Raw genomic sequence first — 461,373 nt, 5'->3', positions numbered from 1 at the left:
TCTATTAATGGTATTAATGTTACTATACTAAGCGATGATGGGTTTGCGTTAACATTTAGCGCTCATGAATTGGTTTTAATAGCCGATGATATTCGTGTTTCTAATTATGAAGTCGCTAAAATTAAGAAGGAAAAGGAAATACCTAAACGCAGAAAAACAACAGTTTTAAAGTCAAAAGAACGTACAGCTCCAAAAATGGAAGTTGATTTGCATATTAATCAACTTATGAAAAACCCTAAATCGGTGAGTAAGTTCGAAATGCTCAACTTACAGTTAGATACTGCCAAACGTCAGTTGGATTTTGCTATTAATAAGAGAATACAGAAAATTGTCTTTATACATGGTGTAGGTGAGGGAGTACTAAAAGAAGAATTAGGTTATCTTTTTAGAAAATATGATAATGTAAAGTACTACGATGCCGATTATCAAAAATATGGTTTAGGGGCAACCGAAGTATATATATATCAGAATTTTTAATTATTCTACTGTTGTTGTCACAGTGCCAAATTCACTGACTTGTAAATCAGTAATTCTACTTCCGTTTTCATTTAGAAAGCTAATACCGCTTAGTTGAATAGTATGGTTATAGGTAACGCTATCTTCTTCAATTGTTGTTATTATGATACTGCCACCTTCGGCTTCGATTTCTTCTAGTACCGTTGGTGTTAGTGGTGGTGGAGAGTCACAAAAATATGAACTTGTAACAGTCTCAGAAAATATACGGTAGCTTACCTGTGAACTGCCAGGTACTTCACTGGTTATATCAGTAGTAGTAGCTTCGTTTTTTAATAATTCACTAGGTAAATTTAGAATTAAGGCTTCATCGTCGTTTATTTTAAAAAGTACATTTTCCCTTGAAGCAGATATATCATTACAGCTCTCAATGGTATCTATGCTGTCAAAATCAACGGTTTCTATTTGTAAGTCACCATCGTTACATCCAAAGAACAATATAGAACAACCTATTAAAATGTATTTTTTCATAATTCAAATTTAATTTAAAATTTACAAATCTGTCTGTCGCATCACTGTCAATTATAGGTTAATTAACTATTTTTGTTGTTTATTTATTTTAGAGTACGTCTATATGAAACATGTATATTTAGATAATGCCGCTACAACACAAGTACATTCTAATGTAATTGAGAAAATGCAAGATGCTTTGGGTATTTATGGAAACCCTTCTTCTACGCATAGTTTTGGTCGGACTGCAAAAACTGCTATTGAAAGTGCACGTAAAGCTATTGCTAAATATATTAATGCTCAGCCTTCAGAAATTATATTTACATCTGGCGGTACAGAGGCAGATAATATGATTATTAGATGTGCGGTTCGTGATTTGGATGTAAAAACCATAATCACTTCGAGAATTGAGCACCATGCAGTTTTACATACTGTAGAAGAATTGGAACAGAAAGGATTGATTCAATTGTTATATGTGGATTTAGATGCATTTGGTAATCCTGATGTAGCTCATTTAGAAACACTTTTACAAAAAGATGACTCCAAAAAATTGGTTAGCCTAATGCATGTAAATAATGAAATAGGAAATAAAATCAATTTAGAGGAAATTACCCTTTTATCTAAAAAGTATGATGCGCTCGTACATTCGGATACCGTACAGTCTTTAGGGCATTATAATTGGGATGTTAAAGCATTTCCAATAGATTTTTTAGCTGCTGCCGCTCATAAGTTTCATGGACCAAAAGGTATTGGTTTTGCCTTTATTCGTAAGAATTCAGGTTTAAGCTGTATGATTTCAGGTGGTTCTCAAGAACGTGGGCTTAGGGCCGGTACCGAGTCTTTTCATAATATAGTTGGTTTGGAAGAGGCTTTTATTCATGCATACGAGAACTTAGAAGAAGAAAAGAAATATGTTGAAGGCATAAAATCTTACTTCATTGAACAGATAAATAAAGAAATACCTGATGTCAAATTTAATGGGCATTCTGGCGATTTGGAGAAGAGTACCTATACTTTGGTAAACGTATGTTTACCTATTACTGAAGAAAAAGCGATGTTGCTTTTGTTTAATTTAGATATGAAAGGTATTGCTTGTTCTAAAGGTAGTGCTTGCCAGTCTGGTAGTGATGCTGGTTCTCATGTACTTACCCAGATATTATCTGATGAGGATATGAAAAAGCCATCTGTTCGTTTTTCATTCTCAACGTATAATACCAAAGAGGATATAGATTATACTATTGCAGCCTTAAAGGATCTTGTGGAAGCTTAATTAATTTTTACGATCCCTTTTGCGTTCTCTCTCGTAAGGGAATTTTCTAATGGCTAATTTCATCATGCGGTCAATAAGATCAGTGGTGTTCTTACCGGTTTTCTTATTGATTTCCTTTTCGTACTTCCAAAGAAGTTTACCAGAATCGCCATCGCTTATTTTAATGCCAATTCTACCGTAATTTGCCCCTCCAGAGAAATAGTCTGTAAAGCTGAACTCTGTTGGTATACCGTTGGATAGTAGTATGTTTAAATCTAAGGTGCCACTAATAATACCATCAACACCTAAGATTTCGCTTAGCTCTTTTGTGGTATATACATCGATATTATCATAACTGATGTTCTTCTTAGCTAAAATAGCTGCTGTATTTTCAATGTTTTGAAATGTTACCGGAAGCTTTTTCTTTTTACTACGCTTAGAGAAATAAGTCTCTAAAGCATTTTGCACAGCGTAACCTTCGTTTTCTTCTAATCTTTTTTGTTCCGTTTTAGACACTTTTTCATTTAAATCTAAATTGGTTAAAAAAGGAATGATAGCTAATACATTATGGTCAGCACTCAAGTTATCAAAACTTGGACTTTCATAAATGTTTTTCTGAGCCATTACAGCAAATGAGGAAATAAATGCTAGTAAGAAAAGTATTCTTTTCATTTGTATTGTTTAAAGGCGTATACCCAATTTTAAATTTAAAACCCTAGAAGTAAGATAATTTGGTACAGCATATTCATTTTTACTGTCGGCATCTCTTACCCAAGTATTGGTAATTGAATTTTGATTGTTGAATAAATTGAAAATTTCAAAACCTAAACTCAATTCTTTAAAATTGCGTAGCCAATGTGTTTTTGGAAATTGTTTGTTCTTATTTGCAAAAATATATGAAATTCCTAAATCTGCACGTTTATAATCTCTTAATCTATTCTGAAAAATATATGGGTCGGCATAACTTGGAGATCCACCGGGAACACCTGTTTGATAAACCAAATTCAAATACATTTTTAAATCTGGAATCGTAGGTATGTAATCTTGAAAGAGAATGCCAAATTTTACGCGTTGATCTGTAGGTCTGGGTATATAGCCTCTATTGTTTCTATTCTCTTCGGTTTTTAAATAACCTAGACTTACCCAAGACTCCGTTCCTGGTACAAAGGCACCGTTTAATCTAATTTCCGCTCCATAAACATAAGCTTCAGTGTCATTATTGGCTGCGTATCTTATACGTACATCTTCTAAAGTATACGAATTCACATTTTCCAATTTTTTGTAATACGCCTCGCTTATCAATGTAAAAGGTCTATCCCAAAGAAGAAAACTATACTCATTACCTGCTACGAAATGAAATGCTTTTTGTGCTTTTACATTTGGCTGTATTGTGCCAGTGTTGTCGCGTAGTTCTCTGTAGAAAGGTGGTTGGTGATATATCCCTGTAGATAACCTAAAGAGCATATCTTTATCCCAGTTGGGTTTTATAGCAAATTGCGCACGCGGACTAAAAACGGTTTGTGATACTTTTTCAACTCCGGTTCCACTAACTGTCCAATGATGAGAGCGTACACCAACGTTGTAATACACATCTGCATTGCTCCATGTTTTATGTGTTCCCAATTGAACGTAGCCAGAAAACCTATTTGTCTTCACAAAGTTCAAAGCGCTTAATCCGCTATATGCTTCTAAAGGTGCATCAAATGGTTCAGAAGGTTGATTGTTTATGAATTCACTTCTAGGTGGTCTAATGGAAAATCCTGCAGAATCTATAAATTCAGATTCACGTAATTGATCGCGTATATCTTCATGAGTATATTTTGCTCCCCATTCCAAAATAGAATTACCCATGGTGTGTAAGCCTTTGTGCTCTAGATTAAATATTAAGGCATCTAGATCGTTTCTCGTTCTGTTGAACTGAGAACCTATACCTCGAGAAGTTAACACTTCGCCAGCCGTATCGCTACCTAAATTACTATCAACATCACCAAGCTCATAGGCTGCAACAACATCTGAATATTCTTCTTCCGTAGTATGATAAATTGAGGATATCAATTTTAATGTCGTATTCTCATTTAAAAAATAACTGCCTTTTAAAGCTCCTAATGCGGTGGTATATTTATTTGTCTCTTGTCCTTGATAAAAAACTACTAATGCCTGAGGATTATCTATAGTTCCAAAATTAGTTTGTCTGTTTAAAGGTTCGTTCTTGTAATCATTGACAGTTAGGTTACCTAGAAAATTTAGCTGAAATTTAGGTGAAAAACGGTAGGTCAAATAACTTTGAATATCTGTAAATGCCGGATTGAAATTGCTTTGTGTCTGCAGGGTATTAACCAGTAAAGAGTTGTTTCTATATCTTATGCCGGATACTGAGCTCAATTTTTGATTTTTAGAAACGGTTTCTAAACTTGCGCTTGCACCAAGAAAACTTACATCTGCCCTAAGGGAAAATAGAGTAGGGGTCTTGTATTTAATATCTAATACGGAAGCTAGTTTATCACCATACTTTGCTTGAAAACCACCAGCTGAAAATTTCACATTCTGTACTAGGTTACTGTTAACAAAGCTTAATCCTTCTTGTTGTGCAGAACGAATTAAAAAGGGTCTGTACACTTCTATCTCGTTTACATACACTAAATTTTCATCGTAATTACCGCCGCGTACCGCATACTGCGTACTTAATTCGTTATTGGAAGATACGCCTGGTAAGAGTTTTAATATGGTCTCTACCCCTGAATTTGCACCTGGTATTTTTCTGATTTTCTCTGGAGAAATATTCAGAATGTTATTAGCTTCTTTGGTCCCAGTGGCAGAAACGGTTACGCCGTCTATTTGGGTAACATCATTTTTTAAAACAGGATTGAACTCAAAGGTCTCGTTCGTTTTCAATAGTAATTTTTCCAATACGACGTCTAAGTATGCAATATGAGAAAAAACTATGGTGTTCTCTATATCTGAGGTAATCTCTAGAATATAGAATCCGTCAGAATTTGTAGTGGTTCCTAAACCCTTACAGGATATATTGACATTTGGTAACGGTTCATTATTTGCACATAGTACTATACCAGAAATAGTAGCGTTCTGAGCAAAACCAATGGAGCTGCACAGCAGTAATATCAGGCTTAGAACATTATAAAGTTTCAACTATATTATTTTCTGTAAAAGGAGGTGCTTAAGGTGTTTGTATTACCTACATTATCTGTAACGGTAACTTCAAGTACACATTGCGTTTGATCAGCAATCTTATCGTCAAAATTATAAGTAAGGGTATTGCGCTTAGGTTCATACTCCATTAATATCCATTCTCCGTTTAAGGTAGCGGAATATTTGTCTACACCACTTAAGTCATCTGCAATCTGTACACTTAGGTACTTGTAATTATTTAACCATTGCTTTTCTTTAAAGTTTTTGGTTCTTATGGTTGGCGCTACAGTATCCTTAGCTAAAGTATATGTTCCTAAATTACGTGTTCTTGTTGTAAATTCATTACCACGTTTATACGTATTAGTGTGGTTTGGTCTAAGTTTAGAATCTAATCTGGCGATAAACAATTGCTTTCGTTCTTCTTGTGAATATTTAGAAACGTCAAAAGTGATTGTAAAGTTTCTATGTGCAGGCACAGTGTTGGTGTGTATGGTAACCGTATCTTTTCCTTTCTTTAAGTCAATATAAAAATCCTCATAAAAAGTGTTTGTTGGGAAATATACCTTAGCACCTTCTAAATCAAAATTATTGGGTTTTTTTGCGATTACATAGTTGTCGGTTTTTTCTATAACCTTTTTATTGCCCAATAGATTCTTTACCCCTTCAATAGGTATGTTGACCTCAATTTTATTACCAGCATAATCTTTAATCAATAATTTGGCATTATAACTTAAGCCTTTGTTTATTTTAACTTTGCCATCATTATATAGGTCTTTGTAAATACTAAGCTTGTTACCTGGCGATTTAAAGCTCTTTTGAATTTTTTGCCTATTTCTACCATAATAATCATAATCTACAAGTGTGTTTATATATCTGGTTTCTCCAAATGAAAATTTCTCAAAATCATATAAAGAATACACTTTGCCGTTTACACTAAGTTCTACACTATAAACGCCATTTTTATTGGCGGCCATATCTAACCTATCAAATCCAATAAAGCCAACTCCAATTTCACCTAAAGCAGTTACCTTATCCGCTAAAAATGTACCATCTTTCTGTTTACTAACGTTTATCTGTGTTCTTTCGTAATTATTATTAACATGAGAGTTATCTGTTAACGGATAAATAAATAATTTTTCTAAAATAGGATTAGTAGCATCGGCAACCTCTAAACCGTACATTAAAGGGTTGGTGGGTTTTTCAGAAATACTACTTCGTATTTCAAAATGTAAATGCGGACCTGCAGAACCACCTGTATTACCACTATAGGCAATAAGTTCGCCTTTAGAAACTTTCAACTCCCCGTAATCGGGAAATACTTCTACTTCGAACGATTTTTTAGTGTATTGTAATTTCTTGATGTAAGCTTCAATTCTAGGTGAGAATTTTTGAAGGTGACCATAAACTGATGTATACCCGTTTGGGTGGGCTATATAAAGCACTTTACCGTAACCCCAAAGAGAAACTTTTATTCGGGTTATAGTACCATCACCTATTGCGTTGATCGGGATTCCCTCTCGCTGCTGTGTTTTTATATCAACACCAGAATGAAAATGATTGGAACGTAACTCTCCAAAAGTACCCGCTAAAATAATGGGGATATCCATTGGTGGACCAAAAACATCTTTCGGGTATTTTTCTTGTGAGAAAAGACTAAAACAAAATAATAATAACAGACCAAGGGATATTTTTTTCATAGGTAGATAGGAATACTGCGAAAATAATTAATCAAATACAATTCAATGAAGTTGAGGGTGCAAAAATTATTACAAAGAGTATATGGTTGTGTATTCTGAATTTATGTACTGCTGATTTACGAATATTTGAAAAAACTATTGCTAAGTCATATAATGTATGTTAACTTTGTGTAAATCGCATTGATTGTAATGTATGGGCGAGTTAATTAAAATCGTTGATTCTTTAGAAAATAAAATTAGCAAATTGTTGCATAAACTTGAGGTTTTGAACAATGCTAATCTAGAATTGGAAAAAGAATTAAGGAATATAAAATCTTCACAAGAAAGTGCCAGTAAAACGGTGTCTGAATGGGAAGAAAAATATAATTCGCTTAAACTAGCTAATTCAATGCTTGGCAGTAATACCAATAAAACAGAAGCTAAGCTTAAAATAAATACATTAATACGAGAGTTGGACCATTGTATAGCTCAATTGTCGGAGTAATGTTTATAATAATATGTCAGAAAAGCTCAAAATAAAACTTTCTATTGCTGATAGGGTCTATCCATTGACTATTGACCCCGCTCAGGAAGAAGGCTTGCGTAAAGCAGCCAAGAATATAGAACAGTTGGCTAAAAAATTTGAGCAGAACTATGCAGTTAGAGATAAACAAGATGTTTTGGCCATGTGCGCCTTGCAATTTGCGTCTAAAATTGAACAGAATGGCATAGAGCAAACAGAAGGAACCAAAGAAGCTGAAGAGCGCTTAAAAGCACTTGAAGATTTGGTTACATCTAAATTAGCTTTGAAATAAAAACGTTCTTATAAATACATTAAGTTACTGCCCACATTGGTAATACCTTTTGACAAACTCAACATTTATTTTTTTTAAAAAGGGTGAGTTTAGATTGTAAAAGCAGGCCCTACTCGTATAGGGATCCTTGATCAGTCTGTTAGCCCTAAACCTGTTTACCGGAGTTTGATCAAAACTTCTCCAATGTGGGCTTTTTTTTTTACTAATAAATTACAATATGGATAGTACAATGATAATTATTGCCGCAATAGTTGGGCTGGCAATCGGTTTTGCAATAGCAAAATTTTTGGAAAAAGGGAAAGCCTCTAAAACCATAATAAATGCAAAGAAAGACGCTGAACGTATATTAAAAGATGCAAATGCAGAAGGGGAGAGTGTTAAGAAAGAAAAGATATTACAGGCGAAAGAGAAATTTTTAGAATTAAAAGCTGAACATGAAAAGGTAATTAATAGTAAAGACAGAAAGATAAGCGAAGCAGAGAAGAGAACTAGAGATAAAGAGTCTCAAGTGAGTAGTGAACTTGCCAAAAACAAGAACATGAATTCTCAGTTAGATAATAAACTTAAAGATGTAGAACAGAAAAAAGAACTTTTTGTTAAACGTCACGAGGAGTTGGATAAAATGCATAAAAGCCAAATTCAACAGCTAGAAGTTATTTCTGGTCTATCAGCAGATGAGGCTAAAAATCAATTGGTAGAAAGTTTAAAAGAAACTGCTAAGACAGATGCAATGGCTTTTATACAGTCTACTGTTGAAGAATCTAAACTTACCGCACAGCAAGAAGCACGAAAAATCATCATTAATACCATTCAAAGAATTGGTACTGAAGAAGCGGTTGAAAACTGTGTGTCTGTGTTCAATATAGAGTCTGATGATGTTAAAGGTAGAATTATTGGTAGGGAAGGTAGAAATATTAGAGCTTTAGAAGCGGCTACCGGTGTAGAAATTATTGTTGATGATACGCCAGAAGCTATTATTCTTTCTTGTTTTGATTCTGTTAGAAGAGAAGTTGCAAGACTATCGCTTCATAAATTGGTTACAGACGGTAGAATTCACCCGGCAAGAATAGAGGAAATTGTTAAGAAAACAGAGAAGCAAATAGAGACTGAAATTGTTGAAATAGGTAAGCGTACGGTTATAGATTTGGGTATTCACGGTTTACACCCAGAATTAATACGTGCTGTTGGTAGAATGAAGTATAGATCTTCTTACGGTCAGAACTTGTTACAACACTCTAGAGAGGTTGCTAAACTTTGTGGTGTTATGGCATCTGAATTAGGATTAAATCCTAAAATTGCTAAACGTGCCGGACTTTTACATGATATAGGTAAAGTACCTAATACCGAAAATGAAATTGAAACTCCACACGCTATCTTAGGTATGCAGTGGGCAGAGAAATTTGGAGAGAAACCAGAAGTATGTAATGCTATTGGTGCTCACCACGATGAAATTGAAATGAAAACGCTTATTGCCCCAATAGTTCAGGTTTGTGATGCCATTAGTGGTGCTAGACCAGGAGCAAGAAGACAGGTTTTAGATTCTTATATTCAACGTTTAAAAGATCTAGAAGAGATTGCATTTGGATTTAGTGGGGTACAGAAGGCTTATGCTATTCAAGCAGGTAGAGAGCTTCGTGTAATTGTTGAGAGCGAAAAAGTCAATGATGACAGAGCTGCACAATTGTCTTTCGAGATTTCTCAAAAAATACAAACCGATATGACTTATCCAGGTCAAGTTAAAGTTACTGTAATACGAGAGACAAGAGCAGTTAACGTTGCCAAGTAATAAACACAATTAATAATAAAAAAAAAGCCTCTATTTATAGAGGCTTTTTTTGTTTCTAATCTAAAGCTTTAATCCAATTTAATAATTGGGTTTCTTCTAAGGATGATAATTTATTTTTTCTGCCTTTCGGCATTTTTTTCTTTGTAAACACTTGAAATTCTATCGCTTTTGCTAGTCCGTCCATATTTTCAAGGGAAAAAATAGTTCTATTTTTCTTAACGGAATGGCAGAAGTTACATTTTGTATTCAATACTAAGTAAGCTTCTTTCTTCACTGTCTTAGTTTGATTCCCTATTACTTGTAGTTCCTTGCTTGATGGTATAAAAATGAAATTTGAAATAACTATTACAATCCAGATTACTGATTTCATATACCTTAATACTTTTAATTAAGGTTCTTGGCAAGTGTAAAATTGAAATGCACTCCCTCTTTATTGTCACTACGTTTGCCTATAGTGATATCTCCGCCTAGTTTTTCTATAAGCTCTTTAATGGTGGTTAGTCCAATACCGGTATCGGTGGCACCTTCCGTACTAAGTTTTTCGAATAATAAGAAAACCTTTTTCCAGTATTTCTCTGGTATGCCAGGACCATTATCCTCATAAGTAAAAGAATATGATTTTTCATCTTCGTTAAAAGAAACCGTAATTTCAATATCAGACTTATCGGTGAATTTAATACTGTTAGATATTAAATCTCTAAAAATTTGGTCAAAGCTGTTTAAAGAATGATTAATGTCGTGATCGCAATTTTCTAAATGTAAAGAAACAGATTCATTATCAGACTGTTTACTAAGTACATTTTCTATTTCTTTTGATACATTAAATTTTTCAAGATTTATCTCGGCATTGGTTATTGAGTTGTAATTGATAATACCAGTGATTAAAGATTCCATGTAATCAACTCTAGTGTCTATGATGCCTAGATATTTTGGTATTTCGGTATCTTTAAAAAAATCGGAATAATCTTCTTTAATAAAGCCAACCATTGAGCTAATGCCCAATAATGGTGTTTTCATATCATGCGCCATTCGATATGATAATTGTTTTAGTTGATTGTTCTTTATTCGTAATTCTTCATTAACAATCTTCTGCCGTATATTTTGCCTTCTCAATTCTAACTGAGCCATTACTTGATCAGCTAGATCTTTTAAAGATGCTTGTTGTTTTTCTGTAAACTCCTGCCTTGGCTTAGTGTCTATAACACACAGGGTGCCAATGGATTGACCTTCTTTTGTATTTAATGGAGCGCCAGCATAAAATTGCACTGACGGACCGCCTGTAACCAAAGGGTTGTCAAAAAATCGTTCATCTTTATTGGCATCATTAACCAATAATAAAGAATCTGGAGAATTAATGGCGTGTGCGCAAAAAGCTAAATCTCTAGGAGTTTCTGTGGCATCTATACCGTGGTGAGATTTAAACCACTGTCGGTCTTCATCAACAAGGGAAACTAAGGCCATGGGAGTATTACAAATATCTGCGGCTATACGCGTAATAGCGTCATATTCCTTTTCTTCCAATGTATCAAGTACATTAAAACTTTTTAAGGCTTCTAACCTTTGTTTCTCGTTATTCGGTATTTCTGGTTTGACCATTTTAGGTGTAACTAACTACTTACAATAATTAAAGTAAGTTTTTTCTTACATAAATAACGTATAAAATGTATAAATGTTATATATTTTTCAATTTAGAAGTAAAGCTACTCCTCGCTTTTGGTTTCTTCAGTATCCTCAGCTTCTTCCTCTTCTTTAAGTAGATTGTTTTTTAAGATATTCAACTTCTTTAATTTTGCTTTCCAAGCGGATAAAGATTCTTTGTGTTGGTTGACTCTTTTTATAACGTCTTGTACCAATGGGTTGCTTTCAGAAGCATTAGAGAAAAACTGTAGATTATTCTCTAGTTGTCTAATCTCATCTTTACTCTCATCAATCTTTTTTCTAATAAAGGCACGCTCATTTTGTATTGCACGCTCTTGATTATCATTGTTACTTAATTGCTGAATTTTGTTACCATATTTCAACAGTTCAGATTCTTGTTTACTAACACCACATTTTTGATATAGTGCATCTATAATTTTATCGAACTTTTGATTGATGTTTTTCTTTTTAAAAGGAACTCTACCATAGGTTTTCCATTCTTCGGAAAACTTTGTTATAGCTTCTAAATCTTTTGCTTTGTCACCACTTAATTCAAAAGCTTTAAGACGATTAATGAATTCATCTTTAAGTTTAAAATTTGCTTCTTCTTCTTTAAATGCATCACTTTTAAGTGCATTTAATCTATCAAAATAATGGTTACAGGCTGTTTTGAATTCTTTCCAAAGCTTATCTGAATATTTTCTTGGGACATGTCCAATTTTTTTCCATTGGCCTTGTATGCGCTTCATTTCTGAAGTTGTAGCATCAAAATCATCGCTATCTTTTAAAGAAACCGCAATTTCCAATAAAGCTCTTTTCTTCTCTAAATTCTCTTGTTGCTCTTTTTTAAGATTCTTGTAAAAAGCATTTTTATTCTGATTGAATGCGCGAACCGCTGCCTTAAAGCTATTCCATGTCTTAGAATTCACTTTTTGCGGTACTTGACCGGCTTTGAAGAAAGATTCTCTAAGTTCCTCTAATTTTTTAATCTGTTGTTGAAGTGCACCATGATTGCTGGATACATTTTCACTAAGTGTATTTATCTCCGCAATAATTGCGTGCTTTCGCTCTAAATTTTCTTCTTTTATCTTATCAAGATTCTTAAAGTAATCTTGTCTTCTTTCATGAATAATTTTTGTGGCTGCACTAAAACGATCCCAGATTTCTTCTCTATGGTCTTTACCTACAGGACCTAAATCTTCTTTCCAGATTTTGTGCAATACCTGTAGTTCTCTAAATGCCCTATTTAAATCTGGTTCCTTAGAAAGTTCCTCTGCTCTAGCAACTATTTTACCTTTTTCTTCTAGATTATGCTTAAAATCTAAATCTCTTAAGTCTCTATTGATATTTAAAAAGTCGTAGAATATTTCAATATGGTGGTGGTATGTTTTCCAGACATTGTTATAATCTGCACGAGGTATTGGTCCGGCATGGCGCCATTTAGCTTGTATGTCTTTAAAATTGTTATACGTTGTATTAATATCCTCTTCTACATTCACCAAGGCTTTTAATTGTTCAATAAGGTCTAATCTATAGGCAAGATTTTCTTTGTGACTCTTTTCTAAACTCTTGTAATATTGGTTGCGCTTGTCTCTGTATTCTGAGTATACTTCGTTAAATTGTTGTTTGTCAACAGAATTGTATCTGAAGTCAATTTCATTACCTCCGTTTGAGATGAATTCTTCTTTCTTTTCCTCTAAAAACTGATCAAATTTTTGATTGAATTCGTCTTTAATAGAATCAACATGTTTTCTTATGGCTTGTACCTTCTCATTCTTAACCAAACGTTGTAATTCACCTACCAAATTTTCCATGCTCATGTCATGGTAATCTGGCATTGGGATCTCATGTCTTTTTTCATTGTCGGTATCTTCTGCATCTTCTGCATTAGAATCGTCAATTTCATTCATTACATCAGTTTCTTCTGCATCTTCATTTGGTGCAGTTGTAGTTTCTGTTTGTAATGGTGTTGATTCGTCTGAAGGATTAACGGTTTCCTCCACTACGTTTTCAGTGGTTTCGGTCGTAGTTTTTTCCTCAATTGAATTCTCTGGTAATTGTTGTTCTTTATCCTCAGACATAATCCTAAATTATATGCTTACAAGATAGTAACAACCCTACGACTGGCAAAGAATTGATTGTTCTTTTTAGTTAAATCACCAAAGAGTAATCTAGCGTAAACCTATATTTTACATTGTCTTTCTAATTAATGTATGTGAAGAAGGATAGTTATCGATTCCAAATTTCCCATGATTTTTCGGCCTGAAACTCTAACATTCTATGTCCGTTACATATAGATGCGCCATTAGCTTTACCGGCAGCAAGAAAAGCAGTTTCTTCAGGATTATAAATGAGATCAAAAAGAAGATGTTGTTTGTTGATTTGGGAATACGGAATTGCAGGTTTTTCTTCAATATTGGGGAAGGTACCTACTGGAGAGCAGTTTATGATCAAGGTATGGTCAGCAATAATATCATCATTTAACTCACTATAGGTATATCCATTATTTTTACCACTTCTGGACACAAAAGAAAAATTAATTCTTAATTCATCCAATACAAATGCGATTGCTTTTGATGCTCCTCCCGTACCTAAGATCAATGCCTTTTTATGGTGTTCTTTTAAATATGGTTCTATAGATTTCTCAAACCCATAGGCATCGGTATTGAAACCAACTAAACCATTTTCTGTAAATTTTATGGTATTAACGGCTCCAATTTTTTTTGCAGCCATATCCATATCATCTAAAAAAGCCATGACCTCTTCTTTATAAGGTATAGTTATGTTTAGACCCTTTACGTTTTCTGTAGTTTCAAATATAGTCGGGAATTCTGATATGGCTTGCAAATCGAAATTTTGATATTGGCAATGATTCAATCCCATATCTTCGAATTTCTTTTTAAAATATCCTCTTGAAAATGAATAAGAAATATCTTTTCCTATTAAGCCGTAATTAGCTTTCTGTTCTTCTGTTTTTTCCATACCAATCTAAAAGTAGCAAAATACTAATACCTATGATAATAAAGAAAATAGCCGTCCAGTTTTCTACGGTGGTCAAATCTGGTAGAAACCTTTCATAGTTCATTATTATCGGTTTTCCGTTCGTATCTAAAATATTTTCTCCATTAATTCCCGTTTTAAAAATGGTTCTTTTCCACGGCCATACTACTCCTAAAGACCCTGTAATGAAACCTAAAATAGTAGCAGTAGTAATGTGCTTATAGTGTTTTAAAACATAAGTTAATAAATGGGATAGGGTTACTAAGCCTGTAGCGGAACCTAAGGTGAATACCGCTAAAATCTTGAGCGTATGCAACCTTTCCGTATTAGAAGTAAAGCTAAAATCACCTACTAATAATTCTGAGAATGTATCGTATAAGGCATTAACGGAATCTACTAAAAGGAGTACGTAATTACCTAGTAATATTAATATAAAGGAACCCGATAGCCCAGGTAAAGTCATACCAGATACACTGATCATTCCACATAAAAAAATAAAAAGTAAGTTGTCGTTTTCCTTTGCGGGACTAAGAAAACTAATGGCTACACCAACACTTAAGCCTATAATGGCAGCGGTAAATGTTTTCTTTTTCCAATAATCGAAATCTTTACCTATGTAATATATAGATCCTAAGATCATACCAAAAAAAGCAGCCCAAACATAGAGTTCTCGTTTAACCAAAAAGTAGTCTAATACTTTTGATATACTGAAGTAGCTGACCAGCATGCCAAAAATGAGCAGGGTTAAAAAAGAACCGTTAATATATCTGTAGAAGCTTTTGAGTCTTCCGTTAACAAGAAGTTTAAAGGCTTTGCCATTTACTTTTTGCAGCGAATAAATAAATTCTTCGTAGAAACCACCAACAAATGCAACTATACCACCAGAAACACCGGGTACCTTATTGGCGGCGCCCATGCAAAGTCCCTTTACGACCAAGAAAAATTTATCAGTAAAGGATCGGGTTTCGTTCATGTAGGTTTTAGCGTTACTTCTTAGAAGCTGATTTTTCTAATATAAAAATAAGAGAAAAACCTATTACAGCAGCTACAATAGCAAAGGTTAATTGATTATCACCTTGAAAAGCGAATGGAGAAATATTTTCGTCAATGATTATTTCTTTTTTACCTATCTGAATTATTTCGATGATATTCTTCCAAGGCCATATTTCGTTCAATGAGCCTAAGATGAAACCTGTTAAAAAAGCTAAGGTGCTATTTTTGTAATTGGTAAACATCCATTTTAAAATTCTGGCAAAACTTAAAATACCAAAGGCAGCGCCAAAAGCAAAAGTAATTACAATTCCAAAATCTTTTTCATTAACGGCTTCTAAAACGGTTTTGTAAGAACCTAGTAACACCAATATAAAAGAACCGGAAATACCTGGTAAAACCATGGCGCAAATTGCAATAGCACCCGATAAAAAGATAAATGGCAGGCTGCCAGAACTAGTAGAAGGAGGAAGGGTGGTTATATAGAAAGCGGTGACTGTTGCAATTAGAAATAATATAAAACCTAAAATGTTCCATTTTTTTATGGATTTAGCGACGAAAATGACACTGGCCAATACCAAACCAAAAAAGAAGGACCACGTTACAATTGGGTGTTCTTCTAATAACCAAGCAATAACTTTTGATAATGAGAAAATACTGATCATCATACCAATTAGTAGGGCTAAAAGAAAGTTACCGTTCAATTTCTCCCAAAACATTTTAAAACCTTCTTCCTTTAAAACTTTTAAAGTTTTTAGATTTACGTTATTGATAGAGGTAATAAATTCTTCGTAGATGCCTGTTACAAAGGCTATTGTGCCACCAGATACTCCCGGAACCAATTCGGCAATACCCATTGCCATACCTTTTAGAGATATGAAGGTGTAATTTTTTAGTTTTCTATTGTCCATGAAATGTAGAACCTATTCTAAGAGGTTTTATTGTATTTTCTTACAATTTCTTGTGTCCATTCAGACTTGCCGTATTCTGGAAAATTTTCAGTGAACAAATGTAGTTTTTTCTGCTTTTTGTCAATCTTCAATGCATCCATTAACATAATACGTGCATTGATAGGGTCTTTGGCAAGTAGTAGGTAGCCTACAGATTTATATAAAAGTTTTAAATTTTCAGGATAAAACTCTCTACCTTGGGCTAAGATTTCTACTGCAGCAGATTCCTCTCCGTTAATGTGAACAACCTCTGCCCAGCTTAACCATGTATCTATTTCAAAATTACCAAGGTCCACTGCTTGTTTAAAAGCGAAATCTGCTTGGTCATAATTCTTTAAAGCCATGTGAATTTGCGCACACTTTTTCCAGTATTGCGGATTCTCACCATCAATATTCAAAGCTTTATTAATATAGAAAACTGCCTTTTCAAAATCTCTACTATTATAATATAGATTTGTAATCGCCAACCAGCCTTTGTCTAAAAGAGGATCTTCATGTACTGTTTGGTAGAAATAGTACTTGGCCATTTCAGTATCCTTCAGTTTTTCATAACATTTTCCTATTCTTAAAAATGCATGAGAGGTAGGGTCTTCAATGGAAATGGTGGTTTCGTAATTTTCAATGGCCTCTTTATGGCGACCTAATTTTTCAAGTACTTTTCCTTTTTCAAAGTAAGCGCCAATAAAAGTATCATCTGAAATAACTGCAAAATCAAAAGCAGTTAAGGCTTCCGTATACATTTCTTTAAAATAATACTGCTTACCTAACTGATGCCAAGCTACTTCGCAATACGGATTCTTTTCTAAATAGCTGTTTAAGTAAACTATTGCACCATCATAATCCTCAAGAAATTCAAAGCAATACACCACATTATAGAGCGATGAATAATCTTGTTCGTCAAATTCCACACATTTCATAAAGCTCTCCTTGGCATTATTGAAGTTGTCCATGAACAAATACTCCATACCCAGTAGGCTGTAGATATCAAAACTATTATTAGTGAAGCTTAATGCTTTTTGTAGTAATTCTATTGCGCCAGCATGGTCATCTCTCTTAGAAAAAATGTTGGCACGTTGAATGTAAATTTCATCATTATTATTGTCTAACTGCTGTAATTCATCTAGCAGGGCTTCGGCTTTTTCCATCTGGTTTTCAAAAACCATGACTTCTACCTGCAGCAATTTTAGTTCTATAGAAGCTGGATGCTGCTGTAAACCAATTTTAATTCCTTTTTTAGCCAAAGAAATCTTCCCATGATTTAGGTAATGGTGCACAATATCTTCAAAATCCTCTGCATCAAAGAAATAGACATCATCTGTCTTTAACATTGATTCAAATTTTGTTATTGGCTTGTCCGGTCTCTCGTTAGATTCTAACGCCATAGGCACTATTTGGTTTTACAAGATATTTTAAAAGTAAGTGATTGTATGGGGTTTCAGCCATCTTGTTAATCGATATTATTAACAAATTAGTTAACAACGCTGATTTACATAGCGTTAAGAAGTGCCAAGATTATAGCACAACCATCTTTAATTTCTTTTTCTGAAATGGTTAATGGCGGGGAAATTCTTACCGCTCTATTTTCAAATAATAACCAAAAAAGAATAAGATTTTTCTCTTTTGCTTTTAATACCAATTCATTGGCTGTTTCTGGAGAATCCATTATCAAGGCAAGCATCAATCCTTTACCTCTAATTTCTTTTATCTTCGGATGTTTTAATAACGATTTAAAGAGTTTTTCTTTTATTAAAGTATCAGCAATTAAAGTCGAGTTTAACAGCACGTTTAGTGTAGCCAAGCTAGATGCCGCAATTACCGGATTTCCGCCAAAAGTAGTTATGTGACCCATTTTAGGATTCTCACTTAGCGTATGCATAATTTCTTTACTAGCTGTAAAAGCACCAACGGGTAAGCCAGATGCCATACCTTTGCCGATAACTAAAATATCAGGGATGCAGTTAAAATGTTCAAATGCAAATAACTTTCCTGTTCTGCCAAAACCGGGCTGTATTTCATCAAGTATCAAAAGCGCTCCCATTTCTTTGCAACGCGCTTTTACTTTCTTTAAATAGTCTTTTGTTGGAAGTATAAAACCAGCGCCACCTTGTATGGTCTCTAAAATAACACAGGCAGTTTTAGAGGTTATCTTCTCTAAATCTTCTTTGTTATTGAAACTGATATGATAAATATCTGGTAATAAAGGTCTAAAAACACTTTTGCGTTCTTCAAAATCCATAAGACTTAAACTACCCATGGTATTACCATGATAAGCGGATTTAGCTGCAATAATTTCTGAACGACCAGTATATCTGCGCGCCAATTTTAACGCACCTTCAATAGCTTCTGTTCCAGAATTAACCAAGTAGGTTACCTCTAGAGGTTCAGGTAAATTATCCGCAAGCAATTTAGTGTATATGGTTGCTGGTGATTGTGCATATTCGCCATACACCATTACGTGCATATATTTATCTACTTGCTTTTTTATTGCATCTACCACATCTGGGTGACAATGACCAAGAGTACATGCCGATACTCCGGCAACAAAATCTAAATGAGCACTACCATTTGTGTCATAAATATAACTGCCGCTGGCATAGGAAACTTCCATGCCTAAAGGGTAGGGAGAAGTCTGTGCTTGATATTTTAGAAAGTCTTTGTTCATGTGAAATAGCTATTTCACCTTTTTAGGCTTTACAGACTTTTTAGGGTCTGTTGCTTTATCTTGTGTAGAAATATTATTTATCGGGTCAGATTCGTTTTGACTTCGTTGTTGCTCCTCAGCGTCAATATCTATTGGGTTGTCAATACCATTGATAACTACGAGTTTTAGATTATTATCATCTTCATCAAAAATATCATCCTTAGTTAATATGCGTTCATCTCCACGCCATACAAAGCCTTTTAATATTCTACTATTCTTGGGTAGGTCTTTCTCAGGGAAAATATCGCCATCTGGGTCTGTATAAAAAGTCAAGTTTTCTATGTCATTTTCTGCCATAGTAATTCTTATTTTGCTACACACAGTTTTATCAATACCTATTAGTTCGTCATCATCATTGTACATATAGTATACCACTTCAGTATTTTGAACCAAGTCTATAAGTTTTAATTCATTTTCAATAAACTTTCCGTATAAATTAATCCCCTTGGCTTGGTTATATCCGGTCATGCTAACACTGTCCAAAGAAATAATAAAGGCATTGTTCAATACTTTTAAGGAGTCTAGTTTCTCTGTTTCTAGATTCGATTTTAGATGAATGCTGTCACCCGTCATTTGGTTGGCACCATTCCAGATAACTGGATTCTTAATTAATTGGGTAATACCCGTTTTTTGTTCTGAATGGATGCTATCACATTTACCGCTTAAATCTGTTTTGTAGAATTTAGCATTTCTAAAAGCTCGTAGAATTCTATCTTCTGATTTTCCGGTAACCATTAATGTATCTCCATGAACATAAAGAGAATCTCTTTCTTGAACAGAAATAGAAACTGCTCTTCTTGTTGCAAATACAGAATCTTTAGCTTTAAATACTTCGGCATAGTGCGCTCTTATAATACCATTGTTTATAGTATCTGTAACGGTAATGTTGTTAGTAGCAGATGCAAATTCTTCAGCCTTATTAAAGTAAACACTATCACCTTCTATAATTCTGTTGTTATAATCTATACGAGTGTTTTTAATTCCGTAGCCGGTTTCTACTTTGGTGTCATAAAATCCTCTTTCACAATATATTTTGTACGTTTCTCCGTTTATAGTTGACGGACCGTACATATAAGCGTTTTTAGAATTTGTATAATAGTCTAATTGTTCTGAGTCTAAAGTATATTCAGGGTTTTTAACATGTACGCTGTCTAAGAACTGATATTTTTTAAGTTCCATAAAATACTTACCAATTTTGCTGGTCAACGTATTTGTTGAATCTACCACAGTACCGTTATCTTGATAAAAAGCTTCTTGCTTTTCACGATCTAAACGTAAGGTATCCGTTCTTAAGGTCATATCAGAATTTGTCAATACAACATTACCCCACGCTTTAGCCAATTTTACATCACCTAAGTAGTTGATTTTTTTACTGGTCATTTCAACAGAATCTCCCTGCTTTAAAATGACATTGCCAATAGCTTCCAATCTATTTTCTAATTGGTAATAAATAGCAACATCGCACCATAGATCAGCGCCTTGGTGTTCAAATTGTACTTGACGGGTATCTTTACTGAAAATAGAAGCACCTGGATATTCTGCTTCGTTTTTAGTAAAATTGGCACCGTAGACTATATTGATTTGTTTGGGTTCTTCTTCGGTAGTATTCTGCTGGGAATAGCCAAAAAGAGAACATGCTAAGCATAAAAGAACTACTGGATAAATCTTTTTCAACCTAAAAATTTTTTCAAAAATAGGACATTTTAAAAGAGCCTTGTCATGGTTAAGATACTTTTGGGATTTTAATGCGAAAAGGAAAATTGTTTTATGAGGTTTGTTGATGAGTGTTTCTAAATGGAAAATATAATTTTTTAGGCTTATTTCAAATGTATCTAAGATTGCCCATCTACGGTAAAGTTAAAAAAGAATGGATGTAAAAAAACCACCCGAAAGTGGTTTTTTGTTTTTAAAAGTTTTAGAAATCTCTATAATTTCCTTCAAGAAAGGCATTGGCTTCATCTTCGGAAAATTTTGCGTTCTCACTGTCCCAATGTAATGTTTGGTTAGGGAATCTGCCGGCGATTACACCTAATAAAATAGTTTCCGTTAGTCTAGATGCATATGAAAATGGAGCTGTGGTTTCATCTGTGCCCAAACATGCATCTACAAACTGATGGTAATGTTTTGGTCCTTCCAAATCATAATCTCTAATTGGTTTGCCCATATTGTTAGCTTTTTCTACCGATTCTATTTCTGCAGAAATATCTACATATTTGCCATCTACAATCTTTTTTGGTAGTTGCATAAAATGCGGTAGCAATAATCTTCCTTTTTCACCAATGAACATGGCACCTTGATCAGGTAACGCGCCTTCATCTGCTGTTTTTGTTTCTAAGGACATCTTGTCCTCCATGGATTCCTGGGTATCACCTTCCGTAGTTGCCATATTTTCAGCTCCTGGTAATATTAAATCTTTATGGTCTTTTGGTGCACCCGGACCATCATACCAAACCCATTTTAAAGTTTCCGTAGTATATTCTGTTTGTGGAAATTCATAAGTAACGACGTTGTTCTGTGGAAAACCGAATCCATTCGGTTCCCTACATTCATTTTTAATCGTCTTTGGAACTTGAAGATCCAATGCGTTATACGGCGTATCAAAAATATGTACGCCCATGTCACCTAATGTCCCACAACCATAATCAACTAACTTTCTCCAGTTGCCTGGGTGATAGAAGCCTTCCATATAAGGTCTTTCTGCCGAAGTGCCTAGCCAAAGATTCCAATCTAATGATGCTGGTATCGGGTCAGATCCAGTAGGTTCAGCTCCGTCATAACCCCAATCTTTTGGTGACCAGGCACGAACCGTATGTACTTTACCTATTATACCGGATTGTATTAATAATGTTGCCAATTTGTAATCATAGAACGAATGTACCTGAATTCCCATTTGAGTGACCAATCCTTTTTCTTCGGCCAGCTTGTTCATCGCCCTTGCTTCAGATACATAATGGGTCAATGGTTTTTGGCAATACACAGGCTTGTCCATTTCCATAGCCATCATAGAAGCTGGTGCATGGGTGTGATCTGGTGTAGAAACAACAACGGCATCGATCTCATCGGTCATTTCTTTTAACATCACTCTATAGTCTGTATATGTTTTTGCATTAGGATGAAGTTCTTTTGCAGCTGCTAAATTGTTTGCATCAACATCGCATAATGCGGTGACATCAACCTTGCTGTGAGATGAAATGGCTTTTAAATCTTCGGCTCCCATATTGCCAACACCAATGTGTGCAGTTTTTAACCTTGTCAATTTTTTGACCTCTTTTTTACAAGACCAAAGTCCAGATGGAAGTAATACAAATGTTGATAATGTAGCTGCGTTTTTTAGAAAGTCTCTTTTATTCATTGGTGTGGTGGTTAAAGTTTTTTGATTTTTATATTTCTGAACCAAATAGGGCTAGAATGATCTTGAAAACCGATATAGCCAGTTTTAAACTTGCCGTAGTCCTCACTGTTCTTCCATTTATCCGAATTCTTCTTCTCGTACCAAGCTTCATCCCACGGTACAAAAGAAACTACCTTCTTACCGTTTAACCAGTGCTCTACTTGTTCTGGCGTGAAAATGATTCTAGTAGTGTTCCATTGCCCCACCGGATGTAATATTTTACCTTCTGAATCAGCGGCATGCATGGCATAATCAGAGGCGGTTTGTTGAAGTGGCTTTAATTCTTCGGGCTTTTTGGTGTAGCCTAAACTTATATTGTAATCTGTAATATCGTGAATGCTGGCATAATTTTCATCATCAATCAATTGATACTCAGGTGAAACTTCTGGCGGACTATCATAACCTTCTTTTAAATGGTAGAAAATACCACTATTTCCTCCTTTTGGTAGTTTCCATTCTACATAAAGTTCAAAATTGTCAAATTCTTCCTCGCCATAAATGATGTCAGTGCCGCCAGTGTAATCTTGCTCCATACCTAAATCGGTATCAAACTGTAGTTCTCCATCTTTGGCAATCCAACCTGGTGGCAGTTCTTTGCCGTTGTATGCGCGCCATCCTTTTGTGGTATTACCATCAAAAAGAGTAATCCATTCATTGTTTTTTTCTTTTTCGATATGGGTTTGTTCTTCTACTTTTTCTTTTTTTTCTGACTTGCAAGATGTCGCTAAAACAAGAAAAAATAGCAAGGAAGCATAGGTGGTTATTTTCATTTGTTTAGTTGTAGTTAAGTTGTTGCTGAATTGTGAAAATGTACATTTTACACAAACTTGAAAATACAAAAAAAAAGAATGGCGATAAAGGTATTTCCCTATATCGCCATTCCTGAAAGTTGAACAACCTGTCTTAGCCGATATACGCCTATCTCAGAATTGTTTGAGTTCTATCTGGACCAACTGAAACAATCTTAATTGGCACTTCTAATTCTTTTTCTAAAAAGTCAATGTACTCGTTAAGTTCTTTCGGCAATTGGTCTGCTGAAGTCATTTTAGTTAAATCTTCTTTCCAACATGGGAACTCAGTGTAAATAGGAGTTACATTTTCTGGTTCTATGTTATATGGAAAATGAGTTATGGTTTTACCCTTATACTCATAGGCAGTACATACTTGTAGGCTATCAAAACCAGAAAGTACATCACCTTTCATCATATTTAATTGTGTAACACCGTTAACTTGACAAGCATATTTTAATGCTACAAGGTCTAACCAACCACAACGGCGAGGTCTACCGGTTACTGCGCCAAACTCGTGACCTACTTTAGCCATTTCTGCACCAACTTCATCAAATAATTCTGTAGGGAAAGGACCTGAACCTACACGTGTGGTATATGCTTTGAAAATACCAAATACTTCTTTTACTTTATTTGGAGCAATACCTAAACCTGTACAAGCACCTGCAGCAGTTGTATTAGATGAAGTTACAAAAGGGTATGTTCCAAAATCTATATCTAATAAAGATCCTTGAGCGCCTTCTGCTAATATAGTTTTACCTGCTTTAATAGCTTCGTTTAAATACTCTTCACTATCAATAAAAGTTAATTCTTTTAAACGCTCTACGGCATCAAAAAATTCTACTTCCATTTCTTCTAAGTCATACTGTACATCAACATTATAGAAGCTGATCATAGCCTCGTGTTTGTCTGCCAAATGACGGTACTTTTCTTTCCAAGAATCCAATTCTAAATCTCCAATACGCATACCGTTTCTACCGGTCTTGTCCATATAAGTTGGACCAATACCTTTTAGTGTAGAACCAATTTTTGCTTTTCCTTTAGATGCTTCGGATGCGGCATCTAATAAACGGTGTGTTGGTAATATTAAATGTGCTTTTCTAGAGATAATAAGTTTAGCCTTGTAGTCTATGTTGAACTGGTCTAAGCCTTCTAGTTCTTTTACAAAAACAACTGGATCGATAACAACACCGTTACCAATAACGTTCATTGCTTTTTTATGAAAAATTCCGGAAGGAATAGTTCTAAGAACGTGTTTAATACCATCAAATTCTAAGGTGTGACCAGCATTTGGACCGCCTTGAAAACGTGCAATAATGTCGTAATCTCTAGTTAATACATCAACAATTTTTCCTTTTCCTTCGTCACCCCATTGTAGGCCTAACAATAAATCTACTGCCATCTAAATTTTATATACTTGGTTAGTTTTATTTAATTTCTTTTTTGCCTGCGTTTTTAGCAGGAGTATTTTTAGTCCCATAAAAATATAGGGAATGCGTATTTATGGTTATGTCGAAAACTTCTTCTATAGTTTTTTTAATAGACTGTATTCTTGGATCACAAAATTCCATGACCTCACCGGTATCCGTTAGTATAACATGGTCATGCTGACGATCAAAATATGATTTTTCATATTGAGCCTGATTCTTTCCAAACTGATGCTTACGTACCAATTTGCAATCTAAGAGAAGTTCAATGGTGTTGTATAAGGTAGCCCTACTTACACGATAGTTTTTATTCTTCATTTTAATATAAAGAGACTCTATATCAAAATGTTCATCACTTTCATAAATCTCTTGAAGAATAGCGTAACGTTCTGGGGTTTTTCTATGTCCTTTGTCCTCTAAAAAGGCGGTGAAGACGTTTTTTACAATTTCTTGATTTTTATCAGAAGACATATTTACTACATTAATACACAAAGGTACAGTTAAATTTTAATTTCCTTTTTCTAAATACGAGTAACTTTATCAATACCGTTGATGTTCATAAGATTATCGGTCAATTTTTTCAATACAGCTTTGTTTTTGACCACTACGGTAATCTTACCTTTAAAGGTGCCACCATCAGTGCTGAAATTTAAATTACGCATATTTACGTGCATAATATCAGATATAACTTCTGTAATATCATTTACAAGTCCTAAGTTATCTATACCGGTCATAACAATGTCAGCTTGGTATTCTTGTTGCGATGAATCTATCCATTTTGCACTAATAATACGGTAGGCATAGTTAGACTGTAATGAAATAGCATTTGGACAATTTTTTTTGTGCACCTTAATTCCTTCAGAAACACTTACAAAGCCAAATACTTCATCACCAGGTATAGGATTACAACATTGCGATAGCTTGTATTCTAGTTTTTCTTCTTCCTTGCCAAAAACAAGCATGTCATACTTAGAAGTGATTTCATCCTTGTTGATATCTTCTTGTGTTGGCGATTTGCGCATTCTGTTCTTAAAGAAACTGATGAATGCATTACTGTAAGAAGATGCAAAGTCTTTGATCATGGTATTGTCAATAGAGCCTATACCAACTCTATAAAACAAATCTAGACTTGTTTTTAATTTAAAGAAGGAGACCATTTTATTAATGGAATCTTCATTGAGCGAAATTTTCTGAGACTTTAATTTTCTGCGTAAAATCTCTTTTCCATCTTCGGCAACAGCTTTTTTCTCTTCCCGTAAAACAGATTTAATTTTTGCCCTAGCTCTAGCTGTAGTAGCATAGTCTAACCAATTTTGATTTGGTTTTGCTTGGTCAGATGTTATGATTTCCACTTGATCTCCGCTTGAAAGTGTGGTGTTCAAAGGAACTAATTTACCATTGACTTTGGCGCCTCTGGTATGCATACCAACTTCTGTGTGTATGTTAAAAGAAAAATCTAGTGGCGTTGCACCTTTGGGTAAAGACCTTAGTTCTCCTTTTGGGGTAAAAACAAATATTTCTTTAGAGTAAAGGTTTAGTTTAAACTCTTCAACAAAATCAACAGCATTGGTATTTGCATTCTCCAAGGCTTCTTGTAGTTTGTTTAACCACACTTCTATACCTTGTTCTTTTTGATCACCGTGTTTGTATTTAAAATGCGCAGCATACCCTTTTTCAGCTATTTCGTGCATACGTTCACTTCTGATCTGCACTTCTACCCATTTCCCTTTTGGTCCCATAACGGTAATGTGCAAGGCTTCATAGCCCGTGGACTTAGGGGAGGATATCCAATCTCTTAATCTAACGGGGTTTGGAGTAAAGTGATCGGTAACTATGGAATATATTTTCCAAGCTAGAAATTTTTCGTTCTGCGGGTCAGATTTGTAAATAATTCTAATGGCAAATTTATCGTAGATTTCCTCAAAAGTTACATTTTGGGCAATCATCTTTTTGCGCATAGAGAAGATAGACTTCATCCTCCCTTTTATAATGTAATTAAGACCTTCTTTTTTAAGTGAATTGTCAATTGTGCCAGAAAATGCATCAATATAAGCTTGTTGGTCTTCTTTACTATCTTCTATTTTATCTTTAATAGAGTTGTAAACTTCTGGCTCTGTATATTTTAAGCTTAAATCTTCTAATTCTGTTTTAATATTATATAGACCAATTCTATGGGCAAGAGGAGCATAGATATACAGTGTTTCTGATGCGATTTTTACTTGCTTGTGCTCTGGCATAGAATCCATGGTGAGCATGTTGTGATATCGATCTGCAATCTTAATGATAATTACACGTACATCATCATTTAAGGTTAAAAGCATTTTTCTGAAATTCTCTGCTTGTTGAGAGATGTTCATGTCTTTCTTTAAATGCGAAATTTTAGTAAGTCCGTCAACAATACGCGCCACGGTTTCACCGAACATACGGTCAATATCATCTAAAGTGTACTCGGTGTCCTCAACTACATCATGTAATAGGGCAGAGGCTATGGAAACGGCATCAAGTCCAATTTCAGAAGCTACTATTTTTGCTACTGCTATTGGATGAAAAATATAAGCTTCGCCAGATTTTCTTCGTTGCGTTTTGTGTGCATCAACAGCCACCTCAAAAGCGCTTCGTATTAGTTTTTTATCATCATCTGTCAATGTTTGATAACTAATTCGGAGTAACTCTTTGTACTCTTGAGCTATAAGCTTATTTTCCTCTTCTATCGCTGCCTGTGTCATACTAGATTAAAAATAAGATAATCTTATATGATGCACAACAAAAATTATGCCTTTAAATTACGTATGCGATCGATTAACGGTGGGTGAGAATAGTGCATAAATACATATGCTGGGTGCGGCGTAAGGTTGCTAAGACTGTTTTTTGATAGCTTTTTCAAAGAAGTGACCAATGGTAAAGCTGCGTATGTGTCTTTAGCATAGTCATCTGCCTGGTACTCGAATTTTCTTGAAAAATGATTCATTAACAAGCCTGTTATTTCTGAAATGGGACTATATAATATTCCAAAACCTATTAAGGCTGCGTGAAAACTAGGTCTGTCTACACCTATTGCCAATGAAACTTCTGGGTTATTAATAAATAATGATAGTAACAATAGCATGAATCCTGTAAGCAGAATTGAAGTTGCTAGATTATATATGATATGCTTTCTTTTGTAATGACCTATTTCATGAGCCAATACGGCTACAATCTCTTCCTCTTCTAAATCATTAATTAGAGTATCATATAAGGTTACTCGCTTTTCCTTTCCAAATCCTGAAAAATAGGCGTTGGCTTTTGTTGATCGTTTAGAACCGTTAATTACAAATATGTTTTGTAGATCAAAACCTACTTGTGCAGCGTAGTTTTCAATTTTTTCTTTTAAACTACCAGCTTCCAAAGGTTCTTGCTTATTAAACAACGGTACAATTAGTTTGCTGTAAAACACATTCATGAACAGCGTGAATGCTGCAACTAATGCCCACGTATACAACCAAAAGTTCGTGCCTGCCCATTGAAAAAACCAAATGACCAAAGATAGAATTCCACCACCTACAATTATGGTCATTGTCCATTGTTTTAATTTATCTAAAAAGAAAGTTGATATCGTTGTTTTATTAAAACCAAATCTTTCTTCGATTACAAATGTTTGGTAGTAAGAAAAAGGAATATTGATAATATCGCTTCCGATCATAATGATACCGAAGAAAACCAATGCTTGTATGATAATGTTATCGCTCTGGTTTTGTGCAATGTTATCGACAAAGGCAAATCCGCCAAACAATAAAAAGGTTAGAATCAATAACAATGAAAATACCGATGTAAAAACACCAAATTTATAATTGGTGAGTTTGTAGGCTTGAGATTTTTCATATTCCTCTGTATTATAAACATCGTTTAAATCCTCAGGTATAGGGTCTTTAAATCGCTGTGCGTTTAAGTAATTCATTACCGTAGCAAGTATAAACTCCGCTATCAAAATGAAAAGAATACAATAAAAGACGAATGTATTATCCATATAGTGTAGTTGCAAACGAAAACGGTACTATAAAAAGTATATGTTTTACTGGTTTATTTTTCGCTGACGCTTGGCTTCAAAGATAAGTATTGCCGCAGAGACCGAAACGTTCATGGAATCTATCTCACCTTCCATTGGTATAATTATGTTCTGTGTGCTGTTCGTAAGCCAATCTTCACTTAGTCCAGAATGTTCGGTTCCTACTACTATTGCTGTGGGTTCTTTATAATCAACCGTCGTATAATCTTTGGATGCCGATAGTGCAGCGCAAAATATCTGAAATCCTTCTTTTTTTAAAAAGGATATAATTTCTGTTCTGCTGCCTATTTTAACATTCCTTGAAAAAATACAACCCACACTTGATCTTATAATATTGGGATTATATAAATCGGTTTTTGGATTGGCAATTAAGACAGCATCTAAATTTGCAGCGTCTGCCGTTCTTAGCAGTGCACCTATGTTGCCTGGTTTTTCAGGTGCTTCTGCGATTAACACTAGCGGATTTTTAGTTTTGAATTTTAAAGACGAGAGCTCGTGGTCTTTACTCTTCGCAATAGCAATGATGCCCTCCGTAGTGTCTCTATAAGCTAATTTCTTGTATACATCTAGTGTTACGGAAATGAGTTGATCACTTTTAAAGGACTGTATTATAGCTGTGTTTTCTAAAATGGTTTCGCAGAATAGAATGGTATCTATAACATACCCTGCATTGCTCGCAATCTGTAATTCACGCAGCCCTTCTAAGACAAAAAGACCTGATTTTTTGCGCTCCCTAGATTTTTCTTTTAATAGTAAAATCTTCTTTATCAGTGGGTTTTGGGCGCTACTTATGTGTTTTGTTGCTTGCATGAAATACAAAAATAGTTCAATTTAGTAAGTCTCTTGTAGTTTCTCGACTAACGGATTTCAAAAAACAATAAATAATCAATTGAAATTATGAATAAATTTTACCTTTTAGTTTTAGCCTTGGCAATATTTTCATGTAAAGAAGCTCCTAAAAAAGAAACCATTACAGAAGCTGCTGAAGAAGTGGCTGCACAAGTGAATTTAGATAAATATCCTGCGGAATTAAATAAAGTATTTGAAGCTCATGGCGGATTAAATGCTTGGAAGGGATACAAAACGTTGAATTTTGAAATGCCTAACGAGAAGTTCAACGAATTACAGACTATTGATCTTCATAAAAGATTCGATAAAATTTCTACCCCAGCATACACAATTGGTTATGATGGTGCTGAAGTTTGGCTTTTAGATAACACAGGTAACTATGAAGGTAAGCCTAAGTTCTATCATAATTTAATGTTTTACTTCTACGCAATGCCATTTGTATTGTCTGATGACGGAATAAAATATGAAGAAGTTGATGATTTGGTATATGAAGGAGTTTTATACCCAGGTTATAAAATTTCTTATAATAGTGGAGTAGGGGCTTCTTCTACAGACGAATACTATATTCATTATGATGCAGAGACTTTTGAAATGAGATGGTTGGGTTATACGATGACGTATTTTAGTGGTGAGCCATCTAAGAAAATTAATTGGATCAATTATAATGATTGGGTAAAGGTTGATGCCGTTTTATTGCCAAAATCGATTACATGGCATAAAGTTGAAGAAGGTGAAGTAAAAGGACCGGCTAAAACCGTAAACTTTGAAAATGCTACGCTATCTACAGAGGCTAAGCCAAACGGTTTTTATTCTAGACCTGAGAATGCTGTAATTGTGGAGTAAGGAGTTTCTCAAAATCATATAATTTTTTTAAAATAGGTGCCATTTTTATGGCACCTTATTTTTTATACCTAACTTGGAATTTATCTAATTCTAATGGGATATGAATGTACTTTTTTTTGGCATAACAAAAGATATCGTAGGTAGCTCTGAAATTAATTTTTCTGATGAATTTAAGCCTGTAAATGTTGCCGAACTTAAAAAACAACTGATTGATTCTTATCCTGAATTTTCAAAATTAAATTCATTGGCTGTAGCTGTTAATAGTGAATATGCGGATGATAATGTAACATTAATTGGCAACGAAGAAATTGCCATTATACCACCAGTAAGCGGAGGCTAATGAAGAAAGTAATTGAGATAGTCGATGAAATTGATACGGCTAAGGTATATGCTGAATTAAGCGATGCCAATAGCGGAGGAATCTGTGTTTTTGTAGGTGCTGTACGTGAGTTTACAAATAATGAAGAAGTAGTTGCTTTGGAGTTTGAAACTTATAAAACGATGGCGCTCAAAGAAATGGAGAAAATTGCTGACAGCGCTCTACAGAAATGGTCATTGAATAAAGTGGTCATGAGACATGCGGTTGGTGAAAAGGGTGTTGAAGAACCCGTTGTGGTTGTAGGTGCATCATCTGCACATAGAGATGCGTGTTTTGAAGCCTGTAGATTTCTGATCGATACTCTTAAAGAAACCGTACCTATCTGGAAGAAAGAGAAATTTAAGAATAAGACCGTGTGGGTTTCGGCTCATCCGTGATTTTTGGAAAAGAGAAGTTAGAGGAAAGAGAATAGAATATAGAAAAGAGATAATAGAGTAAAGAAAATAGCAAATAGAGAAGAGAAGTTAGAGAAGTTAGAGGATAGAGAATTTGAACTTGTGTTTGTGTTTCATTTTTGAATTTGTATTTGTTTTTTGAACTTGAACTTGTATTAAGAATATGTTAGTAGACAACCATAATAGAGCAATTAATTACTTGAGATTGGCGGTTACAGACCGTTGCAATCTTCGTTGTAATTATTGCATGCCAGAGGAGGGAATCAATTTTGCTAAAAATGACAAATTGTTTACCATTGATGAGTTGGTGAAATTGAGTGAGATTGTGGTTTCTCAAGGTATAGACAAGATACGTATTACTGGTGGCGAACCTTTTGTTCGTAAAGATTTAATGGTATTGCTAAGAAGCTTATCAAAGTTAGAGGGACTTAATGATATATCTGTTACTACGAATGCGACTTTAATTGGCCCGTATATTGATGAGTTGAAAGAACTGGGCATTAAAAATATTAATGTGAGTATGGATGCCATTAATCGTGAGACTTTTGAGCGTATTACACGCCGGGATCATTATGATGTGGTGTATAATAATATGATTCGCTTAATAACCGAAGGATTTAATGTTCGTATTAATTTCATTGCTTTAGATGGTCAAAATACAGATGATATTCTACCTATGTTAGAGCTTACAAAGCATTATAATGTATCAGTTCGGTATTTGGAAGAAATGCCTTTTAACGGTGGGTCTAAAGAATTTCAAACTATAAAATGGGATTTTAAAACCATACTTGAACATATTAGAAGTGAGCACCCAGATTATTATAAATTAGAATCACCAAAAACATCGACTTCCATTAATTATAAAATTCCTGGTTACAAAGGGACTTTCGGGGTTATTCCTTCATTTAGTAGAACTTTTTGTGGTAGTTGTAATCGGTTAAGAATTTCAGCGACCGGTGATGTTATCACTTGTTTGTATGCCAAAGCAAGTGCTAATTTAAGAGATATTATGAGAGCTGATGATGTGGAAGAAAATATTAAAAAAGAAATTTTAAAAGCTGTAGGCAGTCGTGCTAAAACTGGTTTTGAAGCACAAGAAAAATATAAAGACGTATTTAGTAATTCAATGACTTCAATAGGAGGGTAATGCAAAAGAAATTATCACATATAGATGAATCTGGGAATGCTACTATGGTAGACGTTTCTCAAAAAACAGCTTCAGTACGTACCGCAATTGCTAGTGGAACTATTAAGTTTCCATCAGAAGTTTTTAAATCATTATCTGATCAAGATTTTGTGGGCAAAAAAGGAAGTATTGTACAAACAGCTGTTATTGCAGGCATACAAGGTGTAAAGAAAACATCGGAATTAATACCCTTATGCCATCAAATAAATCTGTCTAAAATTAATGTTGAAATTGAACCGGCATTAGATTCGTTTCAGATTACTTGCACTGTAAAGTGCAATGAAAAAACAGGAGTAGAAATGGAAGCCTTAACCGGTGTTTCTATAGCTGCCTTAACTATTTATGATATGTGTAAGGCTCTTTCGCAAGACATCATTATCGGTGCAATTCAGTTAGAACAAAAAACAGGAGGGAAGAATGATTTCCAAAGATAAGATATACGGTTTAGTACTTTCAGGAGGTAAAAGCACTAGAATGGGAGAGGATAAGGGTTTAATTACGTATCATAATCTTCCACAACGTGAGCATTTATACCATTTGTTGAATGAAGTCTGTGACCAAACTTTTCTGAGCATCCGTAAAGATCAAGAGAAAGAAATTTCAAATTCATTTAAAACTATAGTAGATAATGATGAATTTCGTGGACCATATAATGGATTGCTATCAGCACATAAAGCTCATCCTGAAGTTGCTTGGCTTGTTTTGGCTTGCGATTTACCGTTAATGGATAAAAAGGCACTTCAAGAATTAATAGCAGCAAGAAACTCAGATAAAATAGCTAGTGCATTTGCCGATGCTGATGATCCTTTACCAGAGCCACTTTGTGCTATTTGGGAACCTGAAGCTTTACAAAAGTCTGTTGCTTATCTAGAAGCGGGTAATGGTTCTTGCCCTAGAAAATTTCTGATAAATTCAGATGTGAACTTGGTGTTTCCAAAAGAGAAAGAGGTATTGCTCAATGCGAATTCTAGAGCAGAGTATGAAGAAGCGCTATTAAAAATAGCACCATGAACGAGGAACGTTACCTAAGACAAATAACTTTAGGCGGATTTGGAACTGAAGGGCAACAAAAATTAAATCAGGCAAAAGTACTTGTAGTAGGTGCTGGCGGATTAGGAATTCCTGTCTTAACCTATTTGAACGCTATGGGTGTTGGTACTTTGGGTATTGTTGATGCTGATGTAGTTTCGTTATCTAATCTTCATCGTCAAGTTTTATTTACTGAGACTATGGTAGGCACTCCCAAAGTTGAAGCGATTAAGAAACAGTTGTCAGCTCAGAATTCTACAACCAATATTGAGATTTACAAGTCTTATTTAACAACCGCCAACGCACTTGATATTATTAAAGATTATGATATAGTTGTAGATGCTACAGATAATTTTCCCACTAGATATTTGATTAATGATGCTTGTGTAATAGTTAACAAACCCTTTGTTTATGGGGCGCTACACGCTTTTGAAGGTCAAGTAAGTGTTTTTAATTACAAAGGCGGACCAACATACCGTTGCTTGTTCCCAACCATGCCGTCGGCAGATGCAGTGCCTAACTGTAATGAGAATGGCGTTTTGGGTATTTTGCCTGGTATTATTGGTAATCTACAAGCTTTAGAAGTGGTAAAGGTTATTGCGGAAATAGGCGAGGTGTTATCAGGTGTTTTATTACTGTTTGATACACTTAGCCAGCGTATGCAACGAATGAAATTTCAATTGCAATATGGTAACAATGAGATTAAAACATTAGCTTCTAGCTACGAGTTTGATTGTGAACTTCCGCTAAAATCAATTGAGTCCGGTGAACTTCAAAAATTGCTATCAAGTAACTCAATTGAACTTATAGATGTACGAATGGATAAAGAGTTTCAGAGGCAACATTTAAAAGAAGCCAAGCATATCCCATTGGGTGAAATAATTGATAGGGTCGCTGAGGTTAATTTAGAGAAAACGGTTTATGTAATTTGCCAGTCCGGTATTCGTAGTAAAAAAGCAATAGTAAAATTGCAAGAATTATTTCCGGGTAAAGACTTTGTTAACGTTACGGGTGGTATGAACCAGATGAAAAATTATGTTGATACCAATTGAGCAACTAATTATACTATGCATTGGTTTTTTTATCATTGCTACACTTTATTCTTCTGTAGGTTTTGGTGGTGGCTCTAGCTATTTAGCATTATTAACGCTATTTCTAACTAGTTTTTTTGAGATTAGATCAATTGCATTGGTTTGTAATTTAGTAGTTGTTTCCGGTAGTACGTTTCTGTATTTTAAAAATGGTCATGCAAAATGGAAAGATTTTTTACCCTTTGTTTTGGCTAGTATTCCGTTGGCATATATAGGAGCTACATTTCGTTTAAAAGAGAGTGTATTTTTTATGATTTTGGGATGTTCTCTTATTCTATCAGCATTGTTCTTGGCAGTTCAAACCTTTAATATAAACCAATCTAAAAAAGAGGTTGAAGATTATCCTAATTATTTAAGTTATGTATTGGGAGCGGGAATTGGATTCTTGTCTGGATTAGTAGGGATTGGTGGAGGAATTTTTCTTGCTCCGATTTTAAATCATTTACGATGGAATAAAGCCATCAAGATAGCCGCTCTAGCAAGTTTCTTCATTTTGGTAAATTCTGTATCGGGGTTATTTGGGTTGATAACCAGTAATTCATTGTCATTACCATGGCTAGAGACTATTTGCTTGGTTCTAGCCGTTCTTCTTGGCGGACAGTTAGGTATTCGCATCAGTCTTAAAAAACTTTCGGCAAACGGTATTAAAAGGGTTACTGCTTTGTTGGTGTTTGTAGTGGGTATTAGAGTCTTGTTGGTAAATGGACTCGGGTTATTTTAGAAGTTTAAAATAATTAGCTACAATTCTTCAAGGCTATAGTTTGTAATAGTTTTACCTTTAATTCTATGATTACATTTAAAGAAGCATTTCAGAAAGTGTTGGACCATCCCCTTGATTTGGGAACGGAGAATGTTTCACTTTTAAATAGTTTAAATAGAATATTGGCTCAAGATATTTTTGCTGATAGGGATTTTCCTCCATTTGATCGGGCAACCAAGGATGGTATTGCAATTCAGTTCTCAGATTTTGCTAATAATGGTCATTCTTTTGTTGTTGAAGGAGTTGCTGCCGCTGGTGAAGTTCAACAAGTTTTAAAAGATAAAAGTAATTGTTTGGAGGTGATGACGGGTGCTGTAGTGCCTGAAAATTGTGATACTGTTGTTATGTATGAACACATCACTATTGCAGATAACAAGGTTACAATTAACGAGAAGGTCAAAAAAGGTCAGAATATACATTATCAAGGTAGTGATGAAAAGGCTGGTACGCTTCTATTATCAAAAGGAAAAAAAATTACTCCTGCGGAAATCGGAGTGATGGCTACGGTCGGGAAAGCTACGGTTGAGGTTATGGGTAATCCTAAAATTTGCACTATTGCTACTGGTAATGAATTGGTAGAGGTAAGGGATATTCCAAAGCCACATCAAATTAGAAAATCTAATATGCTGACAATTGAAGCAGCATTAATAAATTCTAAAATTGAAGCAAGTTCCCTTCATTTATTGGATGATAAAGCAATTATTAAAAATGAATTGGAAAAAGCATTAACTGAAAATGATGTACTATTGTTAAGTGGTGGAGTATCAAAAGGAAAGTTTGATTTTATCCCGGAAGTAATGGAATCATTGGGTGTAGAGAAAGTTTTTCATAGAGTATTGCAAAGACCAGGTAAGCCATTTTGGTTTGGAATTCACTCAAAATTGAAAACGGTTATTTTTTCTTTTCCAGGAAATCCGGTTTCTACATTTGCCAATTATCATCTCTATTTTTTACCATGGTTGCAGGTCTCTTGGGGACTACCATTAGAAAATTCGTATATTAAGCTAAGTGTGGCAATTAAAATAACACAGCCGTTAACCCGGTTTATTCAGGTGGGTACTGAAATAAAAGAAGGTATATCTTGGGCAACGCCCGTAGTCGAAAATGGATCGGGAGATTTAACAAGTTTAGTAAAAGCTGACGGTTTTGTTTGCCTAGAACCAAGAAGTACGGATTATGAGGTAGGGGAGGTTGTGCCATTTGTAAGAACCAGATAGTAATCAATTAAATTTTTCTATATGAATCCAGTAGTAAAGAATATTTTGGCGGTCATAGCCGGAGTAGTTGTTGGTAGTATTGTAAATATGGGAATTATTATGATTAGTGGTTCCATAATTCCACCACCTGAGGGTGGTGACATAACAACAATGGAAGGGTTGAAGTCCACAATGCATTTATTTGAACCCAAGCATTTTATTTTTCCTTTTCTTGCCCATGCTTTAGGAACTTTAGTTGGTGCCATTGTTGCAACTAAAATTGCGGCAACAAGAAAAATGCTCATGGCTTTAATTATTGGCTTGTTTTTTCTAATTGGTGGTACTGCAAATATTGCTATGTTGGGCGGACCAATGTGGTTTACCGCTTTGGATATTATTGTGGCTTATATGCCAATGGCATATCTAGGCTATATGCTTGGTAAGAAATAATTACAGCATTTTTGTAAATGAAAAAGAGGCTGTCTACAATTGTAGACAGCCTCTTTTGATATGTCAACTTATAAAAATCACTATTCTCCTTCGTACTTGCCCATATAGCGTTTCCAAAGCTCAGTTTGGTGTGTTTCTAATGAAACTGTTCTACCATCAATAAAAACATGTGTTAATTGATTTCCTGCCATTTCTAAAGCATCACCTTCAGATATGAAAAGTGTGGCACTTTTGCCATTCTCTAATGTTCCGTAAAGATCATCTATACCTAAAATCTTGGCAGTATTACCTGTTAATAATTGAACGGCTACTTCTTTGTCCAAACCTTGCTGTGCTGCTTGACCTGCATAGAAAGGTAGGTTTCTAGTTTGAAAGTTTACCGCATCTGAATTTTGAATTCCTACTAATAAACCCGCATCTACTAACAACTTGGGTAATTTATAAGGTAGATCATAATCATCATCATCAAATACAGGCAAGTTGTGTGTGTACTGAACCAAAACAGGAATGTTATTGTTCTTTAAAAACTCAGGAATTTTATAGGCATGATAACCACCAATTAATACAACCTCTTTAGCGCCATTAGACTTTAAAGTGTTGATTGCATCTATGATTTGCTTTTCATCATCGGCATGCACATATAATTTTTGGCTGCCATCAAATACTCCTTGCATTGCTGCGTAAGCTGGGTTTACTTCTTCAGGGGTAGATTTACCATATGCAGCGGAAGCCTTCAAAAATGTAGCTACGGCCTCTGTTTGTGAAGTATAATCCTTGTTAGGGTGATATCCTGGGTCTTCGCCTGCCCACCAACGACCTTGCTTAAAAGTTGCAGGCCAGTTTAAATGAATCCCATCATCTACTTTAATAGCGGCATCTTCCCAGTTCCAAGCATCAAACTGTACAATACTTGATGTACCTGAGATTCTACCACCAGACGGTGCAATTTGTCCAATCAAAATTCCATTAGGTCGCATGCTTTCTACCACTTTAGATTCTGCATTATACGCGATTAAACTTCTAACATGTGGTATGAAATCTCCTATCTCGTCTTCATCCTTAGATGCTCTTACGGCATCGATTTCAACAAGACCTAAAGTTTTTGCAGGGGCAATGAAGCCTGGGTAAACATGTTTGCCCGTAGCATCTATTACTTTGCCTTTTCTGGCAATTCTCATTTTAGAGTCGCCTACGAAAGTAATTTTACCATCTTCAAACATGATAAGTGAGCTTTCAATAACTTCCCCATTACCTAAATGCGCGGTGGCACCTTCAATAGTAATAGCTTCGGTTTGTTTAGAACCGGGTGTTTGTTGTGCCAAAGCTGGTAGAACCAGCGCTAAGGCTATGATTATGGTTATAAATTTTTTCATTTGTATTGTTTTATATTTTAAGAAATGCAGTTTGTTGATTTAAAGGCTTTCACAAGTGAAGTCTCTTTTTACACTCTGTTTAGGACCTTGAGTTTTTTTACCACTACTTTTCTCTTTAAGCATCATGGTGACCAAATCATTTCTTTCTTTTTTGATTTTCTCACGGTTTTTCTTGTCCGTTTCTAAATCAAAATAAGTAACACCTTCAATCATTGTTTTTTCTGCTTTCGTATAAATAGATAGTGGACTACCAGACCATAATACCAAATCTGCATCTTTCCCTTCTTTAATACTACCTACACGATTATCTAGATGTAAAAGCTTAGCAGGATTAATAGTAACCATTTTCCAAGCTTCTAATTCTGTCATGCCACCATACTTAATGGTTTTTGCAGCTTCTTGATTTAATCTTCTGATCATTTCGCGGTCATCACTATTAATTGCCGTAACAACACCTTGCTGTTGCATGATAGCAGCATTGTAAGGTATAGCGTCGTTTACTTCAAATTTGTATGCCCACCAGTCGCTAAAAGTACCGGCACCAACACCATGTTCCGCCATTTTATCGGCTACTTTGTACCCTTCTAAGATATGAGTGAAGGTATTAATTCTGAACCCAAAGTGTTCAGCAACTTTCATCATCATATTGATCTCGCTTTGTACGTAAGAGTGACAAGAAATAAATCGTTCTCCGTTTATGATTTCAGCCAATACTTCCATTTCCTCATCATAACGGTAAGGCTCACCGTTTTTCTTTTTGGTGTCATACTCTTTTGCCCTTTGAAAATAGTTCATGTATAACTGTTCAACACCCATACGTGTTTGTGGGAAACGAGAGAAGCTGCCCCAGTTACTTTGTTTTACATTTTCACCAAGTGCGAATTTGATGAACTTAGGTGAGTTGTCATATATTAATCCGTCTGCTTCTTCGCCCCATTTTAATTTCAATATGGCAGATCTACCACCAATTGGGTTTGCAGAACCATGTAGTAATTGTAGAGATGTAACACCACCTGCAAGAGAGCGATAAATACCCATATGTTCTGGGTCTACCACATCTTCCATTTTTACTTCGGCAGAACTGTTTTGACCAGCTTCGTTTACGGCTAAAGCTGCAATATGACTATGTTCGTCAATGATACCCGCAGTTAAATGTTTGCCTGTAGCATCAATAACTGTTGCGCCACCAGCGTTTAAATCTTTTCCTATTTTGACAATTTTTCCATTTTTAACAAGAACATCGGTATTTTCTAAGATACCAGCATCTTCACTTGTCCATACCGTAGCATTTTTGAACAATGTGTTTTGTGCTTTTGGTTTTGATGCGAATCCGTACCCTACATTAGGGAAGGTAACCGGCATTACTTTTATTGTTTTGTCCTCGTCTTTTTTCTCAGCTTCTTTTTCTGTGAAAGATTTGGATTTGGTTGCCGTGAATTGCGACTCCGTACCATCAGGTAATACCAAACGACCAGTTATATTGTCCGATGCTTTAGTAACTGCACCTATCATTCTATATGTTTTTTCACCTTTATCTGTCGCAAATGATATAGTTACCCAATTGTCATTATATGCTATTTTAGAGGATAATTTTGAAGTGTCTTGTTTTACCTCAATTTTAGGTTTAGAGATTTCTCCTGTTATAGAAACATCATAAGATTTTCCTTGAACGGTTAAGTTGTAATCTCCACGAATGTCTTTTGAATCCATTGAATTAACAACACTTTTTGTGCCTTGAACCCAGTTTTCATATAGTGTAGTAGATTTATCAAAAACATCACCTGAAGTAATTAAGAAGTTGGCAAGAGCACCTGTTTTTAAAGAACCTATTTCATTTGATTTACCTAATATTTGCGCAGGTACGGTAGTTAAAGCTTCTAACGCTTTGGTAGGGGAAAGTCCGTATTCAATGGCTTTCATCAACTTCGCTTTAAATTTAGCCGGTGATTTTAAATCATGGGTAGTCAGTGAAAACTGAATTCCGTTTTCTGCCAATACCTTTGGGTTAGAAGGAGCTTGGTTCCAATAACGCATATCTTGTAAAGAAACATACCCTACGGCATACGGATTAGAAACATCGTAAGCATCTGGAAAGTTAAGTGGTAAAATGAATTTTGCATTGGTAGCTTTTATTTCTTCAATACGCTCAAATTCATTACCGCCACCTAAAATGGTGTATTGTATACCATTGGCATCTCCAATTTTATCTGCACGTAAATCATGGGATTTATCTTTTGCTTCAAAAATTTGAACCAAACTTTTATTCTCATTAAGTGCTTCTAAAGAAAGGTCTGTAGTAGACGCATTGTCATTAGCATACCAGTCGGCATCACTATACATTTGTCTCAATAGCGCCAATGTTCCCATTAATGAACCAGGATAAGATTGCCCTTTGGCAATACTTCTGCTTAAAGAAAAATACTGTGCAGAACGGTCATCTAAAATTCTGTTTGCATTGGTTCCGTTTCCATTTAGAGCAATAAGCACACCGGTACCTCTGGCAATACCATCTTGAATGTGAGAGTTAACCACACCAAAACCAGCTTCACGAAGTATTTTGGCTTCCTTGTCATCATAAGTGAATTTCTCAATTGCTTTGTTTTCTGGCATGATATGGTCGTTCCAGTAATACCCCTCTCTAGAAGGTTCATATTGAGTAGATCTGCCTCTGCCTGGTTTTTTCTTTGCTTGTTCTACTCCAAACTTAGAATACACATCAATGAAGGAAGGGTAAATAGATTTTCCATCTAAATCGATAACAACAGCATTTTTTGGAATGCTAACGGAACTTGAAGCGCTAACTACTTTACCGCGTTGAATTAATAATGTTCCCTTTTCAATTACTTGTGTTGGGGTTACAAAGATTTTTGCATTCGTAAAAGCCGTGTAGTTGTTATTGTTGACTTTTACCCCAGCGTTTTCTGGGAAATAATCTTGTGCAGTTAATAATGAGCCATACCCGAGTAGGCATAGCGCAAAAAATAGTTTTTTCATTATGTTTGGTTTGAATTAGTGTTTTAAAAATACTCGGATTCTACAGTAAATTCGGTCTGTTTCACTTTTCTTTAACAGTTGAATTGGCAGTAATTGAGAATATCCATTATTTTCTTAAAATATTATAGGAAAGACTAATATATCGCTTTAGGATTGCGAAGTTCTAAGCCTATTTTAAAGTGGATGGTCTTTGTGATAGGCTACTAAAAAGAGTACTACAGCGCTATAACTTTTAATTCCTTCTTTTTGATTATTAGCTTTTAGGAACGTATCAAAAACAGATTTAAATACGGGTTCCATAGGGTTTTCATAAGAGTTCCAAAAAATAGCCATTTCTTGAAAGTTGCTTTTAACACCAGCGTTTAGCTGAAGCATTAATCTGTCGAAATCTTTTTTGTCCGATCGTCTAATATCATTTAGACAATAGCCTAAGCCATAGGCATAAGCTGCATATTTAAAATAGTCATCTTCGTTATTAGAAGTAACCAAATAACCTATAAAGTTTGTTTCGTTTTCTGCGGAATATCCCAACTGATGACCAACTTCATGACCTGCAACAAAGGGAAATCTAAAGTTGGGCAGTAAATCGTTTACTTGAGCTTCGTTGGTAAACGGATTTAAATATCCGGCGTAGCCCATATATGTTAAGCCAGTACTGAATAATGATTTTTTAATGCTTGGTCTATCGTAAGCTAAAAATGGATGTATCGTTTTTAAATGGTCGTAACCTTGAATTGTTTTATTGAAAATCTCCTTTTGAGAATACGGAATTTTGACTGCTAAACTTGAGTCATTTGTGATAGTTACCTGTGTTTCGTTCGTTTTTTGAATTAACCGTTCTGTGAATTCAAGTAAGTCTTGATAATCTTTATTAGGTGCTAATTCCAATTTTTTAGCTAGCGGTTCCCTATAATAATTCAAACCCCACATCACATGAAATGTGAAATAAGCGACGGACAGTACCATGGCTACATTTTGTAAAAATTTCAGTTTATTTCGCCAAATGTATTTTCTGTTTTTAATTAGGTAAAGGAGTGCAAGTACTATTAACACGAAGTAAATAATATCACCTATTGAAAAGGGTATCCATCCCAATAGTAGTCTAAAGAATTTAGAAATTATAGGATATAATCCGTTACTATAATATTTTTCAACTAAGTCTGACCGCGTACCTAGCCATTTTACAATAATGATTTGGGGAATCAATGAAATTACAATGGCATTCTTTAAAGATATCTTCATTATCTCAAAAATAGCGAAATCCTTTTTCTATCAGTATTTTTGCAGGCACTAACCATGAAAATAATAGTATGGATATAAATAAATTAGAGCCAATCTCAGTTTGGAAGAATTTTTCTAGATTGAATGCGGTGCCCAGACCTTCTAAAAAAGAGGAAAGGGTCATTAGCTTTATGTTGGAGTTTGGCAATGCTCTTGGTCTAGAAACTTTCTCTGATGAAATAGGTAATGTTATTATAAGAAAGCCTGCCACAAAAGGTATGGAAGATAAAAAAATGATAACGCTGCAGAGTCATTTAGATATGGTACATCAAAAAAATACAGATACCGTTTTTGACTTTGAAACTCAAGGTATAGAAATGTATGTTGATGGTGATTGGGTGAAAGCAAAGGGCACCACCTTAGGAGCTGATAATGGTATGGGTGTTGCCGCTATAATGGCGCTTTTAGAAAGTACAGAAATACAGCATCCTGCTCTTGAAGCTTTATTTACAATTGATGAGGAAACAGGAATGACTGGAGCTTTTGAATTGAAAGCAGGGGTCTTACAGGGTGAAATTCTTTTAAATTTAGATACGGAAGAAGATGATGAAATTGATATAGGTTGTGCAGGTGGTATTGACGTTACGGCAACTAGAACGTACAATGAAAAGGACGGAACTCACGGTGATGCCGGTTTAGAAATTACTGTAAAAGGTTTAAAAGGTGGCCATAGTGGTATGGATATTCATAAAGGTTTGGGTAACGCCAATAAGATAATGAATAGATTACTTTTTTTAGGTCTTGATTATAATGTTCGTATTAGTTCATTGAACGGTGGTAGTCTTAGAAATGCAATACCTAGGGAAAGTGTTTGTAAACTAAATGTTGGAAGAAAGCATGCCGATGAATTCTTTGAAAAGATAAATGAACTTTCTAAAGCCATAAAGGCAGAGTTAAGTGTGCAAGAGCCAGATTTACAAATAGAATTTAAAGATTTAAAACCAGCCAAAAAGGTAATGGGTCTTGGTGCTCAAGAAAAACTGGTTAAAGCTGTCTATGCTGCACACAATGGCGTATATGCTATGAGTGCTGCAATTGATGATTTGGTGGAGACTTCTAACAATATTGCTATTGTAAAGGTTGAAAAAGGAGAAATATCTATTGGGTGTTTAACGCGCTCGTCTGTTGATAGCGCAAAGTTAGATTTAGCTAATTCTCTACGTTCCGCTTTTGGAATCAGTGGTTTTAAAGTTGAGTTTAGTGGAGCTTACCCAGGTTGGAATCCTAATCCTAATTCAGAAATATTAACTGTAGCGAGAGACACCTATATTAATTTGTTCAAAGAAGAGCCTAGGGTAGTTGCTTGCCATGCAGGTTTGGAATGTGGTATTTTAGGACAGAATTATCCTGATGTAGATATGGTAAGTTTTGGACCGACCATTCTTGGAGCCCATTCGCCAGATGAACGGGTTAGCATTTCATCTGTTCAGAAGTTCTGGAGTTTGCTTTTAGAGATTTTGAAGCATACGAATTAAAATTTCAGGTATAAAAAAAGCCCTTTAGTGAAAACTAAAGGGCTTTTTTATTTCTAATAATTATTGGGCTAAGCCCGTAATTTCTAAATCAAATATTAAATCTGCATCTGGTGGAATTGGACCGCCACCTTGTGGTCCATAACCTAAATGAGAAGGAATGAACAAACGAACTTTATCACCAACTTTCATAGTTAAAAGTCCTTCTCTAAATCCTGCGATCAAACGAGATTCTGGAGAATAGTCCATAGGTATTGGCATATAGCCACCACCTTGTTGTCTTTTAATATCGAACATTCCATATTTCTGGGCGATTTCTTCGTAGTTGCTATCAAATAAAGTGCCGTCCATTAAATAACCAGCATACATTACGTTGACTTTCTGACCTACTTTTGGCTTTTCACCAGAACCACTTTCTAAGGTTAATACCTTAAGACCGGAATCCAATGTTTTTGCCTTTGCTTTTTGAGCTTCGATAGAAGAAGCAAACTCAGTTTTTATTTTTTGAACTGCAGCTAATTTTTCAGCTTTCTCTTTTTCAATAGCAGCAAGTCTATCTTCTTCACCATCAAAATAGTCTGTCATTATTTGCACGGCATCAAATTTACGAGCCTCTTTACCATTTCTAATAATCTCAACAGTATTCATAATAACTGGTTCTACAGGTTTGTTACCTGCACCTACAGCAACATTGGCAATAGAATCAACTACATCCATACCTTCTACAACTTCACCAAATACGGTGTGTTTGTTGTTTAGCCAAGGAGTTTCCTTATGTGTGATGAAAAACTGACTACCGTTAGTAGTTGGTCCTGAATTGGCCATAGAAAGAATACCTTTTTTATCATGAACCAAAGAGTCGTTGAATTCATCCATGAACTTATAACCAGGATTGCCTGTTCCTTGACCTAAAGGATCACCACCTTGTATCATGAAATCTTTCATAATCCTGTGAAACGTTAATCCGTCATAGTATTTTTTGTCTTTGTATTCTTCGCTAACGAAAGTATTTGTTCCTTCTGCTAAAGAGACAAAGTTAGCCACGGTAACAGGAGTTTTCTCTTGCTCTAAACGAACAATGATATCGCCTTTAGAAGTTTTGATATCTGCAAATAAACCGTCTCCTAAATCTGCTCTTTTACTGGTTTTGCAGCTAGCTAAAACTAAGCCTATTACTGCAATCAAGTACATTTTTTTAATCATAATGGTCATTTTAATTTACTGTGTTGTCTTCTTGTTTTTCTATTTTTAAAATGGTAATTGTAGATTTTATGGGAATATTACTGCCTATTTTATTTTCATCGCCATGGTAGCCAAATGCTATGGATGAAGGAAAGAGAAAGGTAGCTCGCTCATTTTCTTTTAGCATTTTAACGGCATCTCTAAGTCCTAAGAATAACTCTTGCTTATCAACCTTATAGGTAACAACACCAATTTCTTCTTGAGAATATATAGTGTCATTGTCTAAAGTTAATATGTCATAGTTGAATGCAACTAGATCGTCGGTTTTAGGCGTGTAATCACTTTCTTCATTAACGGTTAGGTAATGGTACCATGATCCAGAGCTGCTATGAGAATAGTGCTTCAAAGAATCTAATGCTATAATTTCTTGAATTTTACTTTCTTCGGCTTCCAATAATTTTCTGCTTCTTTCAATAGACGCCTTAAAAAAACTGCCGCTTTTTGTCTGAATAGGTCTTCTTGGTTCTGGTCCGTCGCAACCTAATATCAATATGGATAAAAATAAAAAAGAAACTAATCTCATGATTGTAATTGATCTTTATATAATGGTAGTAACGATGTAAATTTGGTAATTGTCTCTTCTAAAGTATCATCACTTTTTCCACCTGCTGCATTTGTATGTCCGCCACCACTAAAATGTTGTCTTGCGAAATCATTTACAGAAAATTCACCAACAGACCTAAATGAGATTTTATAAATACCTTCTTCTCTGTTTTCTATAAATATGACGGCAAATTTAATACCGTCCAATGTTAAACCGTAGTTTACAAAACCTTCCGTGTCTCCTTTTTGGTAATTAAAGGTGTCCAGTTCGTCTTGGCTCAACGTAATGTATGCTGTTGAAAATTCTTCTAATATCACCATGTTCTTCAAAGCGCAGCCCAGTAAATGCAGTCTGCTTGGAGAATTGGTGTCATATATACGGTGGTGAATTTCTGTACCTTCAGCACCTTTGTCCATAAGGTCGGCAATGACTCTATGGGTATTACTGGTAGTAGCTGCAAATTTAAAAGATCCAGTATCTGTCATGATACCTGTATATATACAATTAGCCATTTCAGGGGTAATACTGTTTTCATTGCCCAGTTGATTAATGAGTACATAGACCATTTCGCAGGTAGAACTCATTTTTACATCTGAATACATGATTTTAGCGTAATCTGATGGCTCTTGATGGTGATCAACCATTACAAAAGTTGCTTTTGCGGATTCTAGAATATCACTCATTTGACCTACACGGCCCAAATGGTTGAAGTCTAATGTAAATATGATATCAGCATTATTGATACATGCTTTAGACTGTGAATTTTCTTTTTCGAAATTCAAAATTTTATCTGAACCTAGCATCCATTTTAAAAACTTTGGATAATCATTGGGAGCTACAATGCTGGCCGTATGTCCGGTATTGACTAGATAATGCCAAAGTGCCAATGTTGATCCAATGGCGTCTCCGTCGGGGTTTTTATGTGGAATAATTGCTATTTTCTTAGTTGAAGAAAGTAACTTTTTCAGCTCGTTTAGGTGCTCTAAATTCATGGCGGCAAAGATACAATTTAATAATATAGGCTTTAAACCGAAAGCCTTAATTTTACCCAGACTTAACTATCTCATATGAAAATAATATACTTTTTAATGAGCACCCTCGTATTGGTATCGTGTTCATCCAACAAAAAAACAGTAGAAGATAATGCTGTGAATGCCGATTTTGTACTGGCTTTTGGTTCCTGTAATAGAGTTGATTTACCAAATCTCTTATGGGATGATGTTTTAAATACAGAACCGGATGTTTGGGTTTGGGGTGGCGATAATATATATGCGGATACGGATGATATGGTTGCCTTAAGGACTATGTACAATGTGCAAAAAGAACAATCCGATTATAAAAAACTAATAGAAAGTACAGATATATTAGGTACTTGGGACGATCATGATTATGGTCTAAACGATGGCGGAGTAGAATTTAAAGCAAAAGATGCCAGTCAACAAGAGTTTTTAAATTTCATGAATGTGCCAGATGATAGTCCGCTTAGAAAACGTAAAGGGGTTTATAATGCTAAGAAATATGAAGTAAATGGTCATTCAATTAATATCATAATACTTGATACCCGATATTTTAGAACAAAATTGACTCCTGATACCGAAACCAAAAAAAGATTGAAACCCAATGAGTATGGAGATGGGACCATGTTGGGAGAAGTGCAATGGAATTGGTTGGAGAATGAACTGAATACATCAAAATCTGATTATAATATTATTGTGAGCAGTGTGCAGTATTTATCTAATGAACACGGCTTTGAAGCTTGGGGTAATTTTCCTCATGAAGTAGATAAGCTGGCAAAGATGATAGCAGATTCTAATGCAGGCGGTGTAATTGTGTTATCTGGAGACAGACATATTTCTGAATTTTCTAAAACCAATATTGAGGGTATGAATTATCCGGTCATAGATTTTACCAGTAGCGGACTCACACATGCTTATAGAGGTTTTACCGGTGAGCCTAATAAATATAGAAGAGGGGAAGTTGTTTTTACAGAAAGTTTTGGAATCTTAGAATTCGATTTTAAGGCTAAAAAGGTTGATTTTAAGATAGTTGGTGATAACGGAATAGTGTTAGAGAAATTAGAACAAGTCTACGAATAGTTGTGAGATATGTGGAAAAACGTATTTTTGCGCAAAAATTAAGATATGAGTACGAATAGAACGTTTACAATGATTAAACCAGATGCCGTTAAAAATAGATATATTGGGGCTATTTTAGAAAAAATTACTGCTGCTGGTTTTAAGATCGTTGCGATGAAATATACACAATTGAGCTTAAGAGATGCACAAGAATTTTATGGTGTACATAGAGAGCGTCCTTTCTTTGGTGAATTAGTTGAATTCATGACTAGCGGTACAATTGTAGCGGCAATTTTGGAAAAAGAAAATGCTGTTGAAGATTTTAGAGCATTGATCGGTGCTACCAACCCTGCAGACGCAGCAGAAGGTACTATTCGTAAAATGTTCGCTACTAGTATTGGTGAGAACGCAGTACATGGTTCTGATAGCGATGAGAATGCAGCTATTGAAGGTTCATTCCATTTTTCTGGTAGAGAAATTTACTAAGTTAATTTGTTTAGATATAAAAATGCCAGCTCTTTTGAGCTGGCATTTTTATATCTAGTATTTTCCAACAGCCAACAGCCAACAGCCAACAGCCAACAGCCAACAGCCAACAGCCAACAGCCAACAGCCAACAGCTAGTAACTATCTAAGCACGAGTTTTTTTACGACTTCTTTTCCGATTTCTTCATTAAGCATTCGGACTATTTTAGATTTGCCCATGCTTAATTCATCGCGTAATACAGAAGAGCTTAATGCTACGTAAAGCGTACCGAATTTTAATTCTATTTCTGTAGTGTAATTATTAACACCGTTACCCATAAGCTTAGCCCATGCTTCTCTGGCGTCAACCTTATCTATTCCTTTTTCCAATTTATTCTTTTGAATAAATGCGGAAAGTGCATTTTTCATTGAAGTGTTGTCGTTGCCTCTACTTGCCATTATGGGGTTATGTTTATTGGTTCAAACTTGTTGTATGTATAGGTAATACCTTGGTTGTTCTTTACCTTAAAGCTATCTGCTGATAATTCTGTCAATACCTCTTCCCATGTGTTAGCGTTATTATTGTAGCTCATAAATATAGAATCGTTGGAAATTCTAATTATAAAAGGCTCGGCATCATTGGAAGTTTCAAAAGTACCATTAAATTTAGGGTCTACTTTTTTTCTGAACCCTTTTAACGAATCTAACTTTATATAGTCAATAGTACTGTTAATTGAGTATTCTTTTTTTGCTCCGTCCTTAAAAGTAACTTCCTTGATTTCCCAATATCCATTTAGTAAATGCAATTGATTCTTATCAATTTTTGAATTGCAAGAAATAAGAACCAAAGAACAAATGATCAGTAATTTTTTCATTATTACAATTTAAATATTTTATACGATTGATGAATTTTTTTAACAACACTTTCGGTTCTGTCCGCATGGGTGTCACTTATAAAGATCTGCCCAAAATTTTCATTGTTTACCAAAGTGATGATGTGAGAGACCCGGTGCTCATCCAACTTATCAAAAATATCATCTAAAATTAATATCGGGGTAGTGCCACTTTGAGATTTCATAAAATGAAACTGGGCAAATTTTAAAGCAATTAAAAAAGACTTCTGTTGACCTTGGCTGCCAAATTTCTTAATAGGGTAGTTGCTGATTTCAAAGCTAAGGTCATCTTTATGTACACCTACACTAGTATATTGTAAGGCTCTGTCTTTATCTAGGTTTTTGTTTAACAGCGTTAGCAAGTCATAATCTTTCAATTTGCTATTATAGGAAAGGGAAACATCTTCTGTATTGCCTGTAATAGATTTATATTGTTCTTGAAAAATAGGAATAAAAGCCTCTAGAAAAGATGTTCTTTTTTTAAAGATTTCAGTACCATACGTTTCCATCTGCTCATTGTATACCGCCAAAGTATCCTTATTGAAAGTTCTATTGGCCGCAAAGTATTTAAGCAAGGCATTTCTTTGAGAAACTACTTTGTTATAATTGATGAGGTTTTGTAAATAACTTTTATCTGATTGAGAAATAACACCGTCAATGAACTTTCTACGCGTATCGCTACCTTCAATGATGAGGTCTCTATCTGCCGGAGAGATAATAACCAAAGGCAAAAGACCAATGTGGTCGGCAAAACGGTCATAGGCCTTGCCGTTTCGTTTTATAATTTTCTTATTGTTCTTCTTTAAGCTGCATACAATTTTTTCTTCCCTTCCCTCTTTTTCAAAAGTACCGTCAATTACAAAGAAATCTGATCCGTGACGAATGTTTTGAGAAGAAACGGGGTTGAAGTAACTTTTACCAAATGATAAATGGTAGATGGAGTCAAGAATATTTGTTTTTCCAATTCCGTTATCACCTACAAAACAATTTATTTTAGCATCGAACGACAATTCTTTGGACTCAAAATTTTTGTAATTGATCAATGATAATTGTCTCAGTAGCATTAAGAATATCAGATTTTAGATTTGGAAGAATGTAAAGTAGCTTAAAATATCCAAAAATAACGAATAAATACACTTTGCGATTTCAATAAAACCATTATTTTTGCGCGATCAATAAATTTAGAGATGGCAACATATAAGAAAAGAGGATATAAACCTGAAACAAAGGTTGAACAGCAAGAATTTGACGAACAGGAAAGCACAACAGCTGAGGTTTTTAGTTCATTAGATGAAGGTGCTTCAAGATCTGAAGAGTGGGTTTCTAAGAATCAGAACTACATTTTAGGTGCCATTGGTGTTATAGCAATAGGGGTTTTAGGTTATTTGGCCTTTAATCAATTTGTTGAGAAACCAAAAGAGGCTAGTGCGGCAAATGAAATGTACTATCCGCAACAATATTTTGACCAGGCTTTAGCTACCACAACTGCTAAAGATTCTTTGTTTACATTGGCACTTGAAGGTGCAGAGGGTAAATATGGTTTTTTAGATATTATTGAAGAATATAGTGGTACCAAGGCTGCCAACCTTGCAAATTATGGTGCTGGTATGTCATATTTAAATATGAATAATTATCAAGAAGCTATTACCTATTTAGAAGATTTTAATTCTGATGATGCTGTTTTAGGTGCTTTGGCAAAAGGTGGTTTAGGAGATGCTTTTATGCAGTTAGACCAAGCTTCTGATGCTCTAGGTTATTATGAGGCTGCGGTTAAACATAGTGCTAATGAATATACTGCTCCTAAGTTTTTGTACAAAGCGGGAATAACTGCTTTAGAAATGGGAGATAAGAATAAAGCTTTGGGCTTTTTCCAAAGAATTAAAGACGAGTTTCCAAAATCAGAAAATGCCAATTCTATAGATGCATTTATAGGTATGGCTAAAAGTGGTGAATAATGGCTACAGTAAATAAAAATTTATCGATTTACGATAAGGCAACAATCCCAAACGCGAACGGACTTCGGTTTGGGATTGTTGTTTCAGAATGGAATTCAGAAATAACAGAGGGTTTATATTCTGGTGCAATAGAAGCTTTGTTAGATTGCGGAGCACAAGAATCTGATATTATCCGTTGGGATGTTCCTGGTAGTTTTGAACTTACTTTTGGTTCAAAGAAAATGATCAAGAGTCTTAAGGTTGATGCAGTTATTGCCATTGGAAGTGTTATACAAGGCGAAACCAAACATTTCGATTTTGTTTGTGATGCTACCGCTCAAGGCATAAAAGACTTAAATGTTATTACAGATGTGCCGGTTATATTTTGTGTACTTACAGATAATAATATGCAACAAGCCATAGATCGTAGTGGTGGTAAGCATGGAAACAAAGGTACTGAAGCCGCTATTGCAGCCATAAAAATGGCAGTTTTAGGTAATAAGTAAACTTTTTCACTAGTTCAATTTCCGCTAAGTATAAGGTTGCTAGATTAATGTCGCAAGATGTTAACAATTTTTGGCATTGGTAACATGCCCCATTTTTCTATTTTAAGTAACTTTGAGGTTATGGGGATGTTGAGCAAAATAACGCGGTTACGAAAAAATAGGTCATTTGAATACAATCCTAGGTATTATGATGGCAAAGGAAAAGGGAATCCGTATAAAATGGAACCTAAATTTGACCAGTTTCGTAGCACATTAAATACATCTCGAGGATTAAAAAGAAAAATCAATAGTGCAATTGAAGATTCTAAAAGAAAGGGAGATCGCAACTTAAAGATTAGAATGGCTATTATAATTGCAGTACTGGTTTTTATTTTTCTTTATATCATTGATTTTGACCTCACAATTTTCTTTACTTCATAATGGCAGATATTATTAGATTATTACCTGACCATGTAGCAAACCAAATTGCTGCTGGTGAAGTGGTGCAACGTCCATCTTCTGTGGTAAAAGAGTTAATGGAGAATGCCATTGATGCAGGTGCTACCGATATTCAACTTATTATCAAAGATGGTGGTAAAACACTTATTCAAGTGGTTGATAATGGTAAAGGTATGAGTGGTACAGATGCACGCTTAAGTTTTGAGCGCCATGCTACTTCTAAAATTCAAAAGGCAGAAGATCTATTTAATTTAAATACCAAAGGTTTTAGGGGAGAGGCTTTGGCTTCTATTGCGGCTATTGCACATGTAGAAATGCTTACAAAGACCGAAGATGACGAAATTGGCACGAAAATTAAGATTGAAGGGAGTAAAATAGTTACTCAAGAGGTGGTAGTTGCCCCTAAAGGGACTTCAATGCTGGTAAAGAATCTTTTCTTCAATATCCCTGCAAGACGTAATTTTTTAAAATCAGACCAGGTAGAATACCGACATATAGCAGACGAGTTTCATAGAATTGCATTGGCGCATCCTCAGGTTGCTTTTAATTTTTATAATAACGGTAGCGATGTTTTTCAATTACCAGGCAATGATTTTAGAAAACGTATAGTACATATTTTTGGTAGAAAAACAGATGAAAAACTTGTACCTGTAGAGGAAGAAACTCAGGTAGTAAAAATATCAGGATACATCCAAAAGCCAGAATTTGCTAAAAAGAGTAGAGGAGAACAGTTTTTCTTTGCTAATAATAGATTTATAAAGAGTCCGTATTTACATCATGCTATATTAGGTGCTTTTGAGGGAGTAATCCGTCCGGGTACGCACCCTGGTTATTTTTTGAACTTAGAGGTTGATCCAGGTACTATTGATATTAATATACATCCTACCAAAACAGAAGTGAAATTTGATGATGAGCATACATTGTATGCCATGCTTAAATCTACTGTAAAGCATAGTTTAGGTCAGTTTAATGTGGTGCCTGCGCTTGATTTTGAGCAAGACCAAAATTTAGATACCCCTTATTCATATAAAAACAAACAGGTAGGTATACCGCAAGTGGTAGTAGATTCTTCATTTAATCCTTTTGAGACTGTAAAACCTTCAAAAAGTAACTCTGGCGGGGGCGGTTATTTAAAGCCAAAAGTTGATGGTTGGGAGAAGTTGTATGAAGGTTTGGAAACAACGGTAGATAGCGGTGTAAGCCATTTAGAGTTCGAGTCAGAGGTTGTGAACAGTAGTATTTTCGATGGTGAAAAAGAGGTTGTTGATCATTCTACTACTACTTTTCAAATGCGTAAAAAGTATATTATTACGACGATAAAATCTGGCATGGTGGTTATTAATCAAAGTAGAGCTCACCAACGTGTATTGTATGAGAATTTTTTAAAGAATATTACCATAAAAGAAGCTATAAGTCAGCAGTTACTTTTTCCATTGACCTTATCTTTTTCTACGAGTGAAATTAATATTTTAAAAGAAATCAAAGATAATTTATGTACCGTAGGTTTTGTATTCGGGGAGATTAGTGACGACGGAGTAGAAATTTCTGGGGTTCCCGTATTAGTTGTAGAAAGTGAAGTGCAAATGATAATGGAGCAACTAATTTCTGATTTTCAACAAGAAGTACCTGGCGATAGTTTTTCTCAAAGTGATATGTTAGCAAAAACATTAGCAAAAACACTTTCGGTAAAAACTGGCGAAACCTTAGATGAGTTTTCTCAAGTTAAATTGGTGAACGATTTATTTGCATGTAAGGAAACAACTTTGAGTCCGTTTAACAAAAAAGTATACATTACAGTTACAGAGAATGATATTGAACGAAAATTTATATAAATGGGAAGAATAACAGAAACAATAAAACACTTACTGATTATTAATGTGCTGTTTTTTGTTGCAACACAATTGTATGGTGAACAGATGTACGAATGGTTTTCATTGTACTTTCCAAAGAATGATCATTTTCAGTTATGGCAAATAATCACCCATATGTTCATGCATGGTGGTTTTATGCATATTCTCTTTAATATGTATGCTTTGTGGGCCTTTGGTACGCCTTTAGAGCGTATGTGGGGTAGAAATAAGTTTTTGTTTTTCTACATCTCAGCTGGTTTAGGTGCTGCTTTAATTCATATAGGTGTGAATTATTACTATTATAATGCCGGTATGAGTGCTTTGATGGATGCAGGTATATCTGAGAGTAGTATTCTAGAGATTATCAATAGCGGACAGTATAGTACAGATTGGTATGGCATAGCAGGAAAAGCTACTATAGATAACTTCCTAGGAGCATTTAATACTCCGGTAGTTGGTGCTTCAGGTGCTATTTACGGTATATTGGTGGCGTTTGGAATGTCTTACCCGAATAGCGAATTGTTTCTTATTTTCCTTCCGGTTCCTATCAAGGCAAAATTCTTTATACCTGTTTTAATAGGTTTAGATTTGTTTTCAGGTGTAACTGGGTATAGTTTATTTGGACAAGGAATTGCCCACTTTGCACATGTTGGCGGTGCATTGTTTGGTTTCTTGATGATGTGGTATTGGAAGAAAAATCAATTTAATAATAATAGGTGGAACTAAAATATGGCTCAACCAGATTTAAAATATCAATTTAATAGGCTGAACATTGCAGAGAAGCTAATAGCTATCAATGTACTCGTTTTTGTCGTCAATGCGCTTATACCTTTTCTTCTAGGGTTGCCTGCAAATAGTATTGTTCAATGGTTTGAGTTACCTAATGACATTGTTGATATCGCTTTTCAACCTTGGTCAATTGTAACCTATTCTTTTTTTCATGGAGGTGTTGGACATTTATTTTGGAATATGTTGATGGTCTATTTCGTAGGACGAATATTCTTGAATCTTTTTGACCCAAAGAGATTCCTAAATGTGTATATACTTGGAGTTATTTTGGGTGGATTATTTTTTGTTTTAGGATATAATATTTTTCCAGCTTTTTTTGATACGAATGCTTATTTAATTGGAGCTTCGGCAGGGGCAAGTGCAGTACTTATATTTATTTGTACTTATATACCTAATCAAGAGGTAAGGGTTGTTTTTTTTAATGTCAAGCTATGGATTGTTGGGGCTGTTTTGGTTTTAAGTGATTTAATTCAATTGCCTGTTAGTAATTCTGGAGGACATTTAGCTCACTTGGGTGGGGCATTTTTAGGTTATTTATATGCAAGCCAATTAACAAAAGGAAACGATATTGGATCAGGATTCTCAAAATTTATGGATGGTATGGCTAATCTTTTTACAAGAACAGAAAGGAAAGCGCCTATGAAGACGGTGTACAAAAATAAAGCAAAGTCTAAAGGGGCTAATACTACTACATCAGATTACGATAAGAAATCGCAGCAAAAAAAAGTTGATGCAATTTTAGATAAAATAAGTAAGTCTGGTTATGAAAGCCTTTCTAAGGCAGAAAAGGATTTTTTATTCAAAGCAGGTAAAGAAAATTAACTAGGATGAGTAAAATGTCTTTTATAAAAAAAATCATATTATTCTTAAATGTGGTTTTTGCTTTTAGTTTATTCTTAGCTTGTATTGTACCATATACCTCTTCCGCTAGTTTGGCATTCGTTAGTTTAACGGTACCGGCTTTGGTTTTAATTAATATGTTGTTTTTTCTTTTTTGGTTATTCAATAAAAAAATTCACTTACTAATATCGTTGATTATATTAGTTTATGGATATTTTACACTGGGTACCTTTATTGCGTTTAATGGCAGTAATAAACATATTGTTGATACTAATTCCATAACCCTTTTAAGTTATAATGTTTTGGGGTTTAGAGGAGGAGATGATGTATGGGAATATAATGGTAGTTCTCAAGTATTGGACTTTATTTCAGATGAAAACCCGGATATAATATGTCTACAGGAGTTTGTACAAAATAAAATAAAAAAAGGAAGTTTAGAGAGTTATCCTTTTGTTTCTAAAAGATATAATTTAGAAAATGATCAGGGTGGTAAGAATTTGGCTATTTATTCAAAATATAAAATTATAAATAATGGTAAGCTGGAATTTCCTGAAACCTACAATGGAGGGCTTTTTGTAGATGTCGTTGTTGAAAAAGATACTATTAGGGTTTTCAATCTTCATATGGAATCATTTGGTGTTAGGCCTTATAGTATTAAGTATGAGCGTTCTGATAAATTATTTGTCCGTTTAAGAGATTCATTTGCAAAACAGCAACGACAATCTTTAATAGTCAAAAAGTTTGTGGATGAGAGTCCTTATAATATTTTAATTGCAGGGGATTTTAATAATACTCAATTCTCAAAAAGTTATTTTGATATTCGGGGTAATTTAAATGATAGTTTTTTAGAGGCTGGGCACGGTTATGGAGAAACTATTAAATTTTGGAAATTTCCATTCAGAATAGACATGATTTTAGTAGACCCTATATTTGAAGTGTTAGATCATAAAAATTATAGTGTTGATTTGTCGGATCATGAACCTATTATGGCTACAATTAAAATTCCGTCCGAATAAATAAACAATCAACTGTATCTGCTATAATGTGCAGTAGTAACGCTAAACCGAAAATTCGTGTTTTTTGGTAAATAAACAACAGCGTATATATACCGATTGCCCAATAAGTATGTAACGGATGAAAATTAATACTACATCGATTAGGTTCAAATATCGGTGTAGCAAGAAGGTGATCAATATCGATAACAATGGCAGATAATAGAATCACTGCAGACCACAACCTGTTTTCTTTATAGAAATAAATAGCAATAAAAATGGGTACGATAAAATGTATTCCATAATGGGCACAAAACCTAAGCATTATTTAGTGTTAAGAACTCGTGATTAAGATAGTCTACGGTATTGGGGCCTAAATTGAAAAGAAGATCTAAAATGCTTAAGTTAGGTAAAAAACCATGTCTATCACTAAAGACCTGTGTGTAGCCATCTATATTTAAATTTGGTTTTAATTTTGCACTTATTAAAAATCGATAATCTTCTTTTGTCTTAGGCGTTATTTCAAATTCAGTTGATTTGGTATTTGGCATATCTCGTTGCAGACATTCAAATATGGTCTCAATTGTCTTTAGATTGAAGTCTAAAAGTCTTTCATGAGGTTGGTCGTACAAATGTTTGATGTCATCTTCATAAAATTCAAAGAAAGGTGATGCTCTATAGGCAGTTTCTAAAGTACGCCAATGCTGTCTTTGCCATGGGTATGTATTGTCAATAAACACATCCTTATATTTTTGCCTGCCATTGAATCTGCCAACGTGAATTATAGGTATGCTTAGTATGTGCTTACCTCGATCATTAGAAATATAGGTCCTGTTTCTAAACGTTTGTTTTTGGTAGTTATCGTTTACTTCCCAGCAAATTGGGTGGTGTAAAATATAACTGAACGTAAGTATGTTAGGAAAATAAGAGGGATGAATAAGTTTCATCTAGTTAATTTTTAGCTTTTTTACGTTTCCAAAACCAATTACCTACAAAATAAGCTACCAGTAATATTAAGAAATACTTGAAATATGATTGTGGTTCTCCGTCTCCATTAACCGTAGTGAATATGCGGTCCCATCTAGGTCTCCAGTTGCTTATGCCTTCGGTAAAATTGTCAAAACTCATCCATATAAATATTGGCGTACCAACGATATGGTTTTCTGGTACATAACCCCATGCTCTGCTATCTTCTGAGTGATCTCTATTGTCACCCATCATCCAAAAATAATCTTGTTTAAAAGTGTAACTGGTTACTGGGGTGCCATTGATGCTAATTTGATTTCCAGATACCGAAATATCGTTCTTTTCGTACTCCATTATTATTTTTTTGTAAAGAGGAAGTACTTTTAAATTCAATTCTACAGTAGCTCCTTTTTGAGGAATATAGATAGGGCCCATCTGACTATAATTCCAAGGGTAATCTGGATTTTGCGGAAATAAGTTAATGCCTCTTCTACTTTTTACAGCTACATTTTGTACAACAGAATCAATATTCGGATTATTTCTCAACGATTTGACCATGTCTGCCGTTAATGCTACTTTACGCTGGCGATCAGTAACCTCTTTAAGTGCTAGTCTATATTTAGAAATAGTATTCGCTGGTATTCCAGATGCTTTTGTATATAATTCTAATTGACCGTTTTCAGCTTGGTTGTAGCCCATTAAGTATTGTCTTAAGCCATTAACCTGTTCTTGGTTAAGAGGGCTTGAGATGTACTTTCTAGTGAAATCTGTAATGTTTAAGTTTTCTAATACTTTTGATGATACCCCTTTTGAGCTATAGATATCATAGTCGAATTGTGGTTTAGCGCTTTTAGGTAATTCCAGTTGTTTTCCGTTTATGAATACATAGCCATTTCGAACTTCTAATGAATCTCCGGGGATACCAACGCAGCGTTTAACGTAATTAGATTTTTTGTCTATTGGTTTGTCAACACCTTTTTCTTTTTTGAAGAATACACGAACGGTATCTGCTGGCCAGCTGAATACAACAATATCATTACGGTCAACTTTAGTGAAACCGGGTAACCTAAAATATGGTAATTGTGGTTTATTTAAATAAGAAGGTACGCCTAAGCCTGGTAAGGTATCATGTACCATGGGTGCGGCTACAGTTGTCATCGGAGTTCTTGCGCCATAATGAAATTTGCTTACGAAAAGAAAATCACCTACCCTTAAAGTGCGTTCTAATGACCCTGTTGGTATCACATAAGGCTGAATGAAATATGTGTGTACCAAAGTCGCTGCCACTACTGCAAATAAAATAGAACTTACCCATTCTCCAGCAGCAGTTGTTGGGTGTAAAGACCTGTCTTCAATATATTTTACATCTAATGAGTAATTTACGTAAAAAATATAAAAGCCAAGTGTTAGTACTATAATCCAAGTTTCTAACTTACTATTTCTTCCGAAGCTTCTTATGGTTTCTACCCATATTACCGGAAACATCAATAGGTTAATTATTGGTATAAATAATAAAATCACCCACCATTTTGGTCTATTGATTATTTGCATTAAAACAATAGCATTGTAAACAGGAATTGCTGCTTCCCAAGCTTTTCTACCTGCTTTAACGTAAAGTTTCCAAGTACCTAAAAAATGTATTACTTGTACAATGAGAATAAAAATAATCCATTGAGTGCCGTTCATATTCTTTAATTTTTATTGAAATAGGATAAATTCTTTTGATGCTAATCAAGTCATCAATAATTCATAAGTCTTTGAGATTGATTTTTGTTACGTTTTTAACCTAGGTTTAACACATCTCGCATGGAAAACACTCCTGATTTACCAATAATCCATTCTGCAGCTGTTACAGCTCCTAGAGCAAACCCTTCTCTATTATGTGCAGTATGTTTTATTTCAATACTGTCTACAATACTGTCATAAGCAACGGTGTGTGTACCTGGTACTTTGCCAATTCGTTTAGATGTTATTTTTAAGCTCTCGTTAGATGCGCTTTCTAATTTCCACTGGGCGTAATTAGAATTAGAAATGACACCTTCTGCCAAGGTTATTGCCGTGCCACTTGGGGCGTCTAATTTTTGAGTGTGATGTATTTCTTCTAATTCAACTTTATACTCTGGTAGATTTTGCATCATTTTTGCCAAATAATTATTTAGCTCAAAGAATATGTTCACTCCTAAGCTGAAATTTGAAGCATATATAAAAGCACCTTTTTTTTCGTGACATAAATTGGTGGCATCATTATATTTGTCAAGCCAACCGGTTGTACCTGAGATTACTGGAACATTGTTGTTTAGACATTTAGTAATATTGTCAAAGGCTGAATCAGGCATGCTAAAATCGATAGCGACATCCATAATGTTAAAGTCAATATTTGCAGTGTTTTTGTCAATTTTTGCTACAATTTCATGACCTCGATTCAATGCGATTTGCTCTATCATCTGCCCCATTTTTCCGTATCCGAAAAGTGCGATTCTCATTCTTAAAATTTTATAATTAATGCCATACCGTAATTAGGACTATTATTCACTTGATTATAATCAAAATAAGGCTCGAAGTCTATACTTAAGTCATCATCGATGTTAAATTGTTTTAGGTGAGCGTCAACGTTAGCATCAACAATATTTAGTACATACATACCAATTGCAGCAACAAGCCATAAATCGCGATCACTTTGAAACTGTTCTTGTTGAGTTTCAAGATCGTCATCGTCAAATAATGGTAAGTCACCTTCGCCATTAAATTCATCATCTGTAAAACCTGCTTGTCTGCTTTTGAAAGCAGTTCTAAATCTTTGATATAAATTATTGTTGTAAGCGTACATGTATGCACTACCACCAACCAGTCCCCACGCAATCGGCGCTTTCCAATACCTTTTGTTATAAATTTGCCCCATACCTGGCAAAATCGCTGAATAAAATGCAGCTTTACTAGGGGCTAAGGGGTCAAATTCCCTTTTAAGTTTTTTAAAAGAAATGGAGTCTGTAATGACAATACCTTGTTCCGATAAATCGTATTGAAGACTATCTATTTCAGTTTTAGGAATAGAGTCCTGTTCCTCTTGAGAAAAAGTGAGATTTAAAAATAATAATGTACTAAATAATATAAGATAGTTACGCACCTGTTATCAATTTTTTGATACGGTCAAATTCCTCTTGAGACTTAAATGGTATGGTTATTTTTCCTCTAGCGTTATCAGCAGATTTTATATCAACTTTTACCGATAAGGCATCGGTTAATTCTTTTATACCCTTACGAACGAAAACCGAAGCTTCTTTTGGTGCTGTTTTTGCAGTTTCTTGTTTAGGTATGTCATCTGAATGATACGCCTTTACGGCACTTTCAGTTTCTCTAACAGAAAGATTGTCAAAGATTATTTTTTCATAAAGAGATATTTGATCTTGCTTTTTGTCAATGTTGACCAAGGCTCTTCCGTGGCCCATTGTTAAGAAGCCGTCACGCATACCTGTTTGAATAATTGGGTCTAGCTTTAATAGACGTAAGTAATTGGCAATAGTTGATCTTTTTTTACCAACACGTTCACTTAGCCTCTCTTGAGTAAGGTTGATTTCATCAATAAGACGTTGATAAGAGAGTGCTATTTCAATAGGATCTAAATCTTGACGTTGAATATTTTCGACCAAAGCCATCTCTAAAGACTCTTGGTCGTTAGCAATACGTATATAAGCTGGTATAGTTTCTAAACCTAAAAGTTTAGAAGCACGATATCTTCTTTCTCCAGATACAAGTTGGTATTCGTTAAAGCCTAATTTTCTTACGGTAATTGGCTGAATAACACCCAATTCTTTTATAGAAGCGGCTAATTCTTTTATAGATTCATCATTGAAATTAGAACGTGGTTGAAATGGATTCACTTCAATGTGTTCTAAATCTAGCTCTATTATATTGCCAACAACTTTATCTGCATTTTTATCAGATGCTGTATTAATATCGTTTTCTGGGTCTTTCAAAAGTGCCGAAAGTCCTCTACCTAAAGCTTGTTTCTTTGTCGCTTTTGCCATACTTAAACCGTCTGCTTATTTTTTTTGACTATCTCGTTAGCCATGTTCAAATAGTTTGTTGCTCCTTTACTGGCAGCATCATATTTGATTATACTTTCTCCATAACTAGGAGCTTCACTTAGTCTAACATTACGCTGAATTACAGTTTCAAATACCATGTCTCCGAAATGCTTTCTTACTTCATCGACTACTTGGTTCGATAATCGCAATCTAGAATCATACATAGTCAATAACATGCCTTCAATATCTAATTCGGCGTTATGTAATTTTTGAACACTTTTAATAGTGTTTAATAATTTACCTAATCCTTCTAGTGCAAAATACTCGCATTGAATCGGTATGATTACTGAATCTGCAGCGGTTAAGGCGTTTAGGGTTAGTAACCCGAGCGAAGGGGCGCAGTCAATTAAAATATAATCATAATCGTTCTTAAGGTCTAGAATAGCCTTTTTCATCATATATTCACGCTCGTCTTTATCGACCAGTTCTATTTCGATTGCAACAAGATCAATATGTGCGGGAATAAGGTCTACGTTGGGAGATGTTGTAGAAATGATAGTTTCTCTGGCTGTTTTAGTATGTTCCAATAATTGGTACGAGCCTAATTCAACGCCGTCGACATCTACACCTAACCCAGAGGTAGCGTTCGCCTGGGGATCAGCGTCTATCAGTAATACCTTTTTTTCCAATACACCTAGCGAGGCAGCTAAGTTAACTGTGGTGGTAGTTTTACCTACGCCTCCTTTTTGATTGGCTATAGCAATAATCTTGCCCATGTTCAAAGTAAGTTAGGTCGTAAAAATACAATTATTTATGGGGCTAATGAAAGCTTTTTGTTAACACTAGGTGAATAACCGCTTACTTTTCTTTAATAAAGCGTTAAACTTTTAATTATGAAATGATTAAGGGGGTATTTATTGTGTAGTATTTAAAAAGTGAAAAACTTATTAAAATGATATGAAAAGCTATTCTTTATCCTTAAGTTTTAAACTATCCTCGTATTCAATAAGATAGATTTCTTCGTTCTTTTTCTTAAGATAGTATTCTTCTCTAGCAAAGCGTTCAAGCTCATCTTCATCAGATAGTTTTTCGATAATTTTTTTATCTCTTGCTATTTCTTCTTTTAAAAAATCTTGGGTTTTTTCTAATTTTTTAATTTCTTTTCTTAATTCAAGGTGAATTAAAAGAGAGTTTGTGTCAAAAAATAGCATCCAAACAACAAAAACGGACAAAACCAATACATACATATTGGTCATGATCTTAAACCATTTTTTTTGTTTTAAATCTTTGATTGACATTATTCTTGCATGATTTTTTCGTTGATAATACTTTTAACTATTTCAACTGCTACCGTATTGTATTTGTTATTCGGAATAATAATATCTGCATACTCTTTTGTAGGTTCAATGAACTGTTCGTGCATTGGCTTAATTACAGCTTGGTATTTTTCTATAGTTTCATCCAAATCCCAACCTCTTTCGTTAACATCTCGCTTTAATCTTCTGATCAGTCTTTCATCTGTATCTGCGTGCACGAATATTTTAATATCAAACATTTTACGAATGGCAGAATTGGTCATTATTAATATACCTTCTACGATAATAACTTTAGTTGGGTGTGTTAAAACTGTTTTTGCGGTTCGGTTACATTCTAAAAAAGAATATACAGGCTGTTCAATAGATTCACCATTTTTTAAAGCAATTAAATGTTGCTCCAATAATGCGAAATCTATAGAACTTGGGTGGTCAAAGTTAGTTTTGCGTCGCTCTTCAAGAGATAAATGAGATAGGTCGTTATAGTAAGAATCTTGTGTTATTACTCCAACTTCTTCATTAGGTAATTCATTTATAATTTGATTTACTACTGTGGTTTTTCCACAACCTGTTCCACCGGCAATACCTATAATCAGCATACATTGTAATTTAATGCAAAAGTACATATTTGAATTTCATAAATGCATAATCTCAAATATCAACTTTTAATAACATAGCTTGAAATGTTAAGCCGTATTTTTGCACAATGCAGAATGAACAGGTAAAGCCTAATTTTGAGTTTGTTGCCCTAATGGCTTCTTTGATGTCTATTGTAGCATTGACAATCGATGCCATTTTACCGGCTATGGCAGATATTGGCGTGTCTATCAATAGCTTGGATCCAACACGGAATCAGTTATTAGTAACGATGATTTTTTTAGGATTGGGAGTAGGGCAGTTGTTTTTTGGACCATTATCAGATAGTCTTGGTAGAAAGCCCATTGTATACTTTGGTTTTACTGTTTTTTTGATTGCTAGTATCATTTGTTTGTTAGCGCCAAATCTTGAGGTAATGTTAGTTGGTCGTATATTGCAGGGAATTGGTCTGTCTGCACCCAGAACTATAAGTATTTCTATAATTCGTGACACCTATAGAGGGGATTATATGGCAAAAATCATGTCGTTTGTTACAGCGTTCTTTATTCTTGTTCCTGTGGTGGCACCTGCTATTGGTAAAGCGGTAATGGGTATTACGGGTTGGCAAGGTATCTTTTATATGCAGCTGTTTTTTGCTCTGGTTGTAGGGATTTGGTTTTATAAAAGACAAGAAGAAACCTTACATCCGGAATACAAAGTTCTTTTTTCTTTTCATGTTTTTATTAGAGGGGCTAAAGAAATTTTTAAATACAAAGAAACCGTTTCGTGTACCATGATATCAGGATTGATTACAGGATCTTTTCTTGTATACTTAAGTTCTGCTCAACATGTTTTTGAAGAGCTTTACGGGTTAACGGAAACATTTCCTTATGTGTTTGCCGGACTTGCGCTTTCAGTAGGGTTTTCTACTTTAATGAATGGAACGTTGGTATTGCGTTTTGGAATGCGGAATTTATCTTTTGCAGCGTTAGTAGCATTCACATTTATAGCCTTGTCATATAGTCTGTTATTTTTAGGGGCTAAAAATCCAAGTATTACGATTTTACTGATTTTCTTATCACTGCAGTTTTTGTGTTTAGGATTTATTTGGGGAAATATGCGATCCATTGCAATGGAACCTATTGGTCATATTGCTGGTATTGGCGCAGCAATTACCGGATTCATCTCTACAATTCTCTCTATTCCAATTTCAATTTTCGTAGGTAGCTTTATAGAAGATTCTGTTTGGGCACTTTTTGCTGGCTTGGGTGTCTGCGGACTTATATCAGTGATTTTATTTATGACATTCAAAACGCGTCCACTTTTTGCAAGTAATCGTGCTTTTTCAAATCAGTCCTAGCATTTTCTTGACTTAATTTACGAAGTAATCTATGTTTTGAAAAAATAAAAATCCATCAAACTCCAATTTATATGGGTTTGATGGATTTTAAATTAAACAGTACTATAAATTGAATTCTTGATTACAGCGAATTATCCATGATTTCTTGAACAATTTCCGGATTTAGTAACGTACTGGTATCTCCTAAATTACTTGTATCATTACTCGCGATTTTACGTAATATTCTACGCATAATTTTACCGCTTCGTGTTTTTGGAAGCCCAGATACAAACTGAATTTTATCCAATTTTGCAATAGGACCAACAAGTTCGGTAATCTGTTGGTTGATTTCTTTTCTTAGATTATCACGATCTCTACTTTCACCTGTTTCTTTTAGAATAACATATCCGTAAAGTGCATTTCCTTTTACGTCATGAGGGAAACCTACAATTGCGGATTCTGCCACAGCAGGGTGTTCGTTAATGGAATCTTCTATTGGTGCAGTACCTAAATTATGACCGGAAACTATGATGACATCATCTACACGACCAGTAATTCTGTAATACCCAACGGCATCTCTCAACGCGCCATCGCCTGTAAAATACATGTTTTCATATGCTGAAAAATAGGTGTCTCTGTAGCGGTCGTGGTTACCCCAAATAGTTCTTGCTATAGATGGCCATGGAAATTTTACGCATAGCCTGCCTTCTACTTGATTACCTTTAACTTCTTTTGCGTTTTCATCCATTAACGCTGGTTGTATACCAATAAATGGCAGCGTTGCATAAGTTGGAGTAGTTGGGGTTACGTAAGGTATAGGGGTGATCATAATACCACCGGTTTCTGTTTGCCACCACGTATCTACAATAGGGCTATTCTTTTTGCCTACGTTATTATTGAACCAATGCCATGCTTCTTCATTAATAGGTTCGCCTACAGATCCTAAAACTTTAAGGCTCGATAAATCATGTTTTTCAACAAAATCCAAACTTTCTTTACCTAGCGCTCTAATAGCTGTTGGCGCGGTATAAAACTGATTTACTTTGTGTTTTTCAACAACTTCCCAAAAACGACCAAAATCCGGATAGGAGGGAACGCCTTCAAACATTAAAGTGGTTGCTCCATTTGCTAATGGTCCGTAGACAATATACGAATGTCCGGTAATCCAGCCAATATCTGCGGTGCACCAATACACATCATTCTCGGTATATTGAAATACGTTTTTAAAGGTGTATGCGGTATACACCATGTAACCTGCGGTGGTATGCACCATTCCTTTTGGGGTTCCGGTAGAACCTGAAGTGTATAGTATAAATAACGGGTCTTCAGCATCCATAACCTCAGCAACACAATCTGCATAGGCTTCATCTAACAATGGTTGTAACCATTTGTCCCTACCTTCTAACATATCAATTTTAGATTTGGTACGTTTTACGACCAGCACATTTGCAACTCCTGGACAACCTTCCAAGGCTTTATCTACAATGCCTTTTAGATCAATTGATTTGTTTCCTCTATAAGAACCATCTGATGTCAATACAACCTTACAGTCAGAATCATTGATACGCGTTGCTAATGCATGAGATGAAAACCCTGCAAATACTACTGAATGTATAGCCCCAATACGCGCACATGCTAAAAGTGCTACAGATAATTCAGGAATCATAGGTAGATAAATGCAAACACGATCACCTTTTTTGACTCCGTGGTCTAACAAAACATTTGCCATACGGCATACGCGTTCATGTAATTGCCTGTAGGTTATATGTTGTGCCTCTTCCTCTGGATTGTTAGGTTCAAAAATGATAGCTGTTTTATTTCCTCTTGTTGGTAGATGACGGTCTAAACAGTTTTCTGTTATATTCAGTTTAGCACCTTCAAACCATTTTATCTCGGGTTTTTTAAAATCCCAAGTCAATACATTGTCCCATCGTTTACGCCAAACAAAATGCTCTTCAGCAATTTCTTCCCAAAAAGCTTCAGGATTACGAACCGATTTTCGATAGACTTGGTAATATTCCTCCAGATGTTTAATGTGATAATTACTCATGGTATGCGTTAATTTATTATACAAAGGTTGTTGAAGTCCTTTGGTTGTTGTTGAATGTTGATTTGTTTCTTTTAGTGTCCCGTGGCTTCACCTGCGCCACTGGGTATTCTAATATTTTCTACAATTTCTTGCACATCTTTAGGTGGTTCTGGTGTAAATTGAAGAACAATAATGGCTACAATAAAGTTAGCAATCATAGCGATACTACCAAAGCCTTCTGGTGAAATACCAAACCACCAATCATCAGGTGTTCCGCCACCGAACCAGCCGAATTTAAACTTGGTCATATAAAATAGCATGATAACTATACCTACTACCATTCCACTAATGGCTCCTTCTTTATTCATTTTTTTATAAAATATACCTAGTACAATGGCAGGGAAGAATGATGCAGCTGCCAAACCAAATGCCAGTGCCACAACTGCGGCTACAAAACCTGGCGGATTAATACCAAAGTAACCTGCGATAATTACAGCAACCGTTGCGGCACCTCTTGCCACCCATAATTCTGCTTTGTCAGAAATATTCGGTTTAAACACTTTCTTTACCAAATCATGAGAAACCGATGCAGAGATCACTAATAATAAACCTGCTGCTGTTGAAAGTGCTGCCGCTAATCCTCCTGCTGCAACCAAAGCAATTACCCAAGCAGGTAGATCTGCAATTTCAGGATTTGCCAATACCATTATATCATTATCTATGGTCAATTCATTTTTAGATGTATCTGCTACATATTGAATTTTACCATCTTCATTCTTATCATCGAAAGAAAGGAGTCCGGTTTCTTCCCAGTTTTTAAACCAAACCGGCATACTGGCATATTCTTCATTACTTACCGTATTAATTAAATTGGTCTTTGCAAAAACAGAAACGGCAGGTGCCGTAGTATATAGAATAGCGATTAACAGTAAAGCCAACCCGGCGGATTTTCTTGCATCTTTAACTTTTTTAACGGTGAAGAATCTCACGATTACGTGTGGTAACCCTGCGGTGCCCACCATTAAAGCTAAGGTGATAGCAAATATATCGGTTACCGATTTAGAACCATCGGTATATTCGTTGAAGCCTAGTTCTGTTGAAAGTCCGTCTAACTTATCCAAAAGAAAAGTACCAGAACCATCATTGAGTGTTGCGCCCATACCCAATTGTGGAATAGGATTTCCTGTCATTTGTATGGAAATGAATATTGCGGGAACCATAAAGGCAAAAATCAATACGCAGTACTGTGCTACTTGTGTATAGGTAATACCTTTCATTCCTCCTAAAACGGCATAAAACAAAACGATAATCATACCAATGATAACACCTGTATTGATATCTACTTGTAGAAACCTTGAGAATACTACCCCAACACCCCGCATTTGACCCGCAACATAAGTGAAGGAAACAATCAATGCGCATATTACTGCAACAATACGTGCAGTTTTTGAATAGTATCTATCACCTATAAAGTCTGGTACGGTGAATTTGCCAAATTTTCTTAGGTAAGGGGCTAGCAGTAATGCCAGTAGTACATAACCGCCTGTCCAACCCATAAGATATACGGAGCCATCATAGCCGGCAAAGGATATTATTCCTGCCATAGAAATAAAAGAAGCGGCAGACATCCAATCGGCTGCAGTTGCCATACCGTTGGCAAGTGGTGATACTCCGCCACCAGCAACATAAAAGTCTTTGGTAGATCCGGCTCTAGACCAGATTGCAATTCCTATATAGAGAGCGAAGGTGAGTCCTACTAAAATATACGTCCAAGTTTGAACACTCATAAGTTGGTTTTTTGGTGGTTGATGGTTGTGTTGTTATTCGTCGTATCCGTATTTCTTATCCAATTTGTTCATGAGTCTTACATAAACAAAAATCAGAATAACAAATACATAAATAGAACCTTGTTGTGCAAACCAAAAACCTAGTTTAAAACCACCAATTTTTATGGCATCTAAAGATTCTTTAAATAGTATACCCGCACCAAAAGAGACGATAAACCAAATAGCTAATAAAATGAACAAGTACCTGACATTTTCTTTCCAATAAGCCGACGCTTTCTTTTGTTTTTCTGACATGTCTATTTTGGTTTTAATGAAGTCCATCTACTAAAAGTTGATTTAAGGAAACTTCAATTAAAAGTTAGTGTGTTGCAGGGGTGAATATCTGCTTATTTGATTCTCGATTATCGAGTAAATTAGGTAAAAAACTTTAATTGGGTATGAACAATACTCCACTTGAAGAATCTTTTTTTGCTCCAGTTACTGATGAAAGTACGTTTGTTAATTGCTCCACTCTCAATACACCCATTAATGCGAATACCAAAGCTTCTTTAAATTCAATGATTATTTTTTCTGGTACAACTACTTTTGTTTTTGTACCTAATTTTTCTTGTAGCGTTTCTATTAAAAATGAATTGAGTGCGCCACCGCCTGTTACTAATAATTGTTGGTCTTTATTTATAAAATTTAATAGGATTTGTTGAGCCACTTTATCACATATATGATGAATGCTGGTGTGTAGTAAATTTTCAATGGTATCATCTGTATCTTCAACAATGGGTACCACTTCTTCTAGAAACCACTCATAACCTATAGATTTTGGGTGCGGTAACAGGTAATATTCAAGATTATTTAACCGCTCTAGCATTTCTGAATTTATAATCCCAGTACGTGCAAGATTTCCGCCTTCATCATATTCTAAATCAACCTTTCTGGTAATATAATTTAGAATCATATTTGCCAAACCAATGTCGTAGGCTATTCTCTTATCTTTTACTTCAAAAGAGATATTGCTAATTCCTCCTAAATTCAGGCAAAATTCATATTCATTAAAAAACATACGGTCACCAATAGGCACCAATGGCGCTCCTTGTCCACCAAGTGCTAAATCATTTGTTCTAAAATCTGCTATGACCTTAATTCCTGTAGCATTTGCTAAATGTTGACCAGAACCTACTTGAAACGTAAGTCCCATTTCTGGTCGATGATGTGTGGTATGACCGTGACTTGCTATGTAGTCTACATCTAATTTATTCTCGTTTATAAATATTGAGGTTTGCTCACCTAGCCACGTACCATACGTATTATGTAATTCAATAAGTTTTTCTGCGGATAAACTAATAGCGTTTTTTAAGGTGTTCAGCATTTCTGAAGAATACTTAACACTTTTGATTTTTTTAATATCAAACTGCCATGCATCATTTTTCTCCCAAATGTGACAATATGCCAAGTCAAGACCATCTAATGATGTGCCTGACATAAGACCGATGATTTTATATATTTTCATTTGGATGCTTTTTTAATATAATAGTTTAGCTCAATGATACCGGTAATTTCCCTTTTGCTTCAAGTTTGCCTAAAAAATGTTCGGTTGCCACATCTTGAAACTCTTTAAAATTCTGATATGCGATTACCGTTGCGGTTGTTTTTTCGGTTTTGAAAAACTTCAATGCATACGGATTGCCAAAATGATACAACACTACATTCTTAGTTGTTATTAGGTCGTTTATGAAATCGATTTCTTCATCAAAAAAACCGAATTTATTGGTCGGTTTTATCTGTGGCGGAGTCAAAAGCAAAAGAATTTCAGTTTCGTTCTTAACTTCCTTTCTCATCTCTTTGATATTATCTAAAATATCTTTTTTCGTTTGATCCGTCCCAAATCTTTTAATGGTTAATGTGCAGAAATTGGTTTCTTTAAAATTTGCAATATCCTCGCTAGAACCATGATGCAGTGTAAGTGACTGCTTAGCTATTTTTCTATTCAAAGATGATGGGTCGGTTACTTCTGATTCAGAACTATCTTCGGTAATCGCTTTTTCCTTTAAATGCCAAATACGTTCTATGCTTTTATTTATTTGTTTTTCAGATGCATTTTGTAAGATAAATTGTATTCCTTCTTCAATATGTTCGGCAAAGCATAGTACGTCGTTACCGGCATTAAAGGCAAGCCATTCTAGTTCACCCTTTGTTGGATAATTTTTAGATACGGCATGCATATTTAAAGCATCGGATATTACAACACCGTCAAAACCCATTTCATTTCGTAATACTCCTGTTATAATATCTTTATTTATGCTTGAAGGTAATTCTGGACTAGTGGTTAAAGCGGGGACGGCTAAATGCCCTGCCATGACCGAATCTACACCTTCGTCTATCAAATTTTGAAAAGGATACAATTCATTTTCAAGTAAATCTTTTTTCGATTTATCTATAACAGGTAAGCCCAAATGTGAATCTGTAGCGGTGTCCCCATGACCCGGAAAATGTTTAATGCTTGTAAGCACGTTTTCGCTTTGTGTTCCTTTTACATAAGCAGTCGCCATGGTAACTACATTGTGCTTGTTGTCACCAAAAGAACGATAACCAATGACAGGGTTGTTAGGATTAACGTTGACATCAACTACGGGAGAAAGATTCCAATGAATACCCACAGCTTTACAGTCTTTTGCTATCTGCTTACCAACTTCAAATACTAAATCTTTATTTTCTGTATTTGCTCCTAAGGTTATGGCATATGGATATTGAGGCGTATTTTCTATTCTCATTGCCAATCCCCATTCGGCATCAATAGAAATTAATAGGGGGTATGTTGCCGCTTTTTGATATCTCTTGATGAGGTTTCTTAAGGTGTCAAAGCTATTTTTATTTACAACTATTTTCTTCTTGCCTTCAAAATTAGTAGCCGCACTTGCCCTGGAATGAAAAAAGCATAGGCTGCCAATATGATGCTCAGAAATCAGTTTTTCTAATTTCTGAATTTCTTCTTCTGTATCATTGATAAAAGCTGCAGGCATAAAAAGCTGTCCCACTTTTTCAATCAAAGAGAGTTTTTCTATAGCTTCTTTTGTAGGTATCATATTATTCATTGGGAAGTGTTGTTTTTTTGCCGAAATCTGCCGGATAAGAAATGAATTTTAAAAGGAATAATGCTGGCAAAGCAGCAATTACTACCCAAACAAAGAAGCCATCATAGCCCAGCCATTGTTGAATATAGCCGCTTACCATACCTGGTAGCATCATACCTAGCGCCATGAAACCTGTAGCAATGGCATAATGAGATGTTTTAGACTTACCATCTGCAATGTAAATGAGGTACATTAAAAAGGCGGCAAAACCGAATCCGTAACCGAACTTTTCAAAAATTACGGTCGCCGTTACGGCATAAATATTTGTTGTATTTGTGATTGCCAAAACAGCATACAAAATGTTTGGGAGGTTTAGTGAAAGCACCATGGGTAGCATCCACTTTTTTAATCCGTCCCTTGAAATTAAAATGCCTCCTAAAATACCTCCAATGGAAAGAAAAATAACTCCTGCTGTGCCAAAAATGGTTCCTAGCTGTTCTGTAGAATATCCTAACCCTTCTTTATCAGGTGAATCCAGCAAAAAAGGAGATGTCATTTTTACCAATTGCGATTCTCCCAAACGATAGGTTAGAATAAAGGCTAAAGCAATGCCTATACCTGGTTTTTTAAAGAATGAAGCAAATACTTCTAAGAAACCTGCAGGCTTTTCTTTTTCTTGGTTGCTTTCAGATTCATATTTTGGAGTGACGAAAAAGTTCGCAACGGTCATAATGAGCATTAAAAAAGCTGCTGCCGACATGGTTACGCTCCAAGCTTTGGTATTGTCTCCATATTTATTTTCTAAAAATCCTGCTAATACAACTATCAATCCTTCTCCTGTTACCATGGCAAGACGGTAGAAGGTACTTCTCATTCCAACAAAGAAAGATTGTTTCTTTTCGGTAAGACCTAACATGTAATATCCATCTGAAGCAATATCATTTGTTGCAGATGCAAAGGCTGCCATCCAAAAACAGGCTAATGATGAAACGAAGAACATGTTGGTGGGTAGAGTGAGTCCAACACCTAACAAGGCGATTGCAATTAGGAGCTGCATGCTCAAAAACCATTTACGCTTGGTACTTTTTAAATCCACGAACGGACTCCATAATGGTTTTAATACCCAAGGTAAATAGAGAATACTGGTATATAGTCCAATATCTTCGTTACTTACACCTAGTTTCTTGTACATGATTACAGATACGGTAACCACCAATACATAAGGTAAGCCCTGCGTGAAGTATAACACGGGTACCCATGCCCAAGCTCCTTTGTCTTTTTGTACCATATTACTTATTAACTTGTTTTAAATTGAAAATTATAGGTGTAGTTTCTTTACCATATACGTCTATAAAACTAATGGCATTATATTTTTTTCTTAGTTGGTTAATAGGAATACGTACAACATTGGAGGTGTTATCAACATATATTTTAGACCGTAATTTCTTGATGTCATATGTTTCTTTGACCCGTATACCAGAGTTGTAAAACAAAGCAAACCGTATTTCTCTTAAATCATTGAATTCAAGAACAAGCTCTGAATCTGTTTTAGAAGTAGCTATTAACTTAAGTGTTTTTGAAGAATGGTTATTTGATAAGGTAGAAACCGGATTCAATGCTGGCTTTTTGTAATATTTCTTATGCATATACTCAACTACATCATCATTATCTTTCATTAGGGATTTGGCGCTGAACATAATATTACCCTGTATTTGAGGTATTTCACGGGCAAGCTCAATCTGATTTGGAATTTCTTCAATATCATCCCATGCTTTATCGCTGTTGTTTTTAATCTTATAAGGACCATTGCCTATATAGAGGTTAGTATCGTAGTTGTTTTTTGACCACCAATCCAAAATTTTTCTGTGAGATGCTACGGGTAAATCCATACTCCAATAAACTTGTGGTGCTAGATAGTCTATCCAGCCTTTTTCCATCCAAAGTAAAGGGTCCGCGTATAAATCTTCGTAGGTGGTTTGCCCTGCTTTAGTGTCAGAGCCTTTTGGGTCTGTGGAATTGTTTTTCCAAACACCAAACGGACTAATACCAAACTGCACCCATGGTTTTATGGATTTAATGGTTTCGTGAGATTGCCTTACTAATGAATCAATATTACTGCGTCTCCAATCATCAATTTTTTGATTTTTCTGTGCATAGGTTTCGAACGCCAATGAATCATTAAATACGGCATCTTTAATAGTGTAAGGATAAAAATAATCATCAAAATGTATGGCATCTACATCATAGTTGGAGACTAACTCCGCAATGATGTTAGAAAAGTGATTGCGTACTTCTGGTAATCCAGGATTGTAGTAGTTCTTTTTACCGTAATGTACCATCCACTCAGGGTTTGTGCAATAGTCATGCGTTTCTGATAGTACTTCAAAATTCTCATCGAAAGTTGCTCTGTACGGGTTTAGCCAAGCATGGAATTCCATACCACGTTGGTGGGCTTCATTGATCATCCACTCAAGAACATCTGTATTCCATTTTGGAGCTTTACCTTCTTCACCGGTTAAAAATCGGGAATAGGGTGCGTAATCAGATTTATAAAAAGCATCACCAGCAGCGCGTACTTGAACAATTACGGCATTGTAATTTTCCTTTTCATAAAAATCTAGAATTTTAAGGTAGTCAGCTTTTTGTTTTTCTGCGGTGTCGTTGCCATTTTTTGGCCAATCTATATTGACCACGGTAGCGATCCAAACCCCTCTGAACTCTCTCTTCGGATATTTTTCATAAGAATTAAAAATTCCGCACGAATGAAGCAGCAATAAAAGTACGAGTAGCGTTAGTTGTTTAGTCATAAATGTAAAAAAGACCCATTTTAAAACTAAAAATAGGTCTTTTAATTCAAATTTAGTTGTTAGTTAAATTTATGTCTTACAAAGGCTTCCATTGCTGCGTATGATGATAAGCCCATAGCTTTATATTTATTAGCGGTGTCGCGGTTCCTTTCTTCTGCACGCATCCAGAATTCTCTTGAGTCATCACCTTGAAACATTACTCCGTCTTTTTGGGATTGGTGGCAGAAAATGGCATACCTTTTTTTCAATACTTGCCCCGGACTCATAGGTACGGCCATTTCAATTTCGTTGATATCCCACTCATGCCAAGCACCCCTGTATAACCATAACCAGCAATCTTTCATAAATGATTCTGATTTTAATTCTTCACAAGCTGCAAATACGGCATCTAAACAAACCTTATGCGTACCGTGTGGATCTGCTAAATCGCCAGCGGCATAAATTTGATGAGGTTTTATTTCTTTGATAATATCTACTACTATATTAATATCTTCTTCAGATAGGTTTTTCTTCTTTATGGTGCCAGTCTCATAAAACGGCAAATCCAAGAAATGTACATTTTCATCTTGCAGCCCCATATATCTAGTAGCGGCATAAGATTCGCCCCTTCTAATTTTACCTTTTAGATTTCTAACTTCTGGCGCATCTATACGAGTTTCATTCTTATCTGCAATTGATTTTATTATGCTTTCTGCCTCTTCAGACGGATTAATTTGCATGGCAATCTCGGCATATTTTCTGGCATCGGTATCAGAAACCGCAATGTTGCCAGATGTTTGGTAAACGATATGAACATCATGTCCTTGCTCCACTAATCTATCAAAAGTTCCGCCCATAGAAATTACGTCATCATCTGGGTGGGGACTAAATATGATCACACGCTTTTTTGCCGGTGTTGCACGTTCTGGTCTATGGGTGTCATCAGCATTTGGTTTACCACCTGGCCATCCGGTAATGGTATGCTGCAGCTTATTGAACATTTCAATATTCAGATCATAAGAATCAGCTAAAGCTAACAGATCGGCCATGCCATTATCGTTATAATCTTTATCTGTTAAGCTTAATATGGTCTTACCGGTATTTTCGCAAAGCCAAACCATAGCTTTTGCTTTTAATTCTTCTGTCCATTCGCATGCATCAACCAACCAAGGTGTTTTATTTCTTGTTAATTGGCTACCTGCACCGGTATCTAAAACAAAAGTACAATTGTCATGTTCTTGTAAATATGTTGCCGGTACATGAGATGAGACATCGCCTTCAATAGTTTTTTTGATGATGCCCGCTTTATTTTCACCCCAGCCTAATAAAACAATTCTCTTGGCTTTACGTACTGTTGCAATCCCCATGGTAATTGCTTTTCTAGGAACATTGGCTATTCCTAAGAAGGCAGGTGCAGCATCTACGCGGGTTATGTGGTCTAGCGTAATAACTCTTGTTCCAGAATTAAAATGTGATCCTGGTTCGTTGAAGCCAACATGCCCTGTTCTACCAATTCCCAATAATTGAAAATCTAAGCCACCATGCTCCTTTATTTTGCGATCATACCCTAGGCAATATGCAGTTGTTTCTTCATTACTAACCGTACCATCTGGAATATGAATATTTTTTTCTGGGATATCTACATGGTTGAAAAGATGCTCATGCATGAAGTAGAAATAACTCTGTATGTTATTAGGCTCCATCGGTAAATATTCATCTAAGTTGAAGGTCACAACATTTTTGAAACTCAAACCTTCTTCTTTGTGCATACGAACCAATTCTTCATAAACCCTTATAGGCGAAGAACCTGTGGCTAAACCTAAAACGCAGTTTCTTTTTTGTCCTTGCCTCTTTTTTATTAAAGCGGCGATTTCATGAGCCACTACTATTGAAGCTTCGTTGGAATCTTCGAAAATTACATTGTGAATTTTTTCGAATCGTGTTTCTTCAAACTGGCCAATAGGCTTGTGGGAGATGTCTATTTTAGAATTTTTAACTATTGTTTTCATGTGGTTGTGGTAGGGTTTTGGATTTTTAAATCATGCAAATATATGCGTTATTTTGAATATTTGCAGTTTTATGCCATAAATTATGCTGTATTTTGCTGTTAATTAATCATTAAATTCTATTTACATTATATTAACGTCATAAAACTGCATGATCTAAAAATCCCTATCTTTGTATGATTCATAAGTAAAAAAGAGCTTTTTAAATGCTAAAAGAAGAACGGCAACAGACTATTTTAAGTGAGGTTGATTTACACAATAGAATTCTTATAACGGATATAGCAGAGGCTTTGGATGTTTCTATTGATACTATTAGAAGAGATGTAAAAGAGCTTGATGCGGAAAATAAACTGCGTAAGGTACATGGTGGTGCAATATCTATGGGTTATATGACCAATAGTGCTAAGAACACCAATATTTATAAGTTGGCCGATAAGGCTGCCATTGCTGTTAAGGCAGTTGGTATGTTGAGAGACGGAGCCGTTATTTTTTTAGATGGTGGTACTACGTGTATGGAGTTGGCTAGAATTATACCTGAGAATCTGAATCTTACTTGTTTTACCATTAGTCTGCCTGTTGCTATGGAGCTTTCCCATAAAGCCAATATCAATGTAATTTCTATAGGCGGACAAATTTCTAAGGAAGCCCAGATTGCCATTGGTGCAAATGCCATTCACCATATTTCTGAAATTCGATTTGATTATAGTTTTATTGGTACAGGATATGTTGATGCCACTTATGGGTTGACGGAATTTGATTGGGATATTGTTCAGATAAAAAAAGCGGTAATAAAAGCTTCTAAGAAAACCGTGCTTTTATCTATTTCTGAAAAACTGAATTCTCAGCACCGGTATAAGACTTGTGATATCAATTCTATTAACACTATGATTACCGAGTTAAAGCCGGATGACAAGTTGCTAAAGGCTTTTAAAAATCACGATATAAAAATTTTATAATTAAATGGATTACAAAAAGATTACTGAGACTCCGTCCAATCACGACAATTTAGAGTTGATGGATACCACTACTATTCTTCAAAAAATGAATGAGGAGGATAAGAAAATAGCCGATGCGGTAGAAAAAACGATTCCGCAAGTAACAAAACTTGTAGATGCCTTAACAGAAAGATTTAATAAAGGAGGAAGACTTTTTTACATAGGCGCCGGTACCAGTGGTAGATTGGGAATTTTAGATGCTTCTGAAATTCCGCCAACTTTTGGTATGCCGCATGAACGTGTTGTGGGTTTAATTGCTGGTGGAGATACAGCTATAAGAAAAGCTGTTGAAAATGCCGAAGATGCTACCAAACAGGCATGGTTAGATTTAAAGGTCCATGATATTAATGCCAATGATGTTGTTGTTGGTATTGCAGCATCAGGTAGTACGCCATATGTTATAGGGGGATTAGAAGATGCCAAGAAACATGGAATTTTAACTGCAGCGATTACCAATAACCCTGGATCACCAATTGCAAGAATTGCAGATATTCCTATTGAAATAAATGTAGGTCCAGAATTCCTTACCGGTAGTACAAGAATGAAAAGTGGTACGTCTCAAAAATTGGTTTTGAATATGATATCTACTGCGTTAATGATAAAAATTGGTAGAGTAAAAGGTAATAAGATGGTGAATATGCAATTAAGCAACGATAAGTTGGTTGATCGTGGTACGCGTTACATTATGGAAGGTCTAGATATTGAATATGCAGCTGCAGAAGCGTTGCTTAAAAAACATGGTTCCGTAAAGCTGGCTATAGATGCCGGTAGGGGATAAGTAAGAATATTATAAAAATAGCAAAAGGTCTGTAACGGTTAAATTAAGTTACAGACCTTTTTTTAATGTTTGGAGTAGTTGTCTACTTTTTCGGTATCAACTTATATATACCTTTGCTTTCAACGCCTACATAAATATAACCATCAGGTCCTTCCTTTACGGCTCTTACTCTACCTAGTCCTTCCATTAACTTTTCTCTTGCAGTTACATTGCTTCCGTCTAAGACCAAACGTTCTAAATATTGAAAAGCTAAAGATCCTACTAAAAGACTTCCTTTCCAGTTTTTATATTTATCTGATGTCACATACTCCATTCCGCTAGGTGCAATGGAGGGTACCCAATAATGTATAGGTTGCTCCATGCCTTTCATTTCTGTTTTATCGGTAATAGGTGTACCGCCATAATTGATGCCGTAAGTAACTAGTGGCCATCCATAATTAGCTCCTTTTTTAATAATATTAATTTCATCACCACCTCTAGGTCCGTGTTCATTGTCCCAAATTTCACCTGTGGGGGGTGCTTTATTAACCCTTGTGGATTTCGGTGTCCGTAACTGTAAATTGCAGTCTTGGCGCCTTTTTCATTTATAAATGGATTGTCTTTCGGAATACGCCCATCTTCATGTAAACGATAAATTTTGCCACCATCTCTTTTGATATCTTGTGGATTAATATCTCTTTCTCCACGTTCACCAATTGAAAAGTATAGATATCCTTCATTATCAAAAGCAATTCTAGATCCAAAATGTTGCCCTTTAGTAGTATTGGGTGTTGCCTTGTAAAGTACTTGTTTTTCTGTCAAAGAACTATTCTTCAATTTTGCTCTCATAATTGCTGTATGACCGCCCTTTTCATCTCCGTCTGTTGATGCATAAGTGAGGTAGATCCATCCAGTTTCTTTGTATTTCGGATGAAGGGCAACATCCAATAATCCGCCTTGACCTCTGTTATATACTTCAGGTGAATTGCCGATTGTCGTTTTTTTTCCATTGTTAAAATGAATCAATTTCCCTTCTTTTTCGGTGATTAAAATACTATTGTCAGGAAGGAAGGTGAACCCCCATGGAATCTGTAGCTCATCGACGAACAGCTCAGCTGAAAATACAGGCTCTTTTGGTGTAGTTACTTTGTTTTCAGGGTTTTGTGCGCAAGAAATATTTAGCGATACAACGAATAAAAGTTTGTAAATAATACTATTTTTCATATACGAGCGTTAGAAATATATTAGAGAACACATGATTATTTAAAAGATAAAATATAAGTATAAAAAATTACATCAAAGAACTATAACGATCCCAAAACATTATTGTTCTTAAAAAGAATCTTAACCTATGCTCCCAAAACAACAGCGGTATACGCTGTATGTACTTTTACTGATTATTATTTCAGTTATAGGTACAACGGCACTAGCCAACTCTAAAGTAAGTACTTTGTACGAAGAGGTGGCTCATGTAATCGAAACGGCTGTTTCGGTTCCTACCAAAAATCAAATTACATTAGAAAGAAAAGTTCAAGTTTCTCGTAAAGAAAACTTAACGACATCTGCCATGTTCTCAACTATTATTGTTGGTGCAGATGATACGGATACTTGTAATGATAACGGTTTTACAATTGCACGTTTTAATTTATGTGGTGATTATGATGATCGTATTATAAGTTTATCAGGTGGTACTTACAATTCAGTTTCATGGCAAGTATTGGGAGGTTCTTGTTCAGCGAATGTGAATATTGAATGTCCTAATACAACAGACACTTGTTATACAGAAGTTGCCTCAGGGCAAACATTTTTATTAGACGCCAGTTCTGTTCCGGCAACTTCTGGTGCAGAGTATAGGGTTGAAGTCGATGGGCAACCTTACTACTTTAAAGTAAAGAAAAGTACAATAACCCAAACTTATGTAAAACAAGATTATATCTGCGGGGTAGATGGTAGAATTCAAATTACTAATTTATCTGCTTCGTATGAATATAGTATTGACAACGGTACAGGTTTTGGACCATGGCAAGGTGCTATATTTTCAAATTTGGAGCCAGGTACCTATAATGTGAAAGCGCGTTTACAGAATACGCCAAACACGTGTGAGTATCCTTATGAGCCTATCGTTATAGAGGAACAAGAAATTGAAATTTCTGCTACTTTTGTAGATGCATTGTGTAGTGGAGATACTGGTAGTGTTACTATTATGGCTTCTAATGTGCCAGGACCATATAAATTCTCTTTAATAAATTCAAGCGGAGTAGCTCAAGAATTCACATCTTTTATAGACACGAATCCCTATACATTTTCAGCTGTAGGTTTTGGTACGTATACGGTTCAAGTAGAAACACAACAATGTGAAGGAGACCCAGGGAGTGGTATAGACCCACCAAGACAAACTTTAGATACCTCGGGAAATCCAATTACCATTGGTGCAGGAGCTTCTGCTTTAGATGCTTCTACTGAGGTTAATAGTAGTTTTGGTTGTTCAAATATTTCCAGTGTAGATATTACCTTAAATACAGAAGGTGGTTCTGCACCTTATACGTTTACAGTTAATGGTGGTGCTGTTCAACCTTCTTTTGGTGATGCATCCACAGATACGGGTACTACTACACATACGGTATTTTCTGCCAATACTTATGATTTTGTTATTACAGATAGTAATGGCTGTACTATTACAGCTTCAGCTAGCGTAGAGAATTTAGATCCGCCAGTTGTAGATGCATCAGGTGTAGATGGTACTTGTACCAATGGTGGTGCAAAAATTAATTTTAATGTTACTGATGCTCGTGGATATAATTTATCTTATAGTGTAGATGCTGGAGCTACTTGGGTGGCTTCAAATCAAATTTCTGTAACGGCAACACCTGGAGGAACCTTATATGATCAATTGGAAGTGCGTTACCAACAAGGAGGTTTTGAATGTACTATACCTGTCAACGACGTTACTGTAAGTAGTGTAGGAGTAATTACAGGTTCTGCAACAAAAATATCGGATAGAACATGTGATGGTTCTGGAGGTACCATTGGTGGTCAAATTGATTTTGGTACAACTAGTGGTGGTTCAGGAACGCCATATAGATATAGTATTGATGGAACAACGTTTACAGGTACTACATCTTATACAAATTTAGGAGTAGGTACTTATACCCCTATGATTGAAGATGGTGGTGGTTGTAGGTTAGAGCTTACGCCAATAACAATTTTAGAAGTAGATCCACCAACAGATATAGATTTTATTGCTACAAATAGTAATTGTACTTCTAGTACAGTGGATTTACAACTAGTACCAACTTTAGGTGCAGGAGGAGTAGGAATAGCAAATTATTCTATTATTAGCCCTGCATTAAATGATAATGGAGGAAGTGATACATTTTTAAGTTTAGATGCTACGCAATCGTATATTTTTCAAATTACAGATAGTAATGGATGTACGTACACCGAGGGCTTTTCACCTACAATTACAAGTTCAATTCAGGCGAGACCAAAGTCAGGTGGAGATTTACGTGTTTGTACAGGTGCTTCAGACGGTTCCGGCACTTTTATAATTGATGGCTTTGCTAATAGCTATCAATATCAAATAAATTCAGATCCTGTGGTTACCGGTCAAACTGATGGAGAAGTTGCGCTTACAGGTTTAGCAGCAAACACCTATACTATTACAATTACAGATGAAGATACTGGTTGTACCGATACGGCATCATTTGATGTAGAAGAACCCGCTTCAACAATTACACTTACAGGGGATGTTACGGCAATGACCTGTGCTAATGGAAATATAGGACGTGTTGTTGCTAGTTCAACAGGTGGTTGGGGTAATAATAGATATACTTTAGCATACCCAGATGGTACTACAACAGCCGGTCCCAAATCAGGTACAGTTTTTGGTAGTTTGTCGCAGCCAGGAACATACATTTTAACTGTGGAAGATGTTGAGGGTTGTTCAGCTACACCTTTCACTTTTGATCTTACTCCATTAGATGCACCAACAATAGCTTTTGATGCTGCCGGTTCAGATTTGTGTTATGTTGCTGGAACAGGCGCAACAGTGGCTGTAACTGCAACCGCAGGTAGTGATCCTAGTTTACAATATCGTATTAATGGAGGTACATTACAAGGGACTCCTGTATTTAATGGCTTAACACCAGGTACTTATAGTATTGAGGTAGTTGATGATAATGACTGTAGTGCTCAGATAGATGTTACTGTAAACGCACAATTGAGAGTTAATACAAGTATTGAGACAGAAATACCTTGTAGTAATTCAGGTACTGATCCCGGCGAAATACGTGTTGAGATCTTTGGTGGTTATACTTCTGGTACAGGCACTAACCAATATGAAGTGATTAGAGATGGTAGTTCTTTGGGAAGTACTACAGCACTACCATCTAATAATTTTTTATATAGTACAAGTGTACCAGGTGATTATGTTTTTAGAGTAACGGATAATGAAGGTTGTGTGGCTGATTCAAGTCCTGTTACTTTGAATCCTCCTGTTAATATAGCACCTGCTACATTTGAAATAACTCCTGTTAGTTGTGGTAGTAACGGAACTATTTCGTTAACAGCGGATGCTACTAGTGGCATACCATCTTATGAATATGCTTTAGTGCCTACTGGTACTCCGTTTGATTTTGATGGAACACTTACACCTTCTGACCCTTCAGATGATTTTAGTTCTCAATCTATTTATTCAAATCTTATTGCAGGAGATTATGACTATTACGTTAGGGACTCTAGAGGCTGTCTAACACCATTAGCTACAGAAACGGTACCGGTAGACAATACACCAGTACCAAACGCTATAGTGAATGAAATACCGGCATCATGTAGTGCTGGTAATATTGTAGCTGGCGGGATTGAAATAACTAGTGTCACTGATGGTGCTGAGGATTTTACTTTTATCATTGAGGATAATTTTGGAAATCAATTGGTAAGAGTTGATGATGTTCCACGACCTGGTTCACCTTTTGTGATTAACGACCCTAGCTTAGTTCCAGGAAATTATGTAGTTATTACTTTAGATAGGAATGGATGTCAAGATGTAGATACTATTACCATTACAACTGCAGACGTAGTAATTACACCATTAAGTTTTACTCCTGCAACAAGTTGTAATGACACCGGTTTTACTTATGTGGTAGGGGTTACACCAACAATTTTACCAGTAACACCTACTTATCAAATTAGATTACAAGGGGAAACTTCATTTTACGCATTAAATAATTTTGCAGGTGATGATACTCATGAGTTTAGCAATACTGCAGATGGTATTCAATATGGAGTTGCTTATACTGTAGAAGTACTTGCACCAAATGGTTGTATTTATGAACAAGAAATACCCCCTGTTGATGGTTTTTCAGATATTGAAATAACAGCAACTTCTGGTAGTGCATTTTGTGATGATAATGGTAACGGACAAACAGAATTTACTGTGGTAGATTTTATTGGACCTGACCTAACAATTGAATTGATAGAAGTTGCTACAGATAATATCATTGCTACAGATTCACCGACTGGTTTAGGTTCTTCATATAATGGAACCTTTAGTGCACAACCAGGTGAATATAGAATTGAAGTTACCGATAGTGATGGTTGTAGCGATGCTACGAATATAGATATCACTTTAGATTCGCCAAGAGTATATGTAGTTTCAAATGAACCAGCGAATTGTAATTCTCTGGGTCAACTAACTTTTACAGGAAGCGGTGGAAGTCCATTCTCGCCACCAGCTAGTCCATATTTGTATGCTGTTGTTCCAGAAAATGACCCTGTTGATGAAGATGGAACTTTAACTCCGTCAGATCCTTCAGATGACTTTACTGATGCTACCACAAGGGTATTGCCTGGTAGTCCGACTGGTATTACTTATGATATATGGGTATTAGATAGTAGGGGCTGTACCTTCAATGTTACAAGTGAAATTATTCAACTAGAACCAGATTTACCTACCCCGATTACGGATGTGAATAATCAATGTGATGTAACTGCTACTGCTTTTAATATTACAGTAACTGTACCTCTTTCGGTTGATACACCAAGATTTACTTTGGGCGGTGATGAGCGTTTGGCTCCAGATGTTTTCGATAATGGTTCAGGATTTTGGGAATACACCTATACGGTAGCAAGCCCTGGCACCTATGTTGTTGATGTAGTTGACGCCAATGGTTGTACGAGTACAGGTTCAGCGCAGGTTTACGATTTCTTATCAATTTCTGCGACATTTGACACTGAACCTACTTGTAATGTCGCTGATGGTGAAATAGAAGTGTTGCCAGTAGGTGGAAGTGATAATTTTAGTTATCAATTACAAACTAGCGGTGCGGTTAATATTGGAGCGGCAATTTTAGGTGATAGAACTGATGGGCAAATACCTAATGTTGCACCAGGTAATTATATTGTTGAGGTGACAGATACCGAAACAGGTTGTGTTGTAAGCGTTAATGTTAATTTAGATGCTGCAACGCCACCAATTATTGATACGATACATGAAAATGATATTTCTTGTGAAGGAGAAAATGATGGTAGTATTGATATCATATTACAAGCAGGCACTGATGTTGATAGCCCTATTGTATATACGTTGTATAATGCTAATACCACAACACCAATAGTACAACAAAATGCTTCTGGTTCATTTACAGGGCTTAGCGCAGGTATCTATGATGTTGAGGTTAGAACGGATAGAAATTGTGTTGTTGTAGCGGAAGATATTCAAATTGAAGAACCCGTATTGTTTTCAATTTCGGCCACTGCTCCAGGTTTTGCTTGTGAGTCAGGTGTAAATCGATTTAGTTCTACGATAATTACAGTAGCAATAGACAATCCAGGAACTGCAGGTCTTGGACCTGATTACCAATATAGTATTACTGGTTTTTCTAACTATCAATCAGCAAATACTTTTGAAATTGTAGATAATGGTGATCCTTTGGGACAAACAATAACGGTTTATGCAATAGATGCGAATGGTTGTCAGGCAACTACTAGTGTTTCTATAGCAGCACCAACTGATGTTACTCCAGTTCTTTCTGAGGTTAGTCCTTTAAACTGTCGTGATGCTGAAATAGTACGTATAACGGTTCCAGCATCACAAACTACTAGTTTTACTGTTACAACGGTTGCAGCAGTTACGATAGCACCATTTACGAATTTACCAGGAAATGACTTTGTAGAAATAGATTTACCAGCAGCTGGTGACTATATTTTTGAAGTTGAAGATAATAGTCCAGGTGGTTGTACGTACCCTTTACCAATACATACGGTTACAGAACCTATAAACCCAACAGTTGTTATAGTAGAAACGAAACCAATAAGTTGCTTTACTCCAGGAAACGATGGGGAGTTATCTATAACCGTAACCGATTATACGGGATTATTTGATTACAGGGTATTTAAAGGAGATGATCCAACAAAAACAACAGTTATAACTTCTGGGACAGGATTGGATACAGCAAACAATCCATCTATAATAACAGGCTTAGAAGGAGGTAACTATTTTGTTGAGGTTACTTCAACTGAAATGCCTTTTTGTGATGGCGATAGTAATATAACGACCATACGTACACCAAATGGAGATTTACAAGTAACAGCAAACGAAATAGGAAATACGAGTTGTACTGATGATACTGGTAAAATTGAAGCTGTTGGTAGCGGAGGATGGGATACCTCTGCTTATGAATATAGATTGCTACATAGTACCGATGGAGGTTCAACATACCCGAACGAAATAGCGGCGTATTCTAATATAAATGAATTTGAAGACTTGGCAAGCGGTGATTATAAGGTAGAAATTAGAGATATAGAAGGTTGTGTAAATGAATTTGATATCACATTAGCAGAAGTACCTCAAATAGTTGCAGGTATTAGAGAGCCACAAAGTTTAGATTGCCCTGGAGGTAATAATGCAGTGCTAGAGGCTTATGATATCTCTACTGATACGCCAGGTGCAAGTGGAGGTTTTGCTGGTGCAGGTTATAACTATACCTTGTTATATTTAAGTGGTGACGATAATACGGCTATAGTTTCTGAAAGTGGATTGCAGAATACGCCAACCTTCATTGGTGATAGTGGTGGTTATATTAGCGCTGGTTGGTATGCTATAGAAGTATCTTCTAGTTTTGGATGTACTTTTGTAACCGATGCTTACTATGTAGACCCACCGCCACCTATTGAGCCGGTATTGGTTCAAACGCGAGTTCCTGGTTGTGGAGGAGATGGTGAAATGAGATTGACCATTGAAAATCCTGATCCATTATTCACTTACGAATACCTAACTGTTGAAAACGGAGTTACTATAGGTTCTTATATTGCTATGATAGGTACTTCTGCTGATTTTACAGGTGTTCAAGGTATTACGTATCAGTTTGATGTTAGAAAGGTGAATTCTGCAGGTGCATGTCCTGCAGTACGTACAAACGGTATTACAATGACAGACGCTTCTGACCTTACATTTTTGCCAAATTCTCCAGTAGATCCAATTTCTTGTGCCTCTGAATTAGATGGTAGAATAGAATCTTTTGCAAGTGGCGGTGTAGGTAATAATATGTTTACCTTATATATAGGTCAACCTACAGACGGATTTAATTTAGGAACAGCAACTATATACCGGGGGCCGCAGACAGAAGGTACTTTTGAGGGACTTCCAGAAGGAACAGATTATTGGGTAGGTGTTACTAGTGGTTCAACTTGCGAGGCTATAGACGGTCCGTTTGAAATAGTTAGACCTGATCCTATAATATTTGATGCGGTGCCTACAGATGTAACATGTAATGGAGAAGAAGACGGTACAATTACAGTTTCTGTAAGTGCTGGCGGTGAAGGTTTGATTCAATTTGCTATTGCCCCTAACTTTAATGAATTCTTTAGTGATTCTGATAATCCAGGTACTTATACTTTTGAAAATCTTGCAGCAGGTACTTACGAAATTTTAATTAAAGATGACAACGGTTGTTTTGAGAAAGATTTTATAACTGTTGAAGAGCCTGATCAAGTAGAGGTTATTAATATTGAAACAACAGATGAGCTTTGTATAGGAGCTAATAATGGTACCGTAGTTTTTGATGTTATTGGCGGCACACCTTTTAATGATGTGACAGTTAATGCTACTCTTTACTACGAGTATAAAATTGAGATGGTCGATCCAATCGATGAGACAGGAACAGCTGTATTTGCACCTTATACAGGTCAGGTTATCGAAGATTTATTAGGAGGAGCTTCTTATGTTATTTACATTCAAGATTCGAATCTTTGTACGGCTACAGATTTGTTTACTATTGATATAGGGGTAGACCTTACTGCAGAACCACAGATTCAATACGGCTGTGAGGGTATTTTTCCGACAAGCACCACAACAATTCATTTAGCTAATAATAATTTATTATCTGAATTAATGTTTGCTCTTGACCCTATTGACCCAACAGATGCTATAACAGCCGAGGCAACCGATGAATATATTTGGGGAGATTTACCAGCTGGCGATCATATTGTTTATATATATCATGAAAACGGTTGTACTAATACTGTTGAGTTTAGTATAGATGGGTATGAACCTTTAAGTTTGATTGTCGATAAAACCGGTCCAAATGAAGTTACGGCTTTAGCTGAAGGAGGCTATGGTGAATACGAGTATTTCTTTAATGGAACATCGTTTGGCGAAGAAACTATATTTACAACCAATGAAAGCGGAATAGTTAATGTTAGGGTTAGAGATGCTAGAGGTTGTGAACTGGAGCTAAGTGTTCCGTTTGAATTTACAGGAATGTTAGAGTTTCCTAATTTCTTCACACCCGATGGAGATAATCTCAATGATATTTGGTCACCTAAAAATAGAGACCTTTTTGATGGCGTCGAAGTAAGAATTTATGACCGTTATGGTAGAGTAGTAGCTGTATTAGATGAGGTCAGCGGTTGGGATGGTACTTATGAAGGCAAAGAAGTACCTACAGGAGATTATTGGTATGTAGTTAATGCTAATAGCGATGAGCTCAAATACGTAGGGCATTTTACGCTATACCGATAAATTTATACGAGAGCAAAGACTAAAAAGGAGATACATGTTGTATCTCCTTTTTTAGTTCATATAATTTATCATAGAAATGGTCAAAAGATATTGTTGGTCCAACAAACCTTAGTTGCCATTACTTTCTATTATTATGTAAATAATATAATAGTTCTTCAATTTTTTGCGTCTAACCGTGTAAAGTATAAAATAATCTCAAAATACTTTAACTTTATAAGAGTGTAATTTTAGGGTACATTTGATAGTAAATTTAGATATAGATGATAAAATCTGTTTTATATATTTTTTTATTGGTAATTATTCAAGGTTGTGCATCTCAAGAAAAACCTAATCTTATAGACTCTGAAATGCAAACTAATGTAAAAGAAAATCTTGCATATTATTTATATTATCCCGATGATTATGAAGAAACTGATAAAGAATATCCTATTTTATTATTTCTTCATGGCGGTGGTGAATCTGGTGACAGTTTGGTTACGGTAAAAAGAAATGGACCTCCGAAATTAATAGTTAAAGGTAAAAAGTTTCCTTTTTTGATACTAGCACCACAAAATCCGAATGCTAAGAAGTGGTGGAATACAAGGGCTGTTAAACAGTTATTAGATTCTATCGTTGATAATAATAGAATAAATAAACGAAAAATATATCTAACAGGTTTAAGCAGGGGAGGTGGTGCCGCATGGGAGCTAGCAGTGCAGTATCCAGATACTTTTGCAGCAATGGCAGTAGTTTGTGGTATGGCACCATTACCTTATGCTTCTTGGATCAACCGCGATATGCCTATATGGGTTTTTCATGGAGAACAAGATAAGTCTATACCTTTCTCAGAATCTGAAAATATGGTAGCTAAGTTACAAGAAATGGGATATGAGGTTATTTTTACAAGATACCCCAATGTAGGTCATAGCTCTTGGATAAAAGCCTACGAAACTGAAGCTTTATATGATTGGTTCATGCAGCAAGAATTAAAGTAACAATTGATTTAAATGAACAAGAAGAAAAATTTAAAGATTATTTTATCTATAGTTTTTGGATTACTCTTGTTGTATGTCATATTTTATTTAAAAAATTCAATTGAAGTTTCTGAATATTTGAATCCGGAAGTTTTAGCTACGCATTATAATAACCAAAATTTTGTTGCATCAGAAACTTGCTTAGAGTGTCATGAAGAAATTTATAATTCGCATTTAAAAACGGCTCATTATAATACTTCTCAACTTTCGGAATCGGAGTTTATAAAAGGTAGTTTTGAAAAAGGGTATAATGAATTGAATCTTAAAGGTGTTCAATTCAAAATGATTGAAGAGAACAATCAATTTTATCAATATTCGAAAGCTAAATTTGGAGATACCATAGCCATAAAATCGAAAATTGACCTTGTTATTGGGTCTGGTGTCAAAGGGCAAAGCTACCTTACATGGCGAGACGATGAATTATTACAATTACAAGTATCATATTTTCAACCAACAGGCTCTTGGGTGAATAGTCCTAATTTTCCAAATCATTTTACCAATAGAAAAGTAGATGATAACTGCTTAAAATGTCATGTAACATTTGCTACACACAATAATAATGATAACCAATATATTAAGGAAAAGATGTTATTGGGTGTCGATTGTCAACGTTGTCATGGTGCATTAGAAAAACATGTAAAATATCAAAGAGAAAACCCAAATGCTGAAAATGGAAGTTTTGTAGATACTTACAATGATTATTCAAGACAACAACGGCTAGATGCTTGTGCAGTTTGCCATTCGGGACTTCAGGCGCAACAACTAAAGGGTAATCCTTTTTCTTTTGTATCTGGAGATACATTAGCACTATATTCAAAAAATTATAAGAATTACAATATCAATTTGAAATTAGATGTTCATGGTAATCAAATTGGGCTTTTAAGTCAAAGCGAATGCTTTGTTAATTCTCCTCAAATGAATTGTGTTACCTGTCATGACCCTCATGTCAACCAGCGTGGTAATCTTGGTGTTTTTAATGCTAAATGTGTATCATGTCACAGTAAGAATATTGTTTTCAACGATACTGGGCATACACTTTCTCAGAACTGTATTAGTTGTCATATGCCGTTAGTTTCTTCTGAAGTTATGAAGCTTAAGTTAGAAGAGGAGATAAATGAAATTCCCGTGTATATACGAACACATCTAATAGGGGTTTATGAATAGTGCTATAATTGCTTTAAAAATATAGAGAGTGATTAAAAAAATAACCACTCTCTACACAACTAACAATTAACAATACTATCTAAATTTTAATATGCAGGATCCTGTGTTAGTGTAGGTTGCCCATCTACAGCTGATCTGTCGATTGCTTGACTTGGAATTGGGAAGTACTCGTTTTTTCCTGCAGTAAATGATTTACCTACTAAATAAGTTCTATGTTGAGATTCGCTAGCTAGGTAATTATTTAATGTTTCTGCGGCAATACCCCAACGCACCAAATCCCAATAGCGATGACCTTCCATTGCAAATTCAAGTCTGGTTTCAAATCTAACTGCATCTCTGGCTGTATCCTTATCAGACCATGCGGTGTCATATGTTGATATTTCATAGTTAGCGGCGGTTTCACCTTCAACGATAGTGTAATCATTTCGGTCAGTACCTTGAGTGGCCAGAGGTACAAAACCAATAGGATTTGCTGCTCTAGTTCTAATTTCATTGACTAGTTCGCGAGCTCTTTCTAAACTACCTACTTCAACTTCTGCTTCGGCCAACCACAAAAGAATCATGCTGTACCTCATGTACCGGTAATTATTTGCTGATAAATTTCCCCATCCACCAACACCATAACCTTCCGGTTCGGCAACATGTTTTTTGGAGAAGAAAGGACCTGCATAAGATAAATCTCGAACAAAATCAGTTTGATAAATTTTAAAGCCTTTGTAAAGTATACCTGGTCTACCTAAAGTATGATCAATTCTTGGGTCTAAAGTGGCAGTTTCTGCACTTGTGCCATCATCATTTGTGTCAATTGAAATATCTTGAGAATCAAAATTTTCGATTAAGGGTAACCCGTTCTCTGTTCTATAGGCGTTTACTAAGTTTTGAGAAACTTGATAAAAACCACAACAACCCCAAGGGTCGGTGTAAGGATGAGCAAGTCCCATACCTCTACTAGACGCTTGGTCTGCAGCACTACTTACAGCATATTGAATTTCAAAAATAGATTCTGGGTTATTTCTAGTAGCGACTAAAAAATTGTCTTCGAATTTTGCTGTAAGGCTGTATGTATTAGAATTTACTATTTCATCTAAAATTTCTTTTGCTTCGCCAAGTTTCGTTGTGTTTGGCACACCATTATCATCCCAACCTTGGTAAATTTTAGATTTGGCAAGAAAGGCTTTAGCGGCCCAACTTGTTGGTCTACCCACATCGCTTTGTGTTGTAGGTAAACTGGCTGCGGCGGCTTCAAAATCGGCTTCAATAAAAGGCCAAATTTCTATGTCATTAGGAACTTTCGTGCTTTCTACATCATCTAGAATATAATTCTCTTCGTTGATATATGGGGGCATTCTCCACATTTTACGAGCTTCCATATGAAATATACCTCTTAGAAAACGAGCTTCTGCAATTACTTGTGTTCTCTTTTCATCAGATAGTTCGTCTAGACTATTTGCAGCATTAATTGCATTATTTGCTCTAGCTACACCTTTAAACAAAGATCTCCACCTATTGGTGATATGTCCATTAAAAGATTGGAAATCATAAGCTTCTATAAAAGATTGTTCTGGTTGATCGCCAGCATCCGTTCCTTTTAAAGCATCATCGGATGCAATATTAAATGCCCAGTTCTCTACGGTTACATTCCAATCTGCTGTGTCATCTAATCCAGCACCATCGATCATTGCATAGGCTCCTAGTAATATTCCATCAAGACCATCTTCTGTTTCTAGGCTGTTAGTGGCAAATTGACCTTCTGGAGTTCGTGTTAAAAATTCATCGCTACACCCAACTATAAATGTGGTAATGCAGATAAATATTATGAGTATTAAGTTTTTTCTTTTCATCATTAAAATTTTAAATGTTTTGGTAAAACATAGCTATAAGAAGCTTATTTGTGTTTTAGTTTAGAGTTAATCTTAGACCTAACGTATATGTTCGAGAAACTGGCATATAGCCGCCATCGAACCCTAGGGTTGCGTCGTCTCTATTACCTGCTTGAATTTCTGGATTTAAGCCGGTGTATTTTGTCCAAGTAGCTAAATTTTGACCTTGTACGTAAATTTGACCTCTTGAAATACCTATTTTTTCCATTAAATCTGTTGGGAAAGTATAAGTTAACTGAACATTTTTTAACCTGAAATAACTTCCGTCTTCAATAAAATACGAAGAAGGTCTACTGCTGATCTGATCATTTGCATCCATAATAGGTACAGTTGCATTAGGGTTTGCCGCTACCCATTCACTAACGGGCGCAGATGGGTTGGCTGGTTGCCATGCATCATATAGGGCTCTTTGAGATCTATTACCTTGAAATGTGTTAAAATCTGAAAAATATCGAACGTAATTATATATATCGTTACCTTTTGATCCGTTGCCAAAAATGTTTAAAGCTAAATTTTTGTAACTAAAATCTAAATTAACTCCATATGTGAAATCTGGATGCGGACTACCGATAATGGTTCTGTCATCATCATTAATTTCTCCATCATTGTTAACATCTGTGATTTTTAATTTACCAGGAGCATTATAGCTACCATAAGTAGGCCATGCATCCGCTTCCGCTTGTGTTTGAAAAATACCTTCTGTTTGAAAACCGTAGAAAGAAGAAATAGGTTCTCCAACTTGGGTAATTGTTAAAGAGGGTACTCTCGAGGCATCTCCAAATAATATGGTACCATCATCAGTTTCACTTAATCTGTTGACTTCGTTTTTGTAAGCAGAAAGATTGAAGCTTACACCATACCCCCAATCTCCTTTTTTATCATCCCAAGATAATTGCAGGTCTACCCCTTTGTTGGTCATTTCACCAACGTTAAAGAAAGGCGCTTGCGCATCACCTGCCGTATAGGTTATTTGCCTTCTAAACAACATGTCAGTTGTTATTCTATCCCATAGATCCAATCCTAAATTAAATCTATTACCGAACATTGATAAGTCGATGCCTATATTATTAGAAGTTGTTGTTTCCCATTTTGCATCGGGGTTTCCATAGCTTTGAACGTCAAAGCCTAAAGTTGGAGCGCCGGTTGCACCGTCAATAGGATAGCCCGCATTGAAAATATTGGATCGGTATGTCGTGTAAGAGTTATAATCTCCAATTTCTTGGTTACCTGTTTTACCCCAACCATAACGAATTTTTAATTCATTAATTGATTCAATATTATCCATAAATTTTTCATCAGAAACCCTCCAACCTAAACTATATGCAGGGAAGATTGCACTTCTTGAAGCAGATTGAAATCTGGATGATGCATCGTTTCTTAAAATGAATTGTGCCAAATATTTACCATCATAGTTGTAATTTAGTTTTCCGAATTCTGAGAATAAGGTATAATCTGTAAAAGCGAATCCGTAATTACTGGCTGTGGTAGCATCACCTAAATCTAAATAGCGTTGAATATCCAAGGTTTCAAATGCATAACCATTTCTACTAGCACCAAATTCTTCACCATAAGCCTCAATACCTTCTACACCTACATATGCGTCAAAATTATGTACTTCATTCCAAGTTTTAGAATAGGTTAAAACCGTATTCCATTGCCATTGATATTCATAGCTATTGGTTGAGGTTGATCCACTTATAAAATTACCTTCTACATATTCAGGGTTTTGTCTGCTTAGGTATCTACCTCTCTCCCCAGTTGCATCTACCCCAAAACTAGTTTTTACTTGCAAGTCATCTGTAAGATCATAAGAAGCAAACACGTTACCGAATACCCTTAAACGATATGTTCTATTATCTTGTTCTCTGAACAAAGTTGCATACGGGTTAAAGTTATTGCCCAAGTTGGCACCTCTACTACCGGCAAAATTACCTGCAATATCATAAATAGGTAATAGGGGATGATGTTTGTAAGAACCAGATACGGCATTTTGTTCTTCATCATTTCCAAAGCCACCTTTTCTATTGTCAAAATTAACCGTTAAGTTTTCGCCAATGGTCAATTTTTTATCCAAAGCTTTAAATTCTGTATTAGCTCTGATAGAGGTTCTATTGTAGCCTACAAATTTAGTTATCGCATCTTGAGCAAAATAGCCTAATGTAAAAGCATATCTTGCATTTTCAGTTGCACCAGATGCGGATATTTGATGATTCAAAATTGGCGCTGTTCTTGTTACTTCTTTCCACCAATTTGTATCGGCCGAGCGTACAATGGCATAAATATTACCTTCTTCTAATGAGTATAATTCAGGATTAGTACCTGGGTCACCTTCATTCGCACCACTTGGAAAAACATAATCGGGAATACCAATTTCTCCATTTGCACCAAATGTATATTGCCCATGGCTAGGGGTTTTTCCTGCATATAAATCTGCTAAATATAGATATTCACCTAATTCAGCAGCATTTAATGCTTCAACTTCTCCAAGTCCGGATTGTAAACCATAATATGTGTCATATGTTATTACGGGTTTACCTAGTTTTCCTTTTTTAGTAGTAATTATAATTACTCCGTTAGCAGCCCTTGAGCCGTATATCGATGCGGCAGATGCGTCTTTTAGTACTTGTAATGATTCAATATCATTAGGATTTAGGTTTGCTTGCGATCTTGATGGTACCCCATCAATAACATAAAGTGGATCATTGTTACCAATTGTACCAAAACCTCTAATTCTAACAGTAGCCTCACCGCCTGGTGTGGCATCGTTTACAATACCTATACCGGCAGCTCTACCTTGTAATTGTTGGGCAAAAGTAGTTGCGGGAACAGCGTTAAGTTCCTCCACATCTACAGTGGAAACAGAGCCGGTAACATCTCTTTTAGATTGAGAGCCATAACCCGTTACAACTACTTCATCTAATGCCGCAGCATCTTCATTTAGAGTTACTGAAATAGGCGATGAACTAGCTGAAATTTCAACAGTTTTGAAACCAACATAGCTTACAACTAAAGTTGAAGTAGGTGTTACATTAATACTAAAATTACCGTCAAAATCTGTTTGAGTTCCATTAGTAGTACCCTTTTCTACAATGCTGGCCCCAGGTAAAGGAGTGCCTAAATCATCTAGAACTGTACCTGTAACAGTAGTTTGAACCGTTGTGGGTAGGCTAGTTGTGACCTCATTCGTTTTTTCACTTGCTCTAATGCCTTGGAGGCTAATAGAAGCTAAAATCAGTAGAAATCCGGTTTTTAAGACAAATCTTTTCTCCTTGGATTTTACAGATTTAAAATCTAGTTTTTTTTTCATAATAAGTTGTTGTTGTTAAGTGATTGAATTATTGTTAATTCTTAATGTGTGTTAATAATTAACAATATTTTCATAATATTAGTTAAATAATAACAAAATAACCAATAATTGAACGTTATTATTATGAATTTACTTTAAGCTGTATTGTGATGTTATTGATGGGTTTGTAGGTGTTGTCTGTCGATTATTAGAAGTAATAACTGTATTGTAAATATCTTGATTACAAAGAAAAATATCAGTGAAAGTTGTTGTAGAAATAATTATTAGTCAAATTGTTGAAGTATAAGTACAGTATTTATTATTTCTACATAGAATATTGACCAAATTTAAACGTTTGATTATGGCTATATTTCATAGATGAAATATAGCTTTGGTTAAAATAAAATAGTATAAGATTTAGTTCTTCTGATACACTTGAACAGAATCTCTATTTTGAGTGACTATATAATATGGCTGGTCTTTTTTATTGCTATTGACCTTTAAAATACTTTTAGAATCCCCCGGTACTAAAAAGCCACTTTCGGTGGTAGAGATGGTGTTGAAATTTCCTTTGCCGTCATTGACTATCAATAGCCCATTAAGAGCGTCATGCCGACCAACAAAAACTTCATTGCCAAAATCATTTCCGACTAATAATATATCGTCATTGCTGTCGCTATTAAAGTCCGCGATTTCCATACTGTTAAGTGTTGAATACTGTGCTTCAATTGGCAATTCTTTATAATTAAATTTTCCGTCACCTAAATTTTCAAGGTAAATACTACGGTCAAAATTTGCTGTTAATATATTGACTTCTGATAATTCTTCTTCTGTGAACAATGAAGATTGTGTAGTTTTTGCATATTCTTTATACAGATTAAATTTTGTGCGAAATAACGGACTTTGACCAAATAGATCACCGCCAAAATTTACGGGTGCAGAGATATATGTTGTGTCATCATAATTTTGTCTTAAATAAGAAAAGCCAACTGGGTCAATTGTACCATTATTGTCAAAATCTTTATAAAGTATATTTACAGGTCTTTCCTTGTTCGCTTGAAAGTTATTGTTCCTTCCTAAATTACCAACTATAAAGTCAATATCACCATCCTTATCGAAGTCAGTAGCCTTAATACTTTGCCACCACCCTAATAGACTGTCAACCCCTGTTTCTTCAAGTTTTTTGAATCCTATTTCTTCATTGATAAAGATGGTAATTGGCATATATTCTCCAATTACAATTAAATCAAGTTTGTCGTCATTATTTATATCTTCCCATACGGCATCATTTAACATACCTATCTTTCTTAATTCAGGAGCTAAAGACTTGGTAACGTCTTTTAAAGTTCCATTTTCATTAATTAAAAGGAAACTATTTTCTGCAATTGGAAATTGAGCAAATGGAGTACGGCCACCAATAAATAGATCTGTATAACCATCATTATTGAAATCACCAGCAACGACAATTGAACCACTAGCTTGAATGATTGGCATGTTATTATGGCTCAATTCAAAATCACCTTCTCCATTATTAATCATTAGTCTATCAGTGTAAAACTCTTTACCTTTCATAAACTCGTTACTTCCTGAAACAAGGTACAGATCTAAATCACCATCATTATCTAAATCGAACAAAACCATGCTTTCTTCTTCAAAAGTCTTATCGTATTCATCCGTAAATAATGGTTCATCAGAAAAATTACCTGATTTATCTTGAGTAAATATTATAGGAGATAAGCCAGATGAGCTTCCTATGATAAAATCTTCAAATCCGTCACCATTTATGTCCCCTTTGGTAAGGCATGGTCCGTTTTGAGTTAATTTTTTAGGTAAAATTCTCTGAACATTAAAATCGACCATGTCTTGTTCTTCATGTTCATATATAACTCCGATAGAGTTGGAAACTTCCTTGAATATTGGTGAATATTCTTTTATTACTAGAGGAAATTCTAGGTAATTTTCATTTACGTCAGTAGCATTTTTATAGTCTAATGAAATTGTGGTGTCTATGTCGATTTGATTTAATTTTTGGTATTTACCATCAGGCCATACTATTTCTAAAGATTTTACGTCGGTATTGTTATATAGCCCAAAATGTATTATATCATCTACAGAAGACATATAGCCTCTTGTAAGATATTGTTCATGATATTGAAATTCATTTTTGATAGTTCTTAATGCTATCTTAGAGCCAATTCCGATTTTATTATCTTCAGGTCCAATTAACTTAATCTTTATAAAATGTGAGTTTATGTTTTCGGTGTCGTTAGTGTTGTTTTTAAAAAAAAAGGCCTCGTCGTTAATATTGTTAACCACATAATCCAAATCTCCATCATTGTCAAAATCACAGTAAGCTGCACCATTTGAAAATGACGGAATATCAAGACCCCATTTATTACTTGAATCATTAAAAGTTCCTTTTTTAGAATTATGAAAGGAGTAGTTAGGAATTTTAACTACAGGTATGGAATCTAAAATTTGTTTTGGACTTAAAAAGCGCCGTACATTAAAATTGAATTCACCAAAATCTAAATCTGTAATATCCCTAGGGAAACCATTAGTGATAAATAAATCCTTATATCCATCATTATCTGCATCAAAAAATAGCGGAGACCAGCTCCAATCTGTTTTGGAAACTCCGGCTAAAAGACCGATTTCACTAAAAGGTACGTTATGACCTTGACCTACTTGAAGCATATTACGCATATACTGGTGACTGTATCCATACCTTTTGTTCATGACATAGTCATTGTATTTTGTGTCTCTTATAGTAGTTTTTAATCTGTAATTGGTTTCTCCTAACATATCTAATGTGATAATGTCTAAATATCCATCATTATTGAAATCAGAAATATCATTACCCATAGAAAACTTACTTTGATGTTTTATTTGGTCATCAATGTTGTTAGAAAAAGTTCCATTTTGGTTGTTGGTGTAGAGAATATCATTTGTTAGGTAGTCATTACTAATATAAATATCTGACCAACCATCATTGTTAATATCTGCAACGGCTATGCCTAAACCGTAGCCTTCTATAGTAATACCAGCTTCAATGGTTACATCTGTAAATGTGTTGTTCCCATTATTATGATATAAACGGTCATTACTTAAAGCTGTACCGTCTGTAATTTTTTTTCTATAATTAGATGGTAGTACATGGACGTCAACATTGTTTAAGACGTAAAGATCTAAAAAACCATCTTTGTCATAATCAAAGAATGTTGCATTCATACTATTGCCAATATCTGCTATTCCATAATCTTGAGCTAATTCTTTAAAAATCGGTATACCATTTTCATCTAATCCTTGATTAACAAAGAGCATGTTTGCTTTACTTTGCTTAGAGGAATACATAGCGGCACATATATATATATCTAAAAACCCATCATTATTTATATCAACAATAGCTACACCTGTTTTCCATTTGTTTGTTGCGGATGTGCCACTAATTTCAGTTACATCATCGAATTTTAAATCTCCTTTATTCAAATAAAGCTTGTTGCTAACTTGATTTCCTGTAAAAAACAAATCAGGTTTTTCATCATTGTTAAAATCACCTATGGCAACACCGCCACCATTAAAAATATATTCACTGGTTAGGATATTGAAGCTATCTGTCTCTACTATTTTATTATTAAAAGTAATACCTGTGTAATCAGAATTAATTTTGGAAAAAAGTTTAGTATCTGTTTTGCTACACGAAGAAAGTGTTATTAAAACTAGTAATATAATTGACAAAATATTTTTCATGCTGATAGGGAAGAGGGGTATATGAAAATTTTATAGTTGTTGTAAATATGGTCTATAAAATATAAATTGATTTGTTGAGTTTAGTCAGCTTAAAGATAATAAAAAAGAGGCTGTTTCATGAAACAGCCTCTCTTCTTTATAATAGCAATAGATGAATATAAAATTTAATTAATATCCAGGATTTTGAGTTAAAATTCCACCACTACCATCAATAGCATTAATTGGAATAGGGAATAAGTCGAATGTTTCTGTGTATGTTCTGAACTTAGAAGCATAACCAGAATCATAAAAATCTTCTCCTTCGTTGGCGATGTATGTATTAATCACCTCGGTAGCAACACCCCATCTTCTTAAATCAAATAAACGATGACCTTCCATACCAAACTCTAAGCGACGCTCAAAGCGCACTGCTTTTCTAGCAAAATCTTGACCTGCAAATGTACCATATGGTTCGATTACATAATTTGCAGCAGCATCATCTCCAGCTTCATTTTGCACATAAGTCATATTTTTTGCTCTGTTTCTAACAAGATTAACATATTCAAGAGCTATAGTAAGATCCGGACTGGTTTTTTCAACTGCAGCTTCGGCAGCCATTAAAAGTACATCTGCGTAACGCATAACATTATAGTTAATACCAGACCAATCAGATCCCCAACCACCGGTACCACGGTTGTCATCAACTTCGTCTGCTTGATACACATTTTTCTTTGGTAAGTAAGGTCCGGATATATCTGTAAAGGTAGCTCTAATCCATTCTTTACCTGGGTTTATGCCAAAACCGTTATAGTCTATACCTCTTCTAGAAACGGTATAATCTAATCTTGGGTCTAGAGGACCTGTATGTGGGGTAAAAGCTTCAGCGCTTTCAATACCATAATCATTAGTAACATCAGTATCAGCAAAAGTGTCTAACAAAGGAAGACCAGTAGTTTCATCTGTTTGATATGCATTTACTAAATCTTGTGTTGGTTGGTAAAAACCACAACAGGTTTCTAAGGGTCCACCACCAGGGAAGTTTAATGTACCAGCACCGTTACCATTATAAGATTGTCCATCATCAGAAACAAACTGAATAGCAAACATTGATTCAGAGCTATTTTCTCCCGCAAAATTAAAGTTGTTTACATATTCTGCATTTAAAGAATAAGGACCAGTGGTAACAACTTCATTTAACAATTCAAAAGCTTCATCCCATTTTTCTTGATACAAATAAGCTTTGCCTAAAAATGCTTTTGCAATCCAAGAATTTGCTCTTCCTGTTACAACTTCAGAATCTAAGTTATCGATAGCAGTTTGAAAATCAGCCTCAATTTCAGTCCAAAGTGGACCAGGGTTTGGTTGGTTGAATTCAAGATTATCTAAATTTTCAACAGAGATAAAAGATGGGTTTCCATAAAATTTCTGTAATTCAAAATTATAATAACCTCTAAGAAATGATGCTTCTCCTAGTTCTTGAGAAAAATCACCATCTGGTATTTGTTGAATTAGTGATAGTACTGCGTTGGCACTATTTACACCACCGTAAAGTGCACTCCATCGTCCAAGAAACCAGCCGCTACCGGTTTGCCAATCTAAAGTTTCAACTTGAAATAGCTCTGTGTTATCCCCATCGGTACTTCCTCTGTGAGCATCATCAGAAACGACATCTGTCCACCAGTTATCTCCTCCGGCGGCAGTTCCTTCACCTAATCGGTCAATACGTTCTCCATCCATTGCCGAATAGGCCGCAGTTAACTTCAAGGCTACCCCTGTTGCGTTTTGCAGGGCATCGTCAGAGAGGGCTCCTGTTGGAGCAATGTCAGTAAAGTCATCACTACAGGCACCTAACATTATGCATGTAAGTGTTATTGAATAAATTATATTTTTCTTCATTTTTTTTAAAATTTTAAGTTAACACCTAATGAATAAATTGAGGCTGTAGGGTAGTTGTTATCTGCTACACCTATAGTGAAATTATCAATGGATCCATTATCATTATACCTTGGTTGTAATTCTGGGTCGATACCATCATATCCTGTAATAGTGAATAGGTTGGTTCCTTGAAGGTAAAATCTAACACTATCCATTCCTAATAAACCTGATACTTTATCATCGAAAGTATAACCAATTTGAAGATTTTTCATACGCATGTAAGAACCATCTTCTACAAAGAAAGAGTTTGCTGAGCCTTCATTATTTGTAATACTTTGGCTAAGAGCTGGTAAAGTTGCATCAAGATTATCTGGCGTCCACGAATCTAAAACTCGAACACTTCTATTTGCATTGAAGAATGTTGGCAGATCTGTGTAAACCTTATCGTTATTGAAAATATCATTTCCTTGAGACCCTTGGAAGAATGCTGACATATCAAAACCTTTATATGCCATTGTTAAATTTAAACCATAAGTGAAATCTGGGTGAGGAGACCCAATAAATGTTCTGTCCTCATCATTTATAACGTCATCACCATTTAAATCACTGTACTTAAACCTTCCAACGCCATCTGCTGCACTCGTAAAACCTTGATCAGCACTTGCGTTTACTTCAGCTTCAGAAGCAAAAATGCCTTCAACAACTCTACCATAAAAAGATGAAATAGGTTGTCCTTCTTGAGTTCTTGTAACAGCACCGGTAGTTCTAAAACTTTCATACCCTACTTGAAAAGTGCTAATTAAATCAATAACCTCATTTTTATAACTAGAGAAATTAACATCGATACCGTATCTAAAACCTGATTTTAATTCATCAGCAAAGCTAAGACTCGCATCAATACCTTTGTTTTGGATAGAACCAAGATTTACATATGGAGCATTTGCAGCAATTGAAGTACTACTGAATGCACTATTGTCTTGACTAATTAAGTCTTGAGTTTTGATTATAAAATATTCAGCCTCAAGGTTTAATTTGTTGTCAAAGAAACCAAGCTCTAAACCGAAGTTGGTAGTTTCACTAGTTTCCCATTTTAAGTTTTCATTACCTACTGATTCTAAAAGAGCTCCCTGTGTAACACTACCACTACCGTTAAAGCCATAATTAGCATATTGTTCACTTAAAACAGAAATATTGTAAGTAGGGTTATCTACCGGAAGAGATTGGTTACCTAATTGGCCCCATGACCCTTTAAACTTTAATCTACTCATTATAGCGTCATCTGGCCAAAAGTTTTCGTTACTAGCAACCCAGCCTGCACTGAAAGAAGGAAATATATCACTTTGATTGTCTCCTAAAAATCTAGAAGATCTATCTTGACGAACAGTAGCTGTTAGTAAATACTTGCCGTTATAGCTATAGTTTGCCGTTCCAAAAACAGAAAATAAGGAAGAGGCATTGTCATATGCATAGGCTACATTAGCTGCACCACCACCATTTTCTAATAAATAATACTCAGGAGTTTCAAAGAAAAAATCTGTTCTAGAAATTTCCTTTCCTTTTCCTGTTACATTTAATGCTTCTATACCTACTAATGCATTAATGTTGTGATCACCAAAAGATTTGTTGTAACTTAAAGTGTTATTCCAAACCCATTCATATGTATCTTGATCTGCTTCAGTAAGTGTATTGGTCGCTATCGGTTCAGATGATTCAGGATTCAAAGCATTAAAACGTCTATCATTATAAGCTTTAATAGAACCACCGATAGAAGTTTTGAATTGTAAGCCATCTGCAATATCAAGAGTAGCATAAATATCACCAAAAACCCTTAGTGTTTTTTCGAAATCATCAGCTTGTCTTGTAGCCTGTGCAACTGGATTGTTCGGGTTTGAAAGTCCTGTGTCATTACTGTAATTACCAGCGAAGGCGCCATCATTATCATAAACAGGAACTAACGGGGACATTCTTGTAGCCATGTTGTACCAAGACTGACCACCACTCTTTCTTGAGAAAGAAATGTTGGTATGTTCTCCTACTTTAATTCTATCCCCAATTTTAAATTCAGAATTTAATCTAGTAGATCCTCTTTTATACCCAGTGTGAATTTGAATACCATCACGATTTAAATAACTGGCTGAAAACAAAAACTTAGATTTTTCATTACCATTTTCAAGAGTTATAGAAGCATTTTGTGTAACTGCTGTTCTGTAGATTTCATCTAACCAGTCAGTTCCGCCATTAGGCTTTACCGTTGCGGTAATACCATCTGGAGTTCTTTGTAAAACTGTTGGTACGACAGGGTTAACACCGTCACCGTATTGTGCATGAGAAGGTGTACCTCCATCATTTAAGATGCTTTGCCAAATCATTTCTCCATGTTGTTCGGTGTTTAACAATTCCGGTAAATTTGTAGCTGTAGAGAATCCGGTGTATGTATCAACTGAAATACGTGCAGTATCCATATTATAACCGCCACCTTTAGTAGTTATAATAACAACCCCGTTAGATGCTCTTGCTCCATATATAGCTGCAGCACCATCTTTAAGAACGTTCATCTGAGCGATATCAGCAGGATTTATAGTATTTAGTATACTGGCATCGTCCGTTTGTACACCGTCAATAATATAAAGTGGATCATTGCTGTTACCTGTACCGTAACCTCTTATTCTTACAACCGGAGAAGATCCAGGTGAACCATTGTTGGTTATTGTAACACCAGAAACTCTACCTTGTAATGCTTCTGCAGCATTAACAATTGGAGCTTTGGTTGCTTCAGAAATATCTACACTGCCTACAGATCCTGTCAAATCGCCTCTAGTTTGTGTTGAATATCCAGTAACGATAACTTCGTCAAGTGCAGCAGCATCTTCAGCTAAAGTCGCATCAACGGTAGATTGCCCATTAACGGCTACTTCTGTGCTTTTAAACCCTATGTAACTAAAGACTAATGTTGCCCCATCAGATACATTTAAGGTATAATTTCCATCAAAATCTGTTTGTGTACCATTAGTTGTACCTTTTTCTATGACATTGGCACCTGGCAATGGTTGTCCCGTTTCATCAAGAACTGTTCCTGTAATGGTTGATTGAAGTGTTTTTACCTCAATTTCGTTCGAAGTACTTGTGTTTTCATTTGCTTGAGCCAATTGTGCACTTAAGCAAACAATCATTGACAAAATTCCAGATTTAAAAAAGGAAGACCTTTTTCTGGATTTCATCAACGTGTAATCACGTTTTAGATTCATAATCGTTGTTTGTTAGTTTAAATTAATTGTGTGGAAATTGACCTTTTAAAATTTACAGTTGCAGTCGTTAAATGTTAAAAAAATCAAAATCCGGTATAATAATAGCAATTTTAGTTCAAATACATATAATTATCGTGCGTTAAATTATCAGCTATTAAAAATTGAAATGCCTTGTTGTTATTGTTATAATCTGTATAAATAGCCCTAATTATTACATTATCAATAATTTAGCTATGTTAAAATTTCGAGATTATTAAGTTAAAATTTTAACAAATTTATACAGATTTATAGATTAAAAATACGTTAAAAAGTAATTTTCAGGGATAAATGTTTGAGGACCAAACTATCAAGGAAATAGTTGATTCGAAGTATTTTTAAAAATCTAATTGTTAGATTTTTTTAATTTTTAAAAATTTGAAAACAAGAAATTATAATTAAGTTTTCATCAATGTTTGTGGTGCAAAAAAGATAGTTCTTGCCGCCATCTTGAATGCTCAATTTCTTTCTGACCTTAGAAACAGAATCTGGAAAATTTCTAACAGATACATTGGCATGGGTGATACTTTCTTTTTTAAATGACTTTTTAGAATAATCATGTATCTTAATTACCTTGAAAATTCTACCAGGAAACTCAATTAATTGATCTGAAGTATAAAGATGTGAATTAGGGTGTATTTTGTTTAAATTGTAAAATTCACTTAAAAACTGAAATGAACCAGATTTTAGTATGGCGGCATTAGGTTCGTAAATGTAAGCTAGAGGTAAAGAGTAAGTTGGTTTTGCTTTTTGCTCGTCACAAAGTCGAAATTTAAATTTCTGTATGTTGTTTGTTTTGAAATTGACGGTTTTTATGACTGGTTCTTCATTAAAACCTTTTCGAATTAGCCAAAGCACTTCTTTAACATCATTATTTATAGCTACAATATGAATTTCTTCTACATGTTTCAATTCTCTTAACCCGTTTTTTAAATCTAACAACGGACCTGTTTTTATAAGAATGTTTACTGTTTTTAATAATAGAGAAGATAATTGTGCCGTCACATCGGGTTCGCAGTCAGATAGGTAATAAACTTTCTTATTATCTTTATCTCTTCTAGACGGATCGATATATAAACAATCAAAGGTGTTGGTGGTGATTTCTAAATAAGATATACCGTCTGTTGAAATGCATTCTATGTTATTTACGCCTAACTGTTTATAATTGTAATTCGCAATTTTAGAGAGTTCTTCGCTTTTTTCAATGTGTATTACTTGCTTGAATTTTTTTGAAAATGCGTAGGAGTCTACGCCGAAACCTGCGGTAACATCAACAATCATATTACCTTTAAACAGAGATGCTTTATAATCGGCAGTTATTTCTGAAGATGTTTGTGAAAGATTTAATTTGTTAGGGTAGTAGATGTTTTTGGAGTTAAACCATGTTGGTAGTTTTGTTTTTGATTTTATTTTAGATTCAATTTGTTCAACTAACTCTTTTGAAGTTACGCCCTCAAATTTAGACTTAGACAAAAGAATTTTGTGAATGTCAGTTGCTAGATTGTCTTTTATAAACTGCTGTACATCACTTTTTAATATATCATCATTCACAACGGTCTAGAGATTATGAGTCAAAGATTTCACAATTTGATTGTCAGATAGAAATTCTTTAAGTATTACTTTAATGGCAGTGTAGCCGGGTACAGCAACTATCATACCTACGACACCGAATAACAGCCCGGCAATTATAATAACCAAGAAAATTTCTAAAGGGTGAGATTTAACACTGTTGGAGAATATGAAAGGTTGTGAGAAAAAATTATCTACTAACTGCCCGATTAAAAGCCCTAAAAAAACATAACCTGTTTTAGGGAGTATTACTTCACTAAAATCTGAGCCTAAATTACTGGTCATGGTCAATGTTAACATGATTACGCCACCTATTATAGGGCCAATGTAAGGTATGATGTTGAACAGTGCGCATAAAAATGCAATGACAACAGCATTCTCTATTCCAACAATTAATAACACTATAGTATAAATAACGAATAGAATGAATATTTGAAGTAATAGACCAACAAAATATCTAGACAGTAAACCATTAATTTTACCTATGGAATTGGTGGTGCCCTGTTTTTTAGTTTTAGGTATAAATATTAGCAAACCATGTTCGAATAATTTACTGTCTTTTAAAAAGAAAAAAGAAATGAATAGAACTGAAAACAACCCGATGCTGGCAGTACTTAAAACATTTAAAAAAGAATTTAAAAAATTAGGAATAAACCCAATATCTAACCCTTGCAGTATATTTTTTTCTAAACCGCTGTCATCAATAACATCTTCTACTATGTGTGAGGAAACACCTAAATGGTTTGTTATTTGATGATATAATGTATTCAAGCTTTTTTGCAATTCATCTATATCAAGTAATGATAAATTTTTTCCTTGTTCTGATAATAAGGGAATAAATAGTGCTACAATACCTGCCAATAAACCGACCATAAAAAACATAGTAATAATTACAGCCAATATATTGGGTAATTTTAATCGATGCCTGAAAAAACGAACAATTGGACTTCCGATTAAAGCAACTACAGCGGCAATGGCTAAGTACGCTAGAACCGATTGTATGATGTAAAGAAAGTAAAGTACCAAAACAATACCTACTAAAACTCCTATAGCTCTTAATATGCCTTGTGAGATGGTTTTTGATGTCATTGATTAATTTTTAAAAGCATAGGATATAATATTGGCGCCCATTTGTAGTGCTTTTTTTCTCACTTCTACCGGGTCATTATGCACTGTAGGGTCTTCCCATCCATCACCTAGATCTGACTCAGAGGTAAATAATAAAACAATTCTATCATTATTTGAAATTGCAAATGCTTGTGGGCGCTGCCCATCATGCTCATGAATTTTTGGCAATCCTTTAGGGAAAGGATAAGTGTTTGAGAATATTGAATGATCGGCTCCTAGTTCTTCTAGTGGTTTATTAGGGAAAAGTCTTTTGATTTCTCTGGTGATATACGGTTTCATACCATAATTATCATCTATATGTAAAAATCCACCTGAGAGTAAATAAGTTCTTAAGTTTTCTAATTCTTCATTTGAAAAAACCACATTACCATGACCTGTCATGTGTAGAAAAGGATATTGAAATATAGAGCTGCTGCCAACTTCAACGGTTTCTGGTTTATTTTTTATGGTTGTTTCGATATTATTATTACAGAACTTAATTAAGTTTGGTAGTGCTGTAGGGTTGGCATACCAGTCGCCACCACCTTGGTATTTTAGAATAGCTATTTCTTGCGAGAAAGCTGGTAAGCACCACGACGAGATTGTAAATACAAGAAATAATGTAAGTTTTCTCATTTTATTGCGAATAATATACTATCTAATTTCAATACTATGTTTACAAAGAAACTCATTTTAATCATGTTTTTAGGCATATCACTTTTGTTCATGTCCTTTATAAATTCTGAACCAAGTAAAGATAATAAAGTTGACATTGCTATTTCTTCAAATACTTTAGAAAGTACAGATAATGGTATAGTTGTTCTGGAACTATTTACATCTCAAGGTTGTTCTAGTTGCCCTCCTGCAGATGTATTATTGGAAAAGTTTAAAAATGAGTACCCGGAAAATGTTTTTGTACTAAGCTATCATGTGGATTATTGGGACTATATCGGTTGGGCAGATCCGTTTAGTAATGAAAACTTCACCGTCAAACAAAGTAAATATAATTGGAAGCTTGGGTATAGGGGTAATTACACTCCAGAATTAGTAGTGAACGGAAAGGAGCATTTGGTAGGTTCAAATAGAGTTAAAGTTGAAGGCGCTATAAAAAAATATGCAGCAAAGGGCTCGTCTAATCGCTTGATGTCTCAACAATTGGATAGAGAAGCTGGCAAAGTGAATTTTATTTACAAAATAAAAGGAGCTACAGAAGGTAAGATAATACGCGCCGTTTTATTATTGAACGAAAGAATTACAGAGGTAAAAAGAGGAGAAAATAGGTATAGAACATTGAAAAATTCAAATATTGTTGTGGCTGAGAAATACTTAGAGCCTAATGGTAATTCAATAGTTGGATCTATTACTATTCCAAAGATTGTCAAGAAAGATGAAAAGCTTATTTTAATGTTGCTGATAGAAAATGATAATGCTGATATTACAGGAGCTGTTAAAGAATCGATTTAGTATTATCCGTTATTGATTGTAGCGATAATCGTACAGGCTACAATTGCCGCAGTTTCTGTTCTTAATCTTGTTTTGCCCATGGCAACTGGTGCATAGCCTTTTTGTATGGCATATTTTATTTCTTCTGGAGAAAAATCACCTTCAGGACCAATTAATATGGTTACATCTTTATCTGCAGCGACCCTTCTTTTTAGCTCATGACGCTCAGTATCTTCACAATGTGCAATAAATTGAAGTTCAGATGTAGGTTTGTCTAAAAACTCAGAGATACTAATAGGTTCATTTAATTTGGGTAAATAGGTTTGTAGAGATTGTTTCATAGCAGACTCTAATACACGTTGCATTCGCTCAAGTTTTATAACTTTTCGTTCAGATCTATTACAAATTATTGGTGTTATTTCATCAATACCTATTTCGGTAGCTTTTTCTAAAAACCACTCAAAACGATCATTCATTTTTGTTGGTGCAACAGCTATATGTAGCCGATGAGATTTTGGATATGTTTTTTTAGAAGATATAAGTTCAACTTCACATTTTTTAATGTCGTGGTTAATTATTTTGCCCTCAAATAAGTAACCACTTCCGTTGGTAATCCATAATTCATCACCATTGGTTTTTCTTAAAACCTTAACGATATGCTTACTTTCATTACTGTCGAAAGTGAAAGTAGTGTCAATGTCTTTAATATCAGGATTGTAAAATAATTGCATGTTATTTATTTAGTTGACTATGATATAACGTATCTAGCTTTTGCCGTAATATCTTGCTGTGAGAATTTCTCTTCCTTATATTTTTTATACCCTACAATACCTATCATGGCAGCATTATCTGTACAGTATTCAAATTTGGGTATATAGGTCTTCCATCCATATTTGGTCTGAGCTTCGGTTAATGTTTCTCTGATGCCGGAGTTAGCGGAAACCCCACCTCCGATAGCAATTTCTTTGATACCAGTTAGCTTAACGGCTTTTTTCAATTTTTTCATCAAAATTGTAATGATTGTGTATTGTATCGATGCACAAATGTCTTCAAGATTATTTTTGGTGAAATCGGGGTCTTTCTTGGTTTCTCTTTGTATAAAATATAGAATGTTAGTTTTTAATCCGCTGAAGCTAAAATCTAAATCTTTAACATTTGGTATTGGAAAATCAAATTTACTCGAGTTTCCATTTTTAGCATATTTATCAATTAATGGTCCGCCAGGGTAGGGTAGTCCTAAAATTTTTGCACTCTTGTCAAATGCTTCGCCAACGGCATCATCTAAGGTTTGTCCAATAATTTTCATATCGAAGAAATCGTTGACTTGAACAATCTGTGTGTGCCCGCCACTAATTGTTAAAGCTAAAAAGGGAAATGAAGGAGTTGTCATAGTTTCGTCATTTATAAAATGAGCTAAAATATGGGCTTTCATATGATTAACTTCGATAAGAGGTATTTGTAGGCCCAACGATAAAGATTTTGCAAACGAGGTGCCCACGAGTAAAGATCCCATAAGTCCAGGTCCGCGTGTAAATGCTATGGCTGATAATTGTTTTTTATCGATATTTGCTTTGGCTATAGCTTGATGAACGACGGGGACTATATTTTGTTGATGCGCTCTTGAAGCAAGTTCAGGTACAACCCCGCCATATTCTTCGTGAATTGCTTGGGTAGCCACAACATTGCTGAGCACTTTATCGTTCATTAAAATTGCCGCAGAAGTGTCGTCACAAGAAGATTCTATAGCAAGTATGTAAATTGTTTTGTTTTCCAACATTTTTGGAATAAAATTTGAGCAACAAAGGTAAAACATAAAGACCTATCAAAAAACTGAGAAAAATATTGCTTAGAACATTATTGGTGCTTTTACTGATAGGTGTTTTAGGTACCATCATTTTTTCGCTGCCAATGGTACAAACCTTATTGGCACAGTTTGCTACGAAAAAAATTAACAAACAATATGGTACGCAAATTAACATTGATCGCTTAAAAGTGTCTCTGATTTCTTGGAATACAGCTTTAGAAGGTGTTTTTATTGAAGATTATAAACAAGACACGCTTTTTTATATCAATGAGCTTGAAACTTCTATACTAAGTATAGGTAATTTGGCTCAAGGTAATTTGGAATTTGGCGATATTTCTATAGATGAACTAAATTTTAAACTTAAAACTTATTTTGGGGAAAAAAATACTAACCTAGAGGTTTTTGTTGAAAAACTCGAAAGTGATACACCTAGAGCAGAGGGGACCCCGCCATTTAGGTTATCGTCATCTTATGTTGAGATACAAAAAAGTAAGTTTAAATATATTGATGATAACTTAGAAAAAACAACCGTTTTAAATTTTGATAGTTTAAATATTAATGCAGGAGAGTTTTTAATTTTAGGTCCAGAGGTTTCTGCTAATATTCAAGATATGTCTTTCTATAGTAATAGAGGCTTAAGGGTAGATAGTTTAATAACTAATTTTAAGTATACAAAACAGCAAATGCGTTTTGATTCTTTAAAAATAAAAACACCTCTTTCTGCCTTAGATGGTAATTTGGTGTTTAACTATAATCGTGAAGATTTTTCAGATTTTTTAAACAAAGTTAATGTTGTTGCTGAATTTAAGGATTCTAAAGTAGCTTTCGACGAAGTAAATCTCTTATATAATATATTTGGAAAAGGAAAAGAAGTGACCCTAAATACCAAGATTAATGGGGTTTTAAATGATTTAAATACCGATGACCTTTTCTTATTTTCAGATGATACAGGTATACGAGGCGATTTTAATTTTAAGAACTTATTCAGTAAACAGAATCCTTTTAGTTTAACTGCAGAAATGAAGAATGTAACAAGTAGTTACTATCAGTTGAATGCGTTATTGCCTAATTTAATAGGTAAATCTTTACCATCGACCTTTAGTAAACTTGGTCAATTTACTATTCGAGGCAGCGCATATATTACCAATTCGTCAATAGATGCTAAAGTTAATTTAAATACTGCAGTGGGTAGTAGTTATGCCGATATTGTATTGAGTAATTTCAATAATATCGATAACGCTACTTATAAAGGATTTATCTCTTTGATAGATTTTGATTTAGGTGATTTCGTAGAAAATAAAAATATTGGTAAAACCTCTTTAGATTTTAATGTAGAAGGTAAAGGCTTTGTTAAAGAGAAATTAAACACAGAGGTTATTGGTCAAATCTACTCTATAGAGTTTAATAAATACAACTATCAAGATTTAAGGGTTTCCGGTATTATCAAAGACCAGTTGTTCGATGGTTCTTTGATTAGTAATGATGAGAATTTTAAATTTGATTTTAAAGGTCTGGCTAATGTTGCCGAGGCTAGAAATAACTTTAATTTTATCGCATCTGTAGATTATGCGGACTTAAAAAAACTTAATATTATCAATGATAGCGTTTCTATCTTTAAAGGAAACGTTAGTATGGATATTACAGGTACCACTTTAGATAATATCGTAGGAGATATAAACTTTACTCAAACGAGTTATCAAAATGTAAATGACACGTATTATTTTGAAGATTTTGAGGTTACTTCAAATTTTGACGATGAACGTGAGCGTACAATAAACATTAATTCACCTGATATCATTACCGGCTTTATGAAAGGTAGTTTTAAGGTTAGGGAATTGGGTAAACTTGTGCAGAATTCATTGGGTAGTATCTATACAAATTATAGACCTTTTCAAATTTCTGATGGGCAAAATCTATCTTTTAATTTTAAGATTTATAATAAGATTGTAGATGTTTTTTTTCCAGAGGTCAGGTTTGATCCAAATACCTTTATTAAAGGTAATATAGTGGCAGACGAGGGTGATTTTAAACTCAACTTCGCCTCCCCCAGTATTGAGGCTTTTGGTACCGCTGCAGATAGTATTGAGGTGCGAATAGATAATAAAAACCCTTTATTTAACACCTTTGTATCAGTTGGCGAGTTAGATACGCCTTATTATAATTTTAAGGATTTTAATTTGATCAATACTACTTTAAAAGATACGTTATTCTTTAGGTCTGAATTTAAAGGAGGTAGCGATTTTAACGATTCATACAACTTAAATTTCTATCATACTTTTAATAAAGAAAATAAGTCTGTAATTGGACTTAAAACTTCAGATGTAAATTTTAAAGGAAATAAATGGGTATTAAATAAAGATGGTGACACTAAAAATAAGGTGATTCTGAACAGAGCTTTAGATAGTATTACAATAGAAGAAATTGTAATGAATAACGATGAGAAAGAACAAATTAGGCTAAAGGGTCAATTGGCAGATTCTACCTATAAAGATCTTCAATTACAGTTTAAAATTGTCTCTTTAGATAAGATAACACCTGTCATAGATAGTCTTGAATTGCAAGGGGAGGTTAATGGAACTCTTAATGTACTTCAAAAAGATGGTATTTATTTACCGTCCTCTAATTTAAATATTGAGAAATTCGGTATTAATGATATACCGCTTGGAGATTTGGCAATAAGTATTATTGGTAATAAAGATTTGTCTGAGTTTCAAGTGAATTCACAATTATCTGACAATGGTTTGGAGAAATTTAGTGTGGTAGGTAGTATTGAGAAAAAAGGAGAAATACCTAGAGCTAATTTGATTGCAAATTTCAATAATTTTGGTCTTGAGCCTTTTAGTCCATTAGGGGAGGGTGTCATTGATAAGATAAGAGGAGATGTAGATGGTAGGGTTAGTATACAGGGTGATATCGATAATCCTAGTTTTGATGGGTTACTTACTCTTGATAATGCTGGTATAGCTGTACCTTACCTAAATGTTGATTATGGTTTTGCACCACGATCTCGCGTTGTTCTAAAAAATCAAACTTTTGATTTCGAAAATATAGCGCTAGAAGATGTTGAAAAAGGTACGCGGGCAAATTTAGATGGTACCATTACTCATAGTTTCTTTAAAAGTTGGGTGCTCGATTTAAATGTAGATACTAAAAATGATAAATTTTTAATTCTAGATAAGCAATTTAAAGAAGGTGACTTATACTATGGTACTGGGTATTTAAATGGAACAGGTCGCATTTTTGGTCCAACAACAGCTTTGAATATAACAGTTGATGGAGAGACGGCTAAAGGGACTTCATTAAAAATTCCATTAAGTGATGTGGCTAGCGTTGGTGATTATTCATTTATAAATTTTCAAGAAAAAACCGATAAAAAAAGAATTGAAAGTCAGCGTCAATTAAAAGATTATCAAGGTTTAGAATTAGAATTCAACTTAGATGTTACCCCAGATGCCGAAGTTGAAATTGTGACGGATACTAAAACGGGAAGTTCTTTAAAAGGTACTGGTGCAGGTATTATTTTAATACGAATAAATACCAACGGTAAATTTGAAATGTATGGTGATTATGTTGTGGTAACAGGTGAATTCAATTATAAATTTGGAGGAATAATAGATAAGAAATTTACAGTTGAACCTGGTGGAACTATTAATTGGGATCAAAAACCGTTAGAAGCTATATTAGATATGGATGCGGTTTATTCCTTAAATGCTAATCCGGCTCCACTGCTTGATGATGCGGGGTTTACTCGAAGAATACCTACAGATGTTATCATTAGTTTAACAGGTCAATTGCAAAGTCCAGATATCGATTTTGGAATAGATTTTCCTGGTACCAATTCAATTGTAAAATCAGAATTGGAATACAGGTTACAAGATCCCACCGTCGAGGAGAAGAATGCAATTTTCTTATTGGCACAAGGTACGTTCGTAAATTCTCAAAGCGGTATTAGTCAACAAGCGATAACGGGTAACTTAGTGCAAAGTGCATCAAGTATTTTAAACTCTATTTTAAGTGGAGGTAATGATAAATTTAATCTAGGACTTTCCTATGAACAAGGAATCTTGGATCGTTCTGCAGATATAGAAACTGATGATCGAATAGGGGTAACGGTATCTACTCAAATATCCGATAGAATATTGTTTAATGGTAAAGTGGGTGTTCCTGTAGGTGCGTCAAGCGAAACTCTTGTTGCTGGTGATTTTGAAATACAGGTCTTGTTAAATGAGGAAGGAACCCTGAGTGCAAATTTCTTTAGTAGACAAAGTGAAATACAAGCTTATTTATCTGACCAACAAGGTTCGACCCAAGGTGCTGGTGTATCTTATGAGGTTGATTTTAATAACTTTAAAGAACTTTTTCAGAAAATATTAGCTACAAAACCAAAAGAAGAGGAAGTGCCTGTGCAAGAAACCCCGTTACCATCTTCTGTAATGGGTAATGATAGCTTAATTCGTTTTTATGATAAACCAAAATCATTAAATTGATTGAACATTTCTGTATCAATTGCTAATAATTAACATATTTTAAGAATATGGTTATTAATCTGTTATAACGAAATCCTTTTCGTTGATTTTTTCTTAAAATGAGACTTATCTTTATTCCGATTGTGACTAAGATTTCTTAATTTCGTTGGCTTAAATTTTTCAATGTCTACAGAAATAAAAAAAATAGCGGTACTGACTTCAGGAGGTGATTCTCCGGGCATGAATGCAGCCATAAGGTCAGTTGTTCGTACCTGTGCTTACATGAAGGTAGATTGTGTTGCAGTCTATAGAGGTTACCAAGGTATGATTGAGGGGGATTTTAAAACTATGGACGCCCGTAGTGTAAACAATATCATTAATAAAGGTGGTACTATACTTAAGTCTGCCAGATGTGATGATTTTAGAACTCCCGAAGGAAGGAAAACAGCACATGAGCAACTGTTAAAAGCAGGTATAGATGCATTTGTGGTTATTGGCGGTGATGGTAGTTTTACAGGTGCCATGATTTTTAATAGGGAATATGACTTCCCGGTAATCGGTATTCCTGGTACTATTGATAATGATATTTTCGGTACTACATTCACATTGGGTTTTGATACCGCTTTGAATACAGTGGTAGAATGTATAGATAAAATTAGAGATACTGCTAGTTCTCACAATAGACTTTTCTTTGTAGAAGTAATGGGTAGAGATGTTGGGCATATTGCACTTAACGCCGGTGTTGGTGCAGGTGCAGAAGAAATATTGATTCCCGAAGAGAATTTAGGTTTGGACAGACTGCTTGAATCTTTAAAAAGAAGTAAGGAATCTGGTAAATCTTCTAGTATTGTAATCGTTGCAGAAGGTGATAAATCTGGTAAAAACGTATTTGAACTTAAAGAATATGTTGAGGAGCATTTGCCAATTTATGATGTTCGTGTATCTGTATTAGGACATATGCAAAGAGGTGGTGCGCCATCTTGTTACGATCGTGTTCTTGCTAGTAGAATGGGAGTAAAGGCAGTAGAGGCTTTGTTAGAGGGCAAAACAAACCTTATGGTCGGTATACAAGATAACAAACTGACCCTTACACCGATAAACAAAGCAATTAAAGGGCATACAAAAATTGATAAGGAGCTTATAAGAGTTTCAGAAATAATGACTACATAAAATTAAAAATTAAAAATAGATAAAATGTCAAATTTGAAAATAGGAATTAACGGTTTCGGTAGAATAGGTAGATTGGTCTTCAGAACAACAATAAAACGTGGTGATGTTGATGTTGTTGCTATCAACGACTTATTAGATGTTGAGCACTTGGCTTATTTATTAAAGTACGATTCTGTACACGGTAAGTTCGACGGTACAGTTGATGTAAAAGATGGTAACTTGGTTGTAAACGGTAAAACTGTACGTATTACTGCAGAAAGAGATCCAAAGAATATTAAGTGGGATGCTGTTGGTGCTGATACTGTTGCAGAATGTACAGGTATATTTACAACTTTAGAAACAGCTCAATACCATATTGACGGTGGTGCTAAAAAAGTGGTTATTTCTGCACCTTCTAAAGATGCGCCAATGTTTGTAATGGGTGTAAACCATAAAGAGGTTAAGGCATCAGATGTTATTGTATCCAATGCATCTTGTACTACTAACTGTTTAGCTCCGGTTGCTAAGGTGTTAAATGATAGTTTTGGTATAGAAGAGGCGTTGATGACAACAATCCACGCAAGTACTTCTACTCAATTTACAGTAGATTCACCTTCTAGAAAAAACTACCGTTTAGGTCGTTCTGCAATGTTGAATATTATTCCTTCAACTACAGGTGCTGCTGTTGCGGTAACCAAAGTTATACCTGCATTAACAGGAAAACTTACTGGTATGGCGTTTAGAGTGCCTACTGCAGATGTATCTGTTGTGGATTTAACTGTAAGAACAAGTAAGGAAACTTCTTTGGATGAAATTAAAAAAGCTTTTAAAGCTGCGTCTGAAGGTGAGCTTAAAGGTGTATTAGGTTATACTGATGAAGCAGTTGTTTCTCAAGATTTCGTAAGTGACCCAAGAACTAGTATTTTTGATGCAGAGGCTTGTATAGAGCTAAATTCTGGTTTCTTTAAGTTGATATCTTGGTATGATAACGAAGCTGGTTTTTCCAATAAAATGGTTGACTTAATGCAGCACGTAAATACCCTATAACCTTCATTTTAGTATAACAAAGATATATCCTGAAAATGAGGCATTTTTTCCTTATTTTCAGGATTATTTTTTAAAGACATTCGGTTTATGATTTTAATAGTAGATAGTGGCGCAACCAAGTCAGATTGGATTGCATTAGATGAAAGTGGTGAGCAACTTTTTTTAACGCAAACTTTAGGTCTTAGTCCTGAGGTATTAACTAAAGATGTTATCGAAGATCGCTTAGCGAATAATTTTGAACTTTCTAAGAATAGGGAAAAAGTGTCTCATCTCTATTTTTATGGTGCCGGTTGTGGTACAGATCGTATGAAATTATTCTTAAAAGGAATTTTTAAAGACTTTTTTCCTAATGCAAAAGCAGACGTAAAAGAAGATACTTATGCAGCTATATTTGCTACAACAAAAGTGGGTCATCAAGGTATCGTTTGTATATTGGGTACAGGTTCTAATTGCAGTTACTACGATGGTAACCAGTTATTTCAAAAAGTAACTTCTTTAGGTTATATTCCTATGGATGATGGTAGTGGAAATTTCTTCGGTCGTAAACTTATTCGCGATTATTATTTTCATAAAATGCCATCTGATTTAGCTCATAAATTTGCTGCTTCTCATGATTTGGATGCTGATGTTATAAAAGAGAACTTGTACAAACAGCCTAATCCGAATACTTATTTAGCTACATTTGCGCGCTTTTTGATTGAAAATAAAGATCACCCATATGCGAAAGGGGTCATTGATAAAGGTTTTCAACAATTCATAAACAACTATGTAATGCAGTTTGAATTAGCCACTAAAGTTCCTATTAATTTTGTAGGTAGTATTGCTCATTATCTAAGAGATGAACTGACATCTGTGTTACTTAGAAATGATTTAATAGTGGGTGTTATTAGGCAACGACCAATTGAAGGTTTGGTAGAATTTCACCGATCAAACATGTAGTATTTTATTTGACTGCAATCATTGAAATTTCAACATTTACGAACTTAGGTAAATTTGCAACTTCTACAGTTTCTCTCGCTGGTGCAGTTTCTGCATTAAAATATGAAGCATACACTTCGTTAACTTCAGTGAATTGTTTCATGTCACTCAAGAATATAGAAGACTTAACAACATTTTCAAAGGTCATTTCAGCTTCGGTTAAAATGGCCTTTAAATTTTCCATAGATTGTTTTGTTTCTAATTTTATATCGCCCGATACCAATTCTCCACTTTTAGGATTTAAAGGAATTTGTCCAGAAATATAGAGGGTTCCATTGCTTAATGTCGCCTGATTATAAGGTCCTATAGGTGCTGGAGCGTTCTCTGTGTTTATTATTTTTTTCATGTATGCTAATTTTAATTTTGGCTTCTATTTTCCCACTTAAGATCTTTTAATATAGACGAATCTATGCCAATGAAGAAGTACCATCGTTTATATGTTCCGAAAGGTGTCCAGTTAAACCGCATGGTAAAACTTTTTAGATCTCTTTGAAATCGTAATTGCGTCAAAGTAAAACCTTCGTTTTTAAAATCGTAACCAGAAGATCCTCCAATTGACCATCTTGGTGCGAATTCGATATCCCCAGAAAACATTAATGAATGACTGCTAAATTCATTTTGTCTCGCCGAATTGCTATAATTTGCAGAATATGCAAGCCTTAAATTCCAAGGAATTTTTGTGCCGTATATGGGGTTTTCTATATCTGCGTTTTTATCGTCTTTTTCAACGGGATTAGAATTGAAATCATCTGCCCTACCGAATAGGTCATCTTCTCTACCACCGCTTTGTGCGACGTAATCAAAAGGATCTCTTTCTTCTTCTCCTTCTTTACCTTCCTTGTCGTCTTTTTTGCCGAACATATCGCTGCTTATAGAATAAGAAACATTAGCATTTGCTCTTGTTAGTCTAAAAAGACTACCACCATTATCAATGTTAAATGTATTTATTCTTGTACCGTTGTTGTCAATAGCATAAGGGTCTAAACCAGCAGAGAAGTTAATTGACATTTTATTGTCGAGGATATTTGTGCCGCCATTGATGCTTAAAGGATTTAGGCGTAGAGAATCAGACTCAAAATTATAACCTGTTGAAATATTGAAGTTACTTAGTAGCGATACTTTTTTTGGCTCGAGCTTTGTAGAGTCTTTTTCTCTAACTTTTGCTTCCAAGGTGTTGGCTAATGAAAAACTTAGGCTGTTCGATTGCCCTAAAGACGGTGCGCCGTTTAATGTTCCGGTAAAGCGACTGTATTGCACTTCAACTCCATCTTCACCTATATACTCATCATAAAACTGTTCAAACGATGGTGCGTAGCCATAGCTTAATGATGGTCTTGCTGTGTGTCTAATTGCTTGAATTTTTTTATCTTCCCCAAAGTCAAAAGTTCCATAAAGGGTTGTTCCAATGCTCGCGCTAAAATTATATGTATTGTATCGGTCAAAACCGCTAACAGTATCTATAACAACTTCTTCTGCTACATCATCATAACTTCTATCGTATGTTTCTAAAGACCATACGTCTTCGTAATTGGCGCCAACGCTAACGCTAAAAAACTTAGCTACCTTAAAGTTTGTAGCAACTGGTATACTATGACTAGCTCCAATTCTTGCATTTTCGAACATGTTTTTTGTAAAAAAGTCTTCGTCGTTTGTAGTTAGACTGTTTTGAGCGTTTACGCTATATTGAAAATTAATATTATCGATGATTCCATTTTTAACACCATCTTTTTTTACAAATGGATAAATACGTTCTACACTAGCTTGAAATGTGGGCAGTGTCATGTTGATATTGTCATCTTCATCGTCATCATCATCGTCATCATCTGTTGCTGCAGATGTAAGTTGCGAATGGGTTGCTGTTAAACTCATATTCACAGATGGGTAATTTGGAAAAGTCTTCGAATATGAAATTGAAGATGATAGGGTGTTATTTTGTGTGTTTGGTAGGTTGCTTTGTTGCAAAGAGTTTTGGTAATAATCACTGCTACCTAAATTTACAGATGCTGAAAAGCGAGAATTCGGACTAGCTTTTGTGTCTTGCGAATGAGAAAATTGAATGTTGTAATTACGAGATAAACTGTAGTCGCTAAACCCTTTCTGGCTATTGACTATATTTTCGAACCTTAAATTTACATTTCCTCTATATTTATAGCGTTTGGTATAAATAGATGCCGTCCTAAACGCATAACTACCATTAGTGTAAAAATCACCAGAGAGCGTAATATCGGCATAATCACCTAATGGAACGTAGTAACCCATATCTTGTAAAAAGTAACCCGTATCAGGATCATTACCGAAAGATGGCATAAGAATACCTGCAGACCTGCCAACTGTTAGTGGGAAATAAGCAAACGGCATTGCAATAGGTGTGGGTACATCGGCAATATATAAGTTACTAAAACCTGCAATTACCTTCTTTTTAGGTACAAATTTTGCTTTTCGTACCCTTATGTAATAGTCTGGGTTTATAGTGTCTGTGGATGTTGTAAGTTTCCCTTCACTTAAAAAGTAAACCGAATCATTTTCTTTTTTAGTAATCTCGGCGTATACTTTCATGGCATCACTACCTAAAGACCCTGCTGCTGCTTGTTGTTCGGTTCTTGAATTCCAGATTAAAGCTTTTTGTGTGTCAAAGTTGAAACGTATGGAATCTGGTATTACTATGTTCTCACCTTGTTTAAAGTACGGTAGTTGGGTGTAATTGCCTAAAGAGTCTACCATTCTACCTGCATAAACTTCATTCTTAATATAATCCATTATAATAATACCTGCCTTAAGTTCAGTATCTTGATAATAGATTTCAGCTTCGTTATAAAGGTATATTTTATTTTCTTTTTGGCTTAACTTCACATAATCTTTCGCCTTATAGGTTATTTTATCTAAAAGTAAAGGAGGATTTTGATTTAGGGAGTCTGTAGTCAACGAATCTGCTTTAATAGAATCTCTAATTGCAGTAGGCGGAAACAATGGTGCGACTATTGAATCCCTATCTGCTTTGATATTGAGAGTCTTGATTTTTCCTTCTTGACCGGTAGCATAAAAAGCACTGGCAAAAACCAAGAATAGGAAAAGTAAGTATTGTTTGTTTGATTGCAAAGCTATATATCCTATTTTTGTAAAGGTTTGGCGGTCCAATGAGCCGTTATTTAAGATGTCAAACTTACATATATTTTTTTATCCCGATGTAGGGTCTTACAATAAATTTAACCATTATCAGGGCGATATAATCCCTAACACTTATGAAAATAAAATTCTTTAGCATTTCTTTAGTTTTAACAACAACGTTATTACTACTGTCTTTTACAGTGTCTGATGAGGAAATTAAATCAGATGATCCATTTATTGTTGTACTTGATGCAGGGCATGGCGGTCATGATCCTGGTAACTTAGGGAACGGCTATTTGGAGAAAAAAATAGCGTTGAACATTGTTTTGAAGGTTGGGGAAATACTTTCTGATAACAAGGATATTAAAGTTATCTATACCCGTAAAGATGACACATTTATTGATTTGTACGTAAGAGGAGAGGTAGCAAATAAAGCAAATGCAGATTTATTTGTTTCGGTACATTGCGACTCTCATACTTCAGATGCGCACGGTGCAGGTACTTTTGTATTGGGTCTTCATGCCAACAAACAGAATTTTGAAATAGCGAAGAAAGAAAACTCGGTAATTTATTTAGAAGACAATTACGAAAATAGATATGCCGATTATGATATTAATTCACCAGAATCTGTTATAGGACTTACTATTATGCAAGAAGAATTTTTAGATCAGAGTGTTGCTTTGGCAACTATGATACAAGAAAATTTTTCTAATAAACTAAAAAGAACTGATAGAAAAGTGAAACAAGCAGGTTTTATTGTTTTACATCAGACTTTTATGCCGAGTGTTTTAGTTGAAACCGGATTTTTAACTAACAAGGATGAAGGTGCCTATCTAAATTCTTCAAAAGGACAAAATGAAATTGGTGATGCGATTGCAAAAGCTATTTTACATTATAAAGAAGGAGTTCAGCCTACTGCTCAACCTGTAGAGACAATTGTTAAAAAACCTAAAAAAGTTCTTGTTGAAGAAGCTGTTGTAGAAAAGGCAGAAGAAAAGAAAGAGGCGATTACTGAGGTAGTTAAAGAAAAAATAGTAGAAGAGAAAAAACCTGTAATCACTAACGTATCGCCAAAGGTAGAGGAAGTAAAAGAAATAACAGATGTGCCTGTTGTTAAAAAAGAGGAGGCAATAAAAGAAAGCGAGGTAGCAAAATCAATTGTTTTTAAAATTCAATTAATGGCTAGCAGTAAGAACGTAGCTCTAAACCCTAGTAATTTTAAAGGACTTTCAAAACTTTCTCAAGAACCTTACAAGAATTTATTTCGTTATATGTATGGTGAGACTAGGTCTTTTAGAGAAGCTAAAATGTTGCAGTCTCAAGCACAAACAAAAGGGTATCCATCGGCATATATTGTGGCTTATAGATTAGGTGAGAGAATTCCAATTCAAGAAGCAATAGACGAGGTTTCTGAATTTACCCCATAAAGTGTAAATATTATTCATAATTTTGAGTGTACTAAAAATATAATTGCTTGAAACTATCTAGAGAATTAAAAACAGGAATTATTGTTATTGGAGGAATTTTGCTATTCATCATGGGATTTAGCTATCTAAAGTCAACCCCAATTTTTGATAACAGTAAAACATTCTATGCCATTTACCCAAATGTAGGTGGTTTACAATCTGGTACGAACGTTTCTATTAACGGTTTTAGTGTAGGTAAGGTGAATGACATTAGATTTTTAGACGAGAAAGGAAATTTATTGGTAACTTTTACTGTTGGTAACGATTTTAAGTTTTCTAAGAATAGTACCGTTGAACTATATGATACGGGTATTATTGGAGGTAAAGGTTTACAAATAAAACCTTTGTTTGATCAAGATTTGGCTCAGCATGGTGATACTTTAAGAACGGAAACAAGACCAGGGATTACAGATTTGGCTCAACAAAAATTGAACCCTTTGGTTCGTAAGGTTGAATCTGCGATTTCTGGAGCAGATTCTGTTTTGGTGAATGTAAATTCTGTTCTTGATGAAAAAACTAAAAAGGAACTGAAAGAAGTTATAGTTGGGTTGAATACATTGATTACAAGTCTAAATGGTAGTGCTACGCAACTCAATTCTGTACTAAATACTAATAAGGACAAACTTAATAATTCATTCGAAAGTTTTGAACAGTTAACTGCTAATTTCGCGAAACTTTCAGATTCCTTAAACTCTGCCGGACTCGGTAGAACCTTGGCTAGTTTAGAATCTACTATGGCGAGTTTAGATAAGGTTACTCAAAAAATTGAAAATGGAGATGGAACTCTTGGGTTGCTTATGAATGATAAAGAGATGTATACCAATTTAAATAATGCGTCTCGTGAATTAGATTTGTTATTACAAGATTTTCGTTTGAATCCAAAAAGGTATGTTAACGTTTCTGTTTTTGGTAAGAAACAGAAAGATTATGAGTTGCCAGAAAATGACCCGGCAGTAAATTCTATTGAGAATAAAGAAGATTAACCTATATGCTATATCTCCCTAATATTATTTTTATAATCCTACTGATTGTGGGTGTCGGTTTTTTTGTGAAAAATGTTTTAAAACTGAAACGAAATATTTTTTTAGGTAAAGAAGTATCTCAGGTCGATGATAAACCGCAAAGATGGAAAAATATGGCTAAGATTGCTTTAGGGCAATCTAAAATGGTTGTACGTCCTATTGCTGGTGCATTACATATTATTGTCTATGTTGGTTTTGTTATTATAAATATTGAAGTGCTTGAAATTATTTTAGATGGTATTTTCGGTACGCATAGAATGTTTGCTGTTTTAGGTCCTGTTTACAATTTCTTAATCGGTTCTTTTGAGGTACTTGCCTTGTTGGTTATAGTTGCAGTAGTTATTTTCTGGGTCAGAAGAAATGTAATTAAACTGAAAAGATTTTTTAAACCAGAAATGGAAGGTTGGCCAAAGAATGATGGTAACATGATCCTCTATATTGAACTGGTCTTAATGGTACTTTTTTTAACGATGAATGGTGCTGATTATCAGTTACAACAAATAGGTGCAGAGCATTATGCGGCAGCAGGGTCATTTCCTATTAGTAGTATAATTGCTCCTATGTTTGAAGGTATGTCGATTTCTAATTTGGTAATAATAGAGCGAACAGCTTGGTGGTTGCATATTGCAGGTATTTTGTTTTTTCTTAATTATCTATATTATTCAAAGCATTTACATATTTTGCTTGCTTTTCCGAATACTTACTATGGTAAGTTGACACCTAAGGGTCAATTTAAGAACTTACAATCAGTTACTGATGAAGTTAAAATGATGATGGATCCAGAAGCAGATCCATATGCAGCACCTGCAGAAGATGCTGCTGTTCCAGATAAGTTTGGTGCTTCAGATGTGCAAGATTTAAGCTGGGTTCAATTACTTAATGCCTACACATGTACAGAATGTGGACGTTGTACTAGTGAATGTCCTGCTAATCAGACCGGAAAAAAATTGTCTCCTCGTAAAATTATGATGGATACTCGAGATCGACTAGAAGAAGTAGGTAAGAATATCGATGCGAATAAAGGCGAATTTAAAGATGATGGTAAGCAATTGTTGAATGATTATATTTCTACAGAAGAATTGTGGGCATGTACATCGTGTAACGCTTGTGTCGAAGCTTGTCCGATTAGTATTGATCCTCTTTCTATTATTATGGATATGAGGCAGTATTTAGTGATGGAACAATCTGCTGCTCCTACAGATTTGAATAATATGATGGGTAATATTGAGAATAATGGGGCACCTTGGCCATTTAACCAAATGGACCGTTTAAATTGGAGTAAAGAATCTTAAAGATAGATATGGCAAGTGAATTAAAAGTGCCTACAATGGCAGAATTTTTTGCGTCGGGAACCGTGCCTGAAGTTTTGTTTTGGGTAGGTTGTGCTGGTAGTTTTGATGATAGGGCAAAGAAGATAACTAAAGCCTTTGTGAAGATTTTGAACAAGGCAAATGTTTCTTTTGCTGTTTTAGGAACTGAAGAAAGTTGTACCGGTGACCCCGCTAAACGTGCAGGTAATGAGTTTTTGTTTCAGATGCAGGCAGTAACTAATATAGAGGTATTGAACGCATATGAAATTAAGAAAATCGTTACGGCATGTCCGCATTGTTTTAATACTATTAAAAATGAATACCCTGGCTTAGGCGGCAAATATGAAGTAGTGCATCATACTCAGTTTCTTAAAGATTTACTGAACGATGGTCGAATTTCAATGGAAGGCGGAAATTTTAAAGGTAAACGAATAACTTTTCATGACCCTTGCTATTTAGGTAGGGCAAACGGAGTATACGAAGCTCCTAGGGATTTAATAAGAAAATTGGATGCCGAACTTGTAGAAATGAAAAGTTGCAAGCAAAGAGGGCTATGCTGTGGGGCTGGAGGAGCACAAATGTTCAAAGAACCTGAAAAAGGTGACAAAGACGTAAATATAGAGCGTACAGAGCAAGCATTAGAGACTAAACCTGAAATTATTGCGGCAGGATGCCCATTTTGCAATACAATGATGACAGACGGGGTTAAGAATAAAGAAAAGGAAAATGCCGTTGAAGTAATGGATATTGCTGAAATGATTGCGACAGCAGAAGATTTATAATTTTAAAGAAATTCAAATTGCTAGTAAAATTCAATATATTACCAGATACCGCAAGAGTTTGGATATACCAATGTAATCGTTCATTTTCTGAAAAAGAGATGGCTGAAATTGGACTGGACTTAGATACTTTTTTAACTTCATGGACCGCACATGGTAATGATTTAAACGCAGGTTATGAAATTAAGTATAAACGTTTTATTGTAATTGCACTTGATCAAACTAAACAGGGGGCAACAGGGTGTTCAATAGATGCATCTGTTCGTTTTATTCAAGCATTAGAAAAGAAATATGATGTATTGTTGCTAGACAAAATGAATGTTTCTTATAAACAAGGTGAATTTGTTGCTTATAAAAGTCTTATAGATTTCAAGACAATGGCCAAACAAAAAGCGGTTTCTAAAAATACAATTGTATTCAACAATCTGGTAACCAATAAAGGGGAGTATATTGAGCATTGGGAAGTACCTGCTTCCGAGAGTTGGCACGCTCGTTTCCTTTAACATAATTTCTTCTTAAGTATCAGAATTTATTGGGTTTTATCGATGAAATGCAATAATTTCAATCCGTAATAGTTATCTCTGTACATATATTTTTATGCGCCATATTTTTATAATTATTTGTGGGTTATTTTGCTATTCTGGTATTTTGGCTCAAAACCCTTTAACGACCAATGACAGTCTTTCTCAAAAAGCATGGGTTGATAGCCAGTACGCTCAAATGAACTTAGACCAAAAGTTAGGGCAATTATTTATGGTAAGCGTAGCTTCTAATCAAAGTAAGCAAGCTACTGATCAAATTAAAAACTTGATTGTTCGAGAAAATTTAGGTGGAGTTATTTTTTCAAAAGGTGGACCTGTGCGTCAGGCAAAACTTACTAACGATTATCAAGCGGTTTCAAAAATTCCTTTATTAGTAGGTATGGATGCTGAATGGGGTCTTTCTATGCGATTAGACTCTACATACGCATTCCCGTGGAATATGACATTAGGTGCAATTCAAGATAATTCTATTGTTGAAAAAGTAGGCTATCAAATTGGTAAGCATGCTAAACGTTTAGGGGTGCATATTAATTTTGCTCCAGACTTAGATATTAATACAAATCCTAAAAACCCTATTATTGGTAATCGTTCTTTTGGAGAAGACCGTGATAATGTCGTTTCTAAAGGAACCGCATTTGCAAAAGGCATGGAAAATGCCGGCGTTCTTGCAAATGGCAAACATTTCCCTGGGCATGGAGATACTGAAGTAGATTCCCACCATAACTTACCGGTCATTCCTTTTTCTATACAAAGGTTGGATAGTCTAGAGCTGTATCCCTTTAAGAAGTTGATTAACTCAGGTTTAAGTAGTATTATGGTTGCTCATTTAGAAGTGCCAGCGCTTGAAATGAAGAAAGGATTGCCGTCTTCATTGTCTGAACAAATCATTTCGGGTATTTTAAAAGAACAACTAGGGTATGAAGGTTTGATTTTTACTGATGCACTTAATATGAAGGGTGTATCTACTACAGGTAAAGATGGATCGGTTGAACTGGCTGCATTTATGGCCGGTAATGATATGCTATTGATGCCAGAAAATATCGTTAGTGCTAAAGAAAAACTTACAAAGGCATACGATAGAGGGAAATTGACAGAAGAACGTTTGGCGTATTCTGTCAAAAAAATATTGTCGGCAAAATATAAGGCAGGTTTAAATATGTATAAACCAATTGCTCTTAATAATTTGTATTCTGATTTAAATAGTCTTGAAGATGATATTATTTATGAGCAAGCTATTGAAAATGCAATTACTGTTGTAAAGAACAAATTAGATTTGCTTTCAATTAAAAATCTGGATAATAAAAAAATTGCTTATGTAAAAATGGGCGATGCGGATAATGAAGCATTTGTAAAAGGTTTAAAAAATTATGCAAATGTTACAGTGGTTGAGGCAAATGATATAAATACTTTAAAAACAAAGCTAAAGGATTTCAATTTAGTTATTGTTGGTCATCATAAGAGTAATGAAAGTCCGTGGAAATCATATAAATTTTCAACCAAAGAATTAAATTGGTTACAAGAGATCGGAAATGAAAGAACAGCTAATATGATTTTATGTGTTTTTGCAAAACCATATGCTTTATCAGATATTAGTTCTTTTAAAGGGATTGACGCTGTAGTGATGGCTTACCAGAATAGCGATATAGCACAAGAGAAAGCGGCTGAAATTTTGTTTGGTGCAGTTGGTACTTCAGGTAAGTTGCCAGTAAGTGCTCACGAAGATTTTCCTGTTCATACAGGTTTTGAAGTCAAGACTTTAAGCAGGTTGGGTTATAGCGTACCTGAGCGAGTAGGTATGAGTTCTAAAGGCTTGGAGCGAATAGATGAATTAATGAAGCATGGTTTAGATAGCTTAATGTTTCCGGGTGCTCAAGTCTTAGTGGCTAGAAAAGGCAAAGTAATTTATCAAAAAGGATTTGGTAAGCCGACTTATAATTCTAAAGAAAATATAACCAATGATTATATATATGATTTAGCTTCCTTAACGAAAATATTGGCGACGTTACCTATGGTAATGAAAATGGAAGAAGAGGGGCGAATAGGCTTGAATAATACTTTTGAAGAGTTAGTACCTAACTATTCTAATACCGAAATTAAAAATGTAACAGTATTAAAGGCGCTTTCTCATTATGGGCGATTACCTGCTTGGATTCCTTTTTATATTAGAACATTAGATAAAAATAAGAAGCCATCAAGCGAGTTTTACAGAAGTTCGCCCTCTCCAGGTTTCTCTACTAAGGTTTATGATAATTTGTACTTGATAGATGCATACAAAGATTCTATCTATAACAGAATAGGAAGACAAGATTTAAAGTCTAATAGGTATCGCTATAGTGACGTTCCTTATTATGTTATGAAAAAAGTAATTGAGGATAGTTACAATCAACGACTAGATGGATTAACTAATAATTTTTTATACAATAGAATAGGAGCTGATCATACTACATATAACCCTTTGGAGAAGTTCGATAAAAATATGATTGTTCCATCAGAAGAAGATGATTATTATAGATATGGTACTGTTCAGGGGTATGTTCATGATATGGGTGCCGCTATGCAATCGGGTGTTGGTGGTCATGCCGGTCTTTTTAGCAACTCGAATGATATTGCCAAAATAATGCAAATGTATCTTCAAGATGGTTATTATGGTGGCACTAAGTTTTTTGATTCTAGAACGGTCAAAAAATTCAACACTTGCTATTTTTGTGATAACAATGTTCGTAGGGGAGTAGGATTCGATAAACCACAATTACAGCATAGTGGTCCGACTTGTGGTTGTGTTTCTAGAAAAAGTTTTGGGCATAGTGGTTTTACAGGTACATACACTTGGGCGGATCCAGAAGAAGAAATTGTATATGTATTTTTATCCAACAGAACGTATCCTTCCGCATCGAACACACTTTTAGTTAAATCTGGGTTAAGAACAAGAATTCAACAAGCTATTTACGATTCAATTCTGAATTAAATAGGTAATTTTGTTGTGATGAAAATAGCAATAGTATGTTACCCTACCTTTGGTGGTAGTGGTGTTGTAGCAACAGAATTAGGAATTGCATTGGCAAATAGAGGTCATGAAATTCATTTTATCACATATAAACAACCGGTTCGTTTAGAGTTGTTGAGTAATAAAATCTTCTTTCATGAAGTTCATGTGCCAGAATATCCACTCTTTCATTATCAACCTTACGAGCTTGCATTATCAAGTAAGTTGGTCGATACTATAAAACTTCATAAAATAGACCTCTTGCATGTACATTATGCCATACCCCATGCTTATGCTGGTTATATGGCGAAGAAGATGTTAGAAGAAGAGGGTATTTATGTACCTATGATTACAACGTTACACGGTACTGATATTACTTTAGTAGGTAAACATCCATTTTATAAGCCAGCGGTTACGTTTAGTATAAATCAGTCTGATGTAGTTACTTCTGTATCTGAAAGTCTAAAACAAGGAACGTTAGATACTTTTGATATTCATGGCGATATAGAGGTTATTCCTAATTTTATTGATGCTAAAAAATACAGTACTTCATTTACCGATTGTCAAAGATCTAACATGGCAACCGATGAGGAGCGTATAGTAACACATATAAGTAACTTTAGAAAGGTAAAACGCATACCTGATGTCATAAAAATTTTCAGTAAAATACAATTAGAAATTCCGTCAAAATTAATTATGGTAGGTGAGGGTCCAGAAAAAGCTGGGGCTGAACGTTTGTGCGAAGAATTAGGCATAGCTGATAAAGTTATTTTCTTAGGAAACAGTAATGAGATTGATAAAATTTTATGTTTTTCTGATTTATTTCTATTGCCTTCACAATCAGAAAGTTTTGGACTTGCAGCACTTGAGGCTATGATTAATAAAGTGCCTGTAATTTCTAGTAATGCAGGTGGTATACCAGAAGTGAATACTGAAGGGGTAAGTGGTTTTTTAAGTGATGTTGGTGATATTAATGATATGGCAGCAAAGGCAATCACCATCTTAAAAAATGATGCTGTTTTAGAAAGGTTTAAGCTTAATGCCCTAGAAGAAGCACAGCGTTTTGATATTCAAAAGATAGTTCCGCTTTATGAGGATGTTTACGAAAGGGCTTTTAAAGGTAGATTTAAAAATGCATAGGTATTCTCTTTGCTTATTTATAGTGACAATATTGCAATTGAATTCTTGTAAAAGTACTGCGCAAAGTAGTTTGCAAGAAGTTGATGACAAGGGTATGGAACTTATTTTAAACGAAACCTATAGCGGATTTGAGCAAGAAGATTTTTTTTTAATAAAAAATCAGAAAGAGCTTAATGCTTTCTATGGTAAAATAAACCGAACAAGAAAACCTGGATTGACACCACCATTTATAGATTTTAATATGGAAATGATTCTTATTTGGTGTGGAGATAGTACAGCCTCTAATTTTGCTAATTTAGAATTAAGCGAAAATGCAGATTATTTGCAAGTTCAAAAGTTAAATGAAAAAAACTTAAAAGTAGCTGCTAATCAATTAGTAAGTCCTTTTAGTATATATAAGCTGCCTTTGAGTGCTAAAAGTTTAAAAATAAAAAAGTAATTAGTCGATAAAAATTCTACATTCAACTAACTAACGATTTTAATTGCTGTATACAGTGATTATTTGTCAACTAACTCATCTACAACTAATTTTACATTTTATAACCCAAATTTATAATTATGAAAACTGCTAAAATTTTTAGTTTTTTATTTCTGTTCATGGTTTCATCTATCACTTTTGCTCAAGATGAGCTTCAAATTACGGCGAAAGATAGTATTGTACAAAGCTCATGGATTTTCGGAGTTGGCTTTAATGCTGTCGATGATTCGGGTAACGTTTTTGATGGGATTTTTAATGTAGGTGAGGAATGGAATATAGTACCTTTTCCTTCTCGAGTTAGCATCGGAAGGTATTTTAAAAGTGGTCTTGGCTTAGAAGCGATAGGAACTTATAATGAGTATAAAGAAGGTAATATCATTGATGGAGAAATTAACTTAGAAGATATTAGTTATTTTGGTTTTGATGGTAGGGTTACTTATGATATTAATAAAATTATCGGTGAAACAGGTTGGTTTGATCCGTATGTTGGTATTGGTGCCGGGTATACAGATGCAAATAATAAAGGTAGAGGTACCTATAATGCTGTTGTAGGTTTTAGAACTTGGTTTTCAGACAGATGGGGGTTAGACTTTAATTCTACTGGTAAATGGGCTATGAGTCAAGGTGAAGGTGCTACTAATCATATTCAACATGCTGCAGGAGTTGTATATCAATTTGGAATTGAAAAAGGACTTTCAAAACGAGGAGAAGAAAAGCTAGAATTATTAGCCGCGATAGAAAAAGAAAAGCAACGTCAAACAGATTCAATTAATGAAGTTAATCGTTTAAGAGATGAAGCTTTGTTAGCAGAAAGACTGAAAAAGCAAAAAGAAGAAGATGCATTAGCGGCAGCTGAAAAAGCTAAAGTAGATGCTATTAATAAACGTAAGGCAGAAATTAAGTCTAAAATCGAGAATTTGGGTAATGTATATTTCGGATTAAATTCTTCTGTAGTAAATACATCATCTAAAAAGGTTTTAGATTCTTTAGCTCAGGTTTTAGAGGAAATACCGACTTTAACGCTAAAAATCACCTCACATACCGATTCGAGAGGAACGTCTAAATATAATGACTGGTTATCGCAGCGTAGGGTTGATAAAACCAAAGCTTATTTATTAACAAAAGGTATATCTGAAGATAAATTGACTACTGAAGCATATGGTGAGACTATGTTACTAAATGAATGTGATGATAGTACTTTTTGTCCTGAAGAAAAACATGCAATTAATAGACGTTCTGAGTTTGTTATTGTAGAGTTCTAACAGAATTTTAAAACATAAAAAACCGATAAATGAGATTTGTCATTTATCGGTTTTTTTATATAGATAATTTATGCAAATTTGTGGAGGAGGTAAGGTTAATACTTATATTTTACCTAGGTTTTAATTACCCTACGCTAAAAGTAAACACCTCTGATGTTGATTCGTTACCGATACTATTTTTAGTTACTATCTTCCAATAATAGACTTTATTCGCTTCAACAGAAATATCATTAAATCTGGTCTCTGTAATATCTTCAGCAAAAAAATCAGGATTTTCACTTTCACCAAAATATAAGTCAAAACCAATAATATTAACATCTTCCGATTGCCAAATTAGATTAACTGTAGTACTAGTTTGAGATATTGATGCGCCAGAAACAGGAGATACTGCCGTAGCAGGTTCAGGGAATACAGACTCGTTTTGTATACCTAGATTGTCAAATACCCAAATATCACTTATACTATTAGATACACCTGTTACATACCAAGAATATGATACGCCTAATTGAAGAGATATTGTTGTTTGGGTTTCTAGGCTTTCATATACTATAGTGTCGTTGTTTAAAAGATTTACTAGTTGTAAGTTATATGGACTATAAGTTTCACCATCTTTATCTTTCCATTCAAATTCAAGCTCATTTTCTGTATTTGAAACAATAGTGCCTTCTGGGTCACTTGAATTATTCTCAGGATATAATAATATGATGTCAAATTCTTCATCGACTTCTGATTCAGAATACTCTAGAACATCTGTATCAATACCGCATGATTGAAAGATAAATATTACAAATAATAGAACACAACCTTTTTTCATTATACAATTAGCTTTAAGGCTCTTTTTATATGTTTTATTTTGAAAAAGCATTAATGTAAAAGTGATTAAACTATTATTAACCACGGTAGTTAATGTCTTTAAAATTTTAAGTTATTAGTATTTATAGCGATACTGTTAGTGGTAAAAATAACTATTTCAAAGATATCTACCGAGCTATATTAAATATCTATTTAAATCTCAAGTCTAAGTTCAATAAAATTATCAACGCTAGTTAAATGGCTGGTTTGGAAACTATGTTTTTTCAAAGAATAACCTCTAATAAAAAAAGTCGGCAACTAAATTTAGAAGCCGACTTTTCTATTTAATAAACCTTTGTTTATTTTCTTAAAAGAGGAATAACCTGATTATTTCCCCCTGTGCTAATACTTAAATAGTATACACCTTTAGTTTGTCTTCCAACATTTGATAGCTCTAGGCTAACATCTGTTTCAGATTTATTAGCTGTAAAAGAACCTTTTTCAATTAATACACCCATAGCATTAGAAACGCTATATATGTAGTCACCGCCATTACCTTCTGGTAAATGAACAGAAACTTTACCATCAGTAAGAACTGGGTTAGGGAACGCAAATGCTGTTTTATTAGTAACAGAACCTACAACAAAACTTATTGTTTCTGTAGCAACAAGTGAACCACTACCATTTGTACCTGAATAAGCAGAAACTACTAACTGGTATGATCCATTTGATAAAGTTGTGGCTACATAATTTCCACCTTCATCACCGAATAAAGCATAAGGTGCTACATTTTCATATCTAGTTTCAGTTTTTGCTCCTGAAAGTTGAAATAAAACGCTTTGGCTGTTTGAAGGTACGTTTGCTCTAACATTAATGTTCTGAGCATCAGAACTGTTTAAAGAAGCACCATCTGTTAATGTACTAATATTTGTATTAGATGTCGCATTAATCAGGTTTAGTGTAAGAGAAGGTACGGTAGGCGTAGTTGGGTTAGATACAGAACCAACAACTACATTTACAAGGTCAGAACCTGTTGCGCCTTTATCGTCTGTAACAACTACTTCGATTTGGTAGTTACCAGAAGATGATTCTTGAAATGGATGAGAAGTATAAACAGCCCCATCTGTGTCAACTAAATCGCCATTAATGTAAACTTGATACATTGTAACAGTACCATCACTATCATTGGCCGTAACGCTTACAAAAACTTCTTGCCCTATAGAAATAGTTTGACCTTCACTTAGCGAGGTTATTTGAACTGTTGGAGCTTGATTTCCATTTGTTGGAGGAGTAGGAGTAGTTCCACCTGAACCTACTACTATATTTACACTAGCAGTGTTGGTATTATTGTCATCATCGGTAACCGTTGCACTAATTTCATAATTTCCTGCGCTAGCACTACTAATAACATATGGAGTATAATTAGAACCATCTGTGTCTACCAAACTACCATTAACGAATATCTCATATTTAACTACGCTACCATCAGAATCGGTTGCATTTAAATTAACTGAAACGTCAGCTCCCGCAGTAAAACTTTGACCATTGGTAAGATTAGTGAAACTTACAGATGGTGCATCATCAGATGAAGGAGGTGTTGGGTTTGTTACTGGCTCATCGTCATCAAATACTGTAATAACTACGGTGTTAGATGTAGTTTCACCAGAATTATCTGTAACTGTTGCTCTAATAGAATAACTTCCTGCAGTTATACCTTCGATTATGTGAGACGTATAAGAAGATCCATCGGTGTCAACCAACGCATCGTTCACGAAAATTTGATGAGTTACAATACTACCATCTGAATCACTTGAATTTAAGTTAACAGAAACATTTGATCCAGCTGTAAAACTTTGACCATTTGACAGATTCGTAAAACTTACAGATGGCGCTGAATTTGATGTTGGTGGCGTTGGATCTGGATCTGGGTCAGGTGTAGGGTCGGTATCATCATTATCATCATCAACAGTAATGCTAACGGTGCTAGAATCAGATTCACCATTGCTATCGGTTACTACCGCTCTTATAGTATAGCTGCCAGATTGAATATTCGATATGGTATAAGGACTATAATTTACACCATCTGTATCTACTAAAACGTTATTAACATAGATTTCATGATCAGAAATATTTCCATCAGCGTCGCTAGAAGACAATTGAACTGTTACCGAGCTACCTTCATTAATGTTTTGTCCATTACTAGGACTTGTAATGTTAACTGTAGGTGCTTCATTTGTTGTAGGAGTTGGGGTAGGCGTAGTCGTACCACCAGAACATGTAGTCTCTGCTCTAGATAAACTTTCAGCTTGTGCTGCAGAATAGCTACTTTCTTTATAAAGTACCATTCTATCAATTGTATGACCATTAGATCTTGCAGAAACTTGAATGGTGTAAACACCGGCACTATTAAATGTTGCATAAACTGCATGTGCATCATTGTCACTGGTTTTAGTACTGTAACTCCAGTCTATAGTATTGGTATATACTTTAAACCATCCTCCTGAGCTTGCACCTTCTGGAGTTGGAGTTTTACCTGAGCCTCCAGGGTAAATTCTACTACTGCCGCTTTGTCCATAAAAATTAGAAGCATTGATTTTTAACCAAGAATCATTATGTTCAGTACTAGCATTACTACTAGCTATAACGCTAATTTTGTTACGCCAAATAAATCTATAAGTACCAGAAGAGCTTATTCTTACTTGATATGTAATTGTTGAATTTCCTGGTGAATTAAAGTAATTAGACCCTCTGTAGGTCAAAGCTGATCCCCCAGATGAACCAGAGGTGGATTCTCTATTCCAACTTCCTGAAGTTTTTGAATCCAATTCTAAAATAGCAATTCCATTTTCTTCCTCAAAATCTGCGTCACTACATTGTGCGTAGACCTGATTAAAGCAAAATGCTTGTAATAATAATAAAAGAGTAATTTTTAATTTCATAATTAATGTTTAGTGGAGTTATTGATAATTAAATAGTTAAAAGTTTTCATTTGAAATTGTAAAATGCAAATCAAAATAAATTGTTGTCCGTTAAATTTGGGGGAGAGTATGGTAACGACAAACTGTAATTTATTTACGACGAAAGTATCTTTTTGGTCTATCAAATACCAGAATAAATTAAAAAGATCGTTGAAATGCACAACTTGACTATGTAGTAGTGTCAGATAAATTGAAAAATCTATTACTTGTTGATTCTAAGAAACATAACAAAAAAGTAATTAAGACAATATGTAATGCCAGTGGTAACCAATATAGTTTACTTAAGATTGTGTATTATATTCGTTTATTGAATGGTTTAGCTACAGTTTCTGTAAACTAAATATTTTGAAACGCTATTTGAAAAAGAAAGCTTCAAGTATAATCACATATGTTGTGAATGTACTTGAAGCTTTTCAATTTAAAAAATAATAGGTTGATTCTAGTCTTATTTGATTAGTACCTTTAGTGGTTAACTAATTTTTTAAATTTAATTATATTAAATGTTGACTATGAAATTTTATAAAAATTAAATGTTTTCTTAAAACGACCGCCTATAAACGTAGGTCTATACCGAGATAGTTTAGAGTATACACTCTTTATATGCCCTAAGGTGAATAATTTAGTTTGGTTAACTAAATTCATCATTTTCGATTGAGACATATAATGGTTTTCTCCGTTGGCCATACTATACAGTGCAGCTGGTTTCGGGTATGGTATTAATGAAAGATTATCATCTAATTCTATTTTCTCATGAAAATAATAGAGATACGGTTCTTGTTGTAATACTTGTTGAAACAGTTCTTTCTTTATAATAATACATGTGCCACATCTTACATTGAAATTACTGCGAATCATAAAGGCAAATTTACTGCCTTCGGTGTAGAAGTAGCCTTTATTAACGTACCAACCAGGAATATCGTTCTTTATTCTTGAGTTTACATATTTGCTTATTCCATTATGAATGCAATCATCAGAGTCAACAACCATAAAGTAATCGACATCAAAATTCTCATTTGCATAATCAAATGCTACTTGAATCTTTCTGGCTTTATCACCTTCTTTTAACTGCCTATCTTTTTCCCAATCTTCATTGGTCAACTGTGGGATATCAAAATCTACTTGAACGTAATGTACTTGTGGGTGTTCTAATTTGTCTACCGGCAGTTCATGACATGCAACAACAATCTGAAAATCCTTGTCTTTTTGTCCGTTAATAGACTTTAGGCTACGTTTAACCAATTCACTGAATTTATCCCAATCAGAAGAAAGTTTTTCACTCTTAACGGGTACAAGGAAGCAAATCATATTTAGTTTTTTTAGTTTAAAGAACAGTGATATTATCTATTTAGATTTCTGCTCCTCATTATAATTATATAACTCTTTTAAAGAGATTATAGTTTTTTGATCATTTTTAAAGCTAACAATAAACTTTTTCTATTATTGACTAATGGAAAGAAAACCAAGTTTTGAATAAGGTTGCCCTTATCTATAGTTCCTTTTTTAGAATCAATTGGATAAGCTTCTAACGTATTCATTTTATCCAATATTGTACTCACTTCCTTTGGATCAAGTTTATACTTAAAAGCACGAATTAGTAAAGCATAGACCACGGCTTGTTGTTTAGCTCTTAGTTTTATAATCACTTGATTATTTTCTTCTTTAGAAATCTCTAGTTCTTTGATTAATATATGGAGTTCTTCAACAGCCCTAACCATGCCAATTACGAATGCCAGATTTTTTTCTGGATTTTTGGTAGTTACTATAGAACCTGCAACTTTAATATATCTATGAGCATCAAAGTTAACTTTAGAGATTCTCTTGGACTGTAAAAAAACATTTGCCGTAAAAATTAAATCTTCGTAGGCATACATTTCTTTTATAAAAGTAATACCGGTTTCTAGTAAATAACTCTTTTTAATTAAGTAACGCCAAGCTTGATTTCTTAAATCATTATTTTCAATAAAGGTGTGCCCGTTCCATACCGCAATATTTTCTTCAATAAAGTTATTGGGTAAGGTACTATTTTCTATAGGTAAAAGCCCTTCGTCTATTTCTTTAGTGTCAAATTCTAAAATGTCCAAGTCATTTTCTTCACAAATTTTCAATAAGTAACTTAAAGAACCTTGGGTTAGAAAATCATCGGCATCTAAAAAATACACATAGCTTCCTTTTGCTTGAAGCAATCCGTTATTTCGGGCTGCACTTGGCCCTTGATTTTTTTGTGGAATTAATTGAATGTTTACATTCAAATTTTTCTTGGCATAATTTTTAACAGCGAGTGCGCTTGCGTCTATTGAACCATCATCAACCATTATAATCTCATATTCCAAGAAAGATAAACCTTGTGATAAAAGACTATCTAAACAGCGCTCAATGTATTTTTCCTTGTTGTATAAAGGAATGATGATACTTAATTTCATTGCTAGTTTTGGTTACTGTTTAAGGTCTAAAAATAATGTCAATAGAAAAAAATTTATAGCTTACCGTATTAAATGAATGCACAGATAAATTTATGTTATCTGATAAAAAGGTAAAATTATACAAAGTTGAAATAGCAACTAATTAAATTCTTTTTAAGACCGTTTTAATAGTTCAAATACTTCGGTGTAGTAAACTTAGCCTAATCTTTTTTACTATTGACATTAGGTATTCTGTTGAGATTAAATTATCGTCCTAAATAACCACCATCAACTGGTATAACGGTACCTGTAACGTAATCGCTTGCCGATGAAGATAAGAACACGGTCAATCCTTTCAAATCATCGCCGTTACCCCATCTTTTCATGGGCACTCTATTAAAAACTTCTTCAGTTCTTTTTTTATCATTTATTAAAGCGGTATTAAGTTGTGTATCCATATAACCAGGTGCTATAGCATTAACGCAGATTCCTTTAGCTGCCCAATCATTTGATAATGCCTTCGTCAATTGACCAACACCACCTTTAGAAGCGGCATATGCAGGTATGGTAATACCACCTAAGAAACTCATTAACGAAGCAATGTTAATAATTTTACCGCCACCATTTTTGATCATAGTGTTACCGGCATACTTACAGTAGTAGAAAGTAGCATCAAGGTTAATTGATATAACTTTACTCCATTCTTCTTCTGGAAAATCTTCACTAGGATATCTTCTTTGAATACCAGCAGAGTTTATTAAAATATCAACTTTACCCCCTAATAGGTCTAAGGCAGATTGATATGATTCTTTTATTTCAGCTATTTTACTAACATCTGCTTTTATCGCATGTACTTGTAATCCATCTTTTGTAAAACTTTCGCAAATGTCAAAAACTCTATCATCAAAATCAATGACAACAGTTTGCGCTCCTGCTTGAGAAATAGCCTCTACCATGGCTTGGCCTAAGTCGCCTGCACCACCAACTACGATTGCTTTTTTTCCTTCTAAACTAAATGCTTCTAATATATTTGATTTCATATTTTTAATTTTATCCCATAAACAATCCTCCATTGACATCTAGAACAGAACCTGTAGTAAAGCCTGCATCATCACTTGCAAAATAGCAAGCTGCAGCTGCAACTTCTTTAGGTGTTCCAAATCTTTCTAAAGGAAATCTTTCTTTTAATTTTTTCAATACTTCGGGGCTACGTGCCGCAGACATATCCGATTCAATAGTTCCCGGTGCAATACAGTTAACTGTAATTCTTTGTTTTGCTAGCCTTCTGGCTAAACCATAAGTTAATGCTATAATACCTCCTTTTGATGCGCTATAGGCCATTCCGTTTTCAAATCCTCCCATTCTACCAGAGTTGGATGATAGATTAATTATTCTCGGATGCTGACTTTTTTTCAAATATTGAATTGATTTTTGAATCATAGTAAACGTACCTCTAAGATTAACGGCCATAACATTGTCCCACTCTTCAATAGAAGTTTCCTCTATGCTGTTCATATCCAAAATACCGGCGCTATTTACAAGAATATCAATGCCACCGAAGTGAGCATTTATTGTCGCTAGTGTTTCTTCTACAGATGATACATCTTTAACATCGCATCTGTATCCTATAACTTTATCGCCAGTTTTGTCAATATTATTGGCAGCTTTTTTAGCACTGTTTTCCGAAACACTTAGAATAGCTACATTGTAACCGAGTGCGTAAAATTTCTCAGCAATTGCTAAGCCTATATTTCTAGATCCACCAGTAATAACGGCAGTTTTATTTTCCATGTTTTATATCGTTAATTAATTCTATCTGTTTATTTAAAGGTAGTTTTCTGATTTAAAAGTCTCTGGCCAAGTTAATATCATATCTTTGCCAGAATCATCGGTAATAATGAGCTTATTTTTAAAATCGGTCATTTTAGAATTCAATTCTTCAATAGAATCGGCAACAACATATATACGTGAAAAAACTTGTCTTTCAGTACCTAACCATTCCTTTTTGACAACATCACCTTCTTTAAACCTGTCTAAAACGAAAATAACATTTTCGTCATCCTTAATTTCAGAGATACCTTCAATTGAACCAATGGTACCTTCTTTTAAAAGTACCCAAATTGTACATGCTTTTTTTCCTTTGAACATGTAGTCGTTCATTTCAGGAAAATCTTCATCTCCTAAAACACCTGTGAATGCAAAATTAATAAGCATTTTTCTATGATCGAAACCATTAATATGTGCTAAGTGAATATGTGGTGCCTCTCCTTGTAATCGAAAGCCCGGATCATAAGCATAAAAGACTTCATCTTCAACAAAGAATTGAAGATTTAGAACCCCATTTTGAATGTTTAGTTTTTTGAAAAAATCGCTTAATTTAGGGTGTATTTTTTCAACAAATAAGCTTGTGTTTTTAGAAGGATAGATAGCTCCGATACCAACAGGACTAAAATCTCCTTGAATTTTGGTTGTAATTCTATCATAAGTAGCTGAAAGATATGGTATTCCATTTCTAAATGTATAATAGACTGCCATATCATCGCATTCCATATATTTTTCTACGAGAACTACACCTTTTTTAGAGAATTGTAAAGCAGTTTTTACAGAATTTTTAAAGTCATTATCGTCTCTACAAATTTTCATGCCGACGCCACCACCATTATCAACTGGTTTGATCATTAAAGGGTAGGCAATATTTTCTGGTTTCTCTATACTTGAATTATTGTCTAGGTAGGTGCCGGGTATATCTTGTATATTGAATTTTTCGCAATATTTTTTAAACCCATCTTTACTACAAAATGCTTCTATTGCCTCTTTATTGGCATAAGTAGGCATATTTAATTTTTCGCAGATTTCACCATACGGCTTAACTAAAATATCAGCAACGCCTACTAAAACAGCATCGACTTTTAAGTCTTTTGCCAGTTGAACTATTTTATCAACTTCGAACCCATCAATGTCGTAGGTTTCAGACGCATTCTTTTTTGCAGGTGCATTTGGGTTTGGATCAACAACAATAGTGTAAATGCCCATTGAAATTGCGATATCTACTAAAATTGCTGTTTCAGGATTTCCTCCTAATATGATAAGTTTTTTCATAAGTAAAACCTTATTTGTTTTTTAAAATTGTAATTGTCATCAATATAAGCTTTCAATGAAATTTATTTATTTAGAAATTTAAAATCATTACCAAACCCTAATTGAACGAGTAGTTGGCTTATTTCGTTTATATCCGTATTGATTTTAATAATCTTTTTTTCATCAACGCCAATTAGACTTAGCTCTTTTTTAATGTCTTTATAGTATGACGGATTTATAGTGGCTATAATCAAATAATCATACGCTGACTTTGTTATAGAACTGGTTGGTTTTACAAAATTACCCCCAATATTTAACTCGTGATAATCAATGTCGATCCAGTCGACTACATCAAAAAAGTTATTTTTAATATTAGTAGATAATATGTGCTGACCAAAAGAACCTGAACTATAGACTACTACTTTTGAATTAGGAGTGACATTTAAAAATGGATTGAATATTTGATTTCCCTTGTCATCGTAAATTAAACCACCTGACCTTACTAAAATCTGTGAATACAAATAATAAGTAATCTGTTCTTTAATATTTTTTTCGTCTAGAGAATTTTTAAGTTTGGTCTGTAAATAATTCATTAGTAGACCTAGTCTATAATATTCAATTTTCGGATTTTCTACAGATTTTACAATAGAATCATGGCGTTGTCTATAATAATATAGAGGCGTACTGCTAATGACCAGACTCTTTGAAATGGTTAAATAAGAAAAGGTAATTGCCGCATCTTCACCCATAACCACATCGTCGGGCACATTAAAAAGAATTTGATCTAACAACTCTTTTCTAAATAGTTTGTTCCAGACGTATGTAGAAATACCATGCTCGCAGAATTCACCGTTATAGATCGCATTAGGTAAGATTTTTGATTTTAGTTCCTTTTCATCATAAATACCTACCATTTTAGGTTTAATGGTTTCTATTTTTCCGTCGAACTCTCTAAAGTGACCTGTTACAACAAGGTCGGCATCATTAACGTCGGCAAGGTTGAACATAATATCGAGATAGAATATATCTACCCAGTCATCACCATCGACAAACGTAATATATTTTCCAGAAGCATTTTTTAAACCTTCTTTCCTTGCACTTACAAGGCCGCCATTTTTTTTATGAACGACTTTAATACGAGAATCTTTTTTGGCATAATCATCACAAATTTGCGGACAATTATCTGGACTACCGTCATCTACTAATATCAACTCGAAGTCAGAAAAAGACTGATTCAAGAGGCTGTCAATACACTTAGGTAAGTATTTTTCAATTCGAAAAATAGGAACGATTACACTAACTTTAACAGGGTTCATAAATTTATATTTTATCTATTTCAAGGTAGTATAGTCCACCACCATAAATATCATTTACAGAATCAGATTTTGCGGTTGTCACATATAAATTACCGTGGTTGTCAATACAGCAAGCTGTTACGTTTGTACAAGGTAACTTCAATTCTTTTATTTTTTCTCCGTTATTTGGGTTCCATTGAGATACGCAAGCGCCTCCCCATTCTGCAATCCACAACATACCATCTTTGTCCATACACATACCATCAGGGCTGCCTTCGCCTATAAATGAAATCACATCTGCAACAAAAACTACCTCGCCGGTATTTATATCGTAGGTATATTTTGCTACCTTTTTAGTTGGTGTATCTATAAAGTAAAGCCATTTGTAATCTTCTGAGAAAGCAAGACCATTAGAAATAGTCGTATTTTTTATAATGGTTTTAAACTGCCCATTCTCATATGAAAAAACTTCACCTAAATTTTTTTGTACTTCAGGGTAACCCATTGTCCCAATAATATATCTTCCTTTGGGGTCTTTAATCCCATCATTATATCTAACTGAAGATTTTATATCGATTTGAAAAACATATTTCTTTTTCAGGGTATTAAAATCAACTTCATAAAAACCATTTTTAGAAGCGACCAATACTTTCTTTTTTTCAAGTAAATAAATACAACTAACGGGAGAGTCTAGTTTAATACTTAGTATTTCTTTTGTCTGTGGGTCGTAAAAGTATACTAGATAATCAAATATAGAAACAAAGTAAAGGTAATTGTTATCTATGTCAAAAACAGGACCTTCTAAAAGTTCTGAATTAGAATGAAATACTAATGATTGGTTCATAAATGGTTGCTATATGTATTCTCCTCCAGTAATTCGCATGATTGAGCCAGTAGTCATTTCTGACTGATCGGAAATAAAATACATTACCGCAGGTACAGGGTCAAAGGTATTTAGCATTCGTCCCATTGGTAAAATACTAGAGGCTTTTTGCTGTAACTCTTTTTCGCTGACTCCTTCTTTTTTTCTTAATTCAAGCTCTCCTTCTGTATTTGTCCAACCCATAACTAAATAGTTAGACCTAATCCCATATTTGGCATAATGATGAGCAATATGAGTGGATAATGTATTTAGCGAACTTTTTGTTAGTGCATAAGCAGCTCTATCTATTTCACCGTAATCCATATGTGCAGAACCAAAGAAAACAATAGAACCAGATTTATGTTCTTTCATGGATTTTAATACATGTTTTAATAGGAAAAATGGAGCCTTTAGATTGACATTGAATACGCTGTCATAAATTTCTTCTTCAGTGTCTATTATTGAGGAAACCGGTGTTATACCTGCATACAAAATTAACGAGTCTATCTTTTTAAATCGGTTAATAGTTTCAAGATAAAAATTTTCGATTTCATCTATTTTATTAAGGTCTAATTCATGAAAATAGAGTCTATCTTCTGCATCTAATGATTGTATTAGTTGGTTGCCAATTGCAGATTTTCTACCACTGAAGGCAACATTGTAGCCTTTGTCTATGCACGACTTCAATATTTCTTTGCCTACACCTTTGGCACCCCCTAAAATCATTACTGTTTTCATTATCACAAATTATATGTCAAAAAGTATAACGTACCCTTTGCAGGTATTATTATTACTATAACGTGATAAAGCTATAATTGTGTTAATTATTACCTACAAACTTTTCCATGGTAGTATCGTCCGAAGCGGATATGTCTGATCTTTTGAACACTTTTTTGAAGGTCAAAAAGAGTATTTTGATATCAAGCAGCAGTGATATATGTTCTACGTACCAAACATCATACTCAAATTTTTTGTCCCAAGAAATCGTATTTCTTCCGTTTACTTGGGCCCAACCGGTAATGCCGGGCTTTACTAAATGTCTTTTGTTTTGTTCTTTACTATACAATGGTAGATAAGAAACTAATAAAGGTCTTGGTCCAATTAAGCTCATATCACCCCTTAAAACATTTATTAATTGTGGTATTTCATCTAAAGAAGTATTTCTAATAAATTTACCGATAGCCGTCATACGCTGAAAATCAGGAAGTAGGTTGCCATCTTTATCTTTTTTATCGTTCATAGATTTGAACTTTACAATTTTAAAGACTTTACCGTTTTTACCTGGTCTTTGTTGGTAGAAAAAAGGTTTACCGTTGTTAGATATATATAACGACAACCATACGATAATAAATACGGGACTAAACAGTAAAAGGAAAATTGCTGCTGTTATCTTGTCAATTAATCCTTTAAAAAACGACTTGTACATTCTGTTGTAAATAATTAGGTCGCTAAAATACGTAATAATACATCTTGAAAATTAGTAAATAGATGAAGTACCCGTATATAGGGCTAAATAGGATTTTTTAAAAATATTTTTAATAAAGTAAACCTTATCAAAAAATAAAAGATTAGTCTACAAAAAAATGTTTTTTAGACTAATCTCATTTGTAGTATAAATATTTATCTATTTTCTAGTAAAGAGTTGTATTCTTTACGTAATCCTTGCCAAATTAATTTTTGGTCATATCTATTTATAATTAAATCTCTACATTTTTGAGGTGAATAAGGAGATATTTTTTGTTTAAGAAAATTAGAAATTGCTAGTTCTAGTAATTTTGTATTTTTTACAGGAACTATTATTCCGTTTTCATTGTTAATAATTATTTCATTACAGCCATTAATATCACTTGCGATTACAGGAATACCCATAGCCCCTGCCTGCATAACAACGTTGGGAAAACCTTCTCTATAGCTAGGAAATACCATGGCATTAGAAATCGCTAAGTAAGGTCTAACATCATTAATCCAGCCTATAAGTTTTATTTTAGGATGTGATTGTAAAATTTTTTCTGTCTGTAATTTGATTGGGTCTAATTCTTTTTCTTGTAAACCTCCAACGATTAATGTAACATTTGAATACGCTTGTTGGGCTTTAACAAATGCATCTACTAGCTCATGAATACCTTTATCGTTAACAATACGACCAAGAAAAATTAAAATCTTTTCCGTTTCATTGATATGTAAGCTATTTTTTAAGTCAATTTTTTCCGTGTCAGATATTAATGAAGGGTCGAAATGGGTGATATCTATACCATTAGAACTGCCTTCTCCAATAACTTTTAGTTTTATTGATTTTGTGAATCCTTCTTTTTTAACAAATTGATCTATTCCTTTAGAATTTGGATATACTTTTGTTGCGCAAGCATAGGTGAATTTTTCTACAAAATTTAGCAATACCCTTTTAGCCCCAGTTGCTTCCATTAATGGAAGCCCAGCTATAGTATGTAATCTGTTTGGAACTCTAGCTAAAAGAGCAGCCAAAAGTCCTATGGTACCTGCTTTAGGTGTATGAGTGTGTACAATTTCTGGTTTTTCTTTTTTTAGGAAAAAATAAAGCCTCCATACAGCTTGTAAATCTTTTAAAGGAGTTATTTTTCGGGTCATTTCTATGCCTTCTGTTCTAATTCCTTCTCTTTTTGTTACTTCAATTAACTCAGGACCATTTGATGAAACGCCTATTACTTCATAAAATTGATTCATATATGATAACTGACCTTTCAACAAAATTTTTAAGGATGATGAAACTGTAGTTATTCTAATAATTTTCTTTTTTGACATACTTCTTTACTTAATTATAAAATTTTCAACTAAATCTTGAATACAATTCTTGATGTTTTAGATAAATTTTATCAATATCAAATTCTGAGTTTACTTTACGTTTAAAATTTTGAGCTTTTTCTATTGCTTTTTTGTAATCTTCCATTAATTCTATCATCTTCAAATGAAAGTTGTCAAGGTTTGTTAGATATCCCGTTTCATTATCTAAGAAATCGGGAATACTACCAACTTTAGTAGTTATTACAGGTAATCCAATTGATCCGGATTCCAAAATAGAAATAGGCATTCCTTCCCATAAAGAAGGCATTATTTGGGCATTAAAATCTTTTAATATATCCGGGACATCATTTCTAAATCCCATTAGTTCAACATAATCTTGAATTTCAAGATCATCAATTTTTTGTAAAAGAGTATTTTTCAAAGGGCCATCACCCAAAAAATATATTTTAAAATTTGAATATCCTTTATCTAATAACCTTAATACTAATTCAGTAACAAAAAGAGGGTTTTTTTGTTCGGTTAAACTGCCTAAAAATAAAAATTTAAAATATTTTGGATGTTCAGTCATGAAGTCTTTACTATTTTGAAATTTAGATAAATTAATGCCATTGGGTAAAATTATGGCTTTCTTTAAATACCATTTTCTACCTCTATCTGAAAAAATTATATCTTCGACTCTCAATGATTTGGTAAAAAACAACAGCCATCTACGAATAATACTACTGACTATGTTGTTGTGTAATGTAAAAATAATTTTAATTGGAAAACCACTAAGTTTTAGGAGTATTGTAACCCATAAAGCATGAAACATATGACAATGAACTATGGGTTTTGGCTTAAAGTCATTTAAAATAATTCTCAATTTAACTAATCCTTGTCTAAGTTGCGAAAAAGAATCAATATTCAAAAATTCGCATCTTATATTCAGATTGGAAAATTTATGTTCAATATCGTTTAAACTAGTAACAGAAATAACTACTATTTCTTTTTTGTCGTTTTGAGCTCTTTGGCTTAAGTCTAAAACTAAATGTTCAGCTCCACCACCTGATAGACCAGTGATTATATGAATATTGTAGTGCATTTAACGATTGATTTTACTTAAAAAAAGATTTTCATAATCAGATATTATTTTTGTTTCATTATACCTAGTTGTTACTGCTTCCCTTACTTTCATTATATCCCAATTTTTAATAGAACCCCGTTTTATTTTTTCTAAGTATTCAGCATGGCTATTTGCTATAAAACCATTTACATCGTCGATTATAATCTCGTTAATACCTCCAGGAGCGTTAAATGCTATAACCGGTGTTCCAACGGCACAAGTTTCTAATAAAACGTTAGGAAATCCTTCAACAAACGAACCTAAAAGAAATAAATCATGTTCTTGTAATAATTTTGATACTTCATTTGAAAAAGGGATATGTCTAACTTTTTCAGTTAAGCTATAAAGTTCAATAGTATTATATATTTCTTCTTTTAGTTCTCCATCACCTACAATTGTGTAGGTAAAAGGAATTTGTAAATCTTTTAATACTTTAATAATTCTCAAATGACCTTTTCTACTAGTTAGACTGCCAACCGTTATTAATTTTAAAATCTTATTTTTCTCCTCTGTTTGATTTTTTAGTTTGTAACTATCTGATATAGGATTGTTTATTATAGAAATTTTGTCTTTTCTGAGATTATATAATTTTTCTATATCTTCTGCCATATCAATCGATTGGCAAATCATCACGTCTAATTTCTGTAGCAAGTATTCATTAATCCAAGGAGGTAGTGTTGGTTTAGAATTTCGAACTTCTGCCAATTTACTTATCACATTTACTTCTCTACCAATAAAAACTATTTTTGGGAATAAAATTTTACACAACCCAAGCATTAAGTTTAAATGTCCTATGGTTCCAAAAACGATATTAGGCTTTCCGTTAATTATGGTTTTGCAAACTGATATAAAGCTTCTTGATACCCTTTCATGATTGAGAAATTCTATTTTGACATTTAAAACTTCAAATGTTGCATCTTTTTTTGAACCAATTACATATAAAATTGCTTCAAATTTAGACTTGTCAATTTTTTGAGAAATAAAGGCAACAACACGTTCTGCGCCGCCCGCACGTAAAGAGGGGACAAAGAAAAATATTTTAATTCTTCTGTTGTTTAATGATTGTGAATTTTGTTTCAATTATTTAAATATGTTTAATTATTCTTTTAATATCAATTTCGCTAATTTTCTTTGCAGGGGATCCGCCTATTAAAATATTATTTTCTTCAAAAGATCTATGCACGGAAGAATTTGCGGCAATTGCAATATTATTCCCCAATTTTATATCACCATAAATTTTGACGCCTGGTGCAATATAGATATTGTCCCCTAATTTTGGAGCTTGTGGTTTACCCCCTGATGCACCGATATTAACACAAACTTCCATTCTACAATTTTTTCCAATTTTGGCATTACCGTTTACAACAATCGTTCCATAATGTAAAATACATAACCCAGGTCCAAATACATTAATGGGTATCGAAAAACCAAGTTTTAAAGAAATTTTCTGAAATTTAAACTGTAGGTATTTTATATAAAGTGTAATTAATAATCCTTTTTTACAATTATTAAAATATTCAAGCTTCCTTAATTGTTTTTGAAATTTCCAAGTTGGTACAGGGAAAAATTTATTTTTAAATTTTTGTTTAAATGAGTGATTAATTAAGCCTCGTGCTATAGCATCTTGTTCTATAAAATATATGTAATCACCTTTTGACTCAATTTTAGAATACATACTTGTTAAATATTTTGTTAAAATTTAAGATAATTTATATCGTAAAAATGATATAATTTTAATTGGTAGAAAAATCAAAGTTAAAATTATTGAAACGGAATGTTTCTGAATATCAAGTTTAAGGTCCTGGTCTTTATAGTTAAGTCGCGAATGAATATAATCGAATGCATAGTTCCAATAATACTTGTATCGCAGAATATCTTTTATAGAAGTGTCTTTTAATTGATAATAGGAATTGTAATATTTCTTTTTTTCAATTTCAATTCTAGTTTTCTCTTTTAAAATGAGTCCATCCGGACTATGAAAGTATTTGCGATGAAATATATTTACACACAAAAAATCATATTTTTTATTAATGTTATTCCAAGTAGCACTTTCACTTATAAAGGAAGAATCATTGTGGTACATTTTATATGTTTTTAATATATCTGTTCGCCAACTATGCCATTTTTCTCCCTTAATTTCATTTTCTCTGTTTAAAATTCTATTTTTTAAATCAACTTGCCAGAAATTGTAAGGAAATGATTCACCTACTAGGGTATTGTTTTCATCTATTACTAATGTCCATATAGTTGCAATTTTCAAAGCATGTTCAGTATTATTTACTGAGTCCCATAGAATTTTTAAATCTGAAAGAGTATCTGATGTAAATTCATCATCACTATCTGCAATTATTGTAATTGGAAATTGACAGTATTCAAAACCAAAGTTTAAAGCAAAAGGTTTTCCTTTATTTTCATTTAAAACATGATATGTGATTTTAAATAAATTTTGATTAATCCAAATACGAACCAATTCTTCGGTACCATCGTTACTGGCATCGTCTATAATAATCCATTCAAAATTTTTATATGTTTGACTTATTAATGAATTATATACTCTTGCTAGAGTATGAGCTCTATTATATGTTGGTGTAATTATGCTAAACATTTATACTATTTTCATACTGATATTTAATATATAAATATATTACTAAGGAGTTTAAAACGGATACTAAAGAAGTAGCAAGTGCTAAACCTTTTATTCCGATTATTTCTAATAACGTATAGTTAAGGGAAATATTTAAAAGAAAACTAAGTATTGAAGAAACAACCAAAAAATTATTTTTATTTATCGCTGTTAAATACTTATTCATGATAACTCCAACAATATAAAAAGGTATTTGAATAAAATACATTTGTTGGATTAAGTATACTAAATCAGTATTTTCAGAAGTGAATGCTCCTCTTTCAAAAAAAGCGATGATTATAGGTTTAGAAAGTATTATCAGAAATATAGTTAGAATAGCGGTAGCGATAAAACTCTTTTTTAAAAATTCCTTAAGCTTTAAATATACGTTAGATATACTTTTAACAGCTTCTCCTGAAAAATAAGGTAATACTGTATTGCCAATTGGGCCACTTATTAACCCAATAGTAACCATAGGTATTTTATACCCATAATTCAATGCTGCTATAGCTCCCAGTGTCAATTGAGCGGAGAAATATTGGTCTATCATTGGGTTTACACCATTAATTAGTCCAGATGTTATTTTTGCAGGAATTTGTTTTAATAAAACCTTCATATTAGCACTTCTGAAATCAGGTTTACCTAATTTTATTAACCTCTTTTTGAAACCAATAATAAGCAGGTAAATAAAACTCAAAATACTTCCACCTAAAGTGCCAATTGCTAAAGTTTTTTCTGCTAGTTGGTTATGAAAAAATAAAGCAAAAATTACACCTAAAGGGATAAAAATGGCATTTGTAGATGAAAGTAAATATTCATTATCTGTCATTAATAACCCTGTAGTCAAAGAAGAGAAGGCCCAAAAAATAATACATGGTAAAATTATAATAATTTGAGCCTTTATTAAGTCGTAATAAACCGTTTCATGTCCAGGAAATAATAACTCTAAATAGATGTTAATACCTAAATAAGTAATTAAGATCATTACAATTGCAATAGTAAAAGTTATAATATAACTAGAGGTTTGAAAAGCGCTAGTATCTTTTTGCTTATCTTTTTCTAATAGATAATTTGGTATAAAAACACTACTATATGCATTGATAAACACACTTTGAATAAAAGATGGGACGAGAATTGCAATTAAAAAGGTATCTAATAATTCTGATACTCCATATTCTTTTGCAATTAATATTTCTTTATAAAAACTAATAACCTTAACAACAACTGTAACAATACCAACGATAAGCATGTTAGTTAACAGTTGAGATTTGTCTTTTTTAAAAATATCTTTTAAATATTTTTTTAATTGTTGTAGATTTTTCAAATATGAATTTCAAATTATTTAAAGCTTAACTATCGGCATATCGTAATTAATATTGTGCAAATTAGATTTTTCTTTTATTTTTAAATGAATCCAAACATATAGTAGAATTGAATAGTAGTTAGTTAAAAAGTTATGATTGGTTAGTATAAATATACTTAATGCTAAAGTCATCATTAACAGATGCGGGCTAGATTTAAAAACTTTATTTCCTTCATACAATAAGTAAATAATATATAATATAAATATGATTATTGGTAATATGCCTGACTCGCCCCAAATTAATAAATAAGTATTGTGTACACCAACTGGTGCTTTAATACCCTTGGATCCAAAACTTCCATATCCATTTCCGCTCAAGGGGTTTTCAAATAAAGGTTCGAAATACCTACTCCAAGTATGCCATCTAGAATCTTTATTAATTCCTGCTGCTTTTTTTGAATCACCACTAAAGACAGCTCCTATCTGTTCTAACCTTTGATTTTTTACTGGTAAAAATTCATTGAAAATGAGTAACATACTAAGTAGCCCAAAACCAAATAATAACATTCGAGCATTTTTAAAACTTAATCTTATAGATAGAAGATTAATTAACAGCCAGGAAAGAATGAACGTTCTTGAAAAGGTTAATAAACCTAAAATCGTGAATAATAATTTACCCACTAATCTATACTTTTTAGGCATAGCATATGTAATGGAAAAACCAATTAAACAAATTAAACCGGCATTATTAGGGTCTAAATAAAACCCACTATATCTTCCGTAATCAGCTTTGGGGTCATTAAAAAGAAACATGTTTCCAATGATGGATAGGGATCCAATGAGCATAATTATCCATATTTCTTTTTTTGTTGAATGTTTCATTATTTCATAGCCTCCCCATATTATTATAAAATATTTTATAATAATTATAATGAATTCTAAAAATTCAGGCATGTATTTTTGCTCTGCGAGACTACTTAGAGTAAAGAAAAGAATTCCAAAGATTAATAAAGGTTTATCATTACCGCTTTTTCCATTTACTATGGTATATAAAAGAATTAAACCAAATGAAAAATAACTAATTAAAGAGGATATTGTGGAGCTTCCATATATTAAAATAAAACTTGGAAGATTCCATAGAATAATTGATATTGTTAGATATCTAATAAATTTAGAAAAAACAGAATTTTTATCCATTAATAACACTTTTTATTAATTTGTCCCATTTCATTATAACTTTATTCAAACTATAGTTCTCTAAGCTTATTTTTGCATTTGTGCCTAATTGTTCCATTAATTCTTCATTTTCAATCAAATGGTAAATACTAGATTTTAATATTTCGCTATTCTGATTTTCAATTAAAAATCCATTTTTATTATGATTTATTAAGTCACTAGGTCCTGATATACAGTCATAAGCTACACATGCCATTCCATTAGACAAGGCTTCTATTAATACCATAGGAAGTCCTTCACTTTTCGAAGGGAGTATGAAAAGCTTAGAATTTTGCATAATTTCTTCCATGTTATTGCAAAAGCCTAAAAAGTCAACTTGATTTTGAATTTTTAGATTATTTGTTAAATCTTGCAAAAGTTTTAGGCCATTATCTCCATTTCCTGCGATAATTAATTTCCATTCAGGATTATTTTTTAGGATAGGTGCTATAATAGGTAAAAACTTGTCGAACCCTTTAACCTGGTACCTATTAAGTGAGCCTGCAATTAAAATGTTTTTTTGCCTTTGTTTAAATGGTTTGGTCTTGAAGGGAAGTTCAACTGGGTTAGGCATTATAACAACATTCGCTTTAAGATTTTTGTAAAAAGGAACATCATAAGAGGTGAGTACTGTTGTCGCATCTGCATATCTGTACAGAATTTTTCTTATCCATTTAAATTTCGATGATGGGTTTGCTAAATGGTTATTATGTTCACTAATAATTACCTTAATGTTAAATATACAACCCATTAATATTGCTATTAAATTATTGGATGGCATAAATGAAATTAAGATATCTGGTCTATTATTCTTTTTTTTATAATATTTAAATGAATTTATAAATGATCTTATAGAATGATTTTTAATTTTTCCATAATGTAAATTTACTTTTGCTACTGATGGATTTGTTTTATATGCGTTTCCTGGGTTAAAAGTAATTAAGTTTACTATATTATCTTTATTACTAAATGCATTAGCTAAAGTTACCATGACCCTTTCTGCTCCACCACCTACAATTGCATTTATCATTAGGTCAATTTTCATAATTTATTTTTAAAAGTTAAAATTACTTATCCATTGCAAAGATAAGCTCATATCCTTAAACTAATCAATAACTAGTTGAATGGAATTTTTTATCGACTGAAGAATACTAAACGTTTTTTTCAAAATAATATTTTTAAGATAATTCTATAAAAAAGAAGATTTCTTATTTCACCCGTTTTTTGAACATAAAAAAAAGGCCTTAAGCCTTTTTTTATTTTTTATTTTTTGTTTTAAAGTTAATCCACTTGATTCATATATTCTTCGATGTTTTCGTAACCATCTCCATCGAAATCATCTCTGTAACTTTGGGTTAGATTTCCAAATGTTTTAATTTCCCAAGCATCCGCCATACCATCATTATCAGTGTCAAATGAATTTGACCTGGTACTGTTTGGAATACTAGGTAATATCCATTCAGCTACCTGATGCCAAGTATGGTCAATTCTATTTTCGGCAATTGCTAAAACCTTACTATCAAAAGAATCGTGATATATTTGAACAGTTCCATCATTATCTAGATATTTATTTGCTCCGACATTTCTGTCAATAATTTTTTCTTGATAAATTTCTAGAGCTGTATCAAGTTCTTTTTGATTTGGAATTCCTGTAAGATTTAGTTGTGTAAATGATAAAAAAGAGTTATCTAGTTTTACGGTACGATCAGTGAAATCTGTCCACATTAATGAATTGTCAACTGTTGCATTTGATAATAACGTTGAATTGAAACCCTCGTAAATATTACCACTTGAATAAATTTTAGGGGTATCATTCAATCCTAACTCTTGGTGTGCATTTGTAATATTATTGTTGGTGCTAGGACTAAAAATGTAATTATTAATATGATTTAATTGCAAATTGTAGTATGCGTTAATCATTTTACTTGCCGCATCATAGACAACATTATTGTTGATTTCACCTTGTCCATTGTAAGCTATGTTTGGTGTTCTATTACTTCCGATTATAACATTTCCTAAATAACTTATATTGTCAATATAATCCTGAGGGTTGTTGGGTCTGTTTGGATTTATAGCAGTGAACATATTGGTATGTCCATCAGCTACTAAATTATTTTGAAAAGTTAGTCCGTACATAGTAGAACCTTCTGCAACTAAATGCTCATCAATAAAGCCGCCCATATTTTTGTCATAAGAAAAAGAAGCGGAACAATGATCGACCATTATATTATTTCCTCCGTAAAACAAAAATGCCCAAGTATAAGCGTCATCATCTGCTATACCATTTGTATTTCCTTTATTACCATCTGAGTTAAAGATGGGTCTACTTCTTATATATCTGAATATTAAGTTGCTTCCATCGCCGAATCTACCGTTGATTTTAAATGAACCTCCTGTCAATGTTATGCCTCCTTGCGGTGCTGATTGTCCGAAAATAGTTTTATTATTAACATTACTCATACCATCGTAACCATATTGAGATTGGGTGCCTCCAACTCCTAATTCAATATTTCCTGATATATTAAACACTATATAACCTATATTTTCATTCTGCATGGCGGAAAAAAGACCGCCTGTATAGTATTCATCATTTCCATTTTCAGCTGGGTAATAGGTTAAAGCTTTATTACGATCAAGGGTGTTAATAATTGCTAGAACCTTACCTCGCCCGCCAGTAGCATTTGATCCACCGCCATAAGCATTTGGGAAGGCTTTTACAGGACCATCATTGTCAGTTACAGAGATAGTGACCGTAGCCTCTTCTTGAGTAACAGCTCCGGTTTCTTCATCAACTACTTCTGCAGTATAAGTAAAGCTGTCTTCCTCGGGTGTTGTCGTTTCTTCAGGTGTTGTCGTTTCTTCAGGTGTTGTCGTTTCTTCAGGAGTTGTCGTTTCTTCCGGTGTCGTCGTTTCTTCCGGTGTCGTCGTTTCCTCCGTAGTTGTTGTTTCTTCCGTTGAAGAATCAGTTCCCGTCTTATAAGTTAAAGTGTTATCATCATTGATGGTAATACTACCGTTAACTGGGGTAGAGGTTTCTATAATGGTCACATTAGAGCTACCGCTTATATTATCATTATTCAATACATCCATTAAAATAGAATTTTGACCTGGAGCCATATAAAAACTATCATTGGTTAGAATGGTGATACTTTGTAACCCATCATCCTTATTAATGACATATTCAGATAAAAGGTCTGCATCTTTAGTACAAGAAAATAGTAAGAAAAAGGCAAAAAATGACAGGGTCAATTTTGAAGAAAATCTTAGAAACTTTGACATAAGTAGGTACTTTGCTTTTGAATTAAAAAAAATACTATTTGGGTTGCAATAATAATCTAATAATTTTATTGGTCGATGAAATAACTATTTTTTTCGATGAACTGCATGTTTTGTTTTGGGGCACTTGAAGTTCAACGCTGTATTTCAATTTTTATTTTTAATTATTTAGTTAATCGATTAAAGGTAAATACCTTATAAAATCATTGATTAATTATTTTCAACTTCATTGTTACGACAGTATTCGGTTAATTGGATGTTTTTGATCGATGAAATACACATCTTTTTATGCATATTCGACCAAATACTACTTTCGTTAACATCTTTTTAAGAAATCGGACTATTTTATTGATTCATTAAATAAAATGATTGACTCAAAAAATAAATGGTTTTGAAGCTAATTTAAATTTTAGAAAAAAAAGCTTGTATGAAATTTTACTTTCATACAAGCCATCAGTTTTTATTGCTAGAATTAGATTATAATCTACCGTCTACATCTTTGGTAAGTATACCTTTAACGTCGTATAAAATACCTTCGGGTTTCAATAAACTCTTTAGTTCCATTTCTAAATACTCTTTATGAGCTACCGTTAAAACGATAGCATCATATTTTTCAGTAGGTAATTCTTTAATAACCTCCATTTTGTATTCATGAGCTACCTCTTTGGCAGAGGCCCATGGATCATAAATAGTGACATTGGTACCGTAAGATTTTAGATTGCTTATAACATCGACAGCTTTTGTATTTCTAACATCAGGACAGTTTTCTTTAAAGGTAATACCCAAAACTAGAATGTTACTTCCTTTTACTTTAATGTCTTTATTGACCATTAATTTTACCACTTCTGAAGATACATATTTACCCATGGTATCGTTCATTCGTCTACCAGCCAAAATAATTTCTGGATGATAACCAAATTCTTGTGCTTTTTGAGCGAGGTAATATGGATCGACTCCAATACAATGACCTCCAACTAAACCGGGTTTAAAGGGAAGGAAATTCCATTTAGTACCTGCTGCTTCTAAAACATCATGAGTGTCAATACCCATTAAGTTAAATATTTTCGCCAGTTCGTTCACAAAGGCAATGTTGATGTCACGTTGCGAATTTTCTATTACTTTCGCTGCTTCTGCTACTTTTATTGTAGGTGCCAAATGTGTACCGGCCGTTATAACAGATGCGTAGAGTTCATCTACTTTTTTACCAACTTCAGGTGTTGATCCCGAGGTAACTTTAAGAATTTTTTCTACAGTATGTTCTTTATCACCTGGGTTAATACGTTCTGGTGAGTAGCCTGCAAAAAAGTCTTTATTATATATTAAACCGCTTTCTTTTTCTAGTACAGGTATACACTCGTCTTCTGTAACGCCAGGATATACTGTAGATTCATAAATTACCGTATCTCCTTTTTTTAATACTTTGCTAACAGTCTCTGAGGCTTTGTATAAAGGGGTTAATATAGGGCGGTTAGTACTGTCTACAGGTGTTGGTACGGTAACAATATAATAGTTGCAATCTGCTATATCCTCTAATTGGTTACTACAGAATAATCCGGTTTCCATTTTAGGACCATCTTTTAAAACACCTTGTAAAATATCATCTTCTACTTCTAAGGTGCTATCATGACCTGTTCTAAGTTCGTCTATACGGGCAGTGTTGATATCGAAACCAACAACGGGATATTTGGTAGCAAATAACCTAGCTAGTGGCAACCCTACATATCCTAATCCAATAATAGCAATTTTTATATCTTTCATAATATTGTACTTCGGTTATTTTTGATAACCATAAAATTTTATTTTAACTCAGAAATCTTATTTCAAATTTTCCCAATACCATTTTACCGCTTCTTTAAGTCCGGTCTTAATATCATATTGAGGGTCGTAATTTAGTAATTCTTTTGCTTTATCAACAGAGGCTAGAGAATGTGGTACATCTCCAACGCGTGTAGGACCATATATATTTTTTACATCTTTGATCTTAGCATCATATTCCCCTAAATATTCTTTTAAAAGGGCGGTAAGCTCATTTAAATCTGTACGCTCGCCATATGCGGTATTATATACGGTATTTATAGCGTTTTGGTTGTCGGATACTATAGCACGAATATTCATTTGAATAACGTTGTCTATATATGTAAAATCTCTAGAAAAAGAACCATCACCATTGATGACAGGAGATTCGTGATTCATGAGCTGCATAACAAATTTTGGAATTACCGCAGCATAAGCGCCGTTGGGGTCTTGTTTTCTGCCAAAAACATTGAAATAGCGTAAACCAATGGTTTCGATACCATAAGTTTTACTGAATACATCGGCATATAGTTCATTAACATATTTAGTGATTGCATATGGGGAAAGTGGCTTACCTATAATGTCTTCCACTTTAGGCATATTCGTAGAGTCACCATAGGTAGATGAACTAGCCGCATATATAAAACGAGTTACTTTTGCTTCTCGTGCAGCTACCAGTATATTTAAAAACCCTGATACATTAACATCATTACTAGTTATAGGGTCATTGATTGACCTTGGTACAGATCCCAAAGCAGCTTGATGTAAAATGTAATCAACACCTTCGCAGGCTTTTTGGCAATCGTTGAAGTTTCTGATATCACCTTCAATTAAAGTGAAATTTGGGTTATTTGCTAATTGGCTAAGGTTTTCTCGTTTACCAGTTGCAAAATTATCTAGGCAAGAAACTTTATTACCGTTTTGAATTAAGGCATGACAAAGGTTGGAGCCAATAAAACCTGCGCCCCCGGTAACAAGAATATGGTAGTTGGAATTTAGATTGTATAAACTCATTTATTATAATTATGTATATGAAGTTGTATATAAGAACTTATGAAATTGAGCATTAGTATTTTTAGACGCTAATTATTTAATATTCACTTTTCTCAAAAATTTATTTTAATTTATTTAATTTGGATTTTATGGAGTCGGTAAATATTTCAGCTCCAGTGTTTGATAAATGAGAATTATCTCGCCAATAGTCTAATGAATTGTTATTATTGAAAAATGTGGTCATGTTCCAATATTCAATATTTTTTTGACTTAATAGATTACTTAAAATATAATCGTCGTCTTTACAATTGTCTTGATAAATAGGAGCGGTGAATAGAATTAATTTTTTATTATTTTCCTTGCAAAACAAAGAGATCTCATCTAAATATTGTTCATAGATAGGGTTAAGTTTAAGTTCGTTTGAACAGGGCTCATTTACCTTATTTTCAAGTACTGTTTTGAAAATACGCTTTTGTTCGTCTGTAATATAAATAGGGTCGTAGCCGAAATATGTGTTGATATCATAATTAGGCGAAAAATAATTTTTAAACAGACCCATAACCGTACCATTAAAATTTAATGACCAGAATATTTGATTCATAATTTTATTCTTGCCTAATGTATTGTATTCATTCTTTATGGTATTATTTTGATGGTATAATTTAGATAGCCCTGCAATGTCGTCACCTTTATAATTGCTATCTAGTGAATATTTAGGTGAAATGTGCAAAAGAATAATTTGTTCTTTGTTTAATGGTAGTGTTTTTAATAAAGTTGCAGAAAAAGCAATTTTAGTGCCATCTAGCCCCATATTAAATGACTTCTTAGAAATTTTGATATTGTCAATATGATGATTGGCTCTTGAACTGCCAAGAACTATGAAATCTAAATTATCTTTTTCTTTTAAAAATTGATTTACTTTACCTCCACTAGCTCCAGTATAGACATTTTTATTAAGAGTTTCTAGCCCAAAATAGACTGCTTTATCTAAAGCATATGTAATTGAAACTACTAAAAGTGTTAGTTTAAGAATATATGAAAGGTTGTCTTTATTCATATTAAAATTGAAAATAAATAAAGTTGTTAGATGTAGAGTAGAACAAATTGGTTAGTACAATTAGCATACTACTAATTATTGCGATTTTTAAAGGGGTGAAATTTTTTCCAAAATTTTCAAGAGGTAATTCTTTTTTAAATAAGTAGAAGTCAAACGCAATGCCTAATGTCAAGACAAATAAAGAATTGACCATTACATTAATGTCACCAATAAAAGGTAGCCCCCCTTCAAATATTATAATTTTTTTAATTGTTGTAATAGCATCTGTAAGCGTTGTAGCTCTAAAAAATACCCATGACATCAATACAATAAAGAATGTTATGGGATATCCTAAAAAACCTAATTTATTTAGAAAACTAAACTGGTGATTTGATTTTACGTATTTTTCAATACTTAAAACTAAACCATGTATGCCTCCCCATATGATAAAATTATATGAGCTTCCGTGCCATAATCCTCCGAGTAGCATAGTTATCATTAAGTTTCTATAGGTGATTTTAATACCCTTTCGATTACCTCCTAATGAAATGTACAAATAATCTCTTAACCAAAAAGATAATGAAATATGCCATTTTCGCCAGAATTCTGTCAACGATTTTGAGAAGTAAGGAAGGTTAAAATTTTGATGAAATTTAAAGCCCATTAATTTTGCAGTTCCTATTGCAATATCTGAATATCCTGCGAAGTCAAAATAAATTTGAAATGCATAAAAAAAAGTTGCTAGTAATACGGTACTTGAATTGTATAATCCAGGATCAGCATAAATGGTGTCAATATATGTTGCAAGTGTATCTGCAATCACAATCTTTCTGAACAAGCCAATAAAAATTTGTAAAATACCTTCATTAAACCACTCTTTGTTAAAAGTTCTTTTCTTTTCTATTTGTGGTAACAAATTAGAAGCTCGCTCAATAGGGCCAGCTACCAGTTGTGGAAAGAATGCTATATAAGTAAAGAATGAAAGTACGCTGGTTGTGGGCTTAAAGCTGCCTCTATAAATATCAATAGTGTAGCTTAATGTTTGAAATGTATAGAAGCTTATACCAACGGGTAATATAATATTTAAAGTTAAATCATTTGGTTGCCAACCGGTTATCGATACTGCTTGAGTAAATGATTCTGCGAAAAAATTATAATACTTGAATATGGAGAGGAAACCTAAATTGGCAACTAAACTGACTATTAGCCAGAACTTCTTTCTTTTTTCTGAATTTGCCTTAAATATAGATAAGCCAGCAACATAATCTATTACAGAACTTATTATGATTAAAGAAAGGAATCGCCAGTCCCACCAAGCATAAAAAATATAGCTAGCCGTTAGAAGTAGTAAATTCTGTAGTGTTAACTTTTTGCTTAAATACCAGAAAAGGATAAATACTATAGGAAAAAAAAATAAAAATTCTATAGAGTTGAATAGCATTGTCTATTTCAAAATTTGTAAATATGTTAATTAGAACTTCTATTCTTAAATTTTATTATAAAATACGTTTAAAATTGATTGTTATTATAAAATTGTTCTAGATTTTTAGAAATTTGTGTTGCGGCTTCTTCATGTCCAACACAAGTCCAATGAGGGTCATGGTCAAAAGACCACTCTTTTTCATTATTATCAATAAGAATGAAAAAGTTGAAATTAAAATCTTTTAAGATTGATATAATTTTTTTATTTGGCTTGGGTCTAAAGACAAATGTTATGTTTTCTTTATTGTAATGATCATTTGTAAATGAAATTAATTTGTGAATTTCATTAATCTGTTTTTCATTTAGAGAGTTCTTGTTAGAATGGGAAACCTTTGGCTTTGTTGGATTTGGAACTTTCTTTTTTAAAGGATAATTTGAATAGAGGTAATAAATAAATTTCCAATTATAAAGAATTTTTTTAATGCCTGGAGAATTTAATTTTCCAGGAACTATTGTATTAGTTTTGCTATTATATTGTGTGATATCGGACATTTTTCTTAGAAGGGCCGAACTTTCTGTAAAATCTCCATCATGTACATAGATTAGCTGATGTATTGGTTTCAATGTGTCTAATTTGGAAGCAATCTCCATTGCTTCAATGAAAGAAACCCCTGATCTAGATGCTTCGTAAAAATTGAAATCTGGCATCATTGTTTGCAGAAGAACAGATTGTCGACAAGAATCTGGATTCATAAAATTTTCAACATATGAATCTCCGATAATGGTAATCAGGTTATTTTTTGATTTGGGTAATTGACCTGGCCAGCCATCTTCGTTTATTTGCCATGAATGAGTTCCGCCTACCCAATAACCTGTTTGATTAGGATTGTATTTTTGTATTTTATTTTCATCGATTACTCTACTAGGTATATCTGAAGTTGCATAGCATACACGTGTGATTACTTCACCAAATAGAAGAAATACGATGCAAAATAAAATGATGTTTTTTATAAATAAACTCATTATATCAAAATTGAAAGTATATAAATTCTTGTTCCTGACCTGCGTACAAAAACAATAATAGAATAAGACCTAAGTAAAACAACCATCTTAAATATTTAGGTATAATCTGTAATTTTTCTATAGCAAATTTTGATTTTCTCCCTAACCATTCAATGAAAAGAAATAATATAATTAAATAAGGTATTTCTTTAGGTATTAACAATGAAATTGTACCGGCTTTATTACTAAAGATGTGAGATATGTATGCAAAAGCATGAGTGAGTGAGTCGGCTCGAAAAAAGATCCATGCTAGTACAGTTAGTGAAAATGTAACTAACATTTGGATGATTTCTTTAATATTTGGTAACCAACTATTTTCTGCCACTATATTGGTATTTACACGGTTTTTATTTTGGAGAAGTAATGGTAAGAAGTAAATAGCATTCAAAAAACCCCAGAAAATAAATGTCCAATTTGCTCCGTGCCAAAAACCACTTACAAGAAAAATTATAAAAGTGTTTCTGATTTTCATCTTCATACCACCTTTGCTGCCACCAAGTGGTATATATAGGTAATCTCTAAACCAGGTAGATAATGAAATGTGCCATCTTCTCCAAAATTCTGCAATATCTCTAGAGAAATAGGGATATGCAAAATTCTGCATTAAATCAAAACCAAATAAACGGGATGTGCCAATGGCAATATCAGAATACCCGCTGAAGTCACCATAAATTTGAAAGGTAAAAAATATAGCTCCTATAATAAGTGTCCCCGAGTCATAATCTGAATAATCATTAAATATGATATTGGCGTATTTGGCACAATTATCTGCAATGATTACTTTCTTAAATAGTCCCCATAATATTTGCCTTAGTCCTAATACTGCTTGTGTATAGTCAAAATGTCGCTTCTTGTAAAATTGTGGTAAAAGATTTGTAGCTCTTTCGATAGGACCAGCGACAAGTTGAGGGAAGAAACTTACAAATGCCGCAAAAGCAATAAAGTTAGTAGTTGGTTCTAGCTTCTTTTTGTAAACATCGATTGTATAACTTAAAGTTTGAAATGTATAAAAACTTATACCAATGGGTAATATAATATTTAGTGTATTCGGCGTTATCTGTTTGCCAAAAAGCAAAAAAGCGTCGGTAAAACTTTCTATGAAGAAATTGTAGTATTTAAAAAATCCTAGAAAGCCTAAGTTAATAATAATACTTACCCATAAATAGATTTTTCTCTTAATTGGGGCTTGTTCTTTTTTTAATAAAAACCCTATAGTGAAATCAATAAATGTGCTAAATATTATTAAAGATAAAAATCGCCAATCCCACCATCCATAAAATAGATAACTGGCGCCAACGATTAATAAATTTTGAAGTTTTAATTTTTTTGGAAATATAAACCAATAGATAAAGAATACTATTGGTAAAAAAATTGCAAATTCAATAGAATTAAAAAGCATTTATTTTAATTTTTTAAGTATAGGATTTACTCAATACCTTAGGTGAAAGAATATCTACTTTTTAAATGAAAAATGACTAATTTAAATAGTATTCTTTGTACCAGTCAACAAACTGTTGAACACCTTCTTTAATCGGTGTATTTGGACTATAGTCATAATCGGCAATGAGATCATCTACATTGGCCCAAGTTCTTTCAACATCACCTGGTTGCATGGGGTACATGTCTTTTTTAGCAACGGTATCTAAACTTTCTTCTATCGCAGTAATAAAATCCATTAGTTTAACAGATTTACTATTTCCGATATTATAAATTTTAAATTGTTCGCTATTTTCTTGCTCTTCAATTGGTTTTTGAATAATTCTGACCACACCTTCTGTAATATCGTCAATGTAGGTAAAGTCACGTTCTAATTTACCGTTGTTAAAAACCTTGATAGGTTTGTTGTTAACTATAGCATCTGTAAATAAGAACATAGCCATATCTGGTCGACCCCATGGACCGTACACAGTAAAAAATCGTAACCCAGTAGTTTTAAACCCATACAAATGTGCATAGGTATGCGCCATAAGCTCATTACTTTTTTTAGTAGCGGCATAAAGACTGATTGGGTGATCTACGGCATCACTCGTTTCAAATGGTATTTTTTCATTTAGCCCATAAACACTTGAGCTACTTGCATATACCAAATGTTTGATTTTGAAATTTCTACAACACTCTAAAATATTAAGAAACCCGACTACGTTGCTATCTACATACACCTCAGGGTTTTCTATGCTATAACGTACACCTGCCTGAGCTGCTAAATTACAAACTTTGTCAAATGCTTGACTTTCAAATAGTGAAGGAAGGTTTTCACGATCTTCTAATGCTAGACGAATAAAAGAAAAATTTTCACTTGTTTTGCTAAATGCAAGATTATTGAAAATTTCGGCATCGGTTTTATCGATGCCTAATTCCTTTAATCTATCATACTTTAAGTTAATATCATAGTAGTCGTTGATGTTATCTAAACCAACTACAGTATGCCCTTTCTCTAAAAGTGATTTAGCAACAAAAAAACCAATAAAGCCAGCCGCACCTGTAACTAAAATTTTCATGATTGCCCTATTTTGTAATAATTAAACCCTAAAGAATTCATTTTTTCGGTGTCTAATAAACGTCTGCCATCAAAAACAAATGCAGGTTTTAACATATTTTCATATATAGTAGCCCAATCATAGGTTTTAAATTCATCCCATTCCGTTAAAATAGCTATGGCATGTGCTTTTGAAGCTCCTTCGATAGGGTCGTTCGTTACTTTTAGCAATCTTCTGTTTTCTTCAGGAGAACGTGTGCCTAAATAATCTAAATCTGCATAAATACGTTCTGCAGAAACTTTAGGGTCATAAACCAATATCTCAGCTTGTTCTGCCAATAAGGCGTCTGCTACAGCTATTGCCGGTGACTCTCTAGTATCGTTGGTGTCTTTTTTGAACGCCCAACCATAAAGAACTATTTTTTTACCTGAAATTGTGTTGTAAAGTGATGAGATCATGTGTTCTGCAAAACGACTTTTTTGATAATCGTTTGCAATAATCACTTGTTCCCAATAATCAGCTACTTCGGTTAGACCATAAGAGCGTGCAATATATACTAGGTTTAGAATGTCTTTCTGAAAACAAGAACCGCCAAAACCAACTGAGGCATTTAAAAATTTTGATCCAATACGGCTATCATAACCAATTGCCCTAGAAATCTCTTGTATGTTGGCATCTGTTTTTTCGCATAGCGCAGAAATGGTATTTATAGATGAAACACGTTGTGCTAAAAATGCGTTGGCAACTAACTTAGATAGTTCAGAAGACCAAACATTGGTTTGTAATACACGTTCTTTGGGTAGCCATTGTTCGTATATAGAGCTTAGTGTGTCCTTAGCTTCTTGGCCAGATGGTGTATCGTCGCCACCAATTAGAACTCTATCTGCATTTAAAAGGTCATCGATAGCAGTACCCTCTGCCAAAAATTCTGGATTCGATAATATTTCAAAATTTACTTTATTACCTGTATGTTGAAGTATGCTTTTGATAGCACTAGCGGTACGTACCGGTAATGTTGATTTTTCAACAACAATTTTATCATCTTTGGCAACCTTGGCAATATTTCTTGCGCAAAGTTCAACAAATTTTAAATCTGCTGCTTGCCCTTTTCCCTTACCATAAGTTTTTGTAGGGGTGTTTACAGATATAAATATAATTTGAGCTTCATCAATCGCTTTATCTACTTCTGTAGAGAAAAAAAGGTTTTTATTTCTTGCCTTACCTACAATTTCTTTTAAGCCTGGTTCATAAATAGGTAGATTGTCTAAGTTGCTATCATTCCAACTATTGATTCTTTCTTGGTTGATATCTACAACGGTAACCTTAATATCTGGACATTGACTTGCGATAACTGACATAGTTGGACCACCTACGTAACCTGCGCCAATACAGCAAATATTTGTGATTTTTTTCATATTTTTAAATTGAATCTATTGCAAAACTTGCAAAGATAAATGAATAAGTAATATTTAGTCGTTAAAGAGTTTATTTAATGGTTTTCATGTTTTTTCCTGCAATAGATGTTTTAATAATATGTAACCTATAATAAAGGTATTACATCGTTAGAACATAAAATCATTCTTATGGTGAACTGCTTTTTTAACAGTTTAGTATGATTTCATCCAATATTTTTGGATTTGAAAGTATTTTCTGTATTCCTTTTTTGTGCTTCCTATCATTGACCTATCTTCGTGAAACCTAAATAACAATATTTTGAAAAAAGTTTTAATTACCGGTGGAGCTGGATTTTTAGGATCACATCTCTGCGATAGATTTATAAAAGAAGGTTATCACGTAATTGCTATGGATAATCTTATTACAGGAGATATCAAAAATTTGGAGCATTTGTTTCACTTAGAACAATTCGAATTTTTTCACCATGATGTAACAAAATTTGTTCATATCTCTGGAGATTTAGATTATATTCTACATTTCGCCTCTCCGGCAAGTCCGATAGATTACCTTAAGATTCCAATTCAAACCTTAAAGGTTGGTGCTCTTGGTACACATAACTTGTTAGGGTTGGCTAAAGAAAAAAATGCTAGAATTTTAATAGCATCAACTTCTGAGATATATGGAGACCCATTAGTACACCCACAAACTGAAGAGTATTATGGAAATGTAAATACTATTGGACCGCGTGGTGTGTATGATGAAGCCAAGCGTTTTATGGAATCGATAACAATGGCTTACAATAGATTTCATGGTGTTGAAACAAGAATAGTTAGGATTTTTAATACGTATGGACCTAGAATGCGTTTAAATGACGGAAGGGTTATACCGGCTTTTATAGGTCAGGCATTACGAGGTGAAGATTTGACAGTATTTGGTAAAGGAGATCAAACAAGATCTTTTTGTTATGTAGATGATGAAGTCGAAGGTATATATAGGTTGCTTTTAAGTGATTATGATATGCCTGTTAATATTGGTAACCCACATGAGATTACAATTAGAGATTTTGCAGAGGAAATCATTAAATTAACCGGTACAACGCAGAAAGTTATTTTTAAGCCGTTGCCACAAGACGATCCTATGCAACGCCAACCAGATATTTCTAAGGCAAAAGAGATTTTAAATTGGGAGCCAAAAGTTTTAAGGGAAGAAGGTATGAAGAAGACTTATGAGTATTTTAAATCTTTACCTTCTGATGATTTATATAAAAGAGATCATAAAGATTTTAGTACTTATAATAAGGTGTAAGTTGTTTCGTTATAGTATCTGAAAATAGAGTAGGTGAGAATTTAACGGCACATATTTTTGATGATAAAACAGTAACTATCCTATGGTATATAGGATAGTTCTAATCTAAGAAAAGAGCTCGTTAAAAGGTAGGAATATACTTTAAAAGTAATGTTAAAAGTAGTTAAACGATTAATTTTTGAGATTAAACGAATTAAGATTTTTGAATATAGCTTTAAATATAACTTGCAGTACATTTACGTAAATATTAAATGATCAAAGTGATAGAAACAAAGGAAAAAATATGGCTGTCTTCTCCTCACATGGGTGGGTCAGAACAAGATTATGTCAAAGAAGCCTTTGATACTAATTGGATAGCTCCATTAGGACCTAATGTTAATGCCTTTGAATCTTCTATAAGGGAAAAACTTGGCAATAACGTTCATGTTGCGGCCTTAAGTTCAGGTACAGCGGCTATTCATTTGGGTTTAGAACTTTTAGGGGTAAAGCCCGGTGATGAAGTACTTTGTCAAAGTTTTACTTTTTCAGCCTCGGCAAATCCAATTATGTATTTAGGTGCCACACCTGTCTTTGTGGATAGTGAAGTGGATACTTGGAACATGTCTCCTACATTGTTAAGACAAGCGATAGAAAATAGAATTTCAGAAAAAGGAGTTCCAAAAGCAATTATAGCAGTACACCTTTATGGTATGCCGTATAAGGTTGAAGAAATACAGCAAATTGCGCAAGAATACAATATACCGGTCTTAGAAGATAGTGCAGAAGCTTTAGGTAGTACTTTCAACAATATACAATGCGGTACTTTTGGAGATATCGGAGTACTTTCCTTTAACGGAAATAAGATTATAACGACTTCTGGTGGTGGTGCATTGGTATCTAAAAATAAGTTGTTTGCAGAGAAAGCAATATTTTTAGCGACACAAGCAAGAGATGAAGCGCCGCATTACCAACATTCAAATGTTGGCTATAATTACAGAATGAGTAATGTATTAGCGGGTATTGGTAGAGGTCAGATGGAAGTTTTACAGGATCGTGTTGATTCGCGTAGGGCAAATTTTGAGTTTTATCAAAAAGCCTTGTCTTCATTTCAAGAATTAGAATTTTTACAAGAAGGTAATGGTTACTACTCTAATCGATGGTTGAGTTGTATTCTTACACCCTCATTTGAAATGCGTGAAAAAATAAGATTAGCGTTATTAGAAGAAAACATAGAATCTAGGCCTTTATGGAAACCATTGCATCTACAGCCTATTTTTGATAATTATAAGAAATTTGTAGACGGTACCTCTGAGTCTTTATTTGATAGGGGTCTTTGTTTACCAAGTGGAAGTAATCTTAGCTTAGATGATTTAAAGCGAGTTACAGATTGTATAAAAAAAGTAATGTTATGATACTAAAATACTTAACGAATACTTCTCAACGTTATGCCTCTCAATGGCTTGTGTTGTGTATAGACCTTATTACCGTAGGCTTTTCATTTGTATTGTCTTATTTGATAAGATTTAACCTAACCTTCAATTTTGATGTAAAAAATTTATTGGTGCAATTACCACTAGTAGTGTTGACTGCATTGATATCTTTTCTTGTTGTAGGTTCGTATAAGGGTGTGGTAAGACATACTGGAGTTAGAGATGTATATAATATTTTTAATGCAGTATGTTTATCGAGTATCGTTTTGATATTTATAGTAATTGGTAATAGGCAAATTGATTTTATCAATAGTTTTACTGTACCGTTATCTATTATAATTATCAATAGTTTGATAACTTTTGTAGTGTTGACGGCGTCAAGATTTGCTTTTAAGTCGATGTACGCCCGTATGAACGGAAACCTAAAAGCGAATAAGCATGTGCTTATTTACGGGGCAGGGGAATCTGGTGTGCTTACTCACGGTGCAATAACAAACCATTCTAAAAGTAGATATAAAGTAGTAGGTTATATTGATAGAGATGCTAAAAAAATTGGTAAAAACATAAATGGAATTCCTGTATTTGCAAGAAAATCTTTAACCGAAGATTTTATCGTAAAAAATAATATTTCCGAAATTATCTTTTCAATTCAAAATATAGATTCTAGAAAATTACGTAAAACGGTAGAAGGTTTGGTAGACTTGCCTATAATCGTAAAAATTGTTCCTCCTATTGAAGATTGGATCAATGGAGAGCTTAAAGTTTCACAAATTAAGCAGGTTCAAATAGAAGATTTGCTTGATAGAGCACCAATTACTATTAAAAATAGTAAGATTGCGATGGAGCTAATGAATAAAACTATTTTGGTTACCGGAGGCGCAGGTTCTATAGGTAGTGAGATTGTACGTCAAATATGTAACTATTCTTATAAATCATTAATTGTTCTTGATTCAGCTGAGTCAGCTCTTTATGACCTTCAACAAGAATTAAAACAGAATGGCTTTCATAATTTTATTCCAATTGTTACTGATATTAGAGATAAGAATAGAATGAATGCCTTATTTGGTGAACATAGACCAAATGTGGTTTTTCATGCTGCAGCTTATAAGCATGTACCATTAATGGAGTATAATTCTTATGAAGCAATAAAAATTAATATTGGAGGTACAAAAAATGTAGCTGATCTTTCAGTGCTACATGGTGTAGAAAAATTTGTTTTTGTATCTACAGATAAGGCGGTAAACCCAACCAATGTTATGGGGGCTACAAAGCGGATTGCAGAAATGTACATTAGCTGTATGCAAAAAGAGAATAAGACCAAGTTCATAACTACACGTTTTGGTAATGTACTAGGGTCTAATGGATCTGTTATTCCATTGTTTAGAAAACAAATAGAAAAAGGTGGACCTTTAACATTGACGCATAAAGATATTACGCGCTATTTTATGACTATACCAGAAGCTTCTCAATTGGTTTTGGAAGCAGGTGCTATGGGCGATGGCGGTGAGATATTTATATTTGATATGGGCGAATCGGTTAAAATATTTGATTTAGCGAAAAACATGATCAAGTTATCAGGGTTACGTTATCCTGAAGATATAGATATTAAAATAACAGGCTTAAGACCAGGTGAGAAATTATATGAGGAACTTTTAGCCAATGGTGAAAATACATTGCCAACCTATCATCAGAAAATTAAGATTAGTAAAGTACGTGATGTGGAGTATGCAAAAGTTCGTTCAAAAATCGATGAATTATGTATTACGAATATGTTTTTCAGTGGAAACACGGTTAAGTTAATGAAAGAGATTGTTCCAGAATATGTTTCAAAAAATTCTGATTTTTGTGAATTAGACAAATCTGGGGATGATAATGATGGTCAAAAAATGGCCCCTCTTAAAATAGTTCAACCATAAGGTATTAAAACATTAACCATAAATAACATATTAAGAACATGAATACATTGAAAGCGAAAATGAAACATTACGCATTATTATTATCTATAGGAGTACTTATTGCTTCTTGTGCATCTAAACAAGATGTTGTTTATTTTCAAGATGCTCAAGAATATGAAACAATAATAAGTGATAATACACATGTTAATACTTTTAAGATAGACGATGTAGTTTCAATCACTATTTCGACATTGGATGCAGAAGCAAGTATTCCTTTTAATGTATACAAAGGTGTTATCACAAATGGTTCTTTGCCAGAACAATTAGATTACATTATTGATAAACAAGGTAATATTGATTTTCCTGTACTGGGTGAGGTTAAATTGTTAGGTCTTACACCAGAGGAAACTAAAAATATGCTTAAAGAGAAATTGAAGCCTTACCTTAAGGACCCAATTATAAACATAAGATTAGAGAATTTTACGGTTACGGTTTTAGGTCAAGTAAACAGTCCTGGAACGTATACTGTAAATGGCGAGCAAATTACAGTATTAGAGGCTATTGGTTTAGCAAGTGACCTTAATATAAAAGGGATGCGAAAAAACGTATTGGTTATTAGGGATTTTAACGGTACTAAGGTGTATACCAGAATAGATTTAACCAGTAAAGAAGCATTGAATTCGCCAGTATATTATTTAACACAAAATGATGTAGTGTATGTGGAACCTAATAATTCTGCAATTAAAACTTCATCTTTAGATAATAGGGCAAGTATTGCAATATCAGTAGCATCTTTGCTAATAACTACTACCATTTTACTTATTAATAATAGTAATTAATAATATTACCTACCCATTTCAAAACATTTTATGAGCTTTTCAGATAAAAAAGAAGATATTAAAAATGTTATTTTCACCTACGTAAAACATTGGAAATGGTTTGCGTTGTGTGGATTAATAGCACTGGTGATAGCATATGTTAATATAAGATATACTACACCAGAATATGCAGTTAAATCTCAGATACAGATTGTACAGGAAAAAAATTCAGGTAGTGAAATGAGTGTTTTTCAAGATCTTGATATTTTTGGTGGTTCGTCAAAACAAGTGGAAGATGAAATTGAAATTTTAGGTTCAAGATCTAACTTTATAGAAGTAGCGAAAGAGTTAGGGGCTAATGTAAAGATCATGGCCTTAGGTAACATTATAAATTCAGAAGTATATTCAAATCCGCCGGTTAAAATTAATTTTATTGCGGCCGATTCTACTGTTTATAACGCGAATTATAGTTTTTTTATAGAATTTTCTTCTGGGAATACATTTGGGTTTACGGAGGACGAAGATAAACCATCTAAAATGTATTCTTTTGGTAATGGTATATCGACACCAGTGGGTGATATGATATTAACACCAAATGTAAAAGACCCAAAAGCTTTAATAGGTAAAAGATATCAAGTTTCGATAACTCCTATAGAAAAAGTAGCACGTTCATTTAAATCTGCGGTTATAATTTCGGTAAGTGCTGAGTTTTCTAATATTTTAGATGTGTCGATGACGAGTGCAATACCGAATAAGGCAAAAGATATTATAGATAAACTAATTGAAGTTTATAATAGAAATGCAGTTGAAGAAAAACGTCGTGTAGCTGATACCACTTCAGATTTTATTAATAATAGAATTCAATTGATTTCTGGTACATTAACGAATGTAGATAAAGATGCTCAAGAACTTTTAACGGAAAAAGGGATGACCGGTTCTGGTTTGGAAGTTGGTGCTGCAGTACAAGTAAGCGCAGGTAGTAGACAAAACCTAGAAAATGCCAAGGTTCAATTGCAAATGGTTGGTAGTTTAAAAGATTATGTAAGCGGTGAAACCGGTTATGAAGAAATGCCAGTAGTAGACGTTGGTAGTGGGGCTTTAAGTCAAGCTACGATTCAATATAATACCTTAGTTGCAGAAAGAAAAAGATTATTGAAGAGTTCTAATGAACAAAACCCAATGATTGTTAATCTTGATGAACAACTAGACGGTATTAAAAATACGATGAAGTCAAGTTTAAATTCTTTACAACAAAATGTTGGAATGAGTGTAAGTACACTTCAGAGTCAGTTAGGTAGAATACAAGGTACTATTTATTCTGCTCCTGAAAATCAAAGAGAATTACGTAATATAACTAGAAAACAAGAAACTACAGAGTCATTATACTTATATCTCTTGCAGAAAAGAGAGGAGTCTCAAATTGCATTTGCATCTGCGGCACCAAAATCAAATATTATTGATACCGCTTATGTTTCAAGCCCTACTCCGGTAAAACCGAAAAAAGCAATCACCTATTTGGCTGCGTTAATGTTAGGCTTATTATTACCTTTTGGCGTTATTTATGGTAAGGATCAGTTAGATACTAAAATTCAGAACAAACATAGTTTAGAAAAGTTTACTAAAGATATTCCTGTATTAGGTGAGTTGCCAAGTCTTTCAAAAAAAGATAGTAAAATTATTATCAATGATGATCGCTCGGTTCTTGCAGAAGCATTAAGGATTATTCGTGCTAATTTAGATTTTCTTATTAAAACTAAAAGGGCGAGTAACAGTAATAAGAATAATATTATCTATGTAACTTCTAGTACACCAGGTGAAGGAAAAACATTTGTCTCATCTAATCTATCGATGATTTTAGCAAGTACGGACAAAAAAGTTTTATTGGTTGGTGCAGATATTAGAAACCCTAAATTGTATTCTTTCTTTTCAGGAGATGCAGTAGATAAGCTTAAAACGCCTTCACGAAACAAGGATGCGGGATTAACTGAATATTTGTTGGATGATAATATTCAGGTCAAAGATTTAATAAGGCCTATGTTGGTACATCATAATACCATTGATGTTATTTACTCAGGTAAAATTCCACCAAATCCTGCCGAGCTGTTAATGAGCTCTAAAGTAGAGAATTTGTTAGAAGAGGTTTCTGAAATGTATGACTATGTAATTGTAGATACAGCTCCAATGATGGTGGTAAGTGATACCCTGTTGATTGCGCCTTATGCAAACCATATTATTTATGTGACTAGAGCAGGTGTAACTGATGAGTCAGCAGTAAAATTCCCATTGAATTTGCGTGAAGAAGGTAAATTGAAAGGGGTTTCATTTGTTGTTAATGATGTTAGTTTAGACAGTTTAGGTTATGGTGGTAAATATGGCTATGGCTATGGTAAAAATGCCAAAAAGTGGTGGAAATTCTAGTTAAAATTTATACATATAAATAAAAAAAAGCCGCAATTGCGGCTTTTTTTTATGCGCATTAATTACGACAGCCTAACAGTTGAAATCTTTTTGATTTTAGCCGTTAGGCTGTAAATATGGAGCTTGTTTTACTTTATTATATCACATGACAGTTCATCTGTTTTAATAAACCCTTAGTGCTTTATAGCTTTTTTCTTACTATATGTCCTGATTTTTATACCTGTATTTTATCGAGTAACATTCAGGTTTAAACGAATATAAGAACCGTATTATTCTACTAAAGTGATATTGAATTATATTTGTTTTAAAATCAATTGGCCGTGAAATTCGGCTATTTATTAGTATTATTTTATTCTCCAAGAATATGAAACACAATTACTTCAAATCTTTATTTTTTAATGTTTTTGTGCTATTCGTCTTAGGTGTCACCCAGATGAATGCACAGGTTAATTTTAATCTAAGTGAACTTGATTTCGATGGAAATGGTAACGCTTTGGTTACTACATCGTTAATGTTTGGACCAGATGGTCGGTTGTATTTTTCTGAATATGCAGGTACAATAAAAGCATTAACTATTGAAAGAGTTGGCGATAGTGATTTTAAAGTTACCGATACTGAAACTATAACAGGTATCGATGGTATCCAGAATCATAACGATGATGGTAGTGAAGAATCATCAATACTACGTGAAACAACGGGTATAACTTTGGCAGGAACAGAGCAATTTCCAATTATTTATGCCACATCTAGTGATTTTAGAATTGGCGGAGGAACTGGTGGAGGTGAAGGAGATACTGGTCTTGATACCAATTCTGGAATAATTACAAGATTCACTTGGAATGGAACAACATGGGATGTGGTCGATTTGGTAAGAGGTTTACCTCGATCTGAAGAAAATCATGCTACTAATGGATTGGAATTTGTTACAGTTGGTGGTGTTGATTATTTAATCGTAGCCCAAGGTGGCCATACAAATGGAGGTAGTCCATCTATAAATTTTAATTATGCAAATGAATATGCGCTATCTGGTGCTATTCTTTCTATTAATTTGGACTTACTAGAAGCAATGCCCACATTAAATGATGATGGTCGTAGTTATATTTATGATATACCTACTTTAGATGATCCATCAAGAGCTAATGTTAACGGTATTATAGATCCAAATGAACCTGGATACGATGGAATCGATGAAAATGATCCTTTTGGTGGTAATGATGGTCTTAATCAAGCAATGATTGTGCCAGGTGGTCCGGTACAGATATTTTCGCCAGGTTATAGAAATGCCTATGATTTGGTGATTACTGAAAGTGGTGCTGTATATGTTACAGATAATGGTGCTAATGGTGGTTGGGGTGGTTTTCCAGAAAATGAAGGAATAGACGGTACGGTTACTAATAATTATGTTGTTGGGGAACCAGGTAGCTCAACTCCATCAGGCGGAGAACAAATAAATAATCTAGACCATTTACATTTGATTACCACTGATATTCAAAGCTATGTATTTGGAAGTTATTACGGTGGGCACCCTAACCCTGTTAGAGCAAACCCAATAGGTGCTGGGTTATATTACACGCCAACTAGTACAAACAATGATGATGCGGTATTTAGAACTATGGTATATGACCCAGATGGTTCTACTACTAATTCTACGACAGATCCAACTTTGGGATTGCCTGCGAACTGGCCTCCAGTACAGACAGCAAATGCTGTAGAAGGTGATTGGAGAGGACCTGGTATTGAAAATCCCGATGGTGATGAAGATGATATCGTTACAATTTGGGGAACAAATACCAACGGTATAGACGAGTATACTACCGACAATTTCGATGGTGAAATGAAAGGAGATTTACTTGCAGGAACCGATGATGGATTCTTAAGAAGGGTACAACTTGAAGTTAATGGCTATTTAGAGGATTTGGATTCTGATTTTGCTTCAAACTTAGGAGGGAATGCACTTGGGGTATCTTGTAATGGCGAGACTGATCCTTTTCCTGGTACCATTTGGCTTGGAATTTTTAGTGGTAATGGGGGGAATAGTAGCATTGTTTCTAAAATTCTTGTTTTAGAACCAGGAGATTTAGTGGATTGTATTGATCCTAGTGATCCTGAATATGACCCTCTTGCAGATTATGATGAAGATGGTTATACGAATCAAGATGAAGTTGATAATGGTACTGACCCGTGTAATGGTGGGTCTCAACCAGAAGATTTTGATAAATCTGCAGGAGCACCTTTTGTTTCTAATTTAACAGACCTTGATGACGATAATGACAGTATAAACGATGATGTAGATCCTTTTCAATTAGGTGACCCTTTAACTACTGGTAGTGATGCTTTTACCATACCATTGATCAATGAACTATTTTCGGATACCGATTTAGGCGGCTATAGAGGCTTAGGCTTTACTGGTTTTATGAATAATGGTGATCCTAACCCGAACTGGCAAAATTGGCTTGATAGGGATGATGATCCTAATGATCCCAATCCTAATGATATTTTGGGGGGTGCTATTGGAGGAGTTACGATTAACTGGACTTCTGGAACAGCTTTAGGTACTACAAATACTCAAGAAAAAGGATTTCAATATGGTATACAAGTAGATCAAACAACCGAAATATTTACAGTCGCAGCAAACATGGCTAATTTTGATGATCCATTACAGCTTTATGGCAATACTGCTGCACCAAATGGAGAGTTAGGTATTTTTATTGGTGATGGTACGCAGAGTAATTATATAAAAATGGTATTGACCAATGATGGTATTACCGTATTGCAAGAAATTAATGATGTGCCACAAACCCCAATTACTGTGGTTGTTCCTACGGGTGACAGACCCGATAGTGCCGTTTTATTTTTTGAAGTGAACCCCGAAAACGGAGACGTTATTTGTGAATATGCCTTTGATGGTGCGACTACGCGTAGTGTTGTTGGTACACTTAATGCTTCAGGAAATATTCTAACTGCATTACAAGAAACTTCAACAGATTTAGCTGTAGGTCTAATAGGTACTTCAAATGCTTCGGGTGTTGAAGTTCAAGGTACTTGGGACTTCTTGAGTGTACTAGATAGTAAACCTTACCTTGCAGGTGAGATACCAGATTTGGATAGATATATCAACTCGAACGATGAAACTATTGAATTAGATAATTTTTTCGATGATGATAATGGTACTGCTAATTTGACTTATACTGAAGAAGGTAATACAGATACCAACGTTGGTGTGGTTATCAATGGAAATGAGTTGACATTGTCTTACCCTGGTGTAATTGCAAATAGTACGATAACAGTTCGTGCTACAGATGAAGATTTAAATTTTGTAGAACAAACATTTGAAGTAAACGTTACCGATTCACCTTTCGTTCTTTACCGTGTTAATTCTGGTGGGCCAGAAATAGCGGCAATTGATGATGATATTGATTGGGAGGAAGATACTACGGCAAATAATTCCGCTTATCTTTCGGAGCCTGGGAGCGATCAAACTTTTTCTTTTGATGCAAGTGCAGGAGCAAGTGTTCCTAATACTACGCCAAATGAAATATTTAAAACAGAAAGGGCCGATAGCGCACCTGGAGCTCCTAATATGACTTATTCTTTTCCAGTGACACAATCTGGTAATTATGAGGTTAGGTTGTATATGGGTAATGGATGGGAAGGTACTTCAGAAGCCGAACAACGTTTATTTGATGTTCAAATTGAAGGCTTAATTTATCCTGCACTTGATAATATAGATTTGTCGGGCACTTACGGTAACGAAGTTGGTACTTTAATAAGTCATATTATACCAGTTTCCGATGGTGAGATAAATATTGTATTTCTACATGGTGATATTGAAAACCCAATGGTCAACGGAATTGAGATTTTAGATGCTTCTGATTCAGAGACTCCAATATATGTTGCCGATGTTGAAGATCAAAGAACTCCAATAGGTGAACAACTTGATGGTAGTTTGGCTGTGTCTGCTTTTGGTGGCGATGGAAATAAAAACTATGCGGCAACAGGTCTGCCACCAGGTTTGGTTATAGAATCAACTGTAGGTGTTATCGGTGGTACAGTTGAGGCTGGTGCTGATTTAAACAGCCCTTATACAGTTACTATAACAGTTGATGATAACGATGGTCTAACCAGTGATGCTGTTACCATAACTTTTGATTGGGTAATTTTTGACGCAACAACATACAGAGTAAATGTTGGTGGTGAATTAGTTGCAGCAACCGATGAGGCAACAGATTGGAAATTCAACAACACTCAAGGTGTTTATACTTCTAGTTTATATTCAGTAAATACAGGTTTTTCAATTAATTCTACCTTAGCTTTTAATGATAGGGACAGTAGTATACCTGCATATATTGATAATACTACCTTCGACGGAATTTTTGGAAGAGAACGTTATGATGCGGCTGATGGTGATGAAATGGAATTTATATTCGACCTAGAAAATGGTGATTATGTAGTAAATCTATATTTAGGTAACAGCTATGAACCAGCAAGTGAAGTTGGTGATAGAATATTTGATATAACATTAGAAGGAGTCGTTGTACAGAATGATTTGGATTTAATATCTGAGTTCGGTCATTTGACGGCAGGGATGCTTTCCTATCCAATAACACTTAATGATGGTGAATTAAATTTAGAATTCCTTCATGGTGTTGCTGAAAACCCGATAGTGAGTGCAATTGAAATATTTGAAGTAGATACTGCAAATCCTACTTTGTCTATATCGGCTATCGCTAATCAAACAAATGATATTGATGAAGCGGTTAATTTTAGTGCAACGGGTACTGGCGGTGACGCTAATGAAGACATCGTTTATTATATATCTGGTCAGCCCGATGGTATCAGTATAAATTCAAGTACTGGACAGATAAGTGGTACTATTGAAGAGACATCGTCAGTTGGTGGTCCAAACAATAATGGAACACACCAAGTAGTGGTTACGGTGGTTAAACCTAATTCTGCTCCTGCTAGTACAGTGTTTACATGGACAATTGCTTCTACTTGGGTATTAAAAAATGAAGACCAGAATTATACGGCAAGACATGAGAATTCATTTGTTCAAGCTGGTGATAAGTTCTACCTGATGGGTGGTCGTGAAAGTGCACAGACTATTGATATTTATGATTATACTACTGATTCTTGGAATTCTTTAGTTGATTCAGCTCCTTTTGAGTTTAATCATTTTCAAGCTACAGAGTACCAAGGTTTAATATGGGTGATTGGTGCATTTAAGGATAATCTTTATCCTTCTGAGGCCCCTGCAGAATATGTTTGGGCATTTGACCCTGCCACTGAAGAGTGGATTCAAGGTCCGGAGATACCGACTTCTAGAAGAAGAGGTTCTGCAGGATTAGTGATGTACAATAATAAGTTTTATGTGGTTGCAGGAAACACTATAGGTCATGATGGTGGCTATGTTTCTTATTTTGATGAATTTGATCCTGCAACCGGAGTATGGACACCTTTAGCTGATGCGCCGAGAGAAAGAGATCACTTTGCTGCAGTTGTTATTGATGATAAGCTTTATGTTTCTGGAGGTCGTCTTTCAGGAGGAGCTGGAGGAGTATTTGCACCTACCATTTCAGAAGTTGATGTTTATGATTTCACAAACGAAACTTGGTCTACCTTACCAACTGCTCAAGATATACCAACTTCTAGAGGTGGAGCTTCTGCAGTCAATTTTAATGATAAATTAATGGTTATTGGAGGGGAAACCGAAACTGCGGGACCGTCTTTGACCACTGTTGAAGAGTACGACCCAACAACGGAATCATGGGTAACCTTACCAGGTTTAAATTCACCGAGACACGGTACACAGGCGATTGTTTCTGGAAACGGAATTTTTATTTTGGCAGGTTCTCCATTACGAGGTGAAGGTCAACAAAAGAACATGGAATACTATGGTGAAGATGCACCGGTTGGTAGTCCAAGTATTGCCAGTGAAGTAAATTCTTTAGATGGATTATTGATCGCCGATGGCGAAACAGAATCGATAGATTTAAATATAGAAAATGGTAATGTTGGTGTTATAATTACATCGATGGTCATTTCAGGAACCAACGCTAGTGATTTTAGTATTGTATCTGGTGAATTAACGAATCAGTTATTGAATGCTAATAATACGCATCCAATTGAGATAAGTCTATCCGGAACCGGAGATAATAGAAGTGCATTGTTAACAATTACATATGGTAATGGTACAACTAAGGAAATAACCTTATCTAATGCTGTAAATGTTCCAGAAATTACAGATCCTGGTACTCAGAACAGTAACGATGGGGAAGTTGTTTCCTTGCAAATTGAAGCAACAGGAGCTTGTACTGATGAAACCTATAGTGCAACTGGCTTGCCCGCAGGTTTATCCATAGATTCTGATACAGGTGAAATTTCCGGTACAGTTTCTAACGGTGGAGCAGGTACTGGAGCTTATCAAGAGAATAATGGTCTAGTAGTTATTGAGATGGAGAATTTAACTTATGGAACTAATTGGACAGAAGAAACTACTGAAACAGGTTTTACAGGCAGTGGTTATCTATATAATTCAGTAGATAGCTTTACTACTCCTGGAAATGGAACTATTACTACAGAGGTTGAAATAACCACGCCTGGTGTTTATAGATTTCAATGGCATAATAATATTGGAATAGAGGATCCTGATGATCCAACTACTGAACACAATGATGCTTGGTTACGATTTGATAATGCAGATGATTTTTATGGAGCAAAGAACGTAGATGGATCTGGTAGTATTGTTTATCCTAAAGGATTAAGTAAAACACCAGAGGTAGAAGGTGAGTCTGCAGATGGTTGGTTAAAGGTGTATACCAATACACTTGGTTGGAATTGGAGTACCAAAACCAGTGATAATGATGCACATTGGGTTTTCGTAGAGTTTGATAACGTAGGTTCTTATACCATGGAAATTTCATCTAGATCAGAAGGTCACTCTATTGATAGGATAGCATTACATTTAGTTAGTCAAAATTATGACGAGGCGGGCTTGTTTGCTGCTGCAGAATCTACACAAGGTGGTGGTTCAGGAGGTGCTTCGGAAGACAGTCCATATGATGTTGAAGTAACGGTAACAGATGACTGTAGCCCTGCTCAATCGAATACAATTGAATTTGTATGGAATGTAGGTGAAGCCGGTAATAATGCTCCAGTAGCGGTATTGGAAGCAGATGTTATTTCTGGAGATGCACCATTAACAGTGAATTTCACAGGAAGTAATTCAACTGACGATACAGGGGTCACGGATTATCTATGGGATTTTATGGATGGTACTGCAACAGAGACCATTGCAAATCCTACACATATTTTTGATACCGCTGGTGAATATGAAGTAGAATTAACCGTAAGTGATGGTGTTCTTTCAGACACGGATACAATTACGATAACCGTTAATGCTCTTGCTAATCAAGCACCGACGGTTACAAACCCAGGTGATCAGAATGATGTAGAAGGTGAAGTTGTTTCGCTACAAATTGTTGCTACCGATATAGAAGATAATGGTTTAACATATACAGTGGATAATTTACCAACAGGTCTTACATTAGATAGTGCAACAGGTCTTATAAGTGGCACATTAACTTCAGGGGCATCGGATAGTAGTCCTTATGAAGTTGAAGTAACTGTTACTGACGATGGTGTACCAGCTGCATCAACTGTTGAAACCTTTACATGGACTGTAACTGATGCCGTTGTAGATGTTAATGAAGCTCCTATGGTTACAAATCCAGGAGAGCAAAACGCAGTAGAAGGTAGTGTAGTTTCATTACAGATTGAAGCAACAGATGCCGAAGACGATAATATGACTTTTGCTGCAACTGACCTACCTGATGGGTTGACGATAGATGCGACTACAGGATTAATTAGCGGTACTATTACTGCTGGAGCTTCTGATGATAGTCCATTCTCGGTAACTGTTACTGTAACGGATGATGGTAGTCCTTCAGAAGAAAGTACAGTGACTTTTGATTGGATTGTAACAGATGTGGTTATCAACTTAGCACCTGTAGTTACAAACCCTGGTGAAATAAATGGCGTAGAGGGTGATGTGGTTTCATTACAGATTGAAGCTATAGATGGCGAAGACGATAATATAAGCTTTACGGCAACCAATCTACCTGATGGGTTGACTATTGATACGACTACAGGATTAATCAGTGGTACTATTACTGCTGGAGCTTCTGATGATAGTCCATTCTCAGTAACTGTTACTGTAACGGATGATGGTAGTCCTTCAGAAGAAAGTACAGTGACTTTTGATTGGATTGTAACAGATGTTGCTGTAGTTGTTAATGAAGCACCTACGGTTACAAATCCTGGAGAACAAAACGGAGTAGAGGGTGATGTGGTTTCACTGCAGGTTGTAGCGGCCGATGGCGAAGACGATAATATGAGCTTTACGGCAACCAATCTACCTGATGGGTTGACTATTGATGCGACTACAGGATTAATTAGCGGTACCATTACGGCTGGAGCTTCTGATAATAGTCCATTCTCAGTGACTGTTACTGTAACGGACGACGGTAGCCCTTCGGAAGCAAGTACGGTTTCATTTGTTTGGAACGTAACTGATGTTGCTGTTGTTGTTAATGAAGCACCTGAGGTAACAAATCCTGAAGCGCAAAGCGGAATGGAGGGCGAAGAGATTTCTTTACAGATTCTTGCTACTGATGATGATAATTTGACCTTTACGGCATCTAATCTTCCTGAAGGGTTGACGATAGATTCTTCAACGGGGTTAATTAGTGGCACGATAGCGGCAGGGGCTTCTGAAAACAGCCCGTATGCAGTAACGGTTACTGTCACCGATGATGGTAATCCTTCAGAATCGAGTACGGTTAACTTTGACTGGGACATTAACCAAAATGAAGTGTATGATGCTTCTATGGATAATATGGTAATATCGCCTAATCCAGCTAGTGAAAATGCTCAAGTATTTATTAATTTAGAAGTGCCTGCACCATTACTAGGTATCTATATTTATGATACTAGTGGTAGGCTGGTTAAAGCATATGATTACTTAGAGTCGTTCAATGGTAATGGTAGTTATGAACTGTATATTGGAGATTTAAGAAATGAAATCTATACTGTTTATGCATACGTGCAAGGTCAAGATATTCCATTAGTTAAAAAGTTGGTAGTTAGAAACTAACAATAGTATATTATAAAAGTTTGAAAAACGGAATTTCTATTTTAGAAATTCCGTTTTTTTATTGAATCAAGTGTAGAATAATAATGATTGTTCTTCTAAAAGTATTATTATTCAATTCGTTTGATGCCTGTAAAATGACTTTAAAAAAGTGAGAGATAAAAATTAGGTAGTCAACTTTTATAAAATAAGTTATTTAAAATTATAAATAGTTTTTTCAATTAGAGGCTTAATAAGAGTCAGTGTTTTTTCATTGAAGCTTATTTTTTTCAAAGAATTTAATTGAGAAATTTTATGGATGTCACTAGCTATAAAATCAATTAGATTATTTTTTAATAGCCAAAGGGCTGTCTGTTTTACTTCTTTACCGTAGTATTCGCTTAAAGACAAAATATTCATTTGAAACAATAGCCCTTCATCCTTATATTCTGGATATGTTTTGAGATTTTTATGTAGATATGCATACCTTTCAGGATGAGCAAAAATGGGAAATAACCCAGAACTTTTTATTTTTTGAGTTGCACTATCAAAATTAATAGATGCCTGTAGATAAGACATTTCAATTAAAAGATAATTTTTTGCTAAAGGCATAAATTGGTTGTCCTCTAGAATTTTTTCAAATCCTGAATCTATCATGTGCTCTGCAGCGATATCAATACGTACATGTCCTAAATTATTCATTTTTAAAGCATTTTTAAGTAACGATAATGAGCTATTGATGGTAATCGGAGTATTAGGGTAGTAGTTCTCCATTATATGCGGAGTGCATATAAAATCTGTCACTCCGAACTCACTAAAACCTTTAATAAGTTCAATGGAATCATCAACAGTCTTTGCTCCATCATCTATGCCAGGTAATATATGGTTATGTATATCTATAAAACCTTCTAAGTGATCAATTAAAAAATGTTTCTTGGAGAAAAAATTAAACATAAGTAAAGATTAGATTTTTATTTTTGTCAGTGCAGGAAAGTACTTGAAAATGTATAGAAACAAGTTTTACTGAGTAATTCCGTACAAAATTAACTATTCGACCTTACTTTCATAGAGATATAACTAAATATTCTTGTCATAATTGTTTGGTGTTTGTGAGAAAACCTATTTAGATAAGAGTCTACAGGCTTTGTCTTGATTATAAATAATGCTTATTTGTTAATTATCATTTAACATGATAATTATACACCTATTTTTGCCAAAAAAATAAATAGCACATGCTTCATTTAAAATTAGCAACTGATCCTCGATGGGTAAATATTGTTGAAAAAAACATAGAAGAAATACTAACGGATCATGCATGGTGCGAACAAAAGGCAGCAACTAATGCTATAACCATTATTACACTTAATTCAGAGTATACAGATTTAGTAACCGATTTGCTTTTATTAGCTCAAGAAGAGCTAGTTCACTTCCAAATGGTTCATGATATTATTAAAAAACGTGGTTATACATTGGGAAGAGAACGTAAGGACAGTTATGTAAATGAGCTGTATAAATTTATGAATAAAGGTGGTAATAGGCTACAATCGATGATAGATAGACTTTTGTTTTCTGCAATGATAGAAGCAAGAAGCTGCGAACGTTTTAAAATACTTTCAGAGGAAATACAAGACCCCGAATTATCTAAATTCTATAGGGACTTAATGATTAGTGAAGCAGGTCACTACACTATATTTATTGGTTTTGCTCGCAAATATGGCCAAGATGTAGATGTCGACAAACGCTGGCAAGAGTTAGTTGAGTTTGAAGCAGAAGTGATTCAAAAGTATGGGAAAGATGAAACCATTCATGGTTAATCATTTTAGATAAAGCCTCTGTGTAGAAGTTGAACGCCACATTGCGAATAAGTTTTACTAATTTTAAAATAATGATAAGATACTAAAACAAGCTTCACCAATATTTCTAATGCTGTTTTGGTTGGTTTCCTGTACGTCTCAGCATGTACAATAGTCAGGAGGCATAGACAAATCTGCAGGGGGAGGAGCAGCCTATATAATTGAGTCTGCTTTGGCTACTTATTATCTTGAGAAAGAAAGGGGAGGCTTTCAAGTATGATAGGTAGGGACGGTGTCGATTGGATTGGTTTTAACAATTAAGAAGGTTCGGGACACAAAGGGGAATACCGTGATTTTCCAAATGCAATTCACCGTAAAGACGGAAGTTATTTTCATGCTATGAACGCTGGTACGGCCTTCTACTTTTGAAGTGAAGATAGCATCTGAAGAACATATTTGTATCGTATTTACTTCTGAAAACGGAAATTGGAAGGGACAATGGTATTTTTACGCTAATCGTTGTGATTTTACCATGGCAGAAGTAAGTCCGGGGTACAAATACTGGGTGCAGTATGAAGGTGTGCCTAGTGGTGAAATGGATAGTACCGAATTCTGGTATGCTTCGGTAGATAAGGAAAAACATCAAATCACTGAGCCTTTTAACGGAGATCTGCCTTCGCCCGAATGGATGGCTTTTGGGGACAAAGAATCTTCAAGACAATTATGTGTATAAAGAGTTTATGACACTATTTGGCTTCGGAAGGAAAAATGGCGAAAAAACAAACAAGAACCTTAGCGCTCTTCAGACTTTTTCTATTGGTGTTATAGAGTTGAGTAAATATTCTGATGTTGATAGGGCTATTAGGCAAATAGTAGATTGAACAAATCAATCATTATTCTTCTGTAATCAAAGTAGTGACTGACAAGAATTATTTAGAGAATTTTTGATAAAATTTATTTGTTTTTAAATTAAGGAAATAATTTTGACTTTATTTTTAAATTTTTTTTTTCAAATTGCTGGTATATGGCTTTTGCTAAAAAAAAATATAATGGATAAGATTTTAGCGCTATTACTTACCGGATACAATAATTATCAGTTTCAGTAAAATATAAGGGTAAAGGAACTCAAGATTTAAATGAAGGATACGATGTTAGTTTCTTTTTGTTTGTTATTGGTTGTTAGTAATTAAAAAAGCTTTTATGTATATATTCAAGAGTATATTTGTACACCATTTACCCAAACTTGTTCAACTACAATGTCTTCAATTTTAGAAACCTCTTTTTTGAATAGATTGTCTGCTAATACTATAAAATCTGTTTTTTTACCTTTTTGCAAACTTCCTTGTTGTTTCGCAACACTACTTGCTATTGCACTACCCATTGTATAAGCATAAATAGCTTGCTCTAAGCTTACGCTTTCTTTTGCAGTAATTGTATATCCGTTTATATCTTTTCGGTTAATTGCAGCTTCTATACAAGATAGTGGTCTAATATCTTTTACAACAGGTCCATCTGTAGAAAAAGCTACATTTATGTTATGATCAAACATAGATTTAAATGGATAGCAAACTTCCAGATACTCATCTGTTAGGGTTTCTCTAAAATTTTTGCCTAACTCTTTAATGAAAATTGGTTGGGTAACAATATGAATACCCATTTTTTCAATTCTTTTTAATTGAATTTTTGTTGGCAGTCCTAAATGTTCTATTCTATGCTTTGGAGCATTTGGGTTATTTTTATATAATTGTTCATAAATATCAAGCACTAAATCAATGGCAACATCTCCTATAGCATGTGTGGCTATCTGAAAACCTTTACGCTGGGCTTCTAATGCAGCTTTAAAGAATACCTCTTTATTTAATCTAAGAATACCTTTGCTTTTTGAGTTTTTGTAGGTTTTGCTCAAAGCAGCAGTCTGACCACTTAAACCTCCATCAGAGAAAAATTTAACTGTATTTATTACTAATTTATCAGAATGATATTTCTCAGGAATAGGCAAAGGAGTGTCATCTCCGTCTGGAATAACAATAGGAAAAGCATGAATGCGAATAGGTAATTTCCCTGCAGCATCCATTTTTTTATAAACAGCGAGCAAATCGGGCATCACGGCAGGGTCAGAAACCGATGTTACACCTACTTTTATAAATGCATCACAAGCTGCAAGAATCATCTTTTCATAATCGGCATCGGTAATCTTAGGAAAATGTTTTAGCGCTAAACCTAGTGCGGTTTCACGCAAAATTCCATTGGGGATTCCCAAGGAATCTAAATCCATCATACCACCATATGGTACTTTTGTGTTGCTATTAATACCGCAAACTTCAATAGCTTTTGAATTTAAAGTTGCAATATGGGCACAGGTTCTTTGTAAAAAAACAGGCTTATCAGTGATAACACAGTCAATGTCTTCTTTAGTTGGAAGCCTACCTTCTTCCATTATAGAATCATTAAAACCTCTTGCTCTTATCCATTTTAAATCAGGATTATTTTTTGAAAACTCCTTTAGTTTAACTTGAATTTCTTTAATGCTAGTTACACCTCTCAAATCTAAATTAAACGTTAATAGATCTCCGATTTTCCAAAGATGTGCATGTGCATCAAAAAAACCAGGAAGAATCGTTTTCCCTTTTAAGTCAATATGATTTACAGAAGGAATACCTTTTTTAATTTCATTGTAATCTCCAACGGTAACGATAGTATCGCCCTCAAAGACCATAGCGTTTGCTAGTGGTTTTTGAGGGTTTACAGTATAGATAATAGCATTGTGTATTAATTGCATGTCCTTATTTGGCTATTTTATCAATTGCGTTTTGTAATACCACCATACCATCTTCTAATTGCTCGTCTGTAATACTAAAAGGTACTAATAAACGTATGCAGTTAGAAAATAATCCAGCTCTAATAACCACCAAACCCTTACTTAAGGCTTCAACTAAAATGGCTTGTGTAAGCTCTGGGTTTGGTTCTTTTGTAGTTTTATCTTTTACAAATTCTATAACTTGCATAGCACCGAGGCCTCTAACATCACCAATAAATTTATTATTGGTTTGCCATAGTTCCATTTTTATTCTCATTATTTGAGCAATTTCATTCGCTCTATTTAAAAAGGAAGGTGTGTTTATGATATCGATAGTTGCCAATGCAGCAGCTGAGGCTACTGGATTTGCTCCATACGTACCACCAACAGCTCCAGGGTGTGGGGTGTCTAATATTTCAGATTTACCGGTGATGGCACTAATTGGCATACCAGAACCCATTGATTTTGCCATGGTTATCATATCAGGCACAACACCTGTTGCGTGTTCTATAGCAAACATTTTTCCTGTTCTACCGAAACCACTTTGAATTTCATCGGCAATCATTACAATACCATTCGCATCACAAATACTACGTATTTTTTGTAAAAAAGCAGTTGGCATTGGCACAAAACCACCTTCACCTTGTACAGGTTCAATAACGATTGCTGCAATATCTTCTGGGCTAATTTGAGAAATCATAGCATGGTCTAATTGCTTAATACAATGGTCTAAATATTGCTCTTCTGTCATTCCTTCAAAAGGTCTGTACATGTTAGGTGCAGGCAAACGATAAATATCAGAAGCCATAGAACCGTATCCTTTTTTAAATAACCCATATTTACTCGTCATACTCATTGTTAAGTAAGAACGGCCATGATAACCACCTTCAAATACAATAACACCTGCTCTTTTGGTGTAATATCTTGCAATATTTACGGCATTATCAACGGCTTCGGCACCAGAATTTGCTAGCAATGTTTTTTTAGGGAAAACACCAGGAGTTATCTCATTTAACTTTTCACATAACTCTACCGCAGGTTCATTTGTACATACCAGAATACAAGAATGTATGCTTTTATCAACTTGCTTTTTAATGGCATCTACTACTTCTTTAGGGCGATGACCGGCATTTAATACACCTATACCACCAGCAAAATCTATTAGTTGATTACCGTCAACATCCCAAATTAATGCACCTTCAGATTTTTCTACTACAACATTAGAAAGTTTGCCTAAGCCTGCTGGCATAGATGCTTTTCTTCGTTCTAATATAGCTTCACTTTTTGGTCCTGGTATAGTTGTCTTTAATTTTATAGTACTCATAATTTCTTTTATTATATTTTATGATTGGCATCTAAGGTTAATAAAACACCGCTGTTTCCACAGGTTGGGTCATCGCAATAATCTTCGATTAAATTCCCTATTTCAAAACCTATTTTTTGCTGAACAGATACAGTTGGATCATTGATTTCTCCATCTTTTAGCTTTTCAAAATATTCCTTTGGAGTTAATAAATCTTTATACCTGTAATAACCATTTAGCATCCCTACGGTTAACTGTCCTTTTAACCCTAAAAAACGAGTTAGTTCTTGTCTAGCGCGATATAATTCTTTACCAAATCCGTTACCTCTATATTTTTTATCAACACCTACATCTAAACCATATAACCACTCTCCATCGGGATTATAGTTGTCTAATACCCGATTGCCTGCTGCTTCTAAAAATGTGTGAGATTCTGTAACGTATTGGGTTCTAGATGTTGTACTCATACCAATAACTTTATCGCCATCTAAAATCACAAATTGACCTTCTGGAAAAGTTTTAATATGTGCTAAATAATGCTCTTCTTTAAAAATTTCATCATCTGAAAGATTAGGAAAAACCTTTTTTTGCAAAGCAGCTAGTCCCTTTGCATGTTCTGGTTTTGAGTGCATTAAGATGTATCCGTGATTTAGTGTTTTGGTATAAATAAATTGTGTCATATCGTTTTTTTATAAGCTGCCAATGCTTATTAGTTTTTTATCTAAATATTCGTAAATACCATCGTTTCCTAACTCACTTCCTTGTCCACTTTCTTTCATGCCTCCAAAAGGAGCTTCTGTTGCATGTGGTGTCCATTCGTTAATTCCGATAATTCCAAAATCGATGGCTTCACTAGCTATAATAGCCGTATTTAAGTTGTTTGTCCATATGTATGCCGCTAAGCCATACTGAGTTTTATTTGCTAAAGAGATAGCTTCATCCATGGTTTCAAAAGTGGTAACCGCCATTATAGGTCCAAAAATTTCATTTTTAAACACGGAAGATTCTTGGTTTACATTACCAATCAGTGTCGGTTTAAAAAAGTATCCTTTACCATTTTCTTGATGATTTTCGCCACCAACAATTACTTCTGCTCCAGATGCTACTGCGGTAGAAACAAAATTGTTAAGCTGCTCTTGTTGTTTTTTATTAATGACAGGGCCAATTTGTGAGTTGGCATTCAGACCATTACCTATAGCATAATTTGCAACATGTTTTGCAGCTTCCTCTATAAATGCATGATATGCATCTTTATGCACAATATAGCGTTGTGGAGAAATACAAACTTGACCACAGTTTCTAAATTTAGCAGTAACTGATGAAGCAGCAACTTCTTTTATGTTGACATCAGGAAAAACTAATACAGGGGCGTTGCCACCCAGTTCTAATGATAGTTTTGTATTCGTTATAGATGCTTTATCCATTAAAAGTTTACCAACTCTTGTGCTACCAACAAAATGCATTTTTTTAACCTCTGGAGCATGCATTAAGCTGTCTCCAATTTCTGAAGCATTACCAAAAACTAGATTTATTACTCCTTTTGGCAGGGCTGATTCCTCAAAAATTTGTGCTAATAGAATAGCAGTTAACGGTGTTTCTTCTGAAGGTTTTGCAACTATACTGCAACCTGCTGCTAATGCGGCACCCCATGGTCTTGCTAAGTTCCATATTGGAAAATTCCATGCAGTAATTATACCAACAACACCTACGGGCTGGTAAATGACTTGCATACGCTTATTATTTCTACTCGCAGGAATAACAGTACCATAGGTACGTTTTGCTTCTTCTGCGAACCATTCAAATAAATCGGCCGCAATCATCCATTCACCAGTGGCTTCCAATAATGGTTTTCCACTTTCTTTTGTTGTTATTTCGGCATATTCTTTTGCCTTTTCTCTAATTTTTAGAGCAACACTTTTTAAAAGCTTAGCTCTGTCAAAAGCATTGGTGTTTTTCCAAACTTTAAATGATTGACTTGCAGCTTTTATTGCTAAATCTGTTTCTAAGCTACCAGCATTTGGTAGTTTTACAATGACTTCTTCTGTAGCTGGGTTTAATACATCGAAAGTAGAATTATCTTCAGCATTTTTCCAAGTACCGTTTATATATAATTGATTTTTCATTTTTGAAATTATGCTGTTAATTCTCCTATAGCTTCTTCTAGAATATCCAGACCTTCGTTTAATTGTTTTTCAGAAATTGTTAAAGGGCTCAATACACGTATGCAATTACCAAAAGTACCCGCACTAATAATAATTAGACCTTTTTCTTCACAGCGTTTTATAAGAGCAGACGCTAAGGTTGCGTTTGGCTCCCAAGGGTTATTGTTATTTATTAATTCTATGGCGAGCATAGCACCTAAACCTCTAACATCTGCAACAGTATCAAACTTTTGTTTAAAATGTTCAAAACGACTTTTTACAATATTACCAACATTCTCACCTAGTTTATTTATATTAATAGTTTCCATATATTCTATGGTTGCTAAAGAAGCTACACAACAAATAGGATTACCAGGGTAGGTGCCACCAATGGCGCTGGGGTTTGCTTTATCCATAATTTCTGCTTTCCCGATTACGGCTCCAATAGGCATACCGCTACCCATACTTTTTGCCCAAGTAGAAATGTCTGGTGTAAAGTTGTTATAATGTTGATAAGACGCCCATTTTCCTGTTCTTCCAAAACCAGATTGAACTTCATCTGCAATCATTAGAATATGATTTGCTTTACAAACTTCTTGTAAAGCTTCTAAATACTTTGGTGGCATTACCGTAAAACCACCTTCACCTTGAACCAATTCAAAAATAACAGCAGCTATTTGTGATGTAGATACTTGGTGGTTAAAGAAATCCTTCATTTTTTGAATCTGTTCATCTAAATAAGCTTCTTCTGTCATTCCTTTTCCAAAGCGGAAATGATTTGGAAATTCTAAACGATATACTTCGGGTGCAAAAGGCCCACAACCATCTTTATATTTGTTTTTAGATGTCAGTGTCATTGCCATCATTGTTCTTCCATGAAAAGCACCTGTAAACGAAACAATACCTTGTTTTCCGGTTGCCATCCTTGCAATTTTTATTGCATTTTCTACAGATTCGGCTCCTGAGGTGGTAAGCATCACTTTTGTAGCATCACTATGGGGAAACAAATCGACCAGTTTTTCTGCTAGATTTAAATATTCTTCGGTCAAAGAAACATTAAAACACGTGTGTATTAATTTTTCTGCCTGCGCCTGTATCGCTTTTACAACAGGCTCTGGGCTATGTCCTGCATTTAATACTCCAATGCCACCAGCAAAATCAATTTGCGGCCTATCATTAATATCCCAAATAGTAGCACCTTTTGACCTCGATGCGGTTGATGGGTTGAATATACCCAATGCATCTGGCACTAATTTTTTACGTTTTTCAAATAATGTTGTAACGCTTGCTTTTTTTGTTATCATTATTTTTTGTGTTTCTAGATTGAAAAATTTATATATTTTGTTACAACATATTCATCAATTCCGTATTTGGAACCTTCACGACCAATACCGCTTTCTTTTATTCCGCCAAACGGCGCAACTGTTGTAGAAATACTTCCGGTATTTACGCCTACCATACCATATTCTAAAGCTTCTGCTACTCGCCAAATTTGACTCATATTATTTCCATAGAAATACGACGCTAGCCCGTAGGGTGTATCATTAGCCATTTGAATGACCTCTTGTTCAGTTTCAAATTGAAATAGGGTAGAAATAGGACCAAAAATCTCTGCATTCGCAATTTCCATGCTAGTGGTAACATTGGTTAAAATTGTAGGTTCGTAAAATAAATCGCCTAACTCATTTTTCTTACCTCCGATTACCAGACTAGCTCCTTCATTAATAGCTGAATCAACTAATTTTTCTACTTTGGTAACGGCTTCTTTATTAATTAGAGGACCAATCGTACATTCGGAATCTAAGCCATCTGCAACTTTTAATTTTTTTACTGCTTTTGTATATTTTTCAATGAATTCGTTCGCAACTTTACTTTGCACAAAAATTCTATTCGTACAAACACAGGTTTGGCCTGCGTTACGGTATTTTGAAGCAATAGCTCCTACAACTGCTTTATCAATGTCTGCATCATTGAAAACTATAAAAGGCGCATTACCACCTAGTTCCATAGATACTTTTTTTACGGATGCAGCACATTGTTGCATTAGTAATTTTCCGACCCTGGTAGAACCTGTAAATGATATTTTTTTTACCAAAGGATTTGTGGTTAATTCACTACCAACACTAATGGGTGACTTGCTCGTAACAATATTTATAACTCCCTTAGGAAAACCAGCTTCTTCTGCCAATTGAGCTAATGCTAATGCGGAAAAAGGAGTCAATTCTGATGGTTTTATGACCACAGTACAACCAGCTGCTAGGGCAGGAGCCACTTTTCTAGTAATCATAGCGTTTGGAAAATTCCAAGGTGTAATAGCGCCTACTACGCCAATAGGTTGTTTTAAAACTATTATTCTAGAATCTCTTGTGTGGCCAGGGATAACATCACCATAAACTCTTCTTGCTTCTTCTGCAAACCATTCTATAAATGAAGCACCATAAAGAATTTCTCCTTTTGCCTCAGCTAAAGGTTTCCCTTGCTCTATAGTAAGTATTTTTGCTAAATCTTCTATATTATCAAGTATAAGTTGATGCCATTTTTTTAGATAGGATGCCCGCTCTGTTGCAGAATAATTTTTCCACTTTTTAAAAGCGCAGTGGGCGGCTTCAATTGCGTCTTTAGTTTCCGTAGTTTTCATGTCAGGAACACTACCTATAACCAATTGGTTAGCGGGATTAACGATATCGAACCTATCTGAAGAAAAAGCATTTACCCATAAGCCATTAATAAAAGATTTATCTTTGAGTAACATAAGTATTGTTATGTTTAATTTATTTTGATGCTAAAGTATTGCGGTCAAATAAGAACTAAAAACTGACACTTCTTTAAGAGGAAAAGGGGTTATTAATATAAGCCGACGCCATATAACATATCTTTCTAGAAAATTTTAGTCAAAAAAAAGTCAAATCAGTTTTTTTTATTACATTGAACCTTCAAATACTACTTTATTTTGGAGCAGCATAAAATTTTTAGACATATTGAAAAAAATGAAGTAATTCTAAAGGTATTAAGTCACCGTACTACATTAACTAACTGGCAACTTTATACTCGAACTCATTTTAATATTATAGCTACAGAAATTAACAAAATTGTTTCTGAAAAAGTTTTAAAGAATCCTAAATTAATCTCAGATTTTTTGTTGATAGGAAAGGATAAAGTAGAAAATATTATACTTGATTATCGATATGGTGGTATTGATGATGTTTTAGATCATTTAAATTTAGACGGAAATAAACCCTTCAATTGGATAAGTGGTAAGACTTTAGAGCGATATTGGAAAGAAGAAAATATAAAACCCAAAGATTTAAAATGGAATGTTTTATTAACTTTTCTTGATGTGCCAATATTAAATTGGGACGATTGGAAATATTCGTCTGATTTAACTGTGGAAACACCAGAGCCAGAAAAGTTAATAGATAATACCGATCAAAGAATACTTACCAGAAAAAGTAAAGTTTTTTTTAATAATATAAGAAACTATTATTTAGGTAGTTATTATCTCTACTATTTAAAAACGGATAATAATCAACAGCTCATTAAGACCCGTTTTATCATAAAATCTGAAAATGATGAAATTATTGTAGAAAGTGTTTCTGAACGACAGACTTATCGAAGTACAATGGTAAAACGTATGCAGAGTAATCTATACATATCTTGTAAAAACTTAAATTGGAACGAAGAAGAAATATTTTTGTTCAATATAGGATTAGAAACAAAACCTGAAGTAATTTTTGGTGTTTCGATAACCCTTACTAGTAAAGGAAGTATACCCGTCGCAATAAAAAATGTGCTGATAAAAGAAAGTAGCGACATTTTAGCATTAGAAAATACAGAAGAAAAACAAATTTCTTTGAAAAATTATAACGCCAACACCGATGAAAGGGAATTGGCGGTTATTAATTATTTTAAAAATGATATTTCTTCACCCTTATTATTTGGAGAATTCGGTATGACTATACAAGAGTTTATTGATATGAACTCTTAATTATTTAGGAGTCAAAACCTAAACCCAAACTATCTAAGATACCAAGCCAAATTCCTCTCTTACCATCATTAGCATCTGATTGAGCAATTTTCTTTTTGGTATACTGAATAAAGAAATGACGCAAGGGCTCTGGCGGAAACGGCATTGGTTTTTTCTGTACCATTTTAAGTTGCGTTCTTTCATTATCTATATTTTCTAAAAGGTCTAAAGCTACACGTGCACCAAATCTACTAGCTCCAACACCAAGACCTGTATAACCACCTACCCAAACTAGCTTTCCATTAAATTTTGTGCCAAAAGTTGCTGAAAATTGAGAAGTTGTTCCAATAGGACCAGCCCATTTATGTGTAAATTTTAATTGCCCCTCTAATTGCGGAAATGCCTCAAAAAAATGGTCTGAAAGTAATTCAAATGAAGTTTCTCTTTTTTCTTTGTCGGGACCCATTTCACTATTTTTATAATAATTGGCATCCCAACCACCCCACAGAATTCTGTTATCTGCTGATAAACGGTAATAGTGAAACTGATTTGCGCAATCACCAACACCTTGCCTCCCTTCCCAACCTATCGAGGCTAATTGGGCATCACTTAAAGGTTCTGTCATTAAAACATGATCAAATATGGTGATTATGTGATTTCTAATCTTTTTAATGGGTTTTACCCAAGCGTTTGTAGCTGAAATTACTTGTGGTGCAGTAACACTTCCTTTAGGTGTTTTTATAATTAAGTTGTTATTTTCTTCTATAACGTCTAAAACCTCTGTATGTTCATAGAATTTTACACCTAGATTCAAACAAGCTCTTTTTAGACCCCAAACAAGTTTTGCAGGGTTTACCATTATGGTTTCGTTTTCAACTCGAAGCCCGGCCAAATTTGTTTCTGATTTTAATTCTTTTTGAATTTCTGTTTTGTTTAAAAAGGTAGCTTTAATTCCATATTTTGTATAGTCTTCAACACTCTCTTTTAATTCTTCAACCTGCCATTCAGCGTTTGCTGTATAAAGGGTACCTGTTTCTTCAACATCGGCATCGATATTATATTTTTTTATAGAATCTAAAATTCCTTTTAAATTTTCTCTTCCCAATCGGTTTAATGTGTTTAATTCATCTTCCCAACGTGCTATACCATTATGAAGGCCATGTGTTAAAGAAGACTCACAAAACCCTCCGTTTCGTGAAGATGCACCAAAGCCGGCAACATTTGCCTCGAGTACTATAATTTTTTTTTCAGGAGTATCTTCTTTAGCTTGTAATGCAGTCCATAAACCGGTATAGCCTGCACCGATAATAACTATATCTGCAACTGCCGCAACACTTAATGGTTTGCTTGGGGGTGGTTGGGTATTACTGTCTGACCAAAATACTTTTTGTTTGGTATCTTTTAATGCCGTTTTGGTCCATTTATTTCTCTTTCTATCTACAAATATGGTCATGCTCTAATTTGATTTTTTCTTAAATAAAAAAGATGAAAAGTAGCTTTTTAAATAAGTTTTAAATAGACCAATGTTTTTGTGGTCATTTTTATTCTTATTAATAAGTCCAATTTGATAACAAAGTGGATGATTTATAAGTCTACAAAACATAATTATTCTTGATTATCCCAAGTATTTCGTTCTACGATAATAAGTTCTTTATAAGCTGTTGGCATTTTCCATAAACCAGTAAACCCTTTTGGATATAGGAAAATATCACCTTCCTTATAATGCTGTTCTTTACCATTATCCGGTTTTAAAATAAGAGTGCCTTCCATAACAAAAACAACTTGGTCAAATGGATAGTCTACATCTTTTAAAATACCCGATTCTGATTTCCAGATAGACCCTATTAATTCTTTGCCTCTAAATATTTCTTTTTCCCAATGCCTAAGATTTCCTTCTATTTTAGTTTCTTCTGGCCATGAAGGACACTCTGTTAGTTGTGCATCATCATAAACACTGTGTTCTCCGATAATTTTTATAATATCTTTCATAGTTTTTTTAATATGTTTCTTTTTTCTCTGTTTCTTCTTCGATTTCTTTTTGCCATTTGAACATATTCATTTCTATGAAAGCAAAAGCTAAAATCCATAATAGAGCATCCCAAGTATCAAGATATTCTCCTGAAATCCCCCAAGATATTGCTGCTATTATTAAAATGGAATAGGCAATAATTTTGAAAAAGGTGTTAATGTGTTTAGCTCTTCCTACAAGCTTGTTTTTAAGTTGTAACCAAACTTCAATTTCTAAAACAATAACTATAATTAACCACGCTAGTGAATTGAATATATCAATTAAAGCGACTCTCTTGGCAATATTTATAGATTCTAAATCTGAGAGTATGGTGTTGTCTGAAAAAATGTAAAGCTGAGAGCTAGATGTTAAGACACTACAGTTTTCTGCTGTAATACTTGTAAATTCATCTAAGGCTAATAACCAAGATTTTCCAACATGTTGGCATAATAAAACCGTATCGGAAAGAGTTTGAAAATTACTGAACCAAAAGTACTTTTTTAAATAGCCATAAAAGGAATAAAAAATAAATGCATAGCACAAACCCGATATAACCTTTAAACTAAATTTTAAACCTCCTTTTAGTTTTTCATCATCAATAATATAAGTTTCTAATTCAAATATTAATAATAATATTACCCATGCGGCAGTATCAATGCTTCCAGAAAAACCTACAATTACATCTTTAATTGAGATATCACCCGAAAACATGGTCTTAGCACTTATTAAATCTTCATTAAGAAATAAAAAGACATTATAACTTAAAAGGACATAAATACAGTACTTAAATACTTGGTAAAATGATATAGATATGTTTTTTGTTTTTATCAAATTAATTCTGTTTCAAGTTAAAACCAATCCCATTTTTGTTTATCATAAGAGATAAGTATATTTTTATTTTTTCTATAGCCAGATAACATCATTTTATGATTTTCTCTACCATAGCCAGATTGTTTATAACCCCCAAATGGTGCATGAGCAGGGTAGGTGTGATAGTTATTGACCCAAACACGCCCAGCCTTTATTTTTCTAGGCATTAGATAAGCTTCATGCATATCTCTGGTCCAAACAGCTGCGCCTAAACCATATTTAGTATCGTTAGCGATTTCTATAGCTTCTTGATGATTTTTAAAGGTAGTAACACACACTACAGGACCAAAAATCTCTTCTTGAAAAACTCGCATTTTGTTATGACCTTTTAAAATGGTGGGCTTTATATAAAACCCATCTTGTAAAGCTATATCGCTTATCTCAGATACTGCACCACCGCAAAGTACTTCGCAACCTTCATCGATACCAATTTGTATATAGTTTAAAATTTTATCGTATTGCGATTTTGATACTTGAGTAGAAATTTGTGTTTCTTCATCAAAAGGGTTCCCTTGTTTAATACTTTCTGTTCTTGCAATAATGCGAGCTATAAAATCTTCGTAAATATCTTCATGAATCAATAATCTTGAAGGGCAGGTACAATCTTCTCCTTGGTTAAGAGCAAATAATACGGCTCCTTCTACGCATTTATCATAAAAGTCATCGTCTTCATCTGCAATTGAGGGCATAAAAACATTGGGAGATTTACCGCCTAATTCCATCGTAGTAGGTATAATGCTTTCGGCTGCATATCTCATTAATTGTTGTCCTGTAGCAGTAGAGCCCGTAAAAGTAATTTTATCTACTTTTGCAGATTGTGCTAAGGGCGCGCCTGCTTCTTTACCAAAACCGTTAACTACATTAACTACGCCCTTTGGAATAACACTACCTATAATTTCCATCATTACTAAAATAGAGGCTGGTGTTTGTTCTGCGGGTTTTACAACCATAGTACAACCTGTGGCTAATGTTGGTGCAAGTTTCCATATAAAAATAAGTAATGGGTAGTTCCAAGGTATAATTGCTCCTACAACACCAATTGGTTCTGGAATATTAACAGAAAGTGTATTTGAATCTAATTCTGAGGCCGAACCTTCATCTGCTCTAATAACACCTGCGAAATAGCGTAGATGGTCTGCGCAATCTGCAACGTCTCCTATAGATTCTCTTATAACCTTACCTTTATCAAGTGTCTCTGCCTGTGCTAACACCTCTGCATTGTCTTCAATTAGTTGTGCAGCCTTAAGCATAATATTACTTCTGTCGGTAACAGAAGTTTCAGACCATGTTGCTAAAGCGTTATGTGCGGCGTCTAAAGCTTTTTCAATGTCTTGCGCATTACCTTGCGCAATTTTAGAGATTACTTTACCGTCTATTGGTGAGATATTATCGAAATATTTTCCAGATGAAGGTTCAACAAATGCTCCATTTATATATTGGTCGTATTTCTTTTTGAATGAAAATGGAGGTTTATAACTCATTAGCATATTGATTTTTTAATTGTTTAAAATAAAAATATAAAAAAAGCGAAAGACAATTTTTTAGGTTGACTTTCGCTTTGAAATTAATAGCACTGTGTATCTGCTATTAATAAGGCTTCAGATATAATTGCTAAGCCTTTATTTATTTCTTCTTTGGTGATGGTAAGTGGTGGCGCAATATAGATTTGATTCCACTTTACAAAAGTGAACATACCTTGCGCTTTAATACTAGCGGCAACCTTACCCATAACTCCCATTTCACTTGGTTTTGCATTCCAAGGTGCCATAGGTTCTTTTGTTTCTCTATTTTTAACCAATTCTAAACAACCCAGCATACCAGTATTTCTAAAATCACCAATAGACGGATGTTTTTCTTTCAATTTTTCAATTTGAGATTCAATATAAGTGCCCATTTTTGCAGCACGCTCTACTAAATTTTCTTTTTCAGTTATATTTATAACTTCTAAGGCTGCAGCACAAGAGACAGAATGAGCAGAGTAAGTAAGGCCTAGTGGTAAAGGTTTATCATCAAAAGCTTTTGCAATTGTATCTGTTGTAATCATGGCTCCCAATGGAAGGTAACCACTTGTTAACCCCTTTGCCATTGTCATAATATCTGGAGTAACCTCATGATTATTAATACCAAACCATTTACCTGTTCTTCCAAAACCACTCATGACTTCATCAACAATAAATAGTATGCCATATTCTTCACAAAGTTCTTTAACTTTTTTAAGGTAGAAAGGCGGGTATTTTATACACCCAGAGGTTCCAGATTCACCTTCCATTAAAATTGCGGCAACGTTTTGCGGCCCTTCGTATAAAATGGTGTTTTTTAAGTTTTGAATAGCACGAGTACCACACTCTTCGGGTGAGGAAGAATACCAAGGACACCTATATGAATACGGGTTTTCTACATGCACAATATTTGGTAACTGGCTAGCATCTACCGATAGTTTTCTTGGGTCGCCCCCTGCCGATATTGTTGCTAATGTAGCACCGTGGTATGAACGGTAATGCGTTATCACTTTATGACGACCTGTGTGTAATCTTGCTAATTTAATGGCGTTATCATTTGCTTCTGCACCGCCTAATGTAAAAAATGTTTTAGTAAGATTGCCAGGGGTAATTTCAGCTAATTTAGCTCCTAATTCACCTCTAACTCTAGTAGCATTACTTGGAGCAACAAAGCTTATGCTTTGCATTTGCTTATACACTGCATCGGCAATTTCTTTTCTTCCGTGACCAATGTTTACATTCATTAATTGAGAAGAAAAGTCTAAATATTTTTTACCGCTTTCATCGTATAAATAAACACCTTCAGTCTTTTCAACCTTTATTGGTGAAATTCCTTTTTGTTTTGACCATGAAAAATAGGTGAAGTCTAAATTTTGTTGCCAAACATCTACATCATTTTCCACTTTTTTATCTATTGTATTGTTCATCGCTTCTTCAATAATAGTTATTAGCTCATCCAATCTGTCCAATCTTCAGCATTCCATTTTGTGGTTCTCTTCTTAAGTTTCGTCCAAAAGCTAATCGAATTTTTTCCTGTAATATCATTGGCGCCAAAGCTAGAATCGTTCCAACCGCCAAAAGAGAAAGGCTCTCTAGGTACTGGTACACCAACGTTTACACCCACCATGCCTGCGCTTGCCTTATCTAAAATATAGTTAGCCATACTACCGTTTTCAGTGAAAACAGCTGCAGCATTACCATAGGCAGAGTTATTTTCTATTGCAATAGCTTCATCTACATCGTTAGTTCTAATGATAGAAAGTACCGGTCCAAAAACTTCTTCGGTAGCAATATTCATGTCTGGTGTTACTTGGTCTATTACTGTTGGTCCAACATAAAAACCACCTTCTAAACCAGGAACAATGGTATTTCTTCCATCTACTAAAATTTTTGCCCCAGCTTCTTCTGCTTGGGTTATATAGTTTTCAATACGTTCTTTTGATTCTTTAGATATTACGGTACCTAGTTCATCTGTACCAGGTTTTAGGTTTCTCGATTGTTCGCAAATAGCATCAATCATTTTATCATTTTTGCCTACCATTACTAAAACAGAGGCCGCCATACAACGTTGACCTGCAGAACCTGCCATAGAGCTTACAATATTTGCAGCCATATCAATACTGGCATCTGGTAAAACAAATAAGTGGTTTTTAGCACCACCTAAAGAAATACATCTTTTGTAATTATATGTTGCTCTTCTGTAAACAATTTTTGCAACATTTGTAGAGCCTACAAAAGTTACTGCTTCAATACCTGGATGGTCACAAATTGCTTCTACAATTTCTTTTTCTCCGTTAACAATATTTAAAATACCATCTTCTAAGCCTGCTTCACTAAAAAGTTCGGCAATACGATAGGCCGTCATTGGTACTTGTTCTGATGGTTTTAAAATCATACAGTTACCAAGAGCGATGGCGTTTGGAATAGTCCACATAGGTACCATTGCAGGAAAATTAAATGGTACTATTGAAGCAACTACGCCTACAGGTACATGGGTTGTTCTACATTCAATACCTCTACTTACCATTTGCACTTCATCATTAATGAATTGCGGTAAAGAGCATGCAAATTCAGTTAATTCTATACCTTTTAGAACTTCTGCTTTTGCCTCGTCTTTTGTTTTTCCATTTTCAAGATATACGAGTTCAGAAAGTTCTTCGATATTATCTTCTAATAACTGTCTAAACCTATATAAAACTTGAACACGTTGTTTAAGTGTTTTAGATGACCAAGCGGGTAGTGCCGCTTTTGCCGCGTTTACTGCTTCATCTAAATCTTTAGAAGAAGAAAGTACAACGTTAGTTAAAACGCTGCCATCTATAGGAGAAATAACTTCTTTAGTTAGTTTAGACGCTTTTTCTGATTTACCGTTAATAAAATTTCCAGTTTTTGTTAATGTAAGTGTGCTCATTATATTAAAAATTTTGTTTTATGTTGATTCCAAGTGTAATAGGACGATTTGTTGCGAATCTTTCTCTACCGGGTAGGTTACCAGCAAAAGAAGATATGCTACCAAAGTTTGCTTGTGTATTTGTAAGGTTCTTTCCAAATAGTGCTATTTGGGTTTTGTTAAAAGTGTATCCTATACGAGCGTTGATTAAAGTGTAACTAGGGTACACTAATTCTGGTTCTATTTCTGGTTCGTAAGTACCAAAACGTTCTCCGGTGTGCTGTAAATCTGCTCTTAAATAGAGGCTTTTGTTTTCTGAAATTTGCTTCGTGTATTCGGCGTTAATATTTGCTGTAAAACTTGCTGCATCTAATATTTTGTCACCTTTATCTGCAGGAAGGTTTTCGCTTCCTTCATCAATCTCTGGCTCTAGAAGACCTAATCCTCCACCTAACTCAAAGTTTTTAGATAATTTACCTCTTAATTCCAATTCTAAACCTGCAGAGTGCGCAGAGCCTACATTAGCTGTATAGCCCCAACCAGAATCTAGAAGTCTATACTGTTGTAAATTATCCCACTTGTTGTAAAACAGAGCTAAATTTGAAATTAATTTTCCATTTGACCATACACCTTTAAAACCTATTTCATAGTTCCATATATAATCAGAACCAAACTCTGAAGGCCATTCTCCTTCTTCCAATTCTTCTTGGGCAAAAAGAGGTAATAATTCATTAGAATCACCTATTCTAAAGCCTTTAGCAGCAGTAGCATAGATTAATTTATCTTGGTCAATTTCATATGTTAAATTAAATTTAGGGTTTACACCACTTTCTGAAAATTTGGTGCTAAACGGAGAGAATACAAAACCAAAATCAGCGCCTGTCTCATTGATGTCTTTTTCTAAAGTTGCATTAAAGTAACGTAGCCCTAATGTGAACTTAAGTTTCTCGGTAATGTCGTAGTAAAACTGCCCAAATAATGCGAATTCAGAGTCTTTAAATTTACCTTTATAGGAATACCATGGTAGTTCATTATTATTTAGAATGTTGTTGTAGTCTGCTTCTGTATCTCCCCAAGCAGTTTCGTCTTCGTAGTCAGGATCACTAGTATCTGGGTTAGGGTCAGGGTAAGAGAACCAAGCATTATCTGATAATAAATACGTAGCTAAGCCAGTTCTATCGTCTTGGTAATTCCAATCTTGTGTTTCTGTGGCGTAGAAACCACCAGCCACAAAATTAAATTTGCCGTCAAAATCTGAATTGAAGCGTATTTCTTGTTGAAAAAGTTTAGAATCTACACCTCTGTCTACAGTACCTCCCCATATAGAAGTTAATGGTACCTCTCCAGGGTCTTCATCATACTCTATCCACCAATACGAATTAATATCAGAAACATCTTCTGTTTCTACAAAGTACCTGTCTAAATAATTTGTACTAGATGTTATGGTACCTACTTCTGTGTCTATGTTAATACCTAAACTATAATTTGTCCATTGATCTTCAAATGTTTCGTCTAATCCAGTATTACTGGTTTGAATAAAACTATCTACATCGCCTTCGGCAAAATCATAACCATCACCTTCTAGTCTTTGGTGTATAACGGTTCCAATTATGGATACGTTATCTGAAGGATAAAAACCTAGATTCGCATTAAACCCGTAGTTTCTTTTATCATCAACATTTTCTTTATCTTCTCTAGAGCATCCTTCACAACCATTTGTAATGATATTAAAGTCATCTCCATTATAATCTTCGGTGTCTCCATAAAAATCTTCGGTTAAAAGGGTATCATCATTCAACCAATCTATACTTTTGTTAGAAACTCTATCGTATATACCACTTTGAAAATTATAATACCCAGAAGCTCTAAAAGCTAGTTTGTCTGATAGCGGTATATTAATAAGACCTTGTAAGTTATAATCTAAATCACCTTCTTTAACAGATGCTAAATCTGCTTCAATAAACCCAGTTGTTTCAAAAACACTAGGCTTGTTTGTAATTACTTTTACAGCTCCACCCATGGTAGAAGAACCATATAGTGTTCCTTGGGGGCCTTTAAGTACTTCTATTCTAGAAACATCTATTAAATTAGGACTAATAGATTCTGGTAGAGGAGCACCGTTTAAGTACATTGCAGAAGTGCCATCACCTGAAATACCTCTAATAGAAATATCATTATTAAATCTTCCGCCCGCATCACCACCTTGCGTACCAAAAGAAAGATTCGGAATACCAGAAGCGAAATCTCTAAATTCTTTAGCACCTGTTCTTTGTATTAATTTTGGACCAATTACGCTAATACTCTGTGCCACTTTTTGAGAAGATTGAGCTGTTTGATTTGCTGTAACAATCACACCTTCTAATTGGCTGGCATCTTCTTCCATAACTATAATTAGTTCAGAGTCCGATTCAGTTATGGTGACTAGCTTCTTTTTAAAGCCCAAATAACTCAATATTATTATTTTGTTTTCTGGAGTAATTTCAATTGAAAAATTACCATCGAAATTTGAAGCTGTACCAATATTGGTGCCTTGTAGAATAATATTTACTCCTGGTAATGCTTGATTGTTAGCGTCTGTAATCTTACCTTTTATATTTTGGGCAGAAATGCCTATACTTGAAAATAAGAGTAAAAAGGATAATAAATTAATTTTGTTTTTAAATGGTTTCATTTTTTAGTTCTTTAGAGATGAAGCAAATCTAGAACGGGCAAATCATTACTAAAAATGGGCGTTATTATAATTTAAAGTTTGTACTAAAACAGGGGTTTAGTCTGCTTATAATTGACTTAGTCAAATTTTAGTCAAATTACAGGTGTCTGTTTTGTCAAAAATATTCTTATCAAATTTGTTAAAACCTTCAATTTAGCGCAGAATAAATTCTGAAATCCAAAACTTAAAATTAAAGATTGTTTTAAAATTTGTGATTAAAATGGTTAGAGATCATTTTTGATGCTCTAAGCCAAAATTTTAAAACATCGTCTCAACAGCGGTATAAAGTTTTAACAAAATAGAGGGAGAGAAAACAAATTAAGGTATCCATTTTTAATAGTCTGTTAAAACTAATATTTATTATAAAATGCATATTACTAGCGACGGTAATGAAGGCTGTAGGTTTATTTTTTTTCAATAAAAAAAATGACCATTTTTAGTAATGATTTGCCATTCCTAAATTTGATTTTTATAAAAAAATAAAATGAAAAAAACAGACGAGCAATTAGGAATGCATAAAGGTATTACTCGTAGAGATTTTATACAAGGTGCGGCACTGACCTCTTTAGGTTTAATGCTGCCAACGTCATGTAATTTAGCTACCAATGAAAATGAGTTGCCATCAAATTATTACCCGCCGACAAAAACGGGAATGCGTGGTTCACATAAAGGTTCTTATGAAACAGCGCATGCTTTAGCTCGACAAGGTGCTCCATTGAGCAATCCAATAGATTCAAAAGAATATTATGACCTAATTGTTGTTGGTGCAGGGATCAGCGGCTTAACCGCTGCTTATGAATATCGAAAAAAATTTGGGGTACAATCAAAAATTCTAATTCTGGATAACCATGATGATTTTGGTGGCCATGCTAAACGAAATGAGTTTAATCAATCGTCAAATACTCGTTTGTCATGGGGTGGAACCATGAATTTAGAATATACTTCTTTTGGCGATTCAGTGCTAGATTTTTTAGTTGAACTAGGAATTGATGTAAATGCCTTAAGTAAAAAACTTAAGTTTACATACGGTCAAGATAAAACTTCAATTTGGTTTGACGAAGATACATATGGCGAAAACAAGCTTATTACAGGGTTTAATATTTATGATAGAAATAAAGATATACTTGACCGAATAGATGATTTTCCTTTTAGTGAGCAAGGTATAAAGGCACTAAAAGAATTTTATGCGAAAGAGAATGATGTGTTGGAAAGTCTTTCGGAAAAAGAAATTGAAGAGCTACTATATAAAACTAGCTACACTGATTTTTTAGAGAAATATTGTTTCTTACCTAAAGAAGTAATAGAAATATTTATTAAAGCATCAGATAGTTATTGGGGAGTTCAACCTCACAGCTTATCTGTAGCTGAAGGTCTAAGTACTGGGCTTCCCGGTATTCATAAACTAGGTAAATCTGCTTTGAAAATTATCGACACGACAGATGAAGCCGAGGAAGTAGCAATGTTTCCAGATGGCAATGCCGCCATCGCCCGTCTTTTGGTGTGTTCACTAATACGTGCTGTTTGTCCTAAAGCTAATGCAGAAAATATAGCTATGGCAAAACTAGATTATTCAAAGCTAGATTTATCTAAGAACGTAGTTAACATTCGTTTATCGTCTACCGTAGTCAACGTAAAAAATGCAGATAACAAAGTAGAGGTAACCTACGTTAGAAATGGAAAAACTATAAGGATTAATTCTAAACATAGTGTTTTAGCCTGTTACCATGCCATTATACCACATATTTGCCCTGAACTGCCTTCTTATCAAAAAGAAGCCCAACGATTTCAAGTAAAACACCCTATGCTTCTTACCAATGTATTGGTAAAAAATAGCCAAGCACTTGATAAATTAGGAATTTCTGGAGTATATTGTCCAGGACGTATGCATGCCAAATTATACTTGGTCAAAGGTGTTGATACTGCTGGTTACCAACCGGATTACAAAAAAGATGAGGCAGTACCTTTAATGTTTTGGGGAATGATGGAACCACCTTCAAGAGATATTCATATTCACGACCAGCTTAGGGGTGCAAGAATGACACTTCTTCAAAAGAAATTCGAAGATTTTGAAAGAGAAGTAAGAACGGTTCTAGATGGTTTATTGGGACCTTCGGGGTTCGATGTAACTGAAGATATTTTAGCAATAACCGTAAATAGATGGTCTCATGGTTATTCTTATGACTACCTGGACCTTTGGGATAAAGAATATAAAAAAGGGGAAGCTCCCCATGAAATAGCACGGCAGCCTATTGGAAATATAAGTATTGCGAATTGCGATGCTGCAGCTTCTGCATATAGTGATGCGGCCATTGAAGAAGCTTTTAGAGCTGTAAATGAGCTTAAATAAAAACTGTGCTTAATCTATTACATATAGTTAGAGGTATAAATGAGATACACAACTTTAGGTTCTTTTCTTATTGTACACATTAACTTATCATTGTTGATAATTATAATAGTTTTTTAAGTCTTGTTTGATAAGCCTGAACATAGTTTCGTTTGGTTATGTCATCAAGATAAGAAAGTTCACTATTTAGTAGCGACTAAGTTAGTTTCTATTTAAAAAGAGGGTTTAAAGTGTTTTAAATCTATTTGCCGATACAGGAATTATCTTATCAATAAATATAGTGCCTCAGGTGAATTGAGGTACAATAAGTCTTGAAAAGTATACGGAAATTAGCATAATTGCATTTTGACATGGTAAAATTAAGTAATCACCTCTAATTCACCTAAGCGTGCAATCTAGTTCTATTTTAATTCTAAATGTGCTTATTTTATTGTTTATAGTACTCAATCGATTTTCTTACGCTACCATGTTCCAATAATAAAGATTTAGCAAGATTCTCATCTATTTCTAATTCTTCCATTATCATTTTTGTGCCACGATCAATCAGCTTTTTATTGGATAGTTGCATGTCTACCATTTTGTTTCCTTTAACTCTACCTAGATTTATCATGATAGATGTGGAAATCATGTTTAGTGCTAACTTTTGGGCCGTACCCGCTTTCATTCTTGTACTTCCTGTTACAAATTCTGGACCTACAATTAATTCCATAGGGCATGTTGCTATTTTGGAAACTAATGAATTTGTGTTGCATGATATGCTTCCTGTAAGTACGCCATTAGCATTAGCAGCTTTTAATCCTCCAATCACATAGGGTGTTGAGCCCGATGCCGCTATACCTAGTAATACATCGTTTTCATTAATCTTATAAACTTCAAGATCTTTCCAAGCCATAGCTTCATCATCCTCTGCATTTTCAACAGCTTTTCTTAATGCCCTGTCTCCGCCGGCGATTAAACCAATAATCCAATCATCTGAAACCCCAAATGTTGGTGGACATTCAGAGGCGTCTAAAACTCCAAGTCTACCACTTGTACCGGCACCAATGTAAAATAATCTACCTCCTTTTTTCATTCTAACTAATGTTTGTTCTACAAAGTTTTGAATGGAGGGAATGGCTCTTTCAATAGCTAACGGAACGGACTTGTCTTCTTGATTCATGCTAACAAGTAACTCGTTAACGGTCATTTTTTCTAAGTCATCATAATTTGATGATTGTTCTGTTGTTGGTTTAAGCGTATTCATAATTTTATTTTTTTATGAGCAATAAGCCCATTACGGTTAAGCTTGCATTGACTGCTATGTTTATAAATCCGAAATCGAAGTTGAATGTATTTATAGAATATTGACCCAATAGATAAGTGATTATCGGTGCGGATAAGCATACAATAGGAACCCATTGGTCTTTTAATTTTTTTTTGGAAAACATGCCTAGAAGGTATAGTCCTAGTAATGGTCCGTAGGTATAACCGGCAACTTTAAAAATTAATGAGATTACATCTCCTTTACTATTAGAAAAAGATAGTATGATGACAAATATGATGCAGGAGAATAGTACAATGACTAAATTTTTTAATTGCTTTTTTCTTTTGCTCGATTTGTTTGAAATATCTAAAAAATCGTAAGTGAATGATGTGGTTAAAGCGGTAAGCGCAGAATCAACACTAGAAAATGAAGCTGCTATAATCCCTAGAATAAAGAATATACCCGCTAAAGTACCAAGATGGTTTAGAGCAAGGTTAGGAAAAAGGTTGTCGGTATTTAAAAATAATCCATTTTTGCCCTTGGGTAATAGTATGCCCATTTCGCTTGCATAGATGTACATTAACACACCAAGCCCCATAAATAGAAACTGTGTCATTGCTAAAATGATACTGTAGGTCAAGGTGTTTTTTTGAGCATCCCAAACATTTTTACAGGTTAGGGTTTTTTGCATCATATTTTGATCAAGACCGATCATGGCAATTGCTACCAAAATACCGGCAATAAACTGTTTGTAAAAATTATTTCCTGATTCAGGTTCCCAATTGAATACTTTAAAATAATCGTGTGTGGTAATACGTTCAAAAGATTCGCTGATACTCAAATCTAATGTATTTATTATCGTATATATTGTAATTGAAGCTCCCAATATTAAAAATATGGTTTGCATAGTATCGGTCCATACAATGGTTTTAATACCGGATTTGTTAGTGTAAAGCCATACCAGTATTAGGATAATGATGATGGTTACATAAAATGGGACATTGAAATAGTCAAAAACTGCATATTGTAGAATTTTGGCGGCTAACATTAATCGTAATGCCGCACCAAAAGATTGAGATACCAGAAAGAATAGTGATCCCGTTTTATACGTGTTATTTCCAAATCTCACTTTGAGAAAGGTATAAATGGAAACAAGTTTAAGTTTGTAGTATAAAGGAGTTAATATGAAGGCGATAAAAAAATAACCTACGATATTACCAAGTATAAATTGATAGAAGTAAAAGTTATTATTGGCTACCATACCGGGCAGAGAAACAAAGGTGACTCCAGATAGGCCTGCGCCTACCATGCCGAATGCGACCAAATACCAAGGAGATTTTTTGTCGCCAGTAAAGAATGTATCATCGCTATTTTTCTTTGATGTGAAGTATGATATCATCATAAGTAGACCAAAGTAAAAAGCAATTATAAAAATGATCGTTGTTGGTTTCAATAGGTATTATCATTTAAAAATTGGGACAGTATAGAAACTGTCCCAATTTAGATAGTGGTTGTTGAATTTAACTTCCTAAGAAGTAGGGTTTGCGGGGGTGTTGGTATTGTTGTCTCTTTCAGAGTTAGGATAAGGGTAATAGTCCCTGTTTCTTTCCGCATCTGTTTCGGTTGCGCCTGGTCTATCAAACCTTCTACTATCCTCTAAAGAAAGTCCGGTTAAGTATAATTCAACTCTTCTGTTCTTGTATATTTCGTCTAAGATTGCTGATTGTTCAACTGTACCGTCATATGCCGGTAAATTGGCTCCAATTCCATAAATATCCGTATCAGCGGTTTTTGTCAGAACTGTATTGAGTTCAGAAACGGCATTGGTCAACTCGTTAGAACGTGCATAAGCTTCGGCTTTTATTAAAATGATTTCGCCAGGTAAATAAACTGGTATTTCATCTAAGTTATCACTCCAAAACCCTATTACTTGATAATTTGGGGTTTCAGCTTCTAAATCTTCTGCGGTAATATAGAACGGAATTCTTTCATCATCTTGATTAGGTAACAACTCCGTAGGTAAACCAAAAGTTAAATCTTTTGCTTGGGTAACATTTTGTGAGCCAAACCAAAAAGCCAATGGATTCGGTATTGATGCATCATACTCCCATGTAGATTTTACGGATAGGTTAACATTATTGGCAGCGGTAATTGCTGCGTCATAATTACCAGCCATTAAATTAAATCTTGCGAGTAAAGCATTTACTGAATTTTCTATATCTACAGAAGTAAAAATGTCAGCAGTTATAGAAGCATCTAAACCAGCGTCAATATAATCTTTGGCTTCGTTTAAATCTGATATTACATTTTCTAAAACAGCTGAACGTTCTATAAATTCGGCATTCTCAACAATTTCCAATGGTATGCTTTCAAAATATTGAATAAGTGTACCATGGGCAAGAGCTCTGTAGAATAGACCATAAGCTTTTAAAGAACCCGAAACGGAAGTACTTTCGCTAACATCATCAGCTGCATCGATTACTGTAGTTGCTTCCTTTCGGGTCAATAATACATTTGTCCACATATTAATTAAAAGTTCATTACTGCCGCTAACATCATCACCGCCTAAAAGAATTTCATTCTCTCCTAGGTTACCAGGGTTCAGTAATCTTAATTCATCGGTATTTAACCCAGAAATATGTGAGCTTGTATAAATTAGTCCGGTTCTTTCGGTACTCCATCTTTGTTGCACACCATTAATTAGGCGCACCAGGTTGTCAGTATTATTTACTACATCTGGTTCTAATGTAGAGTTTGGGTCCAAATATTCAGTATCACAAGACGTGGTAGCAATGAGCAATGTGATAGCTATAGTTTTTAATATATTTTTCATATTTGTCTTTTTAGAAGTTAGCGCTTAATGATAATGAGATTGTCATTGGGATCGGTACATTACCAAAGTTTACTGAACGCAATAAGTTTGATTGCCCTCCGGCATTGGTCTCAGGGTCATAACTGAAGAATTTGTCAAAAGAAATAAGGTTTCTTCCGATCAATGAAAGTCTTACATTTTCTAAACTAGAATTGAATAGAGAAGGGAATTCATACCCTAAAGAAACCTCTCTTAGTTTAACAAAAGAACCATCTTCTATTCTAAATTCTTCTATAGGGTATATACCGGCAATATATCCTCTAGGTAGCTCTCCTGTCAACTCTTGTGCTGCCAACTGACCAACACCAACACCTTGTCTTGTTCTTTTATCGGCATCAAAAACATCAAAACCTTGAACTGCTTCCCAAAGCATACTGAAATTGAAATTCTTGTATGTAAGGTCAGTCCCAATTCCAAGGATGTAATCTGGATTAGGGTCACCAATAACTTTTCTTAAAACATCTCCAGTCGGTTGTCCGTCTGCATCACGCTGTGGTGTATTGGTTGTAAGGTCACCTCTTTCTTGTTGAGGAACCCCAACCGGACTACCATCTGTAGATTCACCTGATAATATTAATTCGCCATTGTCATCTGTAGCATAGTAAGTACCATAGAATACGCCTAGAGCTTCACCTTCTCTTACAATTGGCGGAGCACCGGTAACACTTTCAATAGTAATATCGCCACCTACAGTGCTTAGTACCTTGTTTCTATTACTACTATAGTTGAAATTAAGACCCCATGTTAGATCGTCAGTTTTTACAGGGGTAATTTTGGCATAAAGTTCTATGCCGTTGTTTCGCATGGTACCAACATTTTCAGTTCTTGTTGATCCACCCAATGAAGGAGCCAATACACGACTTACAATTAAGTCTTCAATGTTTTGACGGTAATAGGTGAATAATAATGAAGCTCTGTTATTAAAGAAACTTAAGTCTGTACCTATTTCAAATTCTTTTGTACGTTCTGGTTTAAGACCTTCATTACCTAATCTATTATTTTGTTGTAAAGTAGAAGAACCTAAATAATCATTAGAAGTGTAGCTTCCATATCTTTCGTAAGGACTTATTGCAGTTAAGTTACCGGCTTCACCGTATGATGCTCTTAACCTTGCGGAATTCAAAAAACTTTCGGTATTCCAAAACGGTTCATTTGATAATACGTACGAACCGGAAATTTTAGGGTAAAAGTTTGATCTCTCGTCAACATCAAAATTTGTTGCACCATCAATTCTACCGGCTAATGTTAAAAAGAGCTTGTTGTCCCATGATAATGTTTCCTGTAAAAAGAATCCGTAAATATCCAAATTGGTGTCAATTGGTTGGGTTTGTAGCGGAATAGTTGGTTCGTTATTACTGTCTAAACCTCTTCCTTGGGTACCTTCAAAAGAAAGTTCACTACTTTGAAAGCTGTAACCAGCTGTAGTAACCGAATTTAATTTGTCTGTAATATTGGTGTTATATGCCATGTTAATGTCATAGTTCCAATTGAATACCTTCGCCTCGGCACTACCAATGTAACCATCATCATAGTATGCAGGATTTACATTTTCATAAGGATATACCGGTATGTAGATATTTCCTTTTTGATTGTATGTGTCAACACCTATAATTTGATCAATGCTTAATTCTTCGGTAGGTTTAATTTTCAAGTGCAAGTTTGGGATGAAGTGATTTACATCTTGAGTAATGTCGAAAGTTTCTATAATTGTCAATGGGTTTACTCTGGTGTTTTCTACAGCCATTAAATTGCCGTTGGCGTCCCTTTGAGTTATATCGAAAGTGTTATTGGTTATATTTATAGAGTTGATAGGACTCCAAAAGACATTCCCATCTGGTTTTTCATCAGATTTACTGTTGGCATAATAAAGTCCAAGATCATATGACATCCAATCAGTTACTCTATGATTAAAATTAACTCTTGCAGAAAATCTATCAAACTTTGTATTCTTAATAATACCTTCATTGCTTAAATAACCAATAGAAGCCATATAACCCATTTTTTCATTTCCACCTTTTGCAGAGAAATAATTGTCGCTGCCAAAACCAGTTTGAAATATTTCATCTTGATAATCGTATCTGGTAGTTTCGAACTTGTCCGTAGATAAATTTCTATATGTTGTTAAGGCATTATTGTCATTAGCGTCGAAACCGAAAATTGGCCATAGTCTTCCAGATAATGCGCTATTAGGTACAGTTTCAAATTCTTCACCAATAAGGTTTAAATCCAATTTCTTACGTATCGTATTAACACTAAAAGTAGTTTTGAAATTAAATTCAGGTCCATCTTCATAAATTCCACCTTTTTTGGTTGTAATAACAACAACACCGTTAGATGCTCGAGAACCATAAATTGCTGCTGCAGCGGCACCATTAAGGATATTCACGTTTTCAATATCATTAGGATTGATATCAACCATTCTGTTTTGACCTGGAGATGCATCACCGGCATCAACATTTAGGTTGGTTACGTTGGTTGTAAGGTTACTGGTGATAACACCATCAACTACATAAAGTGGTTCTGACGAACCTTTAATTGTACTAGGACCTCTTAACCTTATGGAAAAACCACCTGCTGGATCACCGGAGTTTTGTGTTATTTGGGCACCAGGTACTTTACCTTGTAGAGAACTAGTAATATTGACAGGTGCAGCTTTTACCAATTCTACCGACTTAACAGTAGTAATGGCGTTACCAAGTTTTTTCCTTGATTGGGTGACAGAAGATCCAACAAGTATAACTTCATCTAAAGCATTTGAATCTTCTAATAAAGTTACGTTGATAACTTGATTCATATCAGTTAAAATTACTTCTTCAGTTTTGTATCCGATGTAGCTAATTACTAAAGTCTTGTTTGTAGCATCAGTTAATTGGATGCTGAAATTACCATCGAAATCGGTAGAAGCTCCGGTAGAAGTTCCTTTCAATAGAATTGTAGCACCTGGTAAGGGTAGACCGTCTTCGGCAATAATAGTACCTGATACTGTTGAGGATTGTGCATATGTGCCGAGGGAAAATAGTGTCAGCAACAGCACCGAGAGAACATGATAGGTTTTCGTCATAATAAAAAGTTTTAGCTTGTTGTGCTAACAAACGTAGCAGAATATTTCTCGTTTTGCAATATTTTATAGCAATTAAGCAATGTATTCTCGAAATATTTATTATATTCTAAAATCAAGTATATTATTTGCAGTATTTTGTTGCAAATACTAGTTGTTTATTATTAATTTGATATCCTTGTAATAGTTTTAAAGAAAATATTTTGCAAAAAAGTGATAGGCACCAAATAATTTTAGAGGAAGTTCAATTACATAATAGGGTATTGCTGACAGATTTAGCAAACATCTTAACTGTATCTATGGATACAGTTAGAAGAGATATTAAAGAACTTGATGAATTAAGCAAATTACGTAAAGTACATGGAGGTGCTATTTCTAATGGATTCAATACCTACTCAGATCGATCAAAGGATATATTTGAACAAGATAGCAAAGTAAAAATTGCCAGAAAGGGAGTTTCACTTCTGCAAAATGGTGATGTAGTGATGATTAGTGGTGGTTCAACTAATCTTGAGCTTGCAAAACTTATTCCAAAAAAAATGGATTTAACTTTTTTCACACCTAGTTTACCCATGGCAGTTGAACTTTTGAACAATATGTCTAATCACCACGAAGTTTATTTAATAGGAGGTAAGTTGTCAAAGGAGTCTCAGTTGGTAACTGGTGGGGTTTCTATAAATAGCTTAACGGATATTACTGTAGATATCTGTTTTTTAGGTACTGGATATTTAGATTATGAAAAAGGGATAACTGAGACTGATTGGGAAATCGCACAGATGAAAAAAGCTATGATCAATTCATCTAAACGATTAATTGCTTTAACAATTAGTAAAAAATTAAATACAGTAAATCGTTATAAAATTTGTGAGATTAATGCATTGAACGACTTAGTGACTGAGCTTGATCCAGATGCGGAAATCTTAAAACCTTACAAAAGTAATGGGGTAAATTTGGTATAGTATTTTAAACTATTCTCTTGTTAAAAATAATCATCAAAATAGTTTCATATTTATCACCTAATTTATCTTTCAATATTTTAAATGCCTTGGTTATTTGTGCTTCAACAGTTTTAATTGAAACGTCTAAATAATCTGCAATTTCACTATTGGTTAGTCCTTCTTTTTTACTAAGTACAAAAACTTTTTGGCATTTTGGAGGCAACTTATTTATTTCTCTGTTAACAATTTCCATCATTTTGCTCATCATATTGTTTTCCATTTCTATGGCAACTTCATGAGAGTATTCAATATACTTTTGATTTAATAAAACAACGCTCTTATTTTTCTGATAAGAATTTAGAAATTCATTAAAAACGCATTTGTAAAGAAAATTACGGATAGAGAATTCTGGATTAAGTTTTTTTCTTGATTTCCAAGTCTTTAGAAATACATTTTGAACAATGTCTTGTGCGGTTGATTGATCATGGGTTAAGGTTACCGCATAGGCATTTAGTTGTTGATGATATTTTTCTAGAAGTAAAATGTAGGCTTTTTCTTCTCCGGAAATAAGTTTTTTAATTAATCTTCTATTTTCTTCAGCATCCATAATAAATGATTATTTAACAAATAAACGGTAAATATTATGAGATTATGAAAAAAATATCAAAAAAAAGTTAGGGTATTGAGAATTTCACTTGTATTAATTAAAAGAGAAGCAATCAATGATATCAAAAGATATTGAAAATCGAATCATTAAATATTTTACTCAGTCAGCTGATGTAGAAGATTTGGATATTCTTAATAATTGGTTATTAGATGATAAGAATCAAAAGATTTTTAAATCATATGTTAAAACCCATTTCTCTATAAACTTGGCTATGAACAATTCTGAATTTGATAAAGTAAAAGAAAAACTCTTAAAGGAAATTAATAAGGACAAAAAGCAAAGTACTAAAATTAGAATGTTATCTGTTTTTAAGTATGCTGCTATTGCGGTTTTGTTTTTGGGAGTTGGATTTATAATGAAAAATAAATTATTGGTCAATGAAACAGCAAATGTAGTTGTACCAAGAGAAGATTCTATAGTACTAGAGTTGGGCAACGGTGAACAGCAGGTAATAACGGAGACAGGTACTGCTAAAATTGTAGGAACTTCGGGTGAGGTTATCGGCAACAAGAAAGATGATCAATTAATTTATGAACCGCAGGAAAACCAAATATTAGAATATAATACATTGAGTGTTCCTAATGGTAAACAATTTGGAATTGTATTGTCAGATGGTACTAGGGTGCATTTAAATGCAGGCAGTTCAATAACATATCCTACTGTTTTCGAAAAAGATGCTATTAGACGAGTTGTTCTGAGAGGGGAAGCTTTTTTTGATGTAATACACGAAAACAATAGACAGTTTGTAGTAAATGTTCAAGATTTAGATGTTAAGGTATATGGTACCAAATTCAATGTGACCAATTATGACGAAGATAAGCAGACGGAGGTTGTTCTTGTTGAAGGTTCTGTTGGTTTGTCTTCTAAAGAAAGTAAGAAAGAAATAGAAGAAGTCTTTTTAGAACCGGGTTATATGGGCGTATTCAATAAAACGGATAAAAATATAATCAATCAAAAAGTTAATACAGCGCTTTATACCTCTTGGATGAAGGGAAATCTTGTTTTTCGAAATGTTTCTTTCGAAAATATAATCCAAAAACTAGAACGACATTATAATGTGGTCATAATTAACAATAATGTAGTGCTAGCTAACGAGAAATTTAATGCAACAATTGAAACTAAACACGAGACAATAGAAGAAGTGTTTAGTTATTTCAATAAAGTCTATCAAATTGAATATCAAATAGTAGAGAATAAAATAATAATCAATTAAAACTTAAATACAATGAGCTAAAATCAACAAACATCATTAGATCATTTTAATATTTCGAGAGGACGAAAAAAAATCGGAAAATGCTGGAACATTTCCCGATTATAAAAATGATCACACTTAAAGCGTAATCACAAATAAACACTCAAAATTATGAAAAAACCACCAATGTCGAAGGGGTTTCTCTCTCGGCGCTTAAATTATGACCTAAAAATGAAGTTATCGCTTCTTTTTTTCTTGACAATAAGTTTTTTGATGCAAGCCAATACCTACTCTCAAAAAACAAAAATTTCTATAGCGAAAGAAAATTCAACTGTTCGTGAGGTATTAGATGAAATCGAAAGCCTTAGTGAGTTTAAATTTTTATTTAAGACAAATACCGTTGATTTAAATAGAAAGGTAACTGTAAAATTTAAACGTGTTCCAATTGATGACATTCTTAAAAGTCTCTTTACCGATCAAAACATTACTTACGAAATAAAAGATCGTAAAATATTTTTGAAAAAAGATTCAAAGCTAAATAGGGTTAAGGGACAAGACGAAAAAGTCGAAGCCTATCAAAAAACGGTGACCGGTTCCATTGTAGATACTGATGGTGTTCCTTTACCAGGTGCTAACATTGTTGAGAAAGGAACTACCAATGGTGTAACGGCAGACTTTGATGGTAATTTTTCCATTTTGGTTTCTGATCAAAACGCAACCTTAATATTTTCATATTTAGGCTATGCAACTAGAGAGGTTGCTTTAGAAGGGAAAGGTAATGTTGATATTGTACTTCAAGAAAGTGCAGCGGGCTTAGAAGAGGTTGTTGTTGTTGGTTATGGTACAATGAAAAAGGCAGACCTAACTGGGTCGGTTTCTCAGGTAAAAACTGAAACCCTAGAATCGGTTCCCGTTTTCAATATGGCACAGGCGCTTAAAGTAGGTGCATCTGGTGTAAGGGTTACTCAAAACTCAGGTACTCCTGGTTCTAGAATTGAGGTACGTATTAGAGGAGGGAATTCATTAATAGGTAACAATCAACCGTTATATGTAGTGGATGGATTTCCTGTTACCAGTGGTATAGACTACTTGAATCCAGCAGATATAGAATCGGTTGATATCTTAAAGGATGCATCTGCTACCGCAATTTATGGTTCACGTGGCGCTAATGGTGTAGTAATAATTACTTCTAAAAGAGGTGTAAAAAATCAAGAAAGTAAAATTGAAGTAAATAATTACTTTGGTATGCAACAAACTATAAATCAATATGATGTACTCAATGCAAAGGAATATGCCGTTATAGCAAATGAATGGTTAAAAAATGAAGGCTTAGAGCCAAGTTTTAATATTGATGAAATTCAAAACCCAGGAACTGATTGGTTAGATGCCATTTTTAGAACTTCACCTGTACAGAACCATACAATCACTTTTTCTGGTAGTTCAGATAAAGGTAGATATTCTATTTCTGGTAATTATTATGATCAAGAAGGAATCATAAAAAATTCAGGAGTTACACGAGGCTCTGTTAGAGTTAATTTGGATCAAGAATTGAAAAGCTGGTTAAAAATGGGTATTAATCTTCAGTTGTCAAGAAGTGAGACTCAATCGGTTAATGTAGACAATGGATATCGAGGTACATCAATGCTTTCTGCTGCTGCTTCGGCACCACCTACATTACCTTTATATGATGAAGATGGACTTCCTACTCAAATTGGCCAGATTTATAATTTTGGATCTGCTGATATGAGAAACCCTTTATTATCTACACTTAATAAGAATCTTAGTTTCGCTAATAGTGTATTAGCAAACGCTACTTTCGATTTTCAAATTACGCCTAACCTTTCTTTTAAGACTTTATTAGGCTTACAATATAGAAATACACGTAGTGAGTTATTTACACCAACGGTGTATGAAAACGATAGAGGTTCTGCTCAAGAAGGTAATAATTATTTCAATTCTTTTTTAACAGAGAATGTTTTAACGTATTCAAAGACATTTAATGAAAAACATAGTTTGAACATAATAGGTGGTACTACCTATCAAACGCAGATGAACAGGTACTCTGGTATTTATGTAAGTGGCTTTTCTAATAATATTACTGAGAATTATAATTTGGCTGCTGCTGAAACTATTGGGAATCCTTGGTCTGGGTATTTTGATTGGACATTAGCCTCGTTTCTATCTAGGGTAAACTATTCTTATGATGGCAAGTATATGTTTACGGCTAGTATTAGGGCTGATGGCTCCTCTAGGTTTGGCGCAAATAATAAATGGGGATATTTTCCATCAGCTGCTTTAGCTTGGCGTGTTTCAGATGAAGCCTTTCTTGAAAATAGTTCAACTATTTCAAACTTGAAATTAAGAGCTAGTTACGGTATTACAGGTAACACCGCGCTCAGTCCTTATCAATCGCTAGATAGGTTGAATTCAGCAAAGTTCATCTTTGAAAATCAAGCAGACGTTATCGGGTTTTACCCTGCCGGTATTTCTAATAGTGAATTGAAATGGGAAACTACAGGGCAACTAGATGTTGGTTTTGATTTGAATCTATTCAATAATCAATTAAGGTTTGTATTTGATTATTACAAAAAGAATACAAAAGACTTGCTTGCTTCGGTACCACTTCCATCAAGTGTCGGGTTTGGCTCTATTCTTAGAAATCTGGGAGAAATCCAGAACTCGGGAGTTGAGTTTAGTGTTGATGCAGATATTTTGAGAAAAGAATTTAAATGGGATGTGTCTGCACAAATTTCTGCTAATAGAAATAAAGTGATTGAGCTTGCTGGTGACAGTGATATTTTTGGGGCTGCTCAAGCTTCGGTATGGCCAAGTGCGAATATTGCGCGAGAAGGGGAACCATTAGGTGTTTTTTACGGACTTCTTGAAGATGGTTTGGATGAGAATGGTTTTATAAAATATCAAGATGTTAGTGGTGCTGATGGTGTTCCTGATGGGATGATAAATTCATTGGATCGTGTGATTTTGGGTAGTTATCATCCAGATTTTATATACGGATTAACTTCTAACTTTAGTTATAAGGGTATCGAATTGAATGTGATGCTAGAGGGAGTTCAAGGAAATGAATTATTCAATGCAACTAACGGAACACATTTAAATTCTTTCCAAAGAGGTAACAATCAATTTAGAGATATTATTGGAAATTATTGGACTGCGGAAAATCCTGATCCCAACGCAAAATACCCAAAAATTAGTAGTGCTACTCAAATAACAGTTTCAGATAGATTTATTGAAGATGCTAGTTATCTGCGAGTAAAATCGATGAGGTTGGCATATAACTTTCCTGTTTCTAAAATAGGGCTTAGTGATTTTGATATGCTTCAATTATATATTTCTGGTACAAATCTATTCACTTTTACAAATTACTCTGGTATTGATCCAGAAGCTAACTCAAGAGGGACGGATTCAAGTAATATTAGCGATCGATTACGTTTTGGTCATGATCAAAGTAGTTATCCTAGCGCCAAAATTTATGCGATTGGTCTGAAATTTAGATTTTAATTAAAAAGACATAACATTATGAAAAATATAGTTTTAGGATTAATAATAATCATGTCTTTCTCTGCTTGTGAAAAGACATTGGAGGAAGTACCTAAAGATTTTGTATCTAAGGCAAACTTCTACAATACAGAAGAAGATGCACAAGCTGCAATTGTTGGTGTTTACGCTGGCTTGCAAAGTGACTTTTTTGGAATGAATCATTATTTGATGACAGAGCTTCATGGTGATTTTATTTTGGGTAGAGGGTCACAAGCTCCCATTACTATTTGGGATCAAATATTAGATCAAACGAGTATTGGAAGGTGTGCTTCAAATTGGTCATCCCTGTATACTACAATCAATCGAGCGAATGCGGTTTTAGATAATGTTTCGCAAATCGAAGATATAGATGCCGATGCAAAAAAGCAGATCCTTGGAGAAGCACATTTCTTGAGAGCTTTATGTTATTTTGAATTGGTACGTGGTTGGGGTGCAGTCCCTATTAAGACTAATGAAAGTGTAGATTTGAGTACTGTAGAAGCTGCAAGGGAGTCAGAAAGTAAGGTGTATGAATTAATTGTTGCTGATGCCTTGGCTGCTGAAAACAGCCTTGGTGAAATAGGATCACAAACAGGTAGGGCATCTAAATGGGGGGCAAAGATGTTGTTGGCCCACGTTTATTTGACTTTGGAAAATTGGGAAGCAGCAGCTGAAAAGGCTGATGATGTAATTGTCAATGGTCCTTTTAGCCTTGTTGAAGTTGAAAGCCCAGATGATTTTTATAAGGTGTTTGCTGTAGATTCAAGTACAGAAGATATTATGTCAGTACATCATTCTGAAACAAAAACTTCTGGCATTCCAACTTATATACATAGAGGGCAGGCATTGCCATATAATTATTCATCTACAGGTTACTTTGCATGGCTTCCCGATACAAATTCTTTTATTGGTGATAGTTGGGACGATAACGATTTACGAAAGGAATTTAATTTATATACAGAGTATCAGAATTTTGATGGGTCATGGGTTTCTTTACCAGAAACGTTACCGGTACTTTTCAAGAAATTCATTTCTAACTCTTCTGGACAAAATGTATATAGTGTGCCTATTTATAGGTTTGCAGAAGCTTATTTAATTTATGCAGAAGCGGCAAATAATGTAAATGGAGGTCCAACAGCGCTTGCTACGGAGAGATTGAACGTTATAAAAAGACGAGCTTATGGTTTGGATATGAACACAGTTTCTTCAGAAGATTATTCTTCTAGTATGGGTTCCATTGATTTTAGAAATGCGGTCTTACAAGAACGTGCATATGAGTTTTTGTTGGAACGTAGACGCTGGTTTGATTTAAAACGTACTGGATCTGTTAAGGAAGCTTTTACGGCAGCTGGTAAGAATATTATTGATGAGCGTTTTTTATGGCCTATTCCTGAAAATGAAATCAATAACAACCCGGCAATTAATCAAGCTGATCAAAATCCAGGTTACTAATATTTAAATAGGGTTAGGAATACAGGTCTCTAGTCCGGCCTGTATTCTTTATCTCTAATTGTTCAAATATATTTTAAATATGATGGGTCACTCAAAGCTGTTGATCCGCTTTTTAGTCAATTATTAATTTGTAATTGAAAAGTTGGACTATAAAAGAGTGCTCAGCTCTTAAATTAAAACCAAAAATTTCTAATCGAATAAGATTTTTGAAAATAGCATATAGAACACTACTAATTAATAAAGAATATGACCAAACTAATAAAATTTTTCACACTCATATTAATGTTTCAAGGCTTGAACGCACAAACAAAAAAATATGATATAGTTATTTATGGGGGTACTTCAGCTGGTATCGCTGCAGCAATTCAATCGAGTAGAATGAATAAATCAGTCGTACTTATTGAACCAACAAGCCGAATTGGAGGTTTAACTACAGGAGGCTTAGGACAGACGGATATAGGTAATAAACAGGCAATAGGAGGAATTTCTAGAGAGTTTTATGAGAACATTAAAAAGTACTATGACAATTCAAGTAATTGGAAATGGGAAGATAAATCCGATTACAAGGATGGCGGACAAACACGAACGCAAGAAGGGGAACCTACCATGTGGACTTTTGAACCTTCAGCAGCATTATCGGTTTATGATCAGATGTTAAAAAAAGAGAAGGTAAAACTAGAATACAATGAAAGATTGAATAGAGAATCTGGTGTAGAAATGGATAATGGTAAAATCATTTCTATTACAATGGAAAGTGGAAAGAAATTCGTCGGTAAAGTGTTTCTTGATGCTACTTATGAAGGAGATTTAATGGCTACCGCTGGTGTTAGCTATACTGTTGGTCGTGAGAGTAATGAGGAATACGGTGAAACTTTGAACGGTGTTCAGGCTAATAATTACAATGTTTCATTGACCAAATTAATTTCTAAGAATGCAGCTAATCATAATTTTATACCAAAAGTAGACCCTTATATTATTAAAGGGGATCCTAAGAGCGGACTTTTACCGAATATAAATGAAAAACCCGGGGTCGAGGGAAATGGAGATGATAAGGTTCAAGCTTATTGTTTTAGAATGTGTTTGACCGACCATCCTGAGAATAGAATTTCTTTTATAAAGCCAGATAATTATAATGAGTTGAACTATGAACTGTTATTTCGCAATTATGAAGCTAGAGAAGGGTCAGTACGAGATATGTACTATAAAGGTGGACCTCTATTGCCATTAATAAATTCTAGTATGCCAAATCGTAAGACCGATTCGAATAACAGATTTGGATTTTCTACCGATTATATCGGAAAGAACTATAACTATCCAGAGGCTTCATACGCTGAAAGAGAAAGAATAGTAGAAGATCACCGCAATTACCAAATGGGCTTAATGTGGACGTTGGCCAATCACCCCAGAATTCCTAAAGAGGTTCGTGATGAAGCTTCAAAATGGGGGACAACCAAAGATGAATTTGAGAGAGAAGATGGTTGGCAGCAACAACTATATATACGTGAAGCAAGACGTATGGTAAGCGATTATGTTATGACACAGCGTAATTGTGAGGGGCTTGAAGTGGTAGAGGATGTCATTGGGCTAGCCGCATATACAATGGATTCGCATAATGTACAACGTTACGTAGATGCTAACGGTTTTGTTCAAAATGAAGGTAACGTTGAAGCGCATGGCTTTGATCCATACCCTATAAGCTACAAATCTTTGACACCAAAAAAGGAAGAATGTGAAAATCTAATCGTACCGGTCTGCCTAAGCTCCACCCATATAGCTTTTGGTTCTATAAGAATGGAACCGGTATTTATGGTTTTAGGTGAATCAGCGGCTACTGCTGCATCGTTGGCAATTGATTCAAACAATTCAGTTCAGGATGTACCTTATGAAAGTTTGAAATCCATTCTACTAAAAAATGGTCAACACCTTAAATAATTAATCAAATTATAATTGTTTTAATTATGAAGCCATTAAAAGAAATTGCTAATGAAAAAGCCACCAAATTTTGGTTAAGAAAGTATTGCTTTAGTAGTGTTTTAGCGTTATGTGTTTTGGTTTTCACATCTTGTAAAGAGAAAAAAGAGGAATCAAGAACTTTGCCAAACATTATCTTAATATTAGCCGATGATCTTGGTTACGGAGATTTGGGTTCATATAATGGTCAATCTTTAGTGCCTACGCCCAATTTGGATAAATTGGCATCTGAAGGTATCAGTTTTACCAATGCCTATTGTCCTGTCTCGGTTTGCACACCATCAAGATATGCGCTGATGACCGGTACTTATCCCTTTAGAAGTTGGAAAAAATCCGGTGTACTTGCAAATTATGAACCTTCCATGATAAGCGATGGTCAATTAACACTTCCAAAAATGTTACAGGAAGCGGGTTATACGACGGCAGGTTTTGGAAAATGGCATTTAGGAGCAAATTTTCCAACATTGGACGGACTTAAACCAGCGGGATACGGTCAGTTTAAATCAGAAAATAATGGTAAAAATATCGATTTGAGCAAACCAATTGAAAATGGTCCTGTTGATAAGGGTTTTGAAAATTGGTATGGGTTTAGCTGTGCGAGTGAATGCTGGGTAATGGAAGGTAATGATATAGTTGCGGCCTTACAACATGAATTTTATAATATAGATGCTGCCAAGGGTAAGGAACATATTGAAATTATTCCATCTAACGAGTATTTAAAACTACTTACTAAAAAAAGTATCGCATTTTTAAGTCAGAGATTCAGGTCACCAGATAAAAATCCGTTTTTTCTATACTTTGCTCCTTATGTACCACACATTCCATTGTCGGTAAGTGATGAGTTTATTGGGAAAACAAAAGCTGGAACCTATGGTGATTATGTTGCTGAATTGGATACTTATATTGGTCAAATATTAGATACACTTGAGAGTTCTGGGCAGGCGGATAATACCCTAATACTTTTTGCTAGTGACAATGGGTCGCAATTTGAAAGAACTGGTATACATATAAATAACGCCAACCCTAGTAATGATTTAGCAAGTGTAAAAGAAAAACATAATGACTCCGAAGAGCATCATCCAAATGGTAATCTTAAAGGGTCTAAATGGACAATATGGGAAGGCGGGGTGCGTATGCCATTTATAGCAAAATGGCCAGGTAAAATTCCGACAGGTATGAAGTCGGATAAGATTTTTGCTTTAAACGATGTAATGGCAACTTTAGGAGCTCTTGTCAATTATGACTTGCCAGAGAATGTTGCGATAGATAGTTATGATCAATCCTTAAACTTTTTGGGAAAGGAAAATAATATTAGAAATACTGTCGTAGTACAATCTTCCAATGGTCAAATGGGATTGCGGAAAGGGGATTGGAAATATATTCAGCCAAACGAGAATGAGTTACAGGGTCAATTATATAATCTGGCGGAGGATGAATCTGAATCTAATGATTTAATTAACGAGCATTTTGAATTGGTAGAAGAAATGAAAAAAGAATTACTTGAAATAACATCCAATACCTACTCTAAAAATCAAAACAAATGAAAAGTATAAGCCGTTTCGTACTTCATATGGTAGTGTTGATGATTTCAACTTTGATTTTGTATTCATGTGAGGATAAATCTACAGATGTAAAAGAAACAATCACAGCAGACATTATTATTTATGGGGGAACTTCAGCGGCAATAACGGCAGCAGTAGAGGCAAAACGCTCTGGGAAATCGGTTATAGTCGTTTCTCCAGACAAGCATTTGGGAGGGTTGACCTCTGGAGGATTAGGATGGACTGATACTGGTGATAAAAGTGTAATTGGAGGACTTGCAAGAGAATTTTATCAAAGAATTTATAAGCATTATAATACTGATGAGGCTTGGAAATGGCAACCTAAAAGTGAATATGGAAATACAGGACAAGGTACACCTGCCATGGATGGAGAAAATAGGACTATGTGGATTTTTGAACCTCATGTAGCAGAAAATGTTTTTGAGGATTTAATTAAAGAGAATGAAATTAGGGTTGATAGAGATGAATGGTTAAATCGGGAGAATGGTGTACTTGTAGAAGACGGAACTATTAAATCAATTTCTACGTTGACAGGTAAAACATACTCGGCTAAAGTTTTTTTAGATGCAACCTACGAAGGTGATTTAATGGCTGCTGCTGGAGTAAGTTATCATGTAGGTAGGGAAGGCAAAGATGTTTATGGAGAAAAATGGAATGGAGTGCAGACAGGTGTTTTACATCATAAACATTGGTTTCAATCTAATATATCCCCTTATATAATACCAGGGGATTCAACTAGTGGTTTGTTACCTAGGGTTTCCGGTAAAGCACCAGGTAAGAAGCATGATGGGGACCATAAGATTCAAGCATATTGTTTTCGTACTTGTATGACTAATCATGAAGCCAATAGAGTACCTTTTCCAAAGCCTGAAGGTTATGACCCAATGCAATATGAATTGCTTGCTCGTGTATTTGATTCAGGTTGGAATGAATGGTTCAATAAGTTTGATGCCATTCCCAATCATAAGACAGATACAAATAATCATGGACCGTTTAGTAGCGACAATATCGGAATGAATTATGATTATCCAGAGGCTTCTTATGAAAGAAGAAAAGAGATTATAAAAGAACACGAGCAATACCAAAAAGGACTTTTATGGTTTGTAGCAAATGACCCTAGAGTGCCAAAAAATATTCAAATGGAAATGCAAAAATGGGGGTTAGCTAAAGATGAATTTGTGGATAATGGTAATTGGCCACATCAAATTTATGTTCGAGAAGCAAGACGAATGGTAGGTGAATTTGTAATGACAGAAAATGAACTATTAAAAAAGAGTAAGACTCCTAACCCAATAGGATTAGGTTCATATACTATGGATTCTCACAATGCACAACGTTATATAAAACCAGATGGTTATGTGCAAAATGAAGGAGATATTGGAGTAGAAACTAACGGTCCATATACCATTTCTTATGGCTCGTTGGTACCTAAAAAAAGCGAATGTGAAAATTTACTTGTTCCCGTCTGTGTTTCATCAAGTCATATAGCTTTTGGATCTATTAGAATGGAACCAGTTTTCATGATATTGGGACAATCGGCAGCTGCGGCGGCCGTTATGGCAATAGATGAGAATACTGCAGTACAAAATGTTGATTATACGCAATTGAAAAAGGTTTTGTTGTCTAGGGGACAAATAATCGAATGATTTTAGTTGGTTTTTCCATTAAATGTGAAAATATTATTTGAGCATGTTAGTTTAATTGCAGATAGGGATGACGATATATAGTTGTCCCTATTTTTTTATTTAAAATACAAAGAATTATAAATAACGTTTTACACGTATCAATAAAGATAAGTGATGTTTTACTTCCCGATACAAAAATTAGCAAAGATATTCCCCAATAACTCATCATTGGTCACTTGCCCGGTGATTTCCCCTAAATGGTATAAAGCTTCTTTAACATCAATTGCCATGAGGTCGCTTGAAAGTTCTGCTTTCATCCCAAATTGAACTTTTTCTATTTCTTCTAGTGCTTTAAGTAAGGAGTTATAATGGCGGGTATTGGTAACTATCGTTTCATTATTGCGAAGAGCTCCAGTATTTACAAATTCTAAAAGGCTATTTTGTAATTCTTCTACACCTTCTCCAGTTTTTGCAGATAGGTATTTTACATCATCTAAATAAGTTCCGATTTTATTCTTTTCATCCTCAGAAAGGGTATCGGCTTTATTTACAAGCAATACTAAAGGTTTTAGCGGATTCTGATTTTTTATTTTCTCAAAATCGATGACAATATTTTTTAGTTTTTTATCGTCAGCTAAAATCTTTGATCCATCAACCAGTAGTAAAATTACTTGTGCCTGTTCTATTTTTTCGAATGTTCGTTTAATTCCCATGCCTTCTACAACATCTTGGGTCTCACGAATTCCTGCGGTATCTATGAATCTGAAACCAATTCCACCAATAGATATTTCATCTTCAATTGTATCACGAGTTGTTCCGGCAATATCAGATACCAATGCGCGCTCTTCATTTAAAAACGCATTTAAAAGGGTAGATTTACCTACGTTAGGTTCGCCTACAATAGCCACTGGAATACCATTTTTAATTACATTTCCTACTGCAAAAGAATCTATTAGACCTTGCAATACTTTTTGAATACGGGTAAGTAGTTCCTTAAATTGAGTACGGTCTGCAAATTCTACATCTTCTTCAGAAAAATCAAGTTCTAGTTCTATTAACGAAGCAAAATTTAAGAGTTCTGTTCGTAATTGTTTTATCTCGTTACTGAATCCGCCACGCATTTGTTGTACGGCAATTTGATGACTCGCAGCGTTATCACTAGAGATTAAATCGGCAACAGCTTCAGCCTGACTTAAATCCATCTTACCATTTAAAAAGGCTCTTAGGGTAAACTCACCTGCATCTGCGGTTCTACAACCATTTCTAAGAAACAATTGAATTATTTGCTGTTGTATATATGGTGAACCGTGGCAAGATATTTCTATCACGTTTTCTCCTGTATAAGAATGTGGATTTTTAAATATGGAAACGAGTGCTTGATCTAGTATATTCTCTCCATCGTTAATATAACCTAAGTGTATGGTATGGCTTTTTTGGTTTTCAAGAATTTTACCTGAAACCGATTCAAATTGTTTAGAAGCAATGGTAAGGGCATCGGGTCCTGAAAGTCTTATAACTGCGATTGCTCCTGCGCCTGCTGGAGTTGCTAATGCTATTATAGTATCGGTTTGAATCATCATGCAAAAATAATCAATTATAACTGTTGTAGTTTTCTTAATTTAAACACCTTTTGTTTTCAGTATTCAATTATATAGTAATTTTGCATGTTATAAAATGTAATCTTAAAATGAAAAAAGTACTTGTGTTATTAGTGTTTATGTTAGTTGGCTCTTTTGCTGTTGCTCAAAGTGAAACTCCAAATTCTTCTACCGAAATTACGGTTGACCAAGAAAAGGAAATGGATGATGTTAAAAAGAAGGTTGATAAGGCTGAAGCAAAAGCTAAAAAAGAAAAGAAAGAAGCTGCCGCTAAGAAGAAGGAAGAGAAGTTGAAAAAGCAAATTAAGTCTAAAGAAAAGTCTATTTCCAGCGAAGAGAAACAAATTGAAAAATTAAAAGGTCAATTGGAAAAAGGGAAAGTTAAAGGAACACTTTCTCCGGTTGATATTCAGAAAAAAGAAGATAAGATTGCCAAGAGTCAAATGAAGATAATGAAAGAGCAGGAAAAACTTAAAAAGCTAAATAGAAAATTATAATTTCTAATTTTTGTAACATTTATGGGGTTTGTGCGTCTTATTTATAGTATTCATCATTAAAATCAATCAAAAATGGAACTAGTAAATAAAAACGCAGTAGTTGTTCGTGAGGACCGTAATTTGTTGGTCATTACTCATTTGTCTCAATATTTAGATTTTATAACAGGATTTGGCGGACTTATAGTACCGCTGGTGATTTGGTTAACAACCAAAGATTCCGTTATTGGTATGGATGAGCATGGTAAATCTGTCATAAACTTTCAGTTAACCCTAATCTTATATTTAGTAATTGGTATTCCTGGTATCTTATTATTCGGACTCGGAATCTTATTGCTGATTTTTGCCGGTATCTTATCAATTGTGATGCCTGCAGTAAATGCCATAAAAGCAAGTAACGGAGAATCCCCTAGTTATTTTGGAACCATACGGTTTATATCGTAAACAAGATATAAAGCATAATAAAAAAGGGTCAGTTGAATAACTGACCCTTTTTTATTTATAGTTTTTAGTACTATCCGTTAAGCATAACAGGCATTACCAACATAGTTACAAATTCACCTTCATCTAAACCATCTGTTGGGGTAAGTATACCTGCACGATTTGGTAAACTCATTTCTAAAGAAACTTCATCAGAACCTAAGTTGTTCAACATTTCGGTTAAGAACCTAGAGTTGAAACCAATTTGCATGTCATCACCTTGGTAAGCACATGTCAATCTTTCTTCTGCTTTGTTAGAATAATCAAGATCTTCAGCAGATATATTTAATTCTGCACCTGCTATCTTTAAACGTATTTGGTGTGTTGTTTTATTAGAGAAAATAGAAACCCTTTTTACTGAACTCAAAAACTGATTTCTAGCGATCGTAAGTTTGTTCGGGTTTTCTTTTGGTATTACCGCTTCGTAGTTAGGGTATTTGCCATCTATTAGTCTACAAATCAATTCAGTTTCATCAAAACTGAATTTTGCATTACTTTCATTGTATTCAATAAGCACATCAGACTCACTACCAGCTAAAATACCTTTCAATAAAGTTAAAGGTTTTTTAGGCATAATGAATTCCGCTACTTGAGAAGCTCTTACATCTGTTCGTTGGTATTTTACCAATTTATGTGCGTCAGTAGCAACGAACGTTAAGTTCTCTGGAGAAAATTGAAAAAATACTCCGCTCATTACAGGTCTTAGGTCATCATTACCTGCAGCAAATATTGTTTTGTTGATCGCTGTTGCCAAAATATCACCAAGTAATGTAGTTGAACTTGGACTTGTTAATTCAACTGCTTTTGGGAATTCAGCTCCATCAGCATATGCAAGCGCATATTTACCGTGGTTAGAACTGATTTCTACTGTATTGTTATCCTCAACAACAAAAGTAAGTGGTTGTTCAGGGAAAGTTTTTAAAGTTTCTAAAAGCAATCTTGCCGGTACAGCTATAGTACCTTCGTTGTCAGAATCTACTTTTATAACTGAACTCATGGTGGTTTCCAAATCGGAAGCTGAGACCGTTAGTTTGTCCTTCTGCAAATCGAACAGAAAATTATCCAGAATTGGTAACGTATTACTGTTGTTGATTACACCTCCTAATATTTGAAGTTGTTTTAGCAAATAGGTACTTGAAACTATAAATTTCATTCTTTAATTTTTATTGATATTTTCCTTGAATTCATCAAGCAAAATAGGTTTAAACTCCTTATCGTTGGCAGTTTTCGTTACCAACAAAGATATTTTAATTGACCTTTTTAAGGAAACAAACTTATTAACAGTTTGTTATCTATTAAGGTAGTGTATAATACTAGGTATTACTACATTAAGATCATATTAATTAATTTTGGGCATTAGTTATTAACTTTTGACCTCTTCCTATATTTTAAAAATACGCTTAAATATTCTTGAAATTGAATTTGCTAATGCTATTCAAAATCTACCATAATAGTATCTCTATAATCTAATCCTAATAGGGTAGAGGCACCACCTACTGTGGTTAAATTACTTTTGTAAATAGCCAGTTCTATATAATTGGATGAATTAAATATGGCAAGCAGGTCTCCTGCACTCTTACGTTGACTCTTCTCTAGACTATAGTCTATAAATTCATTATAAGCTTTATGGATCGTTTTTATTTTATGATTACGGGCCATTACGGTATAATCACGGTCTTTCCGATAAGCGTCAAATAAATTTTTACGAATATTGGTAATTACATTTCCATAGTTATCAATATAGATGACACTGCCAATTATTTTCTTTCCGTCTTCAACTATTCTCGGTGCAAATTCTCTTAAATCGTTCAATTCGGTAAATGGTTTGCCCACAAGTTCTAATGTGCCGCCGCGGGCTATATGGCAGGCAACTTGTATGAAAACATTTAATACAGGGAATGAGTTTGCAATAGAATCTGGTAAATTTATTTCAAATACTTTTTCCGGAGTCATTTCAGAGGTGATGAGTCCAATGACACCGGTGTTTGCGCTAATAAAATAGTGTCCGTTTACTAATGCTACAATATGCTTGTTATCCGGGGTTTCTTCAGAGTCTACACCAACAATATGAATGGTTCCTTTTGGGAAACTATTATAAGTATTTGAAAGTATATAAGCACATTCGTGAATGTTGAAGGGCATGATGTCATGCGAAATATCAACAATTTTAGCATCGGGCAATTCTGTATATATGGAGCCTTTTAATAAAGCTACAAAGTGATCTTTTAATCCGAAATCTGTTGTGAGGGTGATAATTGCCATACAGCAATGTTGATATGTTTTTGGTTAGTCGAACTTAAAATTTGCTTAAATTTGATATACAAAATTAAACAAAAAAATAGCGACTAGAAACTAATCTTCGCTAACTATAAATCATTATAAAACCGACTGTTTGAACGAGATAATTCTAGAACTTACCGAAATTAGCCCGAGAGAGTTTTTTGGGCAGCAAAATGAACATATTGATTTATTAAAAAAATACTTTCCGAAGTTGAAAATTGTAGCCCGTGGCAACAAGATCAAAGCTTTTGGAGATGAAGAACTCTTAGAGGAGTTTGAAAGGCGGTTTGATATGTTGACCCAGCATTTCATTAAATACAACAAATTAGATGAAAACAGTATAGAAAGAGTTTTGACAAGTTCTGAGGATGATGAATTAAAATCATCAAAGAATAGTGGAGAAACTTTGGTTCATGGTGTTAGCGGTAGGTTGATAAAGGCACAAACTGCTAATCAACGTCGTTTGGTAGATGCCTCTAAAAAGAACGATATGGTTTTTGCCATTGGCCCGGCAGGTACTGGTAAAACCTATACTGGTGTTGCACTTGCGGTAAAGGCTTTGAAAGAGAAACAGGTAAAGAAAATTATCTTGACGAGACCGGCTGTTGAGGCTGGTGAGAATCTTGGTTTTTTACCTGGCGATTTAAAAGAAAAACTAGATCCTTATATGCAACCTTTATATGATGCGCTTAGAGATATGATCCCTGCCGAAAAATTGGTGCATTATATTGAAAACGGTACCATACAAATTGCACCAATGGCATTTATGCGTGGTAGAACTTTAGATAACGCCTTTGTTATTTTAGATGAGGCACAGAATACCACCCACGCACAGATGAAAATGTTTTTAACTAGAATGGGTAGAAATGCAAGATTCCTGATTACGGGAGATCCAGGGCAAATTGACTTGCCTAGAAGAACAATTTCAGGTTTAAAAGAGGCGCTACTTATTTTAAATAATGTGCCAGGTATTGAGGTTATTTATCTAGATGATAAAGATGTAATCCGTCATAAACTTGTGAAAAAGGTTATTGAAGCTTATAAAACTATAGAACACCACAATTAAGAATTTACATGTCAAAAAATACTATTTACGAAACTGAATTTAATTTCCCGGGTCAGAAAAATGTCTATAAAGGCAAAGTAAGATCGGTGTATACTTTAGATAACGATATGTTGGTCATGGTGGCCACTGATAGGTTATCTGCTTTTGATGTAGTGATGCCAAAGGGAATTCCATATAAAGGACAGATTTTAAACCAGATTGCGACCCAAATGATGGCTTCTACAGAAGATATTGTTCCAAATTGGCTAACGGCTACTCCTGATCCCAACGTTGCCGTAGGTGTTGCCTGTGAACCTTTTAAAATTGAAATGGTAATTCGTGGCTATTTATCCGGTCATGCCGCTAGAGAATATAAATTGGGGAAAAGAATGTTATGTGGTGTTTCCATGCCTGATGGTATGAAGGAGAATGACAAATTTCCGAGTCCTATAATTACTCCTGCTACCAAAGCGGAAATGGGTGATCATGATGAGGATATCTCGAAAGCCGATATTCTAAGCAAGGGAATAGTTTCAGCAGAAGATTATGCTCTATTAGAAAAATACACCTATGCTCTTTTTCAAAGGGGAACAGAAATCGCTGCTGAAAGAGGATTGATTTTGGTGGATACGAAATACGAATTTGGAAAAACCAAAGATGGTAAAATTGTTTTAATAGACGAGATTCATACTCCAGATTCTTCAAGATATTTTTATTCTGACGGATATCAGGCTAGGCAAGATGCCAATGAGCCTCAAAAGCAATTATCGAAGGAGTTTGTAAGACAATGGTTGATTGCGAATGACTTTCAAGGTTTAGAGGGGCAAACCGTTCCTGAGATGTCTGATGAATATATTGAGTCTGTATCTGAACGTTATATTGAACTTTACGAGCACATAACGGGAGAGCCATTTGTAAAGGCTGATACTACTCATATTCATGATAGGATAAATAGAAATGTCTTAAGTTATTTGGAGAGCCTTTAAACTTATCTAAGTAAATATTTAAGCGAGAAGTTTTTCTTTTCCTTTAAGCGTGATATAATCTTTAAAAAGGCGACAGCTGTTATATAGGCGTCGCCTAAAGCAGTATGCCTGTCTTTTCTAGAAATGGAGAATTTTTCCGCAAGCTCATCTAGGGTATAATGGGATTTAGGTTGAACTAGGTAAGACTTTATTAATGTTTTCTTGTAAATCACTCCCGTATCTAAGACAATGTTTTTTAATTTAGGTAGACCATGCCTTACTAAAGCAGTATTTAGCATTCCCATATCAAAACCTGCATGGTGTGCCACGATAACAGCATCGCCAACATAAGCTAAAAACTTTTCAAGTGCCAAAATTTCACTAATACACTCTCGCTGTCCGTTTTTTAAAAGTCCGTGAACATGGACAGTCTCTTTATTGAATTTTTCTTGCTCTAAATAGATATCGAATACTTCTTGAACAGAGATGCTCTCATTTTTAATTTTTACCGCGCCAATGGAAAGGATACGGTCATCTTCAAAGCTAAAACCTGTTGTTTCGGTATCTAAGACTACAAAAATTAAGTCATTAAATTTTTTACTTTGAGTTTCCTTGAAAAGGCTTTCATAAGTTTTCCAAAACTCTGGTAGGTTTTTAGGTGTTCTTTTAAATAATCCCATTACCCTAATATATTAGTGACTTTAAAACGAAGTGTGATCAATTCTTGTATTTCCTTAATAGCCTTAAAGGTTCTTTTCAATTTCATTTTTTCTTGCTTGCTCAATTGATCTAGTTGAATAAATCTACCTGAGTCATGATTAGCTAAACCTTGGCGTGTTCTAAATTTCAATAAAGCTTTGGTAGCATAAGAGCAAGCTAAATACAACTCTTTGTTATTGGGCTCGAGCTCTGCTAGTTTCTCATATCGTTCCCATGTATTGCTAATAGCTTTAACGGAATGTGATAGTATTAAAACACGCGCAGCATCAACCAAGGGTCTTAAAGCTCTACTTTTTAAATCAAAGGAATCTTTGTGTTGACCGTCTTGCTCAACAACAAATTGCCTAAAAAAACCAGTGGGTGACGGACTTTGAAGTGCGCCGTTTGCCAAATGCACTAAAAAAATAGGATAATTCTTAACGGTTCTAAATATATGGTCAGACATATTATCCAATAAACTTCTCTCACCGAATGCTAAACTGTAATCAAAAAAAATGGAGGACATTAAAACCTCGTTGGGTCCTGGGTTACCGATCCAGTATGATAGTTTGTTTTTCCATTCTTCTAGGCTTAAGCACCATTTTGGGTTAGAAGCCATCATATCCGCTGGGCAGTACTCATATCCTATAGTATTCAATCCTTTGGTAATATGTTTGGAAAGTTCAAGGAAATAAGTGGTGGTTTTAGGTAAATCTTCCTCAGGAACATCTTCAAATACCAAGGCATTATCTTGATCTGTATGTAAAAGTTGTTCGCTTCTACCTTGACTACCCAATGCCAACCATGCAAATTTAACGGGTGGGGGCGTATCCATTTTAGCAATAGAAATTTCCACTACCTGCTTTATACATGTATCATTTAGTTCAGAAATAATTTTAGCAATCAATCCCAATGGAATATTTTGCTCTAAGTATCCGGTTAAAAGAACCATAACACTTTTTCTGATCTGCTTTATTTTTTTAATGCGAGAGGTACGTTTAATCGCTTTTACCAATACTGCCGGGTTATCGCCTAGGGAAACCATTACATCATGTTTGGATAAAATTCCTAATGCGGGAGAATTTGGCGTACCATCTTCCGTAATGACCAAATGACTAATGTTGCTTTTCATCATCGCCATTTGTGCCTGTGTAATGGTAAGATTTTTTGGATACGTAATTACCGGGGTAGTCATTACAGTTTTAACTGAAGCGGTTATTGGCTGTTCACCTGATATTACTTTGTTTCTGAAATCTTTATCGGTAATAATACCAACGGGTAAATCTTTACTGGTAATTAATAATGATCCAATTTTTTTCTTGGACATGATATCGGCAGCCTTTTTAATAGACGTTCTTGTGGAACAGGTCACCAATTTTTTTGAATAGCTAGCTAATTGTAGGTCTGGCAGTACCACTTCTTTAGTAACCTCTTCTTCATCTTCGTTATCATAAAGTTGCCCTTTTTGATTTTTTGCGTACGGATTACGGGTGTTGGAGGCAAAACTCTCCATTAGGAAAATAGTTACCTGGTCATTCTTCTTGGCAATAGGTTTAAATATATCTATTGGAATACCGTAGAGAATACACTCCTCATGTGCTCTAGCTTCTAACTTATAATTTTCATTGGCAAAAAGCGGACGTAACCCAAATATATCTCCTTCATCACAATAGTCAATAATATTTGAATTGGTGGGATTGTTTAAAGTAACCGCACCTTTATGAACCATATAAAAGTGTGAATGCTGAGGTTCATCAACATTGAAAATAATACTGTTCTTCTCTTTATAGACGATAAGTACTTGTTCAGCCAACTCAAAAAGAGATTTGCTGTCAAGAACATTAAAAGGAGGATAGTTTTTAATAAAATCGGCTACCCTTTCAGAAATCAGATTTTTCATAAATTAAAGTTAGCGGATTAAATGCAGATATAAAAAAGACCTTTATATGTGCAACTACAAAGTAAAGTATGCCTTGTTTAAAAAAAAAGGTTAGCAATCGCTCAAGAAAACACCAACTGCTAATCCGCCTTCAGAGGTTTCTTTATACTTGGAGCTCATGTCTTTTGCGGTTTCCCACATGGTCTGTACCACTTTGTCCAATGGTACTTTAGCTGCTGAAGGATCAGACCCCAAGGCTAGCTCTGCAGCATTAATAGCTTTTATGGCTCCCATAGAGTTGCGTTCAATACATGGTATTTGTACCAATCCGCCAATAGGGTCGCAAGTAAGTCCTAAATGATGTTCCATTGCAATTTCTGCAGCCATAAGTACTTGTTCTGGAGTACCGCCCAACAGCTCTGTAAGTGCTCCTGCAGCCATAGCCGATGAAACGCCAATTTCTGCTTGACAACCTCCCATTGCTGCAGATATGGTAGCTCCTTTTTTAAAGATGCTCCCAATTTCTCCTGCAACAAGCAAAAACTGTTTTACATGTTCAAAATTACCTGCGTGGTTTTCAATGACCATATAGTACATTAATACGGCAGGTATAACACCTGCACTTCCGTTAGTTGGTGCTGTGACTACACGACCTAAGGATGCATTCACTTCATTTACACTTAAGGCAAAGCAGCTTACCCACTGTAATATTTGTCTAAACTTTACTTCTGTCTGTCTTATGCTCTGTAACCACTCTTTAGGGTTGGAGTAGGGTAGGTCGCTTTTTAGCTTATTGTGCATTTCAAAAGCCCTACGCTTTACATGTAATCCACCAGGTAAAGTCCCTTCGGTGTGGCAACCGGTATACATGCATTCTAACATGGTAGACCAGATGCGATTTAATTCATGATCGATTTTCGCATCATCTCGCAAAGATCTTTCGTTCTGCAAAACCAATTCAGAAATTTTTAAATCTTCGTTTTTACAAAAATCAAGAAGTTCAGTTCCTTTTTGTACAGGAAACGGAAACTTTTCAAACATGTCAACCTTGCGTTTGGCATTTTTACGCTCCTCACTAATAACGAATCCTCCACCTATAGAATAATAAGTTTTTGAAATTTTTCTGCCCGATTTCAATTTCGCTTGAAACTTTAATCCGTTGGCATGAAAAGGAAGAAATTTTCTATTGAATATAATATGTTTGTCCGGATTGAAGGAGATACTATACGTACCATCTAAAAGTAAAACATGCTCGTTTTTAATTTTATTTATCAGAGGGTCAATAGTGTCAATAGGAATCAATTCTGGATTGGCACCTAACAGCCCTAGCATTACGGCATAGTCAGTGGCATGACCTTTACCTGTCAATGATAACGATCCGTATAAGTGCACTTCTACTTCTTCAACCTTCTCAAGATTGTCTTTAGAGTTTAATCTGGCTAACCACCGCTCTGCAGCACGCCATGGACCTAAGGTGTGTGAACTAGAAGGACCTACGCCTATCTTTAGCATATCAAAAACACTAATGCTTTCTATCTCCAAATCTTATAAGTTTTGTAGGCTAAGGTACAATGTTTTGGTAATGTATTACCATACTATATTGGCATAATTATTATGTAGAAAAGTGTATTAATGACATCATGTCAGTTTTTCTGGCTTGGCATATTGTTTGTCATTTACTAATCGATTGTAAAATAAAGCACTTAATTTAAAACATATAAAATGAGTAAGATTATAGGAATAGATTTGGGTACTACCAACTCCTGTGTTTCCGTAATGGAAGGTAATGAGCCAGTAGTAATTCCAAATGCAGAAGGAAAAAGAACTACACCATCTGTCATCGCTTTTGTTGACGGAGGTGAAATTAAAGTTGGTGATCCAGCAAAAAGACAAGCGGTAACCAATCCTCATAAAACCATTTATTCTATTAAAAGGTTTATGGGTAATAAATATTCAGAATCTAGTAAAGAGGCTGAAAGAGTACCTTATAAAGTAGTAAAGGGAGATAACGATACACCAAGAGTAGATATTGATGGTCGTTTATATTCTCCACAAGAATTATCAGCTATGATTCTTCAGAAAATGAAGAAAACTGCTGAAGATTATTTAGGTCAAGAAGTTTCTCGTGCAGTAATTACTGTACCGGCATATTTTAACGATGCGCAAAGACAAGCTACGAAAGAAGCTGGTGAAATTGCAGGTTTAACTGTAGAGCGTATTATTAATGAACCAACGTCTGCTTCTTTAGCATATGGTATGGACAAAAAAGATACCGATCAAAAAATAGTTGTTTTTGACTTTGGTGGTGGTACACATGATGTATCTATCTTAGAGTTAGGTGACGGTGTTTTTGAAGTATTGGCTACTGATGGTGATACGCACTTAGGTGGTGATGATGTAGATCAAAAAATTATAGATTGGTTAGCTGAAGAGTTCAAGTCTGAAGAGGATATGGACCTTAGAAAAGATGCTATGGCTTTACAACGTTTACGTGAGGCAGCTGAGAAAGCTAAGATTGAATTATCATCTTCTGCACAAACAGAAATCAATTTACCATACGTTACAGCTACAGCTTCAGGACCAAAGCACTTAGTTAGAACTTTGACAAGATCTAAGTTTGAGCAATTAATAGCTGATTTGGTAAAAAGAACTATAGAGCCATGTGAGACTGCTATGAAAGCAGCAGGACTTTCTAAGAGTGATATTGATGAGATTATCTTAGTTGGTGGTTCTACTAGAATACCTGCAGTACAAGAAGCTGTTGAGAAGTTCTTTGGTAAGAAGCCTTCTAAAGGTGTAAATCCAGATGAGGTTGTTGCAATTGGTGCAGCTATTCAAGGTGGTGTCTTAACCGGTGATGTTAAAGATGTATTGTTATTAGATGTTACTCCGCTTTCATTAGGTATTGAAACTATGGGTAGTGTAATGACTAAATTAATTGAGGCTAACACAACAATACCAACGAAAAAGTCTCAGGTATTCTCTACTGCTGCTGATAACCAACCATCGGTTGAAATTCATGTATTGCAAGGAGAAAGACCAATGGCAAACGATAACAAAACAATCGGTAGATTCCATTTAGATGGTATTCCACCAGCAAAGAGAGGTACTCCGCAAATTGAAGTAACTTTCGATATCGATGCTAATGGTATTATTAAAGTATCTGCAACAGATAAGGCTACGAACAAAACTCAGGATATTCGTATTGAAGCTTCTTCTGGTTTAACTGAAGAAGAAATCAAGAAGATGAAAGCTGAAGCTGAAGCAAATGCTGAATCTGATAAAAAAGCGAAAGAAACTGCTGACAAGTTGAACGAAGCAGATGGAATGATTTTCCAAACTGAATCTCAACTTACTGAATTTGGCGATAAATTATCTGACGATAAGAAAAAACCAATTGAAGATGCTTTAGCAGAATTGAAAGCGGCATATGAAACTAAAGATTTGGCTGTTATTACACCAGCTTTAGATAAAATCAATGAAGCTTGGAAAGTTGCATCTGAAGAAATGTACAAAGCTCAAGCTGACGCCCAAGGTGGTGCTCCACAAGGAGAGCCAACTGCTGACGGTGGTGCTTCTGAAGGTGATAACGTTGAAGATGTAGACTTCGAAGAGGTTAAATAATATAACTTTAAGTTGTTATAAAAAAAGGGACGGTATTTACCGTCCCTTTTTACTTTTATAGGATATTCTTTTATGCCTATTATTAATAAAGTAATTTTGTAGTATGGTTAAGAAACGACATTTTCTGTTTTTATCGGTTTTTATGGCAGCTTTCACTATTGTCAGAGGTCAAGAAATTCAAATCTTTACAATAGAAGATTTTGATCTAAAAGGTGATGTAAAAGTATGTTTGGTAAGTACCGATTATGGTAAAGAAGAATACGACTTTAATAAGAACGGGTTGCTGACCAAATCTGTTACTAGGTATAATGAAGCAGATTATGATGTTGTTTATTATAAGTATAGCAAAGGAGATCTTTTAGAGAAAAGAGCGGAATCATATAGGAACAATACTTTTGACCCAAGCACGTCTATAGCCCATTTTTATGAAATTGATTCAACTGATAATTTAACAATTCAGGAGCGTATATTTTCTTACGATAAGCAGTTTTTAGACCAGTATATATATGGGTATGATGAGTTAGATTTAGCCAGTATTGAGAGAACAAACAATGATGGTACGGATATTACTCAAGTAGAACATAAGAAGTTCAAAGGAGAAAATACCGTAACTTACTTATTAAATGATGTGCCTCTAAAATCTATTCGTACGTCAACATTGAAACCAACGAACAAACCAGCTCAACGTGTAGTTTTGACCAAAGAGTATTTAAATGGTGAAGAGAGTAGTGCTTTTGAAGAAGTGTTTAGTATGGATGATAAACTAATGGCGCAACAAGAGTTTGAATATAATTCTGAATTGAAAAATTTTGAACCAACTACCCGTACTACCTATGAATATGACGAAAAAGGTATGTTGATTGCTGAAACTGCTAAAAGAGGTGCCGGTATTATAAAGAAAGAATACATCTATCAATATGATAATTTTGAAGTAGGTAATTGGATCAAGCAAATTGTAACGCCAGATAACACCTATACCACAAGAAAAATCACTTATTATCCAGCGGATACAAAAGTTGTTGAAGAATAAAGCTTATTTATTGGTACTTAACCATTCTTCTCGCAGAAGACCATAACAGCACGTATTTCTTTTAAAACCATCTAATAGGTACACGTCTTTTCTAAGTATGCCTTCTAAGGTGCATCCTAGTTTTTCTACTGCTTTTCTTGATGCCGTATTTCTTTCATCTACACGGAATTCAATTTTTTCAAAATCCAAAGTAGTAAAGGCATATGTAAGCATCAGCTTTTTCATTTCAGTATTTAAACCTGTGCTCTGAAATTCACGTCCTATCCAAGTAGAACCAATGTGTAGTACTTTATTTTTTCTGTTGATATGCATAAAGCGGGTAGAACCTGCAAAAGTATTATGTTCTCTATCATAAATGATAAAAGGTATGCTTGTGCCTGCCGCTAATTGTTGCAATGCCGTTTCTACATAATTTTTTAATCTACTTGGTGTTTCAATATCAGAAGGGGAGTATTGAACCAATTTTTTCTGTGAAGCAATAGGAATTAGCTTTTCGTAATTTTCTAAGGTTAACGGACTCAGTATAACTCGTTCGTTTTCTAAGGTTGGTGTATAGTTCATTTTGCCAATTGATTTATTATTTCCTTTTTTACCTCGTGTCTACCATCAAAGGAGATGTTTTTAATACGGTCCCCAAGAAGTGTTTTAAGTTTGTTGTTCTCTTCTGCTAATCTATCTGGAGTCAGATATTCATCTTTGCTTCCAATTACTGAGATAATTTCGGTGTCACTTTTCAAGTGGTTAAAATCAGCTGTTCTTAATTCTCTAGGAATTCCGCCTGCGTAAAGAATCAATTTGGAACAACTTAATTTGGAATACGCCAGATAACGCAGTGCTATAGAAATACCTTGTGAAAATCCGAAGAAAACAATCTTACAATCAGACGGAAGCTTTTCATTCTCTAATACGGCATCTAAATAATTATAGAGGTTCTTGGTTTCTTGTGCCGTGTTTTCTTTTGTTAACCAACTTGCTCCTACATGCTTGTATTCATTCTTTAAATAGTATTTAGAAGGTGCTTGTGGTGCTATGATATAATTTTCTTTCTTAGGGAGTTCATTGAAATACTTTAAGAAGAATCTACTTAAGAATCCTATGCCATGAAAAACAATCCAAACTTGTTTTGTATCACTATTTAATTCATTTAAAGTTTCATAGGTATTCGTAGTTTTATAAGTAACATTTTTTATCTGGTTCTCCATAAATCTATCATTACTGTTATGCTTTTCTGTTGGTAATGTAATGCTTAATTTTACAAAAAAAAGGATGAACGACTACAAAGAGAAAATTCTAAAGATTTGTAACGAATCTTCTAAGGATACCTTAATGCAGACTTTAGAAATCGAATACATAGATGTAGGGGAAGATTTTTTGTTGGCTAAAATGCCTGTTACTCCAAAAGTGCATCAGCCGGACGGAGTTTTACATGGTGGGGCAACCGCTGCATTGGCAGAGAGTGTTGGTAGTGCGGCATCTTATGTTTTTTTAGATGGTAACAAATTTTTTGTTAGAGGTTTGGAGATTTCTGCAAATCACGTTAAAAGTGTAAAAGAAGGATTTGTTTATGCCAGAGCAACCATCTTACACAAAGGTAGAACTACCCAATTATGGGAGATTAGGGTGACCAACGAAGATGATCAACTGGTCTCTCTTTGTAAATTAACTACTATAGCATTACCTAGAAAGTAGTATGGTGCAAGATCTTTTTCATAGAGCTGAAAATTGCTTGAAAGAGCAGTTGCCGTTTGTGTTATATAGTAAACCTAATGATACTGAATTGGTAGGCGTTTTTCAAAACAACGATGACGTTCATAAGGTTATGGATTTCACGGAAACAGGATTCGTTTTTGCTCCGTTCGATGTGAATTCAGATGCTATTTTAATGAAAATGGATGCCGTAGAAAAGGTTCCGTTAATTTTAAATGACGAAATTCAGGTCAGTGAGAAGAACATACCGGAAAGTGAAGCTACAGAAAAGGAAAGATATCTTAATTTAATATCTAAAGCCATTGAGAGAATTGGTAAAGGTGATTTCAATAAAGTTGTTCTGTCTAGGAAAATAGAAGTTGATGTCAAAGATAATTACTTTGCAGTGTATCAGCGAATTCTTCAAGTATATAAAAAAGCATTCTGCTACTTTTGGTACCACCCAAAAATTGGAACTTGGATGGGTGCTACCCCAGAAATCTTGATCAAAAGTAATGGTACTCAATTTACTACAATGTCTTTGGCAGGTACACAGAATGCAATAGGTGCTAATGAACCAATTTGGGCAGAGAAAGAATTAGATGAACAGCAATTGGTAACCGATTATATTTTAGATACTTTAAAAGATGAGGTTGTTTCTCTTAGTAGTTCTGAACGAGAGTCTGTTAAGGCAGGTCAGCTTTGGCATCTTCGTACTGAAATGAAAGGCACCTTTGCACCGAATAAATTTGGTGATATATTAAAAGCACTACATCCAACACCAGCAGTATGTGGTAGCCCGTTAGAAAATGCAAAGAATTTTATTTTAGAAAACGAATTGTATGAACGAAATTTTTACACCGGATTTTTAGGTGAGCTGAATACAAAAACAGAATTGCCAAGAAATAGAAACCGCCGTAACCAAGAGAATAGTGCTTATAGAAGTGTTATGAAAACCTCAGAGCTTTTTGTAAATCTACGCTGCATGCAATTGTTCAAAGAGAAAGCTGAAATTTATGTAGGTGGTGGAATTACAAGTGATTCTATACCTGAAAAAGAATGGGAAGAAACGGCTTTAAAAAGTAATACCATGTTTAGGGTTCTAGATGGTAAATAGATACTTAAGTTTTGGGTAATGACCTGCTTTGGTCGTATTTTTGAACTACATGAAATATTCCGCTATACCTACCGCACAATCTATTGTTCAACATTGCCAGGCAAAGAATATTTCTAATATTGTAATATCGCCAGGGTCAAGAAATGCACCACTGACAATAGCCTTTGCAGAGAATCCTTTTTTTACTTGTTATAGTATAGTTGATGAGCGTTGTGCCGCTTTTTTTGCATTAGGTATGGCGCAACAATTACAAGAGCCTGTTGTAATTTTATGTACATCGGGTAGTGCCCTTTTAAATTATTATCCTGCAGTTGCGGAGGCATATTTTAGTAATATTCCGCTATTGATTATTTCTGCTGATAGACCTGTTTATAAATTAGGAATAGGGGATGGGCAAACCATTAATCAGCAACATGTATTTGAAAATCATATTAGATATTCAGCCAACTTAAAGCAAGATGTCAGTCATGCTACATCAAAGGTTTTTCAATATAGACCAGAGTGGATTTCCGATGGGGAGATAAACCAGGTTCAACAGGAAGTTCAAAATTATAATGACGGCGAATTAAATCTCGCTTTAGAGATTGCACTGACCAAGAATAGTCCCGTTCATATAAATGCCCCTTTTGAAGAGCCTTTGTATGACACACTTTCGGAGCCTACAATAGCTCCACAGATTAGTGCTCTACCTGCTGAAGTAGATATTAATGTTAATTTAGATCAGCATAAACGTATTTGGAACTCCGCTTCTCGTAAAATGATTTTAGTTGGGGTAAATAGTCCAAATATTATTTCAGATACTTTGCTAGAAAAATTAGCTAATGACCCCAGTGTTTTAGTGTTAACGGAAACAACATCTAACATTCATCATCCTAATTTTTTTAATAGTATTGATTCTTTAGTCGCGCCCATTGAAATGCATGTCGACAAAGAATTGGAATTTGAAAAATTAAAACCAGAGGTGCTGATTACGTTTGGCGGACTCATTGTTTCAAAAAAAGTAAAGGCATTTTTAAGAGATCATTCACCAGAACATCATTGGCATGTTGATGGTCAATTTGCAAACGATACTTTTTTCTGTTTAGAAGAGCACATTAAGGTTCCTGTCCATGATTTTTTTAATGAAATGTATTCGGTTGATACGACCATAAAAAGTGATTATTTTTCTCATTGGAATTTGGTAAAAGAACACTATGAACAAAAAAGAGAGGCATATTTAAAAGAAATTCCGTTTTCGGACTTTTTGGCTTTTGAACATATTTTGGCAGCTATACCTAATGATTATATGTTACAATTAGCTAATAGTTCTACCATTAGATATACGCAGTTGTTTAATGTAAACCCAACTTTAAAAGTATTTTGTAATAGAGGTACAAGTGGTATAGATGGTTGTACATCTACAGCTATTGGTGCATCATTGGTAAATTCTTCGCCAGTACTTTTTGTAACAGGTGATTTAAGTTTTTTTTATGACAGTAATGCATTGTGGAACAGTTACCTAAAATCTAACTTTAGAATTATTGTTATAAATAATAACGGTGGTGGAATCTTTAGAATACTACCTGGTAAAGAGAATTCTGACATTTTTGAAACCTATTTTGAAACAAGGCATACTTTATCGGCAGAGCATCTTTGTGCCATGTACGGATTTGATTATAGAACGGCAAAAACATCCATAGAGTTAAAAGAAGAATTAACTTACTTTTTTGAAGTATCAGGTCGTCCGCAATTACTGGAAATTACTACGCCTACATTAAAGAACGATAAAATTTTGATTGATTATTTTCGTTTCATATCTTAGTACTGTATTAACCATTAATTATAACACATTTAACATGAGTAAAAGAGACGATTTAATCGAAAAGTACGCAGCAGATTTAAAGGATAAATTTGGTGAGACTGCAGATATGGATTTGCTTAAAAAGGTAACTGTTGGTTTAGGACCATCAATTTACAATATCGATGCTTCTAAGGTATCTGGTAGCGACCAAAAGGAATTAGATACTGTAAAGAACAACTACTTGATCAAAAAATTAGGTCTTGCAGATGATTCTAAATTAGATGAAGCCATAGCAACGGTTATGGAGAAGTATGGTTCTTCTAACAGAAATAAGCATAGAGCTGTTATTTACTATAAGCTTTGTCAACATTTCAAGAAAGAGTCTGTTTACAATAAATAATCAGATGATAAATAAATTAAAGACCGTTACCTTTTTAGGTGACGGTCTTTTTTTTACGTTAAATTTTAAATATTTAAAATGTAATTTTGCAATATGATAGAATTAGGACGTATAAATAACCTTGAGATTTTAAGAGACACTAGTGTAGGTCTTTTTTTGGGTGATGAAGAAGGTAATGATGTATTGTTACCAAATAAATATGTGCCAACAGCATATGAAATAGGAGAGAAAATTAAAGTTTTTTGTTATCTAGATTATGATGAAAGACCGGTAGCAACTAATTTAGAGCCAGACATTATGCTGGGTGAGTTTAGATTGTTACAGGTAGCTGAGGTAAATGAATTTGGCGCATTTATGCAATGGGGCCTTGAAAAACACCTTTTGGTTCCTTTTCGCGAGCAGCGCGTTAAAATGAAGGAAGGGCAGTGGTATGTGGTTCATTGTTACTTAGATGATCGTTCTGGCAGGTTAGTTGCTTCAAATAAATTAGATAAGTTTTTAAGCAATGATAGTATTGATCTTAAAGAATGGGAGAAGGTAGATTTAGTAGTAACTAGACAAACAGATTTAGGTTGGGAAGTTATTGTAAATGAAAAACATAAAGGCCTCGTTTATTTTAACGAAGTTTTTAAACCAATTAATATTGGTGATGTGATACCTGGTTGTATCAAGACTATTAGAAAAGATAATAAATTAGATATTTCTCTTCAGCCATTAGGAGCTAAAGTTTTGGAGCCTGCAGCAAAAAAAATATATGAAGTTCTTGTAGAAAGTGGAGGTTTTTTAGGTTTACACGATAAATCTTCACCTGAAGAAATTAGAGATGTTTTTCAAATGAGCAAGAAGACATTTAAGAAAGGTCTAGGTACACTCTATAGAGAAAGAAAAATAAAATTGGCGTCTGATGGAATCTCATTGTTAGATGATTAAGGTTTTAAATGTAGGAAAAATCTTATGGTGTTGATTTTCAGTAAAATATCTTAAATAATGTTCTTGTTTTTTGTGATACTTTACATTTAATTTTATTTTTGTTCTAAATGAAAAGTTATTAACAATTTTTAACTTACATTTAAGTTTTAAGCGTAAAATTACCCCTTTATATGCCTTTTATAGAAGAAAGCGATTTACTAGAATTACATAAAGACGTTGATAAAGCACAAATTATCAATGAGCGTTTATTGGATCAGATAAAATTCAAGAACAAAGAATTAAAGAAAAGTAAGATTCAACGTAATATTTTAGCTGGTATTACTGCTTTTTTTATAATTGGCGGTTTAGCTTTTACCTCGTATACTGCTGGTATTTCAAGTTCAGGTGGCTTTAGTAGAAATACATCAAACGATTTGGTTTTAACTTCTATCGATAGTGTAGATGCAATTAGAACTCGTTTAGAGAATTTGAAAGAACAAAATGAAGAGTTAAGCCTTGTAAAAGAGTTTTATTTGGCAAAGGAATTTTTACAAAAAGAAAAGATATATTCTGTTCAGGTAAAATCTTTTGTAGATAATAATGTCACTTTGGCTTCTGAAGCGTTGACGAATACGCTCTTCGTTAAAACCAACCCTTTTTATTCTTATTCACTGGGTAATTTCGAAACTTTAGAAGAAGCTCAATCTTTTAGAAAACAGTTGGTGGACATTGGGTTTGGAGATGCTTTTGTAGCTTCGTACCAAGATGGTAAAAGAATACAAATAGAAGATCCCTTTTAGTGGTTAAAGTTAAAGCTTGGCTCAACGCAGCAAGACTTAGAACGCTTCCCTTATCAATTTCAGGTATTCTTGTAGGTACTGCCATGGCAGCATATCACGGAGTTGTTGATGCTGGTATTTTTGTTTTAGCTATCTTAACAACTATAGGCTTGCAGGTGACTTCTAATTTTGCAAATGATTACGGTGATGGTGTAAAAGGTACGGATGGGGAAGATAGATTAGGACCTAAACGAGCACTACAAAGCGGACTGTTAACCGCAACGCAATTAAAATTTGGTATATATATCAGCATTATTATAAATGCAATTCTCATAATATCTTTAGTCGTAATTTCTTTCGGTTTAGCAGAAGTGTTATACCCTGCTTTGTTCCTGCTATTAGGTGCGTTTGCAATTTGGGCTGCAATTAAATATACAGTCGGTAAATCTGCTTATGGATATAACGGTCTTGGAGATATTTTTGTATTTCTATTTTTCGGATTGGTCAGTGTTTTAGGTTCTATGTTTTTATATTTAAAAGCGTTCTCATTTATGACAGTCCTTCCTGCTGTTTCTATAGGTTTATTGAGTGTAGGTGTCTTAAATCTTAATAATATGAGAGACATTAGATCCGATACTGCGGTAGGTAAAAATACACTGGTTGTAAAAATAGGATTGAAAAAGGCTAAAATCTATCATTATTTATTGTTGGTTATCTCATTTTTAAGCTTGTTTTGTTTTCTAATTGCAACAAATGGCTCGCACATACGTTATGTATGTCTTGTAGGCTACGTTATGGTATTTATTCATTTAAGAAAAGTAGCAGCTACAAACAATGAGGCAGAACTTGATCCAGAGCTTAAAAAGTTGGCTTTAAGTACCTTTTTTATAGCATTGTTGTTTTTTATTAGTTATTATTATTTTTTGTAATTTTGAGTATAACCCACAAACCATTTTAAGTCTTGGAACAACCCATAAAAATTCTAATTGTTGAGGATAATGTAATCATTGCAGATGATATGCAATCTATGTTAGAGGAAATAGGATACGAAATTGTTGATAACGTAATTGTTTACGAACAGGCAGTTGAAGTGTTAAAAACCCAACAGGTAGATTTAGTTCTTATTGATATTATCTTAGCCTCTGATAAAACAGGAATAGATTTGGGTAAACATATTAGAGAAAATTATGACATTCCATTCATTTTTGTTACCTCTAACTCTGATCGTGCGACTGTTGAGAATGCCAAAACGGTAAAACCTAACGGATATTTAGTAAAACCTTTTGAACAACAAGATTTATATACCTCTATTGAAATCGCCTTATCGAACTTCATTTATGGTAAACAAAATGCTGCCAGTAATGCTGTTGTTAACGACAATAGTAAAGAAGATGTAGCAATGTCCAATTCGATATTGAAGGATTCTATTTTTGTAAAAAAGCAACATCTTTATTATAGAATTCAATTTGGAGATATTCAATTTATAAAAGCTGACAATGTTTATTTGGAAGTAAATACTGTAGATAAGAAATTTCTGGTTCGTTCTCCTTTAAAAGATTATTTGGAGAAATTACCACAGAATAAATTTTATAGAGCTCACAAGTCATATATCGTAAATGTAGATCATATCGATGCCATTAATTCTAAGGATATTATGATTAATAATACTCTCATTCCTATTTCTAAAGATTTTAAAGAATTTATTATCTCGGCGATGAATTCATAACTAGAAAATCTATATGTTTTAAACACCTTTTTTTAAGGTGTTTTTTTTTGTCAAATTTTAGATAAAAGGTTTTTAATTGTCGTTTAAAGGTATATTTTTATCGGCGAAATACATATTTGGTAAAAAGTATTTCGTTTCACCACAACTATTAGGGGTTACACAACAAATAATAAATTTCCGGATGGGTAATTTATAAATTTGGGTTATCAAGAATTGTTAGATTTTAAAGAAGAATTAAGTTATAATTCAAGATTTAACTGCAGTTTGTAAGGAATAAAATAAAAGTACGTAGAACACGCTTTTGTAATCTATTCTAATTGAGAAAACAATTATAATAGCTCACAACAAAAATTTAATAGGATCAAATTTTCATTTTAAGTTTGATTCTGTTTTTAATGAAATATGAAAAACACCTTCATTTTAAGATTAATTTTCACTTTATTTTTAAGTGTTTTTACTTGCCTAGGTATTGCGCAAGAAAGTATTGTGTCTCAAAATGAAGATTACTACAAACAGTTTCAAGATTTAGAGAACGGTGAACTACGTTCTTTCTTCTTTTTTAACACTCCCAATCGTTATAACCAGAATTCGCCTTATGATTGGTTAGATACCGTTAAGGTGTATTTAAATAGTTCTGAGAAAACGAACGATTCAGTTTCTATTAGAAATTACCAACTTATAGAGTCTCAGATTTATTATGATTTGGGAAATTATGAAAAAAGTTTAGCCATTGCTAGACCTATGTATGAAGACTTCTTGGAAGTATTGGACATAGAGTCTAAAAGAACAATTTTAGGAGTTTTAGATGATAATTACGCAAAACTGGAGCTTTACGATAAACAAATTGAAATAAGAAGGGTAAAACGTGAGCTAGGTTTAATTGATAATGTAGCCTTTTACGATATTTATGCCAGTTTAGGTCAGTATAGAAAAGCTATGCGAGATTATATGACTGAAGAGAAAAAAGTTTTAAAAGACGATGATTACTTTGGTCAAGCAATTTATAATAATACCATAGGTAATTACTTGAGACTTGATAAATCGACTGCTACCGCTTTAAGTTATTTCAAAAAAGCAGAGGGTTTAATAAAAGTTTTTTTGAGCGATGTTACCAATCAGCATACTGACAAAGAAATTGCGGATGGTAGAATCTTAAATGGATTGATTATTGGCAACATTGGTAAATGTCATGTTCAGTTAGGTGAGTATGAAAAGGCAATACCGTTCTTAGAAGAGAGTAGAGAAATAATTAAAAAATACAATAAGAGTAAATTTTCATCAGATATTATAGAAAACACTTTGGCATTGGCCGAATGTTATCTAAAGTTAGATAATTATATTAAAGCAACGGATTATTTGAGTGATGACCTCAATCCGATTAAATCTGAAAATATATTAAAACGTAATCGTATTTTTGCAGATTATTATTTTAAAACTGGTGATTTTCAGAACTCTACCGTTTATCTTAAGAAGAATATTAGAATAAGAGATTCTATTGATGGATTGGCATCAAACATTAAAAATCAGCAATTAACATCTGTTGTTGCGCAAGATTTAGAGAATTCTAGAAAAGCGATAGAGCAGCAGAAAGCTCAGTTAGAAGAATCAAGAAAAGATATTAAGGCAAGAGATGATAAAATTAGTTTGGTTTTTGTATCCTTGATATTTACACTTATTGGTTTTGCTGGTTTAGTTTATGCTTATTTAAAGAGTATCAAAAATCAACGTTTAATTGCGGAGCAAAAATTCATCATTGAAAACTCGTTAGTGGAGAAAGATTCTTTATTGAAAGAAATTCATCATAGGGTCAAAAACAACCTGCAAATGGTATCTAGTTTGTTAAGTCTACAAACTAAAAATACTAGAAGTAAAGCTGCTATTGCTGCGTTAGAAGAAGGTAAGAGTAGGGTGAAGGCGATGGCGTTAATACACCAAAAATTATATCAAAATGATGACCTATCGGTTATTGAGATGCAAGGGTATATTGAAAGTTTGATTAACAGCATTCAGTCGGTTTATAAAAAAGGTGGACATAGTATTAATATTACTATCGACGCCGAAGGTGTAGAATTAGATATTGACAGGGCAATTCCATTCGGACTTATATTAAACGAATTGGTTTCGAATTCATTTAAATATGCTTTTCCTAATGATGATAGCGATGGAAAAATATATATTCATTTGCGTAAAATTACGGGTCAAGAAGGTTTCTTTGAGTACACCGATAATGGTATCGGTTTACCAGAAGATTCAGATGAACGAGCAAGTTCTTCTATGGGTATTCGTTTAATGAGTAGATTGGCTAACCAGCTTCAGACTTCAATGAATACTGATAAAACACAAGACGGTGTACGTTTCTGGTTTAATTTTAAATAGGATTAACGAACTTTACTTTTCATAACTACTTTATGTAAAAGTTTAGGGAAGAATCTTTTGAGATAAAGTCCGAATTTCTCTTTTCCACCGACATAGGTTTCAAATCTTTTCTTTTCAATTGCAGAGATAATTTCTTTTGCACAATCATTAACTGGCATTCCATTTTCTGTGGCATTATCTTCTTTTTGTAAAGCAGATCCATCACCGGTTAATGCATTTTTCGCAACATTTGTTTGTATGAATCCTGGGCAAATTATTGATACGTATACATTATCTTTCTCATGTTCCATACGTAAGGCATCAAAGAAGCCGTGTAGTGCATGTTTTGCACCACAATAACCTGAACGATATGGAGAGGAAAATTTACCCATTAAGCTGGTAACAGTAACGAAATGACCGCTTTTTTGAGCTGTGAAATAGGGTAGTAGATGTTTTGTAAGTTTAATAGTACCCAGATAATTAACATCTACCATTTGTTGATACACTTCAAATTTTGTGTCAATGATAAGTGAACGTTGACTTAGTCCGCCATTATTAATTAAAATGTCTATTTTACCGTAGATAGATATAGCCGTTTCGGTTATGCTTTCTAGTGAGTCGAATGCTGTTAAATCTAAAGGAAGTATAGCTGCATTTTCAGGAAATTTACATTTACCTTTTACTTCTAAAAGAACATCTGCTCTTCTTGCTGATAGTATAATTTTTGCTCCAAGTTCGTTTAATTGATATACCAATGCCTCTCCAATTCCAGAAGATGCTCCTGTTACCCAAATCACCTTATTTTCTATACTAGCCATTCCGTCGTATTTAAACTCAAAATATAGTTAAATTTGAATGATTATATGAAGGCAACATTTAAAAAGTATCTCTTAAATTTTAAAAACCCTAGCGGAACTTCTAGAGGAATTCTACGAACTAAAGAAACTTGGTTTCTTTTTTTACTAGAAGAAGGAAAATGGGGTGTTGGTGAATGCGGACTTTTTAGAGGTCTTAGTTTTGATGATGTTCCTGAATATGAAGAAAAATGTGCTTGGGTAGCACAAAATATTAATTTGGGAGAAACCAAATTGCTAAAGCAGTTACAGGATTTTCCAAGTATTCAATTCGGGATAGAGCAGGCTTTTATGTCACTCCGTTTTAAAAATCCTTTTCATCTTTTTGATTCTACTTTTTTAAATAACCAAAAACCAATATCTATAAACGGCTTGGTTTGGATGGGTGATAAGGAGTTTATGCATCAACAAATAGAAGAAAAACTAAAGAATGGCTTTTCTTGTATAAAAATGAAAATTGGTGCAATTGATTTTGATACTGAAATAGCATTGCTAAAATCTATTAGAGAACGTTATTCAAAAGAAGCGATTGAATTACGGGTAGATGCCAACGGGGCATTTACACCACAAGAAGCTTTATTTAAACTAGATATTTTATCTAAACTTGATTTACACTCTATAGAACAACCTATTAAACAAGGGCAAGCTGAAGAAATGAAAAGGCTTTGTAGTAATACGCCTTTGCCAATTGCTTTAGATGAAGAATTAATTGGTGTGGTTGATCTAACAAAAAAGGCAGCGTTGCTACAAACAATACAACCACAATATATAATTTTGAAACCAAGTTTGGTTGGTGGTTTTGCAGGAAGCAGTGAATGGATTTCTATTGCAGAAAAGAATAACATAGGGTGGTGGGTTACGAGTGCCTTAGAGAGTAATATTGGTTTAAATGCCATTGCACAGTGGACGGCAACATTACATAATGATATGCCACAAGGATTAGGCACCGGTTCTCTTTTTACGAATAATATTGAGAGCCCGTTAGAGGTTAATAATGGAGGTTTGTTTTATAACAGCTCTAAAAAATGGAATACAAATTTAATTGAAAGTTTATGTATATAGAACAGGGGTATAAAGGTGATTTAGGTTTGTGGAAATATTTAATTATTCCCGGTTGTTTTATTGGGTTTATGATATTGAACTATATCGCAATTATATTATCACCAGTTAGTGTTGAGGATAGTATGGAGCAAATGATAGCAAGTTTAGGCTCTAATTTGGTATTGATTATTTTGCTTGTACCATTGGCTGTAGGTTTATTTGTGGTACTGGGATGGACGAAATTAGTACACTCTCAGAGCATTACTAGTTTAACGACATCAAGAAAAAAAATAGATTGGAAAAGAGTTTTTTTTGCCTTTGGTGTATGGGGATTGATAACAATAATTTTAACTTTTATAGGTATTTTTTTCTCTCCTGAAGATTACTTGTTTAATTTTAAGCTGATGCCATTTTTAAGTTTGGCTTTAATTGGGATAATCCTAATTCCTTTACAAACTAGCTTTGAGGAGTATTTGTTTAGAGGTCATATGATGCAAGGATTGGGTATTGCCACAAAAAAAAGATGGGTACCTTTAGTTGTTACTTCTGTATTATTTGGATTAATGCATTTGGGAAATCCTGAAGTAGAGAAACTGGGTTATGGTATAATGATATACTATATAGGTACTGGTTTTTTTCTTGGTATTATAACCCTAATGGATGAAGGTCTAGAACTTGCTTTAGGTTTTCATGCCGCTAATAATTTAATTGGAGCGTTATTGTTGACTGCTGACTGGACTGCTTTTCAAACTGATTCATTGTATAGGGATGTTTCTGATCCAATTTTGGGTTGGGATGTCTTGGTGCCGGTATTTATAGTATTCCCTATTCTATTAATAATCTTTTCAAAAAAGTATGGCTGGACCAACTGGAAAGAAAAATTAACAGGAGAGGTGTTATCTGAAGAAGAATTTCTGAAACTAGATAATTAGTGCAATGTATAAAGTTTCAGTACACCCCAATTTTTCCATTCATGGTAGATCTATTTCTTTTGCCGATTTATCAGAGGTAGGCTATAGTCTAATTAAGGAAGGGGAAGAATTTGAAAAGCACATTGGCGAATTCATTATAGATTGGATAGATGATTCACCTACCATTTCGGTAAAGACATCTGGTTCTACGGGTACTCCAAAAACCATCGTTTTAAAGAAAGTACAAATGGAAAATAGCGCTTTGGCAACAGGCAGCTATTTTAATTTATCTCCTGGTTCTTCTGCATTGTTGTGCTTACCTGCTACTTATATTGCTGGTAAAATGATGTTAGTTAGAGCTATGGTTTTGGGGTTAGATATTCATTTCGTTCCACCTACTTCAAATCCGTTAGAAGGTATAAACAGGTCTTTTGATTTTGGCGCTATGGTACCCTTACAAGTTGCTAATTCATTAACGAAGCTTTCCCTATTGCATAAATTAATTGTTGGTGGCGCTCCTATTTCTACTTCTATAAGAAAGGAAATAAAAGGAATTTCAAATGCTAGTTATGAGACCTATGGTATGACAGAGACTATAACGCATATTGCAGTTAAGCCTTTGAATAATATCGTAAGTGATGATATGCCTTTTTCTGTCTTACCAGATGTTGTAATATCTAAAGACGACAGAAACTGTTTGGTAATTAATGCTCCAAAGATTGCTGATGAAACTGTAGTTACTAATGATGTTATTGAATTGGTTTCTACAAAAGAATTTAAATGGTTGGGCAGATTTGATAATGTAATTAATTCTGGCGGAATTAAATTACATCCTGAACATATAGAAAAAGTACTTTCCAAATATGTAAATGTTCCTTTTTTTATTATAGGTGTTGAGGACGAAGAATTAGGTCAAAAGGTGGTATTGGTAGTAGAGGATGCATCTAAATCTGAGATTCAAAAAATAATTGATACTATTCAAGATATTAGGAAGTTTGAAAAGCCGAAGAATATTTTGGTTGCAAAAGAATTTCAAAGAACTGAAAACGGTAAAGTACAACGTTCTAAAACTCTCGAACAAATTTTGAAGCCTTAATTAATTCTGTTATTTTCATCATTAGAAAAACCACTATCTAATGATCAAACAATTAATTATCTTATTATTTTTTGCACAAGGTTATGTATTAAACGCTCAGCAAATTCTAACTGTAAAAGAAAGAGCTCAGGTAATAGATGAAATATTAGACGACCGTTTCAATAATTTGTTGCCCGAACTTATGGATGCCGCAGACTTAGATATGTGGGTGGTTATCTCAAGAGAATACAATGAAGATCCCGTAATTAAGACTATGCTCCCGGCTACGTGGTTAAATGCCCGTAGAAGAACTATAATTTTATTTTACAGAGATAAGGCTAAGAACACTATAGAGAAGTTGGCTGTAGCCCGTTACAACGTTGGTAAAAATATTGTTTCTGCTTGGGATAAGGAGAAAGAACCAAATCAGTGGACTCGATTAATGCAGTTGATATCCGAAAGAAATCCGAAGAAAATCGGACTTAATTATTCTACAGACCACAATATTGCAGATGGCTTGGTAAAGACAGATTATGAAGAGTTCATGGCAAACCTGCCTAAGAAATATATTTCAAAAGTGACCTCTGCTGAGCAACTAGCTGTTCGTTGGATTGAAACAAGGTCTGAGCGAGAAATGGTCATTTATAACCAATTAGTAGATATTACACATGATATTATTGCGGAGGCTTTTTCTGAGAAAGTAATTACGCCTGGTGTTACTACAACCTCGGATGTGGTTTGGTGGATGCGACAAAAAGTTACCGATTTAGGATTGGAAACTTGGTTTCATCCAACCGTGGACGTTCAAAGAAGTGAGAAGGGTAAAAAAAGCGAATTCTATTCTTTTGCAAATAAGCCTGATGATATGGTTATTCTACCGGGAGATTTAGTGCATTGCGATTTTGGTATTACTTATTTGCGTTTAAATACAGACTGTCAAGAATTGGCATATGTGCTTAAGCCAGAAGAAACTACTGCGCCTGACTTTTTGGTGAACGGATTAAAAGATGGTAATAGGGTACAAGATTTTTTGACCAACAATATGGTTAAGGGTAGGTCTGGGAATGATATTCTAGCAAAATCATTGAAGGAAGCTAAAACAGCAGGCTTAAAACCATCAATATATACGCATCCACTTGGCTTATATGGTCATTCTGCTGGTACAACAATTGGTATGTGGGATTCCCAAGGCGGTGTTATGCGTGACGACGGTGAAAATTATGGTTTAAATCCAAACACGGTGTATGCTATTGAATTAAATACCACGGTTAACATACCAGAATGGAATAGAGATATACGTATCATGCTTGAAGAAGCCGGCTTTTATGGTGAAGAAGGTTTTAGGTATGTTAATGGTAGACAGACAGAACTTTTGTTGATACCAAGAGTAAAAGGGCATCAGGGTAATTAATCTTCTATTTGTAAGATTTATAATTCGTTATATAATAAAAATCTTATTTTTTTAATATTAGGCACTTGATTTAATTGGCTGTTATTCATATATTTAAGAATACCTTAACAATTTTTAAATAACCAGCCAAATGATATCGATTACTAAACTTCATATAAAGTATTGCCTTTTGTCATTTTTATGTACACTAAGTTTGGGACTTTTTGGACAAGATCAATATAAAGGAACAGTACTGGATGCGGAAACACAAGAGACGCTTCCTTTTGTAAATATTGGAATCGTAAATAAAGGTGTAGGTACCGTAAGTAATTTTGATGGGGAATTTTATCTAGAGATTGATAAAGCTGATTTTTCTAATAGCGATATTCTACAATTTTCATCTGTAGGTTATAAAACGGTTCAGTTCAAAATTTCCGAGGTAAGCTTTAATAATACACTTTTTCAAAAAGTTGTCATGCAGCCCGAGGCAATGCAATTAAACGAGGCCATTGTTACCGCTAAATATTTAAAAGGTAAAATAAATGATGCTATAGGTTTTTCCTATCCAAGTAAAAATAAGTACGGGTACTGGAAAGGGGATGGTTCATTGGGCGCTGAATTGGTAACAAGAATAAGTGTAGATAAGAAGAAACATTTCTTAAAGGATTTTCATTTTTATGTGAACGAGAATTATTCTGATAGCGTTTTGGTACGTATCAATATTTACGAGGGGGGTACCATCTATCCTGAAGGTAAATTATTGAAAAAGAACGTTACTAAAATGATTGGCAATTCTCCTGGAGAGGTAACTGTAGATTTAAAACCATACAATATTATTGTAGATGAAGATTTTAGTATTGGTCTAGAATTATTGGAAGTATATGGTAAGCGTGTGGGCTTGGTTTTGGCTGCGGACTATAGACCAAGTACTTCGTATAGAAGATATGTGAGTCAAGGACAATGGAAAACGTTCAGGGGAGATGCAATGACTTTTTATTTGAATACGTCTACTTTGAGTGATGGAGACATTTCTCAAATCTCAGATTATTCCAGAAACAAAACTCTTCAAAATTCTTTTAAAACTCCAATAATAAATATCAACCCTATTAAAACACATAGATCAATTACAGGTTTTGTTTTTAATAATGGTGAGCCTGTTGAAAATGCTACTGTTCAAATAACGGAGTCATTAAAACAGACGCAAACAGACGCCTATGGTAGGTATAACATTATGGCACAAATAGGTGATGTCATAAGTTTTGATTATTTAGGTTTTGAAAAGGTAGAGCGTGAAGTTGCAGAAACCATACATAATATAAATGTAAGCATGAACTTCAAGGTAGAAGAATTAGCAGGAGTAACAGTTACTGAAAGAGCACGCTTAAAGAAAACCGAGGCAGAAATGTTCTCTGAATATTTAACGAATGATGAATTCGCTAAAACTGCTTATGGAACTCTTGACAAAAAAACAATTGGTCATGCTATAACTATTGTAGATGGCAAGAGTTTAAATTTAACTGCCCCGAATATCCTTGCGGCTATCGACGGTAAAATAGCGGGTGTTCGGGTAGGGAACGTAAAAGTTGAAAATCCTTGTTTTGGATGTTCTTTTACCAAAGTTGTTGTTTTTATAAGAGCGGGAAGCGGGTCAATAAAGAATTTGAGACCTGCTATATTCGAGGTTGATGGTATAATCTATGAAGAAGTGCCTTATTTCTTGGATTTGAATGTAATTGAGCGCATAGCGGTAATACCTGGTCTTGCTGGCGTTGGAAGGTATGGGCAAGTTGCTGCAGGAGGTGTAATTGCAATAAGTACTCACGTTTCCAATTTTGCTAATAAAAATGGTAAAAACATTGATCAAGCATTAATACAACGTAATATTTATCAGCACGATGCAATAGATAAAGAACAAGCTAATAAAAATTTGCCAAGCTACCTTCAAGCTCTTTTTGCTTGTAATAAATTTGAAGCGGCTAAGAAAGTATTTGAAGAAAATGAGAAGCTTTATAGTAGTTCTGCCTATTTTTTTCTTGATGCCTATATTTATTTTACAGCTAATTGGAAGCAAGAAAAATTCAACAATGATATCATTTCTAATCATCAGTCGCTATTTGAGAATAACATCAATGAAATGAAGGCATTGGCGTATGCGTACCAACGAGTAGGTGAATTTGAAAAAGCAAACAAACTATATACCAGTGTTTTTGTAAAAAGACCTAATTATGCGCAATCGTATCGGGATATGGCAAATAGTTATGTTGAGGTAGATGAGGTGCAAAAGGCAGCAAATTTGTATAGTAGGTACACTAAGCTATTGAACGATTCCTTTCTAGTGGCAGATACTATAGGATTACATCCAATAATTACAACTGAGTTCAACCACTTTTTGCAGCATAAAACCGATTATAGCATAAGTTCAGAAGATTTAAAAGAAGTGGCGGCTATGCGCGACGGTACAGATACACGACTTCTTTTTGAGTGGAACGATGATGAGGCTGAATTTGACCTTCAGTTCGTAAATCCAGAAAATCGCTATTTTGTTTCGAATACATCTCTAAACAATCAAAATGAATATTTTGGTAAGCAAGAATATTCATCGAGCAAAGAGTTCTTTCTTGAAAGTGATATTAAAGGAGAATGGATTGTAAATATAAATTATAAGGGTAATAAAAGTGGTTTGCCTACCTATTTAAAAGTGACCGCATTTACCGGCTACGGTACTAATAACGAAGAAAGTACTATTAGAATTTATAGGCTGTCTTTAAAAAATGTGAATCAAAACTTATTTTACTTACCGACTTTAGGGGTAGATAGGTTAAATTAAGCATAGTATTTACTTGAAAAACAAGTGTTTGAATAGTTCGGTTAGATGCGGTTTGTTGTAAATAATCTTTAATTTCGATAAAATGTTTTATTTATCACGATTAGTGTGTTGTTATTCTATCCATTTTAATCATGGATTAATTTTTGATGTCATATAGCAGACTTATCTTCAAAACTTTATACTATGAAAAAATTTATAATACTCTTTGCGCTAATAGCTTATGTTTCAAATGTTCAAGCACAAAGTAAAACAATCAAGGGTAAGGTTACCCAAATGGATACTCCTTTGGCAAATGTTCAGATTTCTATAATAGATTCTGATGTTTCTACTACAACTGACGCCAACGGGTTATATCAAATATCTGCCGAGCCTAGGGATGTTGTTGAATATACATACCCAGGTTTGAGTGATGTTCACATAATGGTAGAAGATATAACACGAATCTTAAATGTTGAAATGACTCAGAAAATTGAGCAATTAGATGAAGTTACTGTAAAAGGGAGTAATAGAAAATCACAGAATGAGCTACAACAAGAGTATAGTTATAACCCAAATCTTATAAAAACGGCATATGGTATTCTAGATAGCGAGACTGCACCAGGCAAAATTAGGTTTTTACAAGAAAATCAAATCAATGATGTTGGTATTTGTATTCTTGATTTAATGAAAAATGAGTTTTCAGGAGTTAATGTCGTAGGCGATTGCGTATATGGAGGACTTATTTATATCAGAGGTTTAAATTCTGTAAGTCAAGCGCCACCTGCGGTTTATGATGTTGACGGACAGGTATTGACTCAAACTCCTACTTGGATAGCACCCGCCGCTATTAAACGATTGGCTGTTTTAAATAATCTAGCTATGACTACAAGATATGGGTCTATAGGAGCTGGTGGTGTTATTGTGATTAATACTAAAGCTAGTGCATATTCTAGAACGGTAGATGGTAAACCTATTGATTATGCAAAAGTTAAAAATAATAAATATGATAATTCAACATTAAGCTCGGTTGATTTTAAGGAAGATAAACCTTTGTACATGAATGAACTTTTGAGTGCGAATACAGAAGAAAGGGCAAAGGCTATTTATGCAGAGCAAATCAAAAAATACAGTAGTTCTTATTTCTATGTTTTAGATGCTTATGATTACTTTTCTAATAGATGGAAAAATCAAGAATTTGCAGAAATGATTCTTCAGGAGAATGATAGAGTTCTAAGTGGAAACCCTTTAGCATTGAAATCTTTGGCATACATATATCAAGCAGAAGGAAAGTTTGAAAAGGCGAATAAACTATATGAAGATGTATACACCCTTAGAGCAGATTATGCACAGTCTTATTTAGATTTAGCTAATAGTTATAGAGAACTTGGTTTAAGCCAAAAAGCGGCGGCTATGTATCTACGATATGATTATTTATTGGCCGAAGAATTATTGGATATAGAAGAACAAGTGAAAACCATTATGGATCGGGATTTAAATAATTTAATTTCCTTAAAAGGAGCTGATTTAGTTTCAACAGATAAGGTGAATGAAATTAAACTTGATGATGATTTTAAAGGAACACGCTTGGTTTTTGAATGGAGTGATAGTGAGGCTGAATTTGAGTTACAATTTGTAAACCCTGAGAAAAGATATTATAAAAGTGAACACTCTTTAGTTGCAGATGCTGAGAGAATTCAAAGCGAAAAACGTTCAGGTTTCTCTAGTGAAGAATATTTAATAGATGATACGCTTCGTGGTAATTGGTTGGTTAATGCAACCTATTTAGGTAATAAAAGTTTGACTCCTACGTATTTGAAAGCCACTGTATATTATAACTACGGTAGTGCATCGCAACGAAAAGAAACAAAAGTCTTTAAACTGGGTCTACGTAATGTAAATCAGCAATTGTTTTCAGTATCAAATGCAGTAAGTATGGTTGCTAATTAAACTCGATAATCGAGATTTATATTAAAGCGGACTTGCTCTGAGCTTCTTTTTTAGGTAAAGAGTAAAACTGATATACGTTTAGATTTTGAAACACCCACATCATACTTAAAGTATATTGTGGGTATTTTTTTAATCTATATAGATTAATAATCTCTTAACTACGTCCGTTTACATTAAACCTGCAATACTCCCATGTTAAAAGGCTTCTCGATAGGCGAATGGTCAGCTGCTTCAATTCCCATAGAAACCCATTTACGGGTGTCTTTAGGATCTATGATAGCATCGGTCCATAATCTTGAAGCTGCGTAATACGGAGATACTTGATTGTCATATCGTTGCTTGATTTTATCATAAAGTTCCTTTTCTTTTTCTTCGGTAATGGTTTCCCCCTTCTTTTTTAAAGATGCCTTTTCAATCTGTAATAACACCTTTGCAGCAGAGTTGCCACCCATAACAGCAAGTTCTGCACTTGGCCAAGCAACAATTAATCTTGGGTCATAAGCTTTACCGCACATGGCATAATTTCCTGCACCGTAGCTATTACCTATAATAATAGTGAATTTTGGTACGACGGAGTTACTAACCGCATTTACCATTTTTGCACCATCTTTTATAATACCACCATGTTCACTCTTACTACCAACCATAAAACCGGTAACGTCTTGAAGAAAGACTAACGGAATTTTCTTTTGGTTGCAGTTAGCTATAAAACGGGTTGCTTTATCCGCAGAGTCAGAATAAATTACTCCGCCAAATTGCATTTCACCTTTTGCAGTTTTTACTACTTTTCTTTGGTTGGCAACGATACCAACTGCCCATCCATCAATACGTGCATAACCAGTAAGAATGGTTTGTCCGTAGCCAGCTTTATATTCTTCAAAATCAGATTCATCTACCAATCGCTTAATGATTTCCATCATATCGTATTGCTCAGCTCTAGAACTCGGAAGTATTCCGTAAATATCATCCGGATTTTCTTTTGGCTTCAAACTTTTCTTACGGTTGTATCCCGCTTTAGGGAAATTACCGATTTTATCCATAATATTCTTTATAGTATCTAAAGCCGCTGCATCATCTTTTGCTTTATAATCCGTTACTCCGCTAATTTCACAATGAGTGGTTGCTCCGCCTAACGTTTCATTATCGATACTTTCACCAATGGCAGCTTTTACTAAGTAGCTACCAGCTAAAAATATACTAGCGGTTTCATCTACAATAAGCGCTTCATCGCTCATAATCGGTAAGTAAGCACCACCGGCAACACAACTGCCCATAACTGCAGATATTTGGGTAATACCCATACTGCTCATGATGGCATTGTTTCTAAATATGCGACCAAAATGCTCTTTATCAGGAAAAATCTCATCTTGTAAAGGCAGGTACACTCCTGCGCTATCTACCAAGTATATTATTGGAAGTTTGTTTTCAATAGCTATTTCTTGTGCTCTTAAATTCTTCTTTGCGGTAATAGGAAACCATGCTCCGGCTTTTACTGTTGCATCATTGGCAACAACGATACATTGCTTGCCTTGTACATATCCAATTTTTACAACTACTCCGCCAGAAGGGCATCCGCCATGCTCTTTGTACATGCCGTCACCTACAAAAGCACCAACTTCTATTTGATCAGATTTTGGGTCTAAAAGATAATCAACACGTTCTCTAGCTGTCATTTTACCTTGGTCGTGCTGCTTGTCTATTTTGGCTTTTCCTCCGCCTAAATAAACCTCATTAAGCTTTCTTCTAAGGTCTGATAATAACAACTTATTCCTATCTTCGTTTTGATTGAATTTTAAATCCATTCTATATAATTTCTTTTCTTTTGATAAAGATAAGGAGTTAATTTTGGTGTTCATGCAACAAAAACAAAAAGTATGATTAAGTGGGGTATTGTTGGGGCAGGTAACATTGCTCATAGTTTTTCAAAGGATTTGGCTTTGGTAGATGGTGGTAAATTAGTTTCCGTTGCTTCTAGAAGTTTGGAGAAAGCACAGACTTTTGCCAATGAATATGGTGCGCCAAATGCTTATGGTAGTTATGAAGAATTGTTTAATAGCCAAAAGGTTGATATTATTTATTTGGCAACGCCACATACGTCACATGCAGATTTAAGTATTGCCGCAATGAAAGCGGGTAATGCCGTTTTATGCGAAAAACCAATAGGTGTAAACAAAGCGGAGGTAGAAAAAATGGTTGCTGTAGCCAAGAAGAATAATGTTTTTTTGATGGAGGCTTTATGGTCTAGGTTTAACCCTACGATTGTTAAAGTAAAAGAATTGGTAGATAATGGAACTATTGGCGACATTGGATATTTACATTCAGATTTTGCTTTTTATGCACTTGATAGGGATGAGGAAGGAAGATTGTTGAACCCCGATCTTGCCGGTGGATCTTTATTGGATATAGGTATCTACCCCGTATTTTTAGCTTATTTGATGTTAGGTAAACCAAAGGATATTAAGGCAACGGCGAATTTCTATAAAACAGATGTTGAAATGCAGTGTAGTATGATTTTTAATTATGACAATGCACAAGCTATCTTGTATAGCGGACTCAATTCAAATTCAGAAAAGAAATCTGAAATTGCCGGAAATAAAGGTACTATTTTCATACACCCTAGATGGCATGAAACAACAGGCTATACTTTAGAAAAAGATGGTGAAACAATCTCTAATGAAGTTGGGAAAAAAGGAAAAGGTTATGTGCACGAAATTGAAGAAGTTCATAATTGTTTGAATAACGGAAAAAAGCAAAGTGATATGTGGAGCCATCAAAATAGTCTCGATTTAATAGAGATTATGGATTCGGTACGTAAAATGACGGGAATTGTCTTTCCGTTTGAATAATAGCGGAGTTAATAGTGGACAAATATCTTAAAATTTACGATATTTGATGTTCGCTTAAATTTTAATAGACTCGAAAATGAACAAGAATACTGTGCTCACTTGGGCTACTTTTATTATGATTTTTGTAGGTCTTGCTCTTATTGCTTTAGGAGCTTTTCGCTATGATCAAGTTGCTGGTTGGGGTTTTGCATCCGTCGGAATTGGTTTTTTTGCTATTGCTTGGGTGTTCAACGCACTTAAGGGTAGAGTATAACATACATTTTAAACCGGTAGTGAATTTTCTACTAGCTTATAATTTTTCAATAAACACTATAATTTATGTCAGACGATAAGAAGGTAATCTTCTCCATGTCAGGAGTTACGAAAACCTATAAGAATGCTAATACCCCAGTTTTAAAGAACATTTACCTAAGTTTCTTCTATGGTGCCAAAATAGGTATCTTAGGTTTAAACGGTTCTGGTAAATCTACTTTACTGAAAATTATTGCTGGAGTAGATAAGAACTTTCAAGGTGATGTTGTTTTTTCTCCGGGCTACAAAGTTGGGTACTTGGAGCAAGAACCTGAACTGGATGAAAATAAGACCGTATTAGAGATTGTAAAAGAAGGAGTTGCAGAAACTGTTGCTATTCTTGATGAATACAATAAAATAAACGATATGTTCGGTCTTCCTGAAGTATATGAAGATGTAGACAAAATGCAGAAGTTGATGGATCAACAAGCTGTGTTACAAGATAAAATTGATGCTGCAAACGCTTGGGAACTTGATACCAAGTTAGAAATTGCAATGGATGCTCTGCGTACTCCAGATTCAGATAAGAAAATTGCCGTATTGTCAGGTGGTGAAAGAAGAAGGGTGGCTCTATGTAGATTACTGCTTCAAGAACCAGAGATATTATTGTTAGATGAGCCTACTAACCACTTGGATGCGGAATCTGTACACTGGTTAGAGCATCATTTGGCGTCTTATAAAGGAACGGTAATTGCCGTAACGCACGATAGGTATTTCTTGGATAATGTTGCCGGTTGGATTTTAGAGTTGGACAGGGGAGAAGGTATTCCTTGGAAAGGGAATTACTCTTCTTGGTTGGATCAAAAGTCTAAGCGTATGGCTCAAGAAAGTAAAACAGCTTCTAAAAGGCAGAAAACACTGGAGCGAGAGCTTGATTGGGTACGCCAAGGAGCAAAAGGTAGACAGACAAAACAAAAAGCACGTCTTAAGAACTACGATAAGTTAATGAGTCAAGATCAGAAACAGCTTGATGAAAAACTTGAAATCTATATTCCTAACGGACCACGTTTAGGTACCAACGTTATTGAAGCGAAGGGAGTAAGTAAGGCTTATGACGATAAGTTGCTATATGAGGATTTGAACTTTAAATTACCGCAAGCTGGTATTGTTGGTATTATTGGACCAAACGGTGCCGGTAAGACTACGATATTTAGAATGATCATGGGTGAGGAAACTCCTGATAAAGGAGAGTTTGAAACTGGTGAAACGGCTAAAATTGCATATGTTGATCAAAGTCATTCTAATATAGATCCTGAAAAAACCATTTGGCAAAATTTCAGTGATGAGCAAGAACTGGTGATGATGGGAGGTAAGCAAGTGAATTCTCGTGCTTACTTAAGCAGATTCAATTTCTCAGGTAGTGAGCAGAATAAAAAAGTGAATATGTTATCTGGTGGTGAACGTAACCGTTTACATTTAGCTATGACCTTAAAAGAGGAAGGTAACGTTCTTCTTTTGGATGAGCCTACCAATGATTTGGATGTAAATACGCTACGTGCCTTGGAAGAAGGTTTAGAAAACTTTGCTGGTTGTGCAGTGGTAATATCGCATGATAGATGGTTCTTGGATCGAATCTGTACACACATTCTTGCCTTTGAAGGTGATTCTCAAGTATATTTCTTTGAAGGGTCTTTCTCTGATTACGAAGAGAATAAGAAGAAGAGACTAGGAGGAGATCTTATGCCAAAGCGAATCAAATACAAGAAACTGATTAGATAATAAAGAATCAAAATAAAAAAGCCCGCAATTGCGGGCTTTTTTATTTTCAGCTAACAGCTAACAGCTAACAGCTAACAGCTAACAGCTAACAGCTAACAGCTAACAGCTAACAGCTAACAGCTAACAGCTAACAGCTAACAGCTAACAGCTTAAATTAGTATTCTTCATTAGGGTACCAATCTAATTGTATTACTTCAATATTTTGGTTGCCTGCATCTACTAATTGCTTAAATTTTGCAACATCACTAACATCTGGCTTGCCTCTGTAATGATAAGGGTATACTTGTTTAGGCTTAAAGTCTAAAACGGCAGCAGCAGCACTTTCTTCTGTCATAGTATATGGTAGGTTCATGCATATAAAAGCTTTGTCTATGTTTTTTAAAGAACGCATTTCAGGTATATCCTCGGTATCTCCAGAAAAATAAATACGCTGACCATCAATATTAAGAACATAACCGTTACCGCGTCCTTTTTCATGAAATTTTAAAGCCTCTTTTCTTAAGTTGTACATGGGTATGGCTTCTATGGTAATGTCGTTAAGTTCTGTAGTGGTGCCGTTTGCCATAATTTCCAATTGTTCTGAATATTCTTTAGGTAATTTATCTGCAACCGCCTGTGGTACTACAAAAGTGGAGTTAGAAGTGTCTAGGGCATTTAAGGTTTCTACGTTTAAATGATCACCGTGTATATCGGTAATCAATATTAAGGTAGGGTTCTTTTGACCTTCAAAAGCAACAGCTCCGCCTACTGGATCAATATAAATGACAACATCGTTCCATTCTAAGACTGCCGTTGCATGTTCTATGGGAGTGATTTTAATGCCTTCTGATTTGCGCTCGTTGATTATTTCGGTAACCGATTTGCTTTCTTCAATTTCGGACGTAGTATCCACATCGCTCTCCGATTTTTTGGCATCTTTACATGCAAATGTCAAAAATCCCAATATTAGTAAAAGAAGCAATTTATTTATTTTCATTTGGTTACGTTAAAAGTGTTAATTCCATTTTAATATCTGATCGAAGGTACTCTAAATTATTTTCCAAATGCACATTTTTAAAACCGAATTTCTTATATATATGCAGCGCGGTGTCTAATTTAGTACTGGAGTACAATTCTAGAGTTTCCCATTTTTTAGTCTTTGAAAATTCTATGGCATAGGCTAGCATTTTTTGTCCGATTTTTAAACCTTGATGGTTTTTGTCAACTGCCATCTTGCCCAATTCAAAACGATTGGACTTCTTTTTAATCAATGCAAAGCATCCTACGGGTTCATTGTTCCATAATCCTATAAAGATATATCCGCCCTTATCAATAATTGTAGATTGACTATGTTCCAATAACTCCCTGTCTTTTTCTTCGACCTTGAAATATTCAGTAATCCAGACAATATTCAAATCTCTAAAGTTTTGAGTATATTTAGGCTCGTAAGGCACTATGCTAAGCATGATTTTAAGGTGTTTTTTTAACTTGTTAACTAAGGTATGTCATATTATATAGTCACTGCCAAGGTTTATAAATTAATTTAACATTAAAAAATCTAAAATTTGAATTACCACGTATATAAACTGAACAAACAGACACTTTATTAAATTAAACATTATGACTGAAACAAAAAACAACAATGGCTTAAAGGTTTTGACCGCTCTTTTAGGTGTTGTGCTTTTAGGTACTATCATTTACACAGTTAGTCTTTACCAAGACAAAAAGAAGACTGAAGTAGTACTTACCAAAGAAAAGGAATTAGTAGTTGAAGATTTAAATAGCTTAAAATCTGAGTATGATAAGGCTATTTTAGAAAGCAACGCTACTAATGAGGAGTTGGTAAGCGCAAGAGATAATATTGCAAAATATATTGACTCTGTAAAAACTATGAAAGCTGATATTGGATCTTTATCTAGATATAGAAGACAAGTTGGCGTTCTTAAAGCTGAAAGAGAGCAATTATTGAAGCAAGTAGATTCTTTAACACGTTCTAATACTGCTATTGCTATGCAACGTGACAGTACGTACGTTGAATTGGAGAAGCAAACTGTATTTAATGATTCATTGGTAGTACAAAACACAAACTTGGCTCAAGTAGTTGAAAAAGGTTCTGCGTTGAACCTATCTAAATTTAATGTTGATGCCGTTAAAGAACGTAACAGTGGTAAATTGGTTTCTACACAAAGAGCTAAAGCAACTGATAAATTCAAAATTTGTTTTACTGTAGCGGATAACGTAATTGCACAAGCTGGTGACAGAGAATTTTTCTTAGAAGTTTTAGATCCTCAAGGTAATGTACTTGGTGGTAGCAACTCTATGACGAATGATAATGGAGCTTCTATTACTTATAGTAAGCAAACTGGTTTCTACTACGAGAACAAATCTTTAGATGTATGTGATTATATCAGTAAGCCTTCTGGTGATTTTAAAGATGGGAATTACATGGTGAACGTATATGACGACCAATTAAAATTATTGGGTACTTCTAAATTCATGTTGAAGTAATAGTTTTAAAAGCATATAATAGAAAAGGCGACCAATTGGTCGCCTTTTTTTATTCGTAAAAGTTGTTATTAGTCTTTTAAACTACCAACCATATTTTCAGGTTTTACCCATTCATCATAATCTTCAGCAGAAACATAACCTAGATTTACAGCTTCTTCTTTTAACGTTGTGCCGTTTTTGTGTGCAGTATTTGCAATTTCAGCAGCTTTGTAATAACCGATTTTTGTATTTAATGCAGTAACCAGCATCAAAGAATTATTCAGTAATTGCTTGATAACTTCGTGATTTGGTTTAATACCAGCAGCACAATGCTCTTCAAAACTTACACAAGCATCACCAATTAATTGTGCTGATTGTAAAATGTTGGCAGCCATCATTGGTTTAAATACATTTAGTTCATAATGACCTTGCGTGCCACCAACGCTAACAGCAACATCATTACCCATAACTTGAGCACATACCATGGTAAGCGCCTCACATTGCGTAGGATTAACTTTTCCGGGCATAATAGAACTACCTGGCTCATTTGCAGGAATAATGATTTCACCAATACCTGAACGAGGACCTGAAGCCATCATTCTAATATCATTGGCTATTTTATTCAATGAAACTGCTAATTGCTTTAATGCACCGTGACTTTCAACAATGGCATCATGTGCAGCAAGAGCTTCAAATTTATTTTCAGCAGTAATAAAAGGTAAACCTGTAAAATCTGCAATGTATTTGGCAACCAAAACATCGTATCCTTCAGGAGTATTTAAACCTGTACCTACAGCAGTTCCTCCTAAAGCAAGTTCACTTAAATGGGCAAGTGTATTATTCAGTGCTTTTAAACCATGGTCTAATTGAGAAACATATCCTGAAAACTCTTGACCTAAGGTTAGGGGAGTAGCATCCATTAAATGCGTACGACCTATCTTAACTACGTTCTTGAATTCTACCGATTTTTTCTGAAGTGCATCTCTTAATTGAGTGACACCTGGTATGGTAACTTCAACTATCTTTTTATACGCAGCAATGTGCATACCGGTAGGGAAGGTGTCATTTGATGATTGCGACTTGTTTACATCATCATTTGGTTGAATTGTTTTTTCGCCTTCACCAATAACATTGCCGGCAATTTCATGAGCCCTATTGGCAACCACTTCATTTACGTTCATGTTACTTTGTGTACCAGAACCTGTTTGCCATATTACCAATGGAAATTGATCATCATGCTTGCCTTCTAAAATTTCATCGCAAACCTGTGCTATCAAATCTCTTTTCTCTGATGCTAATACGCCAAGTTCGCAATTAGCATAAGCAGCAGATTTTTTTAAATATGCAAAGCCGTAAACAATGTCTAAAGGCATTGATGCCGAAGGACCAATTTTGAAATTATTTCTAGAACGTTCTGTTTGCGCTCCCCAATATTTGTCTTTGGGAACCTCAACATTACCCATGGTATCTTTTTCGATTCTGAACTCCATAATCTTATAATTTATATGAATCTTAAGTTAACTTATTAATATAGCCTCAAAAATAAGGTTTACATTTATTTTTATTGTGACAACTTTGTTGTGAAAAGTAAAATTAATTTTGCAGAACGTTTGCAAAAAATAATTCGTTTATGGTATCTTTGTAATATATAAGTAAGAAGATATGTTTGATTTTGACCAATATTTAGGATTTTTAGCTTTTTTAACCATATTAACTATAGGTTTTTGGTTGATGATGTTTTTGTTGTTATTTGTTGTCCCTTACTGGTTAGGAGGTAACATTATAGAGTTATTGAAAGAAAGACGCGACAAGAAAAAAGCCGCAAGAGAAGTATAAAAAATTTAGTTTATAAAAAAAGGAAGCCAATTGGCTTCCTTTTTTTATGTCTATTATAATTACTAGCCCTCTATGTCATCATCTTCGTCTCCGGTGCCATTACCATTGCCCCTTCCATTTCTATTTTTTTCTTTAGGTTGGTTAAACCTGTATACAAAACCTAAAGTAAATTGTCTTACTCTATATTGAAACTCACTGTCTGAAGTAAAGAATTCTGTTTCTGTATACGAAGTTCTTTTTCTTGAGTTTAATACATCGCTTACATTAAAAGATAGTGTACCGTTATCGTCTAGAATATCTTTACTGAAAGCTAAGCTTAATGTAAAGATGCCACCATTTTCTGTTTGAGAAGTTTGAGAAGGTCCTCTATAAAATGCATTGGTCTGCCAATCTATTTTGGCGGGTAAAGATATTTTAGAGCTAAACCTGCCGTACCAACTCGTATTGGTTGTACCATAATCTATATCGTTAAATATCCCTTCTGTGGTAAACTGAAAAAAGTTAAAACTTGAGTTAAGGCGTAGCCATTTTGTAGGACTGTACAGTATACCAGCTTCGGCACCTATTCTATCGTTTGTTGAAAGGTTTATGGGAATAGTCCTTATTATTTCTATACCATCAGTAGTGGTTTGTCCAGTTTCTTCCTGTACGCGCTCAAAAGAATTGGTTTCTCTTTGGTAATAGATAGAAGAGGTTAATGTTATCTTGTCCCATCTTTTCAAATAACCTAAATCAAAAGCATTGGAGAAAGCTGGGTCTAAATCAGGATTACCTTGAAATATATTTGTTCTACTGTCTCTTGAAGGAAACGGGTTTACAAATCTTCCTCTTGGTCTGTTTATCCTTCTGTTGTAACCTATAGATAAATTTTCGTTTTCGGCTAATTCATAAATAAAATTTAAAGTAGGGAAAAGTCCAAGATAATTTTTATCGAAATTTAATTCTACATCTTCGCCTAACTGTTCTTCTAATTCACTAATATCAAAATCAGAATCTAGTTCACCTTTTAATTGTGTATTTTCTAATCGTAGTCCAAGTAAAAATGAAAATTTTCCTAACTTATTTCCATACTGGGTATATATCGCGTTTACATTTTCATGGTATGTAAATATATTGGTAAGGGCTTCATTGATATTTAATAGGCCTGTATCTTGATTTAATGAGTCTAAACGATAATCTGTTACTGTTTCTTCAAAAGTACCCCTATAACCAGCTTCAAATTGTGCGTCTCCTATAGGTAATACATAGTCTGCCTGTATAAGGTATTCATCGGTAAGCTCTTTTTCGTATACATTTTCTAAGGTAATTAGATTTTGATTTGGTACGGTGTTGTTTTCTTCAATTACAGAAAACTTATCTTCTTTTCCGTTAGAATACTGCACATCGGCAGTTAATTTTTGCCCTTCATCATCTAAATCATTTACATAATTTAATGAAAGTTGATAGTTTTGGTCGTCTTCATTTTCATTTTCTAATCTAAAAGTTTCACTATCAATGATAGTACCATCATATCTAAGGTTGGTATTACCGGTTTCATCCTCATTGTCAGATTTTCTATAAAAAACACTACCGGTTATTGAAGAGGTTTCAGTTAAGAAATATTCTAAACCAAGGTTAGTGTTAAATCCTTTTCTTAACCTATTATATTCCCTGTCTTCTACAATTCTATCAAAGCTGCCAGAAGTATAGGTGTTATCAAAAATAGCATTACCTGGAGCATCTCTATAAGTATAACTTGTAGTATTGAATAAATTAAATTTATCTGTTCTTAAGTTAGAGTTTACAGAGATACCTGTGTTTACAGGGAAACCGATGGTCGTAGTGACAGAGCCGTTAAAACCAAGAGTTTTTTCTTTTTTAAGTACAATATTCAAAATACCAGCAGTACCTTCAGCATCATATCTTGCAGACGGACTAGTGATTACTTCTACCTTTTCAATAGCATCGGCAGGTAATTGTGTTAAGGCATCGGTTGAGCCAAAACCGGCAAGTGCCGATGGTTTTCCGTTAATTAATATTCTAACATTTTCATTACCACGTAAACTAATGGCACCTTCAACATCTACATCAACAGAAGGTACATTATTAAGTGCATCTGTGATTGTAGCACCACTATTGGTTAAATCTTTACCTATATTATAGATTTTTTTATCTAAGCGAACCTCTACAGTGGTTTTTTCACCAACTACTTCAACTGCTTCTAATTGTGCTACATCTAAAGCAAGCTTGATTGTGCCTAAGTCTTTAGATTCTGTTAGGGTTTGGTTCGGGAGCTTGTAAGACTTGTATGAAATATACTCAAGAGATATGTTGTATTTACCAGGAGTAATTTCTACTATGAAATTACCGTCTATATCTGTTATACCACCAGTAATCTGATCTGGATTATTAACACTCTGAAGAACTAAAGTTGCATATTCTAAAGGTAAGCCGTCATCTTTGTCGATAGCCTTACCAGTGATAACAATTGGACCCTTTTCCCGGTCTCCTCCCGGTCTTTGACTATTTGTGTAATTAAATGATAGTACTAGGAGTAAGAGTAAAGGGAAAAGTTGTTTCATTTAGTCGGTTTTAGATTTCTTTCGTTTTTCTTTTTTTTTATTTTTCTTGATAGTTTTTGAAACACCGTCTTTTTGAAGTGCTACAAAAGCTTCATACTTTTCTAATGGCAAACCTGCTTTTAATTCTTCATCTTGCCTTTTAGTAATATTCTCATAAACTTCAGCCATTTTCTCAGGCGGTAGCTTTAGTATTTGAGCTTCTATACGTTCTTGAACATATTTTTTAAGAACAGAACTTAATACGGCCTGTTCAAATTCATTTAGTGCAAGAGCTTCAGTAATTCTTGGCATTTCATCGTCAACAAGCTCTTCAGCGGTTTTTGGTTTAGGGGCCTCCGCAGGTGTTTGTGCAGACGGTATTGAACTACCTTGTCTACCATAACCATAACCGCTCTGTGATCCATACCTGCTATTTCCATAACCATATTGGGCATAAATTTCAGAACTGCCTAATAGAATTAATAACAATGCTATTACCTTTAGATTGCTATATTTTATTACTTTTTTCATATGCTTAGATTATAAAGTTATAGTATGGTTTAACTGAAAATGGTTAAATCTTTGTTAAGATAAATGATGCTCAATATTAGTAAAACCTATTTTAAAATAGAATCTATATTGGATGCCGGTCTGCCAATTACGGCACTGTTCCCATTAATAACAATTGGTCTTTCAATTAGTTTGGGGTATGTAATCATTGCATCTAATAATTCCTCATCATTGAGTGGTGAATTTTTGAATTTATCCTTCCAAATTGCTTCTGATTTACGTACTAGATTAATTGGTTTAATACCTAAGCAACTAATGATATTTCTTAATTCATCTTTAGTAGGTATATCTTCTAAATACTTTATTACTTCAAATTTCTTGCCAGAATCTTCAAGTACTTTAAGACCTTGTCTAGACTTGCTACATCTAGAATTGTGGTATATTTTAATCATGCTTAGTAATTTTAATAAGTTGTATCCTTATTCATAATTAATGAATAAGGGTGCTTTTTTGTTATTCTTCCTCTTTTTGGCCCATCATCATTAAAAATGCTTTTAGAAACTGATCAATATCACCGTCCATAACATTATCGACATTACCTGTTTCTTGACCTGTTCTTACATCTTTTACTAATTTGTATGGATGCATTACGTAATTTCTAATCTGGGAACCCCATTCAATTTTCATTTTAGAGGACTCAATTTCTTGACGAGCTTCCATCTTTTTGCGCAGTTCTATTTCATATAGTTGAGATTTTAGCATTTTCATTGCTGTCGCTCTGTTGTCATGTTGACTTCTACTATCTGAACAAGAAATTTGAATGCCTGTAGGGTGGTGTGTCAATTGTACCTTGGTTTCTACTTTGTTTACATTTTGACCGCCAGCACCACTTGATCTAGCTGTGGTGATTGTTATATCTGCGGGGTTCACATCTACCTCTATGCTATCATCTACTAAAGGATACACATATACAGATACAAAAGAAGTGTGCCTTTTAGCATTACTGTCGAACGGAGAAATACGTACTAAACGATGTACTCCGTTTTCTCCTTTTAACCATCCAAAGGCAAATTCCCCATCAATTTCTAATGTTACAGTTTTAATACCTGCGACATCGCCATCTTGATAATTGAGTTCTTTAATTTTGTACCCGTTCTTTTCTGCCCACATCATATACATACGCATGAGCATAGCAGCCCAATCACAGCTTTCGGTACCACCTGCACCTGCTGTAATTTGTAATACTGCCGGTAATTCATCGCCTTCTTCAGAAAGCATGTTTTTGAATTCCATTTTCTCTAAAGTATTCAAAGCTTTGTCGTAATGGCTTTCTACTTCGGTTTCTGTGACTTCTCCTTCTTGTTGAAATTCAATTAGTACTTCTAGGTCTGCAATTAGCAATTCTGCAGTATTATAATCATCTACCCATTGTTTTTTAGACTGGATAAATTTCATATGTGCCTGAGCTTCTTGTGGGTTGTCCCAAAAGTCTGGAGCCAAGGTTTTTTCTTGCTCGTTTTCTATTTCTATTAATTTTGCATCGATGTCAAAGATACCTCCTTAACGCACCGAGGCGATCTATAAGACCTTTGTAGTGGTCTGTACTTACGTTCATACAATTTTATTTTGGGTAAAAATAATACTCTTTTAAATAAAAAAAGAGAGATATTTGGAGAATACTTATTGTTGGCTTTGAACTATTACCGAGTGAGATGTTTTGTTTCGCCCAACGGTATGAATTATGCCTTTTAACGGTGCACAATCATTATAATCTTTTCCGTGCGATACTTTTATGTGGTTGGTGTTTGCTAAGATATTGTTGGTAGGGTCGAATCCTTTCCACCCAATTCCAGGAATATATGATTCTACCCAAGCGTGCATTTGAGAGTCTCCAATAAACCCACTTTCTTGATCAAGATACCCAGAAACATATCTGGTGGGTACACCATTAGTTCTCGCTAAAGCACAAAATAAGTGTGCGAAATCTTGACATACTCCTTTTTTCTTGGCAATAACATCTTTAATTGTTGTGCCTACTTCTGTTACGCCAGTGGTAAAGGTAATATATTCAAATATCCAATGATTGAGCGCTTCTAGATTATCAAAAATAGAGAGAGATTTGTTGAACTTAAATAATTGTTCTTGTAAACTTTCTAATATTGTAAACGAAGTTAATTTAAGAAAACGCTCATAGGTTATTTTAAAATCTAAATTTTGTAGCTCGCTATAAGCTATTGAAATATCTGGATTTATATTGAAATTATATGGGTCGATTTCATCCTTTTTAAATTTAAATTTAGCTTCAAAAGAGATTTTCTTAAATCTTTTTTTCGGATGAACCCGAAGAGTTTTGAAACCATACCCATTAATCGATAATTCGGTATTGGCATATAGCGAATTATCGAATTCAATTTCAACTTCGTATTGACTATCGTTTTCTGTGGGAATTATTAAAAATTGCCAATGTGCATCATGCACCCAATCGTCATAAATATTCTCTGCTATATAGGTAATTTCAAATTCTCTCGGCATAAGAACAAATATACCTTATTTAACCTGTTTAATAGTTAAAAAATTCATCATCTACCTTGTCACTTATATCAACAAGACTTTTTAAAATATCTTCTATAAATGATTTAATATCCTCATCAATTTCTTCAATATATTTAAACTCGTATTCAGACCTAACCCTACCGATTAAAAATGCGGTTGAATCTTTATTGTATCTTTTTTCTGGATTCAACATTTTTACATGTCGATTAACCTGGTTCAGTGAATTCATTACTGATCTAGGACAATTAGGGTTTAAAATTAAAAATTCTAGAGTTGAGATACTAGTTGGGGTCTTTTTGTAAAACCTTCGCATCATATCATAAGACTCTGCGCATTTTAGTAGTGTCGTCCATTCGAAACTTTTACTGAACCTTTCGTTTTCACCATCTTGAGATAATAATGCATCATTATATTTCGCATTGATCATTCTGGTAATTTGAGTGGCTCGTTCAATATTTATACCCATTGAAATTATAGCATAGGTTGCATCATGTAAAAGGGTACCTCTAATTTTTCCCCTTAAAATATCTGTCATTTCCGCTACGTGGGTAGTGAAATCGTGCAATCCATTTTTTACAAATATTTCTTTTGGGTAGTTTACGACAAAATGATAGAATTTATTAATTGCTTCATATAACTCGGTCGAAATTAAATCACGTGCGCTGTTCGCGTTTTCTCGGGCAAATTTTATATTGTTAATTATGGATGAGCTATGCGTAGGGTCAAGCCCAATTTTGTATAATACATCTTCTTCTTTTAAAAATTTCTCTTGATCCTCTTCGGGGTCACCTACCATAAATAACATGGATCTTAAAACGAATTGTCTATCTTGAGATTTAAGATTAGGTGCATCTAACGAAGAGAAATAATTTACATTTAAATATCTTGCTACGTGTTCTGAACGTTCTATATAACGACCCATCCAAAATAAGTTATTGGCTACTCTTGCTAACATATATTTTATTTATTTTTTTAGTACCCAGGTATCTTTAGATCCACCACCTTGAGATGAGTTTACAATTAAATTTCCTCTTTTTAACGCTACACGTGTCAATCCTCCTTTTAAAACAAATTCTTTGTCTTTTCCAAGAACAGTAAATGTTCTCAAATCTACGTGTCGTTGTTCAAAAGATTCTGTGTCGTCTATATAAGTTGGGTGTACAGATAACGACATAATTGGTTGAGCAACATATTTTCTCGGACTTGCTTTTACTTCAGCTTTTACCTTTTCTATTTCTGCTTTGGTAAGCTTGTTGCCAATTGAAATACCATAACCCCCTGCTTCATCGACCGGTTTGATAACCAATTCATGAATATGTTCTAATACATACTTTAATTCCTCTGGTCTACTACAGTGATAAGTATGAACATTGTTTAATATAGGTTCCTCGTCTAGGTAGTATTTAATAATCTGTGGCATATAGGTGTAAACCGCTTTGTCATCTGCAACACCAGTACCGGGAGCATTTGCTAAAGTTATATTACCTTTTTTGTAGGCAGCGAATAATCCTGGAACTCCAAGAACTGAATCGGGATTAAATTCTAAGGGGTCGATAAATTGATCATCTATTCTTCTATATATAACATCTACCCTTTCAGGTCCTTTAATGGTTTTCATATATACAAAATCATTCTCTACAAAAAGGTCACGACCCTCTACAAGTTCTACACCCATAGTTTTTGCTAAATATGAATGTTCATAAAAAGCGGAATTGTACATTCCGGGAGTAATTACCACAACATTGGGTATATCTACGCCTTTAGGTTTTACTGATTCTAACAGTTCTAACAAATTTTCGGCATAATTAGTCACCGTGTGGGTTTGATAGTGATTGAATACTCCGAAAAGCGCCTTTTTTAGAGCTGTTCGATTGCAGATTACATAACTTACCCCAGAAGGACATCTAATATTGTCTTCGAGAACATAATACTTACCGTCTTTATGTTTTATAACATCAGTACCTGAAATATGGTTGTATATGCCACCTGGCGGATTTACACCATTCATTTGGTCTAGATAATTGGCAGAAGACGTAATAAGGTCTATTGGAACAACCTTGTCCTTAAGAATTTTCTTGTCATGGTAAATGTCCCATAGAAATAGATTTAAAGCTTTACTTCTTTGTATAGAACCTCTCTCTATTATATCCCAATCGACTGGGTCTATTATTCGAGGAAAAAGGTCAAATGGAAATATCTTTTCTTGTACATTGTTTTCACCATAAACTTGAAAGGTGATTCCTTGATTAAAAAAAGAAGATTTGGCTTTGTTATTTAATGATACATAATCAATAATAGAATGTTCGCCATAAAGGTTAAATAGTTTTTGGTATACCTCCTTTATTTTTCCATTCTTATCATATATTTCATCATATAAATCTGGATTTCTTTGATAAGAAGAAAAAATTTGATTTTCAATGTTGGTCATATATATTCTTTTGTTAAAAGGTACATGATAAAAAGCAATAAACAAATGACATTTTTGTAATAATCGGTAGATTTTTTCTTTATTCTGTAATAATTCGACAGCATTTTTAACAAGTACGGTATTTATAATTTAGTTGGCTACTCTTGTTTTTCATTCGTAAGTTTTTCTATACTTTTAGAGAAAACTAATTGAAAATGAGAAAGAATTACGCACTATTGGTTGGGCTAGTATTACTATCAATTAATATGTTATCTGCGCAGTTTAGTGATAAAAAGAAGAACTTTACTAAGTACGAGGGGCTTTATGATTTTTATTATGATGGCGATGCTGACAAAATCTTTTTAGAGGTAGATAATTTAAATGAAGAGTTTTTATATGTTTACTCTTTAAGTAGTGGAATTGGTAGTAATGACATAGGTTTGGATCGAGGTCAATTAGGTGATGAGCAAGTAGTATTTTTTAAGAAAGCTGGTAACAAACTATTATTGGTTCAGCCGAATATGAAATATAGGGCGATTACTGATAATGAATTAGAGCGTAAATCTGTAGAGCAGGCTTTTGCTAAATCAATATTATTCGGTTTTCCTATAATAGAAGAGAAGGGCGGTACTTATGTTATTGATATTACCGATTTTTTAATACAAGATGCTCACGGTGTTTCTAACCGTTTAAAAAGAACAGAGCAAGGTTCGTATAGCTTAGATAAATCTAAAAGTGCATTTGCTTTAGATAGAACAAAAGCATTTCCGAAGAATGTAGAGTTTGATGTTACCATGACTTTTAAAGGTGAACCTAAAGGTGGCTATATAAGAAGTGTAGCTCCAAATGCTAGTTTGGTAACCGTTGCAGAGCATCATTCTTTTATTGAGCTGCCTGATGATAATTATGAAAAACGTGTGTTTGATCCTAGGTCAGGATCATCTCCTTTTAATTATTATGATTATGCAACTCCTGTTGAATCTAATATTTTAAAGCAATTTATAAGAAGACACCGTTTAGAGAAAAAAGATCCTACAGCTGCGGTTAGTGAAGCGGTTGAGCCAATTATTTATTATTTAGATAATGGTACGCCAGAACCGGTACGTTCTGCACTTTTAGAAGGTGGTCGTTGGTGGAACCAGGCTTTCGAGGCAATTGGATATAAAGATGCCTTTCAATTAAAAATGTTACCAGATGATGCAGACCCCTTAGATGTTCGATATAATGTTATTCAATGGGTGCACCGGTCTACAAGAGGTTGGAGCTATGGAAGTAGCATTACAGATCCAAGAACTGGGGAAATTATGAAAGGGCATGTAAGTTTAGGAAGCTTGAGAATACGTCAAGATTTTTTAATTGCTCAAGCATTAATGAATAAACCTTTTGCTGAAAGAGATGATAATTATCAGCCAATGTTAGAAATGGCTATTGCCCGTATTCGTCAACTGTCAGCTCATGAAATTGGACATACTTTAGGTTTTGCTCATAATTATGCGGCAAGTACAACGGGTAAAGCTTCTGTGATGGATTATCCTCATCCGCAGTTTACTTTAGTTGATGGTAAGGTAGATTTTTCTAAAGCTTATGAAGTAGGTATAGGAGATTGGGATAAAGTAACAGTTGCCTATTCTTATCAGAGCTTCAATGAAGGGAATAACGAGAAAGATGAATTAAATAAGATTTTAGATAAAGCTAAAGCTGATGGACTACGTTATATTACCGATCAAGATGCACGTCCGCAGGGTAGTGCACATGTACTAGCTCATTTATGGGATAACGGTACAAATGTTAGCAAAGAATTAGATGATATGTTAAAGTTGCGTAAAGTGGCTATCAATAATTTTTCTGTAGATAATATCCAGAATGGTACGCCATATTCTGTTTTAGAGGATGTTTTTGTTCCGTTATATTTCTTTCATAGATACCAAACTGAAGGTGTGGCAAAAGTTATAGGGGGATTAGAATATAATTATGCAGTGAAAGGTGACGGACAAGAAGTTGTTGCTATTGCGGATAAAGCAATGCAAGAAGAAGCATTGAAAGTTGTTTTAAAAACTATAGATGCCATTGAGATCGCTATACCTAAAGATAAGTTGAGCTTGTTTCCGCCACGTTCTTTTGGTACGCCAAGAACAAGAGAATCTATTAATGGTAAAACAGGGGTTTCTTTTGATGCATTGTCAGCTGTTGAAACTGCTTCTGATATGACATTGAAATTTTTGTTACACCCGGAGAAAGCTTCTAGACTTATTCAGCAAAAGTCAATTGATACCGATAATGTTGGTTTAGGTGAGGTGTTAGATAAATTGATAGCATCAACTATTAATAAGAAACAGAAAGACGCTTACCTGAACGAAGCACAGACAATTATCAATTTTAGGGTATTGCTTCATATTATGAACTTGGCAGGGCATACGAATGTGCATCCGCAGGTAAATGCGATAGCATCTCAAAAATTAAAAGAGTTACGTACTCAATTTAATAAAGATTCAGGTTCAAATGCAATTAGTGCAGAAATGGTGAAAAGAATAAAAACATTTAGTGAGCATCCAGAATTATTCAAAGTGATACCTTCACCAAAGATTCCTGATGGTTCACCAATAGGAACAAGTTGTTTTCATTAATTCAATTGTACAGATTTTATGCTAATTAATCTTATCAGTGATACGGTAACAAAGCCTACGCCAGGCATGTTAGATGCTATGATGTCTGCAGCGGTTGGTGACGATGTATTCAAAGAGGATCCCACGGTAAATGCTTTGGAAGAAAAAGCGGGCAAACTTTTTGGAATGGAATCTGCGTTGTTTTTCCCTAGTGGTACTATGACCAACCAGACAGCAATTAAATTACATACGCAGCCTGGTGAACAATTGATTTGTGATAAATATGCGCATATCTTTAATTATGAGGGTGGGGGAGTAAGTTTTAATAGCGGAGTCTCTTGTAGGTTGGTAGATGGTGACAGGGGCACAATGACCGCTACTCAGGTAGAAGCTGCAATTAATCCTCCGGATTTTTATCATAGCCCGTTATCTACTTTGGTATGTGTAGAGAATACTGCGAATAAAGGAGGTGGTACTTGTTGGGATTTTCAAGAATTACAAAAAATCAGAAAAGTCTGTGATGAACATATGTTAGGTTACCATTTAGACGGAGCCCGTTTATGGAATGCCATGGTAGAAAGTAATGAGACTGCATTGCAATATGGTCAACTTTTCGATACTATTAGTGTTTGTTTAAGCAAAGGTTTGGGTTGCCCGGTAGGTTCTTTGTTGATTGGAACTAAAGAGCATATGGATAAAGCGCTACGTATTCGTAAGATTTTTGGTGGTGGTATGCGCCAGTCAGGTTTTTTGGCTGCTGCAGCAATATATGCCTTAGATAATCATGTTGACAGATTAGTTGAAGATCATAAAAAGGCAAAAGAAATAGGAAAAGCTTTAGCCGCCAAATCTTTTATAAAAAAGGTAGAGCCTATAGAGACGAATATTGTCATTTTTGAGATAGATGAAGCTTTTATGACCAGCGATCAATTTGTAAATACCTTAAAAGATAAAGACATTTTGATTATAGGAATGGGTCAAGGAAAGCTAAGAATGGTTACCCATCTAGATTATACGAATGACATGCATGAAGAATTATTGAAACAATTAAATTCTATTTAATGCCTAAATCTATACTGTTAGAAATATTCAATATTCCGTTTTCCATACCGGCTTCAGAGGAATAAAGACCGCTGGAGCCAACTATTTTTCCAATAGAGTTTTTTAATTCTACTAAAAACTTACCATCGGTATTTGTTTTTCTTTCGAAGAATTTACCATTGGCGTTTTTCAACGCTTTTATATCTTTTATAGTGTTATCTAATTCGTTCTCAGTACTGAACGAAACACTCTTTAATAGAATGTTACCACTATCAGACTTCAAAATGAATTGATAAAACCCGTCCTCCTTTTTGTCAATTTTAATCATATCACTAAAGATAATTAATATTTTCTCTGGTTTTTAGTGACCATTCAAATAATACTGTGTCTAAACTATTGAGAGGTTAACTCATTAACTTTTGATTAAGATAAAACTTGCAAAAAGTAAGACGTTTCTTATTTAAATGTTAAAATATTAACATAAATTGCCAAATATTAACTATTTAAATCCTTATCAAAATGAAAAAAGTATTATTTCTAGCAGTTGCGTTCACAGCTTCTTTTGCAATGGCACAAGACTTGCCGTCAAATCCAGAACCTGGTAAATGTTACGTTCGTTGTACAACTCCTGATGTTTATGTAAACGAATCAACTACAATTACAACAAATCCGTCTTACAAGATTTTAAAAACGATTCCTGCTACATTTAAAACAATTACAGAACGTGTATTAGTGAGAGAAGAAGAAAAAGTACTTACAGTTGTTCCTGCAAAATGGGGCACTGAAACTGTAACGTATGTATCAAAAGGAGGTGGAAATTCTTTACAGGTAATCCCTGCTTCTTTTTCTCCTAGTACACAAACTTTAGAAATAAAGCCAGCTTATGCTCAATGGGAGCTAGGTGTTGCTGCTCCTGATTGTGAGTCTGGAAACCCAGATGATTGTAGATACTGGTGTTATAAAGGGTATCCTGCACAATTTGAAACAGTTTCAACTCAAGTTCTTGCAAATGATGCATCTACTACGAGTTCTCCATTAGGTTCTAAAAATGGATCTTACACTAAATCAGTATTGATTTCTCCTGCAACTGTTGTTGAGAAAATTATTCCTGCTGAGTACAGAGAAATTACTAAAACCGTATTAGACAAAGATGCTTATACTGTTGAAGAAATAGTTCCTGCTAAAACTACTACACTAACTAAAGAAGTTTTAAAAGAAAAAGGTGGTCTAACTACATGGAAAGAAGTAGAATGTGCATTAGTTGAGTACCAAGCGTTACCTATTAACTGGGAGTTAGGAAGTTCAACTTTAACTTCACAGGCTAAAAGTATCATCGATGAAAGATTATTGCCTGTATTAGCTCAAAACCCAGGTGTTAAAGTTGAATTAGCTTCTCATACAGATGCACAAGGTAGCGCTGTATCTAACCAGAATCTTTCTGAAAGAAGAGCTAAGGCGGTTGCGGATTACTTAATCTCAAAAGGTGTTAACTCTAGTCTTTTAGTAGCTAACGGTTACGGTGAAACTAAATTATTAAACAGATGTAAGGATGGTGTTTCTTGTACTTCAAGAGAGCACGCTGTAAACAGAAGAACTCAATTTAGATTAATCAATAACTAGTAATTAGGTTGTTTATTTAAAAAGGGCTTACGTAAAGTAAGCCCTTTTTTTATGCTTTAAAGTTGCTATTCTATGATCTGCAAAGACTTTTAGTTTATGGTCCATTTTAATCTATAGATATTAAGGTGTGATCATAAAAATTCTTCGTACCTCGGCATTAAGGTGAACAATATTGTTATTAATGCTGAGGTACGAAGATTTGATTTAGTATATAAGAATTTTAATTATATACAGTCTTTGTAAGCTTTAGATATAAGATATAGAAGAGTATAAGTTTTATAATAAAGTTAAAAGAAATAGGTTATCTATTTTTTTGTTTAAATGACAATTGGATACTTGCTAAAGTTGTTTCTTAAACTTGGTTTACAGAGGTATATAAAAATAAAAAGGGCTTACATCATGTAAACCCTTTTTATTTAATAGTATTGTTTTCTATTTATTTTTCTCTAAAAGTTTTAGGTGAGAATCTACAACGCCATTCATACTATAACCAGATAATTTATCTAGTTCATTCCCTTTAGCATCGATTACTTTAAACATTGGAAATACTTTCTTCTTATTTAATTTGGTCAATAATTCTTTATTGTGAATCATTTGTTTCTCTGAAATTAAGTCTCTATTTCTAGGTATATCGATATAAAGAAGAATGTAGTTGCTTGATAATTCTTGAAACTGGTTCGTATCGAATAAATCGGTTTTTAACATTTTACAAGGCGGACACCAGTCGCTGCCGGTAAAATATACGAGTACATTTTTATGTTGTTTTTTTGCTTTTGAAATAGCATTATCATAATTGGTAAGCCATTTAGAATCATCTACACTATTATAGTCAGCCTGTGCAGATGCAAAAAGCGGAATCATGAATAATAAAATAATATACTTCATAATTAATTATTTAAAAGGTTAGCTACAAAAAACTTGCCAATCTTACTTAAATAACGAATCCATGCCAGGAATATTGGGCATTCCGTCCTTAGCAACAGCTGCTAATTCGGTTTCGTTAACGTTAGTTGCATTTTTTATAGCCTTATTTAACGTTAGAATTAAATAATCTTCTAGTTGCTCTTTATCTTGCAAAAGACTGTCATCTATTGCTATTTTCTTAATTTCTCTATTCGCTGTTATGGTAACAGAAACTAAACCGTCATTAGACTTTTCTTCTAAAGAAACTATATCTAATCTTTTTTTGGTTTCTTCTACTTTTTTTTGGGTCTCTTTAAGCTTTCCCATCATACCCATCATATCTCCGAACATAATTTCATTTTTAATTTAGGTTGTAAAAATAATAAAAATAGGGGCATTTTAGTTTTTAACTGTAATAAAACGGGGGTCTCTTAATTAGTCTTATTTTTGCCGTCTTATTTTATAATGAAATTTGTATGAGTGTTAAGCATCCGCCAAAGGCGCAAAAAGTTCCCAAAGAATTGGTTATTCATGATGATGTACGGGTAGATAATTATTATTGGTTGAATGATAAGGAAAACAAAGATGTTATTTCTTATCTAGAAGCTGAGAATGACTATTATGATGCATTGACAAAGCATACTAAAGTTTTTCAAGAAGATTTATTTCAAGAAATGAAAGGTAGGATCAAAGAAGACGATTCATCTGTACCTTATAAATTGAATGATTATTGGTATAGCACTAGATATGTTATTGGTGGTGAGTATCCTTTGTATTCTAGATTTAAATATAATCTGGACGCTGAAGAAGAAATCATATTTAATTGTAATGATATGGCTAAAGGCCATGATTATTTTAGTCTTGGTGGTATAGCTATTAGCCCAAACAATAAATTGGCCGCTTTTGGTGTAGATACGGTTTCTAGAAGACAATATACCTTACAGATCAAAGACCTTGAAACAGGAGTTATTCTAGATGATAAAATTGAAAATACGACAGGTGGCGGAGTTTGGGCAAATGATAATGAGACATTGTTTTATACTCGTAAAGACCCGGTTACTCTCCGTTCAGATAAAATTTACAAGCATAAATTAGGTACTCCAACTTCTGAAGATGTATTGATTTTTCATGAGGAAGATGATACGTTTAGTACATTTATATATCGCACAAAATCTAAGAAATACTTGGTTATTGGTTCGTTCAGTACTTTAACCTCTGAATTTCAAATTCTGTCTACGGATACACCCAATGGGGAGTTTCAAATATTTTCGCCTAGAGAACGCGGATTAGAATACACTATTTTTCATTATGAAAATAGCTTTTATATTTTAACCAATAAGGACAAAGCGGAGAATTTTAAATTGATGCAAACTTCAGAGGACAAGACTTCTTCTGAGCATTGGCAAGAATTTATTCCACATAGAAAAGATGTGCTCTTAGAGGATATGGATATTTTTAAAGAATACTATGTGCTTTCTGAACGTGAAAACGGACTTAATAAAATTAGAATTATTCGTTGGGATGGAACAGGAGAGTATTTCTTACCTTTTGAAAGTGAAACGTATACTGCTTATGTGGGTAGTAATCCTGATTTTGATACTGAGGTTTTAAGGTATTCTTACAACTCTATGTCAACACCCAGTTCGGTAATCGATTTTAATATGCGAACTAAGGCCAAGGAAATCAAAAAAGAACAAGAGGTACTAGGTGGTCTGTTCGATAAAGAAACTTATAAAGAGGAACGTTTGTGGGCTTCTGCGAGAGATGGTGAAAAAATACCTATGTCCATCGTTTATAGAAAAGATACTGTTTTAGATGAAAATACGCCTATTTTACAATATGCGTATGGGTCTTACGGTTCTACGATCGATCCTTATTTTTCTACCGTTAGGTTGAGTTTATTGGATCGCGGTTTTGTTTTTGCCATTGCTCACATTAGAGGAGGTGAATATCTAGGGCGTAGATGGTACGAAACTGGTAAACTTTTGAAAAAGAAAAATACGTTCACAGATTTTATCGATTGTTCTAAGTATTTGATTAAACAGAAAATGACCAGTGCCAAGCATTTGTATGCAATGGGCGGCTCTGCCGGTGGTCTGCTAATGGGAGCCATAATTAATTTGCAACCAGATATTTACAACGGCGTTATTGCAGCGGTACCTTTTGTAGATGTTGTTACTACTATGCTAGATGATTCCATACCCTTGACAACAGGTGAGTATGATGAGTGGGGCAATCCTAATGAAAAAGAATATTACGATTATATGAAATCATATTCTCCCTATGATAATGTTGTACCCCAAGAATATCCAAATATGCTGGTAACAACAGGGTTGCACGATTCTCAAGTACAATACTTTGAACCCGCAAAGTGGGTGGCTAAACTAAGGGAATTAAAAAAAGATGATCATCTGTTGATGTTAAATACAAACATGGAGGCAGGTCATGGCGGTGCTTCGGGTAGGTTTGAGTCTTTACTAGAGGTAGCTAAGGAATATGCATTTCTTTTAGATTTAGAAGGGAAAATCGCATAGTGGAAAAAAAACTGTAAATTTGCATCAGAAATTTTAACAAATTTCGTTTATATATTAACTAAACATTGATATCCCCCTTATGAAAAATGAGATCAGGGCTTACAACAATATATTAGAACTAGTTGGTAATACACCACTAGTTAAGTTAAACAAAATTGCAAAAAACCTTACTGGTAATTTTTACGCCAAGGTAGAAGCATTTAATCCAGGTCACTCTTCTAAAGACAGAATTGCGATTCATATTATTGAGCAGGCAGAGAAAGCAGGTATTCTTACCGAAGGCAGCACAGTAATTGAAACAACTTCAGGAAATACAGGGTTTAGTATTGCAATGGCAAGTATCATTAAAGGGTACGATTGTATACTAGCGGTTAGTTCTAAATCATCTCCAGATAAAATAGATATGCTTCGCTCTATGGGTGCTAAGGTATATGTTTGTCCGGCTCACGTAAGTGCAGATGATCCTAGATCGTACTATGAAGTGGCTAAAAGATTGCATAAAGAAACTAAAGGTTCCATATACATCAATCAGTATTTTAATAAACTGAATATGGAAGCGCATTACAGATCTACCGGTCCTGAAATTTGGGAACAAACTGGCGGACAAATAACACACCTTATTGCTTGTAGTGGTACAGGTGGTACTATTTCTGGTACAGCTCGCTTTTTAAAAGAGCAAAACCCGAATATTAAAGTTATTGGTGTTGATGCGTTTGGTTCTGTATTGAAAAAATATCACGAAACCGGTAAGTTGGATGCCAACGAAATCTACCCATATAGAATAGAAGGTTTAGGTAAAAATTTAATTCCTGGAGCTACGGATTTTAGCGCTATAGACGAGTTTATTAAGGTAACCGATGCAGAAAGTGCACATACGGCTAGAGAGATTTCTAGAACAGAAGGTATCTTTGTTGGGTACACAAGTGGTGCGGTAATGCAGGCTATTAAGCAGTTAGATGAATTAAATACGTTTGACGAAAATAGTAATGTAGTTTGCATCTTTCCTGATCATGGCTCTCGTTACATGAGTAAAATATATAGCGACCAGTGGATGGAAGATCAAGGTTTCTTAAATACCGAAACGGTTGAAGAAACGCAAGAAATCCAATACATAAAGTAATTAATACAAAATATAGTATTATTAAAAGTGGGTTTATAGCCCACTTTTTTGCGTTGTAAATAATTTATGAATTTTTATCAAAATTATTTACTTTTGCAGACAGATCCAAATTAAACAATGAAAGACTTATTTGATAGAATTTTAGCGAATAAAGGCCCTTTAGGTAAATGGGCTTCACAAGCAGAGGGGTACTTTGTGTTCCCTAAATTGGAAGGTCCTATTTCTAATAGAATGAAATTTCAAGGTAAAGATGTAATTACCTGGAGTATCAATGACTATTTAGGGTTAGCAAATCTTCCAGAGATAAAGCAGGTTGATGGTGAGGCTGCAGCTGAATATGGTTCTGCATACCCAATGGGAGCAAGAATGATGAGTGGTCATACGGAGTTTCATGAGCAATTAGAGCAAGAATGTGCTGCTTTTGTTCAAAAAGAAGCTTCTTACTTATTAAATTTTGGGTACCAAGGTTTCATGTCTGTAATTGACGCCCTTGTTACTAAAGATGATATAATAGTTTATGATGTAGATTGTCACGCCTGTATTATTGACGGTGTGCGTTTGCATATGGGTAAACGTTTTACGTTTGTTCACAATAATCCAGAAAGTTTAGAAAAGAACTTAGAACGTGCTACAAAATTAGCCGAGCAAACTGGTGGAGGTATTTTGGTCATTTCTGAAGGTGTATTTGGTATGCGTGGAGAGCAAGGTATCTTAAAAGAAATTGTTGCTTTAAAAGATAAATTCAACTTTAGATTATTGGTTGATGATGCACACGGTTTCGGAACCTTAGGTGAAACTGGTGCTGGTGCAGGTCAAGAACAAGGCGTGCAAGATGGTATTGATGTTTACTTGGCAACTTTTGCTAAGTCTATGGCCAGTATTGGTGCTTTCGTAGCCGCTGACCAAGAAATTATAGATTATTTAAAATATAACCTTCGTTCTCAAATGTTCGCTAAATCATTACCAATGGTTTATGTAAAAGGCGCATTGAAACGTTTAGATATGTTACGTACGCAACCAGAGCTTAAAGCTAAACTTTGGGAGAACGTTAATGCATTACAAAACGGATTAAAAGAAAAAGGTTTTGATATTGGTACAACTACTAGTTGTGTTACACCGGTATACCTTAATGGTAGTATTCCTGAGGCAATGGCGTTAGTAAAAGATTTACGTGAAAATCACGGTATTTTTTGTTCTATTGTTGTGTATCCGGTAATCCCTAAAGGACTTATTCTTTTACGTTTAATACCGACTGCTACACATACGTTGCAAGATGTTGAAGAAACATTGGCAGCATTCTCAGCTATTAGAGAGCGTTTGCAGAATGGTACTTACAAAAGATTATCTGCTGCTGTTGCAGCCGCAATGGGAGAGTAATTTCTTATTGAATTATATTAGAAAAGCCCGAAATCAAATGATTTCGGGCTTTTTATTTTTCTCTTTTTTTAAAGCGATTTTCTATACGTTCTTCTGCGTTTATAGACTTTAGGGTCAAAGTGTTTCCACATCTGTTTAATAGCTAAATTTTCTTCTAATTCAGGGGTTCTGTAACACATATCAATACCTTTTTCGCTAAATGTTTTATGGTATTCGTTAAATATTACAGCCGTAACACCTTTATTTTGATATTCAGGATCTATACCTATTAAATAGAAAATAACATCCTTACTGTTTTTCTTAGCTTTTAATAAATGGAACAAACCGAACGGAAATAACTTTCCTTTTGCCTTTTGTAAAGCTTCGGAAAAAGCAGGCATAACAATGGCAAAGGCTATTAGCTTGTCATCTTTATCCTTTACAAACTTTATATATTCTGGATTTATAAAGCTGATATATTTTTTCTTGAAGTATGCTTTCTGTATTTCTGTAATAGGCACAAATGAAGAAAGGTTGGCATATGTTGCGTTAAAGAGATCGAACATTTCATCTGCCATAGGCATGACTTCTTTAGTTTTAGTAAAATTGACTTCTTTAAGTCCGTAGCGTTTTTTTACCAAATCATTCAGTCTGGTAAACAAAGCGGGATCTGCATTTTTTGCAGGGAACTTGTTTTCCATGTATTCCTTTTCCTTTACAAAGCCTAAATTTTCATAATGGTCTTTGTAGTAAGCGTGGTTATACCAAGTAATCATGGTGCCAATATGGTCAAAACCTTCTACTAGAACTCCAACTTTATCCAGATTTGAAAATCCTACGGGACCTTCCATATATTCTAAGTTGTGTTCTTTTCCTATTTCGGCAACCTTGTCTAAAAGTGTTTTTGAAACCGCTGGGTCATCAACGAAGTCGAACCAGCCAAATCGCATTTTTTTTACGTTTTGTTGATTTATTTCTAGGTGATTGATTACTGCAGCCACACGGCCTACAATCTTATCTCCATCTTTAGCCAGAAAGAACCGAGCTTCAGCATCCTTAAAAACGGGATTTTTATCTTTGTCAAAGCTTTCTAGCTCATCATTGATGATTGGTGGTACCCAATATTTATTGTCTTTGTATAGCGAAAACGGAAAGGTTACAAAGCGTTTTAAGTCTTGCTTTGTTTTAGCTTCATGTAATGTGATCATCGAACTTCTTTAGAAGTCCCAATATTAGTGATATTAATCAACAAATTAAAGTGGTTGATAGTGAAAAATAGGGAGGGGTAGTGGCTAATTAAAAGTCTATCTCGCTACTCTCTTTCTTTTTCTTCTTTTCCGCTTTCTTTAATTTCTTAAGTTGTTTTTTAGAAGGGCCAAGGTCAATGTCTTCTGCTCCATTACCTTTTTTCTTATCCTCTTTCCTTTTCTTTTTCATTGCCTTTTTATCAATAGCTCCACCATTTTGGTCAGCTTCTTGGTCTTCGATGGGTTTTAGTTTGTCTTTGTGAAAATCCATTCTATAAGAACCACCCAAGCCAAAGAAAATGCGCGAAGGAGTATTTTTTAAACTTGCGCCCATATTAAAATCCAATTGTAGATTTTCTTTTAATAAGTGGGCGATACCACCACGAATTAATAAATCTGCATAACGATCACTTTGTATGCCTTGATGCTCTACAAAGACACTCCATTTTGGATTTCTAAATGCATGTGATAAAGATATAGTGTAGCTTAACTCGGGATCATCGGTGCTAATACGGTCATATGCTGTGTTGGTAATAAATACAAACCTTGGTGTTATACGACTTTGAGTGACGATCATACCTCGGTAAGAAAATGTCGGCTCTCCGATATAAAAAGGATTATCACCTAAAACAAAATTAACTCCTCCATATAGCGAAACGGCAGGCAGTAGATTTTTAAACTGAAATTTGTTGTTTGCTCGCCAACTATATAGATTTGGTTTGTTGGCTTCAGGATTTTTAAACGGGTCGTAAACTAAAAACTTTAACCCTAAACGATTTCTTGAAAAATCTCTTCTTTTACCTTCTAAATCAAAATTAGAGAATGTTATGTTTTGATCTTGAAAAGTGCCTTCGTAATTCAATTCTAACTTTTCAAATAACAGTCCGTAACGTAATGAAAAATCAGTACCCCAAATATCAGATTGAGTGTTTAAAAGAGTGTGGTCTTGCTGCTCGTAAAATAAGCCAAGTTCTGCTTGAACAACATTTCTACCTACGGCATAGGCACTTACCGAAACACCTGGTCTATTAGAATTTATTACATCTGTATATTGAGAAATACCTGCCAATGGCAGAAGAAATAATAAGTTTAATACGTATTTATATGATTTAGAGTAGGCAAAAAGACTATTCATGAACACGATTTTATATTTATTTTAATAGTATGATTCTTTATATACAACGTGATAATTGTATTTTTGATATATCTTAAGTAAGAATAAATGGCTTTTTTAAAAACTATATTAATTATTCTTTTGGTGTATTACTTGCTGAAATTTTTGGCGAAGTTGTTTGCACCGAAAATATTGAACTACGCAGCCAAGAAAACAGAATCTCATTTTAGGGAAGCTTTTGACAATCAACGTCCTTTTCAACAAGAGGATGATGAAAGTGTTATTATCAATAAAAAACCATCTCGAAAAAAGAGCGATTCAGAAAAAGTAGGTGAATACATTGATTTTGAAGAGCTAGACTAGTTATCTTTGTCAAAACACTACTTATTTAGCAAATGAAGCAAGGCTTAAAATTCTTTTTCATCCATTTTTTTGTTGTCGTATTTTTTATCATTGCTGCACTGGCATATTTTAGCCCGGTGCTTCAAGGTAAAGTTATTTACCAGCATGACATTGCCCAGTATACGGGTATGGCAAAAGAGCAGAATGATTTTCGAAAATCTAACGACCAAGAACCGTATTGGACCAATAGTGCATTTGGTGGTATGCCAACATACCAACTTGGTGCAAACTATCCGCATAATTACATCAAAAAATTAGATCGATTAATTCGATTTTTACCTAGACCTGCAGATTACCTTTTTCTTTACTTCATAGGTTTTTATATTCTTCTTTGTTGCCTAAAGGTAGACTATAGACTGGCAGTTGTTGGTGCTTTGGCATTTGGTTTTTCCACTTACCTTATAATTATTTTAGGTGCCGGGCATAATGCAAAAGCACATGCTATGGCTTATTTGCCAGTATTGTTGGCTGGTATTGTTCTAGTTTTTAGAAAGAAATACCTCTGGGGATTTGTTTTAACAGCCTTGGCTATGGCTCTTGAAATTACAGCTAACCACTATCAAATGACCTATTACTTTATGCTGCTAGTTCTCATTTTGGGTGTGGTGTATTTGGTGTATGCAATAATGGATAAAAAATTAAAACACTATTTCGCTTCTGTTGGCATCCTATTGTTAGCGGTGACTTTGGGGATTGCTGCCAATGCAACAGGGTTAATGGCTACTAAAGAATATGCTGACTGGAGTACACGTGGTAAAAGCGAATTGACCATTAACCCAGATGGTTCACCAAAAGCAGACACTGGTGGATTAAGTAAAGCCTATATTACCAATTGGAGTTATGGTATTACGGAATCTTTAAACTTATTTGTTCCCCGTCTTTTTGGTGGTGCAAGTCAAGAGAACTTGGGTGAGAATTCTAAATCATATAATTATCTAATAGATAAGGGCTTGGCAAGATCAAGTGCATTGGATTTTGTAAGTGGTTTACCTTTGTACTGGGGAGAACAGCCTGGAACCTCTGGTCCGGCATATTTAGGTGCGGTTATATTCTTCTTATTTGTTCTAGGATTGTTTTTGGTTAAAGGCAAGCACAAATGGTGGTTGCTGTTCGGTTCAATAATGTCATTGGTTTTATCTTGGGGAAAGAACTTTAGTGCTTTAACCGATTTCATGATAGATTACTTTCCTCTATATGATAAGTTTAGGGCAGTGTCATCTATACAGATTGTATTAGAACTTTGTGTACCTGTTTTAGCCATTTTAGCTTTAAAAAAATTGTTTAAGGACAAAGTTCCACAAGCGGATATAATAAAATCCCTAACTATTACATCAGCTATTATTTTAGGTCTTGGGGTAGTGCTATTCATATTTAAAGGCGCTTTTCATTTTGTTGGTGCCAACGATGATAGTCTTAGAATGACAGGTTTAGAAGAGCTGCCAGAAATGCTTAGACTAGATCGTAAGAGTGTTTATACTAGTGATTTATTACGTTCTTTAGCTTTTTCTTTGGGTACGGCATTATTAATTTGGCTGTATTTAAAAGGGAAATTAAAAATGAATTTCTTGATTATTGCAATTGGTATTTTGGTTGTGGTAGATTTAGTAGGGGTTGATTTACGTTATGTAAACAATGATAATTTCGTGTCTAAACGAAAAATGTTAGAACCTTTCCAAGAATCTACTGCTGATAAAATTATAGCTAAAGATGATGGAGTATTCCGTGTTTTTGATCAAACAGACGGATTTGATTCGGCTAAAACTGCCTACTTCCATCAAAGTATAACAGGCTATCATGCGGCTAAACCTGCCGGTATGCAAGACTTGTTTAATTTTCATGTGTACAACGGCAACTTATCTGTCTTGAATATGATGAACATTAAATATGTTATTAGACAAGATCAGGAGGGTAATGTTTTTCCTATTGAAAACCCCAATGCAAATGGTAATGCTTGGTTTATTTCCCAACTAGAACCTGTTGCCAATGCAGATGCTGAAATAATGGCTTTAGATAGTTTAGATACTAAGAATATAGCTGTTATTAATTCTTCTAAGTTTTCTGATATTTATCCATTGACTTATCAAGTAGATTCTACGGCTTCAATTTCTTTAATTGATTATGAACCCAATCATTTAACGTATACGTCTAAAAATAGTAATGAAGGTGTCGCTATTTTTTCAGAGATGTATTACAAGAATGGTTGGAATGCTTATATTGACGGAAAAGAAAGTGATTACTTCAAAGTTGATTATGTATTAAGAGCTTTGAAAATTCCTTCAGGAGAACATAAAATTGAATTTAAATTCGAACCAGAAGTAGTAGCTACAGGAAGTAAAATTACTCTAGCCAGCACTATTTTATTGGGTCTTGTTATTATCGGAGGATTCGGTTTTTCTTTATGGAGGTCTAAGAAAGAAGAGGAAGCATAATGAGAAAGGTGCTGGTCATTACCTACTATTGGCCACCTGCTGGCGGACCTGGAGTTCAGCGTTGGTTAAAGTTTGTAAAGTATCTAAGAGACTTTGATATTGAACCGGTTCTGTATATTCCTGAGAATCCACATTATCCGCTTTTAGATGAATCTTTTTCTCATGATATTCCAAATGATTTAAAAATTTATAAGCATTCTATAAGGGAACCTTACCGTATAGCCTCTGTATTTTCTAGTAAGAAAACAAAGCGTATAAGTTCTGGAATTATTCAAACTAAAAATCAATCTTTTTTAGAGAAAATTCTATTGTGGGTTAGGGGTAATCTATTTATACCTGATGCAAGAAAATTTTGGGTAAAACCCTCTGTTGGTTTTTTAAAAGATGTTTTGGTAAAAGAAGGAATAGAAACTATTATTACTACCGGTCCTCCGCATAGTGTTCACCTTATTGGTTATTACTTAAAGAAGTCTCAGCCTTTAAATTGGCTTGCAGATTTCCGTGATCCGTGGACTACTATCGGTTATCATAAAAAACTGAAACTATCTTCATCAGCAGAAAAAAAGCACAAAAAACTAGAGTCTGATGTTCTAAATAGTGCCGATAAAATTATAGTTACGAGCAATACAACAAAGTTAGAATTTCAACAGATTACTAATCAGCCAATAAAGGTCATAACTAACGGATATGATGGTGAAATAGCTTCTTCTTATAAATTGGATTCTAAGTTTACTATTGCACATATTGGTTCCTTATTAAGTGGCAGAAACCCAATGAACCTGTGGAAGGTTTTGTCAATTTTGGTAAAGGAAAACGAGTATTTTAAGAAGGCACTACAACTACGTTTTATTGGTGTAGTAAGTGAAGAAATACTTGCATCAATATCTGAAGCCGGTTTGCAAGAGTATATTGAGATTGTTGGCTATGTTACGCATCATGAGGCATTAGCATATCAAAAATCATCTCAAGTATTGTTATTGGTAGAAATAGACTCGGTCGATACCATTGGTATCATACCCGGTAAGTTGTTTGAATATATGGCGGCAAAAAGACCTATATTGGGTATAGGTCCCAAAAATTGGGAAGTTGCTGGTATTGTTAAAGAAACGAAAACCGGACAGATGTTTGACTATTCTGATGATATTGAATTGAAAAACGTACTTTTAAGTTGGTTTCAGCAATTTCAAAAAGGAGAATTGCAAATAACCTCTGGTAGTATAAAGAAATACAGTAGAAGGGAACTCACCCGAAAATTGGTCGAATATATTTAATGGGTATCGTACTAAAACAGTCGTTGAATAATACAATTGTAACCTATTTTGGTTTTGCAATTGGGGCGGTCAATACGTTGTTTTTGTACACTAATTTTATGCAGCCAGGTAATTATGGTTTAATACAGGTCATCTTATCTGTATCTGCTGTACTTATGCCTATTTTGGCATTTGGTGTACCCAATAGTTTGGTAAAATTTTACTCCAGTTTTAAGAATGATCAAACTCAGAATTCATTCCTTACTTTAATGCTTTTACTTCCTTTAGTATTAATTGTGCCTGTTGCGTTACTAAGCTATTTAGCTAATGACACCATTGGAAACCTGCTTTCTAGACAGAATAATGTGGTTAGGGATTATGTCTGGCATATCTTTTTAGTGGGTATGGCAATGGCATATTTTGAAGTTTTTTATGCCTGGGCAAGAATTAGAATGAAATCTATGTTCGGCAATTTTATGAAAGAGATCTTTTGTAGAATAGGTCAGACTATCTTGCTTCTTCTTTTGTATTTCAAAATCATAGATATTGATTTTTTTATTAATGCTTTAGTAGGTTTCTATCTTGTACGTGCTGTAATCATGAAATTCTATGCATATACGGTGCGTAAACCTAAATTGAATTTTAAACTTCCTGAAAATTGGAAGACCATAGTTAGGTATAGCGCTCTTATTATTTTGGGTGGATCTACTGCTATTGTTCTTATGGAGGTTGATAAGGTGATGCTGAATAACTTTCTTGAACTTGAAAATGTAGCTTTCTATGCTGTAGCTGGGTTTATTGCATCTACTATTGCGGTGCCATCTAGGGCAATGCATCAAATAACATACCCGTTAACGGCAACTTATTTAAACAATAACGATAAGCTTGCGCTTGCGCAATTATATCAAAAAAGCTCATTGACACTCTTTATAGTTTCAGGTATATTATTTTTATTGATCTTGCTAAACTTAAATGAATTGTACGAGTTATTACCAGATAAATACTCTGGAGGATTTATGATTGTGTTTTGGGTAGGTTTAGTGAAAGTATATGATGCACTACTGGGTAACAATAATTCTATTTTATTTAATTCTGATTATTACCGCTCCATTTTGTTTTTTGGAGTTCTTTTGGCTCTGCTGGCCATATTATTTAATCTTTGGTTGATTCCGAAATACGGAATAGATGGCGCTGCTATTGCCAGTTTTAGTGCTTTTTTTATTTACAATACCTTAAAATTAGGGTATGTTAAATCTAAATTTAAAATACTTCCATTTACAAATGAAACATTAAAGGTACTAGCGCTAATTATTGTTACGGCTGTTATTTTTTCAACTTTTTCATTTTCTTTACATCCAATAATAAGTATAATCTTCAAGAGTGTTTTGATGATATTGTTTTATGTTGGGGTACTCTATCGCTTTAAAATTTCTGAAGATGTGTATGGGGTTTTAAATAAGTTCTTAAATCGTTAATTACATGTGTTGCTCTTTTGGTTTACTAGATTTTTGAATACCATATTGCTGTTTGTAAATCTTTACGATGATGAGGAATAGATTTATTATTAAGGGACCAAATATTAGTCCTACAAATCCAAATAATGGTATACCGATTAGAACTCCAATTAAGGTGATCAATGGGTGAGTGCTATCTAATTTTTTAAGAACAAATAACCGTATGACGTTGTCGGTCATACCTACTACCAATATTCCGTAAAGTAAAATTCCCCAAGCTTGAAAGTCTTCGCCGCTGGCGAGACTTAATACAAAAACAGGAAAAATGCCTATAAATGTTCCAATAAAAGGAATCATAGAGCCAATGGTTACAATTACGAACCAGAAAAGCGGATTTTCTACTCCGAAAATATAAAAGCCTATTAACGCTATAACTCCTTGAGCAACTGCCACTAGAGGTATGGCAATGGCATTAGAACGTACTACGCTGTCAATTTCTTTACCTAAAACCACCAGATTTTTATTACTTAATGGAATATATTCTAACAAAGAATCTTTTAATTGTTTAGGACTCTTTAGCATGTAATAAAGAAGGAATAATAATATACCCAATGAGATAAAAATGTTAAAAGTGCTATTGGCAAAACCTTGCATATTATCTGTTAACCAGCCCGATGCTTGTTGAGGGTCAATGGTCGAAGAAATATCGTAACCAACATATTTTTCTATTTGAGATACTTGATCTTTAAATGCTTTGGTTACTTGTTCAGATTTATCGGCGAAATCTCCTAATTGTGAACTCAGCATAAAACCGGCACCGGTTATGGGAATAAAAATTCCAAAAAATGCGGCAAAAATAAGTAGCATGGCCGCCCACATTCTTTTTATCCCCTTATTAATTAATTTTAACATCCATTTTCTTAGAACTACATAAAGTGTTAGTGCTCCAAGAACTCCAGATATGTACGGTAGCATATACTTAATGATTAACCCGCCAAGAAAAATAATCAACGTAAGAATAATTAACTGTCTAAGAATTTTATGATTGATTATTTTCATTATAGCTATTTAAAGGTGGATCGTTTAATGAGTGAAAATTATGGTTATAAACCAAGCTTCATTAACTCAGTTCGATTTTTTAGTAGTTCGAAAATTAATCATGCGAATATCATCTAAATCCTAATTAACTTTGAAGCCTTATAATGCATCTTAAAGAAACACATATCGTACCCGAGAATATGCCTTCTACTAGACTACAAGAATATGGGGTAGGCGTATTTCAACGTATTTCTACAAAATCAGCTTTAAAAAAGGCGATTAAAAAAAAGTGCGTATTTGTAAATGGTGCTATAGCATTAACCGCTACTATTATAACAGGTGGTGAAATTATTGAATATCATTATACATTAGAAAAGAGAAATACCACGAGACTAATTTTAAAACTTGATGTAATCTATGAAGATGAGTATTTGGCTGTTATAAATAAACCTGCTGGAATTTTGGTAAGTGGTAACGGTTTTAAAACGGTTGCTAATGCTTTGTCTCAAAATTTAAATATAAGTGCAGCAATTGATGCTGTAAGTCCGCAACCCGTTCATCGATTAGATTATGCTACTACGGGTTTACTTTTGGTAGGTAAAACTAGTAGTGTTATTACTGACCTCAATCAATTATTTGAGTACAAGAATATTGTAAAAGAATACTTTGCGGTAACCATTGGTAAAATGGAAACTGAGGGTACAATTATTCTTGATATAAATGATAAATTTGCAAAGTCTTCTTATAAGGTTATAGAAACAATTGCTTCTGGTCGTTTTTCAGTTTTAAATTTGGTAAAGTTACGTCCACATACAGGTCGAAGACATCAGCTACGAAAACATCTATTGGCTATTGAAAACCCTATATTGGGCGATGCAACCTATTTTTTAGAAGGATTGCAATTAAAAGGAAAAGGATTGTATTTACATGCAAGCTCACTACGATTTCAGCATCCTATTACTAATAAAGAAATTAATATTGAATCTGACTTACCTAAGAAATTTTTAAAATTATTTTCTTTATACGACCACCTAAAGTGAAATAAAAAGCGCCGTAGTGATTTTATTCACTACGGCGCTTTACAACTAACCAACCTAAAAACTTATTTTAATTTCTTCTGCTACTTTTAGTTGCTGAACTTGTTCTTGAACTAGAGCTTCCAGAAGAGGCTTTACTTATTGACCTCGAACTAGAGCTTTTGCTCACTGTGCTTCTAGAAGGACTACTCGTTGCTTTTCTAGATACTGTACTTCTTTGAGAGCTAGCGTTAGTCCCGGTACTAGTATTTGAATTTCTGTTTACCGGATTTCTATACGTAGTGGTACTTCTATTTACAGTAGTACTTTTAGGTGTACGTGTAACTTCTCTTTTAGTAATTGTTCTACTAGGTGTATTACGAACAGCTGTACTGTTACTTCTCTTTACTGAACCATTATTAGATGTACTTCTAGTAATTGTTCTGTTTTGAGTAGTTCTACCACTAGTTGTATTATTACGTCTTACTGTTGTTGATCTATTGATCGTTGAACTTCTATTCGTTCTTGTTCTGTCGTTATAAGCGATTGTTCTGTTCGTTCTTAAGCCATTATCTCTTTTAGCTACAGTTCTATTACTTCTAATATTATTATTTCTTACGGCAACTCGCTTATCATTTCTGTAAACAGTTGACCTATTATTTCGAACATTATTGTATCTATATTGTTTACCAACATTTACATAAGCTTTTCTAAAGTTGTTTCTGTAAGGGCTATAGTAAGAATATCTAATCGGAGTATAATACCTTCTGTAAGGGCTATTGAATACAAAGCTAAACCCTACTGCAGGTCTTACAAACCATCTGTGAAATGGACGGTATACATAGTTTCTGTTATATAGGTTGATATAACCAGTATGGTAATCATAGAAACCACGGTTGTTATAAAATACATTCATATTACCTACGCTACGAACTCTATTGTTTGCATAATTGATGTCTATATCACCAATCTGACTTACACGACCGTAATAGTCATAATAAATAGGTACATTTTCAACTTGAATCACTGCACCATAATCATCATATTGAGCATATGGGCTGTAATCATAACCAGAATTAAATGTTACTCCGTTTTTACTTCCAGTAACCTGGTTTTCGATGTAAAAGTCAAATTCGCCATCTGGATATACAGAAAATGTAATGCCGTTTTCTATGAAAATAAATGAGTTGTCGTATCTATAAGTATTGCTGTTTGCAACCTTACCTTCACTAATACCTGTAGCGAAAACACCTGTGGTGCTAAAAATAACCGCTGTAAAAAGTAGTACTAAGTTCTTCATAATATAAGGTTTAAATCTGCCCCCTTAGGCAGTAGTTCTAAATGTAATTATTTACATTCCCTTAGTACATTACAAACAGCGTGCCAAAAAAAATAAACCTTTGATTATTATATTGATAATCAAAGGTTTAAATATGAAATTATTGATTATTTTTGTATATGTTATTAATCTAATTTCTCTTTTAAGTAGCTCGCAGTATACGATTTTTTGCTTTTTATAACCTCTTCTGGAGTACCTTCTGCTAATAATTGCCCCCCATTTTCTCCACCACCTGGTCCAAGGTCAATAATGTAATCGGCACATTTTATTAAATCTATATTATGTTCGATTACTACAATTGAATGTCCTTTTTTAATAAGAGCATTAAAAGACTTCAATAATTTTTGAATATCATGAAAGTGCAATCCGGTTGTTGGTTCATCAAAAATGAACAGTGCTTTATCTTTTGTGCTTCCTTTAATTAAGAAAGATGCCAATTTAATACGTTGCGCTTCACCACCGGATAGGGTAGAAGAAGATTGCCCTAAGGTTACATAGCCTAAGCCTACATCTTGCAATGGTTTTAGTTTGGTGACAATTCTAGTTTGCTCCCCAGTTTCAAAAAACTGAATGGCATCATCAATGGTCATATTAAGAACATCATCTATGTTGGCATTGTTGAATGTTACTTCTAGAACTTCTTTCTTGAATCTTTTACCGCCACAAGTTTCACATTCCAAGTGAACATCTGCCATAAACTGCATTTCTACAGTAATCTCGCCTTCACCTTTACATTTTTCACAACGACCACCATCAACATTGAACGAAAAATGTTTTGCTTGATAATTTCTTATTTTACTTAGTTTCTGATTGGCATATAAATGTCTAATATCATCATATGCCTTTATATAGGTAACAGGGTTGGAGCGTGAAGATCTACCAATAGGGTTTTGATCAACAAACTCCACATGTTTAATATGGTTAAATTTACCTTCTACCGATGTGTGCTGACCAGCTTTCTCTCCATAGCCACCTGTCTCTTTTAATATAATAGGATACAGCAACTTTTTTACCAAAGTACTTTTACCACTACCGGATACTCCTGTAACAACGGTCATCATATCTAATGGAAAAGTGACATTGATATTTTTAAGGTTATGTTCTCTTACACCTTTTATAGTGATATGATTTTTAGATGTTCTTCTTTCTTTTGGTACTTTGATCTCCATCTTACCATTTAGATACTGTGCGGTAAGCGATTTTGATTTAAGTATTTCATTTAAGGTTCCTTGTGCAACAACCTCACCACCGTGAGTACCTGCTTCAGGACCTATATCTATAACCATATCTGCCGCTTTCATAATATCTTCATCATGCTCAACAACAATTACCGTGTTACCTAAGTTTCGTAATGATATTAATACGTCAATAAGATTTTCTGTATCTCTAGGGTGTAAGCCAATACTAGGTTCGTCTAATATATACATAGAACCCACCAAGCTACTACCTAATGATGTGGCTAAATTTATACGCTGACTTTCCCCACCGGATAAGGTGTTAGATTTTCTATTTATGGTCAAGTAGTTCAATCCTACTTTATCTAAAAATCCTAATCTTGTGTTTATTTCTACTAAAAGTCGCTTCGCAATCGTAGCATCACTTTCATTTAGTTGTAGCTCATTAAAGAAGACAATTAGCTTTTCAATTGATAAACCTACTAATGAAGAAATTGAAGCGCCGCCAACTTTTACATAATCGGTTTCTTTTCGTAATCGTTTTCCGTTACAGACATTACATTTGGTTTTGCCTCTATATCTAGAAAGCATCACCCTGTTCTGTATTTTATAGCTTTTCTCTTCTAACATTCCAAAGAACTTATGCAGACCTATAAAATGGGCATTGCCATCCCACACTAATTGTCTTTGGTCTTCGGTAAGCTCAAACCAAGGTTTGTGAATAGGAAAGTCATATTTGTAAGCAGAATTTACCAATTGATCTCGGTAAAAACTCATGCTTTCCCCTCGCCATGGAAAAATTGCATTTTCATAAACAGATAAAGCCGTATTTGGAACTACTAAATCTTCATCTATACCAATGACATCTCCATAGCCTTCACATTTAGGACAAGCACCATACGGATTATTGAAACTGAAAAGATGAACGTTAGGTTCTAAAAACGTCATACCGTCCAATTCAAACTTATTACTGAAAGGTGTTTGCTTTCCATCTTCCAATTCTTCGATCATACATTCGCCTTTACCTTCAAAAAAGGTTGTATCTATGGCATTTGCCAATCTATTATTAAAGTCTTCATCATCTTTGGTTATGATTCTATCGATTACCAAATCGAACTTTTTACCAATATCCTCAGGAGCTTGGTCTATACGTAGTACCTTATCATTATATTTTATACGCGCATAACCTTGTTTAGAGAATAACTCCAAGGATTTTAGTGCATCTCTATCTTCACGAATAATAATAGGCGCTAAAAGCAAAAGTTTTGTTCCCTCTTCATACGTTTTTACATGATTTACAACATCTGTAACGGTATGTTTTTTTACTTCATTTCCTGAAATAGGGGAGAAAGTCTTGCCGATACGTGCATACAAAAGCTTTATATAATCATATATCTCAGTAGTGGTGCCTACGGTTGATCTAGGGTTGGTAGAGTTTACCTTTTGCTCAATGGCAATTGCTGGGGCTATACCTTTTATATAGTCAACTTTTGGTTTATCGAGCTTACCTAAGAATTGTCTAGCATAAGAAGAAAGACTTTCTACATATCGTCTTTGACCTTCTGCATATAACGTATCAAAAGCTAAACTAGATTTACCTGATCCAGATAAACCTGTTATTACTACAAGTTTATTTCTAGGTATTACTACGTCAATATTTTTAAGGTTGTGCAGTTTGGCACCCTTGATTATAATATTTTCTTTCGGATTTACTTCGGCGAGTGTAGGCATACAAATTTCTATGATTACAAAGATACACTTTGCCTTTTTTCTGAACTAAGAAATGCAGCATATCTAAAAATAACACAAGAAATTTTCACATTTTTATAAGAGTATTTATTTTTTTATATCTTTGGGATCTCATAAAAATTCAATTAGCCTATAACGCAACATTACTTTTTAAAGTTAGAATTTAACCATTAGACCCTTATTCATTTGAATTTGGGGCTGCATTTTAACCCTACAAGTAACGTTATGGTAGTACAAGTTGAAGATTCCCAATTAATAAAGCAATACATTCAAGGAGACGAAAAAGCGATTGAAGCGCTAATAAATCGTCACAATTCTCGCTTAACAGGTTTTATCTATTCTAAAGTAGGTGACCGCGAATTGACAGAAGATATTTTTCAAGATACTTTCATGAAGGTTATACGTACTTTAAAAAGAGGAGCGTATAATGAAGAAGGTAAATTTTTACCTTGGGTAATGCGTATTGCGCATAACCTAGTTATCGATCATTTTAGAAAGCATAATAGAATGCCGATGTATAATAGTAAGGAAAGCTATAATATATTTTCGCTATTAGGTGATGATAAGTTGAATGCAGAAAAGCAATTAATCAAAGAACAGATTGATTCTGACTTACTTCGTATGATAAAAGAATTGCCAGAAGATCAGCAAGAAGTTTTAGAAATGCGTATATATAAGGATATGAGCTTTAAAGAAATTTCTGATAATACTGGTGTTAGTATTAATACGGCACTAGGAAGAATGCGCTACGCTTTAATTAATCTTAGAAAGTTGGTAGAAGCCAATAGTATAGTTTTAACGAATTAATAGGTAGCAGGTCGAGTGGATCTACTATCTTCATACATGTGTCGTTCTTTAGATGAACCTAAACAACAAGTAACATGGAAAAATTATACACGAAAGATAAAAGTAAAACTACATTAGTAAAGGCCAAAACTGAAACTGTTCAGTTTTTACTTGCTTACTCTAAATCTTTAAATATTACAGAAGTTGACGGATTGCAGTTTGAAACTAATTTAAACTAATACAATCTATATATTATATATAGACCCTTAGGTTAACACCTAAGGGTCTTTTGTTTTACAGACCCTTGTTTAACGAATTTATCTTGAATAAGGGTATGCTTTAATAGGTAAATAGCTTTTTTACACCTAGTTATATATTAGTCTTTTATTGTTTCACTAATATTTAAAGGCTTTTTGCACATTTATTTCTTTCCTACATTTTGCTGTCGAACTATCTGAAATCCTTTTTATTGTATCGAAATATACTTTTTCGATGTTTCACATCAAAAAAACGCGGTTTGACAACATACTTTTTCCTACAGCGACCCTTTTATCTAGTTTTATATCAGAAATAAAAAACAAACCAATTAACTAAAAAGATTTTCCCAATCTTAACCAATTAAAGAAAGTAACTCGTATGAAACTACAAATTGAAGACTCAGAATTAGTTAAAGATTACATCAGCGGTAACGAAGGAGCGCTTGAAATTTTAATTAACAGACACAATCAACGTATTACTAGTTTTATCTATTCTAAGGTTTTAGATAGGGATATTACAGAAGACATTTTTCAAGATACCTTTATTAAGGTAATTAAAACCTTGAAAAGAGGAAAGTATAGTGAAGAAGGTAAATTTTTACCTTGGGTAATGAGAATTTCACACAATCTTATTATCGATCACTTTAGAAGAAACAAAAGAATGCCAATGTTTGAAGGTAGCGATGACTTTAATATTTTTTCTGTAATAGGAGATGATAAGTTAAATGCTGAAAAACAATTAATAAAAAATCAAATTGATACTGATCTAAGACAATTAGTTGAAGAGTTACCAGATGATCAAAAAGAAGTTCTTTTAATGCGTATCTATAAAGATATGAGTTTCAAAGAAATCTCTGAAAACACTGGTGTTAGTATTAATACCGCTCTTGGTAGAATGAGATATGCTTTAATAAATCTTAGAAAAATCATTGAGAAAAATAATATTGTTCTTACGAATTAATCTGGAGTAGAAAATAGAATAAACAATATTTCCAAATTTGCTGCGTTATTTTATTGTAACAACGTAGGAAGTATGGAAAAAATTTACTCAGATTACCAAGAACAGACCGGATTTAACAAAGTTTGTCCGAAGACAATCAACTTCTTATTGAGCTATTCACAAGCCCTCTATGAATTTGAACACGAAGATTTAGAATTCGAAGTATTTTTGAATTAATAAAAAAAACCCGCTTTTAGCGGGTTTTTTTCTTTTTATAGTAGTCGTTAAGTACCGTTTTTCTCCCAATTGTTTTCGTAATTATATCTTTTTCCAAATCCCAACCTCTTGCAGGTGAATATTCTCTACCATACCAGATAATTTGTAAATGAAGATCGTTCCAAATTTCTTTAGGAAATAAACGTTTTGCATCTTTTTCTGTTTGTACCACATTTTTTCCGTTTGTGAATCCCCATCTATATAATAATCTATGAATATGAGTGTCTACAGGAAAAGCCGGTATACCAAAAGCTTGTGAAATAACAACACTTGCCGTTTTATGACCTACAGCAGGTAATTCTTCTAAATATGCTAATTCTTGTGGTACTTCACCATTATGTTTGTCAATTAAAATTTGCGATAAACCATGAATTCCTTTGGCTTTCATTGGTGAAAGACCTACCGGTTTTATGATTTCCCTGATTTCATCAACACTTAATTTAATCATGTCATAAGGGTTGTCTGCCTTTGCAAATAGGAGGGGAGTAATTTTATTTACCCTAACATCTGTACTCTGTGCAGACATTAATACGGCAATTAATAAAGTATATGGATCTTTATGATCTAATGGTACAGGAATTTCTGGATACAGCTCCTTGAGAGTAGAAATTGTAAATGCTATTTTTTCGGCTTTCGTCATTAATTGTTTAATTTTGATTGCAAATATTTAAACACAAATTTATAAAACTTCATTTATGAATACGTTAAAAGTTGGTGATAAAGTGCCATCGTTTTCTTCTAAAGATCAAGATGGAAATACTATTAAATTAGAGGACTATTCAGGTAAAAAACTAATTGTTTTTTTCTACCCAAAAGCAAGCACTCCTGGTTGCACTGCTGAAGCGTGTAATTTAAGGGATAATTATAAAGAATTACAATCTGAAGGCTATGAACTTTTAGGGGTAAGTGCAGATTCTGAAAAAAGACAAGCTAAATTTAAAGAGAAATATGAGTTTCCTTTTCCGCTATTGGCAGATGAGGATCATACCGTTATCAATGCATTTGGTGTATGGGGTTTAAAGAAATTTATGGGGCGCGAGTATGATGGTATTCATAGAAAAACCTTTGTGGTAGATGGTGAAGGTATAGTTACAAAAGTAATTGATAAAGTAAAAACTAAAGATCATGCAGCGCAACTATTAGATTGATATTTAGTTGATTATGTAAAAAAAAAGCGCCCATTTCAAATGCGCGCTTTTCGTTTCTTATATATTGAAAATCAAATGTTTATTCTGTTTCTTGGTCTTCTGTTTTTCTAGTGAACAGTTGTTTTTGCTTAATGATTTCAGCAATTCCTTCTGGTAGCATTTGTTCCCAACCTTCGTCGTTGTTCATTAATTTTTTAAGAACATCCCTAGAGAAAATATGCATTACCTCTGGTTCGTAATCTATGATGTCCATTACCTTACCGTTGTACTTAAAGAATTTATATAATTCTTTCATACGTGGGTGCACTTTAACGTTATTACTGGTCATGATTTGACCGGTATCAGCATTTTTCATTGGGTATAGATATACCTGTAAATCTTTAAAGAATAATTTACCAAATGCCTCTAAAATACCACCACTTAAATGACGGTAGTATTTTTCATCGAATATGTCTACTAGGTTGTTTACACCCATGGTTAAACCAATTCTATTTTTGGTATAGTTATTAAAGTACTCTACTAATTTGTAATATTCTTGGAATTTTGAAATCATTACAGAATGACCAAGAGAACAAAGTAATTCTGCTCTGTCCATAAAATCTTGCTCATCAATTTCACCGGATGCTTTAAGGTTGGATAGTGTTATTTCAAAAATAACGATAGTATTGTTTTGATCAACACCTTTATCACGAATGAAAATGTCATAAGACTTTTCAAACATATCTAAATTCACTTTGGTAACGGGTCTAAAACTACCACGTAATGCCAATATGTTCTTTTTGTAAAGTACAGCTGCTGGTAGTAGGTTATTGCCATCAGGACCGAACATTACAGCATCTGTCATGTCATTCTTAATAAGCTGTAAGCTCATTAAACGGTTATCAACCTCTTTAAAGTTTGGTCCAGAGAAGTTGATCATATCAATCTCTAGCGTATCCTTATCTATATGGTCATATAAATATTTCAACATTTTCTTAGGCTTATGATACTTGTAAAAAGCACCATAAATTAAGTTTACCCCAAGAATACCCAATGTCTCTTGTTGTAGTCTTGCTTCGTTCTGCTTAAAACGAATATGAAGAATTATCTCGTCATATTCTTTTTGATTTGGGTCTAGTTGGTAACGAATACCGATCCAACCATGACCTTTATATCTTTTAGAAAAATCAATTGTGGCTACCGTATTTGCATATGAAAAGAATAACCTTTCTGGGTGGTTATCACGACTAATACGCTCTTCCATCAATTGCATTTCATAATGCAGCATGGTTTTTAATCTCGCCTGTGTTACATAGCGTCCATCAGACTCAATACCGTAAATAGCATCACTAAAATCTTTGTCGTAAGCACTCATTGCTTTTGCAATGGTACCAGAAGCACCACCTGATCTAAAGAAATGACGTGCGGTTTCTTGTCCGGCGCCAATTTCTGCGAAAGTTCCGTATATATCCGGATTCAGATTTATGCGTAGGGTTTTTGCTTTAATAGAGGGAATATTTTCAAAAACACTATCTCTTTTTAATACCGATGCCATTTTTTACCTGTTTAGCTTTTAACAAAGTTATAAAGAATGGTTGTTACAATGCACAATAGCCGCAAAAAAATGGCATAAGTTTCGGTTATTGTTTTTATTCCCTTTTAAATACAGCGATCTTATAATTTTCAGTAACCAATTTTATTAAAAAGGAATTAAATTTGTAATACATGATTAACAATTTACGTGTTACTTTTTTAGGTACGGGAACTTCTCAAGGAATTCCCATTATTGGCAGTACGCATCCGGTTTGCTTAAGTGATAACCCAAAGGACAAAAGATTACGGGTTTCAGTTTTACTTTCTTGGGGTGATTATAATTATGTAATTGACTGTGGACCAGATTTTCGTCAGCAGATGCTTAGGGAGAATGTAAATCATTTAGATGGTATTCTGTATACGCATGAACATTCTGATCATACTGCAGGGCTTGATGATATTCGCCCCTTTTTCTTTAGGCAAGGTAATATTCCAGTTTATGCCCATAGTAGGGTGGTAAAATCATTGAAAAAAAGATTTGACTACATATTTCAAGAAGAAAACAAATATCCAGGTGCACCTACTGTAGATATTAATCTTATAGAAAACAATGTTCCTTTTTCAATTGGTGGCCAAGATGTAACTCCTATAAACGTATTACATAATAAGTTACAGGTATTTGGTTATAGAATAGGAGATTTTACTTATTTGACTGATGTAAAAACGGTACTTCCAGAAGAAAAAGAAAAAATAAAAGGGACTAAGGTTCTTGTAGTTAGTGCATTGCGTATAGAGCCCCATATTTCTCATTTCAATTTAGAGGAAGCCCTTGCGTTCATAAAAGAAATTAACCCAGAAAAGGCATACCTAACCCATATTAGTCACCTACTTGGTTTTCATGACGAGGTAGAAAAAATTTTGCCAAATAATGTACATTTGGCTTACGATAACTTAACAATCACTATTTAATTATGAAGAGCAAAATATACCTTTATTTATTCCTATTTGTATCCCTGATCTGTTTATACCTAGTTGTTAGCAGTGGTAATATGACCAAAGCTAATGCTGAAACAATTACAAGGCTAGAGAGTAAGGTTGAAAATTTGAAAGACTCTGTTCAAAGATCATCTTTAAAAGTGTTGGATATGCAGTACTTTTCATTAGAAAATAACGATGATGCCTTAGCTTATTTTGAGCATTTAGACTTGCAAGACCCTTCTGGGTACGTTGCTGATAAACTATTGGAAACCAATGCGCAAAAAGGGGATAACCCATTAGTGCCTTACGAGGGAATGCAGAGCGATTTTAAAATCAATAAAATAAAGGTTTTAAACCACAAATGGATTCTTACCGATTTCTCGGATGGAAAATATTGGGGAGAATTGTTAATCAAGTATGAACTAAAAGATGATCTTGGGGTAGACTTTACTTTGATAGATCACTTATTGTATACTCGTAGTAATTAGATTTTATCTGAGATCCACTTTTTAAGAGCGTAGAAATTCTGTGGAGCAACACCATGCCCTGCAGGAAATTCTTCATATACATGTTTAATACCCAAGTTCTTTAAAAGCTCTGGCGCCTTTCTTGCCCAATCTACCGGTATCACTTGGTCCATATCTCCGTGAGAACTGTAGAAATTAAGGTTGTCAAAGTTGTTTTCCTTATAAGAATCTACTAGAATGGATTCGTTGATGTATCCGCTTAAAGCAATAATGTTTTTTACTTTTTCAGGATATGATAATGCAACGGCATAGCTAAGAATTGTACCCTGACTGAAGCCTAAAAGGTTTACATTGTTTTCATCCAAACCGTACGTAGAACAAGCCTCTTCTATAAAGGTCTTTATTTTATCACGAGATGCTATAGCTTGGTCATCATCGCTCCATTTTCCTTTTTCGTCATCAAAATTAATGGCATACCACGCATAACCATAAGGTTGTAAAATATAAGGAGCACGAACAGCAATAATGCATAGTTCTTCTAGTAACTCTGGTGCAAAGGAAAATAAGTCTTCTTCATTACTACCGTAACCATGCAGCATAAATAAAACTGGCGGTTTTTTATCTGTAAGACTAGACGGTCTAATAATGTGTTCTAAAGATAGGGGAGCTGTTGTCATTGTATTATTTAATAAAAGTGAACCATTTTTGAAAATACGGACCTACAATAGGCACAATTTGTTCTTTGTTACTTAATGCACCAATAAAGCCATATACCCAAAGTACAATGTAGCAAAGGTATAGGCCATAAAGCGCATATTGGTTGAACCAGACACTAGAAAATATAGCAAAGCCATGAAACATTAAGTGTAGACCAAATGCTTGACGAGTATGTATTCTTGCAAAACGATATTGTGGTTCGTTATTCATAGACAGGGCGATTATTGCCCCAATGATGGTTAAATAGGCAATTATAGCTGTTGTTCTGCCTGGTATTTCGGGAGATTTCTCCATGTTACTTATTTAAAACTAATTTGTTATTTGCAACGGCACCTACTACTTTTCCTTTCATTTGCTTGCCAATTGCGATGGAGTTTTTACTGGAGCTAAAGATCTGATCTTGTGAAAATTCATAAGTATCATCTGTAGTAAAAAGCGAAAGGTTTGCTTCTTGTCCAACTTTTAGCTGTGGCTCTGTCATTCCAAAAACAGAACGCCCTTTAGTTAGCAAGGTAATGGTCTCTTCCATATTAAAAAGTTCATTTAGCATACCAAATATGCTTTCTAGTCCTATTGTTCCAAAATCAGCATTGTCAAATTCTACATGCTTTAGTTCTATATTTAAAGGAGTGTGATCAGATGTCACAAAATCTATAGTTCCATTTTTTACTCCTTTTTGAAGTGCTTTTATATCTGCTGCCGTTCTCAGCGGTGGCATTACTTTAAATTGTGTGTCAAAATTTTCTAAGGCACTATCTGTAATAACAAGGTTGTGAGCTGCTACACTACAAAACACCTGTAATCCTTTTTTCTTGGCGTCGGCTATAAGTTTCACAGAATTTGCTGTAGAAATGGTAGGTATAAATAATTTTCCTCCCGTATATTCTAATACAAATAAATCTCGTGCTATCTGTAATTCTTCCGCCAGAGCAGGAATTCCTTTCAAGCCTAATTTTGTGCTGGTAACACCTTCGTTGACAATTCCTTTTCCGGATATGCTTTTATCCAACGGAAAAGAAAATACCATTCCGTCAAAATTTTGAGCATATTGAAGGGCAATTTTTAAAAGGTTGGCATTTGCCATTGGATGTTTATAATCATAAAAGCCCAAGGCGCCGGCATTTTTCATATCGTAAAGCTCCGCCAGTACTTCACCTTCACCTTTTACGGTCAAATTCCCTAGAGGGTGTACCCTTGTTAATTGATCCTTGGCTGCATTTTTTAAGTATACAATATCTGATGCAGAATCTGGTGTTGGGTTACTACTCGTATTTAAAATAACATCTGTAAATCCGCTTTTTGCAGCAGTTAGTAATCCGTTTTCAATAGTTTCTCTTTCTTCATAACCAGGCTCTCCAAAACTAACTCCGCTATCAAACCAACCAATTGAAACATGTAAATCCTTTATGGCTATAACTTTTGTTTTACCGGTAGGCTCAATAGTAGTCTCAATAGCATCTATAACGCCATTTTTAATAAGAATATCCCTCTTTTTCAAATGAAGGCTCTTCGTGCTCCCATTTACTATAGTCACTGATTTTAGAAGTATATTCATAGGTTTATGGGTGGTATGTTAATAGGTTATTTTAAGAATCTTTGCAGTACCGTTTCTATTAAAACAAAAGCCAGTGCTAAAATAGCAAACCATTTCCAAAACTCGTTAATGGCATTGTCTTTTTGACTTTCTAAAAAGAAATTTGATACTGATGTATTACTGTTATTGTCTGGGAGCGCAGTATATAATAATTCGCTCTCTTTTCTGTCATTATTAAAGCTGATGTGTCTTATCGTTTTGTCATTGTGCATAATTTTATAGATACCGGCTTCTTTTGGGTTTTCTATAAAATTAACCTGAACCTTTTTAGGTAATACCCGTTGCTGAGGAATAAACTCATTATTATCATTAGCTATTTTAATGATATCATCTTGTTGCAAAGTAAGGGGTAATTCTATTTCCGTTTTGCTACCAATACTTGCATATAATGGTGGAAGTTTTAAACTATTCATACCCATATTGTAAAAAGCAGGAACAATTAAGGGTGAATTCTTGAAATTTGAATTATCAATACTTAAAGCTGCAGTAAAGAAATATGCATTTTTAGACCCTACTAAAAAGGGTTCATTATTTTGATAAGACAATGCCACCGGAGCTTTTGTACTAATTCTATAGCGTTCTTGAACACTGGGAAATTGAAAATCCGTTACTTTTTTATCGAAAACATTCTCAAATAACGGGTGTGCAGTTTTTACAATGGCAATGGGTATTTCTTGTTCTATTTCAGTAGAGAACCTAGTTGCATCATAAGCACTAGATAATTGATTGTAAGAGTCAATATCGCCTTTTGTAGCAGGTATGAATATAAAACTACCTCCGTTGGTACTCAAGGATTTCAACGCGGTAATAAGCGAGCTTGGTAATTTTGATATTTCGTTTAGAACTACTAAATCCTGATTTTCAATAGTGCTATAGTTTAATTGCGCTAATGTGCTAGTGGTGAAGCTAAAATCTTCATCGGTATATATGCGCTTTAAATAATCTGCAGATGTATTGCCAATTACCAATACCTTAATTTTCGATTTTTCGTCAATGTTGAAGAAGAATTGATTGTCATAATCCAACCCCGTATCCATCATGGTTACCTTACCCAAGACAATGTCTTTTGCATTTATGGTAAAGCGTACATCCGCTTTTTTGTTTTGATCAAAATTAGCGCCTGTTTTCGCTATTAGCTTAGCATCATTTAATAAAGACACAGGTATGGTCTTTTCTTCAGAATTTGTAGTTAATTGTGCTACTACCTCTATGTTATCATTACTACGCTCGGCTATAAAAACCGTATCTATAGCCGTATTGCTGAGGATTGTATTACCAGGTTTTATATACTGTATATTGATGGTGCTGGTTGAATCTACATCGGTTAAATTACCCATACGTTGTTGAAAATCTGATATAAGCACCAAGTTTTTTTGTGAAGCGGTATTATCACTGAAATAGGTTTTTCCTTTTAGAATTATTTCAGAAATACCTAATTGCTCTGAACCTACGGAAAGATTCAGAAGGTCATTTTGAATATCTTTTATATCAACATCTTTATATACCTGTTTATTGGTGAATAATGTAAAACGTTGATCAGAAGGTATGTTGGTTATAAAATCTTGAATGGTATTTTTAAATAGGCTGCCGTTATCAATTTGCCCGTTCATGCTAAAAGAATCATCTATATAAAAAACGTTTTCTTTTTCTTGTAGGGCATTGTCATTAGCCATAAATGGTTGGGCAAATGCAAAAACTAATGCTGCTAGTAAGCCCATTCTTGTAAATAACAGTAACCATTTTTTTAAAGTGCTGCTTTTTCTAGACTCAGATACTACTTGTTTTAAGAACTTTACATTGGTAAAAGGCGTTTTCTTAAATCTGCGTAATTGAAATAGATGAATTAATATAGGAATGAGTAGTAGTAAAAGACCCCAAAGAAGTTCTGGATATTTAAATTGCATTCCTAATTTTGATTATAGCAAAGATAATTATTTTGAAATTAGAAGCTTGTGAGAAATCAACTAATATTTTTGTTCGTCTATGATCAGCAAAAGAAGAAATAATCTACCGATGATTTTTGTTCCAATTCTTTAAAAAACGATTTGATCATAGTTTGGTCGTCTTCGTTAGCAACGGTAATAATGGTTTTGGAATTTTTTGATTCTTTTAAGTTAGAGTAGTGGGTCAGGCGGATACCGTAAATATCTTTCCCAATTTTCTTTTCATTATCACAGACCCATTGAAAAGGAATATTTTTCTCTACAAGCAGATTGGCAATCGTTTTTCCTTTTTTACCAGCGCCCCATACCACTAGATTGTCTATTGTTTGGTATTCCAATTTCAAGAAGTAGTGCAACTTAATATCCAAGAAATAATTCTGTGCGTAGTGCTCGCTGGTTCGCGATGTTCTGTTGTCGTAATCTCGCCAATAATGTAGGGTAGTGGTGCAGGGTATGCACTTTAGGCTTAATTCATAGAAACGGAAGGCAAGGTCATAATCTTCAGGATAACGATTAGGATTAAAAGTATCGCTAGCTTCAAAATCTTCTTTATGTACCATCCAACAAGGGGAGGGTATTACGCATTCCTTATATATTTCTTTAAAATTATCCCCAGTAGCGGTTAATTTGTTCAACCACTTCTCATAACGGTCGTAACCGTCATTTACTCCTGCTTTTGAAAAATATTTTACCTTCCCTACAGCAAGACTTCCTTTTCCTTGTTGTACTAGAGAATTGACCATGACTTCTATTCGTTTTGGGCTCATGTGATCATCAGCATCCATTCTTGAAATATAATTACCACTACTATGTGCGTATGCTTTTCTAAGTGCTGTTATAATGCCGGATTCGTCATTTGAATATATTTTAAATCGAGCATCATTGGCTGCAAAAGTTTTGGCAATTGCTAAACTATTATCGCTTGAATTATCGTTTACAGCAACAACCTCCCAGTTTTTGTAGGTCTGATTTTGAATGGATTTTAAACATTCTTCAAAATATTCATCAACATTTTTAAAAGGAATAAGGATACTTACAAGCGGTTTTGTCATCGTGGCAAGGTAATAAATAACTGAAATTCAACCTTTTCATTTCTTTGAAAAAATTTTGAAATCACAGAGATAAAAAATAATTAAGAAAAGACTTTATTAGATAAGAAAACCTTTATATATTTGCACCCGCATTCAGGGAATACCTGATGAGGCACTCAGGAGAAATGGCAGAGTGGTCGAATGCGGCAGTCTTGAAAACTGTTGAGGGTCACACCTCCGGGGGTTCGAATCCCTCTTTCTCCGCATAGAGCAAAGCTCAATATCTTTTTGATATTGAGCTTTTTCTTTTTTAAAGTTATAATTAAATTTTCACGACTATTTACTAGGCTATAATTTTTTAACACGATTATCTTATATTTATCATATCAAATAGATGATGCGCCCTATATTTGCTGCTCTTAAAAACACTGCGCTTAGATAGACTATGATAAAAGCCAAAATTCATGAAAAGGAAAAGGAAAGACTAGCTCTTTTAAATTCATATTCTATATTAGATACCTTACCTGAAAAAGATTATGACAATCTTACTAAACTGGCAGCTGAAATTTGTCAGACGCCAATTTCTTTAATTACATTATTAGATGATAAAAGGCAATGGTTCAAGTCTCATTACGGACTAGGAGTATCTGAAACACCCATTGAAGATGCCTTTTGTGCACATGCTATAACGAGTGATGATGCTATTTTTACAACGGAAGATGCTAGGCAAGATGCTCGTTTTAAAAGTAACCCTTTAGTTACTGGTGATCCCAATATTGTATTTTATGCAGGCATTCCTCTAAAAAATGCCAATGGTTTACCGTTGGGTACGTTATGTGTCATTGATAATAAGTCAAGAAAATTAACAGAGAGTCAAAAAGAATCTTTGAATATTTTATCTGAACAGGTTATTAATTTATTGGAACTTAGAAAGAACAAATTAGAACTTGAAAGGGCGCATAAGAAATTAAAGAAATTTTCTAAAAAATTAGAGAGAAAGGTTTTTCAGCGTACAAATCAATTAGAAATTAAGACTATTAAGTTAGAACTGATGATTAATGATTTGGAGTCTTTTAATCATATATGTAGTCATGATTTGCAAGAGCCACTTCGTAAAATTCAAATGTTTATTTCTCAGGTTAGTGATAATGAATTTAATAATCTTACTGAGGCTGGTAAACATAAATTGGAAAGAATTGATCGGTCTGCAGCTCGTATGAGGAATCTTATTCAAGACTTATTGACTTACGGGGCTACCGAGACTATTGATAATAGTTTAACTACGGTTTCTTTAAAGAAATTGGTATTAGATGTAAAAGATGTTTTAAGCGAAGAACTTAAGCAGCATAAAACAGTCCTTAAAATACCTAAAGATTGTGAAATTACGGTTAGACCAATACAGTTTAAACAATTGCTGTTCAATCTATTTACTAATGCAATTAAATTCACTAAAAAGGAAGATAAACCTGTTATAAAGGTAATGGGCAAAATTGTTGATGGTGCAGATTATCCTGAAATAGATTTAGCTGAAGACAAACGTTATTCTCATATAACGGTATCTGACAATGGTATTGGTTTTGATCAAAAATATGAAAGTAAAGTTTTTGAAATTTTTCAGCGATTACATAGTGATGAAGAGTACCAAGGTACTGGTATAGGTCTTGCTATTGTAAAACGAATTGTTACTACCCATAACGGTCAAGTTAGGGTAGAAAGTTCTCTTGGTAATGGTGCTGTTTTTGAACTATTTATTCCGCTTGCAGTTAAAGCGATTTAAAATAATCCTTTACTTCTTGGATGTGCTGTTTTTTAGATTCATCGTTCAACCAACTTGCTTCAAAACCATTAATAGCTAATTGCTCTATTTGTTCTAAACTTAAGTTTAGCGCTTTTGCAGTTTGGTAATAATTCTCGTTCATATACCCACCAAAATAGGCAGGATCGTCTGAATGTATTGTTGCAACGATTCCCTTATCAAGCATTTTTGCGACTGGATGTTCGTCCATTTTCTGAATCACTTTCAGCGCAATATTACTGGTAGGGCATAAGGTTAAAGCAATTTTGTTGTCAACCAATCTTTTAACCAAGGCTTCGTCTGTTAAACAACGATTGCCATGATCTATGCGTTCTACTTTTAAAATATCTAAAGCTTCCCAGATATATTCTGCCGGGCCTTCTTCTCCTGCATGGGCAACAAGCTTGTAGCCCTGTTCAGCAGAGGCTTTAAATACTTTTTCAAATTTACTTGGCGGGTTTCCCATTTCCGATGAATCTAAACCAACGCCATCGATAATATCTTTAAACGGTAACGATTCTTCTAAGGTTTTAAAAGCATCTTCTTCACTCATATGACGCAAATAGCTCATGATAAGTTTGTAAGATATAGTTAACTCATTTTTTCCCTTTTCTAGAGCGCGGTGAATTCCTTTTATCACCACATCAAAAGCAACACCTCTTTCGGTATGTGTCTGCGGGTCAAAAAATACCTCTACATGCTTTACATTTTCACTGTGTACTTTGGTTAAATACGCCCAAGTCAAGTCAAAGAAATCTTGCTCGTGTAATAGTACCTGCGCGCCAGCATAATAGATATCTAAAAATTCTTGAAGGTTGTTGAATTTGTATGCTTCTTTAACTGATTCAATAGAATCATAGGGTAAAGTGATATTGTTTCTCTTTGCAATTTGGAACATTAATTCTGGCTCAAAACTCCCTTCTAAATGTAAATGCAATTCCGTTTTTGGAATGCCTTGTATGATACTTTGAAGTTTTGATGTTTCCATGTGAAAAAGATTTAAATACTTTAATGATTTAAGTAGGTCTAAGATTTTTGACAAACTTACTTATTAAACGTGATAATTACGAATGGTAAATGCGACAACAACCTTTTTTATAAGCTAAAGATTTTTTACAGAACATACTTATTAAATATGTCTTCTAGTTCTTTTTCTGGATCTGTACTTAATCCGGATCGGGTAGTGGAACTTTGTATAACCGTGCTTCTACAAGCTGTTAACCAACCAAAACGGTCAGGTAAATCTAACTTACCTATTGGTCCGCCAACTTCCTTTCCTTCACAAATCAATTTCCAAGCTTTTAGATATTCGTTTAAGATTTCGTATTCTATTTCCGGAGAAAATGCTTTTAACTTTTCTTCATCGATTTGATACTTGATATCTAAAAATTTTGTCCTTTTACAGAATAAAATCACACCTACATTAAAAAACTCTTCTCGTTCAACTTTCGGTACAATTCTAACTATTGCAAATTTAAATGTGTGTCTATCTTGCATCTTCCGCTTCTTTTACTAAAACATCGATCATAGATAGCTTAGTGGTTGTAAATTTAATATAAGCTGCTCTTTTTTCATCCGCATTTAAAACATCAGATTCGCTCGTCAACCAATCTTCTGGTATGTTTGAAACAATTTCAGTTACTTTCTCTAGGGTAATAATTTTTTGAATTTCTGCGGCAGCTTCTGGTAGGGCTGTGGCTTGTTGTAAAAGTACATGGTCTTTTATAAAAGGAAATGTTCTAGTTAGGTGACTCTCCCAAGTATCCCAATTATGGTGAAAATAGAAACTTGCCCCGTTGTCTATCACCCATAATTCGTTATGCCAGTATAATAGATTTGCATTTTTAGCGGTACGGTCAATATTGCTTATTAAACTATCTAACACCACAACCTTTGAAGCTGTCATGGCATCTGCCTTAGAAATTAAAGGATCGAAAGTAATGGCGCCTGATAAAAAGTGTAAACCAAGGTTAAGCCCTACGCTAAACTTCAGTAAATCTTGAATTTCTTCGTCAGGTTCTGTTTGTCTAAAAGAATCTTCTAAGTTCATAAATACCAACTCAGGTACTTTTAAACCGATTACACGTGCCAATTCACCACCAATAAATTCAGAGATAAGTGATTTTTTACCTTGCCCAGAGCCTCTAAACTTGAGAACATACAAAAAATCATCGTCGGCTTTTACAATTGCAGGCATAGAGCCGCCTTCTCGTAACGGTTGTAAATATTGAACAACATCTACTGTTCTAATATCAAGTGAATTCATAAAATTAAATATAAGGCTATAATGCTAAGTGTAATACCGCAAATTTAATTGAACGATTTTTATTAGCTGCATTTTTATAGAAAAGCACTACTATTATTCCACTAGAAACTTTGAAGTATACACTAAAACAAAACCTGAGATATAAGATTTAACGGAAGCTGCTTGTTCTGGTGAATTTTTGTTTTTAAATGTATTGAATAATTTTTGGTAACCTTCAGTTTTTCAAAAGCTTTAAACTGCTTTTTTTTGAAAGCTATAAACTGCTTGTAATCGAAATTTCTGGCTTCACTAAAACATCCATTTTCAATTTCCAAAAGAATATAATTACTGTATGTTGAAGCATAACCTTGGTGTACATAGTCTACTATTTCGCCATAGGGTAGGGTTAAAATACCCGAATACCAATCAATAACTATTTTTTCATTACTAGTAAAAATATCAGTATAAATAGATTCCCATTTTATTTCTCCGTTTTCTTCATAAACAGGTGTTGTTAAGTCTGTTACAAGTAATTGATTTTCTATAATTTCGAAATGAGCAACATAACCTCGCCATAATGCCGATGAAACTTCTTCAGGTTTTTTGTCAGGATGTTTTTTAAAATAGGACTCTAACGGGTTGGTGTGCAATTCATAGATAATACCTTCATACATCAACTTATCTGGGTATTGCGCTGTTACAAGGTCTTCTGCCTTGGCGAAATTTAATGATATGAGTGAGATAAGTAGAAATAGAATGTTTCTCATTTTAATAGGTGATGATTGAATATGTACGTACAGTAAAACCTAAATAACATTGATTACTATTTCTAGAATATAATGCGTGCAGCCAACAATTATAGCTATCAAAGTAATAAGAATAAAACGAAAAAGAGTTGCTTTGCTATTGCCATGAAGTTTGTTGTTCAAATAAAAAACATCTAGTAGAATGAATATAAGAGCAATAATAAGCCCAACAATTGTGCCAACTTGTACTAAAGCCCATTCATATACCATGCTTGCAAACGAGAATTTGTCATCGTCAGATTCTGGTGGTGCACCTAAAACTATGCGCATATGTAGAAACCCTAAAAGTATAGCTACAATAAACCAGCCGAGATAATTAAGTATTCGCTTTACCATATATGGTTAACGCTTTTTGACTCGCTTTGTTATTGCTCTACTTCATTTTCTAGTGGAGAAATCATTATATGTGCTCTGTGCGTACCAGGATTCATGATCCAAGGGTGATTGGGTGCAGACGGAGTTTCTGGTAAGCCAATTGATGCTGATGTTGCAAAAGGGGTGTATATCACATAACGAAGCTTTGCACCATCAACTTTTGATGTTTCTACATCATATGCAGCATTTGGACCGTAGTAAATGTGTAATGCAGAACCGGGAGTAATTTTTATTTCACCAGATTTCACTTCAGCTTCTCTAATAGCAAAAATCTCATCCGCAGATTTGCCTTCAGCACGTAATTCTCTACCTCTTGCCATAAATGCGTCTAAATCTTTATGATAGCAAGCGGCATTGAAACCATCTTTCTTTGGGTCATCTGCAAGTACGATATACTCACTATCACCTTCTTTTAAGGTTACGAACTCTCCAGCCATATTATAACCAATTACTTTACTTGTAGCTCTACTTTCTGCAGGTGCTGCCATTAATGCCGTAGCAATAAGATCTTCATCTGTTTCTATGGTTTTTAATTGCTTTTCAATTTTCGCAATTGCTTCTGTAGTTGTGTCTGCATCTGTATTTTCTGCAGATGTTGATTTGGATTTATCTGATGAGTTACAGGAAATCAATAATGTGGCGATAATTAATGTGGAGAGTAGATGTTTCATAGTTTTTGGTGTTATTTCGATATTGTTAGAAGTAAAAGGATTAAGAACTTCTTTTAAAAATACGCATTCATTTTTTATAACATATCACCGTTTGTCTTAAAAAGGGTAACTAAAACTCAACGCCTCGCGTATTTTCTTTTGGTACGTATTAATTGATATCTAAAATCATCATAGAACAAACTTGCCAATAGAAATAATGCACCAAAAATCAGTGTATTCAATTTTAAGTTGAGTTGAAGGTAAAGGAATCCGCCAACGATTCCTCCAAAAAAGAAGAAGCAAATTATGTAAAGACGGAGTTTAATATTAGATTTTAATTTTTCCCTATTAGGATGCTTTTCTGGGAAAAATAATTGGGATAGCTCAATTCCTAAATCTGTAAATAGTCCCGTTAAGTGTGTTGTTCTAACTACTGCATTTGAAATTCTTGTAACGAAAGAATTTTGGAGCCCCATAGCAAAGAGTAGCGCGCAGATAATTAAATCTGGGTAAGTGATTTCAAAAGCATCACTGTAAAGCGGTATGGCTATTAGAATTAGACATTCAATTAAAGTAGGTAATACAAAAACATTTAATTTTTTATTCTTTCTAAATTTTTCAATCAAAAAACTAGAAAAGAAAGATCCAAAGAGAAAAGAAAATATATAGAGGAAATAGACAGTGCCTTTCCAGAACTCTAAATTTGCAACATCGTTCATGAAAAGTGCAAAATGCCCAGTAACATTGGTAGTTAGTTGGTTATAAGCCAAAAACCCCGTTACATTTACAATGCCTGCTACAAAAGATAAAATAGTGGCAATTTGCAGATTGTGCTTTAATTTTCTGCTCTTGCCTTGATGTCTAAACATTCCGTTTATGATTAAATCGGTATTAGAAAACGAAACTAATAGTAGTAACTATATTCACTTCATGTACCAAAAGCGGAGAACTTTTAATGAAGTAATTATACTAATCAGTAAGATTTCTGTAAGTACAAAGGTATTTAAATCTAAGAACGAATAAAGTATTCGTATTAACTTTTTAAAGACTTACTATTCCAATTGAAGTTTATGTTTAAAATTAATAAATCTTGTAAGTAATAAGCATTATGAGCTAAGCCTTAATTTAAAGTGAACAATTATATATGAATTAATCGCTGTGCCATTTTTCAATGCTGGCTTAAATTTCATTTTCCTAATACTTGATTCTACTTCTTCTCTTAAAAATCCATTGCTTGCCATAAGAAAATCTGAATTGGTAGTGTGTCCCTCTTCATTAATTGATACAAAATAGTTGTAGCTTAATTCATAATCTTGTGGATAATTATCAAATAGAGAAACCGAAGCTTTAAAGGAGCCTTCTAATGCTGTTTTATTCAAGATGATGGGGTAGGAGTCTGCTGTTTCTAATTTCCTATTAATTAGCCATTCGTCTTCCATTTCACAAACGATAGTAGTTTTTACTTTAGGATCTTTGAACATTGGTAACTCCTCACTCGAAATCAACTTGCCTAATTCATAGTTTTTTTCTTCCTTTAAATTGCCGTTGTTATAGTATGTACGGGTATACCCATGTTGCTTTCCGTCTTTAAATTCTTGATATAAAGTGACCTTATCGTTTGTTATACTTTTAGAAACTCCATCTCTTACGAAGTTTTTATATGTTGTTTCATATATGCTAATTTTAGAGCGAGATATCCATTCTGAATAATAAATACCTGTACCATTTATTAGAGTTTGCTCACCATTTTCATTCCAATAATTAATTAAACGTACTTTTTCTTCCGTAGCCTCACCTTCTAGTTTTTTACTACCATCTTTCCAGAATAGAAACCATTTGCCAATTCTTGTTGTGTTATTGGCAAAATAACCTTCTTCTTTTAATTGGCCATTGTCGTACCATTCTTTGAGCTCGCCATATTTTTTGTCAGTTTCGGCATTTCTTTCCTCTATTTTTTTAGGAATACCGCTTTCATAAAACCATTTATGAATTAACTTGTTCTCCGCATCACTTTTAGTTACTTCATATTTTAAGAGGTCATTTTCATAAAATTCTTGTCGAATACCTGTTTTTTTTCCTTCGATGTATGTTATGGATTCTTTAAGATTTCCATTTTGAAAAAAGGTTTTGTATGCTCCGTGAATATGACCTTTTTGAATACTAAACTCTTCTTTTAACTTTTGATCTTCATAATATGTTTTATAGGTGCCAGAATAGTTTAAATCGAATGGTGAACCATCCTCGTCTATACAGATTTCATTGGGGTTTTTACGAACGTAATCCTCTATTAAGGACATGGTATTACCGTTCATCTTATAATATTTATTATCAAGTACAGAAAGCTCATCTAATCTTTCATAGAGGTCACTACCAAACAAATCGCTTTGTTGCGCCTTAGTCATTAGTTTCTTGTTTTTTTGATAGATGTTTTCTGCTTTTTGAGCCAATTCAGCCATTTCAATATCACCAATATGTTGCAGACCTTTTATAATGGTTGGCATATAATCACCATAGCCGTTATAGTAGAATTGTACAAAGCCACCATTAGTAACCTGTGCGTCTAAATACCACCAATAGTAAAGTGCTTTTTGCCCATAAGATAATGCTTTGCCACGCTCAATTTCATGTTCTTTATCTTGTACGAAATTTGATAATGGTTCAAGAACGAACCACCCAAAATCAAAACCACTTAGCTTGTAGTAATCACCTTTATTAAGTTGCGGTTTAAAATGCTTTTTTTCATTAAATACCCAGTAAGGATCATTATGGTTATTGTCTTTGCGATTAAAAATTTGAAAAAGCTTCATTTACTTAATTTTAATGTAAAGTATGTAAAAGGTTTATGATAAAATTGCTGATTTTTAAACTAAATATTGAAGTATCTCTGTAATTGAAGATAGAATTAATAGACCAAGTGAAATTGTAATCATCAAATTGATTATAAACCCAATTTTTTTCTTTGTTGTATTGGGCTCTTTAAAACCCATAATAGAATAGCCCAAACCAATTAGGGCAATAAAAGCACTGCCTAAACTTAAAAAACCATTTATCATTGATTTAAGGTCGGATCCTTGTTGTGTATCTAATACCAAACTTGTAATTATGATGATAATAATAATTATTACCGCCATTATGGCAAATTTATAGGCTGTATTAGATTTTGGATTTTTTAATGTCATATTATTTTAAAAGATAAACCAAGTCATGCAATAAATTACTGATTACATAACTTGGTACTTTAAAGTCTATAATGTTATCTTGTTCTGTGTTCAGGTAATAATGTATAAACAAAGATATTATCGTTTTGATAATCTAGATACAGCTCTTCATTTCCATTACCGTTTTCATAAGAAAACACAGTTCTGCTATATGGTCTATAGTTATCATCTTTTTGATTATAGGCAATTACTTCAATAAGGTTGTTACCATCATAAATATATTCTATTTTACGCTGTCCTCTTTGATAATACATAGTTTTCATATTGTCGGCGTACTCAAAATTAAACCATGTTATTGATTGGCTAATATCTTTTAGTTTATCTCCATCATAGGTATACTTGTATGGGGTGTTAGTTACATCTTTTAGCTTAAGATTTTTCTTTTTTGTAGCATCACCACGTAAAGCTTCAGTTAATTTATTTCCATCGTATGAATAGAACCATTTACTTATTTGTGGCTTTTTGGCACCATGATATTTAATGTTCTTTAGCGTTGATATCTTACCATCTTCATCATAAGTAAGTTCAAGATTAATACTATAATAATATTGTTTTATAAAAATTGGTCGGTTGTTTTCAAGATCCATTTCAAACCTAACTTTATTTTCAGGATTTGTGGCTTCAATATGGTTGTCGCTATATTTAAAGTCTAATGTAAATCTGTAATCGATTCTGCCATCGTTTTCAATGGTATTGATTTTTTTTAATTTATCACCTTCATAGGTTAGTGAGGAAGTACCCTGAAGTGTTTGTTCTAAAGTAGTATTATCATACCTGTAACTTTTAATTTCAGATACACGCTGTTGAGCACTTAGTTGTAGGCATACGGTAAAGAATAAAAGAGAGAAAATTTTTTTCATGATTAAATAGGGATTTGTTATTAAATAAAATTAAATTGAAAAATATGCTTTTTTTATAAGTAGATACAACGTTATTTTCAAAATGTTATTTAGTCAAATCAATACTAAAAAAACCTTGACTAGTTTGCCGTATCAATTCGTTTGCATCAATTTTTATTGATTTGTGATAACGATTTTCTAATTTTTTTGTTGAGTAGCACTATTTTTTAAACTGTATATCTCAAATATTCTATTTATTTAAGACCAATCATTTAAATCTTTTACAGCAAAACCTAAACTAGATTTATTACTATGTTAAGGTATTAACAATCTGTTTTCGATTCTCGCTGAATTATGTAAAATCTGCATAATAGGAAAAACCGATAATAATAGTTTTATGATATTTTCTAATTGTATTTACTGGCATTACATCGTAGTATGTCGTTTTGCTAGAAGTAAACTCTATTTCAAGGACATTATTTTCATTTAATTTTTTATGCTTTTCTAATTTAAGGAAGTTTTCTTCGTAAACTAGTTTTGTGTCTGCGGATTAAAAAAAAATACGGTCATAGGTTCTAATACTTTGCAAAAAAAAGGTATTCAGTTGATGTAAGACCGTTATAATTAAAGTCTAGATTACCATCAGATATAGGTACGAGCATGAAAGTGAAATACAGTAGATTTTATTTTTTCATTAGTGGGTTTCATTATAATGATTTATTTCGCAATAGCTCCACTAAAGCAGTTAATGAAATTGTTGTTTCCTGCGGCATCTACATGGTAATGGTAACCTCTAATATCATCATAATGACCACGGCATTCATCTAGGTCTTCTGGTACATTACCTTCGGTGTTTAGTTGTGCATAAAGACCAAAACCATCCATGGCATAACCTATCATTGGGGCATGATGATCATGTTGTGCATGCTCTTTAGTTTTACCTGTAGCGGCATGGTAGTGGTACCCATTATCCATATTTATATGTCCGCCAGCATCATCGATTGGTGGGATGGTATACCCTTCTAAAATTATATGAAGTGGGGCAGGGGCGTCAAAGATCACTCCGTTAAATGCGATTCCTCTTTTTATAGGTCCGCCTAGTCTTTCTCCTTCATTATCGCCTGGTGGCGGTCCGTTTGGTGGTGGTCCATTCGGTCTTTCTCCTTCAGAATTTATGTCTTGTGGTGGTCCTTCATGATTTTCATTAGTTGGATTTTCTCCATCTCTATCATGGTTTGGTGGTGGTCCGCCTCGTTCTCCATGTGGTGGGTTGCCACCTTGAGGGTCGCCAGAAAGATTAATTGGGGCTTCTAATTTAATCGGAGTTATAGGTATGCGATAAGTGCTAGATAGATTGCTAACATACTTAGGTAAACACTCAATGCAATAGTTGATGAATTCGTCTTGCAATTGTGCACCCATTAGCTTGATACAATCATCTTCGCTCTTGGTTCTAAATACGTCTCCGTTAGTATCGTACAATTTCCAAAAATCATCATGATAAAGTTTTGGTAGCTCTTTTATAAACTCGCCATCGACATCATACATTTTACCATCTTTAAACCAAATACCACCTTTTTCGGAACCGTCATTTATAGTATGTGGACACCAAGGACCCATTTCATGATCTTCAGGAATACTAGAAGTTGTTATTTGAAAACATTTTGTTTTCGTGCCATCGCTTAGTATACAGTTAACAGTATCTATGCTTAAGCTATTATTAGTAAGAAAAAGAGAAGCATCTACATTTTTGATAATTTGGTCTTTTTCTACTTTTTTAGAGGTTTGTTTACAGGATAGAAAAACTGTAAACAGTATGCTTAAAACTAATGTTAATGAATTTAGATTTTTCATATCTTGAACTAATAGTGAATTTCATAAAACAAAGAATACCTAAATTAATAAATTACTTATCATAAAAGTAATGGTAGTATCGCTAACCCATCAATATTAAATCAAAACCTACAAGATTACAATATTTTATTGTAGTTGTTTATTCCAATAAATTAGGTTTGGCTTTTCTCCAGCCGGCTTCAAGTTGTTTAGATAATGTTGCTTTTACTTCTATTAACTTAGTTTTAGTTATAATGTTGACTGTTTCATTAGGGTCATTTTTACGGTCATATAATTCCTTACCTGTCAATTCGCCTCTGGTCCCGGTTTTAGGATCCCAAGTATACCATTCAATATAATGATATTCTTTTGTATTGATGGAATAACCCATATATCGCTTGCCATCTGCAGAAACTTTCGGCCTTCTATGAAATTGGCTAAAGGCCGCGCTTTTCCATGAACGTTGTGGTTCTTTGATTAAGGGAACAAAGCTTGTACCTTGCATATAATCAGGAATGTCTATACCAGCGATTTCACATAACGAGGGAAACATATCTATTAGTTCGGTGATTTCATATGTTTGAGCCCCTCTATTTTCTTGATTTGGATACCTTATGATCATAGGTACTTGTAAATCTATATTATAATTGGTCATTTTACCCCAACTATTATGATCTCCTAATTTCCAACCGTGATCTCCCCAAAGTATGATGATGGTGTTGTCATATAATCCGATTTGTTTTAAGTGCGCAACCAAATTACCCACTAAAGCATCTATATAACTTACACTGGCATAATACCCATGTTTTAATTTTCGAGACCTTTCCTCGTTCATTTTAAAATTTGACTGAGGGTGCCCTATATCATTAAAACCATCATAATGCCTTAATTCATACATGGAGTTCATTGTATGCCCAGGTGCATTTTGGGGTACATTGGGGTTGACCGCTAACGGAATTTCTTGTGCATCATATAGATCCCAGTATTTTTTCGGAGCGGTAAACGGCAAATGTGGTCTAAAATAACCTAAGCCCATGTAAAAGGGCGTTTCTATTTTCGCTAATCGGCTTAGTGTCTTTTTTGCCAATTCTGTTTGCGCCCCGTCATAATAAAGCGTGTCATGAACATCTGCTGCCTCCCAAGCCGGACCTGTATTCCATCCATCGGCATATCTTACAGGTCTTAATTTTAATAAAGAATCTCTAATTATTGCCTGCGATTTGTTGACTTCTTCGCTAAAGTAAAATGTCTCTCCATCTCTTTTTAGCCAATCTTTTTTAAGGTACTGTTTTGGTCGTAAGTCTGGTTCGTCCCAAGAAATGGAGTCTGGCATATAGTTGTGAAAAATTTTACCAAGGTTTACCGTGTGATATCCATTTTTTGAAAAATATTGGGGCATGGTAACGGTGTTAGGGTTAATTTCTCGAAACTTATCACCTAAATGCCACACGCGAGTAGAATCGGGTCTTAAACCGGTCATTAAACTAGCTCTAGATGGTGCGCAAACCGCTACCTGAGAAAACGTTTGCCTAAATGTCATTCCTTCAGCAGCTAGTTGATCAATATTCGGTGAAATCGCTATGGTGTCCCCATACGCACCTAATGTAGGTCTAAGGTCATCGACAGAGATAAAAATTACATTAGGTCTCGTTTTGATTTCTTTTTGTGCATTACAGATATAGTTGGATATAAGTGCCGTAAGAACAAGTAATCGATAGGTGAGCTTATTTTTCAAATGGTTTTTTTATAATTGAACAATGTAATGTATAAATATACATAGACACGTGCATTTTCTAATAAAAGCTCTTAAAAATTTGCTAAGAAGATAGAAGCAGTAAATCAAGTATCCTAAATATAATTTTTTAACTACTTAGTTTTACTCGAATTACTGCTTCGTAATAACAAAATATTTTAATTTTACTTAACTTATATTATAATTTGCCGGTCAAAGTAATGCCGTACATTCTAGGGCTTCCCAACATATAAGAGCCAAACCCCCAAGATAAGTAACGCTCATCGGTAATATTCCTAGCCCAAAAAGCAAGATTAAAATGGTTGCTTGTGATACCGAAACGAGTGTTAAGTGTAGTATATGCCTGTTGGCTTAAACTGTTTTCGAAATCTAGTTGATATTCACCAATATACTTAAGTTCACCTCTTAGAAATAGTTTTAAATTCTGGTTGGATTCTGAAATTGAAGCATTGTATTGTGCCGCTATTAAGGATTGGTAAACAGGGGTGTATATTGCTTGATTACCTTTGTAATCAATTGTTGTAAAAGTATTTGCGTCAAATAGTTCAAGTTTTTTATAATTGCTATTAGAGGTGCTAGCAATCCAATCTACTTGTAAATTTTTGAATGGTAATACTGAAAGTTCAAGTTCTAAACCGTAATTGTCCATGTCACCAATGTTTTCTGTGGCATAGGTGGCACCATCTGTAGTAGTCGTTAATTGTTGGTCTTTTTGTTGAAAATAAAAAGCGGTTATGTTTAGTTTTAATTTGTCTTTCCATAAACTATTTTTAGTTCCAATTTCGTAATTATCTGATTTTTCAGGATCGTAGGTAGGACTAGTTTCATTCCCAAAATTAAATCCACCTATTCTAAACCCTTTTGCATAAGACCCATAAATCATAGAATTATCGGTTACTTGATAATTTAAAATAAATTTAGGCGTAAAGGCATTAAAGGTTTTGTCGTTAGAGCTATCTTCAGATGAAACAGAAACTAAACCATCTTTTTCAAAACTGGAATTCTGAGTTAGCTTACGATGTTCAACGTCATAACGGGTTCCTACGGTTACATCAATTTTTTTTGTAATCGCATAATTGGCTTGACCAAAAAAAGCAATTCCTATATTATCCTTTACACCATTTGTAATAGTTGAATAAGGTGCCGAAGGGTCAAATATTGCAAAATCCTCTTCATAATAAGTAATGAATTTGCTTTTTGCTTTTTCAAGAAAAAGGTAGGTGCCAGCTGTCCAGCTTAATTTACTCTCATTTGCCGGTGATGTAAACCGAAATTCTTGCGTTACCTGGTTTTGATCATTTGATGTGTCTCCGCTAATAAATTTGGAAGAGGTAAAATCAAAATCGTATCGATCATCGAACCAACTTTCATAATCTACAAAAGCGGTTATAGAGGTGAAGTTGAATTTTTCGCCATAATAATGAGCAGCAAAAGATGCATTAAAGTTTTTTCGACGTTCGGTATTATCATAATTTCCAAAAGCCTTGTAAGGTTCATTAATAGCGATGCTATCTGTAGCTACCCATGGGTATGCTCCCTTATCTTTATTGTTTTCATATCTTGTAGTTAAATCAAGTGTCCAATTATTAGAGGCTATATATTTTAGATTAATATTGCCACTATAGGCTTCTTTTCCATCAAACTCATCGGTACCTATAGTAGGGTTTTCATAAACTGCACCTCTTTTATTTAATTGAAGTCCGGTATTTATAAATAATTTATCTTTTATTAACGGGGTATTATACCCCAGGCTGTAACGTTGTTGCTCATAATTACCCAAATCAAGCTCTAAAAACCCCGATGTGGTATTTTTAGGTTTTTTTGTAATAACGTTAAGCACGCCACCAAAAGCATTTCTGCCATATAGTGTTCCTTGTGGTCCACGAAGTATTTCTACTCTCTCGATATTGTTAAAGTTTAGTGGTGCAGAATAAAAGTCAAATTGATAGACCCCGTCAACATAGGTAGCAACAGACTGTTCGTTAGTAAAGCCCATTGCACCACGAAAATTTAAAAAATTGGAACCTGTACTATTCCCATGCTCAATTGTGAATGCACTTGGTGCAAGTGCCGTTAAGTCACTAATTGACCAAACTCTGTATTCTTCTAATTGTGCTGCATTTAGAGCTGTAACAGCCAATGGGGTCTTTTGCAGGTCTGTTTCTATTTTATTAGCGGTTATTACTACTTCGTTTAAAGATTCGGTTTGATCGAAAAGTATAATCTGTAATTTTAAATTATTCGTAGTAACTTTTATGGTTTCTACTTTAGTTGCATAACCCACTGCTCTAAATTGTAATTCGTACATTCCAGGTACTAAGTTTAGATCGAAATTACCTTCGATATCCGCTGCACTTCCTATATCACTATTAAGCACTAAAATATTGACAAACGGTATCGATTCCCCATTGGTAGACTTAATTATTCCCTCTATATTTTGGGCAATACTACTTGTGATTACAAAGCATAGTACTGCCGTTAATAAGTATTTCATACTCACTTTATTTAATTTAAATATTTGGTATTAGTTTTTGTCAAGTAAGAATATACCTTACCTGAATAACCTAAAAATATTGATTCTAGGTTTTGAGTATTTCTATTAAATAGAAATAAGAATTTAAATTAAATTTTGTTTTGGAGGTCTAAATATATATGATAGAAAACAAGAAGTATACTGTATGTTAGTGTATGTGGACAGTGTTTCTTTAGTGTGATTAACTAATTGATTAATAGTAAAAAAAGAATTTTTCGAGAAGAAATATTGTGCCACAATTTGTTCTTTTTTAGGAGTAGGGGATTGCTTTTCTTCTTTCTCTTCTGCCTTTTTAAGTTTTTGGGCTAAAAAGCATTTTCCATTACACGATAGCATTGGTTTTTTCTTATTGATACAAAGTACTTTTGCAATAAAATCTTGATTCATTGTAAAATTAATGAAGATACCAACCTTCGTCAAGTTGGGTAACATGAGTGCTATTACTATCGATATGGAAAGTAGTTTTTTCAAGCGTTCGTTCTTACCTGTAAATTTAATATTTTAAAGCATAGTTAATAGCTATTGATGTTATTCAATCTTTAAAATTTGATAGCTTAAGAAAAACTCTTTAACACCTCAATAATTTCATCAGGTTCAGATCGAGTTCTATAATCAACATTCACATAATTCCAAGTTACAATTCCATCAGTATTTAATATAAATGTAGCGGGAATAGGTAGTATGTTTGCATTTCCGTTATTTATTATTTCTAAATCGAGACCTCTGTCAACTCGCATGTGTTCCATTAAAAATTCAGGAACTTCCCAGGCTACCCCATATGCCATAGCAACTTTCGCATTTTGGTCTGATAATACGGTAAAGTCCATTTTACTTATTTCGGTTTTTGTCAATGAGCCGTCTGGTACTTGCGGACTTATAGCTATTAATGTAGCACCTAAAGATTGTATTTCTTTTAATTTACTTTGTAAAGCCCTAAGTTGTAAGTTACAGTAAGGGCACCAATCTCCTCGATAAAAAGTAACAACTACAGGACCTTTGTCTAAGAAAGATTGTAATGAAGTGGCTTTACCTTTTGCATTCGGAAGTGTAAATTCTGGAGCTTTTTGATCAATTTTGAGAGCCTCACTTCCTTGTTGAAAAGATTTTGCCTTGTTGATAATATCATCAACACCTTTCATAAACTCAGGCTTGGCTTTTCTACCCGCTTCAATTTTAGCCTCTGTTTGTTCTTTTAAACTTTTCATTTTTGTCTAATTATATAGATTGTTGTTTGTAATAAATAAAGGAAATGGGATTTATTTTTATGATTTTGTTAGTATCTTAAAAGTAAATATGAGGTGTAAAAGGCTTCATCTAAATTTTTGCCGAAAAAAAAAGCATATGCGAAAAGCGACCGGTCGGAAGCATTATCGCATATACGTTTTTGTATTTTTTAAGAAAACACGAAACAGTAATTAACTTTTAATTAAACCTTGCTTAAAAAAAATACTGTTATGTGCAGGGTATTCTTTTACTATTTTTTGTCTCCAAAATAAGACACACCACCACCACTTAAAAAATCTTCTCTTACCGGACTAAACGTGTCAATAAGCATACCTTCTTCAAGGCAAACTGCACTATGCAATAAATTAGGCTCAATATAAACCCCGTCTCCTGCTTCTACAATTTGTTTTTTTCCATCAATTTCAAATTCGAATTTGCCAGAAACACAGTAGGTAGCCTGAGTATGAAAATGTTGATGTGGAGCACCTAACGCACCTTTGTCAAATTTTACTTTTACCATCATGATCTGGTTGTCGTAACCTAAGAATTTTCTTGACACACCTCCGCCAAGATTTTCCCATTCCATATCTTTAGTAATGATGTACTTTTCACTTAATCGTTCCATTCTTTTTAATATTGTTTTATACTGTAGTAAGTTATAATACTTCGGGAAAGATAATTTAATTATAAATAATTAAAGAAATAAGAATACTAATTTTTGTGATTTTTGGATGTATTGCAGATTAATATTCTTAAGTAATTGAAATATTAATATCACTAACCTGATCGACTGTTCTCTACTATTTGACAATAGTCTGTCTTAAATTAAAAGCGATATTTTTAATTTATTTTAGGTTTTTCGTTCATAAAATATAGTAGTAAAAACAGGAAACCAATATAAGAAGCCTGTAAGCCTACCAAGTCCCATTTTTGAGCAAAAGAGCTACCTATCACTAATATGTTCATAAGAGCGAAAGTAGAAATTAGTGTTTCTCTAGTAAATTTATTTAGAATTAATAGAAGACCGATAATAAGTTCGGCAAACGGAATTATATATGCTAATGGAGTTATTAAAATTTCGGGTAATAGGGTATCTTTAAAAGTGTTCTGCATTCCCGAAACAAACTTATCTAAATTAGGTAGCCTTACTATTCCATGAAAGAAATAATTAATTCCGAATGAAATGCGTAATAAATGAATTGCTAGGCTTTTGTTATCTAAGTTCTTTAAAATCATTTTAAGGCGTTTTAAGAATAATTAAATTTAAGAAAAGAGAATCTTTTACTTCTATAATATACTTGTCGAACTTGGTCATGGTTTATTACAAAATAACGCTACTAAGTTTACTGCGGTATTGACATTGTTTTAAAACTCCACTCTTTGTTGGTTTTATAATTCTTTAAGAAATTGGGGCCTTTTACTCCTGCGTAAATTATTGCTGCACCTGGTATTGTCAATAAAAATGCAGATGACTCCCCAAAAATTCCGGCAATTGTACCTATAGCTATAGTTGCCAAACCTATATAAACCAAAAGACCGTTGGTAAAAAGTGATAATAAAAGAGGATTTTTTTTAATACTGACTATGTCTGAAATCAATATATTCTGATTCTTTATTTCTATTGATTGTTCGTCAAATATTGTAAACCTTCCTGAAATTTTTTCACCATTATGAGTTCTTATTGTTATTCTTTTGTTCTCTTTAATTGTAATTTCTTTTGCAATTCTTTTGTTTAAAATTTTCAACGAATTTTCTTGAGCAAAAGAAGCAAAGGAAAAAAATAAAAAGGTTATAAAAAATAGTGCTTTATGCATAACGGCGTTTTAATTTGAATGTTAAAACAAATCATTAAGTAAAAAGGAAATATATCATGGTTTAATTTTTATATAATTTATTTTTAGGACAGTATTTATGTAATTAAAAATTAAATAGTTTGAATTTAACCTTCATTATTTTAAACCTTCAGAGCAATAATAATGTGGTAATATGGTAAATAAACAATGCTCAATGATCATCCATTCTAAGAAAAAATAAAAGGCAGTGCTTAGAGCACCGCCCTTTATTTGTATTATGACAAGTTTTAGAAAATTTTTATTCGCAATAAAATATGGTTTAACACATTTAAGCTGTGGTGGTTTCTGTGCGCTACCTCTCATTATAACAATATTATCTCTACAAAATTAATTATTTGCCATTATCTTAAATTAGAGTACACGTAGGGTTAATAGACTTATTTGCATCAGCAATAGTAGTGTTCTTTAATTTAATGTAGCTTCCTTCAATTATATATACGGCCTTTCCATTTCTTGTACTGTTATTTTTTAATTTACAGTCTTCTAAATACGCCGTAGAGAAGATGTCAGGGTCATTTCTCCAAGAAGAATCAATTAAGTCATGTTTTGAAAACCGTATTGGGGGTAGTTTTTATTCAGGTAACTTGTCATAAATCGTGGTGTTTACAGCAATTTTAATTTCTCTTTTAACGTTTCTGGGCATTTCAAATTCAATTGTAATATGCCCTTTTAGTTTTTCATATTTTTTATTCAATTTTATTTCAAAGCCTAAATTTCGGTATAAAACATTATTATATTCCCATATAGCGTATTCTTGTAAGTATACAGCTCTTCCATTATCTACAAATTGTAATTTCTCGTTGTTTTCAGTTATAAGTTCATAGTCTTTAAACGAATATGTTGTAAAATCAGAAATATCATCGTCTTTGTTGGTTATGGTTCCGTTGTTTTTATCAAATTCTTCAATTTCCGTTTCAGATATCGGATATCTTGTAAAAAGATATAATTCATCCGTTTGTTCCTTTTTGATTTCTGTAATATCTCCAATAGAGATTTTTGCATTTTTTACAATATCATCTAAAAATTGTTCTGTTTCTTTTTTAGAATATTTATAATTGGAATATTGTTGCCCATTACAAGAAATTAGTAAGAACGATATAATTATAAAGAGGCATAGATTATAAGCTTTCATTTTTTTAATCTTTATTTTTTTAATGGTAAGCTGTGCTAGATGACCGCCAATGTCTAGGCTAAGCGTAGCACGGTAATAAGATAATTTTTTATTTTAGTCTTATCACAAAACTAAAGAATATTGCCTACTTGATGGCGAGACTGGTTTGGTTTTATATTATCTCTTCGAAAGCTAAATCCATAAGATTTAGCGATATCATAAATATACGCAGACCTTTCGATTTTTCTTTAAATACCGCATTACATTTAGGTTGGGTTTGCAAACGTATTTTAATATACTAAGGCTAAAACCAATACTCGCCTTTCAACAGTACCAGTAATTTCCATATTATAATCGTTTATTCCTTGTAAAAGACTACTGACAGGGGTATAACCTGAAGCTGCTGTGTAAGTGTAGTATAAATTTATAAAAGAACTTTCGCTTTTTACAACTTCGAGTGCTTTAAAGTAATTTCCATAGTAGTTAAATTTTATTTGATTTTTTGCCAAAGCAAAGAGTGAATCTATTTTGACTGAATCTTTTGAATTTATAAATCTTGAATCTTCATAACTTTTGATTTTACCTCTTTCGTCTTTGTAAGTCCATCTTGAAACTATTTCTCTTTCCTTAACCCATACGGAATCGGGATATTGATATTTTTCGTTTATTAACCCACTTGATATATAGTTCTTTTCATTCTCTTTCGAGACTAATTCGCTTTTATTTGGAAAACTTTGCTGTGTAATTTCCACTATAAAATTCCAATAACTTTCGGATAAATCTGTGTTTGGATAGTTTTTTGCTAAAAAGTTATTTTCAAAGTCTTCGGTCAGCTTAGTTAGTGTTTCACTTTTTTCTGGTCCTAAAATCTTTTCAAATTTCTCCAAATCTACAGCAGTGCTTTTACAAGAAGTCAATAAAAGTAGAAGGATAGAAATTATAGCAAATTGATTCTTCATATGTTTGCCAACGGTTGGAGTAAGAATAGTAGTGGATGGATACGTACTAACTTTTCGGTCAAACAGAAACTTTTTTAAGTGCTTTGCGTTTAGCAATTAAACCGATATTATTTTATATAATATTATGTATAGACTATTTTGTACTTAAATTCTTCAATTTCAATTCAGAAAGGCTTGATAGCGTCACGTTTTCTCCAATATCTTTTGCTTTTAGATACACTTCTCTTTTTGATGTTTTTACTAAAATACCCCCTGAATCAACTTTGTAATCTACATTCTTGTTAATAAATGTCAAGGTGTTTTCAATTTTATTATAAATAAATTCATCTTTGAAGAGTAACTCTATTTTACTGTCTATATCTGTAAATACATAAAACAAATAATCTTCAAAAGCAAAAGCTCGAAACACACTCATCTTTTTTCCGTTTTCAAAGTTCATTGAATACACTTCAATAATATCAATTTCTTCGGCTAGGTAACTGTATTTTGTCTCTACTAAAGTATCATCTTTTCTGTTTTTTTCTACATAGTCTTCAGTAAGACCATCCGGGCTAAATGACCGTTCAATTATTTTTACTGGGATAGGTTTGTTTTCTTCAACTTTAAATTCTGAGAATTGATGCCAACAACATCCACTTTTTGTCATTGCATTAATTGTTTCTGATTCATAATCAATTTGGAACATACCACAATACTCTTGAGCTAATCTTGTAAATTCAGGACTATGTTTTAAGCCTTCTCCTGTTTCAAGATATACTTGAAAAGACGGACCGTGATAACAACTAAATTGTCCATCCATTACCGCTAAATCTTTTTTACCGTCAAAATTGAAGTCTTGATAAATGATAATACTTTGCTTCCCATAGGGTAACTCTACAATATCCGTTTCTATGTTTCCATCACTGGTCAATTCAAATGTAAACTCTTCAGATTTTATTGTTATGATGTTTTTATTAATATCATAAATTGAAATTTCTCCTTTCTTGAAAACATCATCCTCAAAACCATTTTCAATAGTCAATTCACCTTTGTATTTTTTAGAAAAACCATTAATCTCGTAAGTAGTTTGACTCAAAATGGAAAAAGAAATTAGACTCAATAGTAGTATCAAAATTTTATTCATATTCTTTTGTTCTGTTTGCATCTAACGTGTTAGTATTTGGAAATTTGAGGTTTTTTATACGAGGATTTTCCGAAGAAAATCTAAACATAGCAAACGTGAAACGACCTTTTGACTAAGTTGAAAATAACAATTTTATATGTGCTATTGTGTTATTCTTTCAAAATTATCATTTTGACACACTTAGTCAATTTATTGAAAGCCCTGCCCATTTTGCAAGAATATTCAAGAACGAAAATGGTATTACTCCTTTAAAATTTTAAAAAGCACAACTGTCTGTTTGAAAGGCGTCATAGATTAAAACTTCAGATGTATTATGAATACTCATGAAAACAAATTAAAGAAATGGTTGGATGTAATAGACCAACTTGGTGATCAATTAACTAAAAATGGAATAGCCCATGATCAGGCAGATACTTTTGTAGCCGATAATTATGGCTTATTGAAAAAGCATGGATTTTTAATGGTCATGATACCAAATTCATTAAAAGGTTATGGAGTTTCCTTTACTAACATGTGTGCTATATTGGTTAGAATAGCGCATTATTGTTCTTTTACAGCTTTGGCACTTTCAATGCACCAGCATTTACTAGCCGCAAATATTTGGAAATATAAACAAGAAGGCACTGGAGAAGAGTTTGTAAAAGGTGTAGTAGATAATAAGTTAATGTTGGTTAGTACAGGTGCTCACGACTGATTAGATTCTAATGGCACCATGAAAAAAGTTGAGCATGGTTATTTGGTCTCGGCAAAAAAACAATTTGCGAGTCAATCTGCAGTAGGCGATCTTTTGGTGACTAGTATTCCTTTTGATGATCAAAAAGAGGGTGGGCAAATACTCCATTTTATGGTACCTATGAATTCTAACGGAATATGATTGTTAGATGATTGGTACACACTGGGAATGCGTGGTACAGGGTCACAGACCGTAGTACTTGATAATGTATTTGTTTCAGAAGACGCTATAGTAATGAAAAGAGTAAAAGGTGAATTTCCTATGTTTTGGAATGTTGTCTTAACTGTTGCATTGCCTTTAATAATGGCACCTTATTTAGGTATCGCAGAAAAGGCGATGAAATTAACGTTAGAAAAGTCAAAAGCAAAACAAAGCAGACCTCTTCACAGTACTTTGTTACTTGGAGAAATATACAATAGCCTTACATTGGCTCAAGTGCTACATAAAGATATGATTGAAATAGCTAATGATTTAGATTTTCAAGCTAAAGAAAGAACAGGTGTTGAAATGTTGGCTAGAAAGACTTTGGTAGCAAATGCATGTACAAAAACGGTCAATAAAGCGATGGAAACAGCAGGCGGAAAAAGTTTTTACCGAATGTTTGAACTTGAGCGTCTCTTCCGCGACATGCAAGCAGTTGGTTTTCATATATTTCCTGAAAAACAACAGCAACATTTTACAGGAGAATTTTTATTGAAATAGTAAGTTATTTCTAATGGTTTGGCTATGAATAGTGTGGAAACAAACTATCGTTTGCTTTTCGCTATGTACTTAGTTTTTTGTTTTGCACGACCGTACCGAAGGGGTACATTCTGGTGTGTTATTTTGTTTTCCTTGTTCAAAGCAAAATTTAAAGATTTGTCTTCATTATCATTTTATTCGGCTATTCTAATCGTCAATCTTAGCCTGAGTAATATCGCTGAAAGTTGGAGGATTTTCAGTAAAGCTTGCAGCCCCCTTTTTATTAACTTTTAAAAGCACGTCTTTTGTAGTGGTAAATAATAGAACTGTAGAGAAGGATGTTTTAAGATGTGATTTTAAAATGATAAAAGCCTCATCTAAAGTAAGCTCTTCGGCTTGATCTTCTGTCTCTCTAGATCTATAACGAAATTTAAGTAAGACTTTAAAGCCATCTTCAGAATAGATTGGTCTTACAAATATATTTCTCAGATTAGGTTTACCTATGGTTTTTGCCATGGTTAATTTCGCAAAATCACCTTTTTCTACACTCTCTGTTACTTGTTTCCAAAAAATAAGAAATACATCTTGATAGGTCATAAATTAAAAATTGAAGAGCAAAACTACAAATTACCTAAGTAATGAATTTCGTAAATTTTTATAAAATATAGAGAATCAAATATTAAAACAGAAGTTGATTGAGAAAACAAAAAATTACTTGTAGCCATTGTTGTATGCAGTGTTATTTTTCCAGTCTCTTTTTTATTCTCGACCAAAAGTTTGATGTTTTATCTTTTTTTACATTTTCAAGCTCAGGTTTCCAATGTTGATTCCAATCATCAAGTTTGAGTATGTTTTCTGGTTCCAATTTTAGTTTTTCAATTAGATTGTTTATTTTTAATATTGTTTCTTTTCCTGTATTAATGATAGTATACTTATCTGGATGTGAAAAAATATCAGAAATTCCAAATTTCCCGATTTTGCCTAAAGGCATACGAATCCAAGTGTCTGTTTTAGGATGCCAAAATTGAGCTAAATCTACGGACTTATTTGTTCGACCAAATCTTTTTAATACAGCCCAATCCTCTGAGTATTTTTTAATACTGGTGCCTGAATCCAAATATTCTAAATTCCGTTTTCTTGTTTTCTTAGTTTTAAAGTCAATTTCAATTAAGTCTCCCTTTGAAACATACACAACTCGATAGTTTCCTGTTTGAAAAACACTAAAGTCGGAATGTTCTTCTGCAAATAATCCTGTATCGATGAGTTTTCTATTTTCCCATTTGTAAAAGGTAAAATGAAGCAGAATATAAACATCGCCATTTCCTGTTTTAAATACTCTTGGAAATTCCCCGTGAATATATCTTCGTGGCGTATTTACTTCTAATATTTTTTCACATTTTCTATTGCCACTGGTGACGGAAGAAACTAACCAAACATTTTTTTTATCTAATACTAACAGGTCGTTATCAACCCAAAATGGAAAAGCTAAAGTTGGAACTTTATCAGTAGAAGCTACTTGTTCCCAAGTATTAATATCAAATGGACTTTTACTGATTTTAATAATTCCAGTTTTATCAAGTTCGTTCTTAAATATAGCACAATGGTAATTGTTTGTTATGGAAGAATTAGTATAATTAACAGCTTTAGTTTCAAATTTTTTTAATGGCCATATTTTCGTGTCAATAAAATAATATTTACTTTTTTCATAACCACCACCTTTTGTGTAAAATCTTTCTTGACAAACAGATAGAGGATAGTTTAATCTTAAATGACCTTTTATAGATTGCTTTTCAAAAGGAATTTGCGAGGATAGGTTTATTAGTTTTGCTGATGTTCCCCATTTTTTTCTTGGTTGTTTTTGAAGTTGAAAATTAATTTTGTTTTTTTTGTTTTCCTTTTCAAAGTCTATTTTATTTTGCTCTTCTATTAGTACTAAACAATATGAGTCACTATCCTCTGTTATGTTGTAAAGAGTAAGGTTGAAAGTACTTAATTCTTGACCTAAAGCAAGTAAGTATTCCTCTGTGGGTTCAGAATTATAGTTTTCAATAAGAGATTTAAATTTTTTATCAGAAAAAACATTATGATGCTGATCCCATTTTTGAGTAAGTAAAGAAACAGTTTCATTAATTTCTTCTTTCCAATCAATCCTAATGCAATTGCTATCAGTATACTTCATTTAAATTAATTAGTTTTTTGTTTTTGGGCATTGCATACGTTAAGTATAAAAAATGTAGGGCAGGTGATAAGCACTTTCGTTTCGGTTTACTACTTAACTAAATATAAATATTTTGCTTTTATCTTTTCTGCTATAAATGCCATATTTTATATTTTATGGACTTTATAAATAAACACAGAACTTTCGTTTAGCACAAATGCCCTATGTTTTTTATATATTGTTAGCGGTAGTACTTTTACTCAATTAAAAGATTGTCTAAATTCAATAGGGGAAATATTAGTTTTATTCTTAAATAGTTTACTAAATGAAGTAGGATATTCAAAACCTAATTGATAGGCAATTTCACTCACGCTTAATTCTGTAGTTGATAATTTCTCTTTTGCTTTTTCAATTAATTTATTCTGAATGTGCTGTTGTGTACTATGACCGCTAATATTTTTTAATATGCTACTTAGGTAATTAGGAGAAAGGTTTAAATCATTTGCAATTTGAGTAACGGTAGGAATTTCATTAATAAGTGTTTCGTTATTATTAAAATAATTGTTTAATATTCTTTCCAGTTTTATAAGAATTTGATGATTGCTGATTTTTCTTGTAATAAATTGTCTTTCGTAATAACGTTCAGCATAATTGAGTAGTAACTCAATTTGTGAAATAATAATATTCTGACTGAATTTATCAATATTAGATTGATATTCTCTTTGTATATTTTTTAAAAGCTCTATAATAATATTTTCTTCTTTTTCGGAAAGGAAAAGAGCTTCATTAACAGCATAACCAAAGAAGTCATATTTTTTAATGGATTTTGCTAATGGTGTATTCCATAAAAAATCTGGGTGAATAAGAAGTAGCCACCCAGACGCATTTACTTGTATGTTCTGATTTATTTCAATCGTCAATATTTGTTGTAGTGCAACAAATGAAAATACACCTTCATCAAAATCATATTCTTGTTGTCCATAATTAAATTTCTCACTTACATTTCGTTTCAAACCAATAGAATAAAAATCTTGCACCCATTTAATTTTATCAGAATCTGTAGGGTAATTTACTTTGCTATAATCTACTAAACTAATTAGTGGATGTTCAGGCTTAGGTAAATTACAATAGTTATGAAACTCTCTAATAGATTTAAATTGATGTATCGTTTTCATTATTTAAATGTATGAATTAGTTTTCTTTATTTAGCACCATTCCTGCGTGATATAGGATTCCATTTCTGAATTCTCCATCAGCGGTAAATCCGGTATCATCTTTATAATCAATATGATTTCCTGTTACAAGATAGCCTCCTTGGTAAGCACTTTTTTTATTCCCTCTTGCTTCGTCATATCTATTGTTTGGAAGTAGTTCGTGACGGATATTTTCATCTTGGGTTACCCACATTCCAATATATTCTTTTGACTCTTCTATTGTCATTTGCTTTCAAAATTATTTTTTAAATCCTGTAGATGTTCCTAAAGTTCTGTTTTCTTCCAGAGCTTCCTGAATTGCATCTATTTTTAGGTTAGCATAATGATGCGCATCTTCCCCCATAAAAAAATGTATTGGTGGATTTTCTTGTTTATTTAAAGCGATTAATACTTCTGCTCCTTTTTCTGGGTCATTAGGTTGATTACCATCTATATCTTTTAAATGTGCTTGTTCCATTTCACGAGCAGATTTATATTCTTCAATTGGATTATTAGGTGTTTTTACAGAACCCTTTGATAAAAAATTGGTTCTAAAATAACCAGGATATACTAAGGTTGTGTGTACTCCAAACGCTTTCATTTCTTCAGCTAAAGCTTCTGTAAAGCCTGCAACAGCAAATTTTGTAGAGCAATAAATTCCAAAACCTGAAAAATTTCCTGTATAACCACCTATGGAAGCGATGTTGAAAATGTGTCCCGATTTTTGTTTGCGTAGATATTTTGAAGTATTTCTAATCACGTTTAGAGAGCCAAACACATTTACTTTAAAATTATTTTCGACTTCTTCTTCGGAAAGTTCCTCCAAAGTTCCAATTTGACTATAACCAGCATTATTAACTAAAACATCAATTCTACCAAAATGATTAATCGTAGTTTCAATAGCTTTTTTAACATTTTCGTTTTTCGTTAAATCCATTTCAATTGGTAAGAATTTTTCATTTTCTTCTCCAATCTCTTTAATTAAGGATTGTTTGTTTCTTGAAGTAGAGGCAACATTATAACCTTGTAAAAGAAGTTTTTTGGCTAATATTAATCCTAAACCTTTCGATGCACCTGTAATAAACCATACTTTTTTTGTATTCATATTCTTTAAATTAAGATTATGATACAAAGTTGGCTGATTTAAGAGTTTTTTACTTTTCCAAATCTAAGAATGATATAGTCAAATCTATCCTATTTGATGATTTTTGGACGTATTAACGCTAAAAATTAAATATATAACATATGTTATATATTTAATTTTATACCACCAATATAACAAATTACATTTGAATAAACCCCCTACTAGTTTAAACTGTATTAACAACTACTTTATACTAAATAAAAAAAGCCCGTCTTTACAGACGAGCTTTTATAAACAACTTAAATTAAAACAAACTATTCAAAAGAAGTTTCCCCTACGTTAGGGTTGTATACATAGTTAAAAGTATAATAGGGTGTTGCATCGGTAAATGGATCTGGCACCGCTGGGGCATCTTCGTAGTAGCTTATAAATTCTACTTTAGCATAATTACCCTCTGTAGTTTTAAAAACAAACACCTTACCAGGTATAGCGGTAACGGTAAAGCTTTCAGAATTGTAATTGTACCAGCCATTATCGCTACCTGTTGGTATGGCAAATGATGTTTCTGAGTCTTGGTTGAAAGTAAGGTCGGCGGCAGAGGTTACACTGGTAAATGTTCCAGTTACTATTGCAGCGCTAACATCTCCTTTTCTTGTTGGTTCATCTGTTGTACCTGTTGCAACGCCACCGTTTACGGCAATTGTTGTTCCTCTAAAGGCAATGTCCCAATCAGTATCACTAGTAGTTTCTGCGCCTGTTTCAAAATCGAATTTGGTGAATTCGCCACCAACGGGTTCGCCTTGTCCTCCTGTTTGTGGGGCGTATAGATTGCTTACCGTTTCAGTTAATAACGGTTCTGCTGGGGTACTGTCATCGTCGTTGCTACAAGAGGCGAATGCCACTGCTAAAAATGCTACTGCTAAAATGTTCTTCGTCATGGTCATGTAATTAATACCTGCGCGTTGTCAGGTGGGTTAAAATTGATAATTTAGTTTTAGGTATCCTTGAATTCCCGGCATTGTCGGGATATTGTTATCGGTATAGTCCAATAGATTATTGGCACCTACCTGTAATGTGAGATTTTTATAAAATGTTTTGCTTATCGCTGCATTTAAGGTTACGAAACCATCTATAAAACTGGTATCATAATTATCTATGAGGTCGTTTCCATTGGTGTCGTACTGCGCGTATTTACTTCTATACAGTACACGCATATTTACATTGGTACTGGCAGACGGTATATCATAATACACCTTAAAATTAGCATTGTGTCGAGAGCGATTCACCAAGCCGAAATAGTCTGACTGTGATAATGCGACCGACTGCCCACTTTCAGTATCCCGCACAAATACTTGATTATCTGCTACATCTTGTTTTTTCTGCTTGTCAAAAGCATATAGCAATTGGTACCCGGCACTAATGTTCAGTTCATCGGTAATTTTGTAGCTTGAGTTGATTTCAAAACCTGTGGTGTATATTTCATCAAAATTCATGTAACTGAATACATTTTGACCATTTATTTTACGGGCGATAATGCGTGTGTCTATCAAGTTTTTGAAATCGTTTCTAAAGAAATTTACCTCTGTATTTCCACGACCGTGTTTTAAATTAAAACCTAGGTTATACCCAATAGAACTTTCTGCTTCTAAAGGTTTGTCAAGTTCATCTTCGGTAACCAATACACTAAGGATCTGTTCTTGTTCTACTAACTCTTGTAGTTTGTCTAAAGCAACATTATAGCCTAGTACGGTGTATCCAACGACAGAATTGGTAAAGTCGAAATACAGCTGTCTAAAATCGGGTGCTTTAAAACCGTAGCCAACAGAACCCTTGATCGATAGATTGTTATTTAATTGGTAACGCAAAGCCAATTTAGGGCTGAATTGGTTGTTGTATTCTGAGTGATTATCAAACCGTGCGCCGGCAATAATATTCAACTTTTCAATAGGATTAAAATTGTACTGTGCATAAAGGTATTGAGAGGTGAAGTTGACTGTTTCATCAAAATAGGTTCTGTCTAGCTCATCTAATTGTATACCCATACCAGCAGTTAAAGTTCCGTTTTGTAACCCCGTATTATTTTCGTTTTCAGAAGCAAAGGTGTAGCTGCCACGTACTTCTGGGCGAAATAGTTTTTGGTTAAAATCACTATCACTCAATACATTTGTAGAAATAGGATCTGCCAATAATTCCGTAGCCATATAATTTGTATAATAAAGCTCGTAGGCCACGGTAAGATTTGGGGTCCATTTATGGTCTAGTCTGGCGTGAGTATTCCATTCACGTTCTTTGGTATTACCTTCATATTGTATACTGTCTAGTGTAAAACCTGCATCTTGGTTTTGATCGTAATAACGTGCGGAGGTGAATAGGGATAGTTTATCGTTGAAATCATAATACAAACGACCATTTAAAGTGTAGTTGGTAAACGGATTCACGGTTTGCCCTTCTACATCTTCATTTAGATCATACCCGTTAGATGAAAATCTATTAACGAAAAATCCATAACGAAACTTTTTAAATGCTTGTTTCAAATCTAGATTAATATCCTGTTGAGTGAAACTTCCTATTCTGTAAGATGCATTACCACTTAAGGCTTCCGTTTGTGGTTTTTCCGTAATAATATTAATCACTCCGCCTAAGGCCTCAGAACCATATAAAGAGCTCGCGGGACCTTTTACGACTTCAATCTGTTTAATATTCCCTACGGTTAATCTGCTTAAATCAAAATTACCTGCACTTCTACCCACAAGAGGTACGCCATCTATTAGAATAAGAATATAGTCAGATGCGATACCTTGTATTTGTACGCCTTGAAATCCGCTTTCATCAGCAACGGTTATTATACCTGTTTGCTCGTTCAGTATTTCATTAAGTCGTACGGTTCCAGATTTTATAATTTGCTTTTTGCCTACTAAAGTTACGGGCAGGGGAAGTGAAGACAACTGCCTTTCTGTTCTTGTTGCGGTAACAATAACTTCGTCTAGTTGCTGTGATACTATAGAGTCTTTAAGATTTTCTATTTGGCTTTGTGCCGCTACAAACTGAGTACCTATAAGTAGTATTGTTGATACTAATCGAAATCGCATTATATTTATTTAGACCAATTCTTAATAACACTGCAAATATATAAACAATTCTTATTTAGAATAAATTAAAATAGTTATTTTTGTTATCGAACATAAAAATTAACAGACCTGTAAAATGAAAACAGTATTACCTACCATTATGGCACTAGTTATATCTGCCAGTGCTATTGCTCAAAAGACAAAGATGAAAGATGACCGTGAGGCTATAAAGAGTATGTGCGGTTGTTTTGAAGTAACATTCAATTTTGCTGAAACATTTAATCACAGTACAGATTCGCTATACAAGCCATCTAAGACCAAAGTTGATAAAGGTTTAGAGTGGGCAGAGCTGGTGACCGACGAGGACGATAAAATCTCTATTCAACATTTATTGCAAGTAGGTAACCCTGCAGATCCACATATTGTAAAGCACTGGAGACAAGATTGGTTGTTTGAGAATACTGACTTGTACTCTTACAATGCAGATAATAAGTGGATATTCTCAAAATTGCCTGCTGATCAGGTTAAAGGGCAATGGACACAAAAGGTATTTCAAGTAGATGATAGTCCGAGGTATGAGGGATCTTCTACCTGGGTTCATGTAGATGGTAAGAGTTATTGGGAAAATACTGCAGATGCGCCACTACCTAGGCGTGAGTATACTACTAGAAGCGATTATAACTTAACCGTTCGTGGTAACCGTCATGAAGTAACGGATTATGGATGGTTGCATGACCAAGATAATACTAAGGTAATTCGTGAAGCTGGTAAAGAAGATGTTATTCTTGCTCAAGAAAAGGGATATAATACCTATGTGAAAGTTGATGATAGCAAGTGTGCCGCAGCGGCTGCTTGGTGGAAATCAAATACAGATAAATGGGCTTTAGTGCGTACCAAGTGGGATGATGTATATGGTCGCAATCAAGACCTTTCTTTAGAACAGAAAGTAGATAATAAAGTATTATATAAATATCTTTTTGATGATGAATATGTTCAAAAAGGGGAGATAGAAGAAGTAATTGAATCATTTGTTAAAAAATAAGAACATGAAAACCGTAAAACAAATAGCCTTAACCGCTCTGTTTTTTGTAAGCTTCACTGGTATTGCACAGCAGAAAAATGAGTTGATAGATCGTAAATTTTGGAAGAGTAACCCAGATGTTGCTACCATAAAACAAAAAATCGCTGCGGGCAATGACCCTGCTGAGATGGATAGCAATTCTTTTGATGCTACTACTTTGGCAATTACCAGTAAGGCAGATACAGAGGTAGTTAAATATTTATTGTCTTTGGATGGAAACCCTGTCGATAAGAAAACTCATGATAGTCGTATTTATTTACACTGGGCAGCGTATGCTGGCGATGCTGAGTTGGTTCAATTTTTATTAGATAATGGTGCGTCGGTTACGGCTTTGGATAGTCATAGATATACACCACTTGCTTTTGGTGCAAATGCCGGACTTACAAACCCTGCAATTTATAATGCTTTTGAAAAGAAAGGTGTGAATTTAGTGGAGGAGAAAAATGAACATGGTGCTAATGTTTTACTATTGGCTGCACCTTCTCTTAAGACAGAAAAAGAATTGAATTTCTTCCTAGATAAAGGTTTGGCTTTAGATAGTAAAGATGAAGATGGTAACGGAATTTTCAACTACGCTTCTAAAAAAGGAAATATAGATTTTTTAAATCTTCTTATTAAAAAGGGAGTTGATTACAAGTCACTTAATGATAATGGAGGTAATGCTTTTATGTTCGCATCGCAAGGTGGCCGCGGATTCAGTAATGGCTTGCCCGTCTATACCTATTTAAAAGGTCTTGGTTTGGAACCTAATATTGTTGAGAAAAATGGGAGCACACCGTTACACCGTTTAGCTTTTGGTGCTAAGGACGCTGCTATTATTGAGCTCTTCTTAAATGCTGGTGCAGATGTAAACCAAGCGGATGAAAAAGGGAATACTCCGTTTTTAAACGCTGCTGCTAGAAACCAGCTTTCTATAGTTCAATTATTAGCTAAAAATCTGAAGGATATCAATGCTGCCAACAATAGTAGGGAAACTGCACTAATGCTAGCGACTCATAGTAACAAGGCAGATGTGGTTGAGTTTTTAATAAGTAAGGGAGCGGATATCAATGCTCAAGATAGTGCCGGTAATACGGCTGCTTACTTTTTGGCAGATTCATATAATAAAAGAAACGCCAAGGCTTTTGATGCTAAGTTAGCTTTATTGAAGTCTAAAGGATTAAAATTCAATACCGTTCAAGGTGAAGGTAATACGTTATTTCATGTGGCTGCTAAGAAAAATAACCTTGAGTTATTGAAAAAAGTGTCTGATTTTAATATCGATGTCAATGCTAAGAACGATGAAGGCTTAACTGCTTTACATGTAGCGGCAATGAAAGCAGAGAATGATAAGTTGCTTAAATTCTTACTTGCTAAAGGTGCAGATGCAAAGAGTACAACTGAATTTGAAGAAACGGTATATGATTTGGCTAGTGAAAACGAATTGTTGCAAAAAGAGAATACGTCTCTTAATTTCTTAAAGCAATAGAACCCTAAATCATATTTATAAATCTCTTATAGAGAACAAATTTTTATATACATGAACAAATTTTTAAAATATATTCCGGCAATTCTATTGGTCGGGTCCTTATTGACCGCATTCAATCCTGTAGATAAGACTCCTGTAAAGTGTCTAATACAATTAACAAACTATTCAGGTGAAGGTGCATATTTAATCGTATCTATTGTTGATGCCGATAATGAATATGTAGAAACGATTTACGTTCAAGGTAAAGACAGCGAATGGTACAGTGAAATTACAGAATGGTGGAAATTCTACGGAAAAAATCGCTCGAATATAGATGCTATTTCTGGTGAGACCATTAGTGGTGGAGAACGCGCACTGAATGTTTTACAAATTCCGACGGATAAAATTGACCAGGGTTATCAACTACGTTTTGAAACTTCTGTTGAGGATCAAGGGTATTATGCAGATGATATTCAGTTTCCGTTAACCACAGAAAACTTAACCACTAAAGTAGAGGGTAAAGGTTTTATTCGCTATGTACGCATGTTGCCTCAGTAATTGTTTTAAAGCATTGTCTTTGCGAGCAGCATTTCACGGCGAAGCAGTCTGCTGAAGAGTAGCTGCATGTGAGTTTTGCGTGACCATGAAGCAGATGACTTCTTTGCGAGGAGCATTTCGCGACGAAGCAATCTGCTGAATGGTGCCGGTATATGAGATTTGGGTTCCCGTGAAGCAGATTGTTTTTTGACGATTTTTAGTTAGCATGTCACATTGAGCGCAGTCGAAATGCATTGGTTGTGAGATACGAACCTATAAGTTCTCGACTGCGCTCGAAATGACATTAAGTATTTATTTTACAATCACAATTATATATTCCAGAATGTCTTAGTACAGACATTCTGGAATTTTTAAAATAATAAGATTACAAAATTACATTTATGACCATTTCTATTTGGCGCTTTAGTCATCTTACACTTGCCTTGGTTTCTTCACTATTCTTGATAGTGGCTTCTGTTACCGGAATCATTTTAGCGGTAGAGCCCATTTCTCACCAAGCAAAAGGCTATGCGGTAGAGAATAGGGAAGAAGTATCATTGGCAACGACCATAGATGCATTAAAGAAATCTTATGATGAGGTTTTAGAATTGGAAGTAGAATCATCAGGATTCGTAAAGGCTTCTGTTTTGACTATGGAGATGGAAACATTAGACATATATGTGAATCCTATTACGGGTGAACAATTAGGTGAGGTTGAAGAGCGACCGTACATATATACTTTTGCGACTAACGTACACCGTTCTTTATTTCTAAAAAGTATAGGTCGATTTTTTGTTGGTCTTATTTCTTTACTCTTATGTATTATTGCCATTACCGGGATTGTGTTGCTTGCTAAACGCCAAGGCGGATTTTTAAAACTGTTTTCTAAAGTCCAAAAAGATTATTTTGAGTTACGATACCATGTACTATTAAGTAGATGGTTTTTTATTCCCATTGTTATACTTGCATTTACGGGAGTCTATTTATCCGCGGAAAAATTCAATTTATTGCCAGATGCCGTTGTAGAACAATCTGAAGCGACAGTAGCCGATGCAGCTCCGCAATACGATAATATTACCGATATACCTTTTTTTGCGGAAACGAGTTTGGCAGATATTCGTCGGGTAGAATTTCCCTTTTCAAATGATCCAGAAGAATACTACCTCATAGCTTTACAGGATAAGGAGGTTGAGGTAAATCAGCAGACCGGTGAAATAGTAAGTAGTGGAGATTATCCTTTTGTAACTTTGGCTTCACGATTAAGTTTGGTACTGCATACGGGTGAAGGAAATGTCATTTGGTCCATTATTCTGTTACTTGCCAGTGCTTCTATTTTATTCTTTATGTATTCAGGTTTTGTAATGACCCTAAAACGTAGAAAGAAAGGAAAGCGCATTACCAAGATGGCAGATAAGGATGAATGCGAGTTTGTTATTTTGGTCGGTTCGGAAAGTGGTACTGCTTTCGATTTTGCCCAACGTTTGTATAACGGATTATCGCAAGTAGGGAAGAAGGTCTATTTGACCGAGCTTAATAAATATAGCATCTATGAAAAGGCGAAAAATATAATCATTTTCACATCTACGTATGGTGAAGGTGAGCCGCCAACAAATGCGCGTAAATTCCGTTCAAAATTTTCAGAAGTACAGCAGCCGAATTCGGTGGGTTTTTCGGTAGTTGGTTTCGGTTCTTTGGATTATCCCGATTACTGTAAGTTCGCAATAGATTTAGATGAGCAGTTATCGGCTTCCGATAATTTTACGCAGCAATTGCCACTATTTAAAATAAACAAAGCAGATTTTGAATCTTTTGAACTTTGGATGATTCAGTTGACAAATAAACTGGGGTTCATAATTCCTGTCGAAAGACCGTTGGTCAAAAAGAAGAAATATAAGAAAGTAGAGTTTGAAGTTTTAGAGCGAACAGATTTGAATGTGGATGATACCTTCTTGTTACGATTACAGCCAAAATCACATATTGAATTTACTTCGGGCGATTTGTTGGCAATTTTTCCCGCCAATGATGATACCGTTCGTCAATACTCCATAGCTAAAATTGGTAACGATGTTCTGTTGAGTGTAAAAAAGCATGAAATGGGAAGAGGCTCAAATTATCTTTTTAATTTAAATGTAGCGGACACTATTGAGGCTGCAATAGATGTGAATCCGCATTTTTATTTACCAGAAAATGCAAAAAATTCAATTTTCATCTCAAATGGTACTGGCATAGCTCCTTTCTTAGGAATGATCTCTGAAAATACAACTCAGAATATCTCAATGTTCTGGGGAGGACGTGAAAAGGCTTCTATGGAGATTTATAATTCCGTTTTGGAAAAAGCAGTCTCAAATTCTGAAAATATAAATGTATTTTCTTCCTTCTCCAGGGAAGGTGAAAAGCAATATGTTCAAGATGTCGTTTTAGAGCAAAAAGAGTTAGTGTTGAAAACCATTAACCAAAATGGCACAATTATGATTTGTGGGTCGCTGGCTATGCAACATGATGTTCTTGATGTGTTAGAAAGAATACTGCAAGGCAACCAAACCATCAGTTTTGAAGCTTTTGAAAAGAGCGGTCAGCTAAAAACAGATTGTTATTAAACGAATTGCGAGGAGCTTTTTGCGACGAAGCAATCTGTCGAATTTCTACACCAACTCAGTTTTAGGTCAACAGGAGACAGATTACTTCACTACGTTCGTAATGACGTTGGGTTTAAACTGAAGTTGTCATTGCTAGGAGCTTTTTTTGCGACGAAGCAATCTGCCGAATTTCTACACCAACTCAGTTTTAGGTTGCCAATAAACAGATTACTTCACTGTGTTCGTAATGACGTTTGGTTTAAACTGAAGTCGTCATTGCGAGGAGCTTTTTCGTGACGTAGCAATCTGTCGAATTTGTCTTGTATGCTAGTTTTGTATAACGATGTCACATTGAGCCAGCCTGCCGTTATGGATGGCGCAGTGGGAAATGCAGGGTTTATGATATACTAACTTAATAGTTCTCGACTGCGCTCGAAGTGACATTAGGTTCCGTCTTTGCGAGGAGCTTTTTTTGCGACGAAGCAATCTGTTGAATTTGTCTAGTATGTTAGTTTTGTATAACGATTTCATATTAAGCCTGCCTGCCGTTATGGAAGGCGCAGTCTTAGTGCAATGCTTGTGAGATTCTAACTTAATAGTTCTCGACTTCGCTCGAAGTGACATTAGGTTTTTCTCAGTCCCATTGCATCTTTTGCAATCGCACTGCATTTAATATCGCCAAAAGCGCAACACCAACATCGGCAAAAACAGCTTCCCACATAGTAGCTAATCCGCCGGCACCCATAGCTAAAACAATAAGCTTTACACTGAATGCCAGTGCAATATTTTGCCATACAATTTTACGAGTAGAATTTCCTATTTCAATCGCCGTTGCTATTTTAGTAGGTTGATCATTTTGTATAATAACATCGGCAGTTGCAATGGCGACGTCACTACCCAAGCCACCCATAGCAATACCAACATCACTTATGGCTAGAACAGGAGCATCGTTAATTCCGTCGCCTACAAAGGCAATTTTGGTATTGGATTGTTTTTTAAGTTTCTCTAATTCTTCTAGTTTTTCTTCCGGTAATAATCCGCCTTTTGCCCAGTCAATTCCTAATTCTTTAGCTACTTGTTGGGTAATGGAATCGGTATCTCCAGAAAGCATGATAATTTTATCAATTCCTGCTTTACGCATATTTGCTATAGCTTCGAATGCGTCATCTTTTAATTCGTCAGCTATGGTCACATAACCGGCAAATTTTCTATCTATAGCCATCATTACAATAGATTCTACTATACTTTCTGTTTCAATGGGAACGTCAATTTGATGCGAATTCATCAAGTTTTTGTTTCCGACCAAAATAGATTTACCGTTTACTATTCCTTTTAATCCTTTACCGGCAATTTCAATAACATCTGTAGCTTTAAACTTGTCTCCGTCTGTCTTATATTCCAAAATTGCCTTTGCAATAGGGTGTGTGGATTGTTTTTCAATGGCGATCAAGTAATTCATGAATTCGTCTTCGGTAAGGATCTGATCTTTAATAATATCCTTAATCTTAAAAACCCCTTTAGTTATAGTGCCTGTTTTGTCCATTACCACAGTGTTGACCTTGGTTATGGTGTCTAAAAAAGATGCACCTTTAAATAGAATTCCGTTTCGTGAAGCAGCTCCCAGTCCACCAAAATAACCTAACGGAATAGAGATTACCAAGGCACACGGACAAGAAATCACAAGGAAAATCAGGGCTCTGTACAACCAATCTTGAAAAACATAATTCTCTACAAAGAAGTAAGGTAAAAAGGTTAGCGAAATAGCTAGGTAGGTGACAATTGGTGTGTAGACTTTTGCGAATTTTCTAATGAACAGTTCTGTCTTAGATTTACGAGCAGTAGCATTCTGCACCATATCAAGAATACGGGCAATAGAACTGTCTTTAAAAACCTTAGTGGTCTCAATTTCAACCACTCCGTCTAAATTTATGCTTCCGCCGTATATGGCATCTCCTTTTTTAAGGGTATCAGGCTTGCTTTCTCCTGTTAGGGCTGCAGTATTAAAAGAACCTCTCTCTGATTGTAGTTTACCGTCTAGCGGGACTTTCTCGCCAACTCTGACTTGTATTATTCCTCCTATTTTAACCTCTTCTGGAGCGACGGAAATAAATTGATCATCACGGAAAACCAAGGCTTGATCTGGTCGCAGATCAAGTAAAGCTTTAATACTGCCTCTAGCACGCTGTACCGCAGCACTTTGAAAAAGTTCACCCACTGCGTAGAACACCATTACGGCAACACCTTCTGGATATTCGCCAATACCAAAAGCCCCGATAGTAGCTACACCCATTAAAAAGAATTCTGTAAAGAAATTCCCTTTTTTAATGCTTTTCCATCCTTCTTTTAATACAGGTAGGCCAACGGGTATGTATGCGATTATGTACCATGCTAATCGTACATATCCTTTGAAAAAATGTAGGGTATTGAAATAGTCTAATACCATACCAGTAACAAGCATTGTAAAACTTATGAGTGCTGGTAGATATAAATTGAAATTTGATGTATCTGTTGCTGCTTCATGGCTATGCCCCTCGTCACTGCAATGGGTGCAAGTACTCTTTGCTTTTGTAAATGTTTTTAAATCTGTCATCTTCTTTTGCATTATAACACAAAGGTGGACAAAAGAGTGGTGCAACAGAAGTGCATTTAATGGTCGCTACACGAATCGCATATACCTTTAATGACCAAATTGGCATCTTCCGCAATGTAACCTGCAGGTAAATTGATATGTGGAATTTTGTGTTCGGTCAAACAAACAGTTTTGTCACATTGTCCACAGTGAAAATGTAAGTGTAAATCTTGATCAATCTCGCAATTACAGCCGGGTTGACATAATGCAAATTTTGAAACATTGGTGCCATCATCTATTTGATGCACAATACCTTTTTCTTCAAATGTTTTTAAAGTTCTGTACAGTGTAGTTCGCTCCGCTTTTTCAAATGCATTCTCAATATCGGTAAGCGCTACTGCATTTTGTTTGCCAGCCATGAATTTGTAAATAAGAATACGCATAGCAGTAGGGCGTACACTTTTGTTATCTAATGTTTTTTCTATTTCAGTCATGCAAAAACGAAGTTTAAAAATACGCTTAACACTAATGTAATCAATGTTTTAAAAGATTTCAACTTCAGAGGATCTTTAACTTTAAATTAAGCAATTTAAGGTGTTTGAAACTGCTTACTTTTTGTTGTAAAGTGCTGAAAATTTGAAAAATAACGTGTCTGAAAGTGATTTTTTTGAAAATGACGATTACCGATTAAAAAATCTCTAAATCATGGTCCTTCTTTAGTTGAAAAAATGGAGATGTTTTAGCTATAGTTGCCTCAATTTTTGAGCTAGTAATCTAGGTTTTTGTTTGGCGGTTAATGATCCTTCAGTCAGTAAGATAGCAGATTTTAATTACAGATGATCTTTAACTTTTTTTGTCTTTATTTTTGAAAACTCAAAAAGCGTTTGATGTCTATTCAATATCGTGAGCAATATGAAAAATAGCATCACCTTGATTCACAATAGGTGATTCGTTTATGCAAATTATATATCCTGAATCTTTTGCTTTTACTTTCTTTTCAAAATACCCGAACGGACCAGAAATACTTCCTATTTCTTCTCCCTTTTCTACTGCTTGTCCAATTTTGATTGAAGGGTGAAACATACCTGAATGTTTTGCTCGAATCCATTTAGAGGCATGAACCAATTTTGGAACAGTTTCTTTCAAGGCATATTCTCCAAGTTCTTTTTCGAAATTTCGCATGCCTAAGTGATGCATTATTCGCAATGCGCCAACAATACCAGTATCGGTTATTTCGCTGTCTATTTTAAGCGATTTTCCGCCTTCATATAATAATACCTTCTTATCAAGTTGATGCAGCGTCTCACGAAACGATTTTTCTCTTCCGGCGGACTTTACAATGAATTCTGCGCCAAATACTTTTGCCAGTGCTAATCCGTCCACATCATCTTTGTCGATTCTTATCTGCGGAGCGTTAAAGCGGCTATCGCCCCCAGTGTGGTAATCTATACAGTAATCTATAACCGGTGCAATATCTTTTACTAAATGATAGGCAAAACGGCTTGCTAAGGATCCTCTTAAGCTACCAGGGAAAACCCTGTTCAAATCTCTGCCATCAGGGAATTGACGGGTCTGGTTTAAAAATCCGAATATATTTACAACGGGAATACAAATAACCATTCCACATTCTGGCTTGTTGAATTTTTTGGATACTATTTGTCTTACAATTTCTACACCATTAATTTCATTACCGTGAATACCACCATTAATCAATAGTGTAGGACCATCTTTTTTACCGCGCTGCACAATTACCGGAACTTCAATTTTGGTTCTGGTGTGTAATTTTGCGATATCCAAATTCAATTGTGCGCCTTTGCCCTTCTGAATGGTTTCTCCTAAAAGTGTATATTTTTTATTAAACATCTTGTATTACCTACATTAAGATTTCTACTATAACCTAAAAGGTTACGGTTTGGTATATTTTAATCGGTAAAATTAGTTTATAAAAAGATGAGTATTACTCAAAAAAGTTATTTGTTTATGGGGCGATTAATAGTGAATCATGTTCTTTGTTTGGATATTTGATTTGGTTTTTGACGCCTACAAAATGTGTTCTGTGATTGGTAAAAATTAAATTTATCTTTGAGTGGTTAATTACATTGTATTTTTAAAACTATATGAAGATTTATAAGTCTGTCTCCTATATTATATTATTGCTTTTTATAGCATCTTGTAAAAATCAGAACAAAAACGAAGCTAGCGGGGTTGCTCAAGAAAATCATGAATTCACTAATGATCTTATAAACGAGACCAGCCCTTACCTTTTACAACATGCACACAACCCTGTAGATTGGAAAGCTTGGTCTGACGATGTATTTAAAAAAGCATCCGAAGAAAATAAGCTAGTGGTTTTAAGTGTAGGGTATTCTACTTGTCATTGGTGTCATGTTATGGAAGAGGAGTCTTTTGAAGATACCGAAGTAGCTAAACTTATGAACGATAAGTTTGTTAGTATTAAAGTAGATAGAGAAGAACGACCAGATTTAGATATGGTGTACCAGACAGCTCTGCAATTGGTTAACGGAACAGGAGGGTGGCCTATGAACGCCATTATTATGCCCAATGGGAGTCCGGTGTTTTTAGGTACATACTATGAGAAAGAAGAATGGAAGAATATTTTAGTCAAGTTCAGTACGGAGTATGAAAAGAATCCTGGGAAAATGGCGGAGTATGCAACCATGTTGGCAGGCGGCGTACAAGAGGTTTATGATCAGCCAGCAAAACAATTAGCAAATGCCATTACGCCGGATAAATTTGTAAGCGGAATTACGGAGTGGTCAACTATTTGGGACAAACAATGGGGCGGTAACCTGGGTCAACAGAAATTTATACTATCCGCTAATTTGACGATGCTGTTAGATTATGCCGTGCTGCAACAAGATAGCGAAGCTGAAAATCATGTTATTAATACGTTGGATAAAGTGATACATGGTGGAATTTATGATCACGTAGATGGTGGCTTTTTTAGATACAGTACTGATAATACATGGAAAGTTCCTCATTTTGAAAAGATGCTGTATGATAATGCACAGCTCGTGTATTTACTTTCAAAAGCATATAAGTTGACTAAAAATAAGGGGTACAAAACTAAGGTGGAGGAAACCCTGAAGTTCTTGAAGGTTGAAATGAGAAATGAAGATGGGGGTTATTTTAGTGCGATGGATGCTGATACTAACGGGGAAGAAGGAGTCTATTATGTTTGGAAGAAGGAAGAACTGCAGATATTATTAAGTGAAGATTTTGAATTGTTCTCTAAGTATTTCAATATAGAGGATAGTCAGGTTTGGGAAGATGGAAACTATGTGTTGAACAACACCATTTCTAAAGATAAATTTTTAAAGGAGTTCGATTTGAGTGAAGAAGCCTTTGATAAGAAAAAGGAGAATTGGAAATCGACTTTATATCAAGCACGACAAAAAAGAGAAAAGCCCACTAAAGACTATAAGATTTTAACATCCTGGAACGCTCTTTTAATTGATGGGCTTATAGAGGCATACAAGGCTTTTGGTGATGAAGGGTATTTGATAGAGGCAGTGTCCGTATTTAATTATTTGCAACAGCATAATTATAAAGGTGGAAAATTAGTGCATTCCTATACCAACAATAGTGAGCAGAAGGAGGTATTCTTAGAAGATTATGCTTTTTTGGCTAAAAGTGCTTTTGCCTTGTATGAAGTTACCTTAGACGTCTCGTATCTACAGATTTCAAAAGAGTTGATGAAAATAGGCTCAGAAAAATATAAGAGTAATTCTGAGTTATTCTATTATAATGTTTTCAGTGATTTGGTACCGAGCATAATCAACACATCTGACGGGGTAGTGCCTTCTGCGAATGCTATTATGGCACAGAATTTTTTACGAATTGGTCATTTAGAATACAATACAGATTATTTAAAGAAGGCAGAGGTAATGGGTGCATTGATTACAAGTGATTTTGAGAGTCATGCCGTAAGCTATGGTGCATGGGGGTCTTTACTTTTGCAACAAGCATATCCTTTTTATGAAATTGTGGTTGTAGGTAATAATGCTGAACATTTAATGAGTGAAATACATGAAAATTATATAGTTAATTCCATTATTGTTGGCTCTACTGTTGAAAGTGATATTTCTCTTTTTAAAGATCGTTTTAATGAAGATGAAACATTCATTTATGTTTGTCAGAATAACACTTGTAAATTACCTGTAAAAACAGTTTTCAATGCGTTTGAGCAAATGAAAGCTTTTGGTTATAAGGGTTTTGGTTATCAAAACTAATTGCCATATTCTCGTTTTCAATATGATTTATGATTCTCTTTAATGGAGTAGTAATTCTTTGCTTTTACCAATAATTTAACCAAAATTTGTAATACAATATAAAATAAGATAGCATGCCAGGTTTTGAGTTGTTTGGAGAGAGTGAGAAAAGTCAAGTTCAAGATGTTTTAGATTCTGGGGTGTTAATGCGTTATGGCTTTGATGGCATGCGAAATAACCATTGGAAAGCATTAGAACTTGAGGAAGCCTTAACGAAACGAATGGATTCAAAATATGCACAATTGGTTAGTAGTGGTACCGCCGCCTTAACGGTTGCGCTTGCAAGTGCAGGTGTTGGAGCAGGAGATGAGGTTATTATGCCAACCTTTACGTTTGTTGCAAGTTTCGAATCTATTTTAGCTATTGGTGCCATACCCATTCTTGTTGATGTAGATGATACTTTAACCTTAAGTCCTGAATCAGTTGAAAATGCTATTACCGATAAAACTAAAGTTGTAATGCCGGTTCATATGTGCGGTTCTATGGCAGATCTTGGTGCATTGAAGGCTATTTGTGATAAACATAATTTACTGCTGCTAGAAGATGCCTGTCAGGCTATAGGTGGTAGTTATAATGGTAAACCTTTGGGTAGTTACGGTGACTTAGGTTGTTTCTCTTTTGATTATGTGAAAACGATAACCTGCGGTGAAGGTGGGGCGATTATTACCAACAACGAACAATATAAAATAAATGCAGATCAATACTCCGATCACGGTCATGATCATGTAGGTAATAATCGCGGAGCGGAAACTCATCCGTTTTTAGGGTATAATTTTAGGATTTCAGAATTACATGCAGCTGTTGGCTGTGCACAAATAGAGCGTTTAGATGATTTCTTATCTATTCAAAAGAAAAATTACACCGTTTTAAGAGATGCCTTGTCGCCGCTTAAAAATATTACATTTAGAAAGGTGCCAACTGGTGGCGTGGAAAACTATTCATTTTTATCGTTCTTTTTGCCTAATCTAGAAAAAGCCAAAGCAGCGCATACAGCTTTAATTGAAGCTGGTGTTGATGCCTGTTTTTATTGGTTTGATAATAACTGGCATTACTACAAAGAGTGGGAACACCTAACCTCTAAAAGATCTTTAGGTAAATTGCCGCAAGAAGTTGTAAATCAGTTACCTGACTATTGTAAATCTGATTTTTCAAAATCTGACGCTTGGATAGGTAGAACCATCTCTTGCCTAGTAAAACTAAGCTGGACAGAAAAAGAAGTTGTTGAACGCGCTTCTAAAATGAAAGAAGTACTTTCTGAATTTTCTTAAGTATATAATTTAATTAGTAGGATACGTACTCAATAATCTCTAATCCATAACCTACAATACCTACGCGTTTCGCTTGGGTGCTGTTGGTCATTAGTTTCATTTTATGAATACCTAAATCATGTAATATTTGAGCTCCGATTCCGAAGTCACGATTATCCATTTCAATCTTAGGAGCTTTGTGAACACCTTGTTTTTGCAATTCTTTCAACTCTTTTAATCTTGAAAGTAAATTAAGGGATTCTGAATCTTGATTAATGAATACAATGGCTCCTTTGCCTTCTTCGTTGATTTTATTGAACATATCCTCGAGTTTTTCGTCAGGGTTATGTGTCAACGTTCCTAAAATATCATTGTTGATAAGGGTAGAGTTGATTCGGGTTAAGATTTTATCATCAGAAGACCATGAACCTTTTGTCAATGCAATATGGATATGATTATTTGTAGTTTGTTTGTATGCTCGTAATCTATATTCCCCAAAACGAGTGGTAATATCGAAATCAACTTCTTTGTCAATCAAGCTATCGTGTTCCATTCTATAGGCAACAAGAGATTCAATAGATACAATTTTAAGATCGAATTTTTTAGCAACATCTACCAATTGGGGTAGGCGAGCCATTGTTCCGTCCTCATTCATGATTTCTACAATGATACCAGCAGGTTGTAATCCTGCTAACCGTGCAAAATCAATGGCGGCTTCTGTATGTCCTGTTCTACGCAATACACCACCTTCTTTAGCTACTAACGGAAAAATATGTCCTGGTCTTGCTAAATCATGTGGTTTGGTATCGCTCTCAGTTAGTGCTATAACGGTTTTAGATCTGTCACCGGCAGAAATACCTGTGGTAACTCCTTTTCCTCTTAAATCTACCGATACTGTAAATGCAGTTTCTAAAGGGTCGGTATTGGTGCTGACCATCATATGTAATCCAAGATCTTTACAACGGCCTTCTGTTAAAGGAGCGCAAATAAGACCTCTGCCATGAGTGGCCATAAAATTGACCGTCTTAGGTGTAGCAAGTTCAGCGGCTGCTAAAAAATCTCCTTCATTCTCACGATTTTCATCATCAACAACGATAATTACTTTACCGGCGCGAATATCTTCAATCGCTTCCTCTATAGTGTTCAATTGTATGGTACTAAGATCTGTCATGGTTATGAATCAGCTTTATCTTTTTTCTTAAATAATTTTTTGAAGAAATCGGCTATAAACCCGAAATCCATCATTCCTTTATCTTCTGTCGCTCTTTTTGTGAGGTAAACGCCTAACGGCAACATGATTAGAGTAGCTAACCAAGCGCCTAACATCGGGTGAATATTACCCTCTTTAGCATAATTTCCAGCAAAAACTCCAATAAAATAATAGATTAGAAATAGAACAATAGCGATTACCATGGGTAAACCTAATCCACCTTTTCTGATAATTGCGCCTAACGGAGCGCCTACAAAGAATAAGATGATACAAGAGAATGCCAATGCGTATTTATTATGAAGTGATAAAATATGCATGTTATAGATTTTATATCTTTTCTGCATTTCTTCTTTTTTACCACTTACGGTTCCTAAAATACTAGTAGTAGCATTTTTAGCACTACTTAGTATCTGAATCTGTTGCCAATCTGGAAATAGAACCAGGAAATTATCATTAATAGAATCTTGAAGGGCTATATTTTCTCTTGCCAAAATTGCCTTTGATTCCATTATAGAATCTTTTCTTTTAACGATATCGTTTTTTGTAGAATCTTTATTGGCTGCTACTAAAGGAGAAAACATACCTGTTCTACCTTCTATGTTTTTTGAAAAAGCTCGGACAATTCGATAGTTGTCGCCTCGTAGTGAATCTATATCCTTTGATAACCTAGATATATTCTTCATCTTATCGGTACTGATATCACGTTCCTCTTCTAAATCATCATTATTGATTTCCGGAATTTCGATATTCATAGTATAGGTGTCGAAATCTGCTTTTGCAAATGGATACTTCTTTTTAGTTTCGGCACTCTTGGTTTGTACATCTTCGTAATAATGACCTTCTTTTAATACCAATTGAATAAGGTCAGATTCTTCACTACTGATCAATTCTCCAGTCTTTGATTTAATCACAGTAGTGTTAAGATTGTTTTTAGATTTAATGTGTATGATGACATTTTTAAGAAAGCGGTCATTATCTCCATGCTTTTCATCAACCTTAATGTTCATTCCTTCAAAATCACTAAATACCCCTTCAGAGACTACTGCGGCTGGTTTTACCTTAGCAATATTTCTACGTAGGTTGTATATTTTTCGTTGTGATAAAGGAATTATATTATTGGCGAAAAAGAAGGTGACTCCGCCTAAAATGGTTACGAATATGATTAAACTTAGCATAGATCGTTGCAGGGAAATACCTGATGCCTTCATTGCAGCGAATTCGTAATTCTCTGCTATAGATCCAAAGGTTAAAATAGAAGATAAAAGTACGGTTAGGGGTAGTACTTTTTCAGTAAGATCTGGCATAAGGTAGAACAGGAACTTACCAATGATAACGATATCTAAGCCTTTACCGGCTAAATCATCAATAAAAAGCCAAATCGTTTGAAATATGAAGATGAACATCAATATTACAAACGAACTGACAAAATTAAAGACGAACCTTGATAGGATATATCGGTCTAGTATTCTCAATAGTTCTAATTTCTTAGAATGAAATAACCTTCATCCTTATATTTAGCTTCATCAAAAGTAAATAAGGTTTTGGACAAAGTTTGATCTGTTTTAAAAGAATTAACAGTGATCGTAGTTTTTGTGCCGTTCTTACCTGTTTCAATTAAGTTGTAAATGTGCTTAGTGCCCATATCAATACCTAATAATCTAGATTTTATTTCCGTATCAGAATCAATAGGTGTCAATTTTACATATTGTATTTTTCTACCTTGAATATTTTGTAGAATATCCCAAGCATAATTATGTCCTTCCTGATAGAAAGTCAACATTTTTGAAGGTGTCATCGCATTTTCGTCTTCAGATTGGTCTTCAATTGTTACTTCTTCGTTTTCTGGAACAATGGTATACACTTTATTACCGTCGAATATTTGTTTTGATCCTAGGTAATTGAACATGTATTTATTGCCGGCAAGGGTTACATCACCTCTTGTTTCTTGATTTATACCAGCATCTGCGTTCTTTAGGTCAAATTTGAAATCTACAAAGATGTTGTCATAACTTTGTACTTTGTTATAAACTTCATCAAGTAGGGCTTTTGCTTTATCAGAACTTTGCGCATTTGCAATGGTTACTGTAAACATAATCGTCAATACAAAAATAATTTTCTTCATCTTTTTTAATATTATTCGTTATCCAATATTTGTTGAAGGGCAACCATATCTGCCACATATACTTGTCTGGCCTTACTGCCTTCAAACGGACCTACAATTCCTGCTGCTTCTAATTGGTCAATAATTCTACCGGCTCTATTGTAGCCTAATTTCAATTTACGTTGAATTAATGAGGCTGAACCTTGTTGTGCAATTACGATAACCTCTGCGGCTTCACGGAACTTTGCATCCCTTTCAGACACGTTATTATCAAGACTCGTGCCAGAATCCTCGCCAACATACTCTGGTAGTTCGTGCGCTTCTGGATAAGCTCTCTGGCTACCAATGAATTCAGTGATTTTAGCAACCTCAGGAGTGTCTACGAAGGCACATTGAATACGGGTGACATCATTACCTTGTGTAAATAACATATCACCTCTACCAATCAATTGATCAGCACCTGCAGTATCTAAAATTGTTCTTGAATCTATTTTAGAAGTTACTCTAAATGCTAGCCTTGCAGGGAAGTTGGCTTTGATGATACCTGTAATAACATTTACGGAAGGTCTCTGGGTTGCAATGATCAAATGTATACCAATTGCCCTTGCTAACTGGGCAAGTCTTGCAACAGGTGTTTCTACCTCTTTACCGGCTGTCATGATCAAATCGGCAAACTCATCAATTACCAATACAATGTATGGTAAGAATTTGTGTCCGTCATTCGGATTCAGTTTTCTAGCCTTAAACTTGGTATTGTATTCCTTTAAATTACGTACCATTGCCAATTTTAGCAACTCGTACCTGTTGTCCATTTCAATACAAAGGGAATTCAATGTATGGATTACTTTGGTGTTATCTGTAATAATGGCTTCTTCTGAATCTGGAAGCTTAGCCAAGAAATGGCGTTCTATTTTATTATAAAGCGTAAGTTCAACTTTCTTAGGATCTACTAAGATAAATTTTACCTCTGCTGGATGTTTTTTGTATAGTAATGAAGTTAAAACTGCATTTAAACCTACAGATTTACCTTGACCTGTAGCACCTGCCATCAACATGTGAGGCATTTTTGCTAAATCTACTACGAAGGTTTCGTTGCTAATAGTCTTACCAAACGCAATTGGTAATTCCATTTCGGCTTTCTGAAACTTACTAGAAGCAATTACAGAACGCATAGAAACTATCGATGAATTCTTGTTAGGTACTTCAATACCTATAGTTCCTTTACCAGGAATAGGGGCAATGATACGTATACCTAAAGCTGCTAATGATAAAGCGATATCATCTTCAAGGTTTTTAATTTTTGAAATACGAACACCCGCTTCCGGTACTATTTCATATAGGGTAACAGTAGGACCAATGGTTGCCTTAATCTGTGCAATTCCAATTTTATAATTTTTTAGAGTTTCTACAATTCTATTCTTGTTCTCCTCTAATTCTTCTTGGTTAATGGTGATACCACCAGTTGTACCGTGTTGGTCCAACAGATCAATATGTGGGAATTTGTAGTTGCCTAGTTCTAATGTTGGGTCAAATTCACCAAAATCATCTACTAATTTATTTGCTAGAACATCAACTTCTTCGGGCTCTTCAATAACCGATTCAACCTCCATGGCTAAAGATTCTTCTGGTTCAGGTTCTGGAACGGTTACTTCAAAATCTTTAATTTCTTCTTTCTTAGTCTCTTTCTCTTTCTCTTTTTCTAAATGAGGAATTTCTGCTTTGTGTGTATAAGTGTCCACAATTACGGGAGCCTCCTCTTCTAAAGAAGTGGCAAGCATATCATCTTGCTCTTTTTTCTTATTTGCCTTACGTTCTTGGTTGGCTTTGAATTCTGTTGATATAGCTTCTTTTCTAGATTTAAAGAATGATGAAATACCTTCAGGGGTTACACTAAATAACCTAACAAGAATAAAGATGAGTCCGAAAATCAATAATAATAGTACACCTATTTTTCCAGCGTAGTCCTGTAGAAAATCGTTCATTTCAAAACCTATCAACCCTCCTAATAGTGGGCTAGTAGTTGCAAAGAAACCTAGGGCAATAGAAATCCAGATTACGAATAATAATCCCCAAATCCATTTTTTGAACAATGCTTTTAGAGACAGTCCTAAAAAAAGATGTATCCCCGTAATACATACTAGGAAAGGGAAAATTAGAGAAGCTACACCAAAGCCCTTATATATGAAAAAGTGGCTAATACTTGCTCCAAATTTATTCAGTAAGTTTTTTGCAAGCTCATTACGATCCTTAAACTCTGTTAATAGACTTTGGTCGTCTTGCCAATTAAAGTAAAATGAAATAAATGAAAAGAACAGCGCAATACTAAAAAGCATTAATAAACTACCCAAAATGATTTTATTCTGTTTGGATAATTTAAACGGTGCTCGTTTTTTAGTAGGTTTCGGCTTTGATTTAGTTGCCTTTTTTGCCATTAAAACTTAATTCTGATGCTAAATTACAAATTTACGATGAGCTACGAAGAACTTACGGACTATCCTATAATATCTTGGGGAGGTAAATAATAAGACCAATAATAGTGGATGCGATAGAAACTAGCATAACGGCACCTGCTGAAATATCCTTTATAAATCCGATTTTAACATCGAATTCTGGCTGAATATAGTCTGCAATTTTTTCTACCGCCGTATTCATTCCCTCAATTCCTAAAACAATTGCAATAGCAAATATTTGAAGAATCCATTCGGTATTTGAGATATCAAAGTAGAAACCTGCAGCAGTCATTACTATGGCAATGAAAACTTGAATTTTTATACTTGCTTCGGTGCGTATTAAAAGGAAGGCGCCTTTTAGGGCAAAGCCAACACTTTTAATACGATTTACCAAAAAGGATTCTTTGGGCATGAGTGTCCTTTTTTTTTTTTAGTTCATTAACGCCTCTAAAGCTGCTTTATAGTTAGGCTCTTCTGTAGTCTCCGCAACTTGCTCAGAATACAATACGTTTCCTTTTTCATCAACTACCACAACTGCTCTTGAAAGTAATGGAGCTAAAGGGCCATCTGAAAATGCAACATTATACCCTTTTCCAAAATTGCCATCTTTAAAATCTGAAAGCATTTCAACATTTTCTATGCCTTCTGCACCACAAAATCTGGCTTGTGCAAATGGAAGATCTTTAGAAATACAAAGTACTATTGTATTATCTAATTCAGCAGCCTCTTGATTAAATTGACGTACAGATTGAGCGCAAGTGCCAGTATCAACACTTGGAAATATATTTAATACTACTCTAGAACCTTCATAATCTGAAAGTTTTACGGTAGATAAGTCATTCTTAGTTAATTGAAATTCTGGAGCTTTTCCGCCATTTGCAGGTAAAGTCCCTAATGTGTGTATTTCGTTTCCTTTTAGTGTAACCGAAGCCATAACTTTTGTCTTTTTATAATTGAGTTTGTGAAATTATAAAATATAAAGTTGAAACGAGCGGGAATGTGATAAAAAAAAGTCCTTTCGTTATGGAAAGGACTTTGTGTATTTTATATCGCTATTATTTGTCTATGGAGCCTAAAACGCGCTTCATGAACTGATTCATAGCATCTTTTTTTGGTGTACCTTGTTCTATGCTGTTCGCAACTTCAATGGCACCGTACATATTAGAAATAAGTTCGCCTATTACATCTAGTTCTTCATCTTTTAATGAAGGTAACTCTGTAAGTGCTTCTAAAGTCTCAATGGTCTCTAGAATAAAATCGCTATCTTTTTCTTCAATGAACTCTGTCAGTAATTTAATTATGGGTAATCTCACTGATCAAATCTTTTAATAGGTCATACTTATTTGTCTGTACCTGATTTTTAATTTTTCCTTTTTCGAAAGAAGCGAAGGTTGGTAAGTTGCTAACGTCTGCTAATTTTCTAGATTCAGGGAATTTCTCTGCATCTGCCAATACAAATGTAATATCCTCATTTTGTGAAGCTTCTTTTTTGAATTTAGGCTTCATGATTCTGCAGTTACCACACCATGTTGCAGAATATTGAACTACAACGTTTGGATTGTTATCTATGATTTCCTGTAAATTATCTTGTTCTAATTCTAATAGCATAATTGAGTTATTTAAAGATTAATAAAATGAAGATGAAGTCTATTGACTTCATCTTCATTACAGTTTTTCTACTTAGTTAGCGTGTGCAGAAAGGTAGCTAGCAACACCGTCTCTATTTGCAGACATTGCTTCTTTACCTTCTTCCCAGTTTGCTGGGCAAACTTCACCTTTTTCTTGAACATGGGTTAATGCGTCTACTAAACGTAAGTACTCACCAACGTTTCTACCTAATGGCATGTTGTTGATACTTTCGTGCTGTACAACACCTTCCTCGTCAATAATATATGTAGCTCTGTAAGTAACGTTATCACCTTCAACCTGAACAGTTTCGGTTTCTTCATCGTACACTTCGTTTTGGATATCTAAAATACCTAAAACGCTAGATAGATTACGGTTGCTATCTGCCAATATTGGGTAAGTAACACCTTCAATACCACCGTTGTCCTTATCTGTACTTAACCATGCAAAGTGTACTTCTGGAGTATCACAAGAAGCACCGATTACTATAGTGTTTCTTTTTTCGAACTCACCGATAGCCGCTTGAAAAGCGTGAAGCTCTGTTGGGCATACAAAAGTGAAATCTTTTGGGTACCAGAAAAGAACTACTTTTTTATTGTTTTTTTGAGCTTCTTCTAAAACATTAAGTTTAAAAGTATCGCCCATGTCGTTCATCGCGTTAACACTAATATTTGGGAATTTCTTTCCTACAAATGCCATAATATGTTTTCGTTTTATAATTTATTGAAACACAAAATTAACACTTGAAAGAAAGATTACAGACTTTCTAAATTAGAATTTTCAATGCTAGAATAACTATTTTGAATAGTTAAAGGAATAGTATCGTTTTGGTAAGAATCGCGTAATTTTTGGACCATAAAATTATCAAATCGATAGAGGAATATCTTCTAATGTATAAATAAAATAAAAAAGGGAATTTGATTTTATTTTGAAGCTAGCCTTTTGATCTTAATATTTAATCCGGCGAATATGAATGTCATGATCGGACTTAGCCAATTGAAGATCGCGTAAACGAAATATTCAGCTACACCAACTCCTAAAACGCCACTATGATAGGCTCCACAGGTATTATAAGGTATTAATACAGATGTTACCGTACCGGTGTCTTCTAGTGTTCTACTTAAGTTTTCAGGAGCTAAACCTCTATCTTTAAATGCTTTTGAGAACATTTTTCCCGGTACAACTATTGCTAGGTATTGATCAGAAGCGGTACCGTTTAAAACAATACAACTTATACCGGTACTAAAGAATAGACCAAATGTGGATTTAGCCATTTTTAGCAGTGATTTTGTAATTCTGGACAATGCACCTATACCATCCATGATTCCGCCAAAAAACATAGCACAAATAATTAACCAAATGGTACCTAGCATACCCGTCATTCCTTTTGAAGAAAATAAATCGCTTAATGCTTTATTATCGGTGGGGACATCGGTGCTTACGGTTATAGCTTTGAGAATACCTTGATAGCCTGATTGAAACGTTAATTCTGTTGCTCCCGTAATACCGGCAACAACCTCTGGTTGAAAAATCAAAGCAAAAATAGCAGCCAATAGTGTGCCAATTAGTAAGGCAGCTAATGGAGGCGTTTTTTTAACAATTAGGCCTATAACTGCTATAGGTACAAGAAACAACCATCCATTAATATCGAAAGAAGCGTCTATAGATGCCAAAATAGCATCAACATCAGCTTCTCCATTAGTATCTAAACTAAAACCTATAATCAAGAATACGATTAAGGTGACCGTTATTGTTGGTACGGTTGTCCACAACATATATTTAATATGAGAGAAAAGTTCTCCGCCAGCCATGGCAGGTGCTAAGTTTGTGGTATCACTCAACGGAGATAGTTTGTCGCCAAAATATGCGCCAGATAAAACTGCACCAGCGGTCATTCCCAAAGAAATACCCAATGCTTCGCCAATACCTATTAAAGCTATACCTACGGTAGCAGATGTGGTCCAGCTACTACCTGTTGCTACCGAAATGATAGCACATATAATCACACATGCGGCTAAGAATATAGTAGGGTTTAGAATTTGTAGACCATAATAGATCATTGCGGGAATGATACCGCTTACAAGCCAAGTACCTGCCAAAGCACCCACCATTAAAAGTATAAGGAGGGCACCTGTGGTAGACCTGATATTTTCCTCAACTTCAGCGATCATTTGTTTGTATGAAACTTTGTTCATAAAACCAACAATTGCCGCTACTGCACCACCTAATAAAAGAATGAATTGATTGGAACCGCTTAAAGCATCATCACCAAAAACATAAACATTGTATGCCAACATAGCAACTAGGGCTATAACGGGAATTAAAGCGGCGAAAATGCTTAATTCTTTATTGTCAACGATATGCTCGTTTTCCCTGTGTTCATTGGTATTTTGGTCTGACATTAAGAGTGAGTTTGGTTTCTACGTAATATTACGATTTCTGTTACGGATGTGCAAACCCATTTTATATTTGAAAGTTTAGGCTTTTATGCTTTTGACATCCAGTATATTAAGGTCTTCAAGGCATTTTTTCATTAACAAATAGGTTCTTTTAATATCATCGTCTAAACCTATAGAAAATCTAATTAATCCGTTACCTAGTCCCATTTCTTCTTGTTCCTCTAGTGGAATTTCAGAAGATGTTGAGCTTCCAGGTGCGCTAAATAATGTTTTGTAAAAGCCAAGACTTACCGCTAAATAGCCTAATTTTCTTTCTTGCATTAATTCCATAAGTGCGTTGGCATTCTCTAAGCTGCCTACATCCATAGTAATTAATCCTCCGTATCCGTATTCCGGATTCATTTGATCTTCCATGATCAAATGCCCTGGGTGAGAAGGTAGTCCCGGGTAAACTACTCGTAAGCCGTCTTTTTCAAAATTCTCTGCTAAGTACTGAGCGTTCTCACTATGTTTTTTCATGCGAATATGTAACGTGCGCATATTTTTTAGAATAGATGCTGCTCGCATGCTATCCAGAGTACTTCCTAATAACATTCCCGCGCCATTATTTACATCTTTTAGGCTTAGGCAGAATTCCGTTGTCCCACAAACAACACCTGCAACACAATCGCTAGTACCGTTAATGAATTTTGTAAGACTATGAATAACGATGTCCGCTCCTAATTTTGCTGGTGAAACGGTTAATGGTGAAAATGTATTATCAACTACTAAAGGCAATTCATTTTTCTTTGCAATTCTCGATAGAGCAGAAATGTCAGCAACCTCTAAAAGCGGATTACTTACACTTTCGCAATAAATCATTTTGGTGTTCGGTGTAATAGCTTCAGCTACTGCATTAAGATCTGTGATGTCTAGAAAAGTAGTTTTGATTCCAAATTTTATCAAGAAGTTTTTCATGAATGCATAGGTGCCGCCATAAATTGTTCTACTACTAATAATGTGGTCGCCAGCATTGCATAACTGTAAAATAACTGCTGTAATTGCACCCATACCGCTTGCGGTTACATTCGCACTTTCGGTACCTTCTAATGCAGCTAATGCCTCACCTAAATATAAATTAGAAGGTGAAGAATGTCTGCTATACAAATAACACCCCTCGGTATTACCTTCAAATGTATCGAACATTGTTTTTGCCGATATAAAGGTATAGGTAGATGAATCTGATATAGAGGGATTTACTCCGCCATATTCTCCAAAATATTGTAAATCTTGTAAGTCGTTACTGTTCTTGTGGCTCATGGGTTGTTGTTTTCGGTAAAAATACTTTTAGATAGTAATATTGTCAATATGAAGTTGTTAATTCAGTTTTTAAAACTATAAATAATAATATTTTAGAATTTAATTCTGTTATTTAGTAAATTTGGTGTAACTACTAGAATATCAATCATTATGAAGCTAGATAAAATAGATAATAGCCTTTTAGAACTGTTACAGACAGATAGTAAAAAGACGACCAAGGAATATGCTTTGAAGTTGGGTCTTTCTACCACCGCTATTTATGAGCGTATTAAAAGGTTAGAAAGAGTAGGGGCTATTAGAAGTTATGTTGCATTAGTGGACAAGGCTGTTGTAGATAGAAATTTCACGGTATTCTGTCATGTAAAATTGGTGCAGCATGTAAAGGATAATATTGCCCAATTTGAAGCGCAAGTAATGCGCTTGCAAGAAGTGGTTGAATGCCATCACTTAAGTGGTGACTATGATTACTTATTAAAAATACACGTTCAAGATATGGAAGCCTACCGAAACTTTATGGTCAACAAATTAACGACTATGAGTCATATTGGTAGTACTCAAAGTTCATTCACCATAAAAGAGGTGAAGCATTCAACGGCTATACCACTTTGAAATTTTTTACCCTAAGGGAGAATCAGAACTATCGCCCTTTGTGAGACTATTTGGCTTTTTAATGCATATTTCCTTAGAAAAGTTAAAAAACTGCAATAAACTGTTATAAAAGCTAACATTTTCGCTTCTAAACAATATATTAAAATGAGTTCTAAAACTAAAAATAGTATTAATTTTGTAAGACATTAGAAAATAAAATTTATGGATCAATATGATGTAGCCATTATAGGCTCAGGACCTGGAGGATATGTGGCAGCTATACGTTGTGCGCAACTAGGAATGAAAACTGCAATAATTGAAAAATATTCCACTTTAGGCGGAACATGTTTAAATGTTGGGTGTATTCCTTCTAAGGCGATGTTAGATTCTTCTCATCATTATGAAGATGCCATTAAACATTTTGACGAACACGGTATAGAAATTCCTGGTGAGATAAAAGTGAACTTGGAAAAAATGATAGCCCGTAAGCAAGGTGTTGTTGATCAAACCACCAAAGGTATTGAGTTCTTGATGGATAAGAATAAGATTACCGTTTATGAAGGTTTGGGTAGTTTTAAAGATGCAACCCATGTGTCAATTAAGAAAAACGATGGTAAGACCGAAGAGATAGAGGCTAAAAATATCATTATAGCAACTGGTTCTAAACCTTCAACTTTACCTTTCATAAAATTAGATAAGGAACGTATTATTACTTCTACTGAGGCTTTAGAGCTTAAAGAAGTACCAAAGCATATGATTGTTATTGGTGGCGGTGTAATTGGTCTTGAACTAGGTCAAGTTTACAAAAGACTTGGTGCGGATGTTACTGTTGTTGAGTTTATGGATCGCATAATTCCAGGGATGGATGCTGCACTTTCCAAAGAGCTTACTAAGGTGTTGAAAAAACAAAAAATAAAATTTGCGTTGTCTCATAAAGTAAAATCCGTTGAAAGAAAAGGTGATCAGGTTATTGTAAAGGCTGATAACAAAAAGGGTGAAGAAGTAGTTTTTGAAGGCGATTATTGTTTGGTTGCTGTTGGTAGAAAACCATATACCGATGGGTTAAATGTTGATGCTGCTGGTGTTAAACTTGATGAAAGAGGTAAAGTTATAGTTGACGGGCATTTGAAAACAAACGTTGATAACATATATGCTATTGGTGATGTAATCAAAGGCGCTATGTTAGCTCACAAGGCAGAAGAAGAAGGTACGTTGGTTGCTGAAATATTAGCAGGTCAAAAACCACATATAGATTATAACTTAATACCTGGTGTAGTATATACTTGGCCAGAAGTTGCCGCTGTTGGTAAAACAGAAGCGGAACTTAAAGAAGTGGGTGTGGAATATAAAGTAGGTCAATTTCCTATGCGTGCATTAGGTCGTGCTAGAGCTAGTATGGATACTGACGGATTTGTAAAGATTCTTGCTGATAAGAAAACCGATGAAGTTTTAGGTGTACATATGGTAGGTGCACGTTGTGCTGATTTAATTGCCGAAGCTGTAACAGCGATGGAGTTTAGAGCTTCTGCCGAAGATATATCTAGAATGAGCCATGCTCACCCAACATATGCGGAAGCGGTTAAAGAAGCGGCGTTAGCTGCTACTGATAATCGTGCATTGCATGTGTAATTAGAGAAAATATAGTAATGAAAAAGGCAGCCAATTGGCTGCCTTTTTTCGTTTTATAATATGCTAAGAACTACATTTTCATAAGTTAGTTTTTAATCAACCCTAGCACGCGTAATACCTTTTCTGTAACTGTTCTTAATACTTCAAAAGCAATAATTGCAAATTGCTCTAAGTAAATTCTTGTAGTGGATAAAACTGAACGTACGTTAGATTTAATCTCTACTTTATGGTCTTCATATTTTAAAGCCAAATAAGTGCTCGCAAACATAAAAAGTATTGAGCCTGGAACCACAAAGTACGGATTCAGGGAATGATGAAAGAATCTATATAAGCCTACACCAGTAAAACTACCGTATAGAATAATGAAATGAATAATGTAAATAGAAAGGGTGCTTTGACCTATTCTTAGCCAAGTTGCGTTCATTAAAAACTTTCTTAGTAGTATAAATATGGAAAAAACAATAAGTACATCTCCTAAACGTATGAACAAGTAATTGTTGTTATTTATGGATCGAAACAATTCTATTCCCGTAAAATCATACACAGAAAGAAAGAAATCCGAAGAAAGAAATATCAAAGTTAGTCCCGTTACTACGTAAGCTGGTATAATGAAGTTGTAAAGATTTTTACTTTCTTGGTATTTAGAGAATATTACGGACATAAAACTACCTATTGTAGCATATCCTAACCAAGGAATAATGGTGAATACTGAGCCGTTAGCCTTGGTCAAATAGTTGGCGAAGACTTGAGGTAAAAACTCGAAGCTTACTGTTTTGTATATCGGTTCAAAAACAAAAAGCAACAGCGTAGTAGAAGCTAGAATGGTTGGGAAAATCCATTTTTGTTTTGCAAATGTCAGGATGTAAAATCCGATGATGAATAGCAGTGAAAGCCCTATGCAGTGCAACACGTCAACTAAATAGAAAGAATCATAAACCTCTCCTTTGAACAATCCAAAAATGTTCATGCGTAAGAGGTATGCAATGACCAATAATTCAAATCCGCGCTTTATACCTTTCTTAACCCGTGGGTTAGACCATCCAGTTTGCTTAGATCTTATCAATAAGAAAGTGAATATGAATCCGGATACTGTAAAGAAAACCGGAGCGGTAATTCCTCTAAAATACTTCCAAGTGCTGAAAAGCATATTTGTATCGTTTCTAAAGGCATTGTCTAAAAGCCCATCTATAAAATGACCTTGTAACATCATTAAAATGGCCCATGCTCTTATGGCATCTAGAAAAAACAATCTTGACTTAGAGTTGCTCATTATCACAATTATATCCTATATACTTATAAAACAGTATGTTTGGATGTTTAAAGTCGCAAAATTAGATAAAATATTCTAAGGTTTACTGTAATTGAATTAAATTCGCAATCACACATAAAAATAGGTCTATGAGTTACATTTTGGCATTTGCAGGTAGCAATTCTTCAGTATCCATTAATTACAAATTGGTAAAGTATACTGCTAGTTTAATAAAAGGGCAAGAAGTAAAATTGAGGGATATGTCTAAATATCCGTTTCCTATGTATAGTCAAGATGTAGAAAATGAAAACGGATTCTCTAATTCTTTGGTTGAATTCAAGAATGAAATTACCAATGCAAAGGGGCTGATCATATCTGTTAACGAGCACAATAGTTATCCTTCAGCTTATTTTAAAAACACTTTGGACTGGTTATCGAGATTGGATTCTAAATTTCTTGCTGATAAAAAAATATTCTTAATGGCTACGTCCGGTGGGGGTAGAGGAGCAATAGGTGCACTTGAAGTTGCGGAAAAAATGCTTGCAAGATTTCAGGGTACGATTGTAGAAACTTTTTCATTACCTAAGTATGGTGAAAACTTTGATGAAGAAAAGGGTATTACCAATGACGACCTGGCTAAGGTTTTTGCTGCAAAACTAGACTCTTTTGTAAAGGCAATTTCATAAGTCTACATAACTAATGGCAAGTTAAATTATTCTTAGGCTTTCTATTTAAATTATAGGACTTCGTTACCTTTGTTTTGTGTTAAATGCATTCAAAAAACATATTGAAGATTCTTTTCCAGAATTGCTAGATTCTCATTTCATCATTGCATGTAGTGGTGGTCTTGATAGTTCTGTACTTGTAGAATTGTGCCATCTAACAAACTTGAGTTTTTCTATAGCACATTGTAATTTTAATTTAAGAGGAAAAGCCAGCGATGGTGATGAAAATTTTGTGCGACAGTATGCCAAAAAAATAGATAAACCTTTTTTTGTAACTCACTTTGATACGCTTGGTTATGTTAATCAGCACAAGGTCTCTGTGCAAATGGCAGCGCGCGAATTGCGCTATGTTTGGTTTGATCAGTTGTTAAAAGAGCATAATAGTGCTTATCTGTTAACGGCACATCATGCCAATGATAATTTAGAAACTTTTATAATCAATTTATCAAGAGGTACTGGTATTGATGGCTTAACGGGCATTCCTGCTAAAATAAATGATATACGAAGGCCTTTGTTGCCTTTTACCAGGCAAGAACTTGAATCTTTTGCACAGGTGGAAAAAATGGAATGGCGTGAAGATGCCAGTAATGCCGATGCAAAATATTTACGTAACAAAATTAGACTAGAGATCATTCCGAAGTTGAATGAACTGCATCCTACTTTTTCAGATAATTTTAAAAGTACCTTAGATTATTTAGCACAAACCGATGTTATTGCATCGGCATACCTTGAAAAACTTAAAGAAGAACTCTTTGTTGAAAAAGACGAAAGGCAAGAAGTGAACATCTCAAAGTTGAAAGAATTAAAGCCTTTGTCTACCTATTTATTTGGTTTGTTCAGTTCTTACGGATTCAAGGAGATGGAAAATTTAGAGGCATTGTTAGACGGACTTTCGGGTAAACAATTGGTGTCTAGTTCTCATGTGCTTGTTAAAAATCGTGAGGTATTGATTTTGTCTGCTAAAGATGAAAGTAAATTAGATAGGCAGGAGTATATCATTACAGAAGAAGAAGTACCTTTGAACCTACCCGTGAATTTAAAATTTTCGGTCGTTTCTGAACGTTTAGATAATACGAATAGTGAGATTTTTGTTCAAAAGAATGCATTAAAGTATCCGTTGACGGTAAGAAAATGGAAAACGGGCGACTATTTTTATCCGATAGGATTGAATCGTAAAAAGAAATTATCTAAGTTTTTTAAAGATGAGAAAGTAGATGTCTTGTCTAAAGAAAAAACTTGGTTGTTATGCTCAGGCGAGCAAATTGTTTGGGTAATTGGTATGCGTGCGGATCATCGTTTTAAAGTTGATGATACCAGCCAAGGGATTTTAAAAATAGAATTTACATGATTAGATTTTTTGCTTTATTATTTTTTATAGTAGTCTTACCGTTTAGCACTTTTGCGCAAACAGAAGATGAACCGGTGGTTTGGGAACAGCAGGTCAACAAAATTTCAGAATCCGAATATGAATTGGTAATGCAGGCTAAAATTTTAGATGGCTGGCATATGTATTCTCAATTTACCTCTGAATTTGGCTCTCTACCAAGTGAATTTACTTATAATGGAAATGGAACTATTTATGAATTAATAGACGGAACCACGGAAAGTGAAACAATAAAAGAATACAGTGAAATTTTTGAGGTTGAGGAAACTTATTTCAAAGAAAATGCAACATTTACGCAGCGAATTAAAATATTGGATCCGGCCATAAATCAGATAGATGTTGACTTGTTTTTTCAGGTATGTAAAGAGGTATGTATCCCTATGGATAAAAAATTCATCTTTACATTAGATGGTTCAGCTGCTCAAGAAGTTGTAACTACAGTAGACGATAGAAGCTTAGCTTTAGGGCAGGAGTTACGATTAGATTTAAAGAATAGGGAACTTCTTACTCAAGGACAGGATAGCATTGCAGAGACAACCAGTATCTGGGTTATTTTTGGTTTAGGTTTTCTTGGCGGATTAATAGCCTTGTTGACTCCGTGTGTTTTTCCAATGATACCTTTAACGGTTTCTTTTTTTACCAAGCACTCGCAGAAAAAATCTAAAGGTATAATTAATGCGCTGTTATATGGTTTCTTCATAATACTTATTTACTTTTTATTGAGTCTGCCTTTTCATTTGTTCGACTCGGTAGATTCTCAAATTTTAAATTCCATCGCTACTAACGTATGGTTGAATTTATTGTTCTTCGTAATCTTTATATTCTTTGCTTTTTCCTTTTTTGGGTACTATGAACTAACGTTGCCAAGCTCTTGGGCAAATAAAATGGATGACGCATCAACAAAAGTAGGTGGTGTCTTAGGAATCTTTTTCATGGCTGTTACCTTGGCAATTGTGTCTTTCTCTTGTACTGGTCCTATACTAGGAGGGTTGCTTGGGGGTACAACCTTGGCGGAAGGGGAAGTTGCGTCTAATCTTACTGCTGGTATGACGGGTTTTGGCGTAGCATTAGCATTGCCGTTTGCACTATTTGCGTTATTCCCTGCGTGGTTAAATTCACTTCCAAAATCTGGTGGATGGATGACCACGGTAAAAGTGGTATTAGGCTTTTTAGAAATAGGTTTGGCTTTAAAATTCTTATCTAATGCAGATTTAGTTGGGCATTGGGGTATACTAAAGCGTGAGATCTTTTTAGGTATTTGGATAGTTCTGGGTATAGCAATGACTTTATACTTATTCGGGTTATATAAGTTTCCACATGATGGTCCGGTTAAAAAATTATCGCTGAGTAGAAAGGTAGCTGCTTTTGTAAGTGCTGTATTTACTATTTATATGATTTTAGGGGTTACCAAAATCACCAATTTAAAATTGTTAAGCGGATTTCCTCCTCCTGAATTTTACAGCATCTTTGAGCAAGAGAGCGATTGTCCCTTAGGTATTGATTGCTATAAAGACTTTGATGAAGGTTTAGCGTATGCAAAAGAAGTAAATAAACCTATTCTATTAGATTTTACAGGTTGGGCATGTGTTAACTGTAGAAAGATGGAAGAAAATGTATGGAGCGATTCAGAGGTTTTTCCGATTATAAAAGAAAACTATGTCCTTATATCATTATATACTGATGATAGGGAAGAACTGCCAGAAGCTGAACAATTTAATTTTCAGTTTGATAGTGGTCGTGTGAAGGAAATTAATAACATTGCCCAAAAATGGGGTACTTTTCAAGATGTGAATTTTGGTTCTATTTCTCAGCCTTTTTATGTGTTACTTTCTCCAGATTTAAAAGTGTTGAACACATCTATTCAAAATACCGATATACCAACCTATAAAAATTGGTTGCTAGAAGGATTGCGAAATAATGACTAGTATGTAGTTTTTCTACAATGTTGATTACTTGTCAATAAAAAGCAGAGCTACGGGGTGTTTAATGTAAAAAATAGTTTTAACTTGGGAACAATTCCCCCAAACTGAACTATGAAAACACTAAAAAAAATAGGAGCTTTCCTATTGGTTATTATTACCCTTCTGATTATTGTTGTCGGACTATTTGCATATACTTTAAAACCAGATTATTCTGGTGAAAAAGAACTTGCGGATCTTGAGCAAGAGGTAAATGTCTATTATGATGAATATGGTATTCCGCATATTTACGGAGCCAATGAAAAAGATGCCTTTAGAACTTTAGGCTATGTACATGCCCAAGACCGACTTTGGCAAATGGAACTTCTTAGAAGAATTGCCAGTGGCGGTTTGTCAGAAGTTTTTGGTGCGGATTTAATAGGTACTGATAAATTCTTTTTATCACTAGGTATTGCAGATGCTTCTAAAGTGACAGCAAGTAATGCCGATGAGAACGATGAAGGTGTTATTTTGGCTAAAGCTTACTTAGATGGCATCAATCAATTTATAAAAGAAGGGCCAACACCGGTAGAGTTTTATTTAACAGGTATAGATAAAAAAGAATTCGTTTTAGAAGACGTCTATAACACTATAGGATATATGGCTTTTAGTTTTGCTATGGCCCATAAAACAGATCCTCTTTTAACCACCATAAATGCTAAGTTAGGACCTGAATATTTAAATGACCTACATGTAGGGTCTAGTGTGGAAACGGAATGGATTAAAAACTATAACCCAACCACATCAGACACTATTCAAAACAACCTTTCGGCTTCTGTAAACAAGGCTTTAAGTGTGTTGGATATTCCTTTGTTTGAAGGTAGTAATAGCTGGGTTATTGCTCCAGAAAAAACTAAGAATGGTAAAGTTATTTTTGCCAATGATCCACATATTGGTTTCTCACAGCCTTCGGTTTGGTTTGAGGCGCATATAGAGACACCAACATATTCTAAGTATGGATATCATATTGCAGGTATACCATTTCCGTTATTAGGGCATAATAGAAATGTTGCCTATGGTCTAACTATGTTCGAGAATGATGATGTTGATTTTTATTTTGAAGAGAATAACCCTGATAATGAGAATCAATATTTATCTGAAAATGGATATGTAGACTATGAAATTATAACGAAATCTTTTAAAGTTAAAGATTCTTCTGATGTTGAGTTTACCTATAAAAAATCAATCCACGGACCAATTTTAAATGGTATCGCCGATCAAGTACAGGGAGAAAGACCAATTGCTATGTCTTGGTTATACACTCAAATGGAAAATAAAGTAATAGATGCATTATTTGGTTTAAGCCATTCTAACGATCTTAAAGAATTCAAGAAAGCATTACCGAGAATTCATGCGCCGGGATTGAATATTATGTACGGCGATAATGAAGGTAATGTAGCTTGGTTTGCTACTGCCCAACTATATAATATTCCAGATTCAGTAAATACAAAGTTGATTTTTGAAGTAGGAGAAGGGCTTCCGGTAGAAAAAGAATTTATACCGTTTAATGAAAATCCGCAGGCTATAAATCCACCAAGTAATTATGTGTATTCTGCCAATAATCAACCCGATTCCATTGCTGGTATGCTTTACCCTGGTTACTATTTACCAGAAAATAGAGGAAAGCGAATAGTTCAACTTTTAGAGCCTAAAAATGATTGGAATTTAGATTCGGCAAGTGAAATGATTACTGATGTTGTTTCATCTGTAGATCCAGAAATTGTAACCAATTTATCTAAATACTTAGATGTTTCTTTGTTGAGTGAAAATGAATTAAAAGCGATTGATAGCTTAAAAATGTGGACGGGAGACTACAAGCTGTCTTCAATTGAAGCCACTATATATAATAGATGGGTTTATTATTTTTTAGAAAATACGTTTAAAGATGAATTAGATGAGGATTTATTCAATCAACTTATAAATACCCATTTTGTTAAACGATTAATAGCTCCTTTATCTAAGGATGAAGAATCCGTATGGTTAGATAATTTGAAAACTACCAATATTCAAGAAAGCATGGCAGATATCGTGAATACATCTTTTATGGATGCTATAGCTTCATTAGAGGATAACTTTGGTGAGAATTTGAATTATTGGCGATGGGAGAGAGTGCATAGTATTGAACACCCGCATCCTATTGGTCAAATAGCCGCTTTGCGTTCCTTTTTTAATGTTGGTCCATTTCCCGTTAACGGTACAAGAGAGGTAATAAACAACTTGGCATTTTCGTATGATAAAACAGGTTTTTATAAAACTACTTCAGGTCCTTCAACAAGAAGAATTGTAGATTTTTCAGACGTAGAAAACAGTATTAGCATTTTGCCTACCGGGCAATCTGGTAATCCGTTTAGTAAACATTATAGAGATCAAGCAGAAATGTATGTTAATGGAGAGTTTCGTAAAATGATGATGAACGAGGTCGAAATTCAAAAGAGTAAAGAAATCCTTACTTTTAAGCCAAAGGATTAAAAATGCTTACAAAAGTTTATGGGAGTGCGGTATTTGGTGTTGAAGCCACAACGATTATTGTAGAAGTTAATATTGTCAAGGGAATTGGTTATCATTTAGTAGGGCTGCCTGACAATGCAATAAAAGAGAGTAATTATAGAATAGCTGCTGCACTACAGAATAACGGATATAAAATTCCAGGTAAAAAAATTACTATAAATATGGCACCTGCAGATCTTCGTAAAGAAGGTTCTGCATATGACCTTACCTTGGCAATTGGTATTTTAGCAGCATCTAGTCAGATAAAATCAGAGAATATAGAGAAGTATATCATCATGGGCGAATTGTCTTTAGATGGTAGTCTACAGCCTATAAAAGGAGCTCTGCCAATAGCTATTAAGTCGCAGGAAGAAGGTTTTACTGGTTTTATCTTACCAACCGCTAATGCTAAAGAAGCTGCTATTGTTGGAGATTTAAAAGTATATGGAGTAGATAATATTAAACAAGTTTTAGAATTCTTTGATCAAGGCATTCCACTTGAGCAAACGATTATAGATACTAGAGAAGAGTTTTATAAAAATCTTGATTTTCCAGAATTTGATTTTTCTGATGTTAAAGGTCAAGAGAGTATTAAGCGCTGTATGGAGATAGCGGCTGCCGGCGGTCATAATATAATTTTAATTGGTCCTCCTGGTGCCGGTAAAACGATGTTAGCAAAGCGGTTACCTTCTATTTTACCACCTATGACATTGCATGAAGCTTTGGAAACCACTAAAATTCATAGTGTAGTCGGTAAAATCAAGAATATGGGGTTGATGAGTCAAAGACCTTTCAGGAGCCCTCATCACACAATTTAAGACGTCGCGCTTGTCGGTGGCGGAGCATATCCCCAACCCGGAGAAATATCACTTTCGCATAACGGAGTATTATTCTTGGATGAATTACCAGAATTTAAACGTGGTGTTTTAGAAGTATTACGTCAACCGTTAGAGGATAGGGAGGTTACTATTTCTCGTGCACGTTTTACTGTAAATTATCCGAGTAGTTTTATGTTAGTGGCAAGTATGAACCCTAGTCCGGGTGGTTATTTCAATGATCCAGATGCACCTGTGACTTCATCACCTGCAGAAATGCAACGTTATTTAAGTAAAATATCTGGTCCGCTTTTAGACCGAATTGATATTCATATTGAAGTTACTCCGGTACCGTTTGAAAAGTTATCAGAAGAAAGAAAAGGAGAAAGTAGTGTAGAAATTAGAAAGCGTGTTACCGCTGCTCGTGAAATACAAACAAAACGATTCGAAGCAATAGATACTATTCACTACAACGCGCAAATGAATACAAAACAAATTCGAGAATATTGCAAATTAGATGATAAGTCTAAAGCTTTGTTGAAAAATGCGATGGAAAGGTTGAATCTTTCTGCTAGGGCTTACGATAGAATTTTAAAAGTAGCAAGAACTATTGCTGATTTAGCCGGTGAGCAGGCATTGAACGGTAATCATATTTCAGAGGCCATTCAATACCGTTCACTCGACAGAGAGGGTTGGTTGGGGTAAAATTTTACAACTTGGAGAATTCTTTTAAGAAAATAACTCCTCATTATTAATGTCGTCTTCGTTACTTTTCGGTGCGGTAAAAATATCTTTTAGTATGTAACTCGTAACAATTGTAAGACCAAGTGTAAGCGTGGGTATAGCATAATCCCAACTTAATAAATGCATTAATCCGCCACAGATAAGAGTTATTACACCAATAACCATTACAAAATTCCATATAATCTCGGTCACGCTATTCTTGACCTCTCCTTCTTTTGACATAAAATAAGAAGTGCCTTCCATTGCAAACCATGCAATAAAAGTAAATGCAGTTCCTATTTGGAAAAATAGGGTATGGGTAAAGTTTAAAATAGTTAATAAGCCATTAGTGGTCCAAAAAAGTACTAGTGCCATTTTTATTAAGTCTACAGTCTTTTTTTCATTTTTTCTTAAAAAACGAACTGTATATAAAACAAGTATTGTAGCAAAGGATATGAAAATTATTCCTTTAGAATAAGGTAAGTGAAGTATTCGCATCACTAGTCCTAACAATAGGGTTGCAATGGCAGCCCTAATGGGATTTCTAAATGCTTTTTTAGAATTTTCCATATCCGTTTTTTTAGTTAATTACTTTTATGTTGGCTTTTAAGCCTTCCATTATTCCAATAATATTGTTGACTGTTTCATTTAAATAATAACGTACTACAATGTGCGGAATTCTAATGGTAGTAAATCCATTTTTAAAAGAATGCATAGCTTCTTCTAAGTTGTTGATGGCTTCGTGTTCTGTAAGCTTGTCGTATTCAGAATCAATTTCAATATTTAGCTTTACACGAGAAATAGCGATATCAATAGATTTTTTGCCATCCCACCATTCGAGCATTGAATTTACTCCCGCTTCTTTAAGAGCGTAGTAAAGTTGAATGGCCTCTAAAGGTGTATTATGTTTATTGATCAATAATTTAATACGTTCGTGATGCTTCATACATAGCTCAACGCCTGCACTTTCCATTGCATTTTTGTGGTCTAAATAACCGAGTTCTTTTTTACATTCTAAACAAATCATTAATAGGTTAAGTTTAAGGTTTGGGGATAGCTATAACCTAGTTCTTTTTGGATTATTATGTAACCTCGATGAACGACACCCGAGTTTTAGACGAACTGCATTTTTTTAGATTAACGGCATTTTGAAATGTTAAAATTGTGGTGAAAATGATGCTGAGTATGGTGAGTAAAGTCAGAATTACCAATTATATTTACAAGAACGATAAATTTACTAGATGTTTAAGAAATTAGGTCCGGGAGTACTAGTGGCTGCCGCGTTTATTGGACCAGGAACGGTTGCGGCATGCACTTTGGCAGGCGTCCATTTTGGCTTTAGTTTGTTGTGGGCCATGTTGTTATCTATTATAGCAACTTACATTCTCCAAGAAATGTCAGCGCGTTTAGGTATAGTAACACAAAAGGGATTGGCAGATGTAATTAAACAAGAGCTGCATAATCCATGGATTCGTAACAGTGTCATTGCTCTTATCTTTTCTGCTATTATTATAGGCAATGCTTCCTATGAAGCAGGTAATATAGGTGGGGCTACATTGGGTATGGAGGCGTTGTTTGGTGCGGCATACGGTAATTTATATCCTTTTATATTAGGAGGTCTTGCTTTTCTCTTATTATATCTAGGTAGTTACAAAGCCCTGGAGAAAGTGTTTATTGTTCTTGTGCTTATTATGAGTTTATCTTTTGTTATGACGGCTATTTTGACCAAGCCAGATATTTGGGGATTAATTAAAGGACTATTTGTGCCTACAATTCCTGAAAAAGGTATTCTTACCATAATTGCTTTGGTAGGTACTACCGTTGTTCCTTATAATCTTTTTTTACATGCCGCCTTGGTCAGTGAGAAATGGAAATCTAAAGATGATCTGAAATTGGCAAAAAGAGATACTTTGGTATCTATTATATTAGGAGGTCTGGTATCTGTCAGTATTATTATTTCCGCTGCGGCTATTAATTCAACTGAAGTTAATAATGTAATAGATATGGCGAAAGCTTTAGAGCCATTGTATGGTTCCGCTGCTTTATATTTTTTAGGAATAGGTATGTGTGCAGCAGGTATTACTTCGGCAATAACGGCGCCTTTAGCTGCAGCTTATGTAGCCAATAGTTGCTTTGGTTGGAATGCTCGATTTAAAGATGCTAAGTTTAGAATGATTTGGATGATTATTTTAGGGCTTGGTGTTTTCTTTTTATCATTTGGAATAAAACCTATTGAGATTATAAAATTCGCACAGATAACAAATGGATTGTTATTGCCCGTTATTGCGGTATTCTTATTATGGGTTGTAAATAGAGCGGGAGTGATGGGAAAATATAAGAACTCTATGTTGCAGAATATTTTCGGCGGACTAATTATTCTTCTTTCCGTTTTATTGGGTGCTAAAAGTATACTAACCGTTTTAGGTATTTTATAGATGACGAAAAAAGTTATTGATATTAATTGCGATGTAGGGGAGGGTATAGGGAACGAGAAAGACCTATTTCCCATGATAAGCTCTTGTAATATTGCTTGCGGCGGTCACGCAGGTTCAAAAGAAACTATTATGCAATGCTTAGAACTGGCAAAAAAATATGGAGTTAAGGTTGGTGCGCATCCCTCGTATCCAGATATAGAAAATTTTGGGCGTGTTAGTATGTCAATTTCTAGTGATGAGCTTATTAAAAGTATTCAAACTCAAATGGAGTTATTTGAATCTGTGCGAGAAGAAATTAATATCACATTACATCATATTAAGCCCCATGGCGCTTTGTATAATGATATAGCTAAAGATGAACATTTGGCAGAAACTTTTTTAACAGCGATAGCACCTTATAAACATACTGCCTTGTTATATGTTCCTTTTTACAGCGTCATTCAAAAATTGGCAACTAAAAACGGATTTAAAGTTTTGGTAGAAGCCTTCGCAGATAGAAATTATAATGATGATTTAAGTTTGGTGTCAAGAAAAGAAAAGAATGCTTTGGTTACCACTGGTAAAGAGGTGTTGAGCCATATCTTACGCATGTATAATGATAAGGTGGTAAATACAATAAATGGCAATTATGTAACTATTGAAGCAGATACCTACTGCATTCATGGTGATACCCCTGCTGCATTGCAAATTTTGGTGTATCTTTCAAATGAATTGCCACATCATAATCTATAAGTAAAATCGTGAATTCCCCTAAAATAAATATTAAACCGTTTGGCGTCCATTCTGTCTTAATAGAATGGCCGAATGAGGTCAGTGAAATCATATTAGAAAAGATATTACATTTCGAAAGGTTTTTAACTAAAGAAGTGTTTACGAATAAAGAGTGGGAGTTGGTACCTTCTTATAATTCTCTTTTAATTATAAATAGGACTAAACAACTTGATTTCCAGAAATTATCTTCTGACATACATAAGTGGTACTTACAATTAAAAGAGTCACCTAAACCTGATAGATATTTGTGGCGATTACCGGTTTCGTATGATTTGGAGTTTGGTCTAGATTTAGAGGAAGTAGCAAATCAACTGCATAAAACGAAAGAAGAGATTATTGCCTTGCACACAGGTGCTACATATACCGTTTTTGGTATCGGGTTTTTACCTGGTTTTATGTATTTGGGCGGTATTGATAAAAAATTGGAAATGCCAAGAAAAGCTACACCAAGGTCAAGAGTGGTAAAAGGTGCAGTAGGTATTGCTGGTAAGCAGGCGGGTATTTATCCGCAAGAGTCTCCTGGTGGATGGAATATTATCGGTAATTGTGCTGTACCTATTTTTGATGCGTCAAAAGAAACCCCTTGTTTTGTAAGTGTAGGCGATAAAATTGAGTTTTATAAAATATCTAAAGCAGAACATAACCTTAATATAATAGAAGCAGAAGTGGGTATATATGAACCTGAAAAAATTAAGATAGATGCTTAAAGTACTTAAAGCAGGTTTTTATACTACTATACAAGACTCCGGTAGATTTCATTATAGAAATAAAGGAGTCCCCGTATCTGGAGTTATGGACGAAATGTCCGTTTTTAAAGTAAACTCTTTATTAGAAAATTATGAGTCATCTGCTGTATTAGAGATTACGATGACTGGACCAACATTAATCTTCGAAAAAGAAACGTATATAGCGCTTGGTGGGGCAAAAATGTCTGCTACCCTTAATAACCTGCCTATTCAGAATTATAAAGTATATGTAATTAAAGAAGGGGATATACTTTCATTTGGTCGTTTAGAAAAAGGATTTAGATCATACCTCGCTGTAAAAGGCGGATTTAATACTAAAACAATATTAGGAAGTAAGTCTTTTTATAAACCAATTACTAAATTAAATAGACTAATCGATAATGATGTTGTGCCTTATTCGGAGCATGAAGATTTTGAACCAAAAATATCGGAGATCAAGGTAGCATCGTTTTTAGATGATTGTATACTTGAGGTAAATAAAGCACCAGAATTTGATATTTTAAACGATAAGCAATTAGAAGAAATTTTCTCTAGAACATTTACTGTTGCACATGAGAACAATAGAATGGCATATCAATTGTCCGAAACTATACAGGCACATACAATTTCAATGCTTACGTCTGCAACTATACCTGGTACGGTACAGTTGACACCCGCAGGGAAGCTTATTGTGTTAATGAAAGACGGTCAAACTACTGGCGGTTACCCTAGGGCTGTTCAATTGACAGATAAGGCGATATGTGTTCTAGCGCAAAAAAAAGGAGGAGATTCTATTAGCTTTAAATTGGTATGATTTGATACTTTTTATATAGATTTTGTTAAGGACTTATTTATCAGCCATTTTTTCAGTAATATTGTAATGTGAAATTATTAAATATAAATATTAAACTAGTCATTGTCATTCCTTCAAGGGGATGATATAGTTTTTCATAAAATGGAAAAACCTGTATCAGATTTATTTGATACAGGTTTTTTTGTGTGACAAGAATAATATCAATCAGTTTTGAATATGGTATATAATGTCTATATAAATATTTGATATTCAGTGTATTAAGTTCATTTTCGATAAAATGAATTTGTATTGTCAAATATTGTTAAAATTAGAAATTTTTATAAACTTTTATCTTTGATTAAGGAGTTTTGAAAAATCAAGATAAGCATACGAGAATTATATTATGGAGTTGAACAAACATAGTAAGAATGTAACCCAAGATCCAACACAGCCTGCAGCACAAGCAATGCTTTACGCTATAGGTTTAACTGAAGAAGATTTAAAGAAACCATTAATTGGTATTGGTAGTACAGGTTATGAGGGTAACCCTTGTAATATGCACTTAAATGATTTGGCACAGGAAGTTAAAGTTGGTGTCAATGGTAGCGGTTTAGTCGGGCTTGTATTTAATACTATCGGTGTAAGTGATGGTATATCTATGGGTACATACGGTATGCGTTATTCTTTGCCTTCTAGAGATATTATTGCCGATTCTATGGAGACTGTGGTTCAAGCGATGAATTATGATGGTTTGGTTACTGTTGTAGGTTGTGATAAGAATATGCCTGGTGCACTTATGGCAATGATTCGTTTAAATAGACCATCTGTTTTAGTTTATGGCGGTACCATTGCTTCGGGTTGTTTTAAAGATAAAAAATTAGATGTAGTATCTGCTTTTGAGGCATGGGGAGAGAAGGTTGCCGGTACTATGAATGAAGAAGATTACAAAGGTGTTATCCAGAACGCTTGTCCAGGTGCAGGTGCTTGTGGTGGTATGTATACTGCCAATACTATGGCATCGGCTATTGAAGCTTTGGGTATGGCAATGCCTTACAATTCTTCTAACCCTGCAATAGGTAAAAACAAGCAGTACGATGCCATAAATTCTGGTAAAGCTTTAAGAACCCTTTTGGAAAAAGATATTAAGCCAAGCGATATCATTACCCGTAAATCTATGGAGAATGCTATTCGTTTGCTGACACTTTTAGGTGGGTCAACGAATGCTGTACTTCACTTTTTAGCAATAGCTAAAGCTGCTGATGTAGATTTCACCTTAGATGATTTTCAAAAAATTAGTGATACTACGCCATTCTTGGCAGATTTAAAGCCAAGTGGTAAATTCTTAATGGAAGATGTTCACCGTGTAGGTGGCGTACCTGCCGTCATGAAGTTTATGCTAGATAATGATATGCTACATGGAGATTGTCTAACCGTTACAGGTAAAACAATTGCTGAGAATTTAGCTGATGTTCCTGGTTTATTAGAACACCAACAAGTTATAAAACCACTTAGTAATCCTATAAAAGCAACTGGTCACTTACGTATTCTTTATGGTAACCTTGCCACAGAAGGTGCTGTGGCAAAAATTACAGGTAAAGAAGGATTGTATTTTTCTGGTCCGGCAAAAGTATATAATGACGAGTTTCTTGCGAATGCAGGTATCGGTAGAGGTGAAGTGAAAAAAGGTGATGTTGTGGTTATCCGTTATGAAGGACCAAAAGGAGGACCGGGTATGCCAGAAATGTTAAAGCCAACTGCAGCTATTATGGGAGCAGGGCTAGGTAAAGATGTTGCTTTGATTACAGATGGTCGTTTTTCTGGTGGCACACATGGTTTTGTGGTAGGTCACGTTGCTCCTGAAGCACAAGAAGGTGGTGCAATCGGTTTGTTAGAGGACGGAGATATCATTACCATTGATGCGGAGAAGAATGAGATTTCGGTTAACCTAACGGATGAGCAATTAGCGGAAAGAAAAAAGAATTGGAAACAGCCGGAATTAAAGGTGAAAAGAGGAAGTCTATACAAATATGCCCGTATGGTATCTTCAGCATCTAAAGGTTGTGTTACCGATGAATTTTAAATAACACCGACTAGATTTTAATTAGTTCTAGTAGGATTTTAATATCAGGCTATTGTAACTCTTATATGCAATACTTGAATTTGATTATTAATTATGGAAACAGTAAAAGAGAAGAAAAAAGGTACAGATTCCAAGAAAACTATTAAGATTTCTGGAGCAGAGGCAATAATTCATTGTTTGTTGGCCGAAGGGGTCGAAACAATGTATGGCTACCCTGGTGGCGCAATTATGCCCGTCTACGATGAACTATATAAGTTTCAAGATAAGTTAACGCATATTCTTACTAGACATGAACAGGGTGCTACGCATGCTGCTCAAGGGTATGCTCGTGTTTCAGGTAGAGTGGGTGTTGCAATAGCAACCTCTGGTCCTGGAGCAACAAATTTGGTGACAGGTCTTGCAGATGCGCAGATAGATTCAACTCCAATGGTTTGTATTACAGGTCAGGTTACTAGACAATTACTTGGTACCGATGCTTTTCAAGAAACTGATATTATTGGTATTTCTACTCCGGTAACGAAATGGAACTATCAAATAACCGAAGCTTCTGAAATACCAGAAGTAATGGCGAAAGCATTTTACATTGCTAAATCTGGTAGGCCAGGTCCGGTATTAATTGATATTACTAAAAATGCACAAATAGATGCTTTCGATTTCTCTTATGAGAAATGTACTGCTGTGCGTAGTTATAAGCCGGTTCCAAAACCAAAAATAAGTGATATTCAATCAGCTGCAGATTTAATCAACAGCGCCAAAAAACCATTTATCGTATGGGGGCAAGGTGTTATTCTTGGTAAGGCTGAGCAAGAGTTGAAAGCTTTAGTTGAAAAGTCGGGTATACCTGCAGCTTGGACTACTATGGGAGCTTCGGCTTTAGATACTTCTCATCCATTAAATGTAGGTATGGTAGGTATGCATGGTAATTATGGTCCTAACGTTTTGACCAATGAATGCGATTTGCTTATTGCCATAGGTATGCGTTTTGATGATCGTGTAACTGGTAATTTAGATTTTTATGCAAAACAAGCTAAAGTAATTCACTTTGAAATTGACCCTGCTGAGATAAATAAGAATGTGCATGCAGATGTCGCGGTTTTAGGTAACTCAAAAGAAACTTTAGGGTTGTTACTGCCACTAGTAAATGAAAATAAGCATGATGCTTGGCATAATATCTTCAAAGAGAAATATAAAATTGAGTTCGATACGATTATAAAGAATGACATTCACCCAACTAAAGATGGTTTAACTATGGGTGAGGTCATCGAAGAAATTAATTTGGCTTCAAATAACAAAGCAGTTATCGTTTCTGATGTAGGTCAGCATCAAATGATCGCTTGTAGATATGCTAAATTCTCTCAATCTAAAAGTAATATCACCTCTGGCGGATTAGGTACTATGGGTTTTGCTTTACCAGCAGCTATAGGTGCTAAAATGGGCGCTATGGATAGGGAAGTGGTTGCTATTATTGGTGATGGCGGTTATCAAATGACCATTCAAGAATTGGGTGTAATTTTTCAACATAAAGTACCTGTTAAGATTGTTGTTTTAAACAATGAGCATTTAGGTATGGTTCGCCAATGGCAAGAGTTGTTCTTTGAAAAAAGATATGCATCTACCGTAATGGTGAATCCTGATTTTGTAAAAATAGCTGAAGGTTATAGCATTGAAGCAAAACGAATATCTGAACGTAAAGATTTAAAATCTACCATTCAAGAAATGATGGCTTCTAAAGAACCTTATTTCTTAGAGGTTAAGGTTGAGCAAGAAGATAATGTATTTCCTATGATACCTTCTGGAGCTTCGGTTTCTGAAGTTAGATTGAAATAGCAGCAATAACAATCTCATGAACGATACGAACATACAGGACATTCCTAAAATACATACGGAGATAACTCGTAAATCTGAGGAAATCGGATTTACGATGCCTTCAGACCTGTACGTTGGTAGCTTTCTCAAAACCTTAATAGCCTCTAAACCAAATGGCAATTTTTTAGAAATTGGAACTGGTATTGGTCTTAGTCTTTCTTGGATGATTGAAGGTATGGATGCTGATTCTAAATTGATATCCGTAGATAACGATCAAGAATTAATTTCTATCGCTTCCAGTTATTTTGGTGATGATGATAGAGTTGAGGTTGTTTGCAAAGATGGAGCTGATTGGATCAAGGAATATTCAGGTGCAAAATTCGATTTGATTTTTGCCGATGCTTGGCCAGGTAAGTATAGTGAAATTGATGAGGTTTTGGATTTACTTCAGGTTGGCGGATTTTACATTATCGATGATATGACTAAGCAACCCAATTGGCCAACCGGTCATGAAGATAATGTTATTGAATTGACTGCATATTTAGAACAACGTGAAGATTTACAATTGACCAAAATGAATTGGTCTACTGGCTTAATAATGGCCGTAAAGAAGTAGTAAGGATAAATAATAATGACACCATAAAATCCTTTTTAAAAAGGAGTAGGTAATGAAAGCTTATGGAAAATCAATGGTTTACAATATCAGTATATTCAGAAAATAATGTTGGATTACTGAACAGGATTTCAGGTATATTTTTAAAGAGACATATAAATATTGAAAGTTTAAATGTATCTAAGTCAGAAATTGACGATGTTTCTAAATTTACGATAGTAGCATATACTACTGAAAAGTGGGTGCATAATATTGTCGGTCAAATAGAAAAACAAATTGAGGTTATAAAGGCATATTATCATACTGATGATGAAACTATTTATCAAGAATCAGTTTTGTTCAAAATAGCATCGGGACTTCTGTTTGACGAGCGTCAAATTCAGAACATCATAAAAGATAACAATGCACAGATTGTTACAGTATCAAGAGACTTTTTTGTAATCGCAAAAAGCGGTAGAAGAAATGAAATTGATGTAATGCATGATCAATTAAAACCTTATGGCATTATGCAGTTCGTACGATCTGGCCGTATATCGGTTACTAAAGATGAAATGAAAATTTCAGCTATACTAAAAGAATTTTAAATAGAGAATCTAAACAATAATCAAATAAAGTAAATACAAAATGGCCAATTATTTTAATACGCTATCATTAAGAGATAAATTAACGCAACTTGGAAAATGCCGCTTCATGGATTCGTCTGAGTTTGCAGATGGCGTAAATGCTTTAAAAGGCAAAAAAATTGTAATCGTAGGTTGTGGTGCACAAGGGTTGAACCAAGGGTTGAACATGAGGGATTCTGGTTTAGATATCTCTTACACGCTTCGTGATGCTGCTATAAAAGAAAAAAGACAATCTTTTGTAAATGCATCTGAAAACGGATTTACAGTTGGTACTTATCAAGAATTAATACCTACTGCTGATGTTGTAATAAACCTTACTCCAGATAAACAACATACCGTTGTTGTTAGTTCGGTAATGCCATTAATGAAAAAAGGTGCTACACTTTCTTATTCTCACGGTTTTAATATTGTTGAAGAAGGTATGCAAATACGTGAAGATATCACCGTTATTATGGTTGCTCCAAAATGTCCGGGATCAGAAGTACGTGAAGAATATAAAAGAGGTTTTGGTGTACCAACATTAATTGCGGTTCACCCAGATAATGACCCTCAGGGTAAAGGATTAGAGCAGGCTAAAGCATATGCTGTTGGTACTGGTGGCGATAGAGCAGGTGTATTAATGTCTTCTTTTGTAGCTGAAGTAAAATCAGATTTAATGGGCGAGCAAACTATTCTTTGTGGTTTGTTACAAACAGGATCTATTCTTTGTTTTGACAAAATGATCGAAAAAGGAATTAATGCTGGATATGCTTCTAAATTAATCCAATACGGATGGGAAACTATCACCGAAGGAATGAAGTATGGTGGTATTACGCATATGATGGATCGTCTTTCAAATCCTGCTAAAGTAAAGGCATTTGAATTATCAGAAGAATTAAAAGATATTATGCGTCCGTTGTTCCAAAAGCATATGGATGATATTATGACCGGTCATTTCTCAAAAACGATGATGGAAGATTGGGCAAATGATGATAAGAACTTATTAACGTGGAGAGCTGCAACTGGTGAAACTGCTTTCGAGAAAACTCCTGCAGGTAGCCAAGAGATTACCGAGCAAGAGTTTTACGATAACGGTGTGTTAATGGTAGCCATGGTAAGAGCGGGTGTTGAGTTGGCTTTTGAGGCAATGACTGAATCTGGTATTATTGCTGAGTCTGCATACTATGAGTCTTTACACGAAACTCCGTTAATTGCAAATACCATCGCTCGCAAGAAATTATTTGAAATGAACCGTGTTATTTCTGATACAGCTGAATATGGTTGCTATCTTTTTGATCATGCATGTAAACCTTTATTGACTGACTTCATGAAGGGAATTGATACTGATGTAATTGGTACTAACTTCTTTGGAGATATTGATAATGACGTTGATAATGCACAGTTAATTGCTATAAATAAGGCATTACGTACGCATCCGGTAGAAATAGTTGGTACTCGTTTACGTGAGTCAATGACAGCAATGAAGCCTATCGTATAGAGTAATTATATTTTATAGATATACCTATTGTCCGGTTGGGTGCATTCTAAAAGTTATGACCATTTATTAGGTTGTAATTTTAAAAGAAATGTTCTCAAGCGGACAATTTAGGTTTCATGCTAGTTATAATTTTTTAATTACAGAATGCAAATAATATGAAAGGGACAAAGCCGGCATATTTTCCAAAATTAGATGATGTTTTACAAGCTGCACAAACCATTTCTGAAATTTCAGAAGTAACTCCGCTAACAGATAGTATTCGTTTGTCAAAACAATACAACTGTCAAGTTCGTTTAAAGCGTGAAGATTTACAGCGAGTACGTTCTTATAAAATTAGAGGTGCCTTTAATAAAATAAGCTCCTTAACTGAAGAAGAACGGGCAAAAGGGGTGATTTGTGCAAGTGCAGGTAATCATGCCCAGGGTGTGGCATTCGCTTGCTTTCATTTAAAAATCAAGGGTACTATTTATATGCCTTCTGTTACACCAAAGCAAAAAGTTGAACAAACGAAACTGTTTGGTGGCGAATGGGTTGAAATAGTTTTGGAAGGCGATACTTTTGATGATGCCTCAATGGCAGCTAGAACTTATGGTGATAAACATGGGAAGATATTTGTACATCCGTTTGATGACCCTAAAATTATAGAGGGTCAGGCTACAGTTGGTCTTGAGTTGATTTCGCAATCAAAAATACCTATTGATTATCTTTTCGTTTGCATTGGCGGTGGTGGTCTAGCCTCTGGACTTATTAGTGTTTTTAGTGAGCTTTCGCCTAATACTAAAATAATAGGGGTAGAACCAAAAGGTGCTCCGTCTATGAAAACATCAATAGATACGGGAGAAGTAGTTTCGCTTGATCATATAGATAAGTTTATTGATGGTGCAGCGGTCAAAAAAGTAGGTAACTTAACCTATGCTATCTGTAACTATTATTTAGATAATATGATTACGGTAGATGAAGGCAAAGCATGCCAAACTATTCTAGATCTCTATAATAGAGATGCTATTGTGGTTGAACCTGCTGGAGCTTTATCTATTGCAGCTTTAGATAATTATAAAGAAGAAATTGCTGGTAAAAATGTAGTGTGTATTATTGGTGGAAGTAATAATGATATCACTAGAACGGCTGAAATTAAGGAAAGAGCATTATTATATGGAAAACTAAAGCATTATTTTATCATTAGATTCCCTCAAAGACCAGGTGCGTTAAAAGAATTTGTGGTTGATATTCTAGGACCTACGGACGACATTACGCATTTTGAGTATTCAAAGAAATCTAGCAGGGAAAATGCTCCGGCAGTGGTAGGTATAGAATTAAAGAATCCGGACGACTTGAAGCCATTGATAGAACGTATGAAATCTAACAATTTCTATGGAGAATATATAAATGATAAACCGGACTTGTTTGAATATTTGGTTTAAACTACTTTTAATACAACAGATTCAATTTCTAGTATTTTTTAGAAATCAATCTATAATTCAATTATCAATCATAGTACAAAATAGAAAATGAAATGAGCGATATTAAGATTCCAGAAGAATTTCAAATTACATCAACTATAGACCAAAAACATTATTTGGTCAACGGAGAATTAAAGGAATGGAAGGGTGAGACTACAGAAGTATATTCTACCATTTCTTCAACAAAAGAATACAAACCAACATTATTGGGCAGTATTCCAGATTTGCAAGAGGCAGAAGCTTTAGATGCCTTAGATGGTGCCTTAAAAGCATATGATAAAGGGCAAGGAGTGTGGCCAACAATGCATGTTAAAGACCGTATTGAATGTATGGAGGTTTTCGTTACAAAAATGAAAACTAAAAGAGAAGAGGTAGTTAAATTGTTAATGTGGGAGATTGGTAAATCTTTACCGGATTCTCAGAAAGAATTTGACCGTACCGTTGAATATATTGAAGATACTATTGAAGACTATAAGCAATTAGATCGTGATGCTGCAAAGTTTACGAAACATGATGGTGTGTATGCGCATATTAAAAGAGGACCTTTAGGTGTTGTATTATGTTTAGGACCTTACAACTATCCGTTAAATGAAACTTTTGCTTTGTTGATTCCTGCAATTATTATGGGGAACACCACCATCTTTAAACCTGCAAAGCATGGTGTTTTATTGATTACTCCACTTTTAGAAGCTTTTCAAACAAGTTTTCCCAAAGGTGTGGTAAATGTGTTATTTGGTCGCGGTAGAACTGTTGCTGCACCAATTATGCAAACGGGTAAAGTAGATGTACTGGCTTTAATAGGTAATAGTAAATCTGCTAATGCGCTACAGGATCAACACCCAAAGAGCAATAGATTACGTTTAGTACTAGGTCTAGAGGCTAAGAACCCTGCAATTATTTTACCAGATGCCGATTTAGATTTAACCATAAATGAATGTCTGGCAGGTACCTTGTCTTTTAACGGTCAACGTTGTACTGCATTGAAAGTGGTGTATGTTCATGAAGAAATCAGTGCGGAGTTCAATAAGAATTTTGCCAGTAAAGTAGATGAGTTGAAATTTGGAAATCCTTGGGAAGACGGAGTAAAATTAACTCCATTACCAGAACCTGATAAGGCTGCCTATATTCAAGGTTTAATTGATGATGCGCTTTCAAAAGGTGCAAAAATCATCAACAAAAAAGGAGGTAAGCATTTTGATAATTATATATGGCCTGCAGTTCTTTACCCAGTTACTAAAGACATGCGTGTGTATCAAGAAGAGCAATTTGGACCTATTATCCCTATAGTACCATTCTCTGATATTGAAGAACCTTTAGATGATATGGCAGAAAGTAATTACGGTCAACAAGTAAGCCTATTCGGTAAAGATGTTTATGCACTTTCTCCATTAATAGATACCTTGGTAAACTTGGTTTGTCGTGTAAATTTAAATAGTTCTTGCCAAAGAGGACCAGATGTATACCCGTTTACGGGAAGAAAAGATTCTGCACAAGCAACCTTAAGTGTTCATGATGCATTACGTTCGTTCTCTATTAGAACTTTTGTAGCATTTAAAGACAATGAGTTAAATACTGAAATAATTCAGAATTTATTGGAAGCCAAACTTTCTAATTTTGTGAGTACTGATTATATATTATAAAGGTCTTTAACTTAGACTATAAAAAACCTCTCCTATTAATTAGGGGAGGTTTCTTTTTTACAATTAGCACTGATCTCGTTAGCTCTTTCCAAACCAGAATAAGGATAGTAGGGTACCGTTTGTTCTTCTTCATTGAATAATACAATGGCTCGTTCAACATCTTCGCAATAGGGAGCTATAGATTTTCCGAAGAATTTAGCTGCGCCCATATCCCATTCAGCCTTACTTAATAGAACTCTTGGATTGCTTGGTGCAATTGCTAGTGCCTTTTGATAGATAGCTACATTCTCGCCTGACAAAGTCATACCGTATTTTGCACCATCAAAAGCAATGTAGGCTGTGTTCAATAGCGCATAGGTTATCATTATTTCAGGATTGTTTTCTGATATTTCCGAGGCGTTATCTAAAAATTCTTTCGCCCTTGTCAGCTTTGTATTTAATAACGCTTCGTCTTTTAACCCAAAACTGCTTACTATTTCTATCAATCCGGCATAATAGGGTGGTAGCCAATTATCGGTTTCAGCAGATGCTATTCTTTCAAATAGTTGCACAGCCTCCGTGTTTTTTTGTTGCTCCCATAAAGCAAAAGCTTCATTCATACCTTTTTCATATGGTGTTTGTGCACTTAAGCTTAGCGTAAAAATAAATGTAGCGATTAATAGTACTGTTTTCATGATGTAAAGTTTTTAGTTATTTATTGATGTTCAAATATCTTTTTATTCCGTTGTTTTTTATAAAATAGATGACCCAGTTGTAGGTTCTTGGTGTTGAATTGTAATTTTTAAAGGTTATCTAATTGGTTGTCATTTTTATTGTCACTAATAGTCCAGAAGAAACCTATGAAAAAGAAGCGGTCTGCAGCTGGTGTAATGGTTCTTCTGTCAAATAAACCATCTGTATTGGTCTGGTTAGCGTACTGATATCCATTTACATTTTTGGTTCCTAACACATTACTTACCGACACGTATAATATTTTCTGTGGACTAATTAAGTACGCGTAATTCGCATTTAATGAATTGAAGCTTTTTGCTTCCTCCGTTAAGAATCCTCCTAAATTTGGGTCTGTGTATTTTCTTCCAGATGCATAATTATAGCTGAAGCCCAATTGACTTTTCCAATCCTCGATCCATCGTTTTACTACCAAAGATGCATTGTGTTTTGATGCGAAATCTGGCGTAGCACTTGTTGGAAAATTTTGATAGTTTCTTTCCGTATCCAGGTAAGAGTATGACATCCAATACTCAGTATTTTTTATGGACTTATTATCTCTCCAGAATATATCCAATCCTTTTGCATAACCACTTCCACTGTTATTATAAGTTGAAGTAGGTAAAGCAAACGGGGTATCGTATTTTACTAAATTGCCATACTCTTTATAATATGCTTCCGCTCTGAATATTTGTTTGTTTTTTACATATTGATAATTGGCTATGTAGTGGGTTGTATTCTCAGCAGTAAAATCAGGATTATATTTTAAGTAATCGTTCTTCGGGTTTTGAAAGAATTCACCATATGCTAACGAGAATTGAGAATTTGTACCGGATTTATAGGCTAATGATAATCTGGGTGAAAGATTAAATTCTTGTAATAATTCAGAATATTCTGCTCTCAATCCAATCTTGGTAGCCAGTTTTTTCGAAAAGAAAATATCTGTTTCTATAAAGCTGCTGAATATATTATTATCAAATTCGTAATCGTCTTCAAAATTAGAATCTTCGAAGTTCTCTGTGAAGTTTGTTGCGAAATATTCTGCCCCAAAGTTTAATTTATAGCGACTAGAAAAGAACTTTTTGAAAGCTAATTTTAAGTGTGCTGAATTTTCATTGTCTGTAATATCAGAAGTATTGTATTTAATTTCTGAGTGGTCATTGGCAAAACTAATACCTGTGGCAATGCTCCAATCCTTTTCTAAAAAGTCTTGATAAGACGAGTTGATGTAAAGATTTCTATTTTTTAATCCGAAGCGTATACCATCAGCTACATTAATGTCTTCTTGTGTTAGATCAAAGTCTACCGAACTGTATGCTCCATAAACTTTTAAAAGTCCGTCGTTATTAAATTTATATCTATATACCGCTTCACCACCTACAGATTCTACCGGCTTGTGCCATTCATTATTATCAGGATACAGTTTTTGATAAGGAGCTAAATTAATGTAGGACGTATTTAAGCTAAGCGAACTTTTCTTCCATTTTTGAGTATTCCCTAATCCAAGTCCAACGGTCATAATGGAAATTTCAGTTTTCTCTTCTTGTGGTTCGTTTATACTATTTAAAAGTAAAACACTTGATAAGGCTTGTCCGTATTCAGCTGAATATCCTCCGGTAGAAAATGTAATACCCTTAAATAGAAATGGAGATAACCTACCTCTTGTTGGTATGTTGTTTGCAGAAGGGGAGTAGGGTGTAAATACACGCATACCGTCTACAAAAATTTGTGTTTCTTCTGCGTCACCACCTCTAACGAATAACCTTCCGTCTTCGGCAACATTTGATGTTCCCGGTAATGTTTGCAAAGCGCCAACAAAATCCCCTAAAGCTCCTGCTGTGGTTACAATATCTAAAGGTTTTAATGCGGTAACCTTGGCGTTGTCGCCAGCATTGAACGTTCCGGCATTTACGGTTACGGCATCTAGGGTATTCACATCATCTTTGAGTTTTATGGTTATGGTATTGAGCTTCGTGACATCATCTGCTTTAGAATAAGTCTCAAATGAAATGGAAGACGCAATTAATGTTTGTAACCCGGTTGCGGTTGTTTCAAATGTAAATGTGCCATCTTCAGTGGTGGCAGTACCGTCATAAGTACCTTTTAGATATACACTTGCTCCCATAATTGGTGAGCCTTGTTGATCAATAATTTTACCCGAAATTGTTGTTTGCGAGAATACATTGAAACATAAAAGTGTAAGTAATAAGAATAATAGCGTCTTCATTGTTGATTATATTTTGATTGATATCACAAATATGAATCGTAATTGAAGGTTTGAATAAATTGATTTTCTCAGTTGTAGAATTTCTATACTGAATTGTAAAAACTGAATATATTTGCTAATTCACACGGTTAATTATTAACATAAATATGGTAATTCATGCGTGTTTTAACCGGGATATTGGTTTTAACTTTGTCTTTTTAAAATTGATCGAGAACCTATAGTATATATGTTAAACTTAAAATTTATAAGTTATGGATGCTATTAAATCAAATAAGAAAGCATTATTTGCTTTAGCCATCGGTGGTTTTGGAATAGGACTTACCGAATTTGTTATCATGGGAATTTTGACCGAAGTTTCTGGGTCATTAGGAATAACCATTCCGCAGGCTGGTCACTTTATTGCAGCTTATGCATTGGGCGTTGTAGTAGGTGCACCATTATTAACAGGCTTAGGTTCTAAGCTTACGCCTAAGAAAATGCTGTTCTTATTAATGATATGGTTTACAGTATTTAATACCTTGTCCGGACTTGCCACAGGTTATACCAGTTTGTTGTTTATGAGATTTTTATCTGGTATTCCGCACGGTGCTTTTTTTGGTATCGGTGCTGTAGTAGCTACAAAATTGGCAAAAAAAGGCAAAGGTGCGCAAGCTATTTCAATTATGTTTTCCGGGCTTACGGTAGCCAATGTTATTGGAGTGCCTATTGGTACTTATTTAGGGCAGCAGTTCAGCTGGAGTGTTTCTTTCTACCTAGTAGGCTTTGTTGGTTTATTGGCTTTAGGAAGCATTTACCTATGGATGCCAAAAATTGAAGTAGACGAAACCGTAGAGAAAGTAAGTGTTTCTAAAGGATTAAAGAATACTGAACTTTGGGCATTAATTGCATTGACCACTATAGGTACAGGCGGATTCTTTGCTTGGTACAGTTACGTAGCCCCATTAATTACGGATGTTGCTGGTTTGCCAAACCACTTTGTTGGTTACGCTATGATGTTAGCTGGCTTAGGTATGGTAGTTGGTAATTTTTTAGGTGCGAAGATGGCAGAGTTATTTTCACCCTTGAAAGCGGTAATCATTAGCTTGTCGGTTATGTGTGGTATTTTATTATTGAATATGATTATTGCTACTAACCCTTATTTATTAATGGTATTGACTTTTGTTATTGGAGCAATTTCATTTACGGTAGCCACGCCTATTCAGATGGCGATAATCAATACTTCTAAAGGTTCTGAAATGCTGGGTTCTTCTATGAACCAAAGTGCTTTTAATATGGGGAATGCATCTGGTGCTTATTTAGCCGGATTACCTATCGCATTTGGCTACGGAATTATTTACTCTAGTTTAGTAGGCGCTATTTTAGCTTTTTCCGGTGTTGCAATCGCTGTAGCTATTTTGATAGTTAGAAAAAGAAAAGAAATTAAATATAGAAAAATGGCGATGAGCTGTTAGTCTTTATTTTATAAATTTTAAAAAAGGAACTTCAAATGGGGTTCCTTTTTTTTTTTTTTGTCTAAATATTCAGCCGTATGCTTATTTTTAATTTATTTTCTTGCCTTGTAATCAGTTGGTTTGATTGTTAAATTTTTCATTTTATGTAGTTCATCGGTAATTTTATCCATTTTATCACGTTGTTAGAGTACCAAAACTTACAATGCTGTGTCACGTACCAAACTATTTCTGGGAGCCATAATTATGGTTCTTTTACTTTTTGTTCTTACGGCTTCCTCATTTAAGCCAGAGCATTCAAAAGCTATTATTTCAAACCCCAATGCCGTAAAAACTCTTGCGGAGAAAATGGAAATCAAATTATATAACATACGTCAAAAAGCACTGAAAGATGCTTTAACCGATTATTTCAATAAAGCTATTTCAGCTGGTGATATCGTAGGAGCAGGGGTAAGTATAGTAAACGGTGATTCCGTTATCTTATCCGATGGATATGGTAAGCGAAGTTCTAATGGTAGTGAAACGGTAGACGAGGAAACCTTATTTAGATTAGGTTCTATCTCAAAAGGCTTTACCGGTGTTTTAGCAGCTAATTTAGAAAGCGAAGGTAAATTACACCTTAATGATAAAGTGGCTGATTATTTACCAAATTTCCATTTTGGTAATCAACAGAATACTCAAAAAATAGAAGTGGCACATTTACTTTCTCACACTACAGGAACTCCATATCACAGTTATACAGATTTGGTAGAGGCGGGTTACACAATGTCATCGATTAGCGAAAAATTCGATAAAATAAATCCGATAGCCGAACCGGGTTCTCAATATAGCTATCAAAATGCCATGTTTTCTGTTTCACAAGAAGTGATGTTGAAAGCAACAGGAAAAGATATTCAAACGCTTTTAGAAGAAAAATTCTTTAGACCTTTGGGTATGACTTCTGTGTCTATGGATCATAAGACATTAATGCAAAATGAAAATATTGCGCTACCACATATTAGAAGAGGGCATCGATTGAGAACAGTTTTGCCAAGAGATAACTACTATAATGCTATCGCTGCCGGTGGTATCAATGCAAACTCTGAAGATATGGCTAAGTGGATGCGTTTCTTATTAGGTCATAATCCTAATGTAATGTCCAAAGAAGATATGGCTCAGGTATTTAAACCTTTCGTTGAATTAAAAGGACATCGCAAGTACTATCAAAAATGGCCGGGACATGTGAGTTCAGGTTATGGATTTGGTTGGAGAATACACACTGTAAAAGAGAATCAGAATGCCCATGAGGAAACTATTTGGCATCATGGTGGTAGTGTTAACAACTACAGAAATGAAATTGCACTTTTTCCAGATTCGGATTTGGGTATTTGTGTACTAATCAACGGACCATCGAAATTGGTTAAAACCGTAATTCCTGATTTACGTGCAATCGTTAAAGGTATTTATGAACAAGAAATTGAAATAGCTACAAGTATTTAAGTACATTGTAATTATCAGATATAAAAAATCCCTTTAATCAATGATTAAAGGGATTTTCTTTTTTAAGTATATTTCTTAAATGTTGCTGGCTAACCAGTCGCCAACTTCACTTGTTTTATAACTTTTACCACCATCGGCAAGATCTTCAGTTACATAACCTTCTGCTAATGATTTGTTTACTACGCGTCTAATTTCTTCTGCTTCTTCTGTCATATTCATGTCTTCAAAAAGCATGGCTGCTGAAAGTACTGTAGCTAACGGGTTAGCGATGTCTTTACCAGCTGCTTGTGGATACGAACCATGAATAGGCTCGTATAAAGAAACATCACTACCTACAGATGATGAAGGCATAAGTCCCATAGAACCTGCAATTACAGATGCCTCATCAGTTAAAATATCTCCGAACAAGTTCGCCGTTATGATAACATCGTAACCTTTTGGCCATTGAATTAAGCGCATTGCAACCGCATCAATGAATTCATAAGTAACTTCTACTTCTGGATAATCTTTTTCCATAGCCTGTACAGTCTCTCTCCAAAGTCTAGAAGATTCCAATACGTTGGCTTTATCAACACAACATAATTTTTTAGAACGCTTCATAGCGAAATCAAAGCCTTTTTTAGCTAATCTTTCGATTTCAAAACGTTGGTAGGTCATAGTGTCAAAGGCGGTATTACCGTCATCTTTTCTTCCACGCTCACCAAAATATATACCACCAGTTAATTCACGAAGAATTATTAGGTCGGTACCTTCAATACGGTCTTTTTTTAGTGGCGACTTTTCTATAAGAGAAGGGAATGTAAATGTTGGTCTAACATTGGCAAACAAGCCTAATTTCTGTCTCATCTTCAATAAGCCTTGCTCCGGACGAACTTTTGCAGAAGGGTCATTATCAAATCTAGGATGACCTATAGCTCCAAAAAGTACTGCATCAGCATTTGCACATATTTCATGTGTCTCATCTGGGTAAGGTTCACCAACGGCATCAATGGCCGCTGCACCTGTAAGAGCAGGTTTCCAAGTAATATGGTGCTCATATTTTTTTGCAATGGCATCACATACTTTTACTGCTTGATCAATAACTTCAGGACCGATACCATCACCGGCCAATAAGGCAATATCTAATTTCATTTGATGTGTTTGTATGTTGCTCGTATCTGGTCATTGCGAGGTACGAAGCAATCTGTTCAATTTAATTTCAATTTTATCTTTTATATCACTTATTAACTTATCATGGCTCTAAGTAATAAACTATTTTAGCGCATAGCATCCACCGCATTGCGCTAAATGATATTCAACATTTTTTCGGTAGCTTTAATCGCACTAACCGTTTGGTCAGAATCTAAACCTCTTGATGTAAATTCTTTTCCATCCAATTCCCAAGTAATAACCGTTTCGCATAAAGCATCAGAAGTACTTCCTGGGGGTATTCTTACTGCATAATCCGTCAATTTTGGTAATGCTATTTTCTTGGCTATATATACTTTTTTTAATGCATTCATAAATGCATCATATTGTCCGTCTCCTTGCGCATGTGCTTCAATCACTTTTCCATCAATTTCAACAGATAGGGTAGTGGAAGGCATTAATCCCATAGCATGGGTAAGTACATATGATTTTATAAATACTTTCTGTTTATAATCAGCAGTATCCAAAACATCGGAAATAATAAAAGGAAGGTCATCTTTTGTAACACGTTCTTTTTTATCTCCTAGTTCAATAATACGTGCAGTAACTTTTTTTAATTCCTCATTGTTTAAGGTTAAGCCAAGCTCTTGCAGGTTTTTTTGAATGTTAGCCTTGCCAGACATTTTACCCAATGCATACTTACGTTTTCTACCAAAACGTTCTGGCATTAGGTCACTGAAATACAAATTATTTTTACTGTCGCCATCGGCATGTATACCGGCGGTTTGGGTAAATACATTATCCCCTACAATAGGTTTGTTCGCTGGTATGGTAAACCCTGTAAAGGCAGATACCAGTTTACTTACTTTATATAAAGAGGTCTCGTTTACATTAATTTCAACCTCTGGTAGAAAGTCATTAATAACTGCTACGGCACTTGCCATAGGTGCGTTACCGGCTCTTTCTCCCATTCCGTTCACAGTAAGGTGTAAACCATGGCAGCCAGCTTTTACAGCTTCCATAATATTAGCAACACCCAAATCATAATCATTATGACCATGAAAATCGAAATGTAAACTTGGATATTTTTGCACTATCTCAGACAAATACGCATATGTTTCGGTGTGCGTTAAAATGCCTAATGTATCTGGTAGCAATATTCTTTTAACATGCTGAGTGGATAGAAAATCTAGAAACTCAAATACATATGCTTTAGAATTTCGCATTCCGTTACTCCAATCCTCTAAATAGATATTATTGATAATACCTCTTTCTGTAGCTTGTTTGAAAATATCAGCTATTTCAGAAAAATGTTGCTCGGGAGTTTTCTTTAACTGATACTTTAAATGGTTCATGGAACCTTTGGTCAGTAAATTTTGAGAAATCGCTCCAGATCTCTGCATCCAATCTAATGAAATACCTCCATCTACAAAAGTTAGTACTTCTACACGTTCTAAATAACCTTTTTCACCAGCCCATTCGGTAATCTTCTGAACAGCTTCAAGCTCTCCATCAGAAACGCGAGCAGATGCGATTTCAATTCGGTCTACTTTCAGTTCTTCTAAAAGTAGTTTTGCCAAGGTCAGTTTTTCTGATGCAGAAAAGGATACGCCTGAAGTTTGTTCACCATCCCTTAGGGTGGTATCCATTATTTCTAACTTTCTTTTTTTCATGTGTTCTAAATGCCATTTTTCGATTTGAAAAATGGCATTGGGTTAGTTAACGTAAATGCTTTGTATTGTTTTGATATATGAGTTTATAGCGGAGTACTCTCTGCGAATGTTTCAATATCTTTTTTGATGTTCAATAAATAATCAATATCATCAAAACCGTTAAGCATGTTGTTTTTCTTGTAGCCGTTAATATCAAAAGACTCACTTTCGCCTGTTGATAGTAAAGTGATTTTTTGCTCTTTTAGATTAACCTCTAACTCTGTAGTTGGGTCTGCTTCTGTAGCCTCAAAGATTTTCTGTAAAAATTCGGCACTTACCTGTACAGGTAATACACCGATGTTAAGACAGTTGCCTCTAAAGATATCTGCGAAGAAACTTGAAACTACACATCTGAAACCGTAATCATAAACGGCCCAAGCAGCATGCTCACGAGATGACCCTGAGCCAAAGTTCTTACCACCTACTAAGATTTTTCCGCTGAATTTATCTTGGTTCAAAACAAAATCTTCTTTCAAAGTATTGTCTTGATTGTAACGCCAATCTCTAAATAGGTTATCACCAAAACCAACACGTTCAGTTGCCTTTAAAAATCGTGCAGGTATGATTTGATCTGTATCTACGTTTTCTATTGGTAAAGGAACCGCAGTTGATGTTAATATGTCGAATTTATCGTATGCCATTTTTTATAGCTTTTTGCTTCTGGCGTATTGCCATAAGCTTGTATTATTATAATTGTTACAGTGCTAAAAGCCAAGGGCTAATAGCGAAAGGTAAACTTGTTACACAAGTTCTACCATTAATTCTCTTGGGTCGGTTACTTTACCGGTAACGGCAGCTGCAGCAGCAACTAACGGACTAGCCAATAAGGTTCTAGAACCAGGTCCTTGTCTTCCTTCAAAGTTTCTGTTAGATGTACTTACCGCTAATTTACCAGCGGGTACCTTATCGTCGTTCATTGCCAAACAAGCAGAACAACCAGGCTCACGAAGCTCAAAGCCAGATTCGGTTAAAATATCAAGAATTCCTTCATCTTTAATAGCAGCCTCAACTTTATGAGATCCAGGTACTAACCATGCCGTAACATTGTCAGCCTTTTTTCTGCCTTTTACGATAGAGGCAAAAGCTCTAAAATCTTCTATACGACCATTGGTACAACTTCCAAGAAAAACAAAATCAATTGGTTTACCCATCATGCTATCACCTTCATTGAAATCCATATACTTCAATGATTTTTGATATGTAGTAGCACCACCTTGTACAGCATTTGCCATAGGTATGTCATTAGAAATTCCCATTCCCATACCAGGGTTAGTACCATAGGTGATCATAGGTTCAATAAGTGAACCGTCAAAAGTCAATTCCTTATCAAAAATGGCGTCTTCATCTGTATATAATGTTTCCCAATATGCCATTGCTTTATCCCAATCTGCACCTTTTGGAGTAAACTCACGACCTTTTACATATTCAAATGTTTTTTTATCAGGAGCGATCATACCACCACGGGCACCCATTTCTATACTTAAGTTACAAACCGTCATACGACCTTCCATACTCATATCTCTAAAGATCTCACCTGCATACTCAACAAAGTATCCTGTTGCTCCAGAAGTGGTTAATTGAGAGATGATAAATAGAGCAACATCTTTAGGAGTAACCCCTTTGCTCATTTTACCGTTAATATTGATACGCATTCTCTTTGGTTTAGGCTGCATAATACATTGTGTAGCCAATACCATCTCAACTTCAGAAGTACCAATACCAAAAGCTATAGCACCAAAAGCACCGTGTGTAGAAGTATGTGAATCTCCACAAACAATAGTAGCACCTGGTTGGGTAATACCATATTCAGGACCTACAACGTGTACAATACCATTTTTTACATGACCTAATCCCCAATAAGAAATACCATATTCATTGGCATTTTCTTCGAGCATTCTTAACTGGTTTGCTGAAAGTGGATCTGTAACCGGTAAATGTTGGTTAATAGTAGGAGTGTTATGGTCAGCTGTTGCAAAAGTTTTTTCAGGGTGCATAACAGGAATATTTCTGTTCTTAATACCTAGAAAAGCAACAGGACTTGTTACTTCATGAACCATGTGTCTGTCAATGAACAGTACATCTGGACCATCTTGTATTTTATGTACTACGTGGGAATCCCACACTTTGTCAAATAATGTTTTTGTTGCGCTCATATTCTTTCTAATGTAAGTACGACAAATCTATTAAAAACAAGGGTTTTTTAGAAATTAACACTCTTGAAAATTACGATGTTCAACGGGAAAGTTGTTAAAAATACAACTAACTAATATACGTCCAGATATTCTTATGCTTTACCAACTGGGCATACATATGTCTTATAATTAGATTCTCTGGTTTACTTAATGAAGGGTCTTCTTTAAGTAGCTGTAATGCGTAGAAGCGAGCAGATTTTAGAATATCATTATCCTTTACGATATCGGCTATTTTAAGATTTAGAAGTCCGCTTTGTTGCGTACCCATAATATCTCCCGGACCACGTAGTTTTAGATCTACTTCTGCAATTTCAAAGCCGTCATTGGTGGCGACCATGGTCTCTAATCTAGTTTTTGAATCACTAGATAGTTTATGGCTCGTCATTAGAATGCAAAAACTTTGATCTGCCCCGCGACCTACACGACCACGCAATTGATGTAATTGTGATAGACCAAAACGTTCGGCACTTTCAATAATCATTACCGATGCATTAGGTACGTTGACACCAACTTCTATAACCGTTGTGGCTACCATAATTTGAGTTTGGCCCTGTACAAAACGGTTCATTTCAAACTCCTTGTCCGCCGGTTTCATTTGTCCATGCACAATGGATATTTGATATTTAGGCTGCGGAAAATCGCGGGCAATACTCTCATAACCATCCATTAAATCTTTGTAGTCCATAGCTTCGGACTCTTGAATTAATGGGTACACCACATATATCTGTCTGCCTTTTTCAATTTCATCACGTATAAAACGAAAAACCTTTAATCGGTTTCCGTCATACCTATGTACGGTTTTAATTGGCTTACGACCAGGTGGTAATTCGTCAATTACAGAGATATCCAGATCACCATATAAACTCATGGCCAAAGTTCTAGGTATGGGTGTTGCGGTCATTACCAGTATATGTGGCGGAAATTCATTTTTATGCCACAATTTAGAACGTTGGGCTACACCAAAACGGTGCTGCTCATCAATAATCGCTATTCCTAAATTCTTATATTTTACTTTATCTTCTAGAAGGGCATGGGTACCAATAAGTATGTTGAGCTCTCCGTTTTCTAACTGTTCGTGAATTGGTTGACGTGCAGATTTCTTTACGGAACCAGTAAGTAAGGCGCATGTAATCTCAGTGCCTTCCAGCAATTCAGAAATGCCTTGAAAGTGTTGATTGGCTAGAATTTCCGTTGGCGCCATTAAACAAGCTTGAAATCCGTTATCGATTGCTAATAGCATGGTCATAACGGCAACAATGGTTTTTCCTGACCCTACATCACCTTGTAATAAACGGTTCATTTGGGCATTACTGCCCAAATCTGATCGTATTTCTTTGATTACCCGTTTCTGTGCTCCGGTAAGCTCAAAAGGCAATTTATTATTGTAGAAATCCTTAAAATACTCGCCAACTTCACTAAACGGAAAACCTTTGATTTTTTTCTTTCTAGAAACGTTTTTGCCAATAAGCTGTAATTGTATGTAAAAGAGTTCTTCGAACTTTAATCTCCATTGCGCTTTTGCCAATAATTCCTGACTTTTAGGAAAGTGAATATTGAACATAGCTTCGCTCTTGTTTATGAGTTTTAGGTCATGCAGTAATTTATCTGATAAGCTTTCGGTGAATTTTCCGTTGATTTCTATAAAAAGCTGTTGCATCAGTTTACTGATAACTTTATTGTTGATGCCTTTATTACTTAGCTTTTCAGTAGATGGGTAAACGGGTTGCATATATACCTTAGTACCTTGTTCATGTGCTTTCAAGGGTTCCATCTCTGGGTGTGGCATTGAAAATGTACCGTTGTACCAATTACATTTTCCAAAAATGACATAGGGTATATTTAGTTTTAAGTTCTCCCGTAACCACTTTTGACCACGAAACCAAACCAATTCTATTTCTCCGGTATCATCTTTAAAACGGGCTACTAAACGAGAACCTCTTTTTTGTTCTACTGTTTTTAAATGAACGATTTTGCCAATTATCTGAACATCTGCACTGCTACGTTGTAATTGACTTATTTTATAATATTGGGTTTTGTCAATGTAACGGTTAGGGAAAAGATTCAGCAAATCTTGGTAGGTGCTTATCCCTAATTCGGACTTTAAGGTTTCTGCCCTGTTTGGACCAACACCTTTTAAGTACACTACGGGAGTTTGCAAGAAGTTTGCGTTCATGGCACTAAAATAGGGATAAGCCCTTAATCCCCAAAGGGGAAAATATCATTACTGCTCTTGTAAATATGGTTCTAATGGTAACTAACGAATTAAGTGTTGTTTAGCATCACATTCAATTCAGGTAAAGGTTAGGGAAGTGCTCCCCAAAACAGTAAATTTGAAATGTTATTTGTTTGGTTTGCTGTATGAAGAAATTAATTTTCACCTTTTTTTTATTCTTATCCCTCTATGCTTTTGGGCAACATCAAGATAAAGTAGACTATATTAAGGCTAAGGTTTACCTAAGCCCAGTACCTAAAGAAAAAACGATTAAAGGTGGTGTAATCTATCGTTTTAATGTGTTACAAAATGTTGACTCTATATTCCTTGATGCAAAGAATATGGATTTTTCAAAAGTAGAACTTGACGGAAAAAAGATGGATTTTAATGCCACAGAAAAGATCATTTCCATTAAACATAAATTTGAAAAGGGAGAATCGCACAAACTGTTTCTTGAATATGTGACAAAACCCAAACAAACGGTCTATTTTATTGGTTGGGATGATGATGTAGAAGACAATGAGCAGATATGGACGCAAGGACAAGGAAAATACACTAGCCATTGGCTTCCTAGTTTTGATGACATGGAAGAAAAAGTAGAATTTGATCTTACTATTGAAGCCGATAAAAAATATCAAGTCATTGCGAATGGTAATCTACTTTTAAAAACTAGCAATGACGAAGATGATCCTATTTGGATATTTGACATGAAAAAACCAATGAGTAGTTATTTGTTGGCATTTGCAATGGGTAATTATGACAAACAAGTATTGACAACTGAAAGTGGTGTAACCATTGAAAACTATTATTATCCTAATGATAGTCTAAAAGTGGAACCCACGTTTAGATACACAAAACGGATATTTGATTTTTTAGAAAATGAGATAGGTGTCGCTTATCCTTGGCAGAATTATAAGCAAGTGCCTGTACACGATTTTTTATATGCAGGTATGGAAAATACGAGCGCTACTTTTTTCTCTGACGCTTATGTCATTGATTCCACTTCGTTTATAGATAGAAATTATGTAAATATCAATGCCCATGAGCTGGCGCACCAATGGTTTGGTAATTTGGTTACGGAAAAGAACAGTGAGCATCATTGGTTGCATGAGGGTTTTGCTACCTACTATGCCTATTTGGCTGAAAAAGAAGTCTTTGGAGACGATTATTTTTATTGGAAGTTATTTGATACGGCAAAAGTATTAAGTGATATCTCAGAAAAGGGAGAGGGGCAGAGCTTGCTTAACCCAAAGGCTAGTAGTCTTACATTTTATGAAAAAGGGGCTTGGGCTTTAGCTGTATTGAGAGAAGAAATAGGGGACTCCGCATTTAAAGAAGGAATAGAAACATACCTAAATAAATATCAGTACCAAAATGTGACTGTTGCCTATTTTATTGCTGAAATGGAAAAGGCGAGTGGAAAGGAATTGAATGAGTTTAAGGAGCTTTGGCTAAAAACGGAAGAATTTCCTGAAGAGATATCTAAGGATTTTTTGATGAAAAAAAACGCTGCAATAAGAAAGTTTTATAATCTAAAAAATGATGATGCCAGTACTTTTATATCTTCTGAAATTTTAAAGGATTCTGAACTTAGGACCCGATTAAAACTTGAAATACTTGAGTCAAAGGATAGTATATCTGAAATAGAACTTTCTAAATTAATTGCTAGTGACGATATAAAAATAAGACAATTTGCAGCACAGAAAATGGGTGAAATTTCTGAGGAGCTAAAAGAATTTACAGAGCCACTATTGTTAGATGATAGTTATATAACCAATGAGTTAATGCTTTATAATCTTTGGAGTAGTTTTGATTATGATAGAGGTATTTTCTTAGAAAAAACAAAAAATATTGTTGGGTTGCCTAATAAAAATGTCCGTTTACTTTGGTTAACATTAGCATTGTTTACGCCAGATTATAGACCTACGGAGAATGTTTACTTTCATCGGGAGCTTGTTGGTTATACAAGCCCTATTTATAATCCAGAAATACGGCAAACAGCGTTTCAGTATTTATCTGAAATTAAAGCCCTCAATGACGATGCCTATATTAATTTGATAAAGGCGACCAATCATCATTCTTGGCAGTTTAGAAATTATGCCAGAAAGTTATTTGATGCACTTTGGAGCGACCAAGAACAGAAAAAAGAAATTGAAAAGATTGTAAATCAACTAAATTCATCAGATTTGCGTTATCTTAAAACGAAATTAAATTAATAATGAAAGCATTAGTTATTTCTGGTGGTGGTAGTAAAGGTGCCTTTGCTGGTGGCGTTGCCCAATACCTTATTCAAGAAGAAGGAAGAAAGTATGATATTTTTGTTGGTACTTCTACCGGTAGTCTACTTATCTCTCATTTGGCATTAGGTAAGCTAGATAAGATCAAAGAAATATATTCTAATGTTAATCAGAAAAGTATTTTTAATAATTGTCCGTTTTTAGTCAAGAATATTCGTGGTAATGAAGAAATTTCAATTAATCATTGGAATGTTTTTAGAAATTTCATGACTGGGAAAAAGACTTTTGGTGAGAGTGAAAACCTGCGTAAGCTAATAGAAAACAGTTTAACTATTGAGGAATTTGAAACCTTAAAGAACGGAGATTCAGATGTTGTTATTACGGTGTCTAATCTGTCACTAAATCAAGTAGAGTATAAGTCTATTAAAGATTGTACATATGAAGATTATTGCGATTGGATATGGATTTCAGCCAACTATACACCGTTCATGAGTTTGGTACGTAAAAATTATTGTGAGTATGCTGATGGTGGTTTAGGTAGTATTGTGCCCATTGAAGAAGCTATAAAAAGAGGAGCAACAGAAGTAGATGTGGTGGTTTTACATACTGAAGTTAACTATATGAACAGGGTAGCCTCACGTAATCCATTTGAGTTGATTACAACAATGATGAGTTTTATTTTAGATAGAATAGAACATCAGAATATTAGAATAGGAAAATTAGTTGCCAATCAAAAAAATGCAATCATCAATTTGTTTTATACACCTACAATTTTAACTACCAATTCTTTGATATTTGATAAAGCAAAAATGACACTGTGGTGGAAGAGAGGGTATTTGTATGCTAAAAATAAGAACGAAGAAACAAATCCTATAGAACCAAATGAGCATGAATAATGCTTTTACAACTACAAACAAAAAATGCTTTCCATATGGAAAGCATTTTTTTTATTTCATTATATTTTTAATTCTACCATAAATCACCAATCTCTCTTTTTACAAAAGAAAGGGCAGTAGCTGAGGGTGATGTTTTATCCATAGTTTCATTCAAAATATCTTCCCTTAATTTATCTGCAGTTTCAGTATTACTCATTGCTGCTTTTCTAATCATTTGGATAGTAGCGCTTTTTGCTGCTTTAATTACGTTCCAGCATTCATCTGTCATATAGATTTGCTGAGAAAGGTTGTGGTCAAATTCCGTTTCAACACTTTTGATCAACAAATTTTCATAGGCGTTTTTGTCATCACTTTGTGGTGATACACGAACTACTAAACTTGGTATTGCAATGCGTTCTAAGAACAAGGCCATTCTTTCGTATGCTTGTAAACGCACTGGTAATGTATCTTTCTGAGAATCTTTATGTAAAAGAAAACGTCTTCTTCCTTCTTCATTGTTAGTGTGCATTCTAAAGAAATAGAAGGCAATGGCACCTGTAACGACAGAAGGTATCAAATAAGCGAAAAGTTGAAAAATTTGGTCGGAGTTCATTTTTTAATTAGTTATTATTTACGAAATAAGAACGTCCAAATTTCTCAATTAGTATAGTGGTTTATCGATGAAATACTTAAAATTAGTTTTTGGCGTCTCCCTTCGCCATATCATAAAATGCTTTATAATCCGGTTGAAACTTTATTTGTAAGGATTCTCGTAAGCCGCCATCTTGACCAACAGCAACAATTCGTTCTCCGTTTACACCAAAATCTTTAATTAAAATACTTGCAATGGCAGTAGCTTGCTGCAATGCTACATTCATTTCACCAGTAATATTCAGGCTTGCAACCGTTATGACACTTTTAGGGTTTGCATTTGCAACCTTGGCAACATTCTCTATCCACGTTCTAGATTCGCTTGAAGGATTAACACCAACACCATCTGTAAAGAAGAAGTCTAATTTTTCTGAGATGACTACAGAACCATCAGTTACACCAACTTTTGCATTCTCACCAAGTACTTGTTTTGCATTGGTCAATATAACAACCGCAGTAGAGTCATTACTGGCTACGGCATCGGTTACCCCTTTTAACTGCTTTTCTTTTCTTTCTAAAGCAGCCATAGTTTTGTTGATGTTCTCAGAATTCTGACTGGATAATGCTGCAAAACTGTTTAGGTTCTTCATTAAGGTAGCATTCGCATCTTGTAATTCTGTCACTTGAGATTGGTATTCATCTGAGCGCTGGTCCGCCAATTTCTCGTTACGTTGAGATGTGCTTACCATTTTAGAAATAGAATCTAGTTTAAATTTCAATTCTTGATTTTGCTCTATCAATTCACTTTTTTTCTGAGCTTGAATTGTGCTTAGTCCTATAAAAAATAAAGTAGAACATATAAGAAATCGTTTCATAGTAAAATGCATTAAATAGGTTAATCTATATTTTGCCGCCAAGATACAAACAGTCTTTTAAATCTTGTACACTTGTAAACGGTACTTTTGCTTTATTATAGCCGTACGTGGAAGCTAAACTTTTATTAAGGTCATTGTCATCTACGTTTACTTGAACATCATCCATAGTAAATTGACTGGGGTGTTCATAACCTGCGGCATGAGTGATCTCTAAAAATTCTTTCCTGAATGTACTGAAATATTGTGCCAGTCTATCTGATTTTAAAGGCATATTTATACCTTTTTGCAACCATTTACTTTGCGTAGCAATACCTGTAGGGCACGTATTATTATGGCAAATTTGAGCTTGTATACAGCCAATACTCATCATGGCTTCACGAGCAACATTAATACAATCTACACCCATAGCAAATGCCATTGCTGCTTTTGCGGGAAAGCCTAATTTACCAGATCCAATAAATACGATACGTTCTGTAAGTTTTCTGTTCAAGAATACTCTGTATAGACTAGAGAAGCCATATACCCAAGGCAAAGAGACGTGATCGGCAAATGATGGGGGAGCGGCACCGGTACCACCTTCACCACCATCTACGGTAATAAAATCTGGACCTTTTCCCGTTTCTAACATGAGATCGGCCAATTCTTCCCATTGGTCTAATTTTCCAATAGCACCTTTAATACCCACTGGTAAGCCTGTTTCGTTAGCGATATCTTCAATAAGTGCCATTAGCTCCTTTACATTAGAAAATGCTTTGTGCGTTGAGGGCGATAAAACATCTTTACCTACTTCTACACCTCTAATTTCTGCAAGTTCTGGGGTAATTTTTGCTCCTGGCAAAACACCGCCTTTTCCTGGTTTTGCTCCTTGAGATAATTTAATTTCAATTGCTTTGATGCACGGATTTTCTTCTACCAGTTTTTTCATTTTCTCCATAGAGAAATTACCATCTTCAGTTCTAACACCAAAATAGCCAGTACCAAAATGAAATACTATATCGCCACCGTGTTTGTGGTATGGTGATAAGCCGCCTTCACCTGTATTATGATATGCACCTGATTTGTGAACACCCTTGTTCATTGCTTCTACCGCAGCTGCAGATAAAGAACCAAAACTCATGGCAGATACATTCACTACACTGCCAGGTCTAAAAGGTTTTCTACGCTTATTGTGCTCACCCATGACTTTTGCACAGGGTATAAAATTGGGTTCTGCTTCGTTAGGGTGACCTGCAGGAACTTGGTAACCCATCATTCTATTCTTAACGAAAATATGCTGATGTGCATACAAATCTCTGTCAGAACCAAAACCTTCGTAATTATTTTCCTTTTTTGCAGAAGCGTAAATCCAACCTCTTTCTATTCTGTTAAAAGGCAGTTCTTCTCTATTATTGGCAACAAAATACTGACGCATTTCCGGACCGATACTTTCTAGCCAATAACGCAAATGACCAACAACGGGGAAGTTATGCTTTATGGTGTGCCGTTTCTGAATAAAAATATCATAGATAGCAACAATGAAAAGAAACAAAAAAATCCAAGTCCACCATGGTGGACTTGGAATAGCATTTAAAAAATCGTTCATCAAAATTATCCTTTTGGTTTTATATCTAAAAGCGGTGTTTGGTCGCTATTTAGGTAATCTAAACTCATTTCTGTCAACGTGCGAACTCCTAAAAGTAATCCGCTATCATCAATTAAAAAGTCTGGTGTGTGGTGTGGAAAAGATTCTGTTGTACCTGGAGTCATTCCTCCTAAGAAAAAGAAAAATCCTGGCGCTTCTCTTTGAAAATAAGAGAAATCTTCAGCACCTGTTACCGCTTTTTGAAATTGAACATTTTCATCACCCGCCACTCTTTTAATAGTTGGTAACATCTGTTCCACTAATTCAGGATTGTTATAGGTTATATCTGTAGCATCGGTAATTACACATGTAGCTTCACCGCCATAAGCTTTGGCAATATCACTTACCATTTCTACCATACGTGCATTTAACTTGTCTTTCATTTCATAATCTAATGTCCTAATAGTACCGATCATCTCTGCAGATTCTGGAATAATATTAAAACGAACACCACTTTTGATCTTACCAACAGTAATTACTGCAGCTTCATTGGTTAGGTCCGTCTCTCTACTAATTATTGATTGTAAACCATCAATAATCTTAGCGCTTATTAAAATTGGATCTACACCAGCCCAAGGTTGAGAACCATGAGATTGTTTTCCTTTTACGTTAATTACAAATTGTTGTGCTGCGGCCATAGTTCCACCTGGTTTGTAACGGATTGTGCCAACAGGAGTTTGTGAGTTAATATGTAGACCAAAAATGGCATCTACCTTAGGATTGGTCATTACGCCTTCCTTAACCATTAAAAGTGCGCCACCTTCTTCTCCTGGTGGTGGTCCTTCTTCTGCAGGTTGAAAGATGAACTTAACGGTTCCTTTAATTTTGTCCTTGTTTTTAGACATTACTTCTGCAACGCCCATTAAAATAGCAGTATGCGTATCATGTCCACAAGCATGCATAACGCCTACTTTTTCACCCATAAATTCTGAAGTTACATTAGATTTATATGGTAAATCATTTCTTTCTGTGACAGGTAAGGCATCAATATCTGCTCTAAGTGCCACCACTTTACCAGGCAAATCACCTTTTAATAGACCAACAACACCAGTGTGTGCAACGCCAGTTTCTACCTCAATTCCCAAAGACTTTAAATGCTTGGCAATTTTTTCCGCTGTCTTAAATTCGCGGTTCCCCAATTCAGGATTCTGATGAATTTCTCTTCTCCAATCAACTACTTTGCTTTCAATAGCTTTGTAGTCTTTTTCAAGATTTGGACCTTGTGCCTGAACGGTAAAACCGAAAAGAACGAGAGCCAATAAGCCTAGTTTTCTCATAATCAGTATTTAATGTTAGTTTGTTCTCTATATTTTGTTGATCATTAAGACAAAAATGCATCAACAGGTGTATTCTCTATGCGGAATTAAAGTTTAAATATATTCAAAATGAAAAGAAATACCATCCATTGTTCACAAATCTAAATCACTTCACTTTTACTATCCCTCATTTATGGCTAAATTTACGTCACTAAAAGAAAGAAAATTTGAGCTCATTTATTGATGAATTGAACGATGCCCAAAAGGCTCCTGTTTTGCATAAAGACGGACCTTTAATGGTAATTGCCGGCGCCGGATCGGGTAAAACTCGTGTACTAACTTATAGAATTGCACACCTTATGGCGCAGGGTGTAGATTCTTTTAATATTTTATCCCTAACATTTACCAATAAGGCGGCTCGTGAAATGAAAGCACGTATTGCTCAAATTGTGGGGGCATCTGAAGCTAAAAATCTTTGGATGGGAACTTTCCACTCCGTTTTTGCAAAACTATTACGTATTGATGGTGATAAATTGGGCTATCCTGCCAATTTTACTATTTATGACACGCAAGATTCTCAGCGCTTGTTAGCTTCTATCATTAAGGAAATGGGGCTTGACAAGGATATTTATAAATACAAACAGATTCAAAATAGAATTTCGTCATTTAAAAACAGCTTAATTACCGTAAAGGCTTACCGTAATGATCCAGATTTGGTAGAGCAGGATGCCATGGCAAAAAAGCCAAGAACAGGGGATATTTATGAAAATTATGTAGACCGTTGTTTTAAAGCTGGTGCAATGGATTTTGATGATTTACTATTGAGAACCAATGAGCTTTTAACACGCTACCCAGATGTGTTAGCAAAATATCAAGATCGATTTAGATATATTTTGGTTGATGAGTACCAAGATACCAACCATTCTCAGTATTTGATCGTAAAGGCTTTGGCTGATCGTTTTCAGAATATATGCGTGGTAGGTGATGATGCACAGAGTATTTATTCATTTAGGGGAGCTAACATTAGTAATATTTTGAACTTTCAAAAAGATTACGAAAATGTAGGAATGTATCGTTTAGAGCAGAACTACCGCTCTACAAGAAACATTGTAAATGCTGCCAACTCCGTAATCGGTAAAAACCAAAATCAAATTGAAAAAGTAGTTTGGACGGATAATGATGATGGTCCCTCTATTAAAATTCATAGAAGTACTACTGATGCTGAAGAAGGTAGGTTTGTAGCAAATTCTATTTGGGAACATAGAATGCAGCAACAAATGACCAATGGTCAATTTTGTATATTATATAGAACAAACTCCCAATCTAGGGCTATGGAAGATGCCTTGCGTAAAAGAGATATTCCGTATCGTATTTATGGCGGACTCTCATTTTACCAACGTAAAGAGATAAAAGATGTGTTGTCTTACTTGCGTTTGGTCATTAATACTAAAGATGAAGAAGCCTTAAAAAGGGTGATAAACTTTCCTGCTAGGGGAATTGGTGGTACTACTCTAGATAGATTAATTGTAGCTGCAAATCATTACAACCGTTCCATTTTTGAAGTAATGGAAAACATAGACCGTATAGATTTAAAAATTAATTCGGGTACTAAACGTAAGTTAACAGACTTTGTAAACATGATTAAGAGTTTTCAAGTCATGAACGAAACTGTAGATGCCTTTGCATTATCTGAGCATGTAGCCAAAAAAACCGGTGTTCTTTTAGAATTTAAAAAAGACGGGACCCCAGAGGGTATTGGTAAAATGGAAAACATTGAGGAACTTTTAAATGGTATTAAGGATTTTGTTGAAGGCCAGAAAGAGATTGATGAAGCAACGGGAAATATTAGTGAGTTTTTAGAAGATGTTGCACTTGCTACCGATTTGGATAATGATACTGGTGATGACGATAGGGTTGCATTAATGACCATTCACTTGGCAAAGGGACTAGAATTTCCGTACGTGTATATTGTTGGTATGGAAGAAGATTTGTTTCCGTCTGGTATGAGTATGAGCACCCGAAGTGAGCTGGAAGAGGAGCGTAGGTTGTTCTATGTTGCGTTGACCAGGGCTGAGAAACAAGCGTATTTGACATACACGCAAAATAGATATCGTTGGGGTAAATTAATAGACGCAGAACCTAGTCGTTTCTTAGAAGAGATAGACGAGAAATATGTGGAGAACCTTACACCAATTGATGGTGGGTACCGTTACAAATCTCTTATAAATGCCGATATTTTTGGTGAAGTAGATAAGAGCAGGTTGCGTCAAGAAAAACCAAAAAGGGGCACACCGCCAATAGTTGGTCAACCAAATACAGGACAACTTAAAAAATTACGAAAATTAAAGCCTCAGCTATCAGAGCCTGTTGGTAATACAAATAAGATCGATCCAAATCTTACTGAAGGTTCATTGATTAACCATACTCGTTTTGGTCGTGGTAAGGTTGTGAAAATTGAAGGGGCCGGTAATGATAGAAAGGCAGAAATAATGTTCGATAAAGGCGATATTAAAAAACTATTGCTTCGCTTTGCTAAGTTAGAGGTATTGGGATAGTTTAGTTATATTTAATAATAGTAGGGTTTTTAAACCTAAAGGCAATGGCAGAATTTATCAAAATATACGAAGAGAATCCCAATCCTAAAGAGATTAAAAGGGTAGTGGACGTATTGCGTAAAGGTGGCTTGGTTATCTATCCAACAGATACGGTTTACGGGTTGGGTTGCGATATTACGAACACCAAGGCACTGGAAAAAATTGCACGTATTAAAGGAGTAAAACTGGCAAAGGCTAATTGGTCTTTTATTTGTACCGATTTAAGCAATCTGTCAGATTATGTACGGCAAATTGATACTGCCACTTTTAAAATATTGAAGAGAGCTTTACCGGGACCTTATACTTTTATATTACCCGGTAATAATAATCTGCCTAAAGAGTTTAAAAAGAAAAAGACGGTTGGTATTCGTGTGCCAGATAATAGTATTGTTAAAGCGCTGGTTGAAGAATTAGGTAACCCTATTGTATCAACCTCAATTCATGATGATGATGATGTCTTAGAGTACACTACAGATCCCGAGTTAATTTACGAGAAATGGGACAACCTTGTGGATATTGTAATTGACGGCGGTTATGGTGGTAATGTAGGATCCACTATAATAGATGTTTCTACCGGAGGTTTACCAGAAGTTATTCGTGAAGGAAAGGGTAGTTTAGATATTATTTAAAAATTATATTTTAAACCAGGACATAAAAAAAGCGGCTCTATTGAGCCGCTTTAATTTTATATGCAAATCAGTAATTATTTGTTGATTGCAGGATCTTTCATTCCTTCTTCAATCATGCTGTAGAACTGATCGATTTTTGGAAGAACAACGATACGAGTTCTTCTGTTCTTAGATTTTTCTGTAGTTGAAACTGGTATGTATTCTGCTCTACCTGCAGCAGTCATACGCTTAGGATCTACATTGAAATCGTTTTGTAAAATACGTACAACAGCAGTAGCACGCTTAACACTTAAATCCCAGTTATCCAATAAAGAACCATTTCCTCTGTAAGGTACGTCATCTGTGTGACCTTCTACCATAAATTCAAAATCAGGCTTGTTGTTTACTACTTTAGCAACTTTACCTAAAACTTCTTTAGCTCTACCAGTTACGTTGTAACTTCCACTGCTAAATAATAATTTATCAGAGATAGAAACGAAAACAACACCTTTTTCAACGCTGATTTCTATATCCTCATCGTCCATGTTACCAAGCACACCTTTTAAGCTCTGTACCAAAGAAAGGTTTACAGAATCTCTACGTGTAATTGCATCATTTAATTTACGGATAGTTAAATCTTTCTCTTGTAAGCTTTCTAAAGATTTCTCTAAGTTCTCAGCACCTTTGGTAGTCAAAGTTGTTAAGTTACCCATATTATTAATCAACTCTTGATTGTTTGCTTTTAAGAAAGCATTTTGATCTTCTAAAGTTTGTAGTCTAGATGAAGCTGTTGCTTTTTCTTCTAAACAATCATTTAATTTAACCGTTGCAGAATTCAATAAATCTTGCGCACTTTTATGCTTAGCTTCAAGGTCGGCATACTTCTTTGAAGATACACATGATGAAAGTAAAAGCGTTGCAGCAAGACATCCTAATAATACTTTTTTCATAATTCTATTCTATTATACTTATTAAGTGGTTTAATCAATTTTCGCATCTAAGCGACTCCAAAATTATATAATTACGAAGTTACTTATATACCACGTTAGTTAATCTTTTACTAAAATGTTAAAATTGCTTATTCTATGTACGAAGTAAGACCATACAATGGACTTCGTAACATAGTAATTTCTTAGAAATTGAGTTTTCTCTCTTTTTTTATACATCTTTCTAAACTGCCTGTAAAAGCTTAAATGTGCTCTAAAAATGGCAAAAAAGTGCTTAAATCTTAGCTGAAATAAAAAACGTATCGCAGCTATACCGTCTAATAATAGTCTTAATAAAATAATTATAAATGCTTTTCTTCTTGGTAAGTTTTTAGTAATCGAAAACAAAGTATTTCTAAAATTGAGATAAGTTTTCTTTGGGTTCATATTACTAAGTGTAGAACCACCTAAATGATAAACTTTTGAAGCACCTACATAATAAATTTTGTAGCCATGGTTGTTTGCGCGCCAACACAAATCAACCTCTTCTTGGTGGGCAAAGTAATCTTCATCAAAACCATTAAGTTCATGAAATACCTCTTTTTTAATAAACATACATGCCCCTGTAGCCCAAAATATCTCTCTTATATCATTGTATTGACCCCTATCTTTTTCAAGAGTTTGAAAAATTCGCCCTCTACAAAATGGATAACCTAATTGGTCTATGAAACCACCTGCTGCGCCCGCATATTCAAAATGATCTTTTTTAAGAAGATCAAGAATTTTAGGTTGAATAATTGCAGCTTCCGGTACGTTGTCGAATGTTTCTTTAATAGGAGCTAACCAATTAGGTGAAACCTCTACATCTGAATTTAATAAACAATAAATATCTGCGTCGACATGTTTTAATGCATCATTATAACCTTTTGTAAAACCACCATTTTCGGTATTTTGTATGATTTTTACGGTTGGGTAGTTTTCTTTTACAAATGCAACGGAGCCGTCTGTGGAAGCATTATCCGCAACATATATATCTGCACCGGGAGAATAATTGATAACGGAAGGCAGGTACCTTTCTAAAAGCACTTCACCATTCCAATTTAATATGACTACAGCTATCTTCAAAACGATCGCAAATTAACGGCTAAAATCAGGAATTTCCTTCATAAATTCATATTTTTCCGCAATAAGGTCTGTTTGGCAGTAATAATGTGAGAGTCCGTTCGTAACCATTAAGTAAGTAGCGTTCAATTTAAAATTGTATTGTGCTATTTGATCAAATGTCATTTGAGATATAGAAACTTCGGGTGCCTTGCATTCTACAAGAATGTGCAGTTGACCGTTGGGTTTAAAAACAACCACATCATATCTTTTTTTTAATCCGTTAAGTGTAATTTGTTTTTCCACATTAATATGACTCATCGGATATTTCTTTTCCTGGATAAGAAACTGAACCACATGTTGCCGAACCCATTCTTCTGGAGTGAGTACCAAAAATTTTTTACGTATAACGTCAAAAATCAAGGTTCTATTTTCGCTATTTTTGACCCTGAAAGTGTAGCTAGGGAAATTTAGTGGCTGCATTATACAAAGTTGATGATTTTTTCTGAATGGATGAAGCTGTACAAATAGTCAATGGAATAAAGAAAGGGCAGATAAGCCCTATATATTTCCTTTATGGGGAAGAAGCTTATTTTATTGATAAAATTTCCGATTTTATAAGTGCCAATGTGTTGACCGAAGAAGAAAAGGGATTCAACCAAATGGTGCTTTATGGAAGAGATGTATCTATTGAAGATATTGTAGGCAATGCCAAACGTTATCCTATGATGGCAGAAAAGCAAGTGGTCATTGTAAAAGAAGCACAACACTTATCCCGAACTATAGAGAACCTATGTTCATATGCAGAAAACCCACAACAATCTACAGTTCTTGTTATTTGTTATAAATACAAAAAGTTGGATAAGCGCAAGAAGCTACACAAGATTATAAAGAAGAACGGGGTAGTTTTTGAAAGCAAGAAATTATATGAAAATCAGGTAAGTGATTGGCTTAGAAAACATTTGGTGAGTCGTGGTTATACCATATCTCATAAAGCCGCTTTATTATTGGTAGAATATTTAGGAACGGATTTAGGCAAAATCAGTAAAGAACTAGACAAGTTAAAATTGGTTCTGCCAAAACAGACCGAAATCAATCCTCAGCATATAGAGGAACATATTGGTATAAGTAAAGATTATAATAATTTTGAGTTGAAAAGAGCTATTGGTGATAGAGATATTGTGAAGGCGACCAAAATCATTAATTATTTTGCCCAGAATCCAAAAGACAATCCTTTTATATTGACAATTACCCTATTACATTCGTTTTTTACGCAGTTATTACAGTATCACGGCCTTACGGATCATTCACCTAAAAATGTGGCGAGTGCATTACGCATAAACCCTTATTTTGTAAAAGAAATACAAACTGCCGCTAGAAATTACCCAATGAAGAAAGTAAGCGGAATTATCTCTAGTTTACGTGAAATGGATTTGAAAGGAAAAGGAGTAGGGACTACACCAATGAAAGAGGCTGACCTTTTAAAAGAACTACTTTATAAAATTGTTTAGCGATTAGTCGATAATTGAAATTCAAGCGTTTCTACATTTGCGTAGGAATAGAAATATGGATTTCATTTCAAAACAGTGCTGACGCAGCTTGGTGTCAATTACTTTTTGTCTATTCCAAATTTACCAGGTCCCACTAATGAAACTGTAATGAAGGCTACTAAATAGAACAAAGCTTTTTCTTTAGTGCTGAAATCATCGGCTCCATGAGCCACAAATGCTGCAACGGCCATAGTAATTGCAGTAGGTATTGCCGCTAAGCGAGTTTTAAAACCTATAAGTATCAATATAGGACATACGAATTCGCCGATTACAGCTAAAAATAATGAAGGGGTCTCGCCTATACCAAAAGGATCTGCAAATTGAAATTCCCCTGAAATAAGTTTTTGAAACTTTGGTAGACCATGGGTCAACATCATAGCTGAAATTGCTATTCTAAAAAAAGCTAAGCCAAAATCTTTTAATAACGTGTTTTTCATCGGTACTCATTATTTACTTTAAAAGTATCAATTTTTTTTTGGTTTTTTTGAAATTTATGATACTACTAAATGCGCAGGTAATCCATTTAAAGTACTGGAATACAGAGGTGGCTTAGTTTTCAGTCAGTTAAAGATTTCTAACGATATGTTAAATTTTTCTTATTTTTAAGAAGAAGGAATAAGTAAAAATAATAATTTCATTAATTATAAGATTATTCTTACCTATTTGTGAATTATTTATCTCAATTTAGGAAAATCATCAGGATTAACTTCGTGCATAATGGTATAGACTTTTTCAAAAATATCTTCTCTATTTGGTTTAGAGAAATAATCGCCATCTGTACCATATGCAGGTCTATGTGCTTTAGCGCTCAAAGTTTGAGGCGTACTATCTAAATATTTAAAGGCACCTTGCTTTTCTACTATCTCATTCAATAAATATGCAGAGCAACCGCCTGGGACATCTTCATCTATTACTAATAAACGATTGGTTTTTTTTACACTTTCCAATACATCTTTTTCAATATCGAAAGGCAGTAGGGTTTGCGCATCTATTACTTCTGCATCAATACCCACTTCAATTAATTCCCTAGCGGCTTTTTCAACAATACGTAGTGTAGACCCATAAGAGACTAAAGTAATATCATTACCTTTTTTAATAGTTTCGACTTTACCTATTGGTGTGCAAAACTCACCAAGATTTTTAGGTTTTTTCTCTTTTAGCCTATATCCGTTTAGACTTTCAATAACCAATGCGGGCTCATCGCTTTTTAATAGCGTATTGTAAAATCCAGCAGCCTGGGTCATATTTCTGGGAGCTAAAATATACATGCCTCTTAATAAGTGAATAAGACCTCCCATTTCTGAACCAGAATGCCATATACCTTCTAATCTATGACCTCTAGTTCTAATTATTAATGGCGCTTTTTGTTTACCTGCTGTTCTATATAGCAAAGAAGCTAAATCATCAGTCAAGGTAGATAAAGCATAAAATATATAGTCTAAATACTGAATTTCGGCAATTGGTCTAAGGCCTCTTAAAGCCATTCCTATTCCTTGCCCGATAATGGTGGTTTCTCTTATACCTGTATCGGCAACACGTATTTTTCCATATTTCTCTTGCATACCCTCAAGACCTTGGTTTACATCACCTATGGCACCTGTGTCTTCTCCAAAGATTAATGTGTTCGGGTATTTTTCAAATAACTTATCAAAATTATCCCTAAGAATAACTCTGCCGTCTACCTGTTCTTTATCTTCATTATATTCCGGATAAATGGCTGTGACGTTGGTTGCTTTATTATCATTTTCACTATAGAGATGTGAACTATACTTAAGTTGCGACTCTTCTAAAAAGGTAGCTGTCCAGTTTATTAAATCTTGCTTTTCCTGTGTATCCTCTCCAAGTAAGTACCGTAACGATTTTCTTGCCGAAATAGCCAAATCTTTTCGAACAGGCTCTTCAGTTGCAATTAAATCATTCTTCAATTTATTTAAAAAATTCTTATTTGGACTTTTAGCGGAGGCTTTATCTATAAGATTAATTAGAACAGCCTTCTCAGATAAATGATCTTTTAAATACTCGTCCCAAGCTTGTTTTTTCGCTTCTCTTACGTTTCGCTTAATTCTTTTTTCAATACTTTCCAATTCTTCGGTAGTCGCTATGCCCGAATCTAATATCCATTCTTTAAAGCGTTTATTGCAGTCGTGATCACGCTCCCATGCCAAACGCTTATTGTCTTTGTAGCGTTCATGAGATCCTGAGGTAGAATGACCTTGCGGTTGGGTTAATTCGTTGACATGAATTAATACGGGAACATGTTCTTGTCTGGCAATGTCAGCAGCATTTTCATAAGCATGCATTAGAGCGGTGTAGTCCCACCCGTTTACTCGTAAAATTTCATATCCTGTTTCATTTTCTGTTCTTTGAAAACCAGATAGGATTTCTGAAATATTTTCTTTTGTGGTATGATATTTTGCCGGTACTGAAATTCCGTATTCATCGTCCCAAACACTTATTACCATGGGTACCTGTAAAACACCCGCAGCATTTATGGTCTCAAAAAACATACCTTCACTAGTGCTGGCATTACCAATTGTACCCCATGCAATTTCATTTCCATTTACAGAAAATTTTGCACTATCAAGTCCTTTTTGGTTTCTATAGATTTTAGATGCTTGCGCAAGTCCTAAAAGGCGTGGCATTTGCCCTGCGGTACATGATATGTCTGCACTGCTATTTTTTTGCTTGGTCAAGTCTTTCCAACTACCATCGGCATTTAGACTATGTGTTAAAAAGTGACCTCCCATTTGCCTACCGGCACTCATCGGTTCTTTTTCAATATCTGTTGTGGCATAAAGAGCATGAAAGAATTCTTTAGGTTGTAAAAGACCTAAAGCCATCATAAATGTTTGGTCTCTATAGTAACCACTTCTAAAATCTCCGTTTTTAAAAGATCGTGCCATGGCTAGCTGTGGCAACTCTTTTCCGTCTCCAAAGATTCCAAATTTAGCTTTACCTGTTAAAACTTCTTTTCTTCCTAATAAACTACAGGTTCTGCTTAAGAAAGCAATTTCATAGTCATTGATAATTTGTTCTTTGAAATCTTCAAAAGAAATATCATTACTGGTTTTAGAAGAAACATCCATGTATTAAACGTGTTTATACAAAATTACCGAATCAAGTACTTTTTAGCAACGCTGTAACTAGTTAATTTATTCCATATTTTTCAACAAAATTCGTGTAATTTTGAAAATATGTTAATTTTAACTAGGGAATAGACTTTCTCTTTTCAATTTTAATAGTTTAAAACCATTTTCTTGTGAATAATCCTGTTAAGGTTTTTGGGCTTACTGTGATGATGAAACGTATTTTTTCACCATAATTAGGTTGAGATACTTCCCAACCATTGTTAGAGTGTAAAGGAAAATATAATTCAAAATAATCGGTAACCAAGTTTAGTCTTATACCAGAATCGTAGACAAACTTACCAGGCCTTCCTCGATTTTTTACAACACCTGCATCTCCGTATAATTCAATCCATTTCCATAGGTTGAAACTACCATTAACTGTTGCCAGCCAATCATTGGATAGTCGATATTGTTGATCCAGAATCGATTTAAACCCGCCTTCTGCGATAATAATTTGTTGGCTGTAAATACCGGTATCTTCAGAACGGCCCAAATACCCGTAATCAAAAAGGTAGTCAGTAGGTCTATCTAAACCAAAACTAAAAAAATCGGTTTGTGTTTTATTACTTAAAAATTTCCCTCCGTAAAACCTTAAGTTTAGCTGTCTGTTGTTTTCAAACAATTTACGATACTCATACTCAAATGATAATTTACTAAAATTACCTGCTAATTGAAAATCTGCAAACCAAGAATTATAGTCTAATATGCCATTGTTTCGGCTAGAGTAACGGGCGTTAAATACACTATAATCTGGATTTTCAGGGTCATTGGCTAAGGTTTGTAATGACGGGTCGAAGTCACGTAAAATATTAACATACCTAAAGGATAGAGACTCTCTTTTATTCGATAATAAATCTGCAGGTCTAAAACCAAAACTAATTGATGGGGTTATGGAAGTGTACCTAGAATTTTCATTAAAATGTGATGTAGATGCACCAATACCATAGTTGGCGACATATAAACCACTTTTGCTAAGATATTTTCTATAACTGAATTTACCACTTCCAACAAATGCTTTCTCTTTAAAAGAATAAGAGGGAGAAAAGTCATAAACAAATGGTCTTTCTAATAATGTTTTATTATAAAGCCTCATGCCTGGGGTCCAACCATCGTAAACATTAAAACTTAAAACAGGAACATAGAAAACCTGGTTGTAATACGGGTTCTCAGCATCTTTAAAGAAGGTGAACTTTAATTTTTTGTTACTTGATAAAAATCCTTTTAATGATTTCCAATTATCTCGTTGATTAAACTCGGGTATTTTTTGGTCATAGTTTAGTACAAGTCTGTCTTCATTATTATTGGCTATTATAAATGTTTCTTCTAGCTTAATATCTTTAAACCAATATTCAGAAACTACAGAATCTTTTTTGAGACCAAATATAGAAATAGGAACGTTGGTGCCCTCTTTGTTTTTAATAGTTACCTCAAGAGAATCTTGATCTTTTTTTACCTTCTTTATTTTAAAATCTATTTTTCTGTCTGTAGAAACATAGTCTCTAAAAAACCAATTGATGTCTTGATTTGTAGAGCGTTTTAAAATCGATTCAAAATCGTGGACCTTTACATTATTTAATTTGTAATATTCAAAGAATGTTTTAATACTTTCATCAACATGTTCTTTGCCAATGTAATCTGCCAAGTACGCCAAGCCTAAACCTGCTTTATATTTATTAGCAATCTTTTGATTGAATTTTATAAGAGAATCATTGGATGTTTCTAGTGCTTGGTCTAAATTTTTACGAGCAGTAAGATTATATAAAAATGAATATTGATCATTAAAATCCATCTTAGCTAATTCAAAACTTCTAAATCCCCAAATTTTAGAAAGTTTCCCCATTAGTTTTTGATCGGGATAATACTGTTCTATGTAGGCTATCATTAAATAATTTGCAATTGCGCTATTTAACCATTGTTCTTTACGTGGGTTTAAGAACATTGTTTCTTTTAAGATGCTATTGATTGCCGTTTTTAAGAATTTCATTTCAAATTGAAATTGTTCTTGGTATGGACGAATAAAGGAAGGGAGTTGATTTAAGCCATACAGTGGATCTTTGTTATAATCTAATTCACTCACCAAGATTTTCTCATGTGGGTAATCTCCAAGATTATTATGAATAAAATTGGCTACTTTGTTTATTGATAGACCTTGACCAATTGGGCTGTATCTTGGTGCCCTTATATCGGTCAAAAAAGTCATATAGGGCGTTCTATGTGTAAAAAAATTTTTCTGTGTATTCAGAATTATTTCACCTCCGCGTTGCAAATTTCCTTTTAGTTGAGCGTACTGCCCATTTGGAAATTTTGACTCTGTCTTTATGTCAAAATTTGATGCTAAGTACAGGCTGTCAGGATATTTAAAATTTATGACCGTATTGGTTACGTTCATATAAAGATCCTCAAGATTTTTATTAGAGTATAAGTGCCATTTGCCATCATATACAGCAGGTGTTAAATACCAATCTTTTAAATAATAATCACCTCTATTGCCATAACCGAAAGATGTATATTTATTAGGTGGTAATTTAACCTTGTAAGTAATAAATATCTTTGTGGAAGACTTAGGTGGCAAAATATCATCAAGAGTAACCTTTAAAATGTCTTTGCCCTCTGTTCGGGTCCATTCAAGACCATTATAAGAATCGTCTACTACACTAACTATAGTAGTTTTACCACGCTCTTCAGCTTTTGCTAAATGAAGAGATTTTTTGAATTCTTGAGCAAATCTCTTAGCTAAACCTGTACTCTTGTCTGAATAAGCATTTGCCCAGTCATTAAAATAGATGACCCCTAAATTATAATTAGAGTTGTTGTAATAGGTGAATTCTTGGCGAATATCTAACTCTTTTGTGAATTCATTTAAAGTAACTGTTAGGTTAGTTTCATACTGAGCATAACTACTGAACACATTAGTGATCAATAGTAATAAAGAAAGATAAAAAATAGGAGTAAGGCTGCCTTTCAAAATAAATATTAAAAATTAGGGCTCATGCTATGACCTTTGTAAAAGGAATCGATAATTTCAACAACCTCTTCTTCTGTATCTACAATTTTGATAAGGTTCAAATCTTCTGGGCTAATATTGCCCATTTTTAACATGGTACCTTTAACCCAATCCATTAGCCCGGTCCAAAATTCACTACCTACAAGAATAATAGGGAACTTACCAATTTTATGTGTCTGTATTAGAGTAATAGCCTCAAAAAGTTCATCTAATGTTCCAAAACCACCAGGCATGACAACAAAGCCTTGAGAATATTTTACAAACATTACTTTTCTTACAAAGAAATAGTCAAAATCTAAACTTTTATCACTGTCTATGTATGGATTGTCATGCTGTTCAAAAGGTAAATCTATATTAAGACCGACAGAAGTTCCGCCAGCAATATTTGCCCCTTTATTACCTGCTTCCATGATACCAGGTCCTCCACCGGTAATAACACCATAGCCAGCTTCTGCAATAGATTTCGCAATTGATACGGCTAGTTTATAATATGGATCTTCCTCTTTGGTTCTGGCAGAACCAAATATAGAAACACATGGTCCTATTTTACTCATTCGTTCAAAACCATTGACAAACTCGCCCATTATTTTAAAAATGGCCCAAGAGTCATTAGTTTTAATTTCGTTCCAACCTTTATGATGTTTTTCTGATCTCATATAATTATCTACTAATCTTTATTAATTAGATGTTATTTCCAACTATTATTTTAATTCTCTCTTTAAAAACTTCGCCGTGTAACTATTCTTATCTTTTGCTACATGCTCTGGTGTGCCTTTTGCAACTAGTTGACCACCTGAACGACCACCTTCGTAACCAATATCTATGATGTAATCGACCATTTTGATTACGTCCATATTGTGTTCAATTACCAATACGGTATTACCTTTGTCCGCTAATTTATTCAAAACTTCCATTAAAACCCGAATATCTTCAAAATGAAGTCCGGTTGTAGGTTCATCTAAAATGTAGAATGTATTACCGGTATCTCTCTTTGATAGTTCTGTTGCTAATTTAATACGTTGCGCTTCACCACCTGAAAGGGTAGTGGATTGTTGCCCAAGAGAAATGTAACCTAAGCCCACATCTTGTATGGTTTTTAACTTACGATGTATTTTAGGAATAAGTTCAAAAAATGATACCGCTTCGTTAATGGTCATTTCTAAAACATCTGAAATTGACTTGCCTTTGTATCGTATTTCTAAGGTTTCTCTATTGAATCTCTTGCCATTACAGGTCTCACATTCAACATAAACATCAGGTAAAAAATTCATTTCAATAACTCTGAGCCCTCCACCTTGACAAGTCTCGCAGCGACCGCCTTTTACGTTAAAACTAAATCTACCAGGTTTATACCCCCTAATGGATGCTTCTGTAGTTTTCGCAAACAAAGAGCGAATTTCACTAAAAACACCTGTATATGTTGCCGGATTTGATCTCGGAGTTCTACCAATAGGTGATTGGTTAATATCAATGACCTTGTCGATATGTTCCAATCCGGTTATCTTCTTATAAGGCATTGGTTTCTTGACGCCATTAAAATAATGCGCGTTCATGATAGGGTAAAGTGTTTCGTTTATTAAAGTAGATTTTCCACTACCTGAAACTCCCGTTACCCCGATCATCTTACCTAAAGGGAATTTAACCGTTATGTTTTTTAAATTATTCCCCGTACAACCAGATAATACAATTTCATTACCATTACCGGGTCTTCTCTTTTTAGGAACTTCAATTTCCTTTACACCGGTCATATAATCCGCGGTCAACGTATGTACATGCTTTAGTTGCTCTGGAGTACCTTCTGAAATGATTTCACCACCGTTTTTACCTGCTTTAGGACCAATATCGATAACGTGGTCAGCCCTTTCTATCATATCACGATCGTGTTCAACAACAATGACAGAATTGCCTATATCTCTAAGAGATTCCAATGACTTGATTAGGCGTTCATTATCCCTTTGATGTAGACCGATGCTTGGTTCATCTAAAATATATAGTACACCCACCAGTTGTGAGCCTATTTGAGTTGCTAATCTAATTCGTTGTGCCTCACCACCTGAAAGTGATTTAGAACTTCTATTAAGAGATAAATAATCTAAACCAACATCTAATAAAAACTGAATTCTAGTACTAATCTCTTTTATGATCTCTTCGGCAATCTTAAGTTGATTACCGCTAATTTTTTTATCTAAACCTTTAAAGAATGAAGCAAGTTCAACAATATCAAAATTCGCCAACTCGGCTATATTCTTGTCTTCAATTTTAAAATAGAGAGATTCCTTTTTAAGACGAAAACCTGTGCATGACGGACAAGTAATTTTGTCCATGTATTCTTTTGCCCACCTTTTTATAGACGTAGATGCTGCTTCTTCAAACTGATTTTTTATAAAATTTGAAATCCCCTCGTAATCAATTTTATAAGTGCGCTTAACACCTAATGATTTAGAATCTACCTCAAAACTTTCCTTACCTCCGTTGAGAAGAATCTCAATGGCTGCAGCGGGAATCGTTTCAATGGGGTCCGTAATCTGAAATTGATAACGTTCTGCAATGGTTTCTATCTGCTTGAACGCCCATGATTTTTTATAATCGCCCAACGGAGCTATACCGCCTCCTTTGATAGATAGTTTCTTGTTTGGAAATATTTTCTTCTCGTTAACCTCATAAACGTGACCTAAGCCCTTACAATTGGGGCACATGCCTTTGGGTGAGTTAAACGAAAAAGTGTTAGGTTCTGGGGTAGGGTAAGAGATACCCGTTGTTGGGCACATTAAATCTCTACTGAAATATCTAGGAACCTCAGTGCCTTCTTCAAGTACCATTAAAACATTGTTGCCACTATACATGGCCGTATTTATACTTTCAGATAGGCGTTTGTGGAAATCTTCACTTTCAACCACTTTTAAGCGGTCAATAACAATTTCTATATCGTGGGTCTTGTAGCGATCCACTTTCATTCCTTTTACAATATCCTTTACTTCACCATCAACTCTGACCTTTACAAAGCCCTGCTTCGCAATTTGCTCAAAAAGTTCACGGTAATGTCCTTTTCTAGATTTGATTACGGGAGCAAGAATGTTTATTTTTTTATCTAAATAAGACTCGATGATCAAATTTTTAATTTGCTCATCGCTATAGCTTACCATCTTTTCTCCCGTATTGTAACTATGTGCGTCTGCAGCACGGGCGTAAAGCAATCTTAGAAAATCATAAATTTCCGTAATAGTACCTACCGTAGATCTTGGTGATTTCGAAGTCGTTTTTTGTTCAATGGCTATTACTGGAGATAATCCATCTATTTTGTCAACATCGGGTCGCTCTAGACCTCCTAGAAATTGTCTTGCATAGGCGGAAAAAGTTTCAATATAACGTCTTTGTCCTTCTGCATATATAGTATCAAAAGCCAGTGAAGATTTTCCACTACCAGATAATCCGGTTATTACGACCAGTTTATCTCGGGGAATGGTAACATCTATATTTTTAAGGTTATGAACGCGTGCGCCCTTAACTTCTATATTTTCTTCAAAATTAATCATGTATTCATAGCAAAGTTGCAAAAGTACGATTTTGAGTGCTAATTACATTGCTATGATATTCTTTGAATATGCTCAATTTTTTTTGTTGATTAAAACTTAGAATACATATATAAGCTTGCTACCGGAATTAGTTTTCAGAAAATAAAGAAAAATCATAAAAAATTATTCATGAATTACCAATAAGGGTATGGTAGAGTGAAAACTTGATTGCTCTATAGAATTGGTGAAGAACAATTGTTGAAATAGATTGATGTTTTTAGCTAACATTGTCATCATTTCTATTTTGTTTTCATCTATGTAGTTTATAACAGAATTTTTTACATCTGTTCCAAGAATATTATGAAAACTATGCGATTCGGAAAAGAGCTCCTTTAAATAATCTAGAAGATAGGTTTTATTTATTATTTGAGAACTAGTAAATTTAGACTTGGTTTGTGACATATGTAGAACTTCTAAACTAGCACTGCTAAGTTCCAATATTTCTGTGATTGAATTTAAAATAGGATAGTTGTAAAAAAGATTAAAGTCTGTTGGAAAAGCGATTTTATTGGGAGATTTAATTATAGTTTTTTCTGGTATTACCAAGACATTACAAGGGACTTTGGTAATCACATTACTTGTGTTGTGCCCAAAAATTCTTGTTTCGCTACCCGAAGCGCCCTTTGTACCCATAACTATTAAATCTATTTTTTTATCATCAACTGTTTTTTTGATTATATCTGTGAAACCACCCAGTTCTTCTAATATAATAAATTGATGTAAATTATTGGTTGTCAAGTTTTTAATTCGATAAGCCAAGTCATTCAGCTTTTCTCTAACAGAAACTTTTTTATGTTTAGACTTTACTAAGATAGAATTGTCGGCGACATCAGAGTTACATTGCTCATCAATGTTTAAAACATAAAAAGTGCAAGATATATTTCTAAAGAACTGCAATGCATATTCAAGAGCATTCCAAGAATTATGTGAAAAATCTGTGGGGATTAAAATATGTTTCATTCATGTGACTTACTTTACAAATTTAAATCCATGAGAGAAACTGATAAATGATAAATATCAGGTATGGTTTAATTTACATACTGTAAGGCTTTTAACTCTTTGATTTGTATGTTTCTACCGTCTATTGTTATCAAGCCTTCTTTTTTAAAACCAGAAAGTGTGCGAATTAAACTTTCTGTCGCTATGCCTGCTACACTTGCTAAATCTGTTCTAGAAATTCTTATCGGCTCTTCAGGTTTAGTGTTCATAATGTCGGCGAATTGTAGCAATGTCTGTGCAGTTTTTCTTCGCACTGAACTGTAGGCCATTTGTAATAATTGAGCCTTGATTAGTGAGATGTTTTCTGATAATAACTCCATAAGTTCCAGTGAAATATTCTTGTTCTCACTTAATATTTCTTTTAGACTTTCTTTCGAGATTCCTGCCAATTCTACTTCTTCCAATGCCTTTGCTGTTTCTTGATAAGGTACATTGTTTAGAAATGAAGTGAAACCTAGAAAATCATCGGCTTTTGATAAGGAGGTTATTAATTCTTTACCATCGGCATCCATATTAAAACACTTAACCAATCCTTTTAAAACAAGGTATATTTTGTTTGAACGCATACCTTCTTCATATATAGTTTCTCCTGGTTTAAAATTGGACAGCTCGCCATTGTCATCGAAAAAGTTTTTCAATTCATGTACGGTTCTCATTTCATCTTCAGATACACCATGTTCTTTAGATGTATCGTCTTGCATACGTAATAATAACTCCGCTTTTGCTAATCTACTTTCAATAGCACTTGTTAAATCTTCTTCTTCAAAAGGTTTAGTAAGGTAGTCATCTGCACCTAGGTCCATCCCTTTTCTAATTTCTTTATGTTCCGTTTTTGCTGAAAGGAAAATAAAGGGTATCTGTTTGGTTTTTTCATTGTTTGACAAGTTTTTTAATACACCGTAACCATCTATTTCGGGCATCATAATATCGCAGATGATAATATCTGGTACTTTTTCTGTGGCAACATCGATACCGATCCTTCCATTCGGTGCTGTCATTACATTGTAACCGAATAATTCTAAAAGTTCTTTAGTATTCTCACGTAAGGCTTTATCATCCTCAATCAATAAAATTCTTTTCATCTCTTAGTTCGTATTTATTTTTGGTATACATAGTGTAAATATTGAACCTGCTTTTTCAGTACTTGAGAACTCTAGACTGCCGCCTAGGTTTTCAAGATGCTGTTTGGCAATGTTTAGACCAATACCGGTACCTTGTATCAACAAGGCATTTTTAGCTCTAAAATAACGATTAAAAATATGCTTTTGTTCAGCTTTAGGAATCCCAATTCCTTGATCTATAACTTTTATATAATAATGGTCGGTTTCTGTAAGTACGTTAATTTCAATTATGGAATCTTCAGGTGAATATTTAATTGCATTATGTATCAAATTTGATAATGCCAGCTCTAAAGTTTTTTCATCAAATTGAATACTTAAGTCATCTATATTGTCCGGATATCGAATTTGTTGACCAGATTTTAAAAGCATATTAGAATTATATACAACTTCATTAACAATCTTACTTAAAGGAAATTCTTCTATTTTGTAGTTGACCTTACCAGATTCTAAACGTTCTACAGATAGAAAATCGTTAAGTATGGTGTCAAGGTATTTTACCTTGTTTTTAATAGTGCTAACATGTTTGTCTCTTTTTGGTTGTTGCTCTGTTTGGGTGTATTTGCCTAATAAGGTAATGGAGGTTAAAATGCTGCTTAAAGGAGTCTTAAATTCATGTGAGACCAGAGATAAGAAACGTGTTTTTAATTCATTAAGCTCTTTTTCAACAGCTAAGGCTTCAGTAAGTTGATGTGTTCGTTCTTCAACTATTTTCTCTAAGTTTTCGGTATAATTTTTTCTTTCGGTAATATCAAGAATAAATGCAACAAATACTTTTTTATCTCCTAGATTAGATAACTGTAAGTGTACTTCAACTGGGTAGGTAGTACCGTCTTTTCTGCCATGTCTAGTTTCGAATTTTACTTTGCCAGTTTCATCATCCATCAATGGAGTTATCAATTCTTTAAATTTAGAATGGTCTATATCTGGTTTAATATCTACCGGTGTCATCTCGAACATCTCCTCAATTGAATACCCAATGTTTCTTTGTGCTTCTTTATTTACATTTAAAAACTTGAAGGTATCTGTATCAAAAACAAAAATTTCATTGAGCGATTCATCAAAAATACGTGCCCAATGGCTTAATTCTTCTTCTTTATTTTTACGTTCTGTAATATCAATAACTAAAGCCATAACATATGTGGCTCCGTAAAATTCAAACGGATTTAAACCGGCCTCTACAGGAAATTCCTTGCCATCTTTACAGATGCCATACAGGTTTCTACCATGCCCCATTTGTCTTTTATCACTTTTTGCAATAAACTTTTCTACATGGGCATCATGACCGGCATGGTATCTTTTAGGTATAAGAATATCTAAGGGTTTTCCTAACAGTTCTCCTTTTTCATAACCGAACATTTGCTCCGAAGAAGTGTTGGTGGCCACTACAATTTGATTGGAGTCTATCACGATAATACCTTCAGAAACACCTTCTGATAGTAAATTGAATATGTCGCTGTTTTCCTGAAAATCCTGCATATATCAAATATATCAATTACGACTGATTTCTATCATATAAAAAGTGCATGTTCCTTTATATTTTTACTAGAGAATAGATTAAAATAAGATATAATGGAAAACACTGCGAAGACAATGAACGGGCTATATGAAAGTTTAGGAAAACTCTTTTATGCTGTTGCTAAAAGTGATGGAACCGTACATGATAATGAATGGGATAAAGTTAAAGAGTATGTAAAAGAAGATTGGTTATATGTAGATGATTTTACCGATCGTTATGGTACAGATGCTGCTAACCAAATTGAAATTGTATTTAATATTTTAGCAGAGACCGAAAAAGAAAGTAAAGAGTGTTTTGGAGAATTTGTAGATTTCTATAAAGAACATCCTCATGCTTTTTCTGATGAAATAAAAGCCTTGACCAGAAAAACAGCCAAGGCTATTGCGAATTCATTTGCTGGAAACAACAAATCTGAACTTGTGCTTTTAGCAAAGATTAAATTGTTATTGAATTAAAACTATTTCATAAGCTTTTTAATATCTGGATTGGCATAAATTTTCTGTACCATATCACTATATAAGCTCGTGAATTTCTCATTTTGGGCCAAGTTGCCAAATAAAGATTCTTGTTTAATAAAAGCGAGTGGGTCTTCGTTGGTCTTACTTGCAGCTTGGTGCAACTGATCTTGCAGGGCGTCAATAATTTCAATGGATTCACCATTTTTATTTACCCCCTTGTCACTATAATAGCACCATGCCGCTATAACCAATGTGGCATGTTTAACGTTTCCGCCATTTGCTAAATTATCTTGAATGGTAGCGATTAAGAATTTTGGCAATTTTGCAGAACTTTCTGAACAAATACGGCTAACACTATCTTTTATGTTGGGGTTGGCAAAACGTTCTTGTAGACTGTCTTTATATTCGACTAGATCAATACCCTCTAATTTATCTAGTACCGGAGTTGCTTCATTATCCATAAACTCCCTCAAATATGATACGAAAACCTCGTCTTCCATACATGCATTTATTGTTGGGTGGCCATGTATGGCACCTAAAATACCAAGTACTGAGTGACCTGCATTTAAAAGACGCAATTTCATTTTTTCATAAGGTTTTACGTCTAGTACAAACTGTACACCTACGCTTTCAAAATTTGGTCTGCCGTTAGAAAAATTATCTTCAATAACCCACTGAATAAAAGGTTCGCAGGTAACAGGCCATTCACCTTTATAACCGTATGTATTCTTTAAATAATCAATATCTGCTTGCGTAGTAACGGGAGTAATACGGTCTACCATACTGTTGGGGAAACTTACTTCCTTTTCTATGTATGCCGCTAACTCCGCATCTTGTTTTTGTGCAAATGTCAACAACATCTCTTTTGCAACATCTCCATTATGTTGAATATTGTCGCAAGACATTACCGTAAAGGCAGGTAACCCGTCTTCTTTTCTTTTTTTAATGGCAGCGGTTAAAAATCCGTATATGGTTTTAGGGTCGTTTGGATGTTGTAATTCGTACTGTACATCTGCATTTTCAAAATCGAATTCACCCGTTGCTGGATTAAAGTTATAGCCACCTTCGGTAATGGTCAAGGACACTATTTTTGTATTAGGATGCGCCATTTGATCGATTACCAACTTGGGAGTATCATACCCTAATTTAAAGTCGATAATAGAGCCAATTACTTGAGAATCTATGTTGCCATCCGGATGCTTTACAATCAAAGTGTACATGCCGTCCTGTTTCTGAAGTACGTCATGGATTTTTTGATCTCCCTTTCGTAACCCTATACCGCAAATACCCCATTCAGAAGCATTTTCTTTTTCTTGAAGCAAGTTCGTGTAAAAAGCTTGGTGAGCTCTATGGAAACCACCAACACCAACGTGAACGATACCTACTTTAAGTGAAGTTCTATCAAATGTAGGTGTAGGTAATTGCTTGCTTATTTCTGCTAAATTTTCATTATTCAGCATGATTTCTTTTGTCATTTTTAGCTTAGTTTTTTTGATTTGCCACGTAGTAATGCCCAATAAGCAGTAACAAAATATGTTACAGTACATATAAAGGCGTAACGATAAAAGGTTTCTCTATTTTCAACATAGATATTTTCGTTAGCACTGTCAAAAAGCACAATGCCTGCCAATACCAAGGTTATAATAAGTGCCACAATCGAAACCAATTGTATAACCTTAGTAAGTAGCGAGGTGTCTTTTTTAGGTTTTGTCTCTAATTTGCTTTTTTCTTCTTGATATGCTTCAATTTGCTGGTTTCTCAACTTTTCGTTTTCCTCAGCTTGCGGGTACTTATTTTTAGCTCCGTATTTGCCAGCAAGAACTGTGTAAATAACAATAGTAAAAATCCAAGTAGGAATGAATAGGTAAAAGAAAGACATCACGTTTAATGCATTTAAGCCAAAACCGAATACCAACCCTAATCCCCATGAAACAATTGCGGGTGTACTAAACGTTAAATTTCTATATTGAGACCAATAACGTGTATATCCTATTCTTGGAAATATTTGATGTTCAGCAAACACAATACCACCAACAGGAACAACCAATAAACCTGCATAGGTTAATAGCGGTAAAATCTGTGAAAATACAAATGGGAAACAGGCTATGGCAATAGTGATTAAGCCAACAACGATAGTTGTCTTTTTTCGAGAATGTTTGTAAAAAATAGCTTGTGCAGCTAAGCCTGCTCTGTATAAATTTGTAATTGCAGTGGTCCAACCAGCTACGATTACAATCACAAAACCAGACCATCCTAAGGCGTAAAAGGCAACATCTCCCGGGTCTAGTTCAACTATTGTTTTGCCTAATATTACAGCGGCACCGGCTCCCATAATACCTGCAGCGATCCATGCAACATAATGTCCGAACATCATACCTGTACTAGTAGCTAGAGCATAAGATTTCTTTTTGGCAAATCGTAATAACGCCATATCGATCAAACCAAAATGTGTTATTGAATTTGCCGCCCATGCAAAACCTATGACTTCTATAAGACCAATACCGGGTTCGCCAGCACTATCAACTCCTGTCCAAATAGATTGGTCACCGAGCGATATCAGATCGTTCCATCCGTTAGGTAATGTTGTGCCTAAAACATCTAAAGAAAGAGCTGGTAGTAATACCATTGCACCACTTGTAAACATTACAAAAAGCCATGGTGCGCATATACCTGAAAATTCAGATACTGCATTAAACCCATATAAAGCGATTGATACTACGACTACACCAACTAAGAATACAATAAGTACAAACCACAAATTTGTGGGGTACCAGTTTAATTGTGCAGGTATATCAAAAGCAAATCGAACTGCGGTAGCCGATACGGTTATCATAGCAGCAGATATTACAGAGAAAATAATGACATTAGCCCAATTATAAAGCTTGGTCATAGAATCACCTGCAATTTTATTTAGGTAAGTATATAAACTTAATCTAGTTTCTACAGCGATAGGAGATGTAATAAACCTCCAGCTTAGAACTGCTAAAATATTACCGATCAATAGACCAAGAATTATGTCCATTGTTTTTGCACCAAGTGCTACAAATGTGGCTCCGATCACAAACTCTGTAGCTGCTACGTGTTCTGCAGCATACAAACCTGCAAAATGTGTCCAATCGTGTAATTTATGTTTTGCAACGGGTAGTTGTTCTTCGTTTAAATTTTCAAACGTTGTTTGTTCGTTAATGACAGACATAAGTTGAGTTGGTAGTTAGGTTCTTAAAAAAAAATAAATTGAGTGCTGCTTAAGGTTTTTGCACCTTTTTGATTTTAAAATCAGGCTTGCAATGTATTTAAATTTGTTAAGAACCTTTTACTAAAATTTGTTAATCTTCAAATTCTTTACCTGCTAAAAGAAGTATTATGTATAAATGAAGCTGTTTTAATGAGGATATATTAACTTTTAAAATCATTTTCACCTAATCCATTATTGAATTTAATATTGCTCCAATTTACTTTGATCCAGGGTTTATCACTTACATCTGCTTCCCAAGTAGATTTTTTATATTTTCTGTTGGTTGGAAATAACATTCCGTCAACTTCTTCATATTCCACTTTCATAAGATTAGGTTTGTCCATAGCACCATAGTCGGCAACCGTAAAAAGAAATTGATCGATAAGAGCTGTATTTTTGTTAAAGTACAGTTGATATATATCTGTGGGTTTTGAATTCTTAAAATCAAATGACACTTTAACTACATCATAGGTGAAGTTATCTAATGTTTTTTCTCCGATATACTCGTATGATACTCCTGGATCCATTAATTTTTGAAACATTGTAAACCAATAGAAATTAGTTGGTCTATTAAAGGCAACTCGTTTTAAGGCTATACTATCTTTTACAGTTTGTCCTTCATGTTTAAGCCAATAATTTTCACCATCAAAACCTTGTTCAATAGATCCTTTTAAGTCACTTAAAGTTCTTTCGTGTTGTTCGTATTTACCATAAGATAGTTCACCTGCGAAAATGTATTTTTCAGTTGTAACATCTGTTTTTCCATCAGGTGTTTGGTAGGTATAAGTATATACAACATCTTTTTTATTTCGTAGAGTTCTGTAATCGCCTACTTTTTCGACCATTTTTGAAACTAGTTCATGCCCTTTGTTTTTATAGGAAATTGCCTTAATTAGCTCTTTTTTATCTTTTTTTTCACCTTTGCAAGAGGTTATTAAAATACTTAATACAATTAGTGTAGATAATGTAAATCTCATATGTGGTTATTATAATTTGGTTAAACGAGTGCACCATTAGCGCCAATGACTTGACCTGAAATCCATTTAGAGTCATCACTGGCTAAAAATAAAGCAACTCTAGCAATATCAATTGGTTTAGCCAATCTATTAAAAGCGTTCATGCTACTTAATTTGGCTATAAATTCATCGGTCTTTCCTTTTAAAAACAATTCTGTTTCTGTAGCTCCTGGTGCTAGCGCATTTACAGAGATGCCTCGACCAATTTCTTTAGAAAATACCCTTGTCATTTGCTCAACTGCTGCTTTAGATGCAGAGTAAAGAGCATAAGTAGGGAACATTAATTTTACAGTACTAGAAGATATATTTATGATATTACCGTTATCGGCTAATTTACATTCAGCTTCTTGTAATGTGTTGAAAATACCTCTTACATTAATGTCAAACTGTTTGCTAAAATCTTCTTGAGTATTGTCTTTAAGTTCTTTAGAAATCATTACTCCGGCATTGTTAATTAGTACATCTACCTTACCAAAAGATTTTATGGTTTTATCAAATAATTGAGATACTTGTTCTCTGTTACTAACATCGGCTTTAATAGCAATGGCGTTACCACCATTGCTTTTAATTTTATTTACTGTGGCATTTGCTTCATCTTCACTGTTAGAATGGTTTACAACAACTTTGGCTCCATTCTGGGCTAATAGAAAAGCGATTTCTTGACCTATCCCTCTTGATGCTCCTGTAACGATGATTGCTTTGTTTTCTAATTTCATTTCTTTTACTTTTTTGAAATATTGTTATAGACTGATTAATTTTTTTGCTACCAATGTTAAGTCAGGTTCATGAATCTCTGGAGTAGGGGATAAAGGATATAGTTGTGCGCCAGGTCTACTAATAAATGCACCTCTCCAATTAGCCCAAAGTGCCCCTGAAATATCCCAGCCGTGAGCAGCTACAAGCAGGCACTCTTTTGGCTGAATGTTCATTTTTCTGGCAGCCCAGTTATACGCATCTACATGTGGTTTAAATTTCCCCATATCTTCAATACTCAAGCGTTGATCAAAATATTTGGTCAACCCAGAATTTTTAAATTGAGTTTCAACTCCTTTGTTCGATGAGTTGGTGAAAGAAACCAATGTATAGCCCGCATCTTTTAAAGATTGTAAAGCTGATGGAACTTCTGGGTGAGCAGGTAAAGAACGTATAGGGGCTACAATAGACTTTTTAGCTTCTTCATGGCTTAGCGTAATACCGTTATTTGCAGCAACCATTTGTAAAGCTGCAGCACCGATAATGGCAAAATCATTGTATTGATTTGCAACTGTTGATACTAAAGAGTATTGCAACATGGTCGTAAACCAAAGTGGTAGCAAATCATTTCTGCCATTTAAAGCTTTTGCAACACTGTCTTTCATTGCTGTTAAATCTAACAGGGTTTCATTGACATCAAAAAAAAGGATTTTTGGTCTTTCAAATAATTGTTCTTTTTTATTGGCAAACCCCATGGCAGGGATGGTTGCACCGGCGGCACCAAGTATGGTAGATTTTTTAATGAAGTCTCTTCTGTCTTTGTTCATAGTATTTAAGATTATAAAAACATTCTATGCAGTATGTTTTTAGGTAAAAAAATTATTGTTTTATCTGTTTTAAGTAAATAGATAGTCCCTTTAGATATTCATCAATCACTTTATCATCATCATAAAGCTTACGAATTCCGCGTATGCCTTCAAAAGCGCTAATTAAATAAATAGCCGCTGCGGCACTTGAAATATCTTTTTTAATAGAATGATCTGTCTTTCCTCTTTCTATTAATTCTATCAGGGCTCTTTTCCATTCCTCAATAATGTTTTTCAGTGCTTTTTGATATACTTTTTCATTATCACCAATTTCATTGATGAGATTATTTGTTGGGCAACCGTGTTTCTTCTCGTAGATTGTAAAAGACTTAAGGCTGTTTAGAAAAGTTTCTTCTAAAATAGTATATGCATTACCATTTTGATAAAGCGGATACACCATTCTTTTTTGAACTCTACTTTGTAATTTTTGGGTAATAACGGCTATGCCTAATTCTTTTTTATTTGCGTAGTGATGATAGAAAGCTCCTTTAGTCAAAGTAGTTGCCTTCATTATCTTTTCTATGCTAGTGGTTTTAAAACCATCTTCATAAAACAACTTAAAAGCCTCAGTGAGAATGAGTTGTTTTGATAACTCTGATTTTAATGCCTGTTTCATATAGTAAATATGCCCAATAAAATACGGAGTAGAATGTTTTTGATAGTGTTTAACGTATTCTTAACTACCTAACAGTTTGTTTTATTTGTTTTAAATATAAAATGTAGTTAGTGAGCAAAAATGTACAATTTATAGGTTTGTGCAACTAAAAATTCTTTTAATTTAGGTTCAGTCGATACTCATTAGGACTCATAGAAGTTTTCTTTTTAAAAATTTTACTGAAATATTGGGGGTATTCAAAGCCAAGTGAATAAGCTATTTCACTAGCACTTTTTGTTGAGTTCAAAAGTTTGTTCTTGGCTTTTTCTATGATGTATTGATGAATATGATCTTGCGTTCCCTGACCAGTTTCTTTTCTAAGTAAATCGCTTAAGTATTTAGCCGATATATTTAATGCTTCTCCACAATATTGAACCGTTGGTATACCAAGTTCAATTTGTTTGTTTTGGCTGTAGTACTCTTTTAATAGTGTATTAAAATTGCCAGCTATATCTTTGTTTAAATTGGTTCTTGTATAAAATTGTCGGTCATAAAACCTGATGCAATAATTAAGTAACAATTCTAAATTAGAGATAATAATGGTTTGACTATGTGTGTCAATATTACTGTTATATTCTTTTTCTATTTTTTGAATTATTTCGGTTACTGTTTTTCTTTCATCATCTGATAAATGTAGGGCTTCGTTAGATGCGTATTCAAAAAAAGAGAACTGTTCTATTTTTTTACCTAATTCAGATTTTCTAATTAAATCTGGATGAAACATCACCGTCCAACCTTGGTCTTTGGTATTAATGTTTTGTTTTTCAAACTCCATGATTTGATCAGGAGCCATAAAGATCATTGAACCTTCTTGGTAATCATATGAATTTCTACCATAATTTTTAATGGTAAAAGCGCAATTATCTTTTAAACTGATATGATAAAGACCTAAGGAATATTTAAAATTTTCTAGACCAATTTGGTTCCAATTTTCGCCAATTCTCAATACCGAAATTAGGGGGTGTTTTGGTTTCTCTAAACTAAAGTAAGAGTGAACATCAGCAACACTTTCTATTTTAATTATTTCCTTCATTACAAATAAGTTAAATGTTTTGCCACCAGTTAGGGTAGGTGGTAACTGAATCTTTTACTATTATTTCTTGCCCAATTTGTGGTGCAATTACTTTAATATTCAGTTCGGCAGCTTTTGCTTCAACTCTAATAATTGGATCGGTCCATTCGTGCAAGGCTAATTTGAAACCTGCCCAGTGAATGGGCATTATCTTTTTTGCTTTTACATCTAAACCAGCTTGTGCCGTTTCTTCTGGCATCATATGAATATCTGACCATAATTTGTTGTATTGCCCACATTCCATTAACGCAATGTCAAAAGGACCATATTTGTTTCCAATTTCTTTAAAATGATCTGCGTAGCCACTATCTCCGCTAAAAAATATATTTTCGTTTTCTGAAGTAATTACCCAAGAGCTCCAAAGTGTACTTTGTGCATTGTTTAAGCCTCTACCAGAGAAATGTTGAGCTGGCGTACAAACAAATTTTAACGAACCAAATTGTGTCTCTTGCCACCAATCCATCTCTGTGATTTTGGCACCAGAAACTCCCCATGCGGTCAAATGATTGCCAACACCAAGGGGTGTATAAAAGTGATTTGTTTTATTCTTGATCTTTAGAACAGATTCGTAATCCAAATGGTCATAATGATCATGAGAGAAAATAACTGCATCAATCTGTGGTAATTGTTCAATTGCAATTGGAAATTCTTTATTAAAACGCTTTTCACCTAAAAGTGGGTGAGGGGCTGCCACCGCGCCAAACATTGGGTCTATTAAAATATTTTTTCCTTCGATCTGTAATAAAAAAGAGGAATGCCCAAACCATATCAATCTTGCTTCTCCTTTATAATCGGCAATATCGATTGAATCTATTTTACGTGGTTTTAAATCTTCTTTGGGGCGCCCATTGGGTACTTTGGTGGTGAAAAAAGTATATGCTAAACTTAGCTTGTCAGAAAAGCTTAAGTCTTCTGGAACAGGTTTTACATTACGGAATTTACCCTTGTTAAACTGGTTGGATTTTTCATAAGTTCGTTTTTGCTCTTTAGTGCTGTTACCTCCAAAACTTGGATAAAAATTGGTGAACGCCAGAACGGCGATAACCAATATACCTATTATTGCTAGGGTTGTTATCATTATTTTTTTTAAGATTCTTTTGATCATTCTATTTATATTGACTCATAATCACTTTATCAAATATACGGTCACCAAACCATTTGCGGACCGTTATTGCTAACTTGGCAGAATAACCTTTAACGTATCTAATTTTCGGTTTTTTTACTGTAGCCGCCTTGGCTATCGTCTTGCCTAATACGTTGACATCTGTAAAACGATCATTTGTAAAATCTTTTTTCATGGTATCTGCCACTGAATTTGCAAATGTTGCATAGGCGCCCGTACCTGAAGTTTCTCTCAAACTTTCTGCGGCAATTAATCCCCAAGGAGTTTTTATTCCGCCAGGTTCTACAATGACTACATCAATACCAAATGGCTTTAGCTCTAGACGCAGGCAATCGCTCCATCCTTCTAAAGCATGTTTTGTGGCAAAATACCAAGCTCCTAATGGTAAATACACTTTTCCGCCCATAGAGGATATGTTTACAATTCTACCATACTTCTGTTCCCTCATTTTTGGTATGATTAATTGTGTAATACGTGCCAAACCAAATATATTCACCTCAAACTGTCTTTTGGCTTCTTCTAACGGAACATCTTCTACTGTACCGTAAGATCCGTAACCGGCATTATTGATTAAGATATCTATTCTACCTTCTTTATCAATTATGGTATTTACACACGAAACAATGGAATCATCTTTGGTTAGGTCTAAAGGCACAATATGTATTCCTTGCGCTTTTAAATCTTGCATTTCTTCCATCCTTCTTGCAGCTCCATATACAATGTAACCCTGATTTTTTAATATGTTGGCTGTAGATTTTCCCATGCCAGATGATGCCCCTGTAATTAATGCTACTTTACTCATGTGTATTTGTTAGAATATAGAATTGATTATACTTTGACAAAATTAAAGGGATACTTGCTGATAATTGTATGCTAATTGCCGAATGTTGAATACTTTTTACATATTATATTTATTCAGGTAACATTATGGAACAAATAAGCCTCTAAGTACAAAATTTGTAGATAGAGGCTTTAATCTATTATAACTTCCCGTTATGTATTAGTTTCTTGCGTGATTTAACACACACAAACTATTTTAGACTGCTGGTTCTTTAGTTGTATTAAAATACTTTTTCTTCAACCAAAAAGAAACCTTCACTAAAAATATTAGAGCAGGTACTTCAACTAGCGGACCAATAACACCTGCAAATGCCTGACCGGAATTAAGACCAAATACGGCAATGGCTACAGCTATAGCAAGTTCAAAATTGTTTCCGGCTGCCGTGAAGGCTACTGATGCTGTTTTGTCATATTCTGCACCTGTTGCCTTGGTAAAAAAGAATCCGATAATGAACATTAAGGTGAAGTAGATTAGTAATGGTACTGCAATGATGAGCACATCCATAGGTATTTCTACTATTAATTCTCCCTTTAAAGAGAACATGATAACAATGGTAAACAATAAGGCTATCAATGTCATAGGTGAAATTGTCGGTATAAACTTGGTAGTATACCACTCTTCACCTTTTAACTTCACTAAAATCAGCCTGCTTAATATTCCCATTAAAAAGGGTAAACCTAAATAGATAGCTACACTTTCGGCAATGGTGCCAATAGAAATATCAACGATTGCGCCTTCAAACCCAAAATAGGGTGGAAGTACCGTAATAAATATCCATGCATAAAAGCTATAGGCAAATACCTGAAAAATACTGTTCAGTGCAACTAACCCCGCACCATACTCGCTACTACCATCGGCAAGATCGTTCCAAACCAAAACCATGGCAATACAACGCGCAAGACCAATAAGAATAAGACCAACCATGTATTCTGGATAATCCGACAAAAAGGTAATGGCTAGTATAAACATTAAAACAGGACCTATAATCCAGTTTAAAATTAGACTTATAGATAGTATTTTGGTATTCCTAAACACCTTAGGTAGCAATGCATAATTTACCTTTGCCAGTGGCGGATACATCATTAATATCAACCCAATGGCAATAGGAATATTTGTGCTGCCACTACTAAATGAGTTTATGAAACTTGGGAAGGTTGGGAAGAAATATCCTATTCCGACACCAAGTGCCATGGCGGCAAAAATCCACCAGGTTAGGTTTTTATCTAGAAAACTTAATTTTTTAGAAGCCATTTTTACTTGTTGATTTGTGAGAATATGTAAAATAATTCCGTAGCAATCTGTATACTTCTTTCAGCATATTTCTCTGCCTGCTGAGGAGTATTATCAAAAGCCTTAGGATCTTCAAAAGTTATAGGAACTCTTTTTTCCGCTCCAGCTATAAAGGGGCAACCACCATCTGCTTGTGAGCATGTCATGACTGCTGCAAATTGTTCTGACGGATTAAAAGGATCTTCATATGATTTAGAAAAGCCAATTACCGGATGCTCGTTGTCAGCATACTTAATAGCATAAACCGGATTAGTGGTCTCTGATAATTTTTGAATCTGAAAACCTTGATTCTCTAATGTCTCCGCCACCATAGGGAATAGGGCAGTAGCTTCTGTACCACCAGAATAGCAAAACACATTTTTAATACCATAATAGTTTGCCATAGTCTGTGCCCAAACTTGAGATAAATGACTTCTTCTGGAGTTGTGGGTACAGATGAAATTTATTCTGATTTCTTCACTAGCATTCGTTTTCTCTTGAATGTAATCTACCAATGGTTGTAAAACAACTTTACGATCTGCAGTAATAGAATCGGTATTCAGTTCTTTTATTAAACTCTCAATTTCTGGTAATATATTCGTTTTTGTAGTAATCATTTTCTTTGGTTTATTTAAAGGTTAACAGCAATTTCCGTCAGGAGAACAACACGGTTCATTATTAATATCCGAAAGTTTTACTTTTTGCTTTTCTTCGGGAATACCACATTTGTCTTTTGCCAAACAATCTGTTTGTTTAGAGGTCAATGTAAAATAAGTACCGTCAAAATCAAGACCAAATTTTTCAATGGTCTGTCCTTGGTATTCCACCTCAATTTTCAAATTATCTATCCCTAAAACCTTTTCCGATAGTTCAATAATATTGATCAGTTTTTCTGGGTGAAGCCTGTGGTCATAATCATTGGCATTCCATAATTGGAAGTTGGCAACTTCTTCGTTACGAACAGTACCACCGCAGTCAATAAAATTCTTGGTGATCTTACCAACTTCGGTTACGTGAAAATGATTGGGTACCAATTCACCATTTGGTAATTGAAACCCTATGGTGTCTAACTGTCCTAAAAGCTCTTTAATTTCTGATAGTCTCATAATGTTATGTTTTAAATTTTAATTTCTATTATTTGTTTATCGTAATAAAACGATTAATCATGTTAAATTTTTTTTAGCAGCAACTGTTGCTAGAGATATCTTGATCTAGAAATTGCGCCATAATATCTTTCATGCTAGACCAGTTGTCTTTATCAATACAATAACAAACGCTAGTACCTTCTACATTACCTTTTATTAATCCTAAATTCTTCAATTCTTTAAGGTGTTGTGATATGGTAGGTTGTGCCAAGCCTATTTCGCTGACCAAATCGCCACAAATACAAGTGTCTATCTTGAACAAATGCTGTAATATAGCAACACGTGCAGGGTGACCAAAAGCTTTTGCGAACATTGAAATCTTGTTCTGCTCATCGGTAAACATTTCTGTCTTTGCTAATCCCATTCTTTTAACTTAATTGTTTCATTGCAATATTACGATAATATATTTTATAACTTAAATAAAATTGTTTTTTTAACTAATTCTTACCAATTCTGTCTGTAGCAAAGCAATAAGCATAATATAGATTTAATAATTAGTTGTTGTCTTTTTAATTAAAAGGCATTTCAATAGACCAATCTTATCCAATATTTTAAAATCTTTTAATATTTTAATGCAAACTTTTGAAAATGAGTAATTTCTATGTAACTTTTATCTAGAATTAAAACACTACAGAAAAATGGCATTAACAAAAGAGACAAAAGGAAAGGGTACGCATACTACGGTTACGTTTACCGTTGGGGCAAATGAAGCTCCAAGTGAGGCGAATGTGATATTGTTGGGAGACTTCAATGATTGGCAAACCAACGATAGTTCTTACCAAATGGAAAAAAAGAACGGATCGTATGTAAAAAGTATAAAACTGGAAACAGGTAAAAGTTATGAGTTCAGATACTTGAGCGAAGACAAAGGATGGTTTAATGACCATGCTGCTGATGCTTATGTTCCATCTCCGTATGCAGGCATAGATAATAGTGTTGTTGATTTAACCGCATTACCGGCGAAAAAGAAACCGGTTAAAAAGGCGGCTGCCAAAAAACCTGCAGTTAAAAAGCCAGTAGCGAAGAAACCTGCAGCTAAGGCTAAGAAAGATGATTTAAAGAAAATTGAAGGTATAGGACCTAAAATTGCTTCTATATTAACAGAGAAGGGGATAGGTACCTTTGAGAAATTAGCAGGAGCTTCGGTAAAAACGCTTGAAGGAATTTTAAAAGAAGCCGGGCCACGTTATACCATGCATAAACCAGGTAGCTGGCCAAAGCAAGCTAAATTAGCTGCTTCTGGTGATTGGGATAAATTAAAAACTTTACAAGATAAATTGGACGGTGGTAAATAATTGCCAAAACCAAACATAACAAAAAGCCCTAAGGTATATTCTTAGGGCTTTTTTTATTCCAAGATTTTTATTTCATATTCGATTGACTTTTTGAAAATAAGGTGTTACTTTTTTGATTATTATTTTTTTTATTTCATTCTAAATAAAGAATCAATAAAACTTTAAACTTTTTTTGAGAAGCACTTATTCTTGTTTTCATTTTCATTTATCTTGAATCTAGTTCCCGCTTGTACTTGTATAATAAATGCATAAAAAGTGTGGACCTTACTAATCTGATAATTTCATTAAATATGCACACCAATTTTCATATTAAATTTATAACCGTTCTTTTTATATTACTTGTAGGGTGTAAGAATAAACAAACTACTGGTTTTAAATTTAGTGAAACTAGTATTTCATTAATTCAAGATGCAATGAACAAGGGTGAAGTTAATGCTCAATATCTTGTTGAAGGTTATTTAAAAAGGATAGAAGCATATGATAAAAAAGGACCTTCAATTAACTCTGTTATTCTAGTTAATCCCAAAGCAATGGAAAGGGCCATTTATTTGGACAGTTTATATTCTAGAGGAGTTATTTTAGGACCTTTGCATGGAATACCCATTATTGTAAAGGATAATTACGATGTTAAAGGTCTTCCCACAAGTAACGGAACATTAGCCTTGAAAGATTCTTATCCTCCCAATGATGCTTTTTTGGTAAAACAAATGAAAGATGCAGGTGCTATTATTTTAGCAAAGTCAAATCTTGCAGAATTTGCTTCCAGTGGTTACTTTACTGTGAGTTCAGTTTTACCTGGTTATTCTAGAAATCCGTATGATACACGACGAACTACAGCAGGTTCTAGTGGTGGTACTGCAGCTTCTATTGCGGCAAGTTTTGCAGTAGTGGGTCTTGGTACAGATACCGGTAGTTCTATAAGGGGTCCTTCTTCACACCAAGCACTTGTAGGTATTAGATCTACTATGGGTTTGACTAGTCGTGATGGTATCGTTCCTTTAGCGCTAACAAATGATATTGGAGGTCCTATGGGTAGAACGGTAGAAGATGTGGCAATTGTTTTTGATGTAATAGCCGGCTACGATTCAACAGATGTAGTAACTGCAAAAAGTATTAATGTAAAAGAAGAATCCTACCAATCATTTTTGGGTAGAAGTGTAGTTGACAAAAGGGTAGGAGTTGTTCACCAGTTATTTATTCCTGAAGAATCTGACTCTAGTGTTTATCGGTTGATGATTAAAGCTATTAAGGATATGTCAACTTTAGGGGTAACTATGGTAGATTCTGTTAAGTTACCTCATTTAGACTCATTAAATAAAGCCCGTACAGCAATTAGTGAACTAAAAAGAGATTATAATGGGTATTTGGCAAGTTTAGGTGATAGTGCTAAGTATACATCTTTACAGGAAATTATTGAATCGAAAGAATATCATCCTTATTTGAAGAGTAATCTTCAAAACGCCCAAGCGGATGTAGATATACCAGAAGAGCATAATGACTGGGGCAAGAACCAAGAACTAAGGCAAGCATTAAGAGATCATATTACCAATGTAATGGATAGTTTAAATTTGGACGCTTTGATTTATCCAACCTTTACTTATCCACCAAGATTGATAGGAGATTTAAACGGACCGAGGGGCGCTAATAGTATAAAACTGTCACCTCCAACAGGTTTTCCTGCAATTGCCGTACCAATGGGGTACTCTTATGATAAATATCCGGCAGGTTTTCAATTGTTAGGTAGACCATTTAGCGAAGGTTTATTGTTTCAGTTAGCTTACGCATATGAACAAAAAATGAAAAATAGAAGAGCTCCATAGGGTTTTCCAGAATTATAGAAAATAGTGTATCTGTTTAAAGTATTACGTTAATCGATTATATTCTCTTGTGTTTTTATCTGGGGTGCTTGACCTATAGTATTGAGCGATAAGAACTAAATATTGTTCATAGTCCGTTTTACGATGCCACTTGTTTTTGTATTATAGTATACTTTTTTTTACTTACTCTTCTTTCGATGATTTCTCTAAAGTGTCTTGTTGAAATGACCATATCTCAGAGATTGGCACTATTTTTCTTGTCAAATCATCAATGTGCTTATGTTCTGTCCACAAAAATGGATAGAATGTGATACCTTGATTTCCATTAATTTCAGATATTTCTTTTTCCCAACCTGTCCACCGTGCATTAGCGTAGAATTGAGATAGATCACCAGTAAATGTCCACCATAAAAAATCAGAATACCCAATATCCATAGGCTCCCATTCTAAAGCATCAGGTGCGAAATAATAGATGTTACCTAAATCATTACCCAATGCACCTCCGTTTATGGCATAAAATCCGCCGACTACATCATCGGCAACTAAGAATATAGCTGGTTTATCTCCGTAATCTTTGAACGTTTTACCTTTGTTAAACTTAGGTAAAGTTCTATCTAGCTTTTGGTTAGCAGAACCCAAAATTCTGATCCAACCATGGTCTATTAAGAGACCGCCAGTTTCATATATTATAGCTCCCATTGGGGAGCGAGTTGACACTTGAGTTTGATACAGTGCATTGTCTGCTTCTTTCTCGTTTTTGGGTAGAATTTCAACTTTATTGGTTGCATCATTTATCCATTCAGTAACTAATGTCCAGCCTGGTTCTTCAATATTTATTAATTCATTTATTGATTTCATACAGATTTAATGATGCGTTGCAAACACCGATTTAATATGGTTATTTTTCTATTAGAATCTGTTACTTCTCTCTTTTAAACAAGAATTTATGTACTCGGTTTAATGTACTGCCCAAAAAGTTCCAAAATTTATGTAGAATTCCCTCAAAAATTACGTCAATGAAGAAACTAACTATAGCATCAAAAATCATCTTGTGTATTTATAAACTTTAAAATCTTAAATGGTGGTAATTAATAGAGTAGAGGTAAGTTACTATTTGGTTATTGCCCAATCTTGACCTTCGTATTCTGTCCAGGAACAATCTTCGGGTTCTTTTAATATGCTTTTGACCATTTCAATCAGTTTCGGGTCTTCGTCCTTAAAAATTGGTTCTCCTGCCATAATTAAGGCTCTGCTTAGCTCATCATGCATTTTATCTTTGTTCTGCACTAAATAGTTTAATTGCCCTAGCCTTAGATGTAAAAGCGGATTGCCGATGGTGTCTTTAAATTGCAGTGCAAAATTGAAATTATCAAAAGCATCTTCAATCCATCTTTCAGAAAAACATACTTCAGCGATATGCAGAATTACATATCTACCTTCCCTAGTTCTTTTTTGGTCGTCAGTTAACGATTCATAAATTTTCATGAGCTGGTTAACCCTAGTCTCCACATCTAAATCTTTATTAGTGGTGATTTTGTCGATGTCGGCTACTTTATTTGCTATTGACTCTGGTATGTCAATGTACTGCTTGATCTTTGCAATGTTCGCTTCTTTTTTAGATTGTAATTGAACAGTTTCCTGTTTTTTGTCGCTCTTCTTTAAAAAATCAAATAGACCCATATGAATGCGTTGTAATATTTAATATTTCTTTTTAAGTATTAATCTTCTTTCAATTTCAACAGTACCTCTTTACCGTGTTCATTATTAGGGTCTAAGGCTACAGATTTTTCATACATTTCAATAGCTTCATCTTTTTTGTCAGACATGAGTAAAGCTTCACCATAACTATCATAAGCATTGGCACTTTCTGGAAATAATATGGTGGTTGTTTTAAATACGTCTAGCGCTTTGTCCAATTCTTGGGTTTGTAAAAAGGAGTAACCCAATGTATTTAAATCGTGTTCTGAACGATTATGGACCTTAGTTTTGATTGATAGGTCAATTGCATTGTCCAAAGCCTTTTGTAAGACTACATTTTGTTGATTTTCGTCTAGTGTTTCTACATAGGCTTTAACAATGGCGTTGATTATTAAACCAGGATTATCATTAAAAATAGCATGACCACTGCTTTCAGCTATAATGTTGGTTACATTGTTGTTATTATTGCCTAAATCTACATGTACCTTTTTCCATCTATTGGCGTATTCTTCTGGATATACTGGGGCAGATTTATCAGGAAAAATGTTTGCAACAGGAATATTTTCAGGAAACTGTGTGTTTCGTAATGAACGCATAATTTCATTGTAATTAAAATTCAGGTAATAATCGCCGGTACCCTTTGGTATGGTGTTTATGTCAACAAACATATCTCTCATAGCCAAGAAATCTTCATTCCAGAAATTACTAAGAGTTGCATCTATTAAAACAATCGATTTAACTTTCTTCGGATGTTTATTCGCGTATAGAAGATTGTATAGTCCGCCGTAAGAATGCGATACCATAATTATTTCATTGTTGTATCCTAATTTTGCAAGTGCGGTTTCCAGTTCTTTAATTCCGTTTTCAATATCGAAATCTGAATCGTTCTTCAATTTCGGATTCAATTCACTTTGTCCGAAACCTGATCGGTCATAGGTTATTAATGTAGTGCCCGTAACTTTGTGTATCCTTTCTAAAATAGAAGTCCAAACAGAACTGTCATCACCGCCACCAGCTTCAAAAAGAATGGGTGTGCCTACACCTTTCATAATTTTGAAATGCATGTTATAGCCATCAATATCTACTAATTTATCTAGCGTTTGAGAATGTATAGTGAAGGATAGAGCGAAAATGGCTAAGAAGGTAAAATAGAAGTTTTTCATTTTTGGTTGGTGTATTATAGTTCTGGTAATTTACAATAATTCAGCAATTTATAATGGTATGCAAGAGGAAAGATTATCAGTTGAAAGAGGTATTTAGATTTGGGGATTACTGTCTATAATTGATTTTTATTCATTTGCAAATTGGATTGCTCTTTCTAATATTTCGTCTTTACCATTTTTAATTCCTTCAATTGTCGAATTAACTTCTATATCAATCCTTACCCCATTTCTTTGAGTTTCTGTACCATCAGGATAAAATATGCCAGCACCAGTTATTTGAGTTCTGTAACCACCTACCATATTAAATACAACAACATTTCCATCTGCACCAGAAGTTTGACTTCCAATTGTTGTTACATTGTCGCCAGTTTGTAAACACATTGCTGTAAATTCTCGCTGGCTTTGACAATTTTCATCTACTAGTAAAATAACTTTACCATTATATTTTAATTTACTATTAGTACCCGCTTGATAGGTTCTAGTCCAAATAAATCTTCCTGGATAATCTAAATCGGGTACTATTGCTTTATAAAAATCTCTTTTCTGAGAAGTGATATAATTTGCAATCTTAAATGGTGTCGAGGATGATGTTTTTCTTAAGTCAAAAATTATAGCCTTTGTATTTATTAATGCTTTCATGGTTTTTGAAAAATCTTCTACTACGCCAATATCAACATAACCAATATCGCCTTTAAGAATTTTATATTCTTCATGATTAATTGGTTTTTGGTAATTAAAATCTTGGTACAAGTATCTATTTATATATCTAATAGATAATTTATCGTCTCTTATTACTTCTACTTTTAGTGAGTCTTGTGGACCATTAAGTAAATAGTAACTAGCATTTAATCTTTTCCTCGACATGTTTGAACCACTGATATACTTTTCTTTTTCCGTAAATATTGATTCAACTTCTACATCATCAACTTTAACTATAATATCACCCATTTTTAAGTTATTAATTTTCGCTAATGAATCGTTGTAGATACCTGTAATTAATGCTTGGTTTTCAATTAACTTAAATTGAACAGGAAGATAATAATGACCAAAATACAAGTACGTTTTATCTGTATTAAGTTTAACATGGCTATCATCTAAGCTAACAACTAATTCGCTCATTGCGAGGTGTAAGTCTGTTTCAGATTTTGGATACAAAAATTTTGGTATCATTTGATTTAATACACTATTCCAATTCTTATCCGTTTGATATTTGGCTGGGAAAAAATACTCAATCATATTCCAATAACGAAATAAGGAGAGCAGCCTTAAATTTTCATCTTGCCAGTCAAAGTTTTCATAATCAATCTCATTAGTGAAATTTGCAATTTTAAAATTACGACTGTAATACTCAACGTATTTTTTTTCGCCTTGATGCCTGTTAGCCTTAATAAAGTTGAGTTTATTAGATAATTTAACTGTAAATAACTGTTCATTGTTTAACCATTTCAAATCCAAGTTTTTGTTGAAATACTGAACTTTATTTTTAGGTTTACATTTGTTACATATTTCAACTTCCCCTAGACTATCAATAAGGTCAATGTAAATTTGGGAGAGTTCAATTGTATTGTTAGCTTTTTTCGTTTTTAAAATTATTTTAAACAATTGTTCATCCCAGTTATAGTTTCCTTCTGCAACATGTGGGTGGTAATATTTTAAAAACCCCCAAATTTTAGCAGTTACCGCTAGTTTTTGTGTTTCAGTAAGTTCATTTTGAGAAAAAATAGAAGAAGAGTATATAAGTAAAGGTAACAGAAAAAGTAGCGTTCGTTTCATACTCGTTTTTGATAGAAAAAGATTCAATTATAGTAATTATTTACTCATTAACGCTACTAGTAACCAGATAATACCAATTAAAAAGAATAAAAGACCAATTATTAAACAAATGTTATTGATAGGTAGTGGTGCTGAAATGGACCATGCAATAGCATTTAAGACCCACCCAGTAAAAATTAAGAATACCGAGTAGCTGATTTGCTTTTTTCTTGTCATTTAAAATGATTGAAAGTAAATTTTTAATTAGTTGAAGCTATTTTAGAAAAAATATAAAGGCCTACCACATCATTATTGGTTCACCTTTCCATACAATTAATCTGAACTCCTCATAATGATTTCCATTGCCTAAGGTGTGGTTATCTCTGTGACCTTCTCCTAATTTTAATTTGTGAACCATTCCGGTACAAGAGCCCACCCATAATATCTTATCATCATCAGATATAGCTAAACCACCAATAGTAGAACCTAAAAAATGCCTCCAAATACATTCTCCATTTTTGTTAAAAGCTTTGATGTAACCATATGCATCTCCAAGTATGTATAAATCTTTTGTGGTAAGACCTATATAAACCCTCATATCTTCATCTATTACCTTATAATCTTCGCTTTCTTCGTAAGCTTCAATTTTTAAATCTTCAAATTGGTTTGCAGAAACACCAATGGTAATACCGTTATAAAAATGGCAAGAGTTTGTTATTAATTGTTCATCGTCATCAGAAAAAAGACAGAAATGAGGGTATGAAGACTGAGCCCCAATCTCACCAATTTGTATTCCGTTTTCATTTAAAATTCTATGATCGGCACATTGATCGCCTACTACAATATGTTTGTTGTCATTAGATATTGTGGCATTCTCCATGTCTATATAAGAAGACCATTCTTCATCTTCTAAATCGGGTTCGGGGTGAATCATCTTTTCACCTTCTTGCGATATGATATAAATTCCGTCAGAAGATATTAAAAGAACCTTACGTCCATCATTGAACGGTATTAGATTCGATATTCCAAACTCTTTCGTTTCATTCAATTCAAATGTATGAATGATATCGCCTTGCCAACCTTGTGTGGTTACAATGCTATATTTAGAGGAAATGGCAAAGACATTATTTCTCTTGGATTTACCAATTGCATCTATATCAGATTCAAGTTCGATTACCTTTTCTCCATTAAGTAGATAAGCTTGTCTTTTTTGATAGGCCGTACCCGTTAAGAAAATAATTTTTTCATTTTCTATAAAATGCATTTGCTCAATACTTTGACCTTTGGTTTCAAAGAATTTTATTAAAGGCGTATGTGCGGGCGGAAAATCTTTTCTAAACTCTTTAACAACATTATTTTTATTAGCTTCTTTTAGCAGTCGAAATAGTTCATCTGCTAAATGGTCTCTATTATCTTCTGGTTCTTTTCCTTTCCAATTTTCCCAACCGTTTTTTTCTCCAAATGCTACCATGTCATTGACCTCGGCAGCATATTTACTGCCAATTTTGTTCCATTCTTCTTTTATACTTGAAGGATTTTTCTTTTTATTAAAAAGGCTAAAATTCATATTTTATTTTTAAGTTTTTATGTACTAAGCTTTTCTATTTATAACTTTATAGCAAAGAAAAAAGTTTACAATTAGCCCGAATATACCAACATATACGAATACCATTTGACCTTCTTCGTATTCTTCTTTTTTAAAAACAATTACTTCTTGTTTTTTGACTTGTACCAAATCGGTATTGACGTTTTCATACGGCATGTACCTGTCAAAATAATTTATAGTAACTGTATCGCCAATTTTAATGCTATTGACTAAATTGTCATAGCCCTCAAATAACCTTTTTACTCCAACCTTATGGTCAAGGTTATCTAATCTTATAAAGAAACATTTTGTCTTTTTTCTTTTGGAGTTTATATGGTAATCAATTCCTTTATTGGTAACAACACCTGTAAGTTCATATGTTTCTTCAAGTTTAATGTTTTGTTGGCTCATACCTCCCCAAATCACTATGATATAAATTATTGAAAGGAAGACTAAAACAGATAGTTCAAATATTGTTTTTCTTTTACTCAAAATTCAGTTATAGAAGTTTTGATTTTCGTTAAGTTTTTCAATTTCACAAATATTTATAGTTTTTAGAACTGGTCGATAAAATTCTTTAAAGTATTTCTAATAATCATATATAGAAAAGTAGGGTAGGTCAAG

368 protein-coding genes, 1 tRNA gene, 1 other RNA gene and 2 pseudogenes (1 of these 372 only partly in view) are annotated in these 461,373 nt (G+C 34.3%); 145 read left to right on the top strand and 227 right to left on the bottom strand.

The window, feature by feature from the left end; genetic code table 11:
- Positions 1-477 carry the 3' portion of a Smr/MutS family protein gene (locus ACJJVP_RS18110; RefSeq protein WP_405416032.1) on the top strand. The gene continues 66 nt to the left of window position 1, outside the view, so 477 of the gene's 543 nt are visible here — the last part of the coding sequence; its start codon lies off the left edge, out of view; its stop codon occupies positions 475-477.
- On the opposite strand, the gene ACJJVP_RS18105 is transcribed toward ACJJVP_RS18110, so the two are convergent.
- On the bottom strand, positions 478-984 hold the full coding sequence (locus tag ACJJVP_RS18105; RefSeq protein WP_405416031.1) for a hypothetical protein: 507 nt from the start codon (positions 982-984) through the stop codon (positions 478-480). It abuts the gene before it with no gap.
- A gap of 103 nt (positions 985-1,087) precedes the next feature.
- Between ACJJVP_RS18105 and ACJJVP_RS18100 the strand changes: the two genes are divergently transcribed.
- Positions 1,088-2,233 (top strand): cysteine desulfurase family protein, encoded by a 1,146-nt coding sequence (locus ACJJVP_RS18100; protein ID WP_405416030.1) that lies wholly within the window; start codon positions 1,088-1,090, stop codon positions 2,231-2,233.
- On the opposite strand, the gene ACJJVP_RS18095 is transcribed toward ACJJVP_RS18100, so the two are convergent.
- The 3 genes from ACJJVP_RS18095 to ACJJVP_RS18085 are packed head-to-tail and all read right to left on the bottom strand — an operon-like array spanning position 2,234 to position 7,056.
- Positions 2,234-2,884, bottom strand: a complete 651-nt coding sequence (locus tag ACJJVP_RS18095) for a hypothetical protein (protein ID WP_405416028.1) — start codon at positions 2,882-2,884, stop codon at positions 2,234-2,236.
- A gap of 9 nt (positions 2,885-2,893) precedes the next feature.
- Positions 2,894-5,359 carry a carboxypeptidase-like regulatory domain-containing protein gene (locus ACJJVP_RS18090; protein ID WP_405416026.1) on the bottom strand — a complete coding sequence of 822 codons (2,466 nt, stop codon included), beginning with the start codon at positions 5,357-5,359 and terminating at the stop codon, positions 2,894-2,896.
- Positions 5,360-5,364: 5 nt separating this feature from the next.
- A complete protein-coding gene (locus ACJJVP_RS18085; RefSeq protein WP_405416023.1) occupies positions 5,365-7,056 on the bottom strand; it encodes a M23 family metallopeptidase in 1,692 nt (563 codons plus the stop codon).
- A gap of 193 nt (positions 7,057-7,249) precedes the next feature.
- Here ACJJVP_RS18085 and ACJJVP_RS18080 point away from each other — a divergent pair, with 193 nt between their 5' ends.
- From ACJJVP_RS18080 to rny, 4 genes are all read left to right on the top strand, one after another.
- Positions 7,250-7,540: a hypothetical protein gene (locus tag ACJJVP_RS18080; protein WP_405416021.1), complete on the top strand. Its 291-nt coding sequence runs from the start codon at positions 7,250-7,252 to the stop codon at positions 7,538-7,540.
- Between the two features lie 13 nt (positions 7,541-7,553).
- Entirely contained in the window at positions 7,554-7,850 is a 297-nt protein-coding gene (locus ACJJVP_RS18075; RefSeq protein ID WP_405416018.1) for a cell division protein ZapA, read from the top strand.
- Between the two features lie 56 nt (positions 7,851-7,906).
- Positions 7,907-8,017, top strand: a non-coding RNA gene (gene ssrS, locus ACJJVP_RS18070) — 6S RNA.
- A gap of 50 nt (positions 8,018-8,067) precedes the next feature.
- Positions 8,068-9,636 (top strand): ribonuclease Y, encoded by a 1,569-nt coding sequence (gene rny / locus ACJJVP_RS18065; RefSeq protein ID WP_405416016.1) that lies wholly within the window; start codon positions 8,068-8,070, stop codon positions 9,634-9,636.
- Between the two features lie 55 nt (positions 9,637-9,691).
- Here the strand turns inward: rny and ACJJVP_RS18060 are convergent, their stop codons facing one another.
- The 16 genes from ACJJVP_RS18060 to ACJJVP_RS17985 all read right to left on the bottom strand — a co-directional run bounded on the left by ACJJVP_RS18060 (position 9,692) and on the right by ACJJVP_RS17985 (position 29,373).
- Positions 9,692-10,006 carry a hypothetical protein gene (locus ACJJVP_RS18060; protein ID WP_405416014.1) on the bottom strand — a complete coding sequence of 105 codons (315 nt, stop codon included), beginning with the start codon at positions 10,004-10,006 and terminating at the stop codon, positions 9,692-9,694.
- 14 nt (positions 10,007-10,020) lie between these two features.
- Entirely contained in the window at positions 10,021-11,232 is a 1,212-nt protein-coding gene (locus ACJJVP_RS18055; protein WP_405416012.1) for an ATP-binding protein, read from the bottom strand.
- 104 nt (positions 11,233-11,336) lie between these two features.
- Positions 11,337-13,355 (bottom strand): DUF349 domain-containing protein, encoded by a 2,019-nt coding sequence (locus ACJJVP_RS18050; RefSeq protein WP_036153350.1) that lies wholly within the window; start codon positions 13,353-13,355, stop codon positions 11,337-11,339.
- A 148-nt stretch (positions 13,356-13,503) separates the two neighbouring features.
- Positions 13,504-14,256 carry a shikimate dehydrogenase family protein gene (locus ACJJVP_RS18045; RefSeq protein WP_405416007.1) on the bottom strand — a complete coding sequence of 251 codons (753 nt, stop codon included), beginning with the start codon at positions 14,254-14,256 and terminating at the stop codon, positions 13,504-13,506.
- On the bottom strand, positions 14,228-15,247 hold the full coding sequence (locus ACJJVP_RS18040) for a DUF368 domain-containing protein (RefSeq protein WP_405416005.1): 1,020 nt from the start codon (positions 15,245-15,247) through the stop codon (positions 14,228-14,230). Before ACJJVP_RS18040 ends, ACJJVP_RS18045 begins: the two co-directional genes overlap by 29 nt.
- Positions 15,248-15,260: 13 nt before the next feature.
- The gene (locus tag ACJJVP_RS18035; protein WP_405416002.1) at positions 15,261-16,175 is read right to left on the bottom strand and encodes a DUF368 domain-containing protein; all 915 of its coding nucleotides are present in this window, start codon (positions 16,173-16,175) and stop codon (positions 15,261-15,263) included.
- A gap of 17 nt (positions 16,176-16,192) precedes the next feature.
- The gene (locus tag ACJJVP_RS18030; protein ID WP_405416000.1) at positions 16,193-17,596 is read right to left on the bottom strand and encodes a tetratricopeptide repeat protein; all 1,404 of its coding nucleotides are present in this window, start codon (positions 17,594-17,596) and stop codon (positions 16,193-16,195) included.
- A gap of 104 nt (positions 17,597-17,700) precedes the next feature.
- Positions 17,701-18,876 carry an aspartate aminotransferase family protein gene (locus tag ACJJVP_RS18025; RefSeq protein ID WP_405415998.1) on the bottom strand — a complete coding sequence of 392 codons (1,176 nt, stop codon included), beginning with the start codon at positions 18,874-18,876 and terminating at the stop codon, positions 17,701-17,703.
- Positions 18,877-18,885: 9 nt separating this feature from the next.
- Positions 18,886-20,589 carry an OstA-like protein gene (locus ACJJVP_RS18020; protein ID WP_405415995.1) on the bottom strand — a complete coding sequence of 568 codons (1,704 nt, stop codon included), beginning with the start codon at positions 20,587-20,589 and terminating at the stop codon, positions 18,886-18,888.
- 241 nt (positions 20,590-20,830) lie between these two features.
- Positions 20,831-22,267, bottom strand: a complete 1,437-nt coding sequence (locus ACJJVP_RS18015) for a Gfo/Idh/MocA family protein (protein ID WP_405415994.1) — start codon at positions 22,265-22,267, stop codon at positions 20,831-20,833.
- Positions 22,268-22,278: 11 nt separating this feature from the next.
- Positions 22,279-23,076 (bottom strand): DUF1080 domain-containing protein, encoded by a 798-nt coding sequence (locus tag ACJJVP_RS18010; RefSeq protein WP_405415991.1) that lies wholly within the window; start codon positions 23,074-23,076, stop codon positions 22,279-22,281.
- Between the two features lie 148 nt (positions 23,077-23,224).
- Complete coding sequence (locus tag ACJJVP_RS18005) at positions 23,225-24,496, bottom strand: adenylosuccinate synthase (RefSeq protein WP_405415988.1); 1,272 nt, start codon at positions 24,494-24,496, stop codon at positions 23,225-23,227.
- A gap of 25 nt (positions 24,497-24,521) precedes the next feature.
- Entirely contained in the window at positions 24,522-24,992 is a 471-nt protein-coding gene (locus ACJJVP_RS18000; protein WP_036153368.1) for a Fur family transcriptional regulator, read from the bottom strand.
- Between the two features lie 50 nt (positions 24,993-25,042).
- Positions 25,043-27,247: a RelA/SpoT family protein gene (locus ACJJVP_RS17995; RefSeq protein WP_405415985.1), complete on the bottom strand. Its 2,205-nt coding sequence runs from the start codon at positions 27,245-27,247 to the stop codon at positions 25,043-25,045.
- 44 nt (positions 27,248-27,291) lie between these two features.
- On the bottom strand, positions 27,292-28,524 hold the full coding sequence (locus ACJJVP_RS17990) for a M48 family metallopeptidase (protein WP_405415982.1): 1,233 nt from the start codon (positions 28,522-28,524) through the stop codon (positions 27,292-27,294).
- A gap of 45 nt (positions 28,525-28,569) precedes the next feature.
- Positions 28,570-29,373, bottom strand: coding sequence for a TrmH family RNA methyltransferase (locus tag ACJJVP_RS17985; protein WP_405415980.1), 804 nt, complete (start codon positions 29,371-29,373; stop codon positions 28,570-28,572).
- An 87-nt stretch (positions 29,374-29,460) separates the two neighbouring features.
- Here ACJJVP_RS17985 and ACJJVP_RS17980 point away from each other — a divergent pair, with 87 nt between their 5' ends.
- The 10 genes from ACJJVP_RS17980 (at position 29,461) to ACJJVP_RS17935 (ending at position 36,741) form a co-directional block, all read left to right on the top strand.
- A complete protein-coding gene (locus ACJJVP_RS17980; RefSeq protein WP_405415979.1) occupies positions 29,461-30,255 on the top strand; it encodes a hypothetical protein in 795 nt (264 codons plus the stop codon).
- Positions 30,256-30,355: 100 nt separating this feature from the next.
- The gene (locus tag ACJJVP_RS17975) at positions 30,356-30,595 is read left to right on the top strand and encodes a MoaD/ThiS family protein (protein WP_036153379.1); all 240 of its coding nucleotides are present in this window, start codon (positions 30,356-30,358) and stop codon (positions 30,593-30,595) included.
- The gene (locus ACJJVP_RS17970; RefSeq protein WP_405415976.1) at positions 30,595-31,011 is read left to right on the top strand and encodes a molybdenum cofactor biosynthesis protein MoaE; all 417 of its coding nucleotides are present in this window, start codon (positions 30,595-30,597) and stop codon (positions 31,009-31,011) included. The genes ACJJVP_RS17975 and ACJJVP_RS17970 overlap by 1 nt, the downstream gene beginning before the upstream one ends.
- A gap of 181 nt (positions 31,012-31,192) precedes the next feature.
- On the top strand, positions 31,193-32,176 hold the full coding sequence (gene moaA, locus ACJJVP_RS17965; protein ID WP_405415975.1) for a GTP 3',8-cyclase MoaA: 984 nt from the start codon (positions 31,193-31,195) through the stop codon (positions 32,174-32,176).
- Entirely contained in the window at positions 32,176-32,649 is a 474-nt protein-coding gene (moaC, locus tag ACJJVP_RS17960) for a cyclic pyranopterin monophosphate synthase MoaC (RefSeq protein WP_405415972.1), read from the top strand. The genes moaA and moaC overlap by 1 nt, the downstream gene beginning before the upstream one ends.
- Positions 32,633-33,226 carry an NTP transferase domain-containing protein gene (locus ACJJVP_RS17955; RefSeq protein ID WP_405415971.1) on the top strand — a complete coding sequence of 198 codons (594 nt, stop codon included), beginning with the start codon at positions 32,633-32,635 and terminating at the stop codon, positions 33,224-33,226. Before moaC ends, ACJJVP_RS17955 begins: the two co-directional genes overlap by 17 nt.
- Entirely contained in the window at positions 33,223-34,296 is a 1,074-nt protein-coding gene (gene moeB, locus ACJJVP_RS17950; RefSeq protein ID WP_405415970.1) for a molybdopterin-synthase adenylyltransferase MoeB, read from the top strand. Before ACJJVP_RS17955 ends, moeB begins: the two co-directional genes overlap by 4 nt.
- A complete protein-coding gene (locus ACJJVP_RS17945; RefSeq protein WP_405415968.1) occupies positions 34,280-35,056 on the top strand; it encodes a sulfite exporter TauE/SafE family protein in 777 nt (258 codons plus the stop codon). The genes moeB and ACJJVP_RS17945 overlap by 17 nt, the downstream gene beginning before the upstream one ends.
- 65 nt (positions 35,057-35,121) lie before the next feature.
- The gene (locus tag ACJJVP_RS17940) at positions 35,122-36,312 is read left to right on the top strand and encodes a molybdopterin molybdotransferase MoeA (RefSeq protein ID WP_405415966.1); all 1,191 of its coding nucleotides are present in this window, start codon (positions 35,122-35,124) and stop codon (positions 36,310-36,312) included.
- Between the two features lie 21 nt (positions 36,313-36,333).
- Entirely contained in the window at positions 36,334-36,741 is a 408-nt protein-coding gene (locus ACJJVP_RS17935; RefSeq protein ID WP_405415963.1) for a hypothetical protein, read from the top strand.
- Between the two features lie 80 nt (positions 36,742-36,821).
- On the opposite strand, the gene ACJJVP_RS17930 is transcribed toward ACJJVP_RS17935, so the two are convergent.
- The 3 genes from ACJJVP_RS17930 to ACJJVP_RS17920 all read right to left on the bottom strand — a co-directional run bounded on the left by ACJJVP_RS17930 (position 36,822) and on the right by ACJJVP_RS17920 (position 42,350).
- A complete protein-coding gene (locus ACJJVP_RS17930; RefSeq protein ID WP_405415961.1) occupies positions 36,822-38,114 on the bottom strand; it encodes an amidohydrolase family protein in 1,293 nt (430 codons plus the stop codon).
- A 39-nt stretch (positions 38,115-38,153) separates the two neighbouring features.
- Entirely contained in the window at positions 38,154-41,108 is a 2,955-nt protein-coding gene (locus ACJJVP_RS17925) for an amidohydrolase family protein (protein ID WP_405415959.1), read from the bottom strand.
- Positions 41,109-41,282: 174 nt separating this feature from the next.
- Positions 41,283-42,350 (bottom strand): DUF3810 domain-containing protein, encoded by a 1,068-nt coding sequence (locus ACJJVP_RS17920; protein WP_405415957.1) that lies wholly within the window; start codon positions 42,348-42,350, stop codon positions 41,283-41,285.
- Between the two features lie 68 nt (positions 42,351-42,418).
- Between ACJJVP_RS17920 and ACJJVP_RS17915 the strand changes: the two genes are divergently transcribed.
- Positions 42,419-43,864 (top strand): aminoacyl-histidine dipeptidase, encoded by a 1,446-nt coding sequence (locus ACJJVP_RS17915; protein ID WP_405415955.1) that lies wholly within the window; start codon positions 42,419-42,421, stop codon positions 43,862-43,864.
- 60 nt (positions 43,865-43,924) lie between these two features.
- Here the strand turns inward: ACJJVP_RS17915 and ACJJVP_RS17910 are convergent, their stop codons facing one another.
- Genes ACJJVP_RS17910 through ACJJVP_RS17900 form a run of 3 tightly spaced genes read right to left on the bottom strand, consistent with a single transcriptional unit; the run spans position 43,925 to position 46,639 of the window.
- Positions 43,925-45,064: a peptidylprolyl isomerase gene (locus ACJJVP_RS17910; RefSeq protein WP_405415953.1), complete on the bottom strand. Its 1,140-nt coding sequence runs from the start codon at positions 45,062-45,064 to the stop codon at positions 43,925-43,927.
- 10 nt (positions 45,065-45,074) lie between these two features.
- Positions 45,075-45,626 carry a gliding motility-associated peptidyl-prolyl isomerase GldI gene (gene gldI, locus ACJJVP_RS17905; RefSeq protein WP_405415951.1) on the bottom strand — a complete coding sequence of 184 codons (552 nt, stop codon included), beginning with the start codon at positions 45,624-45,626 and terminating at the stop codon, positions 45,075-45,077.
- The gene (locus tag ACJJVP_RS17900) at positions 45,623-46,639 is read right to left on the bottom strand and encodes a bifunctional oligoribonuclease/PAP phosphatase NrnA (RefSeq protein WP_405415948.1); all 1,017 of its coding nucleotides are present in this window, start codon (positions 46,637-46,639) and stop codon (positions 45,623-45,625) included. Before ACJJVP_RS17900 ends, gldI begins: the two co-directional genes overlap by 4 nt.
- Before the next feature lie 75 nt (positions 46,640-46,714).
- Between ACJJVP_RS17900 and ACJJVP_RS17895 the strand changes: the two genes are divergently transcribed.
- Positions 46,715-47,743: an alkaline phosphatase D family protein gene (locus ACJJVP_RS17895; protein WP_405415946.1), complete on the top strand. Its 1,029-nt coding sequence runs from the start codon at positions 46,715-46,717 to the stop codon at positions 47,741-47,743.
- Positions 47,744-47,788: 45 nt separating this feature from the next.
- Positions 47,789-48,208 (top strand): nucleoside-diphosphate kinase, encoded by a 420-nt coding sequence (locus tag ACJJVP_RS17890; protein WP_405415945.1) that lies wholly within the window; start codon positions 47,789-47,791, stop codon positions 48,206-48,208.
- A gap of 141 nt (positions 48,209-48,349) precedes the next feature.
- Here the strand turns inward: ACJJVP_RS17890 and ACJJVP_RS17885 are convergent, their stop codons facing one another.
- The 3 genes from ACJJVP_RS17885 to recF are packed head-to-tail and all read right to left on the bottom strand — an operon-like array spanning position 48,350 to position 50,144.
- Complete coding sequence (locus tag ACJJVP_RS17885) at positions 48,350-48,646, bottom strand: DUF721 domain-containing protein (RefSeq protein ID WP_405415943.1); 297 nt, start codon at positions 48,644-48,646, stop codon at positions 48,350-48,352.
- Positions 48,646-49,062: a lipocalin family protein gene (locus ACJJVP_RS17880; protein ID WP_405415942.1), complete on the bottom strand. Its 417-nt coding sequence runs from the start codon at positions 49,060-49,062 to the stop codon at positions 48,646-48,648. The genes ACJJVP_RS17885 and ACJJVP_RS17880 overlap by 1 nt, the downstream gene beginning before the upstream one ends.
- Before the next feature lie 2 nt (positions 49,063-49,064).
- Positions 49,065-50,144, bottom strand: coding sequence for a DNA replication/repair protein RecF (recF, locus tag ACJJVP_RS17875; RefSeq protein ID WP_396634927.1), 1,080 nt, complete (start codon positions 50,142-50,144; stop codon positions 49,065-49,067).
- Positions 50,145-50,267: 123 nt separating this feature from the next.
- On the opposite strand from recF, the gene ACJJVP_RS17870 reads away from it, so the two are divergent.
- From ACJJVP_RS17870 to ACJJVP_RS17840, 7 genes are read left to right on the top strand one after another with little or no spacing between them, the layout of a single operon-like run.
- On the top strand, positions 50,268-51,035 hold the full coding sequence (locus ACJJVP_RS17870; protein ID WP_405415940.1) for a tetratricopeptide repeat protein: 768 nt from the start codon (positions 50,268-50,270) through the stop codon (positions 51,033-51,035).
- Positions 51,035-51,520 carry a 6,7-dimethyl-8-ribityllumazine synthase gene (gene ribH, locus ACJJVP_RS17865; RefSeq protein WP_405415938.1) on the top strand — a complete coding sequence of 162 codons (486 nt, stop codon included), beginning with the start codon at positions 51,035-51,037 and terminating at the stop codon, positions 51,518-51,520. Before ACJJVP_RS17870 ends, ribH begins: the two co-directional genes overlap by 1 nt.
- 57 nt (positions 51,521-51,577) lie before the next feature.
- Positions 51,578-51,940, top strand: coding sequence for a riboflavin synthase subunit beta (locus tag ACJJVP_RS17860; RefSeq protein WP_405415936.1), 363 nt, complete (start codon positions 51,578-51,580; stop codon positions 51,938-51,940).
- Positions 51,940-53,790: a DNA mismatch repair endonuclease MutL gene (gene mutL, locus ACJJVP_RS17855; protein ID WP_405415935.1), complete on the top strand. Its 1,851-nt coding sequence runs from the start codon at positions 51,940-51,942 to the stop codon at positions 53,788-53,790. Before ACJJVP_RS17860 ends, mutL begins: the two co-directional genes overlap by 1 nt.
- Positions 53,791-54,534 (top strand): rhomboid family intramembrane serine protease, encoded by a 744-nt coding sequence (locus ACJJVP_RS17850; protein WP_036153430.1) that lies wholly within the window; start codon positions 53,791-53,793, stop codon positions 54,532-54,534.
- Between the two features lie 3 nt (positions 54,535-54,537).
- A complete protein-coding gene (locus ACJJVP_RS17845; RefSeq protein WP_405415932.1) occupies positions 54,538-55,419 on the top strand; it encodes a rhomboid family intramembrane serine protease in 882 nt (293 codons plus the stop codon).
- 14 nt (positions 55,420-55,433) lie between these two features.
- Positions 55,434-56,453 (top strand): endonuclease/exonuclease/phosphatase family protein, encoded by a 1,020-nt coding sequence (locus tag ACJJVP_RS17840; RefSeq protein WP_405415930.1) that lies wholly within the window; start codon positions 55,434-55,436, stop codon positions 56,451-56,453.
- On the opposite strand, the gene ACJJVP_RS17835 is transcribed toward ACJJVP_RS17840, so the two are convergent.
- The 9 genes from ACJJVP_RS17835 to udk form a co-directional block, all read right to left on the bottom strand.
- Positions 56,434-56,754, bottom strand: coding sequence for a DUF6122 family protein (locus ACJJVP_RS17835; protein WP_405415928.1), 321 nt, complete (start codon positions 56,752-56,754; stop codon positions 56,434-56,436). The genes ACJJVP_RS17840 and ACJJVP_RS17835 overlap by 20 nt on opposite strands.
- Complete coding sequence (locus ACJJVP_RS17830) at positions 56,747-57,376, bottom strand: WbqC family protein (RefSeq protein ID WP_405415926.1); 630 nt, start codon at positions 57,374-57,376, stop codon at positions 56,747-56,749. Before ACJJVP_RS17830 ends, ACJJVP_RS17835 begins: the two co-directional genes overlap by 8 nt.
- Positions 57,377-57,380: 4 nt before the next feature.
- The gene (gene lepB / locus ACJJVP_RS17825; protein ID WP_405415924.1) at positions 57,381-59,081 is read right to left on the bottom strand and encodes a signal peptidase I; all 1,701 of its coding nucleotides are present in this window, start codon (positions 59,079-59,081) and stop codon (positions 57,381-57,383) included.
- Between the two features lie 95 nt (positions 59,082-59,176).
- Entirely contained in the window at positions 59,177-59,878 is a 702-nt protein-coding gene (dapB, locus tag ACJJVP_RS17820) for a 4-hydroxy-tetrahydrodipicolinate reductase (RefSeq protein ID WP_405415922.1), read from the bottom strand.
- A 2-nt stretch (positions 59,879-59,880) separates the two neighbouring features.
- Positions 59,881-60,519: a DUF5683 domain-containing protein gene (locus ACJJVP_RS17815; RefSeq protein ID WP_405415920.1), complete on the bottom strand. Its 639-nt coding sequence runs from the start codon at positions 60,517-60,519 to the stop codon at positions 59,881-59,883.
- Complete coding sequence (locus ACJJVP_RS17810; protein WP_405415917.1) at positions 60,512-61,420, bottom strand: ParB/RepB/Spo0J family partition protein; 909 nt, start codon at positions 61,418-61,420, stop codon at positions 60,512-60,514. The genes ACJJVP_RS17815 and ACJJVP_RS17810 overlap by 8 nt, the downstream gene beginning before the upstream one ends.
- A gap of 2 nt (positions 61,421-61,422) precedes the next feature.
- Complete coding sequence (locus ACJJVP_RS17805) at positions 61,423-62,196, bottom strand: ParA family protein (RefSeq protein WP_405415914.1); 774 nt, start codon at positions 62,194-62,196, stop codon at positions 61,423-61,425.
- A gap of 189 nt (positions 62,197-62,385) precedes the next feature.
- Positions 62,386-62,718, bottom strand: coding sequence for a septum formation initiator family protein (locus tag ACJJVP_RS17800; protein WP_405415913.1), 333 nt, complete (start codon positions 62,716-62,718; stop codon positions 62,386-62,388).
- Positions 62,718-63,332, bottom strand: a complete 615-nt coding sequence (gene udk, locus ACJJVP_RS17795; protein WP_405415912.1) for a uridine kinase — start codon at positions 63,330-63,332, stop codon at positions 62,718-62,720. Before udk ends, ACJJVP_RS17800 begins: the two co-directional genes overlap by 1 nt.
- Before the next feature lie 107 nt (positions 63,333-63,439).
- Between udk and ACJJVP_RS17790 the strand changes: the two genes are divergently transcribed.
- Complete coding sequence (locus tag ACJJVP_RS17790; RefSeq protein WP_405415910.1) at positions 63,440-64,669, top strand: multidrug effflux MFS transporter; 1,230 nt, start codon at positions 63,440-63,442, stop codon at positions 64,667-64,669.
- Positions 64,670-64,790: 121 nt separating this feature from the next.
- Here the strand turns inward: ACJJVP_RS17790 and acs are convergent, their stop codons facing one another.
- The 8 genes from acs to nagB all read right to left on the bottom strand — a co-directional run bounded on the left by acs (position 64,791) and on the right by nagB (position 76,324).
- Positions 64,791-66,722 (bottom strand): acetate--CoA ligase, encoded by a 1,932-nt coding sequence (gene acs / locus ACJJVP_RS17785; protein WP_405415907.1) that lies wholly within the window; start codon positions 66,720-66,722, stop codon positions 64,791-64,793.
- Positions 66,723-66,769: 47 nt separating this feature from the next.
- Positions 66,770-68,464, bottom strand: coding sequence for a sodium:solute symporter family protein (locus ACJJVP_RS17780; protein ID WP_405415905.1), 1,695 nt, complete (start codon positions 68,462-68,464; stop codon positions 66,770-66,772).
- Positions 68,465-68,497: 33 nt separating this feature from the next.
- The gene (locus tag ACJJVP_RS17775) at positions 68,498-68,758 is read right to left on the bottom strand and encodes a DUF4212 domain-containing protein (protein WP_405415902.1); all 261 of its coding nucleotides are present in this window, start codon (positions 68,756-68,758) and stop codon (positions 68,498-68,500) included.
- A 133-nt stretch (positions 68,759-68,891) separates the two neighbouring features.
- Positions 68,892-69,968 (bottom strand): anhydro-N-acetylmuramic acid kinase, encoded by a 1,077-nt coding sequence (locus ACJJVP_RS17770; RefSeq protein ID WP_405415900.1) that lies wholly within the window; start codon positions 69,966-69,968, stop codon positions 68,892-68,894.
- Between the two features lie 25 nt (positions 69,969-69,993).
- The gene (locus ACJJVP_RS17765) at positions 69,994-71,550 is read right to left on the bottom strand and encodes a glycoside hydrolase family 3 protein (protein ID WP_405415897.1); all 1,557 of its coding nucleotides are present in this window, start codon (positions 71,548-71,550) and stop codon (positions 69,994-69,996) included.
- The gene (locus ACJJVP_RS17760; protein ID WP_405415895.1) at positions 71,543-72,817 is read right to left on the bottom strand and encodes an MFS transporter; all 1,275 of its coding nucleotides are present in this window, start codon (positions 72,815-72,817) and stop codon (positions 71,543-71,545) included. The genes ACJJVP_RS17765 and ACJJVP_RS17760 overlap by 8 nt, the downstream gene beginning before the upstream one ends.
- A 1-nt stretch (position 72,818) precedes the next feature.
- Positions 72,819-74,336: a glycoside hydrolase family 10 protein gene (locus ACJJVP_RS17755; RefSeq protein ID WP_405415893.1), complete on the bottom strand. Its 1,518-nt coding sequence runs from the start codon at positions 74,334-74,336 to the stop codon at positions 72,819-72,821.
- A gap of 59 nt (positions 74,337-74,395) precedes the next feature.
- Positions 74,396-76,324 (bottom strand): glucosamine-6-phosphate deaminase, encoded by a 1,929-nt coding sequence (gene nagB, locus ACJJVP_RS17750; protein WP_405415891.1) that lies wholly within the window; start codon positions 76,322-76,324, stop codon positions 74,396-74,398.
- Between the two features lie 203 nt (positions 76,325-76,527).
- Between nagB and ACJJVP_RS17745 the strand changes: the two genes are divergently transcribed.
- Together ACJJVP_RS17745 and murQ (ACJJVP_RS17740) are read left to right on the top strand one after the other, a co-directional pair.
- Positions 76,528-77,277, top strand: coding sequence for a DeoR/GlpR family DNA-binding transcription regulator (locus ACJJVP_RS17745; RefSeq protein ID WP_405415889.1), 750 nt, complete (start codon positions 76,528-76,530; stop codon positions 77,275-77,277).
- Positions 77,278-77,281: 4 nt separating this feature from the next.
- The gene (gene murQ / locus ACJJVP_RS17740) at positions 77,282-78,094 is read left to right on the top strand and encodes an N-acetylmuramic acid 6-phosphate etherase (protein WP_405415888.1); all 813 of its coding nucleotides are present in this window, start codon (positions 77,282-77,284) and stop codon (positions 78,092-78,094) included.
- Between the two features lie 82 nt (positions 78,095-78,176).
- Here murQ (ACJJVP_RS17740) and ACJJVP_RS17735 read toward each other — a convergent pair.
- Positions 78,177-79,297 (bottom strand): annotated as a pseudogene (locus ACJJVP_RS17735) (PQQ-dependent sugar dehydrogenase).
- A 127-nt stretch (positions 79,298-79,424) separates the two neighbouring features.
- On the opposite strand from ACJJVP_RS17735, the gene ACJJVP_RS17730 reads away from it, so the two are divergent.
- The 3 genes from ACJJVP_RS17730 (at position 79,425) to ACJJVP_RS17720 (ending at position 90,268) form a co-directional block, all read left to right on the top strand.
- Positions 79,425-88,091 carry a T9SS type B sorting domain-containing protein gene (locus ACJJVP_RS17730; protein ID WP_405415886.1) on the top strand — a complete coding sequence of 2,889 codons (8,667 nt, stop codon included), beginning with the start codon at positions 79,425-79,427 and terminating at the stop codon, positions 88,089-88,091.
- Positions 88,092-88,351: 260 nt separating this feature from the next.
- Positions 88,352-89,065, top strand: coding sequence for a prolyl oligopeptidase family serine peptidase (locus ACJJVP_RS17725; RefSeq protein WP_405415884.1), 714 nt, complete (start codon positions 88,352-88,354; stop codon positions 89,063-89,065).
- 12 nt (positions 89,066-89,077) lie between these two features.
- Positions 89,078-90,268: a multiheme c-type cytochrome gene (locus ACJJVP_RS17720; RefSeq protein ID WP_405415881.1), complete on the top strand. Its 1,191-nt coding sequence runs from the start codon at positions 89,078-89,080 to the stop codon at positions 90,266-90,268.
- An 86-nt stretch (positions 90,269-90,354) separates the two neighbouring features.
- On the opposite strand, the gene ACJJVP_RS17715 is transcribed toward ACJJVP_RS17720, so the two are convergent.
- The 8 genes from ACJJVP_RS17715 to ACJJVP_RS17680 all read right to left on the bottom strand — a co-directional run bounded on the left by ACJJVP_RS17715 (position 90,355) and on the right by ACJJVP_RS17680 (position 107,631).
- The gene (locus tag ACJJVP_RS17715) at positions 90,355-92,109 is read right to left on the bottom strand and encodes a RagB/SusD family nutrient uptake outer membrane protein (RefSeq protein WP_405415878.1); all 1,755 of its coding nucleotides are present in this window, start codon (positions 92,107-92,109) and stop codon (positions 90,355-90,357) included.
- Between the two features lie 55 nt (positions 92,110-92,164).
- Positions 92,165-95,455, bottom strand: a complete 3,291-nt coding sequence (locus ACJJVP_RS17710; protein WP_405415876.1) for a SusC/RagA family TonB-linked outer membrane protein — start codon at positions 95,453-95,455, stop codon at positions 92,165-92,167.
- A 396-nt stretch (positions 95,456-95,851) separates the two neighbouring features.
- Positions 95,852-99,184 (bottom strand): VCBS repeat-containing protein, encoded by a 3,333-nt coding sequence (locus tag ACJJVP_RS17705; RefSeq protein ID WP_405415874.1) that lies wholly within the window; start codon positions 99,182-99,184, stop codon positions 95,852-95,854.
- Positions 99,185-99,352: 168 nt separating this feature from the next.
- Entirely contained in the window at positions 99,353-101,059 is a 1,707-nt protein-coding gene (locus ACJJVP_RS17700) for a RagB/SusD family nutrient uptake outer membrane protein (protein ID WP_405415872.1), read from the bottom strand.
- 5 nt (positions 101,060-101,064) lie between these two features.
- Positions 101,065-104,283 carry a SusC/RagA family TonB-linked outer membrane protein gene (locus ACJJVP_RS17695; RefSeq protein WP_405415869.1) on the bottom strand — a complete coding sequence of 1,073 codons (3,219 nt, stop codon included), beginning with the start codon at positions 104,281-104,283 and terminating at the stop codon, positions 101,065-101,067.
- Between the two features lie 399 nt (positions 104,284-104,682).
- Positions 104,683-105,870, bottom strand: a complete 1,188-nt coding sequence (locus ACJJVP_RS17690; RefSeq protein ID WP_405415868.1) for a THUMP-like domain-containing protein — start codon at positions 105,868-105,870, stop codon at positions 104,683-104,685.
- A 6-nt stretch (positions 105,871-105,876) separates the two neighbouring features.
- A complete protein-coding gene (locus ACJJVP_RS17685) occupies positions 105,877-106,977 on the bottom strand; it encodes an AI-2E family transporter (RefSeq protein WP_405415866.1) in 1,101 nt (366 codons plus the stop codon).
- A 3-nt stretch (positions 106,978-106,980) separates the two neighbouring features.
- Entirely contained in the window at positions 106,981-107,631 is a 651-nt protein-coding gene (locus ACJJVP_RS17680) for a DUF4159 domain-containing protein (protein ID WP_405415863.1), read from the bottom strand.
- Between the two features lie 36 nt (positions 107,632-107,667).
- Here ACJJVP_RS17680 and ACJJVP_RS17675 point away from each other — a divergent pair, with 36 nt between their 5' ends.
- The gene (locus tag ACJJVP_RS17675) at positions 107,668-108,459 is read left to right on the top strand and encodes a DUF1223 domain-containing protein (protein ID WP_405415860.1); all 792 of its coding nucleotides are present in this window, start codon (positions 107,668-107,670) and stop codon (positions 108,457-108,459) included.
- A 2-nt stretch (positions 108,460-108,461) separates the two neighbouring features.
- Here the strand turns inward: ACJJVP_RS17675 and ACJJVP_RS17670 are convergent, their stop codons facing one another.
- Together ACJJVP_RS17670 and tsaD are read right to left on the bottom strand one after the other, a co-directional pair.
- Positions 108,462-109,169: a 16S rRNA (uracil(1498)-N(3))-methyltransferase gene (locus tag ACJJVP_RS17670; protein WP_405415858.1), complete on the bottom strand. Its 708-nt coding sequence runs from the start codon at positions 109,167-109,169 to the stop codon at positions 108,462-108,464.
- Positions 109,170-109,186: 17 nt separating this feature from the next.
- Positions 109,187-110,212 (bottom strand): tRNA (adenosine(37)-N6)-threonylcarbamoyltransferase complex transferase subunit TsaD, encoded by a 1,026-nt coding sequence (tsaD, locus tag ACJJVP_RS17665; protein ID WP_405416228.1) that lies wholly within the window; start codon positions 110,210-110,212, stop codon positions 109,187-109,189.
- Positions 110,213-110,280: 68 nt separating this feature from the next.
- Between tsaD and ACJJVP_RS17660 the strand changes: the two genes are divergently transcribed.
- From ACJJVP_RS17660 to ACJJVP_RS17645, 4 genes are all read left to right on the top strand, one after another.
- On the top strand, positions 110,281-114,729 hold the full coding sequence (locus ACJJVP_RS17660; protein ID WP_405415855.1) for a translocation/assembly module TamB domain-containing protein: 4,449 nt from the start codon (positions 110,281-110,283) through the stop codon (positions 114,727-114,729).
- A gap of 162 nt (positions 114,730-114,891) precedes the next feature.
- Positions 114,892-115,878 carry a 6-phosphofructokinase gene (pfkA, locus tag ACJJVP_RS17655; RefSeq protein WP_405415852.1) on the top strand — a complete coding sequence of 329 codons (987 nt, stop codon included), beginning with the start codon at positions 114,892-114,894 and terminating at the stop codon, positions 115,876-115,878.
- Positions 115,879-115,902: 24 nt separating this feature from the next.
- Complete coding sequence (gap, locus tag ACJJVP_RS17650) at positions 115,903-116,904, top strand: type I glyceraldehyde-3-phosphate dehydrogenase (RefSeq protein WP_405415850.1); 1,002 nt, start codon at positions 115,903-115,905, stop codon at positions 116,902-116,904.
- Positions 116,905-116,991: 87 nt separating this feature from the next.
- On the top strand, positions 116,992-117,843 hold the full coding sequence (locus ACJJVP_RS17645; protein ID WP_405415848.1) for an N-acetylglucosamine kinase: 852 nt from the start codon (positions 116,992-116,994) through the stop codon (positions 117,841-117,843).
- A gap of 4 nt (positions 117,844-117,847) precedes the next feature.
- Here the strand turns inward: ACJJVP_RS17645 and ACJJVP_RS17640 are convergent, their stop codons facing one another.
- A complete protein-coding gene (locus ACJJVP_RS17640) occupies positions 117,848-118,228 on the bottom strand; it encodes a RidA family protein (RefSeq protein ID WP_133673635.1) in 381 nt (126 codons plus the stop codon).
- An 11-nt stretch (positions 118,229-118,239) separates the two neighbouring features.
- Positions 118,240-120,978, bottom strand: a complete 2,739-nt coding sequence (locus ACJJVP_RS17635; protein WP_405415846.1) for a putative LPS assembly protein LptD — start codon at positions 120,976-120,978, stop codon at positions 118,240-118,242.
- 143 nt (positions 120,979-121,121) lie between these two features.
- On the opposite strand from ACJJVP_RS17635, the gene ACJJVP_RS17630 reads away from it, so the two are divergent.
- From ACJJVP_RS17630 to ACJJVP_RS17590, 9 genes are all read left to right on the top strand, one after another.
- On the top strand, positions 121,122-122,414 hold the full coding sequence (locus ACJJVP_RS17630; protein ID WP_405415844.1) for an N-acetylmuramoyl-L-alanine amidase: 1,293 nt from the start codon (positions 121,122-121,124) through the stop codon (positions 122,412-122,414).
- A 47-nt stretch (positions 122,415-122,461) separates the two neighbouring features.
- A complete protein-coding gene (locus ACJJVP_RS17625) occupies positions 122,462-123,436 on the top strand; it encodes an MlaD family protein (RefSeq protein ID WP_405415842.1) in 975 nt (324 codons plus the stop codon).
- Positions 123,437-123,441: 5 nt separating this feature from the next.
- Complete coding sequence (locus tag ACJJVP_RS17620) at positions 123,442-124,767, top strand: 4Fe-4S dicluster domain-containing protein (protein WP_405415839.1); 1,326 nt, start codon at positions 123,442-123,444, stop codon at positions 124,765-124,767.
- 8 nt (positions 124,768-124,775) lie between these two features.
- Complete coding sequence (locus tag ACJJVP_RS17615; protein WP_405415838.1) at positions 124,776-125,567, top strand: (Fe-S)-binding protein; 792 nt, start codon at positions 124,776-124,778, stop codon at positions 125,565-125,567.
- 17 nt (positions 125,568-125,584) lie between these two features.
- Entirely contained in the window at positions 125,585-126,067 is a 483-nt protein-coding gene (locus tag ACJJVP_RS17610; RefSeq protein WP_405415835.1) for an ABC transporter ATPase, read from the top strand.
- A 94-nt stretch (positions 126,068-126,161) separates the two neighbouring features.
- A complete protein-coding gene (locus ACJJVP_RS17605) occupies positions 126,162-129,071 on the top strand; it encodes a glycoside hydrolase family 3 N-terminal domain-containing protein (protein ID WP_405415833.1) in 2,910 nt (969 codons plus the stop codon).
- 18 nt (positions 129,072-129,089) lie between these two features.
- On the top strand, positions 129,090-130,229 hold the full coding sequence (gene bshA, locus ACJJVP_RS17600) for an N-acetyl-alpha-D-glucosaminyl L-malate synthase BshA (RefSeq protein WP_405415830.1): 1,140 nt from the start codon (positions 129,090-129,092) through the stop codon (positions 130,227-130,229).
- 70 nt (positions 130,230-130,299) lie between these two features.
- Positions 130,300-130,668 carry a hypothetical protein gene (locus ACJJVP_RS17595; protein ID WP_405415828.1) on the top strand — a complete coding sequence of 123 codons (369 nt, stop codon included), beginning with the start codon at positions 130,300-130,302 and terminating at the stop codon, positions 130,666-130,668.
- A gap of 119 nt (positions 130,669-130,787) precedes the next feature.
- On the top strand, positions 130,788-131,969 hold the full coding sequence (locus tag ACJJVP_RS17590) for an OmpA family protein (RefSeq protein WP_405415827.1): 1,182 nt from the start codon (positions 130,788-130,790) through the stop codon (positions 131,967-131,969).
- Between the two features lie 124 nt (positions 131,970-132,093).
- Here ACJJVP_RS17590 and ACJJVP_RS17585 read toward each other — a convergent pair whose 3' ends face one another.
- The 28 genes from ACJJVP_RS17585 to ACJJVP_RS17450 all read right to left on the bottom strand — a co-directional run bounded on the left by ACJJVP_RS17585 (position 132,094) and on the right by ACJJVP_RS17450 (position 165,869).
- Positions 132,094-132,783 carry a hypothetical protein gene (locus ACJJVP_RS17585; RefSeq protein WP_405415825.1) on the bottom strand — a complete coding sequence of 230 codons (690 nt, stop codon included), beginning with the start codon at positions 132,781-132,783 and terminating at the stop codon, positions 132,094-132,096.
- Between the two features lie 337 nt (positions 132,784-133,120).
- Complete coding sequence (locus tag ACJJVP_RS17580; protein WP_405415823.1) at positions 133,121-135,700, bottom strand: Ig-like domain-containing protein; 2,580 nt, start codon at positions 135,698-135,700, stop codon at positions 133,121-133,123.
- Between the two features lie 546 nt (positions 135,701-136,246).
- On the bottom strand, positions 136,247-137,044 hold the full coding sequence (locus ACJJVP_RS17575; protein WP_405415822.1) for a hypothetical protein: 798 nt from the start codon (positions 137,042-137,044) through the stop codon (positions 136,247-136,249).
- An 86-nt stretch (positions 137,045-137,130) separates the two neighbouring features.
- The gene (locus tag ACJJVP_RS17570; protein ID WP_405415820.1) at positions 137,131-138,159 is read right to left on the bottom strand and encodes a glycosyltransferase; all 1,029 of its coding nucleotides are present in this window, start codon (positions 138,157-138,159) and stop codon (positions 137,131-137,133) included.
- Positions 138,160-138,404: 245 nt separating this feature from the next.
- Positions 138,405-139,178: an SDR family oxidoreductase gene (locus ACJJVP_RS17565; protein ID WP_405415817.1), complete on the bottom strand. Its 774-nt coding sequence runs from the start codon at positions 139,176-139,178 to the stop codon at positions 138,405-138,407.
- 10 nt (positions 139,179-139,188) lie between these two features.
- A complete protein-coding gene (locus ACJJVP_RS17560; RefSeq protein WP_405415814.1) occupies positions 139,189-139,929 on the bottom strand; it encodes an SDR family NAD(P)-dependent oxidoreductase in 741 nt (246 codons plus the stop codon).
- Positions 139,930-139,962: 33 nt separating this feature from the next.
- A complete protein-coding gene (locus ACJJVP_RS17555; RefSeq protein ID WP_405415812.1) occupies positions 139,963-141,237 on the bottom strand; it encodes a carbamoyl-phosphate-synthetase in 1,275 nt (424 codons plus the stop codon).
- A 62-nt stretch (positions 141,238-141,299) separates the two neighbouring features.
- A complete protein-coding gene (locus ACJJVP_RS17550; protein ID WP_405415810.1) occupies positions 141,300-142,532 on the bottom strand; it encodes a glycosyltransferase family 2 protein in 1,233 nt (410 codons plus the stop codon).
- A 4-nt stretch (positions 142,533-142,536) separates the two neighbouring features.
- Complete coding sequence (locus tag ACJJVP_RS17545; protein ID WP_405415809.1) at positions 142,537-143,355, bottom strand: SMP-30/gluconolactonase/LRE family protein; 819 nt, start codon at positions 143,353-143,355, stop codon at positions 142,537-142,539.
- 9 nt (positions 143,356-143,364) lie between these two features.
- Complete coding sequence (locus ACJJVP_RS17540) at positions 143,365-144,111, bottom strand: SDR family NAD(P)-dependent oxidoreductase (protein ID WP_405415808.1); 747 nt, start codon at positions 144,109-144,111, stop codon at positions 143,365-143,367.
- Positions 144,112-144,193: 82 nt separating this feature from the next.
- Positions 144,194-144,799: a sugar transferase gene (locus ACJJVP_RS17535; RefSeq protein WP_405415806.1), complete on the bottom strand. Its 606-nt coding sequence runs from the start codon at positions 144,797-144,799 to the stop codon at positions 144,194-144,196.
- A gap of 194 nt (positions 144,800-144,993) precedes the next feature.
- A complete protein-coding gene (locus ACJJVP_RS17530) occupies positions 144,994-146,151 on the bottom strand; it encodes a glycosyltransferase family 4 protein (RefSeq protein WP_405415803.1) in 1,158 nt (385 codons plus the stop codon).
- 25 nt (positions 146,152-146,176) lie between these two features.
- Positions 146,177-147,232, bottom strand: a complete 1,056-nt coding sequence (locus tag ACJJVP_RS17525; protein WP_405415800.1) for a glycosyltransferase — start codon at positions 147,230-147,232, stop codon at positions 146,177-146,179.
- On the bottom strand, positions 147,233-148,333 hold the full coding sequence (locus tag ACJJVP_RS17520) for a glycosyltransferase (protein ID WP_405415797.1): 1,101 nt from the start codon (positions 148,331-148,333) through the stop codon (positions 147,233-147,235). It abuts the gene before it with no gap.
- Between the two features lie 4 nt (positions 148,334-148,337).
- Positions 148,338-148,928 carry a serine O-acetyltransferase gene (locus tag ACJJVP_RS17515; RefSeq protein WP_405415794.1) on the bottom strand — a complete coding sequence of 197 codons (591 nt, stop codon included), beginning with the start codon at positions 148,926-148,928 and terminating at the stop codon, positions 148,338-148,340.
- A 24-nt stretch (positions 148,929-148,952) separates the two neighbouring features.
- Positions 148,953-149,858 (bottom strand): glycosyltransferase family 2 protein, encoded by a 906-nt coding sequence (locus tag ACJJVP_RS17510; protein ID WP_405415792.1) that lies wholly within the window; start codon positions 149,856-149,858, stop codon positions 148,953-148,955.
- Positions 149,851-151,200 carry a murein biosynthesis integral membrane protein MurJ gene (gene murJ, locus ACJJVP_RS17505; RefSeq protein WP_405415790.1) on the bottom strand — a complete coding sequence of 450 codons (1,350 nt, stop codon included), beginning with the start codon at positions 151,198-151,200 and terminating at the stop codon, positions 149,851-149,853. The genes ACJJVP_RS17510 and murJ overlap by 8 nt, the downstream gene beginning before the upstream one ends.
- An 18-nt stretch (positions 151,201-151,218) precedes the next feature.
- Entirely contained in the window at positions 151,219-152,376 is a 1,158-nt protein-coding gene (locus ACJJVP_RS17500) for an O-antigen ligase family protein (protein WP_405415789.1), read from the bottom strand.
- Positions 152,369-153,439 (bottom strand): glycosyltransferase family 4 protein, encoded by a 1,071-nt coding sequence (locus ACJJVP_RS17495; RefSeq protein WP_405415787.1) that lies wholly within the window; start codon positions 153,437-153,439, stop codon positions 152,369-152,371. The genes ACJJVP_RS17500 and ACJJVP_RS17495 overlap by 8 nt, the downstream gene beginning before the upstream one ends.
- A gap of 236 nt (positions 153,440-153,675) precedes the next feature.
- Positions 153,676-155,673 (bottom strand): hypothetical protein, encoded by a 1,998-nt coding sequence (locus ACJJVP_RS17490; protein WP_405415785.1) that lies wholly within the window; start codon positions 155,671-155,673, stop codon positions 153,676-153,678.
- A 474-nt stretch (positions 155,674-156,147) separates the two neighbouring features.
- Positions 156,148-157,428 carry a nucleotide sugar dehydrogenase gene (locus ACJJVP_RS17485; protein WP_405415782.1) on the bottom strand — a complete coding sequence of 427 codons (1,281 nt, stop codon included), beginning with the start codon at positions 157,426-157,428 and terminating at the stop codon, positions 156,148-156,150.
- Between the two features lie 57 nt (positions 157,429-157,485).
- Positions 157,486-158,478, bottom strand: a complete 993-nt coding sequence (locus ACJJVP_RS17480) for an SDR family oxidoreductase (protein WP_405415781.1) — start codon at positions 158,476-158,478, stop codon at positions 157,486-157,488.
- Between the two features lie 100 nt (positions 158,479-158,578).
- Entirely contained in the window at positions 158,579-159,514 is a 936-nt protein-coding gene (locus tag ACJJVP_RS17475; protein ID WP_405415778.1) for a hypothetical protein, read from the bottom strand.
- Position 159,515: 1 nt separating this feature from the next.
- A complete protein-coding gene (locus ACJJVP_RS17470; RefSeq protein WP_405415776.1) occupies positions 159,516-160,934 on the bottom strand; it encodes an MBOAT family O-acyltransferase in 1,419 nt (472 codons plus the stop codon).
- Positions 160,935-161,002: 68 nt separating this feature from the next.
- The gene (locus tag ACJJVP_RS17465) at positions 161,003-161,938 is read right to left on the bottom strand and encodes a hypothetical protein (protein ID WP_405415774.1); all 936 of its coding nucleotides are present in this window, start codon (positions 161,936-161,938) and stop codon (positions 161,003-161,005) included.
- A gap of 4 nt (positions 161,939-161,942) precedes the next feature.
- Positions 161,943-163,376, bottom strand: coding sequence for an MBOAT family O-acyltransferase (locus tag ACJJVP_RS17460; protein WP_405415771.1), 1,434 nt, complete (start codon positions 163,374-163,376; stop codon positions 161,943-161,945).
- A gap of 76 nt (positions 163,377-163,452) precedes the next feature.
- Positions 163,453-164,475 (bottom strand): NAD-dependent epimerase, encoded by a 1,023-nt coding sequence (locus ACJJVP_RS17455; protein WP_405415769.1) that lies wholly within the window; start codon positions 164,473-164,475, stop codon positions 163,453-163,455.
- The gene (locus tag ACJJVP_RS17450; RefSeq protein ID WP_405415766.1) at positions 164,472-165,869 is read right to left on the bottom strand and encodes a nucleotide sugar dehydrogenase; all 1,398 of its coding nucleotides are present in this window, start codon (positions 165,867-165,869) and stop codon (positions 164,472-164,474) included. The genes ACJJVP_RS17455 and ACJJVP_RS17450 overlap by 4 nt, the downstream gene beginning before the upstream one ends.
- A 298-nt stretch (positions 165,870-166,167) precedes the next feature.
- On the opposite strand from ACJJVP_RS17450, the gene ACJJVP_RS17445 reads away from it, so the two are divergent.
- From ACJJVP_RS17445 to ACJJVP_RS17420, 6 genes are all read left to right on the top strand, one after another.
- Positions 166,168-167,154 (top strand): UDP-glucuronic acid decarboxylase family protein, encoded by a 987-nt coding sequence (locus ACJJVP_RS17445; protein ID WP_405415764.1) that lies wholly within the window; start codon positions 166,168-166,170, stop codon positions 167,152-167,154.
- A gap of 251 nt (positions 167,155-167,405) precedes the next feature.
- Positions 167,406-168,545: a DegT/DnrJ/EryC1/StrS family aminotransferase gene (locus ACJJVP_RS17440; RefSeq protein WP_405415763.1), complete on the top strand. Its 1,140-nt coding sequence runs from the start codon at positions 167,406-167,408 to the stop codon at positions 168,543-168,545.
- Positions 168,542-170,479 (top strand): polysaccharide biosynthesis protein, encoded by a 1,938-nt coding sequence (locus ACJJVP_RS17435; RefSeq protein WP_405415761.1) that lies wholly within the window; start codon positions 168,542-168,544, stop codon positions 170,477-170,479. Before ACJJVP_RS17440 ends, ACJJVP_RS17435 begins: the two co-directional genes overlap by 4 nt.
- 38 nt (positions 170,480-170,517) lie before the next feature.
- A complete protein-coding gene (locus tag ACJJVP_RS17430) occupies positions 170,518-171,297 on the top strand; it encodes a polysaccharide biosynthesis/export family protein (protein WP_405415758.1) in 780 nt (259 codons plus the stop codon).
- Positions 171,298-171,327: 30 nt separating this feature from the next.
- Positions 171,328-173,694 (top strand): GumC family protein, encoded by a 2,367-nt coding sequence (locus ACJJVP_RS17425; protein WP_405415756.1) that lies wholly within the window; start codon positions 171,328-171,330, stop codon positions 173,692-173,694.
- Positions 173,695-174,127: 433 nt separating this feature from the next.
- Positions 174,128-182,848, top strand: a complete 8,721-nt coding sequence (locus ACJJVP_RS17420; RefSeq protein ID WP_405415753.1) for a putative Ig domain-containing protein — start codon at positions 174,128-174,130, stop codon at positions 182,846-182,848.
- A 189-nt stretch (positions 182,849-183,037) separates the two neighbouring features.
- On the opposite strand, the gene ACJJVP_RS17415 is transcribed toward ACJJVP_RS17420, so the two are convergent.
- On the bottom strand, positions 183,038-183,778 hold the full coding sequence (locus ACJJVP_RS17415) for a tyrosine-protein phosphatase (protein WP_405415751.1): 741 nt from the start codon (positions 183,776-183,778) through the stop codon (positions 183,038-183,040).
- Between the two features lie 278 nt (positions 183,779-184,056).
- Between ACJJVP_RS17415 and ACJJVP_RS17410 the strand changes: the two genes are divergently transcribed.
- On the top strand, positions 184,057-184,638 hold the full coding sequence (locus ACJJVP_RS17410) for a tRNA-(ms[2]io[6]A)-hydroxylase (protein WP_405415749.1): 582 nt from the start codon (positions 184,057-184,059) through the stop codon (positions 184,636-184,638).
- Positions 184,639-185,047: 409 nt separating this feature from the next.
- Complete coding sequence (locus ACJJVP_RS17405; protein WP_405415747.1) at positions 185,048-185,350, top strand: hypothetical protein; 303 nt, start codon at positions 185,048-185,050, stop codon at positions 185,348-185,350.
- A 477-nt stretch (positions 185,351-185,827) separates the two neighbouring features.
- Here the strand turns inward: ACJJVP_RS17405 and ACJJVP_RS17400 are convergent, their stop codons facing one another.
- Genes ACJJVP_RS17400 through ACJJVP_RS17375 form a run of 6 tightly spaced genes read right to left on the bottom strand, consistent with a single transcriptional unit; the run spans position 185,828 to position 193,610 of the window.
- On the bottom strand, positions 185,828-187,396 hold the full coding sequence (locus ACJJVP_RS17400; RefSeq protein ID WP_405415745.1) for an amidohydrolase: 1,569 nt from the start codon (positions 187,394-187,396) through the stop codon (positions 185,828-185,830).
- Between the two features lie 4 nt (positions 187,397-187,400).
- On the bottom strand, positions 187,401-188,738 hold the full coding sequence (locus tag ACJJVP_RS17395; RefSeq protein WP_405415743.1) for an aspartate aminotransferase family protein: 1,338 nt from the start codon (positions 188,736-188,738) through the stop codon (positions 187,401-187,403).
- Positions 188,739-188,749: 11 nt separating this feature from the next.
- Positions 188,750-189,397 carry a GNAT family N-acetyltransferase gene (locus ACJJVP_RS17390; protein ID WP_405415740.1) on the bottom strand — a complete coding sequence of 216 codons (648 nt, stop codon included), beginning with the start codon at positions 189,395-189,397 and terminating at the stop codon, positions 188,750-188,752.
- Between the two features lie 9 nt (positions 189,398-189,406).
- Entirely contained in the window at positions 189,407-190,840 is a 1,434-nt protein-coding gene (locus ACJJVP_RS17385; protein WP_405415737.1) for an NAD-dependent succinate-semialdehyde dehydrogenase, read from the bottom strand.
- An 8-nt stretch (positions 190,841-190,848) separates the two neighbouring features.
- Positions 190,849-192,162 (bottom strand): aspartate aminotransferase family protein, encoded by a 1,314-nt coding sequence (locus ACJJVP_RS17380; RefSeq protein WP_405415734.1) that lies wholly within the window; start codon positions 192,160-192,162, stop codon positions 190,849-190,851.
- A gap of 14 nt (positions 192,163-192,176) precedes the next feature.
- Positions 192,177-193,610 (bottom strand): NAD-dependent succinate-semialdehyde dehydrogenase, encoded by a 1,434-nt coding sequence (locus ACJJVP_RS17375; protein WP_405415732.1) that lies wholly within the window; start codon positions 193,608-193,610, stop codon positions 192,177-192,179.
- Between the two features lie 198 nt (positions 193,611-193,808).
- Here ACJJVP_RS17375 and ACJJVP_RS17370 point away from each other — a divergent pair, with 198 nt between their 5' ends.
- A complete protein-coding gene (locus tag ACJJVP_RS17370; protein ID WP_405415730.1) occupies positions 193,809-194,843 on the top strand; it encodes a hypothetical protein in 1,035 nt (344 codons plus the stop codon).
- Between the two features lie 4 nt (positions 194,844-194,847).
- On the opposite strand, the gene ACJJVP_RS17365 is transcribed toward ACJJVP_RS17370, so the two are convergent.
- From ACJJVP_RS17365 to ACJJVP_RS17335, 7 genes are all read right to left on the bottom strand, one after another.
- A complete protein-coding gene (locus ACJJVP_RS17365) occupies positions 194,848-196,275 on the bottom strand; it encodes an NAD(P)/FAD-dependent oxidoreductase (RefSeq protein WP_405415727.1) in 1,428 nt (475 codons plus the stop codon).
- Positions 196,276-196,427: 152 nt separating this feature from the next.
- A complete protein-coding gene (locus tag ACJJVP_RS17360) occupies positions 196,428-196,811 on the bottom strand; it encodes a cupin domain-containing protein (RefSeq protein WP_405415726.1) in 384 nt (127 codons plus the stop codon).
- Positions 196,812-196,818: 7 nt separating this feature from the next.
- On the bottom strand, positions 196,819-197,661 hold the full coding sequence (locus tag ACJJVP_RS17355; RefSeq protein ID WP_405415723.1) for a hypothetical protein: 843 nt from the start codon (positions 197,659-197,661) through the stop codon (positions 196,819-196,821).
- 17 nt (positions 197,662-197,678) lie between these two features.
- A complete protein-coding gene (locus ACJJVP_RS17350; protein WP_405415721.1) occupies positions 197,679-199,181 on the bottom strand; it encodes an aldehyde dehydrogenase family protein in 1,503 nt (500 codons plus the stop codon).
- Between the two features lie 83 nt (positions 199,182-199,264).
- Positions 199,265-200,668, bottom strand: coding sequence for an aminotransferase class III-fold pyridoxal phosphate-dependent enzyme (locus tag ACJJVP_RS17345; RefSeq protein ID WP_405415719.1), 1,404 nt, complete (start codon positions 200,666-200,668; stop codon positions 199,265-199,267).
- Complete coding sequence (mmsA, locus tag ACJJVP_RS17340) at positions 200,647-202,110, bottom strand: CoA-acylating methylmalonate-semialdehyde dehydrogenase (RefSeq protein ID WP_405415716.1); 1,464 nt, start codon at positions 202,108-202,110, stop codon at positions 200,647-200,649. The genes ACJJVP_RS17345 and mmsA overlap by 22 nt, the downstream gene beginning before the upstream one ends.
- A 4-nt stretch (positions 202,111-202,114) precedes the next feature.
- On the bottom strand, positions 202,115-204,760 hold the full coding sequence (locus ACJJVP_RS17335) for a TonB-dependent receptor (RefSeq protein ID WP_405415714.1): 2,646 nt from the start codon (positions 204,758-204,760) through the stop codon (positions 202,115-202,117).
- Between the two features lie 523 nt (positions 204,761-205,283).
- Between ACJJVP_RS17335 and ACJJVP_RS17330 the strand changes: the two genes are divergently transcribed.
- Positions 205,284-207,146, top strand: coding sequence for an NAD(P)-binding protein (locus tag ACJJVP_RS17330; protein ID WP_405415713.1), 1,863 nt, complete (start codon positions 205,284-205,286; stop codon positions 207,144-207,146).
- 424 nt (positions 207,147-207,570) lie between these two features.
- Here ACJJVP_RS17330 and murQ (ACJJVP_RS17325) read toward each other — a convergent pair whose 3' ends face one another.
- The 4 genes from murQ (ACJJVP_RS17325) to ACJJVP_RS17310 form a co-directional block, all read right to left on the bottom strand.
- The gene (gene murQ / locus ACJJVP_RS17325) at positions 207,571-208,386 is read right to left on the bottom strand and encodes an N-acetylmuramic acid 6-phosphate etherase (RefSeq protein ID WP_405415710.1); all 816 of its coding nucleotides are present in this window, start codon (positions 208,384-208,386) and stop codon (positions 207,571-207,573) included.
- Positions 208,387-208,390: 4 nt separating this feature from the next.
- Positions 208,391-209,788, bottom strand: coding sequence for a sodium:solute symporter (locus ACJJVP_RS17320; protein WP_405415708.1), 1,398 nt, complete (start codon positions 209,786-209,788; stop codon positions 208,391-208,393).
- Positions 209,789-209,914: 126 nt separating this feature from the next.
- Positions 209,915-211,219 (bottom strand): RagB/SusD family nutrient uptake outer membrane protein, encoded by a 1,305-nt coding sequence (locus ACJJVP_RS17315; protein ID WP_405415706.1) that lies wholly within the window; start codon positions 211,217-211,219, stop codon positions 209,915-209,917.
- Between the two features lie 10 nt (positions 211,220-211,229).
- Positions 211,230-214,319: a SusC/RagA family TonB-linked outer membrane protein gene (locus ACJJVP_RS17310; RefSeq protein ID WP_405415703.1), complete on the bottom strand. Its 3,090-nt coding sequence runs from the start codon at positions 214,317-214,319 to the stop codon at positions 211,230-211,232.
- Between the two features lie 200 nt (positions 214,320-214,519).
- Between ACJJVP_RS17310 and ACJJVP_RS17305 the strand changes: the two genes are divergently transcribed.
- A complete protein-coding gene (locus tag ACJJVP_RS17305) occupies positions 214,520-215,275 on the top strand; it encodes a DeoR/GlpR family DNA-binding transcription regulator (protein WP_036153575.1) in 756 nt (251 codons plus the stop codon).
- 4 nt (positions 215,276-215,279) lie between these two features.
- On the opposite strand, the gene ACJJVP_RS17300 is transcribed toward ACJJVP_RS17305, so the two are convergent.
- Positions 215,280-215,861, bottom strand: coding sequence for an RNA polymerase sigma factor (locus tag ACJJVP_RS17300; protein ID WP_036153578.1), 582 nt, complete (start codon positions 215,859-215,861; stop codon positions 215,280-215,282).
- A gap of 115 nt (positions 215,862-215,976) precedes the next feature.
- Here ACJJVP_RS17300 and ACJJVP_RS17295 point away from each other — a divergent pair, with 115 nt between their 5' ends.
- The 6 genes from ACJJVP_RS17295 (at position 215,977) to ACJJVP_RS17270 (ending at position 227,281) form a co-directional block, all read left to right on the top strand.
- The gene (locus tag ACJJVP_RS17295) at positions 215,977-217,134 is read left to right on the top strand and encodes a FecR family protein (RefSeq protein ID WP_405415700.1); all 1,158 of its coding nucleotides are present in this window, start codon (positions 215,977-215,979) and stop codon (positions 217,132-217,134) included.
- 210 nt (positions 217,135-217,344) lie between these two features.
- Positions 217,345-220,632 carry a TonB-dependent receptor gene (locus ACJJVP_RS17290; RefSeq protein WP_405415697.1) on the top strand — a complete coding sequence of 1,096 codons (3,288 nt, stop codon included), beginning with the start codon at positions 217,345-217,347 and terminating at the stop codon, positions 220,630-220,632.
- 18 nt (positions 220,633-220,650) lie between these two features.
- Positions 220,651-222,102: a RagB/SusD family nutrient uptake outer membrane protein gene (locus tag ACJJVP_RS17285; RefSeq protein WP_405415695.1), complete on the top strand. Its 1,452-nt coding sequence runs from the start codon at positions 220,651-220,653 to the stop codon at positions 222,100-222,102.
- Between the two features lie 246 nt (positions 222,103-222,348).
- Positions 222,349-224,034, top strand: a complete 1,686-nt coding sequence (locus ACJJVP_RS17280; protein ID WP_405415692.1) for an FAD-dependent oxidoreductase — start codon at positions 222,349-222,351, stop codon at positions 224,032-224,034.
- A gap of 26 nt (positions 224,035-224,060) precedes the next feature.
- On the top strand, positions 224,061-225,617 hold the full coding sequence (locus ACJJVP_RS17275) for an arylsulfatase (protein WP_405415690.1): 1,557 nt from the start codon (positions 224,061-224,063) through the stop codon (positions 225,615-225,617).
- Positions 225,614-227,281 (top strand): FAD-dependent oxidoreductase, encoded by a 1,668-nt coding sequence (locus ACJJVP_RS17270; protein WP_405415687.1) that lies wholly within the window; start codon positions 225,614-225,616, stop codon positions 227,279-227,281. Before ACJJVP_RS17275 ends, ACJJVP_RS17270 begins: the two co-directional genes overlap by 4 nt.
- Positions 227,282-227,439: 158 nt before the next feature.
- Here the strand turns inward: ACJJVP_RS17270 and mnmE are convergent, their stop codons facing one another.
- Positions 227,440-228,837 carry a tRNA uridine-5-carboxymethylaminomethyl(34) synthesis GTPase MnmE gene (mnmE, locus tag ACJJVP_RS17265; RefSeq protein ID WP_405416226.1) on the bottom strand — a complete coding sequence of 466 codons (1,398 nt, stop codon included), beginning with the start codon at positions 228,835-228,837 and terminating at the stop codon, positions 227,440-227,442.
- Positions 228,838-228,947: 110 nt separating this feature from the next.
- Between mnmE and ACJJVP_RS17260 the strand changes: the two genes are divergently transcribed.
- Positions 228,948-229,355 carry a hypothetical protein gene (locus tag ACJJVP_RS17260; protein ID WP_405415685.1) on the top strand — a complete coding sequence of 136 codons (408 nt, stop codon included), beginning with the start codon at positions 228,948-228,950 and terminating at the stop codon, positions 229,353-229,355.
- A gap of 72 nt (positions 229,356-229,427) precedes the next feature.
- Complete coding sequence (locus ACJJVP_RS17255; RefSeq protein WP_036153598.1) at positions 229,428-229,796, top strand: DUF4870 domain-containing protein; 369 nt, start codon at positions 229,428-229,430, stop codon at positions 229,794-229,796.
- 70 nt (positions 229,797-229,866) lie between these two features.
- Here the strand turns inward: ACJJVP_RS17255 and dnaN are convergent, their stop codons facing one another.
- Both dnaN and ACJJVP_RS17245 read right to left on the bottom strand, forming a co-directional pair.
- Positions 229,867-230,985, bottom strand: coding sequence for a DNA polymerase III subunit beta (gene dnaN, locus ACJJVP_RS17250; RefSeq protein WP_036153600.1), 1,119 nt, complete (start codon positions 230,983-230,985; stop codon positions 229,867-229,869).
- Positions 230,986-231,263: 278 nt separating this feature from the next.
- Positions 231,264-232,094, bottom strand: a complete 831-nt coding sequence (locus ACJJVP_RS17245) for an S-adenosyl-l-methionine hydroxide adenosyltransferase family protein (RefSeq protein WP_405415683.1) — start codon at positions 232,092-232,094, stop codon at positions 231,264-231,266.
- A 130-nt stretch (positions 232,095-232,224) separates the two neighbouring features.
- On the opposite strand from ACJJVP_RS17245, the gene ACJJVP_RS17240 reads away from it, so the two are divergent.
- Positions 232,225-233,178, top strand: a complete 954-nt coding sequence (locus ACJJVP_RS17240; RefSeq protein WP_036153605.1) for a PhoH family protein — start codon at positions 232,225-232,227, stop codon at positions 233,176-233,178.
- Positions 233,179-233,186: 8 nt separating this feature from the next.
- Positions 233,187-234,143 (top strand): phosphoribosylaminoimidazolesuccinocarboxamide synthase, encoded by a 957-nt coding sequence (locus ACJJVP_RS17235; protein ID WP_405415681.1) that lies wholly within the window; start codon positions 233,187-233,189, stop codon positions 234,141-234,143.
- 2 nt (positions 234,144-234,145) lie between these two features.
- Here ACJJVP_RS17235 and ACJJVP_RS17230 read toward each other — a convergent pair whose 3' ends face one another.
- The 3 genes from ACJJVP_RS17230 to ACJJVP_RS17220 form a co-directional block, all read right to left on the bottom strand.
- Positions 234,146-234,802 carry a PolC-type DNA polymerase III gene (locus ACJJVP_RS17230; protein ID WP_405415677.1) on the bottom strand — a complete coding sequence of 219 codons (657 nt, stop codon included), beginning with the start codon at positions 234,800-234,802 and terminating at the stop codon, positions 234,146-234,148.
- Positions 234,802-236,721 carry a DUF294 nucleotidyltransferase-like domain-containing protein gene (locus ACJJVP_RS17225; RefSeq protein WP_405415675.1) on the bottom strand — a complete coding sequence of 640 codons (1,920 nt, stop codon included), beginning with the start codon at positions 236,719-236,721 and terminating at the stop codon, positions 234,802-234,804. Before ACJJVP_RS17225 ends, ACJJVP_RS17230 begins: the two co-directional genes overlap by 1 nt.
- 90 nt (positions 236,722-236,811) lie before the next feature.
- Entirely contained in the window at positions 236,812-238,236 is a 1,425-nt protein-coding gene (locus tag ACJJVP_RS17220) for an L-serine ammonia-lyase (protein ID WP_405416225.1), read from the bottom strand.
- 186 nt (positions 238,237-238,422) lie between these two features.
- Between ACJJVP_RS17220 and dnaK the strand changes: the two genes are divergently transcribed.
- Both dnaK and ACJJVP_RS17210 read left to right on the top strand, forming a co-directional pair.
- Positions 238,423-240,324, top strand: a complete 1,902-nt coding sequence (dnaK, locus tag ACJJVP_RS17215; RefSeq protein ID WP_405415673.1) for a molecular chaperone DnaK — start codon at positions 238,423-238,425, stop codon at positions 240,322-240,324.
- 103 nt (positions 240,325-240,427) lie between these two features.
- Positions 240,428-241,354 (top strand): hypothetical protein, encoded by a 927-nt coding sequence (locus ACJJVP_RS17210; protein WP_405415670.1) that lies wholly within the window; start codon positions 240,428-240,430, stop codon positions 241,352-241,354.
- Between the two features lie 3 nt (positions 241,355-241,357).
- On the opposite strand, the gene ACJJVP_RS17205 is transcribed toward ACJJVP_RS17210, so the two are convergent.
- Both ACJJVP_RS17205 and ACJJVP_RS17200 read right to left on the bottom strand, forming a co-directional pair.
- On the bottom strand, positions 241,358-241,915 hold the full coding sequence (locus ACJJVP_RS17205) for a GNAT family N-acetyltransferase (RefSeq protein ID WP_405415668.1): 558 nt from the start codon (positions 241,913-241,915) through the stop codon (positions 241,358-241,360).
- Positions 241,912-242,556 carry an alpha/beta hydrolase gene (locus ACJJVP_RS17200; RefSeq protein WP_405415665.1) on the bottom strand — a complete coding sequence of 215 codons (645 nt, stop codon included), beginning with the start codon at positions 242,554-242,556 and terminating at the stop codon, positions 241,912-241,914. Before ACJJVP_RS17200 ends, ACJJVP_RS17205 begins: the two co-directional genes overlap by 4 nt.
- Before the next feature lie 64 nt (positions 242,557-242,620).
- Here ACJJVP_RS17200 and ACJJVP_RS17195 point away from each other — a divergent pair, with 64 nt between their 5' ends.
- The 9 genes from ACJJVP_RS17195 to ACJJVP_RS17155 all read left to right on the top strand — a co-directional run bounded on the left by ACJJVP_RS17195 (position 242,621) and on the right by ACJJVP_RS17155 (position 252,127).
- On the top strand, positions 242,621-243,043 hold the full coding sequence (locus ACJJVP_RS17195; protein WP_036153624.1) for a PaaI family thioesterase: 423 nt from the start codon (positions 242,621-242,623) through the stop codon (positions 243,041-243,043).
- A gap of 1 nt (position 243,044) precedes the next feature.
- Complete coding sequence (locus ACJJVP_RS17190) at positions 243,045-244,157, top strand: chorismate-binding protein (protein WP_405415663.1); 1,113 nt, start codon at positions 243,045-243,047, stop codon at positions 244,155-244,157.
- Positions 244,158-244,206: 49 nt separating this feature from the next.
- Positions 244,207-245,958, top strand: coding sequence for a 2-succinyl-5-enolpyruvyl-6-hydroxy-3-cyclohexene-1-carboxylic-acid synthase (menD, locus tag ACJJVP_RS17185; protein ID WP_405415661.1), 1,752 nt, complete (start codon positions 244,207-244,209; stop codon positions 245,956-245,958).
- A gap of 34 nt (positions 245,959-245,992) precedes the next feature.
- The gene (locus tag ACJJVP_RS17180) at positions 245,993-246,337 is read left to right on the top strand and encodes a DUF2853 family protein (RefSeq protein ID WP_405415659.1); all 345 of its coding nucleotides are present in this window, start codon (positions 245,993-245,995) and stop codon (positions 246,335-246,337) included.
- Between the two features lie 93 nt (positions 246,338-246,430).
- Positions 246,431-247,267 (top strand): S1 RNA-binding domain-containing protein, encoded by an 837-nt coding sequence (locus ACJJVP_RS17175; RefSeq protein ID WP_405415656.1) that lies wholly within the window; start codon positions 246,431-246,433, stop codon positions 247,265-247,267.
- A 170-nt stretch (positions 247,268-247,437) separates the two neighbouring features.
- Complete coding sequence (locus tag ACJJVP_RS17170) at positions 247,438-248,046, top strand: SPOR domain-containing protein (protein WP_405415654.1); 609 nt, start codon at positions 247,438-247,440, stop codon at positions 248,044-248,046.
- Complete coding sequence (gene menA, locus ACJJVP_RS17165) at positions 248,046-248,954, top strand: 1,4-dihydroxy-2-naphthoate octaprenyltransferase (RefSeq protein ID WP_405415652.1); 909 nt, start codon at positions 248,046-248,048, stop codon at positions 248,952-248,954. The genes ACJJVP_RS17170 and menA overlap by 1 nt, the downstream gene beginning before the upstream one ends.
- Before the next feature lie 32 nt (positions 248,955-248,986).
- On the top strand, positions 248,987-249,751 hold the full coding sequence (locus tag ACJJVP_RS17160) for a LytR/AlgR family response regulator transcription factor (protein ID WP_405415650.1): 765 nt from the start codon (positions 248,987-248,989) through the stop codon (positions 249,749-249,751).
- A gap of 402 nt (positions 249,752-250,153) precedes the next feature.
- Positions 250,154-252,127, top strand: a complete 1,974-nt coding sequence (locus tag ACJJVP_RS17155; protein ID WP_405415647.1) for a sensor histidine kinase — start codon at positions 250,154-250,156, stop codon at positions 252,125-252,127.
- Positions 252,128-252,129: 2 nt separating this feature from the next.
- Here ACJJVP_RS17155 and ACJJVP_RS17150 read toward each other — a convergent pair whose 3' ends face one another.
- Positions 252,130-252,924: an SDR family oxidoreductase gene (locus ACJJVP_RS17150; protein ID WP_405415645.1), complete on the bottom strand. Its 795-nt coding sequence runs from the start codon at positions 252,922-252,924 to the stop codon at positions 252,130-252,132.
- Positions 252,925-252,969: 45 nt separating this feature from the next.
- Between ACJJVP_RS17150 and ACJJVP_RS17145 the strand changes: the two genes are divergently transcribed.
- From ACJJVP_RS17145 to ACJJVP_RS17120, 6 genes are all read left to right on the top strand, one after another.
- On the top strand, positions 252,970-254,022 hold the full coding sequence (locus ACJJVP_RS17145) for an o-succinylbenzoate synthase (protein WP_405415643.1): 1,053 nt from the start codon (positions 252,970-252,972) through the stop codon (positions 254,020-254,022).
- Positions 254,013-254,933: a CPBP family intramembrane glutamic endopeptidase gene (locus tag ACJJVP_RS17140; RefSeq protein WP_405415641.1), complete on the top strand. Its 921-nt coding sequence runs from the start codon at positions 254,013-254,015 to the stop codon at positions 254,931-254,933. Before ACJJVP_RS17145 ends, ACJJVP_RS17140 begins: the two co-directional genes overlap by 10 nt.
- 4 nt (positions 254,934-254,937) lie before the next feature.
- Positions 254,938-256,008 (top strand): AMP-binding protein, encoded by a 1,071-nt coding sequence (locus ACJJVP_RS17135; RefSeq protein WP_405415638.1) that lies wholly within the window; start codon positions 254,938-254,940, stop codon positions 256,006-256,008.
- 40 nt (positions 256,009-256,048) lie between these two features.
- Positions 256,049-257,398, top strand: coding sequence for a M24 family metallopeptidase (locus tag ACJJVP_RS17130; protein WP_405415636.1), 1,350 nt, complete (start codon positions 256,049-256,051; stop codon positions 257,396-257,398).
- 169 nt (positions 257,399-257,567) lie between these two features.
- Positions 257,568-260,204, top strand: a complete 2,637-nt coding sequence (locus tag ACJJVP_RS17125; RefSeq protein ID WP_405415634.1) for a carboxypeptidase-like regulatory domain-containing protein — start codon at positions 257,568-257,570, stop codon at positions 260,202-260,204.
- 183 nt (positions 260,205-260,387) lie between these two features.
- Positions 260,388-262,130: a hypothetical protein gene (locus ACJJVP_RS17120; protein ID WP_405415632.1), complete on the top strand. Its 1,743-nt coding sequence runs from the start codon at positions 260,388-260,390 to the stop codon at positions 262,128-262,130.
- Positions 262,131-262,303: 173 nt separating this feature from the next.
- Here ACJJVP_RS17120 and ACJJVP_RS17115 read toward each other — a convergent pair whose 3' ends face one another.
- Positions 262,304-263,932, bottom strand: coding sequence for an acyl-CoA carboxylase subunit beta (locus tag ACJJVP_RS17115; RefSeq protein WP_405416222.1), 1,629 nt, complete (start codon positions 263,930-263,932; stop codon positions 262,304-262,306).
- Between the two features lie 72 nt (positions 263,933-264,004).
- Here ACJJVP_RS17115 and ACJJVP_RS17110 point away from each other — a divergent pair, with 72 nt between their 5' ends.
- From ACJJVP_RS17110 to ettA, 3 genes are all read left to right on the top strand, one after another.
- A complete protein-coding gene (locus tag ACJJVP_RS17110) occupies positions 264,005-264,976 on the top strand; it encodes a Gfo/Idh/MocA family protein (RefSeq protein WP_405415629.1) in 972 nt (323 codons plus the stop codon).
- Positions 264,977-265,052: 76 nt separating this feature from the next.
- Positions 265,053-265,229 carry a CAL67264 family membrane protein gene (locus ACJJVP_RS17105; RefSeq protein WP_167333101.1) on the top strand — a complete coding sequence of 59 codons (177 nt, stop codon included), beginning with the start codon at positions 265,053-265,055 and terminating at the stop codon, positions 265,227-265,229.
- A 65-nt stretch (positions 265,230-265,294) separates the two neighbouring features.
- Positions 265,295-266,986, top strand: coding sequence for an energy-dependent translational throttle protein EttA (gene ettA / locus ACJJVP_RS17100; protein ID WP_405415626.1), 1,692 nt, complete (start codon positions 265,295-265,297; stop codon positions 266,984-266,986).
- A 154-nt stretch (positions 266,987-267,140) separates the two neighbouring features.
- Here ettA and ACJJVP_RS17095 read toward each other — a convergent pair whose 3' ends face one another.
- Entirely contained in the window at positions 267,141-267,962 is an 822-nt protein-coding gene (locus ACJJVP_RS17095; RefSeq protein ID WP_405415623.1) for an MBL fold metallo-hydrolase, read from the bottom strand.
- A gap of 4 nt (positions 267,963-267,966) precedes the next feature.
- Complete coding sequence (locus ACJJVP_RS17090) at positions 267,967-268,431, bottom strand: GNAT family N-acetyltransferase (RefSeq protein WP_405415620.1); 465 nt, start codon at positions 268,429-268,431, stop codon at positions 267,967-267,969.
- Between the two features lie 154 nt (positions 268,432-268,585).
- Between ACJJVP_RS17090 and ACJJVP_RS17085 the strand changes: the two genes are divergently transcribed.
- Positions 268,586-269,473: a hypothetical protein gene (locus tag ACJJVP_RS17085; protein WP_036153674.1), complete on the top strand. Its 888-nt coding sequence runs from the start codon at positions 268,586-268,588 to the stop codon at positions 269,471-269,473.
- Between the two features lie 68 nt (positions 269,474-269,541).
- Here the strand turns inward: ACJJVP_RS17085 and fumC are convergent, their stop codons facing one another.
- Positions 269,542-270,942 carry a class II fumarate hydratase gene (gene fumC, locus ACJJVP_RS17080; RefSeq protein WP_405415617.1) on the bottom strand — a complete coding sequence of 467 codons (1,401 nt, stop codon included), beginning with the start codon at positions 270,940-270,942 and terminating at the stop codon, positions 269,542-269,544.
- A 172-nt stretch (positions 270,943-271,114) separates the two neighbouring features.
- Between fumC and ACJJVP_RS17075 the strand changes: the two genes are divergently transcribed.
- The gene (locus ACJJVP_RS17075; protein WP_091904107.1) at positions 271,115-271,288 is read left to right on the top strand and encodes a hypothetical protein; all 174 of its coding nucleotides are present in this window, start codon (positions 271,115-271,117) and stop codon (positions 271,286-271,288) included.
- A 62-nt stretch (positions 271,289-271,350) separates the two neighbouring features.
- Here ACJJVP_RS17075 and ACJJVP_RS17070 read toward each other — a convergent pair whose 3' ends face one another.
- The 7 genes from ACJJVP_RS17070 to ACJJVP_RS17040 form a co-directional block, all read right to left on the bottom strand.
- Positions 271,351-273,849: a TonB-dependent receptor domain-containing protein gene (locus ACJJVP_RS17070; RefSeq protein WP_405415614.1), complete on the bottom strand. Its 2,499-nt coding sequence runs from the start codon at positions 273,847-273,849 to the stop codon at positions 271,351-271,353.
- On the bottom strand, positions 273,850-274,359 hold the full coding sequence (locus ACJJVP_RS17065; RefSeq protein ID WP_405415612.1) for a hypothetical protein: 510 nt from the start codon (positions 274,357-274,359) through the stop codon (positions 273,850-273,852).
- Between the two features lie 86 nt (positions 274,360-274,445).
- Positions 274,446-274,790 (bottom strand): arsenate reductase (glutaredoxin), encoded by a 345-nt coding sequence (gene arsC, locus ACJJVP_RS17060; RefSeq protein WP_405415610.1) that lies wholly within the window; start codon positions 274,788-274,790, stop codon positions 274,446-274,448.
- Between the two features lie 61 nt (positions 274,791-274,851).
- A protein-coding gene (gene prfB / locus ACJJVP_RS17055) for a peptide chain release factor 2 (RefSeq protein ID WP_405415608.1) occupies positions 274,852-275,953 on the bottom strand; the annotation gives its coding sequence in 2 pieces (ribosomal slippage) (positions 274,852-275,886 and positions 275,888-275,953; 1,101 coding nt in all).
- Between the two features lie 65 nt (positions 275,954-276,018).
- Complete coding sequence (locus tag ACJJVP_RS17050; protein WP_405415605.1) at positions 276,019-276,870, bottom strand: transglutaminase family protein; 852 nt, start codon at positions 276,868-276,870, stop codon at positions 276,019-276,021.
- A 28-nt stretch (positions 276,871-276,898) separates the two neighbouring features.
- Positions 276,899-277,846 (bottom strand): alpha-E domain-containing protein, encoded by a 948-nt coding sequence (locus tag ACJJVP_RS17045; protein ID WP_405415602.1) that lies wholly within the window; start codon positions 277,844-277,846, stop codon positions 276,899-276,901.
- 9 nt (positions 277,847-277,855) lie between these two features.
- Positions 277,856-279,319, bottom strand: a complete 1,464-nt coding sequence (locus ACJJVP_RS17040; RefSeq protein WP_405415600.1) for a circularly permuted type 2 ATP-grasp protein — start codon at positions 279,317-279,319, stop codon at positions 277,856-277,858.
- 194 nt (positions 279,320-279,513) lie between these two features.
- Here ACJJVP_RS17040 and ACJJVP_RS17035 point away from each other — a divergent pair, with 194 nt between their 5' ends.
- Positions 279,514-281,922, top strand: coding sequence for a zinc-dependent metalloprotease (locus ACJJVP_RS17035; protein WP_405415598.1), 2,409 nt, complete (start codon positions 279,514-279,516; stop codon positions 281,920-281,922).
- A gap of 18 nt (positions 281,923-281,940) precedes the next feature.
- Positions 281,941-282,963 (top strand): threonine aldolase family protein, encoded by a 1,023-nt coding sequence (locus ACJJVP_RS17030; protein ID WP_405415596.1) that lies wholly within the window; start codon positions 281,941-281,943, stop codon positions 282,961-282,963.
- Here ACJJVP_RS17030 and ACJJVP_RS17025 read toward each other — a convergent pair.
- Positions 282,956-283,270, bottom strand: coding sequence for a YegP family protein (locus ACJJVP_RS17025; protein WP_405415594.1), 315 nt, complete (start codon positions 283,268-283,270; stop codon positions 282,956-282,958). The genes ACJJVP_RS17030 and ACJJVP_RS17025 overlap by 8 nt on opposite strands.
- A 191-nt stretch (positions 283,271-283,461) precedes the next feature.
- Here ACJJVP_RS17025 and ACJJVP_RS17020 point away from each other — a divergent pair, with 191 nt between their 5' ends.
- The gene (locus ACJJVP_RS17020) at positions 283,462-284,562 is read left to right on the top strand and encodes an OmpA family protein (protein ID WP_405415591.1); all 1,101 of its coding nucleotides are present in this window, start codon (positions 283,462-283,464) and stop codon (positions 284,560-284,562) included.
- Positions 284,563-284,994: 432 nt separating this feature from the next.
- Here ACJJVP_RS17020 and ACJJVP_RS17015 read toward each other — a convergent pair whose 3' ends face one another.
- Both ACJJVP_RS17015 and ACJJVP_RS17010 read right to left on the bottom strand, forming a co-directional pair.
- Complete coding sequence (locus ACJJVP_RS17015) at positions 284,995-285,447, bottom strand: thioredoxin family protein (RefSeq protein WP_405415589.1); 453 nt, start codon at positions 285,445-285,447, stop codon at positions 284,995-284,997.
- A gap of 42 nt (positions 285,448-285,489) precedes the next feature.
- Positions 285,490-285,816: a YbaB/EbfC family nucleoid-associated protein gene (locus ACJJVP_RS17010; RefSeq protein WP_405415587.1), complete on the bottom strand. Its 327-nt coding sequence runs from the start codon at positions 285,814-285,816 to the stop codon at positions 285,490-285,492.
- Between the two features lie 125 nt (positions 285,817-285,941).
- Here ACJJVP_RS17010 and ACJJVP_RS17005 point away from each other — a divergent pair, with 125 nt between their 5' ends.
- The 3 genes from ACJJVP_RS17005 (at position 285,942) to ACJJVP_RS16995 (ending at position 290,496) form a co-directional block, all read left to right on the top strand.
- Entirely contained in the window at positions 285,942-287,999 is a 2,058-nt protein-coding gene (locus ACJJVP_RS17005) for a S9 family peptidase (RefSeq protein WP_405415584.1), read from the top strand.
- A 79-nt stretch (positions 288,000-288,078) separates the two neighbouring features.
- On the top strand, positions 288,079-289,119 hold the full coding sequence (locus ACJJVP_RS17000; RefSeq protein WP_405415582.1) for a PLP-dependent cysteine synthase family protein: 1,041 nt from the start codon (positions 288,079-288,081) through the stop codon (positions 289,117-289,119).
- A 117-nt stretch (positions 289,120-289,236) separates the two neighbouring features.
- Positions 289,237-290,496, top strand: coding sequence for an aminotransferase class I/II-fold pyridoxal phosphate-dependent enzyme (locus ACJJVP_RS16995; protein WP_036153710.1), 1,260 nt, complete (start codon positions 289,237-289,239; stop codon positions 290,494-290,496).
- Positions 290,497-290,564: 68 nt separating this feature from the next.
- Here the strand turns inward: ACJJVP_RS16995 and ACJJVP_RS16990 are convergent, their stop codons facing one another.
- Together ACJJVP_RS16990 and ACJJVP_RS16985 are read right to left on the bottom strand one after the other, a co-directional pair.
- Positions 290,565-291,683, bottom strand: coding sequence for a GTP cyclohydrolase (locus ACJJVP_RS16990; RefSeq protein ID WP_405415580.1), 1,119 nt, complete (start codon positions 291,681-291,683; stop codon positions 290,565-290,567).
- 88 nt (positions 291,684-291,771) lie between these two features.
- Positions 291,772-292,857 carry a transporter gene (locus ACJJVP_RS16985; RefSeq protein ID WP_405415577.1) on the bottom strand — a complete coding sequence of 362 codons (1,086 nt, stop codon included), beginning with the start codon at positions 292,855-292,857 and terminating at the stop codon, positions 291,772-291,774.
- Positions 292,858-292,944: 87 nt separating this feature from the next.
- Between ACJJVP_RS16985 and ACJJVP_RS16980 the strand changes: the two genes are divergently transcribed.
- Genes ACJJVP_RS16980 through ACJJVP_RS16965 form a run of 4 tightly spaced genes read left to right on the top strand, consistent with a single transcriptional unit; the run spans position 292,945 to position 298,392 of the window.
- Positions 292,945-293,199, top strand: a complete 255-nt coding sequence (locus ACJJVP_RS16980; RefSeq protein ID WP_405415574.1) for a DUF4834 domain-containing protein — start codon at positions 292,945-292,947, stop codon at positions 293,197-293,199.
- Positions 293,200-293,231: 32 nt separating this feature from the next.
- Positions 293,232-295,667 (top strand): YfhO family protein, encoded by a 2,436-nt coding sequence (locus ACJJVP_RS16975; RefSeq protein WP_405415572.1) that lies wholly within the window; start codon positions 293,232-293,234, stop codon positions 295,665-295,667.
- Positions 295,667-296,938: a glycosyltransferase family 4 protein gene (locus tag ACJJVP_RS16970; RefSeq protein WP_405415569.1), complete on the top strand. Its 1,272-nt coding sequence runs from the start codon at positions 295,667-295,669 to the stop codon at positions 296,936-296,938. The genes ACJJVP_RS16975 and ACJJVP_RS16970 overlap by 1 nt, the downstream gene beginning before the upstream one ends.
- Positions 296,938-298,392 carry an oligosaccharide flippase family protein gene (locus tag ACJJVP_RS16965; RefSeq protein WP_405415566.1) on the top strand — a complete coding sequence of 485 codons (1,455 nt, stop codon included), beginning with the start codon at positions 296,938-296,940 and terminating at the stop codon, positions 298,390-298,392. The genes ACJJVP_RS16970 and ACJJVP_RS16965 overlap by 1 nt, the downstream gene beginning before the upstream one ends.
- Here ACJJVP_RS16965 and ACJJVP_RS16960 read toward each other — a convergent pair whose 3' ends face one another.
- Complete coding sequence (locus ACJJVP_RS16960) at positions 298,393-299,430, bottom strand: AI-2E family transporter (RefSeq protein WP_405415564.1); 1,038 nt, start codon at positions 299,428-299,430, stop codon at positions 298,393-298,395.
- Positions 299,431-299,573: 143 nt separating this feature from the next.
- On the opposite strand from ACJJVP_RS16960, the gene ACJJVP_RS16955 reads away from it, so the two are divergent.
- Positions 299,574-300,449 carry an RluA family pseudouridine synthase gene (locus ACJJVP_RS16955; RefSeq protein WP_405415562.1) on the top strand — a complete coding sequence of 292 codons (876 nt, stop codon included), beginning with the start codon at positions 299,574-299,576 and terminating at the stop codon, positions 300,447-300,449.
- A gap of 67 nt (positions 300,450-300,516) precedes the next feature.
- On the opposite strand, the gene ACJJVP_RS16950 is transcribed toward ACJJVP_RS16955, so the two are convergent.
- The gene (locus ACJJVP_RS16950) at positions 300,517-301,725 is read right to left on the bottom strand and encodes a hypothetical protein (protein ID WP_405415559.1); all 1,209 of its coding nucleotides are present in this window, start codon (positions 301,723-301,725) and stop codon (positions 300,517-300,519) included.
- Positions 301,726-301,889: 164 nt separating this feature from the next.
- A complete protein-coding gene (gene uvrA / locus ACJJVP_RS16945; protein ID WP_405415557.1) occupies positions 301,890-304,670 on the bottom strand; it encodes an excinuclease ABC subunit UvrA in 2,781 nt (926 codons plus the stop codon).
- 243 nt (positions 304,671-304,913) lie between these two features.
- Between uvrA (ACJJVP_RS16945) and ACJJVP_RS16940 the strand changes: the two genes are divergently transcribed.
- The 3 genes from ACJJVP_RS16940 to ACJJVP_RS16930 all read left to right on the top strand — a co-directional run bounded on the left by ACJJVP_RS16940 (position 304,914) and on the right by ACJJVP_RS16930 (position 306,692).
- Positions 304,914-305,495, top strand: coding sequence for an RNA polymerase sigma factor (locus ACJJVP_RS16940; RefSeq protein WP_405415554.1), 582 nt, complete (start codon positions 304,914-304,916; stop codon positions 305,493-305,495).
- A 74-nt stretch (positions 305,496-305,569) separates the two neighbouring features.
- Positions 305,570-305,713: a hypothetical protein gene (locus ACJJVP_RS16935; protein WP_405415551.1), complete on the top strand. Its 144-nt coding sequence runs from the start codon at positions 305,570-305,572 to the stop codon at positions 305,711-305,713.
- Positions 305,714-306,110: 397 nt separating this feature from the next.
- Positions 306,111-306,692, top strand: coding sequence for an RNA polymerase sigma factor (locus ACJJVP_RS16930; RefSeq protein ID WP_027066572.1), 582 nt, complete (start codon positions 306,111-306,113; stop codon positions 306,690-306,692).
- A 232-nt stretch (positions 306,693-306,924) separates the two neighbouring features.
- Here ACJJVP_RS16930 and nth read toward each other — a convergent pair whose 3' ends face one another.
- Complete coding sequence (gene nth, locus ACJJVP_RS16925; RefSeq protein ID WP_405415549.1) at positions 306,925-307,587, bottom strand: endonuclease III domain-containing protein; 663 nt, start codon at positions 307,585-307,587, stop codon at positions 306,925-306,927.
- A gap of 55 nt (positions 307,588-307,642) precedes the next feature.
- Here nth and bcp point away from each other — a divergent pair, with 55 nt between their 5' ends.
- Positions 307,643-308,095, top strand: a complete 453-nt coding sequence (gene bcp, locus ACJJVP_RS16920; RefSeq protein WP_405415547.1) for a thioredoxin-dependent thiol peroxidase — start codon at positions 307,643-307,645, stop codon at positions 308,093-308,095.
- Positions 308,096-308,174: 79 nt separating this feature from the next.
- On the opposite strand, the gene ACJJVP_RS16915 is transcribed toward bcp, so the two are convergent.
- A complete protein-coding gene (locus tag ACJJVP_RS16915; RefSeq protein WP_036153740.1) occupies positions 308,175-309,629 on the bottom strand; it encodes a nicotinate-nucleotide adenylyltransferase in 1,455 nt (484 codons plus the stop codon).
- Between the two features lie 170 nt (positions 309,630-309,799).
- Here ACJJVP_RS16915 and ACJJVP_RS16910 point away from each other — a divergent pair, with 170 nt between their 5' ends.
- Both ACJJVP_RS16910 and ACJJVP_RS16905 read left to right on the top strand, forming a co-directional pair.
- Positions 309,800-310,576, top strand: a complete 777-nt coding sequence (locus ACJJVP_RS16910; protein WP_405415544.1) for an MBL fold metallo-hydrolase — start codon at positions 309,800-309,802, stop codon at positions 310,574-310,576.
- Positions 310,577-310,578: 2 nt separating this feature from the next.
- The gene (locus tag ACJJVP_RS16905; protein WP_405415542.1) at positions 310,579-311,073 is read left to right on the top strand and encodes a hydrolase; all 495 of its coding nucleotides are present in this window, start codon (positions 310,579-310,581) and stop codon (positions 311,071-311,073) included.
- Here the strand turns inward: ACJJVP_RS16905 and ACJJVP_RS16900 are convergent.
- From ACJJVP_RS16900 to ACJJVP_RS16880, 5 genes are all read right to left on the bottom strand, one after another.
- The gene (locus tag ACJJVP_RS16900; protein ID WP_405415539.1) at positions 311,070-311,729 is read right to left on the bottom strand and encodes an alpha/beta hydrolase; all 660 of its coding nucleotides are present in this window, start codon (positions 311,727-311,729) and stop codon (positions 311,070-311,072) included. The two genes, ACJJVP_RS16905 and ACJJVP_RS16900, sit on opposite strands and share 4 nt — an antisense overlap.
- A 4-nt stretch (positions 311,730-311,733) precedes the next feature.
- On the bottom strand, positions 311,734-312,063 hold the full coding sequence (locus ACJJVP_RS16895) for a hypothetical protein (RefSeq protein WP_405415537.1): 330 nt from the start codon (positions 312,061-312,063) through the stop codon (positions 311,734-311,736).
- A 1-nt stretch (position 312,064) separates the two neighbouring features.
- Positions 312,065-313,324, bottom strand: coding sequence for a dihydroorotase (locus tag ACJJVP_RS16890; RefSeq protein ID WP_405415534.1), 1,260 nt, complete (start codon positions 313,322-313,324; stop codon positions 312,065-312,067).
- Between the two features lie 26 nt (positions 313,325-313,350).
- On the bottom strand, positions 313,351-315,267 hold the full coding sequence (locus tag ACJJVP_RS16885; RefSeq protein WP_405415532.1) for a BatA domain-containing protein: 1,917 nt from the start codon (positions 315,265-315,267) through the stop codon (positions 313,351-313,353).
- Between the two features lie 83 nt (positions 315,268-315,350).
- Positions 315,351-316,358: a glycosyltransferase family 2 protein gene (locus ACJJVP_RS16880; protein ID WP_405415531.1), complete on the bottom strand. Its 1,008-nt coding sequence runs from the start codon at positions 316,356-316,358 to the stop codon at positions 315,351-315,353.
- 158 nt (positions 316,359-316,516) lie between these two features.
- Here ACJJVP_RS16880 and ACJJVP_RS16875 point away from each other — a divergent pair.
- Together ACJJVP_RS16875 and ACJJVP_RS16870 are read left to right on the top strand one after the other, a co-directional pair.
- Positions 316,517-316,601 (top strand) — tRNA-Ser (locus ACJJVP_RS16875).
- A 181-nt stretch (positions 316,602-316,782) separates the two neighbouring features.
- Positions 316,783-318,114, top strand: a complete 1,332-nt coding sequence (locus ACJJVP_RS16870; RefSeq protein ID WP_405415529.1) for an ATP-binding protein — start codon at positions 316,783-316,785, stop codon at positions 318,112-318,114.
- Here the strand turns inward: ACJJVP_RS16870 and ACJJVP_RS16865 are convergent.
- The 21 genes from ACJJVP_RS16865 to ACJJVP_RS16765 all read right to left on the bottom strand — a co-directional run bounded on the left by ACJJVP_RS16865 (position 318,101) and on the right by ACJJVP_RS16765 (position 338,654).
- The gene (locus ACJJVP_RS16865; RefSeq protein ID WP_405415527.1) at positions 318,101-319,120 is read right to left on the bottom strand and encodes an adenosine deaminase; all 1,020 of its coding nucleotides are present in this window, start codon (positions 319,118-319,120) and stop codon (positions 318,101-318,103) included. The two genes, ACJJVP_RS16870 and ACJJVP_RS16865, sit on opposite strands and share 14 nt — an antisense overlap.
- Before the next feature lie 125 nt (positions 319,121-319,245).
- Positions 319,246-319,629, bottom strand: coding sequence for a DUF3037 domain-containing protein (locus ACJJVP_RS16860; protein WP_405415525.1), 384 nt, complete (start codon positions 319,627-319,629; stop codon positions 319,246-319,248).
- Positions 319,619-320,398 (bottom strand): HipA family kinase, encoded by a 780-nt coding sequence (locus ACJJVP_RS16855; RefSeq protein ID WP_405415523.1) that lies wholly within the window; start codon positions 320,396-320,398, stop codon positions 319,619-319,621. The genes ACJJVP_RS16860 and ACJJVP_RS16855 overlap by 11 nt, the downstream gene beginning before the upstream one ends.
- A 122-nt stretch (positions 320,399-320,520) precedes the next feature.
- Positions 320,521-321,144, bottom strand: coding sequence for a hypothetical protein (locus tag ACJJVP_RS16850; RefSeq protein ID WP_405415521.1), 624 nt, complete (start codon positions 321,142-321,144; stop codon positions 320,521-320,523).
- A gap of 39 nt (positions 321,145-321,183) precedes the next feature.
- Positions 321,184-321,453 (bottom strand): hypothetical protein, encoded by a 270-nt coding sequence (locus ACJJVP_RS16845; protein WP_405415520.1) that lies wholly within the window; start codon positions 321,451-321,453, stop codon positions 321,184-321,186.
- 95 nt (positions 321,454-321,548) lie between these two features.
- Entirely contained in the window at positions 321,549-322,229 is a 681-nt protein-coding gene (locus ACJJVP_RS16840) for a hypothetical protein (RefSeq protein ID WP_405415517.1), read from the bottom strand.
- Positions 322,230-322,345: 116 nt separating this feature from the next.
- Positions 322,346-323,077, bottom strand: coding sequence for a YoaK family protein (locus ACJJVP_RS16835; RefSeq protein ID WP_405415515.1), 732 nt, complete (start codon positions 323,075-323,077; stop codon positions 322,346-322,348).
- A gap of 237 nt (positions 323,078-323,314) precedes the next feature.
- Positions 323,315-325,015, bottom strand: coding sequence for a DUF4375 domain-containing protein (locus ACJJVP_RS16830; protein ID WP_405415513.1), 1,701 nt, complete (start codon positions 325,013-325,015; stop codon positions 323,315-323,317).
- Positions 325,016-325,069: 54 nt separating this feature from the next.
- Positions 325,070-325,387 carry a hypothetical protein gene (locus ACJJVP_RS16825; protein ID WP_405415511.1) on the bottom strand — a complete coding sequence of 106 codons (318 nt, stop codon included), beginning with the start codon at positions 325,385-325,387 and terminating at the stop codon, positions 325,070-325,072.
- Between the two features lie 74 nt (positions 325,388-325,461).
- The gene (locus ACJJVP_RS16820) at positions 325,462-326,286 is read right to left on the bottom strand and encodes a hypothetical protein (protein WP_405415509.1); all 825 of its coding nucleotides are present in this window, start codon (positions 326,284-326,286) and stop codon (positions 325,462-325,464) included.
- A gap of 696 nt (positions 326,287-326,982) precedes the next feature.
- A complete protein-coding gene (locus ACJJVP_RS16815) occupies positions 326,983-328,119 on the bottom strand; it encodes a YHYH protein (RefSeq protein ID WP_405415508.1) in 1,137 nt (378 codons plus the stop codon).
- Between the two features lie 139 nt (positions 328,120-328,258).
- Positions 328,259-329,833, bottom strand: a complete 1,575-nt coding sequence (locus ACJJVP_RS16810; protein ID WP_405415506.1) for a sulfatase — start codon at positions 329,831-329,833, stop codon at positions 328,259-328,261.
- A gap of 196 nt (positions 329,834-330,029) precedes the next feature.
- Entirely contained in the window at positions 330,030-332,345 is a 2,316-nt protein-coding gene (locus ACJJVP_RS16805) for a TonB-dependent receptor (protein WP_405415505.1), read from the bottom strand.
- A 123-nt stretch (positions 332,346-332,468) separates the two neighbouring features.
- Positions 332,469-332,855 (bottom strand): hypothetical protein, encoded by a 387-nt coding sequence (locus ACJJVP_RS16800; RefSeq protein WP_405415502.1) that lies wholly within the window; start codon positions 332,853-332,855, stop codon positions 332,469-332,471.
- 83 nt (positions 332,856-332,938) lie between these two features.
- Positions 332,939-333,589, bottom strand: a complete 651-nt coding sequence (locus ACJJVP_RS16795; RefSeq protein ID WP_405415501.1) for a peroxiredoxin-like family protein — start codon at positions 333,587-333,589, stop codon at positions 332,939-332,941.
- Between the two features lie 269 nt (positions 333,590-333,858).
- Complete coding sequence (locus ACJJVP_RS16790) at positions 333,859-334,233, bottom strand: cupin domain-containing protein (protein ID WP_405415498.1); 375 nt, start codon at positions 334,231-334,233, stop codon at positions 333,859-333,861.
- Positions 334,234-334,448: 215 nt separating this feature from the next.
- Complete coding sequence (locus ACJJVP_RS16785; protein WP_405415496.1) at positions 334,449-334,844, bottom strand: MauE/DoxX family redox-associated membrane protein; 396 nt, start codon at positions 334,842-334,844, stop codon at positions 334,449-334,451.
- A 107-nt stretch (positions 334,845-334,951) separates the two neighbouring features.
- Positions 334,952-335,422, bottom strand: coding sequence for a hypothetical protein (locus tag ACJJVP_RS16780; protein ID WP_405415493.1), 471 nt, complete (start codon positions 335,420-335,422; stop codon positions 334,952-334,954).
- Between the two features lie 610 nt (positions 335,423-336,032).
- The gene (locus tag ACJJVP_RS16775) at positions 336,033-336,593 is read right to left on the bottom strand and encodes a hypothetical protein (protein ID WP_405415491.1); all 561 of its coding nucleotides are present in this window, start codon (positions 336,591-336,593) and stop codon (positions 336,033-336,035) included.
- Between the two features lie 269 nt (positions 336,594-336,862).
- Positions 336,863-337,531, bottom strand: a complete 669-nt coding sequence (locus tag ACJJVP_RS16770; protein WP_405415489.1) for a hypothetical protein — start codon at positions 337,529-337,531, stop codon at positions 336,863-336,865.
- 133 nt (positions 337,532-337,664) lie between these two features.
- Positions 337,665-338,654, bottom strand: coding sequence for an XAC2610-related protein (locus tag ACJJVP_RS16765; protein WP_405415487.1), 990 nt, complete (start codon positions 338,652-338,654; stop codon positions 337,665-337,667).
- 313 nt (positions 338,655-338,967) lie between these two features.
- On the opposite strand from ACJJVP_RS16765, the gene ACJJVP_RS16760 reads away from it, so the two are divergent.
- Genes ACJJVP_RS16760 through ACJJVP_RS16750 form a run of 3 tightly spaced genes read left to right on the top strand, consistent with a single transcriptional unit; the run spans position 338,968 to position 340,089 of the window.
- Positions 338,968-339,348: an acyl-CoA dehydrogenase family protein gene (locus ACJJVP_RS16760; protein WP_405415484.1), complete on the top strand. Its 381-nt coding sequence runs from the start codon at positions 338,968-338,970 to the stop codon at positions 339,346-339,348.
- 18 nt (positions 339,349-339,366) lie between these two features.
- On the top strand, positions 339,367-339,528 hold the full coding sequence (locus tag ACJJVP_RS16755; RefSeq protein WP_405415481.1) for a hypothetical protein: 162 nt from the start codon (positions 339,367-339,369) through the stop codon (positions 339,526-339,528).
- A gap of 27 nt (positions 339,529-339,555) precedes the next feature.
- Positions 339,556-340,089, top strand: a complete 534-nt coding sequence (locus ACJJVP_RS16750; protein ID WP_405415480.1) for an acyl-CoA dehydrogenase family protein — start codon at positions 339,556-339,558, stop codon at positions 340,087-340,089.
- 186 nt (positions 340,090-340,275) lie between these two features.
- Here ACJJVP_RS16750 and ACJJVP_RS16745 read toward each other — a convergent pair whose 3' ends face one another.
- From ACJJVP_RS16745 to ACJJVP_RS16715, 7 genes are all read right to left on the bottom strand, one after another.
- Positions 340,276-340,665, bottom strand: a complete 390-nt coding sequence (locus ACJJVP_RS16745) for a hypothetical protein (protein WP_405415478.1) — start codon at positions 340,663-340,665, stop codon at positions 340,276-340,278.
- A gap of 142 nt (positions 340,666-340,807) precedes the next feature.
- Entirely contained in the window at positions 340,808-342,247 is a 1,440-nt protein-coding gene (locus ACJJVP_RS16740; RefSeq protein ID WP_405415476.1) for a hypothetical protein, read from the bottom strand.
- 239 nt (positions 342,248-342,486) lie between these two features.
- On the bottom strand, positions 342,487-343,401 hold the full coding sequence (locus ACJJVP_RS16735; protein WP_405415474.1) for a helix-turn-helix domain-containing protein: 915 nt from the start codon (positions 343,399-343,401) through the stop codon (positions 342,487-342,489).
- A 16-nt stretch (positions 343,402-343,417) separates the two neighbouring features.
- The gene (locus ACJJVP_RS16730) at positions 343,418-343,666 is read right to left on the bottom strand and encodes an Atu4866 domain-containing protein (protein ID WP_405415472.1); all 249 of its coding nucleotides are present in this window, start codon (positions 343,664-343,666) and stop codon (positions 343,418-343,420) included.
- Positions 343,667-343,678: 12 nt separating this feature from the next.
- Entirely contained in the window at positions 343,679-344,524 is an 846-nt protein-coding gene (locus tag ACJJVP_RS16725; RefSeq protein WP_405415469.1) for an SDR family oxidoreductase, read from the bottom strand.
- 293 nt (positions 344,525-344,817) lie between these two features.
- Positions 344,818-345,441 (bottom strand): HmuY family protein, encoded by a 624-nt coding sequence (locus tag ACJJVP_RS16720; protein WP_405415467.1) that lies wholly within the window; start codon positions 345,439-345,441, stop codon positions 344,818-344,820.
- A 36-nt stretch (positions 345,442-345,477) separates the two neighbouring features.
- A complete protein-coding gene (locus tag ACJJVP_RS16715; RefSeq protein ID WP_405415466.1) occupies positions 345,478-347,592 on the bottom strand; it encodes a TonB-dependent receptor plug domain-containing protein in 2,115 nt (704 codons plus the stop codon).
- A gap of 115 nt (positions 347,593-347,707) precedes the next feature.
- On the opposite strand from ACJJVP_RS16715, the gene ACJJVP_RS16710 reads away from it, so the two are divergent.
- From ACJJVP_RS16710 to ACJJVP_RS16695, 4 genes are all read left to right on the top strand, one after another.
- Complete coding sequence (locus ACJJVP_RS16710; protein WP_405415463.1) at positions 347,708-348,613, top strand: DUF6607 family protein; 906 nt, start codon at positions 347,708-347,710, stop codon at positions 348,611-348,613.
- Positions 348,614-348,617: 4 nt separating this feature from the next.
- Complete coding sequence (locus ACJJVP_RS16705; protein WP_405415461.1) at positions 348,618-350,120, top strand: ankyrin repeat domain-containing protein; 1,503 nt, start codon at positions 348,618-348,620, stop codon at positions 350,118-350,120.
- Between the two features lie 51 nt (positions 350,121-350,171).
- On the top strand, positions 350,172-350,657 hold the full coding sequence (locus ACJJVP_RS16700; protein ID WP_405415458.1) for a DUF2271 domain-containing protein: 486 nt from the start codon (positions 350,172-350,174) through the stop codon (positions 350,655-350,657).
- Between the two features lie 380 nt (positions 350,658-351,037).
- On the top strand, positions 351,038-353,233 hold the full coding sequence (locus tag ACJJVP_RS16695; RefSeq protein ID WP_405415455.1) for a PepSY domain-containing protein: 2,196 nt from the start codon (positions 351,038-351,040) through the stop codon (positions 353,231-353,233).
- Positions 353,234-353,846: 613 nt separating this feature from the next.
- On the opposite strand, the gene ACJJVP_RS16690 is transcribed toward ACJJVP_RS16695, so the two are convergent.
- The 3 genes from ACJJVP_RS16690 to ACJJVP_RS16680 all read right to left on the bottom strand — a co-directional run bounded on the left by ACJJVP_RS16690 (position 353,847) and on the right by ACJJVP_RS16680 (position 357,644).
- A complete protein-coding gene (locus ACJJVP_RS16690) occupies positions 353,847-355,802 on the bottom strand; it encodes a heavy metal translocating P-type ATPase (RefSeq protein ID WP_405415453.1) in 1,956 nt (651 codons plus the stop codon).
- 56 nt (positions 355,803-355,858) lie between these two features.
- Positions 355,859-356,275 carry a Fur family transcriptional regulator gene (locus tag ACJJVP_RS16685; protein WP_396634740.1) on the bottom strand — a complete coding sequence of 139 codons (417 nt, stop codon included), beginning with the start codon at positions 356,273-356,275 and terminating at the stop codon, positions 355,859-355,861.
- A 397-nt stretch (positions 356,276-356,672) separates the two neighbouring features.
- The gene (locus ACJJVP_RS16680; RefSeq protein WP_405415450.1) at positions 356,673-357,644 is read right to left on the bottom strand and encodes a succinylglutamate desuccinylase/aspartoacylase family protein; all 972 of its coding nucleotides are present in this window, start codon (positions 357,642-357,644) and stop codon (positions 356,673-356,675) included.
- Positions 357,645-357,898: 254 nt separating this feature from the next.
- Between ACJJVP_RS16680 and ACJJVP_RS16675 the strand changes: the two genes are divergently transcribed.
- Together ACJJVP_RS16675 and ACJJVP_RS16670 are read left to right on the top strand one after the other, a co-directional pair.
- A complete protein-coding gene (locus tag ACJJVP_RS16675) occupies positions 357,899-360,034 on the top strand; it encodes a thioredoxin domain-containing protein (protein WP_405415448.1) in 2,136 nt (711 codons plus the stop codon).
- Between the two features lie 113 nt (positions 360,035-360,147).
- The gene (locus tag ACJJVP_RS16670; protein WP_405415446.1) at positions 360,148-361,341 is read left to right on the top strand and encodes a DegT/DnrJ/EryC1/StrS family aminotransferase; all 1,194 of its coding nucleotides are present in this window, start codon (positions 360,148-360,150) and stop codon (positions 361,339-361,341) included.
- 13 nt (positions 361,342-361,354) lie between these two features.
- On the opposite strand, the gene ribB is transcribed toward ACJJVP_RS16670, so the two are convergent.
- The 11 genes from ribB to ACJJVP_RS16615 form a co-directional block, all read right to left on the bottom strand.
- Entirely contained in the window at positions 361,355-362,491 is a 1,137-nt protein-coding gene (ribB, locus tag ACJJVP_RS16665) for a 3,4-dihydroxy-2-butanone-4-phosphate synthase (protein WP_405415444.1), read from the bottom strand.
- Between the two features lie 2 nt (positions 362,492-362,493).
- Positions 362,494-363,933: an LptF/LptG family permease gene (locus tag ACJJVP_RS16660; protein WP_405415441.1), complete on the bottom strand. Its 1,440-nt coding sequence runs from the start codon at positions 363,931-363,933 to the stop codon at positions 362,494-362,496.
- A 74-nt stretch (positions 363,934-364,007) separates the two neighbouring features.
- Complete coding sequence (locus ACJJVP_RS16655; protein WP_396634733.1) at positions 364,008-364,652, bottom strand: outer membrane lipoprotein carrier protein LolA; 645 nt, start codon at positions 364,650-364,652, stop codon at positions 364,008-364,010.
- Between the two features lie 11 nt (positions 364,653-364,663).
- On the bottom strand, positions 364,664-367,063 hold the full coding sequence (locus tag ACJJVP_RS16650) for a DNA translocase FtsK 4TM domain-containing protein (RefSeq protein ID WP_405415438.1): 2,400 nt from the start codon (positions 367,061-367,063) through the stop codon (positions 364,664-364,666).
- Positions 367,064-367,127: 64 nt separating this feature from the next.
- Positions 367,128-367,493, bottom strand: coding sequence for a diacylglycerol kinase (locus ACJJVP_RS16645; RefSeq protein WP_405415436.1), 366 nt, complete (start codon positions 367,491-367,493; stop codon positions 367,128-367,130).
- Positions 367,494-367,511: 18 nt separating this feature from the next.
- Positions 367,512-368,015, bottom strand: coding sequence for a thiol peroxidase (gene tpx / locus ACJJVP_RS16640; RefSeq protein WP_036153838.1), 504 nt, complete (start codon positions 368,013-368,015; stop codon positions 367,512-367,514).
- Between the two features lie 121 nt (positions 368,016-368,136).
- On the bottom strand, positions 368,137-368,394 hold the full coding sequence (locus ACJJVP_RS16635; RefSeq protein WP_405415433.1) for a DUF6952 family protein: 258 nt from the start codon (positions 368,392-368,394) through the stop codon (positions 368,137-368,139).
- A complete protein-coding gene (locus tag ACJJVP_RS16630; RefSeq protein WP_036153842.1) occupies positions 368,375-368,689 on the bottom strand; it encodes a thioredoxin family protein in 315 nt (104 codons plus the stop codon). Before ACJJVP_RS16630 ends, ACJJVP_RS16635 begins: the two co-directional genes overlap by 20 nt.
- Before the next feature lie 72 nt (positions 368,690-368,761).
- Positions 368,762-369,406 (bottom strand): peroxiredoxin, encoded by a 645-nt coding sequence (locus tag ACJJVP_RS16625; RefSeq protein WP_036153844.1) that lies wholly within the window; start codon positions 369,404-369,406, stop codon positions 368,762-368,764.
- A gap of 224 nt (positions 369,407-369,630) precedes the next feature.
- Positions 369,631-371,109, bottom strand: coding sequence for a Na+/H+ antiporter NhaC (gene nhaC, locus ACJJVP_RS16620; protein ID WP_036153846.1), 1,479 nt, complete (start codon positions 371,107-371,109; stop codon positions 369,631-369,633).
- 75 nt (positions 371,110-371,184) lie between these two features.
- Positions 371,185-372,405 (bottom strand): aminotransferase class I/II-fold pyridoxal phosphate-dependent enzyme, encoded by a 1,221-nt coding sequence (locus tag ACJJVP_RS16615; protein WP_405415430.1) that lies wholly within the window; start codon positions 372,403-372,405, stop codon positions 371,185-371,187.
- A 150-nt stretch (positions 372,406-372,555) separates the two neighbouring features.
- On the opposite strand from ACJJVP_RS16615, the gene ACJJVP_RS16610 reads away from it, so the two are divergent.
- Together ACJJVP_RS16610 and lpdA are read left to right on the top strand one after the other, a co-directional pair.
- Entirely contained in the window at positions 372,556-373,014 is a 459-nt protein-coding gene (locus tag ACJJVP_RS16610; RefSeq protein WP_036153850.1) for an Lrp/AsnC family transcriptional regulator, read from the top strand.
- Positions 373,015-373,215: 201 nt separating this feature from the next.
- Complete coding sequence (gene lpdA, locus ACJJVP_RS16605) at positions 373,216-374,622, top strand: dihydrolipoyl dehydrogenase (RefSeq protein WP_405415428.1); 1,407 nt, start codon at positions 373,216-373,218, stop codon at positions 374,620-374,622.
- Positions 374,623-374,707: 85 nt separating this feature from the next.
- On the opposite strand, the gene ACJJVP_RS16600 is transcribed toward lpdA, so the two are convergent.
- Positions 374,708-375,892 carry a heparan-alpha-glucosaminide N-acetyltransferase domain-containing protein gene (locus ACJJVP_RS16600; protein WP_405415426.1) on the bottom strand — a complete coding sequence of 395 codons (1,185 nt, stop codon included), beginning with the start codon at positions 375,890-375,892 and terminating at the stop codon, positions 374,708-374,710.
- A 128-nt stretch (positions 375,893-376,020) separates the two neighbouring features.
- On the opposite strand from ACJJVP_RS16600, the gene ACJJVP_RS16595 reads away from it, so the two are divergent.
- The 5 genes and pseudogenes from ACJJVP_RS16595 (at position 376,021) to ACJJVP_RS16575 (ending at position 383,945) form a co-directional block, all read left to right on the top strand.
- Positions 376,021-376,557 (top strand): NADPH-dependent FMN reductase, encoded by a 537-nt coding sequence (locus ACJJVP_RS16595; RefSeq protein WP_405415424.1) that lies wholly within the window; start codon positions 376,021-376,023, stop codon positions 376,555-376,557.
- A 76-nt stretch (positions 376,558-376,633) separates the two neighbouring features.
- Complete coding sequence (gene tilS / locus ACJJVP_RS16590) at positions 376,634-377,944, top strand: tRNA lysidine(34) synthetase TilS (protein WP_405415422.1); 1,311 nt, start codon at positions 376,634-376,636, stop codon at positions 377,942-377,944.
- A complete protein-coding gene (locus ACJJVP_RS16585) occupies positions 377,941-379,905 on the top strand; it encodes a cytochrome c biogenesis protein CcdA (RefSeq protein WP_405415420.1) in 1,965 nt (654 codons plus the stop codon). The genes tilS and ACJJVP_RS16585 overlap by 4 nt, the downstream gene beginning before the upstream one ends.
- Positions 379,906-380,013: 108 nt before the next feature.
- Positions 380,014-382,407: a penicillin acylase family protein gene (locus ACJJVP_RS16580; protein ID WP_405415418.1), complete on the top strand. Its 2,394-nt coding sequence runs from the start codon at positions 380,014-380,016 to the stop codon at positions 382,405-382,407.
- A gap of 2 nt (positions 382,408-382,409) precedes the next feature.
- Positions 382,410-383,945 (top strand): annotated as a pseudogene (locus ACJJVP_RS16575) (YifB family Mg chelatase-like AAA ATPase).
- A gap of 24 nt (positions 383,946-383,969) precedes the next feature.
- Here the strand turns inward: ACJJVP_RS16575 and ACJJVP_RS16570 are convergent.
- Together ACJJVP_RS16570 and ACJJVP_RS16565 are read right to left on the bottom strand one after the other, a co-directional pair.
- The gene (locus ACJJVP_RS16570) at positions 383,970-384,533 is read right to left on the bottom strand and encodes a hypothetical protein (RefSeq protein ID WP_405415415.1); all 564 of its coding nucleotides are present in this window, start codon (positions 384,531-384,533) and stop codon (positions 383,970-383,972) included.
- Positions 384,534-384,543: 10 nt separating this feature from the next.
- Complete coding sequence (locus ACJJVP_RS16565; RefSeq protein WP_405415414.1) at positions 384,544-384,990, bottom strand: hypothetical protein; 447 nt, start codon at positions 384,988-384,990, stop codon at positions 384,544-384,546.
- Positions 384,991-385,204: 214 nt separating this feature from the next.
- Here ACJJVP_RS16565 and ACJJVP_RS16560 point away from each other — a divergent pair, with 214 nt between their 5' ends.
- From ACJJVP_RS16560 to ACJJVP_RS16510, 11 genes are all read left to right on the top strand, one after another.
- Complete coding sequence (locus tag ACJJVP_RS16560) at positions 385,205-386,398, top strand: Nramp family divalent metal transporter (protein WP_405415411.1); 1,194 nt, start codon at positions 385,205-385,207, stop codon at positions 386,396-386,398.
- On the top strand, positions 386,399-387,130 hold the full coding sequence (gene pxpA / locus ACJJVP_RS16555; RefSeq protein ID WP_405415409.1) for a 5-oxoprolinase subunit PxpA: 732 nt from the start codon (positions 386,399-386,401) through the stop codon (positions 387,128-387,130).
- Between the two features lie 8 nt (positions 387,131-387,138).
- Positions 387,139-387,876: a 5-oxoprolinase subunit PxpB gene (gene pxpB, locus ACJJVP_RS16550; protein WP_405415406.1), complete on the top strand. Its 738-nt coding sequence runs from the start codon at positions 387,139-387,141 to the stop codon at positions 387,874-387,876.
- The gene (locus ACJJVP_RS16545; RefSeq protein ID WP_405415404.1) at positions 387,869-388,708 is read left to right on the top strand and encodes a biotin-dependent carboxyltransferase family protein; all 840 of its coding nucleotides are present in this window, start codon (positions 387,869-387,871) and stop codon (positions 388,706-388,708) included. The genes pxpB and ACJJVP_RS16545 overlap by 8 nt, the downstream gene beginning before the upstream one ends.
- 382 nt (positions 388,709-389,090) lie before the next feature.
- The gene (gene ilvD, locus ACJJVP_RS16540; protein ID WP_405415402.1) at positions 389,091-390,767 is read left to right on the top strand and encodes a dihydroxy-acid dehydratase; all 1,677 of its coding nucleotides are present in this window, start codon (positions 389,091-389,093) and stop codon (positions 390,765-390,767) included.
- A 93-nt stretch (positions 390,768-390,860) separates the two neighbouring features.
- Positions 390,861-392,594: a biosynthetic-type acetolactate synthase large subunit gene (ilvB, locus tag ACJJVP_RS16535; RefSeq protein WP_405415400.1), complete on the top strand. Its 1,734-nt coding sequence runs from the start codon at positions 390,861-390,863 to the stop codon at positions 392,592-392,594.
- A 16-nt stretch (positions 392,595-392,610) separates the two neighbouring features.
- On the top strand, positions 392,611-393,189 hold the full coding sequence (locus tag ACJJVP_RS16530) for an O-methyltransferase (RefSeq protein ID WP_405415398.1): 579 nt from the start codon (positions 392,611-392,613) through the stop codon (positions 393,187-393,189).
- 62 nt (positions 393,190-393,251) lie between these two features.
- Complete coding sequence (gene ilvN, locus ACJJVP_RS16525) at positions 393,252-393,770, top strand: acetolactate synthase small subunit (protein ID WP_405415395.1); 519 nt, start codon at positions 393,252-393,254, stop codon at positions 393,768-393,770.
- Positions 393,771-393,810: 40 nt separating this feature from the next.
- Entirely contained in the window at positions 393,811-395,286 is a 1,476-nt protein-coding gene (gene ilvC / locus ACJJVP_RS16520; RefSeq protein ID WP_405415394.1) for a ketol-acid reductoisomerase, read from the top strand.
- Positions 395,287-395,441: 155 nt separating this feature from the next.
- Entirely contained in the window at positions 395,442-396,707 is a 1,266-nt protein-coding gene (ilvA, locus tag ACJJVP_RS16515; RefSeq protein ID WP_405415391.1) for a threonine ammonia-lyase, read from the top strand.
- Positions 396,708-396,799: 92 nt separating this feature from the next.
- Positions 396,800-398,386: an NADP-dependent glyceraldehyde-3-phosphate dehydrogenase gene (locus tag ACJJVP_RS16510; RefSeq protein ID WP_396634709.1), complete on the top strand. Its 1,587-nt coding sequence runs from the start codon at positions 396,800-396,802 to the stop codon at positions 398,384-398,386.
- Positions 398,387-398,421: 35 nt separating this feature from the next.
- Here ACJJVP_RS16510 and ACJJVP_RS16505 read toward each other — a convergent pair whose 3' ends face one another.
- Positions 398,422-399,060, bottom strand: coding sequence for a tetratricopeptide repeat protein (locus ACJJVP_RS16505; RefSeq protein WP_405415388.1), 639 nt, complete (start codon positions 399,058-399,060; stop codon positions 398,422-398,424).
- Positions 399,061-399,167: 107 nt separating this feature from the next.
- Complete coding sequence (locus tag ACJJVP_RS16500) at positions 399,168-401,321, bottom strand: TonB-dependent receptor (RefSeq protein ID WP_405415385.1); 2,154 nt, start codon at positions 401,319-401,321, stop codon at positions 399,168-399,170.
- Positions 401,322-401,572: 251 nt separating this feature from the next.
- Between ACJJVP_RS16500 and ACJJVP_RS16495 the strand changes: the two genes are divergently transcribed.
- Together ACJJVP_RS16495 and ACJJVP_RS16490 are read left to right on the top strand one after the other, a co-directional pair.
- Complete coding sequence (locus tag ACJJVP_RS16495) at positions 401,573-402,772, top strand: MFS transporter (protein ID WP_405415382.1); 1,200 nt, start codon at positions 401,573-401,575, stop codon at positions 402,770-402,772.
- A gap of 207 nt (positions 402,773-402,979) precedes the next feature.
- Entirely contained in the window at positions 402,980-404,248 is a 1,269-nt protein-coding gene (locus ACJJVP_RS16490) for a serine hydrolase domain-containing protein (protein WP_405415380.1), read from the top strand.
- Between the two features lie 75 nt (positions 404,249-404,323).
- Here ACJJVP_RS16490 and leuB read toward each other — a convergent pair whose 3' ends face one another.
- From leuB to recG, 5 genes are all read right to left on the bottom strand, one after another.
- Positions 404,324-405,379, bottom strand: coding sequence for a 3-isopropylmalate dehydrogenase (gene leuB / locus ACJJVP_RS16485; RefSeq protein ID WP_036153921.1), 1,056 nt, complete (start codon positions 405,377-405,379; stop codon positions 404,324-404,326).
- 152 nt (positions 405,380-405,531) lie between these two features.
- The gene (locus ACJJVP_RS16480) at positions 405,532-407,049 is read right to left on the bottom strand and encodes an alpha-isopropylmalate synthase regulatory domain-containing protein (protein WP_405415378.1); all 1,518 of its coding nucleotides are present in this window, start codon (positions 407,047-407,049) and stop codon (positions 405,532-405,534) included.
- Positions 407,050-407,132: 83 nt separating this feature from the next.
- Positions 407,133-407,729 (bottom strand): 3-isopropylmalate dehydratase small subunit, encoded by a 597-nt coding sequence (gene leuD / locus ACJJVP_RS16475; RefSeq protein WP_405415375.1) that lies wholly within the window; start codon positions 407,727-407,729, stop codon positions 407,133-407,135.
- Between the two features lie 99 nt (positions 407,730-407,828).
- Positions 407,829-409,241, bottom strand: coding sequence for a 3-isopropylmalate dehydratase large subunit (leuC, locus tag ACJJVP_RS16470; protein ID WP_405415372.1), 1,413 nt, complete (start codon positions 409,239-409,241; stop codon positions 407,829-407,831).
- Between the two features lie 106 nt (positions 409,242-409,347).
- Complete coding sequence (recG, locus tag ACJJVP_RS16465) at positions 409,348-411,453, bottom strand: ATP-dependent DNA helicase RecG (protein WP_405415371.1); 2,106 nt, start codon at positions 411,451-411,453, stop codon at positions 409,348-409,350.
- Positions 411,454-411,638: 185 nt separating this feature from the next.
- Between recG and ACJJVP_RS16460 the strand changes: the two genes are divergently transcribed.
- Both ACJJVP_RS16460 and ACJJVP_RS16455 read left to right on the top strand, forming a co-directional pair.
- Entirely contained in the window at positions 411,639-413,708 is a 2,070-nt protein-coding gene (locus tag ACJJVP_RS16460) for a M1 family metallopeptidase (RefSeq protein WP_405415369.1), read from the top strand.
- A gap of 2 nt (positions 413,709-413,710) precedes the next feature.
- Positions 413,711-414,625 (top strand): patatin family protein, encoded by a 915-nt coding sequence (locus ACJJVP_RS16455; protein WP_036153933.1) that lies wholly within the window; start codon positions 413,711-413,713, stop codon positions 414,623-414,625.
- A gap of 73 nt (positions 414,626-414,698) precedes the next feature.
- On the opposite strand, the gene ACJJVP_RS16450 is transcribed toward ACJJVP_RS16455, so the two are convergent.
- The 4 genes from ACJJVP_RS16450 to ACJJVP_RS16435 form a co-directional block, all read right to left on the bottom strand.
- Positions 414,699-415,217: a hypothetical protein gene (locus ACJJVP_RS16450; protein WP_036153937.1), complete on the bottom strand. Its 519-nt coding sequence runs from the start codon at positions 415,215-415,217 to the stop codon at positions 414,699-414,701.
- Positions 415,218-415,299: 82 nt separating this feature from the next.
- On the bottom strand, positions 415,300-416,070 hold the full coding sequence (locus ACJJVP_RS16445; protein ID WP_405415368.1) for a hypothetical protein: 771 nt from the start codon (positions 416,068-416,070) through the stop codon (positions 415,300-415,302).
- 25 nt (positions 416,071-416,095) lie between these two features.
- Positions 416,096-417,652, bottom strand: a complete 1,557-nt coding sequence (locus ACJJVP_RS16440) for an FMN-binding glutamate synthase family protein (RefSeq protein WP_405415366.1) — start codon at positions 417,650-417,652, stop codon at positions 416,096-416,098.
- A 5-nt stretch (positions 417,653-417,657) separates the two neighbouring features.
- Entirely contained in the window at positions 417,658-418,968 is a 1,311-nt protein-coding gene (locus tag ACJJVP_RS16435) for an amidohydrolase (RefSeq protein WP_405415364.1), read from the bottom strand.
- A gap of 206 nt (positions 418,969-419,174) precedes the next feature.
- On the opposite strand from ACJJVP_RS16435, the gene ACJJVP_RS16430 reads away from it, so the two are divergent.
- Together ACJJVP_RS16430 and ACJJVP_RS16425 are read left to right on the top strand one after the other, a co-directional pair.
- Positions 419,175-421,502: an ATP-dependent helicase gene (locus ACJJVP_RS16430; RefSeq protein ID WP_405415362.1), complete on the top strand. Its 2,328-nt coding sequence runs from the start codon at positions 419,175-419,177 to the stop codon at positions 421,500-421,502.
- A 44-nt stretch (positions 421,503-421,546) separates the two neighbouring features.
- The gene (locus tag ACJJVP_RS16425) at positions 421,547-422,170 is read left to right on the top strand and encodes an L-threonylcarbamoyladenylate synthase (protein WP_405415359.1); all 624 of its coding nucleotides are present in this window, start codon (positions 421,547-421,549) and stop codon (positions 422,168-422,170) included.
- Between the two features lie 74 nt (positions 422,171-422,244).
- Here ACJJVP_RS16425 and ACJJVP_RS16420 read toward each other — a convergent pair whose 3' ends face one another.
- The 3 genes from ACJJVP_RS16420 to ACJJVP_RS16410 all read right to left on the bottom strand — a co-directional run bounded on the left by ACJJVP_RS16420 (position 422,245) and on the right by ACJJVP_RS16410 (position 424,659).
- A complete protein-coding gene (locus tag ACJJVP_RS16420) occupies positions 422,245-423,099 on the bottom strand; it encodes an OmpA family protein (RefSeq protein WP_405415356.1) in 855 nt (284 codons plus the stop codon).
- Between the two features lie 99 nt (positions 423,100-423,198).
- Complete coding sequence (locus ACJJVP_RS16415) at positions 423,199-424,200, bottom strand: glycosyltransferase family 2 protein (protein ID WP_405415353.1); 1,002 nt, start codon at positions 424,198-424,200, stop codon at positions 423,199-423,201.
- A 12-nt stretch (positions 424,201-424,212) separates the two neighbouring features.
- Positions 424,213-424,659, bottom strand: a complete 447-nt coding sequence (locus ACJJVP_RS16410; protein ID WP_405415351.1) for a type I restriction enzyme HsdR N-terminal domain-containing protein — start codon at positions 424,657-424,659, stop codon at positions 424,213-424,215.
- A 26-nt stretch (positions 424,660-424,685) separates the two neighbouring features.
- Between ACJJVP_RS16410 and holA the strand changes: the two genes are divergently transcribed.
- Positions 424,686-425,687 carry a DNA polymerase III subunit delta gene (gene holA, locus ACJJVP_RS16405; protein ID WP_405415349.1) on the top strand — a complete coding sequence of 334 codons (1,002 nt, stop codon included), beginning with the start codon at positions 424,686-424,688 and terminating at the stop codon, positions 425,685-425,687.
- A 98-nt stretch (positions 425,688-425,785) separates the two neighbouring features.
- Here the strand turns inward: holA and ACJJVP_RS16400 are convergent, their stop codons facing one another.
- The 8 genes from ACJJVP_RS16400 to ACJJVP_RS16365 all read right to left on the bottom strand — a co-directional run bounded on the left by ACJJVP_RS16400 (position 425,786) and on the right by ACJJVP_RS16365 (position 439,026).
- Positions 425,786-426,163 carry a DoxX family protein gene (locus tag ACJJVP_RS16400; RefSeq protein ID WP_405415347.1) on the bottom strand — a complete coding sequence of 126 codons (378 nt, stop codon included), beginning with the start codon at positions 426,161-426,163 and terminating at the stop codon, positions 425,786-425,788.
- 237 nt (positions 426,164-426,400) lie between these two features.
- Entirely contained in the window at positions 426,401-428,812 is a 2,412-nt protein-coding gene (locus ACJJVP_RS16395; protein ID WP_405415345.1) for a thiamine pyrophosphate-dependent enzyme, read from the bottom strand.
- 157 nt (positions 428,813-428,969) lie between these two features.
- Positions 428,970-431,819 (bottom strand): M1 family aminopeptidase, encoded by a 2,850-nt coding sequence (locus ACJJVP_RS16390; RefSeq protein ID WP_405415342.1) that lies wholly within the window; start codon positions 431,817-431,819, stop codon positions 428,970-428,972.
- An 8-nt stretch (positions 431,820-431,827) separates the two neighbouring features.
- The gene (locus tag ACJJVP_RS16385) at positions 431,828-432,514 is read right to left on the bottom strand and encodes a TIGR00730 family Rossman fold protein (RefSeq protein WP_405415340.1); all 687 of its coding nucleotides are present in this window, start codon (positions 432,512-432,514) and stop codon (positions 431,828-431,830) included.
- Positions 432,515-432,559: 45 nt separating this feature from the next.
- Positions 432,560-435,391, bottom strand: coding sequence for an excinuclease ABC subunit UvrA (uvrA, locus tag ACJJVP_RS16380; RefSeq protein ID WP_405415338.1), 2,832 nt, complete (start codon positions 435,389-435,391; stop codon positions 432,560-432,562).
- Between the two features lie 162 nt (positions 435,392-435,553).
- Positions 435,554-436,390 (bottom strand): universal stress protein, encoded by an 837-nt coding sequence (locus ACJJVP_RS16375; protein WP_405415336.1) that lies wholly within the window; start codon positions 436,388-436,390, stop codon positions 435,554-435,556.
- 68 nt (positions 436,391-436,458) lie between these two features.
- Complete coding sequence (locus ACJJVP_RS16370) at positions 436,459-437,511, bottom strand: response regulator (RefSeq protein WP_405415334.1); 1,053 nt, start codon at positions 437,509-437,511, stop codon at positions 436,459-436,461.
- A gap of 3 nt (positions 437,512-437,514) precedes the next feature.
- Positions 437,515-439,026 carry a PAS domain S-box protein gene (locus tag ACJJVP_RS16365; protein WP_405415331.1) on the bottom strand — a complete coding sequence of 504 codons (1,512 nt, stop codon included), beginning with the start codon at positions 439,024-439,026 and terminating at the stop codon, positions 437,515-437,517.
- 93 nt (positions 439,027-439,119) lie between these two features.
- On the opposite strand from ACJJVP_RS16365, the gene ACJJVP_RS16360 reads away from it, so the two are divergent.
- Positions 439,120-439,521 (top strand): hypothetical protein, encoded by a 402-nt coding sequence (locus tag ACJJVP_RS16360; protein ID WP_405415329.1) that lies wholly within the window; start codon positions 439,120-439,122, stop codon positions 439,519-439,521.
- A gap of 2 nt (positions 439,522-439,523) precedes the next feature.
- Here ACJJVP_RS16360 and ACJJVP_RS16355 read toward each other — a convergent pair whose 3' ends face one another.
- The 13 genes from ACJJVP_RS16355 to ACJJVP_RS16295 form a co-directional block, all read right to left on the bottom strand.
- The gene (locus ACJJVP_RS16355; RefSeq protein ID WP_405415326.1) at positions 439,524-440,999 is read right to left on the bottom strand and encodes a mannitol dehydrogenase family protein; all 1,476 of its coding nucleotides are present in this window, start codon (positions 440,997-440,999) and stop codon (positions 439,524-439,526) included.
- A 2-nt stretch (positions 441,000-441,001) separates the two neighbouring features.
- Positions 441,002-442,720 carry a purine-cytosine permease family protein gene (locus ACJJVP_RS16350; RefSeq protein ID WP_405415324.1) on the bottom strand — a complete coding sequence of 573 codons (1,719 nt, stop codon included), beginning with the start codon at positions 442,718-442,720 and terminating at the stop codon, positions 441,002-441,004.
- A 200-nt stretch (positions 442,721-442,920) separates the two neighbouring features.
- Complete coding sequence (locus ACJJVP_RS16345) at positions 442,921-443,736, bottom strand: hypothetical protein (protein WP_405415322.1); 816 nt, start codon at positions 443,734-443,736, stop codon at positions 442,921-442,923.
- 20 nt (positions 443,737-443,756) lie between these two features.
- The gene (locus ACJJVP_RS16340; RefSeq protein ID WP_405415320.1) at positions 443,757-444,491 is read right to left on the bottom strand and encodes an SDR family oxidoreductase; all 735 of its coding nucleotides are present in this window, start codon (positions 444,489-444,491) and stop codon (positions 443,757-443,759) included.
- A gap of 24 nt (positions 444,492-444,515) precedes the next feature.
- The gene (locus ACJJVP_RS16335) at positions 444,516-445,295 is read right to left on the bottom strand and encodes a haloacid dehalogenase type II (RefSeq protein ID WP_405415319.1); all 780 of its coding nucleotides are present in this window, start codon (positions 445,293-445,295) and stop codon (positions 444,516-444,518) included.
- 52 nt (positions 445,296-445,347) lie between these two features.
- A complete protein-coding gene (locus tag ACJJVP_RS16330; RefSeq protein WP_405415316.1) occupies positions 445,348-445,950 on the bottom strand; it encodes a TetR/AcrR family transcriptional regulator in 603 nt (200 codons plus the stop codon).
- Between the two features lie 157 nt (positions 445,951-446,107).
- Positions 446,108-447,022: a helix-turn-helix domain-containing protein gene (locus ACJJVP_RS16325; RefSeq protein ID WP_405415314.1), complete on the bottom strand. Its 915-nt coding sequence runs from the start codon at positions 447,020-447,022 to the stop codon at positions 446,108-446,110.
- A 10-nt stretch (positions 447,023-447,032) separates the two neighbouring features.
- Complete coding sequence (locus ACJJVP_RS16320) at positions 447,033-448,139, bottom strand: MBL fold metallo-hydrolase (RefSeq protein ID WP_405415312.1); 1,107 nt, start codon at positions 448,137-448,139, stop codon at positions 447,033-447,035.
- A 28-nt stretch (positions 448,140-448,167) separates the two neighbouring features.
- A complete protein-coding gene (locus tag ACJJVP_RS16315) occupies positions 448,168-448,986 on the bottom strand; it encodes an oxidoreductase (RefSeq protein WP_405415310.1) in 819 nt (272 codons plus the stop codon).
- Between the two features lie 234 nt (positions 448,987-449,220).
- Positions 449,221-450,276 carry an ACR3 family arsenite efflux transporter gene (gene arsB / locus ACJJVP_RS16310; protein ID WP_405415308.1) on the bottom strand — a complete coding sequence of 352 codons (1,056 nt, stop codon included), beginning with the start codon at positions 450,274-450,276 and terminating at the stop codon, positions 449,221-449,223.
- 2 nt (positions 450,277-450,278) lie between these two features.
- Positions 450,279-450,911, bottom strand: coding sequence for a low molecular weight phosphatase family protein (locus tag ACJJVP_RS16305; protein ID WP_405415306.1), 633 nt, complete (start codon positions 450,909-450,911; stop codon positions 450,279-450,281).
- A gap of 21 nt (positions 450,912-450,932) precedes the next feature.
- Complete coding sequence (locus ACJJVP_RS16300; RefSeq protein WP_405415303.1) at positions 450,933-451,400, bottom strand: DUF6428 family protein; 468 nt, start codon at positions 451,398-451,400, stop codon at positions 450,933-450,935.
- Positions 451,401-451,473: 73 nt separating this feature from the next.
- Positions 451,474-451,803, bottom strand: a complete 330-nt coding sequence (locus ACJJVP_RS16295) for a helix-turn-helix transcriptional regulator (protein WP_159303781.1) — start codon at positions 451,801-451,803, stop codon at positions 451,474-451,476.
- Positions 451,804-452,077: 274 nt separating this feature from the next.
- Between ACJJVP_RS16295 and ACJJVP_RS16290 the strand changes: the two genes are divergently transcribed.
- A complete protein-coding gene (locus tag ACJJVP_RS16290; protein WP_405415300.1) occupies positions 452,078-452,734 on the top strand; it encodes a helix-hairpin-helix domain-containing protein in 657 nt (218 codons plus the stop codon).
- A 413-nt stretch (positions 452,735-453,147) separates the two neighbouring features.
- A complete protein-coding gene (locus ACJJVP_RS16285; protein WP_405415297.1) occupies positions 453,148-454,554 on the top strand; it encodes an amidase in 1,407 nt (468 codons plus the stop codon).
- A 180-nt stretch (positions 454,555-454,734) separates the two neighbouring features.
- On the opposite strand, the gene ACJJVP_RS16280 is transcribed toward ACJJVP_RS16285, so the two are convergent.
- The 6 genes from ACJJVP_RS16280 to ACJJVP_RS16255 form a co-directional block, all read right to left on the bottom strand.
- Positions 454,735-455,409, bottom strand: coding sequence for a DUF2625 domain-containing protein (locus tag ACJJVP_RS16280; RefSeq protein ID WP_405415295.1), 675 nt, complete (start codon positions 455,407-455,409; stop codon positions 454,735-454,737).
- 252 nt (positions 455,410-455,661) lie between these two features.
- The gene (locus ACJJVP_RS16275) at positions 455,662-456,231 is read right to left on the bottom strand and encodes a hypothetical protein (RefSeq protein WP_405415293.1); all 570 of its coding nucleotides are present in this window, start codon (positions 456,229-456,231) and stop codon (positions 455,662-455,664) included.
- 38 nt (positions 456,232-456,269) lie between these two features.
- Positions 456,270-457,412, bottom strand: a complete 1,143-nt coding sequence (locus tag ACJJVP_RS16270; RefSeq protein WP_405415290.1) for an alpha/beta fold hydrolase — start codon at positions 457,410-457,412, stop codon at positions 456,270-456,272.
- A 126-nt stretch (positions 457,413-457,538) separates the two neighbouring features.
- Positions 457,539-459,185, bottom strand: coding sequence for a S41 family peptidase (locus ACJJVP_RS16265; RefSeq protein WP_405415289.1), 1,647 nt, complete (start codon positions 459,183-459,185; stop codon positions 457,539-457,541).
- A gap of 277 nt (positions 459,186-459,462) precedes the next feature.
- A complete protein-coding gene (locus ACJJVP_RS16260) occupies positions 459,463-460,731 on the bottom strand; it encodes a hypothetical protein (protein WP_405415287.1) in 1,269 nt (422 codons plus the stop codon).
- Between the two features lie 24 nt (positions 460,732-460,755).
- Positions 460,756-461,241, bottom strand: coding sequence for a hypothetical protein (locus tag ACJJVP_RS16255; protein ID WP_405415286.1), 486 nt, complete (start codon positions 461,239-461,241; stop codon positions 460,756-460,758).
- Positions 461,242-461,373 lie beyond the last annotated feature (132 nt).

Origin of the sequence: Maribacter sp. Asnod1-A12, from assembly GCF_045063735.1 — a bacterium.
Taxonomy (GTDB): Bacteria; Bacteroidota; Bacteroidia; order Flavobacteriales; family Flavobacteriaceae; genus Maribacter.
Note: the sequence above shows the minus strand (reverse complement) of the source record. Positions and strands in the feature narration are given on the sequence as shown.

Coding starts and splice junctions, on each gene's coding strand:
- ACJJVP_RS18105 (WP_405416031.1), bottom strand. CDS start 984: ATGAAAAAATACATTTTAATAGGTTGTTCTATATTGTTCTTTGGATGT.
- ACJJVP_RS18100 (WP_405416030.1), top strand. CDS start 1,088: ATGAAACATGTATATTTAGATAATGCCGCTACAACACAAGTACATTCT.
- ACJJVP_RS18095 (WP_405416028.1), bottom strand. CDS start 2,884: ATGAAAAGAATACTTTTCTTACTAGCATTTATTTCCTCATTTGCTGTA.
- ACJJVP_RS18085 (WP_405416023.1), bottom strand. CDS start 7,056: ATGAAAAAAATATCCCTTGGTCTGTTATTATTATTTTGTTTTAGTCTT.
- ACJJVP_RS18080 (WP_405416021.1), top strand. CDS start 7,250: ATGGGCGAGTTAATTAAAATCGTTGATTCTTTAGAAAATAAAATTAGC.
- ACJJVP_RS18075 (WP_405416018.1), top strand. CDS start 7,554: ATGTCAGAAAAGCTCAAAATAAAACTTTCTATTGCTGATAGGGTCTAT.
- rny (WP_405416016.1), top strand. CDS start 8,068: ATGGATAGTACAATGATAATTATTGCCGCAATAGTTGGGCTGGCAATC.
- ACJJVP_RS18060 (WP_405416014.1), bottom strand. CDS start 10,006: ATGAAATCAGTAATCTGGATTGTAATAGTTATTTCAAATTTCATTTTT.
- ACJJVP_RS18055 (WP_405416012.1), bottom strand. CDS start 11,232: ATGGTCAAACCAGAAATACCGAATAACGAGAAACAAAGGTTAGAAGCC.
- ACJJVP_RS18050 (WP_036153350.1), bottom strand. CDS start 13,355: ATGTCTGAGGATAAAGAACAACAATTACCAGAGAATTCAATTGAGGAA.
- ACJJVP_RS18045 (WP_405416007.1), bottom strand. CDS start 14,256: ATGGAAAAAACAGAAGAACAGAAAGCTAATTACGGCTTAATAGGAAAA.
- ACJJVP_RS18040 (WP_405416005.1), bottom strand. CDS start 15,247: ATGAACGAAACCCGATCCTTTACTGATAAATTTTTCTTGGTCGTAAAG.
- ACJJVP_RS18035 (WP_405416002.1), bottom strand. CDS start 16,175: ATGGACAATAGAAAACTAAAAAATTACACCTTCATATCTCTAAAAGGT.
- ACJJVP_RS18030 (WP_405416000.1), bottom strand. CDS start 17,596: ATGGCGTTAGAATCTAACGAGAGACCGGACAAGCCAATAACAAAATTT.
- ACJJVP_RS18025 (WP_405415998.1), bottom strand. CDS start 18,876: ATGAACAAAGACTTTCTAAAATATCAAGCACAGACTTCTCCCTACCCT.
- ACJJVP_RS18015 (WP_405415994.1), bottom strand. CDS start 22,267: ATGAATAAAAGAGACTTTCTAAAAAACGCAGCTACATTATCAACATTT.
- ACJJVP_RS18010 (WP_405415991.1), bottom strand. CDS start 23,076: ATGAAAATAACCACCTATGCTTCCTTGCTATTTTTTCTTGTTTTAGCG.
- ACJJVP_RS18005 (WP_405415988.1), bottom strand. CDS start 24,496: ATGGCAGTAGATTTATTGTTAGGCCTACAATGGGGTGACGAAGGAAAA.
- ACJJVP_RS18000 (WP_036153368.1), bottom strand. CDS start 24,992: ATGTCTTCTGATAAAAATCAAGAAATTGTAAAAAACGTCTTCACCGCC.
- ACJJVP_RS17995 (WP_405415985.1), bottom strand. CDS start 27,247: ATGACACAGGCAGCGATAGAAGAGGAAAATAAGCTTATAGCTCAAGAG.
- ACJJVP_RS17990 (WP_405415982.1), bottom strand. CDS start 28,524: ATGGATAATACATTCGTCTTTTATTGTATTCTTTTCATTTTGATAGCG.
- ACJJVP_RS17985 (WP_405415980.1), bottom strand. CDS start 29,373: ATGCAAGCAACAAAACACATAAGTAGCGCCCAAAACCCACTGATAAAG.
- ACJJVP_RS17980 (WP_405415979.1), top strand. CDS start 29,461: ATGAATAAATTTTACCTTTTAGTTTTAGCCTTGGCAATATTTTCATGT.
- ACJJVP_RS17975 (WP_036153379.1), top strand. CDS start 30,356: ATGAATGTACTTTTTTTTGGCATAACAAAAGATATCGTAGGTAGCTCT.
- ACJJVP_RS17970 (WP_405415976.1), top strand. CDS start 30,595: ATGAAGAAAGTAATTGAGATAGTCGATGAAATTGATACGGCTAAGGTA.
- moaA (WP_405415975.1), top strand. CDS start 31,193: ATGTTAGTAGACAACCATAATAGAGCAATTAATTACTTGAGATTGGCG.
- moaC (WP_405415972.1), top strand. CDS start 32,176: ATGCAAAAGAAATTATCACATATAGATGAATCTGGGAATGCTACTATG.
- ACJJVP_RS17955 (WP_405415971.1), top strand. CDS start 32,633: ATGATTTCCAAAGATAAGATATACGGTTTAGTACTTTCAGGAGGTAAA.
- moeB (WP_405415970.1), top strand. CDS start 33,223: ATGAACGAGGAACGTTACCTAAGACAAATAACTTTAGGCGGATTTGGA.
- ACJJVP_RS17945 (WP_405415968.1), top strand. CDS start 34,280: ATGTTGATACCAATTGAGCAACTAATTATACTATGCATTGGTTTTTTT.
- ACJJVP_RS17940 (WP_405415966.1), top strand. CDS start 35,122: ATGATTACATTTAAAGAAGCATTTCAGAAAGTGTTGGACCATCCCCTT.
- ACJJVP_RS17935 (WP_405415963.1), top strand. CDS start 36,334: ATGAATCCAGTAGTAAAGAATATTTTGGCGGTCATAGCCGGAGTAGTT.
- ACJJVP_RS17930 (WP_405415961.1), bottom strand. CDS start 38,114: ATGAAAAAATTTATAACCATAATCATAGCCTTAGCGCTGGTTCTACCA.
- ACJJVP_RS17925 (WP_405415959.1), bottom strand. CDS start 41,108: ATGAAAAAACTATTTTTTGCGCTATGCCTACTCGGGTATGGCTCATTA.
- ACJJVP_RS17920 (WP_405415957.1), bottom strand. CDS start 42,350: ATGAAGATATCTTTAAAGAATGCCATTGTAATTTCATTGATTCCCCAA.
- ACJJVP_RS17915 (WP_405415955.1), top strand. CDS start 42,419: ATGGATATAAATAAATTAGAGCCAATCTCAGTTTGGAAGAATTTTTCT.
- ACJJVP_RS17910 (WP_405415953.1), bottom strand. CDS start 45,064: ATGATTAAAAAAATGTACTTGATTGCAGTAATAGGCTTAGTTTTAGCT.
- gldI (WP_405415951.1), bottom strand. CDS start 45,626: ATGAGATTAGTTTCTTTTTTATTTTTATCCATATTGATATTAGGTTGC.
- ACJJVP_RS17900 (WP_405415948.1), bottom strand. CDS start 46,639: ATGAATTTAGAGCACCTAAACGAGCTGAAAAAGTTACTTTCTTCAACT.
- ACJJVP_RS17895 (WP_405415946.1), top strand. CDS start 46,715: ATGAAAATAATATACTTTTTAATGAGCACCCTCGTATTGGTATCGTGT.
- ACJJVP_RS17890 (WP_405415945.1), top strand. CDS start 47,789: ATGAGTACGAATAGAACGTTTACAATGATTAAACCAGATGCCGTTAAA.
- ACJJVP_RS17885 (WP_405415943.1), bottom strand. CDS start 48,646: ATGGCAAGTAGAGGCAACGACAACACTTCAATGAAAAATGCACTTTCC.
- ACJJVP_RS17880 (WP_405415942.1), bottom strand. CDS start 49,062: ATGAAAAAATTACTGATCATTTGTTCTTTGGTTCTTATTTCTTGCAAT.
- recF (WP_396634927.1), bottom strand. CDS start 50,144: ATGCTACTGAGACAATTATCATTGATCAATTACAAAAATTTTGAGTCC.
- ACJJVP_RS17870 (WP_405415940.1), top strand. CDS start 50,268: ATGGCAACATATAAGAAAAGAGGATATAAACCTGAAACAAAGGTTGAA.
- ribH (WP_405415938.1), top strand. CDS start 51,035: ATGGCTACAGTAAATAAAAATTTATCGATTTACGATAAGGCAACAATC.
- ACJJVP_RS17860 (WP_405415936.1), top strand. CDS start 51,578: ATGTTAACAATTTTTGGCATTGGTAACATGCCCCATTTTTCTATTTTA.
- mutL (WP_405415935.1), top strand. CDS start 51,940: ATGGCAGATATTATTAGATTATTACCTGACCATGTAGCAAACCAAATT.
- ACJJVP_RS17850 (WP_036153430.1), top strand. CDS start 53,791: ATGGGAAGAATAACAGAAACAATAAAACACTTACTGATTATTAATGTG.
- ACJJVP_RS17845 (WP_405415932.1), top strand. CDS start 54,538: ATGGCTCAACCAGATTTAAAATATCAATTTAATAGGCTGAACATTGCA.
- ACJJVP_RS17840 (WP_405415930.1), top strand. CDS start 55,434: ATGTCTTTTATAAAAAAAATCATATTATTCTTAAATGTGGTTTTTGCT.
- ACJJVP_RS17835 (WP_405415928.1), bottom strand. CDS start 56,754: ATGCTTAGGTTTTGTGCCCATTATGGAATACATTTTATCGTACCCATT.
- ACJJVP_RS17830 (WP_405415926.1), bottom strand. CDS start 57,376: ATGAAACTTATTCATCCCTCTTATTTTCCTAACATACTTACGTTCAGT.
- lepB (WP_405415924.1), bottom strand. CDS start 59,081: ATGAACGGCACTCAATGGATTATTTTTATTCTCATTGTACAAGTAATA.
- dapB (WP_405415922.1), bottom strand. CDS start 59,878: ATGAGAATCGCACTTTTCGGATACGGAAAAATGGGGCAGATGATAGAG.
- ACJJVP_RS17810 (WP_405415917.1), bottom strand. CDS start 61,420: ATGGCAAAAGCGACAAAGAAACAAGCTTTAGGTAGAGGACTTTCGGCA.
- ACJJVP_RS17805 (WP_405415914.1), bottom strand. CDS start 62,196: ATGGGCAAGATTATTGCTATAGCCAATCAAAAAGGAGGCGTAGGTAAA.
- ACJJVP_RS17800 (WP_405415913.1), bottom strand. CDS start 62,718: ATGTCAATCAAAGATTTAAAACAAAAAAAATGGTTTAAGATCATGACC.
- udk (WP_405415912.1), bottom strand. CDS start 63,332: ATGCTGATTATAGGTATTGCCGGTGGAACAGGTTGTGGAAAAACCACA.
- ACJJVP_RS17790 (WP_405415910.1), top strand. CDS start 63,440: ATGCAGAATGAACAGGTAAAGCCTAATTTTGAGTTTGTTGCCCTAATG.
- ACJJVP_RS17780 (WP_405415905.1), bottom strand. CDS start 68,464: ATGAGTGTTCAAACTTGGACGTATATTTTAGTAGGACTCACCTTCGCT.
- ACJJVP_RS17775 (WP_405415902.1), bottom strand. CDS start 68,758: ATGTCAGAAAAACAAAAGAAAGCGTCGGCTTATTGGAAAGAAAATGTC.
- ACJJVP_RS17770 (WP_405415900.1), bottom strand. CDS start 69,968: ATGAAAATATATAAAATCATCGGTCTTATGTCAGGCACATCATTAGAT.
- ACJJVP_RS17765 (WP_405415897.1), bottom strand. CDS start 71,550: ATGAATAATATGATACCTACAAAAGAAGCTATAGAAAAACTCTCTTTG.
- ACJJVP_RS17760 (WP_405415895.1), bottom strand. CDS start 72,817: ATGGTACAAAAAGACAAAGGAGCTTGGGCATGGGTACCCGTGTTATAC.
- ACJJVP_RS17755 (WP_405415893.1), bottom strand. CDS start 74,336: ATGACTAAACAACTAACGCTACTCGTACTTTTATTGCTGCTTCATTCG.
- nagB (WP_405415891.1), bottom strand. CDS start 76,324: ATGAAAACAATAGTTAAAAATTCTAAAATAGACATCTCCCACAAGCCT.
- ACJJVP_RS17745 (WP_405415889.1), top strand. CDS start 76,528: ATGCTAAAAGAAGAACGGCAACAGACTATTTTAAGTGAGGTTGATTTA.
- murQ (WP_405415888.1), top strand. CDS start 77,282: ATGGATTACAAAAAGATTACTGAGACTCCGTCCAATCACGACAATTTA.
- ACJJVP_RS17730 (WP_405415886.1), top strand. CDS start 79,425: ATGCTCCCAAAACAACAGCGGTATACGCTGTATGTACTTTTACTGATT.
- ACJJVP_RS17725 (WP_405415884.1), top strand. CDS start 88,352: ATGATAAAATCTGTTTTATATATTTTTTTATTGGTAATTATTCAAGGT.
- ACJJVP_RS17720 (WP_405415881.1), top strand. CDS start 89,078: ATGAACAAGAAGAAAAATTTAAAGATTATTTTATCTATAGTTTTTGGA.
- ACJJVP_RS17715 (WP_405415878.1), bottom strand. CDS start 92,109: ATGAAAAGAAAAAACTTAATACTCATAATATTTATCTGCATTACCACA.
- ACJJVP_RS17710 (WP_405415876.1), bottom strand. CDS start 95,455: ATGAAAAAAAAACTAGATTTTAAATCTGTAAAATCCAAGGAGAAAAGA.
- ACJJVP_RS17705 (WP_405415874.1), bottom strand. CDS start 99,184: ATGAAAAATATTTTGTCAATTATATTACTAGTTTTAATAACACTTTCT.
- ACJJVP_RS17700 (WP_405415872.1), bottom strand. CDS start 101,059: ATGAAGAAAAATATAATTTATTCAATAACACTTACATGCATAATGTTA.
- ACJJVP_RS17695 (WP_405415869.1), bottom strand. CDS start 104,283: ATGAATCTAAAACGTGATTACACGTTGATGAAATCCAGAAAAAGGTCT.
- ACJJVP_RS17685 (WP_405415866.1), bottom strand. CDS start 106,977: ATGACATCAAAAACCATCTCACAAGGCATATTAAGAGCTATAGGAGTT.
- ACJJVP_RS17680 (WP_405415863.1), bottom strand. CDS start 107,631: ATGAGAAAACTTACATTATTTCTTGTATTTACAATCTCGTCGTGGTGC.
- ACJJVP_RS17675 (WP_405415860.1), top strand. CDS start 107,668: ATGTTTACAAAGAAACTCATTTTAATCATGTTTTTAGGCATATCACTT.
- ACJJVP_RS17670 (WP_405415858.1), bottom strand. CDS start 109,169: ATGCAATTATTTTACAATCCTGATATTAAAGACATTGACACTACTTTC.
- pfkA (WP_405415852.1), top strand. CDS start 114,892: ATGTCTACAGAAATAAAAAAAATAGCGGTACTGACTTCAGGAGGTGAT.
- gap (WP_405415850.1), top strand. CDS start 115,903: ATGTCAAATTTGAAAATAGGAATTAACGGTTTCGGTAGAATAGGTAGA.
- ACJJVP_RS17645 (WP_405415848.1), top strand. CDS start 116,992: ATGATTTTAATAGTAGATAGTGGCGCAACCAAGTCAGATTGGATTGCA.
- ACJJVP_RS17640 (WP_133673635.1), bottom strand. CDS start 118,228: ATGAAAAAAATAATAAACACAGAGAACGCTCCAGCACCTATAGGACCT.
- ACJJVP_RS17630 (WP_405415844.1), top strand. CDS start 121,122: ATGAAAATAAAATTCTTTAGCATTTCTTTAGTTTTAACAACAACGTTA.
- ACJJVP_RS17620 (WP_405415839.1), top strand. CDS start 123,442: ATGCTATATCTCCCTAATATTATTTTTATAATCCTACTGATTGTGGGT.
- ACJJVP_RS17615 (WP_405415838.1), top strand. CDS start 124,776: ATGGCAAGTGAATTAAAAGTGCCTACAATGGCAGAATTTTTTGCGTCG.
- ACJJVP_RS17605 (WP_405415833.1), top strand. CDS start 126,162: ATGCGCCATATTTTTATAATTATTTGTGGGTTATTTTGCTATTCTGGT.
- bshA (WP_405415830.1), top strand. CDS start 129,090: ATGAAAATAGCAATAGTATGTTACCCTACCTTTGGTGGTAGTGGTGTT.
- ACJJVP_RS17590 (WP_405415827.1), top strand. CDS start 130,788: ATGAAAACTGCTAAAATTTTTAGTTTTTTATTTCTGTTCATGGTTTCA.
- ACJJVP_RS17585 (WP_405415825.1), bottom strand. CDS start 132,783: ATGAAAAAAGGTTGTGTTCTATTATTTGTAATATTTATCTTTCAATCA.
- ACJJVP_RS17580 (WP_405415823.1), bottom strand. CDS start 135,700: ATGAAATTAAAAATTACTCTTTTATTATTATTACAAGCATTTTGCTTT.
- ACJJVP_RS17575 (WP_405415822.1), bottom strand. CDS start 137,044: ATGATTTGCTTCCTTGTACCCGTTAAGAGTGAAAAACTTTCTTCTGAT.
- ACJJVP_RS17570 (WP_405415820.1), bottom strand. CDS start 138,159: ATGAAATTAAGTATCATCATTCCTTTATACAACAAGGAAAAATACATT.
- ACJJVP_RS17565 (WP_405415817.1), bottom strand. CDS start 139,178: ATGAAATCAAATATATTAGAAGCATTTAGTTTAGAAGGAAAAAAAGCA.
- ACJJVP_RS17560 (WP_405415814.1), bottom strand. CDS start 139,929: ATGGAAAATAAAACTGCCGTTATTACTGGTGGATCTAGAAATATAGGC.
- ACJJVP_RS17555 (WP_405415812.1), bottom strand. CDS start 141,237: ATGAAAAAACTTATCATATTAGGAGGAAATCCTGAAACAGCAATTTTA.
- ACJJVP_RS17550 (WP_405415810.1), bottom strand. CDS start 142,532: ATGAACCCTGTTAAAGTTAGTGTAATCGTTCCTATTTTTCGAATTGAA.
- ACJJVP_RS17545 (WP_405415809.1), bottom strand. CDS start 143,355: ATGAACCAATCATTAGTATTTCATTCTAATTCAGAACTTTTAGAAGGT.
- ACJJVP_RS17540 (WP_405415808.1), bottom strand. CDS start 144,111: ATGAAAACAGTAATGATTTTAGGGGGTGCCAAAGGTGTAGGCAAAGAA.
- ACJJVP_RS17535 (WP_405415806.1), bottom strand. CDS start 144,799: ATGTACAAGTCGTTTTTTAAAGGATTAATTGACAAGATAACAGCAGCA.
- ACJJVP_RS17530 (WP_405415803.1), bottom strand. CDS start 146,151: ATGTCAAAAAAGAAAATTATTAGAATAACTACAGTTTCATCATCCTTA.
- ACJJVP_RS17525 (WP_405415800.1), bottom strand. CDS start 147,232: ATGCACTACAATATTCATATAATCACTGGTCTATCAGGTGGTGGAGCT.
- ACJJVP_RS17515 (WP_405415794.1), bottom strand. CDS start 148,928: ATGTATTCTAAAATTGAGTCAAAAGGTGATTACATATATTTTATAGAA.
- ACJJVP_RS17510 (WP_405415792.1), bottom strand. CDS start 149,858: ATGTTTAGCATAATTACACCAACATATAATAGAGCTCATACTCTAGCA.
- ACJJVP_RS17500 (WP_405415789.1), bottom strand. CDS start 152,376: ATGGATAAAAATTCTGTTTTTTCTAAATTTATTAGATATCTAACAATA.
- ACJJVP_RS17495 (WP_405415787.1), bottom strand. CDS start 153,439: ATGAAAATTGACCTAATGATAAATGCAATTGTAGGTGGTGGAGCAGAA.
- ACJJVP_RS17490 (WP_405415785.1), bottom strand. CDS start 155,673: ATGTCAAAGTTTCTAAGATTTTCTTCAAAATTGACCCTGTCATTTTTT.
- ACJJVP_RS17485 (WP_405415782.1), bottom strand. CDS start 157,428: ATGAAAGATATAAAAATTGCTATTATTGGATTAGGATATGTAGGGTTG.
- ACJJVP_RS17480 (WP_405415781.1), bottom strand. CDS start 158,478: ATGAGTTTATACAATCTAAATTCCAACTACCATATTCTTGTTACCGGG.
- ACJJVP_RS17475 (WP_405415778.1), bottom strand. CDS start 159,514: ATGAATAAAGACAACCTTTCATATATTCTTAAACTAACACTTTTAGTA.
- ACJJVP_RS17470 (WP_405415776.1), bottom strand. CDS start 160,934: ATGCTATTCAACTCTATAGAATTTTTATTTTTTTTTCCTATAGTATTT.
- ACJJVP_RS17465 (WP_405415774.1), bottom strand. CDS start 161,938: ATGAGTTTATTTATAAAAAACATCATTTTATTTTGCATCGTATTTCTT.
- ACJJVP_RS17460 (WP_405415771.1), bottom strand. CDS start 163,376: ATGCTTTTTAATTCTATTGAATTTGCAATTTTTTTACCAATAGTATTC.
- ACJJVP_RS17455 (WP_405415769.1), bottom strand. CDS start 164,475: ATGAAAATTTTAGTTACAGGTGCGGCTGGCTTTATTGGTTTTTTTGTT.
- ACJJVP_RS17450 (WP_405415766.1), bottom strand. CDS start 165,869: ATGAAAAAAATCACAAATATTTGCTGTATTGGCGCAGGTTACGTAGGT.
- ACJJVP_RS17440 (WP_405415763.1), top strand. CDS start 167,406: ATGATCAAAGTGATAGAAACAAAGGAAAAAATATGGCTGTCTTCTCCT.
- ACJJVP_RS17435 (WP_405415761.1), top strand. CDS start 168,542: ATGATACTAAAATACTTAACGAATACTTCTCAACGTTATGCCTCTCAA.
- ACJJVP_RS17430 (WP_405415758.1), top strand. CDS start 170,518: ATGAATACATTGAAAGCGAAAATGAAACATTACGCATTATTATTATCT.
- ACJJVP_RS17425 (WP_405415756.1), top strand. CDS start 171,328: ATGAGCTTTTCAGATAAAAAAGAAGATATTAAAAATGTTATTTTCACC.
- ACJJVP_RS17420 (WP_405415753.1), top strand. CDS start 174,128: ATGAATGCACAGGTTAATTTTAATCTAAGTGAACTTGATTTCGATGGA.
- ACJJVP_RS17415 (WP_405415751.1), bottom strand. CDS start 183,778: ATGTTTAATTTTTTCTCCAAGAAACATTTTTTAATTGATCACTTAGAA.
- ACJJVP_RS17410 (WP_405415749.1), top strand. CDS start 184,057: ATGCTTCATTTAAAATTAGCAACTGATCCTCGATGGGTAAATATTGTT.
- ACJJVP_RS17400 (WP_405415745.1), bottom strand. CDS start 187,396: ATGCAATTAATACACAATGCTATTATCTATACTGTAAACCCTCAAAAA.
- ACJJVP_RS17395 (WP_405415743.1), bottom strand. CDS start 188,738: ATGAGTACTATAAAATTAAAGACAACTATACCAGGACCAAAAAGTGAA.
- ACJJVP_RS17390 (WP_405415740.1), bottom strand. CDS start 189,397: ATGACACAATTTATTTATACCAAAACACTAAATCACGGATACATCTTA.
- ACJJVP_RS17385 (WP_405415737.1), bottom strand. CDS start 190,840: ATGAAAAATCAATTATATATAAACGGTACTTGGAAAAATGCTGAAGAT.
- ACJJVP_RS17380 (WP_405415734.1), bottom strand. CDS start 192,162: ATGATAACAAAAAAAGCAAGCGTTACAACATTATTTGAAAAACGTAAA.
- ACJJVP_RS17375 (WP_405415732.1), bottom strand. CDS start 193,610: ATGTTACTCAAAGATAAATCTTTTATTAATGGCTTATGGGTAAATGCT.
- ACJJVP_RS17365 (WP_405415727.1), bottom strand. CDS start 196,275: ATGACCATATTTGTAGATAGAAAGAGAAATAAATGGACCAAAACGGCA.
- ACJJVP_RS17360 (WP_405415726.1), bottom strand. CDS start 196,811: ATGAAAGATATTATAAAAATTATCGGAGAACACAGTGTTTATGATGAT.
- ACJJVP_RS17350 (WP_405415721.1), bottom strand. CDS start 199,181: ATGAGTTATAAACCTCCATTTTCATTCAAAAAGAAATACGACCAATAT.
- mmsA (WP_405415716.1), bottom strand. CDS start 202,110: ATGAGCACACTTACATTAACAAAAACTGGAAATTTTATTAACGGTAAA.
- ACJJVP_RS17335 (WP_405415714.1), bottom strand. CDS start 204,760: ATGAAACCATTTAAAAACAAAATTAATTTATTATCCTTTTTACTCTTA.
- ACJJVP_RS17330 (WP_405415713.1), top strand. CDS start 205,284: ATGAAAAAAACAGACGAGCAATTAGGAATGCATAAAGGTATTACTCGT.
- murQ (WP_405415710.1), bottom strand. CDS start 208,386: ATGAATACGCTTAAACCAACAACAGAACAATCATCAAATTATGATGAC.
- ACJJVP_RS17320 (WP_405415708.1), bottom strand. CDS start 209,788: ATGATGATATCATACTTCACATCAAAGAAAAATAGCGATGATACATTC.
- ACJJVP_RS17315 (WP_405415706.1), bottom strand. CDS start 211,219: ATGAAAAATATATTAAAAACTATAGCTATCACATTGCTCATTGCTACC.
- ACJJVP_RS17310 (WP_405415703.1), bottom strand. CDS start 214,319: ATGACGAAAACCTATCATGTTCTCTCGGTGCTGTTGCTGACACTATTT.
- ACJJVP_RS17300 (WP_036153578.1), bottom strand. CDS start 215,861: ATGGATGCTGAAGAAAATAGAAGATTAATTAAAAAACTTATTTCCGGA.
- ACJJVP_RS17295 (WP_405415700.1), top strand. CDS start 215,977: ATGATATCAAAAGATATTGAAAATCGAATCATTAAATATTTTACTCAG.
- ACJJVP_RS17290 (WP_405415697.1), top strand. CDS start 217,345: ATGAAGTTATCGCTTCTTTTTTTCTTGACAATAAGTTTTTTGATGCAA.
- ACJJVP_RS17285 (WP_405415695.1), top strand. CDS start 220,651: ATGAAAAATATAGTTTTAGGATTAATAATAATCATGTCTTTCTCTGCT.
- ACJJVP_RS17280 (WP_405415692.1), top strand. CDS start 222,349: ATGACCAAACTAATAAAATTTTTCACACTCATATTAATGTTTCAAGGC.
- ACJJVP_RS17275 (WP_405415690.1), top strand. CDS start 224,061: ATGAAGCCATTAAAAGAAATTGCTAATGAAAAAGCCACCAAATTTTGG.
- ACJJVP_RS17270 (WP_405415687.1), top strand. CDS start 225,614: ATGAAAAGTATAAGCCGTTTCGTACTTCATATGGTAGTGTTGATGATT.
- mnmE (WP_405416226.1), bottom strand. CDS start 228,837: ATGATTCAAACCGATACTATAATAGCATTAGCAACTCCAGCAGGCGCA.
- ACJJVP_RS17260 (WP_405415685.1), top strand. CDS start 228,948: ATGAAAAAAGTACTTGTGTTATTAGTGTTTATGTTAGTTGGCTCTTTT.
- ACJJVP_RS17255 (WP_036153598.1), top strand. CDS start 229,428: ATGGAACTAGTAAATAAAAACGCAGTAGTTGTTCGTGAGGACCGTAAT.
- dnaN (WP_036153600.1), bottom strand. CDS start 230,985: ATGAAATTTATAGTTTCAAGTACCTATTTGCTAAAACAACTTCAAATA.
- ACJJVP_RS17245 (WP_405415683.1), bottom strand. CDS start 232,094: ATGGCAATTATCACCCTCACAACAGATTTCGGATTAAAAGATCACTTT.
- ACJJVP_RS17235 (WP_405415681.1), top strand. CDS start 233,187: ATGTCAAAAAATACTATTTACGAAACTGAATTTAATTTCCCGGGTCAG.
- ACJJVP_RS17230 (WP_405415677.1), bottom strand. CDS start 234,802: ATGGGATTATTTAAAAGAACACCTAAAAACCTACCAGAGTTTTGGAAA.
- ACJJVP_RS17225 (WP_405415675.1), bottom strand. CDS start 236,721: ATGAAAAATCTGATTTCTGAAAGGGTAGCCGATTTTATTAAAAACTAT.
- dnaK (WP_405415673.1), top strand. CDS start 238,423: ATGAGTAAGATTATAGGAATAGATTTGGGTACTACCAACTCCTGTGTT.
- ACJJVP_RS17210 (WP_405415670.1), top strand. CDS start 240,428: ATGGTTAAGAAACGACATTTTCTGTTTTTATCGGTTTTTATGGCAGCT.
- ACJJVP_RS17205 (WP_405415668.1), bottom strand. CDS start 241,915: ATGAACTATACACCAACCTTAGAAAACGAACGAGTTATACTGAGTCCG.
- ACJJVP_RS17200 (WP_405415665.1), bottom strand. CDS start 242,556: ATGGAGAACCAGATAAAAAATGTTACTTATAAAACTACGAATACCTAT.
- ACJJVP_RS17195 (WP_036153624.1), top strand. CDS start 242,621: ATGAACGACTACAAAGAGAAAATTCTAAAGATTTGTAACGAATCTTCT.
- ACJJVP_RS17190 (WP_405415663.1), top strand. CDS start 243,045: ATGGTGCAAGATCTTTTTCATAGAGCTGAAAATTGCTTGAAAGAGCAG.
- menD (WP_405415661.1), top strand. CDS start 244,207: ATGAAATATTCCGCTATACCTACCGCACAATCTATTGTTCAACATTGC.
- ACJJVP_RS17180 (WP_405415659.1), top strand. CDS start 245,993: ATGAGTAAAAGAGACGATTTAATCGAAAAGTACGCAGCAGATTTAAAG.
- ACJJVP_RS17175 (WP_405415656.1), top strand. CDS start 246,431: ATGATAGAATTAGGACGTATAAATAACCTTGAGATTTTAAGAGACACT.
- ACJJVP_RS17170 (WP_405415654.1), top strand. CDS start 247,438: ATGCCTTTTATAGAAGAAAGCGATTTACTAGAATTACATAAAGACGTT.
- ACJJVP_RS17155 (WP_405415647.1), top strand. CDS start 250,154: ATGAAAAACACCTTCATTTTAAGATTAATTTTCACTTTATTTTTAAGT.
- ACJJVP_RS17150 (WP_405415645.1), bottom strand. CDS start 252,924: ATGGCTAGTATAGAAAATAAGGTGATTTGGGTAACAGGAGCATCTTCT.
- ACJJVP_RS17145 (WP_405415643.1), top strand. CDS start 252,970: ATGAAGGCAACATTTAAAAAGTATCTCTTAAATTTTAAAAACCCTAGC.
- ACJJVP_RS17140 (WP_405415641.1), top strand. CDS start 254,013: ATGTATATAGAACAGGGGTATAAAGGTGATTTAGGTTTGTGGAAATAT.
- ACJJVP_RS17135 (WP_405415638.1), top strand. CDS start 254,938: ATGTATAAAGTTTCAGTACACCCCAATTTTTCCATTCATGGTAGATCT.
- ACJJVP_RS17130 (WP_405415636.1), top strand. CDS start 256,049: ATGATCAAACAATTAATTATCTTATTATTTTTTGCACAAGGTTATGTA.
- ACJJVP_RS17120 (WP_405415632.1), top strand. CDS start 260,388: ATGAAAAAATTTATAATACTCTTTGCGCTAATAGCTTATGTTTCAAAT.
- ACJJVP_RS17115 (WP_405416222.1), bottom strand. CDS start 263,932: ATGGATTTAAAATTCAATCAAAACGAAGATAGGAATAAGTTGTTATTA.
- ACJJVP_RS17110 (WP_405415629.1), top strand. CDS start 264,005: ATGATTAAGTGGGGTATTGTTGGGGCAGGTAACATTGCTCATAGTTTT.
- ACJJVP_RS17105 (WP_167333101.1), top strand. CDS start 265,053: ATGAACAAGAATACTGTGCTCACTTGGGCTACTTTTATTATGATTTTT.
- ettA (WP_405415626.1), top strand. CDS start 265,295: ATGTCAGACGATAAGAAGGTAATCTTCTCCATGTCAGGAGTTACGAAA.
- ACJJVP_RS17095 (WP_405415623.1), bottom strand. CDS start 267,962: ATGAAAATAAATAAATTGCTTCTTTTACTAATATTGGGATTTTTGACA.
- ACJJVP_RS17090 (WP_405415620.1), bottom strand. CDS start 268,431: ATGCTTAGCATAGTGCCTTACGAGCCTAAATATACTCAAAACTTTAGA.
- ACJJVP_RS17085 (WP_036153674.1), top strand. CDS start 268,586: ATGACTGAAACAAAAAACAACAATGGCTTAAAGGTTTTGACCGCTCTT.
- fumC (WP_405415617.1), bottom strand. CDS start 270,942: ATGGAGTTCAGAATCGAAAAAGATACCATGGGTAATGTTGAGGTTCCC.
- ACJJVP_RS17075 (WP_091904107.1), top strand. CDS start 271,115: ATGTTTGATTTTGACCAATATTTAGGATTTTTAGCTTTTTTAACCATA.
- ACJJVP_RS17070 (WP_405415614.1), bottom strand. CDS start 273,849: ATGAAACAACTTTTCCCTTTACTCTTACTCCTAGTACTATCATTTAAT.
- ACJJVP_RS17065 (WP_405415612.1), bottom strand. CDS start 274,359: ATGAAAAAAGTAATAAAATATAGCAATCTAAAGGTAATAGCATTGTTA.
- arsC (WP_405415610.1), bottom strand. CDS start 274,790: ATGATTAAAATATACCACAATTCTAGATGTAGCAAGTCTAGACAAGGT.
- ACJJVP_RS17050 (WP_405415605.1), bottom strand. CDS start 276,870: ATGCCGAGAGAATTTGAAATTACCTATATAGCAGAGAATATTTATGAC.
- ACJJVP_RS17045 (WP_405415602.1), bottom strand. CDS start 277,846: ATGTTAGCAAGAGTAGCCAATAACTTATTTTGGATGGGTCGTTATATA.
- ACJJVP_RS17040 (WP_405415600.1), bottom strand. CDS start 279,319: ATGACCAACATTGAAAATCAAATTTTTTCTTCTTATCAAAGAAATCCA.
- ACJJVP_RS17035 (WP_405415598.1), top strand. CDS start 279,514: ATGAGAAAGAATTACGCACTATTGGTTGGGCTAGTATTACTATCAATT.
- ACJJVP_RS17030 (WP_405415596.1), top strand. CDS start 281,941: ATGCTAATTAATCTTATCAGTGATACGGTAACAAAGCCTACGCCAGGC.
- ACJJVP_RS17025 (WP_405415594.1), bottom strand. CDS start 283,270: ATGATTAAAATTGACAAAAAGGAGGACGGGTTTTATCAATTCATTTTG.
- ACJJVP_RS17020 (WP_405415591.1), top strand. CDS start 283,462: ATGAAAAAAGTATTATTTCTAGCAGTTGCGTTCACAGCTTCTTTTGCA.
- ACJJVP_RS17015 (WP_405415589.1), bottom strand. CDS start 285,447: ATGAAGTATATTATTTTATTATTCATGATTCCGCTTTTTGCATCTGCA.
- ACJJVP_RS17010 (WP_405415587.1), bottom strand. CDS start 285,816: ATGTTCGGAGATATGATGGGTATGATGGGAAAGCTTAAAGAGACCCAA.
- ACJJVP_RS17005 (WP_405415584.1), top strand. CDS start 285,942: ATGAGTGTTAAGCATCCGCCAAAGGCGCAAAAAGTTCCCAAAGAATTG.
- ACJJVP_RS17000 (WP_405415582.1), top strand. CDS start 288,079: ATGAAAAATGAGATCAGGGCTTACAACAATATATTAGAACTAGTTGGT.
- ACJJVP_RS16995 (WP_036153710.1), top strand. CDS start 289,237: ATGAAAGACTTATTTGATAGAATTTTAGCGAATAAAGGCCCTTTAGGT.
- ACJJVP_RS16990 (WP_405415580.1), bottom strand. CDS start 291,683: ATGATCACATTACATGAAGCTAAAACAAAGCAAGACTTAAAACGCTTT.
- ACJJVP_RS16985 (WP_405415577.1), bottom strand. CDS start 292,857: ATGAATAGTCTTTTTGCCTACTCTAAATCATATAAATACGTATTAAAC.
- ACJJVP_RS16980 (WP_405415574.1), top strand. CDS start 292,945: ATGGCTTTTTTAAAAACTATATTAATTATTCTTTTGGTGTATTACTTG.
- ACJJVP_RS16975 (WP_405415572.1), top strand. CDS start 293,232: ATGAAGCAAGGCTTAAAATTCTTTTTCATCCATTTTTTTGTTGTCGTA.
- ACJJVP_RS16970 (WP_405415569.1), top strand. CDS start 295,667: ATGAGAAAGGTGCTGGTCATTACCTACTATTGGCCACCTGCTGGCGGA.
- ACJJVP_RS16965 (WP_405415566.1), top strand. CDS start 296,938: ATGGGTATCGTACTAAAACAGTCGTTGAATAATACAATTGTAACCTAT.
- ACJJVP_RS16960 (WP_405415564.1), bottom strand. CDS start 299,430: ATGAAAATAATCAATCATAAAATTCTTAGACAGTTAATTATTCTTACG.
- ACJJVP_RS16955 (WP_405415562.1), top strand. CDS start 299,574: ATGCATCTTAAAGAAACACATATCGTACCCGAGAATATGCCTTCTACT.
- ACJJVP_RS16950 (WP_405415559.1), bottom strand. CDS start 301,725: ATGAAGAACTTAGTACTACTTTTTACAGCGGTTATTTTTAGCACCACA.
- uvrA (WP_405415557.1), bottom strand. CDS start 304,670: ATGCCTACACTCGCCGAAGTAAATCCGAAAGAAAATATTATAATCAAG.
- ACJJVP_RS16940 (WP_405415554.1), top strand. CDS start 304,914: ATGGTAGTACAAGTTGAAGATTCCCAATTAATAAAGCAATACATTCAA.
- ACJJVP_RS16935 (WP_405415551.1), top strand. CDS start 305,570: ATGGAAAAATTATACACGAAAGATAAAAGTAAAACTACATTAGTAAAG.
- ACJJVP_RS16930 (WP_027066572.1), top strand. CDS start 306,111: ATGAAACTACAAATTGAAGACTCAGAATTAGTTAAAGATTACATCAGC.
- nth (WP_405415549.1), bottom strand. CDS start 307,587: ATGACGAAAGCCGAAAAAATAGCATTTACAATTTCTACTCTCAAGGAG.
- bcp (WP_405415547.1), top strand. CDS start 307,643: ATGAATACGTTAAAAGTTGGTGATAAAGTGCCATCGTTTTCTTCTAAA.
- ACJJVP_RS16915 (WP_036153740.1), bottom strand. CDS start 309,629: ATGGCATCGGTATTAAAAAGAGATAGTGTTTTTGAAAATATTCCCTCT.
- ACJJVP_RS16910 (WP_405415544.1), top strand. CDS start 309,800: ATGATTAACAATTTACGTGTTACTTTTTTAGGTACGGGAACTTCTCAA.
- ACJJVP_RS16905 (WP_405415542.1), top strand. CDS start 310,579: ATGAAGAGCAAAATATACCTTTATTTATTCCTATTTGTATCCCTGATC.
- ACJJVP_RS16900 (WP_405415539.1), bottom strand. CDS start 311,729: ATGACAACAGCTCCCCTATCTTTAGAACACATTATTAGACCGTCTAGT.
- ACJJVP_RS16895 (WP_405415537.1), bottom strand. CDS start 312,063: ATGGAGAAATCTCCCGAAATACCAGGCAGAACAACAGCTATAATTGCC.
- ACJJVP_RS16890 (WP_405415534.1), bottom strand. CDS start 313,324: ATGAATATACTTCTAAAATCAGTGACTATAGTAAATGGGAGCACGAAG.
- ACJJVP_RS16885 (WP_405415532.1), bottom strand. CDS start 315,267: ATGCAATTTAAATATCCAGAACTTCTTTGGGGTCTTTTACTACTACTC.
- ACJJVP_RS16880 (WP_405415531.1), bottom strand. CDS start 316,358: ATGACAAAACCGCTTGTAAGTATCCTTATTCCTTTTAAAAATGTTGAT.
- ACJJVP_RS16870 (WP_405415529.1), top strand. CDS start 316,783: ATGATAAAAGCCAAAATTCATGAAAAGGAAAAGGAAAGACTAGCTCTT.
- ACJJVP_RS16865 (WP_405415527.1), bottom strand. CDS start 319,120: ATGGAAACATCAAAACTTCAAAGTATCATACAAGGCATTCCAAAAACG.
- ACJJVP_RS16860 (WP_405415525.1), bottom strand. CDS start 319,629: ATGCAAGATAGACACACATTTAAATTTGCAATAGTTAGAATTGTACCG.
- ACJJVP_RS16855 (WP_405415523.1), bottom strand. CDS start 320,398: ATGAATTCACTTGATATTAGAACAGTAGATGTTGTTCAATATTTACAA.
- ACJJVP_RS16850 (WP_405415521.1), bottom strand. CDS start 321,144: ATGAGAAACATTCTATTTCTACTTATCTCACTCATATCATTAAATTTC.
- ACJJVP_RS16845 (WP_405415520.1), bottom strand. CDS start 321,453: ATGCGCATAGTTTTAGGTGCACCACCAGAATCTGACGATGACAAATTC.
- ACJJVP_RS16840 (WP_405415517.1), bottom strand. CDS start 322,229: ATGAAACATCTACTCTCCACATTAATTATCGCCACATTATTGATTTCC.
- ACJJVP_RS16835 (WP_405415515.1), bottom strand. CDS start 323,077: ATGTTTAGACATCAAGGCAAGAGCAGAAAATTAAAGCACAATCTGCAA.
- ACJJVP_RS16830 (WP_405415513.1), bottom strand. CDS start 325,015: ATGAAGCTTTTTCAAATTTTTAATCGCAAAGACAATAACCATAATGAT.
- ACJJVP_RS16825 (WP_405415511.1), bottom strand. CDS start 325,387: ATGACATTAAAAAATCCAAAATCTAATACAGCCTATAAATTTGCCATA.
- ACJJVP_RS16820 (WP_405415509.1), bottom strand. CDS start 326,286: ATGAAAAAAATTTTCTCTCTTTTATTCTTTACCGTATGCCTACAACTA.
- ACJJVP_RS16815 (WP_405415508.1), bottom strand. CDS start 328,119: ATGAAAAATCTAAATTCATTAACATTAGTTTTAAGCATACTGTTTACA.
- ACJJVP_RS16805 (WP_405415505.1), bottom strand. CDS start 332,345: ATGAAATACTTATTAACGGCAGTACTATGCTTTGTAATCACAAGTAGT.
- ACJJVP_RS16795 (WP_405415501.1), bottom strand. CDS start 333,589: ATGAAAAGTTTAAAAGAACAAACAGAGGCTAAAATTGAAGCGGGTAGA.
- ACJJVP_RS16790 (WP_405415498.1), bottom strand. CDS start 334,233: ATGGAACGATTAAGTGAAAAGTACATCATTACTAAAGATATGGAATGG.
- ACJJVP_RS16785 (WP_405415496.1), bottom strand. CDS start 334,844: ATGATTTTAAAGAACTTAGATAACAAAAGCCTAGCAATTCATTTATTA.
- ACJJVP_RS16780 (WP_405415493.1), bottom strand. CDS start 335,422: ATGCATAAAGCACTATTTTTTATAACCTTTTTATTTTTTTCCTTTGCT.
- ACJJVP_RS16775 (WP_405415491.1), bottom strand. CDS start 336,593: ATGAAAGCTTATAATCTATGCCTCTTTATAATTATATCGTTCTTACTA.
- ACJJVP_RS16770 (WP_405415489.1), bottom strand. CDS start 337,531: ATGAAGAATCAATTTGCTATAATTTCTATCCTTCTACTTTTATTGACT.
- ACJJVP_RS16765 (WP_405415487.1), bottom strand. CDS start 338,654: ATGAATAAAATTTTGATACTACTATTGAGTCTAATTTCTTTTTCCATT.
- ACJJVP_RS16760 (WP_405415484.1), top strand. CDS start 338,968: ATGAATACTCATGAAAACAAATTAAAGAAATGGTTGGATGTAATAGAC.
- ACJJVP_RS16755 (WP_405415481.1), top strand. CDS start 339,367: ATGAAAAAAGTTGAGCATGGTTATTTGGTCTCGGCAAAAAAACAATTT.
- ACJJVP_RS16750 (WP_405415480.1), top strand. CDS start 339,556: ATGCGTGGTACAGGGTCACAGACCGTAGTACTTGATAATGTATTTGTT.
- ACJJVP_RS16745 (WP_405415478.1), bottom strand. CDS start 340,665: ATGACCTATCAAGATGTATTTCTTATTTTTTGGAAACAAGTAACAGAG.
- ACJJVP_RS16740 (WP_405415476.1), bottom strand. CDS start 342,247: ATGAAGTATACTGATAGCAATTGCATTAGGATTGATTGGAAAGAAGAA.
- ACJJVP_RS16735 (WP_405415474.1), bottom strand. CDS start 343,401: ATGAAAACGATACATCAATTTAAATCTATTAGAGAGTTTCATAACTAT.
- ACJJVP_RS16730 (WP_405415472.1), bottom strand. CDS start 343,666: ATGACAATAGAAGAGTCAAAAGAATATATTGGAATGTGGGTAACCCAA.
- ACJJVP_RS16725 (WP_405415469.1), bottom strand. CDS start 344,524: ATGAATACAAAAAAAGTATGGTTTATTACAGGTGCATCGAAAGGTTTA.
- ACJJVP_RS16720 (WP_405415467.1), bottom strand. CDS start 345,441: ATGACGAAGAACATTTTAGCAGTAGCATTTTTAGCAGTGGCATTCGCC.
- ACJJVP_RS16715 (WP_405415466.1), bottom strand. CDS start 347,592: ATGCGATTTCGATTAGTATCAACAATACTACTTATAGGTACTCAGTTT.
- ACJJVP_RS16710 (WP_405415463.1), top strand. CDS start 347,708: ATGAAAACAGTATTACCTACCATTATGGCACTAGTTATATCTGCCAGT.
- ACJJVP_RS16705 (WP_405415461.1), top strand. CDS start 348,618: ATGAAAACCGTAAAACAAATAGCCTTAACCGCTCTGTTTTTTGTAAGC.
- ACJJVP_RS16700 (WP_405415458.1), top strand. CDS start 350,172: ATGAACAAATTTTTAAAATATATTCCGGCAATTCTATTGGTCGGGTCC.
- ACJJVP_RS16695 (WP_405415455.1), top strand. CDS start 351,038: ATGACCATTTCTATTTGGCGCTTTAGTCATCTTACACTTGCCTTGGTT.
- ACJJVP_RS16690 (WP_405415453.1), bottom strand. CDS start 355,802: ATGACAGATTTAAAAACATTTACAAAAGCAAAGAGTACTTGCACCCAT.
- ACJJVP_RS16685 (WP_396634740.1), bottom strand. CDS start 356,275: ATGACTGAAATAGAAAAAACATTAGATAACAAAAGTGTACGCCCTACT.
- ACJJVP_RS16680 (WP_405415450.1), bottom strand. CDS start 357,644: ATGTTTAATAAAAAATATACACTTTTAGGAGAAACCATTCAGAAGGGC.
- ACJJVP_RS16675 (WP_405415448.1), top strand. CDS start 357,899: ATGAAGATTTATAAGTCTGTCTCCTATATTATATTATTGCTTTTTATA.
- ACJJVP_RS16670 (WP_405415446.1), top strand. CDS start 360,148: ATGCCAGGTTTTGAGTTGTTTGGAGAGAGTGAGAAAAGTCAAGTTCAA.
- ribB (WP_405415444.1), bottom strand. CDS start 362,491: ATGACAGATCTTAGTACCATACAATTGAACACTATAGAGGAAGCGATT.
- ACJJVP_RS16660 (WP_405415441.1), bottom strand. CDS start 363,933: ATGTTCATCTTCATATTTCAAACGATTTGGCTTTTTATTGATGATTTA.
- ACJJVP_RS16655 (WP_396634733.1), bottom strand. CDS start 364,652: ATGAAGAAAATTATTTTTGTATTGACGATTATGTTTACAGTAACCATT.
- ACJJVP_RS16650 (WP_405415438.1), bottom strand. CDS start 367,063: ATGGCAAAAAAGGCAACTAAATCAAAGCCGAAACCTACTAAAAAACGA.
- ACJJVP_RS16645 (WP_405415436.1), bottom strand. CDS start 367,493: ATGCCCAAAGAATCCTTTTTGGTAAATCGTATTAAAAGTGTTGGCTTT.
- tpx (WP_036153838.1), bottom strand. CDS start 368,015: ATGGCTTCGGTTACACTAAAAGGAAACGAAATACACACATTAGGGACT.
- ACJJVP_RS16630 (WP_036153842.1), bottom strand. CDS start 368,689: ATGCTATTAGAATTAGAACAAGATAATTTACAGGAAATCATAGATAAC.
- ACJJVP_RS16625 (WP_036153844.1), bottom strand. CDS start 369,406: ATGGCATTTGTAGGAAAGAAATTCCCAAATATTAGTGTTAACGCGATG.
- nhaC (WP_036153846.1), bottom strand. CDS start 371,109: ATGTCAGACCAAAATACCAATGAACACAGGGAAAACGAGCATATCGTT.
- ACJJVP_RS16615 (WP_405415430.1), bottom strand. CDS start 372,405: ATGAGCCACAAGAACAGTAACGACTTACAAGATTTACAATATTTTGGA.
- ACJJVP_RS16610 (WP_036153850.1), top strand. CDS start 372,556: ATGAAGCTAGATAAAATAGATAATAGCCTTTTAGAACTGTTACAGACA.
- lpdA (WP_405415428.1), top strand. CDS start 373,216: ATGGATCAATATGATGTAGCCATTATAGGCTCAGGACCTGGAGGATAT.
- ACJJVP_RS16600 (WP_405415426.1), bottom strand. CDS start 375,892: ATGAGCAACTCTAAGTCAAGATTGTTTTTTCTAGATGCCATAAGAGCA.
- ACJJVP_RS16595 (WP_405415424.1), top strand. CDS start 376,021: ATGAGTTACATTTTGGCATTTGCAGGTAGCAATTCTTCAGTATCCATT.
- ACJJVP_RS16585 (WP_405415420.1), top strand. CDS start 377,941: ATGATTAGATTTTTTGCTTTATTATTTTTTATAGTAGTCTTACCGTTT.
- ACJJVP_RS16580 (WP_405415418.1), top strand. CDS start 380,014: ATGAAAACACTAAAAAAAATAGGAGCTTTCCTATTGGTTATTATTACC.
- ACJJVP_RS16570 (WP_405415415.1), bottom strand. CDS start 384,533: ATGGAAAATTCTAAAAAAGCATTTAGAAATCCCATTAGGGCTGCCATT.
- ACJJVP_RS16565 (WP_405415414.1), bottom strand. CDS start 384,990: ATGATTTGTTTAGAATGTAAAAAAGAACTCGGTTATTTAGACCACAAA.
- ACJJVP_RS16560 (WP_405415411.1), top strand. CDS start 385,205: ATGTTTAAGAAATTAGGTCCGGGAGTACTAGTGGCTGCCGCGTTTATT.
- pxpA (WP_405415409.1), top strand. CDS start 386,399: ATGACGAAAAAAGTTATTGATATTAATTGCGATGTAGGGGAGGGTATA.
- ACJJVP_RS16545 (WP_405415404.1), top strand. CDS start 387,869: ATGCTTAAAGTACTTAAAGCAGGTTTTTATACTACTATACAAGACTCC.
- ilvD (WP_405415402.1), top strand. CDS start 389,091: ATGGAGTTGAACAAACATAGTAAGAATGTAACCCAAGATCCAACACAG.
- ilvB (WP_405415400.1), top strand. CDS start 390,861: ATGGAAACAGTAAAAGAGAAGAAAAAAGGTACAGATTCCAAGAAAACT.
- ACJJVP_RS16530 (WP_405415398.1), top strand. CDS start 392,611: ATGAACGATACGAACATACAGGACATTCCTAAAATACATACGGAGATA.
- ilvN (WP_405415395.1), top strand. CDS start 393,252: ATGGAAAATCAATGGTTTACAATATCAGTATATTCAGAAAATAATGTT.
- ilvC (WP_405415394.1), top strand. CDS start 393,811: ATGGCCAATTATTTTAATACGCTATCATTAAGAGATAAATTAACGCAA.
- ilvA (WP_405415391.1), top strand. CDS start 395,442: ATGAAAGGGACAAAGCCGGCATATTTTCCAAAATTAGATGATGTTTTA.
- ACJJVP_RS16510 (WP_396634709.1), top strand. CDS start 396,800: ATGAGCGATATTAAGATTCCAGAAGAATTTCAAATTACATCAACTATA.
- ACJJVP_RS16505 (WP_405415388.1), bottom strand. CDS start 399,060: ATGAAAACAGTACTATTAATCGCTACATTTATTTTTACGCTAAGCTTA.
- ACJJVP_RS16500 (WP_405415385.1), bottom strand. CDS start 401,321: ATGAAGACGCTATTATTCTTATTACTTACACTTTTATGTTTCAATGTA.
- ACJJVP_RS16495 (WP_405415382.1), top strand. CDS start 401,573: ATGGATGCTATTAAATCAAATAAGAAAGCATTATTTGCTTTAGCCATC.
- leuB (WP_036153921.1), bottom strand. CDS start 405,379: ATGAAATTAGATATTGCCTTATTGGCCGGTGATGGTATCGGTCCTGAA.
- ACJJVP_RS16480 (WP_405415378.1), bottom strand. CDS start 407,049: ATGAAAAAAAGAAAGTTAGAAATAATGGATACCACCCTAAGGGATGGT.
- leuD (WP_405415375.1), bottom strand. CDS start 407,729: ATGGCATACGATAAATTCGACATATTAACATCAACTGCGGTTCCTTTA.
- leuC (WP_405415372.1), bottom strand. CDS start 409,241: ATGAGCGCAACAAAAACATTATTTGACAAAGTGTGGGATTCCCACGTA.
- recG (WP_405415371.1), bottom strand. CDS start 411,453: ATGAACGCAAACTTCTTGCAAACTCCCGTAGTGTACTTAAAAGGTGTT.
- ACJJVP_RS16460 (WP_405415369.1), top strand. CDS start 411,639: ATGAAGAAATTAATTTTCACCTTTTTTTTATTCTTATCCCTCTATGCT.
- ACJJVP_RS16455 (WP_036153933.1), top strand. CDS start 413,711: ATGAAAGCATTAGTTATTTCTGGTGGTGGTAGTAAAGGTGCCTTTGCT.
- ACJJVP_RS16450 (WP_036153937.1), bottom strand. CDS start 415,217: ATGAACTCCGACCAAATTTTTCAACTTTTCGCTTATTTGATACCTTCT.
- ACJJVP_RS16445 (WP_405415368.1), bottom strand. CDS start 416,070: ATGAAACGATTTCTTATATGTTCTACTTTATTTTTTATAGGACTAAGC.
- ACJJVP_RS16440 (WP_405415366.1), bottom strand. CDS start 417,652: ATGAACGATTTTTTAAATGCTATTCCAAGTCCACCATGGTGGACTTGG.
- ACJJVP_RS16435 (WP_405415364.1), bottom strand. CDS start 418,968: ATGAGAAAACTAGGCTTATTGGCTCTCGTTCTTTTCGGTTTTACCGTT.
- ACJJVP_RS16425 (WP_405415359.1), top strand. CDS start 421,547: ATGGCAGAATTTATCAAAATATACGAAGAGAATCCCAATCCTAAAGAG.
- ACJJVP_RS16420 (WP_405415356.1), bottom strand. CDS start 423,099: ATGAAAAAAGTATTATTAGGATGTCTTGCTGCAACGCTTTTACTTTCA.
- ACJJVP_RS16410 (WP_405415351.1), bottom strand. CDS start 424,659: ATGCAGCCACTAAATTTCCCTAGCTACACTTTCAGGGTCAAAAATAGC.
- holA (WP_405415349.1), top strand. CDS start 424,686: ATGGATGAAGCTGTACAAATAGTCAATGGAATAAAGAAAGGGCAGATA.
- ACJJVP_RS16400 (WP_405415347.1), bottom strand. CDS start 426,163: ATGAAAAACACGTTATTAAAAGATTTTGGCTTAGCTTTTTTTAGAATA.
- ACJJVP_RS16395 (WP_405415345.1), bottom strand. CDS start 428,812: ATGGATGTTTCTTCTAAAACCAGTAATGATATTTCTTTTGAAGATTTC.
- ACJJVP_RS16385 (WP_405415340.1), bottom strand. CDS start 432,514: ATGAGATCAGAAAAACATCATAAAGGTTGGAACGAAATTAAAACTAAT.
- uvrA (WP_405415338.1), bottom strand. CDS start 435,391: ATGATTAATTTTGAAGAAAATATAGAAGTTAAGGGCGCACGCGTTCAT.
- ACJJVP_RS16375 (WP_405415336.1), bottom strand. CDS start 436,390: ATGAAACATATTTTAATCCCCACAGATTTTTCACATAATTCTTGGAAT.
- ACJJVP_RS16370 (WP_405415334.1), bottom strand. CDS start 437,511: ATGAAAAGAATTTTATTGATTGAGGATGATAAAGCCTTACGTGAGAAT.
- ACJJVP_RS16365 (WP_405415331.1), bottom strand. CDS start 439,026: ATGCAGGATTTTCAGGAAAACAGCGACATATTCAATTTACTATCAGAA.
- ACJJVP_RS16360 (WP_405415329.1), top strand. CDS start 439,120: ATGGAAAACACTGCGAAGACAATGAACGGGCTATATGAAAGTTTAGGA.
- ACJJVP_RS16355 (WP_405415326.1), bottom strand. CDS start 440,999: ATGACAAAAGAAATCATGCTGAATAATGAAAATTTAGCAGAAATAAGC.
- ACJJVP_RS16350 (WP_405415324.1), bottom strand. CDS start 442,720: ATGTCTGTCATTAACGAACAAACAACGTTTGAAAATTTAAACGAAGAA.
- ACJJVP_RS16345 (WP_405415322.1), bottom strand. CDS start 443,736: ATGAGATTTACATTATCTACACTAATTGTATTAAGTATTTTAATAACC.
- ACJJVP_RS16340 (WP_405415320.1), bottom strand. CDS start 444,491: ATGAAATTAGAAAACAAAGCAATCATCGTTACAGGAGCATCAAGAGGG.
- ACJJVP_RS16335 (WP_405415319.1), bottom strand. CDS start 445,295: ATGAACAAAGACAGAAGAGACTTCATTAAAAAATCTACCATACTTGGT.
- ACJJVP_RS16330 (WP_405415316.1), bottom strand. CDS start 445,950: ATGAAACAGGCATTAAAATCAGAGTTATCAAAACAACTCATTCTCACT.
- ACJJVP_RS16325 (WP_405415314.1), bottom strand. CDS start 447,022: ATGAAGGAAATAATTAAAATAGAAAGTGTTGCTGATGTTCACTCTTAC.
- ACJJVP_RS16320 (WP_405415312.1), bottom strand. CDS start 448,139: ATGATAACAACCCTAGCAATAATAGGTATATTGGTTATCGCCGTTCTG.
- ACJJVP_RS16315 (WP_405415310.1), bottom strand. CDS start 448,986: ATGAGTAAAGTAGCATTAATTACAGGGGCATCATCTGGCATGGGAAAA.
- arsB (WP_405415308.1), bottom strand. CDS start 450,276: ATGGCTTCTAAAAAATTAAGTTTTCTAGATAAAAACCTAACCTGGTGG.
- ACJJVP_RS16305 (WP_405415306.1), bottom strand. CDS start 450,911: ATGATTACTACAAAAACGAATATATTACCAGAAATTGAGAGTTTAATA.
- ACJJVP_RS16300 (WP_405415303.1), bottom strand. CDS start 451,400: ATGAGACTATCAGAAATTAAAGAGCTTTTAGGACAGTTAGACACCATA.
- ACJJVP_RS16295 (WP_159303781.1), bottom strand. CDS start 451,803: ATGGGATTAGCAAAGACAGAAATGTTTACCGATGAGCAGAACAAGATT.
- ACJJVP_RS16290 (WP_405415300.1), top strand. CDS start 452,078: ATGGCATTAACAAAAGAGACAAAAGGAAAGGGTACGCATACTACGGTT.
- ACJJVP_RS16285 (WP_405415297.1), top strand. CDS start 453,148: ATGAACAAGGGTGAAGTTAATGCTCAATATCTTGTTGAAGGTTATTTA.
- ACJJVP_RS16280 (WP_405415295.1), bottom strand. CDS start 455,409: ATGAAATCAATAAATGAATTAATAAATATTGAAGAACCAGGCTGGACA.
- ACJJVP_RS16275 (WP_405415293.1), bottom strand. CDS start 456,231: ATGGGTCTATTTGATTTTTTAAAGAAGAGCGACAAAAAACAGGAAACT.
- ACJJVP_RS16270 (WP_405415290.1), bottom strand. CDS start 457,412: ATGAAAAACTTCTATTTTACCTTCTTAGCCATTTTCGCTCTATCCTTC.
- ACJJVP_RS16265 (WP_405415289.1), bottom strand. CDS start 459,185: ATGAAACGAACGCTACTTTTTCTGTTACCTTTACTTATATACTCTTCT.
- ACJJVP_RS16260 (WP_405415287.1), bottom strand. CDS start 460,731: ATGAATTTTAGCCTTTTTAATAAAAAGAAAAATCCTTCAAGTATAAAA.